This is a genomic window from Defluviicoccus vanus (genome assembly GCF_014672695.1).
Taxonomy (GTDB): Bacteria; Pseudomonadota; Alphaproteobacteria; order Rhodospirillales; family Defluviicoccaceae; genus Defluviicoccus; species Defluviicoccus vanus.
In genome coordinates, this window is record NZ_CP053923.1 from 3,453,807 (window position 1) to 3,915,179 (window position 461,373).

The 461,373-nt window shown below is 63.2% G+C and carries 384 protein-coding genes, 10 tRNA genes, 1 other RNA gene, 42 pseudogenes and 2 riboswitches (2 of these 439 running past the window's edge); of the genes and pseudogenes, 244 read left to right on the forward strand and 193 right to left on the reverse strand.

Features of this window, described 5'->3' with window-relative positions:
* Both HQ394_RS15695 and HQ394_RS20175 read right to left on the reverse strand, forming a co-directional pair.
* Nucleotides 1-295: the beginning of a lysophospholipid acyltransferase family protein gene (locus HQ394_RS15695; RefSeq protein ID WP_190261007.1), read on the reverse strand. 452 nt of this gene lie to the left of the window's left edge; 295 of the gene's 747 nt are visible here — the first part of the coding sequence; it begins with the start codon at nucleotides 293-295; its stop codon lies beyond the left edge, outside the window.
* Nucleotides 289-696: a YdcF family protein gene (locus HQ394_RS20175; RefSeq protein ID WP_223292118.1), complete on the reverse strand. Its 408-nt coding sequence runs from the start codon at nucleotides 694-696 to the stop codon at nucleotides 289-291. Before HQ394_RS20175 ends, HQ394_RS15695 begins: the two co-directional genes overlap by 7 nt.
* 965 nt (nucleotides 697-1,661) lie before the next feature.
* On the opposite strand from HQ394_RS20175, the gene HQ394_RS15705 reads away from it, so the two are divergent.
* Nucleotides 1,662-1,736, forward strand: a tRNA-Thr gene (locus HQ394_RS15705).
* A gap of 795 nt (nucleotides 1,737-2,531) precedes the next feature.
* Here HQ394_RS15705 and HQ394_RS15710 read toward each other — a convergent pair.
* Both HQ394_RS15710 and HQ394_RS15715 read right to left on the reverse strand, forming a co-directional pair.
* On the reverse strand, nucleotides 2,532-2,912 hold the full coding sequence (locus tag HQ394_RS15710; RefSeq protein WP_190261008.1) for a GapR family DNA-binding domain-containing protein: 381 nt from the start codon (nucleotides 2,910-2,912) through the stop codon (nucleotides 2,532-2,534).
* 248 nt (nucleotides 2,913-3,160) lie between these two features.
* Nucleotides 3,161-3,850 (reverse strand): annotated as a pseudogene (locus HQ394_RS15715) (IS3 family transposase); the annotation flags it as partial.
* A gap of 45 nt (nucleotides 3,851-3,895) precedes the next feature.
* Between HQ394_RS15715 and HQ394_RS15720 the strand changes: the two are divergent.
* Entirely contained in the window at nucleotides 3,896-4,615 is a 720-nt protein-coding gene (locus HQ394_RS15720) for a phospholipase D-like domain-containing protein (RefSeq protein WP_190261010.1), read from the forward strand.
* A gap of 387 nt (nucleotides 4,616-5,002) precedes the next feature.
* On the opposite strand, the gene HQ394_RS15725 is transcribed toward HQ394_RS15720, so the two are convergent.
* From HQ394_RS15725 to HQ394_RS15745, 6 genes and pseudogenes are all read right to left on the reverse strand, one after another.
* The gene (locus tag HQ394_RS15725; protein WP_263053737.1) at nucleotides 5,003-5,614 is read right to left on the reverse strand and encodes a calcium-binding protein; all 612 of its coding nucleotides are present in this window, start codon (nucleotides 5,612-5,614) and stop codon (nucleotides 5,003-5,005) included.
* A gap of 105 nt (nucleotides 5,615-5,719) precedes the next feature.
* Nucleotides 5,720-5,998, reverse strand: a pseudogene (locus tag HQ394_RS21295) (calcium-binding protein); the annotation flags it as partial.
* Nucleotides 5,995-6,234, reverse strand: a complete 240-nt coding sequence (locus tag HQ394_RS21300; RefSeq protein ID WP_407644753.1) for a hypothetical protein — start codon at nucleotides 6,232-6,234, stop codon at nucleotides 5,995-5,997. The gene HQ394_RS21300 and the pseudogene HQ394_RS21295, both read right to left, overlap by 4 nt.
* Entirely contained in the window at nucleotides 6,152-7,003 is an 852-nt protein-coding gene (locus tag HQ394_RS15735; protein ID WP_190261012.1) for a calcium-binding protein, read from the reverse strand. The genes HQ394_RS21300 and HQ394_RS15735 overlap by 83 nt, the downstream gene beginning before the upstream one ends.
* A 97-nt stretch (nucleotides 7,004-7,100) precedes the next feature.
* Nucleotides 7,101-7,673, reverse strand: a complete 573-nt coding sequence (locus tag HQ394_RS15740; RefSeq protein WP_190261013.1) for an OsmC family protein — start codon at nucleotides 7,671-7,673, stop codon at nucleotides 7,101-7,103.
* Between the two features lie 50 nt (nucleotides 7,674-7,723).
* Nucleotides 7,724-8,656 (reverse strand): hypothetical protein, encoded by a 933-nt coding sequence (locus tag HQ394_RS15745; protein ID WP_190261014.1) that lies wholly within the window; start codon nucleotides 8,654-8,656, stop codon nucleotides 7,724-7,726.
* 1,360 nt (nucleotides 8,657-10,016) lie between these two features.
* Here HQ394_RS15745 and HQ394_RS15750 point away from each other — a divergent pair.
* Together HQ394_RS15750 and HQ394_RS20185 are read left to right on the forward strand one after the other, a co-directional pair.
* Complete coding sequence (locus tag HQ394_RS15750; RefSeq protein WP_456151635.1) at nucleotides 10,017-12,275, forward strand: ATP-binding protein; 2,259 nt, start codon at nucleotides 10,017-10,019, stop codon at nucleotides 12,273-12,275.
* Nucleotides 12,276-12,286: 11 nt separating this feature from the next.
* On the forward strand, nucleotides 12,287-12,559 hold the full coding sequence (locus tag HQ394_RS20185; RefSeq protein ID WP_223291636.1) for a hypothetical protein: 273 nt from the start codon (nucleotides 12,287-12,289) through the stop codon (nucleotides 12,557-12,559).
* Nucleotides 12,560-12,840: 281 nt separating this feature from the next.
* On the opposite strand, the gene HQ394_RS15760 is transcribed toward HQ394_RS20185, so the two are convergent.
* Both HQ394_RS15760 and HQ394_RS15765 read right to left on the reverse strand, forming a co-directional pair.
* Complete coding sequence (locus HQ394_RS15760) at nucleotides 12,841-16,533, reverse strand: WD40 repeat domain-containing protein (protein ID WP_190261017.1); 3,693 nt, start codon at nucleotides 16,531-16,533, stop codon at nucleotides 12,841-12,843.
* Entirely contained in the window at nucleotides 16,530-18,086 is a 1,557-nt protein-coding gene (locus HQ394_RS15765) for an SIR2 family NAD-dependent protein deacylase (protein WP_456151449.1), read from the reverse strand. The genes HQ394_RS15760 and HQ394_RS15765 overlap by 4 nt, the downstream gene beginning before the upstream one ends.
* A gap of 280 nt (nucleotides 18,087-18,366) precedes the next feature.
* On the opposite strand from HQ394_RS15765, the gene HQ394_RS15770 reads away from it, so the two are divergent.
* The 7 genes and pseudogenes from HQ394_RS15770 to HQ394_RS15800 all read left to right on the forward strand — a co-directional run bounded on the left by HQ394_RS15770 (nucleotide 18,367) and on the right by HQ394_RS15800 (nucleotide 24,815).
* Complete coding sequence (locus HQ394_RS15770; RefSeq protein WP_190261019.1) at nucleotides 18,367-18,690, forward strand: heavy metal-binding domain-containing protein; 324 nt, start codon at nucleotides 18,367-18,369, stop codon at nucleotides 18,688-18,690.
* A gap of 136 nt (nucleotides 18,691-18,826) precedes the next feature.
* On the forward strand, nucleotides 18,827-19,978 hold the full coding sequence (locus HQ394_RS15775; protein WP_190261020.1) for a Re/Si-specific NAD(P)(+) transhydrogenase subunit alpha: 1,152 nt from the start codon (nucleotides 18,827-18,829) through the stop codon (nucleotides 19,976-19,978).
* A gap of 2 nt (nucleotides 19,979-19,980) precedes the next feature.
* Nucleotides 19,981-20,402, forward strand: a pseudogene (locus tag HQ394_RS15780) (proton-translocating transhydrogenase family protein).
* A gap of 11 nt (nucleotides 20,403-20,413) precedes the next feature.
* Nucleotides 20,414-21,808, forward strand: coding sequence for an NAD(P)(+) transhydrogenase (Re/Si-specific) subunit beta (locus HQ394_RS15785; protein ID WP_190261022.1), 1,395 nt, complete (start codon nucleotides 20,414-20,416; stop codon nucleotides 21,806-21,808).
* Between the two features lie 149 nt (nucleotides 21,809-21,957).
* On the forward strand, nucleotides 21,958-23,244 hold the full coding sequence (locus HQ394_RS15790; RefSeq protein ID WP_190261023.1) for a S1 family peptidase: 1,287 nt from the start codon (nucleotides 21,958-21,960) through the stop codon (nucleotides 23,242-23,244).
* A gap of 146 nt (nucleotides 23,245-23,390) precedes the next feature.
* Nucleotides 23,391-23,723: a hypothetical protein gene (locus tag HQ394_RS15795; protein ID WP_190261024.1), complete on the forward strand. Its 333-nt coding sequence runs from the start codon at nucleotides 23,391-23,393 to the stop codon at nucleotides 23,721-23,723.
* Nucleotides 23,724-24,176: 453 nt separating this feature from the next.
* Nucleotides 24,177-24,815 (forward strand): tetratricopeptide repeat-containing protein, encoded by a 639-nt coding sequence (locus HQ394_RS15800; RefSeq protein WP_190261025.1) that lies wholly within the window; start codon nucleotides 24,177-24,179, stop codon nucleotides 24,813-24,815.
* Between the two features lie 595 nt (nucleotides 24,816-25,410).
* On the opposite strand, the gene istB (HQ394_RS15805) is transcribed toward HQ394_RS15800, so the two are convergent.
* From istB (HQ394_RS15805) to HQ394_RS15820, 5 genes and pseudogenes are all read right to left on the reverse strand, one after another.
* Entirely contained in the window at nucleotides 25,411-26,289 is an 879-nt protein-coding gene (gene istB, locus HQ394_RS15805; protein ID WP_317628934.1) for an IS21-like element helper ATPase IstB, read from the reverse strand.
* Nucleotides 26,286-27,784 (reverse strand): annotated as a pseudogene (istA, locus tag HQ394_RS15810) (IS21 family transposase). The gene istB (HQ394_RS15805) and the pseudogene istA (HQ394_RS15810) overlap by 4 nt, the downstream one beginning before the upstream one ends.
* Nucleotides 27,785-27,999: 215 nt before the next feature.
* Complete coding sequence (locus HQ394_RS20190; RefSeq protein ID WP_223292120.1) at nucleotides 28,000-29,091, reverse strand: transposase; 1,092 nt, start codon at nucleotides 29,089-29,091, stop codon at nucleotides 28,000-28,002.
* A 102-nt stretch (nucleotides 29,092-29,193) separates the two neighbouring features.
* Nucleotides 29,194-29,838 (reverse strand): annotated as a pseudogene (locus tag HQ394_RS20195) (IS256 family transposase); the annotation flags it as partial.
* A 147-nt stretch (nucleotides 29,839-29,985) separates the two neighbouring features.
* On the reverse strand, nucleotides 29,986-30,270 hold the full coding sequence (locus tag HQ394_RS15820) for a hypothetical protein (RefSeq protein WP_190261027.1): 285 nt from the start codon (nucleotides 30,268-30,270) through the stop codon (nucleotides 29,986-29,988).
* A 965-nt stretch (nucleotides 30,271-31,235) separates the two neighbouring features.
* On the opposite strand from HQ394_RS15820, the gene HQ394_RS15830 reads away from it, so the two are divergent.
* Both HQ394_RS15830 and HQ394_RS15835 read left to right on the forward strand, forming a co-directional pair.
* On the forward strand, nucleotides 31,236-33,281 hold the full coding sequence (locus HQ394_RS15830; RefSeq protein WP_190261029.1) for a carbon starvation CstA family protein: 2,046 nt from the start codon (nucleotides 31,236-31,238) through the stop codon (nucleotides 33,279-33,281).
* Entirely contained in the window at nucleotides 33,274-33,525 is a 252-nt protein-coding gene (locus HQ394_RS15835) for a YbdD/YjiX family protein (protein ID WP_190261030.1), read from the forward strand. Before HQ394_RS15830 ends, HQ394_RS15835 begins: the two co-directional genes overlap by 8 nt.
* A gap of 210 nt (nucleotides 33,526-33,735) precedes the next feature.
* On the opposite strand, the gene rpsU is transcribed toward HQ394_RS15835, so the two are convergent.
* Nucleotides 33,736-33,939, reverse strand: coding sequence for a 30S ribosomal protein S21 (rpsU, locus tag HQ394_RS15840; protein WP_190261031.1), 204 nt, complete (start codon nucleotides 33,937-33,939; stop codon nucleotides 33,736-33,738).
* 143 nt (nucleotides 33,940-34,082) lie between these two features.
* Here rpsU and HQ394_RS15845 point away from each other — a divergent pair, with 143 nt between their 5' ends.
* From HQ394_RS15845 to HQ394_RS15855, 3 genes are all read left to right on the forward strand, one after another.
* A complete protein-coding gene (locus HQ394_RS15845) occupies nucleotides 34,083-34,652 on the forward strand; it encodes a peptide deformylase (RefSeq protein ID WP_190261032.1) in 570 nt (189 codons plus the stop codon).
* A gap of 34 nt (nucleotides 34,653-34,686) precedes the next feature.
* Nucleotides 34,687-35,319 carry a COQ9 family protein gene (locus HQ394_RS15850; protein WP_190261033.1) on the forward strand — a complete coding sequence of 211 codons (633 nt, stop codon included), beginning with the start codon at nucleotides 34,687-34,689 and terminating at the stop codon, nucleotides 35,317-35,319.
* Between the two features lie 247 nt (nucleotides 35,320-35,566).
* The gene (locus tag HQ394_RS15855; RefSeq protein ID WP_456151636.1) at nucleotides 35,567-36,334 is read left to right on the forward strand and encodes a M23 family metallopeptidase; all 768 of its coding nucleotides are present in this window, start codon (nucleotides 35,567-35,569) and stop codon (nucleotides 36,332-36,334) included.
* 23 nt (nucleotides 36,335-36,357) lie between these two features.
* Here HQ394_RS15855 and HQ394_RS15860 read toward each other — a convergent pair whose 3' ends face one another.
* The 4 genes from HQ394_RS15860 to HQ394_RS15875 form a co-directional block, all read right to left on the reverse strand.
* Nucleotides 36,358-36,528, reverse strand: a complete 171-nt coding sequence (locus HQ394_RS15860; RefSeq protein ID WP_190261034.1) for a hypothetical protein — start codon at nucleotides 36,526-36,528, stop codon at nucleotides 36,358-36,360.
* A 37-nt stretch (nucleotides 36,529-36,565) separates the two neighbouring features.
* Nucleotides 36,566-37,111 (reverse strand): hypothetical protein, encoded by a 546-nt coding sequence (locus HQ394_RS15865; RefSeq protein ID WP_190261035.1) that lies wholly within the window; start codon nucleotides 37,109-37,111, stop codon nucleotides 36,566-36,568.
* Between the two features lie 105 nt (nucleotides 37,112-37,216).
* Nucleotides 37,217-38,431, reverse strand: a complete 1,215-nt coding sequence (gene hemA, locus HQ394_RS15870; protein WP_190261036.1) for a 5-aminolevulinate synthase — start codon at nucleotides 38,429-38,431, stop codon at nucleotides 37,217-37,219.
* A gap of 39 nt (nucleotides 38,432-38,470) precedes the next feature.
* Nucleotides 38,471-39,880 carry an aspartate aminotransferase family protein gene (locus HQ394_RS15875; RefSeq protein WP_190261037.1) on the reverse strand — a complete coding sequence of 470 codons (1,410 nt, stop codon included), beginning with the start codon at nucleotides 39,878-39,880 and terminating at the stop codon, nucleotides 38,471-38,473.
* 333 nt (nucleotides 39,881-40,213) lie between these two features.
* Here HQ394_RS15875 and HQ394_RS15880 point away from each other — a divergent pair, with 333 nt between their 5' ends.
* From HQ394_RS15880 to HQ394_RS15890, 3 genes are all read left to right on the forward strand, one after another.
* Entirely contained in the window at nucleotides 40,214-41,665 is a 1,452-nt protein-coding gene (locus HQ394_RS15880) for an efflux RND transporter periplasmic adaptor subunit (protein ID WP_190261038.1), read from the forward strand.
* Nucleotide 41,666: 1 nt separating this feature from the next.
* Nucleotides 41,667-43,634 (forward strand): ABC transporter permease, encoded by a 1,968-nt coding sequence (locus tag HQ394_RS15885; protein ID WP_190261039.1) that lies wholly within the window; start codon nucleotides 41,667-41,669, stop codon nucleotides 43,632-43,634.
* 91 nt (nucleotides 43,635-43,725) lie between these two features.
* Complete coding sequence (locus HQ394_RS15890) at nucleotides 43,726-45,045, forward strand: TolC family protein (protein WP_190261040.1); 1,320 nt, start codon at nucleotides 43,726-43,728, stop codon at nucleotides 45,043-45,045.
* 165 nt (nucleotides 45,046-45,210) lie between these two features.
* Here the strand turns inward: HQ394_RS15890 and HQ394_RS15895 are convergent, their stop codons facing one another.
* From HQ394_RS15895 to HQ394_RS15910, 4 genes are all read right to left on the reverse strand, one after another.
* The gene (locus HQ394_RS15895) at nucleotides 45,211-46,683 is read right to left on the reverse strand and encodes a thioredoxin-like domain-containing protein (RefSeq protein WP_190261041.1); all 1,473 of its coding nucleotides are present in this window, start codon (nucleotides 46,681-46,683) and stop codon (nucleotides 45,211-45,213) included.
* Between the two features lie 287 nt (nucleotides 46,684-46,970).
* Entirely contained in the window at nucleotides 46,971-48,017 is a 1,047-nt protein-coding gene (locus HQ394_RS21615; protein ID WP_190261042.1) for an extracellular catalytic domain type 2 short-chain-length polyhydroxyalkanoate depolymerase, read from the reverse strand.
* A gap of 40 nt (nucleotides 48,018-48,057) precedes the next feature.
* On the reverse strand, nucleotides 48,058-49,323 hold the full coding sequence (locus tag HQ394_RS15905) for an adenosylhomocysteinase (RefSeq protein WP_190261043.1): 1,266 nt from the start codon (nucleotides 49,321-49,323) through the stop codon (nucleotides 48,058-48,060).
* A gap of 253 nt (nucleotides 49,324-49,576) precedes the next feature.
* A complete protein-coding gene (locus HQ394_RS15910) occupies nucleotides 49,577-50,158 on the reverse strand; it encodes an EF-hand domain-containing protein (protein ID WP_190261044.1) in 582 nt (193 codons plus the stop codon).
* Between the two features lie 191 nt (nucleotides 50,159-50,349).
* Between HQ394_RS15910 and HQ394_RS15915 the strand changes: the two genes are divergently transcribed.
* From HQ394_RS15915 to HQ394_RS15930, 4 genes are all read left to right on the forward strand, one after another.
* Nucleotides 50,350-51,414 (forward strand): response regulator, encoded by a 1,065-nt coding sequence (locus tag HQ394_RS15915; RefSeq protein WP_190261045.1) that lies wholly within the window; start codon nucleotides 50,350-50,352, stop codon nucleotides 51,412-51,414.
* 351 nt (nucleotides 51,415-51,765) lie between these two features.
* Entirely contained in the window at nucleotides 51,766-52,620 is an 855-nt protein-coding gene (locus tag HQ394_RS15920; protein ID WP_223292122.1) for an ATP-binding protein, read from the forward strand.
* Between the two features lie 36 nt (nucleotides 52,621-52,656).
* Nucleotides 52,657-54,072 carry an O-antigen ligase family protein gene (locus HQ394_RS15925; RefSeq protein WP_190261047.1) on the forward strand — a complete coding sequence of 472 codons (1,416 nt, stop codon included), beginning with the start codon at nucleotides 52,657-52,659 and terminating at the stop codon, nucleotides 54,070-54,072.
* A 568-nt stretch (nucleotides 54,073-54,640) separates the two neighbouring features.
* Nucleotides 54,641-56,230: an arylsulfatase gene (locus tag HQ394_RS15930; RefSeq protein WP_190263349.1), complete on the forward strand. Its 1,590-nt coding sequence runs from the start codon at nucleotides 54,641-54,643 to the stop codon at nucleotides 56,228-56,230.
* 350 nt (nucleotides 56,231-56,580) lie between these two features.
* On the opposite strand, the pseudogene HQ394_RS15935 reads toward HQ394_RS15930, so the two are convergent.
* Nucleotides 56,581-57,789 (reverse strand): annotated as a pseudogene (locus tag HQ394_RS15935) (IS256 family transposase).
* 669 nt (nucleotides 57,790-58,458) lie between these two features.
* On the opposite strand from HQ394_RS15935, the gene ltrA reads away from it, so the two are divergent.
* The 3 genes from ltrA to HQ394_RS15955 all read left to right on the forward strand — a co-directional run bounded on the left by ltrA (nucleotide 58,459) and on the right by HQ394_RS15955 (nucleotide 61,823).
* Nucleotides 58,459-59,757, forward strand: a complete 1,299-nt coding sequence (gene ltrA, locus HQ394_RS15940; protein ID WP_223291639.1) for a group II intron reverse transcriptase/maturase — start codon at nucleotides 58,459-58,461, stop codon at nucleotides 59,755-59,757.
* Between the two features lie 127 nt (nucleotides 59,758-59,884).
* Entirely contained in the window at nucleotides 59,885-60,829 is a 945-nt protein-coding gene (locus tag HQ394_RS15945; RefSeq protein WP_190261049.1) for a toll/interleukin-1 receptor domain-containing protein, read from the forward strand.
* A gap of 403 nt (nucleotides 60,830-61,232) precedes the next feature.
* Nucleotides 61,233-61,823: an FkbM family methyltransferase gene (locus HQ394_RS15955; protein ID WP_223292123.1), complete on the forward strand. Its 591-nt coding sequence runs from the start codon at nucleotides 61,233-61,235 to the stop codon at nucleotides 61,821-61,823.
* Nucleotides 61,824-61,949: 126 nt separating this feature from the next.
* Here the strand turns inward: HQ394_RS15955 and HQ394_RS15960 are convergent, their stop codons facing one another.
* From HQ394_RS15960 to HQ394_RS15985, 6 genes are all read right to left on the reverse strand, one after another.
* Nucleotides 61,950-62,291 (reverse strand): hypothetical protein, encoded by a 342-nt coding sequence (locus HQ394_RS15960; protein ID WP_190261051.1) that lies wholly within the window; start codon nucleotides 62,289-62,291, stop codon nucleotides 61,950-61,952.
* Between the two features lie 382 nt (nucleotides 62,292-62,673).
* On the reverse strand, nucleotides 62,674-62,958 hold the full coding sequence (locus HQ394_RS15965; RefSeq protein ID WP_223291640.1) for a hypothetical protein: 285 nt from the start codon (nucleotides 62,956-62,958) through the stop codon (nucleotides 62,674-62,676).
* A 55-nt stretch (nucleotides 62,959-63,013) separates the two neighbouring features.
* On the reverse strand, nucleotides 63,014-63,772 hold the full coding sequence (locus HQ394_RS15970; protein WP_190261053.1) for a hypothetical protein: 759 nt from the start codon (nucleotides 63,770-63,772) through the stop codon (nucleotides 63,014-63,016).
* A gap of 201 nt (nucleotides 63,773-63,973) precedes the next feature.
* Nucleotides 63,974-64,777, reverse strand: coding sequence for a methyltransferase domain-containing protein (locus HQ394_RS15975; protein ID WP_190261054.1), 804 nt, complete (start codon nucleotides 64,775-64,777; stop codon nucleotides 63,974-63,976).
* A gap of 94 nt (nucleotides 64,778-64,871) precedes the next feature.
* Nucleotides 64,872-65,570, reverse strand: a complete 699-nt coding sequence (gene ribB / locus HQ394_RS15980) for a 3,4-dihydroxy-2-butanone-4-phosphate synthase (RefSeq protein ID WP_407644754.1) — start codon at nucleotides 65,568-65,570, stop codon at nucleotides 64,872-64,874.
* Between the two features lie 76 nt (nucleotides 65,571-65,646).
* Nucleotides 65,647-65,792: riboswitch (FMN riboswitch) on the reverse strand.
* Nucleotides 65,793-65,954: 162 nt separating this feature from the next.
* A complete protein-coding gene (locus HQ394_RS15985) occupies nucleotides 65,955-67,316 on the reverse strand; it encodes an IS1182 family transposase (RefSeq protein WP_190260069.1) in 1,362 nt (453 codons plus the stop codon).
* 363 nt (nucleotides 67,317-67,679) lie between these two features.
* Here HQ394_RS15985 and HQ394_RS15990 point away from each other — a divergent pair, with 363 nt between their 5' ends.
* Nucleotides 67,680-69,497 (forward strand): alkaline phosphatase family protein, encoded by a 1,818-nt coding sequence (locus HQ394_RS15990; RefSeq protein ID WP_456151637.1) that lies wholly within the window; start codon nucleotides 67,680-67,682, stop codon nucleotides 69,495-69,497.
* 329 nt (nucleotides 69,498-69,826) lie between these two features.
* On the opposite strand, the gene HQ394_RS15995 is transcribed toward HQ394_RS15990, so the two are convergent.
* From HQ394_RS15995 to HQ394_RS16005, 3 genes are all read right to left on the reverse strand, one after another.
* Nucleotides 69,827-71,866, reverse strand: coding sequence for a pentapeptide repeat-containing protein (locus tag HQ394_RS15995; protein ID WP_190261057.1), 2,040 nt, complete (start codon nucleotides 71,864-71,866; stop codon nucleotides 69,827-69,829).
* Between the two features lie 179 nt (nucleotides 71,867-72,045).
* Nucleotides 72,046-72,228 carry a type II toxin-antitoxin system HicB family antitoxin gene (locus HQ394_RS21305; RefSeq protein ID WP_223291641.1) on the reverse strand — a complete coding sequence of 61 codons (183 nt, stop codon included), beginning with the start codon at nucleotides 72,226-72,228 and terminating at the stop codon, nucleotides 72,046-72,048.
* Between the two features lie 337 nt (nucleotides 72,229-72,565).
* Nucleotides 72,566-74,143: an IS110 family RNA-guided transposase gene (locus HQ394_RS16005; RefSeq protein WP_456151450.1), complete on the reverse strand. Its 1,578-nt coding sequence runs from the start codon at nucleotides 74,141-74,143 to the stop codon at nucleotides 72,566-72,568.
* A 272-nt stretch (nucleotides 74,144-74,415) separates the two neighbouring features.
* Between HQ394_RS16005 and HQ394_RS16010 the strand changes: the two genes are divergently transcribed.
* From HQ394_RS16010 to HQ394_RS16025, 4 genes are all read left to right on the forward strand, one after another.
* A complete protein-coding gene (locus HQ394_RS16010; RefSeq protein WP_190263351.1) occupies nucleotides 74,416-74,724 on the forward strand; it encodes a nucleotidyltransferase family protein in 309 nt (102 codons plus the stop codon).
* On the forward strand, nucleotides 74,708-75,055 hold the full coding sequence (locus HQ394_RS16015) for a HepT-like ribonuclease domain-containing protein (protein WP_190261058.1): 348 nt from the start codon (nucleotides 74,708-74,710) through the stop codon (nucleotides 75,053-75,055). Before HQ394_RS16010 ends, HQ394_RS16015 begins: the two co-directional genes overlap by 17 nt.
* A gap of 291 nt (nucleotides 75,056-75,346) precedes the next feature.
* On the forward strand, nucleotides 75,347-76,330 hold the full coding sequence (locus tag HQ394_RS16020) for an IS110 family RNA-guided transposase (RefSeq protein ID WP_190261059.1): 984 nt from the start codon (nucleotides 75,347-75,349) through the stop codon (nucleotides 76,328-76,330).
* 560 nt (nucleotides 76,331-76,890) lie between these two features.
* Nucleotides 76,891-77,964, forward strand: a complete 1,074-nt coding sequence (locus tag HQ394_RS16025; protein WP_190261060.1) for a type I restriction endonuclease — start codon at nucleotides 76,891-76,893, stop codon at nucleotides 77,962-77,964.
* Between the two features lie 430 nt (nucleotides 77,965-78,394).
* Here the strand turns inward: HQ394_RS16025 and tnpC (HQ394_RS16030) are convergent, their stop codons facing one another.
* From tnpC (HQ394_RS16030) to HQ394_RS16060, 6 genes are all read right to left on the reverse strand, one after another.
* Nucleotides 78,395-80,005: an IS66 family transposase gene (tnpC, locus tag HQ394_RS16030; RefSeq protein WP_190260388.1), complete on the reverse strand. Its 1,611-nt coding sequence runs from the start codon at nucleotides 80,003-80,005 to the stop codon at nucleotides 78,395-78,397.
* A gap of 72 nt (nucleotides 80,006-80,077) precedes the next feature.
* A complete protein-coding gene (tnpB, locus tag HQ394_RS16035; RefSeq protein ID WP_190260124.1) occupies nucleotides 80,078-80,431 on the reverse strand; it encodes an IS66 family insertion sequence element accessory protein TnpB in 354 nt (117 codons plus the stop codon).
* A complete protein-coding gene (tnpA, locus tag HQ394_RS16040) occupies nucleotides 80,428-80,811 on the reverse strand; it encodes an IS66-like element accessory protein TnpA (RefSeq protein ID WP_190260387.1) in 384 nt (127 codons plus the stop codon). The genes tnpB (HQ394_RS16035) and tnpA (HQ394_RS16040) overlap by 4 nt, the downstream gene beginning before the upstream one ends.
* Nucleotides 80,812-82,234: 1,423 nt before the next feature.
* Nucleotides 82,235-82,438, reverse strand: coding sequence for a helix-turn-helix domain-containing protein (locus HQ394_RS16050; protein WP_223291643.1), 204 nt, complete (start codon nucleotides 82,436-82,438; stop codon nucleotides 82,235-82,237).
* Nucleotides 82,439-82,543: 105 nt separating this feature from the next.
* Nucleotides 82,544-82,894, reverse strand: coding sequence for a type II toxin-antitoxin system RelE/ParE family toxin (locus tag HQ394_RS16055; RefSeq protein WP_190261062.1), 351 nt, complete (start codon nucleotides 82,892-82,894; stop codon nucleotides 82,544-82,546).
* Nucleotides 82,895-82,984: 90 nt separating this feature from the next.
* On the reverse strand, nucleotides 82,985-84,205 hold the full coding sequence (locus tag HQ394_RS16060) for an NADP-dependent isocitrate dehydrogenase (protein WP_190261063.1): 1,221 nt from the start codon (nucleotides 84,203-84,205) through the stop codon (nucleotides 82,985-82,987).
* Nucleotides 84,206-84,399: 194 nt separating this feature from the next.
* Here HQ394_RS16060 and HQ394_RS16065 point away from each other — a divergent pair.
* Together HQ394_RS16065 and HQ394_RS16070 are read left to right on the forward strand one after the other, a co-directional pair.
* A pseudogene (locus HQ394_RS16065) lies at nucleotides 84,400-84,552 on the forward strand (IS256 family transposase); the annotation flags it as partial.
* 207 nt (nucleotides 84,553-84,759) lie between these two features.
* Nucleotides 84,760-85,770, forward strand: coding sequence for an MDR family oxidoreductase (locus HQ394_RS16070; protein ID WP_190261064.1), 1,011 nt, complete (start codon nucleotides 84,760-84,762; stop codon nucleotides 85,768-85,770).
* 70 nt (nucleotides 85,771-85,840) lie between these two features.
* On the opposite strand, the gene pgeF is transcribed toward HQ394_RS16070, so the two are convergent.
* Nucleotides 85,841-86,608, reverse strand: a complete 768-nt coding sequence (gene pgeF / locus HQ394_RS16075) for a peptidoglycan editing factor PgeF (protein ID WP_190261065.1) — start codon at nucleotides 86,606-86,608, stop codon at nucleotides 85,841-85,843.
* Between the two features lie 201 nt (nucleotides 86,609-86,809).
* Between pgeF and HQ394_RS16080 the strand changes: the two genes are divergently transcribed.
* A complete protein-coding gene (locus HQ394_RS16080) occupies nucleotides 86,810-87,229 on the forward strand; it encodes a bacteriohemerythrin (RefSeq protein WP_190261066.1) in 420 nt (139 codons plus the stop codon).
* A gap of 122 nt (nucleotides 87,230-87,351) precedes the next feature.
* Nucleotides 87,352-88,776, forward strand: a complete 1,425-nt coding sequence (locus HQ394_RS16085; protein WP_190261067.1) for a cation:proton antiporter — start codon at nucleotides 87,352-87,354, stop codon at nucleotides 88,774-88,776.
* A gap of 6 nt (nucleotides 88,777-88,782) precedes the next feature.
* On the opposite strand, the gene HQ394_RS16090 is transcribed toward HQ394_RS16085, so the two are convergent.
* Both HQ394_RS16090 and HQ394_RS16095 read right to left on the reverse strand, forming a co-directional pair.
* Entirely contained in the window at nucleotides 88,783-89,214 is a 432-nt protein-coding gene (locus HQ394_RS16090; protein WP_190261068.1) for an organic hydroperoxide resistance protein, read from the reverse strand.
* 176 nt (nucleotides 89,215-89,390) lie between these two features.
* Entirely contained in the window at nucleotides 89,391-89,915 is a 525-nt protein-coding gene (locus HQ394_RS16095; protein ID WP_190261069.1) for a gamma carbonic anhydrase family protein, read from the reverse strand.
* Between the two features lie 197 nt (nucleotides 89,916-90,112).
* Here HQ394_RS16095 and HQ394_RS16100 point away from each other — a divergent pair, with 197 nt between their 5' ends.
* Nucleotides 90,113-91,207 (forward strand): bestrophin-like domain, encoded by a 1,095-nt coding sequence (locus HQ394_RS16100; protein ID WP_223291644.1) that lies wholly within the window; start codon nucleotides 90,113-90,115, stop codon nucleotides 91,205-91,207.
* Entirely contained in the window at nucleotides 91,204-91,440 is a 237-nt protein-coding gene (locus tag HQ394_RS16105) for a c-type cytochrome (protein ID WP_263053739.1), read from the forward strand. The genes HQ394_RS16100 and HQ394_RS16105 overlap by 4 nt, the downstream gene beginning before the upstream one ends.
* A 1,789-nt stretch (nucleotides 91,441-93,229) precedes the next feature.
* Here HQ394_RS16105 and HQ394_RS16115 read toward each other — a convergent pair.
* Complete coding sequence (locus tag HQ394_RS16115) at nucleotides 93,230-94,102, reverse strand: HpcH/HpaI aldolase/citrate lyase family protein (protein WP_190261072.1); 873 nt, start codon at nucleotides 94,100-94,102, stop codon at nucleotides 93,230-93,232.
* A gap of 147 nt (nucleotides 94,103-94,249) precedes the next feature.
* Between HQ394_RS16115 and pdxY the strand changes: the two genes are divergently transcribed.
* From pdxY to HQ394_RS16140, 6 genes and pseudogenes are all read left to right on the forward strand, one after another.
* The gene (gene pdxY / locus HQ394_RS16120; RefSeq protein WP_190261073.1) at nucleotides 94,250-95,101 is read left to right on the forward strand and encodes a pyridoxal kinase PdxY; all 852 of its coding nucleotides are present in this window, start codon (nucleotides 94,250-94,252) and stop codon (nucleotides 95,099-95,101) included.
* A gap of 669 nt (nucleotides 95,102-95,770) precedes the next feature.
* Nucleotides 95,771-95,917: pseudogene (locus HQ394_RS20200) on the forward strand (phage integrase N-terminal SAM-like domain-containing protein); the annotation flags it as partial.
* A gap of 199 nt (nucleotides 95,918-96,116) precedes the next feature.
* Nucleotides 96,117-96,299 (forward strand): annotated as a pseudogene (locus tag HQ394_RS20205) (tyrosine-type recombinase/integrase); the annotation flags it as partial.
* Nucleotides 96,300-96,311: 12 nt separating this feature from the next.
* Nucleotides 96,312-97,486 (forward strand): annotated as a pseudogene (locus HQ394_RS16130) (IS91 family transposase).
* 401 nt (nucleotides 97,487-97,887) lie between these two features.
* Nucleotides 97,888-98,836 (forward strand): annotated as a pseudogene (locus HQ394_RS16135) (IS630 family transposase).
* 33 nt (nucleotides 98,837-98,869) lie between these two features.
* Nucleotides 98,870-99,448, forward strand: a complete 579-nt coding sequence (locus HQ394_RS16140) for an REP-associated tyrosine transposase (protein ID WP_223291646.1) — start codon at nucleotides 98,870-98,872, stop codon at nucleotides 99,446-99,448.
* A 126-nt stretch (nucleotides 99,449-99,574) separates the two neighbouring features.
* On the opposite strand, the gene HQ394_RS16145 is transcribed toward HQ394_RS16140, so the two are convergent.
* The 3 genes from HQ394_RS16145 to HQ394_RS16155 form a co-directional block, all read right to left on the reverse strand.
* The gene (locus HQ394_RS16145; RefSeq protein ID WP_190261074.1) at nucleotides 99,575-101,323 is read right to left on the reverse strand and encodes an ATP-dependent nuclease; all 1,749 of its coding nucleotides are present in this window, start codon (nucleotides 101,321-101,323) and stop codon (nucleotides 99,575-99,577) included.
* A gap of 316 nt (nucleotides 101,324-101,639) precedes the next feature.
* A complete protein-coding gene (locus HQ394_RS16150) occupies nucleotides 101,640-101,858 on the reverse strand; it encodes a type II toxin-antitoxin system HicB family antitoxin (RefSeq protein WP_190261075.1) in 219 nt (72 codons plus the stop codon).
* A complete protein-coding gene (locus HQ394_RS16155; protein WP_190261076.1) occupies nucleotides 101,855-102,109 on the reverse strand; it encodes a type II toxin-antitoxin system HicA family toxin in 255 nt (84 codons plus the stop codon). The genes HQ394_RS16150 and HQ394_RS16155 overlap by 4 nt, the downstream gene beginning before the upstream one ends.
* Nucleotides 102,110-102,191: 82 nt before the next feature.
* On the opposite strand from HQ394_RS16155, the gene HQ394_RS16160 reads away from it, so the two are divergent.
* Both HQ394_RS16160 and HQ394_RS16165 read left to right on the forward strand, forming a co-directional pair.
* Entirely contained in the window at nucleotides 102,192-103,316 is a 1,125-nt protein-coding gene (locus tag HQ394_RS16160; RefSeq protein ID WP_223291647.1) for an HlyD family secretion protein, read from the forward strand.
* Between the two features lie 5 nt (nucleotides 103,317-103,321).
* Nucleotides 103,322-104,401 carry an FUSC family protein gene (locus HQ394_RS16165; protein WP_190261078.1) on the forward strand — a complete coding sequence of 360 codons (1,080 nt, stop codon included), beginning with the start codon at nucleotides 103,322-103,324 and terminating at the stop codon, nucleotides 104,399-104,401.
* A 70-nt stretch (nucleotides 104,402-104,471) separates the two neighbouring features.
* On the opposite strand, the gene HQ394_RS16170 is transcribed toward HQ394_RS16165, so the two are convergent.
* The gene (locus HQ394_RS16170; RefSeq protein WP_190261079.1) at nucleotides 104,472-105,509 is read right to left on the reverse strand and encodes an aspartate-semialdehyde dehydrogenase; all 1,038 of its coding nucleotides are present in this window, start codon (nucleotides 105,507-105,509) and stop codon (nucleotides 104,472-104,474) included.
* Between the two features lie 194 nt (nucleotides 105,510-105,703).
* Between HQ394_RS16170 and HQ394_RS16175 the strand changes: the two genes are divergently transcribed.
* Together HQ394_RS16175 and HQ394_RS16180 are read left to right on the forward strand one after the other, a co-directional pair.
* A complete protein-coding gene (locus HQ394_RS16175) occupies nucleotides 105,704-106,057 on the forward strand; it encodes a CidA/LrgA family protein (protein ID WP_190261080.1) in 354 nt (117 codons plus the stop codon).
* The gene (locus HQ394_RS16180) at nucleotides 106,057-106,779 is read left to right on the forward strand and encodes an LrgB family protein (protein WP_190261081.1); all 723 of its coding nucleotides are present in this window, start codon (nucleotides 106,057-106,059) and stop codon (nucleotides 106,777-106,779) included. Before HQ394_RS16175 ends, HQ394_RS16180 begins: the two co-directional genes overlap by 1 nt.
* A 31-nt stretch (nucleotides 106,780-106,810) precedes the next feature.
* Here HQ394_RS16180 and leuB read toward each other — a convergent pair whose 3' ends face one another.
* The 10 genes and pseudogenes from leuB to HQ394_RS20850 form a co-directional block, all read right to left on the reverse strand.
* Complete coding sequence (gene leuB, locus HQ394_RS16185) at nucleotides 106,811-107,923, reverse strand: 3-isopropylmalate dehydrogenase (RefSeq protein WP_190261082.1); 1,113 nt, start codon at nucleotides 107,921-107,923, stop codon at nucleotides 106,811-106,813.
* A gap of 41 nt (nucleotides 107,924-107,964) precedes the next feature.
* Nucleotides 107,965-108,573, reverse strand: a complete 609-nt coding sequence (gene leuD / locus HQ394_RS16190) for a 3-isopropylmalate dehydratase small subunit (protein ID WP_223292124.1) — start codon at nucleotides 108,571-108,573, stop codon at nucleotides 107,965-107,967.
* 42 nt (nucleotides 108,574-108,615) lie between these two features.
* A complete protein-coding gene (leuC, locus tag HQ394_RS16195) occupies nucleotides 108,616-110,025 on the reverse strand; it encodes a 3-isopropylmalate dehydratase large subunit (protein ID WP_190261084.1) in 1,410 nt (469 codons plus the stop codon).
* Nucleotides 110,026-110,082: 57 nt separating this feature from the next.
* Nucleotides 110,083-110,553: a 50S ribosomal protein L19 gene (gene rplS / locus HQ394_RS16200; RefSeq protein ID WP_190261085.1), complete on the reverse strand. Its 471-nt coding sequence runs from the start codon at nucleotides 110,551-110,553 to the stop codon at nucleotides 110,083-110,085.
* Nucleotides 110,550-111,344, reverse strand: a complete 795-nt coding sequence (trmD, locus tag HQ394_RS16205) for a tRNA (guanosine(37)-N1)-methyltransferase TrmD (protein WP_190261086.1) — start codon at nucleotides 111,342-111,344, stop codon at nucleotides 110,550-110,552. Before trmD ends, rplS begins: the two co-directional genes overlap by 4 nt.
* Before the next feature lie 5 nt (nucleotides 111,345-111,349).
* Nucleotides 111,350-111,946 carry a ribosome maturation factor RimM gene (gene rimM, locus HQ394_RS16210; protein WP_223291648.1) on the reverse strand — a complete coding sequence of 199 codons (597 nt, stop codon included), beginning with the start codon at nucleotides 111,944-111,946 and terminating at the stop codon, nucleotides 111,350-111,352.
* A 54-nt stretch (nucleotides 111,947-112,000) separates the two neighbouring features.
* Nucleotides 112,001-112,354 carry a 30S ribosomal protein S16 gene (gene rpsP / locus HQ394_RS16215; protein ID WP_190261087.1) on the reverse strand — a complete coding sequence of 118 codons (354 nt, stop codon included), beginning with the start codon at nucleotides 112,352-112,354 and terminating at the stop codon, nucleotides 112,001-112,003.
* 80 nt (nucleotides 112,355-112,434) lie between these two features.
* Nucleotides 112,435-113,829, reverse strand: coding sequence for a signal recognition particle protein (gene ffh / locus HQ394_RS16220; protein ID WP_190261088.1), 1,395 nt, complete (start codon nucleotides 113,827-113,829; stop codon nucleotides 112,435-112,437).
* Nucleotides 113,830-113,983: 154 nt separating this feature from the next.
* Nucleotides 113,984-115,339 (reverse strand): SBBP repeat-containing protein, encoded by a 1,356-nt coding sequence (locus tag HQ394_RS16225; RefSeq protein WP_456151638.1) that lies wholly within the window; start codon nucleotides 115,337-115,339, stop codon nucleotides 113,984-113,986.
* A gap of 284 nt (nucleotides 115,340-115,623) precedes the next feature.
* A pseudogene (locus HQ394_RS20850) lies at nucleotides 115,624-115,761 on the reverse strand (IS1380 family transposase); the annotation flags it as partial.
* A gap of 765 nt (nucleotides 115,762-116,526) precedes the next feature.
* Here HQ394_RS20850 and HQ394_RS16235 point away from each other — a divergent pair.
* The 4 genes from HQ394_RS16235 to HQ394_RS16250 all read left to right on the forward strand — a co-directional run bounded on the left by HQ394_RS16235 (nucleotide 116,527) and on the right by HQ394_RS16250 (nucleotide 120,031).
* The gene (locus tag HQ394_RS16235; protein ID WP_223291649.1) at nucleotides 116,527-117,438 is read left to right on the forward strand and encodes a dihydrodipicolinate synthase family protein; all 912 of its coding nucleotides are present in this window, start codon (nucleotides 116,527-116,529) and stop codon (nucleotides 117,436-117,438) included.
* Nucleotides 117,439-117,477: 39 nt separating this feature from the next.
* Complete coding sequence (locus HQ394_RS16240) at nucleotides 117,478-118,809, forward strand: dihydroorotase (protein WP_190261091.1); 1,332 nt, start codon at nucleotides 117,478-117,480, stop codon at nucleotides 118,807-118,809.
* A gap of 346 nt (nucleotides 118,810-119,155) precedes the next feature.
* Complete coding sequence (locus HQ394_RS16245) at nucleotides 119,156-119,587, forward strand: Rap1a/Tai family immunity protein (RefSeq protein WP_190261092.1); 432 nt, start codon at nucleotides 119,156-119,158, stop codon at nucleotides 119,585-119,587.
* 51 nt (nucleotides 119,588-119,638) lie between these two features.
* Nucleotides 119,639-120,031: a YMGG-like glycine zipper-containing protein gene (locus HQ394_RS16250; protein ID WP_223291650.1), complete on the forward strand. Its 393-nt coding sequence runs from the start codon at nucleotides 119,639-119,641 to the stop codon at nucleotides 120,029-120,031.
* A gap of 511 nt (nucleotides 120,032-120,542) precedes the next feature.
* Here HQ394_RS16250 and HQ394_RS16255 read toward each other — a convergent pair.
* The 5 genes from HQ394_RS16255 to aroA form a co-directional block, all read right to left on the reverse strand.
* Nucleotides 120,543-122,156, reverse strand: a complete 1,614-nt coding sequence (locus HQ394_RS16255; RefSeq protein ID WP_223291651.1) for a stimulus-sensing domain-containing protein — start codon at nucleotides 122,154-122,156, stop codon at nucleotides 120,543-120,545.
* Between the two features lie 7 nt (nucleotides 122,157-122,163).
* Nucleotides 122,164-122,856: a response regulator transcription factor gene (locus tag HQ394_RS16260; protein ID WP_190261094.1), complete on the reverse strand. Its 693-nt coding sequence runs from the start codon at nucleotides 122,854-122,856 to the stop codon at nucleotides 122,164-122,166.
* A 419-nt stretch (nucleotides 122,857-123,275) separates the two neighbouring features.
* The gene (locus HQ394_RS16265; protein WP_317629043.1) at nucleotides 123,276-124,097 is read right to left on the reverse strand and encodes an endonuclease/exonuclease/phosphatase family protein; all 822 of its coding nucleotides are present in this window, start codon (nucleotides 124,095-124,097) and stop codon (nucleotides 123,276-123,278) included.
* 147 nt (nucleotides 124,098-124,244) lie between these two features.
* Complete coding sequence (locus HQ394_RS16270; protein ID WP_190261096.1) at nucleotides 124,245-124,556, reverse strand: hypothetical protein; 312 nt, start codon at nucleotides 124,554-124,556, stop codon at nucleotides 124,245-124,247.
* A gap of 166 nt (nucleotides 124,557-124,722) precedes the next feature.
* Nucleotides 124,723-126,054, reverse strand: coding sequence for a 3-phosphoshikimate 1-carboxyvinyltransferase (gene aroA / locus HQ394_RS16275; protein WP_190261097.1), 1,332 nt, complete (start codon nucleotides 126,052-126,054; stop codon nucleotides 124,723-124,725).
* A 207-nt stretch (nucleotides 126,055-126,261) separates the two neighbouring features.
* On the opposite strand from aroA, the gene HQ394_RS16280 reads away from it, so the two are divergent.
* From HQ394_RS16280 to HQ394_RS16295, 4 genes are all read left to right on the forward strand, one after another.
* On the forward strand, nucleotides 126,262-126,675 hold the full coding sequence (locus tag HQ394_RS16280) for a TIGR02300 family protein (RefSeq protein ID WP_190261098.1): 414 nt from the start codon (nucleotides 126,262-126,264) through the stop codon (nucleotides 126,673-126,675).
* A gap of 176 nt (nucleotides 126,676-126,851) precedes the next feature.
* A tRNA-Ala gene (locus HQ394_RS16285) sits at nucleotides 126,852-126,927 on the forward strand.
* 43 nt (nucleotides 126,928-126,970) lie between these two features.
* Complete coding sequence (gene recQ / locus HQ394_RS16290) at nucleotides 126,971-128,848, forward strand: DNA helicase RecQ (protein WP_317628957.1); 1,878 nt, start codon at nucleotides 126,971-126,973, stop codon at nucleotides 128,846-128,848.
* A gap of 98 nt (nucleotides 128,849-128,946) precedes the next feature.
* On the forward strand, nucleotides 128,947-130,308 hold the full coding sequence (locus HQ394_RS16295; RefSeq protein WP_190260069.1) for an IS1182 family transposase: 1,362 nt from the start codon (nucleotides 128,947-128,949) through the stop codon (nucleotides 130,306-130,308).
* A gap of 126 nt (nucleotides 130,309-130,434) precedes the next feature.
* Here HQ394_RS16295 and ccoS read toward each other — a convergent pair whose 3' ends face one another.
* The 8 genes from ccoS to ccoN all read right to left on the reverse strand — a co-directional run bounded on the left by ccoS (nucleotide 130,435) and on the right by ccoN (nucleotide 138,578).
* Nucleotides 130,435-130,692 carry a cbb3-type cytochrome oxidase assembly protein CcoS gene (ccoS, locus tag HQ394_RS20210; RefSeq protein ID WP_223291652.1) on the reverse strand — a complete coding sequence of 86 codons (258 nt, stop codon included), beginning with the start codon at nucleotides 130,690-130,692 and terminating at the stop codon, nucleotides 130,435-130,437.
* Nucleotides 130,589-133,168, reverse strand: coding sequence for a heavy metal translocating P-type ATPase (locus HQ394_RS16300; RefSeq protein WP_456151451.1), 2,580 nt, complete (start codon nucleotides 133,166-133,168; stop codon nucleotides 130,589-130,591). Before HQ394_RS16300 ends, ccoS begins: the two co-directional genes overlap by 104 nt.
* Complete coding sequence (locus HQ394_RS16305) at nucleotides 133,096-133,614, reverse strand: FixH family protein (protein ID WP_190261101.1); 519 nt, start codon at nucleotides 133,612-133,614, stop codon at nucleotides 133,096-133,098. The genes HQ394_RS16300 and HQ394_RS16305 overlap by 73 nt, the downstream gene beginning before the upstream one ends.
* Nucleotides 133,615-133,617: 3 nt before the next feature.
* A complete protein-coding gene (gene ccoG, locus HQ394_RS16310) occupies nucleotides 133,618-135,138 on the reverse strand; it encodes a cytochrome c oxidase accessory protein CcoG (RefSeq protein ID WP_190263355.1) in 1,521 nt (506 codons plus the stop codon).
* A 193-nt stretch (nucleotides 135,139-135,331) separates the two neighbouring features.
* Complete coding sequence (gene ccoP / locus HQ394_RS16315; RefSeq protein WP_190261102.1) at nucleotides 135,332-136,189, reverse strand: cytochrome-c oxidase, cbb3-type subunit III; 858 nt, start codon at nucleotides 136,187-136,189, stop codon at nucleotides 135,332-135,334.
* Nucleotides 136,190-136,191: 2 nt separating this feature from the next.
* Nucleotides 136,192-136,350 (reverse strand): cbb3-type cytochrome oxidase subunit 3, encoded by a 159-nt coding sequence (locus tag HQ394_RS16320; protein WP_190261103.1) that lies wholly within the window; start codon nucleotides 136,348-136,350, stop codon nucleotides 136,192-136,194.
* Nucleotides 136,351-136,361: 11 nt separating this feature from the next.
* Nucleotides 136,362-137,087 (reverse strand): cytochrome-c oxidase, cbb3-type subunit II, encoded by a 726-nt coding sequence (ccoO, locus tag HQ394_RS16325; RefSeq protein WP_190261104.1) that lies wholly within the window; start codon nucleotides 137,085-137,087, stop codon nucleotides 136,362-136,364.
* A 15-nt stretch (nucleotides 137,088-137,102) separates the two neighbouring features.
* Nucleotides 137,103-138,578, reverse strand: coding sequence for a cytochrome-c oxidase, cbb3-type subunit I (gene ccoN, locus HQ394_RS16330; RefSeq protein ID WP_190261105.1), 1,476 nt, complete (start codon nucleotides 138,576-138,578; stop codon nucleotides 137,103-137,105).
* A gap of 478 nt (nucleotides 138,579-139,056) precedes the next feature.
* Between ccoN and HQ394_RS16335 the strand changes: the two genes are divergently transcribed.
* From HQ394_RS16335 to fabD, 3 genes are all read left to right on the forward strand, one after another.
* Nucleotides 139,057-140,256 carry a class I SAM-dependent rRNA methyltransferase gene (locus HQ394_RS16335; protein WP_190261106.1) on the forward strand — a complete coding sequence of 400 codons (1,200 nt, stop codon included), beginning with the start codon at nucleotides 139,057-139,059 and terminating at the stop codon, nucleotides 140,254-140,256.
* 123 nt (nucleotides 140,257-140,379) lie between these two features.
* Nucleotides 140,380-142,020, forward strand: a complete 1,641-nt coding sequence (locus HQ394_RS16340; protein ID WP_190261107.1) for a cation:proton antiporter domain-containing protein — start codon at nucleotides 140,380-140,382, stop codon at nucleotides 142,018-142,020.
* A gap of 435 nt (nucleotides 142,021-142,455) precedes the next feature.
* Nucleotides 142,456-143,475, forward strand: a complete 1,020-nt coding sequence (fabD, locus tag HQ394_RS16345; protein ID WP_190261108.1) for an ACP S-malonyltransferase — start codon at nucleotides 142,456-142,458, stop codon at nucleotides 143,473-143,475.
* A 55-nt stretch (nucleotides 143,476-143,530) separates the two neighbouring features.
* On the opposite strand, the gene HQ394_RS16350 is transcribed toward fabD, so the two are convergent.
* Together HQ394_RS16350 and HQ394_RS16355 are read right to left on the reverse strand one after the other, a co-directional pair.
* Nucleotides 143,531-144,340 carry a methyltransferase domain-containing protein gene (locus tag HQ394_RS16350; protein ID WP_223291654.1) on the reverse strand — a complete coding sequence of 270 codons (810 nt, stop codon included), beginning with the start codon at nucleotides 144,338-144,340 and terminating at the stop codon, nucleotides 143,531-143,533.
* Nucleotides 144,318-144,506, reverse strand: coding sequence for a hypothetical protein (locus HQ394_RS16355; RefSeq protein ID WP_190261109.1), 189 nt, complete (start codon nucleotides 144,504-144,506; stop codon nucleotides 144,318-144,320). Before HQ394_RS16355 ends, HQ394_RS16350 begins: the two co-directional genes overlap by 23 nt.
* A gap of 428 nt (nucleotides 144,507-144,934) precedes the next feature.
* Here HQ394_RS16355 and HQ394_RS16360 point away from each other — a divergent pair, with 428 nt between their 5' ends.
* The 5 genes and pseudogenes from HQ394_RS16360 (at nucleotide 144,935) to HQ394_RS16380 (ending at nucleotide 149,538) form a co-directional block, all read left to right on the forward strand.
* Nucleotides 144,935-145,117: a complement resistance protein TraT gene (locus HQ394_RS16360; RefSeq protein WP_223291655.1), complete on the forward strand. Its 183-nt coding sequence runs from the start codon at nucleotides 144,935-144,937 to the stop codon at nucleotides 145,115-145,117.
* Nucleotides 145,118-145,263: 146 nt separating this feature from the next.
* Nucleotides 145,264-145,800 (forward strand): hypothetical protein, encoded by a 537-nt coding sequence (locus tag HQ394_RS16365; RefSeq protein ID WP_190261111.1) that lies wholly within the window; start codon nucleotides 145,264-145,266, stop codon nucleotides 145,798-145,800.
* A 391-nt stretch (nucleotides 145,801-146,191) separates the two neighbouring features.
* Nucleotides 146,192-146,749 (forward strand): annotated as a pseudogene (locus HQ394_RS16370) (acyltransferase family protein); the annotation flags it as partial.
* A 53-nt stretch (nucleotides 146,750-146,802) separates the two neighbouring features.
* Nucleotides 146,803-147,219 (forward strand): hypothetical protein, encoded by a 417-nt coding sequence (locus tag HQ394_RS21310; protein WP_407644755.1) that lies wholly within the window; start codon nucleotides 146,803-146,805, stop codon nucleotides 147,217-147,219.
* A gap of 186 nt (nucleotides 147,220-147,405) precedes the next feature.
* On the forward strand, nucleotides 147,406-149,538 hold the full coding sequence (locus HQ394_RS16380; RefSeq protein WP_190263357.1) for an AMP-binding protein: 2,133 nt from the start codon (nucleotides 147,406-147,408) through the stop codon (nucleotides 149,536-149,538).
* Nucleotides 149,539-149,571: 33 nt separating this feature from the next.
* Here the strand turns inward: HQ394_RS16380 and HQ394_RS16385 are convergent, their stop codons facing one another.
* From HQ394_RS16385 to HQ394_RS16395, 3 genes are all read right to left on the reverse strand, one after another.
* Nucleotides 149,572-151,035: a sensor histidine kinase gene (locus tag HQ394_RS16385; protein ID WP_190261114.1), complete on the reverse strand. Its 1,464-nt coding sequence runs from the start codon at nucleotides 151,033-151,035 to the stop codon at nucleotides 149,572-149,574.
* A gap of 19 nt (nucleotides 151,036-151,054) precedes the next feature.
* The gene (locus HQ394_RS16390) at nucleotides 151,055-152,476 is read right to left on the reverse strand and encodes a dihydrolipoyl dehydrogenase family protein (RefSeq protein ID WP_190263358.1); all 1,422 of its coding nucleotides are present in this window, start codon (nucleotides 152,474-152,476) and stop codon (nucleotides 151,055-151,057) included.
* On the reverse strand, nucleotides 152,477-153,187 hold the full coding sequence (locus HQ394_RS16395; RefSeq protein ID WP_190263359.1) for a TVP38/TMEM64 family protein: 711 nt from the start codon (nucleotides 153,185-153,187) through the stop codon (nucleotides 152,477-152,479).
* A gap of 308 nt (nucleotides 153,188-153,495) precedes the next feature.
* Between HQ394_RS16395 and rpmH the strand changes: the two genes are divergently transcribed.
* The 10 genes from rpmH to HQ394_RS16445 all read left to right on the forward strand — a co-directional run bounded on the left by rpmH (nucleotide 153,496) and on the right by HQ394_RS16445 (nucleotide 161,679).
* Nucleotides 153,496-153,630: a 50S ribosomal protein L34 gene (gene rpmH, locus HQ394_RS16400; RefSeq protein WP_190261115.1), complete on the forward strand. Its 135-nt coding sequence runs from the start codon at nucleotides 153,496-153,498 to the stop codon at nucleotides 153,628-153,630.
* Nucleotides 153,631-153,642: 12 nt separating this feature from the next.
* The gene (rnpA, locus tag HQ394_RS16405) at nucleotides 153,643-154,053 is read left to right on the forward strand and encodes a ribonuclease P protein component (RefSeq protein ID WP_190261116.1); all 411 of its coding nucleotides are present in this window, start codon (nucleotides 153,643-153,645) and stop codon (nucleotides 154,051-154,053) included.
* Nucleotides 154,050-154,397, forward strand: coding sequence for a membrane protein insertion efficiency factor YidD (gene yidD, locus HQ394_RS16410; protein ID WP_223291660.1), 348 nt, complete (start codon nucleotides 154,050-154,052; stop codon nucleotides 154,395-154,397). The genes rnpA and yidD overlap by 4 nt, the downstream gene beginning before the upstream one ends.
* Complete coding sequence (gene yidC / locus HQ394_RS16415; RefSeq protein WP_190261117.1) at nucleotides 154,394-156,160, forward strand: membrane protein insertase YidC; 1,767 nt, start codon at nucleotides 154,394-154,396, stop codon at nucleotides 156,158-156,160. Before yidD ends, yidC begins: the two co-directional genes overlap by 4 nt.
* Nucleotides 156,161-156,251: 91 nt before the next feature.
* Nucleotides 156,252-156,950, forward strand: coding sequence for a ribosome biogenesis GTP-binding protein YihA/YsxC (yihA, locus tag HQ394_RS16420; protein ID WP_190263361.1), 699 nt, complete (start codon nucleotides 156,252-156,254; stop codon nucleotides 156,948-156,950).
* A 56-nt stretch (nucleotides 156,951-157,006) separates the two neighbouring features.
* On the forward strand, nucleotides 157,007-157,915 hold the full coding sequence (argB, locus tag HQ394_RS16425; RefSeq protein WP_190261118.1) for an acetylglutamate kinase: 909 nt from the start codon (nucleotides 157,007-157,009) through the stop codon (nucleotides 157,913-157,915).
* Between the two features lie 211 nt (nucleotides 157,916-158,126).
* The gene (locus tag HQ394_RS16430; protein WP_190261119.1) at nucleotides 158,127-158,858 is read left to right on the forward strand and encodes a pyrimidine 5'-nucleotidase; all 732 of its coding nucleotides are present in this window, start codon (nucleotides 158,127-158,129) and stop codon (nucleotides 158,856-158,858) included.
* A gap of 70 nt (nucleotides 158,859-158,928) precedes the next feature.
* Entirely contained in the window at nucleotides 158,929-159,768 is an 840-nt protein-coding gene (gene dapD / locus HQ394_RS16435) for a 2,3,4,5-tetrahydropyridine-2,6-dicarboxylate N-succinyltransferase (RefSeq protein WP_190261120.1), read from the forward strand.
* Between the two features lie 163 nt (nucleotides 159,769-159,931).
* Nucleotides 159,932-161,095 (forward strand): succinyl-diaminopimelate desuccinylase, encoded by a 1,164-nt coding sequence (gene dapE, locus HQ394_RS16440; protein WP_190261121.1) that lies wholly within the window; start codon nucleotides 159,932-159,934, stop codon nucleotides 161,093-161,095.
* Nucleotides 161,083-161,679: a hypothetical protein gene (locus HQ394_RS16445; RefSeq protein WP_190261122.1), complete on the forward strand. Its 597-nt coding sequence runs from the start codon at nucleotides 161,083-161,085 to the stop codon at nucleotides 161,677-161,679. Before dapE ends, HQ394_RS16445 begins: the two co-directional genes overlap by 13 nt.
* Here the strand turns inward: HQ394_RS16445 and truA are convergent.
* The 4 genes from truA to HQ394_RS21315 all read right to left on the reverse strand — a co-directional run bounded on the left by truA (nucleotide 161,673) and on the right by HQ394_RS21315 (nucleotide 165,618).
* On the reverse strand, nucleotides 161,673-162,410 hold the full coding sequence (gene truA, locus HQ394_RS16450; RefSeq protein WP_190261123.1) for a tRNA pseudouridine(38-40) synthase TruA: 738 nt from the start codon (nucleotides 162,408-162,410) through the stop codon (nucleotides 161,673-161,675). The two genes, HQ394_RS16445 and truA, sit on opposite strands and share 7 nt — an antisense overlap.
* 89 nt (nucleotides 162,411-162,499) lie before the next feature.
* The gene (gene fmt, locus HQ394_RS16455; RefSeq protein ID WP_190261124.1) at nucleotides 162,500-163,474 is read right to left on the reverse strand and encodes a methionyl-tRNA formyltransferase; all 975 of its coding nucleotides are present in this window, start codon (nucleotides 163,472-163,474) and stop codon (nucleotides 162,500-162,502) included.
* 25 nt (nucleotides 163,475-163,499) lie between these two features.
* Complete coding sequence (gene def / locus HQ394_RS16460; protein ID WP_190261125.1) at nucleotides 163,500-164,021, reverse strand: peptide deformylase; 522 nt, start codon at nucleotides 164,019-164,021, stop codon at nucleotides 163,500-163,502.
* A gap of 109 nt (nucleotides 164,022-164,130) precedes the next feature.
* Entirely contained in the window at nucleotides 164,131-165,618 is a 1,488-nt protein-coding gene (locus tag HQ394_RS21315; RefSeq protein ID WP_456151452.1) for a DUF4139 domain-containing protein, read from the reverse strand.
* Between the two features lie 421 nt (nucleotides 165,619-166,039).
* Between HQ394_RS21315 and HQ394_RS16470 the strand changes: the two genes are divergently transcribed.
* Both HQ394_RS16470 and HQ394_RS16475 read left to right on the forward strand, forming a co-directional pair.
* Nucleotides 166,040-166,831 (forward strand): DNA recombination protein RmuC, encoded by a 792-nt coding sequence (locus HQ394_RS16470; protein ID WP_223291661.1) that lies wholly within the window; start codon nucleotides 166,040-166,042, stop codon nucleotides 166,829-166,831.
* A 657-nt stretch (nucleotides 166,832-167,488) separates the two neighbouring features.
* Nucleotides 167,489-169,525, forward strand: coding sequence for an acyltransferase family protein (locus HQ394_RS16475; protein WP_190261127.1), 2,037 nt, complete (start codon nucleotides 167,489-167,491; stop codon nucleotides 169,523-169,525).
* Between the two features lie 218 nt (nucleotides 169,526-169,743).
* Here HQ394_RS16475 and HQ394_RS16480 read toward each other — a convergent pair whose 3' ends face one another.
* Entirely contained in the window at nucleotides 169,744-171,966 is a 2,223-nt protein-coding gene (locus tag HQ394_RS16480; RefSeq protein WP_190261128.1) for an acyltransferase family protein, read from the reverse strand.
* Nucleotides 171,967-172,195: 229 nt separating this feature from the next.
* Between HQ394_RS16480 and HQ394_RS16485 the strand changes: the two genes are divergently transcribed.
* The 44 genes and pseudogenes from HQ394_RS16485 to HQ394_RS16700 form a co-directional block, all read left to right on the forward strand.
* A tRNA-Leu gene (locus HQ394_RS16485) sits at nucleotides 172,196-172,280 on the forward strand.
* Nucleotides 172,281-172,374: 94 nt separating this feature from the next.
* Entirely contained in the window at nucleotides 172,375-173,874 is a 1,500-nt protein-coding gene (gene tig / locus HQ394_RS16490; protein ID WP_223291662.1) for a trigger factor, read from the forward strand.
* An 81-nt stretch (nucleotides 173,875-173,955) separates the two neighbouring features.
* Nucleotides 173,956-174,606, forward strand: a complete 651-nt coding sequence (gene clpP / locus HQ394_RS16495) for an ATP-dependent Clp endopeptidase proteolytic subunit ClpP (RefSeq protein WP_317628958.1) — start codon at nucleotides 173,956-173,958, stop codon at nucleotides 174,604-174,606.
* Between the two features lie 150 nt (nucleotides 174,607-174,756).
* Nucleotides 174,757-176,022: an ATP-dependent Clp protease ATP-binding subunit ClpX gene (gene clpX, locus HQ394_RS16500; protein WP_190261130.1), complete on the forward strand. Its 1,266-nt coding sequence runs from the start codon at nucleotides 174,757-174,759 to the stop codon at nucleotides 176,020-176,022.
* A 138-nt stretch (nucleotides 176,023-176,160) separates the two neighbouring features.
* Nucleotides 176,161-178,605 carry an endopeptidase La gene (lon, locus tag HQ394_RS16505; protein ID WP_190261131.1) on the forward strand — a complete coding sequence of 815 codons (2,445 nt, stop codon included), beginning with the start codon at nucleotides 176,161-176,163 and terminating at the stop codon, nucleotides 178,603-178,605.
* 191 nt (nucleotides 178,606-178,796) lie between these two features.
* Nucleotides 178,797-178,872, forward strand: a tRNA-Val gene (locus HQ394_RS16510).
* Nucleotides 178,873-179,116: 244 nt separating this feature from the next.
* A tRNA-Asp gene (locus HQ394_RS16515) sits at nucleotides 179,117-179,193 on the forward strand.
* Between the two features lie 67 nt (nucleotides 179,194-179,260).
* On the forward strand, nucleotides 179,261-179,626 hold the full coding sequence (locus tag HQ394_RS16520) for an NADH-quinone oxidoreductase subunit A (RefSeq protein WP_223291664.1): 366 nt from the start codon (nucleotides 179,261-179,263) through the stop codon (nucleotides 179,624-179,626).
* Nucleotides 179,617-180,169, forward strand: a pseudogene (locus tag HQ394_RS16525) (NuoB/complex I 20 kDa subunit family protein). The gene HQ394_RS16520 and the pseudogene HQ394_RS16525 overlap by 10 nt, the downstream one beginning before the upstream one ends.
* A gap of 53 nt (nucleotides 180,170-180,222) precedes the next feature.
* Nucleotides 180,223-180,831: an NADH-quinone oxidoreductase subunit C gene (locus tag HQ394_RS16530; protein ID WP_190263364.1), complete on the forward strand. Its 609-nt coding sequence runs from the start codon at nucleotides 180,223-180,225 to the stop codon at nucleotides 180,829-180,831.
* A gap of 5 nt (nucleotides 180,832-180,836) precedes the next feature.
* Nucleotides 180,837-182,015, forward strand: a complete 1,179-nt coding sequence (locus tag HQ394_RS16535) for an NADH-quinone oxidoreductase subunit D (protein ID WP_190261133.1) — start codon at nucleotides 180,837-180,839, stop codon at nucleotides 182,013-182,015.
* A pseudogene (gene nuoE, locus HQ394_RS20215) lies at nucleotides 182,012-182,497 on the forward strand (NADH-quinone oxidoreductase subunit NuoE); the annotation flags it as partial. The gene HQ394_RS16535 and the pseudogene nuoE, both read left to right, overlap by 4 nt.
* Nucleotides 182,498-182,632: 135 nt before the next feature.
* Nucleotides 182,633-183,922, forward strand: a complete 1,290-nt coding sequence (nuoF, locus tag HQ394_RS16540; RefSeq protein ID WP_223292127.1) for an NADH-quinone oxidoreductase subunit NuoF — start codon at nucleotides 182,633-182,635, stop codon at nucleotides 183,920-183,922.
* Nucleotides 183,923-183,932: 10 nt separating this feature from the next.
* Entirely contained in the window at nucleotides 183,933-186,005 is a 2,073-nt protein-coding gene (gene nuoG / locus HQ394_RS16545; protein WP_190261135.1) for an NADH-quinone oxidoreductase subunit NuoG, read from the forward strand.
* Between the two features lie 6 nt (nucleotides 186,006-186,011).
* On the forward strand, nucleotides 186,012-187,034 hold the full coding sequence (nuoH, locus tag HQ394_RS16550) for an NADH-quinone oxidoreductase subunit NuoH (RefSeq protein WP_190261136.1): 1,023 nt from the start codon (nucleotides 186,012-186,014) through the stop codon (nucleotides 187,032-187,034).
* Nucleotides 187,035-187,055: 21 nt separating this feature from the next.
* Entirely contained in the window at nucleotides 187,056-187,532 is a 477-nt protein-coding gene (gene nuoI / locus HQ394_RS16555) for an NADH-quinone oxidoreductase subunit NuoI (protein ID WP_190261137.1), read from the forward strand.
* A 93-nt stretch (nucleotides 187,533-187,625) separates the two neighbouring features.
* The gene (locus HQ394_RS16560; protein WP_190261138.1) at nucleotides 187,626-188,240 is read left to right on the forward strand and encodes an NADH-quinone oxidoreductase subunit J; all 615 of its coding nucleotides are present in this window, start codon (nucleotides 187,626-187,628) and stop codon (nucleotides 188,238-188,240) included.
* Nucleotides 188,240-188,549, forward strand: a pseudogene (gene nuoK, locus HQ394_RS16565) (NADH-quinone oxidoreductase subunit NuoK). Before HQ394_RS16560 ends, nuoK begins: the two are co-directional and overlap by 1 nt.
* Nucleotides 188,550-188,560: 11 nt before the next feature.
* Entirely contained in the window at nucleotides 188,561-190,519 is a 1,959-nt protein-coding gene (nuoL, locus tag HQ394_RS16570) for an NADH-quinone oxidoreductase subunit L (RefSeq protein WP_190261139.1), read from the forward strand.
* A gap of 7 nt (nucleotides 190,520-190,526) precedes the next feature.
* Nucleotides 190,527-192,041 (forward strand): NADH-quinone oxidoreductase subunit M, encoded by a 1,515-nt coding sequence (locus tag HQ394_RS16575; RefSeq protein ID WP_190261140.1) that lies wholly within the window; start codon nucleotides 190,527-190,529, stop codon nucleotides 192,039-192,041.
* Nucleotides 192,042-192,070: 29 nt separating this feature from the next.
* On the forward strand, nucleotides 192,071-193,552 hold the full coding sequence (gene nuoN, locus HQ394_RS16580; protein WP_223291665.1) for an NADH-quinone oxidoreductase subunit NuoN: 1,482 nt from the start codon (nucleotides 192,071-192,073) through the stop codon (nucleotides 193,550-193,552).
* Nucleotides 193,549-194,340, forward strand: coding sequence for a biotin--[acetyl-CoA-carboxylase] ligase (locus HQ394_RS16585; protein ID WP_190261142.1), 792 nt, complete (start codon nucleotides 193,549-193,551; stop codon nucleotides 194,338-194,340). The genes nuoN and HQ394_RS16585 overlap by 4 nt, the downstream gene beginning before the upstream one ends.
* A 17-nt stretch (nucleotides 194,341-194,357) precedes the next feature.
* Nucleotides 194,358-195,134 carry a type III pantothenate kinase gene (locus HQ394_RS16590; protein ID WP_190261143.1) on the forward strand — a complete coding sequence of 259 codons (777 nt, stop codon included), beginning with the start codon at nucleotides 194,358-194,360 and terminating at the stop codon, nucleotides 195,132-195,134.
* 107 nt (nucleotides 195,135-195,241) lie between these two features.
* On the forward strand, nucleotides 195,242-196,798 hold the full coding sequence (locus HQ394_RS16595) for a ribonuclease J (RefSeq protein ID WP_456151639.1): 1,557 nt from the start codon (nucleotides 195,242-195,244) through the stop codon (nucleotides 196,796-196,798).
* Nucleotides 196,799-196,813: 15 nt separating this feature from the next.
* Nucleotides 196,814-197,239, forward strand: coding sequence for a methylmalonyl-CoA epimerase (mce, locus tag HQ394_RS16600; protein ID WP_190261145.1), 426 nt, complete (start codon nucleotides 196,814-196,816; stop codon nucleotides 197,237-197,239).
* A gap of 26 nt (nucleotides 197,240-197,265) precedes the next feature.
* Nucleotides 197,266-197,505, forward strand: a complete 240-nt coding sequence (locus tag HQ394_RS16605) for a DUF1467 family protein (RefSeq protein ID WP_190261146.1) — start codon at nucleotides 197,266-197,268, stop codon at nucleotides 197,503-197,505.
* Nucleotides 197,506-198,084, forward strand: a complete 579-nt coding sequence (locus HQ394_RS16610; RefSeq protein ID WP_190261147.1) for a DNA-3-methyladenine glycosylase I — start codon at nucleotides 197,506-197,508, stop codon at nucleotides 198,082-198,084.
* A 394-nt stretch (nucleotides 198,085-198,478) separates the two neighbouring features.
* The gene (gene proS, locus HQ394_RS16615; RefSeq protein WP_190261148.1) at nucleotides 198,479-199,792 is read left to right on the forward strand and encodes a proline--tRNA ligase; all 1,314 of its coding nucleotides are present in this window, start codon (nucleotides 198,479-198,481) and stop codon (nucleotides 199,790-199,792) included.
* Nucleotides 199,793-199,835: 43 nt separating this feature from the next.
* Nucleotides 199,836-201,050, forward strand: a complete 1,215-nt coding sequence (locus HQ394_RS16620; protein WP_456151640.1) for a lipoprotein-releasing ABC transporter permease subunit — start codon at nucleotides 199,836-199,838, stop codon at nucleotides 201,048-201,050.
* Nucleotides 201,051-201,065: 15 nt separating this feature from the next.
* A complete protein-coding gene (locus HQ394_RS16625; protein ID WP_223291666.1) occupies nucleotides 201,066-201,725 on the forward strand; it encodes an ABC transporter ATP-binding protein in 660 nt (219 codons plus the stop codon).
* 32 nt (nucleotides 201,726-201,757) lie between these two features.
* Nucleotides 201,758-205,249: a DNA polymerase III subunit alpha gene (dnaE, locus tag HQ394_RS16630; RefSeq protein ID WP_190261150.1), complete on the forward strand. Its 3,492-nt coding sequence runs from the start codon at nucleotides 201,758-201,760 to the stop codon at nucleotides 205,247-205,249.
* Nucleotides 205,250-205,439: 190 nt separating this feature from the next.
* The gene (gene rpsB / locus HQ394_RS16635; protein WP_190261151.1) at nucleotides 205,440-206,279 is read left to right on the forward strand and encodes a 30S ribosomal protein S2; all 840 of its coding nucleotides are present in this window, start codon (nucleotides 205,440-205,442) and stop codon (nucleotides 206,277-206,279) included.
* A gap of 156 nt (nucleotides 206,280-206,435) precedes the next feature.
* The gene (gene tsf / locus HQ394_RS16640; RefSeq protein ID WP_190261152.1) at nucleotides 206,436-207,362 is read left to right on the forward strand and encodes a translation elongation factor Ts; all 927 of its coding nucleotides are present in this window, start codon (nucleotides 206,436-206,438) and stop codon (nucleotides 207,360-207,362) included.
* 153 nt (nucleotides 207,363-207,515) lie between these two features.
* Nucleotides 207,516-208,175 (forward strand): UMP kinase, encoded by a 660-nt coding sequence (gene pyrH / locus HQ394_RS16645; RefSeq protein ID WP_190261153.1) that lies wholly within the window; start codon nucleotides 207,516-207,518, stop codon nucleotides 208,173-208,175.
* Between the two features lie 60 nt (nucleotides 208,176-208,235).
* Nucleotides 208,236-208,757, forward strand: a complete 522-nt coding sequence (gene frr, locus HQ394_RS16650; RefSeq protein ID WP_190263366.1) for a ribosome recycling factor — start codon at nucleotides 208,236-208,238, stop codon at nucleotides 208,755-208,757.
* A 4-nt stretch (nucleotides 208,758-208,761) separates the two neighbouring features.
* A complete protein-coding gene (locus HQ394_RS16655) occupies nucleotides 208,762-209,496 on the forward strand; it encodes an isoprenyl transferase (RefSeq protein ID WP_190261154.1) in 735 nt (244 codons plus the stop codon).
* Nucleotides 209,441-210,298: a phosphatidate cytidylyltransferase gene (locus HQ394_RS16660; protein WP_190261155.1), complete on the forward strand. Its 858-nt coding sequence runs from the start codon at nucleotides 209,441-209,443 to the stop codon at nucleotides 210,296-210,298. The genes HQ394_RS16655 and HQ394_RS16660 overlap by 56 nt, the downstream gene beginning before the upstream one ends.
* Nucleotides 210,299-210,319: 21 nt before the next feature.
* Entirely contained in the window at nucleotides 210,320-211,504 is a 1,185-nt protein-coding gene (locus HQ394_RS16665) for a 1-deoxy-D-xylulose-5-phosphate reductoisomerase (protein ID WP_190263367.1), read from the forward strand.
* A 37-nt stretch (nucleotides 211,505-211,541) separates the two neighbouring features.
* Nucleotides 211,542-212,656, forward strand: a pseudogene (rseP, locus tag HQ394_RS16670) (RIP metalloprotease RseP).
* 121 nt (nucleotides 212,657-212,777) lie between these two features.
* Nucleotides 212,778-214,970, forward strand: a complete 2,193-nt coding sequence (gene bamA, locus HQ394_RS16675) for an outer membrane protein assembly factor BamA (RefSeq protein WP_317628959.1) — start codon at nucleotides 212,778-212,780, stop codon at nucleotides 214,968-214,970.
* Entirely contained in the window at nucleotides 214,971-215,531 is a 561-nt protein-coding gene (locus HQ394_RS16680; protein WP_223291667.1) for an OmpH family outer membrane protein, read from the forward strand.
* Between the two features lie 423 nt (nucleotides 215,532-215,954).
* Nucleotides 215,955-216,431, forward strand: a complete 477-nt coding sequence (fabZ, locus tag HQ394_RS16685) for a 3-hydroxyacyl-ACP dehydratase FabZ (RefSeq protein WP_190261157.1) — start codon at nucleotides 215,955-215,957, stop codon at nucleotides 216,429-216,431.
* Between the two features lie 93 nt (nucleotides 216,432-216,524).
* Nucleotides 216,525-216,731: a recombination protein O N-terminal domain-containing protein gene (locus HQ394_RS16690; RefSeq protein ID WP_190261158.1), complete on the forward strand. Its 207-nt coding sequence runs from the start codon at nucleotides 216,525-216,527 to the stop codon at nucleotides 216,729-216,731.
* A 61-nt stretch (nucleotides 216,732-216,792) separates the two neighbouring features.
* Nucleotides 216,793-217,107 (forward strand): annotated as a pseudogene (locus HQ394_RS16700) (DNA repair protein RecO C-terminal domain-containing protein); the annotation flags it as partial.
* 151 nt (nucleotides 217,108-217,258) lie between these two features.
* Here HQ394_RS16700 and HQ394_RS16705 read toward each other — a convergent pair.
* From HQ394_RS16705 to HQ394_RS16740, 8 genes are all read right to left on the reverse strand, one after another.
* Entirely contained in the window at nucleotides 217,259-219,772 is a 2,514-nt protein-coding gene (locus HQ394_RS16705; RefSeq protein ID WP_190261160.1) for an arylsulfatase, read from the reverse strand.
* Nucleotides 219,773-219,894: 122 nt separating this feature from the next.
* On the reverse strand, nucleotides 219,895-220,395 hold the full coding sequence (locus tag HQ394_RS16710; RefSeq protein ID WP_190261161.1) for a hypothetical protein: 501 nt from the start codon (nucleotides 220,393-220,395) through the stop codon (nucleotides 219,895-219,897).
* A 32-nt stretch (nucleotides 220,396-220,427) separates the two neighbouring features.
* Nucleotides 220,428-221,984, reverse strand: a complete 1,557-nt coding sequence (locus HQ394_RS16715) for a DUF1254 domain-containing protein (protein WP_223291668.1) — start codon at nucleotides 221,982-221,984, stop codon at nucleotides 220,428-220,430.
* Nucleotides 221,985-222,088: 104 nt separating this feature from the next.
* Nucleotides 222,089-222,847, reverse strand: a complete 759-nt coding sequence (locus HQ394_RS16720; protein WP_190261162.1) for an ion channel — start codon at nucleotides 222,845-222,847, stop codon at nucleotides 222,089-222,091.
* Between the two features lie 64 nt (nucleotides 222,848-222,911).
* Nucleotides 222,912-224,189 carry an OmpP1/FadL family transporter gene (locus tag HQ394_RS16725; protein ID WP_190261163.1) on the reverse strand — a complete coding sequence of 426 codons (1,278 nt, stop codon included), beginning with the start codon at nucleotides 224,187-224,189 and terminating at the stop codon, nucleotides 222,912-222,914.
* 88 nt (nucleotides 224,190-224,277) lie between these two features.
* On the reverse strand, nucleotides 224,278-224,631 hold the full coding sequence (locus tag HQ394_RS16730) for a hypothetical protein (RefSeq protein WP_190261164.1): 354 nt from the start codon (nucleotides 224,629-224,631) through the stop codon (nucleotides 224,278-224,280).
* 475 nt (nucleotides 224,632-225,106) lie between these two features.
* Nucleotides 225,107-225,739: a hypothetical protein gene (locus HQ394_RS16735; protein ID WP_190261165.1), complete on the reverse strand. Its 633-nt coding sequence runs from the start codon at nucleotides 225,737-225,739 to the stop codon at nucleotides 225,107-225,109.
* Between the two features lie 57 nt (nucleotides 225,740-225,796).
* The gene (locus tag HQ394_RS16740) at nucleotides 225,797-226,489 is read right to left on the reverse strand and encodes a DUF3313 domain-containing protein (RefSeq protein WP_190261166.1); all 693 of its coding nucleotides are present in this window, start codon (nucleotides 226,487-226,489) and stop codon (nucleotides 225,797-225,799) included.
* A 292-nt stretch (nucleotides 226,490-226,781) separates the two neighbouring features.
* Between HQ394_RS16740 and HQ394_RS16745 the strand changes: the two genes are divergently transcribed.
* Nucleotides 226,782-227,801 carry an AraC family transcriptional regulator gene (locus HQ394_RS16745; RefSeq protein ID WP_190261167.1) on the forward strand — a complete coding sequence of 340 codons (1,020 nt, stop codon included), beginning with the start codon at nucleotides 226,782-226,784 and terminating at the stop codon, nucleotides 227,799-227,801.
* 267 nt (nucleotides 227,802-228,068) lie between these two features.
* Complete coding sequence (locus HQ394_RS16750; protein WP_190263371.1) at nucleotides 228,069-230,180, forward strand: tetratricopeptide repeat protein; 2,112 nt, start codon at nucleotides 228,069-228,071, stop codon at nucleotides 230,178-230,180.
* Here the strand turns inward: HQ394_RS16750 and HQ394_RS16755 are convergent.
* Nucleotides 230,177-230,494, reverse strand: coding sequence for a hypothetical protein (locus HQ394_RS16755; RefSeq protein ID WP_223291669.1), 318 nt, complete (start codon nucleotides 230,492-230,494; stop codon nucleotides 230,177-230,179). The genes HQ394_RS16750 and HQ394_RS16755 overlap by 4 nt on opposite strands.
* A 100-nt stretch (nucleotides 230,495-230,594) precedes the next feature.
* The gene (locus tag HQ394_RS16760) at nucleotides 230,595-231,065 is read right to left on the reverse strand and encodes a flavodoxin family protein (protein ID WP_190261168.1); all 471 of its coding nucleotides are present in this window, start codon (nucleotides 231,063-231,065) and stop codon (nucleotides 230,595-230,597) included.
* Nucleotides 231,066-231,256: 191 nt separating this feature from the next.
* Here HQ394_RS16760 and HQ394_RS16765 point away from each other — a divergent pair, with 191 nt between their 5' ends.
* The 4 genes from HQ394_RS16765 to bluB all read left to right on the forward strand — a co-directional run bounded on the left by HQ394_RS16765 (nucleotide 231,257) and on the right by bluB (nucleotide 233,971).
* On the forward strand, nucleotides 231,257-231,721 hold the full coding sequence (locus HQ394_RS16765; RefSeq protein WP_317628960.1) for an ArsR/SmtB family transcription factor: 465 nt from the start codon (nucleotides 231,257-231,259) through the stop codon (nucleotides 231,719-231,721).
* Nucleotides 231,693-232,094 carry an arsenate reductase (glutaredoxin) gene (gene arsC, locus HQ394_RS16770; RefSeq protein ID WP_456151453.1) on the forward strand — a complete coding sequence of 134 codons (402 nt, stop codon included), beginning with the start codon at nucleotides 231,693-231,695 and terminating at the stop codon, nucleotides 232,092-232,094. The genes HQ394_RS16765 and arsC overlap by 29 nt, the downstream gene beginning before the upstream one ends.
* A gap of 15 nt (nucleotides 232,095-232,109) precedes the next feature.
* Nucleotides 232,110-233,192, forward strand: coding sequence for an ACR3 family arsenite efflux transporter (gene arsB / locus HQ394_RS16775; protein WP_190261169.1), 1,083 nt, complete (start codon nucleotides 232,110-232,112; stop codon nucleotides 233,190-233,192).
* Between the two features lie 116 nt (nucleotides 233,193-233,308).
* On the forward strand, nucleotides 233,309-233,971 hold the full coding sequence (gene bluB / locus HQ394_RS16780) for a 5,6-dimethylbenzimidazole synthase (RefSeq protein WP_190261170.1): 663 nt from the start codon (nucleotides 233,309-233,311) through the stop codon (nucleotides 233,969-233,971).
* 4 nt (nucleotides 233,972-233,975) lie between these two features.
* Here the strand turns inward: bluB and HQ394_RS16785 are convergent, their stop codons facing one another.
* The 7 genes from HQ394_RS16785 to HQ394_RS16815 all read right to left on the reverse strand — a co-directional run bounded on the left by HQ394_RS16785 (nucleotide 233,976) and on the right by HQ394_RS16815 (nucleotide 240,352).
* Complete coding sequence (locus HQ394_RS16785; protein WP_223291670.1) at nucleotides 233,976-234,242, reverse strand: hypothetical protein; 267 nt, start codon at nucleotides 234,240-234,242, stop codon at nucleotides 233,976-233,978.
* Nucleotides 234,243-234,336: 94 nt separating this feature from the next.
* On the reverse strand, nucleotides 234,337-235,155 hold the full coding sequence (locus HQ394_RS16790) for a class I SAM-dependent methyltransferase (protein WP_190261171.1): 819 nt from the start codon (nucleotides 235,153-235,155) through the stop codon (nucleotides 234,337-234,339).
* An 18-nt stretch (nucleotides 235,156-235,173) separates the two neighbouring features.
* Nucleotides 235,174-235,935, reverse strand: a complete 762-nt coding sequence (locus HQ394_RS16795) for a competence/damage-inducible protein A (protein ID WP_190261172.1) — start codon at nucleotides 235,933-235,935, stop codon at nucleotides 235,174-235,176.
* A gap of 42 nt (nucleotides 235,936-235,977) precedes the next feature.
* A complete protein-coding gene (gene panE / locus HQ394_RS16800; protein ID WP_190261173.1) occupies nucleotides 235,978-236,916 on the reverse strand; it encodes a 2-dehydropantoate 2-reductase in 939 nt (312 codons plus the stop codon).
* A gap of 277 nt (nucleotides 236,917-237,193) precedes the next feature.
* Nucleotides 237,194-238,534: an IS1380 family transposase gene (locus HQ394_RS16805; protein WP_190260656.1), complete on the reverse strand. Its 1,341-nt coding sequence runs from the start codon at nucleotides 238,532-238,534 to the stop codon at nucleotides 237,194-237,196.
* Nucleotides 238,535-239,220: 686 nt separating this feature from the next.
* Nucleotides 239,221-239,616 (reverse strand): META domain-containing protein, encoded by a 396-nt coding sequence (locus HQ394_RS16810; protein WP_190261174.1) that lies wholly within the window; start codon nucleotides 239,614-239,616, stop codon nucleotides 239,221-239,223.
* A gap of 160 nt (nucleotides 239,617-239,776) precedes the next feature.
* Nucleotides 239,777-240,352 (reverse strand): Tll0287-like domain-containing protein, encoded by a 576-nt coding sequence (locus HQ394_RS16815; protein WP_190261175.1) that lies wholly within the window; start codon nucleotides 240,350-240,352, stop codon nucleotides 239,777-239,779.
* Between the two features lie 132 nt (nucleotides 240,353-240,484).
* On the opposite strand from HQ394_RS16815, the gene HQ394_RS16820 reads away from it, so the two are divergent.
* A complete protein-coding gene (locus tag HQ394_RS16820; RefSeq protein ID WP_190261176.1) occupies nucleotides 240,485-240,913 on the forward strand; it encodes a YeeE/YedE family protein in 429 nt (142 codons plus the stop codon).
* Nucleotides 240,914-240,982: 69 nt separating this feature from the next.
* Nucleotides 240,983-241,345, forward strand: coding sequence for a DUF6691 family protein (locus HQ394_RS20220; protein ID WP_317629045.1), 363 nt, complete (start codon nucleotides 240,983-240,985; stop codon nucleotides 241,343-241,345).
* A 72-nt stretch (nucleotides 241,346-241,417) separates the two neighbouring features.
* Here the strand turns inward: HQ394_RS20220 and HQ394_RS16830 are convergent.
* A pseudogene (locus tag HQ394_RS16830) lies at nucleotides 241,418-242,281 on the reverse strand (LysR family transcriptional regulator); the annotation flags it as partial.
* 141 nt (nucleotides 242,282-242,422) lie between these two features.
* On the opposite strand from HQ394_RS16830, the gene HQ394_RS16835 reads away from it, so the two are divergent.
* Entirely contained in the window at nucleotides 242,423-243,205 is a 783-nt protein-coding gene (locus tag HQ394_RS16835; protein ID WP_190261178.1) for a dioxygenase family protein, read from the forward strand.
* 14 nt (nucleotides 243,206-243,219) lie between these two features.
* On the opposite strand, the gene HQ394_RS16840 is transcribed toward HQ394_RS16835, so the two are convergent.
* A complete protein-coding gene (locus HQ394_RS16840; protein ID WP_456151454.1) occupies nucleotides 243,220-246,675 on the reverse strand; it encodes a leucine-rich repeat domain-containing protein in 3,456 nt (1,151 codons plus the stop codon).
* 472 nt (nucleotides 246,676-247,147) lie between these two features.
* Here HQ394_RS16840 and HQ394_RS16845 point away from each other — a divergent pair, with 472 nt between their 5' ends.
* On the forward strand, nucleotides 247,148-247,477 hold the full coding sequence (locus tag HQ394_RS16845) for a hypothetical protein (RefSeq protein WP_190261180.1): 330 nt from the start codon (nucleotides 247,148-247,150) through the stop codon (nucleotides 247,475-247,477).
* A 70-nt stretch (nucleotides 247,478-247,547) separates the two neighbouring features.
* On the opposite strand, the gene HQ394_RS16850 is transcribed toward HQ394_RS16845, so the two are convergent.
* The gene (locus tag HQ394_RS16850; RefSeq protein ID WP_190261181.1) at nucleotides 247,548-248,726 is read right to left on the reverse strand and encodes an Mrp/NBP35 family ATP-binding protein; all 1,179 of its coding nucleotides are present in this window, start codon (nucleotides 248,724-248,726) and stop codon (nucleotides 247,548-247,550) included.
* A 234-nt stretch (nucleotides 248,727-248,960) separates the two neighbouring features.
* Between HQ394_RS16850 and hflK the strand changes: the two genes are divergently transcribed.
* From hflK to HQ394_RS16900, 10 genes and pseudogenes are all read left to right on the forward strand, one after another.
* Nucleotides 248,961-250,076 carry an FtsH protease activity modulator HflK gene (hflK, locus tag HQ394_RS16855; RefSeq protein WP_190261182.1) on the forward strand — a complete coding sequence of 372 codons (1,116 nt, stop codon included), beginning with the start codon at nucleotides 248,961-248,963 and terminating at the stop codon, nucleotides 250,074-250,076.
* Entirely contained in the window at nucleotides 250,073-250,963 is an 891-nt protein-coding gene (hflC, locus tag HQ394_RS16860) for a protease modulator HflC (protein WP_190261183.1), read from the forward strand. Before hflK ends, hflC begins: the two co-directional genes overlap by 4 nt.
* A 136-nt stretch (nucleotides 250,964-251,099) precedes the next feature.
* A complete protein-coding gene (locus HQ394_RS16865) occupies nucleotides 251,100-252,530 on the forward strand; it encodes a DegQ family serine endoprotease (protein ID WP_223291672.1) in 1,431 nt (476 codons plus the stop codon).
* A gap of 12 nt (nucleotides 252,531-252,542) precedes the next feature.
* Complete coding sequence (locus tag HQ394_RS16870) at nucleotides 252,543-253,760, forward strand: DUF1015 domain-containing protein (protein ID WP_190261184.1); 1,218 nt, start codon at nucleotides 252,543-252,545, stop codon at nucleotides 253,758-253,760.
* 36 nt (nucleotides 253,761-253,796) lie between these two features.
* A pseudogene (gene miaA, locus HQ394_RS21620) lies at nucleotides 253,797-254,743 on the forward strand (tRNA (adenosine(37)-N6)-dimethylallyltransferase MiaA).
* A gap of 109 nt (nucleotides 254,744-254,852) precedes the next feature.
* Nucleotides 254,853-256,616, forward strand: a complete 1,764-nt coding sequence (locus HQ394_RS16880) for an acetolactate synthase 3 large subunit (RefSeq protein WP_190261185.1) — start codon at nucleotides 254,853-254,855, stop codon at nucleotides 256,614-256,616.
* 125 nt (nucleotides 256,617-256,741) lie between these two features.
* Entirely contained in the window at nucleotides 256,742-257,254 is a 513-nt protein-coding gene (ilvN, locus tag HQ394_RS16885; protein WP_190261186.1) for an acetolactate synthase small subunit, read from the forward strand.
* 149 nt (nucleotides 257,255-257,403) lie between these two features.
* Nucleotides 257,404-258,423, forward strand: a complete 1,020-nt coding sequence (ilvC, locus tag HQ394_RS16890; RefSeq protein WP_190261187.1) for a ketol-acid reductoisomerase — start codon at nucleotides 257,404-257,406, stop codon at nucleotides 258,421-258,423.
* A 20-nt stretch (nucleotides 258,424-258,443) separates the two neighbouring features.
* Nucleotides 258,444-259,040, forward strand: coding sequence for a hypothetical protein (locus HQ394_RS16895; protein ID WP_190261188.1), 597 nt, complete (start codon nucleotides 258,444-258,446; stop codon nucleotides 259,038-259,040).
* Entirely contained in the window at nucleotides 259,037-259,624 is a 588-nt protein-coding gene (locus HQ394_RS16900; protein WP_190261189.1) for a hypothetical protein, read from the forward strand. The genes HQ394_RS16895 and HQ394_RS16900 overlap by 4 nt, the downstream gene beginning before the upstream one ends.
* 216 nt (nucleotides 259,625-259,840) lie before the next feature.
* Here HQ394_RS16900 and HQ394_RS16905 read toward each other — a convergent pair whose 3' ends face one another.
* From HQ394_RS16905 to moaA, 4 genes are all read right to left on the reverse strand, one after another.
* Nucleotides 259,841-261,046, reverse strand: a complete 1,206-nt coding sequence (locus HQ394_RS16905) for an argininosuccinate synthase (RefSeq protein ID WP_190261190.1) — start codon at nucleotides 261,044-261,046, stop codon at nucleotides 259,841-259,843.
* Nucleotides 261,047-261,331: 285 nt separating this feature from the next.
* Nucleotides 261,332-262,099: an NAD kinase gene (locus HQ394_RS16910; RefSeq protein ID WP_190261191.1), complete on the reverse strand. Its 768-nt coding sequence runs from the start codon at nucleotides 262,097-262,099 to the stop codon at nucleotides 261,332-261,334.
* Nucleotides 262,100-262,266: 167 nt separating this feature from the next.
* The gene (locus HQ394_RS16915; protein ID WP_190261192.1) at nucleotides 262,267-262,413 is read right to left on the reverse strand and encodes a hypothetical protein; all 147 of its coding nucleotides are present in this window, start codon (nucleotides 262,411-262,413) and stop codon (nucleotides 262,267-262,269) included.
* Nucleotides 262,414-262,735: 322 nt separating this feature from the next.
* Nucleotides 262,736-264,049 carry a GTP 3',8-cyclase MoaA gene (gene moaA / locus HQ394_RS16920; protein ID WP_190263377.1) on the reverse strand — a complete coding sequence of 438 codons (1,314 nt, stop codon included), beginning with the start codon at nucleotides 264,047-264,049 and terminating at the stop codon, nucleotides 262,736-262,738.
* 32 nt (nucleotides 264,050-264,081) lie between these two features.
* Here moaA and HQ394_RS16925 point away from each other — a divergent pair, with 32 nt between their 5' ends.
* Entirely contained in the window at nucleotides 264,082-265,983 is a 1,902-nt protein-coding gene (locus tag HQ394_RS16925) for an autotransporter assembly complex protein TamA (protein WP_190261193.1), read from the forward strand.
* 724 nt (nucleotides 265,984-266,707) lie between these two features.
* On the opposite strand, the gene HQ394_RS16930 is transcribed toward HQ394_RS16925, so the two are convergent.
* Nucleotides 266,708-267,295 (reverse strand): hypothetical protein, encoded by a 588-nt coding sequence (locus HQ394_RS16930; RefSeq protein WP_223291674.1) that lies wholly within the window; start codon nucleotides 267,293-267,295, stop codon nucleotides 266,708-266,710.
* 2,055 nt (nucleotides 267,296-269,350) lie between these two features.
* On the opposite strand from HQ394_RS16930, the gene HQ394_RS21625 reads away from it, so the two are divergent.
* From HQ394_RS21625 to HQ394_RS16945, 3 genes are all read left to right on the forward strand, one after another.
* Nucleotides 269,351-270,451 carry a translocation/assembly module TamB domain-containing protein gene (locus HQ394_RS21625; RefSeq protein WP_456151641.1) on the forward strand — a complete coding sequence of 367 codons (1,101 nt, stop codon included), beginning with the start codon at nucleotides 269,351-269,353 and terminating at the stop codon, nucleotides 270,449-270,451.
* A 184-nt stretch (nucleotides 270,452-270,635) separates the two neighbouring features.
* The gene (locus HQ394_RS16940) at nucleotides 270,636-271,466 is read left to right on the forward strand and encodes a histidine phosphotransferase family protein (protein ID WP_223291675.1); all 831 of its coding nucleotides are present in this window, start codon (nucleotides 270,636-270,638) and stop codon (nucleotides 271,464-271,466) included.
* Between the two features lie 101 nt (nucleotides 271,467-271,567).
* Nucleotides 271,568-271,933, forward strand: coding sequence for a response regulator (locus tag HQ394_RS16945; protein WP_190261197.1), 366 nt, complete (start codon nucleotides 271,568-271,570; stop codon nucleotides 271,931-271,933).
* A 339-nt stretch (nucleotides 271,934-272,272) separates the two neighbouring features.
* On the opposite strand, the pseudogene HQ394_RS16950 reads toward HQ394_RS16945, so the two are convergent.
* The 7 genes and pseudogenes from HQ394_RS16950 to HQ394_RS16985 all read right to left on the reverse strand — a co-directional run bounded on the left by HQ394_RS16950 (nucleotide 272,273) and on the right by HQ394_RS16985 (nucleotide 278,193).
* Nucleotides 272,273-273,458, reverse strand: a pseudogene (locus tag HQ394_RS16950) (IS701 family transposase).
* A gap of 155 nt (nucleotides 273,459-273,613) precedes the next feature.
* Nucleotides 273,614-274,300 carry a response regulator gene (locus HQ394_RS16955; RefSeq protein ID WP_190261198.1) on the reverse strand — a complete coding sequence of 229 codons (687 nt, stop codon included), beginning with the start codon at nucleotides 274,298-274,300 and terminating at the stop codon, nucleotides 273,614-273,616.
* Nucleotides 274,293-275,332: pseudogene (locus HQ394_RS20600) on the reverse strand (GAF domain-containing sensor histidine kinase). Before HQ394_RS20600 ends, HQ394_RS16955 begins: the two are co-directional and overlap by 8 nt.
* A 205-nt stretch (nucleotides 275,333-275,537) precedes the next feature.
* Nucleotides 275,538-275,881 (reverse strand): annotated as a pseudogene (locus tag HQ394_RS21320) (DUF4118 domain-containing protein); the annotation flags it as partial.
* An 89-nt stretch (nucleotides 275,882-275,970) separates the two neighbouring features.
* Complete coding sequence (locus tag HQ394_RS16975) at nucleotides 275,971-277,101, reverse strand: sodium ion-translocating decarboxylase subunit beta (protein ID WP_190261202.1); 1,131 nt, start codon at nucleotides 277,099-277,101, stop codon at nucleotides 275,971-275,973.
* Nucleotides 277,102-277,125: 24 nt separating this feature from the next.
* A complete protein-coding gene (locus tag HQ394_RS16980) occupies nucleotides 277,126-277,284 on the reverse strand; it encodes a hypothetical protein (RefSeq protein WP_190261203.1) in 159 nt (52 codons plus the stop codon).
* 345 nt (nucleotides 277,285-277,629) lie between these two features.
* Complete coding sequence (locus HQ394_RS16985; protein ID WP_190261204.1) at nucleotides 277,630-278,193, reverse strand: CBS domain-containing protein; 564 nt, start codon at nucleotides 278,191-278,193, stop codon at nucleotides 277,630-277,632.
* 253 nt (nucleotides 278,194-278,446) lie between these two features.
* On the opposite strand from HQ394_RS16985, the gene HQ394_RS16990 reads away from it, so the two are divergent.
* The 3 genes from HQ394_RS16990 (at nucleotide 278,447) to HQ394_RS17005 (ending at nucleotide 281,652) form a co-directional block, all read left to right on the forward strand.
* Nucleotides 278,447-279,589, forward strand: a complete 1,143-nt coding sequence (locus HQ394_RS16990) for an IS3 family transposase (protein WP_190261205.1) — start codon at nucleotides 278,447-278,449, stop codon at nucleotides 279,587-279,589.
* A 567-nt stretch (nucleotides 279,590-280,156) separates the two neighbouring features.
* A complete protein-coding gene (locus tag HQ394_RS17000) occupies nucleotides 280,157-280,696 on the forward strand; it encodes a copper chaperone PCu(A)C (protein WP_190261207.1) in 540 nt (179 codons plus the stop codon).
* 119 nt (nucleotides 280,697-280,815) lie between these two features.
* Nucleotides 280,816-281,652, forward strand: coding sequence for an EAL domain-containing protein (locus tag HQ394_RS17005; protein ID WP_190261208.1), 837 nt, complete (start codon nucleotides 280,816-280,818; stop codon nucleotides 281,650-281,652).
* A 79-nt stretch (nucleotides 281,653-281,731) separates the two neighbouring features.
* On the opposite strand, the gene HQ394_RS17010 is transcribed toward HQ394_RS17005, so the two are convergent.
* Both HQ394_RS17010 and HQ394_RS17015 read right to left on the reverse strand, forming a co-directional pair.
* Nucleotides 281,732-282,187, reverse strand: coding sequence for a cache domain-containing protein (locus tag HQ394_RS17010; RefSeq protein WP_190261209.1), 456 nt, complete (start codon nucleotides 282,185-282,187; stop codon nucleotides 281,732-281,734).
* A 309-nt stretch (nucleotides 282,188-282,496) separates the two neighbouring features.
* Nucleotides 282,497-283,642, reverse strand: a complete 1,146-nt coding sequence (locus HQ394_RS17015) for a glycosyltransferase family 4 protein (RefSeq protein WP_190261210.1) — start codon at nucleotides 283,640-283,642, stop codon at nucleotides 282,497-282,499.
* 578 nt (nucleotides 283,643-284,220) lie between these two features.
* Between HQ394_RS17015 and HQ394_RS21630 the strand changes: the two are divergent.
* From HQ394_RS21630 to HQ394_RS21325, 5 genes and pseudogenes are all read left to right on the forward strand, one after another.
* Nucleotides 284,221-284,361, forward strand: a pseudogene (locus tag HQ394_RS21630) (IS4 family transposase); the annotation flags it as partial.
* A 45-nt stretch (nucleotides 284,362-284,406) separates the two neighbouring features.
* Complete coding sequence (gene tnpA / locus HQ394_RS17025; RefSeq protein ID WP_223291677.1) at nucleotides 284,407-284,901, forward strand: IS66-like element accessory protein TnpA; 495 nt, start codon at nucleotides 284,407-284,409, stop codon at nucleotides 284,899-284,901.
* Complete coding sequence (gene tnpB / locus HQ394_RS17030) at nucleotides 284,898-285,245, forward strand: IS66 family insertion sequence element accessory protein TnpB (RefSeq protein WP_190261212.1); 348 nt, start codon at nucleotides 284,898-284,900, stop codon at nucleotides 285,243-285,245. Before tnpA (HQ394_RS17025) ends, tnpB (HQ394_RS17030) begins: the two co-directional genes overlap by 4 nt.
* 69 nt (nucleotides 285,246-285,314) lie before the next feature.
* Entirely contained in the window at nucleotides 285,315-286,931 is a 1,617-nt protein-coding gene (gene tnpC, locus HQ394_RS17035) for an IS66 family transposase (protein WP_190261213.1), read from the forward strand.
* Nucleotides 286,932-287,086: 155 nt separating this feature from the next.
* Nucleotides 287,087-287,788: a transposase gene (locus HQ394_RS21325; protein WP_407644705.1), complete on the forward strand. Its 702-nt coding sequence runs from the start codon at nucleotides 287,087-287,089 to the stop codon at nucleotides 287,786-287,788.
* Here the strand turns inward: HQ394_RS21325 and HQ394_RS20855 are convergent.
* Nucleotides 287,785-287,958, reverse strand: coding sequence for a hypothetical protein (locus HQ394_RS20855; protein ID WP_190261216.1), 174 nt, complete (start codon nucleotides 287,956-287,958; stop codon nucleotides 287,785-287,787). The genes HQ394_RS21325 and HQ394_RS20855 overlap by 4 nt on opposite strands.
* Before the next feature lie 245 nt (nucleotides 287,959-288,203).
* Entirely contained in the window at nucleotides 288,204-289,184 is a 981-nt protein-coding gene (locus HQ394_RS17055; protein ID WP_223291679.1) for a ligase-associated DNA damage response exonuclease, read from the reverse strand.
* Nucleotides 289,185-289,215: 31 nt separating this feature from the next.
* On the opposite strand from HQ394_RS17055, the gene HQ394_RS17060 reads away from it, so the two are divergent.
* A complete protein-coding gene (locus tag HQ394_RS17060) occupies nucleotides 289,216-289,509 on the forward strand; it encodes a hypothetical protein (RefSeq protein WP_190263426.1) in 294 nt (97 codons plus the stop codon).
* A gap of 165 nt (nucleotides 289,510-289,674) precedes the next feature.
* Here HQ394_RS17060 and HQ394_RS17065 read toward each other — a convergent pair whose 3' ends face one another.
* Nucleotides 289,675-290,901 carry a 6-phosphofructokinase gene (locus tag HQ394_RS17065; RefSeq protein WP_190261218.1) on the reverse strand — a complete coding sequence of 409 codons (1,227 nt, stop codon included), beginning with the start codon at nucleotides 290,899-290,901 and terminating at the stop codon, nucleotides 289,675-289,677.
* Nucleotides 290,902-291,318: 417 nt separating this feature from the next.
* Here HQ394_RS17065 and HQ394_RS17070 point away from each other — a divergent pair, with 417 nt between their 5' ends.
* Complete coding sequence (locus HQ394_RS17070) at nucleotides 291,319-292,818, forward strand: alkaline phosphatase family protein (RefSeq protein WP_190261219.1); 1,500 nt, start codon at nucleotides 291,319-291,321, stop codon at nucleotides 292,816-292,818.
* 104 nt (nucleotides 292,819-292,922) lie between these two features.
* Nucleotides 292,923-293,960, forward strand: a complete 1,038-nt coding sequence (locus HQ394_RS17075; protein WP_190261220.1) for a hypothetical protein — start codon at nucleotides 292,923-292,925, stop codon at nucleotides 293,958-293,960.
* A gap of 116 nt (nucleotides 293,961-294,076) precedes the next feature.
* On the opposite strand, the gene thiC is transcribed toward HQ394_RS17075, so the two are convergent.
* On the reverse strand, nucleotides 294,077-295,906 hold the full coding sequence (gene thiC, locus HQ394_RS17080) for a phosphomethylpyrimidine synthase ThiC (RefSeq protein WP_190261221.1): 1,830 nt from the start codon (nucleotides 295,904-295,906) through the stop codon (nucleotides 294,077-294,079).
* A gap of 102 nt (nucleotides 295,907-296,008) precedes the next feature.
* Nucleotides 296,009-296,113, reverse strand: a riboswitch (TPP riboswitch).
* A gap of 146 nt (nucleotides 296,114-296,259) precedes the next feature.
* On the opposite strand from thiC, the gene HQ394_RS17085 reads away from it, so the two are divergent.
* The 3 genes from HQ394_RS17085 (at nucleotide 296,260) to HQ394_RS17100 (ending at nucleotide 300,606) form a co-directional block, all read left to right on the forward strand.
* Nucleotides 296,260-296,913: a CDP-alcohol phosphatidyltransferase family protein gene (locus HQ394_RS17085; protein ID WP_223291680.1), complete on the forward strand. Its 654-nt coding sequence runs from the start codon at nucleotides 296,260-296,262 to the stop codon at nucleotides 296,911-296,913.
* The gene (locus tag HQ394_RS20235; RefSeq protein WP_223291681.1) at nucleotides 296,910-298,547 is read left to right on the forward strand and encodes a phosphatidate cytidylyltransferase; all 1,638 of its coding nucleotides are present in this window, start codon (nucleotides 296,910-296,912) and stop codon (nucleotides 298,545-298,547) included. Before HQ394_RS17085 ends, HQ394_RS20235 begins: the two co-directional genes overlap by 4 nt.
* A gap of 898 nt (nucleotides 298,548-299,445) precedes the next feature.
* Nucleotides 299,446-300,606 (forward strand): IS110 family RNA-guided transposase, encoded by a 1,161-nt coding sequence (locus tag HQ394_RS17100; protein WP_223291682.1) that lies wholly within the window; start codon nucleotides 299,446-299,448, stop codon nucleotides 300,604-300,606.
* A gap of 29 nt (nucleotides 300,607-300,635) precedes the next feature.
* On the opposite strand, the gene HQ394_RS17105 is transcribed toward HQ394_RS17100, so the two are convergent.
* From HQ394_RS17105 to HQ394_RS17115, 3 genes are all read right to left on the reverse strand, one after another.
* Nucleotides 300,636-301,766: an IS4 family transposase gene (locus tag HQ394_RS17105; protein ID WP_190260604.1), complete on the reverse strand. Its 1,131-nt coding sequence runs from the start codon at nucleotides 301,764-301,766 to the stop codon at nucleotides 300,636-300,638.
* A gap of 955 nt (nucleotides 301,767-302,721) precedes the next feature.
* Nucleotides 302,722-302,889, reverse strand: coding sequence for a hypothetical protein (locus tag HQ394_RS17110; protein WP_190260090.1), 168 nt, complete (start codon nucleotides 302,887-302,889; stop codon nucleotides 302,722-302,724).
* A complete protein-coding gene (locus HQ394_RS17115) occupies nucleotides 302,886-304,070 on the reverse strand; it encodes an IS701 family transposase (RefSeq protein ID WP_190260091.1) in 1,185 nt (394 codons plus the stop codon). Before HQ394_RS17115 ends, HQ394_RS17110 begins: the two co-directional genes overlap by 4 nt.
* 558 nt (nucleotides 304,071-304,628) lie before the next feature.
* Between HQ394_RS17115 and HQ394_RS17120 the strand changes: the two are divergent.
* The 3 genes and pseudogenes from HQ394_RS17120 to istB (HQ394_RS17135) all read left to right on the forward strand — a co-directional run.
* Nucleotides 304,629-304,942 (forward strand): annotated as a pseudogene (locus HQ394_RS17120) (transposase); the annotation flags it as partial.
* Between the two features lie 314 nt (nucleotides 304,943-305,256).
* On the forward strand, nucleotides 305,257-306,735 hold the full coding sequence (istA, locus tag HQ394_RS17130; RefSeq protein WP_407644756.1) for an IS21 family transposase: 1,479 nt from the start codon (nucleotides 305,257-305,259) through the stop codon (nucleotides 306,733-306,735).
* The gene (istB, locus tag HQ394_RS17135) at nucleotides 306,732-307,664 is read left to right on the forward strand and encodes an IS21-like element helper ATPase IstB (protein ID WP_317628952.1); all 933 of its coding nucleotides are present in this window, start codon (nucleotides 306,732-306,734) and stop codon (nucleotides 307,662-307,664) included. Before istA (HQ394_RS17130) ends, istB (HQ394_RS17135) begins: the two co-directional genes overlap by 4 nt.
* Nucleotides 307,665-307,761: 97 nt before the next feature.
* Here the strand turns inward: istB (HQ394_RS17135) and HQ394_RS20240 are convergent, their stop codons facing one another.
* Nucleotides 307,762-308,004, reverse strand: coding sequence for a hypothetical protein (locus HQ394_RS20240; protein ID WP_223292145.1), 243 nt, complete (start codon nucleotides 308,002-308,004; stop codon nucleotides 307,762-307,764).
* Between HQ394_RS20240 and HQ394_RS21330 the strand changes: the two genes are divergently transcribed.
* Entirely contained in the window at nucleotides 307,888-308,355 is a 468-nt protein-coding gene (locus tag HQ394_RS21330; RefSeq protein ID WP_223292129.1) for a DUF2274 domain-containing protein, read from the forward strand. The genes HQ394_RS20240 and HQ394_RS21330 overlap by 117 nt on opposite strands.
* Nucleotides 308,356-308,441: 86 nt before the next feature.
* On the forward strand, nucleotides 308,442-309,620 hold the full coding sequence (locus tag HQ394_RS17145) for a tyrosine-type recombinase/integrase (protein ID WP_190261223.1): 1,179 nt from the start codon (nucleotides 308,442-308,444) through the stop codon (nucleotides 309,618-309,620).
* A 46-nt stretch (nucleotides 309,621-309,666) separates the two neighbouring features.
* Here the strand turns inward: HQ394_RS17145 and HQ394_RS17150 are convergent.
* The 4 genes and pseudogenes from HQ394_RS17150 to HQ394_RS17165 all read right to left on the reverse strand — a co-directional run bounded on the left by HQ394_RS17150 (nucleotide 309,667) and on the right by HQ394_RS17165 (nucleotide 314,621).
* Nucleotides 309,667-309,742 (reverse strand) — tRNA-Lys (locus HQ394_RS17150).
* 291 nt (nucleotides 309,743-310,033) lie between these two features.
* Nucleotides 310,034-311,362 (reverse strand): annotated as a pseudogene (locus HQ394_RS17155) (IS1380 family transposase); the annotation flags it as partial.
* A 252-nt stretch (nucleotides 311,363-311,614) separates the two neighbouring features.
* Entirely contained in the window at nucleotides 311,615-312,976 is a 1,362-nt protein-coding gene (locus HQ394_RS17160; protein WP_190260069.1) for an IS1182 family transposase, read from the reverse strand.
* 264 nt (nucleotides 312,977-313,240) lie between these two features.
* Nucleotides 313,241-314,621 (reverse strand): annotated as a pseudogene (locus HQ394_RS17165) (IS1380 family transposase).
* A 168-nt stretch (nucleotides 314,622-314,789) separates the two neighbouring features.
* On the opposite strand from HQ394_RS17165, the pseudogene HQ394_RS17170 reads away from it, so the two are divergent.
* Nucleotides 314,790-315,801: pseudogene (locus HQ394_RS17170) on the forward strand (IS110 family RNA-guided transposase).
* Nucleotides 315,802-316,237: 436 nt separating this feature from the next.
* Here the strand turns inward: HQ394_RS17170 and HQ394_RS17175 are convergent.
* The 3 genes from HQ394_RS17175 to HQ394_RS17185 all read right to left on the reverse strand — a co-directional run bounded on the left by HQ394_RS17175 (nucleotide 316,238) and on the right by HQ394_RS17185 (nucleotide 318,781).
* Nucleotides 316,238-316,696, reverse strand: a complete 459-nt coding sequence (locus HQ394_RS17175; protein ID WP_190261224.1) for a RipA family octameric membrane protein — start codon at nucleotides 316,694-316,696, stop codon at nucleotides 316,238-316,240.
* Nucleotides 316,697-316,780: 84 nt separating this feature from the next.
* Nucleotides 316,781-318,199 (reverse strand): FAD/NAD(P)-binding protein, encoded by a 1,419-nt coding sequence (locus HQ394_RS17180; protein WP_456151642.1) that lies wholly within the window; start codon nucleotides 318,197-318,199, stop codon nucleotides 316,781-316,783.
* Between the two features lie 225 nt (nucleotides 318,200-318,424).
* Nucleotides 318,425-318,781, reverse strand: coding sequence for a hypothetical protein (locus HQ394_RS17185; protein ID WP_190261226.1), 357 nt, complete (start codon nucleotides 318,779-318,781; stop codon nucleotides 318,425-318,427).
* 320 nt (nucleotides 318,782-319,101) lie between these two features.
* Between HQ394_RS17185 and HQ394_RS17190 the strand changes: the two genes are divergently transcribed.
* Complete coding sequence (locus HQ394_RS17190) at nucleotides 319,102-319,395, forward strand: hypothetical protein (protein WP_190261227.1); 294 nt, start codon at nucleotides 319,102-319,104, stop codon at nucleotides 319,393-319,395.
* Between the two features lie 159 nt (nucleotides 319,396-319,554).
* Here the strand turns inward: HQ394_RS17190 and HQ394_RS17195 are convergent, their stop codons facing one another.
* Nucleotides 319,555-320,010 (reverse strand): nucleoside deaminase, encoded by a 456-nt coding sequence (locus HQ394_RS17195; protein ID WP_190261228.1) that lies wholly within the window; start codon nucleotides 320,008-320,010, stop codon nucleotides 319,555-319,557.
* A gap of 223 nt (nucleotides 320,011-320,233) precedes the next feature.
* Here HQ394_RS17195 and HQ394_RS17200 point away from each other — a divergent pair.
* Nucleotides 320,234-320,308 (forward strand) — tRNA-Thr (locus HQ394_RS17200).
* A 732-nt stretch (nucleotides 320,309-321,040) separates the two neighbouring features.
* The gene (gene wecB / locus HQ394_RS17205; RefSeq protein WP_456151643.1) at nucleotides 321,041-322,249 is read left to right on the forward strand and encodes a non-hydrolyzing UDP-N-acetylglucosamine 2-epimerase; all 1,209 of its coding nucleotides are present in this window, start codon (nucleotides 321,041-321,043) and stop codon (nucleotides 322,247-322,249) included.
* Between the two features lie 53 nt (nucleotides 322,250-322,302).
* On the opposite strand, the gene HQ394_RS17210 is transcribed toward wecB, so the two are convergent.
* Together HQ394_RS17210 and HQ394_RS17215 are read right to left on the reverse strand one after the other, a co-directional pair.
* Nucleotides 322,303-322,944 carry a hypothetical protein gene (locus HQ394_RS17210; protein ID WP_223291683.1) on the reverse strand — a complete coding sequence of 214 codons (642 nt, stop codon included), beginning with the start codon at nucleotides 322,942-322,944 and terminating at the stop codon, nucleotides 322,303-322,305.
* Between the two features lie 187 nt (nucleotides 322,945-323,131).
* Nucleotides 323,132-323,746 (reverse strand): MBL fold metallo-hydrolase, encoded by a 615-nt coding sequence (locus tag HQ394_RS17215; RefSeq protein WP_190261231.1) that lies wholly within the window; start codon nucleotides 323,744-323,746, stop codon nucleotides 323,132-323,134.
* Between the two features lie 200 nt (nucleotides 323,747-323,946).
* Between HQ394_RS17215 and HQ394_RS17220 the strand changes: the two genes are divergently transcribed.
* The 3 genes from HQ394_RS17220 (at nucleotide 323,947) to HQ394_RS17230 (ending at nucleotide 326,482) form a co-directional block, all read left to right on the forward strand.
* Nucleotides 323,947-324,022, forward strand: a tRNA-Arg gene (locus HQ394_RS17220).
* An 87-nt stretch (nucleotides 324,023-324,109) separates the two neighbouring features.
* Nucleotides 324,110-325,225: an IS3 family transposase gene (locus HQ394_RS17225; RefSeq protein ID WP_190261232.1), complete on the forward strand. Its 1,116-nt coding sequence runs from the start codon at nucleotides 324,110-324,112 to the stop codon at nucleotides 325,223-325,225.
* Between the two features lie 126 nt (nucleotides 325,226-325,351).
* Nucleotides 325,352-326,482 carry an IS4 family transposase gene (locus tag HQ394_RS17230; RefSeq protein WP_190260604.1) on the forward strand — a complete coding sequence of 377 codons (1,131 nt, stop codon included), beginning with the start codon at nucleotides 325,352-325,354 and terminating at the stop codon, nucleotides 326,480-326,482.
* 90 nt (nucleotides 326,483-326,572) lie between these two features.
* Here HQ394_RS17230 and HQ394_RS17235 read toward each other — a convergent pair whose 3' ends face one another.
* Nucleotides 326,573-326,755 (reverse strand): hypothetical protein, encoded by a 183-nt coding sequence (locus tag HQ394_RS17235; protein WP_190261233.1) that lies wholly within the window; start codon nucleotides 326,753-326,755, stop codon nucleotides 326,573-326,575.
* A 143-nt stretch (nucleotides 326,756-326,898) separates the two neighbouring features.
* On the opposite strand from HQ394_RS17235, the gene HQ394_RS17240 reads away from it, so the two are divergent.
* Nucleotides 326,899-327,171, forward strand: a complete 273-nt coding sequence (locus HQ394_RS17240) for a hypothetical protein (protein ID WP_190261234.1) — start codon at nucleotides 326,899-326,901, stop codon at nucleotides 327,169-327,171.
* A 26-nt stretch (nucleotides 327,172-327,197) separates the two neighbouring features.
* Here the strand turns inward: HQ394_RS17240 and lpdA are convergent, their stop codons facing one another.
* The 6 genes and pseudogenes from lpdA to mdh all read right to left on the reverse strand — a co-directional run bounded on the left by lpdA (nucleotide 327,198) and on the right by mdh (nucleotide 336,192).
* On the reverse strand, nucleotides 327,198-328,610 hold the full coding sequence (gene lpdA / locus HQ394_RS17245) for a dihydrolipoyl dehydrogenase (protein WP_190261235.1): 1,413 nt from the start codon (nucleotides 328,608-328,610) through the stop codon (nucleotides 327,198-327,200).
* 128 nt (nucleotides 328,611-328,738) lie between these two features.
* Entirely contained in the window at nucleotides 328,739-330,034 is a 1,296-nt protein-coding gene (odhB, locus tag HQ394_RS17250) for a 2-oxoglutarate dehydrogenase complex dihydrolipoyllysine-residue succinyltransferase (RefSeq protein ID WP_190261236.1), read from the reverse strand.
* A 44-nt stretch (nucleotides 330,035-330,078) separates the two neighbouring features.
* On the reverse strand, nucleotides 330,079-332,988 hold the full coding sequence (locus tag HQ394_RS17255) for a 2-oxoglutarate dehydrogenase E1 component (RefSeq protein WP_190261237.1): 2,910 nt from the start codon (nucleotides 332,986-332,988) through the stop codon (nucleotides 330,079-330,081).
* Between the two features lie 66 nt (nucleotides 332,989-333,054).
* Nucleotides 333,055-333,931 (reverse strand): annotated as a pseudogene (gene sucD / locus HQ394_RS17260) (succinate--CoA ligase subunit alpha).
* The gene (sucC, locus tag HQ394_RS17265) at nucleotides 333,931-335,124 is read right to left on the reverse strand and encodes an ADP-forming succinate--CoA ligase subunit beta (protein WP_263053807.1); all 1,194 of its coding nucleotides are present in this window, start codon (nucleotides 335,122-335,124) and stop codon (nucleotides 333,931-333,933) included. The pseudogene sucD and the gene sucC overlap by 1 nt, the downstream one beginning before the upstream one ends.
* 117 nt (nucleotides 335,125-335,241) lie before the next feature.
* Nucleotides 335,242-336,192 (reverse strand): malate dehydrogenase, encoded by a 951-nt coding sequence (gene mdh / locus HQ394_RS17270; RefSeq protein ID WP_223292130.1) that lies wholly within the window; start codon nucleotides 336,190-336,192, stop codon nucleotides 335,242-335,244.
* Nucleotides 336,193-336,435: 243 nt separating this feature from the next.
* Here mdh and HQ394_RS17275 point away from each other — a divergent pair, with 243 nt between their 5' ends.
* Entirely contained in the window at nucleotides 336,436-336,813 is a 378-nt protein-coding gene (locus HQ394_RS17275; protein WP_190263383.1) for a PIN domain-containing protein, read from the forward strand.
* A 129-nt stretch (nucleotides 336,814-336,942) separates the two neighbouring features.
* Entirely contained in the window at nucleotides 336,943-338,073 is a 1,131-nt protein-coding gene (locus HQ394_RS17280) for an IS4 family transposase (protein ID WP_190260092.1), read from the forward strand.
* Nucleotides 338,074-338,143: 70 nt separating this feature from the next.
* On the opposite strand, the gene HQ394_RS21335 is transcribed toward HQ394_RS17280, so the two are convergent.
* From HQ394_RS21335 to HQ394_RS17305, 5 genes are all read right to left on the reverse strand, one after another.
* Nucleotides 338,144-338,377: an ATP-binding protein gene (locus tag HQ394_RS21335; RefSeq protein WP_190263384.1), complete on the reverse strand. Its 234-nt coding sequence runs from the start codon at nucleotides 338,375-338,377 to the stop codon at nucleotides 338,144-338,146.
* A 231-nt stretch (nucleotides 338,378-338,608) separates the two neighbouring features.
* The gene (aroC, locus tag HQ394_RS17290; protein ID WP_190261239.1) at nucleotides 338,609-339,682 is read right to left on the reverse strand and encodes a chorismate synthase; all 1,074 of its coding nucleotides are present in this window, start codon (nucleotides 339,680-339,682) and stop codon (nucleotides 338,609-338,611) included.
* A gap of 14 nt (nucleotides 339,683-339,696) precedes the next feature.
* A complete protein-coding gene (gene fabI / locus HQ394_RS17295; protein ID WP_190261240.1) occupies nucleotides 339,697-340,536 on the reverse strand; it encodes an enoyl-ACP reductase FabI in 840 nt (279 codons plus the stop codon).
* A 228-nt stretch (nucleotides 340,537-340,764) separates the two neighbouring features.
* Nucleotides 340,765-341,094, reverse strand: a complete 330-nt coding sequence (locus HQ394_RS17300; RefSeq protein ID WP_190261241.1) for a chaperone modulator CbpM — start codon at nucleotides 341,092-341,094, stop codon at nucleotides 340,765-340,767.
* Nucleotides 341,095-341,102: 8 nt separating this feature from the next.
* A complete protein-coding gene (locus HQ394_RS17305) occupies nucleotides 341,103-341,999 on the reverse strand; it encodes a DnaJ C-terminal domain-containing protein (protein ID WP_190261242.1) in 897 nt (298 codons plus the stop codon).
* A 208-nt stretch (nucleotides 342,000-342,207) separates the two neighbouring features.
* On the opposite strand from HQ394_RS17305, the gene pdxH reads away from it, so the two are divergent.
* The 6 genes from pdxH (at nucleotide 342,208) to HQ394_RS17335 (ending at nucleotide 347,712) form a co-directional block, all read left to right on the forward strand.
* Nucleotides 342,208-342,798 (forward strand): pyridoxamine 5'-phosphate oxidase, encoded by a 591-nt coding sequence (pdxH, locus tag HQ394_RS17310; RefSeq protein ID WP_190261243.1) that lies wholly within the window; start codon nucleotides 342,208-342,210, stop codon nucleotides 342,796-342,798.
* A 41-nt stretch (nucleotides 342,799-342,839) separates the two neighbouring features.
* Nucleotides 342,840-343,739 carry a cation diffusion facilitator family transporter gene (locus tag HQ394_RS17315; RefSeq protein WP_190263385.1) on the forward strand — a complete coding sequence of 300 codons (900 nt, stop codon included), beginning with the start codon at nucleotides 342,840-342,842 and terminating at the stop codon, nucleotides 343,737-343,739.
* A gap of 115 nt (nucleotides 343,740-343,854) precedes the next feature.
* A complete protein-coding gene (locus HQ394_RS17320) occupies nucleotides 343,855-345,444 on the forward strand; it encodes a bifunctional aminoglycoside phosphotransferase/ATP-binding protein (RefSeq protein ID WP_223291684.1) in 1,590 nt (529 codons plus the stop codon).
* A gap of 55 nt (nucleotides 345,445-345,499) precedes the next feature.
* Nucleotides 345,500-345,775 carry a TMEM165/GDT1 family protein gene (locus tag HQ394_RS17325; protein WP_190261244.1) on the forward strand — a complete coding sequence of 92 codons (276 nt, stop codon included), beginning with the start codon at nucleotides 345,500-345,502 and terminating at the stop codon, nucleotides 345,773-345,775.
* A 227-nt stretch (nucleotides 345,776-346,002) separates the two neighbouring features.
* Nucleotides 346,003-346,887: a sensor domain-containing protein gene (locus HQ394_RS17330; RefSeq protein ID WP_190261245.1), complete on the forward strand. Its 885-nt coding sequence runs from the start codon at nucleotides 346,003-346,005 to the stop codon at nucleotides 346,885-346,887.
* A 51-nt stretch (nucleotides 346,888-346,938) separates the two neighbouring features.
* Entirely contained in the window at nucleotides 346,939-347,712 is a 774-nt protein-coding gene (locus HQ394_RS17335; protein WP_190261246.1) for an EAL domain-containing protein, read from the forward strand.
* A 140-nt stretch (nucleotides 347,713-347,852) separates the two neighbouring features.
* Here HQ394_RS17335 and HQ394_RS17340 read toward each other — a convergent pair.
* A tRNA-Pro gene (locus HQ394_RS17340) sits at nucleotides 347,853-347,929 on the reverse strand.
* 306 nt (nucleotides 347,930-348,235) lie between these two features.
* Here HQ394_RS17340 and HQ394_RS17345 point away from each other — a divergent pair.
* The 7 genes and pseudogenes from HQ394_RS17345 to HQ394_RS17375 form a co-directional block, all read left to right on the forward strand.
* Nucleotides 348,236-348,433, forward strand: a pseudogene (locus HQ394_RS17345) (OmpA family protein); the annotation flags it as partial.
* 113 nt (nucleotides 348,434-348,546) lie between these two features.
* Nucleotides 348,547-349,320, forward strand: a complete 774-nt coding sequence (locus HQ394_RS17350; RefSeq protein WP_190261248.1) for an arginyltransferase — start codon at nucleotides 348,547-348,549, stop codon at nucleotides 349,318-349,320.
* A 251-nt stretch (nucleotides 349,321-349,571) separates the two neighbouring features.
* A complete protein-coding gene (locus tag HQ394_RS17355) occupies nucleotides 349,572-351,743 on the forward strand; it encodes a ComEC/Rec2 family competence protein (protein WP_223291685.1) in 2,172 nt (723 codons plus the stop codon).
* Between the two features lie 178 nt (nucleotides 351,744-351,921).
* A complete protein-coding gene (moaC, locus tag HQ394_RS17360; protein WP_190261250.1) occupies nucleotides 351,922-352,398 on the forward strand; it encodes a cyclic pyranopterin monophosphate synthase MoaC in 477 nt (158 codons plus the stop codon).
* The gene (locus HQ394_RS17365) at nucleotides 352,399-353,595 is read left to right on the forward strand and encodes a molybdopterin molybdotransferase MoeA (RefSeq protein ID WP_190261251.1); all 1,197 of its coding nucleotides are present in this window, start codon (nucleotides 352,399-352,401) and stop codon (nucleotides 353,593-353,595) included.
* A gap of 243 nt (nucleotides 353,596-353,838) precedes the next feature.
* Nucleotides 353,839-354,591 (forward strand): transcriptional repressor LexA, encoded by a 753-nt coding sequence (gene lexA / locus HQ394_RS17370; protein WP_190261252.1) that lies wholly within the window; start codon nucleotides 353,839-353,841, stop codon nucleotides 354,589-354,591.
* A 170-nt stretch (nucleotides 354,592-354,761) separates the two neighbouring features.
* Complete coding sequence (locus HQ394_RS17375; protein ID WP_317629047.1) at nucleotides 354,762-355,682, forward strand: aldo/keto reductase; 921 nt, start codon at nucleotides 354,762-354,764, stop codon at nucleotides 355,680-355,682.
* Nucleotides 355,683-355,808: 126 nt separating this feature from the next.
* On the opposite strand, the pseudogene HQ394_RS17380 reads toward HQ394_RS17375, so the two are convergent.
* The 3 genes and pseudogenes from HQ394_RS17380 to HQ394_RS17390 all read right to left on the reverse strand — a co-directional run.
* Nucleotides 355,809-357,113: pseudogene (locus tag HQ394_RS17380) on the reverse strand (DUF4921 family protein); the annotation flags it as partial.
* Nucleotides 357,114-357,199: 86 nt separating this feature from the next.
* Nucleotides 357,200-357,652 carry a Mov34/MPN/PAD-1 family protein gene (locus HQ394_RS17385; RefSeq protein ID WP_190261253.1) on the reverse strand — a complete coding sequence of 151 codons (453 nt, stop codon included), beginning with the start codon at nucleotides 357,650-357,652 and terminating at the stop codon, nucleotides 357,200-357,202.
* Entirely contained in the window at nucleotides 357,649-357,966 is a 318-nt protein-coding gene (locus tag HQ394_RS17390; protein WP_190261254.1) for a hypothetical protein, read from the reverse strand. Before HQ394_RS17390 ends, HQ394_RS17385 begins: the two co-directional genes overlap by 4 nt.
* A 23-nt stretch (nucleotides 357,967-357,989) precedes the next feature.
* Here HQ394_RS17390 and HQ394_RS17395 point away from each other — a divergent pair, with 23 nt between their 5' ends.
* The 3 genes from HQ394_RS17395 to HQ394_RS21635 all read left to right on the forward strand — a co-directional run bounded on the left by HQ394_RS17395 (nucleotide 357,990) and on the right by HQ394_RS21635 (nucleotide 361,958).
* On the forward strand, nucleotides 357,990-358,970 hold the full coding sequence (locus HQ394_RS17395; protein WP_190261255.1) for an RluA family pseudouridine synthase: 981 nt from the start codon (nucleotides 357,990-357,992) through the stop codon (nucleotides 358,968-358,970).
* A 114-nt stretch (nucleotides 358,971-359,084) separates the two neighbouring features.
* On the forward strand, nucleotides 359,085-359,969 hold the full coding sequence (rpoH, locus tag HQ394_RS17400; RefSeq protein WP_223291686.1) for an RNA polymerase sigma factor RpoH: 885 nt from the start codon (nucleotides 359,085-359,087) through the stop codon (nucleotides 359,967-359,969).
* Between the two features lie 834 nt (nucleotides 359,970-360,803).
* A complete protein-coding gene (locus HQ394_RS21635) occupies nucleotides 360,804-361,958 on the forward strand; it encodes a glycosyltransferase family 4 protein (protein WP_456151644.1) in 1,155 nt (384 codons plus the stop codon).
* 4 nt (nucleotides 361,959-361,962) lie between these two features.
* Here HQ394_RS21635 and HQ394_RS17410 read toward each other — a convergent pair whose 3' ends face one another.
* Entirely contained in the window at nucleotides 361,963-362,877 is a 915-nt protein-coding gene (locus HQ394_RS17410) for a lipid kinase (protein ID WP_190261257.1), read from the reverse strand.
* 251 nt (nucleotides 362,878-363,128) lie between these two features.
* Between HQ394_RS17410 and HQ394_RS17415 the strand changes: the two genes are divergently transcribed.
* The 5 genes and pseudogenes from HQ394_RS17415 to HQ394_RS17435 all read left to right on the forward strand — a co-directional run bounded on the left by HQ394_RS17415 (nucleotide 363,129) and on the right by HQ394_RS17435 (nucleotide 370,085).
* The gene (locus tag HQ394_RS17415) at nucleotides 363,129-364,934 is read left to right on the forward strand and encodes a beta strand repeat-containing protein (RefSeq protein ID WP_190261258.1); all 1,806 of its coding nucleotides are present in this window, start codon (nucleotides 363,129-363,131) and stop codon (nucleotides 364,932-364,934) included.
* Nucleotides 364,879-366,162 carry a calcium-binding protein gene (locus HQ394_RS17420; protein ID WP_190261259.1) on the forward strand — a complete coding sequence of 428 codons (1,284 nt, stop codon included), beginning with the start codon at nucleotides 364,879-364,881 and terminating at the stop codon, nucleotides 366,160-366,162. Before HQ394_RS17415 ends, HQ394_RS17420 begins: the two co-directional genes overlap by 56 nt.
* A 211-nt stretch (nucleotides 366,163-366,373) precedes the next feature.
* Nucleotides 366,374-367,872 (forward strand): annotated as a pseudogene (gene istA, locus HQ394_RS17425) (IS21 family transposase).
* On the forward strand, nucleotides 367,869-368,747 hold the full coding sequence (gene istB, locus HQ394_RS17430) for an IS21-like element helper ATPase IstB (protein ID WP_317628934.1): 879 nt from the start codon (nucleotides 367,869-367,871) through the stop codon (nucleotides 368,745-368,747). Before istA (HQ394_RS17425) ends, istB (HQ394_RS17430) begins: the two are co-directional and overlap by 4 nt.
* Before the next feature lie 588 nt (nucleotides 368,748-369,335).
* The gene (locus tag HQ394_RS17435; protein WP_456151645.1) at nucleotides 369,336-370,085 is read left to right on the forward strand and encodes a tyrosine-type recombinase/integrase; all 750 of its coding nucleotides are present in this window, start codon (nucleotides 369,336-369,338) and stop codon (nucleotides 370,083-370,085) included.
* Between the two features lie 72 nt (nucleotides 370,086-370,157).
* On the opposite strand, the gene HQ394_RS17440 is transcribed toward HQ394_RS17435, so the two are convergent.
* Together HQ394_RS17440 and HQ394_RS17445 are read right to left on the reverse strand one after the other, a co-directional pair.
* Nucleotides 370,158-370,234 (reverse strand) — tRNA-Met (locus tag HQ394_RS17440).
* Between the two features lie 110 nt (nucleotides 370,235-370,344).
* Nucleotides 370,345-371,007, reverse strand: coding sequence for a carbonic anhydrase (locus HQ394_RS17445; RefSeq protein WP_223291687.1), 663 nt, complete (start codon nucleotides 371,005-371,007; stop codon nucleotides 370,345-370,347).
* Between the two features lie 191 nt (nucleotides 371,008-371,198).
* Here HQ394_RS17445 and HQ394_RS17450 point away from each other — a divergent pair, with 191 nt between their 5' ends.
* Together HQ394_RS17450 and HQ394_RS17455 are read left to right on the forward strand one after the other, a co-directional pair.
* Entirely contained in the window at nucleotides 371,199-371,450 is a 252-nt protein-coding gene (locus tag HQ394_RS17450; RefSeq protein ID WP_190261262.1) for a hypothetical protein, read from the forward strand.
* A gap of 354 nt (nucleotides 371,451-371,804) precedes the next feature.
* Nucleotides 371,805-372,761 (forward strand): D-2-hydroxyacid dehydrogenase, encoded by a 957-nt coding sequence (locus HQ394_RS17455; protein ID WP_190261263.1) that lies wholly within the window; start codon nucleotides 371,805-371,807, stop codon nucleotides 372,759-372,761.
* 498 nt (nucleotides 372,762-373,259) lie between these two features.
* On the opposite strand, the gene HQ394_RS17460 is transcribed toward HQ394_RS17455, so the two are convergent.
* On the reverse strand, nucleotides 373,260-374,507 hold the full coding sequence (locus HQ394_RS17460; protein ID WP_190261264.1) for a hypothetical protein: 1,248 nt from the start codon (nucleotides 374,505-374,507) through the stop codon (nucleotides 373,260-373,262).
* A gap of 551 nt (nucleotides 374,508-375,058) precedes the next feature.
* Nucleotides 375,059-375,349: pseudogene (locus HQ394_RS17465) on the reverse strand (transposase); the annotation flags it as partial.
* 93 nt (nucleotides 375,350-375,442) lie between these two features.
* On the opposite strand from HQ394_RS17465, the gene tnpA (HQ394_RS17470) reads away from it, so the two are divergent.
* The 3 genes and pseudogenes from tnpA (HQ394_RS17470) to tnpC (HQ394_RS17480) all read left to right on the forward strand — a co-directional run bounded on the left by tnpA (HQ394_RS17470) (nucleotide 375,443) and on the right by tnpC (HQ394_RS17480) (nucleotide 377,860).
* Nucleotides 375,443-375,826: an IS66-like element accessory protein TnpA gene (gene tnpA / locus HQ394_RS17470; RefSeq protein WP_190260387.1), complete on the forward strand. Its 384-nt coding sequence runs from the start codon at nucleotides 375,443-375,445 to the stop codon at nucleotides 375,824-375,826.
* Nucleotides 375,823-376,176: an IS66 family insertion sequence element accessory protein TnpB gene (gene tnpB / locus HQ394_RS17475; protein WP_190260124.1), complete on the forward strand. Its 354-nt coding sequence runs from the start codon at nucleotides 375,823-375,825 to the stop codon at nucleotides 376,174-376,176. Before tnpA (HQ394_RS17470) ends, tnpB (HQ394_RS17475) begins: the two co-directional genes overlap by 4 nt.
* 72 nt (nucleotides 376,177-376,248) lie before the next feature.
* A pseudogene (gene tnpC, locus HQ394_RS17480) lies at nucleotides 376,249-377,860 on the forward strand (IS66 family transposase).
* Here the strand turns inward: tnpC (HQ394_RS17480) and HQ394_RS17485 are convergent.
* Nucleotides 377,842-378,996, reverse strand: a pseudogene (locus tag HQ394_RS17485) (IS1380 family transposase); the annotation flags it as partial. The pseudogenes tnpC (HQ394_RS17480) and HQ394_RS17485 overlap by 19 nt on opposite strands.
* A 465-nt stretch (nucleotides 378,997-379,461) precedes the next feature.
* Here HQ394_RS17485 and HQ394_RS17490 point away from each other — a divergent pair.
* Nucleotides 379,462-379,698, forward strand: a complete 237-nt coding sequence (locus tag HQ394_RS17490) for a hypothetical protein (protein ID WP_223291688.1) — start codon at nucleotides 379,462-379,464, stop codon at nucleotides 379,696-379,698.
* A gap of 10 nt (nucleotides 379,699-379,708) precedes the next feature.
* Here HQ394_RS17490 and HQ394_RS17495 read toward each other — a convergent pair whose 3' ends face one another.
* From HQ394_RS17495 to HQ394_RS17535, 9 genes and pseudogenes are all read right to left on the reverse strand, one after another.
* Nucleotides 379,709-380,869 carry an MFS transporter gene (locus HQ394_RS17495; RefSeq protein ID WP_190261265.1) on the reverse strand — a complete coding sequence of 387 codons (1,161 nt, stop codon included), beginning with the start codon at nucleotides 380,867-380,869 and terminating at the stop codon, nucleotides 379,709-379,711.
* Nucleotides 380,870-381,272: 403 nt separating this feature from the next.
* Nucleotides 381,273-381,599, reverse strand: coding sequence for an FtsB family cell division protein (locus tag HQ394_RS17500; RefSeq protein WP_190261266.1), 327 nt, complete (start codon nucleotides 381,597-381,599; stop codon nucleotides 381,273-381,275).
* A gap of 213 nt (nucleotides 381,600-381,812) precedes the next feature.
* Entirely contained in the window at nucleotides 381,813-383,093 is a 1,281-nt protein-coding gene (gene eno / locus HQ394_RS17505; RefSeq protein WP_190261267.1) for a phosphopyruvate hydratase, read from the reverse strand.
* A gap of 140 nt (nucleotides 383,094-383,233) precedes the next feature.
* Nucleotides 383,234-384,114, reverse strand: a pseudogene (gene kdsA, locus HQ394_RS17510) (3-deoxy-8-phosphooctulonate synthase).
* Nucleotides 384,115-384,158: 44 nt separating this feature from the next.
* On the reverse strand, nucleotides 384,159-385,784 hold the full coding sequence (locus tag HQ394_RS17515; protein WP_190261268.1) for a CTP synthase: 1,626 nt from the start codon (nucleotides 385,782-385,784) through the stop codon (nucleotides 384,159-384,161).
* Between the two features lie 225 nt (nucleotides 385,785-386,009).
* On the reverse strand, nucleotides 386,010-386,327 hold the full coding sequence (gene secG / locus HQ394_RS17520) for a preprotein translocase subunit SecG (RefSeq protein WP_190261269.1): 318 nt from the start codon (nucleotides 386,325-386,327) through the stop codon (nucleotides 386,010-386,012).
* Between the two features lie 39 nt (nucleotides 386,328-386,366).
* The gene (tpiA, locus tag HQ394_RS17525; protein ID WP_190261270.1) at nucleotides 386,367-387,122 is read right to left on the reverse strand and encodes a triose-phosphate isomerase; all 756 of its coding nucleotides are present in this window, start codon (nucleotides 387,120-387,122) and stop codon (nucleotides 386,367-386,369) included.
* 97 nt (nucleotides 387,123-387,219) lie between these two features.
* The gene (gene glgB, locus HQ394_RS17530) at nucleotides 387,220-389,421 is read right to left on the reverse strand and encodes a 1,4-alpha-glucan branching protein GlgB (protein ID WP_190261271.1); all 2,202 of its coding nucleotides are present in this window, start codon (nucleotides 389,419-389,421) and stop codon (nucleotides 387,220-387,222) included.
* A 423-nt stretch (nucleotides 389,422-389,844) separates the two neighbouring features.
* The gene (locus HQ394_RS17535; protein WP_190261272.1) at nucleotides 389,845-391,029 is read right to left on the reverse strand and encodes a DEAD/DEAH box helicase; all 1,185 of its coding nucleotides are present in this window, start codon (nucleotides 391,027-391,029) and stop codon (nucleotides 389,845-389,847) included.
* A 465-nt stretch (nucleotides 391,030-391,494) separates the two neighbouring features.
* On the opposite strand from HQ394_RS17535, the gene HQ394_RS17540 reads away from it, so the two are divergent.
* From HQ394_RS17540 to HQ394_RS21340, 5 genes and pseudogenes are all read left to right on the forward strand, one after another.
* Nucleotides 391,495-391,701, forward strand: a complete 207-nt coding sequence (locus HQ394_RS17540; protein WP_190261273.1) for a cold-shock protein — start codon at nucleotides 391,495-391,497, stop codon at nucleotides 391,699-391,701.
* Nucleotides 391,702-391,904: 203 nt separating this feature from the next.
* A complete protein-coding gene (locus tag HQ394_RS17545; protein WP_190261274.1) occupies nucleotides 391,905-392,177 on the forward strand; it encodes a hypothetical protein in 273 nt (90 codons plus the stop codon).
* On the forward strand, nucleotides 392,158-392,352 hold the full coding sequence (locus HQ394_RS17550; RefSeq protein ID WP_456151455.1) for a hypothetical protein: 195 nt from the start codon (nucleotides 392,158-392,160) through the stop codon (nucleotides 392,350-392,352). Before HQ394_RS17545 ends, HQ394_RS17550 begins: the two co-directional genes overlap by 20 nt.
* 110 nt (nucleotides 392,353-392,462) lie before the next feature.
* A complete protein-coding gene (locus tag HQ394_RS17555) occupies nucleotides 392,463-393,239 on the forward strand; it encodes a peptidase (protein ID WP_190261276.1) in 777 nt (258 codons plus the stop codon).
* A 57-nt stretch (nucleotides 393,240-393,296) separates the two neighbouring features.
* Nucleotides 393,297-393,911 (forward strand): annotated as a pseudogene (locus HQ394_RS21340) (transglutaminase-like domain-containing protein); the annotation flags it as partial.
* A 288-nt stretch (nucleotides 393,912-394,199) separates the two neighbouring features.
* Here HQ394_RS21340 and HQ394_RS21345 read toward each other — a convergent pair.
* Nucleotides 394,200-394,844, reverse strand: a pseudogene (locus HQ394_RS21345) (N-formylglutamate amidohydrolase); the annotation flags it as partial.
* A gap of 326 nt (nucleotides 394,845-395,170) precedes the next feature.
* On the opposite strand from HQ394_RS21345, the pseudogene HQ394_RS21350 reads away from it, so the two are divergent.
* Nucleotides 395,171-395,527, forward strand: a pseudogene (locus HQ394_RS21350) (carboxymuconolactone decarboxylase family protein); the annotation flags it as partial.
* A 260-nt stretch (nucleotides 395,528-395,787) separates the two neighbouring features.
* On the forward strand, nucleotides 395,788-396,747 hold the full coding sequence (locus HQ394_RS17575; RefSeq protein WP_223291689.1) for a sulfurtransferase: 960 nt from the start codon (nucleotides 395,788-395,790) through the stop codon (nucleotides 396,745-396,747).
* Here HQ394_RS17575 and gluQRS read toward each other — a convergent pair.
* The 12 genes and pseudogenes from gluQRS to HQ394_RS17630 all read right to left on the reverse strand — a co-directional run bounded on the left by gluQRS (nucleotide 396,744) and on the right by HQ394_RS17630 (nucleotide 411,535).
* On the reverse strand, nucleotides 396,744-397,652 hold the full coding sequence (gluQRS, locus tag HQ394_RS17580) for a tRNA glutamyl-Q(34) synthetase GluQRS (protein ID WP_190261279.1): 909 nt from the start codon (nucleotides 397,650-397,652) through the stop codon (nucleotides 396,744-396,746). The genes HQ394_RS17575 and gluQRS overlap by 4 nt on opposite strands.
* A gap of 83 nt (nucleotides 397,653-397,735) precedes the next feature.
* Nucleotides 397,736-398,422, reverse strand: coding sequence for a response regulator (locus tag HQ394_RS17585; RefSeq protein WP_190261280.1), 687 nt, complete (start codon nucleotides 398,420-398,422; stop codon nucleotides 397,736-397,738).
* Nucleotides 398,419-398,793, reverse strand: a complete 375-nt coding sequence (locus HQ394_RS20250; RefSeq protein ID WP_223292133.1) for a sensor histidine kinase — start codon at nucleotides 398,791-398,793, stop codon at nucleotides 398,419-398,421. Before HQ394_RS20250 ends, HQ394_RS17585 begins: the two co-directional genes overlap by 4 nt.
* Complete coding sequence (locus tag HQ394_RS17590) at nucleotides 398,712-401,141, reverse strand: sensor histidine kinase (RefSeq protein ID WP_223291690.1); 2,430 nt, start codon at nucleotides 401,139-401,141, stop codon at nucleotides 398,712-398,714. The genes HQ394_RS20250 and HQ394_RS17590 overlap by 82 nt, the downstream gene beginning before the upstream one ends.
* 39 nt (nucleotides 401,142-401,180) lie before the next feature.
* A complete protein-coding gene (gene kdpC, locus HQ394_RS17595; protein ID WP_190261281.1) occupies nucleotides 401,181-401,738 on the reverse strand; it encodes a potassium-transporting ATPase subunit KdpC in 558 nt (185 codons plus the stop codon).
* Between the two features lie 9 nt (nucleotides 401,739-401,747).
* Complete coding sequence (gene kdpB, locus HQ394_RS17600) at nucleotides 401,748-403,790, reverse strand: potassium-transporting ATPase subunit KdpB (protein WP_190263389.1); 2,043 nt, start codon at nucleotides 403,788-403,790, stop codon at nucleotides 401,748-401,750.
* Between the two features lie 77 nt (nucleotides 403,791-403,867).
* Nucleotides 403,868-405,602: pseudogene (gene kdpA, locus HQ394_RS17605) on the reverse strand (potassium-transporting ATPase subunit KdpA).
* A 13-nt stretch (nucleotides 405,603-405,615) separates the two neighbouring features.
* Complete coding sequence (gene kdpF, locus HQ394_RS17610) at nucleotides 405,616-405,705, reverse strand: K(+)-transporting ATPase subunit F (RefSeq protein WP_190261282.1); 90 nt, start codon at nucleotides 405,703-405,705, stop codon at nucleotides 405,616-405,618.
* A gap of 384 nt (nucleotides 405,706-406,089) precedes the next feature.
* Nucleotides 406,090-407,547, reverse strand: a complete 1,458-nt coding sequence (locus HQ394_RS17615) for a catalase (RefSeq protein WP_190261283.1) — start codon at nucleotides 407,545-407,547, stop codon at nucleotides 406,090-406,092.
* A 196-nt stretch (nucleotides 407,548-407,743) separates the two neighbouring features.
* Nucleotides 407,744-408,640 carry a LysR substrate-binding domain-containing protein gene (locus tag HQ394_RS17620; RefSeq protein WP_190261284.1) on the reverse strand — a complete coding sequence of 299 codons (897 nt, stop codon included), beginning with the start codon at nucleotides 408,638-408,640 and terminating at the stop codon, nucleotides 407,744-407,746.
* A gap of 119 nt (nucleotides 408,641-408,759) precedes the next feature.
* Entirely contained in the window at nucleotides 408,760-410,502 is a 1,743-nt protein-coding gene (locus tag HQ394_RS17625; protein ID WP_190261285.1) for an ABC transporter permease, read from the reverse strand.
* A gap of 7 nt (nucleotides 410,503-410,509) precedes the next feature.
* Nucleotides 410,510-411,535, reverse strand: coding sequence for a Fe(3+) ABC transporter substrate-binding protein (locus HQ394_RS17630; protein ID WP_190261286.1), 1,026 nt, complete (start codon nucleotides 411,533-411,535; stop codon nucleotides 410,510-410,512).
* A gap of 451 nt (nucleotides 411,536-411,986) precedes the next feature.
* On the opposite strand from HQ394_RS17630, the gene HQ394_RS17635 reads away from it, so the two are divergent.
* From HQ394_RS17635 to HQ394_RS17660, 5 genes are all read left to right on the forward strand, one after another.
* Nucleotides 411,987-412,166, forward strand: a complete 180-nt coding sequence (locus tag HQ394_RS17635) for a hypothetical protein (protein WP_190261287.1) — start codon at nucleotides 411,987-411,989, stop codon at nucleotides 412,164-412,166.
* 859 nt (nucleotides 412,167-413,025) lie between these two features.
* Complete coding sequence (locus tag HQ394_RS17645; protein WP_190261289.1) at nucleotides 413,026-413,466, forward strand: DUF2325 domain-containing protein; 441 nt, start codon at nucleotides 413,026-413,028, stop codon at nucleotides 413,464-413,466.
* A 243-nt stretch (nucleotides 413,467-413,709) separates the two neighbouring features.
* Nucleotides 413,710-414,855 carry a carbohydrate porin gene (locus HQ394_RS17650; protein ID WP_456151646.1) on the forward strand — a complete coding sequence of 382 codons (1,146 nt, stop codon included), beginning with the start codon at nucleotides 413,710-413,712 and terminating at the stop codon, nucleotides 414,853-414,855.
* Nucleotides 414,856-414,972: 117 nt separating this feature from the next.
* Nucleotides 414,973-416,181: an ABC transporter ATP-binding protein gene (locus HQ394_RS17655; protein WP_190261291.1), complete on the forward strand. Its 1,209-nt coding sequence runs from the start codon at nucleotides 414,973-414,975 to the stop codon at nucleotides 416,179-416,181.
* Nucleotides 416,178-417,356, forward strand: coding sequence for a cytochrome-c peroxidase (locus tag HQ394_RS17660; RefSeq protein ID WP_190261292.1), 1,179 nt, complete (start codon nucleotides 416,178-416,180; stop codon nucleotides 417,354-417,356). Before HQ394_RS17655 ends, HQ394_RS17660 begins: the two co-directional genes overlap by 4 nt.
* A 249-nt stretch (nucleotides 417,357-417,605) precedes the next feature.
* Here the strand turns inward: HQ394_RS17660 and HQ394_RS17665 are convergent.
* Nucleotides 417,606-418,028, reverse strand: a pseudogene (locus HQ394_RS17665) (IS110 family RNA-guided transposase); the annotation flags it as partial.
* 246 nt (nucleotides 418,029-418,274) lie between these two features.
* Nucleotides 418,275-419,285 (reverse strand): IS110 family RNA-guided transposase, encoded by a 1,011-nt coding sequence (locus HQ394_RS17670; RefSeq protein ID WP_190261293.1) that lies wholly within the window; start codon nucleotides 419,283-419,285, stop codon nucleotides 418,275-418,277.
* Nucleotides 419,286-419,488: 203 nt separating this feature from the next.
* Between HQ394_RS17670 and HQ394_RS17675 the strand changes: the two genes are divergently transcribed.
* Both HQ394_RS17675 and HQ394_RS17680 read left to right on the forward strand, forming a co-directional pair.
* Complete coding sequence (locus HQ394_RS17675; protein WP_190260069.1) at nucleotides 419,489-420,850, forward strand: IS1182 family transposase; 1,362 nt, start codon at nucleotides 419,489-419,491, stop codon at nucleotides 420,848-420,850.
* Nucleotides 420,851-421,126: 276 nt separating this feature from the next.
* Complete coding sequence (locus tag HQ394_RS17680) at nucleotides 421,127-421,441, forward strand: DDE-type integrase/transposase/recombinase (protein WP_407644757.1); 315 nt, start codon at nucleotides 421,127-421,129, stop codon at nucleotides 421,439-421,441.
* 174 nt (nucleotides 421,442-421,615) lie between these two features.
* Here the strand turns inward: HQ394_RS17680 and HQ394_RS17685 are convergent, their stop codons facing one another.
* Entirely contained in the window at nucleotides 421,616-422,146 is a 531-nt protein-coding gene (locus HQ394_RS17685; RefSeq protein WP_190261295.1) for a hemerythrin domain-containing protein, read from the reverse strand.
* A gap of 170 nt (nucleotides 422,147-422,316) precedes the next feature.
* Complete coding sequence (locus HQ394_RS17690) at nucleotides 422,317-423,999, reverse strand: glycosyltransferase family 39 protein (RefSeq protein ID WP_456151456.1); 1,683 nt, start codon at nucleotides 423,997-423,999, stop codon at nucleotides 422,317-422,319.
* A gap of 290 nt (nucleotides 424,000-424,289) precedes the next feature.
* On the opposite strand from HQ394_RS17690, the gene gmd reads away from it, so the two are divergent.
* From gmd to HQ394_RS17735, 8 genes are all read left to right on the forward strand, one after another.
* Nucleotides 424,290-425,351 carry a GDP-mannose 4,6-dehydratase gene (gene gmd / locus HQ394_RS17695; protein WP_190261297.1) on the forward strand — a complete coding sequence of 354 codons (1,062 nt, stop codon included), beginning with the start codon at nucleotides 424,290-424,292 and terminating at the stop codon, nucleotides 425,349-425,351.
* A gap of 45 nt (nucleotides 425,352-425,396) precedes the next feature.
* Nucleotides 425,397-426,338 carry a GDP-L-fucose synthase gene (fcl, locus tag HQ394_RS17700; protein ID WP_317629048.1) on the forward strand — a complete coding sequence of 314 codons (942 nt, stop codon included), beginning with the start codon at nucleotides 425,397-425,399 and terminating at the stop codon, nucleotides 426,336-426,338.
* Nucleotides 426,339-428,625: 2,287 nt separating this feature from the next.
* Complete coding sequence (locus HQ394_RS20860) at nucleotides 428,626-429,141, forward strand: OmpA family protein (protein WP_317628962.1); 516 nt, start codon at nucleotides 428,626-428,628, stop codon at nucleotides 429,139-429,141.
* A gap of 29 nt (nucleotides 429,142-429,170) precedes the next feature.
* A complete protein-coding gene (locus tag HQ394_RS17715) occupies nucleotides 429,171-430,361 on the forward strand; it encodes an MFS transporter (protein ID WP_190261299.1) in 1,191 nt (396 codons plus the stop codon).
* Between the two features lie 498 nt (nucleotides 430,362-430,859).
* Complete coding sequence (locus HQ394_RS17720) at nucleotides 430,860-431,621, forward strand: bestrophin-like domain (RefSeq protein WP_190261300.1); 762 nt, start codon at nucleotides 430,860-430,862, stop codon at nucleotides 431,619-431,621.
* 5 nt (nucleotides 431,622-431,626) lie between these two features.
* Nucleotides 431,627-432,802: a substrate-binding periplasmic protein gene (locus HQ394_RS17725; RefSeq protein ID WP_190261301.1), complete on the forward strand. Its 1,176-nt coding sequence runs from the start codon at nucleotides 431,627-431,629 to the stop codon at nucleotides 432,800-432,802.
* 166 nt (nucleotides 432,803-432,968) lie between these two features.
* Entirely contained in the window at nucleotides 432,969-433,445 is a 477-nt protein-coding gene (locus HQ394_RS17730) for a disulfide bond formation protein B (RefSeq protein WP_223291691.1), read from the forward strand.
* A gap of 26 nt (nucleotides 433,446-433,471) precedes the next feature.
* Nucleotides 433,472-433,999, forward strand: coding sequence for a demethoxyubiquinone hydroxylase family protein (locus HQ394_RS17735; protein WP_223291692.1), 528 nt, complete (start codon nucleotides 433,472-433,474; stop codon nucleotides 433,997-433,999).
* Nucleotides 434,000-434,045: 46 nt separating this feature from the next.
* On the opposite strand, the gene HQ394_RS17740 is transcribed toward HQ394_RS17735, so the two are convergent.
* The 7 genes from HQ394_RS17740 to gap form a co-directional block, all read right to left on the reverse strand.
* Nucleotides 434,046-434,834 carry an RNA methyltransferase gene (locus HQ394_RS17740; protein WP_190261304.1) on the reverse strand — a complete coding sequence of 263 codons (789 nt, stop codon included), beginning with the start codon at nucleotides 434,832-434,834 and terminating at the stop codon, nucleotides 434,046-434,048.
* A gap of 5 nt (nucleotides 434,835-434,839) precedes the next feature.
* Entirely contained in the window at nucleotides 434,840-436,441 is a 1,602-nt protein-coding gene (cimA, locus tag HQ394_RS17745; RefSeq protein WP_190263391.1) for a citramalate synthase, read from the reverse strand.
* Between the two features lie 173 nt (nucleotides 436,442-436,614).
* Nucleotides 436,615-437,592, reverse strand: a complete 978-nt coding sequence (locus HQ394_RS17750) for a TAXI family TRAP transporter solute-binding subunit (protein WP_190261305.1) — start codon at nucleotides 437,590-437,592, stop codon at nucleotides 436,615-436,617.
* An 85-nt stretch (nucleotides 437,593-437,677) separates the two neighbouring features.
* Nucleotides 437,678-438,331, reverse strand: coding sequence for a thiamine phosphate synthase (gene thiE / locus HQ394_RS17755; protein ID WP_190261306.1), 654 nt, complete (start codon nucleotides 438,329-438,331; stop codon nucleotides 437,678-437,680).
* Nucleotides 438,328-439,287 (reverse strand): class I fructose-bisphosphate aldolase, encoded by a 960-nt coding sequence (locus tag HQ394_RS17760; protein ID WP_190261307.1) that lies wholly within the window; start codon nucleotides 439,285-439,287, stop codon nucleotides 438,328-438,330. Before HQ394_RS17760 ends, thiE begins: the two co-directional genes overlap by 4 nt.
* Nucleotides 439,288-439,386: 99 nt before the next feature.
* A complete protein-coding gene (locus HQ394_RS17765; protein ID WP_190261308.1) occupies nucleotides 439,387-439,806 on the reverse strand; it encodes a hypothetical protein in 420 nt (139 codons plus the stop codon).
* Between the two features lie 132 nt (nucleotides 439,807-439,938).
* The gene (gene gap, locus HQ394_RS17770; RefSeq protein WP_190261309.1) at nucleotides 439,939-440,943 is read right to left on the reverse strand and encodes a type I glyceraldehyde-3-phosphate dehydrogenase; all 1,005 of its coding nucleotides are present in this window, start codon (nucleotides 440,941-440,943) and stop codon (nucleotides 439,939-439,941) included.
* Between the two features lie 257 nt (nucleotides 440,944-441,200).
* Here gap and HQ394_RS17775 point away from each other — a divergent pair, with 257 nt between their 5' ends.
* The 12 genes and pseudogenes from HQ394_RS17775 to tolR all read left to right on the forward strand — a co-directional run bounded on the left by HQ394_RS17775 (nucleotide 441,201) and on the right by tolR (nucleotide 448,201).
* A complete protein-coding gene (locus HQ394_RS17775) occupies nucleotides 441,201-441,476 on the forward strand; it encodes a hypothetical protein (protein ID WP_190261310.1) in 276 nt (91 codons plus the stop codon).
* Nucleotides 441,477-441,478: 2 nt separating this feature from the next.
* On the forward strand, nucleotides 441,479-441,832 hold the full coding sequence (locus HQ394_RS17780; RefSeq protein ID WP_190261311.1) for a cell division protein ZapA: 354 nt from the start codon (nucleotides 441,479-441,481) through the stop codon (nucleotides 441,830-441,832).
* Between the two features lie 12 nt (nucleotides 441,833-441,844).
* A non-coding RNA gene (ssrS, locus tag HQ394_RS17785) (6S RNA) lies at nucleotides 441,845-441,997 on the forward strand.
* 36 nt (nucleotides 441,998-442,033) lie between these two features.
* Nucleotides 442,034-442,639, forward strand: coding sequence for a 5-formyltetrahydrofolate cyclo-ligase (locus HQ394_RS17790; RefSeq protein ID WP_223291693.1), 606 nt, complete (start codon nucleotides 442,034-442,036; stop codon nucleotides 442,637-442,639).
* The gene (locus tag HQ394_RS17795) at nucleotides 442,636-443,448 is read left to right on the forward strand and encodes a TIGR00282 family metallophosphoesterase (protein WP_190261313.1); all 813 of its coding nucleotides are present in this window, start codon (nucleotides 442,636-442,638) and stop codon (nucleotides 443,446-443,448) included. Before HQ394_RS17790 ends, HQ394_RS17795 begins: the two co-directional genes overlap by 4 nt.
* Nucleotides 443,449-443,545: 97 nt before the next feature.
* Nucleotides 443,546-444,295: a YebC/PmpR family DNA-binding transcriptional regulator gene (locus tag HQ394_RS17800; RefSeq protein ID WP_190261314.1), complete on the forward strand. Its 750-nt coding sequence runs from the start codon at nucleotides 443,546-443,548 to the stop codon at nucleotides 444,293-444,295.
* A 63-nt stretch (nucleotides 444,296-444,358) separates the two neighbouring features.
* A pseudogene (gene ruvC / locus HQ394_RS17805) lies at nucleotides 444,359-444,867 on the forward strand (crossover junction endodeoxyribonuclease RuvC); the annotation flags it as partial.
* Entirely contained in the window at nucleotides 444,868-445,434 is a 567-nt protein-coding gene (gene ruvA / locus HQ394_RS17810) for a Holliday junction branch migration protein RuvA (RefSeq protein ID WP_317628963.1), read from the forward strand.
* A gap of 51 nt (nucleotides 445,435-445,485) precedes the next feature.
* Nucleotides 445,486-446,541, forward strand: a complete 1,056-nt coding sequence (gene ruvB, locus HQ394_RS17815; protein ID WP_190261315.1) for a Holliday junction branch migration DNA helicase RuvB — start codon at nucleotides 445,486-445,488, stop codon at nucleotides 446,539-446,541.
* Nucleotides 446,531-446,986, forward strand: coding sequence for a tol-pal system-associated acyl-CoA thioesterase (gene ybgC / locus HQ394_RS17820; RefSeq protein ID WP_190261316.1), 456 nt, complete (start codon nucleotides 446,531-446,533; stop codon nucleotides 446,984-446,986). The genes ruvB and ybgC overlap by 11 nt, the downstream gene beginning before the upstream one ends.
* Nucleotides 446,979-447,707, forward strand: coding sequence for a protein TolQ (gene tolQ, locus HQ394_RS17825; RefSeq protein ID WP_190263393.1), 729 nt, complete (start codon nucleotides 446,979-446,981; stop codon nucleotides 447,705-447,707). Before ybgC ends, tolQ begins: the two co-directional genes overlap by 8 nt.
* Before the next feature lie 2 nt (nucleotides 447,708-447,709).
* Nucleotides 447,710-448,201: a protein TolR gene (gene tolR / locus HQ394_RS17830; RefSeq protein WP_190261317.1), complete on the forward strand. Its 492-nt coding sequence runs from the start codon at nucleotides 447,710-447,712 to the stop codon at nucleotides 448,199-448,201.
* 22 nt (nucleotides 448,202-448,223) lie between these two features.
* Here the strand turns inward: tolR and HQ394_RS17835 are convergent, their stop codons facing one another.
* Entirely contained in the window at nucleotides 448,224-448,610 is a 387-nt protein-coding gene (locus HQ394_RS17835; RefSeq protein ID WP_190261318.1) for a hypothetical protein, read from the reverse strand.
* Nucleotides 448,611-448,661: 51 nt separating this feature from the next.
* On the opposite strand from HQ394_RS17835, the gene HQ394_RS17845 reads away from it, so the two are divergent.
* From HQ394_RS17845 to pal, 3 genes are read left to right on the forward strand one after another with little or no spacing between them, the layout of a single operon-like run.
* Nucleotides 448,662-449,531, forward strand: coding sequence for a TonB C-terminal domain-containing protein (locus tag HQ394_RS17845; protein ID WP_223291694.1), 870 nt, complete (start codon nucleotides 448,662-448,664; stop codon nucleotides 449,529-449,531).
* Entirely contained in the window at nucleotides 449,528-450,874 is a 1,347-nt protein-coding gene (tolB, locus tag HQ394_RS17850) for a Tol-Pal system beta propeller repeat protein TolB (RefSeq protein ID WP_190261321.1), read from the forward strand. The genes HQ394_RS17845 and tolB overlap by 4 nt, the downstream gene beginning before the upstream one ends.
* Nucleotides 450,875-450,904: 30 nt before the next feature.
* On the forward strand, nucleotides 450,905-451,501 hold the full coding sequence (pal, locus tag HQ394_RS17855) for a peptidoglycan-associated lipoprotein Pal (RefSeq protein WP_190261322.1): 597 nt from the start codon (nucleotides 450,905-450,907) through the stop codon (nucleotides 451,499-451,501).
* A 147-nt stretch (nucleotides 451,502-451,648) separates the two neighbouring features.
* On the opposite strand, the gene HQ394_RS17860 is transcribed toward pal, so the two are convergent.
* On the reverse strand, nucleotides 451,649-452,017 hold the full coding sequence (locus tag HQ394_RS17860) for a hypothetical protein (RefSeq protein ID WP_223292146.1): 369 nt from the start codon (nucleotides 452,015-452,017) through the stop codon (nucleotides 451,649-451,651).
* Between HQ394_RS17860 and ybgF the strand changes: the two genes are divergently transcribed.
* The 6 genes from ybgF to thiD all read left to right on the forward strand — a co-directional run bounded on the left by ybgF (nucleotide 451,921) and on the right by thiD (nucleotide 459,160).
* Nucleotides 451,921-452,493, forward strand: a complete 573-nt coding sequence (gene ybgF / locus HQ394_RS20255) for a tol-pal system protein YbgF (protein ID WP_223291695.1) — start codon at nucleotides 451,921-451,923, stop codon at nucleotides 452,491-452,493. The genes HQ394_RS17860 and ybgF overlap by 97 nt on opposite strands.
* Nucleotides 452,494-452,555: 62 nt before the next feature.
* Nucleotides 452,556-453,791: a tRNA lysidine(34) synthetase TilS gene (gene tilS / locus HQ394_RS17870; protein ID WP_190261325.1), complete on the forward strand. Its 1,236-nt coding sequence runs from the start codon at nucleotides 452,556-452,558 to the stop codon at nucleotides 453,789-453,791.
* 165 nt (nucleotides 453,792-453,956) lie between these two features.
* Nucleotides 453,957-455,894: an ATP-dependent zinc metalloprotease FtsH gene (gene ftsH / locus HQ394_RS17875; RefSeq protein WP_190261326.1), complete on the forward strand. Its 1,938-nt coding sequence runs from the start codon at nucleotides 453,957-453,959 to the stop codon at nucleotides 455,892-455,894.
* A 173-nt stretch (nucleotides 455,895-456,067) separates the two neighbouring features.
* Nucleotides 456,068-456,856, forward strand: a complete 789-nt coding sequence (folP, locus tag HQ394_RS17880; protein ID WP_190261327.1) for a dihydropteroate synthase — start codon at nucleotides 456,068-456,070, stop codon at nucleotides 456,854-456,856.
* A gap of 130 nt (nucleotides 456,857-456,986) precedes the next feature.
* On the forward strand, nucleotides 456,987-458,333 hold the full coding sequence (gene glmM, locus HQ394_RS17885; RefSeq protein ID WP_190261328.1) for a phosphoglucosamine mutase: 1,347 nt from the start codon (nucleotides 456,987-456,989) through the stop codon (nucleotides 458,331-458,333).
* Nucleotides 458,334-458,365: 32 nt separating this feature from the next.
* On the forward strand, nucleotides 458,366-459,160 hold the full coding sequence (gene thiD, locus HQ394_RS17890) for a bifunctional hydroxymethylpyrimidine kinase/phosphomethylpyrimidine kinase (RefSeq protein ID WP_190261329.1): 795 nt from the start codon (nucleotides 458,366-458,368) through the stop codon (nucleotides 459,158-459,160).
* 60 nt (nucleotides 459,161-459,220) lie between these two features.
* Here thiD and HQ394_RS17895 read toward each other — a convergent pair whose 3' ends face one another.
* Nucleotides 459,221-460,132, reverse strand: a complete 912-nt coding sequence (locus HQ394_RS17895) for an ATP-binding protein (protein WP_190261330.1) — start codon at nucleotides 460,130-460,132, stop codon at nucleotides 459,221-459,223.
* A gap of 113 nt (nucleotides 460,133-460,245) precedes the next feature.
* Here HQ394_RS17895 and yajC point away from each other — a divergent pair, with 113 nt between their 5' ends.
* Both yajC and secD read left to right on the forward strand, forming a co-directional pair.
* Nucleotides 460,246-460,698: a preprotein translocase subunit YajC gene (yajC, locus tag HQ394_RS17900; RefSeq protein ID WP_190261331.1), complete on the forward strand. Its 453-nt coding sequence runs from the start codon at nucleotides 460,246-460,248 to the stop codon at nucleotides 460,696-460,698.
* A 24-nt stretch (nucleotides 460,699-460,722) separates the two neighbouring features.
* Nucleotides 460,723-461,373 carry the 5' end (the start) of a protein translocase subunit SecD gene (gene secD / locus HQ394_RS17905; RefSeq protein ID WP_190261332.1) on the forward strand. Its footprint extends 927 nt past the window's final position, so 651 of the gene's 1,578 nt are visible here — the first part of the coding sequence; the start codon lies at nucleotides 460,723-460,725; the stop codon falls past the right edge of the window.

Below are 461,373 nucleotides of genomic sequence, written 5' to 3' on the forward strand. Positions count from 1 at the left end.
TGAGCACGAAAACCGGATCATCGAGGATGACGTGGAAGATGACAGTGTCATAGGCCGATTGGTGCTTGGCGGCGAGAATGGCCGGGCCCTGCGGCAGATTCTCCTGGCCAACCACGCGATAGCGGATGCCGCAGATGCCACGGGCGAGACCGACGATGCCGCGGCACCACAGGGCCGCGCACCGCTGCAACTGCCGTCGTGGCAGGGCCAGCAAGGGCAGGAAGAGGACGACAAGCGACCAGGTCCACAGGTTGGCGAGGATGGCGAAGGCGAGAGAGCGCAGGAAGATCAGCATCGGCCGAGCCAGTGGGCACCGGCGTGGAGGGCCTGCAGCCAGGCGTCGCGTAGCGCCGCCGGGTTCGGCAGCCCCAGCCGATGGCGCGCCGTGGCGAAAAGGTATTTGCTATATTCGGTGACGATCAGGGCGGCCGTTCCTGGACTGCGCCACCAGGCATCCTGGTGCACGCGATGTGGAAAAACCGGATGGGGAATGACCCGCGCTTCCGGCAGCGCGTGTTCGAATTCGAGCAGGCTGCGCGGCATATGGTAACTGCCGGTGACCAGGCGCAGCGAGTGGTAACCGCGCCCGCGCATCCAGGTCGCTGTTTCTTCGGCGTTGCCGGCGGTATCGCGTGCGCCGTACCCGGTCTCGATCCGGGAATCGGCGGCGGACGCTGGGATGCCGGCGACACGCAGTAGATCGGCGACCGGAACACCGGGTGCACGCCGGAAATAAAGACACGCTCACCCTTGCGCTCGGCCAACAGCCGTAGCCCGGTTGCCAGCCGCTCACTACCGCCAGTCAGCACGACGATGGCGTCAGCGGCGGTGGTGTCATCGACGACGTCGTCGGGAATGGTATGGGCAAAGCGAATCAGTCCCACGGACCAGACGGCAGTGCCGGCCAACAGGCCGCTCAGAATCAGCAGTGCCGCAAATCGCAGCCGTCGCCGGCGCGGCGCGGGACGCATGCGCATCTGTCTGGCGCGCTTGGGCGTCGCGGCAACGGCAACGGCAGCGGCCCGGCTGTCCGTCGGTCCGCTTCCACCCTGGCGCCGGCGACCGGTGGCGGGAATAGGCGCAGCCGTACCTGCACGCTGCCGGCGGCGGCCGGCCTGCCGGTTGCGCCGGCGGTGCGGTTTCGCGCTCTCGTGTAACCCTCGATCCACGTCGGAACTCGTTCGATCGCTGCTGTCTCCCGTTGCGACAGAGTGGTCCGCTTGCCAGCCTTCTTCACCGTCTCGTCGCAGCACATCGCGATGCGGCCAGCCCGTCAAGAGCTTATCGCCATCGGCGTAGGCGCGGCGAAGGCGTGGATGAAATCAGCATAATGTTGCCGTCCTTCGCCCAGCGCACCGGCTTGCCGTCACCCGCCTGTCGCGGCAGGTACGCTTCCATGCCGGATGCCGAGCGCTCGAATCATCGGTGGCAGCCGGCGGCAGCGCACGCATCGGCAGCGCCATCGTCGGTGCTTGCCGGGGTATTCCTGACGGTCGGGTGGCGATCGGCGGCGGGCTGGGAGAGGCGACAAATGCATCTGGGCGCGGGTCTTGGCAGGGCGAGCGGGCCGGCAAGGGAAAAATGCCACGCGCCGTGATGTCGGAAACGTTTGAAACCGCGGGCGGAGCCCGTAATATGCGCCCGTGCAGTCAAGACGCAGCGCCGCGGTAGCTCAGGGGCAGAGCACGTCCTTGGTAAGGACGGGGTCGGTGGTTCAATTCCACTCCGCGGCACCACTCTTTCCAATGAAATTAATGGCTTAGCTAGGCCACCCGACGCCTCTGCCCGGAACGATCCGGAACCGCGCGGCAGAACGAAGACCGAATCGGCAAGCAAAGGCGTGCAAAATCCGTGCAGCTTGTTCGTTGTAAGTTCCGGTGGTTCTGGCGACAGGACGATCCGCGGGGCGTCGCCGCCGCAGCTGGAAAGACAAGCTTCGCTCATTCGGTGCGGATCCGCAGCCTATTGGTGCAGGCATGCCTGCTCGCGTCGCTTTCGGAGCGATTCGCACCAAAGCTGTGACCTTCTCGTCAAATTAGCCCCTTTCGCGGTCGCCTTTCCCACCGTCCCGCGCGGGCCGCCGTCGCCGACTGAACGTGACTACGGTCAGCCCGAAAAGAAGGTGCGTTGGAAAAAGGGAAAACGACCGTGAGGGCATAAGAAAACCCGGCAGCCAGTAGGCGCCGGGGTTCCTTGGATACTGCGTAACTTGAGCCTGACATCTCATCAGTTACGCGGTCTCCTGCGAATTGGCAAGTGAAAAGGCGCCGAAAGCGCAACAGGTGAGCTTTGCCTGAACGGTCCCCCGCCTACGAGGGACCGAACGAGATGCCTCGTGTCCATAGGGCGCCGGCTGACACGCCCGGCCCATGCCGGAGAGCGGCGAAGGACCTACACCACTCCAACGGGACACGATCTTCCAAAGGTCCGGCGCCTCCGGGTCTGCGCGCTGCCCTATAGTCAATTCCTCCCGCCGACACATTGAAGGCCAGCGCAGCGGGCCTTACAGGCCTCTGGATACGCCGGCCCAGTCAATCTGCAGCGGGAAAGACATCACTCGGCCAACGCGATCCCTTCCGCACTTGGCGAAACGGCTCCTTCCTGCGAGCGGCTCTCTGACCCGGCTGGCATCGAATCCTCGTCGGCGAAGGCGAAGTCGAGTGGCGTCCCCGACGCGTGAGCGTACAGCACCAGGTCGTTGAGCGTTCGTTCTCCTGGCTCGCTCGCCGCTTGTCGCGGCGGATCGCCACTAGTCGGAGGACAGCGGCGACGTTGAAGCCCTCGTCGCGCACTTCCGCCTTCAGGTCCTTGAGGTTTTCCTTCAATCCGTCGATTTCATCGAGAAGGTGTTCCAACCGCTCGAGAAAGGACGTGAGCCTTTCCGTCGCTGCTGTGTTCTGACCGATCGACACGATGTTTCCTTCGTCTGCACGCTGGGTGTTCGCTGCGCCAGGGGGCGCCTGTAATCCGAAACGAAGGTGCCGGACCGAATGACCTCCCGTCAAACCGCAGGCTGTTGGTCACTACAAGCACATTCAAAGCGAACGGAATTCGAAGCATGGCACAGAATGCTGGAGGAGCACGACGCCCTCGCGTACGCGAGATCGACGGCGTTGATACCAAGGGTAGCCCCTCCGCCCCCGTAGCGCCACACCGCCATCGGGGTCCGGCCGGCCAGCGCCTGATGCGGCCGGCGGGTGTTGTAGAAGCCGATCCACGCGGCGATCCCGTCACGCGCCTCGCGACCATCGGCGTAGCCCTTCAGATAGGCGTCCTCGTACTTCAGCGACCGCCACAGCCGTTCGATGAAGACATTGTCCATCCAGCGGCCGCGGCCGCCCATCGAGATCCGAATGTCGGCGCTNNCGGTCAGCCGGCCGGTGAAGGCAGCACTGGTAAACTGGCTGCCCTGGTCGGTGTTGAAGATCTCCGGTCTGCCGAAGCGCGCCAGTGCCTCGTCGAGCGCGTCGACGCAGAACGCGACGTCCATGGTGTTCGACAGCCGCCAGGCGAGCACCGCCCGGCTCGCCCAGTCGATGATCGCCACCAGGTAGAGAAAGCCGCGGCCTACGGGCACGTAGGTGATGTCGGTCGCCCACACCTGGTTCGGCCGGTCGATCACCAGGTCGCGCAGACGATACGGGAAGATCTTGTGCCCCGGCGCCGGCTTCGTCGTTCTCGGCTTCGGCCCGAGAGCGGCGATCCCCATCCNCCGCATCAGCCGCTGCACCCGCTTGCGGTTGACGGTGAGGCCATCGGCCCGCAGCATCACCGTCATCCGCCGCGAGCCGAGAAACGGCCAGGCCATGAACAGCGCATCAATCCGCGGCATCAGCGCCAGATCCTCGGCGCCGTTGACAGCTGGCGCGGTTTCTTCGTTCAAGCCAACAATGCGGTGGTCCTGCAGGGTGCCAGCGCAATCGCACCCTTCAAGGCAGCATTTGACGCCTACTGGGCGAGCGACGACGTCTTGATCTTCGGCAAGAGCCCCTCGGCGACGTGGACCGATCTTGGGCTGTCAGGCATCGACGCCAAGGTCGCCTTTTCGCCGCACGCGCCGGCGAACGCGCTGCTCGCGGCCGTGGCAGAAGACATCGAGAGCCATACGACGTCGTGCCTCTTTTATTCGCTGGCCTTTCTCTTTCAGACCAAGGGAGCGATCCGTGATGCGATCAAGGCGGTGACGGACCGCAACGACCTGTTCGTATACGGCATCTCGGACAAGAAGGTAGGCGGCCTCGACCTCCAGAAACCCGATGGCAATCGGGCCCCCGTCAGCGCCGCGGCACTTGGCAAGAACGCGCCAAAGCCGTTCTCAGAAGAGCCGGCTGGAGGCGGAGGCACCCGCATGCACCACAAATTTTTGGTGATCGACTTCGATAAGCCGTCCGCTCGAGTTTACTTTGGCTCCTACAACTTCTCCAAGTCGGCGGACCGGGAGAATGGCGAGAACCTCCTCGTCGTCCGTGACCGACGGATCGCCGTGTCCTACGTGGTGGAGGCCCTGCGCATCTTCGATCACTACCACTTCCGGGTGGCGCAGCAGGAGGCGAGGAACGCCAGGCGCAAGCTTCTGCTCAGGCGACCTCCGCGGGCTGCCGGAGGGACCGCGTAGTTCGCAGAGGATTATAGCGTTCCGGTGAAGATCCGCGACCGTGAGCTCTTTGCCTGAAAATCCTTGCGACCGCGGCTCCAGTCCCTCGGGCCATTCGTGCTTGTTGCCCTCGTTCAAGCGGATACGTCGCCATTGGGATGCTGCTCCCGAACCGCCGGCCGATGGTCGGGGTCATCAACGTCGGTCGGTGCCTGCCTCTCAATTCTTTCTATTGCGGGCGCGACCGAGGCGCAGCGACCTCTACAAAGCGGAATCCGATCGCGTCGAAACTTGCGGACGGCGCGCGGATGTTCACAAGGGTGAGCCGCTGGAGGCTGTAGCTGGCCGGCGCTGGAGACAGAGGCGCCCCGGGAAACATGGGGCGCCTCGCCTCTTCGGTGCTGGGGGTCACAGGATGAAGTCGGCGGCTTGCCAATTGCCCGCAAGGATGTCGCCATCGTGGACAATGATCTGCAGGTCGGCGCCGCCTCCGTCAACGTCGGCGAGGATCAGAGTGTCGGCGCCGGCATTGACCAGCGACAGATGGCCGGCGCCGGTGCCGCCGAAGATGAAGGCCTGGTTGCCAGCCACCGTCGTATTGGCGTCGATGGCGCTGAGATCGATCCGGTCGCCACCGGCGATGCCGATCCCCTCCATGTCGAAGATCTGGTCCGAGCGGGTCGTCGTCGACTGCGAGACCGCGGTGAACCGGAAGACATCGTCGGCGAAGTCCACGCCACCCAGCAGGGTGTCGGCGCCGTCTCCGCCCAGCATCGTGTCGATCCCGTAGCCGCCGTAGAGAGAGTCGTCGTCGGCACCGCCGTTGAGAAAGTCGTTGCCGGCATAGCCCAGCAGCGTGTCGTTGCCGGCGCCGCCGGCGATGCTGTCGGCGCCGGTGAACGTATAGATGTAGTCGTAACCGTCATCACCGGTGACGGTGTCGTTGCCGAGTGACGACACGTTGAGGTAGTCGTTGCCGGCGCCGAGGTGGATCAGGTCGTCGCCGTCGCCACCGTTCACGGTGTCGTCGCCGTCGCCGCCGTTGATCGTGTCGGCATCCGCACCGCCATCGATCGCATCATTGCTCTCGCCGCCGCCGATCGAGTCGTTGCCCGATCCGCCGTTGATCGAGTCGGCCCCGTAGTTGCCGAGCAACGTGTCGGCGCCGTTGCCGCCGTCGTAGTATTCGCCGCTGGTGTAGCCGTAGATGTAGTCGTTTCCGTCTTCGCCGTAAAACGTATCGTTGCCGCCCGAGAAGACGTCCAGATAATCGTCGCCGCCGCCGAGGTAGATCAGATCGCTGCCGTTGCCGCCATCGACGGTATCGTTGCCGCTGCCGCCGTAAATCGTGTCGCCGTAGTCGCCGCCGTAGATGCGGTCGTTGTCGTTCCCGCCGTCGATCAGGTTGTTGCCGCTCCCCCGTAGATCGTGTCGTTCCCGTAGAGGCCGAGCAGGGTGTCGTTGCCGGCGCGCGCGTCGATGACGTTGTCGGCGAACGAACCGATGACGTAGTCGCTGCCGTCGCCGGTGTAGACGTTTTCGAAGTTGGCGACCGCTTCACTCCAGCCGCCGGGACCGGACGCCGTGCTCGAGAACAGATTGACGGTGAGGACCGGCGAAGAAGCGGTAGTCGATCGTATCGGTGCCGTAGCCGCCGTCCATGCTGTCGATGCCGTAGCCGCCATCGATCAGGTCGTTGCCGTCTCCGCCGAGCAGCGTGTCGTTGCCGTCGTCGCCGAGAATGTACTCGTGACCGACGCCTCCGGCGATGTAGTCGTTGCCGGCGCCGCCGAAGTCGGTGTCGTTGCCGCCGCCGATGCCATAAATGTAGTCGTTGCCGGTGCCGAGCATGATCGAATCGTCGCCGGCGCCACCGATCACGGTATTGTTGCTGTCGTAGGTATGGATCGTATCCGCGCCGTCACCACCGTTGATGTAGCTCCTGCCGTGCTTGTCGCTGATGTAGTCGTTGCCGGTACCGCCATAGATCGTGTCGTTTCCGCGGTCCCCGAACAAGGTATCGTTGCCGGCGTCGCCGGAGATCGAGTTGTTACCCTCGGCGCCGTAGATATAGTCGTTACCATTACCGCCGTAGATCGTATCGTTGCCGCCGGTATTGAAGGGTACATAGCGGTCGTTGCCATCGCCGAGGTACACCAGGTCGTTGCCGTTGCCACCCTCGACAGTATCGTTCCCTCCATTGGCGTAGATGGTGTCGTTCCCAGCCTTGGCGTTGATTCCGTCGGAACTGTTCGAACCGTACACCAGTTCGGATTTATCGGTTCCGATGACCGACAACGAGGGAGAAATCGAACCGAGCGCATCGACATCCGCCGTCGTGTCGGCTTGATGATATTTGTGAAGGGATGACGTGGCTTTCCGGTCCAGGTCACCCGCCGAGCTGCTCATCTGCGTATCCTCTGCTGCGAACGTCCTCCTCCCGCACGGCCCTCATCGGTGGCGCGCGAACCCCGCGCCGCAAGGGCCGTCCGGCGGAGGCACGATGTCAGTCGATGACGAGGGTAGGCGTTAGCGCCACCGGTCGCGCCAGGTTGTGGACGTTGGGCGAGGTGGCCAGGACGGCGGCGTGGATGTCCTCGAACTGCTGCCGGGTGCCGTCGCCGCGAATGTGGACGGTGTAGCGCAGCGCTTCGTACCCCGGCGCGACCTCGGCGCTCAGCCCGAGGAAACCGCGGAGGTCGATGGCGCCTTCGGTCTCGATCACCAGATGCTCGAGTGTGATGCCGCGGACGGCGCACTGCGCGACGTAGCCCACCATCATGCACGCATTGAGGGCGGCGATCAGGTACTCCTGCGGGTTGGCAAACTGGTTCGAGCCGCCCAGTTCCAGCGGTTCGTCAATGTCGATGGAGAATTGCCGATCGACGTGCTCGCCACCGAAGCCGAAACCTTGCACCTCGGCGCGGCTGCGGGTCTGCCCCTTCCAGGTCGTTTCCACTCGCCACTGCGTCATCGCCTTCGCCTGATCGGCCTCGATCGAGGCAATCAGCGCCTTGAGATCGTCGAGGTTGATCCCGTTGACGACCGTGGACTCTTTCGCCTTCGTCATCGTGTCCATTGTCTCGCTCCGTCTCTTTGCATTCGGTTGTCGTGAGATTCGTGTGGGCGCTAATGCAGCGTCGCCAGCGCCGCCTCGATGCGCCGGCCCTGCGGTTCGGTGATCAGGCGCGACAGGACGCGGACAGATCTCGGATGGGCGGCGCCGGAGTGGATGTATTGCCAGCGGTAGGCGCGGAGGAATGCCGCCTCGATCGCTGCCGCTTCGGGCGCGTCGACCGGCCTCTCGACGTTTTGCATAAAGTAGCGCGCGTCGGCCGCAGCCTGCCCCTGAAGGATGCCGTCCACCGCGCCGACCAGGTCGATGAAGTCATCGACCGCGCGATCGCGCTCGTCGGCCGTCAGTTGCGCGTCCTGTCGCTGCCACTCGAGTTCGTCGAGGATCGCGTGCTGGCACTCCTCCCTCCAATGGAAGAAGAAGATGTCCTTGAACAACTCGGAAAGCTCGGCGTCGGCTTCGATGCTCTGCCAATAATGGAGCTGGGTGAACAGCTCGATATCCAGCGTCAACGCCAGCACCGCCCAGGTGCTCTTGCCGAGCACGGCCTCAGCGACGGCGTTCGGATCGACGTCGAACCGATATCCCTCCGGCAGGACATCGCCGATCATCCCGTCCACGCGACGAAACAGCGCCTGATGTTTGAGCTCCTCGTCGCTGAACCGGACCAGCGCTTCGAGCGCAACCTGGTTAGCGAGCCAGTGCTCGCGGCTGAGCTCCAGCACCTTGGCGTTGATGAAGCGCTCGACGAGACCGAAGACGTTGGCGTAGGTGCGGCCTTGAATCTGGCTGACGAAACGCCGCTCATCCTCGGAGAGCGTGGTGAAGTCCTGCGTCAGGGATAGCCCGTCCGGGAGATACTTCTCCGTCCGAGAAAACTTGCGCTCCCGGATCACGTCCAGGTCGATATCCCAGCGGACGCTCTTCGACGCCTTTACGCAGCGCGCGTAGCGATCGCCGAACGTGGCCTCTGTTGTCCCATCCATCGATGTTTCCTCCGTTGCGAAGCGTGTCTGCGAAGACCGGCGAACGGTTGTTTCGTCGTCAACGGGTGGATTGTGGAGGCCCTGCGTTGGAGCGAGCGTGGGAACGCCCGATGAAATTGTGGAGTCGACCGTGGATTCACTTGCTGCGACAATGGGGCGGTGAGCTGGGAACGCGGGGCCCGGGCAACAAGACCTCAGCCACGAACAGACAGCCAAAGAGTTCGACGTCGCGACACCGATGCTTCGATTGCAGCTGCTTGGCGACTTCGCTGTGTTACGGAACGGCGCGCCGATACCACTTCCGCAATCGCGGAAGACGCGCGCGCTCTTTGCCTATCTGGCGGTTACGGGTCGGTCGCACCAACGCGAGCGGCTGTGCGACATCTTCTGGGACGGTCCGAACGACCCCAAGGCAGAGCTGCGTTGGAGTCTGTCGAAGATCCGGCAAATGCTCGGGGACGAGGCCGGTCCGTCGATCGACGCGGATCGCCATACCGTCAGGTTTCCTCCGGAACAGATCGAAAGCGATTTCGCCGATGTTCAAAGTCTCGCGGCCGCCGATTTGTCGGTCGCCGCACTCGGTCGGCTCGAAAGGGCGGCCGAACTGTTCCGGGGCGGNTTTCTGGCCGATGTTCCGATGCCTCGTTGCCCAGAGTACGAGCTCTGGCGGAACGCCTTGGCGAACGACTGCGATCTCCTGCACGTGCGCATCCTGCGAACGCTGATCGAACGCTTGAACAGGCAGCCAGACCGAGCTTTGCGATATGCCCACTCACTGAGAGCGCTGCTGACGGACGATCGAGACATCGGCAATCAAATCAATGATCTGCTACGCGCCGCGCAGGCGGGTCTCGTCAACGGCGCGATGACTCCCGTCTCTCGAGCAGCATCGACACCCGAGACGACTTCAACCGCGCACACCCCTTCGATGTCGGCACTTGCGGCGATCGCCGGTGTGCGAACCTACGCGACGGTGTATGCCGCCGAGCTTATTCCTCCCCCTCGCCACTTCGAAGGCGTGGATCCGGAAATCGCCGAACACGAGCTGACGCTGCTTCGCCAACAGATCGGCAAGGTCGCCGAGCGACACGGCGGTGTTGTTGTTTCGGAGGTAATGACCGAGATTACAGTGGCTTTTGGTGCGCCGGGTTCATTCGAGGATCACGCCGCGCGAGCATGCGCTGCCGCCCTCGATGCGCAGGCGACCATTCAGTCACTGACCGACGGCGTCGTCGCCTTGCGTGCCGGCGTCGACTCTGGCGAAACATTCACCAAGCTCGTCCCCAACAGGAGCCGCCCCGAGACCGCCGGCCCACCGCTGCTTGGAGCGCGCGAACTCATGCGCTCGCTGAGACGGCCGATGTCCGTCGCCACCGGGCGCGTCTGCCGGCTGACGGGCGCAAGGATACAGTTCTGCCTTGTCGCGGAGAGCGATCTCGCCGGGCTGCCAGGGGAACAGGCGGCGTACCGGATCGAACGAGAGGACCATGCGCTGTCGCGCTGGGGGCAGCGCGCCCGGCAGGGTCTGAGCAAATTTGTCGGACGCGACGCCGAGTTCGCAATCCTGCAGCGGGCGGGTGAGAGCGCAAGGCTCGGTCATGGCCAGGCCATCGGCGTGCAAGGCAGTCCGGGAGTTGGCAAATCGCGCTTGGCGCACGAGTTCCTCGAGCGCGCCGCCGAAGCCGGTTTCGCTGTCCTCGAAAGCGCACCCGTCGAACTCGAAGCGCTCGTCCCCTATCGCACGCTCAAGAAGCTTCTCTGGTCCTGGCTGGGACTGGCTGAAGCGGCGGATCCGAAGGTCATGGCCGCTGAACTGGCGAAACGCGTCTCGGGCGTCAGCACGCCGGCGAATTTGACCGATCCCCTCCATTACATATTGGATCTCCCAATTGGGGGAGGGTGGTCCAAGCTCGATCCTTACGAACAGGCAGCCCACATTCGTGCCGCAGTAAGACAACTGATTGAACACGAAGCCCGGCGGCGCCCCCACGTCATACTTCTCGAAGACTTACATTGGCTCGACGCCGAAAGCGAATCCGTCGTCGCCGCTTTGCTCGAACACGTTGCGCAACAGTCCATCCTGCTTCTCGTGACCTACCGGCCTGAATACTCCAATCGCGACGTCTTGAGCAGAATGACCCAAGTCACGTTGAATTCACTCAGCGTTGCCGAGACGAACTCGCTTCTGGATCACCTGCTCGGCTTCGACGAGAGCCTCGATTCGGTCAAGCACCTTATCCTCGGCCGGGCGGATGGCGTGCCGCTGTTTCTGGAGGAACTCGTTCAGGAGTTGATCGCGGGCGGGACACTCAGCGGCGCGCCTGGCGACTACAAATGCATCGAGCCGCCCGACAGCCTTGTCGTTCCGTCGAGCCTGCGCACGGCGATCGGCGCTCGCATCGACCGGCTCGATAAGGCAACGCGGAATATCCTGCAGGTCGCATCGGTGATCGGGCGGGAAGTGGACGAGTCTATTCTCAGGCGCGTATCCGAATTGTCGATCAATGAGCTCGCCACACGTTTACGACTCCTGCGCTCCAGCAACTTCATCCATGAGCAGCAGTCATTCCCGTCTGTGATCTACGCATTCAACCATGCGCTCATCTATGATGTCGCCTATGCATCCATGCTTCTCGAGACGCGCCGCCTGCTGCACGAAAAGGTCCTGCGCGCTCTCGAAGAGGATACGAGCCGCCCGGAGGAGGACGTCGAGGCGCTCGCCGAGCACGCACTGCGGGCGAAAGCATGGGAAGCCGCACTACGTTACTGCGTTCGCGCCGCCGAGCGCGCGGTCGAGCGGTCCGCCTATGCGGGGGCCGTCAGGTTCCTCGAAGGCGCAGTAGAGGCTCTCCACAACCTCCCGAGAACGCCCGAGCGTCTTGCTCTGGCTGTCGATGTGCGGACGCGCTTGCGACCGGCCTATGAAGCGACCGGACGATTCTCGCCCGCGTTGAGACGACTTGAAGAGGCGCAAGAAATTGCCGGGGCAATCGGCGATGAACGCCTCGAGATGAAAGTATTATTGCATCATAGCTANTTTGAACAGTACGGTCGTGCCGAACCAGCTATAACTCTTGCCAAGAGGGTTGCTGATATCGCGCGATCGCTGGGCGAAGAACGCTATGCGGCAGAGGCTGACCTCGCTTATGCACAGGGTCTCGCGCAGAGGTATGACGTGGTTGCGATGCTGCCTTTGCTCGAACCCCACCGCGATGCTTTTGCAGGGCGATGGCATTGGGACCGCTTTGGCCTNACTGGGTACGCGTGCGGTGTTCTTTTTCGGCTATCTCAGTTTTGCCTATGCGTTCCTGGANNTCGCTTGCAGGAAGCTGAAGCTGCAGGGCAGGAGGCCGTCTTGACTGCCGGTGAGACAGGCAGGCCGATCGACAAATGCGCCGCTCTGTTTTATGCGAGTTACGCTCGCCTTTTCGCCCGTCCTGATGCCGCCTTGATCGATGACTTGAAGCGGGGGCACGAGAATGTCGCGATGCGCTTCGGTCGCCATTCTACCCATGCTTGTTGGCGCGGCTGGCGCAGGCTCAAATCGCGGCCGGCCCGCTCAACGAAGCCTTCGAGACGATTGCCCGCCTGGATGAGGCCGCGGGCAGACTCGAAATGACGCATTGCCGGGTGCAGGCTCAAGCCCTTGGCGCGATCGCCAGTGCCAGGCAACGAGACTGTTCCGCTCAGGAAGCGCTGGCATCGGCCCTGTCGAGCGTACGCTCGTTGCCCGACCCATGGATGGAAATATTGATCCTGAAGGCACAAGCGGAGCTCGGCAGCGAAAATGCAGAGGCACTCGCGCGCGCAGCCCTGTCCGTGGCCGAAACCAGCGGGCTCAGCGTGGAAATTGCGCCATGCTACGCCTTGCTCTCCAAACTGCCAAAGGCGCGCCGGAGGTGAACCTGCGAGGGGGATTCCGACGGACGGCGGACCGAAGTGAACACTTGCTCCAGTAGCGGGTCATCTGCGTCGATCGGGGGCCGGCTCTCAATTTTCCGCGCCGAGTGACAGACGGGGTCGGTGGTTCAATTCCACTCCGCGGCACCATTTAGAATCAATGGCTTGGCGTCAGGTCTGGCCTGCCGTTTCATGTACGGTATGCTTGCGCCCGGCCAGGATCAGCGCGAGAGAACGCTCATCCCCGCATCGTCCCATACCTGCCGTCGCCCTCGTCAGGCGCTTTATTCCTCCTGTTGATCGAGTTCGTCGTCGTTGACGCGGTGCGCGCGCGCCTGCAGGCGGCGGGCGAGCAGGTCGAGGTCGTGGAAATTGATCGGCGCCACCAGGAAGGTCCCGTCGGTGCTGGCGGTGGCGAGTCGGCGGCCGTCGGGGCTGAAGGCGACGCCGCGAACCGCTCCGTCGTGCGCGGTGATCGTGTCCACCAAGCGTCCGCCCGGCATGGCGAGCAGATAGGTGCTGCCGTCGTTGCAGGCGACCGCCAGCCGCGAACCATCGTTGTTGTAGGCGATGGCGTCGCAACTGCCCCCGGCCGGCAATCCGAGTCTCCGCAGATCGACGATCAGCCGCGGTGCGCCACTGCTGCCGGCGAGACTTTCCTTCGGCCATACCACCAGCTGTCGAATCCCGAGGGCCGCGAGTTCTTCGCCATCAGGGCGAAAGGCAAGATCGCGGAAAATGCTGACGCCCTTTCGTTCGAGGCGGCCGCGATCGTCGCCGGTGTGTGTCCAAAGGCGGATCACACTGTTGTTGCCGGCGGTGGCGATCAGATCCTCGCGTGGGCTGATCGCAACTGCCTGAATCTGGACGTTGCTGCCTTCCGCAGCGTGGCGGAGTGCTACCACTGGCGCCTCGTGATCGGCGAGATCGTGCAGGTAGACGTAACCATCGGCACTGGCGGAAGCGAGATAACGACCCGAGGCATCGAATGCCACGTCACGCAACTGGTCCGCGTGGTCGCGGAGAATCGCCAGTGTTTTGCCGGTGCCGACGTTGTCGAATGTTTCGCCGGTTTTCACGTCCCAGAGGCGAACGGAGCCGTCGAAACCTGCCGTCGCCAGCGTCTCTCCCGATGCATCGAAAGCGAGTTGGTAGACCTCGCGACCGTGTCCCGACAATGTCCGCACCAACTCCGGAACGTCGCCCTTGACGCTCCATAGTTTGGCGGTTCCGTCGGCGCCTGCGGTGGCGATCAGATCGCCGCCGGGGGCGAAAGCGATGGCGTTGATGCTGCCGGCGTGCCTTCCGACATTCCACAGCCGCAGTGTCTTGTCGCGCGCGCCAGAGACGAGGAAGCGGCCGTCGGGACTGAAGGCAACCCCCTCCACGTAATGCGTGTGGCCGCGGAGCACGAACAGGGTCTGGCCACCGGCCTGATCCCACATCCGTATGGTGGTGTCACCGCCGGCGGTGGAGATGCGCGTACCGTCGGCGCTGACGGCAAGATTGCGAATCCGGTCGGTATGTCCGGTTAAAATCGTTGTCTCCCAGGCAACGGCGCCTTCGTTTGCGGCCTGGGCCTGGATGCCAACCGTACCGATTTCGCGCGGTTCGACGGGAACACCCCGGTCTTGCTGAGAATCGAGGGCCAGCCCATCGGGAGTCGGGCGAAAAATGCGGCCAAGGCCGTCGCGACCGACGGTGATCAGCGAGTCGCCGTTCGGCGAGAAGCTCACGGCGTCACTTTCGACGCTATTCGGTACCGTGGCCACGCGCTGGCGGCGGGCGATGCTCCATATTTCGGTGAAGCTTCGCCCCATGCCGCCGGCGGTGACTGCGGCGGTGGCGAGACAGCAGCCGTCGGGCGAGAACGCCAGTCCCATCACCCGGGTGCCGCCAAGATCGATCTCCACCGGAGGTGAGCCGTCCGCTGCATCCAGGTCCCAGACCTTGATCACGGCCGGCTTGTCTTCACCCGCCCAGCCGAAGGTTGCGATACGGCGGTTGTCGGCGGATACGGCAAAGGCGCCATAGATCGGGCTGCCGTGGACGAACAGGCGCGGCTCGCTGGCGGGATGGTCGAGGTCATACAGCCGAACCGTATCGCCGGCGACAACCAGCAGCCGGTGGCCGCTCGAACCCACCGCCGGCGGCAGGAAGGCGACGACGCGCACCCATTCGCTCTGCGGCAGCGGCGTGCCGTAGGGGTGCAGTTGACCGTCCTGCAGTGTCCACAGGGAAACCCGCCGGTCCCGGCCGCCACTGGCCGCCAGCTGGCCGTCGGCGCTGACGGCAACGCTCGATACCAGATCGGCGACGGCAACTTTCTGTTCGAGATTGGGCAGGATACGCAGGCTCTGGCGCAAAGCGTCCTGTGCCGCCTGGGTTGGTGGCAACAGCAGCGAGCCGGTTTCGTCCACCGCCTCCAGCGCCTGGTCCAAGGCGTTCAACGGTTCGTCCCGTGAACCGGCGAGCAGCGATTCGGCGGCGGCACCATTCGCCTCGGCACGCCGGCCTTCGACGAAGGAGAAGCACCAGCCGGCCAGGGCGATGAGGGTGAGAACGCCGGAAGCGAGGAGGAGGCGCGTCAGCGCCCGTCGCCGGATCGCGGCCTGCTCCCGCTCGGCGCGCCGGTTGAGTTCCTCCCGTTCCCGCTCGGCTCGCGCTGCCGCCTCGCTGCGCTCCCGCTCGATCGCTTGCTGCTCCTTGCGTCGGGCGAGGTAGCGGCTGCGCCATTCGAGGATCGCTGGCGCCAAGACGTCGTGGAACACCTCGTAGGCGTCCTTGTCACGCTGCTCCATCAGTTCGGTCGGCCGCAGGATGCGGACGCGCGGATTGCACAGGGCGTTCAGCACCCCCGCCACGTGATCGGCAAGCTCCGGTCCCGCCCAGCCGATGAGTGCCTCGCGCGAGCAGGCGATCTTGCCGCCGGTCGGGGTGACCAGACGGTCGAAGATATTGGCGCAGACGGCGCGCTCGGTGTCGTCGAGGCGCTGCATCGCCACGTCGAGGTGCTGACCGACGATCGATTTGGCACCGCCCAGGGCGCTCAGCGTCGCGGTGCGAAGACACCGGGATCCCTGCTCCTGCTCCTTCTCCCACAGGCGGAAGAGGACGAGTTGCAGGAAGGGCGCTTCGATGGCGAGCTCCTCTTCCTGCTCGCGGTTGGCGATACCGCTTCCCGCCAGCCGGGCGACGGAGACGTGGCCGACGCGGACCTGCTGAATTAAGTGCGTGACCAGATCGTCCTCGATCGCAACCGGCTGACCTGCTGCCGCGGGTCGTGCATTCCACACATCGAGCGGTCCGCGAATGGCCATCCGCGCTCCTGCTTCGTCGAGGTGGCGGAGGCGGAGGCGGTTGTTGAGCAGATTGGGGATGCGTTCCTGGAAGTGGTCGAGCTTGGCCAGTCCGTCGTCGCGGAGCGCCAGGAGAAAGCCCACGTCCACATCCTCGCGGTTGACGGCGCGGGCAAATTCCGCTTCGAAGGAGTCCGGTGCCGCCGACTTCGGATGATAGACGAAGTATTCCTCGAACTGATCGAAGACGATCAGCAGCGTTTCGTGCACCGCTTCGGCGCAGGCGCGCAGAACCTCGTCGAAGGGCAGCTCCGCTGAGGGTCGCGGCTGCTGCGGCTTCTTCGCCCATGTGGCCTCGATGCATGCGCGTGCCAGCGTCAGGCGGAAATCTGCCCTTGCCCATTCGCTGAAGATGATCACCGGCGTCGCCGGACGCTGCCGCTGCAGCTGCGGCAGGACGCCGGCGTTGAGCACCGAGCTTTTGCCGACACCGCTCGATCCGTAAAGGATGGTCAGCGGCTGGGCGATCAGATTGGCGATGATCAGGCGCTGCGCGCGTTCGCGGCCGAAGAAATAGCCGGCATGTGTCGCCTCAAAGGGTTGCAGACCAACGTAGGGGCAGTTCACGTCGTGCGCCGGCGGCGTGCCGGATTCGGTCAGGGCATCCGGCACGGTCATCCGCGTAACCTTTCGCTCAGTTTCGCGACGAACGCATCGATCGCGATCTGATAGGGAAAGACACCGCGACGGCGCCAAAGCTTGATCTCAAGCTCATTCAGCGCATCGTCGATTGCCCATGAGGGAATCTCGTCGTCGTCGCTGGCGGCGAGGCGGCGGGCGAAATAACGCGCGAGACTGCGCATCACCAAACGCAGGTTCCAGTCCTGGAGGCTGAAGCCGACGAAGAGCAGGCTGCGGTCATGCACATGCGCGCCGAACACCGAAGGTATCGCTGATTTGGCGGCGACCCGGGCGAGCAACTCCACGTGGTCCTCTTCAGTGATGACGAAGCTGTCCCATTCGTCCGTTCCCGGCAGCACCGCACCGTGAATCTTGAAGATGACCGTTGTCGTCGTCAGGTCGATGTCGAGTTCGTTCGGGGGCGGCGTCTTCGGCGTGTGGCTGCCGTGCGGCCACCACATCACCGCGTTCGCCAAGTCCTTACGATCGGCAGGATAAACCACCAGGTCGTAGGCCTTGCCGGCCGCCGCGAAGGCCTGTTCGATCTGGCGGTCGTAGTTGGTGGTGATGATCAGCAGCGGCGTCGGCACCGTCGCGAGCAGCGAATACATGGACGGCAACGTCGCCGCGGCCACCTGCTCCGCGTCCAGCAACTGTCGCAGACGATCGCGCAGCGTCGACCGGGTGCCGAATGCTTCGTAAAACGATGCCACCTTGGCTAGGTTGTCGCGATTGGCCTCAAGCGGAAAGCCGGTGTCGTTGGCGAGGAATTGCGCCAGTTCCATCCCGCTCGGCAGGAATGCCGGCGCCTTCGGATCCCATTGCGCGTTCGCCGGACGGGCGCAGTCGGTGACCCCGGCGCCGATGATCGGAATCACCTTGCCGCTGCGCAGCAGGCTGGAGATCAGGCTGTAGGGCGGCGGCGGCGTGTGCTGCGCCGGTGCGGCCTGCTGCTGCGGCAGGCGGTCCTTGATGTAGGCGCGCAGATCGGCGCGCAGGAAGTCGCGAAACTCCTGCGGGTTGTCATAATTCTTGAAGCCGCCTTTCAGCGAGCCGTCGGCGCTTTCAAACCGCTTGAAGAACTGCATCACCCGTCGGCGCTGTTCCAGCAACTGGTCCGCGCCGGGATCATCGACGTCGATNNATTGACCTTGGCGGTGCAGCGATAGAAGAATGTGCGGCTGTGGGGTCGCCGCCAGAGCGTCTTCGAATTCCCATTCGGTGCCGGAATGATAGCTGCTGCCGTCCGCTTTGCGGTAGCTCTCGGGAAGGGGCGTGCCCATGCGCGACCATAGGATGACGATGACCACGTCGCACTCGGATGGTTTCGCCAGCCCCCGGTTGACCGCCTCCTGCGGGGTAAGCGTCGCCGGCATCGCCACCGGGGCGGTGGGATCGTCCCAGCGCACTGCTTCGCAGGTCAACTGGCCGCGCAACAACGGATCACGCGGCAGCTCTTGCTCAATCACGCTCTGGGCTAGCGTTCTCTCGTCACCGACGTCACCCGGCGATGAGAGGAAAATGCGAAGATGCATGCCGCCGACCCCCATCTCACTTCATTTGAGGGCCTATTATCGCCTCCCGATGCTCGTCGGGCAATGTAACCCTCCGGGCGATCACGCAAAATGGCACTTTCAGCTGGTGTGATGCTGGATTTCCCGCCATCGACTGGCGATGATTCCCGGGCCACGGGCGGTGCAGCGGTGGGATTACCGTCACCACCACGGCGGAGGAAGGCCGCCGCGAAGGCGCCGCGACTTGCCCCTTGCGGCTTTCGCTCCGCCATGGTCAGACGACGTCTCGTCCCCTTTGCGCAAGGAGGCTTCATTCATGATCGTGACCACCACCCAGAGCATCGAAGGCAAGCGCATTACCGGCTACCTCGGCATCGTCAGTGGCGAGGCGGTGATGGGCACCAACTTCCTCCGCGATTTCTTTGCCAGCATCACCGACGTGATCGGCGGCCGCTCCGGCTCCTATGAGAAGGAATTGCGTCGGGCTAAGACGAAGGCGATCGAGGAACTGGCTGATGAGGCGAAGGATCTCGGCGCCGATGCCGTCGTCGGTATAGACCTCGACTACGAGTACATGGGCTCGGGCGAGCGCTCGATGCTGATGGTTACCGCCAACGGCACTGCGGTCAAACTTGGCTGAGCGCGACACGCCACATGACGCATCGCGAACGCGTCGCACTCCCGGCGAGCGACAGCGGGCGCTTGTGCATTGATGTGGGACCGGGCATAAACCCCCGGTCGCAGCCACTAACGAGGCAAACGCGGGGGAGTCCGAGATGAAAATAGCTATACCAAGGGAGCGGATGCCCGGAGAGAGCCGGGTCGCCGCGTCGCCTGAAATCGTCAAGAAGTACCTACAGCTAGGCTTCGAAGTCGTCGTCGAAACCGGCGCTGGTGAGGATGCTGCCTTCACCGATGCCGAGTATGAGGCGGCAGGAGCCACCATAGGTAAAGACGAAACGTCGACGCTTTCAGGCGCTGACGTGGTTGTTAAAGTGCAGCGCCCGGTTATTGATGGCAACCTCAACGAGCTTGCCATGCTGAAGCCGGGTACCGTCCTTATCGCTCAGATGGCGGCGCTTACCCACGTCGACGAAGTCAAGGCTTACGCCGACGCCGGTATTACCGCCTTCGCCCTCGAATTGATGCCGCGGATTTCCCGCGCTCAATCGATGGATATTTTGTCGAGCCAAAACAATCTGGCCGGCTACAAGGCGGTCATTGACGGGGCAGCCGAATACGGCAGCGCCTTCCCGATGATGATGACGGCAGGTGGCACCGTGCCTCCGGCCAAGGTCTTCATCATGGGCGTCGGTGTCGCCGGTCTGCAGGCGATCGCCACCGCCAAGCGGCTTGGCGCCGTAGTTACCGCCAACGACGTCCGTCCGGCCACCAAGGAGCAGGTGGAAAGCCTGGGCGGCAAGTTCATCATGGTCGATGAAGCGGCGATGAAGGATGCCGAGACCTCCGGCGGCTACGCCAAGGAGATGTCCGAGGACTACAAGCGCCGGGCGGCAGAGGTGGTCGCCGATCACGTCAAGAAGCAGGATGTGGTCATTACCACCGCGATGATCCCCGGCAAGCCGGCGCCGAAACTGATCAGTGAAGCGATGGTGCAGAGCATGAAAGCAGGCTCGGTCATCGTCGATCTGGCAGCGGAAACCGGGGGTAACTGCGAGCTGACCGAACCGGGCAAGGTGGTTGTCCGCCACGGCGTCAAGATCGTGGGGCACCTCAACGTCCCTGGCCGTTTGCCAAAGGACGCAAGCCAGTTGTTCGCTCGTAACATCCTCAATTTCCTCACGCCCCATGTGGACAAGGAAACCAAGGCACTCACGTTCAAGTGGGAGGACGAGACCATCATCGGGACGCTGCTGACCCGTGACGGCAAGGTGGTCAATCCGTTGCTCTCAGGGGAGGCCAAGTAACCATGGATTCTGCAACCATTGTCGAGCAAGCGGCCAAGCTCGCCAACCAGGCTGCCCAGCTTGCGGAGCAAGCGGGGCAGCTGGCATCTGGCGTAGCGCAACTGACCGTGCCCGAGGCGGCGGCGGCGGGTGGCCACGGCGGCNTTCCTTGCTCTGTTTACCGTCTTCGTGCTGGCGATCTTCGTCGGCTTTTACGTGGTTTGGAGCGTTACCCCGGCCCTGCACTCGCCGTTGATGGCGGTCACCAACGCGATTTCCTCGGTGATCATCGTCGGCGGACTGCTCGCTGCCGGTCCGGCGCATTTCGATTTCTCGAAGGTGATGGGCTTTCTCGCGGTGATTCTGGCCTCCGTGAATATCTTCGGTGGTTTCATTGTCACCAATCGCATGCTNCGCCATGTTCAAGAAAAAAGTTAAGAAATAGGGGGCGGGACCATGGCTGAAAATTGGACAGGTTTCGCCTATCTCATTGCTGCCGTCTTGTTTATTCTGGCTCTCAGAGGCCTGAGTAACCCGGAGACGTCGCGGCGGGGCAACTACTTTGGCATCGCCGGTATGGTGATTGCCATTGTCACCACCATCGCCGCTCCGGGCGTGGTCAGTTACTGGATGATCCTCCTCGGCCTCCTCATCGGTGGTTCCGCGGGCTCGGTCATTGCGCTGCGCATCCAGATGACGGCTCTGCCGCAGTTGGTCGCTGCCTTCCACTCCCTTGTCGGTCTCGCGGCGGTGTTCGTCGCTACCGCGGCGCTCTATAATCCCGAAGCCTACGGGATCGGCACCGCCGGCCACATTCACAGCGGTAGTCTCGTCGAGATGTCGCTCGGCGTCGCCGTCGGTGCGATCACCTTCTCCGGCTCGGTCATTGCCTTCCTCAAGCTGCAGGGATGGATGACCGGCAATCCGATCACCTTCCCGATGCAGCACCCGCTGAACGCGGTGGTCGGCGTGGTGATCGTGCTCTGCATCATCTGGTTCTGCACGACCGAAGCCTATGCTGCCTATTGGGCGCTGGTATTGCTGGCGTTTGCCATCGGCTTCCTCCTGATCATCCCCATCGGCGGTGCCGACATGCCGGTTGTCGTCTCGATGCTCAATTCGTACTCGGGCTGGGCGGCCAGCGGCATCGGCTTCACACTGTCTAATCCGGCACTGGTGATCACCGGTGCACTGGTGGGCTCTTCGGGTGCCATCCTCTCCTACATCATGTGCAAGGGGATGAACCGNGTGATCTTCAACGTTCTGCTGGGCGGTTTCGGCGGCGAGTCGGGCGGTCCGAGCACGGCGGTGAGCACCGCCGGCAAGTCGGTGAAGGCGGGCTCGGCCGAGGACGCGGCGTTCATCATGAAGAACGCGAGCAAGGTCATCGTCATCCCCGGCTACGGCATGGCGGTGGCGCAGGCACAGCACGCGCTCCGCGAGATGGCCGACAAGCTGAAGGAGCACGGCGTCGAGGTGAAGTACGCCATCCACCCGGTGGCGGGCCGCATGCCGGGGCACATGAACGTGCTGCTGGCGGAAGCCAACGTCCCCTACGACGAGGTGTTTGAACTCGAGGAGATCAACCACGAGTTCTCGACCGCCGACGTCGCCTACGTCATCGGCGCCAACGACGTCACCAACCCGTCGGCGCGCACCGACAAGTCGTCCCCGATCTACGGCATGCCGATCCTCGATGCCGACAAGGCCGGCACCTGTCTGTTCATCAAGCGCTCGATGGCGTCGGGCTACGCCGGCGTCGACAACCCGCTGTTCTTCAGCGACAAGACGATGATGCTGTTCGGCGACGCGAAGAAGATGACGGAAGAGATCGTCCAGGCGCTCGGCTGAGTTCCAGACTGAACCGACACCTCAATCAATCATGCGACCAGCGGGGCCTTCGGGCCCCGTTTTTCGTTGGGGGCAATCCAGCGACGCGAGTCCCCTTTACTTCCCCCTCTCTGCGAGCAATAATTTTTTAGCTCGCGTGGGGAGCTTCCATGACCGAAGAACGACGTCACTTCCGTATTTTCATCTCATCGCCAGGTGATGTGGCGGAGGAGCGACAGATTGCGCGCGATCTGGTAAAAAAGCGATTCCCGTACAAACCGCACTACAAGAAGTACGCCACGTTCGAGGCAGTAAGCTGGGACGACCCCGATTCCGGTACTCCGATGCTTGGTAATCTGCGTCCCCAGGAGTGTGTGAATCGCTTTGGTCCCCGTCCTTCGAAATGCGACATAGTTGTTTTGATCCTGTGGTCGCGCATGGGCACACCGCTTCCCGAGGATTGCGTCAAGGAGGATGGCACGCGCTACCTGTCGGGAACCGAGTGGGAATTCGAGGACGCTATAAACGCAAGCCCCGCGCCGCAACTACTAATCTACCGCCGGACCGAAGAACCTATGATGAAGATTGGCGATCCGGAAGCGGAGGAGAAAACGCGACAATTCAGTTTAGTCAACCAATTTTTTACTAGCTTCAAGTCGGCCGATGGCTCACTTCGTCATAGTTTCACTCCGTACAATACCGTGGAGGCCTTCACTAGACGGTTAGAGGAAGACCTTGAGCACGTGCTGTGTATATATCTAGAGCACGTTGAGGCAAGGAAGAAGGGCAACAATGAAGCGAAACTCCAGTCCTTTGAGTCGTCATCCATACTGTGGTGGAAAGCTGCGCTTGAGAGGGCTGCGTCTGTTGCTGCAATTCGGCGCCGAAATGGGCCTAGGATCGGAACTGGCTTCGCTGTCCGTGCCGGCGATGTCGGGGTCAAGCCTGAGAATGCCGTCCTCTTGTTGACAGCATTCTACCTTGTGAATACAGAATCTGCATACCGTGGGCTGACGCCCGAGCAAGCCAGTGTGAGCTTTGAAGGGACAGACACAATAACCAAGACAATAAGTGAAATCTCAGTTCGTAAAGTTTTATCCCAATCGCCAGTCTTCGACGGTGCGGGCTATTCGCTGTTGCAACTCGAGCATGTTCCTCCGGAGGTTACGCCGCTGCCTTTGGCGTTTGGCCTGCCTCCGGTCTCGGATCCTGTGAGCCTGATAGGGCACCCTGCGGGCGACGGGTTGCACATTGCGACCAACACGCTCTTGGATTATGAGGGGCCGCCCCGCGGAACCCCTCCTAACCCCGCACGGGTGCGAATTCATTATGATGTTCCGACGGCGCCTGGTTCAGGAGGAAGTCCCGTTTTCAATCAGGTCTGGGATGTAATAGGGATGCACTATGCGGCGCAAAAGTATTGCCAGCCCCTAATGAATCAGGATTACCAAAGCTGAACGGAAAGATAGGACTGCACTCGGCCGCAGAAGGCATTTGGATCCAGTCGATCATCGGAGATATTTGTAGCAAAAATATTGTTTTGCCGGAGTAAGTTTGTTCTGCGAGGGCCGCCGCGCCGGAGCCCTAAAGGGGGAACTGCGAGATGATGAAAACCTGCTTCGTCGTCATGGGATTCGATACAAAGGTCGACTTCGCGACAGGCCGTAAGCTGAACCTCAATGCGACTTACCACAACCTTATCAAGCCGGCGGTCGAAGCCGCGGGGCTGCAATGCACCCGTGCCGACGAGATAACACACTCGGGGAACATCAACGTTCCCATGTATTTGAATATCCTGACGGCAGACGTCGTCATTGCCGATGTCTCCACCGCCAACTGCAACGCTTTCTACGAACTCGGCGTTCGCCACGCGCTGCGTCCCTCGACGACCATCATCATTTCGGAGGACGGGTATATACTTTCCCGTTCGACATAAATCAAATTGCCATTCGGAAGTATAAGCATCTCGGCGAAGACATCGGCGTGAGCGAGGCGAAGAGGTTCACGGCTGAGCTAACAAGAGCGATCACAGAGCTTCTGGCCAAGACACCACCCGATGACGACAGCCCGGTCTACACCTTTCTTCCGCGCCTCAGGCGCCTGCGACTGCCGGACGATCTCAAAGGGACCCCGCCTTCCCCGCCCTCGGTCGAGGCTCTCGTCGCCGCCGCCGCCGGCACGGAAGTCCCCCCGACGAGACGCACAGCGCGCTGATGCAGAAGGTGGACGAGGCGCAACAACGAGAGGATTTCGTGCAAGCGAAGACGCTGTTGGGTGAGGTACGGGCGTTGCGGCCGAACGAGCCCTACATCATCCAGCGCCTTGCGTTGGTGACCTACAAGGCGAAGCAGGACTCGCCGGATAAGGAGATCGCCGCGCTCAGGGAGGCATGCGATCTGCTTTACGAACTGCACCCCGGAACCACCAACGATACGGAAACGCTCGGTCTCTGGGGGCGGTCCACAAGCGGCTGTGGGAGAAAGCGAGGGATGAGGTCGCCCTCGACAAGGCGATCCGCAGTTATGAACGCGGATTTTACCTCTGCAATGACTACTACAACGGGATCAATTTCGCTTTCCTGCTCAACATCCGCGCGGCGCATGCCCTCGACTTGGCACGGACGTCGGCTGACCCTTCTTCGGTTGCCTTGCGGCGTGCAGCCGCAATCGCCGACTTTGTCCAGGCTCGGCGGGTGCGTGAGGAGGTCGTCTCGATCTGTGAGCGCTGGCTCGACGCCAACCCCGCCCCCGAGGCAGAAACGGCCATCGGGGCGAAAGTACAGTACCTCAAGAGCAAGTACTGGGTCTTGGCTTCGATGGCAGAGGCGTATCTTGGCATGGGCCAGGACGCAAAAGCAGAAGAAGTCTACACGGTCGTATACTCGATCGCGCCCGAGTCCTGGATGGTTACGACCTCCAGAGAACAGCGCGCGAAGCTCGCTGCTCTGCTCGCGGACCCACCCTTGAAGTACATTACGGTGGTGGACGCTCTGCACCGATCGGTGGGCGAAGCAGCAGCGTCCGCCTGAGGAAACGCAGCGGCGTGGGGAGGGCGGTCGAGCGACCTTCACCACTTGCGCTTCAACCGGTCGCGCTCGGATGTCCTTGCTTCGAGGGCGGACTGCAGGAGGTCGCGCCGAGAGCGACGCCTGCAGCCTCGCGATCCCGAAACACGCCATGCCGTGACACTCGGGATCGCGGACGATACTGGCCTGCAGGTGGGGTTGCGGAGGCGCAACGATAGGACTGCATAACGTAAACGTCATGTAAACGCCGTCTCGTTGCTGAACATCCTGATTTATAAGCATTGTCCGGTCGCCTTGTGGGGGCGATGGGCCGTGTCGCCTCCCGCAACCAACAGGAGGAAATGACAATGGCCACATTCATCGGTAGTCTCCAGGATTTTTCGCACATTCTTGTGGGCGATGGCGTGTCTGGTCATGCGGACACTTCGAAGAACGGCGTTTGGAGGCAACGTCTGCAACGTCGACGGCTTGATGTCAACGGCGGAGCAATTCTGGGCCACTGTAGCGGAGTCAAAGCAGGCCATTTGGGCGAGAGCGGTGCAATCACGGCAAGGGGCCCGATCGGGCCCCTTGCCGTGCGTCGGCTTTGCCTCGGGGATCAGGGCTTGCTGGTTTCGCCGGTCTCGGGATCGACGGTCTCGGCGGTGGTCTGGTTTTGCTCCGCCCGATCGGCTGCGGTGGGGGGACGACGACGTCCGGCGGATTGCTTCAACCGGTAGCTGTCGCCGTTCATGGTGAGGATATGGACGTGGTGGGTCAGGCGGTCGAGCAGCGCGCCGGTGAGCCGTTCCGATCCCAGCACCGAGGTCCAGTCCTCGAACGGCAGATTGGAGGTGACGAGGGTCGAGCCGCGCTCGTAGCGCTGGGAGAACACCTCGAACAGAAGTTCCGCCCCGGTCGGCGACAGCGGCAGGTAACCGAGTTCGTCGACGATGAGCAACATCACCGACTGGAGATCGCGTTGCAGCTTCAGCAAGCGGCGCTCGTCACGCGCCTCCATCAACTGGTGCACGAGGGCGGCCGCGGTGGTGAAGGCGACGGTGAACCCCTTCTGGCAGGCGGCAAGAGCGAGGGCGAGCCCGACATGGGTCTTGCCGGTGCCACTGTTGCCGAGCGCGATGACGTTCTCCCGGCGCAGGATGAACTCGCAGCGGGCCAGCTCGAGCACCAGCATCTTGTTGAGGCTGGGAATCGCGGTGAAGTCGAAGGTGTCGAGGCTTTTGACCGCCGGGAAGCGTGCTGCCTTGATCCGCCGCTCGACCATTCGGCGTTCTCGGTCGATCAGTTCGAGTTCCACCAGGCGCAGCAGATAGCGGGGATGATCGACGCCGTCGCGTGCGCATTCGCGGGCGATCTTGTCGTATTCCCGCAGAACGGTCGGCAGCTTCAACTGCTTGAGGTGATGCGCCAGCAGAACCTGCGGTGTGCCGCTTGTCGTTCCCGCCGGCATCGCATCAGCGCCCGCCTTGCCGGTCATGCCGTTGTCCCGGGAACGAGAACGGCGTAGTCAGCCGCCGCCGTCATCCTGACGTCCATTTTCGGCAGATGTGGATAGGCCGTCAGGTCGAGCCGGGCCGGCCGCCGCTCGACGCGCGCCAGAGCAATCTGCTTGACCGCATCAAAGCCGATGACGCCGAGCCGGATCGCTTCGCTGACCGCGCTCGCCACCATCTCCATCGGGATCGCCTCCATCAGCCGCAGCACCTGGATGAACTCCCGCCTGCCGCGGTTGCCCATGCGCGCCTCGAGGAGATGGCGCAGGTGCTGGAACGCCTCCGGCAGATCCCAGTCTTTCAGCGCCGCCGCCTGGTCGAGGGCATTCGGCTTCGTCTCGATCAGCGCCAGATAGTGCAGCGGCTCGAATACGAAGGTGCCCGTGCCATAGCAGCGACGATGCCGGGCGATCGCCTCGCCGGCACAAAGGATCACCACCTCGTCGACGAAGCCCTTCACCACAACATCCCGGAAGCCGTATGCCGTCGGTACCGAGTAGTCGTTGCCGCGGTAGCGGACCAGGGCGGTCGATGAGACACGGGCCGCCCGCTTCTCGCTCGGCTCCAATGGCACCGCCGGCAAATCCCGGAAGGCTTCGAGGTCGGCGACGAGACGCTCGCCGATGGTTTCGCCGTGGCGACCGGCGCGTTCGCCTCGTCGCTGCCGGCAGCGCTCTTCCAGCATGGCATTGAGATCGTCGAAGCTTGCCGCCTGGGGGATCGGCGTCAGGAAGTTCGATCGAGCATACTTCACCAGCCCCTCGACCTTGCCCTTGTCGTTGCCCTTGCCGGGACGGCCGAAGCGATCCTGGAACAGGTAATGGCTCTGCAGTTCCGTAAAGGCCCGGGTGCGCTCCCGCCTGCCGTCGCCGCAGATCTTCGCCACGGCGAGCGTCGTGTTGTCGTAAAGCACCGACAACGGCACGCCGCCGAAGAAGGCGAATGCCGACACATGCCCGTCGAGGAAGGCTTCCGTCGTCTCCGCCGGATAGGCCTTCACGAAAGGAGTATCCGATTGCGGCAGGTCCATGCAGAAGAAGTGGATCTTCTGCCGGACGCCGCCGATCACGCCGATCGCCTCGCCAAAGTCGACCTGCGCATGACCGGACGGATGAGCCAGCGGCACGAAGGTCTCCCGCAATCTCCCCGAGCAACCCGGACGTAGTCCCTCACCACCGTCAGACCGCCGGCATAACCGTGCTCGTCGCGCAGTCGCTCGCAGATCCGCTTGGCCGAATGCCGCTGCTTCGAAGGCGCCGTCCTGTCGGCCTCGAGGATGGCGTCGATCACCGGCAGCAGCACCCCAAGCTTCGGCTTCTTCACCGGCTTCGTTCGCGTGTAGCCGGGCGGCAACGAGAACCGGCACATCTTCGAAACCGTCTCACGGCTCAGCCCGAACACCCGGGCCGCCTCACGCCGGCTGTTGCCCTCGATGAAAACGAAATGCCGAACGGCGGCGTAGACTTCCACGGCAAACATCCCCGGCCGCCCCCACAAAAAGAGACCGCCTAACCACTGGCCGGATTTTACTCCGGCGCGGCCGCACCAATCACCGCCGCTACGTGGCCTAATTTGTCACCGCCATACACAGCTTGATCGGCGGTGGCGGTTTGCCTTGATTGGTGGCGTCGAACGTGTGGTTCTGGGATAAACCCGCGGTCCGGGCCGCTGAGCAGCCTTGTCGCTCGGCCGCATCAGCCGAACGCGGCCTTCCGCTCATGCCAAACGAGGCGGCGGAAGTTGTAGGCGAGGTTGGCCATGCCGATCTTCATCGCCGCCCGCGCGCGGCCGATCGTCCGGACGAACAGGCCCATCCGCGCCTTCTGCTCGGCGAACGGGTGCTCGACCCGGGCGCGCACCGCCCNCCGCGCCCGGTTGGCCCGGCGCTGCGGGCCCGGCATCGGCCGGCCGCGCGGCTTGCGGAAATGGATCATCGAGACGCGCCCGGCCGCGATGATCGCCCGCTCGTTGCCGGCCGAGCGATAGGCGGTATCGGCCCACACCCGGCTGTCGAAGGCGTCCGCGTTGAGCAGCGCCGGCAGCCGGTGGCCGTCGTGCGCCGCCGCGTCGGTCACCAGCCAGCGACGGATGAAGCCGAACCGCCGGTCGATGTTGATGTGGTTCTTGTAGCCGAACGCCGGGATCAGCAGCGCCTCGGCGACGCGTTCGGTCGTTGCCGGCGACACCGGGTCGGCGGCCGACGGCGCCGGCCCGGGCTTGCGTTTCACCCGCCCGCGCTTGATCGTCCAGCGTGCGTCGGTGTCCTTCTGCCGCGCCGTCGCCGGCGGCCACGGCGGCTCGTCGCCATTCCTGATCTGCTGCTTCTCCTCGGCGGTCAGCCGCTGCCTCGGCGCCTCGACGATCGTCGCGTCGATGATCTGGCCGCCCAGCGCGAAATAGCCCTGCCGCTTCAGTTCGGCATCGAAGCGGGCGAACAGCGCGTCGATCGCACCCGCCGCCACCAGCGCCTCGCGGAACAGCCACACCGTCGTCCGGTCCGGCACCCGATCGCCGAGCCCGAGACCGAGAAAGCGCATGAACGACAGCCGGTCGCGCACCTGGTACTCGGCGGCTTCGTCCGACAGCCCGTACAGCGCCTGCAGTACCAGGATCTTGAACATCATCACCGCGTCCAGCGGCGGCCGTCCGCCCTTCCGCCGATCAGACCGGCGCAGCGCCGCGTCGAGGTCGGCGCGGAAAATCTCGAAGTCCACCACCACCAGCAGCCGCTCGAGCGGGTCTCCCGCCTCGCTCAGCTCCCGCAGCCGCTCCTCGGTGTCAAAAATCCGGGCTGAACCCCATCGCTCACTCCCTGATCGCCAATCCCCTGAAGGAATCACGACCAAGCAGCCAATGCGAGCGGTATTTCGAGGCGTCCATGCGCTCACTGCCGTCAGCTTCTGCTCGTGAAGCGGCTGCATGTTGAGATAGCGCCNGGTTGACCACTGGGTGCCGGCGATGTGTCTCAGGCTTGCCGCGGCCAGGTTGAAGGCGCTTTCAACGTCGGGAAAGGCCCCCACCACCCTGGTTCGTCGCCGGATCTCGCGAATGATGCGCTCGAGCGGGTTGTTGGTCCTGATCCGCCGCCAGTGCTCTTCCGGAAATCCATAATAGCTCAGCGTCTCTTCCACCGCGCCGTTGACCAGGTCGGCCGCCTTGCCGAGCTTCTGGGCGCGGAGCTTGCTGACGACCTCGCCGGCCTTGCGCCGCGCCGTCGCCAGATCCTCGCTGGCATGGATCGCCTTCAGCATGCGCGCCACCTCGCGCACCTTCGGCGCCGGCAGGTGACTGAAGACATTGCGGTAGAAATGCACGACGCAGCGTTGCCAGCGGGCGTCGGGGTAGAACTCGCCAATGCTCTCAACGAGGCCGAGACAGGCGTCGCTGGTCACCAGCTCAACCCCCGTCAGCCCGCGCGCCTTGAGATGCGCGAGGAACCCGCTCCATCCGGCCTTGTCCTCCTTGGCGCCCTCACGGATGCCGAGGATTTCGCGGAACCCCTCGTCGTTGACGCCGATCGCGATCACTTTGCTGCCACCGATAGTAAGGCGGGCAGTAACCTTGTTGGGGTCGCATCCGGATGTTTGAGTGACGAGCTTGTAAATGCAAGCCAATGACGCCGGTGTTTCGTAGAAGTAGCCCGAGTACGGTGGGGCGCCGACTTTTGGCGTGATTACCTGCTACTGCGGCATCATTTCGCCCGATGGGATGACGATCTGATAGTTGGTATGAGCAAAGCGACCAGCGTCTTCCACTTTGGCGATGCTTGACTGTGGCACGTAGGTCGAACTCTCCCCGGGCTGCAATCGTCCAGTCTTTACCGTGAAATCGGCAGCCGGTCCGGATGGCGCCGCAATCGACACTGCTGCGGTCGTGTCCACAGACGCGCCAAAAGCGGCCGTCCCGGTTAGCTGGACGGAGACACCGAGTGCCGTGAAGGCAACGAGGCCCCTGACGTATTTCATATTGTCCACCCCAAAAAGACTGCATGCATGGCAAATAGCATGCATGTAAATAATAGAGATTTAACAGTGCGCCCGGAAAGATGGCCAATCACTGACATCGTAACAATAATCATGATGTACAACGCACGCCAAAACCGTGTGTCTGCAACCCAAACACTCTCACGCTAACGCTCATATTTGCCATATGCAATATAATATTTGCTCATGTTGAATTATAACGCTAGCGCATAAAAAATATGCAGTCGGTTGCTTTGTTTCTGCCTTGCGCACTCAGCGCCTTGTCTTGCCGCGATGCGGGTAGTAACGAGGGGGCATCGGATCGCGCCTTTGCTTTGAATGCCGCAGTGGGCAGGCGATCGCTACTGGTGAGCCGGAAAAGCGTTCGCCCAGGTCGGCTTCGCCTCGACTTGGAGCGGTGAGGGCGCTGCGCTGCTCGGCCGCTGTTTGAGCCGGGGTCCGAACCTCGACCGTGATTCTGTCCCGGCGGACGGTCCTGCGCTCCGCATACAAGGTCAGCAAGGTTGATCTTTTCGCGGCATTGACAGCCCCCGGCAGTACAATCAAGATTAATAACTAATTACAAACGACTGAGTTTGGGAGGCGTCCATACCGTGTTCACAGTCCATGCACGAGGCGGGACTCTGCCGCTGCGCGATACGCCGTCACGCGCCTTCCAGTGTCGAGCAGCCGATTCTTGGTGCCAGCGAGGTGGGCGGTGACCTGTCGCGTGTCGGCTTCGCCACCGCGGCCGGCGAGCGCTGTTGTGATTGACCTGCCTTCGAGGCGAGCCTATGCCGCCGTCGGCCCGAAAGTTGGTATTCCGCCCGGGACAGGGGAGTCTCGGAAAGGCGACGTGGTGCCGTTTCCCAGTCAGATCATGATCGAAGCCCGTACACAACCAGGGGGTCTACAACCCACACGATCCGCCGGCGCCGGCGAACGCGCCACGGCGGGGAGCATGACGAATGAACCGCACCTTGTCCTATGTTGCCTGGGCTGCCGTCGCAGTCCTCGGCGCGTTCGCTCTTGGCACCGTCGCACTGCATCGCGGCGAGAGCATCAATGCCGTCTGGATTCTCGTCGCCGCCGTCTGTGTCTTTCTCATCGGCTATCGCTTCTACAGCCTGTTCATTGCCGAGAAAGTGCTGGAGCTCGATCCGAAGCGGATCACGCCGGCGATCAAGTACAACGATGGGCTCGACTACGTTCCCACCAACAAATACATCCTCTTCGGTCACCATTTCGCTGCCATCGCGGGGGCTGGCCCGCTGGTGGGTCCGGTGTTGGCGGCGCAGATGGGTTTTCTGCCGGGAACACTGTGGATTCTCGCCGGCGTGGTTTTCGCCGGCGCGGTGCAAGATTTCATCATCCTGTTCATTTCCTCCCGCCGCGATGGCCGCTCGCTGGGTGATCTGATCAAATCCGAACTGGGTCCGGTGCCNGGGGTGATCGCCCTGTTCGGGGTGCTGATGATCATGATCATCATCCTCGCCGTGCTCGCCCTCGTCGTCGTCAAGGCGCTGGCCGACAGCCCGTGGGGAACCTTCACTCTCGCCGCGACGATCCCGATCGCCATCTTCATGGGCGTCTATCTTCGCTTTATCCGTCCCGGGCGGGTGGCGGAAATGTCGATCATCGGCTTCGTCCTGTTGATGCTTGCCATCGTCTACGGCCAGGATGTGGCCGCGGATCCAGTGTGGGGGCCGGCGTTCACCTTCACTGGCCCGCATCTGGCGCTGCTGCTGATCGGTTATGGTTTCGTCGCCTCGGTGTTGCCGGTCTGGTTCCTGCTCGCGCCACGCGACTATCTGTCCACCTTCCTCAAGATCGGCTTCGTCCTCGCCCTGGCGGTCGGCATCGTCTTCGTCCAGCCGCACGTGCGGATGCCAGCGGTGACCCAGTTCATCGACGGTAGCGGCCCGGTGTTCTCCGGCGCCCTGTTCCCCTTCCTCTTTATCACCATCGCTTGTGGTGCAGTCTCCGGCTTCCATGCGCTGATCTCTTCCGGGACGACGCCGAAGATGCTGGAGAACGAAACCCACGCCCGCTTCATCGGCTACGGCGGCATGCTGACGGAGTCCTTCGTCGCCATCATGGCCCTGATCAGCGCCACTATTCTGCAGCCGGGTGAATACTTCGCGATGAATAGCCCCGGTGCGCTGATCGGCAAAACCGTGGAAAGCGCGTCGGCGGCGATCTCCAGTTGGGGCTTCGTCATCACCCCGGACGTGCTGGCGCAGACGGCGCTGAACGTGGGCGAACACACCATCCTGTCGCGGGCAGGCGGTGCGCCGACGCTGGCGGTGGGCATGGCGCAGATCATGTCGGGGCTCTTCGGGAGCACGGCAATGATGGCGTTTTGGTACCACTTCGCCATCCTGTTCGAGGCCTTGTTCATCCTGACGGCGATCGACGCCGGCACCCGGGTCGGCCGCTTCATGATCCAGGACCTGCTCGGCACCTTCTATGCGCCGCTGAAGCAGACCAAGTCGTGGGCCTCGAACCTGATCTCCACTTCCCTCTGCGTCGCCGCCTGGGGCTATTTCCTCTACCAGGGCGTCGTTGATCCGCTTGGCGGCATCAACACCCTGTGGCCACTGTTTGGCATCTCTAACCAGATGCTGGCGGCGATCGCGCTCATTCTCGCCACCGTCGTCCTCTTCAAGATGAAGCGGCAGCGTTATGCCTGGGTGACCATCGTGCCGGCAACGTGGCTGATGATCTGCACCATGACCGCCGGTTTACAGAAGCTGTTCCACCCCGATCCGAAGATCAGCTTCCTCGCCCATGCGCGAAAGTTCGGCGATGCCCTTGCCCAAGGCCAGATATTGGCTCCGGCAAAGACAATCGAGGAGATGCAACGGATCGTCATCAACGACTATGTGGACGCCACCATGTGCGCGCTGTTTGTCGGCGTTGTCGTCTGCATGGCGGTGTTCGGCGTTCGCGCTGCCTGGCGTGGTTTCGCCAACCCGTCGATTACCGCGCGGGAGGCCCCGGCCCATGCTTGATCGCGCCGATGATAGTCCGGACACCGCCGCGGTCGCGCCTGAGCCACAGATCTGGCAGCGGCTCACCTTGCTCTGGCGCGGTGCCGGGCAGACGGCACGCCTGATGATCGGTGTCCCCGATTATCAGACCTATGTGGAGCACGTCCGGCTGACGCATCCGGAAACGCCGCCGATGAGCTACGAGGCGTTTTTCCGCTCACGCATGGAAGCGCGATACGCAGGACGGGCGAGAGGCTGCTGCTGATCCGCAAGCGGGTTGGCCTGTAAACAGGGCCGGGCAGGTGGGGGAAATGCCCGGCCCCCAGTCTCGCTGGGGGCGTGCGGGCATTCATTCGCCCATGCCCAAGGTCGGCCATGAACGGGTCGGCAACAAACGACCCTCCGGCTCTCAGGGATGACAGAGAGAGCCGGTTCGACGACGATGGTGTTGGGGAAGTCGATTAAGAGTGGGAGTCTAGAAGCCTTCGCGTTCCAACCGCTTGCGTTCCAGCTTGCGGGCGCGGCGGACGGCTTCCGCCTTTTCCCGGGCGCGTCGCTCCGAGGGTTTCTCGTAGGATCGGCGAAGCTTCATTTCCCGGAAGATACCCTCGCGCTGCATTTTCTTCTTGAGCGCCTTCAGGGCTTGATCGACGTTGTTATCGCGGACAATGACTTGCACGGCGGCTCGCTCTCGCTCCTAAGGACATGAGACAAGGACAGGAAGCACCACGTCTACCATAAGCGACCGGTCGATGTGAAGCCTTGTCGGCGCTCGTCTTTCAACCGATCTCTAGGGGATGTTCACGGCGAGGCGATTTTAGCATGGCGTTGTTGCAGATTGCCCGCATGGGCCACCCGGTTCTGCGCCTGCAAGCGCAGCCGGTTGACGATCCGACGGCGCCGGAGGTGGCAGCGCTGGTTGCCAGCATGCGGGAGACGATNGCTGGCGGCTCCGGGGTCGGCCTCGCCGCGCCGCAGGTTCATGTGTCGCAACGGATCATCGCCTTCTGGGTGCCACCGGCGCGCGCCGACGATCCTTCGGCCGCAGTCGGCTCACCCCTGGGACCGCTGCCGTTTACTGTCCTGATCAATCCGGAAATCGAGCCGCTCGATGCCGCGTGCGCAGACGAGTGGGAGGCGTGCCTGTCGCTGCCGGGGCTGACCGGAAGGGTGTCGCGCTACCTGCGCATCCGTTATCGTGGCCTGGCGCTGGACGGCAGCCGCATCGACCGGGTTGCGGAAGGCTTTCACGCCCGGGTGGTCCAACACGAATGCGATCATCTGGATGGTGTGCTGTATCCGATGCGGATGGCCGACCTTGCCACCTTCGGCTTTGCCGAGGAAACACGCCGGGCGATTCAGCTGCAGGCTGAGTGGCGCGGCGGCGAATGACGCGGACGACGAGGAGAAAGAGGAGAAAGAGGGAATGAGCGTCGAACAACAACGCCGGGAGATCCTGGACGCAGTGCTGCTGCACGTGGCCTTTGAGGGCTGGACGCAAAAGGCCGTCCATGCCGGTCTGGCTGATCTTGGGCTGCCGCTGGCCGCGGCAGATTTGGCCTTCCCGGACGGCCTTGGCGAAATCGTCGGTTTCTGGTCGGCGGATCTGGACCAGCAGATGGCCGAACAACTGGCGGACATGGAGTTGGCGGCGATGCCCATCGGCGAGCGGGTTGCCACCGCGGTGCGGATCCGCCTTGAGCTGTGTGGCCGCCATCGCGAAGCGGTACGCCGGGCGATGGCCTTCCTCGCACTGCCGCCGAACGTGGCGCTTGGACTCCGCCTCTCCTACGCCACCATCAATGCGATCTGGTATGCGGCTGGCGACACATCAACCGACCTGAGTTTCTACAGCAAGCGGGCTTCGCTCGCCGCCGTTTACGCGGCTACGGTGCTGTTTTGGCTGGACGACGAGTCGGATGATTGTGCCGACACCTGGAGCTTCCTCGATCGTCGGCTTGGCAACGTCATTGACCTGATCAAGGCACGACGTCGAGCGTCCGAAGCACTGCGATCGATGCTGAATCCCTTCGGTGCGCTGCGCTCGCTGAAGCTTTGAGCCTCCGGTGACCGGGATGCGGGCGATGCTGCGGCAATCGGTGCTGATGACGGCGTTGCTGTGGCCGGCGATGGCGGCGGCAGATACGATCAGCCTTGATTTCCCCCTCGATTGTCGGGCGACCAGTTGCACGGTGCAGAAGTACTACGACGTCGACCCTGGTCCGGGGCGCATGGATTACGCCTGTGGCCGGCTGACCAATGACGGCGATACCGGGACCGACATTCGCATTCCGGACTTTCCGGCGATGCGGCAGGGGGTGCCGGTGCTAGCCGCCGCCGCTGGCACCGTGCGGGCGACGCGCGACGGCATGGAAGACGTCAGCGTGCGCACGCTCGGCCGCGAGGCGCTGGCCGGCCGTGATGCCGGCAACAGCGTCGCCATTGATCATGGCGGCGGCTGGGAGACCCAGTACAGTCATATGCGCCAGGGCTCGATCGCCGTCAGGCAAGGTGAGCACGTGGTCGCCGGGCAGCAGCTTGGGCTGATCGGCCTGTCCGGTAACACCGAATTTCCGCACCTCAACTTCGTCGTCCGCTATCAGGGCAAGACGCTCGACCCCTTCGTCGGCCTCGCGCCCTTTGCCGCCTGCGGCGATGCCCGTCAGCCGCTGTGGTCGGCGGCGGCGCTGGCGGCGCTGCCCTATCGGCCGACCGGGCCGCTGAGTGCCGGCTTCGCCACCGCTCGCCCCGATGCCGCTCAGGCGCGTGACGGCGCCTATGCGGCGACGGAGGTGTCCGCAGCGGCGCCGGCGCTGGTGTTGTGGGCGGATGTCTACGGGGTAGAGGCCGGCGACCGGCAGCGCTTTCGCATCGTCGCACCGGACGGCCAGGTCCTGCACGACAACGAAACACCAATCGCCGCCAGCAATATCCTCTGGTTCGCGTTNCAGCCCGGCCTGAAGCGACCGGCTACCGGCTGGCAGCCCGGCTCCTATCAGGGAACCTACCAGCTGTATCGCGGCGACGAGACGCTGTTGACCATGACCCGCACGGTGGAGTTCTCGTCGCGGTAAGCGAGGCGGGGGAGGGCGGTGCGTCAGGAGTGCGTCAGCCAGCGCAGCGCCAGACCGAGCAGGCCAACGCCCGAAGCCAGAATCATGAGCACCGCGCAGAAGAGGCGGATGAGCGGCTCGGAAGCGTCGCTGCGGGCGTAGAACAACCATGCGAGAGAAAAGACGGCGATCGCAAACAAGGTGACCGCGTCCATGGCCGCGGCCAGCGATGCGGTTCAGTGCTCCGCCGACTCAGGATCTGATCGGCAGCCGGTCGCGAAAGGCAGCAAGCCAAGCCTGCCGTGTTTCCAGGGCGCCGATTTCGTGATCGAGCCATAGCGTCAGGCAGCCTTCGTCCTCGGCGTGATGCTGGCGCAGGTCGATCAGCCGCAGCACCTCCTGCTCGCACGCTTCCATCAGTTGCTCGGCTTCCAGCCGCTGCGCGGCAGCGTCCAGCAGGTGGAGGAAGCGAAACTTGAGGGCGACGAGGAGACGATTGAGCTCGGTATTCGACGGCCGCAGTTTGGCGGTCAACAGTGCTTGCATCTCCGCCTGCCCGGCAGGGGTCAGTTGCAGCACGGCACTGTCACCCTCGCCTTCGACGACGGCAACCAGCCCCTCATACTTCAGGAGCTCGATCGAGTGACCCATGATTTCCGGCGTCGGTCCGACGACGCGGCTGACGAAGTGCCGGATAGCGTGGGCCAGACCCATGTAGGTGGTAGGCGATTGAGCCAGCATCCCGAGGGCGCACAGCCGTATCGCCTCCTTCGGGGTCAGTGTGTGGTCGGCGTACATGTAACGCTCCCGCTCACGTGCAGCCTTCTCCCCTCAAGGGGCACCCTGCGGGATTTAAGATGGCGTATCTTGGCCGCCGCGTAAAGGGGCTGGCCGCCCCCCCCCTCAGGCTGCCGCCTTCAAATGGAGGCGTTGCCAGACCTCGCCGAGCGCGGCGACCAGATGATCCATGTCGGCGTCGGTGTGCAGCGGCGACGGGGTGAACCGCAGCCGCTCGGTGCCGCGGTCCACCGTCGGGAAGTTGATCGGCTGGACGTAGATGCCGTGGCGTTCGATCAGCTCATCGCTGGCGCGTTTACAGAGAACCGGATCGCCGACAAGGACGGGGACAATGTGGCTGACCGAGGGCATGACCGGAATGCCAACCTCGCGCAGTCGGCGCTTTAAGGTCGCTGCCCGCTCCTGGTGCCGCTCGCGNNAGATCTCGTGATGCTGTTTCAGGTGGCGGATGCTGGCGAGAGCGCCGGCGGCGACGGCTGGTGGCAGTGAAGTGGAAAAGATGAAGCCGGCACCGTAGCTGCGGACGAAGTCACACATCGCCGCCGTGCCGGCAATATAGCCGCCGATGACGCCGAAGGCCTTCGCCAGTGTGCCTTGGATGATGGTGATCCGATGCATCTGGTTGTCGCGCTCGGCGACGCCGGCACCGTGGATGCCATACATGCCCACCGCGTGCACCTCGTCGAGAAAGGTCATCGCGTTGTAACGGTCGGCCAGATCACAGATGGTGGCGATCGGCGCGATGGTGCCGTCCATGGAGTAGACGGATTCAAAGGCGATCAGCTTCGGGCGCGCCGGATCGGCGGCGGCGAGCAGCTCTTCCAGATGGCGCACGTCGTTGTGGCGGAAGACCTTCTTCTCCGCGCCAGAGCGGCAGATGCCCTCGATCATCGAGTTGTGATTCTTGGCGTCGGACAGCACCAGACAGTTGGGAATGTGGCGACAGATGGTGCCGAGCGTTGTCAGGTTGGCGACCCAGCCAGAGCCGAACAGCAACGCGGACTCGGTGTGGTGCAGGTCAGCCAGTTCGCGTTCCAGGAGAACATGGTAATGATTGGTGCCGGAAATGTTGCGGGTGCCACCGGCGCCGGCGCCGCAGCGGTCGATGGCGTCGTGCATCGCCGCCAGTACCTCCGGGTGCTGCCCCATGCCGAGATAGTCGTTGGCGCACCAGACGGTAATTTCGCGGCAACCGTCGCAACTATGCCAGAGTGCCTTGGGAAATTTGCCCGCCTGCCGTTCGAGGTCGGCGAAGACACGATAGCGACCCTCGGCACGCAACGCATCAATACGACTGGCGAAAAAGCCCTGGTAATCCATTGCCGCACAATCCTTTCTGGTTTTTCGGCAACCCGCGCCTCACAGGATCGCCCCATGTTGGCATAGCCACGCCCAGGTGTCATCCAATGCACGACTAGCCCGGTGAATTATTTCTGTAATTTCGCCTTCACTGATCACCAGCGGCGGTGAAAAGGCGATGACGTCGCCGCTTAACGGCCGCACGATCAACCCATGCGCCTCGGCGCATTTCGCCACCCGGGCCGCGACGCCGAGGGTGGGCGGAAACGACTCGCGCGTCTGTTTATTGCGCACCAGTTCCAGGGCACCAATGAGGCCGACACCGCGCGCCTGTCCGACCAGCGGGTGATCGCCCAGCCGGCGCAGAGCATCCTGCAGTATTGGAGCGACGGCGCGGACGTGCTCGACAATGCGTGTTTCGTCGTAAATCGCCAGTGCTTCGAGGGCGACTGTGGCGGCCACCGGATGGCCGGAATAGGTGTAGCCGTGCGCGAAGACACCCACCTTGGCGCTTTCCGTCAGCATCGCCTGCCAGATGGGCTCGTTGATCAGCACCGCGGAGATGGGCAGGTAACCGGACGATAAGGCCTTGGCGCAGGTGATGATATCGGGGGTAATGCCATAGGTCTGGCAGCCCCAGTAGTGCCCGGTGCGGCCGAACCCGCAGATCACCTCGTCGGCGACGAGGAGAATGTCGTACCGCCGCAGGATGGGCTGAATTTTAGCGAAGTAGCTGACTGGTGGGACGATGACGCCACCGGCCCCCATCACCGGCTCGACGAACATGGCGGCGATCGTCTNCTCCGGTCCCTCACGCTGGATCAACTGTTCCAGGTTGGCGGCGAGCCGGCTGGCAAAGGCCTCCTCGCTTTCGCCCGCTTGGCCGAAGCGGTAGTAATGCGGGCAATCGGCGTGGAGGAATCCGGGAAGCGGCAGGTCGAAGGCACGATGATTGGCCGGCAGTCCGGTCAGGCTGGCAGCAGCGACGGTGACGCCGTGGTAGCCCAGGTGACGCGAGATGAGCTTTTTCTTCTGCGGTCGGCCCAGCGCGTTGTTGTAATACCAGATCAATTTGATCGCAGTGTCGGCCGCTTCCGAACCGGAATTGGCAAAGAACACCTTCGACATGGGCACTGGCGCCAAGCCGATCAGCCGCTCGGCCAGCTCGATGGTCGGCTTTGCCGCCTTGCCGCCGAAGCCGTGATAAANAGGCAACTGTCGCAGCGCCCGCAGCGCCGCCTGGGCCAGCCGCTCATTGCTGAACCCGAGGGCCGTGCACCACAGCCCGGCCATCGCCTCGATGTAGGAATTGCCCCTTTCGTCAAAGACGAAAACACCCTCTCCGCGAGTAATCACCAGAGGGCCCGTTTGCAGGTGCTGCTCCAGTTGAGTATAGGGGTGGATCGAATAGGCTATGTCGCGCGCCTCTAGGGACTCTATGCCAGTGATTGCTGCCTGTTGTTCGTTCATCGATCTCGCCTGCACTGCACACAATTCACGATCATGTGGTCGCTTCGGCAATGCCGGGCGATTGACTGCCCGGGTAGCCCGTCTGCCCGGGCACCATTTCCCATCCGAGGCATACAACCGGGCATGGAAATGCACAAGGTGGAATGTTTTTTTGGATGGTTTCGAGCCGCCGGTTGGCGCTACTGATGAAAAGTGCTGACCGTGGGTAACGAAACGTTAATCTTACCGCAATGCAGCATGACATGAGGGACCCTGTAAGACTACTCTCGATCGGAGCAGGCTGGCGGGTCGTGACGGGGAGTGCGCGTGGCCGTAGCAGAAGCGGGAGAAGTCATGAGAGGTGACGCGGATTTGCGCATCGACGCAGGAGAAGGGTACAGCAGCGGCAGCTCTGGCGCCGCATCGTCACGCATGTCGCTGCGTCGGCGTATCCATAGCGGGCTCGCGTTCGGTCGCCGCTCGCCGCGGCTGCTTATTGCCGGCCTCTTGTTGGCGGTGATCCTCATCGGCATCGGTCGTCACTTTATGGCCGGCAGCGGGCCAACTCTGAGCTATCGGACCGCGGACGTGAGCCGTGGGTCGATCACCAGCGTGATCAGCGCATCCGGTACGCTGAAGCCAGAGACACAGATTTCGGTGGTGGCCCAAGCGCCCGGCCAGATTGTCGAGGTCCTGGCCGACTTCAACAGCCACGTCAAGGCGGGAGATGTGCTCGCCCGCCTCCGATCAGACGTGGCGGAAGCGCGGCTGCAGATCGCCAAGGCTGACCTGGATGTCGCCCGCGGTTCCCTGGAGGTGGCGCGCGGCGGCACGCAACGGGCATTGCGCGACGTGGATAATGCCCGCGCCAATACGCTCAGCGCCAAGGCAGAGGTGGAGCGCGCCGACCTGAGTCTCGGCGACGCCAACACCGACTTCAAGCGGAAGCAGGAATTGGCTCGCACCGGTGATGCCGCCAAGGTCGAAACCGAACGGGCGAAGAGTGCCGCCAGCCAGGCCGGCGCCGGTCTGACCTCGGCCAAAGCGCGCCAGACAGCGTCTACAGCGGCAGTGGCTTCGGCGGAAGCGGCAGCGGAGGTTGCCAAGGCGCAGGAAAAGAACGCTCTCGCCACCCTCACTTCGCGCGAGGCGGCGGTCCGTCAGGCGCAACTGGATGTGGATCAGACCTACATTCGTGCGCCGATCGACGGTGTCATCATCGATCGCAGCGCCGTCGTCGGCCAGTCCGTCGCCGCGGGCGCCGGTGCGCCGCCGATGTTCACCATCGCCAACAGCCTGGGCGAGATGGAGGTGCACGCAAGCATCGACGAGGCCGACATCGGCCGGGTCGGCGTCGGCCAGGAGGCGCGGCTTGGCTTCGATGCATTCCCGGGGCGGTCCTTCCAAGGCAAGGTGGCCGAAATCCGCAAGACGCCCCAGGTGCTACAGGGCGTCGTCAGCTACGACGTGGTGCTGTCCGTCGGCAACGACGACGAGGTTCTGCTGCCGGGCATGACCGCGGATGTCCGCATCATTGCCGGCGAGCGCAATGATGTGCTGCGGGTGCCAAATGCGGCGCTGCGTTTCCGGCCGCCGGCTGGCAGTGGCGTTCAAGCGACGGATGTCCCAACCGTCTGGCGGCTGCATGGCGGCCACCTGCAACCTGTAACCGTGCAGACCGGCCTGTCGGACGGGGTCGAGACCGAGATCGTTTCCGGCGACATCAGCGCCGGCGGCAAAGTGGTCGTTGCCAGTGTTCACTCTTCCGGCGGCCAGTCTGCCAACGTTGGCCCGCTGAGGTTCTGAGATGGCGGACCTGCTCATCGAAACCAGCGGGCTCGGCAAGAGCTATCGCATCGGCCCCTACGACGTTCGGGCGCTGATCGACCTTAACCTCTGCATCGAGCGCGGCGAATTCCTCGCCGTCATGGGCCGATCCGGTTCCGGTAAGTCGACGCTGATGAACCAGTTCGGCTGCCTCGATAAGCCGACCGCGGGGCGCTATTGCTTCGACGGCGTCGATGTGTCGGACCTTACCCCAGACGAACTGGCGGTGATGCGCAATCGCAAGATCGGCTTTTGTTTCCAGTCGTTTAACCTGCTGCCGCGGGCAACGGCGGTGGAAAACGTCGAGCTGCCGCTGGTGTACGGCGGTGTCGAACGGGCGGAACGCCGTGCCCGGGCGGAGACGGCCATCGCCGATGTGGGCCTCGCTGACCGCGGCCATCATCTGCCAACCCAACTTTCCGGCGGACAGCAACAGCGCGTCGCCATCGCCCGCGCGCTGGTCAATCGGCCGGTGCTGATCCTCGCCGACGAGCCGACCGGCACCCTCGACGAGCGCACCGGCCTCGAAATCATGGCGCTGTTCCAGCGTCTCAATCGCAGCGGTATTTCGATCATCGTCGTCACCCACGACCCGGACGTGGCGCGGTTCGCGCACCGGGTCATTCTGTTGCGCGACGGGCGGCTGGTGGATGACCGGGTGGAACCGTCGCCCTCGGATGCGGCATCGATGGTGGCAATGCTCAGGGAACANGGTGCCAGCGTGACCTATAGCGACGCCTTGCGCAGTGCGCTCGAGGCTCTGCGCGCCAACGTGATGCGGAGCGCCCTGACGATGCTGGGCATCGTCATCGGTGTTGCGGCGGTCATTCTCGTCGTTGCCATTGGCTCCGGGGCGCGGGAAGTCGTGGTGCAGCAAATCCGCAGCCTTGGCTCAAACCTTCTCGTCATCGACTCGCTCGGCGGAGCGACGAGCGGCAATCACGGTTCGGGGCCGAAATTTCTCCGTGAAGGGGACGCCGTTGCCGTCGCCCGTGAGGTCCCGGCGGTTGCCGCCTCGGTATCGGTCATCCGCGGCAACGTGCAGGTGGTACGCAGCGATGCCAATCAGCTGACGACGCTCTGGGGCGTTACGCCTGATTTCCTCGTCGCCCGTGACTGGGAGATGGCAGAAGGCCGCAACTTCACCGCCGAAGAGAACTCAGCCGGCAGCAAGGTGGTCCTGCTGGGTGATAGTGTCGCCCATGCCCTGTTCGGCGACGCCGATCCGGTGGGCGAGGTGGTGCGTATCCAGCGCCTTCCCTTCACCGTCATCGGGCTTCTCGAACCGAAAGGGCAGACGTCGTCAGGCAAAGATCAGGACGACCTCATCATCGCGCCACTGAAAACGGTGCGGACGCGGGTTCTCGGCGTCAATGCAGCTGTCCCGGACCGGATCGATTCGATCCTGATCAAAGCCGATGATGGCGCGGACATGACAGCCGTCGAACAGGATGTTCGCGGGCTGCTGCGCGAAAAGCATCGGTTGGCAGCCGAGCAGGATGATGACTTCACGGTCAAGAACCTNAGCGAAGTACTGCAGATCAAGGAAGCATCGGCCAAGGCGTTGGCGTCGTTGGTCGCCGCTGTTGCTTCGGTTTCGCTCCTCGTCGGCGGCATCGGGATCATGAACATCATGCTGGTCTCGGTCATCGAGCGGACGCGGGAGATTGGGATCCGTATGGCGGTGGGCGCCCGCCGCCGCGATATTCTGGCGCAATTCCTCGTCGAGGCAGTGACATTATCGTTCATTGGCGGCTGTATCGGCCTGATCCTGGGAATTGTCGGTGCCGGCGTCACCGCCTGGATTGCCAAGTGGCCGTGGATCATCAGCCCCCTCGCCATCCTTCTGGCGGTAGGCTTCAGCGTCTCTGTCGGCGTCCTCTTCGGCTTCTATCCGGCGCGCCGCGCCGCGTGGCTCGATCCCATTGAGGCTCTGCGCCACGAATGAGCGAAAAACTCCGCGATAAGGGAGCGTAATCTTGAAACGGTGCAGACCAGCTGTTTGGGCGTCGCGGCGTGCCCAGCGTCTCTCGGTCGCCATGGTTCCGCTGGCACTGCTGGTGGCATCTTCACCGGCGGCGGCGCAATCGCTGGACGAGGCTCTCGCCACCGCCTACCAGACCAATCCGAATCTCTCGGCGGCCGAGGCCAGTCTCCGTCGCACCGATGAAGGGGTCTCGCAGGCATTGGCTGGCTGGCGACCTTCCGCCGACCTGTCCGTGGGCGGTGGATATGCGGCCGATCTTGCCGGCACCAGCAGCGGATCCCAGCAGAGCACACTCTCCAGTTCGGAAGGCGCGGTGGTATCCTTTGATTTTCGCGTTCGGCAGCCGATCTATAACTTCATCACCCCAGCAACGGTTGAGCAGGCGAAAAGCAACGTCAAGGCGGAGCGTGCTCGCCTGACGGCCACCGAACAGGACGTGCTGCTGCACGCGACGACAGCGTATCTGGATGTCCTCCGTAACCAGGCGATTCTTGAGGAAACGACGCGACAGCAGCAGCAACTGGAGCGCGATCTGGCGACGGCGCAGCACCGGTTCCAGCTTGGCGAGCTCAGGAATTCCGACGTTGCCCAGTCCGAGGCCAGCGTTGCTCGGGCGCGCTCGCAGCGCACCGTGGCCGAGGGCAACCTTGCCACCGCCCGCGCCGCTTACGTGCAAGTCATCGGCCGACCGCCGGAGACGCTCACGCTGCCGCCCGAACCGCAGGGTCTGCCGGCGTCACAGGAAGAGGCAGTTGCTCGTTCCGCCGACGCCCCGGCGGTGATCGCCGCCAACTACGCGCGCGCGCGCGCGGCCAGTGACGGGATCGACATCAGCAATGGCCAGCAATTGCCACAGTTTGCCATTCAGGGTGACGCCGGTGCTGCCAACCAGTCGATCCTGGCGGTGATGACCGTCCCCTTGGCCCGCGGCGGCGCTCTCGACGCGCAGGTGCGGGCATCAAAGCAACTGCAGATGCAGCGCGAACAGGAACGTGAAGCCCAATTGCGCCAGGCGCAGCAGGAAGCAGTGCAGGCGTGGCAATCCTACCAGAGTGCCAAGTCAAACGTTGACTCGAGTAAGGCGCAGCTCAAGTCGGCACAGATCGCCGCCGACGGCATCCGCCGCGAGGCGTCGCTCGGTTTGCGCACGGTGACCGACGTGCTGATTGCCCAGCAGCAGGTTCTCGATGCCGACGTCAGCCTGATCACCGCCCAGCGTGACACCCTCCTCGGTGCCTATCAGCTTCTTGCCGCCGACGGTGGGTTGACCGCCCAAGGCCTCGGCCTCGATGTACCCTATTACAATCCTAAGGTGCATTACGACCAGGCCCGTACTCAGTTGTGGGGCCGAGACGTCGACCAGGGGAAGTGACCGCCCCCAGCCACGCTAGCGCCGACTCGATCTGCTGACGCGATCCACTCGCGGCCTTTTCAACACGTTTGCGGCGATCGTTGGCAAAGGGCCGGACCCGTCCCTGCCCTTTGGCGAGACCGCCTGGGCCGACGCGGCCGCTATTTTCTTGCGCCCACCTGTCTGTCAGGTTGGCCACAGGTGGGTGGTTCCGCTGCCTGGACGCAGCTCGACGATGCGGTGGTGGTTGGTGTCGGCGACGAGGATGCGATCGGTGCCATCCACACATACACCAGCCGGCTCGCCACCCGTGAGTTCACCATCGCCGGTGCCATTGCGACCGCAGCCGGCCACGGTGGTGACGCAGCGCTGCTCGAGGTCAATCCGGCGCAACATGCTGTTGTAGGTGTCGGCCACCAGAAGGCTACCGTTCCACCAGGCCAGACCGCGGCAGTGCTGCAATCTCGCCGTGGTAAAGTCGCCGTTGCAACAGCCGAAGTCGAACAGGCCGGCACCCACCAGCGTTTCCACCTGTGGCCGGTCGGCGAGCCAGAGGCGGCGAACCGATGAGGACTCGCTGTCGGCAAAGTAGAGGGCGCAGCCGGCGGGATCGAGGGCGAGTCCTGCCGGTTGCGCCAGCTGTGCCGCTGAAGCGTCGCCGTCCTCCAGCGCCTCGCCGCCGGTGCCGGCGAGGGGACGCAGCTCGCCGCGGCTCAGGCTGATCTCTCCCAGCTGGTGGGTGCCGGCATTGGCAAAGAACAGGCGGTCGCCGCTGAGTTCCAGGTCCCACACCGAGGCAAGCTCGGCCTGCCGCGCCGGCAGCGCCTGCTTCAGGATGCAGCCGCGCTCACCGGTTCCGGCGATGGTGCTGACGGCGCCGGTGGCAAGATCGATGTGGCGGATGGCATGGTTGCCGGTATCGGCGACGTAGATGCCCTGGTCATCGCAGATCAGCCCCTGCGGGCTGCGGAACGCGCAGTGGCTGGCGTCCGTATCGACAAAGCCCGGCAACCCGGAGCCGTAGCGCTGCCGTTCCCGGCCGTCGTCATCGAAGACGACGATCTGATGGTGGCCGCTGTCGGCAACGACCCACTGGTTGGCTTTCCCCGGTCGGCGCAGGCGCTTGATCTTGGTGGGAAAGGCGAGGCGGCCGTCACGCGTCGGCGCCACCAGTGAGGGCAGGGGAGTCGGCCTCGGCACGCCTTCTTGCCGCCATTGGCGAATCATCCGGCCGACGCCGGCGAGCAAACGTTCGGTAATCGGTTCGCCTTGCAACTCGCCGACGACCTTGCCGTCGGGGCCGATGAAGACGAGCGTCGGCCAGGCGCAGATGCCATAGGCGCGCCAGAGACAGAAATCGGGATCGTGGATGACCGGGTGGCGGATGCCGAGGCGGCAGATTGCGTTCGCCAGACACTTGGGATCGCGTTCGGCGAGATACTTCGGCGAATGGACGCCGATTACCACCAGGCTCTCACCGAATGTCTCTTCCAGCGTTTGCAGCACCGGCAGGATATGCAGGCAGTTGACGCAGCAAGCGGTCCAGAAATCGAGAATGACCAATCGACCGCGCAGATCGGCGAGCGATAGCGGATACTCGACGTTGAACCAAACCTGACCGCTGCGGCTAAGCTCGGGCGCCGGTGCCAGACCGAACATACGAAGCCGTCTCCCTGCCGCCAATCCGTGGGTTAACCGCCTCGCAAGCATGTGGGGACCGTTCCCGGCCTTTCCAGGGATTGTTTCTGGCGGCGAGGCAGCGGGACAGAATTCCAGCAAAAGAGCTATGGACTTGTAGGCGGGCGGTGGGGCGATGGGCGGCACGCTGGCAAGAGCCGGGATTGAATAACACCCGCCTGAGCAGAGAAATCTTGTCAGAAATATGAGCTGTTACACGGCGATCAGCATTGCAGTAAAGAACATCTGGGGTGCGGCTGCGATAGCTGCTAGTCCTTCGCTTCCAGGCGTTCAATCATCGCCGCAACAGCGCGAATCTGCGGTGCCGACTGCAGATAGTAGTCGTTGCCGGTGAAACCCCACCAGTCCCAGCACGCCTGCGGGTTTGGCCACGGCAGCGTCTGGCCGAGGACGCGCGTGGTGATCGCGGAGGTCTGCGGGTAGAGGACCACGATGCGGTTCGCCTCCGCCCACTGATTGTAGCCGGCGTGGCGGTAGAAGGCGTCGCCAATCTGTGCCGCACTCTGGCCACAGCCGTGGAACGCCACGTGCAGCCGGCAGCCTCCCGCCCTGCACGCCTGGGGGATATAGGCGTATCCTTCCTCGGCGAGGCCGATCGCCTGCTGCGGGGCGAAATACGGCCGCTGATCGAAGGCCACGAAGCTGCTGCGGGCCTCTGTCGGCGGCGTTAGCGGGCCATAGATCTGCTGTAGAAGATTGCCGGCGGCGTCGTACTGGCAGTTGTTGAGGAAGGGCGCGGCAAAGGCGGTACACGGATTGCCGAACCCGGCGGTGATCATGGCGTGATTGGCGTTGATTCCGGTTTCGTAGCGAATGTGTTCGGGGCTGATGAAATGGAGGTAATAGGCCTTGAGGGCATCGACCACCGCTCGCGGCACCAGTGCATCGTCGGTGCCGCTGAACAGGTAGACGCGGGCGTCAGCCAGATGTGCCGGATCGTCGATGCGACCAGCGCGGGCCTGGGTCCGCGTTTCCTCGACCATCGGTGCGATGTCGGGCGCACCGAGGAAGGGCAGCAGGTCGGGCAGGTTCATGCAGCGGGCGAAGACGGTCACCGCGTTCCAGGGGAAGCTGGTGCCGGCGCAGAACCACGGGCCGGCGGCCAGCACCCCCACACCCATGATCGTCGCTGAATGGGCGACCAGCATCTGCGTCGCCATATAGCCGCCGGAGGAAACGCCGGACACCGAGACCTGCGATCGATCGATCGCGAGCTGTGGCAATGGTTCGGCGGCCCGGGCGTCCGTCGACCAGCCGCCGCCGGCGAGGCAGGCNNGAGCAACAGCAAGCAGCATCCAACGCCAATCCGGCCGCGCATCGGCGCCATCGCCCGGATCAGGTCCCTTCTTGCCAGGACTTCAGGTAGGCCTCCTGCTCCGGCGTCAGCACGTCAATGGTCGTGCCGAGGGAAGCGAGCTTGAGGCTGGCGACCTCCATGTCGAGTTCTTCGGGAACCGTGTAGACCTGCTTCGCCAGCGTATTATGGTTGTTGCGGATGTGGACGGCGGCGAGCGCCTGATTAGCGAAGCTCATGTCCATCACCGCCGGCGGGTGACCTTCCGCCGCCGCCAAGTTGACCAGGCGACCTTCGCCGAGGACGCGCAGCCGCCGGCCATCGTGCATCCGATATTCCTCGACGTTTGGTCGTGGCGCGGTCACGCCGCTGCTGGCGGCCTTCAACGCTGGAAGATTGATTTCCACATCGAAGTGGCCGGAGTTGGCCATGATGCAGCCATCCTTCAGTTTGGCGAGATGGTGGCTGTCGACTACGTGCTTGTCGCCGGTGACGGTGATCAGCAGGTCGGTCTGTGGGGCGGCATCGATCAGTTGCATCACCCGGAAACCGTCCATCGACGCTTCGAGCGCCCGCACCGGATTGACTTCGGTGACGATCACTTTGGCGCCAAGACCGGCGGCGCGCATCGCTACCCCGCGGCCGCACCAGCCGTAGCCGCAGATGGTGACCACCTTGCCGGCGATGAGCACGTTGGTCGCCCGCAGGACACCATCGAGCGTGCTTTGCCCGGTGCCGTAGCGGTTGTCGAACATGTGCTTGGTTGCGGCATCGTTGACCGCGATCATCGGATATTCCAGGGCGCCATCGGCGGCCATGGCGCGCAGACGGATAACGCCGGTCGTTGTTTCCTCGGTTCCACCGAGGATGTCCGGCAACAGGTCCCGACGCTTGGTGTGCAGCAGATTGACCAGATCAGCGCCATCGTCGATGGAGATTTGTGGCCGGCTGTCGAGGGCAGCGTGCAGCCGACTGTAGTAGCTGTCGTTGTCATCGCCGCGGTGGGCGAAGACCGAGATGCCGTAGTGCAACGCCAGACTGGCGGCGACGTCGTCCTGCGTGCTGAGCGGGTTGCTGGCGCACAAAGCGACTTCAGCACCGCCGGCAGTCAGGACGCGGGCGAGGTTGGCGGTTTCCGCGGTGACGTGCAGGCAGGCGGCAATCCTGATTCCCGCCAGCGGCCGTGCAGCGACGAAGCGATCGGCCAATAGGCGGAGCACGGGCATTTCGGCATAGGCCCACTCGATTCGGTTGGTTCCTGCCTCGGCGAGGGCGGGATCTTTAATGTCGTACAGGTACGCTGTCATCGAGGGAGCCTCCGATGCGGCATCGAAAACGGAAGGGAAAAGAAATGCGAACAAAACAACTCCCAGCCGTTGTGACAAGCGGCTGCGTTGCGAGACCCTATGCTGTTGCGGCCAGCCGGATCAAGTCTTGCGTCACCGATTGTGTTATTGAGTCCGTTCCGCGGCGACGATTGGCGCCGCCGCGGCGGCGAAGCGGCGAAGCGGCGTAGCGTGGGGTGACCTACCTGTTTCGCTCCTTCGGGCAGAGCGAAGGTTACCGCGGCGGTGCTGCCGGCCCCTTCCTTGGGCCACCTCCCCGCCCGCAGCCGATCTCGTCACCGGCCAGTGCGTCGTCGTTCATATCCCGGGCGGCAAATCGCGCGGCGCTGGCGTTGGCGAATTCTTCGCGACTAATGCTGCCATCGCTGTTGGTATCGATCCTGGCGAACTTTTGCTGGGAGCGTTCGGCGGCTCGTGCCTGACTAAACTGGATGAACTCCTCCTTGCTGATAATTCCATCGTTATTTTTGTCCATCGCGGCGAAAGCTTGCTGGGTCCGCAAGACCTGCATGACCTGAGGGAACTGGGCCAGTTCTTCCACACTCAGCACGCCATCTTTGTTGGTATCGATGGTGACGAACATCTTCGCATGCCCGGCATCGAACTCCTCTTTGGATATCTTGCCGTCGCCGTTGGTATCGAACTGCTGCAGCAGCATCGCCCCTGGTCCGCCGGCACCCGGACATCCCGGACCACCGCCCGGACTTTGGGCGATCGCGACGCCTGAACCGGCGCCAAGAATCAACAGTGCGGCGGCGGCCGTGCGCACCAATGAGCGTTGCATCTTTTCCTCCATCTGCAATCGTCGTTCGCGAACGTCGGCACAAGCCGGCGTGCGAACGGGATGAGATTAGGGTCACTGCATTTCCGGTCGATGTCGGCGACAAGGGCAAACGGTAACGCTCGATGACAATCCCGGGCGCCGCAACATTCTGTTACCAAAGAGCGCCCACTGCAGGGCGCGTCGCAGGGTATGATCGCTCCACGATGGCCAGCACTTCACACATCCTGATTGTCGACGATGACCGCGAAATTCGCGACCTGCTCGGTCGTTTCCTCGTCAAACACGGTTTTCGGATTACCACCGTGGTCGATGGGCGCGAGATGTGGAAGGCGCTTGCCGATCTGGCGATTGATCTCATCGTCCTCGACGTGATGTTGCCGGGCGAGGACGGCCTCGCCCTTTGTCGGCATCTGCGTTCGCGCTCGTCGCTGCCGGTGATCATGCTCACGGCGATGGGCGATGAGGTGGACCGGATTGTTGGTCTCGAAATGGGCGCCGACGACTACCTGGTGAAGCCGTTCAACCCACGTGAGCTGCTGGCCCGGATCAAGGCCGTGTTGCGGCGAACAGCGACCATGGCGCCGGCCGCGACCGAGCAACCGGCCGCAGGCGGTAGCGGTGGACGCGTATTGACCTTCGACGGCTGGTCGCTGCGCTTTGACCAGCGCACGCTGACGTCACCGCAAGGCTTGCTCGTCCCTTTATCCACCGGCGAATTCGATCTCCTGGCAGCCTTCGCCTCGCATCCGCAACGCATCCTCAGTCGCGATCAGTTGCTCGATCTGGCGCGGGGCCGTGACGCCCAGCCCTTCGATCGCAGCATCGATGTCCAGGTCAGTCGTTTGCGGCGGAAAATCGAAACCGATCCCAGCGACCCGGCGCTGATCAAGACCGTCCGCGGCGGCGGNCTATCTGTTCGCGCCCAGGGTGGAACGGCAATGAGCGGGCGTCTGTGGCCGCGCTCGCTGGTGGGACGCTCGGCGCTGGTTCTCCTGCTCGGGGTGGTCGTCTCCAATCTGATCGGGCTGCTGGTTTATTCGGGCGATCGCTTTGACGTACTCACCAGTGCCCGCGGCCAGGATCTGGCGGAGCGGATGGCGGACGTTGTTCGCGTCTTCGAAGCGACTGACCCGGCCGATCGTGCCGGACTTGCCCGGTCGATGCGTCGGCCGGGGCTGTACATCTCCTGGTCGCCAAGCCCGNNCTCGCCCAGGGCGATCTCACTGGCCTCAGCGNNGCCTCCTCATCCGTCGCGCGCTGCTGAGTGAACTGGGCGCCGACTGGAATAATCGCCTGCTGCTTGCCTACGGTCTGCCGCCACGCCCGCCGGGACGCGGGCGCGGCGGCGCCCGCATCGGCGACGCTGGTCCTCCGAGGCCGGATGGCGACGACATCGCCCCGCGCCGCCCGCCCGATGCACCGCCGGGGACGCCAGATATGGCGACCGGGACCAGGGCCGTGATCAGTACCGGGAGAAGAGTGCCCTGATCGGTTCGCTTCGCCTGAGCGACGGCAGCTGGCTCAACTTCGTTACGCCGGCGGCCGCATTCCAGCCGTTTTGGGCGACGCCGCTGTTCTTCGTTGTCGTCGGCAGCACCCTCGCGGTCGCCGCACTATCCCTGTGGGCGGTCCGCCGCGCGGCGCGCCCATTGTCCATGTTCACCTCTGCCGCCGAGCGACTGGGGCGGGACGTGGACGCGCCGCCCTTGGTAGAAGCGGGACCAATCGAAGTTCAGCGGGCGGCTGCGGCCTTCAATCAGATGCAGACTCGGCTGCAGGCGCTGCTACGCGACCGGCTGCAGATGCTGGCGGCGTTGTCACACGACCTTCGCACGCCGATTACGCGATTGAAACTGCGGGCGGAGCTGATCGACGATGAACAGCAGCAACGGAAGATTCTCGCCGATCTCAGCGAGATCCAGTCCATGGTCGAAGCCTCCCTGGCCTTTGCCCGCGATGAAACAAGTCGCGAAGCTGATGTCTCGTTCGACTTGGCGGTGCTGCTACAGACCGTCTGCGAAGAGGCAGAGGACAGCGGTGGCGATGCCAAGTATGACGGCCCGGACCACGCCGCTTACGTCGGGCGGCCGCAGACGTTGAAGCGGGCGTTTGCCAACCTTGTGGACAACGCCGTCAAATACGGTGGCTGTGCTCGCGCCATGCTGGAAGAGTTGCCGGCGACTTTTCGCGTCACAATCGATGATGATGGCCCGGGTATCCCCACAGGCGAGATTGACAAGGTGTTCACACCCTTTTATCGGGTTGAAACGTCGCGCAGTCGCGAAACCGGGGGTGTCGGGCTTGGTCTGGCTGTCGTTCGTTCCGCCGTCAGGCTGCATGGGGGCAACGTCAGCTTGCGCAATCGTGCGGCAGGTGGCCTTAGTGCGGTCATCGAGTTGCCAAAACCGTCTGCGACGTCCTTGTCCGCCAACAGCAACACCGCCAGTCCTACGCCTTCGGACAGTTCTTTCTAAGGCTGAACTCTCCGCCCTCAGGGGATTATGCTAGCCATGAGCGAAACCGCCACCGAGACAGTCGTGCCAGCCGGCCGAACCGACCGGCCATTGCTGTTCTGGTCGTTACTCGCGATCATCACTCTCGCTCCGCTGCCGCTCGGTTGTGTCGACGCCTGGAGCTGGGGGCTGCTGGCTTGCCTCGTCGGCCTCCTCCTCCTGTTGTGGGCCGGGGCCGTTGCCAGCGGACGGCAGTCGCCGGCGTTCGGCATGCGCCGGGTGTGGCCGGTCGTGCTGTTGTTCACGCTGGTGGTGCTTTGGGCCTGGCTGCAAACCCGGTCGTTCACTCCAGCCGCCTGGCACCATCCGCTTTGGGCGCTGGCCGACAGCGCGCTGACCTGGACGCTGCCGGGATCGATCAGCATCGATCCATTTCAGACGGTGTCGGCGATTACTCGTCTGCTGACCTACGGCGGCATCTTCTGGCTCGCGCTGCAGTACGGTCGGCGCAGCAGCCGTGCCCACCGCGCCCTGGTCGTCCTCACCTATGCGGGAGCAATCTATGCTCTGTACGGCCTTATCATGTATTTTCTTGGCCTCGAGCTGATCCTGTTCTTCCGCAAGACGGCCTACGTCAACGATCTGACCAGTACCTTTGTCAACCGCAACAGCTTCGCAACCTTCGCCGGCCTTGCCCTGGTGTGTGCCACGGGGCTGATTACGGTGACCGTCACCAAGGCGACGTTGGTGCAATCGTCCATCGCCGAGAGCCTGTTAAGGATCATCGAAGCCATCGCCGAGAAGGGCTGGCTGCTCGTCGTTTGCTGGCTGACGCTGTTACTGGCGCTGGTGTTGACTCACTCGCGCGCCGGCTTCTTCAGCACGATGCTGGCGCTCGGAGCGTTTCTCGTCGCCGCGGGCATGACGCGCGCGGTTGACCGGCGTCTCGCCATCGGCCTGGGCGGCGTGACGGCGATGGTGCTCACGCTGTTCCTGATGTTCAACGGTCAGCAGATCCTTGTCCGCCTGCTCGAGACCTCCGTGGCGGAGGAAGAGCGGCCGCTGGTCTACGAGCGGGTGATCGCCGCCATTGCCGACAGCGCGACGATCGGCAGCGGTTACGGCACCTTCGAGGAGGTGTTTCGCTTCTATCGGACGGCCGACATTCTCGGAACCTATACCAAGGCGCACAGCGTCTATCTGGAAAACGCGCTGGAGCTGGGGCTGCCGGCGGCGACGGCGCTGTACGGGGTGCTGCTCTCTCTCGCCGTCATCTGCGCCCTGGGCATTCGCCGCCGGCGCCGCGATGCCGTCTATCCCTGCGTCGGCTTGGCAGCGACGGTTCTCGTGGCGGTCCATTCAACGGTGGACTTCAGCCTGCAGATTCCGGCGGTGGCGGCGCTCTACACCTTCCTCATGGGGATAGCCTGCGCCCAGTGCTGGAGCAGTCGCCAGCCGGAAGATGCCTGGTAGCACCAAGTACTAGTCCCGCCGGCACGGATAGGCGCGGGCAACGCCCAGCGCAGCGTTAACGATACGCAATATCCGTTTGCTCCCCTGCATGGCCGCCGATGACGCCGTCGCCGCCAGAGGCGACCACGTCGCCGGTGCAGATGATGTGCGTCGGCGAAATTCCCCGTCGACTGGCTGCCTCGATCAGTGCCGGCGTCGCTTGCAGGTTGCGATAAGGCCCCCAGCGGGCAGGACGGGGCCATCGGTGGTGAATGTCGGCTGGCTGGTCGTGGCGGCGGTCAGGCTCGTGGGGAAGGGGTACGCATTCACCGCCCGGCCCACACGCGGTGTCGGCTGCGGCGGATTCAACATCATCGCGTTTGTGGAACAGAGCGCATTGACAGCGTATGGGCGTACTATTAACACTAGTTAATCGATAGAGATAATTGTGTATGTTGCCGCTTATGGATGTGTGTCGCCATCAGTTTCATCATCTTGAAGGAGAGCTGAGATGATCGGGAATGAGCGAAGATCCCGACGAACGCCCCTCGCGCTTGCCTTGGCTGCCGTCCTGACGATGGCGACGCTCATGCCGGCGAACGCGGCCGCCGACCGGCCAAATTTCCTCCTCATTGTTGCCGATGACCTGGGCTACTCCGATCTCGGCGCTTTCGGCGGTGAGATTCACACGCCCAACCTGGACGGTTTGGCGCGACAGGGCTTGCGCTTCACCCAATTCCATTCCCAGTCGGTCTGCGCGCCAACCCGCGCCGAACTCCTCACCGGGACTGACACCCACATCGCCGGCATCGGCTGGATGGGTGGCGGTCCGGCGGAGACGCAAGGCAAGCCGGGGTACGAGGACTATCTCAACGACCGGGTTGCCGCCCTGCCGGAACTGTTGCAAGCGGCGGGCTATTACACGCTGATGGCCGGTAAGTGGCATCTCGGCGCCACCCTCGACAGGTCACCACAGGCGCGTGGCTTCGAGCACTCGTTCGGGCTTCTGGGAGGCGGTCAGCTGCACTTCAAGCGGACAGCGGGTGTGCCCAACTCGCCGATTGCCAACATTCCTTACGCCGAAGACGGCAAGCTCGTTGATGTGCCGGATGATTTCTATTCATCCGACTTCTATGCCACTAAACTGCTCGAGTATCTGAAGCTGCGGCAGACGAATCACGACGATCGACCGTTCTTCGCTTACCTTACCTTTACCGCGCCACACTGGCCGCTGCAGATTCCACCGGAGGATAAGGACAAATACCGCGGCCGCTACGATGCCGGGCCTGCAGCATTGCGTCGTGAGCGTCTGCAGCGGCAGATCGCACTCGGCTTGTTGTCGCCGGCGGCGGCAGCGGACGCTCATCCCTTNCCAGTACGGAACCCCTGGGGCAAGCTCACCAGCGAGGAGCGGGCCATATCGAGCCGCAAGATGGAAATCTATGCGGCGATGGTCGATCGCCTTGATCGCAACGTCGGTCGGGTGATCCGTCGTCTCCGCCAGACCGGCGAACTCGACAATACGGTGATCATCTTCCTGGCCGACAACGGTGCCGAAGGCAGCCGGATCATCCCGCCTACCGGCTGGGACAACCGGCTTGAGAACCTCGGTAACGTCACCTCCTTCGTCGGTTACGGAATCCAGTGGGCACAGGCGGCGACCGCGCCGTCCCGGCTGCAGAAGGAGTATGTGAGTGAAGGCGGGATTCGCGTTCCAGCATTCATCACCTACCCTGGGGTGCGGCGGCAGCATTCGATCGGGCGGGCGTTCGCGACCGTTCAGGATATCACGCCGACGATCCTCGACCTGGCCGATGTCGACCATCCGGATACGTTCAAGGCACGGCCGGTTGAACCGATGCGCGGCACGTCGCTGGTGCGTTACCTGAACAATCTTGCGGACAGCGTGCACGGGCCGGACGAGGTCTTCGGTTGGGAGCAATTCGGCATGCGTGCCGTCCGCCTCGACAATTGGAAGGCGATTTATCAGCAGGAGCCGGACGGTCGCGCGCCGCGCTGGCAGCTATACAACCTGCGCACGGATCCGGGCGAGCAAGACAACCTCGCGCCCTGGTGGCCAGGGCGTATCGCCGCCATGCGGCTGCTGTGGCAGCAGTATGCCGAGGCGGTGGGCGTTGTCGTCCTGCCACCGAGCGGGTTTGTGCCCGAACCGTATTGACCCTCTGACAAAGACCAGCCTGCGATGTCGGCAGCCGAGCAATGGGAACCGCCCTGGCCTTGCCGACAACGCCCATTGCGTCCTGTTCGAGCGACATAACTCCGACTTTCCTAAGGTCATCGACCGCAGGAAGGCGCACGGCCCCGGACATCGGGCTCCCCCTTGTCCGGGCCTCCCTCCGCCGCACCTCGCAATTGCCCAGGAGCACCTGCCCCCAGCGCCGACGATGTGATCGACGGCGGCGGCGGCAGCGGGGCCAATGATCATTATCCTGGCGGGGGCGCCCGGTATCCCGGGATCACGTCCGTCAAGCTGGTGGAAATTCGGGTGTGATTTGAAGTGGCCATGGGTCATGCGGCTTGTGGTGTAGCATCAAGCAGGTGATCGTTGCCTGGGCCAGTGTTGAGCTCGGCCATGCCTTCGATCTGCATGTAACGGTGCTGGAGCTGCCAGTCGTCGTTGGCCTTGAGGAGGACGGCGCCGATGAGCCGCACGATCGAGTCCTCGTTGGGGAAGATGCCAACGACATCGGCCCGTCGCTTGACCTCTTTGTTTAGGCGTTCCAATGGGTTGGTGGAGTGCAACTTGGTCCGGTGCTGGCTGGGGAAGGTCATGTAGGCGAGCACGTCGGCTTCGCTGTCGATGATGAAGTCGGCAAGCTTCGGCCAGCGGACGCGCATCATGTCGGCGACGTGCAGCAGCGCCGTCCGCGCCGTCGCATGATCGGGCTGCTGGAACGCCTGGCGCAGTGCGGCGGCGACCATGGTGTGCCGGCCCTTCGGCACGTAAGCGAGCGCATTGCGGGTCCAGTGCACCCGGCAGCGTTGCCAGGTGGCGCCGAGGACGCGGACGATCGCCGCCTTCAACCCCTCGTGGGCGTCGGAGATCACCAATTTGATGCCGGTGAGGCCGCGAGCCTTGAGGCTCTTCAGGAAATCCGACCAGAACACCTCGGCCTCCGACGGGCCGATGTGCAAGCCAATGATCTCGCGCCGGCCGTCGGTGTTGACGGCAACGGCGATTATCGCCGCCACCGAGACAATCCGGCCGGCCGCCCGAACCTTCAGGTAGGTGGCATCGAGCCACAGGTACGGCCATTCGCCGGCGAGGGGGCGGGTCAGGAAGCTGTTCACCCGCTCGTCGATGTCCTTGCACAGCTTGCTGACGGAGGACTTGGAAATGCCGGTCATCCCCATCGCCTGTACCAGTTCGTCGACCCGGCGGGTGGAGACGCCGCCGATCTAGGCTTCCTGGATCACCGATACCAAAGCTTTCTCTACCGTCCGGCGCGGCTCCAGGAAGCCGGGGAAGTACGACCCTTGGCGCAGCTTCGGGATCCACAGGTTGAGAGACCCCAGCCGCGTCTCCAGCGTCCGGTCACGATAGCCGTTGCGATAGGTCAGTCGACCGTCCGCGCGTTCATGCCGGCCGGCGCCGATCAGCGCCTCAACGTCGGCGTCCATGATGATCTGCAGCACCGTCTCCGCCAGCGCACGCAGGAAATTGCCGTCGTCGGCCTTCTGAATTGCTTCGATCAGCGCCATTCTGTCCTCGGTCATCGGGGTCTCNNCTCGGTTCCCGGTGAAGCGTCGCAACTCCACCCTAGCCGACAGTCCCGATGGCTACCTCATCACCGCGGCGCGCCTGCGCCAGACTCGTCGCCGGTCGCTCCGGCGCGCCGCTCGCCGCTAATTTCCACCATCTCCTCGGAGTACGTCATGCAAAGCTGATGAATGCCTATGAGTGGAAGTCTCATCTGGCCAAAGCCGTAGCGGGCGGGCCGGGACCGAGTCTTGCGGGCGTCGTGGTAACGCGGGGTCTGAAGTGTAGACAGGGGCCATACGGGGTGCGGGATTGAGCCTCGAAAGGTGGAAGATCGCGAAGGCCGAGAGGGTTCCCAGTCTCGAAGGCAGCACGTGCGTCATCGTTATGCGAGATGACGTCGCTTCGCCGGGGTCGAAGGCCGGATCACGTATGGAAGGTATTCACCGGAACATGAGAGGCCCGACCGGGTCCGCCAGATTGGTCGCTGGCGGGGGATGGGGGCGAGGCGATGCCAGAGCCGTCATCCGAGCTGAGGTCGGGAGTCGGACTGGTTCGTACTACCGATGACGCCGTCGAAGGAAACGAGACGCGCCGAGGGAAGGGACCAGCCCGGAAGGAGCCTACGCGAGGGGAGCCGGGTCCGGACCCAGAGCCGGGCAGCCCTGCCATCCAACCTCGCACGGGTGAACGCGGCGGCCCGCTCGGCCGTCCAGACCCGGTTCACCGCTCTGCTGCACCACGTTGACGTCGAGGCGCTCGAAAGGGCGTTCAGGCGCCAGAAGCGGCGAGCAAGTGCGGGAGTCGATGGGATCACGGTGGCGGACTACGAGCAGAACTTGGAGACCAACCTCCACGACCTCTGCGCACGGGTCCACACCGGGCGCTACCGGCCGCAGCCGGTTCGGCGTGTCTACATCCCGAAAGCCGATGGCGGTCGGCGGCCGCTTGGCGTGCCGACCCTGGAGGACAAGATCGTCCAGGGTGCGGTAGCCGAGGTGCTGAGTGCTGTCTACGAGGCCGACTTCCTCGGGTTCTCCTACGGCTTCCGGCCTGGGCGGAACCCACACATGGCTCTGTCATCGTTGCACACCGCGATCATGAGCCAGCGCACGAACTGGGTGCTCGATGCTGACATCCGTAGCTTTTTCGACTCGGTTGACCACGAGTGGCTGCTGCGGATGCTGGCGCATAGGGTGGCCGATCCTCGGGTTCTCCGGCTGATCCGGATGTGGCTCGAGGCCGGCATCCTGGAGAGCGATGAGTGGCGCGAGACGGAGCAAGGAACGCCGCAAGGGGCGGGCATCAGCCCGCTGCTGGCCAACATCTTCCTGCATTACGTGCTCGATCTGTGGGTCCATCGATGGCGTGGTCGGCACGCACGCGGTCGGGTGTCGGTCGTGCGCTACGCCGATGACTTCGTTATGGGCTTCGAGAGCGCGGCCGATGCACGGCGGATGCTGGCCGACCTCAAGGAACGGCTGGCCAAGTTCGGCTTGTCGCTTCACGAGGACAAAACGCGACTGATCGAGTTTGGCCGCCTACCGGCCATGGCTCGGCAACAGCGCGGCACGCGGCGTCCGGAGACCTTCGCCTTTCTCGGGTTTACCCACTACTGCGGGTGGACCCGTGACGGCAGGTTCATCGTCAAGCACAAGACGCAGAGCAACCGCCTGACGCGCAAGCTCAAGGAGGTGCGCCAGGAAGCGTTGCGGCGCATGCACGCGCCGCTGGCCGAGCAGCATCGCTGGTACGCCAGCGTGCTCCGCGGGCATTACGGCTATTTCGGCATGCCGCACAACTGGCGCTCGCTGAACGGGTTCCTGCGGGAAGTCCGGCGCATCTGGTTCCGCTGCCTGAAGCGGCGAAGCCAGAAGAACCGGCGTATGGGCTGGGACTGGTTCGACGCTCTGACCGCGTGCTTGCCCTTGCCACAGCCTCGCATCACCCACCCCTGGATACCACGTGCGGCCCGATGCGGGTGACTTCCGGGAAGAGCCGGGTGCGGGAAAGCCGCCTGCCCGGATCTGTGAGGGCGGAGCCGAATGGCCGAGCTACTCGACCGCTAACTATCCCGGTGACCGACGTCCGCAACCGCTGTAGGAATAGCGCATGGCCGACATTTTTCTCAGCTATGCGCGCGAGGATCGCGCCAGTGCCCAGGCGTTGGCCGAGGCGCTGGCCTTGGAAGGCTGGTCGGTGTGGTGGGATCACCGGATCATCGTCGGCGAGGCCTTCGATCAGGCGATCGAGCGGGAACTGCACGCGGCGAAAAGCGTGGTCGTGCTCTGGTCGGACCATTCGGTTGCCAGCGAGTGGGTGAAGAATGAAGCCGCCGTGGCCGCCGAGCGCGGCGTCCTCGTGCCGGTGCTGATCTCCAATATCAGGCCGCCGCTCGAATTTCGCCGCCGGCAAACCGCGGATTTGACCGACTGGGCAGGCGATGCCGCACGCCCGGGCTTCCAGGCGCTGTGTGAAGGCGTGCGGGCGACGATCGGCGCCGCCGCTCCGTCCCGTCGCCGGGACCCTTCCTGCAGGGCGTGGAAGCGGCGGCAAGCGTTGGCGTTGGGCGCTGGTGGCGCTGGCGATCCTGGCGCTGGCGCTCGGCACCGGCCTGTGGTCCATGCATCGGCCCGCCGTACCGCCACCCATCATTGCGACGCCGCAGAGCGAGCGTCCAGCTACCGACGCNNCGCACCCCCTGGCGCTGCCACAACTCCTAACGCGGCCGCTCCCTCCGTCACCGGCACGGCGGCCGCGACAACCAGCTTGACCGATCTGGTGGTGGGAACCTATGTCGGTGCCGTCATCGCTGACTCGCGCGGCAGTTCACGCAACGATGTGACACTGACCATCCGCAAGATCGACGCCCGGACGGTGCGCGTCAGCGCCGATTATACGCGCTTGGGGACCGTGGATGTGGACCTCGATCGCATCGACAACCTGATCCTCAGTACCGGTGGCGATACGACGTTGCGCCTTGATCTCGACCGCACGCCGCCGACCCTCGACTACAACCCGCATGGCGAGGTCGCCTTCAGCGGTCGTAAGCATTAGCGTGGCGGGTCACTGCTGGCGGAACCATCTGAGTGTTCAGATGGCCACAGCTACGCTCGATGGTAACCTCTTCGCCCGTTGCCACCAGACGTGAGGTAGGCCTTGGCGTTGGCGCAGGATCAGCCACAAGGGCATTCGGATACAGTGTTGAAAAAGCCGTCTTCCTCGTCCTCGGATCGCCCAGGTTTCTGGCGCCTGCTGCGCCGCCGCGAACGTGACGCCGTAGCCCAGAGCGAGGAAGGCAGCGAGACTGAGGAGAGCGCCAAGGTCGAGGAGAGCGCCAAGCCCGAGGAAAGCACCGCGACCGCACCGTCGCTGACGTTCCACGGACAATTCATCCCACCCGTCGACCAGGTGATCTACGAACGATACTTCGGTCACTCCCTGCTCCGGGGCACCCTGCCTGGAGTGTGGTGCATTCGACGGCGTGGTGGAGAGTTCGTGCCTGTTCTTCGCCGAGACGATGGGTTGGCGCGCCATCAACCTCGAAGCATCGCCGCCGATCTACCACAAGCTATGCCAAAACCGGCCTGATGCACTCAATATTCACGCCGCCCTGTCCGATAGCGACGGTAGCATCTCCTTCACTCACGCCATTCACCCGCGCCTGGGGCAGGATTTCGGCAACGGCAGCGTCGCTCACAGCGAGGCGCATCGCGTCGAACTGGACAGCCTGGGCTGTGACTATGAAACATTCGTCGTGCCACGACGCAGTTACCGTTCACTGATCGAGGAGCACGGCATCCGCTCCCTCGACCTGATGGTGCTGGACGTGGAAGGGCATGAATTGGCAGCCATCGAAGGCATGCGCGGCAGCGCCGTACTGCCGACGGTGCTCTGCATCGAATTCGGTCACGTTGGCCTAGAGCAATTGACGCAGATCATGGCCGAGGTGGGTTACACCTTCGATACCACGTCCCATGCCAACGCCTTCTTCCTTCGCACTGACAAGCAAACACCCCACCGGCCGCGTTCGTCCCGCGGCGCCGGTTAACCTACCCGGTTAGCCTACTAAGTCGCACCCTCATGCCCCATGGTCGCGCCGGGGTTGCCACACTTGCCGGCGCCTCGCTCAAGGGCCTTTTGTCGCGGCTGAGTTGCGGCTGATGTCTGAACCCTTTCAGGTGGTGTGGGCGCGACCCATCGCCGTCTCGTCGGCTGTTTTCTCTGCCTCCTGCGCCCCGCTCGCGGGAGTGCCCATGGCGAGTTCGTCGCGTTTCTCCTCCGCCTGCTGGCTTGCCGTCGCGAGCGTGCCGATCGCCGTCTCATCGGCCTGCTGAATCGCTGCTTCCGCCGCCGTTGCCGTGCGGCCCATGGCTTCTTCGGCAGCGCGGCGCTGGCCGGCCGACACCTCGGTTGCTGCTTCGCCCATGGCCACTTGGTCCGCCCGCTGTGCCGCGGCTTCCCCCGCGCTCGCTGCCGTGCCCATCGCCTTCTCGCTCAATGTCTTTTCGTCGGTCATTTGGTCTTACTCCCATCGCGCCTGACGTCGGCGGTTTAAACGCTTTGGACTGCGTTCTGCCGGCTTGAGATCGGTGCCCGGAACAAATAAGACATGGTATCGTCATCGCCGCCGTTACACCCTTGCCGCACTCGGTTTGCCGCCAGCGCTAACGAACACCCGCTACAAGTCATCACCCATCCAACACCCAGTCCGCTTGGATGTGCGACGCTCCTCGGATGTGAGGCGATGGCGGCAAGGCATCGCCGAAGAAAGGCGGCACAGGGCAGCATTGATGTGAACACAGCGCGGGATCGTCTCGCACGTCGGTTTGCGGGCCGGAGCTGAGTCCTTTTCCGCTGCACCCACCATCACCTGCCAGCGCCCCGACAGATCACCGCCCTTAGGGCATCTCTTGCGGCGAGCGCCGACGCGTCAGCGCCCACCACCACAGCAAGACGACGTTGAGGACGATCGAGCCGGTGATCAGGGCGATGTTGATAGCAACCGACTCCTCCGCGTAGACGTCCAGCAGCGACCACAGGAACGTCCAGGGCAAACCGGCCAACAGCGCATAGACCGCGGCAAGCGGATCATCCCACGGAATGGCGAAGCCGATGACGAGGGCACCCATGCCGGCGAGCGTGTAGATTGCGGCGATCGTCATGAGGATGCGACGCATCGTCATCGATGGAGGCTTTTCGCAATCTGCACTCTTGCCACTGCCGCCACACCGACGGCGTTCAACCGCCGTTCACCACCGCTTTCGGAATAACGTAAAAGTGGAAGTCGTCGACGCCGATCGACCACTCGTCGCTGGTCTTCTCGGCCGTCACCTTGTGATTGGGATAGCGGCTCGTCACCTTATCGCCGGCAAAGACGAGAACGGTCTCGACCTGGTCGGGCTGTAGCTTGACGTCAAAACCGACCGCGGCGAGATGGACCTCGGCGTTGCCGGGGGCACCACGGATCACCCCGAACGAGCATTGCGCCGAGCCTTTCGGATCCGTACCGACTGAGCACGGCACCGTACCGGTGGCCTGGTAGGCTGTTCCTGCCACCTTCGCATCGTCGGTCCGTGCCTCGCCGGCGGGAGCGTTGATGCCCACAGCCAGCGTGTATGCTGCCACTTCATTGCGCCGTGCGGCACTGCGCATGAGAAAGACGCGGATCCGGTAATCACCATCGACGGGCAGGGTTCCGGTCCAGGCGTTGCCCAGGTTGGTGCCGATGGCGATCGCGTCGTCCGAGCCCGGTGGAAGCACGTTAAAATAGTTGGCACCATTATTGGTCTTGAGAGTGACGCTCATCGTCTGTCCGGCCTTGGCGCCGAGCACGTAGTCGATCGTCTCATAGCCTTTGATCGAGCCCTTGATCGTCGCCGATGAAGCGCCGGCGTGAAAACTGACCCGTTCCTGGCGGATTTCTCCTGCCAGAGATGACGTCAGTTGGCCGGTGAACGCGACCATAAAAGCAAGCAAAAAGATCCCAAACACCTTCACGACCTTGACCTCCTCAGAAACAGCAGCTGATTAGGCTCTTGCTTCGATCGTGCAGAGCCTTCGCCGGCATTTACGCTGCTTGCCCAACACCGGGACGCCGGCCTGCTTTCATTTCACCTGTAACTCCATTCTCGCCACACATCAACCATTGGTTGCGACTGCATTATCGTGGATGCCGTCCGGTTCTCCGTGCAGGCGCGACTACATCCTCCCCGTCACCGTGTGGATCACCAGGCGGGCGGCGAAATGGCCGTTGCCGGCGTGTTCGATCATGCTCGCGACGGTCCGCTCGGCCGTCGGTGCATCGATCAGCCCTTTCGTCACGCAGCGGCGGATGGTTTCGGTGATGTCGAACACCCGATCGGCGGCGATCCAGTCGCGCACGATGATCGTCTGCGTCAGGTGGCCGCTGGTGGCGAGACCTCCGACGGCGAACAACGCCGCCAGTTGACGACCGATCCGCGGGTTGCGAAAGCCGGCGGTCCACTCGGCGATAATTGTCGTGACAGCCGGATCGTCGTCGGCGCCGAGAGAGAAACTCGCCCAGTCCGGCTCCGACGCGGCGACAATGCCGCCCGGCCGGGTGACCCGCTTCATCTCGGCGACGACCATTCCCGGTGCTTCGATGTGCTGCAGCGCGCGGTCGATCCGCACCGCATCGAACACCCCGTCGGCGCATGGCAGCCGGCGGGCGTCGGCGGCGAGCAGCGCAACACCATCGCAGCCGGCAAGTTGCTGCCGCGCGGCGGCGAGCAGCGCCCGGCTGGCGTCGAACCCAACCACCTGCCCCAGCGGTGCGCGCCGCTGCAGCCGGACGAGATCGAAGCCGAGGCCGCAGGCAACATCGGCGACGCGAGACGCCGCGGTCAAGCCAAGGCCGTCGATCGCCTGGTCTTTGTAGGCGCGAAAGTCGGCGAGATCGTCGATGAAGGCGAGGCAGCCGGCGAGCTTCTGCCAATCAGCCGCCGTATCTACCCACCGGAACCCGTCCGCCAGACATGTCATCGCCATTACCTCGCTGTCAGGCGTGTGCTGTCACCGTCACCCCGAGTATGCCATCGATCCAGCGTCACCAGTCCGGTTGGCGCGCCGGCGTGGGTCACGCTCCGCCCGTTGCGGGCTGCCGCGACGTCAGGCGGATCAACTCGTCGATGGCGACGATGGGCAGGTGATGGAGGCGGGCGAAGCGCCGGATGTCTTCGCCCCGCGCCATCGTGCCGTCCGGGTTCATCAGTTCGCAGAGCACCGCTGCCGGCTTGAGGCCCGCCAGGCGCGCCAGCTCGATGGCACCCTCGGTGTGGCCGCGGCGGCCAAGCAACCCGTCCGGGTGGGCAGACAGTGGAAAGACATGGCCGGGACGCACCAGATCGTCGGCCACCGCGTCGTCGGCGATCGCCGCCCGGATGGTGGCGACTCGGTCGGCGGCGGAAACGCCGGTGGTCACCCCGTGCCGGGNCTCGATGGAGACGGTAAAGGCGGTGCCGAACCGGCTCTCGTTGCGCGCGACCATGAACGGCAGTTCGAGTTGGTGGACAGCAGACGGGGTCAGGCACAGACAGACGATGCCGCTACATTCGCGGATCATCAGCGCCATCGTCGCCACTGTCAGCTTTTCTGCGGCGACGATGAGATCGGCCTCGTCCTCCCGATCGGCATCGTCGACGAGGATGACCGGACGCCCTTCCCGCATGGCATCCACAACATCGTCTCTTCGTGGACTGCTGCCGGAGGGACCGTAAGATGTCTGGAGGGTNNGGACTGTGTGAACATGAAACGCTCCTCGCTTNNGGAAAAGAATCGCGAAAAACGCTTCGGGGCAAACGCAAACACNTCGACCCGGCGCAACGATTGCCCGCTGCGTCGGCCTCGGTTGTCAGCACCTTCTTCCATCCGGACTGTGACCGTCGGCCCTGGCTTTGCACCAGATCTGCTGACNCTTGCGGAACCGCAAGCGCTCGCGGGCTCGTCCGCCTGAGGACATACCGCCGGTGGGGAATTGCACCCCGCCCTGAAGACGCGGCCGCGACCCTACCACGGCGGGCGGACGAGTCCCTAGCAGCCTGTCGGACTTGCGTCTCGGGCGTCGCCGGACCTGCGTAGGGATCGGTGCGTCGGCGCCTCTGTCAGCGCCATTTTGGGCGGTGCGGTCGCGCTGGCGCGCCTGCGGAACTGGCCGCGCAGGCTAGACGGCGCGGCTGAGGGCGAACATCCGCTTCAGGTTCCATGCCATGGTCACAAGCCTCCACTCGCCACGGGCGGCATTGAGCCCGCGCAGCAGGAACTGCCGGAACCCCAGCACGGACTTGATGATGCCAAACACTGGCTCGGGCGTCTGCTTGCGCAGGGCGTAGAGCGCGCGGCCCTGCGGCGTGCGCAGCCGATACGCCATCGCCTGAACCGGGGTGGGGTCTTCGGGCGCCGGTGGCGCCGCAGCGAAGCGCTCTTGCAGGCTGAGATGATGCGCCTCGCGACCAAGTGCGATCAGCGGTTCGATCCCGCCGGCCACACAGGCCTGCACATTCGCCTCGCTGAAGTAGCCATTGTCCGCCAACAGCATGTCCGGCCTGCCGAGCACGTCCGGCAGAGTGCCGATCTTGTCCAGCATGGGTGTAAGCTGCTGCTTGTCGTTGGGCGCCTGCACCACGTCGGCGACCACCACCAGCAGACTGCCCGCCGCCACCGCCGCCTGCGCATTGTAGCACTGCTCAAAACCGCCGCCCGCCACCGCCATGATGCGGCTTTCCTCGTCGGTCAGATTGATCTGATCCGTGGGCAGCGGCGTCGCCACCGGCGGCTTCGGCTCACGGCCCGTGGGCTTCTTGCCGGTGGCCGCTGCCTTGGCGTCCCGTGCTGCGAGTTTCGCCTGATGGTCTGCCTGCTCCCGTTCGAAGCGTTCCTTCGCGCGGGCCTCGATCTTCGCCCGGGCCTCGGCGAGCCTGGACAACCGTTCCTCACGTCGCGCCAATTCGTCGGGGATCGACATGCCGTCAGCGATGTCCACCTGGTCCGCCGCTTCTGCCTTGGCCATGAGATCGGCCACTTCGGCCTGCAGTTGGGCCTCCAGCTTGCCCGCATGGTCATAGGACAGCGCGCTGTGCCGGCTGGCATTGGCGTGGACCTTGGTCCCGTCGAGCCCGACCGTTCCCAGCTTCAGCACGCCCATCTCGCGCGCGAGCACCAGCACCTGGACGAACAGCTTCTCGATCTGCGGCAGAAAGCGTCGGCGGAACGCGGCGATGGTGTCATGGTCCGGATGATCGTTCGCCGCGATGAAGCGGAACGCCACGCTGTCATAGGTCGCCCGCTCCAGCTTGCGGCTGGAGAACACCCCGGTGGCGTAGCCGTAGATCAGAATGCCCAGCAGAAGGCTGGGGTGGTAGGACGCTTCCCCAGAGCCACGGTAGCTGCCGGTCATCGGCCGCAGATCCAGCCCCGCGATCACCTCCACCACGAACCGCGCCAAGTGCCGCTGCGGAAGCCACTCGTCCACCGACGGCGGCATCAGAAATCCGCTGTCGCGGTCGATCGGGCGGAAGTTGCTCATGCCGAAGAGGTCCGGGCCGGGGGCGTGAATCCATGCCCGGATTCTATAACCCACAGCTCCGCCTCGCGTTAAGTCCGACAGGCTGCTAGCGCGTCCTGCCGACCAAAGCCTGAAGGTGCAGCGATGCCCCGGTGAGTGTGGACGTTGCAGAATGTCGGTGAGGCACTAAGACGACTGTCGCGCGTCGAGCCACGGACGGCGGAACAAATCCCACATCTGCGGCAAAGCTTCGCCAAACCTTCACGGGTTGACAGTCCGGGGCGGTAGTAGCGTCCGAGTGCGCCGTGACGGCCATGCCCGGTGAACGGCGCACGGATCGTTCACGGGGAAGGGACATCTCCCATGAGACCTTACGTTCGCCTGATGGCGGCCACCGCCGTCAGCCTCGGCGCGACGCTCACTTTCGGCGGCCAGGCGTGCGCGTGGAACAGCAACCTCATCCTCTTCGTCCCCGATGGCTTGCGGGCGCAGAGCGTCGATGCATCGACGGCGCCGACACTGAACGCCATCAAGGCCGACGGCGTCTGGTTCAAGAACAGCCATTCGCTGTTCCCCACCTTCACCATGCCCAACTCGTCGGCGATGGCGACCGGCCACAAACTGGGCGACACCGGCTGNTTCAGCAACACGCTCTACCTCGGCGTTCCAATTCCCCATGCCAACAACCAAACGATCACCTTCATCGAAAACGACGCCATTCTCGGCGACATCGACGAGAACTTCGGCGGTAATTTCATCAACGAGGAGACAATCCTCGCCGCCGCACGGGCTAAGGGCTACGGCACCGCCGCCGTCGGCAAGCTGGGACCAACCCTGCTGTTCGACCACACTGACCGCAGCGGCAGCCCGACGGTGATCGTCGACGACGCCACCGGGAGTTCTACCGGGATCCCGCTCTCGGCCGAAATGCAGGCGCTGCTGACTGCCGCCGGCCTGCCGCTGGTCGCCCCCAGTCGCGGCGCCAACGGCAGTTCGGGCAATTCGACCACCCCCGGCACCACCGTCGCCAATGTGACTCAGCAGCAATACTTCGCCGACGTGGTGACCAAGGTGCTGCTGCCGTATTTCAAGGCGCAGAACAAGCGCTTCGTGCTGGTGTTTTGGTCGCGCGATCCGGACGGTACACAGCATAATCAGGGCGATAGCCTGAATACGCTGACGCCCGGCATCAACGGCCCGACGTCGCACGCCTCCGTCAGCAATGCCGATAACAATCTCCAGCAGATTCGCACCGCTTTACAACAACTTGGGCTCGATGCGAAGACGGATATCATCGTCTCTGCCGATCACGGCTTCTCCACCATCTCGAAACAGAGCAGCACCAGCTCCGCGACGCAGAATACCTATCCCAACGTCGTCGCCGGCTTCCTGCCTCCGGGCTTCGTCGCCATCGACCTGGCGAAGGGCCTGGACCTGCCGCTCTACGATCCGGATGCCGCCAATGCGCCGATCGATCCCGCCGCCGGCCAGTATCCCTCCCGCGGCAACGGCTTCATCGGCACCGATCCGGCACATCCGCAGGTGATCGTCGCCGCCAACGGTGGATCCGACCTCGTCTACATCCCGAGTGGTGATGCCAGCCTCGCCAAGCAGGTGGCGGCGATCCTGGTGCAGCAGGACTACGTCAGCGGCCTGTTCGCCGATCGCAAATTCGGGCCGATCCCGGGCGCCCTCACCGCGCGATCGATTTCGCTGGAAGGAACGGCACTCACGCCGATGCCAGCCATCATCGTCAACTTTACCAGTGTCGACACCGGTTGCGGCCTGTCAAAGGCCATGTGCGCGGCCGAAGTGGCCGANCCCGGGCTGCAGCAAGGACAGGGCATGCACGGCAGCTTCAGCCGTGGCGATACCTGGAACTTCCAGGCCGCCTACGGTCCCGACTTCAAGCAGGGCTTCGTCGATACGGCGCCGAGCAGCAACGCCGACATCGGCCGGACCATCGCCACCCTTCTCGACCTTAAGATCACCAGCAAAGGGGCGCTGACCGGTCGTGTCCTCTGGGAGGCCTTCCCCGGCCGTCAGCTGCCGCTCGTCACCTCGGGTGTCGCCATGTCCACCCCGGCGGCGAACGGACTACGGACTAAGCTTCGCTATCAGGCGATCGAATGCCTGCGCTATTTCGATGCCGCCGGCTTCGACGGCCGCACCGTCGGCCTGACCGGCGATCCGTCGCTTTAGCGATGCGGTGGGCCGGGGGCGGGGTCGAGGCGTTGCCGCGGCCTTGCCCCCGCCACTTCGCTACAACGCCGTCATCGGCGCGCATACGGAGGAGATCGGCGCATCACACCGGGTGAGGGAAACCACCGCCGTTATGTCCCGGTTGCCCGAATGCACTCCAGTCCACCCCCGCATACCTCTGTTACCCACCGTTCGCATCGCGCCCAACGACGAAGAACGGTTCGGCAGGGAGGCATTTCCCGGATCCCGCAAGTGCTCATACGGGCTACGGCTTGATTTGGCCGTACTTACCACCGTCCCAAGCGATACCCGGTTCACACTCCGCGAGGTCAGTTCCGTTGCGAGAGCGGAACGCCTGCGCCCACCGCTGCCGTGGGTTGGCCGATCGCCGGCTCGCAAGCTTCTTTTTGTCCTTCTCCCCGGCACTGCCAGCTCAGCGCGTCCAACTGACGCATCAGTTCGACGGAGACATAGTCGCTCTTATTGACGTCGCTCTTATTGGCGTCTCTTTTATTGGAGCCATCACCCTTCAATTGTTCGTGCAGATGACAGATCAAGTCGCGAAATATCTTTTCCATCTTAGTCTCACATCGTTGCTTATCGACCTCAACCTTCATCTCAACGTTATTTTTGTCATTAATCGACGAAAAAGCAATCGCTCTTCGCACTAATCCTGAGGCCACAACTGGATCTGTGACCGGCTGTCCCTCGAGTAATTCAAGATATTTCTCATTCTCTTCGATCACTTTTCCGTTATTTACTTTCGAAAATATGCTATCCGTTTTCGTAAGCGTAAGGTATACTTTTTGTTCAACGGTTTCGTCCACGATCACGGATTTCGCTGTACGCATCCGCTCCGTGAACGCATCTTTCATGTCATTGCTTAAGCCCACTGCGAGAACCGCATCTGTGGTTTCCGCGTCCGCCTCTTTCGGGTGGAAGTTGACGTTGCGCATATCGGCAAAATCAAAGCGTGTTTCGACGTTGATCGCCGTGTGGTTGAATTCTGCCTGCTGCAAATTAGCATAGCGGAGGTTGGCCCGTTCGAGGCTGGCTCCTTGCAGCTGCGCCTTGTTGAGATTGGCCCCGACCAATTGCGCGCCGGTCAAATCGGCCCCTCGAAGGTCCGCCAATTCAAGGTCGGCCCCCTGCAATTGCGCGTCCCGCAGATTGGCACCAGTCAAGAGCGCCGATGTCAAGTCCGCTTCCTGAAGTTGCGCCCGTTCGAGGTCGGCACCTTGCAGCTTGGTAAACGACAAGCTCGCTCCCTGGAACGCCGCATTCCAGAAGCTGGCGTGACGCAGGTCATCGCCGACCAAATCGACTTTCAGCGCCCGACTGCCGTTGAAATTGGCGTAACGCAGCGTTCTTTCCCGCAATGATAGGCCATCGATTGCCGCCAATGCGCCCGCGCGTGACTCCGTCAGCACTTTCCATAGCGCGTCATCCCGGGTTTGAGTACCGACAAGCTTGCGATTGTTGAGGCGAAGGTGGCGACAGCCCCATCCGAACTCTGGACACAGCACCATATCGAGGGGTTGATCGAAGAAGCGCCGGGGCCACGACCGCTCCTGCTCCGATTTTGGCAAATCGTAGAAGCGGATGCGGCCATCATCGACCGCGGGCACCTGAACGTAGATGAGGCTAAAGATCGCCACCGCCGCCGGAAACGCGCCGACAAGCAAACCATGGCGAAGCTTTCCCTCCCTGGTGCGCGCGCCGCTCGCGTCCTTCTTGCCTTCCAGCCAGTAGTGAAAGATCCCAATCGCCCCCAGTTCGAACAACAGCACCGCCGTCTGCAGATAGGTAATGCCGATATTCTGATAGCGAACGAAACTGATTTGGACGACGAGCAACACGGCAAGTGGCAGCAGGGTCGTCGTCAGGAACACGGTTGTCCGGTCATAAGACGACGAGATGTCCTCTTTGAATTTCCACCTCAGGATCATCCGCACGAAATCGACACTCGCCACTAAACGCAGGCATCGCGTTCGAGCATCCTTCTGCAAAGTGTGCAATTCCGTGGATAGCGCGCAGACGCTTTCCGCCAAAATTCGATAGCGCAGCAAGAGCTGAATATGGAGCAGGAGGAAGACGATGGGGCCGAGGATGAAAGATGCGATAATCGGAATGCTCACGCCGCCCAATTGCGAAATTTGAAAAGACGATCCTCTGAATATATCCTCGTCATTAATTGAAATTGACGCCGCGGCGAGATAAAGTCCGACAGAACAAAGCGCAAAATTCGATGATTGTACTGCCTTGGCGCCATCGTTGACACTTGAGATTAGCGCACTCATGTATTTTGATGGCTGCTCCGATGCATTTGCAGTGTCACTTAGCGTTAATTTTTCATTAGTCATTGCCATCCCCCGTGTCCCTCATATAGGGTAAGTATAGCGCGTTTGTTTCTTGGGAGGAATTGGCTAATTGATCTGCGTGACGCCTTTGTTCGCGGATGTGGATCCGCCTTGGCGCGATCGTCGAAAACCTGCCCCGCAGCGGCACGCACGACATCGAGAAGATTGACCCTGGGACTTCGATAAGGTTAGAGCGAAACGTCGATGTCACGGACCTGNNCTACGCCGCGTAGCAGGTCATCGACGACGGCGAGATCGTCGCAGATCGCGTCCTTGACGTTTGCGATTGCTTCGGCCTGTGTAGCCCCTTGCGACCAGCAGCCGGGCAAGCCGGGGACCGCAACGGCGAACCCTTCCTCGGACGGGTGCAAGGCAATCCGGTGGCACGTGTTCTATCCTGCGCAGGCTGTTGCAGATTAGCCGAAGCGGGGTTGCCCAGGAAGGCGGCAAGCGCAACGCGCATCGGGCGGATCGTGACCCGCGGGATGGCGCAATCGGCGACCGCGGAGTATAAGCGAGACAGAGAGCTACTCGAGACAGGGCAATTCGATAACGCGCGGCCCTCGTGCGAGGCGCATTCCGGGACATCGAAAGGCCAACCGGAGAATAGGGCCCGCGCGCGTGCAAGGAGCGGTTCGAGCGGGGTGACTTTACCGGCAAGCGGCCGTTCGACGGCAGTCTGCGCCATCCGGCGCATCGCGATGCGCCCTATGCGCGCTGAGCCCGCGGGAAATCCCAGACCCGGACGAACCGGTGATCGACCGGCAGAAACGGCAAAACCGTCACCAGCAGCAACAGGCTGCCGGCGATCAACAGCGCGATTGACACCTTCGAATTCCATCGGGGGAAGGACGTCGGCAACCTCCCCACATTCAGGGTCGTTGTCCAAGGTATAAGGTATAAACGCCGTGCATGCCCTGGCGTTTCCGAGAAAGCGATCGCAGCGTCTCCGGGCCGCCTCGTCGCCGGTAGCCGGGTCGGAACCCCTACCTGCGGCAGGTCATCGAGGAGAGCCGCGGCAACGTCTTCGCCGCGTGATCCCAGGGTCTTCCTATGAAACACGCACGAGGCCGTACACACGACGCTTGGTTCCTTTCTCGGCGGGGTTCTTATGTCGATGTAACCGATGAAGCGACCGAAGTTGTAGATACCGTCTTCAGCATCAAGCGGCCAAATTTGGATCGAACGGTTNNTTTGGTGCTTGAGGACGCCAAAGGCGATGTGGACGAGCTTTCGCATCGCCGCGCCGAGGGCACTCATCTTGGATTTGCCGGCGTCGAGGAGGCGCTGATACTGGGCGCGGATCAGTGGGTTGCAGCGGGTAGCGACCATCGCCGGCAGGAACAGCCTGGCCCGCCAGCGGGCATCGCCGGCCTTCGACAGTCGCGGCCGTTTGAGAACGCTCGATCCGGACTGGAATTCGACCGGCACGAGGCCAAGGAATGCCGCTGCCTGACGAGCAGAAGCGAAGCTTCGACCACAGAACAGGGTCAAAAACCACAACGACAGCTTACTGCCAATGCCGGGGATGCTTTCCAGCAGCACACGTTGCTCTTTCAGCTGCGGATGACTGTCGAGATGGTCGTCGACCTGTTGGCGCAGCCGGCCGATCTCCGCCGCCAGTGCGTCGAGCATCGTCTGCAGCGAGACGAGCACCGCGTCGGGGGCTGGCTCGGCGCGCGCCTTCTCCAGCCGGTTGAGTTCACGGGCGTGGTCCTGTTCGAGGGCGGCAAGCCGACCGAGCAGCGCCTTGAGCTGGCGGACGTCGGCCGGCGGTGGCGCCCAGGCGGGCGGCTGCAGGGCATCGCCGAACAGGGCGAGGATCAGGCCGTCGTGCCGGTCGGTCTTTGTCCGGACGCCCAGGCTCTCGGCGAAACGCTTGACTTGCAAGGGGTTGACCACCGAGACACGACAGCCGGCGTCATGCAGGAAGGTAGCCGCCGCCTCGTGATAAACGCCGGTCGCCTCGAGGATGATATGCACGTCCGCCGCCGCGGCACCGGTGACCCGCGTTGTCCAGGCAAGCAACGCCGCATGTCCGTCGGCGGTGTTGGCGACGGATTTCGGCCGCGATTGCCGGCGGACGGCATCCCGAAGCCAGGCGCAGTGCAGCTTTTCCTTGCTGACGTCGACCCCGATCACTTGCATCCGAACCTCCGTCGTCGTTGCGGCGACCTCCCGACCGACTGACCTTGTGGATACGGACTTGCAGCATGGTGCTGCGTCCTCGATACCGTCCAGCCTCAAAGAGGTCGAAGGTGTGGACCGGGGGCACAATCTACGCATCGGACTCGCAGTCCAAGGGCAGGTCCATGCTCACCCGGTCCACCATGAGGCCAGCTACGCCTCATGCCCGGCAAGATACAAGGGCGGGTCATGACCCGCCATCCACCACGCAAAAAAGAAGGAAGCGGTGGATCGCGATCCACCCGACGTGAGCTGAGCTGTGACGGGCCAAGCGTCGCGCGTTCAAGCGAACACGTTCAATTGCTCGGCGGCGAAATCTCTCACAACCTATTATAATAGACTTCCCATAGTGCCTTGTCGGTAGCAGCGTGATGCAGGATTTGATCGAGGGTGCGCGGCCGCGGATCGCGCAATTGTGCCGGCAGTACCACGTGCGTCGTCTTGATGTGTTCGGTTCGACGGCACGNGGGGATTTCGACCCAAAGCAAAGCGACATCGATTTTCTCGTCGAGTTCGAGCCCGGTAATCCCTTGGCGGGCTTGGAAGGCTACTTCGGCTTCAAAGAAGCGCTCGAAGCGCTGCTCTCGCGCAAGGTCGATCTCGTCGCCGCCAGCCGACTCGAGAACCCCTACCTGCGGCGAAGCATCGAGGAGAGGCGCCGCAATGTCTTTGCCGCGTGATCCCAAGGCTTTTCTATGGGACGCGCGTGAAGCCGCGAGGGCTGCTCTTCGCTTTGCCGCNGATAGAACCTTTGGGGACTATCTCAGCGACGAGTTGTTGCGTTCGGCGATCGAACGGCAATTGCAGATCGTTGGCGAGGCATTGGCGCAGCTATCGCGTGCGGATGCGCAAACGGCAGAGCGGATCCCGCACCTTCGGCAAATTATCGCCTTCCGCAACATCCTCGTCCACGGCTACGCTGCCGTTGACCACGAGAATGTCTGGCAAATCGTCGGCAAGCACCTGCCGTCGCTAATCGAAACACTTGGAACTCTGCTGGAGGACAAGTAGGCGCCGACGTGCCCCCGCGTGAAACCGCCAAGCGACGACGGTCTGCGCCATCCGGCGGGTCTCGACCCGCCCTTGTATCTTGCCGGGCATGAGGCGTAGCTGGCCTCATGGTGGACCGGGTGAGCATGGACCTGCCCTTGGACTGCGAGTCCGATGCGTAGATTGTGCCCCCGGTCCACACCTTCGACCTCTTTGAGGCTGGACGGTATCGAGGACGCAGCACCATGCTGCAAGTCCGTATCCACAAGGTCAGTCGGTCGGGAGGTCGCCGCAACGACGACGGAGGTTCGGATGCAGGTGATCGGGGTCGACGTCAGCAAGGAAAAGCTGCACTGCGCCTGGCTTCGGGATGCCGTCCGCCGGCAATCGCGGCCGAAATCCGTCGCCAACACCGCCGACGGACATGCGGCGTTGCTTGCCTGGATGACGCGGGTCACCGGTGCCGCGGCGGCGGACGTGCATATCATCATCGAGGCGACCGGCGTTTATCACGAGGCGGCGGCCACCTTCCTGCATGACGCCGGCTGTCGTGTCTCGGTGGTCAACCCCTTGCAAGTCAAGCGCTTCGCCGAGAGCCTGGGCGTCCGGACAAAGACCGACCGGCACGACGGCCTGATCCTCGCCCTGTTCGGCGATGCCCTGCAGCCGCCCGCCTGGGCGCCGCCGCCGGCCGACGTCCGCCAGCTCAAGGCGCTGCTCGGTCGGCTTGCCGCCCTCGAACAGGACCACGCCCGTGAACTCAACCGGCTGGAGACGGCGCGCGCCGAGCCGGCCCCCGACGCGGTGCTCGTCTCGCTGCAGACGATGCTGGACGCACTGGCGGCGGAGATCGGCCGGCTGCGCCAACAGGTCGACGACCATCTCGACAGTCATCCGCAGCTGAAAGAGCAACGTGTGCTGCTGGAAAGCATCCCCGGCATTGGCGGTAAGCTGTCGTTGTGGTTTTTGACCCTGTTCTGTGGTCGAAGCTTCGCTTCTGCTCGTCAGGCAGCGGCATTCCTTGGCCTCGTGCCGGTCGAATTCCAGTCCGGATCGAGCGTTCTCAAACGGCCGCGACTGTCGAAGGCAGGCGATGCCCGCTGGCGGGCCAGGCTGTTCCTGCCGGCGATGGTCGCCACACGCTGCAACCCGCTCGTCCGCTCTCAGTATCAGCGCCTCCTCGCTGCCGGCAAATCCAAGATGAGCGCCCTCGGCGCGGCGATGCGAAAGCTCGTCCACATCGCCTTTGGCGTCCTCAAGCACAACACACCGTTCAATCCCAACATCGCCACTTGATGCTGAAGACGGTATCTACGCGTGCTGCGTGACGCCTTTGTTCGCGGATGTGGATCCGCCTTGGCGCGATCGTCGAAAACCTGCCCCGCAGCGGCACGCACGACATCGAGAAGATTGACCCTGGGATCTTCGACAGGGTTAGAGCGAGACTTTGATCTCGCGCACATGCTCGCCGCGTAGCAGGTCATCGACTACGGCGAGATCGTCGCGGATCGCGTCCTTGGCGTTTTCGATCGCTTCGGCTTCCGCCACCCCCTAGCAGCCTGTCGGACTTAACGCGACGCGGAGCCCTGCGTTAGAATCCGGGCACGGATTTACCTCGCCCCGGCCCGGACCTCTTCGGCATGAGAACCTGCCGCCGCTCATCGACACGCTTGGGACTTTGCTGTGAGCCGAGGAGGGCCGACTTTGTAGGGTGCCTCAGCCAACAAAGTCGCGTGATGGCAGTCTGCACCATGGATCACGATCTGCCCCGCGCGCGGTAGTCATCCTTGATTGTGTGGATTGAAAACCTATAATTCTTTCCCAGTTTTCAGACGCACTGATGGCAGTGGGGGCAGATGTCTCTTGCGGACGACATTTCTAAGCTTGCGCATAAATTCCAGAAAAGCAAAGAAAGTATCCTAACAGAAGAGGCAACAAAAAACGCGCTCGTTATGCCCTTTCTAAAAGCCCTCGGATACGATGTGTTCGATCCTGCGGTCGTCGTTCCAGAGTTCATTGCCGACGTCGGCATTAAGAAAGGCGAGAAGGTCGATTACGCTCTTCGCGTGAATAACAAAATTGCTATTCTTGTCGAATGCAAACCCATTGGAGCTGATCTTGGCGAGGTTCATGCGTCACAGCTTTACAGATATTTTAGTGTAACAGAGGCGCGATTTAGTATATTGACTAATGGATCGCAGTATTGGTTTTATTCAGATCTTGATGAAGCAAACAAGATGGATAGCCAGCCTTTCTTCCGGTTCGATCTATCGTTGCATCGGGAGAGCGAAATTGTGGAACTTGAAAAATTTGCACATCAGAATTTCGACCTCGATGGCATACTAGGATCTGCAAGTAGTCTCAAGTATACGTCTCTCGTAATGGAGCAATTAAGGCGTGAGTTAGAATCTCCATCTGAAGAGATGGTTCGTCTATTTGCCAAGCGTGTTTATGATGGAAATTTCAACCAAGCCGCGCGAGAAAAATTTAATCAAATCGTCGCATGTTCATTTCGCGAAGTCATCAAGGACATTGTCTCGCAGCGGCTTAAAGACGCGCTTCGGTCGGCAGACGCTCAGCCGGTCGCTAACCATGAGGAGGTGCAGGCTGCTGCCCCAGAAAGTGAGATCGAAACGACGGAGGACGAGCTAGAGGCTGTGAGAATAATAAAAGCAATAGCTTGTGAGATCATTTCCCCTTCACGAATCGCCACTCGAGATGCAAAGACTTATTGCGCGGTGTTGCTAGATGACAACAATAGAAAGCCAATAGTCCGGTTGCACTTTAATAACAATGCTAAGCGCATTGGGATCTTTACGAATAAAGTCGAAGAGAAAGTTGATATTGAAGCGCTTGAAGATATTTATAAACATGCGGCCGTCATCAGGAACTGTATTGCGTCATATCAGGTAAATGATAAGCATGCGTGAGTAGTTGCATGCGTAGCTCAGAATAGCCTTAAGCGTATTCGGTGAAGAAGCGGCGTTGCCGCGGTGGCGCGGTTGTGGGTGTTGGCCGGATGCGATCCGTTGGTGTATATGTTCGTGTTGTGTTCCGCAATGCGGCATGACTCAACCTGCCGTAACGATAACGTATTCAATCTTTCGCACAATATGGAGTGGGCGGTGTCGTTCTGGTCTGGATATGTTGGGTGTGTGACACGCATCCGGCGGCAGACGGAAGGAGCGACGATGAGTGAGGACGGCGAGGCGAAGGTGTTGAGCAACATGGTTCGGATCGACGAGGAGCAGATCCGCGATCACCTGGGCAAGATCGTTCGCAGCGTAAGCGAAGCTCCGGCCGCACCTGCTTTTCGCTTGCCAGAGTGCTCGGTCTTGACCTCGGCCGCAGCGGAATGGGTCACGCGGCGGCGCGGTGGAGGGCGTCCTGCTCGGCCTTCCATGCCCAGGGGGTGAGCTCGGCGAGGCGGCGGTTCGGCCAGCCGGAGACGAGGCGGGCGAGCACGTCGGCGAGCCAGGCTTCCGGGTTGACCGCGTGCCACTTGCAGGTCTCGATCAATGACGCCAGCACCGCCCAGTTTTCCGCTCCCAGGTCATGGCCGGCGAAGAGTGCGTTCTTGCGATTGAGAGCAATCGGCCTCATTGAGCGCTCGATGACGTTCGAGTCGATCTCGATCCGGCCGTCGTCGAGGAAGAGGCTCAGCCCCTCCCACTGGTTCAGCGGGTAGCCGATCGCCTCGCCCAGCGGCGACTTCTTCGACAGCTGCGCCCGGCATTGCTCGAGCCATGGCCGCATCGCGTCCAGCAGCGGCTTCGTCCGCGCCTGCCGGACGGCTCGCCGTTCGCAGGCGGGCCTGCCGCGAATCTCCGCCTCGATCTCGTACAGCGCGGCGATCCGCCGCAGCGCCTCATGGGCGATCGGCGCCGGCCGCTTCTGTGCGACCTCGTAGAATCGCCGGCGGCAGTGTGCCCAGCAGTGGGCGAGGAGGACGCCGCCGTCGGCGGACCCGGCAGCCGCTTCGTCGCCCGCAGCCCCGGCCACCGCCTTGTAGGCGGCATAGGCGTCGGTCTGCAGGATGCCGCGGAAGTCCTTCAGCAGCGTGGCCGCGTGCGCGTGGCCGCGGCCGGGTGCGTAGGTGAACACCACCGCCGGCGGATCGGCGCCGCCCCACGGCCGGTCGTCGCGGGCGATCGCCCAGAACCAGCCGGTCTTCGTCCGGCCGCGGCCGGGATCGAGCACCGGTGCCGGCGTCTCGTCGACGAACAGCTTCGCCGAGCCGAGCAGATCGTCGCGCAGCAGCCGCCACAGCGGCTTCAACTCGGCCGCCGCGGTGCCGACCCAGGAGGCCAGCGTCGAGCGGTCGAGGGCGATACCCTGCCGGGCGAGCATCTGTGCCTGGCGGTAGAGCGGCGCATGGTCGGCATATTTCGCCACCAGCACGTGCGCCACCAGCCGTTCGGTGGGCAGGCCGCCCTCGATCAGCCGCGGCGGCGCCGGCGCCTGCACCACAGCACTCCCGCAGGCGCGGCAGCCGTACTTCGGCCGGCGGGTGACGATCACCTGCCAGCGCATCGGGATCACGTCGAGGCGTTCGGAGCGGTCCTCGCCGATGATGTGCATCGCACCGGAGCAGCACGGGCAGATGGTCGTCGGCGGCTCGATCACCACCTCGATCCGCGGCAGATGTCCGGGCAGGGTGCCGCGGTTCTGCCGCCGCTCGCGGGCGCGGGCCTCGCGTCGCGGCGGATCGGCCTTCTCCGCCTCGGCGTCGGCTTCCGCCACCGCCTGCTCGAGGTCTTCAAGCGCCAGGTTCAGCTGGTCGGGGTCGAGCGCCTCCGACCGCCTTCCGAACTGCATCCGCTGCAGCTGGCGGATGAAGTGCTGCAGCCGCTCGTTCCGGTCCTCCAGCCCGCGGCGCAGGGCCCGCTCGGCGGCGAGCTCGGCCCGCATCGCCAGCAGCGCGGCGCGCAGCGCGGAAGGATCGTCGGGGATCGCGTCGAGGTCGGTCATGAGCGGCGATTCTAAGCACGATGCCAGACGCTTACCAGAGTTCTTGTGGCTTCCCCGGCAGGCCGGCACAGCCTATTGTGCCTTCTTCGGTCGACCGAGACGCGGCGCGTGCATCCGCGACCAGTCGAGGCCATCCAACAGCGCCGCCAGCTGCGCCGCCGACAGCCGCATCACGCCCCCGGTCACCGGCGGCCAGCGAAAGACGCCTGCCTCCAGCCGTTTCCACACCATCACCAAGCCGCTGCCGTCCCAGACGAGCAGTTTCAGCCTGTCCGATCGTTTGCAACGGAAGACGTAAATTGTCCCGGAGAAGGGGTCGTGCCCCAGCGCCGTCTGCACGATCGAAGCGAGTCGGTCGGCGCCGCAGCGGAAGTCGACCGGCCGCGTCGCCACCAGCACCCGGACGCCTGAAGGCGGGACGATCATCCGAGCGCCTTCAGCGTCCGGAGCACGTCCGCCAGGAGCACCGGATCGGCGCCCGGCGACACCCGCACCCGAGCACCGGCAAGCTCGATCTCGATCGCCGGACTGCCGGCTGGACAACGCCCCTCGCTCACCACTACCGGCACGAAGTCGAGCGGTACCGCGTCCGCCGTCGCCGCGTCCGCCGCTTGGCGCAACTCCTTCCGCCAGGCATACAGCTGGTTGCGGTGCAGCCCGTGCCGGCGGGCGACCGCGCTCGCCACGGCGTCGGGGGCGAAACTTTCGGCGACGATCCGCGCCTTCTCCTCCCAGCTCCACCGCCGCCGCCGCTCACCCCACGGCAGTACCTCGCCCTGACGGGCGCTTTGCCAATTAATTGGCACCTTACTTGGCAAACGATCCACGCGGCGCCTCCGTCCTGGGAGCCGCCATCATCCGCGAGCAATCACCGGCCGCAACGTGGGGTCAGAGCTCCGCTTACTTCGCAGCAGTGTCGAGGAGACGTTGAACGCATTGGAACTCTGCTGGAGGACAAGTAGGCGCCGACGTGTCCCCGCGTAAAACCGCCAAGCGACGACAGTCTGCGCCATCCGGCGGGTCTCGACCCGCCCTATACGCGCTGTTAAATTTTGAGTTTACGTTATGCCCTCGTTTTGGTGCAGTGCCCACAGAAAGTTCTTTGACGTTAGCGAACATCCGCTTTTTGACGGAGAGTTGCTCCAGGCTAATCATTAGAGTGAAAGACGAGTGATTATTTCTGTACTTTTGGGTGTTCCCTGGCTGATTGCTGCCATTTATGCTGGATGGGAGCGGTCATACACTCTTAGCTCGATATTGATTGTGATAGGGGTCGTTTTGTTTTTCTTAGGGAGGCCGGCGATTGTTTTGCAGGGTTTGCAGAGGAACCCTATATCGACCATCGCATGGATGATTTTTACGCAATTCGTAATAGTAGCTATATCTTTTTTGGCGGGAGCTGGGGCTAAAACACTCTTGCAATAAATTTGATATGCTTTGATAGTCTCGGATAGGGTAAATCTGGATTTTCTTTATGTGGGCTGAAATAGCTCATAGAAACTTATTTTCTCGCTGATCGTGAGGTCAAACTTTCTCAAGGCATAATCTTTGACTTCGTCACATTGTGTGAAAAAATCTGCTAGTTTTTCGTATCGATATCGGCGACGCTGTATGTCGCGCGAAGAGAAATAGAATACATCAACGTCTCCATCGCCGTTATCAAAAATATCAAATGGCTTGTCGTGAACGATACGATTACGCATGTGAGCTAATCTATCAGCCAAATCTAATGTCTTATCAATCTCGCTATTTTCTAGCTCGTTGCTGAGGATGACAATTTTTTTNNTTGCCAAATCGGACGTAGCGTTGCTACGTTTCTTCATTCCCTCTAGCAACTTTGCTGGCTTTTCAATAGCCTGGATTGCACATACTTTGTTGGCAATAGTTTCTGCTAAAGCGTGATTTACTAGAGCCTCTAAAGCAACAACACACCATGCCATTAGCATCTCCACGATGCATGATTCATTATTCATTTGCTCCAAAGCCAATGAATCGAAAAGAAAATGACTTCCGCGATGAACTATTCTCTGCCTGAAGTCTGTATCACGAGTCATACTATAGTAGTGGCGCGCAAGAGAGTGCATAATGACGACGCGCGTCCAATTATCATCGATGCCAGAATATATCATTAAGCCGCCCCGGGAGATACTTGCTAGACATTGCATCCGCTGTTTACGGAAGGTGATTGCCCGTCGGCAGTCTGCGCCATCCGGCGGATTGCGATGCGCCCTACACGGGCTTCGTCGACGTATCAACCAGATCGAGGCGGACGCGCTTGCCTAGGACGGCGGCGGCACGCTGCATCGTGTGCAGGGTGACGGACGTGTTGCCGGGGTCGAGCAGACGGTCGAGCTGCGCCCGGCTGGTGTGCATTCGGCGCGCCATCTGCACCTTGTTCAGCCCGAGTTCGCACATCGCCGCCTTGATTTGCAACGCCAACACGTCCTTGAGCGCGCCGGCCTCGCACTCTTCGAGGATCCCCTCTTCGGACAGAAAATCGTCAAAGGATGAGCCGATGTGCGGATGCTGCGTCTNCGTTCATGTCTCCAAGTCCCTCTTGCGCTTCAGCGCCAACTCCAAGTCCTGTTGCGGCGTCTTCTGCGATTTCTTGATGAAGCCATGCAGCAACACCATGCAGCCGCCGGCGATGCAGAAGATCACCCTCACAGTCCGTCCGTCAGATATATTGCTGCGGACCTCCCACAGCCCGTTCGTCAGCGGACGGCAAACCGGAAGTCCGAGAGGCCAGCCATATTCGACCTTCTGGATATCCTTGCCGACAGCCTTGCGATCCCTGAGGTCGAGCGCCTTCAGCCATTCGCGAACCGGCTCACTGCCGCCCACGGAACGGTAGAAGCGGGCCGGAATTTTCTTGAGCGGACTGCTCATCGCTGAATGTATCAAAATAGATACGTCGCGGCAACTGCTGGCAGCGCGGCCGAGGGGTCACCTCGGCCGGGCCGCGCTGACAGCGGAGAGTTACCCCGCCATCTTCTTCTGCAGATTCTCGTCGAGCTTGGCGAGGAACTGTTCCGTCGTCATCCATGGCTGGTCGGGGCCGATGAGAATGGCGAGGTCCTTGGTCATGTCGCCGGCTTCCACCGTCTCGACGCAGACCGCTTCCAGCGCCTGAGCAAACGCGACCACGTCCGGGGTGTTGTCGAAGGTGCCGCGGTAGTAGAGGCCGCGGGTCCAGGCGAAGATCGAGGCGATCGGGTTGGTCGAGGTCTGCTTGCCCTTCTGGTGCTCGCGGTAGTAGTGNNGGGTGACGGTGCCGTGCGCCGCTTCCGCCTCGACCGTCTTGCCGTCTGGGGTCATCAGCACCGAGGTCATCAGCCCGAGCGAGCCGAAGCCCTGGGCGACGGTGTCGGATTGGACGTCGCCGTCGTAGTTCTTGCACGCCCAGACGAAGCCGCCCTCCCACTTCAGCGCCGAGGCAACCATGTCGTCGATCAGCCGATGCTCGTAGGTGATGCCCTTGGCGGCGAACTTGCTCTTGAAGTCCTTTTCGTAGATCTCGGCGAACAGGTCCTTGAAGCGGCCGTCGTAGGCCTTGAGGATGGTGTTCTTGGTCGAGAGATAGACCGACCAACCGAGGTCGAGGCCGTAGTTGAAGCAGGCCTCGGCGAAGCCGCGGATCGACTCATCGAGGTTGTACATCGCCATGGCGACGCCGCCGCCGGGATAGTCGAACACATCGTGCTCGATCGGCGCGCTGCCGTCCGCGGGCTTGAAACTGATGGTTAGCTTGCCGGCCGAGGGGACGACGAAATCGGTGGCGCGGTACTGATCACCGAAGGCGTGACGGCCGATGACGATCGGCTTGGTCCAGCCCGGCACCAGGCGGGGAACATTGTTGCAGATGATCGGCTGACGGAAGACGGTGCCGCCCAGGATGTTGCGGATGGTGCCGTTCGGCGACTTCCACATCTTCTTCAGCTTGAATTCTTCGACCCGCGCCTCGTCGGGGGTGATCGTCGCGCACTTCACACCGACGCCGTATTGCTTGATCGCATTGGCTGAATCGATGGTAACCTGATCGTCGGTGGCGTCGCGGTGTTCCATGCCGAGGTCGAAATACTTAATATCGATATCGAGATAAGGAAGAATCAGCCGCTCTTTGATTTTCGCCCAGATGATCCGGGTCATTTCGTCGCCATCCAGATCGACGACCGGGGTGGCCACCTTGATTTTGCTCATGTGCAGAGACTCCTGGGAGAGGTCGTAAGGGTTTGCCGTCCGCCGGGGGCGCCCCCGCCCGGGAATTATCGAGGCCCACGGACGCCCTAACCCTAAGCAGGGAGGAGGAACTTGGCAAGCAAGGCGCAGGGTCATTCGGTTCTCATGGCCCTGACGGCGTCGATAGCGGCCCGGCGGCGTTCGGCGCGCACCAGCATGCCGTCGAACGGCTGCACGAGGAGTTCAAGCGCCGCCTCAAGACCCAGACCGTGCTGCCGTCGCCGGAGACCGCGGCGATGCTGTTCTGGGCGCTGCTTGCCTCCGGACAGATCACCATGCGCAAGGTCGACGGCTGGCAGACGTTGGCCACAGCCGCCATCACGGCAATTCCAACCACTTCCCCGACGACACCTTGGTTAAAAAGCATGATCTCAAGCTGCGATACTCCACGGCGCCGTTGGCGATTGACCTGAACGCTCACGCGGAGCAAGACTTTCGCCTGTGCACAGTCGCGTGTGCCGGGTTGCGCCGGTGGGCGCAGATCAGCGGTGGAAACGCAGCAACAGGAGACCTCCATGTCCGACAGCCAGCCCGTGCGTGCGCTCATCCTGGAGCAGGAGACTGGCGAGTCAGGCGTCCGCGCCAGCGTGCAGGAGGTGAGCGAAAAGGCGCTGCCGGAGGGTGACGTCCTCGTTGCCGTCCACTATTCCGATCTCAACTACAAGGACGGGTTGGTCCTGGGCGGCCTCGGCCGGCTGGTGCGCACCTATCCGCACGTTCCAGGCATTGATTTCGCAGGCGTGGTCGAGGCCTCCGCATCGCCGTTGTACAAGCCGGGCGACAGCGTCATCCTCACCGGCTGGCGGGTAGGAGAAGTTCGTTGGGGCGGCTACGCCAGCAAGGCGCGGGTCAAGGCCGAGTGGCTGGTGCCCTTGCCGGAGGGGATGACCCTGCATCAAGCGATGGCCATCGGCACCGCTGGTTTCACCGCCATGCTGGCGCTGATGGCGCTAGAAGAGCATGGCCTGCAGCCGGAGAACAAGGGCGAGGTGCTGGTCACCGGTGCCGCCGGTGGCGTCGGCAGCATCGCCGTCGCACTGCTCGCCAATCTCGGCTATCGCGTCGCCGCAGTCACCGGCCGCCCCGACACCCACGACTACTTGCGCGCGCTGGGGGCGACGACGATCGTCGATCGCAGCGAACTGGAAACGCCACCGAAAGGGCCGCTGGCGGCGGAGCGCTGGTCGGGTGCCATCGACAACGTCGGCGGTGCCAGCCTCGGCACCCTGCTTGCCGGTCTCTGCTACTGGGCCAGCTGCGCCTCGGTGGGCAACGCCAGCGGCATCGCCTTTAACGCCACGGTCATCCCGTTTCTGTTGCGCGGCGTCAACCTGCTCGGCATCGATTCCGCCACCTGTCCGCGCGAGCGTCGCTTGGTTGCTTGGCCGCGGCTGGCGCGGGAGTTGCCCATGGACAAGCTCGCCGCCATCACCCACACGGTGCCGCTGGGTGAGGCGCCGGCGATGGGCCGGCATATTCTCAAGGGTATCGTCCGCGGCCGGACGGTGATCGACGTGAATTCCTGAGGTATTGCGACCAGTCCCTGGCAGCGGCGTTTCTGTTCTAGCCGCCCTGGGAAGTGGCGATGCGGTGCGTTTACGCCACCAGGGCGATGGCCGAGAGCATCCGCCCGTAGTCGCCACCGCCGTTCAGGGTGACGCGGCGGAAGCTGAAGAACTGCGCCGGGTCGGCAAAGGTGTCGTGCGGCAGAACGGCGATCGATCCCAGCGCCATCGCCTGCAGGCGGCGCTGCACATAGCCGGCCAGATCGAAGCGGAAATGTTCGGCGCGGCTGGATGGGACGAACAGGGCGGCATTGGCCGGCTCGTCCTCGACGAACTGACGGCGGAAGGCTTCGCTGACTTCATACGACGGCTGGCGGATGCACGGGCCGACGACGGCGGCGATCCGCTCTGGACGGGCACCGAGCTTGAGCATGGCCGCCACCGTGGCCGCCAGGATGCCGTCCCAGGCGCCGCGCCAGCCGGCGTGGGCGGCACCGATGACGCCGGCCTCGGCATCGGCGAACAGCACCGGGGCGCAGTCGGCGGTGAGGATACCGAGCGCTACGCCCGGCTGGTTGGTCACCAGCCCGTCGGCGTCGGGTCGCTCACCTTCTCTCCATGGACGATCGATGATCACCGCACGGGCGGAATGCACCTGCCTCGCAGTGGCGAGCGCTGCTGGCGGCAGCTGCAGTCGCACCATTGCCTGCGCCCGATTGTGGTGGACACGCTCCGGGTCATCGCCCGATCCAAGGCCGCAGTTGAGCGACGCGTAGATGCCCTCGCTCACTCCGCCTTCGCGGCTGAAGAAAGCGTGGCGGACGCGATCGCTGGTTGCGAGGGGCGGGGCAGTAAGCATCCCCTCTTTTAGCGTGAATCCGGCGCTGGTGCCACACGATATCGCGTGCTGCAGGGCATATCGCTGGTGCAGCAACAAGATGCTGGCATCGCGTATCAGGATATGCTGAAATATAAATATTGCGCTGCGACAAAACTGGCGCACCCAAGCCGCAGTGCAGCATAAAAACCCATAACCATAGGGCGCGCCCGGGTTGCGGCCATGACACCCTTCCGCTGGCGGGATAATCTCAGTCTCGACGTCCCCGCCGTCGACAAGGACCACCGACACCTCATCGATCTGCTCAATCGCCTTCGTTATATGGCACTGGCAGGGGATGATCGGCAGGCGGTGGGTGACGTTCTCTGGGAACTGGTGCAATACACGGCGGAGCACTTCACCCGTGAAGAGATGCTGATGCGCCTGAGCGGCTACCCCGGATACAAGGCACACCGGCATATTCACGACAACCTGCGCCAGCGGGTTGCCGATCTCTACACCGAGTACCGCCGGGTGCCGGCCACCTTCGACGTGCAGGAGTTCTATCAGTTTCTTGCCGACTGGCTGCTCATGCACATCCTGGGCGAGGACATGAAGATCAAGCCATACGTGGAAAAGCTGGCGGAGGCGCGGGCGGCGTAGCGCGCCTGCAGCAAGAGGGTTCACAAGCGGCAGTGGTTGCTTCAGGTTGACGGCGACCGCGCACACCCTGACCGCTCACACTTGGTGCGGTTGACTGTCACCGCAAGCAAGGACCCTCGCGCATGGAGCACTCCGGCGACCTCAGCGCCATCGCCCTTGTCGCCTCGATCGCTGTTCTTGGTGGCCTGCTGCTGACCCGGCTGCGCCAGCCGGCGATCGTCGGCTACATTCTCGTCGGCATCGTCCTCGGCCCCGGCGGCTTCGGCCTTATCCAGCCCACTTCGGCGCTGACGACGATGGCCGAACTGGGCGTGATCATGCTGCTGTTCCTGATCGGCATGGAACTCAGCCTACGCTCCTTCGTCGCCGTTCTGCAGACGGCGGTGCTCTGTGCGCTGCTGCAGATCGCCGCCTCGGTGGGCTTTGCCGTCGGCCTCGCCCATCTTTTCGGCAAGTCGATATCGGCGGGCGTTCTCTTCGGCTGCATCATTTCGCTGAGCTCCACCGCGGTGGCGGTGAAGATGCTTGAGGATTTGCGCCAGCTGCGCACCGAGATCGGCCGTATCACGGTGGGGGTGCTGATCGCTCAGGATCTGGCGGTGGTGCCGATGCTGATCGTGTTGGGGGCGCTTGGCAACGCGGACGGCTTCGATCGCATCGTGTTGCTGAAGCTGTTGCTGGCAACGGTCATTCTGATCAGCATCATCTGNGGGCTGAGCCGCCGCCATCGCCTCGTCTTGCCGACGCACCATTGGCTGAAAGGCCGCACCGACGTCATCCCCCTGGCGGCCCTGGCGTTCTGCTTTGCCGCCGCCGCGGTGTCCGGCGCGCTCGGGCTGTCAACGGCTTTCGGTGCCTTTCTTGCCGGCCTGCTGATCGGCAACTCCACCGACCGCGCCGCCACCGTCCGCGCCACCCAGCCGATTCAGAGCGTCTTGCTGGTGGCCTTCTTTCTCTCCATCGGGCTGATGCTCGATCTCAGCTTTCTCTGGAACAACCTACTGACCGTGCTCGGCTGGCTGGTGCTGATAGTCGTCGTCAAGACGACGATCAATGTGGCCGCCTTGCATTTCCTTGGCGAGCCGTGGGAGCGCGCCTTCCCCGCCGGCGTCATCATGGGTCAGATCGGCGAGTTTTCTTTCGTGCTGGCCGCGGTGGGTGTCGAGCGGGGCCTATTAACCGATGAGGGAAGCAAGGTGGCAATCGCCGTTATCGCGCTCAGCCTGCTTATCAGTCCCATCTGGCAACTGAGCGTGCGCCGCGTGCACGATGCGGCGGCAAGTGGCATCTCCGACCTGCGCGGGATGCTGGCCCAGGCCTATGCCCAGGAAATCACCCTGGTGGGCCGGGCGACCTATCTCGCCCGGCGTGGTTTCGGCGGAGCCGCCGCCGCCACCTGGAAGCGGCGGCGATCGCCCGCTGCCGATGCTGGCACCGACGCCAAACCCGATGTCGACCCCAATGCCCGTACCGATGCGAATGCCCAGACCAACGCGAATGCCTTGGCCGACACTGGCGCGGCACCGCAGCCGGGGTCGACGCGGTAGCCGACGTCAGACCACGGTGACGGTAACGTTGACGTTGCCGCGNNTGGTGGCGTTCGAATAGGGGCAGACCTCGGCGTGCGCTTTGGCGGCAATCGCCTCGATGGTGGCACGATCCACATCCGGAACGCTCACCTTCAGCGTCACCACCAGGCCGAAGCCGCCGGGAATCTGCCCAAGGCCCACCTCAGCGGTGACCACGGCCTCTGGCGGAATCTTCACGTTCTGTTGTCCGGCGACGAACTTGATCGCCGAAAGGAAGCAGGCGGAATAGCCGGCGGCGAAGAGTTGCTCCGGATCTGTTGCCGCCCCGCCTGGACCACCCAGTTCCTTCGGCAGCGCCAGCGGCACGTCGAGGACGCCGTCGGCAGAGACTGCCCGGCCACCGTCGCGGCCACCGGTCGCGCTCGCGCTGGTGTGATAAAGTACCTGCATCGTCATTCTCCCTGTCGTCGATGATTGTCGTTGCTCAGACCGTTCAGAACCCGTCACGCCGAGAAGGCAACCACGTGGACAACACCATATGGGAAGCACCGCGGGAAAAGACCACAGGCCGAAGCATCCGCCATGGTATCACCTTTTGGGCATCACCTTGCCGGGCATCGGTCCAGGGGGCATCAGTCCAGGGGCAGCAGGCCGGCCTTGTAGCGCTGCCAGTTGGCGACGTAGTGGTGCACGCCTTCGTTGGTGCGCGCCGCCATCTCCGGCGTCACCGTTCGCACCACCTTGCCGGGGATGCCCATCACCAGGGAATTGTCGGGAATTTCCTTGCCTTCGCCGATCAGCGTCTTGGCGCCGATGATGCAGTTGCGGCCGATCTTGGCGTTGTTGAGGATGACGGCACCGATACCGATCAGGCTGCCTTCGCCGATGCTGCAGCCGTGCAGCATCACCATGTGGCCGACGGTGACATTGGCGCCGACGACGAGCGGGATGCCTTCGTCGGTGTGCAGCACCGAGCCATCCTGGATGTTGGAGTTCGCGCCGATGGTGATCGGCTCGTTGTCGGCGCGCAGCACCGCTCCCCACCAGATACTGGCATTCTTATGCAATCGCACGCTGCCGATGACGACGGCGGTGGGGGCGATCCAGTAATCTTCACCGTCGGTTTCGAGACGGTCGCCGTCCAGGGCATAATGCATGGCAGGACACTCGCAGATCGTGATGGTCGAAGTGAGTTGTACCATCGCATACCCGGCCGGCCGCTGCCACCGCAAGCGGGCCGGGAGCAAAACCACCGGTGACGGCGGCTTTGGTGGGGCAGGGGGCCGATTTGGCTGGTGCTTCCGCTTGGGCACTCGTAAGAAGCGGCTTCCCTTCTCGGCAGGCCCGCCCGTTCATGAACTTCAATCTCGGACCGCACGACCAGTACGCGCTCGCACTTGTCGTGCTGATCGGCACCTATAGCGCCGCCCTGGCGCTGCTGTGGATCGCGCAGAAATCGCACTTCGCCGCATTCATCGGCTCCTTTCGCGGCATCGCGCAGAATTTCCTCACGGTCATCAACGTGATCTTCGCACTCAATCTGGCATTCCTCGCCAACGATACCTGGCTCGCCCGCGATCGGGCGCTGGACGCGGCCTATCACGAGGCGGGCAACCTGCGAAACCTGCTCGACTTCGCAACCCAACTCCCCGATCCGCTCCGGGAACGCCTGATTGGCACGATTGAAACCTATGCCCGCCTGACCGCCAGCGATGAATGGCCGAAGTTGGGGCGCCGTGAGGACGACAGCGCGGTTGCCGGGCAGCTGGATGCGTTGCTGGCGATAGTGGCGAGCCCGGAGGTCATTTCGGCGCTGCCCTCTACCGTTGCCGGGCAACTCCTGCACGAGAGTGTGCAGTTGCGTAATGTGCGCGATCAGCGCATCACCTTGAGCCAAACGCACGTCAATCCGCTGAAGTGGCTGGGCATGGTCTTTCTCGGCTTCCTGACCATGGTCTCGATTGCCCTGGTCCACGTCGATCAGCCGCGCGCGCAGGTGATGGCGGTGCTGTTGTTCGCCACTGCCGCTGCCCCCACCGCGGCGATCATTCTCATCCATGGCAACCCGTATCAGCAGCCGATGGCGATTTCCGCGGCGCCGATCGCCGCCATCGCTGCGGGGGAATGCCTACTGGGCGGTGAGCGCCGAAGCGCGCCATCCTGCAGCGTTGGTTGCAAAGCGCGCATAGCTCCATGCTGCCGACGCGCGCGTCGACTTGAGCAGGCGCCTTGTACACAGCACACCGCCGGTGCCATCATCGCCGCCGCAAGTCGGACGGGCGACGCCACCCCAGCCAAGAGGGACCTACTATGCATAAAACACTGCTCTGCACCGCGGTCTGTTTGCTCGCGGTCGCTTACCAGGGCACCAGCCAGGCGGCGGATGTCGAGGCGGGCAAGAAGGCCTTTAACAAGTGTGCGGTCTGCCATTCGCCGGAGCAGGGCGTGACACGCGTGGGGCCGTCGCTGTTCGGTGTCATTGGCCGCAAAGCCGGCACGCTTCCAGGTTACAACTTCTCCACCGCGATGAAGGACTACGGCGTGACTTGGAGTCCTGAGACTCTCAACACCTACCTGGCGGCACCGATGCAGGAAGTGAAGGGAACGAAAATGACCTTTGCCGGGGTCAAGGACGAGACGGAGCGGGCGAATATCATCGCCTACCTGGCGACATTGAAGTAATAAACGTGCTCTTGGCCGCTGCAGCAGGGCTTGTGGCGGCCATATATTTCTAAATAGCTGCTGGAAACTCTGGCGATATGCTGAGATCTTTCTTTTATTGTAATAAAAAAGTAGACTTATAGTAAAGTGCATCATAATGATGCATTATCGCAACTATTTGTGGCAGAGTTGCCCGCGTGGTCTTTGTAATGCGGGGCGATCGATAACCGGCAGTAGGCTCCTCCCCGAAGAGACGTCCCTCCACAGCTGCGGGACGTCCATGGTAGGGGAAAGATGCCATGCGATTATCATCAGGACGACGCTTCCTTCTGGCCGTCTCCATTATCTTCAGTTGCCTGCTGACGATGCTCTGTGCCCGCCCTGCAGGCGCCGTTCCTTCATTCGCACGACAGACCGGCATGAACTGCGAGGCGTGCCATACCAACTTCCCGCAGCTCACACCATTCGGCCGCCAGTTCAAAGCGCACGGCTATTTGCTCACCAACAATGGCGATAGCTGGAACAAGGGACTTCTCGACGCCAAAAACTTGCCGCACCTGGCATTCATGGTCGATGGCGGCTTTACCAACACCGGCAAGGGCCAGGACGGCGGCGCGGCGCCCGGCTTCGGCGATAACAACAACTGGGCACTCAACCAGCTTAGTTTCTTTTATGGTGGTATCGTTGTGCCGGACTTCGTCGGTGCATTCATCCAGGGCACCTACAACGGTCCGAACGGCAGTGCCGCGTACTGGAGCCTCGACAACGCCGACGTTCGCCTTGCTCGCGATTTGACGCTCGGCGGCAACGAACTGGTCGTTGGCTTCTCAGCCAATAACAATCTNCCCACCGTTCAGGATCTGTGGAACACCACGCCGGCCTGGAGCTTTCCGTATATGACGTCGGTGCTCGGTCCTTCACCGGCGGCAAGCGCGCTGATCCAGGAGAATCTGGCACAACAGGTGGCCGGCACCAGTGTTTATGCCCTCTACGACCAGAAGATCTACGCCGAGATGGGCGCCTACTACGCGTTGCCCTATTCGTCGCAGCGGGCCATAGGGTTGCAGAAAGACGACATTCTGGCGCAGCAGGAAATCAAGAGCGCGGCACCCTATTGGCGTCTGGCCTATCAGCAGGACTGGGGCGACCAGAACATCGAGGTTGGGACCTTTGGGATTGCCGCACCGGTCTACCCGCAGCGGATCAGCGACTCCGGCCATGACTGGATTACCGATGTCGGCTTCGATTCCCAGTATCAGCTCCTGCTTGACCCGCACACCTTCGTCGTCCAGACCTCGCTGATCAACGAGTTCCAGAATCTCAATACCAGCCAGGCGTTGGGCCTGTCGTCGAAGAGCAGCAATCAGCTGTACAGCTTCGCGCTGTCTGGCATGTACATGTTCGACAAGACGTACGCCGGGACGATCGGCTTCCAGAACTGGTTTGGGCCGAAGAATGCCGCCTACTACGGCACCGACAATGGTGCCCCCGACACCAACGCTTGGATCTTCGAAGTGGACTGGTTGCCATTCAACAAGGATGGTGGTCCCTGGTTCATGCCTAGCAGCAACCTGAAGCTATCGCTGCAGTATATCGCCTATTCCCAGTTCGATGGATCAAGCCGCAACGCTGCCGATAACAACACGCTGTTCATCAACGGCTGGCTTGCATTTTGAGATCGCGTGTACCGCTCCCCTTGGGGCAAACGATCAATATGGCAGGCAATGCGGCAACCGCATTGCCTGCTTTACGTCTATCCGCGTGCGTTTACTCGTATATCCACAACGCGCTCATCGGAAGATGCCAGCGCCTACTGCATCCGATCGATCATCTCGGCCATGGCAACCAGCCGCTTCGCGCTTTCCACGTGCAGGTTCTCGATCAGTTTGCCATCGACGACGCAGACACCTTCGCCGCGCATTGCCGCCGCCGCATGCGCGTCGATGATCTTGCGCGACCAGAGCACGTCTTCCGCCCGCGGCGTAAACGCCTGGTTGCAGGCGGCAACCTGCTTCGGGTGAATGAGGGTCTTGCCGTCGAAGCCCATCTCGACGCCCTGGCTACAGGCGTATTCGAAACCCGGCTCGTCGTTGAGATCGAGATAGACGCCGTCAAGGATGGAGAGACCGCTGGCGCGGGCGGCAAGCAGGCACAGGCCGAGAGAAGTGATGAAGGGCAGGCGCTCCCGGGTATGGGCGCAGTCCAGTTCCTTCGCCAGGTCGGAGGTCCCCATCACCAGGCAGGCCATGCGCGGGCTCGCCTCGGCGATCCGCGTCGATTCCAGCACGCTGCGCGGCGTTTCCATCATCGCCCAGATCGCCATCTTCTCCGGCGCGCCGCTCGCGTTCATGATCGCTTCCATGTGGCGGATGGCGTCGGCACTCTCCACCTTCGGCAGCAGGATGGCATCGGCGCCCGATTGCGACGCTGCGGCGATATCCTCGTAACCCCAGCGGGTGGACAGCGCATTGACGCGGATGATGAGTTCGCGCATGCCATAGCCGCCGCCCTTGACCGCCTCGCAGACTTGGCGGCGGGCGATTTCCTTGGCGTCTGGCGCGGTTGCGTCTTCCAGATCGAGAATCAGGCCGTCGGCTCCAACGGTCTTGGCCTTCTCAAGGGCGCGGGCGTTCGAGCCCGGCATGTAGAGCACACTGCGGCGCGGGCGAGCAGATTTTGACATCGTTCCCTCTTCCTTTCCCGGCTTCCCGTTTTGCGGTTGCGAAAAAGTACTCTTGCGGCGGGGTCGCTGGCAAGCTGCACGGCGGCGCGGCGGACGTTTGGCGTGGCCTTGGCGTCGCCGCGGAGCATTCACAACCAGATAGCGATCATGTCCATCCTCTCGCTGCAGTCCTCCGTCGTCTATGGTCACGTCGGCAATGCCGCCGCGGTTTTTGCACTGCAGCGACTGGGTCACGAGGTGTGGGCGCTTGATACTGTCCGTTACTCCAATCATCCGGGGCATGGCCGCTGGCGCGGACGCAGCACGAGTGCGGCGGAACTGCGCGATCTGCTTGCCGGGCTGGATGATCTGCGGGTCCTGCGGCGGACGCGCGCCGTCCTCTCCGGCTATCTGGGGGCGCCGGCGCTGGGGCGCGTCCTCGCCACCGCGCTCGACCGGATCACCGCCGCCAGGCCGGACATGCTCTTTTGCTGCGATCCGGTGATGGGCGACCGCGACGGCGGCCTCTACGTCCCGGTGCAGCTGCGCGACTTCTTCCGCAGCGTTGCGGTACCGCGCGCCCGCATCGTCACTCCCAACCACTACGAACTGGAACTCCTGGTCGACCGGTCGCTGCCGTCCCTGGCGCACGTGGTCGCTGCCGCCCGCGATCTGCAGGCCGCCGGTCCCGATACCGTCGTCGTTACCTCGGTGCTGGGCGAGGGCGTTCCGGAACAGGCGATCGCCACCGTCGCCGTCGATATCGAAGGCAGCTGGATGGTGACGACGCCCAGGCTGCCGCATCCGGCCAAAGGGGCGGGCGACCTGCTGAGCGCCCTGTTCCTCGCCCACCGGCTGGACCAGCGGCGCGTCCCCGAAGCGCTGGCGCGCGCCGTCTCTGCGGCCTTTTCGGTCATCCACGCCACACTCGCCGCCGGCGCCGACGAATTGGCCCTGATCGCCGCCCAGGATACCATGGTCAACCCGCACACCTCCTTCACTGCCCAGCGGCTCCCCTAGCAGCCAGCAGACTTGGCACGCCTCCCGGCCGAAGCCGCGGCACTCCTTGGACCGAACGGCCAACGGCGGCTTAAGGGTTGCTGCGCGAGTTGCGGCGAGGGGGACACCTCGCCGGGAGCGGTGGCGCTATGGCCGCTGGGAGCAAGTGGCGGCGGATGTCGTCATTTGTCGTCTTTCGTCGTCATCTGTCGTCAGGCCGTGGCGGCGATGTCGTCATTTTCCGGACGGATGTCGTCACGATGTCGTCAAAGCGTTGTCCTCGTGTCGTCATTTCCCCCGGCCGATGACGCACAAAGGATAGGAAATATATCACATATCGTTCGCCGCCGCAACGTTGCCCGCAGCGGCGGAAAGGTTGATCAACCAATGCCTCGAGCCGTTTCCGGCTAAACGCGTTTCGCCATCAACGGACATTCTACTTTGTGCGGCCGGTATCCGATTCATAGCCGTTGACAGGGGTTAAGCGGACGCGGTAGGGCGGGTCTAGAGCGGAGGCCGATCTGAGTGAATCGTTGGGGATTGAACGAACCCGCTGTCGCGGGAGTGGGGTGATCGGTTAGCAGGGACAGCTCCCGTCTGAGAGGATTACGGCGTGTTGAAGCCCTATTCTCAGACAGGAGCACCTCGATGGCCGAGATGAGCCCTCTGCGCCGGCGCATGACCGAGGACATGACGGTCCGCAATCTGTCGCCGGCGACGCAACGGTCCTATCTGCACGCGGTCAGCAAGTTCAGCCGCCACTTCGGTCGCTCGCCGGACCAGCTTGGCCTGGAGGACGTGCGCGCGTTCCAGGTCCATCTGGTGTCGACCGGCATTTCGTGGCCGGCGCTGAACCAGACGGTGTGTGCCCTGCGGTTTTTCTACGGCGTGACGCTCGGGCACGGCGAGATCCCGGAGCGGATCCCCTACGCGCGCGAGCCGCACAAGCTGCCAGTGGTGTTGAATGCCGATGAAGTGGTGCGCTTTCTCGAGGCGGTGCCCAGCCTGAAGAGCCGCGCTGCGCTGGCAACGGCCTATGCGGCACAGCTTCGCCACCCACCTGCTGGAGAACGGCACCGACATCCGCATCATCCAGGTGCTGCTTGGCCACGCCAATCTGTCGAGCACGGTCCGCTATACCCGGGTCTCGAACGGCCTGATCCGGCGAACGCAGAGCCCGCTCGACCGGCTGACGCTGGAGGTCGTGCCGCCCGCCTGATGCGGCCGCACGATGGCGGCCAGATGGGAGGTGGCGGATGTCTTCCGCCGCCATGGGGATGCTTATCGCCGGGCGCACGACGGCCATCTGGGCCGGGTCGAGCGGCGGGTGATGAGTGCGGTCGCGCTGTGCCGGACGGCGGCGCTGGGCGGCCATGCCGAGGGTTGCGCCGACTGCGGCTTCGTCCGCCACGCTTACAACTCCTGCCGCAACCGGCACTGCCCGAAGTGCCAGGGTCAGGCCCGCGCCGAGTGGCTGGCTGCCCGGCAGGCCGAGCTCCTGCCGGTGCCGTACTTCCACGTCGTCTTCACGGTAGCGTCGCCGGCGGCCGAGATCGCCTTCCAGAACAAGCAGACGGTCTATGCCATCCTGTTCCGCACGGCGGCGGAGACGCTGCGCCGGATCGCCGCCGACCCGAATCACCTCGGGGCCGAGATCGGTCTCGTCGCCGTGCTCCACACCTGGGCCAGACCCTGCAGCATCATCCCCATGTCCATTGCGTCGTACCCGGCGGTGGCCCGTCGCCCGACGGCACCCGCTGGGTCGCCTGCCGGCCCGGCTTCTTCCTGCCGATCCGCGTCCTCTCGCGGCTGTTTCGCCGGCTGTTCCTGGACGAACTGCGCGCCGCGTTCGACGCTGGTCAGCTCGGCTTGTTCGGCGATCTCGCCCACCTCGCCGACCCGGCCGGCTTCGCTCGTCGCCTCCGCGATCTGCGGCGGGCCGAATGGATCGTCTATGCGAAGCCGCCGTTCGGTGGGCCGGAACAGGTGCTGGCCTATCTCGCTCGCTACACCCACCGCGTCGCCATCGCCAATTCGCGGCTGATGACCGTGACCGAGGATGACGTCACGTTCCGCTGGAAGGACTATCGTCACCACGGCAAATCGAAGGTCATGGCCCTCGACGCCGACGAGTTCATCCGCCGCTTCCTGCTCCACACCCTGCCGGACGGGTTCCATCGCATCCGCCATTACGGCTTCCTCGCAAACGGCCACCGCGCCGCGAAGCTGGCGCTGTGCCGCGAGTTGTTGGCCGCGCGACCGATCATCGAGCCCGCAACACCGACTGAGCCGAAGCAGGCCACCATTGCGTTCGATCGCTGCCCCTGCTGCGGCGGCGCGATGATCACCTTCGCCATCCTCCTTCGACCACCGCCCCGCCCCTCGTTCCGCCAGGACACCTCATGAGCCGCCGGCATCCTTGCCGCTCCGCCTGTCCGGCACCGACGCTGCCGTGCGTCGGTGCCCATAGCCTTGTCCAACAGCCTGCCCGGCTGCGCCAGATCCGGCGCAGCGCCCCTCGAACGCGCGGTTCAGCTCACTGCCGCGACCAACCGCCCGGCATCGCCGGCCTCGACCGCTCCCGGGCAATTCTCATGCAGACCCGCCCGAAAGCTGTCTCGGACCACCAGACGCGGCAACAATCCCCATAGCTCGCCGGCCATCCGCGGGTTCGCTCAATCCGGCTTCAATGAGGTCGCGCCGACGCACGCCAAACACCTCGTCACGCGACCTCACAGAAGCCTCCAGATTCCCATTGGGGGCTGGTTCTGATTCAAGATGTCTGCCGGAGGAGGAGGCCGGTGGACATGTCGACAGCGCTTTCCCTCGATCTTCGCGTCCGGGTTCTCAAGGCGGTGGCGGAAGGCGCGAGCCATCGCGCGGCGGCGGCGCGGTTCGGCGTCAGCGCCGCCAGCGTGAGCCGATGGCGGGCGCTGGAGCGGACGCAGGGTGATCCGCGCCCTGGCCCGCTCGGCGGCGACCGCCGCTCCGCCCGCGTCGAGGCGCAAGGCGCGCTGATCCGGCAGCTGATCGAGGCGACGCCGGACGTCACCACCGAAGAGCTGCGCGCGACGCTGGCCGAGCGGGGCCACGGTTTCGGCTACGGCACGCTGCAGCGGTTCTTCCGCCGCCACGGGCTCACGCGCAAAAAAAGACCGGCCATGCGACCGAACAGGACCGCCCCGACATCCTGAAGCAGCGCGAGGCGTGGTTCGACGGCCAGATCGACCTGGCCCCGGAGCGCCTCGTGTTCATCGACGAGACCTGGGCGAAGACCAACATGGGCCGTACCTACGGCCGCGCGCCCCGCGGCGAGCGGCTGCGCATGGGCTTCCCCATGGCCACTGGAAGACCACGACCTTCGTCGGCGCCCTGACCATGCGCGGCATGATCGCCCCCTTCGTGCTCACCGGAGCGATCAACCGCGACGCCTTCGATGCCTATGTCGAGAAGGTGCTCGTCCCCGAGCTCCGCCCCGGCGACATCGTGATCATGGACAACCTGTCCAGCCACAAGGGGCCGCGCACCGATGCGCTGATCAAGGACGCGGGCGCCAGCCTCCTCTTCCTGCCGCCCTACAGCCCCGACTTCAACCCCATTGAGAAGGCGTTCGCGAAGCTCAAGGCCCTGCTCCGCAAGGCCGCCGAGCGCACCGTCGAAGCCCTCTGGGCCGCCATCGGCCGCTTCGCCGACGACTTCACCCCAGCCGAGTGCGCAAACTACTTCAGCGCCTGCGGATACGATCCAGACTGGTAGGATTCCGCTCTAAAGCGAAGCGTGACCCGCCGCATGTATCGGCATATCGAAACCGAACCGGAGAAAAGAACCATCCCCGACTACCGACGCTACCGCGTGCCCGGTGGATGTTATTTCTTCACGGTCAGCCTGCTCGAACGGCGTGGCAACGACTTGCTGATACGACACATTGATTTATTGCGGAACGCGGTTCGTCTGGTGCGCCGGAGCCGACCGTTCACGATCGATGCCTGGGTCGTGCTTCCCGATCATCTCCATTGCGTTTGGACCCTGCCGCCGGATGACGACGACTTCGCGACCCGCTGGCGCGTGATCAAGGCGGTGTTTGCCCGTAACCTGCCTCTTGGCGAGCGACGCTCGGACGCACGCCTGCGAAAGGCGGAGCGTGGCATCTGGCAACGCCGGTTTTGGGAACACGCGATCCGCGCCGATGAAGATTTCGCCGCGCATATCGACTATGTTCATTTCAATCCGGTCAAGCATGGCTACGTCCATGCACCCGCCGCGTGGCCGTATTCGACGTTCAAGTCCGCTGTCGGGCGCGGGTTGTCCCTGGAAAGCTGGCTCGGGGCGGGAGAACAGTCTTCGTCGGACAAGGATTGGGGCGAGTAACGCATCCGGCGGGTCTACGACAACTTAACCCGGGCTACGCGAGCTTTGTCGGGTGGATTAAGGCATCGCCCGTAAACCGCCGAATACCTTCGGCCAGGTAGGCCCCATGCGGCGGATAACGCTACGCTAATCCGCCCTGTGCAGGCAAGTTAACGGAGAGTATAAGTCGCTCATACCTTCCGTCATTGAGGGTTCAGGAGAAGCGATGCGCTTATTTATCAAATCTATTAATTTGGAAAATTCTTTCAATTCTTCTTTAGTATAGTCTATGTTAGAAATAAACTCTTCAAGATATTTACGCTTAAGCTCCTCCTTTGCGTTCTTCTTCTCCCTGCTCCCCAGCTCCATCACTAAATCTACTTCGCGACCGTTAACTGTGGCCAACACCCGCGCGGGTAATAGCCCTTCAATGCAATCCTTGCCCGGTCGATTCACGCCAATTGGGACATAGTGCTGATTCTCCGTCAGGTTCAAACGCATAAGGGCATTTTTAAGGTCTGAATGCGCATCAAGATCGAAAGTGATGAAAACGTGATCGAATTGCCGAAGGAAGAACTGAAATAGAACAGTATTTTTGAGAGCGTCCTTGCCATTGTAAGGTATTATTTCGATGCTTTTGGAGAGTTGAGGGGTGCATAGCGAGGCGCTCTGCAAGTATTCAAAATACTGTGCATCCAAAATACCTTCTACGAGCAATACTCTTTCCTTATGCGATGAGAGAAGGGGCCGCCAGGCAGTAAACTCTTTAGCTGGGATACCGAGGTGCTCAGAAAACGGGGTCATCCAATCGTCGTCACTGGTATTCGCGAGAACAGTTTCGAAAGCTTTCTTCTTATGGATGCGTCTGCACAAGAGTAAATTCGCGGACGGGATCTCCTGATTGAGCATATATGGGCTGTGCGTCGTCACGATGATCTGTATTCCCAGCTCGGAGGCAACACCCCGAAGAATTTTTCCGAACTCCGACTGAGCGGAGGGGTGTAGAAAGCTTTCCGGCTCCTCGACAACAACAAAAGGCGTGATCTTTTCGTCAACTGATGTATTTTGACGAATTCTGCTGGCCTTTAGAACTGCCATAAAAATATTTGTTCGGTTTTGCGTACCACTGCCCCAGTCATTCAGCGGGACTTCAACGTGTTCGTCTTTAAGATTGATCTTCAATGGCATGTGCCTAGATACATAACTTTCGGGAGGTGAAAATTCGATTTCAAACTTATCACTGAGTTTGCCTAATATTGCTCCCAGGCCGGTTTTGTGTTCTTTGGCCAGCTGACTTATCGTTTGACGCACACTCTTCCCAGCATCGTCAAGGCGTTNTTTCTCATCCGCGGACATCACAAAGTCGTATATCACCCGCGGCCTGCCTCGTCCCCACATATACTCATCTTGTCGGCCTGTAGAATTGTGCAAAAGCATAAGTTGGTTGTCTTTGATCCTCTTATCAATTTCCTTAGCTGCCTTATCATCTGTAGACTTGCCATCGATTTGGCAGCGGACTATGGCTCCTTCAATTTCGCTGAGAACGTACTCAATGCGCAACGTCGTCGAGACTTTAGCTATTTTTATGCTCGCTATTTTCTCAACAAAGGAGACTAGAGCAGGATCGTCATCTTTCGTTATTTCGAGATCATATCCGACAGTGATCGGTTCTGTATCCTTAACCCACTGAGTCTTGTCTTCACTATATTCGATCTCATACGTCTCGGCAGCCCACGGAAACGAGTTGCCCTCGCGAAAAAGAGCCATCAACAGCCTTATTACACAGGATTTGCCCGCGTTGTTCTTACCAGAGATTGTGCAGTAGCCACTGGCAAAGGGTAGCCTGAGATCTTGAAGGGTGCGATAGTTCTTAGCACGCAGTTCTATAAGGCGCATTGTCTAGCTATACTCCGGCAAGCGGTCCCGCTCGTCACGGTGGTTGCCGCGCCTTCGGGAAGCTGTATTCAATACCGTATGCAGGGTGGCTGGGTCTACATCATGAACAACCGGCCGAACAGCCCGCGTAGGGCGGATTTGAAGCGAAGCGCAACCCGCCGCACGCGGTGGATGCACCGGCGCATCCGGCAGGTCACGCTTCGCTTTAGACCTGCCCTACGGGGAGTCAATCGCCGACGATCCGCGTCGCTCACCATCGCAATGCGCGGCATAGCGAACGCAGACAACAGCGACCTCCGAACGGTAGCGAATGGGATCAACCGACCGCATAGATGGCTGGACGATAACGCGGCTCCGGAATCGGCAGGTTTTCGGCCGCAGCCACATCGAGCCAAGCCGCCATGGCCTGCTGGACTTCGGCGAGCGCTTCCTCCGGCGTGTCACCCATCCCGGAACAGCTCTTCAAGTCGGGAACATCCGCAATCCAGCAGTCATCGGCGGCGGACCAAAAGACGTTGATGTGGTAGTGCTTCATTCCTCGGTTTCCATTGTCAGACCAAACTCTTCCACCATCGCCAGGAACTGCGCGACTTGGTAAGCCTTGGCCTCGCCGCCGCGCGGCTGGATGCTGAGCGGACGCATCGCCTTCGGATGAAGAAAGATGTGGTGGCTGCCGCGGGTTCGCTTGTGCGCGAAACCGAAAGCCAGCAGCAAGCGAGTGAAATCTTCGAATGGGATCGCCCGCCGACCACCGAGAACTGCTTCCCATGTTTTCCTCGGCCTCATCCATCCTCCCGGGACCCGACCTCCCGCGTTCCTTCCCCGCACGCGCGTATTAGACGCGAAACATACCAGATCAGACACCGCGATGGCACAGGCTGCGATCGTCGAAATTGGGATAGCGCTTCCCGGCAAGGGCGGCTGCGCGGCGGACGGCGTCGCTGCCAGGCGCTTGCCTCGCTGGCGCAAACAGGCGACAAGGGACCAGCGGTCGGTCGTCAGGAGAGACGCGCGGGTGTCGACGCGGCGGAAGCTGTTGCTGGCGGCGCTGGGGATTGGCGTGCTGTACGCCCTTTACTGCCTCTCGCTGCAGTTCTTCGCCTATACCAGCGATGCCTTCGTCGCCAATGACGTGGTGCTCATCGCCCCCGAGGTGGAAGGCCGGATCGTCGCCGTCCACGTGGTCGATAACCAGTTTGTCCAGGCTGGCGATCCACTGCTGACCCTCGATCCAACCCCGTATCAGCTGCAGGTGGACCTGAAAACGTCGCAGGTCGCCAAGGCGAGGGCGGATGCCGATGCCGCCCGGGGGCGNATGGCACGTGCCGATGCCGATCGCGTCGCTGCCGAGGCACACCTTACCTTCGCCCGGATCAGCGAACGCCGCTACGGTGATCTGGTGAAGCTCAACGCCGCCCCACAGCAACACTACGACGAAACCGTTGCCGCGCTGAAGGAAGCCGACGCAAGGTTGCGGGCGACGGTGGCGTTGCTGGCGGCGGCAAAGGAAGATGTGAGCGCCGCAGACGCGGCGATAAAGGTGGCGGAACGCGCCCTGGACCTCGCCAACTACAACCTGACGCAAACGCGGATCGTCGCGCCGCTTGCCGGCTATGTGAACAATCTCTGGTTGACGGTAGGCGACTACGCCAACGTTGGCGTGCCGCGCATCGGTATTGCCGCCTCGCGCGACTGGCGTGTCATCGCCCTCTACAAGGAGGAAGCGATCCGCCACCTGCAGGAAGGGATGCCGGCACTGATCTATCTCGATACCTATCCCTTCAGCCTGTTTCGCGGCCGAGTGCAGGGGATCGCGCGCGCCATCGGCCATCGCGACCAGCAGACGGCGATCGTGCCGGACATCGCCCCCACCACCGGCTGGATCCGCTTCCAGCGCCGCTTCCCCGTCCGCATCGAGTTCACCAGCATGCCGGAGGACGTGCGCCTGCACGTGGGTGCCAATGCGCGCGTGCTCGTAATCTATGGCTGGTAGCCAAGATGGAGTTCGGGCGCGCTTTCATCGATGATTGGCAGACCTTCGCTGCCGCAGTCGGGACCGATCTGCAGGCGGTAGGGAAAGACAGGCAACGCAATCGACGGGCGTTGGCCATCGGCGCCGCCACCGCGCTCGCCGTCTATGCCGCCCTCTGCCTGAACCTTGATTATCCCATGTGGAGTGGGATGACGGCGCTGACCGTAACTGCCGCCACCCAGCGGGCGACGGTGCTGAAGGGCCTCATGCGCATCGCCGGCACCCTGGCAGGGGCGCTTGCCGCCGCCTTTCTCCTCGGCTTCGTTGCCGACAGCAACGGGCTGCTGGCTACGGCGCTGTTTGCCACCGTCACCTACGCGCTCTACCGTTCGTTTACGAGTCCGTATCCCTATGCCTGGCTGCTTGGCGGGATCACCATTGGCCTGGTGCTGATGCAGTCCATGGCCGAGCCGGACATCGGCCTGCACGTTGCCGCCTACCGGGCGACGGAAATCATCGTCGGCGTTGTCAGCGCCTTCGCCGTCGGGGCCCTGCTGCTGCCGGCGACGAGTGATCCCGAGCAGGATCGTGCCCTGGCTGCAGCGCCGCAGGTGGAGCGCCGCGTTGCCATGCGCACTGCCCTGGAAGCCGGTGCCGGCGTCTGCATCGTCGTCGGCCTCTATGCACTGTTCGATCTGCCGGGGTTTGCCAGTGCGGCGGTGTCGTTGACCCGCATCGTCGATCCCAATCCCGAACTCGGCCGCCACCGCGCCTTCCTCCGCCTCATCGGTTGCGCCATCGGCGGCGGAGCGGGACTGCTGATGGTCGGCACCAGCATCGACGTCCTGCCGCTCTTCCTCGCCGTCATTTTCGTCTTCTGCAGCATCTTCGGCTATTTCTTCGCCGGACCGCCGGCCTGCGCATATGCTGGGATGCAGGCGGGGTTTGCCTTCATCATCGCCTACGCGCCGTCGATAACGCCAACGGACACGCTGGACCCGGCGATCGATCGCTTTGCCGGGATCCTGCTCGCCTTCGCCGTGTTCTGGATCATCGATATGCTGTTCACGCCGCAACACCCCGTCGCGGCCACGCCGCCGCGATAGGTGGCGGCTATGGCCGCCGGGGATGTCGCCATCCCCGGCTGCTTAGCCTGGTCGCGGGCGGTTTCTCGCTTCAGGCCGCCTTGCTGCGCAGGTGGCCCTGGCGAACCAGTTCCTCGGCGATCTGCACCGCGTTCAGCGCTGCCCCCTTGCGCAGATTGTCGGCGACACACCAAAAGCTGAGGCCGTGCTCCACCGTCGGGTCCTTGCGCAAGCGGCTGACGTAGACCGCATCCTCGCCGGCGCATTCGGCGGGGGTGACATAGCCCTCGTTCGCCCGATGATCGACGACGGAGATGCCCGGCGCCGCCTTCAGCGCCGCCCGTGCCTCGGCCTCGCTGATCGGCTGCTCGAACTCCACCGTCACCGCTTCGGCGTGACCGATGAACACCGGCACCCGAACGCAGGTGGCGATCACCTGAATATCCGGATCGAGGATCTTCCGCGTCTCCACTGCCATCTTCCACTCTTCCTTGGTAAAACCGTCGTCCATGAAGACGTCGATGTGTGGAATGACGTTGAAGGCGATCTGCTTGGTGAACTTCTGCTGGTATTTGTACGTCGGCTCATTGACGTAGACGCCGCGCGTCTGCTCGAACAGTTCGTCCATCCCGTCCTTGCCGGCACCGGACACCGACTGATAGGTGGCAACGACGACGCGGCGGATCTTGGCCAGGTCGTGCAACGGCTTCAGCGCAACCACCATCTGGATGGTCGAGCAGTTGGGATTGGCGATGATGCCGCGCTTGTGGAAGCCGGCGATGGCCTGCGGATTGACCTCGGGCACCACCAACGGCACGTCCGGCTCCATCCGAAAGTGCGACGTGTTGTCGATGACGACCGCACCCGCTGCCGCCGCCTTCGGCGAGAAGGCGGCCGAGACTTTGGCGCCGGGGGAAGACAAGACGATATCGGTGCCGCGAAAGTCGAAGGTCGCCAGGTCCTGCACCTTGAGAATGTCGTCATCGCCGAAGGAAACTTCCTTGCCGATCGACTTCGCCGAGGCGAGCGCGACCACGTCACCGGCCGGGAATTCACGCTCAACCAGCGTCTGCAACATCTCCCGGCCCACATTACCGGTGGCGCCAACCACGGCGACTTTATAACTCATGCCTCTCGTTCTCCTCGCATTGCGCGCATTGTCTGTTCGCGCCGAATTTCGATCACCTACGCATCCAGCCCACTAATTGCAAGGCTGCTCGCGACCGCGTCCGGCAGAACCTCCGGTGTGCGGGGGTTGGGACTTGCCATGCGCGGCGGATTCGCCATTGTGGCTGCTGCCGCCTCTCTCAGGGAATCGCTTTGATGTTCTTGCCGTCACTTACCATTTTTCTTGTCTGTCAGTTGCTTGGCGAATTTATGACTCACGCCACCGCCTTGCCGATCCCGGGGCCGGTCCTTGGCATGGCGCTGCTGTTCACCGTTCTCGTCATTCGCGGCCGCATCCCGGACACGATGCAGTCGACCGCTGCCGGCATGCTGCAGACGCTGGGGCTGCTGTTCGTGCCGGCCGGCGTCGGCGTCATTACCCATCTGCACCTGCTTGCTACCGAGTGGCGACCGATCGCCGCGGCGGTCCTCGGCTCGACCGTGCTGTCCATCGTCGTCACCGGCCTGATCGTCCACGCTCTCGACCGCCACCCGACGGAGACCGACTGATGCCCGTCCTCCACACCCACGAAACCTGGGTTTACCTCGCCGCCAGTCCGCTCACCTGGCTGACGCTGACCCTGGTGGCGTTTCAGGCTGGCCTGTGGCTGCATCGGCGCTGCCGGCACAACCCGATCGTCAACCCGGTGCTGCTGGCGATCGCTTTCGTGTCCGTCGTTCTCGCCGCCACCGGCACCGACTACCAAGCCTACTTCAACGGCGCCCAGTATGTGCACTTCCTGCTCGGTACCGCCACCGTGGCGTTGGCGGTACCGCTGGCCCGGCAGTTTGCCCACATCCGCCGCTCCTGGCTGGCACTGACGGTGGGGCTCCTCGCCGGCTCCGCCACCGCCGCCGGCAGCGCCGTCGGCATTGCCTGGCTGCTCGGCGCCTCGAAGACAACCATCCTCTCGCTGGCACCGAAGTCGGTGACTGCGCCGGTGGCAATGGGGATTGCCGAAAAAATCGGTGGCGAGGCGACGCTGACCGCGGTGCTGGTGATCCTCACCGGCATCGTCGGTGCGGTCTTCGGCACCACCGCCCTGCAACTCGTCCGCGTCCGCAATCCGAAGGCAATCGGTTTTGCCCTCGGCGTCGCCTCGCACGGCCTCGGCACCGCCCGGGCGCTGCATGTGGGCGAGGTGGCCGGCGCCTTCTCCGGCCTCGCCATGGGGTTGAACGCGCTGGCGACGGCGCTGCTGTTGCCGATCTGCTACGCGCTCTTGTCCTGAGGCGCGACCGGCGCCGCAGCAGCCGCCCGCTTTAGCCGGAGAGTTTGTCCATCTCGCGGATGATTGCTTCGCCCATCACCCCGGTGGAGATGCGCGCCTTGCCTTGCTGCATGATGTCGGCGGTGCGCAGGCCACCGTCGAGGACGCCGTTGACCGCCCGGTCGAGCAGGTCGGCTTCCGCCTTCAGGTCGAAGGAGTAGCGCAGGCACATCCCGAAACTCAGCAGCACCGCCAGCGGATTGGCGATGCCCTTGCCGGCGATGTCAGGAGCGCTGCCGTGCACCGGCTCGTAGAGCGCCCGGCGTCGGCCGCTGACGTCGGCGGCGCCCAGCGATGCCGAGGGCAGCATGCCGAGTGAGCCGGTGAGCATGGCGGCTTCGTCAGAAAGAATGTCGCCGAAGAGGTTATCGGTGACGATGACGTCGAACTGACCCGGATTGCGCACCAACTGCATGGCGCAGTTGTCCGCATACATGTGGCTGAGGTCAATGTCGGGGTACTCGTTGTCGTGCACCCATTGCACCTCTTCGCGCCACAGGACGCCGGACTCCATGACGTTGGCCTTCTCCGCCGAGCACACCCGGTTCTGCCGCTTGCGCGCCAAGTCGAAGGCGACGCGGGCGATGCGGCGGATCTCCTCGGTGGTATAAACCTGGGTGTTGACGCCGCGGCGGCTGCCGTCGGCGAGCGTCTCGATCCCTCGCGGCTGCCCGAAATAGACGCCGCCGGTGAGTTCGCGGACGATCATGATATCGAGCCCGCGGATAATTTCCGCCTTCAGCGGTGAGGCATCGACGAGAGCGTCGAACACCACCGCCGGCCGCAGGTTGGCGAACAATTCCAGGTCCTTGCGCAGCCGCAGCAGCCCGCGTTCCGGCCGCACCTCGAAGGGCAGTGTCTCCCACTTCGGCCCGCCAACGGCGCCGAGCAGCACCGCATCGGCGGCCAGCGCCTGCGCCATCGTCGCGTCGGTGATGGGCACGCCGTGGGCGTCGATGGATACGCCGCCAACCAGCCCCTCACTCACCGCGAAGCTGATCCCCCGCCTGCGGTCCAGCCAATCGATCAGCCGCCAAACTTCGGCCATCACTTCCGCGCCGATCCCGTCGCCAGCGAGCACCAGCAGGTTCTTTTTATCGTTCAAGGGATTACCCTCTCCGTGGGGCGCCGGGGCGCCGGTTGATCCTAGGACGCCACCAGCCAGGGCTGTTGTTCCTGCTGCCGGGCCTCGAAGGAGTCAATCAGCGCGGCCTTGTTCAGCGTCAGGCCGATGTCGTCGAGACCGTTGACCAGACAGTGCTTGCGAAAGGCGTCAACGGCAAAGGCCAGCGTTTCCCCGTNCGGCAGCCGGATCTCGCCGGCGTTGAGGTCGATGCTCAGCGTGGCGGCCTGCTGCGCCAGTGCCATCAGCCTGTCCACCTCGGCCGGCGGCAGGACGATCGGCAGAATGCCGTTCTTGAAGCAGTTGTTGTAGAAGATGTCGGCAAAGGAAGGGGCGATGATGCAGCGGATGCCGAAGTCGAGCAGCGCCCAGGGGGCATGCTCGCGCGACGAGCCGCAGCCGAAGTTGCTGCCGGCGATCAGCACCTGCGCGTCGCGGAAGGGTTCCTGGTTGAGGATGAACTCCCNTCGCTCCCGCCCGTCATCGTCGTAGCGCATCTCGAAAAACAGGCTCTTGCCGAGGCCGGAGCGCTGGATCGTCTTCAGGAACTGCTTCGGGATGATCATGTCGGTATCGACGTTGATCATCGGCAGCGGCGCTGCCGTCCCGCTCAGTTTGGTGAAGGGTTGCANCTGGCAACCTCCTTTCGTAGCAACGAGGGGTAGGCGCGGCGGCTAGGCGAGCAGGTCGCGCACGTCGGTAAGGCGCCCGGTCACCGCGGCGGCCACCGCCATCGCCGGACTGACCAGGTGCGTCCGCCCACCGCGGCCCTGGCGACCCTCGAAGTTGCGGTTGGAGGTCGACGCGCAGCGCTCTCCTGGCTCCAGCCGATCGGCGTTCATGGCGAGGCACATGGAACAGCCGGGCTCGCGCCAGTCGAAGCCGGCCTCGCGGAAGATACGATCCAGCCCTTCGGCTTCCGCCTGCACCTTGACCAGCCCTGAGCCGGGGACGACCATCGCCTGGACGTTATCGGCGACCTTGCGGCCCTGGGCGACCGCGGCAGCCGCCCGCAGATCCTCGATCCGGCCGTTGGTGCACGAACCGATGAACACCCGGTCGATGGGGATGTCCTGCATTCGCGTGCCCGGGTTCAGCCCCATATAGTCGAGGGCGCGCAACACCGCCCGGCGCTTGTTGTCGTCGGCGGCCATGTCCGGGTCGGGGACGCGGCCGGTGATTGGCACCACGTCCTCGGGACTGGTTCCCCAGGTGACCAGCGGGGCGATGGCGGCGGCGGCAAGTCGGATCTCCTTGTCGTAGCGGGCGCCATCGTCGGAGGGCAGGGTGCGCCAGTGCTCGACTGCCCGTGCCCACAAGTCGCCTTTCGGCGTCATCGGCCGGCCTTGCAGGTAGGCAAAGGTTGTTTCATCGGGGGCGATCAGCCCGGCGCGTGCACCCGCCTCGATGGACATGTTGCAGACGGTCATCCGCCCTTCCATCGACAGGCCACGCATCACATCGCCCGCGTATTCGATCACGTGACCGGTGCCGCCGGCGGTGCCGATGGTGCCGATGATGGCAAGGATCACGTCCTTCGCGGTCACGCCCGCGGCAAGCGCACCGTCGACGGTTACCCGCATGTTCTTCGCCGGTGCCTGCAACAGGGTCTGCGTCGCCAGCACGTGCTCCACTTCGGAGGTGCCGATGCCGAAGGCGAGCGCGCCGAAGGCGCCATGCGTCGAGGTATGGCTGTCACCGCAGACGATGGTCATCCCCGGCAGGGTGAAGCCCTGCTCCGGGCCGATGATATGGACGATGCCCTGTCGCCGGTCGGTCATGGCATAGAAGGGAACGCCGAACTCGGCACAGTTGGTGGCGAGGGTTTCCACCTGAATGCGCGATTCCTCGTCGGCGATGCCGATGCTGCGATCGGTGGTTGGCACGTTGTGGTCGGCAACGGCCAGCGTCGCCTGCGGCCGGCGAACATGACGGCCGCTGCTGCGCAGGCCTTCGAAGGCCTGCGGGCTGGTCACCTCGTGGACGAGGTGGCGATCGATATAAAGGAGACAGGTGCCATCTGGCTGACGATCGACCAGATGGCTTTCCCAAATCTTGTCAAACAGGGTACGTGGCTTGGTCATGCGGCCTCCTCNGCCTCTGCCGGGGCGAGCCGCAGTAGACCCGCCCTGTGGCAAGCGTCAGGCGTTGTCGATGGTTTCTGTCGTCGCTGCGGCTGCCACAGCGGCCTTGTTGGCGGCGCGCGCCAGCACCGCAGCTTCCCGCTCGCGGGCATCGACCTTGGCGACGTAGCCGCTGGTCTTTTCGGAGATGCGCGCGCTCTTGCCGCGCCGGGTGCGCAGGTAATAGAGCTTGGCACGCCGCACGTCGCCGCGGCGAACCACCTCGATCCCGGCCACATTCGGCGAATAGAGCGGGAACACGCGCTCAACGCCCTCGCCGTAGGAGATCTTGCGGACGGTGAACGACGAATGCAGGCCGCGGTTGCGCCTGGCGATGCACACGCCCTCAAAGGCCTGCAGGCGTTCACGCGAGCCCTCGATCACCTTCACCTTGACCCTGAGGGTATCGCCGGGGGCGAACCAGGGAACGGTGCGATCGGTGCTCAGCTTCGCAATCTGTTCTTGTTCGAAATCCTGCAGGATCGTCATCGCCTGTTACCTTCGTCTTCCGTTGCGGCGTTGTCTCCGCCAAACCAACCGCCCGCCGCTGGATACGCCGCAGCTGCCGCGCGCCCTCCGGCTTCGTTCCGCTGCCACAGGTCGGGTCGGCGTTCGCGGGTCAACCGCTCCGCCTCCGCCCGTCGCCATGCCCTGATCCGGGCGTGGTGGCCTTCGGTCAGCACCTCCGGCACGCCCAGACCTTGCCACGTTCGTGGCCGGGTGTAGTGGGGATATTCGAGCAGGTCGTGCTCGAAGCTCTCCTCAGTCAACGACCGGACGTCACCGATGACTCCCGGTAGCAGCCTGACACAGGCATCGATCAGCGTGATCGCCGCCGGCTCACCACCGGACAATACAAAATCGCCGAGGCTGATTTCCTCGGGGCGCCGCGTCGCAATGACCCGCTCGTCGATACCCTCGTAGCGGCCGCACAGCACGGTAACTCCCGGCCCTGCTGCCAATGCTTTCACCCGTGGCTGGTCCAGGACCCGGCCACGCGGTGTCAAATAAATCAACGGCAGCGGCCCGAATTCGAGCGCTGCCGCAATCGCCGCGTCGACCACATCCGGGCGCATCACCATACCCGGACCACCTCCGAAGGGAGTGTCGTCGACGGAAGCGTGTTTATCGCGCGCAAACGTCCGAATGTCTAGCGTTTCCAACCGCCATTTATCTGCCGCCAAGCCCTGGCCGGCAAGCGAATAGGCGAGGGGGCCCGGAAACATCTCCGGGAAGATGGTCAATACCCGTGCCGTCCAGGGTGCATTGCCGTCGGCCATCGCCGTCAGGCCTTCTGCGGCGCGTCTGCAGCACCATCGCGGCCATCGTCGTTGGAGGGCGGCAGGATGCCCGGCAGCAATGCCACGACGACGCGGCCATGCGCCAGATCCACCTCCGGCACCGCAGCACGGGTAAACGGCACCATGATCGAACCCACTGCCTCCCCTTCCACGTCGAGGAGGCTGCCACCGCCGAAGTCGTGCACCGCCAGCACCCGGCCACGGTCGGCAATCGTGCCGTCCGGGTGGATGATCTCGGCGGCGAGACCGATCAGATCGGTGTAGTAGAATTCGTCCTCGCCGGCGGNGGGCAGGGCCGTGCGCAGCACGTAGAGTTCCGTTCCCTTGAGGCTTTCCGCCGCGGTACGGTCGCTAACGCCATCAATCTGCACCAGCACCCGTTCGCCGCCGGATTCNNCACCACCCGCCCGCAGCCGGAAGCTGCGGCCACCGGCCGCATCGGTCAGCGGCCCGTACGCACCGACATCACCGGGAGCAGCGGTAAACGACTTCACCCAAAGGAGCCCGCGCAGGCCCCGTGCCCCGGTGATCACACCGAGACAAATGCGCTGCGCTGCCATGACTGCAGGCTCGTGCGTCATCGCTCATGCCGTCCCTGGTTGCTCGCCGTGCGAGCGAAGGCATCGGTGGCCGGTCTAGTCGGCCGCCCCGGCCTCCGCCGCTTCCGCTGCCTTCAGCCGTTCCTGTGCCTTGGCCTTCGGCAGCGGCTTCTTTGTCTGCTCGGCCCGCGCCGGCAGCTCCATCAGGCCCTGCGCCGCACACAGCCGCGCCACCCGATCGCTGGCGGTGGCGCCGTGGCCGAGCCAGTGTTGCAGCCGCTCTGTCTTCAGCAACACCCGCTCCGCATGTTCGTGTGGCAGCATCGGGTTGTAGGTGCCGACGATTTCGATGAAACGCCCGTCGCGACGGCTGCGCGAATCGGCGACGACCACGTGATAGAAGGGGCGCTTTTTCGTGCCGCCCCGCGCCAGACGAATCCTGACAGCCATTCGGTTCTTCCGTTCCTCTCTCTGACCCCGCATGCGCGGGGGTGCTTCCGCGGATCAAATCCTGGTGAACAGCCGACCGCTCAACGCGGCGGCATCGGTGGCAGCAGGCCCGGCGGCAAACCTTTGCCGAAGAGGCCCCGCTTACCGAGCTTGCCCACCTTTTTCATCATCTCGCTCATCATCTGATGTTGCTTGAGCAAGCGATTGACGTCCTGGACGGTGGTACCGGACCCTAGCGCGATCCGCCGCCGCCGTGACGCGTTGAGCAGCTTCGGGTTGTGCCGCTCCTCTATCGTCATCGACAGGATGATGGCCTCCTGGCGGGCGATCATCTTGTCGTCGACCTTCGCCTCGTCGAGCTGCTTCTGGATCTTACCGATCCCGGGCAGCATGCCGAGGATACCCTTGAAGTCGCCCATCTTGCGCAGCTGCTTAAACTGCTTGGCCATGTCTTCGAGGGTGAACTCACCCTTGGTCAGCTTCAGCGCGAGCTTTTCCGCGTCTTCCTTCTCGATCAGATCCGCCGCCCGCTCGACCAAGCCGACCACGTCACCCATGCCGAGAATACGGCCGGCGATGCGGTCCGGCTGGAACGTCTCCAGCGCGTCCAGCTTCTCGCCGACGCCGATCAGCCGGATCGGACAGCCGGTGACGCCGCGCATGGACAAGGCGGCACCGCCACGGGAGTCGCCATCGACCCGGGTGAGGACGATGCCGGTGATGCCCACCCGCTCATGAAACGAGCGGGCGAGGGTAACCGCGTCCTGGCCGGTCAGCGCGTCGGCGACGAGGAGTGTCTCCAGCGGATTGACCGCCGCTTTCACCGCCGCGGCTTCCGCCATCATCTGTTCGTCGACCGCCGTGCGCCCGGCGGTATCGAGAATGACCACGTCGAAGCCCTGGCGGCGCGCCTGATCCATCGCCCGCTGGGCGATCGTCAGCGCATCCTGGCCAGGGATGATCTCAACGGTTGCCGTCTCGGTCTGCTCGCCGAGGATGGCGAGCTGCTTCTGCGCTGCGGGGCGGTAGATGTCGAGCGATGCCAGCAGCACCTTCTTCTTTTCGCGCTTGCGTAGCCGCACCGCCAGCTTGCCGGCGGTGGTGGTCTTGCCCGAGCCCTGCAGGCCCACCAGCAGCACCGGCACCGGCGGAGAGGCATTCAGGTTGATCCCGGCACCCTCACCGAGGCGCAGCTTCTCGTCGGTCTCGCCACCCGACAGCACCTCGATCAGGTGGTCGTGGACGATCTTGACCACCATCTGCGCCGGGGTGACGCTGCGCAGCACCTCTTGGCCAACGGCGCGGGCTTTGATGCCGTTGATCAGGTCCTTGACCACCGGCAGCGCCACATCGGCTTCGAGCAGCGCGATGCGGACTTCGCGCAGCGCCTCGTTGACGTCGGCCTCGCTCAGCGCGCCACGCTTGCGCAGCCGATCGAAGATCGTCCCCAGTCGCTCGGTCAGTCCCTCGAACACGCTCGCGTCTGCTCCGTTGCCATCTGCCCAACAAAAAGCTGGTCCGCCGGAAGGGCGACCAAGCCCATTGCAAGACACAGTCTCTTCTGTAAGGGTCGCAACTCTAGAAGCGCCCACCCCGGCGTGTCAAGGCGGGGGTGGGCGTCGGATGCGGCTACGTGGTCACAGCCGTCACCGCGGCCGCAGCCGCGATCAGGTTACTCCGCCATCGCAGCGGTGCTGGCGGTGGCACGGTNNCAAACTTGACGATCAGGCCGTCGGGGCTCGTCTTGTTCGGATCGCCGTCGACCTCTCCGCCTATGGGGCCCGCAGCATAAATGAAGCCGTCCTTGTCCACCGTCACCGCCGCAAACTCATCGTTCAAGGTGGTTCCGGGCTGGCGGCTCCATAGCAGCGTGCCGTTGCGGTCATAGCTCAGCACGAAGGGATCGTCAGATCCGACGTGTAGTCCGCCCACCGCGCCCTCGGCTGTGCCGACAACGTAGACGTTGTCGCTGGCATCGGTAGCGACAGCCCAGGCGAAATCCTCGTCGGCCGCTGCCGGCTGCCGCCACCACAGGATGTGCCCGTCTGAAGCGTACTTCAAAATGAACGTATCGTCGTCGCCCTGGTTCGGACCGCCGAGGGCTCCCGAGGTTTGCCCGACCACATAAACGGCGCCACTGCTGTCCACGGCCACGTCCAGCGCTTCGTCGAAGTCGTTGCTTCCCGGCTGTCGCCGCCACATCAGTTGACCGAGAGGGTTGTACTTGAAGAGGAAGGCGTCGGCGGTGGTGTCCTCGCCATTTAAGTCAGAACCGGTGATGCCGACCACATACGCATTCCCGGCCGCATCGGTGGCGACCGCCGCTGCCTCGTCGTTGGACGCGGTTCCCGATTGCCGCGACCACAGGGTCCGCCCGCCACTGTCGAACTTGAGCACGAAAATGTCGAGACCGCCCTTGTTACTTCCGGCCAGCGATCCTTCGGTGCCGCCCACCATATAGACATTGCTGCTGCCATCCACGGCGACGCCCCAGGCGACGTCTTCCCTGCTTGTTCCCGGCTGCCGGCGCCACAGCAGCCGGCCGTCGGTGTCGTACTTCAAGAGGAACGCGTCGTCGTCACCCTTGTTCAGACCGGCGAAGGCGCCTTCGGTCTGGCCGACGACGTAGACGTTGTTCGATTTGTCGATGGCAACGCCGAGCGCCTCATCGTAGCCGGCGCTGCCGGGTTGCCGCCGCCAGAGAATCCGCCCTTGCGGGTCGAGCTTGAGGACGAAGGCGTCGCCCTCGCCCTTGTAGTCACCCGTCATATCGCCCCAGGTGACGCCAACGACGTAGAGATTGCCGTTGGCGTCGGTTGCCGCATCCTGCACCACATCGAAGGCGTTCGTGCCCACCGTTCGCGACCAGAGAGTATCTCCTGGTGCGGCCATCGCGGTTCCGGCCCAGAAACCGACGAGAGCCATCGCAGTCCCGTAAAGAACCCGCATCACCCCACTACGCGAGCCACGCATTTCTTCCTCCATTGTTTCCAGACGGCCGTGGCGATGAAGGACAGTTATCGCCGAAGGGGCGATCCGCTCTTGCCCATGCCCGATACCGTCCACTGCTGACGTTGCTTGCCCACGATTGCGTCCAGCCCGTTTTTTTATTCAATATCAATAATACGAAATGTATTGGGATCGTGAAAGGCGTATTTTAGGTCTATTATACTTCTATAAGTTGATATTCCTTTAGTGCCGGTTATCGAAGGCGTAAGATCACATCAATGTCTCCAGAGGGGGGATGGGGAGAGACGTGGTGCAGCAGGGGCGTGCCTGTCCGGCAGGTTCTCGGTGCGCGATACGGTGGATTGCGGGCACAGATTGCCGTGTTCGGACAGCCGGTCCATCGTCGGCTTGAACACCGGGTCGGTCCGCAGGGCGTCGTTGCCGTCCTCGTAGCCGGCGTCGAGACGCCGAGCGATCCCCACCCGCTAAGTCTCCTTCTGGAATGACGCGTCGGTTCATGGCGGGACGAACGGAAGCGGAAGTAAAAATTTAAATTGAGACATGCCGCGCGTTTACCGAACATTGACGCAAAGTGCGGACAATGGCGCAGGTTTCTCCAGGGGCTTGGTGAGGGAAGCATGCGCCAGCTGTTGTCTCCGTCGTATCTCCGTTCTGCCGCCGTTGCCGGCAGCATCCTCCTTGTGCTCGCCGTGGCCGCGCCGACTACGGCGCCGCGGCAACATCCCCCGTCGGCGCCGGGCGTTCGTGTCGACACGCTCATGGCTGTGCTGCCGGGGATGAGCCTGCAGCAGGAGTCGGGCGTCAACTTGCCGGCACCCAGCCACCTCCGCGCGCCGAGTTTTCACTGCGCCGCAGTGGGGCCTGTCGCGAGTGCAAACTGCGGCTTTGCCGGCAGACTGCACGAGGTCGGGAGATCGCCTGCGGACGGGACAGGCGGCGGCGGCAGCCGCATGCACAGCCGCCGCCCCCGGTATTCCGGCTGGAGCGAGCCGCTGCCCGAGGCCTGAGTGCTGGCCGCAGGCAGGCCGCCGCGACGAGGCTCGGGCGCGCCGGCGCACCGTGCGTGAGGAAGCCGATGGTCGCTATCGTGCCGCCTCTTGCGCCTCGGCAGCGTCGGATTAAGCTGTGTACCTGAGCGTACGGCCGGGTACGGTCCGCGCGCGACAGCGTTTCCTCCTCCTTGCCGGATCGGCGCCAAGGCGATGATCGTGCACGACTTCCACGGCGTTTTTCCCTACCTGGTCTCGCCGGTGGATGCGTCTGGCCGTGTCCTCGAGGGCGTTCTCGCCCGCTTGGTGGAGCATCTGATCGCCAACGGGGTGCACGGGCTGACCCCGCTCGGCAGCACCGGCGAGTTCGCCTATCTCTCCTGGCCGCAGCGCCAGCGCATTGTCGAAATTACCCTCGCGGCTACCGCCGGCCGTGTCCCGGTGGTCGCCGGCGTTGCCGCCACCACCACCATCGAGGCCTGCCGTCAGGCGGCAGCGCTGGAAGCGCTCGGGGTGGCGGGGATCGTGGCCATTCTCGATGCCTACTTTCCGCTCAGCGAAGAAGCGATCGTCGGCTATTTCACCGCCGTCGCCGATGCCGTCAGCTGCCCCGTCGTCCTCTACACCAACCCGACGTTCCAGCGCTCGGACTTAACCCTGCCGCTGATAACCCGGCTGGCCGAGGTGCCGAATATCCGCTACGTCAAGGACGCATCGGTGAACACCGGGCGGCTCTATGGGTTGATTACCGCGCTCGGCGAGCGGATGCGCGTCTTCGCCGCCTCCTCGCACGTCCCGGCGGCGGTGATGTTTCTGGGCGGGGTCGGCTGGATGGCCGGGCCGGCCTGTCTGGTACCCCGCCAGAGCGTCGCTCTCTACGACCTCTGCGTCGCCGGTCGCTGGCCGGAGGCGCTGGCGCTGCAGCGGCGGCTGTGGCCGCTCAACGAAGTCTTCGCCCGCTATATAAANCTGGCGGCGTGCATCAANGGGGGCCTCGTCCTGCAGGGCTTTCCGGTGGGGGCGCCGCTGCCACCGCAAACGCCGCTCGATGCCGCGGCGGAGGCCGAAGTGCGGCGGGTTCTGGACAGTCTGGCGGCCATTGATAGCGAGGCGCCTCGGGGTTGAGCCGCGGCTGCGGCGGCAACCGAGGCAAAGGATAGTGAGATGAATGAACCGTTCGATCTGCTGCTTGCCGGCGGCACCTGCGTGACGCCGGGCGGCGCCGTCGCCGCCGACATTGGCGTGCGTGCCGGGCGCATCGCCGCCATGGGTGACCTTGCGGGAATGGCCGCGTCGGAGACCATCGACTGTCGCGGTCTGCACCTGCTGCCGGGCGTCATCGACACCCAGGTGCATTTCCGCGAGCCGGGGATGGAGCACAAGGAGGACATCGGCACCGGCACCGCCAGCGCCGCCATGGGCGGCGTCACTGCCGTCTTCGAGATGCCGAACACCCGGCCCCCCACCATCGGTGCCGTCGACTTGGCCGACAAGTGCCGGCGCGCCAAGGACCGCGCCTGGGTCGACATGGCCTTCTACATCGGTGCGACACCGGAGAATGCGCACTCCCTGACGCAACTGGAGCACCTGCCTGGCTGTTGCGGCGTCAAGATGTTCATGGGCAGTTCCACCGGCTCGCTGCTTGTCGCCGACGATGCAGCGGTCGCCAACGTCCTCGCCAACGGCAGCCGCCGCATCGCCGTGCATGCGGAAGACGAAGCGCGGCTGCGTGAACGCTTCACCATCGTCCANGGGGGCGCCGCACCGTCGATGCATCCCGAGTGGCGCGACGTGGGCACCGCGGTGGAGGCAACGCGCCGGCTGCTGGCGCTGGCCGAAGGGGTGCAGCGCCGGGTGCACGTGCTGCATATCACCACCGCCGAGGAGCTGGAGCTGCTCGCGGCGCATCGCGAGCTCGCGACGATGGAAGTCACGCCGCAGCACCTGACGCTGGCGGCGCCCGGCTGCTACGAGGAACTCGACAGCTTCGCGCAGATGAACCCGCCGATCCGTGAGAAGCGGCACCGCGAGGCGCTGTGGCAGGCGGTGGCCAACGGACTGGCCGACTGCATCGGTTCGGACCACGCGCCGCACACCCGCGAGGAGAAGAAGCAGCCCTATCCGCAGAGCCCGTCCGGGATGCCAGGCGTGCAGACCCTGGTCCCAGTGATGCTCGACCACGTGGCCCAGGGTCGCCTCAGCCTCGCCCGCTTCGTCGATCTCACCAGTGCCGGGCCGGCGCGCATCTTCGGCATCGCCGGTCGCGGCCGCATCGCCCTCGGCTATTTTGCCGACTTCACTCTCGTCGATCTGAAGTTGACGCGGATGATCACCCACAGCTGGATTGTCAGCCGCTGCGGCTGGACTCCCTTCGACGGCATGCGGGTAACCGGTTGGCCGATGGCGACGATCATCCGCGGCCACGTGGTGATGCGCGAGGGCCAGCTCCTGGGCGACCCCATCGGCGAAGCCGTCCGCTTCCTCGAAGGCCGCTGAGTCCTTCTTATTCATGATGGCTGTTGTGACGGGTTGGTGGAAGTAGGATAAGCGTTTGATGTGGCGTAGGATTCGGTTGCTGACGCCAATCCTTCGACGACAACCGGGCCGGCCATATCCGCCTTGACCGACGATACGACCCTGCCGTTCACGTTTCCGGCCGAGCAACGCAAGAAAGTCACCACCGCGTTTGACGACGGCCGGACAGCGGACGGGATCTGTGCTCGCAGCCGACCGTCTCGTCGACGCTTGCCTCACGCGGCAGTGCTTGCTAGTCATACACTAGCGGGCGGCGATCACAGGTGCCGGCCCGGATCGGGTTGAGCGGCGTAAGGAGTTCCTGCGAATGCGTGTTCGTCTGATCGCTGCCGTGGTGGCCACCGCTCTCACGGCCCACGCCCCGGCGTGGGCGGCCAGTGGATCAGCAAGCAGCGAGCCGGCTGAAGGGCAGCCGGGATTCTCGCTGTCCGATTTCAAGCTGGTTACCGCCCAGGACCTTTATGACGTCTGCACTGTCGAGGCCAGCGACCCCAACGTCGCCGTCGCCGAGGCCTTCTGCTATGGCTACTTTACTGGCGGCAAGCACTACCACGACGAGGTGGCGGCGGTGTCTCCGATGGGCCCGATCGCCTGTCCGCCGGCGCCGGCGACGCGGCAGGAGTTGGTTGTCGTGTTCGTCGATTACCTCAAGCGCAACCCGCAGCGCGCCGGCGGCCGGCCGATGGACGTCATCTTCGAGGCGATCGGCGCGCAGTGGCCGTGCCCGACGAAGCCGTAGACCGCCATGTCGTTGACCACCGCATCCTTTGGTTCGTTGGAGTGTGATCCCATGCATCAGCCGCAATCGGGGATGACGATGCTGCGCCGACCTGTTCTGCGCAGCCGTTCGCTCGGCCTCGGTCTGGCCCTCGCATTGACCGCCGGCACGCTCTCCGGCTGCGCCATGAGCCCGGGGCAGCAGGATACACTGCAGGGCGTCGGCATCGGTGCGGCCGGCGGCGCCGCACTCGGCGCCATCGGCGGTGCCATCGTCGGCAATCCGGGCATGGGCGCCGCCGTCGGTGCGGCCACCGGGGCGGCGCTCGGCGGCGGCGGCGGCTACCTCTACTCGAAGTACAACCAGCAGACCGACCAGCAGACGGCACAGACGGCACAGATGCGCGCCCAGCTCGCGCAGCAACAGGCCGAGATCAATCAGCTGAAGGCGCAGCAGCAGAAGTAATAGCGCCGCGTCGGTTAAACCGTCCGACGCGCTCCGCGACCGGCTCGCGCGAGCCCGGGGTCGTTACGGTGCGAAATGCCCAGCGAGCAAGCTAAGGCCCGCAGACGGTGACGGCACTTTCCCGATCCGCTGGCTGCTGGCAAACGCCAAGCCGATCCCCGTAACCAACGGAGTCATCGCCGTAAGCGGCGCGCCTCCGAGCGAAATTCATAGCCTAAAATCAAACCTGTGCGGGCTCGGGATTCGCGGATTGATCGTAATTTCATACGGCCTCGCGGGGAGTTAAGCATGAGCCGAATCCTAAGTGTCCGTCCGGGAGCTTTGTGAGTCATTGGAATCGGTTACTGGCGGGGCTTGAACTGTCGGCCTGCAGCCGTGCCTGAAGAAGCTGTTTGCTGATGGCGTCAATCAGGCTGATGCTTCGAAAACTGGCCAAGGCCGAAGAGTACTTTCCGGACAGACTCTGAGGCACGCGGGCACGCTCAGTTACCCGCTGGCCAATTCGGCGCGACTACGGCGTCACCGGCAGGCGAACAGTGAAACAGGCGCCGGCTATGTCGCCATTGCTGCGGCACCGATTCATCGCCGCGATCGACCCACCGTGTGCCTCGACAATCTGTTTGGAGATGCTGAGACCGAGGCCGGAATGAACGCCGAACTTTTCCTCGCTCGGGCGCAGCGAGTAGAACCGTTGGAAAATTTCACCCTCGCGTCCTTCGGGAATGCCCGGACCTTCGTCGAGAACTTCGGCAACGACGGCACGGCCCTCGCGAAAGGCCTTCAGCCGGATGGTGCCGCCACGCGGACTGAAGGACAACGCATTGGCGATCAGGTTACGGAAGACCTGCACCAGACGCCCTTCGATGCCACCGATGGTGAGGTTGCCGGTGGCCTCAACCAGCAGCCGGATGTCCCGCTCCGCTGCCGCCGTCTCGGTCACGTCGACCAGCGCCTTTAGCATCTTGCCGATATCCACCGGCTCCGACTTGGCGCGCGACAGCTCCGCGTCGAGACGTGAAGCGTCGGAGATGTCGGTGATCAACCGGTCGAGGCGGCCCACATCCTCCTGGATGATGTTCATCAGTTTTTGCCGGCGCTCCGGGTCGTTGATGCGGGCGGCGGTTTCGACGGCGCTGCGCAGGGAGGTCAGCGGATTCTTGATTTCGTGCGCCACGTCGGCGGCAAAGCGCTCGATGGCGTCCATCCGCAGCCACAACGCTTCTGTCATTTCTTTCAGCGCCGCACCGAGGCGGCCAATCTCGTCGGAGCGGTTGCTGAAGTCGGGGATACTGTAGCGACCCTGGCGATCGCGTCGCACCCTCTCTGCCGCGGCGGCAAGGCGGCGGATCGGATAGGCGATGGTCCAGGCGAGATAGAGCGATAGCAGGATCGTCAATCCGAGGGCGATGGCGAACCATTTGAGGATATCGAGGCGCACCCGCACCATCGCCGCGTCGATGGGAGCGGAGTCGCGCGTGAGCATCAAGGCGCCAATCACCTGGGTATAGCGCTGGACCGGTACGGCGACGCTCAGTATGAGGCTGCTGTTGGGATCCCGGCGAACCTGACTGTCGGCTGTGCCCGCCAGCGCTGACTGCACCTCCGGGAAGTCCTTTGCCGATGCCGCAGGATTGTCGACGTAAACGGGAAGGGGATCGGGTGCCCACAGACGCTGGATAAGCCGGTCGTACTCAGCGAGAAAATCGCGTAATCGCTGCCGCTTGTCTGCCGGTGGCGGCAATTCTTCCGCTTCGACAACGCCGGCCGGCCCTTTGAACAGCAGGCTGTCGGCAATCGAGCGGCCCTTTTCGTCGTAAAGGCGGGCGCGCGTGCCCGATGCCTGCACCAGCCGGCGAACCATTTGCTGCGCCAGCAGCGGGTTGAGGTGCTCGCTGCCGGGGGTATCACCGACAGTGGCACCCTCGGCGACAGCGGCCGCGAACAGATTGGCCTGACCGCGCAGCGACAGCAGTTCCTCGTCGATCAGCCCGCGGCGATGCTCGTCAAGATAAAGCATCCCGGCGACGAGAAAGAAGAGGGCGACCAGATTGACGGCAAGAATGCGGCGCGTCAGAGGTGAAATGGCTCCACTTAGTCGGTTAAATCGTGGCCTATCAGTAGCCACGCGTCGCCTAGGTGGCGCGGTAGCGGTAGCCCACGCCATAAAGAGTTTCGATCTGCGCGAAATCGCTGTCCACATCCTTGAATTTCTTCCGCAGACGCTTGATGTGGCTGTCGATGGTCCGGTCATCGACGTAGATGTGCTCACCGTACGCGGCATCGATCAACTGATCGCGGCTCTTCACATGCCCTGGTCGCCGCGCCAGTGCCTGCACCAGAAGGAACTCAGTCACCGTCAGGTTAACCGCGCGCTCGCGCCAAGTGCAATAGTGGCGGGCGGGATCGAGCATCAGATCGCCGCGGCGCATGATCTCGCCTTCCACCGCCGAAACCACCGTTCCAGCGCGCCGGCGGAGAACGGCGCGGATGCGTTCGACGAGCAGACGCTGCGAAAAGGGCTTGGTGATGTAGTCGTCGGCGCCCATGCGCAGGCCAAGAACCTCGTCCAGTTCGTCGTCCTTGGAGGTGAGAAAAATCACTGGCACGTCACTTTTCTGCCGCAGGCGGGTCAGCAGTTCCATGCCGTCCATGCGGGGCATTTTGATATCGAGGACGGCGAGGTCCACCGGCTGACGCGTGATTCCTGCCAGGGCGTCGACACCGTCGGAGTAGGTCTGGACGCGAAAACCCTCTGCTTCCAAGGCCATGGCGATGGACGCCAGGATGTTGCGATCATCATCGACGAGGGCGACGGTTTCACTCATGCGCGATCATTAACCTCCGGATACCCTTTGTCTTGCAGCCAAGCCAGCTGACCTGGGCTGAGCGGTCATCATCAGCGGTCCCCGCACACATCGCTGCCGATCATTGCGCCCTGAAGCACAACATGCAAAAAAAGCCGGACGCGGTGCGCAGGCCAAACCAGACGCCGAAGGCCTACTTGGCACACAGGCTTGCCTTGGCATCCAGGCCAGACGCGGCGCCGAGGCCCGGCGGGGGCCCTTCGCGGGCGCCATTGCAAGAGACGTGCGTACAGGAGCGGTTACCATCCTGACTCGCCTGCAAGGGCCGACGTGAGCGCCACCTTGGCCGCACTACGACAAGCGCCCATCGCAAGCGACTCGACGCTACCTGCTCCTTGACTGACCTGCCGAACTTTCCTCCTGCGACAACTGGCGTACCTTTATGGCAGCAGCAGGGCCGAAACAGGGCTGAGCGCTGCAACTCGTTTGATGTTTGCCGTATTTGCCCCACCGCCCGCCTCGCCGCTGTTCCGGTGCGGGAGTGTTCGCCCTGTCTTGCCGTCTTCGGCAAGACCGGCGGGAATCGCTGAACCCATAACCGGCACGCTGATCAGGGCGCGCAACGGCCGGTGGTCCGAACCAACGGATGATAACGGTTCGAGGCGGAGCAGCGTTGCATCACGAACGAGGACGTGATCGATGCTAATGCCTAAAGTACGCATCCCTGCGGGATAGGTTGCCGGGTTCCATGGCGACAGCTGCAGGCCGGTTCTTGCCTGGAACTCGCGAAATGCCGGCGTGAACGGGCTGGCGTTGAAGTCGCCGAGAACGATCAGCGGACTGTGGATCGTATCCAGATGCTCGGCGAGATAGTGCAGGAACGCGTCGCGCGCGGCCAGCCCGTCGGCACGAATGGGGTCTGCCGCGTGGACGACGGCCAGCGACACCCGTGTCGCATCGTCGATTTGCAGGCTGGCAAGCAGAGCCGGCCACGCCGTCGCGACCGGCTGAAACTTCGTCGCCGTGATAATGGGAAAGGTCGATAGCAAGACCATGCCCTGGCACGCTTCCACCACTCCCTGCACCCGCGGTCCGGCGGAGCTGATCCGGCTGCTGAAGGGATAGGCTTCGCCAAGCTTCGGCAGCAGCTTGTCGATAGGGGGCACTTCCTGCAACACCACCACGTCGGCTGGACGGGTGCGCAGCCAGCGGATCAGCCCGTCACGGTTCCAATTGGCGCAGTAGACGTTGTTGGTGATGATGCTGAAGGTGCCCTCAGGTTTGGGGGACGGGCAGCGCTGCCGGCGGTTGCCCGGCGATAGGCGGGAGTGAAAAGATGGGCAGCGACGTGCCGGTCGACGCCAGCGGTGCGTTGGAGGCCTCGATCACCGGTGCCGGGGGTGGCACTTCTACTGGGAGCGGCGCCGCCAGCACCCAGATGAAAACGCAAAGAGCGATCCCGTGGCGGCGGTGAGGCGCAGGTTGCGCACGAACAGCGCGAACAGCAGCACTGCCGTTGCCGCCAGCACATAGACGGCAATGAAGTGGTGCACGAGTTCGAACGGCCACGCTCGCAGTCCCAGGGCGTGAATAAGCCCCACCGCCGACAAAGCGGCGACGACTGTCCAGGCAACACCGAGTAGCGCCGGCCGAAGCAGGCAGATCGCCTGCAGGCCGATCCATACGACCCGCGGCCGCTTGTCTGCCGGGGCATTCATCATCCGTCCAACTCCTGTCCTCGCCGGCGCAGGGATGACAGACTTACACGCGCAACGTCGTTGCTCGCTGTCACACCTGGGCGAATTTCCCACAGTGAATATTCCTAGAGGGATTTTTCCCCGCGCTAATATTTTCCGGGCGAATGCGCCGCAGGCTTAAGCAGTCCGGTCACCCGGCCACGCGTGGACCGATCTGCGCTCCCAGTCCATTCATCAGCGCAGCGAAATCGGGAAAGCTGGTGGCGATCGGCGCGCCGTCATCCACCGACACCGCAGCACGGCTAGCCATGCCGAGAGTGAGGAACGCCATGGCGATTCGATGGTCGAGGTGAACGGCCACATGCCCGCCGCCCGGCGGCGGCCCGCCACAGCCGGTGATGGCCAGCCAGTCGTCACCCATGTCGACGGCAACACCGCAGGCGTTGAGGCCGGCGGCGACGGCGGCGAGGCGATCGCTTTCCTTCACCCGCAGTTCACCCAGGCCCAGCATTCGCGTCACCCCGGTGGCACAGGCGGCGGCAGCGGCAAGCACCGGAAACTCGTCCACCATCGCCGGGACGCGCTCTGCCGGCACGGTGATGCCGCGCAGTGGCTGTGCGTCGATGGCAAGATCGGCCACCGGTTCGCCGCCAGCCTCGCGTTGATGATCGAGGCGGATCGAAGCGCCCATTTCGCTCAGGCTGGTCAGCAGCCCGGTGCGCAAGGGATTGATGCCGACACCGCAGATCTGCACCGAAGAGCCGGGAACGATTGCTGCGGCGACCAGCGGAAATGCCGCCGACGAGATGTCCGCCGGCACGTCGATACGCCGACCGGTCAACTCCGGCTCGCCGACGAGCGAGATCCGGCGGCTGCCATCCGCCAGGTCCTCGGTGCTGATCGTCGCACCGAAGTGGCGCAACAGGCGCTCGCTGTGGTCGCGCGACGGCAACGGTTCGACTACCGTCGTTTCACCGGGTGCGTTGAGGGCGCACAACAGGATCGCCGACTTCACCTGCGCCGAGGCTACCGGTAGTGTGTAGCTGATGGGCAGTGGCTGCTGACTGCCATTGACCGCCAGCGGCAGACGCTCGCCGCTGCGGGTGCAGAAAGTGGCTCCCATCCGCTGCAATGGCGCGATGATGCGGCGCATCGGCCGACCCCGCAACGAGGCGTCGCCGGTGAAAAAGGTGGTGAAGGGATGGCTGGCGACCAGGCCGATCAAGAGCCGGGCGCCGGTGCCGGCGTTACCCAGATCGAGCACCTGGTCGGGCTCGCGCAAGCCGCCGACGCCGCGGCCCTCGATCACCCATACGCCCTCGCGACAGGTGATGTCGGCGCCGAGATGGCGGAGTGCCGTGGCCGTGGACAGCACGTCCTCAGCTTCGAGCAGGCCGTGAACGGTCGTTTGACCCACCGCGGAGGCGCCCAGCATCAGTGCCCGGTGTGAGATCGATTTGTCGCCGGGAACAGTGCAGCGTCCGTTCAAGGCCCCGGCCGGGCGGGACGTCATCGGTTGCATGGGGTGCAGCTTTCGTCAAAGGCCAAGCCGGGAACAGCGTCCCGATCGTTGATGCACGTCGTTGATGCGCCCTCCTACTTAGCAAGGAGTGGCGGGCAGCGCAAAGATCCCGGCAGCAGCAGCCGGAGTCACCGCTTTTGACTTTGACATTGCCCTCGAAAAACTGGCAAGTGGCTCGCCTCAAAGGCACACACGGAGGGACCGTCCTTGGCCAAGCCGGAATGGGGTCTGAAGCGCACCTGTTTCAGCTGCAGCGCCCGGTTCTACGACCTGCGTCGCGAACCGATTATTTGCCCGATCTGCAGCACCGTCTACGACCCAGCGCGCCAACCGCGACCGCGACGCTCGGGAGGCAGCGTTCGCGATGACGCGGCTGCGGTCCCGGCGTTGGTGGGCAGTGATACTGGCGCCCGCATGCGGGATAAGGAATCGCTGGCTGATGATGGTGGCGACGCGGATATCGAGGAACTTGATGACAGCGCCGGTGACGATGGCGACGTTGACGATCTGGCCAACGAGGAAGGCGAGATCATCGAGGATGCCTCCGAACTCGGCGAGGACGTCGACGACATCGGCGAGGTGATGGAGCACGTCGACGACGAAATGGAAGACAAGGCGTGATTGCCTTGATGCGTGGCGGTGGGACCGGGTGGCGGTTGGCGTGGTGGCGGATCGTACCTCTTCGCACCGGATCCGCGGATTGCCTGCGAATTTCCCTTTGCGGGCACGCCTGCGGGTTCTTAGTGTCTCGCCACGCAATGCCGGATTTCGGCGGCCTTGAATGCGCCGCCGACCGTGGGGCCGTAGCTCAGTTGGGAGAGCGCTACAATGGCATTGTAGAGGTCAGGGGTTCGACTCCCCTCGGCTCCACCAAATCGTTTCCTTCTCCTTTATCCTTGATGGCGGGCAGCGGTCGTTGAACACGACGCGCCCGCCCATGGCGTCGCCGGCGACTGCAATCGGCGATCCGCTGGCAGTGCTTGAAGCCGTCTTCGGCTTCAAGGGGTTCCGTCCCGGCCAGAACGAAGTCATCACCGCTGTTCTTGCCGGCGAAGACGTGCTTGCGGTCATGCCCACCGGCAGTGGCAAGTCGCTCTGCTATCAGCTGCCGGCGCTGATGCGCTCCGGGCTCACCGTGGTCGTCTCCCCGCTGATTGCCCTGATGCAAGACCAGGTTGGTCAACTGGTCGGCTGCGGTGTCGCCGCCGCGAGCCTCAACTCCGCTGCCGATCCGGCGGAGAATCGCCGCATCGTCCAGGCGATTCGCTCAGGTGAACTGCGGCTTCTCTACGTGGCACCGGAGCGCTTGACCCGTCCCGACACCCTTGATGACCTGTGCCGGGCGCGGATTGACCTGCTCGCTATCGACGAGGCGCACTGCGTCTCGCAATGGGGACATGACTTCCGGCCCGAATATCTCGCCCTCGGTCAGGTTCGCGAGCGGCTGGGTGGGGTGCAGACCATCGCGCTGACGGCCACTGCCGATGCGCCCACCCGCGACGACATTGCCGGCAAGCTGTTCAGTCGGCCGCCCCGAACCTTCGTGCGCTCCTTCGACCGGCCGAATCTCTACCTCTCCATGCTGCCAAAGGCGAATGCGCGCCGGCAGCTGCTGGGGTTTCTCGCTGCCAGACGTGAGCAGAGTGGCATCGTCTACTGTGCGTCGCGCAAGCGGACGGAAACGCTGGCGGCGCTGTTCAATGCCGAGGGATTTCGCGCCCTGCCCTATCACGCCGGGCTGGAGCCGGCGACGCGCAGTGCCAACCAATCGACCTTTCTTCGTCAGGATGGCGTGGTGATGGTGGCAACCGTAGCCTTTGGCATGGGGATCGACAAACCCGACGTCCGCTTCGTCTGTCATGCCGAGATGCCGAAGACCATCGAGAGTTACTACCAGGAGATCGGCCGTGCCGGGCGCGACGGACTTGCCGCCGACACGCTTACCCTCTACGGCCTTGATGATCTCCAGTTCCGCCGCCGTCAGATCGAAGACAGCGAATTACCCGAAGAGCGCAAGCGGATCGAGCAGCACCGGCTGAACGCGCTCCTTGCCCTGTGCGAAGCGCCGCGCTGCCGCCGCCAGACGTTGCTTGCCTATTTCGGCGAAAGCTCAGGGCCGTGCGATAACTGCGACCTCTGTCTGGAGAGGCCGCAGATTTTCGAGGCGACGATCGAGGCACAGAAGGCGATGTCGGCGATTCTGCGCACCGGTGAGCGCTTTGCCACCGAGCACCTGATTGCCCTCCTTACCGGCGAAGCCACCGAGGCAATCGAGCGCTACGGGCACAACACGCTGAAAACCTTCGGCGTTGGCAAGGAGCGGAGCGCCGGCGAGTGGCGCTCCATCTTTCGTCAGCTCTACGCCGCCGGCGTGATCCATCTCGACATTGTCCGCCACGGCCGCTGGAGCGTAACCGAATACGGTCGACGCATCCTGCGTGGAGAGGCGGCGATCCAACTGCGTCAGGATGTGCTGTCAGGCGCGCGGCCGGGACGCGAGCGAGGGAAAGCGGCGAAGTCGCCTGACCTGGAAGCGGCAGATCCGCAGCTGCTGGCAGCGCTGAAGGCGTTGCGCACGGAACTGGCTGGCGCGCAGCAGCTGCCGGCCTACGTGGTGTTTGCTGATCGGACGCTGATCGAAATGGCGGTGCTGCGGCCGACGTCGCTGACGGCACTGCGGGGTGTGCATGGCGTTGGCGAGGAGAAGCTGCGTCGCTATGGCGCCGCGTTTCTTGCCGTCCTCGCGGCGCAACCGGGGGCCGTGGTCGGCCGGGGCCGGCCCGCCGGCGATTGAGCGTGCAGGCTAGCAGCCTGTCGGACTTAACGCGAGGCGGAGCTGTGGGTTATAGAATCCGGGCATGGATTCACGCCCCCGGCCCGGACCTCTTCGGCATGAGCAACTTCCGCCCGATCGACCGCGACAGCGGATTTCTGATGCCGCCGTCGGTGGACGAGTGGCTTCCGCAGCGGCACTTGGCGCGGTTCGTGGTGGAGGTGATCGCGGGGCTGGATCTGCGGCCGATGACCGGCAGCTACCGTGGCTCTGGGGAAGCGTCCTACCACCCCAGCCTTCTGCTGGGCATTCTGATCTACGGCTACGCCACCGGGGTGTTCTCCAGCCGCAAGCTGGAGCGGGCGACCTATGACAGCGTGGCGTTCCGCTTCATCGCGGCGAACGATCATCCGGACCATGACACCATCGCCGCGTTCCGCCGACGCTTTCTGCCGCAGATCGAGAAGCTGTTCGTCCAGGTGCTGGTGCTCGCGCGCGAGATGGGCGTGCTGAAGCTGGGAACGGTCGGGCTCGACGGGACCAAGGTCCACGCCAATGCCAGCCGGCACAGCGCGCTGTCCTATGACCATGCGGGCAAGCTGGAGGCCCAACTGCAGGCCGAAGTGGCCGATCTCATGGCCAAGGCAGAAGCGGCGGACCAGGTGGACATCGCTGACGGCATGTCGATCCCCGACGAATTGGCGCGACGTGAGGAACGGTTGTCCAGGCTCGCCGAGGCCCGGGCGAAGATCGAGGCCCGCGCGAAGGAACGCTTCGAACGGGAGCAGGCAGACCATCAGGCGAAACTCGCAGCACGGGACGCCAAGGCAGCGGCCACCGGCAAGAAGCCCACGGGCCGTGAGCCGAAGCCGCCGGTGGCGACGCCGCTGCCCACGGATCAGATCAATCTGACCGACGAGGAAAGCCGCATCATGGCGGTGGCGGGCGGCGGTTTTGAGCAGTGCTACAATGCGCAGGCGGCGGTGGCGGCGGGCAGTCTGCTGGTGGTGGTCGCCGACGTGGTGCAGGCGCCCAACGACAAGCAGCAGCTTACACCCATGCTGGACAAGATCGGCACTCTGCCGGACGTGCTCGGCAGGCCGGACATGCTGTTGGCGGACAATGGCTACTTCAGCGAGGCGAATGTGCAGGCCTGTGTGGCCGGCGGGATCGAACCGCTGATCGCACTTGGTCGCGAGGCGCATCATCTCAGCCTGCAAGAGCGCTTCGCTGCGGCGCCACCGGCGCCCGAAGACCCCACCCCGGTTCAGGCGATGGCGTATCGGCTGCGCACACCGCAGGGCCGCGCGCTCTACGCCCTGCGCAAGCAGACGCCCGAGCCAGTGTTTGGCATCATCAAGTCCGTGCTGGGGTTCCGGCAGTTCCTGCTGCGCGGGCTCAATGCCGCCCGTGGCGAGTGGAGGCTTGTGACCATGGCATGGAACCTGAAGCGGATGTTCGCCCTCAGCCGCGCCGTCTAGCCTGCGCGGCCAGTTCCGCAGGCGCGCCAGCGCGACCGCACCGCCCAAAATGGCGCTGACAGAGGCGCCGACGCACCGATCCCTACGCAGGTCCGGCGACGCCCGAGACGCAAGTCCGACAGGCTGCTAGGCGCGTTTGTTGCTGTCGTCAGCGGCCGCCTGGGTCTGGTCTTCCGGGCTCGCCTGTCTTGCGCCCGCCCGACCTGGGCTCGACTCACTCCGGCTCGAATCATCTGGGCGCGTCTCTTCGTCTTCGAACAGGATGCGGTGGGCGGCGCCGTCAAGATCGTCGAACTGACCGGATTTGAGCGCCCAGAGGAAGGCGCCGAGGCCGAGCAAACCCAGAAGCAGTGCCAGCGGAATCAGGTAGATGATGACGTCCACGCTGNNTCCTCATTCGGTTGAGCCGCAACGCGTTGAGGATGACGATGATGGACGACGACGACATGGCGACAGCAGCGACCAGCGGCGTGACCAGGCCGGCGACCGCAAGCGGCACCGTCAGCGAATTGTAGACCAGCGCCAGGAGAAGATTTTGCCGGGCGATGCGCTGTGTTGCCCGGGCGGTGCCGATGGCTTCCAGGATCGGCGCCAGACGCGGGCTCTGAAACACCACATCGGCGGTCACCTGACTGATATCGACGGCGGTTGATGGTGACAGCGAAGCATGCGCCGCCGCCAGGGCCGGCGCGTCGTTGAGACCGTCGCCCACCATCGCCAGCCGCTGCCCGCTGGCACTGAGTGCCGCCAGCGCGCGCACCTTTTCCGCCGGTCGCAGTGCTGCTTGCCACGCGGCGATACCGACGGCGTCAGCGACGGCGGCGACCACCGGTGGCTGATCGCCTGACAACAGGTGCAGCGCGAAGCCACGTCCGCGCAACGCCGCCACTGTTTGTGCCGCGTCCGCCCGCAACCGGTCGGCAAAGGTGAAGCAGACCGGCGGAGCGTCCGGCTCGACAAACCAGAGTTCCGGGCCGGTTGCAGGCGTGCTGCTCTCCGTTCCGACGAAGCTTCGACTGCCGAGGCGCACCGTACCGGCGGCGGTCAGCCGTTCCAGGCCGCAGCCGGGCAGCTCGCGCACGCCATCCGCGGATGTTACCGGCCCGCCCAGCGCCTCGGCGGCGCGAACGAGGGCGCGTGCCAGCGGGTGGCGGCTGGCGGCCGCGAGCGCTGCTGCCCGTCGCACCACCGCGCTGTCGACGCAGTTGGCTTCGTTCAATTGCGGCAACCCCTCGGTCAGGGTGCCGGTCTTATCGAAGGCGACGGCAGTGCAGCCAGCGAGCCGTTCCAGCGCGGTGCCGGACTTCACCAGGATGCCCTGTCGCAGCAGCCGCCCCACCGCGACCACCTGCGTCACCGGCACCGCCAGGGCCAGGGCGCAGGGGCAGGTGATGATGAGAACGGCGACGGCGTTGAGCAGCGCCGTTTGCCAGGCAGCACCGAGAACGAGCCACCAGCCGAGAAAGGTGGCGAGGGCGGCAGTGTGGACGAAGGGGGTGTAGTAGCGGGCGATCCGGTCGGCGAGGACCACGTAGCGGCTGCGGTGCTGCTCGGCAGCCTCCACCAGCCGGCCGATCTCGGCGAGCAGGGTGCTGTCGCCGACGGCGGTCACCACGATGCGCAGCGGGGCGGTGAGGTTCAAGGTGCCGGCAAAAACCGTCGTCGCCGGACCGACGGATTTCGGCAACGTTTCGCCGTCGATCAGGCTGGTGTCGATGCTGGACTGGCCGTCGATGACGCGACCGTCCACCGGAATGCGTTCGCCGGCGGCTGCCATCACCAGCATTCCGGGCTCTACCTGTGCTGCTGCCATCGCCCGGCTGCTGCCGTCGGCGTCGACGACGGTGACGGAGGTCGCGCGCAGGGCCATCAGGTGTTCCACCGACGAGCGGGCGCGGCTACGGACGCGGCTATCCAGGTAGCGGCCGACGAGGAGGAAAAACAGCAAACCGACGGCGGAGTCGAAGTAAGCGTGCTCGGCGCCGCGAATCGTTTCGTACAGGCTCATCGCCGAGGCCAGCGTCACCCCGAGCGAAATGGGGACGTCCATGTTGGTGCGGCGGTGGGCGAGAGCGGCCAAGGCGGAGCGGAAGAAGGGGCGGGCGGCATAGAGGATGGCCGGCAGGGCGATCAGCGCCGACAGCCAGTGCATGAGCGTCCGCGTCGCCGGTCCCATGTCCTCGCCGTATCCGGCCCAGATGGAGACCGAGAGCAGCATGACATTGGCGAACGCAAACCCGGCGACCGCCATCGCCCGCAGCAGCGAGCGCTCCCGCTCGGCGTCGGCGCGGGAAATGGCGGCGGGATCGCGCGGCAGGAGGCGGTAGCCGAGGGCGTTGACGCTGCTGACCAGGCTGGCCGGATCGGTGACGTCCGGTCGCCAGCGGAGCAGGACGTGGCGCGAGGTCATGTTGACCCGGGCAGCGACGACGCCCGGCTGTCGCGAGAGGACGGATTCAATCAGCCAGACGCAGGCACCGCAGTGGAGCCCCTCGACAACCAAATGAAGGCGAGCGGTGCCGTCCGCGGCCGCCTCCACGTAAGGTGACAGATCCTGCGCCGTCGCATCGTCATCCGGCCGTAGCGGCCGCTGTTGGGGGTCGATCGAGCGGCGGGCGTAATAGGCATCGAGGCCAAGATTGTGCACCAGTGCGTAGGCGCCTGCGCAGCCATTGCAGCAGAAATGTGCGCCGCGAGGCGCCGGCAAGCCGCAGTGCCGGCAGGCGACGACATCGGCAGAGAGCGTCTCCCGCTCCGTATCCGATGTCGCCATCGCCGCCGTGGGCATCATGGCATCATGATGCGCCGCGTCGCCTGAAAGGTTTCGTCGCCGCGCCGTGCATGCACGCGGACGTCCCATTGTCCCGGCAGCGGCAGCGTCACCATCGCCGCATAGTGGCCGCCCACCTGTTCGTCGAGGGCCGCCGACGCATCGTGGCCGCTGTTCGTCGGCCGCAGGAGGTACGCCTCGACCGTAAGACCACTCAGCGGATACCCGTCACGATCGGTAAACGTTGCGACCACGTCGGCTTGCCGGCCGCCGGCAGCTGATGTCTGCTCGCCAGGGTGAGGTGCGACGGCGACCGCCATCTGCCAGCCACGCGCATCCTGCGCTTCGGCAGCAGCGATTGTCTGATTGTATTTGAGACCCTTGCGATAGGCGTCTTCAGTATCAAGGCCGGGAAAGGTCTCAAGGGCAAGGGTAATCATCACGGCGTTGACGGCAATCACCACCATCATGCCGACGACGAAGATCCATGGATACCACCAGCCGGATGGCCGCTGCCGTGCCAGAGACATGGTCATTCCTTATTCTCCCGGCCCGTTGAACACTGCGTTGTGGACGAGCATCTGCCGCGTGGCGAGATCAGTAAGCACAAGACGAAAGTCTGTCGACTTGCCTTTCAGGCTCGACAAAGGGGCTTTGACGAAGACACGGAAGGTGCCGATGTCGTCAGGCATCACCGTCAGTTCAACCGATGGCGATGGCTGGGGCTGAATGCCGATGACGGTGATTTCACCGCCCGGCAGGCCATCCGTCGCCAACAGGAAGGTCTTCGGCTCGCGCTCCATGTTCAGGATCTTGAAGGTGAAGCCGTTGCGGTAGCCACCGTCGGACAGCTTGACGAACAGTGGCTGTCGATCATGCAGCAGACTGACGTCCAGGCGCGTGCGGGTGGCAAGCGTGTAGGCCATCACCGCAGCGATGATGGCGAGCAGCACCATGTAGGCGATGGTGCGGGGGCGGATCAGCCGCCGACGCGTCGGTCTGCTCTCGGCGCGGGCGATCTGATTGTTGATCGAATCATAGGTGATGAGTTCGGCGGGACGGCCGAAGCGCTGCATGATGTCGTTGCAGGCGTCGATGCAGAGGCCGCAGCCGATGCAGGCCATCTGTTGCCCTTTGCGAATATCGACGCCGGTGGGGCACACCTGCCAGCACATGCCGCAGTCGACGCAATCGCCGCGTGCCTCGAAGGACTGTCCCTTGCGTGCCGGCGCCCGCGGTTCGCCGCGCCAAGCTTCGTAGGTAACGATGGCCGAATCCTCGTCGAACATCGCCGACTGAAAGCGCGGCCACGGACACATGTAGATGCACACTTGCTCACGCGCCCAGCCGGCCAGGACGTAGGTGGTCATCGTAAAGATGAAAATGAAGCTGTAGACCGTCGAAGAGAGTTCGCCGGTTACGAAATGGTGGACCAGTGTTGGCGCGTCGTAGAAGTACATGATCCAGGCGCCGCCAGTGGCGAGGGCGATGAGAAACCAGGCGACGTGCTTCGCGGCCTTGCGGCCGATCTTGCCCGCACTCATCGGCGCCTTGTCGAGTCGGATGCGGGCGTTGCGATCACCCTCGATCTTCCGCTCCACCCACATGAAGAGATCGGTCCACACCGTCTGCGGGCAGGTGAAACCGCACCAGACGCGGCCGAACCAGGCCGTGGCCAGGAACAGGCCGATGGCTCCCAGGATCAGCATGCCGGTGAGGTAGTAGATTTCCTGCGGCCAGATTTCGATGCCGAAAAAATAGGCGCGGCGGCCGGGCATGTCGATGAGCAGGGCCTGATTCGGCGCGTCCGGTCCGCGGTTCCAGCGAAGCCAGGGGGCAACATAATAGAGGGTGAGCAGAGTCGCCACCACGCCCCATTTCACCCGCCGCCAGAAGCCCTGCACGCTGCGTGCGTAAACCTTGATGCGAGTGGCGTACAGCCGCTGTTCGGTATTCGGCCGCGTGGCTTCCTCGCTGGGGGCGATGGGGGCCGCCCGCCTGCGGCTGGCCGGAGGCAGGGCATCTTTCGACTCCAGGGCGCTGTTGTTCAGTTGTTGCATGCTTGTTTTCTGCCTCATGTCTCGGCCGCGCATGTCGGGGCGCGGTTAGCCGGCACAACCGTACTCCCCCGACAAACAACAAGGGGAGGGTGAGGCCACGCCTTGACCATCACCGCTCCCCTGATCCCCTCGTCTTTATATTAGACAGTACGCACATTCGCAAAGCAATCCGGCGTACGTCGTTTACAATCGCCTACTCGCCGCCACCCAGCGAATGGACGTAGATCGCCGCCTGTTTGATCTCGGTATCGCTCAGCCGACCGTGCCACGCGGGCATGACGCCCTGACGCGGATTGGTGATCTGGGCAACGATGGCAGCCTTGCTATCGCCGTAGAGCCAGATCTGGTCAGTCAGGTTGGGCGCGCCGAGGTCCTGGTTGCCCTTGCCAAACTCGCCATGGCAGACGGCACAGTTATCGGCGAACAACTTGGCGCCGGTGGCATTATCGGCACCGTGGCCACTGAGCGACAGCACATGGTCGGCGAGGGCACTGATCTCATCACGCTTGAGGATCTCACCGAAGACCGGCATCTGCGAGATGCGTGCCTCGGCATCGGTGGTATTGCGAATGCCGTGCTGGATGGTGGTGTAGATGGCGTTGATGGAGCCGCCCCAAATCCAATCGTCATCCACCAGCGTCGGGAAGCCACCCGGCCGGCCGACACCGGCAGTGCCATGGCAGGGGGCACAGTTATTGGCGAAGATGACCCGCCCACCCGCGGTGGCGATCGTCGTCAGGTCCGGGTCGTCGAGAATTTGCGCGACAGGCGTCGCGGTGATCTTGTCACTCCAGACGGAGCGCTCCTGTTCGAGCGCCGCCATCTGCTGGTTGAACTCCTTGCGTGTCGAATAACCCAGCACGCCCTTGGCGTAACCCGACAACCACGGCCAGGATGGGTAGAATATGGAATAGCCGATCGCCCAAGCGATGCAGATGTAAAAGACCCATAGCCACCACGAGGGCAGTGGCGTGTTCAATTCCTTGATACCATCCCATTCGTGGCCGGTCGTTTCCGTGCCGGACAGGGTGTCGACCTCTTTGGTCGCCATCATCATCCTCCGTTATCGTCTTTGAACGGGATGCTTGCATCCTCTTCGAAACGTTTGCGGTTCTTCGGCCGATAAGCCCACCACACCACGCCCGCGAACACGAGCATCAACCAGATGATCCAGAGCGAGCGAGCCCAATCGTAGATAGCTTGAAGATCCACCGGCGTCGCTCCTAGCGGTAGTCCAGTTCCGGTTTGTAGTCTTTGAAGTCGACGAGGGTGCCCAGCATTTGCAGATAGGCGATAACGGCGTCGGCTTCGGTGACACCGGCATGGCTGCTGCTGAAGGGGCCAACGACGGCCTTCGGGTAGCGATTGCCCAGCGCGGTCGCATCGCCCTCACCGGTGGCCTGGGCTTCGAGGTCGGCAACCGCATTGGCGATGTCATCATCCGTGTAGGNGGTGCCGATCGTCTGCAGCGTCTTCATGTTCTCGGCGATGCTGTGGTACTTCAGCGGCGTATCGGCAAGGAACGGGTAGGATGGCATGACCGATTCCGGCACGACGCTGCGCGGGTTGATCAGGTGCGCCAAGTGCCAGTCACTGGAATACTTGCCGCCGACACGGGCCAGATCGGGACCCGTTCGCTTCGATCCCCACTGGAACGGGTGGTCGTACTTGCTTTCGGCGGCGAGGCTGTAATGGCCAAAGCGCTCGGCTTCGTCGCGGAACGGCCGGATCATCTGGCTGTGGCAAAGGTAGCAGCCTTCGCGGACGTAGATATCGCGGCCTGCGAGTTCGAGCGGCGAATAGGGGCGAACGCCGCCCACTTTTTCGATCGTCTGTTCCATTTGAAACAGCGGCACCAACTGGACCAGACCACCGATTGACACGGTGATCAGGGTGCAGACCGCAAGCAGGATAACGTTCTTTTCGAGCGGGGCGTGGCTGAGTCGCATTGATCGTCCTCCCAACTACTCAGCCGCGCGAATGGCGACGGGGACCGGCTGCACGAAGGCTTGCTCGGTGCGGATGTCGCCGCGCAGGGTGCGGATTAGGTTATAGACCATGATTAGGGCACCGAGCAGGAACAAGGTGCCACCGGCGGCGCGAATGACGTAGTAGGGGTGCATCGCTTCCACGGTCTCAATGAAGGAATACTGCAGGAAGCCGAGCTTGTCGTAGGCCCGCCACATCAGGCCCTGCATGATCCCGGAGATCCACATCGAAGTGATGTAAAGGACGATGCCGATCGTCGCGATCCAGAAATGGTAGGTGACGAGGCGCAGGCTGTAGAGCCGGGCGCGATTCCACAAGCGTGGCACCAGGAAGTAGATGGCACCGAAGCTGACGAAGGCCACCCAGCCCAAGGCACCCGAGTGCACGTGGCCGATGGTCCAGTCGGTGTAGTGGCTGAGCGAGTTGACCGGTTTGATCGACATCATCGGCCCTTCGAAGGTGCTCATGCCGTAGAAGGCCACTGACACGACCAGAAAGCGCAGGATCGGGTCGGTGCGCAGTTTGTCCCAGGCGCCCGAGAGGGTCATGATACCGTTGATCATGCCACCCCAGGACGGCATCCACAGCATGATCGAGAAGATCATGCCGAGCGTTTGCGTCCAATCGGGCAGGGCGGTGTAGGNCAGGTGGTGCGGGCCAGCCCATATGTAGAGAAAGATCAGCGTCCAGAAGTGAACGATGGAAAGACGATAGGAGTAGACGGGACGTTCGGCCTGCTTCGGAATGAAGTAGTACATCATGCCGAGGAAGCCAGCGGTGAGGAAGAATCCCACGGCATTATGGCCGTACCACCACTGCGTCATCGCGTCCTGCACACCAGACCAGACAATGTAGCTCTTGGTGCCAAAGAACGACACCGGGATTGCCAGGTTGTTGACGATGTGCAGCATCGCAATGGTGATGATGAAGGCGAGATAGAACCAGTTGGCCACGTAGATATGCGGCTCGCGGCGCTTCATCAGCGTGCCGGCAAAGCAGACCAGATACGCAACCCAGACAATCGCCAGCCAGAGGTCGACGTACCATTCGGGCTCGGCGTATTCCTTGCTTTGGGTGATGCCCAGCAGATAGCCGGACGCCGCCATGACGATAACCGCCTGATAGCCCCAGAAGAGGAAATTACCCAGGCCGGAACCGCCGAACAGCGAGGTACGACAGGTCCGCTGCACCACATAAAGCGAGGTGGCGAACAGGGCATTGCCGCCGAAGGCAAAGATCACCGCCGACGTGTGCAGGGGGCGTAAACGGCCGAATGTGGTCCACGGCAGGTCGAGATTCAGCACTGGGAAGGCGAGTTCCCAGGCGATCCAGACACCGGCGAGGAACCCGGCGATGCCCCAGAAGACGGTTGCAAGTGTAAATTTCTTAATGACGTCGTCATTGTAAACCGGGACGCCTGGAGGCGATCCGGCGACGGCGGCTACGCTCATGTTCCTCTCCCGACCTTAGCCATCGCAATAACTCTCCCTGCGGCCGCATGTTGCGACCGCGCCGCTCCCCCAGACTTTTAAACCGGTTCTGCCGCCCCTGTCGCGTCATCCGATGAAAGGCTATCGCATGCTGTCGCACCGATGACACACCGCGGACTTCGAACACCCGACCGCCGCCGCCGCGTATGGCCTCCAGAGTCGAAGGCTTCCATTAGAATTAACGCATCCTATGTCGCAGACTTGGACTAGTCAACGTGGATGCTCTTTGGAGGTGCTGCAAATTGCTTCCTATGCTCCTCACCCGCAAGAGAAAGTAAACGCTGCCGACGCTGCCTGTTCCGTTTGGCATCAAATCGAGAATGATTTGCATTTGCGCTTCTGTGCGAACACCATTGATGCTGTGGCGAGACGCCGCTTTCGCGACTGCAGCCGTCAGGCTACCCTTCGATCACCCACGATTAGCACTGGAGACCACAGCATGACCGGCGACAGCGGGGCGATGCCTCGCGTGTTTCTCAGGCCCGGGAACGATCAGCGCATTTCCCGCGGTCATCCCTGGGCCTATTCCAATGAGATCCGCTTGGACCCGGCGACGAAGGAGCTGGCACCAGGAGCGTTGGTCAGGCTGCATCGTGCCGACGGCAAACCGCTTGGCGTCGGCAGTTTCAATCCGCATGCGTTGATCGCGTTTCGTCTCTTTGATCCCGATCCGGACGCCGTGGTCGATGCCGACTTCTTTGCCGCCCGGCTGCACCGCGCCCTGGCGTCACGGCAGCGGCTGTTCGCGGTGCCCTATTATCGACTGCTGCACGCCGAAGCCGACGGCTTCCCTGGTCTGATCGCCGATCGGTTCGGCGATACGATGGTGCTGCAGGTCAATACCGCGGCGATGGAAGGCCTCGCCCCGGCGTGGTCTGCTGCCCTGGAGGCGGTGGTGGCGCCGGCGGTGATCGTCCTGCGCAACGATACGGCGATGCGTCTGTCCGAGCGGCTGACGCAGGAGGTTAGCGTTGAGAAAGGGGAAGTCACCGGGCCAGTGAAGGTGTGCGAAGGCGCGGCCGTCTATCTCGCCGACGTTGTCGCCGGTCAGAAGACCGGCTGGTTTTATGATCAGCGCGACAACCGCGCCGCTGTTGCCGCGGTCAGTGCCGGTGCGCGTGTCCTCGATGTCTTCTGCCACAGCGGTGGCTTCGCCATCGCCGCGGCGCTGCAGGGTGCACGGACGTGTGTCGGAGTCGATTCTTCGGAACTGGCACTGGGATTGGCGCAGCAGGCGGCGGCGGCAAACGCGGTAAGTGAGCGCTGCAGCTTTCGCCGTGGCGATGCGTTCGATGCACTGACGGAGTACGTCAGCAGCGGCGAGCGGTTCGACGTGGTGATCTGCGATCCTCCCGCCTTCGTCAAATCCCGCAAGGATCTGGCGACCGGACTGCGGGGCTACCGCAAGCTCGCCCGTCTCGCCGCGACCGTTGTTGCGCCGGGAGGCATGCTGTTCGTTGCGTCGTGCTCCCACAATGTGGAGGCGGCTCCCTTCGCGATCGAGGTCGCCCGCGGCATCGACGCCGCTGGGCGGAGCGGCCGCATCCTGCGCGAGGGCGGCGCGGCAGCGGATCATCCACGTCACCTGCACCTGCCGGAAAGCACCTACCTGAAGTCGCTGCTGATCCAGATTGATTGAATCCGGCAGCTGAGGTTTTTCCTCGGATTCGTTTTGGTCCCGGCGCAGCGGCGTTCTATTGTTTCGCCGCCGTCGCCGCATCCTGCACCCCGCAGGGACACCCTTCATGGACCCGACACCTTAATGCCGGAACACCACGATTATATGCGCGACGTGCTGATCCTGCTCATCGCGCTGCTGGCACTGGTGCCGCTGTTCGTCCGTCTGCGCCTCGGCAATGTCCTTGGCTATCTGACCATCGGCATCGTCGTTGGCCCGCTCGGGCTCGGTCTGATCAGCGGCGATGAGAGTACCGGGGCGCTGGGGGAATTGGGTGTCGTCTTTCTGCTCTTCAGCATCGGCCTTGAGATCAACGTCGAACGGCTGCGGCTCTTCGGGTTGCGCACCTATGGCATGGCGCTGCTGCAAATCCCGGTAACCGCGGTGCCGATTGCCGTGCTGGCGCATCTGACCGGTCTGTCCGTTGCCGGCTCGCTTCTCGTCGGTGGTGCCCTCGCGGTTTCGTCCACCGCAATCGTCATCCAGCTGCTCAGTGAACGCGGCCAGATGACCGGTCAGGTGGGGCGTGCGGCGATTGCGATCCTGCTGATGCAGGACCTGGCGGTGGCACCGATGATCGTCCTGGTCACTGCCTACGGCGCGGCGGGGCAATCGCTGGGCGCGGCGCTCGGGCTCGCAAGCATCAAGTTCGTCATCTTCGTGCTGCTGATCGCGGTTGGCCAGCGGCTGGCCCTGCGGCCGCTGTTGCGCCTTGCCGCCAGTGCCGGTGAGCCGGAGGTGTTTACTGCCGCGGCCCTGCTGCTTGTGCTTGGTATTGGCTGGCTGTCGCAGACAGTGGGGTTGTCCATGGCACTCGGCGCCTTCGTCGCCGGGTTGCTGGTTGCCGATACGGAATTCCGCCATCAGGTATCAGCCGACATCGAGCCGGTCCGCGGCCTTCTGCTCGGACTGTTTTTCGTCAGCGTCGGCATGGGCCTGGATCTGCGGTTCGCCGCTGCCCATCTGCCGACGATCGCGGCGGTGGTGGCGGTGGCGATGGCGGTCAAGGCGTCGGCGATGTTTATCGTCGCCAAGGCCTTCCGTTTGTCCTCGCCGCGCGCCCTAGGCCTGGCCGGACTCCTCGCCCAGGGCAGCGAATTCGCCTTCGTCCTTCTGCCGCTCGGCATCGCCAATGGCCTGCTCGACCGGACCACCGCCCAGGTGATCACCGTGTCGGTGGGGCTGACGATGGCGATCATGCCCATTGGCGCCCTTGTCGTCGACCTGATCGCCCCGTGGTTTTTGCGCGGCAGGCCATCGCTGGGCGACATCGAGTCGGAAAGTGGCGAGCTCAAAGGCCATGTGGTCATCGCCGGCTTCGGTCAGGTTGGCATGTCGGTCGCTCGCTTTCTCGTCGGCGAGCAGGTGCCGATTCTCGTTCTCGATCTCTCGCAACAGCGGGTCGCCGAGAGCCGCCGCCGCGGCCTGCCGGTGTTCTACGGCAACGCCACCCGTAAGGACGTGCTGCGCGCGTCGCGGCTCGATCGGGCGCAGGTGCTGGTCGTGGTCGTTCCAGATCCGAAAACGGCGGAGCAGATCACCACCATCGCGCGTCAATCCTTTCGTCATCTTCGCATCTTCGTGCGTGCGCGCGATGAGAGCTGGGTTGCGAAGCTGCGTGCTGCCGGCGCCGATGCGGTCGTCCTCGACGGCCTGACCACCGCCCTTGATCTGGTGGAGCGGGTGATGATCTTTCATGCTCCGGAAATCGCCGGCGACGGATAGCGACCGATACAGCATGATGTGGCGATTACAGCGGCCGATGCTGTCGCTGCGAGCGTCTTCTACTTAGTACTTAGCGTAATCGGCGATGGTATGCGTCCAAAACATGGCGGGAATGCACCGGCCGCCATTGCACGCAACCTATGGACGGTGCAATGGAAAACAGAGCCAACGATTGTTAGCGAGCCGCGCGGGAGTCATATCAACGTCATTTTTTGTTGCTTTCGCCCCACCGGGCAGCTAAGCGGGCGACTAACATGTTGATTACTGTCCCGAGTTTCCATCGCTTCGGGTCGCTGGTTCACAGGCGCTTTTGCAGCGTCCTCTCGGCCGGCATCCTTCTGCTGCAAAGGCTAGGCGAAGGCCTCTTCGGGCTTATCCCCCTTATCCCCTAACTGTGCCCAATGCTTGGTGCGTCAGATCCAGAGGAGTTTGATCATGGCCACGCTAGAAGCGACCCGTCAACGCGCTGCCGGCGCGGATGCTACAGGCGAAACCCCCGCGCAGCGACGTGCCCTCGTGTTTCCTGGGCAGGGTTCGCAGGCAGTCGGCATGGGGTGTGAGCTTGCAGCGGCGTTTCCGGCCGCCCGCCGTGTGCTGGCGGAGGTCGACGACGCGCTCGATCAACCGTTGTCGCGGTTGATGGCGGAGGGTCCGCAGGACGAACTGACGCTGACCGAGAACGCGCAGCCGGCGTTGATGGCGGTGAGTATGGCGGTGCTGGCGGTGTTGCGCGAGGAACATGGCATCGGCGTCGAGCAACTCGGCCGCTTCGTTGCCGGTCATTCCCTTGGCGAATATACCGCTTTGACTGCTGCCGGCAGCTTCAGCATCGCCGACGCCGCACGACTGTTGCGCATTCGCGGCCTTGCCATGCAGCGGGCGGTGCCGGTGGGTGAAGGGGCGATGGCGGCGTTGATTGGGATCGAACTCGATGTTGCGCATGAGATTGCCCGCGAGGCGACGCGCGACACCGTCGACGGGGCGGTCTGCGTTGCCGCCAATGACAATGCGCCGGGCCAGGTGGTGATCAGCGGCAGCCGTGTCGCCGTGCAGCGCGCCGTCGAAATTGCTGCGCTGCGTGGCGGTAAACGGAGCGTGATGCTGCCTGTGAGCGGCCCGTTCCATTGTCCGTTGATGGCGCCCGTCGCTGACGTGATGGCAGACGCGTTGGCGCAGGTGCAGATCGGCGTGCCGTCGCTGCCACTGGTGGCCAATGTCACCGCCTCGGCCGTGACCGCGCCGGACCGGATCCGCGCCCTCCTCGTCGAGCAGGTCACCGGGATGGTTCGCTGGCGGGAGAGCGTGCTTTACCTGTTTGAATCCGGGGTCACCGAACTACTGGAGATTGGCACCGGCAAGGTGCTGTCTGGTCTCGCGCGCCGCATCGACAAGCGAATGAGCGGGACTGCCGTCGGCAGCCCGGCCGACATGGCCGCACTCGTCGCCACTCTCTGAGCAAGACCCATCCGGGCCAAGGCGAACCTGCCGGCGAGGATGTCGCCGGCAGTATCTAGCGGCGGGCAACGATGAACAGGCGGCGAAACGGAAACAGGGTGACGCCACTGCTGCGCATCGGGTAGGCGGCGGCAACGCGCGCGCCGTAGTCGGCAAGAAAGTGCGCCTGTTCGTTTGTATCGAGGGCAGCCAGCAGCGGTCGCAGCGCCGTGCCGCTGGTCCAGGCTACCACCGGGTCCTCGCCCTCGAACACCTGCCAGTACACGGTTTCCCAGATATCGACCATGCGCACCAGCGGCAGCAGCAGGTCGGCGTACCAGTCCGGGCGGGCGACCGGCCGGCGGCGCACGAGAGGAATCAGTCTGTTACGCCATGGCCCGGCCTCGATCGTCTCCACCATGGCGGTGTGCGAGGGTTCGTCGAAATTGCGTGGCATCTGTATCGCCACCACCCCGCCATGCGAGAGCCAGCCGACAAGACGGTTGAGTAGGGTGGCGTGATCGTCGAGCCATTGCAGGGCAGCATTGGAAAACACCAGATCGATCGGGCCATCCGGTGTCCAGTCGTCGATGGTCGAATCGACCCATTCGACGGAAGAGGGAATTCCTCGCGCCTCCGCCAGCATTGCCGGTGACGCATCCACGCCAACCACTCTCGCCAACGGCCAACGTCCGGCAAGGCGGCGGGTGATGCTGCCGGTCCCACAGCCCAGATCGACGATCACGCCAGGATCGACGTCTTCGATCCGTTGCAGCAGATCGTTCGCCGCACGCTCACGCTGCTGGGCAAAGCGGCAATAAACGTCCGGCTGCCAGTCGTCTATCCGCGTGTTCTGTGGCGCGCTAATGGGCGGATTGCTGATCAAAGACCTGTTTTATTTGCAGAAAGTTGAATAGAACCGTGCCGATAAAAAAGAAGATGCCAGTGTAATACATTACGTCATCTTCGGTTTTCGACGCAATGTACAGTGCGATTAAACCAATGATCGCCGCCAGCAGTCCCACGACCCAGCGCCCCAGATCCTTTGGCATGGTCTTTCTCCCTTCCCTAAGCCGCGGGCAAACCTGCGGCATTCGCCGTCGCCGTGCAAGGCCTTTCCACACAATGGATGCGCGTCTCGCGGATGATATCTCGGAGATGCGGGTCGGGAAGGATGCGTGTTCCGAGGCGATCGTTCATTGGCGATGGGCGGATGAAAAGTCTGTGGGCTACCAGCCATGTTCACCTTGTCATCGCCGGTGCGCTTGCGCAGCATTTGTTCTGGTGGCGGTAAGCTTGTACTTTTCGAAGAAGTTATTCCTTCTTATTTAATGGATATGGGAGAGCCGTCGCCGATCCACGGCGGCGGCAACTTAACTCAATTTACTCGATTTAACTGTGGGTTCGCGGAGGGACTATGGACCGGGCATTACGAACGAAGTGCGGCGACACAAGGCTCGCCGCGTTTGCGAGCGCGCTGATGTTGGTGGGCACACTAACCGCCTGCGAGGGGATGTCGACGGGCCAGCAGGGCGGGATGGCCGGAGCCGCGTTGGGGTCGGGCATCGCCATGGTTGCTGGCGGCGGCGTGGCGACGACGGTTGGGGCCGGGCTCATCGGCGGGGCTGTTGGCTATCTCGGTGGCTCAGCCGTCGGCCGGTAAGTACCGGGCGTCCTTATTTTAAACCACATAGCACACTGACAGGTCGCACCATGAGAACATGGAAGCCTTTGTTGCAAGGCCTACTGGGGACATTTGCTGTTGCGTTCCTGCTGCCGGGCGCTCCCGCCCGTGCGCAGGAACTTGGCATGAGCTTCGACCAGGCGTCATTTGTCACCTGTCGTGAGGCGCAGGCGATGCCGAGCGAGAGTCGCGTTGCCCTCACTCTCGCCCTCGTGGAGCGCGCTGCGGCTGCCTATGGCGTCTCTTACGTCCAGGGGAGCGCCCTGGACAATGACATCGCCACCATGTTGCGCGCCGGCTGCACCGTCTATCCCAACGCCTACCTGCTAACGACGGCCTCGATGGCGGTTCGCCGCGCGGCAAACCTGCCGCCGCTAGGCACTGCCGTCGCAACGCCAGTCCCCTTCGAAACCGCAGCCTTTCTGACCTGCCATCAGTATGCGCTGATGAGCAAAGCGCAGCAGGATGACCTGCAGTTCGCCCTCGCGGTTACTGCCGGCAATCACTATGGCTACCGGTTCGAAAACACCCCGAGCGCGCGGGCGAAACTGTCTGAAGGCCTCACGCCGCTGGTGCAGGGAACGTGTCGGCTCGTTCCCGACTTCAGCATCTACGGGATTGTTGCCCGCGCTGTCGCCGCCGCGGCCGGCAACGACAGCTAGCAGGCGCCGTTCGATGCGGCCTCGATCCCAAGAGGTCGCCTGCCCAAGAGGTCGTCTCTGATGGAGGAGGCGAGCTTCCCTGACCGCGGAAGCCAGTGGCGACTCCTGGCCAGTGGAAGCGGGCGAATTGAGCGGATCCGTTGCGCTTCGGGTTCGCTCGCCTCGCTCCTTCCGACCCCGCGGCCTTCCGTCTCGGGGCTGTGACGCCGAGCACAGCGTCGGCCGCTGCGATCAGCATACCATCGCCATCGTAGCCGTTCCTGACTGCATCTGCCTCAGCCAACGACCGCCTCGCTCCGCTATGCCGTCGCTGCTGGCGTTTGCCGGGCGGCAGAGAGCGGCCGATCGGCATTGGGGCGACGGCCAGATCGCCCGCAGGGAGATGTTGGTGATGCAAAACGATCGCTTGGCCTGGGTTGATTGCGCGAAAGGCATTGGCATTACACTTGTCGTTTATACGCATGTCCAGATGGGCGTCTTGGCCGCTGGACTTGCACCTGACGATGACATCTTTGCTTGGGTCAATTACGCCTTGTTTCTGACCCATATGCCTTTGTTTTTCTTTCTTTCCGGATTATTTGTCGGCCGAAGCATCGAAAAAGGCAGCAAACATTTTCTCCTCTCCAAGATCCAGACGGTGGTATATCCCTATTTTCTCTGGAGCTTTGTCCAAGGTGCGATTCAGATCACCATGGCCGGCAGCACCAACAACGTGGTGCATTGGGGTGATCTATTCGTGATCGCCTGGAAGCCGTTCATGCAGTTCTGGTTTCTCTATGCGTTGTTTCTGGCGCAGCTGGCGGCCCTTCTTCTCTACCGGCATAAGCCCCTGCTCATCGCTTTGGCGCTGTTGGCCTACGCATGCCGTTCTATCGCTCCCGGCATTCTCGGTGATGCCTGCTACCAGCTTCCGTTCTTCGTCATCGGTATGCTGCTGGCCGATCGGGGGCACTGGACTGGCCGGTTGGGGTCGAGCGGCGTGAGACGTGGGGCACGGCCCTGCTGGCGGCGGCTTTTGTCGCCTTCACCGCCGGCAGCGGTCGCATCAGTGGCCTTGACAGCATCGCCTGGATCTCCTTGCCTGCCACCTTGGTGGCAGTCGCTCTGGTGTTGTGGATCGCCAGGGCCCTCAACGGCGCGGTGGCCACGATGCTGCAGGTGCTGGGCCGCGCGTCGATGACGATCTATGTCCTCCACACCATCTGCGGCTCGGCGACGCGCATCGCCCTGCTCAAGCTGGGCGTCTCCTCTGTCCCTGTCCTGCATCTCGTCGCCGGTACTGTGGTCGGCCTGTTGGGGCCGCTGTTCATCCATCATTTGCTTGAACGCACCAACCTGTTGCCGTGGGTCGGGCTGGCCATGTTCAAGCGCAGTCCGCGGCGTCATCCGCCGGTTGCGTCGCTCTCGGCTGGCGTATGAAACGTCTGGGGTAAATCGCGGCATTGCGTCCAGCAGGGTTCGCCACGGTTGCCGCTGTTTCTGGACGAGGCAGGAACGAAACTGCGATAATCGGAGCACGTTCGATGCCATAACGATAACGCGGACCAAAGGATGGGGGATTTCAAGCAGACGGCGGCAAACTGGCTGCGCCGCGCCGGTGCGGCCATGTTTCGCCTGCTCTATCGTCTCGAGGTTAAGGGCTGGGAGCACTACGAGGCAGCGGGGCCGCGGACGCTGATCGTCGTCAACCACACGTCCTACCTCGATGCGCCACTGCTCGTGGCGCTGTTGCCTGACCGCCCCAGTTTCGCCATCAACCCCTACATCGCCCAGCTGTGGTGGGTACGGCCATGGCTGCGCATGGTCGAAGTGTTCCGTATCGACAGCACCAACCCCATCAGCACCCGGACAATGATCCACCTGGTTCGCCAGGGGCGTCGCTGTGTCATTTTCCCCGAGGGGCGGATCACCCAGACCGGCGCCCTGATGAAGGTGTACGAGGGGCCAGGGGTGGTTGCCGACCATGCTGACGCGGCGATCCTGCCGATCCGCATCGATGGTGCCCAGTTCACCCCCTTCTCCCGGCTACAGGGCAAGGTCAGGCTCCGCTGGTTTCCGCAGATCCGCATCACCATTCTGCCGCCGACCCGTCTCGACATCAGCGATGCCTTGAAGGGACGGGCACGACGCCGTGTCGCCGGACGCCAGCTCTACGACATCATGGCGGAGATGGTTTTCCACACCGGCGATCGCCACCAGACCCTGTTTGGGGCCCTTCTCGATGCCAGTCGCACCTATGGCGGTAAGCGGCAGATCGTGCAGGATTTGGAACGCTCGCTCACCTATCACCGCCTGGAGGTCGCAAGTCTCGTCCTCGGTCGTCGTCTGGCGGCGATAACGCGTGCCGGCCACCCGGTGGGCCTGCTGCTGCCGAACGCGGTGGGAACAGCCGTCACCTTCTTCGCCTTGCAGGCTTTTGGCCGTTCGGTGGCGATGCTCAACTTTGCCACCGGGGCAGCGGCGGTAGTCTCTGCCTGTCGCACCGCCTGCCTTGAAGTGGTGCTGACGTCGCGTCGCTTTGTCGATCGCGCCCGGCTGGAAAGCGTGGTGGCCGCGCTTGAGCCCGTCGTCCGCGTCGTCTACTTGGATGATATTCGCGACGCGATCGGCCCCGGCGAACGGCTGCGCGGCCTGCTGGCGCGTTTCAGGGCGAGCGCGATTCACCGTCGCCACGCTAGCGATCCGCACCAGCCCGCCGTCATCCTGTTCACCTCGGGCACGGAAGGGTTGCCCAAGGGCGTTGTCCTCAGCCACCACAACATCCTCGCCAACTGCCGCCAACTGAGGACGTGCGTTGACTTTCTGCCCACCGATACGGTGTTCAACGCGCTGCCACTCTTTCATGCCTTCGGCTTGACCGCCGGCCTGATGCTGCCAATGACCGCGGGAGTTCGCTGCTTCCTCTATCCAACACCGCTGCATTATCGGATCGTCCCGGAATTGGTCTACGACACCAATGCGACGATCCTTTTCGGCACCGATACGTTTCTTGCTGGCTATGCTCGCGTTGCTCACCCTTATGACTTCTATTCCATTCGCTATGTGTTTGCCGGGGCGGAAAAGCTGCAAGCCGAGACCCGCGCCACCTGGGCCGAGAAGTTCGGCATCCGCATTCTCGAGGGCTACGGTGCGACCGAAGCCGCCCCGGTGCTGAGCGTCAACACGCCGCTTTATTACAAGGCGGGGACAGCGGGGCGGTTCCTGCCGGCGGTGGAGTACCGCACGGACGCCGTGCCGGGCCTCGCCTCCGGGTCGCTGCTGCAGGTGAAGGGGCCCAACATCATGCTCGGCTACCTACGGGCGGACGCACCGGGCGTGCTGCAACCGCCGCAAGATGGCTGGTACGACACCGGTGACGTGGTCAGGATCGACGACGAGGGCTTTGTTACCATCCTCGATCGGGTCAAACGCTTCGCCAAGGTGGCCGGGGAAATGGTGTCGCTGGCGGCGGTCGAGGACTTGGCGNNCGGGGGGGTGTGGCCAGAGGCGCAGCACGCCGTGGTCGCTCTCGCCGATGCCCGCCGCGGCGAACAGCTGGTGCTGTTGACAACGGCAGCCACGGTCTCACGCGACCAGTTGCTCAGTGCTGCTCGCCAAGCGGGCATGGCCGAACTGATGCTGCCACGGCGGATCGTCATCGCCGATCGAATTCCCCTCCTGCCCAGCGGCAAGACCGACTATCGCGGCGCCCGTTGCGAGGTGATGCGGGTATGCGGCGAGGACGCCGGCGAAGCGTGAGCGCTGACAGCAGCTGAGAGGCGTGTCGGGCTTTCAGCTGGCTTTGCGCAGCCGATGGCCAGGAAACTCGATGCGGAAGGTGGTACCGTCCTTGCCGGTTGTCGCCAAGGTCANACTTCCCCCGTGCGCGATGACGATTTCGCGCGCGATGACCAGGCCAAGGCCGCTCCCGTTGATGGCACCTGAGGCAAACGGCTGAAACAGTCGCGTGACCACGGACTCGGGGATGCCGGGTCCGTTGTCGCGGACCAGGATCGCGGGGCCGCCGTGCCGCGGTTCCGTTTCGAACCGCAGTGTCGTCGCACCAGCCTGCCGGGCGTTGATCCCGAGGTTCATGAACACGCGATAGAGCTGTTCCCGGTCAGCAGTCAGCGCCACCGAATCGACGCACACGTCGATGTGCTGCAGCCCTTTGCCGTCGTGCGCCGACGCCTGCAGCGAATCGGCAACATCGGTCAGCAGCGCCCTGAGGCTGATGCGGGTTTCATGCAGTACCGGTTGCTCGCTGCGGACATAGTCGAGCGTCCGCCCACACAGGTCGATGGCCCGATCGATGGCGCCAACGAGCCGCGGCACCAGCCGCTGCACCTCCGGATCGTCGATGGCAGCGAGCCGGTCCGAGGCGAGCACTGCCGTCGCCAGTGTGTTCTTGAGATCGTGATTGATCTTGGCCACGGCAGTCCCCAGTGCCGCCAGGCGCGTTTTCTGCAGCAAGGCCAGGCGCAAATCGCGCTGCATTGCCGCCAGTTCACGCTGGGCGCGGCCGATTTCGTCGTTGCGGGCGAGTGGTCGGATGGCGGCGGTCGCGTCCTCCGGAGCCGAGTGGAAATGCATGATGCTCTCGATGATCTGGCGCATCGGCTTAACCAGAAGCAGCTGCAGGCTGACGAAAACGAGGCAGGCAGTAATGAACGAGATAATCAAGGACAGAGCAAGAATTCGCCATGAATAGGCGTACATGGCTTCGCGCAGCGGCTTTTCATCAAGCAGCACCTCGATCGTGGCATCCGGTTGGCGCGGCGAGGGACCGATGACGCGGAGGACCCGATTATGCCGCTGTAGCAGCGTCCAGAGGGCATCGCCGATCCAGTTGACGAACGTCTCATGGCGCAAATCGGAGGTGAGGTCGATGGCCTCGGGGACGCGGCTGCTAAGCATCAGCATCCGGCGGTCAGGCGCCTTGAGCACCACCGCGCGTACGCCCGCATGATAGAGGAGTTCGCTCTCCAGACTTTCGCCGACCCGGTTGTCGGAGGCCGCCTCCAGTGCCAGGACGGCGAGGTGGGCCTTGGCAATGCGGTCCTGCAGGTAATCAAGGCGGAAGCGGGAAATCGATGGAACGAAGACCAGCACCTCTGCCAGCATGACGAAGGCAGCCGTCAGCGCGAGGAGCCGTGCGGACAGTCCCATTGACCAGTGTTGCCGCTCGTGCGGTGTTTTCTCCATAGTTTCGGGAGTATAGCGCAACCGCTGCCATAGGTAGCAATTAGCGAGCATGGTGCGTAGCCGAGGTGGATTAGCCGAGGTGCGCGAGCAGGCGGACGATGCGTCTGGTGGCGGGACGGAACAGCCAGTCGGCGAAGAAGCGGCCGGCCGCCTGCTTGTTGATCTCGCCAAAGGTCGGATAGGGGGCGAGCATGGTGGCGATCGCGCCGATCTTCAGCCGCTGCTGCATCGCCAGCACCCAGGGGTGGATCAACTCGCCGGCATGGGCGCCGACGATCCCGGCGCCGAGGATGTGTCCTGTCGGTGCCACGATAATCTTCGCCATCCCCTCCGTCTGCCGCTCCGCCTGGGCCCGGTCGTTGTCGGCGTAGGCGGCGCGGAGAACGCGGCAGGTCAGACCGCGTGCGGTTGCCGCGGACTCGGTCAAGCCCACCTGAGCCAGCTCCGGCTCACCGTAGGTGACATGGGGCAGGGCGCGATGATCGGCCTTTGCCGGCCAATGGAACAGCGCATTCTTGAGGACGACGCTGGCGTGGTAAGCGGCGGCGTGGGTGAAGCGATCGCGGCCGATCACGTCGCCGATGGCGAACACGCGGCGATTGCGGGTGCGCAGCCTGGCATCCACGTCGATCCCCTGCGGCGTATAGTCGATACCGGCGGTGGCGAGGCCGAGCCCTTCGACGTTCGCCCGGCGTCCGGTGGCGATCAACAGGTGTGAGCCGTCGATTCGTCGTGCCTGTCCGTCGTCGACGATGTGGACGCTGATCAGGCCCGGGTCACCCTCGATCCGCTCCACCTCAACCCCCTCGATCACCTCGATCCCGTCGGTACGCAACCGCCGCCGCAGCACCGCCACCAACTCGGGATCGTCGCGCGGGAGCAGCGCCGCCGTCTCGATAATGGTGACGTGGGCGCCAAGGCGTTGGTACGCCTGTGCCATTTCGACGCCCGCCGGTCCGCCGCCGATGACGACGAGATGCGCCGGTACCAGCTGCAGATCGAAGATGGATTCGTTGGTCAGGAAGGGCGTCGCTGCCAGGCCAGGAATCGGCGGGATGGCCGGCCGCGAGCCGGTGGCGATGACGAACCGCCGGGGGCGGACCACGCTCGTACCGGCGATGACGTCCCTGGGACCTATGAAGCGGGCGTCGGCATGGATCACCTGGACGCCGAGGCCGGCGAACCGCGCTACCGAATCGTGTGGGGCAATCGCTGCGATCACCGTCCGGAGGTGCTGCTGCACGCGTGCCGCCTCGACACGGGGGGGCGCAAGGTCGATGCCAAAGGCAGCGGCACGGGATGCCCGGCTCGCCGCCTGTGCTGCGGCGAGCAGCGACTTGGATGGCACGCAGCCATAATTGAGGCAGTCGCCGCCCATGCGGTCGCGCTCGATGAGGACCGTTACCGCTCCCATCTGCGCCGCGCCGGCGGCAACGCTGAGACCGCCCGAGCCGGCGCCGATGACGCAAATATCCGCTTGGATCGNCGGAATTCATTGACGACTGTCCTGCCGTGCGGCCGCCTTCTCGATACGGTACCGTCGATGTCGGCAGGCTACCGGGAGGAGGGAGAGGATGGCCAGTCCCAACAGCGGCAGCAGAACAGGCGGGCGCAAAACAATCGCCAAATCCGGCTCGCTGCCGGCATCAATGATGGCACCGATACCGCTACCGACGAAAGCGTAGACAATGCTGCCGGGAATGATGCCGAGCAACGTTCCGAGGAAGAAGATGGGCAGGCTGACACCAAGAAACGCCGGCACCAGATTGACCAGCCAGAAGGGGAAAAGTGGCGCTAGGCGGAGAAAAAGCATGTAACTGAATGCGTTGCGCTGAAACCCGGCTTCCATCAAGGCAATAGCGCCGCCGGCCTTGCCGCGCAGAAACCCACTGAAGGCATAACGGGCGGTGAGAAATATGATCGTCGCCCCAACCGTGGCCGCGACGACCGCATAGACCGAGCCGACGAGGGGCCCAAAGAGGAAGCCGGCCACGATGGTCATCCAGACGGCGCCCGGCAAGGAAAACGCTACGACAGCGGTATAGATGACGAAAATCAGCATCGCCGCCACAACCGGGTGAGCCTCGCGCCAGCCCAAGAGCAGTTCCCGGTGATCGCGTAGCGTCGACAACGACAGATAGTCCTGCAGGTCGAAGGCGATGCAGGTGATACCCCGGCNCAGCATGAGTGCAAGCGGCAGCATGCGCCAGAGGGACGGTGTTTCCTGCGGCTGTTGTGGCGGCGGCGCGGCGCGCGCACCGGCTTCGCCAGGTAACTTCGGGTGATCATCCACGATTGTTAAAGATAGCGATCTACGGTCGATATTAGCTATACACGACGGCTCACCATTCCGTGACGGTGCGAAACATTCCGCCCTGGCGATTTCGCCTGCCGGAGGGATGACAGGGCAGGGCGGACGGGTCACTGCGGCACACCAAGTCGCGGCGGTACGATTGACTCGGCCTGGGTGAGACCGTATACAGCCTCGCTCTTAAATTCAGGAGAGTCGACGTGAAGCGCACTTTTCAGCCGAGCAAGATCGTTCGTAAACGGCGACATGGCTTCCGCCAGCGGATGTCCACGGTCGGCGGGCGGCGCGTCCTGGCCGCACGGCGGTCTAAGGGGCGTAAGCGCCTGTCGGCGTGACGCACGAGTGCGTTGGGACTTCCGCATCTAAAGCGTCGGGCGGAATATCTGCGGGTCGCGCGCGACGGCCACGTGTGGTCCACCCACGGCTTGGTGCTGCAGATGCGGCGGCGGGACAACGGTGACGGCATGACCACGGACGAGGCGGCGTCCCGGCTTGGGATTACCGTCAGCCGCAAGGTCGGCAATGCGGTGAAGCGTAATCGCGCCCGTCGCCGGTTGCGTGCCGCGGCCGATCACGTGTTGCCGACGAGCGCGCTGCCGGGGGTAGACTACGTGCTGATTGGCCGCGTCGAGACTATCCAGCGTCCGTTTCCGCTGCTGGTGGAAGACCTTGAGCGAGCCCTGGCGCGGCTGCATGCCGGCGGTGGGCGCCGTTCCAACTTTTCGCGCGCGAGGAAGCCGTCCGGAGCCGTCCGGTGATATCGCCGGCGAAGGGAGTTCTGTTGGCGCTGATCCAGGCTTACCGCTATGGGATCAGCCCGGTGTTGCCCGCCTCTTGCCGCTTCTACCCCAGTTGTTCCGCGTATGCGCTCGAAGCCGTGCGGCGTCACGGAGCGCTACGAGGGGCATGGCTGGCGCTGCGCCGACTGCTGCGTTGCCACCCCTGGGGTGACTGCGGGCATGACCCGGTTCCCGAACTGTCCCGAACGCGGATTTGCGGCGGGCCGGTACGACCTCAGCGGGGGTTGGATCGCCACTGGCTGTTGAGTCCACCTGCGGGGATTGCCGGGGCGGACGACGGTAAACCTGGAACGCACGTATGACCGATAATAAAAATCTTCTTCTGGCCGTCGTCATCTCGCTCCTGATCCTTTTCGGTTTCCAGGCGGGATACAACCACTTCTTTCCCAAGCCACCGGCACCTGAGCAGACGGAGCAGGCCGATAAGGCGGCAGCGACAGCGCCGGGAACGCCGGCAGTGCCTGCCGGGCAGGGCGTCGGCGTGCAGCGGCCAGGGGCGCCAGGCGCATCGGCGTTGTCAGGCGCCGCAGCGGCGCCCGGCGTCCTCTCTCGCGCCGATCTGGTGAAGCGCAGCGGTCCTCGCATTCGTATCAATACGACGCGCATCCACGGCTCGGTCGCGCTGACCGGCGGGCGGCTTGATGACATTACGCTGGCGCAGTATCGCGAGACCCTTGATCCCAACAGCCCCGAGATCGTGTTGTTTTCGCCGTTGGGCGCGCAGGATGCCTATTTTGCCGAAACCGGCTGGGTACCCGTGGGCGGCGCGGTCGCGGTTCCCGGACCGGATACGGTATGGACCGCCGACGGCGACGAACTGACGGACCAGAAGCCACTGACCCTGACTTGGGACAATGGCAGCGGCCTGATCTTTCGGCGGACGATCGCCGTCGACGATTATTATATGTTCACGATCAGGCAATCGGTGGAGAACCGGGGCAGCGCACCGGTGACCTTGGTGCCTTATTCCCTGGTGGCGCGGTTCGGCGAGCCGCCGGTGAGTGGTTACTTCATATTGTTCGAGGGGCCGCTCGGGGTTTTCAACGGTACCCTCGATCAGGTGTCATACAAGGACCTGCAGAAGAAGGGGACGGTTGCGCATCAGACCACCGGTGGCTGGATCGGCATCACCGACAAGTACTGGATGTCGGCGCTCATTCCCGATCAACAGGCGNNCCCTGTCGACGCAAGGTTCGTCCACCAGCGACCGAACAACATCAACCAATACCAGGTTGATTTTATCGGGGCGCAGCAAACGGTGGAGCCGGGAGCGACGATCGAGAGTGGAAGCAAGCTGTTCGCCGGCGCCAAGATCGTGACCCTGATCGACCGATATGCGCGTGAATACGACATCAAGCGCTTCGATCTCGCCATCGATTGGGGCTGGTTCTACTTCCTCACCCGCCCGATGTTCTACGCCCTTAACCACATCAATCAGTGGGTGGGCAACTTTGGCGTCGCCATCCTGCTGCTGACCGTCCTCGTCAAACTGCTGTTTTTTCCCCTGGCCAACAAGTCGTACCAGTCGATGGCGAAGATGCGCAAGCTGCAGCCGGAGATGGTCAAGCTGCGCGAACGGTTCGGCGACGACCGGACGCGGGTGAACCAGGAAATGATGGCCCTCTACAAGCGGGAGAAGGTCAACCCGGCGTCCGGCTGCCTGCCGATCGTGATCCAGATCCCGGTCTTTTTCTCCCTCTACAAGGTGCTTTTCGTCACCATTGAAATGCGTCATGCACCTTTCTTCGGCTGGATTCAGGATCTGTCGGCGCCTGATCCCACCTCGGTCTTTAATCTGTTCGGCCTGATCCCGTGGACGCCGCCAAACTTCCTGATGATCGGCGCCTGGGCACTGATCATGGGCCTGACGATGTTCCTGCAGCAAAGGCTCAATCCACAACCGCCCGACCCAATTCAGGCTAAGGTGTTCATGGCGCTGCCCGTCGTCTTCACCTTTATGCTCGCACACTTTCCAGCGGGCCTGGTTATCTACTGGTCGTGGAACAACACCTTGTCCATTATCCAGCAGTGGGTGATCATGCGTCGCGCGGGAGCGAAGGTGTAGGACAGCCGACGTGGCCACGATGGACCGTGGCGAGGGTGGCATGCGGCGGGAGGAAGCGGCGGTGACGGACCTGCCGACCGAGGAACGCCAGATGGCATCGGCTGCGGAAGACCCGGCGGCTGACGGGGCGCTGGCGGCAAACCTGGAGCGGGGGCGACACCTGTGCGCCCAGTCCTGCCAGTTTGTCGCCGCGGCTGCCACGGTGGCGCAACTCCCGGCGGCTGGCTTGCCGGAAGTGGCGTTTGCTGGGCGATCGAACGTCGGCAAGTCGAGTTTGCTCAACGCGCTGACCGGGCGGCGAACCCTTGCCCGCACTTCGCACACCCCCGGCCGCACTCGGCAGGTGAACTTCTTCGAACTTGCCGGCGTGATGATGCTGGTGGATCTGCCCGGGTACGGCTACGCCGCGGCGGGGAAAGAGGCCGTCGGCAACTGGACGCGTCTGGTGGAGGCGTATCTGGTTGGCCGCCCGTCGCTGCGCCGGGTAATGCTGCTGATCGATTCGCGCCACGGCCTGAAGGATCTGGACCGTCGCGTCATGACCATGCTCGATCAGGCGGCGGTCTCCTATCAGCTGGTGCTGACGAAGAGTGACAAGGCGACGATGGGCGAACTGGCGCAGGCGATGAACGGTGTCGCCGATATTCGCGCCGTGCATACGGCATTGCATCCGCAGGTGCTGGCGTCCAGTGCGCGCACCAGTGCCGGCGTTGCCGAGCTGCGCGCGGTGCTTGCCAGTCTCGCCGACTGGCGGCCGCCGGCAGCGACCGCTGCCGACGTCGCGCCATAACCTCAAGTGGCGAAATTAACGCTGGAAAATCGGCGTCTGCTGCGTACAGTCCGGCCATGACTGAAACTCGACAACACACCCGCGAAGAATGGTTGGCACAGGCGCGGATCTTATCCGAAGCCTTGCCCTATATGCGCCGTTACACCGGCGCCACCTTTGTCATCAAGTTCGGTGGCCACGCCATGGGCGATCCAGGTCTGGCGCAGAGCTTTGCCCGCGACGTGGTGCTGTTGCGCCAAGTGGGGGTCAACCCGGTGGTGGTGCACGGCGGTGGGCCACAAATCGGCCGCATGCTCGATCGCCTGAAGATCAAGAGCGAGTTCATTGACGGCTTGCGGGTAACCGACAAGGAAACCGTCGAAGTGGTGGAGATGGTTCTTGCCGGATCCATCAATAAGGACATCGTTGCTGCGATCAACGCTGCGGGCGGGCTTGCCGTCGGCCTGTCGGGCAAGGATGCCAATCTGTTGCGGGCGCAGCGGCTGCGTCGGACCAAGCGTGACCCCAACTCGAATATCGAGCGCATTCTCGATCTCGGCTTGGTTGGTGAGCCAACCGAGGTCAACCCGCACATCCTCGGCTTCTACGAGCGATCGGATATCACCCCGGTTATCGCGCCGATCGGTGTTGGCGCCAACGGCGAAACGTTGAACGTCAACGCCGATACGGCGGCAGGTGCCATCGCGGCAGCAATTAGCGCCAAGCGGTTATTGATGTTGACCGACGTGGAAGGCGTGCTCGATGCTGAGGGTGCACTCATCGGTGAAATGACCGCAACCGAGGCCCGACGGCTGATTGCCGAGGGTGTCATCAGTGGCGGCATGATTCCGAAGGTTGAAACCTGCCTCGATGCGGTTTCGCAGGGGGTGGAAGGTGCGGTGATCCTGGACGGACGGGTACCGCACGCGCTGCTGCTGGAGTTGTTCACCTCCCACGGTGCTGGAACGCTGGTCAAGGCCGATTGAGCGGCCGGTGCCGGCGCCTTTCGTTGTGCCGGCACCCGCCCAAGACGCGCGGCCGGACGATCACGGTCTGCCGATCACGGCATGGCGATCACGGCCTGACGAACGACGCCGAACAGGCTGTGACGCGCGCCTTTCGCGGATTGGCGCATAAGGAGGCTTGCCGTTTCGGCGTCAGCGCGTCACACCTCAGCGCATGGTGAGCCGCCCATCCATGCAGTCTGTTGGGAGCGAAGACGCGTATGCGCAGCTACGTCGTTGCGCCACCTGGATCTTCGACCTGGACAACACGCTCTATCCCTGCACCATCGGTCTGTTCCGGCAGATGGACGAACGCATGCGTGCCTATATCGCCGCCTTCCTCGGTATGGATGAGGCCGCCGCCTTCGCTTTGCAGAAGGACTACTTCCACACCTACGGCACGTCACTGCGTGGCTTGATGAATCACCACCAGATGGACCCGGCACCGTTTCTCGCCGATGTGCACGACATCGATCTGAGCCTGCTCGAAGCCGATGTCGTCCTGGAACAGGCGTTGCGGCAGTTGTCCGGGCGCAAACTGATCTTCACCAACGCCACCACCCGGCATGCGGAGCGGGTGCTCGATCGGCTCGGTATCGGCCATCACTTTACCGGCATCTTCGACATCGTCGCCGCCGATTACCGGCCGAAGCCGACGTTGGCCGCCTATCACGCGCTGATCGACCAGTTTGGCATCGATCCACGCGATGCGGTGATGGTGGAAGACATGGCGTTGAATCTTCGCCCGGCAGCGGAACTTGGGATGACGACGGTCTGGGTGCGGACCCTGTCGGAGCACGGCCAGATGGGCAGCGACGGCGATCACATCCATCATGTGGCGGACGATCTGCGCGACTGGCTGCAGGCAGTCACCGCGGTCACGGTTGCCAGTGGCCAGGATACGGCCGATGGTTCCGTGGATTGACAGCGCGAGCCGCGTCTCGCATGGTCTCGGCACAAATGAAAACAGCGCCGCTGGACGAGGTCAGTCAACAATGAAAAGCCCGCTCGAAGCCGCCATCGATGCCGCCTGGGAGCTGCGGAGCGAGATTGGACCAGAGTCCACCGGTCCGGTGCGCGACGCCGTCAACGAAGTGCTCGAATTGCTCGACAGTGGCAAACTTCGCGTCGCCGAGCCGGTGGATGGCGACTGGCGGGTCAACCAGTGGCTGAAGAAGGCCGTCCTGCTGTCGTTCCGCCTGTCGCCGACGCTGCCGGTAGANGGGGGACCGGGGCCCAGTTCCTGGTACGATAAGGTCTCGCCGAAGTTTGTCGGCTGGAGCGCCGAGCGGTTTGCGGCGGCGGGGTTTCGCGCCGTCCCCGGCTGCCATGTCCGCCGCTCCGCCTACATCGCGCCCGGCGTGGTACTGATGCCCTGCTTCATCAATGTCGGCGCGCACGTGGGCGCTGAGTCGATGATCGATACCTGGGCGACGGTGGGCTCCTGCGCGCAGATCGGCCGACGTTGCCATATATCCGGTGGTACCGGGATCGGCGGGGTGCTCGAACCGTTGCAAGCGGGGCCAGTCATCATCGAGGACGACTGCTTCATCGGCGCCAGGGCAGAGGTTGCCGAAGGCGTGCGCGTCCGCCAGGGCTCGGTGCTGGCGATGGGAGTCTTTATCGGTGCCTCGACCCGCATCGTCGATCGCACCACTGGCGAGGTCTATTACGGTGAGGTGCCGCCGTACTCGGTGGTGGTGCCAGGCGCCGTGCCGAGTAAACCCTTCACCGATGGCCGTCCCGCTCCCTCGCTTTACTGCGCCGTCATCGTCAAGCGGGTTGACGAAAAGACCCGTGCCAAGACATCGATCAACGAACTCCTGCGGGACTGAGCGACCAGGCAGGCGATCACCACGGCAATGCTTGCCAGAGTGGGCACCCCTTCCCCAGAATGGGGCCTATCCCTCATGACGCATGTGCGCCGTCGGGTGGAACGCCCGGCCTTGCGGCGGCTCCTGGCGTGTCGCCGTTCCTGCCGAATCGGAATGATCCGCCGTGGTTGACCCGGTCGAACTGACGCAAACCCTGATCCGATGCCAAAGTGTCACGCCTGTTGAGGCGGGGGCGCTGGATGCGCTCGAAGCCGTTCTGCAGCCACTGGGATTCATCTGCCACCGCCTACTCTTCGGCGAGGCAGGACCGCAGCAGGTGGACAACCTTTACGCTCGCCTTGGCAGCGAAGCGCCCAATCTGTGCTTCGCTGGCCACGTGGATGTGGTGTCACCCGGCCTCCGGGAAGCATGGAGTGTTGACCCCTTCGCCGGCTCGATCGCCCACGGACGCCTTTTCGGACGTGGCGCCACCGACATGAAGGCGGCGATCGCCTGCTTCATTGCCGCGGTGGCCGCATTCCTCGACGAGCGCGGCCGCAACCTGAATGGCTCGATCAGCCTCCTGCTCACCTGCGACGAGGAGGGGCCGGCGGTGAATGGCACGGTGAAGGTGCTGCAATGGCTTGCCGCACGCGGCGAGCAACTGGACGCCTGCGTCGTCGGTGAGCCCACCAACCCGCGCATTCTGGGTGAAATGGTCAAGATCGGTCGCCGCGGCAGCATGAATGGCTGGCTTACGGTGCAGGGTGTTCAGGGGCATGCCGCTTATCCGGAGCGGGCGGATAATCCGATCCCGCGTCTGCTGCGCATGCTGCAGGCACTGACCGAGCAACCACTCGACACCGGTTCCGCCCATTTTCAGCCATCGACACTGACGATGACCTCGATCGACGTGGGCAATCGCGTCACCAACATCATTCCAGCCGAGGCGCATGCCCAATTCAATATTCGCTTCAATGACCTGCACACCGCCAGCTCGCTGCGGGAGTGGCTGACGACGCGCTGCGACAGCATCCCTGGACGTTACACGCTGCGCACCGAATGTTCAGGTGAAGCCTTCGTCACCGAGCCCGATCGTTTAACCGAACTGACCGTGGCGGCCATTCGCCGCGTCACTGGCCGCAAACCCGAACTGAGCACCTCTGGCGGCACCTCAGATGCCCGGTTCATCAAGGATTATTGCGCCGTGGTTGAATTCGGCATGCCGGGCGAAACCGCCCACAAAGTAGACGAGAATGTCGCCCTCGACGATATCCTCGCCTTGACCGCCATCTATCGCGCCATGCTGCACGCGTACTTCGATCGGCGTGGGACATGCCTGGTCTGAGCGAGATCGTTGCCTCGCTCTACGGGGCGTGGCGGCTGGCCCGATTCGATGCGCGAGGCCTCGCCTCCTTTACCACCACACTTGCCGGCTTCTGGCGGTCATTTTTCGCTGCGGTGATCGTCGCACCGCTCTACGCGCTGTCGCTGATGATGCCACTTGATGATACGGCGGGAGTGCCGAGGGGCTTTGGCTTCGCCCTGGTGGAAATCGTCGCCTATGTGGTCTCCTGGGTGGCCTATCCGGTGGCGGCGGAATGGCTCAGCCGGCGACTGCGGTGCCGCGATCGGCTGATTGCCTACCTGACTGCCTACAATTGGTCGACGGTTATCCAGCATGCGATGATTGCATCGATCATCATCGCCACCGGCGCTGAACTCATCTCGCTGCAGGCGGCGCAACTGATCTGGCTGGTTGCCACCAGTTATCTCCTGGCCTACGTCTGGTTCATCGCCCGGACGGCACTGGCCATCCCGCCGTTCGTGGCGGCTGCCTTCGTCGCGGTCGATCTGCTGCTGAGCTACGCGATCGGCAGCGTTGCGGCGACGATCGAGGCGACGCTGATCCACGCAGCCAACGTTCAGTAGCGGACACTGACCAGGTAAAGACCGTCCGGCGGTGCCGTCGGTCCGCCAGCGGCACGATTGCGGGCGGCAAGGGCAATGCCGACTTGTTCAACCGGCCAGCGGTGCTCTCCCACCAGGCGCAAGGTACCGACGAGAATCCGCACCTGATTGTGCAGGAACGAACGCGCGCGCGCCTCGATCAGCACTTCGTCGTCGCGACGCTCCACCCGCAGGCGATCGAGCGTTTTCTCCGGCGATGGCGCGTGACACATGGTGGAGCGAAACGTGGTGAAATCGTGCGCACCCTCCAGGATCGACGCGGCCTCGGCCATGGCGCCGAGGTCGAGGGCAGCGCGCACCCACCAGACTCTCCCACGGCGGATCGCCGGTGGCGCCATCCGGTTCAGGATGCGATAGCGATAGCAGCGCTCGGTGGCCGAAAAGCGGGCATGAAAGTCGGGGCTGACCTCTGCCGCGTCGATCACCGCGACCGGTGCCGGGCGCAGATGGAAGTTGACGGCGTCGCGCAGCGTTGCCGTCGCTACGGGCCGCACCAGATCCAGATGCGCTACCTGGCCCCAGGCATGGACGCCGGCATCGGTCCGCCCGGCGGCGACGATGGCCGGCCGCTCGCCGCAGAAGCGGGCGACAGCCGCCTCCAGCGCCGCCTGCACCGAAGGGCCGTTATCCTGGCGTTGCCAGCCGACGAAGGGAGAGCCGTCGTATTCCACAGTCAGGCGATAGCGGGGCATCGTCCTCTCGCTTGGCCTGCTCGGCGGCGTTGGTGCCGCGGCGGCGGTTAGGATTGTTGCGTAACGGCGCTGCGTGCCTTACGCCGCCATCAACGGAAGCGGGTTCCCGCCGGCAGTGGATAACCGCGCAACAGCGCATCGGTCGGCATCGGTGCCCGGCCGGCTCGCTGCAGCTTGCACAGTCGCAGTGATCCCTCACCACAGGCGATGGTCAGCCGATCGTCGATGACCGTTCCAGGTGGCAGCGCTGCGGGCGGCAGCGTGGTCGGCGCACCGATGGCCGCGGCCAGGACCCTGATCCGTTCGCCCGCGTGTTCGAACCACACGCCCGGCCAGGGATTGAGCGCTCGCACCGCGCGCTCAAGCGCTGCTGCTGGCTGGGTCCAATCGAGTCGGCCCTCGTCGCGTTCGAGTTTATGGGCATAGGTCGCGCCCTCCGCCGACTGTGGCTGTGCCTCCAGCCGGCCGGCGGCGACGCCCGCAAGTACGTCCACCATCATCCGTGCCCCCAGTGCCGCGAGGGTATCATGCAACTCGGCCGCCGTGGTCGTCGCTGTAATCGGCACCGCCTCGACGCGGAAGATGGCGCCGGTGTCGAGGCCGCGGTCCATCTGCATGATGGCAACCCCGGTTTCGTCATCGCCGGCGAGCAGTGCGCGTTGAATTGGTGCCGCACCGCGCCAACGGGGAAGCAGCGAGGCGTGCACGTTGAGGCACCCCAGCCGCGGGGCATCGAGAATCGGCTGTGGCAGGATCAGGCCATAGGCGGCGACGATGGCGGCATCGAGGCCGAGGCTGCGGAAGCTTGCTTGTTCGTCCGCCGTCTTCAGTGATGTCGGCGTCCGCACCGGCAGGCCATGCTCGGCGGCAAAGCGGTGCACCGCTGACAGCTGCGGTTTATGGCCCCGCCCGGCCGGTCGCGGCGGCTGGGTGTAGACGGCCGCGCACCGATGGCCGGCCGCCAGCAACGCGGCCAGCGTCGGCAGCGAAAACTCGGCACTGGCCATGAAGGCGAGGGTGAGCGGCGCAGCTGCAGCGCGGGCGCCGGCTTCGTCGCCGTTCATCCGCAAGCAGCCATGGTCACCGGCCTCATTCGGCCGCCGCCACCTGCCGCTTCGCCTTTGTCAGCTTGCGCAGGATGATGCCGCGCTTGAGCGACGACAGGTGATCGACGAACAGCGTCCCGTTCAGATGGTCGATTTCGTGCTGCAGGCACTTGCCGAGCAGACCGTCGGCTTCGATTTCCTGCGGCTGATCGTGCTCGTCGCGATACCGAACGCGGACCCGCGCCGGCCGAGTTACCTCGGCGAACTGGTCGGGCAGCGATAGGCAGCCCTCTTCGCCGGTCGATCGCTCGCCCGAGTGCCAGAGAATTTCCGGGTCGGCCAAGCGCATCGGTTGCCCCGGTTCGTCGGGGCCTGACACATCGACGACGATGACACGCTGCAGGATGCCCACCTGCGGTGCCGCGAGGCCGATGCCGCTTGCCCGATACATGGCCGCGAGCATGTCGTCCATCAGTTGACGCACTGCGTCATCGACACAACCAACGGCGGCCGCCGGCTGTTTCAGGCGGACATCGGGAACAATGAGGATTGAACGATCAGGCATCGGCGGTAAGTCTGAGTTGCGCTTGCATCGTTGAAATAAAGGGGCCTGGACGCACGGCGTCAAGCGGCAGCATGCGCGTCGCCGTTCGGTACATCAGAAGCGGACGTCATCAGAGGCGGATGCGCACCTTGTAGCTCAGTTCCACCTCGCCGTCGGTTGGCACGCTGAACAGCCAGACGGCGCTGTTGGCACTGACCTTCTGATGCGGGGTGCTCTCGGTGATGATTTGCCAGTCACCGGGCAGCGATTCNNGACGAATTCGGACGTCTGCCGTCCGGTCCTTGGCGTTTTTCACCGTGATCGCATAGGTGGCCTCATACAGGCTCTGGGCGGCATCGAGGCGGTTGAAGGCCGTTTGCCGACGGCTGACGGTGATGTCGAAAGCCTTGCCGGGCTCCAGTTCCACCCGCTCGCCCACTGGCGTGTGCTCAATCTTGTCCTCACCGATCAGTCGCGGCGAACCGCTGGAATCGGCGACGTACACCCGGGCGATCCCTGCCGGCAGTGGTACGCCAGGTCCTTGCCCCGCGTCGCTGCGCTCGCCCTCTTTGCTGCTGGTGTTGACGAAGCTGATCTGCAAGGTGGGATGGCTGCGCTCGACACCGTCGCTGGCGGCGGTGGGATAGGGATTGCCGGTGCTGACGTAGACCACTTGTGCCGGCACCTCAGCGGTGGCAAACAGCGGGATCTGCCGGGTCTCGTTATCCGCAAGGGTGATCGGCAGCGGCAGCACGTAGAGGTGCGCATCGCCAAGCGTCTCACGCTCCGGGGCGCCGGGGACAGGGGCGGCGGCCATGGCCATGTCCGCCTTCGCTGCGGCGCGTGGTCGCGGTGCCGGTGGCGGCGCCTCCCGGTTCACTTCGCCGGCCACCAGCGCCACCTTCGCCTCAGGGAAGCCGATGCCACTGGCATTACTGAGGATCGCCCGGCCATTGACGGCGAGGCGCTGGCGCACCGGATCGAACGTCAGCGCATAATCGGCACTCCAATCGACGCCGCCGGCGAGATAGCTGAGATCCACCGGACGCCGCCCGGCGGTCGGGGCGTCGATGTTGGCAAGCAGCGTCGGTCGCAGCCGCANGGTCGGGGGAACCGCGTCGAAGACCAGCCGCTCCGGCCGCCCGGTCTCGATCCGGTCGGCGAAGCGCAGGACGAGACCGCCGGTCGTTGTCAGCACCGTTGCCCGTTCGCGGCTTTCCTCGCCGGTTTTCGGATTGGTGCGTATGACGCCCACCTCCTTGCCGATGAATTTCTGCAGCAAAGCCTCCGGCGATAACACCGCAAGATCGTAACGGACGCCGAGAACGCGTGCGTCGTCGCTGGTGACGATGACGCTGGCCGGGATCAGCCGCGGCGCCACGCCTTCAAGGGCGACTTCGGACAGCCCCGCCGGCAGATCGGCAGTGCGGCGCTCACGCACGAACGCGACGCCGTCGTCATAGGCGGTGAGCTGCAGCCACGTGCGCGCCGTCGCCGGCACCGTCACCTCGCTCGCAGCCGTGCTCGCCATCGGAAAGAACCCCGCTCCCAGACATACCGAACCAAGGTACATCGTGCCAAGACACACCGCTCGTCCAAGACGCCACAGAGCCCGCATTGCCCGCTCCTCCGCGCGGCACCGATCGGCCGCCGACGGAAGTTTGCGTTCTCGTTGCCGCTTCGGCAAGCTGGCGCTTATGAGTGCCCTGTCGCTACCGCAGCCGGGATTGATGATCGGCCCGGAAATTATTCTTGGCGGCGTCGCCGGTTTCGCCGTCGCCGTTTTTTTTGCGTTGGTCGTCCTTGTGCTGCGAGCGGAGCGGGGGCGGGCGGAAACGTCGCAGCAGCTGGCGCGCGTTACTGAATTGAGCGAGCGCCTGGCCACGACGCAGGCNGCAGCTCTCAGGGCGGCTGCAGGAAGGACAGAGTGGCGTGAGCGATCGCCTGGAGACGCTCTCGCAACGCTTGGCTGATGGCCTGGTGCTGCAGACCGAACGCACGCAGAGCCAGCTTCGTCTNNGCTGTACGAACGTCTGGCGGTGATCGACGTTGCCGGGCGGACGATTGATTCCCTGGCGGCGCAGGTGGGCGGCTTGCAGGCGCTTCTGGCCAATAAGCAGGCGCGCGGGGCCTTCGGCGAGGTCCAGTTGCATGATCTGGTCACGGCGATCCTGCCGGCCGCGGTATGCGCCTTTCAGGTCACGCTGACGAACGGCATGCGCGCTGATTGCCTCATCCGCTTGCCGGCACCGCCGGGACCGATCGTCATCGATGCCAAGTTTCCGCTCGAGAGCTATCGTGCCATGCAGGCGGCAGGTGATGAGGCGGTGCGCAGCCGGGCGGCGCGCGGCTTTGCCCAGGACGTGCTACGGCATGTGCGGGACATCGCCGCCAGATACATCGTCCGCGGCGAGACGGCGGATTCAGCGCTGATGTTCCTCCCCTCTGAGGCGATCTATGCCGAATTGCATGCCAATTTCGCCGCCGTGGTGGAGGAGGCATTCCGCCTCAAGGTATGGATTGTCTCGCCGACAACGCTGTGGGCGACGCTGCACACGCTGAGTGCCGTGCTGCGCGATGTGCGGCTGCGCGAACAGGCGAGCGTTATTCAGGACGAACTCCGGGCGTTGGCGGGGGACCTGGGACGGTTGGGCCAACGGGTTGGCAATCTGCAGCGACATTTCGCCCAGGCGCACGATGACATCCGCGAGGTTGGCATCTCCTGCGACAAGGCGATGATGCGCGCCAGCCGGATCGATCTGTCGAGCCTGCAAACTGGCCAGCAAACGGCCCAAGCGCCCGCGGCGACGGATGGCGTCGGTGGTGAGTAACGCTATGGCTGCGGGCACGGGGCACCGCCGTGACGGTGCTGGCTGATTGGGCGCAGACGATCCTTGCTCGCAGCCGCACCCGCATGGAGCAGATTTTGCATTTGCGAGCGTGCCATCTTCGCTTCACTGCGATCGGCATCAGTTTTAAAGACACACGGTGATGGTTTTCGATCGCGATTGGCGGCAAAGCTGCTGTAATCAGCGTAAAGGGCCGGCTGCTGCGATTGACAGTCAGGCGCGGGCAGGGAATTGATCTGCTGCAGTGCGACAACGTGGGGAAGGCAGGACCGTGCGTACCCTGGCAGCAACAGGACGGGCAACAGCTTTCGGCCGCCGTTGTTGCAGCGGCAGTCGCAGGTGATTCACCATTGCCGCGTCAGCCTGGGTACCCTTCGGCGCACTGTCCAAAAAGCGCCTCTGGACTTGCGACGCGAACCGGGATAAGCGGCCAAGAGCGTACCCTCGCCAGTCTATGTTCATGCTATGTTTCTGCTTTTGCCCGTTCCCTAAGCCATGCTAGGCCGTTCGCAACGACCGTAGCCGGTTCAGCGAGTCGCCCATAGCGGGCGAGTGGCCATACAAGGGACATCAAAGCCGCGTTCGGGTACGCCAGCGCCAGCAAACCCGGATGCAGACCGAACGATTGGAGTTGCAAGGATGGAAGTCGAACGCGCAGGCCGTGGTAGTGCTGACTCTCACGTAATTGCTTACCGGCCTGATGTAGATGGGCTACGAGCAGTTGCTGTATTGTCAGTTATACTTTATCATTTGTCAGACCATCTTCTGCCTGGTGGATATCTTGGCGTCGATGTGTTTTTTGTAATTTCTGGGTATTTGATTACATCCATCATCTGGCGAGAGGTGCAGCAGAAGAAGTTTACTATTGCGCGCTTTTATGATCGCCGCATCCGCCGTATTCTCCCTGCCTTGCTGACGATGCTGTTTACGGTCACGGTTGCTTCATTATTTTTCTTGCTGCCTTCCAATCTGATTGGTTATGGCAAAAGCTTGCTGGCCACGCTCGTTTTCATGAGTAATATATTTTTCTGGCGAGATGGCGATTATTTTGGCGGGTTGGCTGAACAGAAACCACTTTTGCACTTGTGGTCAATCGGTGTCGAAGAACAGTTCTATATCTTCTTTCCGATTATCCTCATCCTGATCGTACGTTTCTGGCCAAAAGGCGTTCTGCCGACCGTCATACTGTTGACGATCGGGTCGTTTGCTCTCAACGTCGGTGCCTTTTTCGTCGATGGGGCGACGCCGGCCTTCTTCTTGTTGCCCACGCGCGCCTGGGAGTTGGGATTTGGCGCGATCCTGGCAGTGATCCCACCACATGTGGCGCCTCGCGGCCGACTGGCGAACCTCTTCGCCATTATCGGGGCGATCCTGGTGATCGTCAGCGTGATCAACCCGGAAAAGCTTATGTGGTTTCTGCCGGTTTCCTTGCCGGCGGTGGTGGGGGCGACGCTGGTGGTGATTGCCGGCAAGGCGGAGTCGACGCTGGTTACGAAGGCACTGCGCTGGAGTCCGGTCGTTTTCATCGGCCTGATCTCCTATTCACTATACTTGTGGCATTGGCCGATCATCGTTTTCTCCCGCTACGTGCTGGTGCGCGACCTGACCAACATGGAGATGGCTTTTGCCTTCCTCATCATGATCGGATGCGCCACCGCATCGTGGTGGTTCATCGAGCGGCCCTTCCGCAGCAAGAGCATGCCCGGCTTCACGGTGCGGGCGGTGAGCGGCATCGGCATGTTGGGGATGGCGCTCGCGGGCGTTGCCCTTGTCTGGACCAATGGTTTCCCCGGTCGCCTCAGTCCTGAGGCAGCGCAGATCAACGCTGCGATCGAAACGCACTTCCGCTGTCCGGTTGCCGATTACGTGAGTGTCGGCTTGTCGCGTGGCTGCCGTATGGGTGTCGCGTCGGCCAATCCGCAAGCTGCCGAGGTGGTGCTGATGGGCAACTCGCACGCCTTGATGTACACCCCTGTATGGTCATCGATTCTGACGGAGCAGGGCAAGTCAGGGGTGCTGATCAATATCAATCGCTGCCTGCCGATCACCACGGTCAACCTCGATAAGAAATGCATGGAATTTGCCGAGCGCAATGTGGCCAACGTTGCCAGTCTGAAGCAAGCGTCAACAGTCATTATCGGGTTTAACTGGAACTTTGATGATCTCGTCGACCGAAACGATCAGTCGGTGGACAACAGCGATAATAAAGCACTGATCGCGGGACTGGATGACCTGATCGGCCAATTCGAACGCATGGGCAAGCGTGTCATCCTGATTGGTCCGATTGCCACCCCGGGCTATGATTTTGCGTCCACGGTCAGCCGGCAGATTGCCTTCGGTCATCCCGTCGATCGTCCCACGTCGGAGCCGACAGCAGCGTTCATGCAGACGTTCGCAGCGGCTATTCAACACTTCGAGCAGCGCGGCGATATCACCTTCGTCCGTGCCGATCAGGTGCTGTGTGATGCCGAGCGCTGCCATTTCATGATGGACGGACGCTCGCTGTTCTCCGATTCCAGTCATATTTCGATGCACGAACTCTACCGCTTTCAACCCCTCTTCACGGCGGCGCTGCAGGCTTCCCTGGCTGGGCAGCGCGGCACTTCGGAGCCGAGCGCAGCCGCACCAACGCCGGCGATGCCATCCAAAGCGGATCTGGGCGCCGCAGCGCAGTAGGGGAATGGTGGCAGCGGTTGGGCGGAAGCAGGGGCACACCGGCAGGCTTGCCTCTGTGCCACCGCCTCCTGATTTCGCGCGACGGCGTCGCTGCTGGGATCACGGGTTGAGGGACGCGTGCACGTGCTCCTCGATCACCTTGGCGGAGAAGGCGGCGACTGCGTCGTGGCCACTGGCGAGCCAATGCAGATTGTGCCGCTGATAGGGACAGCCCTCCGCTACGCTGCGCAGGACCGGGCGAAGATCGTATGTCTCGATGCCGGCGCAGTGGTTGCCGCAAGAAGCAGCCGCTGCGGCCGGTCCAGGTCGAAACGCCGAGGGTCGGTCAGATCCAGCTGGCGCGGATAGTAGGGCAACTGCTCTGGTGTGCAGACCTGGATGCCGGCCGGTGCCAGCAGGACAATCAACCGGCTGTTTGCCGCCGAAGCAACGGCCTTGATTTCGCCCAAGGATCGCGCGACAGCGGCGACCGTTGCCGCGTCCGTCTCGCGTGCCGCATCGTCATTGTCGGCAGCAAACTCCGGCAACATGGCAAGAAAAGCGTCCTGTGGCGCCGGTCGGTGCAATAGCCGTTCGTTCAGCGTCCGGCGCAGCTGTTGGCCGGCCAGGGCATACAGGTTGCCAAGCGCGAGGGTGGCAAACACGCTGTCGGAGCGGGGGTGTCCGAAGCCGATCTGTTGCTGAAACTTCTGGTTGGTGATCGCCACGTCCTCGAGATCGTTGACGAACATCTCAAGAACGATGACATCGGGCTTGTAGCGTGGCACGAAGGCTTCCAGTACCGCCGCGTACTGGTGGGGGCCATAGCCGGTGATCGCGAAGTTCATCACCTCGGCCGACCGGTACCGCCCGGCGCGGGCAAGATCGGCTTCCAGCAGGCGTGGCCACGCCTGCTGCGTATCGACGCCTTCGGCACTGGTGAACGCATCGCCCGTCGTCAGCACGCGCAGGACATCGGGGCGCTTTTCCTCCGCATAGACAGGACCGGGAAATCCAAGCGAATTGGCATCCACCTGGTAGTCGTAGGTCTGCCAGCGCAGCCGGGTGTGCTGTGACGGACGCAATGTCCAGCCGAAGTGCGGATCGGCCACCAGCGATGCCCGCTCACCCCAGCCGTTGACCTCCTCCGGGGCGATGCGTCGGCTCATCACCTCGCCGGTCAACAGGACGGCGTAAACGCATGCTGCGGTGAGGCCGAAGCGCAGCCAAGCACCGCGGCGTCCCCATCGTTGCCCTGCTGTGGTGATGATCAGGGCGGCGATGCGCACGGTTGTCTCTAGCGCCAGGGCGACCACGGGGGCGACGACCAGGGCAAGGCCTGTTCGCAGCCACAGCGCCGGGCCGATGGGCATCCGCTCTGCAATCAACGCCGTAAAGACCAACTGATGAGTGAGGAAAAGGCTCAGCGAATGCCGCGATAAAAAAGCGAGACAGCGGCGGACCAGCGGTGTTGCCATCAGTGGTCGGGCGACGCAGCTTCCGAGGAGGACAATTGCCCCGGCGCCGAACATCAACGGGGAGAGGGTGTTGCCGAGGAGGAAAAACGACAGGCCAAAGCCGACGGCCATGACCGCCGCCGCCGCCGCCAGCGTCGCTGGGGCGCGCAACAGGGCGTCGATCTGTCCTGGTGCGGCGACATAAGCCGACGCAAGGATCATGCCGGCAGCAAATTCCGGCAGGCGCGAAAGGAACACCGCCCCTCGCGACCAGCAGTCAAGATAGTTCCATTCCGCCAGCGGCCCGGCAAACAGCCACAGTCCCAGGCCGCGAATCAGCAGCGCTCCGCCAATCACCAGCCAGGCAAAGCGAACGGCACCCAACCGTGTCAGTGCGGCGTACAGGAACGGATAGACCGCGTAGAGTTGCAGGATCAGGCCGATAAACCACCAGGCAGGGCAGAAGGCGTAAAAGATATCCGGGGTGGCACGAAAGCCCAGGGCGCTGAACCAGAAGGCTTCGTTCGCCGGGCTGACGCTTCCTGGCACCACCAGGCCGGCAGCCAGCAGTCCGAGGTGAAGGATCCACCAAGTGGGATAAACCCGCTCGAGCCGGCGCCAAACGAAGTCGAGCCACGAAACGGTGCGGCGACGCTGCAGCAAGCTGTAGGTTAGGCCAAATCCGCTGGCGATGATGAAAATCTGCACCCCGCCATCACCCATCCAGCCCACCAGGCGCAGCAGCGACAGCGGCCAGTTCCACATGCCGTAATCGGTCAGTGGCTGCAATTGGGCGAAGCGGGCGGCCAGCGGCGGCCAAGCGTTGGTGGGGTTGGCGAAATCGCCATAGCCGAACACGCGCTCGGTCCAATGCACGAGCATGATCCACAGCAGCGCGAGGGCTTTCGTCCCATCAATCCAATCGAGGTGAAGCGCATCGGCGACGACACCGGGCGACCCCATGTGCGCTATAAGCTGTTCCCGGCGTGATGCTTTGGCGTACATTGCGAAGCCACCCCCCTTGAGTCCGGCACGCGGGCGCCAATATGCTTTGCCTGTAATGACAGGACAAGCCCGACCGGGATATGCAATGCGTCACTGCCAAACGCATTCTGTCTGCGATAGGCAAGTCTGCGGCCAGCCGCGGTGGTGCCGGCAGCGATCGCAATCGTCGTTGACAGGCTCGCCGAAAGAATGTGATTGTGCTCGGCCGCCGGCGGGTTGAGGGCGTCCTGCGGGCGTGGTGGAACTGGTAGACACGCAGGATTTAGGTTCCTGTGACGCAAGTCGTGGGGGTTCAAATCCCTCCGCCCGCACCATCCAAAGAGCCAGCCGACGCGACGACCGTGCAACGCAGTCGTATCTGCATACCTCGGCGGTATCATTCAGCAAACCAACGTTAACGAAATATTTATGCCAGACATGCAGGTTACGGAGACGAAGGTCGAAGATCTGAGCCGGGAATTCAAAGTCACGATTCCGGCGGCCGAGATCGAACAGAAGTTTGAGCAGCGCTTGAACAAGCTGGTAGAGAGCGTGCGTCTCCCCGGATTTCGTCCGGGTAAGGTGCCGGTCACTTTGCTGCGCAAGCGGTACGGCGATTCACTGCGCGGCGAGATCATCGAAGAGACGATCAACGAATCGTCAAAGTCGGTGATCACCGATCGCGGTTTGCGCCCGGCATTGCCGCCGCGGGTAGAATTGCAGGTGGCGGCCGATAGTGCCGACCTGGAGTACACACTTGCCCTGGAAGTTCTGCCGGAGATCGAGCAGCCCGATTTCGCTCAGATTGCGCTCGAGCGACTGGTCGTCGAGCCGGACGAGTCACAGGTCACCGCGACGGTGGAGCGGCTCGCCAACATGGTGCGTGGCAGTCAGCCGGTGACAGAGCAGCGGCCGGCCACCGTCGACGATCTTATCGTTGTTGATGTGGTCGCTCCGGCAGATCCGAAGCCCTTCGGCGACGGCAAGAGCATGACCCTGCCGCTCGATGGCGACGGACCGCTGCCGGAACTCGCTGCCCAGTTATGCGGTGCCGAGGCAGGCGAGACGCGGGTCGTGACCATTACCTTCCCGGCGGACTATGGCGTGGCGGATCTTGCGGGCACGACCGGCGAATATGAAATGCTGGTGAAAGAGCTGCGTCAGCGGGACCCTCTCAGCCTGGATGATGAGCTGGCGAAGAAGCTCGGCGTAGAAAGCCTGGAAGAGCTGACCAAGGATATCCGCGAGCACCATGCGCAGGAGCTGAAGACTGTTTCACGCGCCCGCCTGAAGCGAGCTCTTCTTGACCAGCTGGATAAGCTTTATTCGTTTTCGCTCCCCAAGGGCCTGGTAGAGCGGGAGTATGAAACGATTACCCGCCGTCTCAAGGCGGAGGATGCTACGGCGTCATCGGCCGAGACTGCGGACGCGGTCGGTACAGAGCCGGGAGCGGGCGCCGACGGCAGTGTAGCCGAAGTCGAGGCGTCGGCCGGCGATGCATCCGTCGTGACGATTGGTGACACACAACACAGCCAGGATCCGACGGGCGAGTACTATGAGCTGGCGGAGCGGCGTGTTCGTCTCGGCTTGGTTCTGGCGGAAGTGGGCCAGCGCAACAATCTGCGCGTCACGCCGGAGGAAATCGGCAAGGCCATGGTCGCCGAAGCCCGACGGTACCCGGGTCAGGAAAAGGCGGTCATTGATTTCCTGCGCAACAATGCGGAGGCAAGAGAGGCGATCGCTGCGCCGTTACTTGAAGAGAAGGTCGTCGATTTCATCCTTGAGATGGTCAAGGTCGAGGACCGGACGGTGTCTGCCGAGGACCTGTTGCGCGCGGATGACGACGACACTACGTTCGCAGGAGTGGCAAGTTCGTCGCAAGGCGAAGTGGGCATGCAGACGACAGAGGCGGACGGCGATCTACGCTGACGCTCCGTTGGTTGCGAAAGGCGTTCCGCCCGCTTTGCGAGCGGGCCGTATGCGTAAAGGGTCAGAACAGCGAGGGTCCGGGTGGAAACTTACCTCAATTCCTTGGTTCCCATGGTCGTCGAGACCACCAACCGAGGCGAGCGTGCCTATGATATTTACTCCCGGCTGCTCAAGGAGCGGATCATTTTCCTGACCGGAGGCGTCAACGATGGGGTGGCAAGCCTCATCTGCGCGCAGCTGCTGTTCCTTGAGTCAGAGAACCCGAACAAGGATATCGCCTTTTACATCAACTCGCCTGGCGGGTTGGTGACCGCGGGGCTCGCCATTTACGACACGATGCAATACATCCGCCCCGACGTGGCGACGCTCTGCATCGGTCAGGCGGCGTCGATGGGCGCTCTCCTGCTCGCGGCCGGGGCGGATGGCAAACGTTTTGCATTGCCGAACTCACGCATCATGGTGCACCAGCCATCCGGCGGCGCACAGGGGCAGGCGACGGATATCGAGATTCAAGCGCGTGAAATCCTGGCTATCCGGGCGCGTCTGAATGCCATCTTCGTCAAACACACTAGGCAGAGTCTGTCGGTGATCGAAACGGCAGTGGAGCGGGATCGCTTCATGAGCCCCGAGGAGGCGAAGGAGTTTGGGATCGTTGACGAGGTCATTCTCAGCCGGCCGCGCTCGGAGGAAAATGCCGACAAGACAGCGGTGGGAAAAGGGGGAAAGTCCTGATCAAGGATCACCCACGGCGGCGCCGATCGGACGCGGCAAGGTAGAATGACCGTACAAGAGTCTTCGGCTACCAGGATTTGGGGATTGTCCCCACTGGCCGCACATGGCTAACATGTTCGGGTCTGAGTTTTCGCGGATACGGATGACAGCATGAGCAAGTCCGCAGGTGGCGATTCGAAAAACACGCTTTATTGTTCCTTCTGCGGCAAGAGCCAGCACGAGGTTCGCAAACTGATCGCCGGTCCCACGGTGTTCATCTGCGACGAGTGCGTAGAGCTCTGCATGGACATTATCCGCGAGGAGCACAAAACCGGCCTGGTGAAGGCTGGCGATGGCGTGCCGAGTCCGCACGAGATTTGCGGCGTTCTCGATGACTACGTGATCGGTCAGGAGCGGGCGAAGAAGATTCTCTCGGTCGCGGTGCACAACCACTACAAGCGAATCAACCATTCGGCGAAAAGCAACGATGTGGAGTTGGCGAAGTCGAACATCCTGCTGATTGGCCCAACTGGTTGCGGCAAGACGCTCCTGGCGCAGACGCTGGCGCGCATTCTCGACGTGCCGTTCACCATGGCCGATGCGACCACGTTGACCGAGGCCGGCTACGTTGGCGAGGATGTTGAGAATATCATCCTGAAGCTGCTGCAGGCGGCGGATTACAACGTCGAACGGGCACAGCGTGGCATCGTCTACATCGACGAAGTGGACAAGATTTCGCGCAAGTCCGACAACCCGTCGATCACCCGCGACGTGTCGGGCGAGGGTGTTCAGCAGGCGCTGCTGAAGATCATGGAAGGTACGATCGCCAGCGTGCCGCCGCAGGGCGGGCGCAAGCATCCGCAGCAGGAGTTCCTGCAGGTAGATACGACCAACATTTTGTTCATTTGCGGTGGGGCATTCTCCAGTCTGGAGAAGATCATCTCCTCACGCACCAAGGGGACGACGGTGGGCTTTGGCGCCGATGTGCGGGCGCCCGACGAGCGTCCAACCGGTGAGGTGCTCAAGGAAGTCGAGCCGGAGGACTTGCTCAAGTTCGGCCTGATTCCCGAGTTTATCGGTCGGCTGCCGGTTACCGCGACCTTGACCGACCTCAACGAGCAGGCGTTGATCGATATTCTGACCAAGCCGAAAAATGCTTTGGTCAAGCAGTACCAGCGCCTGTTCGAGATGGAAGGGGTGCGGCTGGAGTTCACTGAAGGTGCCCTGCGCAGCATCGCCAAGCGGGCCGTCCAGCGCAAGACAGGTGCCCGCGGGCTGCGCTCGATCATGGAAAGCATCCTGCTGGAAACCATGTTCGATCTGCCCAGCCTCGAGGCGGTCGAGCAGATTGTGATCAATCGTGAGGTTGCCGACGAGCAGGCGCAACCGCTCTATATCTACGCTGATCGACGCGGCGACGTGGGTAGCAGCGCCTGACCTGGCCCTGCACCCAGCCAGCGGTGCTGCGTGGCGCCGCCGGAGGGACCCTCGGGGTTGATCTGAGCCACTAAGGCGACCACTTCACCGCAAGGCCGTCGTCCCAGGTGGCTGCGGNNCCGTGGTCGCCTGGGACGTATGACTCCAACAAGAGAGGTGGTAGCCAACGTGACCGCTCCGACCCATTGTTATCCGGTTCTGCCTCTGCGCGACATTGTCGTCTTCCCGCATATGATCGTGCCACTGTTCGTGGGGCGGGAGAAGTCTGTGCGCGCCCTCGAAGACGTCATGAAAGACGACCGGCAGATTTTGCTGGTGGCGCAGAAAAACGCTGCACAGGACGACCCGGCGACTCAGGATATCTTCACCGTCGGCACGGTCTCGACCGTACTGCAACTGCTGAAGCTGCCGGATGGCACGGTGAAGGTGCTCGTCGAGGGCGGTCATCGCGCCCGCGTTCTTGGATTTACCGAGCAGCAGAGCTTCTTCGAAGCGAATGCTGAGGTGCTCGAAGAGCAGGTCGGCGATCGGCAGGAGATGGAAGCGCTGGCGCGTTCGGTGGTGGGCCAGTTCGAGCAGTACATCAAGCTCAACAAGAAAATCCCGCCGGAAGTGCTGGTTTCAGTCAACCAGATTGAAGACCCGAGCAAGCTTGCCGATACGGTCGCCTCGCATCTGGCGTTGAAAATTGCCGACAAGCAGGATCTGCTTGAAATCAGCGGCGTCGTCGAACGGCTGGAGCGGGTCTACTCGCACATGGAGGCGGAGATCGGTGTTCTCCAGGTGGAGAAGCGGATCCGCAATCGGGTCAAGCGCCAGATGGAGAAGACTCAGCGCGAGTACTATCTAAACGAGCAGCTGAAGGCCATTCAGAAGGAGCTTGGCGAAAGCGAGGACGGTCGCGACGAGGTCGGCGAGTTCGAAGAGCGCATCAAAAAGACGGCGCTGAGCAAGGAAGCGCGGGAAAAATCGCTGGGCGAAGTCAAGAAGCTGCGGTCGATGAGTCCCATGTCGGCGGAAGCGACGGTCGTTCGTAACTATCTCGAATGGATGCTGGCGATCCCCTGGAAGAAGCGGACCCGGGTCAAGAAGGACATCCGCCTCGCGCAGGAGATTCTCGATGCTGACCACCATGGCCTGAAGAAGGTCAAGGAGCGCATCCTTGAGTATCTGGCCGTGCAGCAGCGGACCAGCAAACTTCGCGGTCCGATCCTCTGCCTCGTTGGCCCTCCCGGCGTCGGCAAGACATCACTCGGCAAATCCATCGCTCGCGCCACCGGACGGACCTTCGTGCGCATGTCCTTGGGTGGTGTCCGCGATGAGGCGGAGATCCGCGGTCATCGTCGCACCTACATCGGCTCGATGCCGGGGAAGGTGATCCAGGGGATGCGTAAGGCGAAGGCCTCCAACCCGCTGTTCCTGCTCGATGAAGTGGACAAGATGGGGCACGACTGGCGCGGTGATCCCGCCTCGGCGCTGTTGGAGGTCCTCGATCCGGAGCAGAACGCCAATTTCAGCGACCACTATCTCGAGGTGGATTACGACCTGTCCGACGTCATGTTTTTGACGACGGCAAACACGATGAACATGCCGGCNCCCCTGCTGGACCGGATGGAGATCATCCGCATCTCCGGCTACACCGAGGACGAGAAGGTGGAGATCGCCAAGCGCCACCTGATCCCAAAGCAGTTGGAGGGGCATGGACTCGCCAGCGGTGAATGGTCGATTTCCGACGGCGCGTTGCGCGATCTGATTCGCTACTACACCNNCCGCGAAGCGGGCGTGCGTAACCTTGAGCGCGAAATCGCCAATCTGTGCCGCAAGTCGATCAAGTCGATCATGATGGGCGAGCGGAGCGAGGTGCATCTCAACTCGCGCAATTTGGCCAAATACGCCGGCATTAAGCGCTTCCGCTACGGCGAGGTGGAAGACGAGGACATGATCGGCGTCTGCACCGGCCTCGCGTGGACGGAAGTGGGCGGTGAACTGTTGTCGATCGAGTCGGTGATCGTGCCCGGCAAGGGGCGGGTGACCTACACCGGCAAGCTTGGCGACGTCATGCAGGAATCCATCCAGGCGGCGAAGTCATTCGTCCAGTCGCGTGCGGTTCGCTTTGGTATTCGCCCCGATGTGTTCAGTAAGCGCGACATCCACGTCCACGTGCCGGAGGGGGCAACGCCGAAGGACGGCCCATCGGCGGGAGTGGCGATGGTGACGTCGATCGTCTCGGTGCTTGCCGGCATACCGATTCGCCGTGACGTGGCGATGACCGGCGAGTTGACACTGCGCGGTCGCGTGCTGCCCATCGGTGGCTTGAAGGAAAAGCTGTTGGCGGCGCATCGAGGCGGCATCAAAACGGTGCTGATCCCCCGCGACAACGAGCGCGAGCTCTCCGAGATACCGGACAACATCACCCGTGATCTCAAGATCATCCCGGCAGCAACGGTGGAAGAGGTACTGAAGGCGGCCCTCGTCACCGAGTTGACGCCAATCGAATGGGATGAGGGTGAGGATTTGCGTAAACCGCCGGTGGCTGGCTCGGCGGCCGAGGAAGACGACCTGGGTGAAGTGACGACGCACTAGCGCCCTTTGCGGCGTCTTGAGACGATTGCAAACGGACCGCCGATGCTGTGTGAGCAGCGTCGGCGGTTTGCGTTTAGGGGGCGTCGTGGTGAGCGGCGTTATCGTTACGATCCTGCCTTGCTGCGGGATCGCAACGCTTGTCGCCGCGTCATGGCTGCGGCATTGTGTGGGCAGCGGCGCAAGCCGCGTGCGGGCGGTTAGCTCAGTTGGTAGAGCGCCACGTTTACACCGTGGATGTCGGCGGTTCGAGCCCGTCACCGCCCACCAAACCCCAGGGGTAAATCCCAGAGGCAAATGCCACCGGCAAATTTCTGGGGTAGCCCCAAAGGCGGCGCGCCGCCGCCAGGGGGAAGCGCCGGCCGATGCTGAAAGAATTATGGGCAAACGCGGCCCGCAGGCAGCCGGCGGCGCTTAGCTCAAAGTTGCCTGACCGAAGCCGGACACCCTGACTTGACACCGCCTAGGGGGCGGTTTACACGAAGCTCTCTCCGAAGGGCGCCGCGGTGGTCTTGGGGGTGTAGCTCAGTCGGTTAGAGCGCTGGCCTGTCACGCCAGAGGCCGCGGGTTCGAGTCCCGTCACTCCCGCCAGCCCCGCCAAGGATTTGGGGCATCCCCCGCCTTGCCGCCCGGTCAATTAGAAGAGCGAGGAATCGCGGTGAACCCTCTCCTCGGTGAGTACCTTCCTATCCTGATGTTTCTGGCCATCGCTATTGTCGTCGCTGGCGGGGCGTTTGTTGCGTCCTACGTCATCGGCGGGGAACGTCCGGATCCGGACAAAACTGCGGCCTATGAATGCGGCTTTGATCCATTTGAAGACTCCCGCGGCAAATTCGATGTCCGCTTTTATCTTGTGGCGATTCTTTTCATCATTTTTGATTTGGAAGTGGCGTTTCTGTTCCCGTGGGCGGTTGCATTGGGAAGTATCGGCGCTTTCGGTTTTTGGTCGATGATGGTTTTTTTGGCGGTGCTCACTGTCGGTTTCATATATGAATGGCGCACCGGAGCCCTGGATTGGGAGTAGGAACCGCCATGCAGTCCACTGACCTGACACCGCGCAACGCCGAGAACATCGACGAGATCTGGACGGGCGTGACCGACGCGATCCAGGAGAAAGGCTTCCTCCTCACTCAGGTGGACAATCTGGTGAACTGGGCGCGCGCTGGCTCGCTGTGGCCGATGACCTTCGGTTCTCGCCTGCTGCGCCATCGAAATGATGCACGCCTACGTCAGCCGCTACGATCTCGATCGGTTCGGCGTCGTGCCTCGTCCCAGTCCCCGCCAGTCGGACGTGATCATCGTCGCCGGAACCTTGACCAACAAGATGGCGCCGGCGTTCCGGCGCGTCTATGACCAGATGGCGGAGCCCCGTTACGTTATTTCCATGGGCTCCTGTGCCAATGGCGGTGGCTACTATCACTACTCCTATGCGGTCGTCCGCGGCTGCGATCGGGTGGTTCCGGTCGACGTCTACGTACCCGGCTGCCCGCCGACAGCAGAAGCGCTTGTCTACGGCATCTTGCAATTGCAGAAAAAGATCAAGCGCACGGGTTCGCTCTGGCGCTAAGACGCGGCGTGATGGCTAACATCGCGGAAAGGGATGTGGTGAGGGCCGAGGGAATGGACACGGGTTTGCGCGAGCTTGGGGAATATCTCGTCGCGGCAATGGGCGACGCCATCAAAGAGGTGGCGCTGGTCAGCGAAGAGCTGATCGTTGTTGTGGAGCGGGAGGCCATTCGTCGGGTTCTGAGCTTCCTGCGCGACGATGTGAACTGCCAATTCAAGCAATTGATGGATGTGACCGCCGTCGATTTTCCCGGACGCAGCGAGCGCTTCGAGGTGGTCTATAATTTGCTTAGCCTCACCCACAATCGCCGCATCCGGATCAAGCTTGCCACCGACGAGCAGACCCCGGTGCCGACCGCCACTAGCCTATTCAATTCCGCCAACTGGTTTGAGCGCGAGGTGTGGGACTTGTTCGGCATCTTCTTCCGTGAACATCCGGACCTCCGGCGCATCCTGACCGACTACGGATTTCAGGGCCACCCACTGCGCAAGGACTTTCCGCTTACTGGCTACGTCGAGGTTCGCTACGACGACGACCTCAAGCGCGTCGTCTACGAGCCGGTGAAGCTGCCGCAGGATTTTCGCAATTTCGACTTCCTCAGTCCCTGGGAAGGCGTTCAGGCGCAGTTGCCGGGCGACGAGAAAGCCGGGGAGGCCAAGTAGGCGCTATGGCTGAAACCCAGATCAAGAATTTCACCCTCAATTTCGGCCCGCAGCACCCCTCTGCGCACGGTGTTCTGCGTCTCGTCCTCGAAATGGACGGGGAGACGATTGATCGCGCTGACCCCCACGTCGGTCTGCTGCATCGTGGCACCGAGAAGCTGATCGAATATAAGAGCTATTTGCAGTCGGTTCCCTACTTCGATCGCCTCGACTACGTGGCGCCGCAAAACCAGGAGCATGCCTTCGCCCTGGCGGTGGAGAAACTGACCGGGGTGTCGGCGCCGCTGCGTGGCCAGTACATCCGCGTGCTCTATGCCGAGATCGGTCGCGTGCTCAACCACATCTTCACCATCTGCGCCTTCGCCATGGATATTGGCGCGATGACGCCGATGCTGTGGGGCTTTGAGCAGCGGGAACGACTGATGGAGTTCTGCGAGCGCGTTTGCGGTGCGCGGCTCCACATGGCCTACTTCCGTCCCGGCGGGGTGTCGCTCGACCTGCCGGCCGGGCTGGCCGATGACATCTGGGAGTGGACGGAGAAGTTCACCGCTTTCCTTGATGATCTGGAGGCGCTGCTCACCGAGAACCGGATCTTCAAGCAGCGTTCCGTCGATGTGGGCGCCATCTCTGCCGAGGACGCGCTCAACTGGGGCTTTTCTGGACCGTGCCTGCGTGCCGCGGGTGTGCCCTGGGATCTGCGCAAGGCGCAGCCTTATGACGTCTACGATCGCCTCGATTTCGATGTGCCCATCGGCAAGCATGGCGACTGCTACGATCGTTATCTGGTGCGCATGTACGAACTGCGCGAATGCCAGAAGATTATCCGGCAATGCCTGAAGGAGATGCCGCCGGGGCCGGTGAGGGCCGATGATCGCAAGCTCGCGCCACCGCCACGCCGGGAGATGAAGCACTCCATGGAGGCGTTGATCCACCATTTCAAGCTGTACACCGAGGGTTACCACGTGCCCCCTGGGGAAACGTACACGGTGGTGGAAGCGCCGAAGGGCGAGTTCGGCGTCTACCTGGTGTCCGACGGTACCAACCGGCCGTATCGCTGCCGGATCCGNCCCCCCGGCTTCCCGCATCTTGCGGCGATGGACTTCCTGACGCGCGGCCACATGCTGGCTGACGTCGTTGCGGTGCTCGGGTCTCTCGATATCGTCTTTGGGGAGATTGACCGATGAGCGCCGATCTGGTCGTCGATTTCGCGTTCACCAGCCATAATCAGGAGCTTGCGCGGCAGATCATCGGCAAATACCCGCCGGGTCGGCAGGCAAGCGCGGTCATTCCACTTTTGATGCTGGCGCAACGCCAGCATGGCGGCTGGCTGCCGCAGGCGGCGCTTGATCACGTGGCAGGAATACTCGGCATGCCGCCGATCCGCGTCTACGAAGTCGCAACCTTCTATACGATGTTCAAGCTGAAGCCGGTCGGGCGCCATCACATCGAGGTTTGCACCAATATCGCCTGTTGGTTGCGCGGCTCGGAGCAGATCCTCGCCGCCTGTAAAGATAAGCTTGGCATCGCGCCCGGCGAAACCACCGCGGACGGCCTGTTTACCCTGTCGGAAGCGGAGTGCCTCGGCGCCTGCGTCAATGCGCCGATGGTGCAGATCGGTGTGGACTACTTCGAGGATTTGTCGGTCGAAGCGATCGGCGCGATCATCGATGCGCTGCGCGCCGGTGAGAGCCCAGGTCCAGGTTCGCAGATTGGTCGCAAGAGTTCGGAACCCATCACCGGCCTCACGTCGCTCGGCGGCGATGGTGCCAATTCGGCCCCAACCCAGAGTGGNAGCGCACTGATGCTGCGGGATCAGGACCGCATCTTTACCAATATCTATGGTCTGAACGACACCTCGCTTGGCGGCGCGCGCAGTCGTGGTGATTGGGATGGCACGCATGGCCTGATCGCCAAGGGGCGGGACTGGATCGTCGACGAGGTGCGGAAGTCCGGTCTGCGCGGCCGCGGCGGTGCCGGTTTCGGCACCGGCATGAAGTGGTCCTTCATGCCGAAGACGCCGGGCGACCGACCGCACTACCTCGTGGTCAATGCTGACGAGGGCGAGCCGGGCACTTGCAAGGATCGGGAGATCCTGCGACATGAGCCGCACAAGCTGATCGAGGGAACGCTGCTCGCCGGCGTCGGCATGGGTGCGCACGCCTGCTACATCTACGTCCGCGGCGAATTCTACCGCGAGGCGGAGGCGCTGCAGCGGGCCATCGACGAGGCTTATGCTGAGGGCTTGATCGGCGTCAATGCTTGCGGCACCGGCTGGACCTACGATGTCTACGTCCATCTCGGCGCCGGGGCATATGTCTGCGGCGAAGAGACGGCGCTGATCGAGAGCCTTGAGGGCAAGAAGGGACAGCCGCGGCTGAAGCCGCCCTTTCCGGCGAATGTGGGTCTTTACGGCTGCCCGACCACGGTCAACAACGTGGAAACCATCGCTGTGGTGCCGACGATCCTCCGTCGCAGCGGCGATTGGTTTGCCAACCTCGGCAAGCCGAGGAACACCGGTACCAAGCTGTTCAACATCTCTGGCCACGTCAACGCACCGTGTACGGTGGAAGAGGAGATGGGGATCCCGCTGAAGGAGTTGATCGAGCGGCATGCCGGCGGCGTCATCGGCGGCTGGGACAACCTGCTCGCGATTATTCCCGGCGGCTCGTCGGTGCCGGTGCTGCCGAAGTCGATCTGTGACAGCGTGTGCATGGATTTCGACTCACTGGTGGCGGTGAAGTCCGGCCTGGGCACGGCCGCGGTGATCGTGATGGACAAGAGCGCCGATGTGGTGCGCGCCATCACCCGTTTGTCCCGCTTCTACAAGCACGAGAGCTGCGGCCAGTGTACGCCCTGCCGGGAAGGCACCGGCTGGATGTGGCGGGTCATGGAGCGCCTGTGCGATGGCCGCGCCCGGATCGAAGAAATCGATATCCTGGAGCAGGTTACCAAAGAGGTCGAAGGCCATACGATCTGCGCCCTTGGCGACGCTGCGGCTTGGCCCATACAAGGACTGATTCGGCATTTCCGCCCCGAGCTTGAGCGGCGTATTCACGCCTCGGCGCAGGCCGCCGGTCGCGAAGCCGCCTAGGAGACATCCGATGCCGAAGCTGACCATCGACGGGCAGGAAATCGAGATCGCGCCGGGGATGACGGTGCTGCAGGCGTGCGAGGCGGCCGGGGTCGAGATCCCGCGTTTCTGCTATCACGAGCGGCTGTCCATCGCCGGCAACTGTCGGATGTGCCTTGTTGCGCTTAAGGGATCGCCGAAACCGGTGGCCTCCTGCGCCATGCCTGCCGCGGACGGCATGGTGGTTGAAACCGACACTCCGGCGGTGCGCGGCATGCGCCGTGGCGTCATGGAGTTCCTGCTGATCAATCATCCGCTGGACTGCCCGATCTGCGATCAGGGCGGCGAATGCGATCTGCAGGACCTAGCCATGGGATATGGCTTTGATCGGGGTCGCTTCAAGGAAAACAAGCGGGCGGTTCAGGACAAGGACTTCGGCCCGCTGGTCAAGACGTCGATGAACCGGTGCATTCATTGTACCCGTTGTATCCGTTTCGTGACCGAGGTCGCGGGCGTCCCTGAACTGGGCGCTACCGGCCGCGGCGAAAACATGGAAGTGGGCACCTACATCAAGAAGGCGCTGACTTCGGAGCTGTCCGGCAACATCATCGATCTTTGTCCGGTGGGGGCGCTGACCTCGAAGCCGTACGCCTATGTGGCCCGCCCCTGGGAGTTGAACAAGACCGAGTCGATCGACGTGATGGACGCGGTTGGCAGCAACATTCGCGTCGACGCTCGGGGTGAGGAAGTGCTGCGGGTGCTGCCGCGACTGAACGACGCCATCAACGAGGAATGGATTTCCGACAAGACGCGCTTCGCCTGCGACGGTTTGCGAAGACAGCGTCTGGACCGGCCCTATGTGCGTCGCAACGGCCGCCTCGTGCCGGCCACCTGGGCGGAGGCATTCACCGCCATTGCCGAGCGGCTGCAGGGGCTCGATGGCCGGCGGATTGGCGCCATTGCCGGCGATCTCGCCTGCGCAGAGTCGATGTTTGCGCTGAAGTCGCTGCTGCAGACCCTTGGCTCGCCCAATCTCGACTGTCGGCAGGACGGCGCCAAGCTCCCCAGCCAGCTGCGGGCAGGGTATACCTTTAATTCGACGATCGCCGGTATTGATCAGGCGACCGCATGTCTCTTGATTGGCACCAATCCGCGCATCGAAGCAGCGGTGATCAATGCTCGCCTTGGCCGCCGTTTCCGCCACCGGTCGCTGCCGGTGGGGCTTATTGGTCCGTACGTCGACCTGACCTATCCCTACGAGCATCTCGGCGATGAACTGCATCTGATCGGCGCGATTGCCTCGGGTCAGCATCCGTTCGCCGAGCGCCTGCGGCAGGCGGAGCGACCGATGCTGATCGTCGGCATGGCGGCGCTGGCGCGGCCTGACGGCGACGCCGTGCTCGCGGCCACGCGCTGGCTCGCCGAGTCTTGCGGTCTTATCCGCCCGGATCTGGGATGGAACGGCTTCAACGTCCTGCATACCGCAGCGGCGCGNGTGGCTGGTCTGGATTTGAGCTTCACGCCAGGGCCCGGTGGGTATGATCTGGCCGGAATGCAGTCGGCCGCCGAGGCGGGCAATCTTGATGTCGTCTACCTGCTGGGGGCGGACGAACTCGACATGTGCCGGCTTGGTTCGGCGTTCGTCATCTACCAGGGCCATCATGGTGACGCCGGTGCCAACCGCGCCGACGTCATCCTGCCCGGTGCGGCCTATACCGAGAAGGATGGCACCTACGCTAATACCGAGGGCCGGGTGCAGCGCAGCGAACTGGTCTGTCATCCGCCGGGAGAGGCGAAGGCGGACTGGGCGATCCTGCGCGCCCTTTCGGAGCGGCTGGGGCAGACGCTTCCCTTTGACTCGCTCGGCCAATTGCGGGCGGCGATGGTGGCGGCCAGCCCGGTGCTGGGTACCCTGGACCAGGTGACCTCTGCCCCGTGGAGCGAGTTCGGCATCCCGGGTATTGTCGACGGCTATCAGCCGATCAGCTACCCGATCAGCAACTTCTACCTCACCAACCCTATCTGCCGCGCATCGGCGACCATGGCGCGATGTGTGGACGCGTTCCTCGGCGAGACGGCGAGAAAGACTGGCACCGATGACTAGCCCCCTATGGACCGACTATCTNNCCTGCCGGCGATCATCACCGTCCTGCAGATCCTGGCGATCGTCCTGCCGCTGCTGATGGCGGTTGCCTACCTGACCTTCGCCGAGCGCAAAGTCATCGCCGCGATGCACATGCGCAAGGGGCCGAACGTGGTCGGTCCCTTCGGCCTGCTGCAGCCCATGGCCGACGGCCTGAAGCTGATGCTGAAGGAAACGGTGATCCCCGCCACCGCCAATCGGGGCGTGTTCATCATCGCGCCGATGATCACCTTCATTCTGGCGCTGATCGCCTGGGCGGTGATCCCCTTCGACAAGGGCTGGGTGCTGGCCGACATCAACGTCGGTATCCTTTATATGTTCGCCATCTCCTCGCTTGGCGTCTACGGCATCATCATGGCCGGCTGGGCGAGCAACTCGAAGTACGCCTTCCTCGGCGCGATGCGCTCGGCGGCGCAGATGGTGTCGTATGAAGTGTCGATGGGCTTCGTCATCGTTACCGTTCTGCTCTGCGTCGGATCGCTGAACATGAGCGATATCGTCGAGGCGCAGAGGGGCAGCGGCCTGATCAATTGGTGGTTTGCCGCACCGCTGCTGCCCATGGCGGTGATCTTTTTCGTCTCAACCCTGGCGGAGACCAATCGTCATCCCTTCGATCTGCCGGAGGCCGAAGCCGAACTGGTGGCGGGTTATAACGTCGAATACTCGGCGATGACCTTTGCCCTGTTCTTCCTCGGTGAATACGCCAACATGATTCTGATGTCGGCGTTGACCAGCGTGCTTTTCCTNGGGGGATGGCTGCCGCCGTTGAATATCGCCCCGTTCACCTGGGTGCCCGGGCTGGTGTGGTTCGCGCTGAAGATCGCGGCCTGCCTGTTTGTCTTCTTGTGGGTGCGGGCGACGTTGCCGCGCTATCGCTACGATCAACTGATGCGATTGGGTTGGAAGGTGTTCCTGCCGATTTCGTTGATCGCGGTCGTACTTGTGTCTGGCATCCTGGTCGGCTTCGACCTGACGCCAGGCGTGCGCTGAGATAACGAGGAGCAATGTTCGATGGGTGTTATACGCACCTTTTTTCTCGGCGAGTTGCTGTCCGGGCTTGGGCTGACGTTCAGCTATATGTTCAAACCGTCGGTGACGTTGAACTATCCCTACGAGAAAGGGCCGCTCAGTCCGCGCTTCCGTGGTGAGCATGCATTGCGGCGCTATCCGAATGGCGAAGAGCGCTGTATCGCCTGCAAGCTGTGCGAGGCGGTGTGCCCGGCCCAAGCGATCACCATCGAAGCGGAGCCACGCAACGACGGCAGCCGGCGGACCACCCGCTACGATATCGACATGCTGAAATGCATCTACTGCGGCTTTTGTCAGGAAGCATGCCCGGTGGACGCGATCGTCGAGGGACCGAATTTCGAGTTTTCGACCGAGACGCGCGAGGAGTTGATGTACGACAAGGATAAGCTGCTGGCGAACGGTGACCGCTGGGAAACCGAGATCGCGGCAAACCTGGCGGCAGATGCTCCTTATCGTTGACTGTGCTGTGCTGATTCGACAATAAACACGTGGCCTTCCTCCGGAAGGCCAGAGAACAAATCAAGCCACTCGCTGGCTCAACCCGGATAGCCAATGATTATTCAGGCAATCGCGTTCTATTTGTTTGCCGTGGTGGCCGTCGGTTCCGCCGTCATGGTAATCTCGGCGCGCAACCCGGTTCATTCAGTTCTGTTCCTGATCCTTACATTCTTTAATGCTGCCGGGCTTTTCGTCCTCATGGGGGCGGAATTCCTCGCGATGATTCTTGTGATCGTCTACGTCGGCGCCGTCGCGGTCATGTTCATGTTTGTCGTGATGATGCTCGATATTAACTTTGCCGAGCTGCGTCAGGGCTTTCTCCGCTATCTGCCGATCGGCGGCGTCGTCGGGCTCATTCTCCTCGGCGAACTGCTGCTCATCCTCGGTGGCTGGACGCTGTCGCCGGAGGCGGCGCAGCAGGCGGCCGCACCGTTGCCGGTGGCGGGTACGGTCACCAATACGTTGGCGCTGGGACAGATCATCTATACCCAATACCTCTACCTGTTCCAGGCAGCGGCGATGATCCTGCTGGTGGCGATGATTGGTGCCATTGTGCTGACGCACCGACGGCGCCCGGGTGTGCGCCGGCAGAACATTGCGGCACAGGTTAATCGCCGGCCGCAGGACTGCGTCGAAATCCGCAAAGTACCGTCAGGGAAGGGGATCTGATGTTTGTGATCGGCCTCGGTCATTACCTCAGTGTCGCCGCGATCCTGTTCGCGCTGGGCATTTGGTATTTTCATCAACCGCAAGAACATCATCGTGATTTTGATGTCCGTTGAGCTGATGCTGCTTGCGGTCAATCTCAACCTGGTCGCCTTTTCGACGGCTCTGCACGACCTCGTCGGCCAGGTATTCGCCATGTTCGTTCTGACGGTGGCAGCGGCGGAAGCCGCGATCGGACTTGCGATCCTGGTTATCTATTTCCGCAATCGCGGGACGATCGCGGTTGAAGACGTCAACCTGATGAAGGGCTGAGGGGCCGCTCCATGTCGATCGCCGTCGTCTTTCTTCCGCTCCTCGGTGCGATCATCGCTGGGTGCCTTGTTTTCGTCCGCTGCGAAGACAAGCACGCCAAGCACCGTATCGATACGCTGTCGCAGTACATCACCTGCGGCGCCTTGTTGCTATCGATGGCGGGGGCCATCACCCTCTTTATCGATGTGGCGCTCCACGGCAACGCGCACACTGTCCGCCTGTTTACCTGGATCGAGTCGGGAGCCCTGGAGACCGCCTGGTCGCTGAAGGTTGATACGCTGACCGCGGTGATGCTGATCGTCGTGACCGTGGTTTCGGCCATGGTGCACGTCTATTCCATCGGCTACATGCACCACGACACCAGCATTCCTCGGTTCATGGCCTACCTGAACCTGTTCACCTTCTTCATGCTGATGCTGGTGACCGCTGACAACCTGCTGCAGCTGTTTTTCGGCTGGGAAGGAGTCGGCCTCGCGTCCTACCTGCTGATCGGCTTCTGGTACGACCGACCATCAGCTTGCAAGGCGGCGATCAAGGCCTTCGTCGTCAACCGCGTGGGCGACGTGGGTTTCACCCTTGGCATCCTCGGCGTCTATCTTATCTTTGGCAGCATTCAGCTGGATACGGTGTTCGCCGGAGCAGCTGCCCACGCCAATACCGTCGTCAACGTTTTTGGCGCCGACCTGCACGCGATGACGCTGATCTGCATCTTGTTGTTCATTGGCGCCATGGGCAAATCGGCGCAGCTCGGCCTCCATACTTGGCTGCCGGACGCCATGGAAGGCCCGACCCCGGTGTCGGCGTTGATCCACGCCGCGACCATGGTTACCGCCGGTGTCTTTCTGGTGGCACGGATGTCGCCGCTGTTCGAATACTCGGATACGGCGCTGGCAGTGGTGACCATCATCGGTGCATCGACGGCATTCTTTGCGGCGACCATTGGCTGCGTACAGAACGACATCAAGCGGGTGATCGCCTATTCAACCTGCTCGCAGCTCGGCTACATGTTCTTCGCCCTCGGTGTTTCTGCCTACTCCGCCGGCATCTTTCACCTGATGACGCACGCCTTTTTCAAGGCGCTACTCTTCCTCGGTGCCGGCTCGGTGATCCATGCCATGTCCGACGAGCAGGACATGCGGAAGATGGGCGGTATCTGGAAGCTGGTGCCGGTGACCTACGTGCTGATGTGGATCGGCTCGCTGGCGCTGGCGGGCATCTGGCCCTTTGCCGGCTACTGGTCGAAGGACATCGTTNNCGAAGCCGCGTACGCCGCGGAAACTGCAGTGGGCCACTATGCGTTCTGGCTCGGCATCGCCGCCGCTTTCATGACGGCCTTCTACTCATGGCGGCTCATTCTGATGACTTTCCATGGCAAGCCGCGCGCCGAAGATAGCGTCATGGCGCGGGTGCACGAGTCGCCCAAGGTCATGCTGCTGCCCATGTGCGTTCTCGCTGTGGGCGCCTGCTTCGCCGGCTATGTGGCACACGACTGGTTTGTTGGCCACGATATGGACGAGTTCTGGCGCGGCGCAATCTTCGTCTTGCCGTCGCATCCGGCACTGGAAGAAGCGCATCATGTGCCGGAATGGGTGGCGCTGCTGCCGCTCATCGTCGGCCTTGCTGGCATCGCCCTGGCCTATGTCCTCTACTCGTTCCTGCCGAGCTTGCCTGCGGCCATCGCCTCGACCTTCGCTCCCGTCTACCGCTTCCTGCTCAACAAGTGGTATTTCGACGAGCTGTATGATGCCATCTTCGTCCGGCCGGCGTTCATGCTCGGGCGCGGCTTCTGGAAGGGTGGCGATGGGAAGATGATCGACGGTCTCGGTCCCGACGGCATCGCCGCCACTGCGCTACGGGTTGCGCGCGGTGCCACCCGGTTGCAAACCGGTTACATCTTTCACTACGCGTTTGCCATGCTGATCGGCGTGCTGATCCTGGTCAGCTGGTATCTCCTTCGGGTCGCGGGTTAACACAGCCATGATGAATCTGCCGATCCTCTCGCTGATCACCTTTCTGCCGCTTGTCGGTGCTCTGCTCATCCTGACCATTCGCGGTGAGGCNGGGGTGGTCGCGCGCAACGCCCGCAATGTGGCGTTGCTCACGTCGCTGACGACGTTTGCCCTGTCGCTGATCGTGTGGTTCGGCTTCGACCGCAGCGTGGCGGAGTTTCAGTTTGAAGAACGGGCGCTGTGGATGCCCGACTTCAATATTTCCTACCACATGGGCGTCGACGGCATTTCGATGCTCCTCGTGCTGCTGTCGACCGTGCTTATCCCGATCTGCATTCTTGCCAGTTGGGAAAGCATCAAGGTTCGAGTCAAGGAATTCATGATCGCGTTTATGATCATGGAGACTACTCTGGTAGGCGCTTTCTGTGCGCTTGACCTTATCCTGTTTTATGTTTTCTTCGAAGGCGTGCTGATCCCGATGTTCCTTATTATCGGCGTTTGGGGTGGCCCGCGGCGCGTCTATTCAGCGTTCAAATTCTTTCTCTACACCCTCATCGGCTCGGTGCTGATGTTGATCGCGCTGTTGGCGATCTACATTCAGGCCGGCACCACCGACATTCCAGCGCTGCTTGAACACAACTTCCCGCCGAGCATGCAGACGTGGCTCTGGCTAGCCTTCCTGTCGGCGTTTGCGGTGAAGTTGCCCATGTGGCCGGTGCACACTTGGCTGCCTGATGCGCACGTGGAGGCGCCTACGTCCGGATCGGTGATCCTGGCCGGCGTGATGCTGAAATTCGGTGGCTACGGCTTCCTGCGCTTCTCGCTACCCATGTTGCCGGACGCCTCGGCCTACTTCGCGCCACTGATGTTTGCTCTCAGCGTGGTCGCCGTTATTTACACCTCGCTGGTGGCGCTGGCCCAGGAGGACATGAAGAAGCTGATTGCCTACTCGTCTGTGGCTCATATGGGCTACGTGACGGTTGGGGCGTTCAGCCTGACGTCGCAGGGCGTCGAAGGGGCGCTGTTCCAGATGCTCAGCCACGGCGTCGTCTCGGCCGCACTCTTCCTCATCGTCGGCGTGGTCTACGACCGTACCCACTCGCGAGAGATCGCAACCTATGGTGGGCTGGTGCACCGGATGCCAGTGTATGCGCTGGTCTTCATGCTGTTCACCCTCGCGTCGGTCGGTCTGCCAAGCACGGGTGGCTTCGTCGGTGAGTTTCTCGTCCTGGTGGGCGCCTTCCAGGCCAACGCCTGGGTGGCCTTCCTCACCGCGCTCGGCATGATCCTCGGTGCCGGCTACATGCTCTATCTCTATCGGCGGGTGATTTTTGGCACGCTGACCAAGGACGCGCTGAAGTCGATGATGGACCTCACGCCGCGGGAGATCGCTATCTTCGCGCCGCTGGTTGTCCTCGTCCTCTGGATGGGCATTTATCCATCCTCGTTCCTGGACGTGATCCATGTATCGGTGGACCACTTGGTTACTCGCGTGCAGCTTGCCAGTAATCCACAAGCCGCTCTTTCACTCGTTTCTCGCTAGCCACAACCCGGGATTGGACGGAGCCTTTCATGCCTATCGCCGCAATGCCTAACCTTATTCCGGCGATGCCCGAGATCTTTCTGGCGTTGGCGGCGATGGGGTTGCTGCTGCTGGGGGCCTTTCAACCGAACACCGAAGGGGCGATGGCGATCCGCAACAGCCGTCTGTCGCAACGGCTGGGCGTGGTGACGCTGCTCCTCACCTTGCTTTTGGTGGCGACAATCGCCGCCAAGGCCAAGGGTGAGACGTTCTCCGGCCTGTTCGTCGTTGATGGCTTTGCGCTGTTCTTCAAGATCGGCATCCTTGCCGCGGCAGCGTTGTCGCTGGTGTTGGCCCAGGACTACCTGGAAAAGGAGCGGATCGCCCGCTTCGAGTTCCCGGTGCTGATCCTGCTCTCGACGCTCGGCATGCTGATGATGGTCTCGGCGAATGACCTGATGTCGCTCTATGTCGGCCTTGAGCTGCAGAGCCTGGCGCTGTACGTGGTCGCCTCCTTTCACCGCACTGACGTGCGCTCTACCGAAGCGGGCTTGAAGTATTTCGTTCTCGGCGCCTTGGCTTCGGGCATGCTGTTGTACGGCAGTTCGCTCGTTTATGGCTTCGCCGGAACCACCGGCTTTGGCGGCATTGCGGCGGCGTTTAGCACTGCGGCAGAGACGATGCCGCCAACCGGTATCCTCGTCGGTCTAGTGTTTGTGGTCGCCGGTCTCGCCTTTAAGATCTCCGCCGTGCCCTTCCATATGTGGACGCCGGACGTCTACGAGGGGGCGCCGACACCGGTGACGGCATTTTTCTCGGTGGCACCGAAGCTGGCAGCATTCGGCCTCCTGGTCCGGGTGATGTTTGGTCCCTTTGGCAGCCTGGTCGCGCAGTGGCAGCAGATCATCGTCTTTATCTCTCTGGCGTCGATGATCCTCGGTGCCTTCGCAGCAATCGGTCAGACCAACATCAAGCGGCTGATGGCCTACAGTTCCATCGGCCATGTGGGTTACGCGCTGATCGGCGTTGCCGTCGGCACCAAGGACGGCGTCATTGGCGTCCTGATCTACCTGAGCATCTACATCGTGATGAGCATCGGCACCTTCGCCTGCATCATCTCGATGCGTCGCCAGGGTCAGGCGGTCAGTGGCATTGCTGATCTGGCCGGCTTGTCGAAGACGAACCCGGTGATAGCGCTGGCGCTGGCGATCTTCATGTTCTCCATGGCTGGCATTCCACCACTGGCCGGCTTTTTCGGTAAGCTCTATATCTTCCGCTCCGCCGTGGAAGGGGGCCTGTTTCTTCTGGCCATTGTCGGCGTGGTGAGCAGCGCGGTTGCCGCCTTCTATTATCTTCGCATCATCAAGCTGATGTACTTCGATCAGGCTGAGGAGCCGTTGGATCGCGCCATGGCGCGTGAAGTCGGCTGGGTGACCGCGATAACGGCGCTGGCCATCGCACTCTTCTTCATCTTTCCGCAGCCGCTGCTTTCATCCGCGGGAAGGGCAGCAACGTCGCTGTTTGGCGGATGAGTGCGGCTGCAAAGCCGCCATCGCTCCTCCCGCTGCCCTTTGGTTATCGTCATCTCGCGCTCGGCGTAATCGGTTCCACCAACGACGAGGCACAGCGTTTCGCTGTACAGGGTGAGCCGGCGGGGCTGATCGTCAGCGCCAGCGAACAGACGCAAGGCCGGGGTCGGCAACGACGATCCTGGCTATCGCCGGCGGGCGGCCTCTACTGCTCATTCCTGCTGCGTCCACCCTGCGAACTACGGCAGGCGCCGGAAGTTGGCTTCGTCACCGCGGTTGCCGTCGCCGATGCCGTCATTGCTCTGCTGGGCACCGACGAGCGTGTTGGCTGCAAGTGGCCGAACGACATTCTGGTGGGCGGCCGCAAAGTGGCGGGAATCCTGGTGGAGTCGGCGGCGCTGGCCAACAACACCCTGGACTGGGTGGTCGCCGGTATCGGCATCAACCTGGGTGAACGACCGGCCGCGGACATGGTGATGTATCCGGCCACTTGCCTCGCTGACGAAGGGGCGACGGCGGTCACACCGGAGGTGGCGCTTGCCGTGCTTGCCGCCGCCATGGCCGTATGGCTGGATCGCTGGCAGACGGTGGGATTCGCGCCCGTTCGGCAGGCTTGGCTGCGCCGGGCACATCGCCAGGGCGAGCGTCTGGTGGTCCGCGGCGGTGCGGCGGATTTGGAGGGCGAGTTCATCGACCTCGATGCCAGCGGCGCGCTGGTGCTGCAGACGCAGCAGGGCCGTCGCGTGGTCACCGCCGGTGACTGCTTTCCAGAAAACCTCCCCCATGACTGACCGAAGGCATTCCGCCCATGTTGCTTGCTATTGATACGGGCAACACCAACACCGTTTTTGCCGTCTTCGACGATGAGGGACACATCCGCGGTGAATGGCGGGCATCGAGCGATGTCAACCGCACCGCCGACGAATCCGGCATCTGGTTGTCACAACTGCTCAGTCTGGCCGGGTTGGAGCGATCGTCCATTACGGCGGCGATCATTGCCTCGGTTGTTCCGGCCACCGTGTTCAGCTCGCGCGCCCTGTGCCGGCGGTATTTCAATTGCCAGCCGCTGGTGGTGGGCACCGCCGAAGTGGATATCGGCATCAAGGTGCTGCTCGATCGCCCTGAAGAGATTGGCGCCGACCGGCTGGTCAATGCGGTTGCTGCCTATCACGAGTACGGCGGGCCGAAGATCGTCGTCGACTTCGGGACCGCGACCACCTTCGACGTGATCGATGCGGAGGGGAGCTATTTGGGTGGCACGATTGCCCCGGGGATCAATCTGTCGCTAGCGGCGTTGCATCGGACGGCGGCGCAATTGCCGCGGGTGGCGGTTGGGAGGCCGGAGCGGGTGATCGGCAAGACGACCGTGCAGGCGATGCGTTCGGGGATTTTCTGGGGTTATGTTGGCTTGATCGAAGGAATGGTGGAACGGATCCGTGACGAACTGGGGGCCCAGGCTGGGGTTATCGCCACTGGCGGTCTGGCGCCGCTGTTTACCGAGTGCTGCCCGGTCCTCGAACATGTCGATCTCCATCTCACACTCAAAGGGTTGCTGGAGGTCTATCGCCGCAACGTCCACCGGTAGCTTGCATGGCCGCTGAACTTCTCTTCGTTGCGCTGGGTGGTGCCAACGAGATCGGGATGAATCTCAACCTCTATGGTTATGGTGAGCCTGACGAACACCGCTGGCTGATGATCGACCTAGGCGTATCCTTCGGCGGCTCGTTACCGGGCGTCGATGTGTTCATGCCCGACCCGAGCTTTATCGCGGCACAGCGGGAACGGCTGGATGGGTTGTTGCTCACCCATGCCCACGAGGATCATCTGGGTGCGGTGCCCTACCTTTGGCCGCGGCTGCGCTGCCCGATCTGGGGCTCCGAGTTTACCCTGACGATGCTGCAACGGAAGCTGGAGGGGCTGCCGTGGGCGCGCGAGGTCCCGCTGCATCGCATCCCCGACAGCGGCCGCCTTCGCATCGGTGCCTTCGATCTGGAGATGATCGACGTCACCCATTCGATTCCCGAGGCGAGTGCCGTGGCGGTGCGCTCACCCGTCGGCACGGTGCTGCATACCGGCGACTGGAAGTTTGACCCCAACCCGGTGGTAGGCCCGGTCTCGGATGAGGCGAAACTGCGGCGGGTTGGCGACGGTGGGGCGTTGGCGATTGTCTGTGATTCCACCAACGTCTTCGANGCGGGGAGGTCGGGTTCCGAAGGCGACCTTCTGCCCGACCTGTCGCGGCTGATCGGGAGTTGCCGCGAGCGCGTCGTCGTCGCCTGCTTTGCCACCAACATTGCCCGCTTGCAGACAATCGCTACTGCTGCGCGGGAAAACGGTCGCGATGTGGTGCTGACCGGGCGATCGCTGAAGCGAACCTATGCCGCTGCCCGCGCCTGCGGCTATCTGCAGACTGTGCCGGCTTTTCTTGATGACGAGGACGTGGGCAGCCTGGCACGCAGGCGGACGCTTGTGGTCGCCACTGGTGGACAAGGTGAACCGCGCGCGGCCCTGGCGCGGCTGGCAGCGGAAAAGCATCCGACGCTGAAGCTGGAAGCCGGCGACACGGTGATTTTTTCGGCGCGGGTCATTCCCGGCAACGATCTGGCGGTGGGCCGGCTCCAAAATCAACTGCTGCGGCGTGGGATCGACGTGCTGACGCATCGCGACGGGCTGGTTCACGTCTCCGGTCACCCGGCCCGGGCAGAACTGGAGTGTATGTACGGGTTGGTGCGGCCGCGCATCGCCATCCCGGTGCACGGCGAGCTTCGCCACCTGCGTGAGCACGCCAAGGTCGCGCGCGCCTGTGGCGTGGACGAGGTGATCGTGGGCGAGAATGGCTCGATCGTTCGGCTCTGGCCCGGCCCGGCCGAGATCGTCGCCACTGCCCCTGCGGGGCGCTTGGTGGTCGAAGGTAATCGTCTTGTCGACCTGGGCAGCAACCTGATCACCCTGCGGACACGCGCATTGTACAACGGCGCGGCCTTGGTGACTGTTGTGGTAAATGGTACCAGGATGCAGGCGGACGACGTGCAAGTATCGTCGATCGGGCTGCTCGACGAAGGCGAGGAAAACCTGCTGCGCATGGTGCAGAATGGCGTCGCTGTTGCCGTGCANGGCGCTACCGAAAAAGCGCGGGACGACGATGAAACGCTGCGCGAAGCAATCCGGCTTGCCGTCCGGCGTTGCTTTCGCCAAATATTCGACAAACGGCCAGTGACGCATGTTCACCTGGTCCGCGTCGAGGAATGACAGAGGAGGGAAGTTATGATTGGTCGCTTTAACCACGTTGCGATTGCGGTGCCGGACCTGAATGCGGCAGTCAAGACGTATCAAGACGTGCTCGGGGCGAAAGTCTCCGCGCCGCAGGACGAACCCGCCCATGGTGTAACCGTGGTGTTCGTCGAACTGCCCAACACCAAAGTGGAACTGCTGTATCCGCTGGGCGAAAATTCGCCGATCAAGGGTTTCCTCGACAAGAACCCGGGCGGCGGCATTCACCACATCTGTTACGAAGTGGACGACATCCTTGTTGCCCGCGACCGTCTGAAGGCGAGTGGTGCCCGCGTTCTCGGCAGCGGCGACCCGAAAATCGGCGCGCACGGTAACCCGGTCCTGTTCCTGCATCCGAAGGACTTCTACGGTACGCTAGTGGAACTGGAGCAAGCCAAGGCACCAGCGGCGGCCGAGTAGTTGCTCGCCGGAGGTCTGTGGATCGTATGAACTGGTTTAGCGGCTTCGTTACCTTTGTGCTCATCTGGTGGCTGGTTTTGTTCATGGTACTCCCCTGGGGTATCAGAACGATTGGTCACGACGATGTCTTGCGCGGACACGACGCCGGTGCGCCACAGCAATCCAGGATCGGCCTGAAGCTGGCGGTAACCTCGGTGGTTACCGCCGTCCTTTGGGTCGCTGTCTATTTTATCATCGACAGCGGCGTGATCTCGTTGCGACCCTAGATGTCGAGTTACTGCGACAGTGCCGCCAACGATCCGCTGCATCGTGATTATCACGATCACGAATACGGCTTTCCAATCGCCGATGACGCGGCACTTTTCGAGCGGTTGACGCTGGAGATTTTCCAGGCGGGCCTGACTTGGCGGCTCATTCTGCAGCGCCGGCCGGCGCTGCAGCTGGCCTTTGCCGGCTTTGATCCGGCCAAGGTCGCCGCCTTCGATCGGGCGGTGGTGGAGGTGTTGCTCGCCGACCGGACGATCATCCGTAACCGCCGCAAGATCGAGGCGACGATCCACAACGCTGCGGTGATCCGCGACTTACGCCTGCAGGCAGGAGGTTTCGACGCTTGGTTGCGCCGGCATCATCCCCGGTCAGAGGCGGAGTGGGTTCGGCTGTTCAAGGCGACGTTCCGGTTCATGGGACCGGAAATCGTGCGGGAATTTCTGCTGAGTCTTGGGTTTCTGCCCGGGGCGCACCGCGAGGATTGTCCGGTACAGGTGCGAATACGTGCCCTCAATCCACCGTGGCTTGCTCATTGCCCTGAAGCAATGCCGGTTGCAACACTACCCGAGGGGTCATAACAGCAGCGGCCACCGAAGGTGGCCGCCGACTCCGCTCCATAGCCATTTCTAGTCCCAACGATCGCATCAAGAGAAAAACCCGATCACTGACACGCGAATGACGATTGTTCTTGGAACGCCCTACGTTGTTTCCCCAAAACCCAGGCCGACTGTAACGGGATGCTTTATTGTCCTTGCCCGTAGAAAAAAATACAACAGTTACCGCTGCGCGTCATCATTTTTTGCAACATTGCGCGGGAATGCCGACAACAGGTGCACGTGCACCGGCAGGCCGCGGATGATCACCAACGGCTGCGGTTGTGGTTCTGCGCGGCTTGACCTAATGTCCAGACCCCGCGGCTGCGCATGTGCGCAGCCGCTGATCCTCAACCCACCCTCGGACCAGCGACAAAACATGCTGTTATCACGGTACTTTCTGCCGACGCTGAAGGAAACGCCGGCCGAGGCGCAGATCGTCTCACATCGGCTGATGCTGCGTGCCGGCATGATCCGCCAGTCCAGCGCCGGCATCTACTCCTGGCTGCCGCTTGGCCTGCGCGTGCTGCGGAAGATCGAACGGATTGTCCGCGAGGAACAAGATGCCTTCGGCTGCGTCGAAATGCTGATGCCGACGCTGCAGCCGGCAGAGATCTGGCAGGAGAGCGGCCGCTACGACGCCTACGGTCCGGAGATGCTGCGGATCATCGACCGGCACGAGCGCGGGCTGCTCTATGGGCCAACCAACGAGGAAATGATCACCGAAATCTTCCGCTCGACGGTGCGCAGCTATCGGCATTTGCCGAAGCTGCTCTACCATATCCAGTGGAAGTTCCGCGACGAGATCCGGCCGCGGTTCGGGGTGATGCGCGGCCGCGAGTTCCTGATGAAAGATGCGTATTCCTTCGATCTCGATCGCGCTGGCGCCATCCGCTCCTACAACAAGATGTTCGTGTGTTACCTGCGCACCTTTGAGCGGTTGGGCCTGAAGGCGATCCCGATGCGCGCCGATACCGGACCAATCGGCGGCGATCTCAGTCACGAGTTCGTCATCCTTGCCGATACCGGTGAGAGCGAAATTGCCTACCATCGCGACTTTCTGCATATGTCGCTGGCTGGCCAACCGGTTGACCTGGAAGGCGATTTGCAGCCGCTCGTCGATGCCTTTACCGGCAAGTATGCGGCCACAGACGAGCAGCGCGACCCGGCGGTGGAAGCGGCGCTGGGCGAAGCACTTGTCACCGGTCGCGGCATCGAAGTCGGCCACATCTTCTCCTTCGGCACCAAATACTCGCGGCCGATGAACGCCGTGGTCGTCGGGCCCGGCGGTGATAGTGTCTGCGTCGAAATGGGCTCCTACGGAATCGGCGTTTCCCGCTTGGTGGGGGCGATCATTGAAGCGTCGCATGACGAGGCGGGGATCATCTGGCCGGAAAGCGTCGCCCCCTTCGTCGTCGGCATCCTCAGCCTGAAGCCGGACGACGCGGCGTGCGCGGCGATCGGCCAGCGCATGTACGAGCAACTGGTCGCGCAGGGCATCGATGTGGTTTATGACGACCGCGATGAGCGGGCCGGCGTTAAGTTTTCCGAGATGGACCTGATCGGCGTGCCGCATCAACTGATCATCGGTCCCCGCGGGGCGAAATCCGGGCAGGTCGAACTCAAGGACCGGCGGACCGGGGAGCGACAGGAACTGGCCGTCGAAGCCGCGCTCGCGAGACTGCTCAAGTAGGGACGTTCAACCTTTGTTTTCCCGCTTCGAATGGCAGGTGGCGATGCGCTACCTGCGCCCACGGCGCAATGAGGGGTTCATCTCGCTGATTGCGCTGTTCTCGTTTCTGGGCATCGCCCTTGGCGTCGCCACCCTGATCATTGTCATGTCGGTGATGAACGGCTTTCGCGAGGAGCTGCTGAGCCGGATCCTTGGTCTCAACGGCCACGTCAACGTTCAGGGACCGGTGACCGGGTTGACCGACTACGACGCGTTGCTGGCGAAAATCCGCACCCTGCCGGGCGTCGTGTCGGCAGAGCCGATGATCGACAACCAGGTGATGGTGACCTCGAAGGGGGTCGCGCGCGGCGCTGTCGTACGCGGCGTCCGCCCGGAGGACATGCGCGCCCGTGCGATCATCGCCAACAACATCAAGACGGGCAGTCTTGACGCCTTCCAGGGTAACGATGCGGTGATGATCGGCGACCGGCTGGCCGAGCGCCTCGGGCTCGGCGTCGGCGACCGGATCACCGTGATCTCACCCACCGGCAACGTCACCGCCTTCGGCACTGTGCCGCGCGTCCGCGCCTATCGCATCGTCGCCACCTTCGATGTGGGGATGTTTGAATACGACTCCGGTTTCGTCTTCATGCCGCTGGAGGCGGCGCAGACCTACTTCAACATGCCCAATGCGGTTACCACGATCGAGGTCTTCGCCACCAGCGCCGACGCGGCGCCGCGGGTCGCCCGCGAGTTGTGGCACGTGGTCGACGAGGGAGCACACGTCCTCGACTGGCAGCGACTGAACGCGGGTTTCTTCAATGCCATTCAGGTGGAACGGAACGTCATGTTCCTGATCCTGACGCTGATCATTGTCGTCGCCGCCTTCAACATCATCTCCAGCCTGATCATGCTGGTGAAGGAAAAGGTGCGGGCAATCGCCATCCTCCGGACCATGGGCGCGACCCGCGGCTCGATCATGCGCATTTTCTTTATCGCCGGGTCGAGCGTCGGCGTCGCCGGCACCTTGCTCGGCTTTCTCGGCGGTTTGGCTTTCGCCCATAACATCGAGGCGATCCGCCAATGGATCCAATCGCTGACCGGCACCCAGCTGTTTGCCGCAGAAATCTATTTTCTCTCGCAGTTGCCGGCGATCGTCGATCCGGGCGAAGTGCTGGTGGTTACCCTGATGGCCCTCGTGCTCTCATTGCTGGCGACGATCTATCCGTCGTGGCGTGCGGCGCGGATCGAGCCAGCGGACGCACTGCGCTATGAGTGAACCGCTGTTCCGNNTTTGAGCGGCGTCGTCCGCCGTTTCGCCCAGGGGCGGACGGTGCTGGAGGTGCTGCGCGGGGTGGACATCAGCATCGAGGCGGGCGAGATGGTCGCCCTCGTCGGTCCGTCCGGTGCGGGCAAATCCACCTTGCTGCACATCGCCGGGTTGCTCGAACGTCCCGATGCCGGTGAGGTGGTGCTCGATGGCGCGCCCTGCAGCCGCCTCGACGATGGTCGACGCACCGCTATCCGTCGGTTGCAGATGGGCTTCGTCTACCAGTACCATCACCTGCTTCCGGAGTTCTCGGCGCTGGAAAACGTCATCCTGCCGCAGTTGATCGCCGCACGCGGCAGCAACGCGGCGCGGCAGCGCAGCCGCGCGTTGCTGGAACAACTCGGCCTGGGTGGCCGGCTGCAGCATCGGCCGGGGCAACTCTCCGGCGGCGAGCAGCAGCGGGTGGCGATCGCCCGCGCCCTGGCCAACAAACCCCGCCTCCTGTTGGCGGATGAACCCACTGGCAACCTCGATCCGCAGACGGCNGGGGAGGTGTTCGATATGCTGCTGACGCTGGCGCGTGAGGCGGGACTGGCGGCGGTGATTGCCACCCACAATCCGCAGCTGGCGGCGCGGATGGACCGAACGGTCGAATTGCGCGACGGCCAGCTCCTGCCGGTCTGAGCAGCGTTACCCCCGCGGAGGCTTTGCCGCCCATGACGTCGACGGCGACCTTTATTCACCTTCGCCTCCACAGCGCCTACTCGTTGTCCGAAGGGGCGATCCGGATCAAGGAACTGCCGAAGCTCTGCCGGGCACGGGCGATGCCGGCGGTGGCGATCACCGACACCAACAATCTGTTCGGTGCGCTGGAGTTTTCGGCGACGTTGAGCGGTGGCGGCATTCAGCCGATCATCGGCTGCCAGCTCAGCCTGCGGCCGGCCGCGCCGGCAACGCAACCCGTGGCCTCGCTGCCGCGCGGCGAGAGCGCCACCAGCAGCGTCGTCCTCCTGGTGCAGAACCGCGACGGTTACGCCAATCTGCTGCGCTTGCTGGAGATCGCCTACACCGAGCCGGAGAGTTCGGAAGGACCGCAGGTTACGCTGGCGGCGCTGCTCGCGCACAGCGCCGGGATGATCCTGCTCACCGGCGGGACGAGCGGACCGGTGGGGCGCCTGCTACTGGACGGCAAGCGCGAGCAGGCGGCGGCGTTGCTTGCCGAGCTGGCCGCGGCTTTTCCCGATCGCCTGTATCTCGAGCTGATGCGCCATGGCCTCGCCGACGAAGAGACGATCGAGAACGCGCTGCTCGAACTGGCGCAGGCGCAGGCGCTGCCGATCGTTGCCACCAACGACGTGCATTTCGCCACCCCCGACCTTTATGAAGCGCACGACGCGCTGCTGTGCATCGCCCAAGGCACGGTTCTGACCAATCCGGAGCGTCGCCGGCTCAGCCCGGAGCATTACCTGAAGTCGCCGGCGGCCATGGCCGAGCTGTTTGCCGACCTGCCGGACGCTGTCGGCAATACGGTGCGGATCGCCCGCCGCTGCACCTTCTTCCTCGATCAGGTCAAGCCGATGCTGCCGCATTTCGACTGCGGCCCCGGCCGGCAGGAAGAGGACGTACTGCGCCAGCAGGCGGCAGCCGGCCTCGAAGATCGGCTCGTGCATCATGTGCTGCCGCCCGGGCTCGACGAAGCGCAACGGGCGGCTGCCGCAAAGCCCTATCACGAGCGGCTCACCTTTGAGCTCGACGTGATTTGCAAGATGGGGTTCGCCGGCTACTTCCTTGTGGTTGCCGAGTTCATCCAATGGGCGAAGCAGCACGAGATTCCGGTGGGACCGGGACGTGGGTCCGGTGCCGGCTCGGTGGTGGCCTGGGCGCTGACGATCACCGACCTCGATCCGATCCGCTTCGGTCTGCTGTTTGAGCGCTTCCTCAACCCCGAGCGCGTCTCGATGCCGGACTTCGACATCGACTTCTGCCAGGACCGCCGCGACGAAGTCATCGACCACGTCCAGAAAAAGTACGGCGTCGATCGTGTCGCCCAGATCATCACCTTCGGCAAGCTGCAGGCGCGAGCCGTCCTGCGTGACGTGGGTCGGGTGCTCGGCATGCCTTATGGCCAGGTGGACCGGATCTGCAAGCTGGTTCCCAACAACCCGGCGCATCCGGTAACGCTGGAAGAGGCGATCAAGGGCGAGCCGCAACTGCAGGCGATGATCGCCGCCGACGAAACGGTGGCGCGCCTGGTGGGCATCGCCAAACCGCTCGAGGGACTGTACCGGCATGCATCCACCCATGCCGCCGGCATCGTCATCGCCAACCGGCCACTGGTCGAACTCGTACCCCTCTATCGCGATCCGCGCTCGCCGATGATGGTCACCGGCTTCAACATGAAATGGGTGGAGGGAGCCGGGCTGGTGAAGTTCGACTTCCTCGGCCTGAAGACGTTGACGGTGTTGGCCAAGGCGGTGGAACTGCTGCAACGCCGACGCGGCATCGCCATCGATTTCTCCCGCATGCCGCTCGACGATGCCGGCACCTACGAGCTTCTCGGCCGTGGCGATACCGTCGGCGTGTTCCAGCTGGAAAGTGCCGGCATGCGCGACGTGCTGCGCAAGCTGAAGCCCGACAAGCTCGAAGACATCATCGCCGTGGTCGCACTCTACCGGCCGGGGCCGATGGACAACATCCCGAGCTACATCCGCCGCAAGCACGGCGACGAGAAACCCGACTATCTGCATCCGGATCTGGAAGGCATCCTGCGCGAGACCTACGGCATCATGATCTACCAGGAACAGGTGATGCAGATCGCCCAGGTGCTGAGCGGCTACACCCTTGGCGGCGCCGACCTGCTGCGTCGCGCCATGGGCAAGAAGATCAAGGAGGAAATGGACAAGCAGCGGGAAAGCTTTGTCACCGGAGCCACCTCCCGCGGTGTTGGCGGATCCAGGGCCAGCCATATCTTCGACCTGGTGGCCAAATTTGCCGGCTACGGCTTCAACAAATCGCACGCCGCCGCGTATGCGCTGATCGCCTATCAGACGGCCTACATGAAGGCCAACTATCCCTATGAGTTCTTTGCCGCGTCGATGACCCTCGATCTTGGCAACAGCGATAAACTCAACGGCTACCGGCAGGAACTCGATCGGCTGCAGATCCCGCTGCTGCCACCCGACATCAACGCTTCCGACGAAACGTTCACTGTCGAATACCGGGAGGCGAGCGTCGCCGAGCCACTGGGGGTGCGTTATGGTCTCGCGGCGGTGAAGACGGTGGGGATGGGGGCGGTCACTGCCCTGGTGACGGAACGCCGCGCCAGGGGGCCGTTTCGCTCGCTCGACGACTTCTCGCTGCGGCTCGACGCCAAGCAGCTCAACAAGCGCCAGCTGGAAAATCTCGCCCGTGCCGGTGCGTTCGATCGCATCAACCGCAACCGCCGCCAGGTTGTCGACAGTGCCGAGGTGATCCTGCGCCGGGCGGGTGCGAGTGTGGCCGAACGGGAAAGCAATCAGATGGGTCTGTTTGCTGGCGCCGCCGCCGAAGGGCCACCGCCGATGCAATTGGCGGCGATGGAGGACTGGTCGCCACTGGAGCGATTGAAGGAGGAGCTGGACGCCATCGGCTTTTACCTCTCGGCGCATCCGCTGGACGCCTACGCCGCCAAGCTGCAGAAGCTGGGCGTCACCGGCAGCGCTGAGCTGCAGCGGCATCCCCAGGCGGGTGCGTACACCCTCGCCGGAACTGTGCTCGCCCGGCGGGAGCGGTCCTCGGCCAAGGGCAACCGTTACGCCTTCGTCCAGCTCTCCGATCCAACCGGACTGTTTGAAATCACCGTGTTCTCGGATTTGTTGGCGAGTCGCAGGGAGCTGACCGAGCCCGGCCGGGCGGTGCTGATCCGCGCCCAGGTACAGGTGGAAGGCGAGTCTATACGCTGTACGGCTCAGGAACTGGAACCCATCGAGCGCGCGGTGGCGCAGTTGGGCAGTGAGGTGCATATCCACATCGAGCATGCCGACGCGGTAATGAAGGTGCGTGATCTCCTCCTCAAGCGTCCGGCGGGACGAGACACCATCCGGCTCACCGCCTGTCTGGAGGATGGGCTGGAGGTGGTCATGCGGCTGCCGCTGCGTGTGGCGCTGGGGCCGGACGATCTCGGCCGGCTGGCCGCCATCGCCGGTGTGCAGACGGTCAACAGCGTCTAGCCGCCGCTGCCGGCGGCCGGATGCGGTCCGATGCGACCGCAATCCTTGCAAGATCCGATTGCAGCAGTATTTAACGCCACATATCACACGCGGTCTGCGCCCGTGGGAGCAATTCCATGCGGGCGATCCGGTCTCAAGCCAGGGCTTGAGCGACGCCGCGGAGGTCCAACCGGAACAGGACGTTCAGCCTATGACCATGCCAACGTTTACGATGCGCCAGCTGCTGGAATCTGGCGTGCATTTCGGCCACAGCACCCGGCGCTGGAACCCGAAGATGGGGCCGTACCTTTTCGGCGTGCGCAATGGAATTCACGTCATCGACCTGGAGCAGACGGTGCCGATGTTGCACCGGTCGCTGATCGCGGTGCGCGACGTGGTCGCCGCCGGCGGGCGCGTGCTGTTTGTCGGCACCAAGCGTCAGGCCAGCGAGATCGTTGCCGATGCGGCAAAGCGCTGCGGCCAATACTATGTCAACCACCGCTGGCTGGGCGGCATGCTCACCAACTGGCGGACCATTTCCAATTCGATCAAGCGGCTGCGGGAACTGGACAGCCGGTTGGCGGAACAGAACCTGGGACTGACGAAGAAGGAAACGCTGCAGCTCACCCGCGAACGCGACAAGCTTGAGCGCGCACTGGGCGGCATTAAGGAAATGGGCGGTCTGCCCGATATCCTCTTCGTCATCGACACCAACAAGGAATCGATCGCTGTTGCCGAGGCCAACAAGCTGGGAGTGCCGGTGGTTGCCGTCCTCGACTCCAACAGCGATCCGATGGGCATCGATTTTCCCATTCCCGGTAACGACGACGCGCTGCGCGCGATAACTCTCTATTGCGAACTGGCGGTGGAAGCGGTGCTTGACGGCATTCAGCAGGAGATGGTCGCCTCCGGCGTCGATCTTGGTGCGCAGGCACGGCCGGTCGAATTGTTGCCCGTGGACGATGATGAGGCCGATATCGATGACGGTGGGAGCGAGCCTGCGGCATCGCAGCCGGCCGCCGAAACCGAAGCGGTCGCGACAGAGCACTGATCCTTTGCCGACGCCTGGCCGCCGGCCGGCTGCGGCGTCGCGCCTTTTCCGACGCGCGGGTGTGGGCGGATCGCCGCACCCATCCGCCGTCGCCGCCGCTGACACGAGCGGCGCTGGAATTCACTCGAAGATCGAGACGCACGGGAGAGCCCGCTTATGACGGAGATTTCGGCCGGACAGGTCAAGGCGCTACGGGAGAAGACCGGCGCCGGGATGATGGATTGCAAACGAGCGCTGGGCGAGACCGCCGGTGACATGGAGGCCGCGGTCGACTGGCTGCGCAAGAAGGGGCTGTCGGCAGCGGCGAAGAAAGCCGGCCGGGTTGCCGCGGACGGGCTGATCGGCATGGCCGTCGATGGCATGCGGGCCGCTGTGGTCGAGGTCAACGCCGAGACCGACTTCGTCGCCCGCAACGATGCCTTCAAGGCGTTCGTTACCACCGTGGCCGGCTTGGCCCTTGATGTGGAGGGCAATATCGACGCCCTCGCAGCGCTGCCGTATCCGGGGACGGACCGTTCGGTTGCCGAGCAGCTCACCCATCTGATCGCGACCATCGGCGAGAACATGGCACTGCGTCGGGCAGCGTTCGTCCGTGTCGATCAGGGGCTGGTCGCAACGTACATGCACAGCGCGTCCGCTGAAGGACTGGGGCGGATCGGCGTGCTGATCGGCATCGAGACGACCGCCGATCCGACGGTGGTGGCCGACCTCGGCAGGAAACTGGCGATGCATGTTGCGGCGGCGGTGCCGACAGCAGTGTCGCGCGCCGAAGTGGATCCGAAGTCGGTCGAGCGGGAGCGCGACATCCTCATTGAGCAGGCGCGCATTTCCGGTAAGCCGGAGGCGATCATCGAAAAGATGGTCGAGGGGCGTCTTGGCAAGTTCTACGAAGAAGTGTGTCTTCTTGAGCAGGTCTATGTCGTCGATGGCGAGAGCAAGGTGAAGAAGGTAATCGACGCCGCGGCAAAGGAAGCCGGCGTGCCGATCACCGTCAGCCGTTTTGTTCGTTTTGCCCTCGGCGAAGGCATCCAGAAAAAACAGGAAGATTTTGCCGCCGCCGTCGCCGGTGTCGGCGGCGCCTGATTCACAAACCTGGCAGCAGGACGGTTCAAGGCACGTTCTGCTGTCTTCCCGCTGCATGCTCCCAAGCGCAAACCAGTGAAGAGCGTGGTGCACGATGACTGAGCCACTGCATTACCGCCGCGTGCTNNGCTCAAGCTGTCCGGCGAAGCGTTGATGGGGCCGCAGGGGTTCGGCTGGCATCAACCGACGCTCGCCATGTTCGCCGAGGACATCCGTGCCGTGCATGCGACGGGGGTACAGGTCTGCATCGTCGTTGGCGGCGGCAATATCTTCCGCGGCTTGACCAACGTGCAGGCGGGCTATGACCGCGCCAATGCCGATCACATGGGCATGCTCGCCACAATTATGAACGGCATGGCGCTGCAGAATGCGCTCGAACAGGTGAACCTGGAGGCGCGGGTGCAGTCGGCGATCCCGATGCCGACGGTGTGCGAGCCCTTCATCCGCCGCCGGGCGATTCGGCATCTGGACAAGGGGCGGGTGGTCATTCTCGCCGGCGGAACGGGAAATCCGTTCTTTACCACCGATACGGCGGCAGCCTTGCGTGCGGTGGAGACGGGGTGTGATGCCCTGTTCAAGGGCACGCAGGTCGATGGTGTCTATTCTGCCGATCCGAAGCAGGATCCGACGGCGAAGCGCTTCGATTCGCTTTCCTATCAGCAGGTCCTGAGCGAAGATTTGCGGGTTATGGATGCTGCCGCGATCGCGCTTGCCCGCGACAACCAATTGCCGGTGATTGTTTTTGCGATGAGTGCACCGGGAGCGTTTCCGGCTGTGGTGCGNGGGGCCGGAACGTTTACTATCGTTAAGTAAGGAGAAGTCAGCGTGGACAGCGCCGAAATAGAAGCCCTCAGAAAGGAAGCGCCGCGCAAGATGATGGGCGCGGTCGAAGTTCTGCAAAAGGAACTGGCCGGCTTGCGTACCGGGCGGGCGTCGATCAGCCTGCTTGAACCCATTGTCGTTCAGGCCTACGGCGCCGAGATGCCTTTGCCCCAGGTGGCGACGCTGAATGCGCCGGAGCCACGGATGCTCACCGTCCAGGTTTGGGACCGCAGCATGGTCAAGGCGGTGGAGAAGGCGATCCAGGAGTCAGGGCTGGGGTTGAACCCGGTGACCGAGGGGCAGGTGCTGCGCATTCCCATTCCGTCGCTGACGCAGGAACGACGGCAGGAGCTGACGAAAGTTGCCGCGCGCTATGCGGAAGAAGCGCGTGTCGCCGTGCGTAATGTTCGCCGTCATGCGATGGACGAACTCAAACGCGCGGAAAAGGAGAGCGTCATTTCGCAAGATGCGCACCGCGATCTCTCCCGACAAATACAGGACGCGACCGACAGCCATATCAAGAAAGTCGACGACGTTCTCGCCAAGAAAGAAGGCGAAATATTACAGGTCTAGTATAATGGAAGCCCAGCCGCTACAGCGGGCGTCCCCGCCGCCTCCNGTTCACGTCGCCATCATCATGGACGGCAACGGACGATGGGCGAAAGCGCGAGGGCTTCCNCGAACCGCCGGCCATAAACGTGGTGCCGAAGCTGTCAAGCGTGCGGTCGAGAGTGCCGGCAAGCTAGGCATCCGCTACCTGACGCTCTTCAGCTTCTCGTCGGAGAATTGGCGGCGGCCGCTTGCCGAGGTTACCGACCTGATGACCTTGCTGCGGTACTATCTGCGGAACGAGGTCCACTTTCTGCACGAGCATGGCATCCGCTTTCGCTCGATCGGGGATCGAGCCCGGCTTGATGCCGATATCGTGGCACAGATCGAGCGCACCGAAAGTGCCACCGCGGCGCACGACCGCCTGACCCTGACCATCGCGCTCAACTATGGCGCGCGCGCGGAGCTGACGACGGCGGCGCGGCGCATTGCCTGCGAGGCGGCCGCCGGCCGGATCGATCCGCAACAGATCGACGAGGCGCAGTTCGCCGCGCATCTGTATACCGCTGATATTCCGGATCCAGATCTGCTGATCCGTACCAGCGGCGAAAAGCGCATCAGCAATTTTCTGCTTTGGCAACTGGCCTATGCGGAATTGATCTTTGTCGATACTCTCTGGCCAGATTTCTCGAACCAGGATCTGCAAGATGCGGTGGGCGAATTCCATCGTCGGGAGCGACGCTACGGTGCGACCGGTGGCTAGCCTGTTATCGCTTCAGGCGCCGCTTGGTCGCCGCATCGGTTCGGCGCTGGTGATGGGACCGCCGGCGCTCGCCTGCGCCTACATTGGTGGCTTGCCCTTCGCGATCCTGATCGGGGCGATTCTACTTATTCTGGTTTGGGAATGGTCGCGGCTGTGTGGCGCCGCACTGCCCGCATGGGGCGGACTGGCGCTATTGGCCAGCCTGCTCATCGCCCTTGTGCTGGCGGTGCAGGGCAACTTTGCCGTCGCCGGCGTCATCCTGGCCATCGGCGCTGTCGTCGCATTGCTCAGTTCCGCTGGCAACGCTTGGCTTGCTGCCGGAGCGATCTACCTTGGCGTCCCCGGTCTCGCGTTGCTCTGGTTGCGCCAGGACCCAGAGTGGGGCCGGCTGGCGATCCTGTGGCTCCTTGCGGTGGTTTGGGCTTCGGATATCGGCGCCTACGCTGCCGGCTCGACTCTCGGCGGCCCTCGCCTGGCACCGCGGATCAGCCCGAACAAGACCTGGTCGGGACTGTGCGGCGGCGTCGGCTGCGCCGCCCTGGTGGGCGCTGTCGTCGCAGCTTTAAGCGGAAGCGGTGCGGCGCTGCAACTCGCGGCGGTGAGCGCCGGCATCGGCTTTGTCGCCCAGATGGGCGATCTGGCGGAATCCTGGTTGAAACGGCGCTTCGGCGTCAAGGACGTCAGCGGACTTATCCCTGGCCATGGCGGCATGCTCGACCGGGTGGACGGGCTTCTCGTCGCAGCGATGGCAACGGCGTTGATCGCTGTCTTAGGCAACGGCAAGATATGGATATGGCTTTGACCGCACCTGCGAAATCGGATNCTGTCCGCGCGACGTTCCATCTCCATCCTGGGCTCGACCGGCTCGGTGGGAACCAACACCGTCAGCCTTATCGAGGATCATCCCGACTCCTTCTCGGTTACCGCTCTGACGGCCAATCGTAATGCGGTGCTGCTGGCGGAGCAGGCGCGCCGCCTTCGTCCGCAGCTTGCCGTGGTGGCGGACCCCGCCGCCTATGCCGAATTGAAAACCTTGCTGGCGGGCACGGGAATTGAGGTGGCTGCCGGCGAGGAGGCGGTGGTCGAAGCGGCCCGCCTGGACTCCGATTGGCTGATGGCAGCGATCGTTGGCGCCGCCGGCCTGAAGCCGACCCTGGCGGCGGTGGAGCGTGGCGCGATCATCGGACTCGCCAACAAGGAGTGTCTTGTCTGTGCCGGCGCCTTGATGATGGCGGAGATCGAGCGCTGCGGTTCGCGGCTACTCCCGGTTGATTCCGAGCACAGCGCCATTTTCCAGGTCTTTGATTTCGATAACGCCGACAAAGTCGATCGNATCATCCTGACCGCGTCCGGCGGGCCTTTCCGCTGTTTCAGTCGCGATCAGATGGCGGCGGTGACCCCGGCACAGGCAGTGGCACATCCCAACTGGGACATGGGCGCGAAGATCTCTGTCGATTCTGCGACGATGATGAACAAGGGCCTCGAATTGATCGAGGCCTTTCATCTCTTTCCGGTCACCGCGGAGCAGATCGAGATCGTTGTGCATCCGCAATCGGTGATTCATAGCCTGGTTGCCTACGTCGATGGCTCGGTACTGGCGCAGTTGGGACTGCCCGACATGCGGACACCGATCGCCTATGCCCTCGGCTGGCCGCACCGCCTTGCCGTCCCCTCGATCCGGTTGCGCCTGACTGAAATCAGCCAGTTGACCTTCGAGAGCCCGGATCCGGAGCGCTTTCCCGCTTTGCGACTGGCCAGAGCCGCGTTGCAGAGCGGCGGCTCGGCGCCGATCGTCCTGAACGCCGCCAACGAAATTGCCGTCGACGCATTCCTCAATGGCATCATCGGCTTTCTTGATATTCTGGCGGTGGTAGAAGAGACGCTGAACCGCATGCCAGGGCGGGCGGTCCAGTCGCTGGACGATGTCTCGGCGATCGATCGCGAAGCGCGACGTGCGGCGGCGCAATTGATTGCCTATCCGCGAACCGTGAACAGCTGCTATGCGTAAACCGATCAGGCACCACTAGAGGGTCCGATTCTTGTCGATGTTCGATTGGGTCATCCCGTTTCTTGTCGTTCTGTCCGTCCTCGTCTTCGTCCACGAGCTTGGCCACTACTTGGTGGCGCGGCGGTGCGGCGTGCGGGTGGAGACCTTTTCGATCGGCTTCGGTCGCGAAATTGCTGGCTGGACCGATCGCGCGGGAACGCGGTGGAAGATCAGCCTTGTGCCACTCGGCGGTTACGTAAAGATGTTCGGCGAGATGGACTTCGCCGAGGCCGACGAACGGCCGAACCTGACCGAGGCGGAACGGAGCGAATCCTTTCATTATAAGTCGTTGGGCAAAAAGGCGGCGATCGTTGCCGCAGGTCCGGCGGCGAATTTTCTGTTTGCGCTCGTTGCCCTGCTGGGGCTGTTTCTCGCCGTGGGTGAACCGGCGCCGCTCGCGGTTGTCGGCGGCGTTCAGGAGGAGAGTGCGGCCGCGGCAGCAGGGATTCGCCCGGGCGATCGGATTACCGCGATCGAGCAGCAGCCGGTCGAGTGGTTTGAGGATATCCGCCGTCTCGTTGCAGATCGTCCGGACGAGGCGCTGCAGTTCGAGATCGTCCGCGACGGCAGCACGCTGATGCTGACGGCGACGCCGAAGCGGCAAATGACTACCGGTAGCGATGGGCAGGAGCGGGCGATCGGTCTGGTCGGCATCCGGCCCGATCTGAAAGCCGTCGGCTATCGCGCCTTGGGCCCGCTGCAGGCCGTTGGTGCCGCCTTCGATCGAACCTTAGGGCTGACGACGCAGATCCTGTCGAGCCTCGGCGAAATCATTACCGGTTCGCGCAGCGCCAGCGAACTGGGTGGGCCGCTCAGGATCGCCCAGCTATCGGGACAGATGGCCGAGGACGGACTGATCAACCTTATTTTTTCATGGCGGCGTTATCGGTCAATCTCGGACTGATCAACCTTCTGCCGGTGCCGATGCTGGATGGCGGCCATCTGCTGTTCTATGGCTTCGAAGCCGTTCGCGGCAAACCGATGAGCCCGCGTGTCCTTGAATATTGCTTCCGCATCGGACTTGCGTTCGTTCTTCTGTTGATGGTGTTCGCGACCTGGAACGATATCGTCAATATGAAGATAGTCGACTTTGTAAAACAACTCGTAAGCTAGAATCGCTTTCGGGAGGGGAGTTTTGCTCGCAATGCTCTTGCCGCGCCGGGTCGTGCGGGCATGGCTCGTCTTGGGTCTTTGCCTTAGTCTCCCAACCCTTGAGTGCGCGACCGCGCAGGAGGTGGTTCGTGACATTGTCGTCGAGGGCGCACAGCGCACCGAGACCAGTACAATCCAGTCCTACCTGCTGATCCAGCCGGGCGATCCCTTTGACGATGCGCGCATTGATCGCTCGTTGAAGAGCCTGTTTGCCACCGGCCTTTTTGCCGACGTGTCGATCAGCCGCAACGGCGACCAGTTGGTGGTGAAGGTAGTGGAAAACCCGATCATCAACCGCGTCGCCTTCGAGGGCAACGAACGGATCGACGACAAGACGCTCGAAGCCGAAGTGGCCTTGCGGCCGCGCACGATTTACACCCGCGCCAAGGTTCAAAGCGACGTCACCCGTATTCTGACTCTCTATCGGCGGAGTGGCCGCTTTGCCGCCACCGTCGAACCAAAGGTCATTGAACTGCCGCAGAACCGCGTCGATGTGGTGTTTGAAATCCAGGAAGGTGACGTCACCACCGTTGAGAGCATCAAGTTTATCGGCAACAAGGAATTCGACGATTCGGAGTTGCGGACGGTTATCCGCACCAAGGAATCGGCGTGGTGGCGTTTCTTCTCCACCGACGACACCTATGATCCGGATCGGCTGTCACTCGATCGTGAACTGCTCCGACGCTTCTATCTGCGCGGCGGCTACGCCGATTTTCGTGTCGTCTCCAGCGTGGCCGAACTGTCGCCCGATCGCGAGGGCTTCTACCTCGTTTTCACCATCGAAGAAGGCGAGCGATATAAGGTCGGCAAGGTGGACGTGCACACGACGCTGAAGGGACTCGACCCGACGCAACTCAAGGATGTGCTCAAGCTGGCGCCGGGGGATTGGTATGATGCGGACAAGGTAGAGAAAAGCATCGATGCCTTGTCGGATGCGGTGGGAACGCTCGGCTACGCATTTGTCGACGTTCGTCCGAAGCTCGAACGCAATCGCGAGGCCCATACCATCGATCTTGCCTTCGACATCAACGAAGGGCCGCGCGTCTTTATCGAGCGTATCGACATCTCCGGCAACACGCGGACGCAGGACCGCGTCATTCGCCGCGAGTTCCGTCTGGTGGAAGGGGACGCGTTCGATGCGGCGAAACTGCGCCGGTCGCGTCAGCGCATCCAGGACCTCGACTTTTTCGAGAAGGTCAACGTCGAGCAGGTGCCGGGCAATGCCCCCGACCGGGCGGTGATCAAGGTTGGCGTGGAGGAGAAGTCTACCGGCTCCTTATCCGTCGGCGCCGGCTTCTCCACCGGCACCGGCATCCTCGGTGACGTCAGCGTCCGCGAGCGCAACTTTCTTGGCCGGGGACAGGACGTCGTCTTGAGCGCGCTGCTCGGCCAGCGCCGCAAACAGGCGGAACTGTCATTTACCGAGCCGTATTTTCTCGACCGCGAAGTGTCTGCGGGATTTGACGGCTTCTATATCGAGACTGATCGGCAAAGCGAAAGCTCCTTCGACGTACGCACCTACGGCGGTGACTTGCGCATCGGCTATCCATGGAGTGAGGCTTTCACCGAGTCGTGGAAGTACACGCTGAAGAGCTCCGAGATGTTTAACGTTCCCAGCAGTGCTTCCATTTTTGTTCAGGAGGCGCAAGGCACCGAAACATACTCGGAAATTTCCCATATCGCCGCCTATGACAAGCGGGACAGTAAAATTGACCCCACATCCGGCTATCTCGCCAAACTGGTAACGGACGTAGCTGGCCTTGGTGGCTCAGTTGCCTATATGCGCAATCGCATCGAAACCGACTATTACTATCCAGTTGCTGAAAACTGGGTGCTGTCACTCTCGGGGAATGGCGGCATCATTAATGGCCTTGGCGAGGATGTGAAGCTACTTGACCGCTTCTTTATTGGCGGCAACGAGGTGCGTGGCTTCAAGATTGACGGCATTGGTCCGCGCGACAGATCGACAAACGATGCCCTTGGTGGCGAATACTTCTACGCCGGATCGGTGCAACTGGCATTCCCGCTTGGTTTCCCCGAAGAGTTCCGGATTAAAGGTCGCGTCTTCAACGACGTGGGCAGTTCCTGGAAACTGCAGGAGAACGATCCGAACCATCTGATCGAAGACTCCTCCAGTCTGCGAGCTTCGGCCGGATTCGGTATGACTTGGGTATCGCCCTTTGGCCCGCTCGGGGTCGATATCGGCTATGCCTACCTCAAGGAGAACTATGATCGCACCGAGCTGTTTCGGCTTAACTTCGGTACGAGGTTCTAGATGGCTTGGCTATCCGTCGGCATGACTTCGCGCCTTGCCGCGGTTTTCCTTGCAAGCTCGCTGTTTCTGCCGATCGCCGCTGCCGCTGCCGACCTGAAGATAGCCATTCTGGATGTTGAGCGTGTCCGACGGACCGCCTCGGCAGTGAAGGCGATCCATTCGCAACTGGGCCAGCAAGTCGATGCCTACCGCGCCGCGACGCAGAAGGAGGAGCAGGATATCCGCAGCGCCCAGGAGGAATTGGCGAGCAAGCGGACGGTCCTGTCGCCGGAAGCCTATGCGGAGGAACGACGGAAGCTTGAGGAGCAATTGGTTGGTGCCCAGGGCCGGGTGCAGGAGCGTCGGCAGGCTCTCGAACGCGTGAATGCCGAAGCGATGCAGCAGGTCCAGGGCGTACTGGAATCTATCGTCGCCGAAATCGCCAGCGACCAGCACCTGACACTGATCCTGCGCAAGGATCAGGTCGTGTTTCTCTCGCCGGATCTAGAAATTACCGATCAGGTCCTGCAGCGCCTGGACCGAGCGTTACCGACGGTCCGCGTCAGCGACCCGGGCCGTTAGCCTGCACGACCGACGCGTGTGGCGAACGCTATCGCGGGTTTGGCAATATCCGATCGGTGTCGTCTATGCGGCGAGGCTCCTGCCGATTTTCGGCACTGCGACTGAGGAAGGGATGCGGCGATCGCCGATGACAGCGATATCGCCCCCATAATCGTTTACATCATGGGATGGTGTGGTAAAGACTTGTGCGCCGGCGCAGGCGCTTCTTGACCCCGGTTGCATAGTATTACCGATCATCTTCGGTTGCTCGCTCGTCAGGACGACCGGAGGATGTCCCGGCCGGCTGGCCGTCAGGAGATAACAAACTTCGAAAGTGGTGGGGCCGCGCCGTCGACGGCGGTGAGAGGAAGTCGACATCAGGCGTTGCATTACCCACACCGCAGGAACGGACCGAGAAGAATGGATCATGAGGGGCAACAGAGGATGGGTGAAGGGCCCGCGGCCGTGCTGGGTGAAACGTTCGAGATCGATCGCATAAAGGATATGATTCCGCATCGCTTCCCCATGCTGATGATCGACAAGATCGTCGATCTGGTGCGGGATGAGCATGCGACCGGGATCAAGAACGTCACCGTCAATGAGCCTCACTTTCAGGGGCACTTTCCCGCCGAGCCGGTGATGCCGGGTGTGCTGATCATCGAGGCCATGGCGCAGACCGCGGCGGTGCTTGTGGTCGCGACACTGGGGCCCGAGCGGGAAGGAAGTCTCGTTTACTTCATGTCGATCGATGCGGCGCGCTTTCGCAAGCCGGTGGTGCCGGGCGATACGGTGCTCATTCATGTTCGCAAGCAGCGCAAGCGAGGCAACGTCTGGAAGTTCGAGGCCAAGGCAATGGTCAATCATACCCTGGTCGCCGAAGCCATCTTTGCGGCGATGATTCGCGACGTGCCGGCGGCCTAGGCCAGCACAGCGGCGCCGGCGGGCACGATCGGCGCCGACACTGCCGCCGGGAGCAGGGCGAAGGCGCCGCCTGGGTGCGCAAGGAAGGCGCAAGTGTTCTGGACGAACAATGCCATCGTCCTCTCGGCACGCCCCTTCGGTGAAGGCAAGGCTATCGTTTCGCTGTTCGCTGCGGAACACGGCTGCTATCGCGGTGTCGTGCCGGGGGCAACAGCCGGACGCGGCGCTATCTACTGCAGCCGGGAACGCTGGTGGTCGCCACATGGCGCGCTCGCGTCGCCGAACAGTTGGGCGTCTTGACGCTGGAACTCTTCCGCGGCCTTGATGCGAAGGTCATCCACGACCGGCTGCGACTGGCGGCGCTGGTTGCCGCTGCAGCCTGCTTGACGCGAGCCTGCCCGAGCGGGAGCCTAATGCCGATCTCTATCGTCACAGCCTGACCTTGCTGGATGGGCTAACGGCGGCTGAAGGTTTTCTGGACGCCTATGCCGAGTGGGAACGCCGGCTTGTCGCGGCGCTGGGCTTCGGGCTGGCGCCACTGGCGCCGCCGGTTGCGCAAATGCGCCAGACGCTGCTCGCCCTTGAGGAACATGTGTTCGCAGACCGCCCTGGGGTGCCGCCGGCACGCCACCGGCTGGCCAATCTGATCGATACCGACCGATCCTGGGCTCGTTGACGGAAGCGCCAGCATCGCCAATCTCGTCAATGGTTGCCGCCTCGTGGCCGATGCAACGGTACGGGCGTGGCACACCGGTCCTGCAAATATGGGACGGGCCCCGAAACGACAGAGTCTCGGAGCCCGAAAAGCGGTAACGGTTCAGCGGCGGCTACCGTTGGTCGTTCGCCCTTGCCTCAGCTTCCTTGAGCTTCTTGATGTCGTCCGGCGTGAGCTTCGGCGGATCAAGCGCAACCGTCAGCTTGTCGATCCTGCCGGTGAAAGCGAACGGGACCTGATAGTCCTTGTCGTCGACCGGCGTGCCGGTGTCGGAGGCGATATCGAAGGTCTCGTCCCACGGCAGGATAAGCGGCACTGTGCGGTCCAGCTTCTGCGTCGCGACCACCTTGCCGTCCACCGAGAGCGTGCCCGTTCCCGACCGGCCGAGGCCACTGATGTTGTTGAACGCCAGCGTGCCGAAGCCGAGCCCGTCGTACTTGAAGTCGTAGACGAGCGTGTGCTTACCGGGCGAGAGCGCCTGGGGCGCTTCCCAGCGGACCCGTTTCAGGTCGAGAAGGTTCCACAGGAACACCGGCTTGCCCTTGAGAAGGTAGAGCCCGAAGCCGCCGAAACGGCCGCCTTCGGTAAGGATCACGCCTTCGCCGCCGCCTTGTGGGACGTCGATATCGGCGGTGATCGTATAGGACGTGTTCAAGATCTGCGGCGCCCCACCGTGCGGGATGCCGGTGATCGGCGTTCCGCCGTATTGGTAGACAAGCCGCCCGCCGGCGAGATCGGGTCGCGGCGCCACCAGGCGCGTCGCCACCGACGCATCGAGCGGCAGCACCTGATATTTGGCGAACTCGGCAAACATCAGGTCCTTCATCTCCTGCAGCTTAGCCGGGTTCTCGGCCGCGACGTCGGTGTACTGGGTCCAGTCCTTGCTGATGTCGTAGAGTTCGAACTTGAATGCACTCGCCGGGTCCTGGATCGCCGTGCCGAGAAGTTGCCACGGGGCGTGGATCGGCACCGCGCTCAGCATCCAGCCTTCGTTGTACAGCCCCTGGACGCCCATCATCTCGAAGTACTGGATCTTGTGCGTCGAGGCTGCGTCGGCGTTCGCCTTGTCGAAGGTGTAGGCGAAGCTGACGCCTTCGATCGGCTTCTGCTCAATGCCGTCGACGAACTTCGGTGCCGGAATGCCGGTGACCTCCAGCAGCGTCGGCACGACATCGATGACGTGGAAGAACTGGTTCCGCACGCCGCCCTTGTCGGTGATCCGCTTCGGCCAGGAAATGGCCATCGGCTGGCGAACACCGCCCCAGAACGACGGGACCTGCTTCGTCCATTTGAACGGGGTATCGAATGCCCAGGTCCAGGCGACCGGCATGTGCGGATAGGTCTGGTCGGAACCCCAGGCGTCGTACCACTTCATCTGCTCGGCGACCGGCAGTTCGACGCCGTTGAACTGCAGCACCTCGCTCGGCGTGCCGTTGGGCGAGCCTTCGGCAGACGAGCCGTTGTCGCCGACGATGTAGATGATCAGCGTGTTGTCCAGCTTGCCCATCTTGTCGACGGCGTCGATCACCCGGCCGATTTCGTGGTCGGTGTAGGCGAGGTAGGCCGCGAACACGTTGGCCTGGCGGATGTAGAGCTTCTTGTCGTCGGCGCTGAGAGTCTCCCATCGCTTCAGCAGGTCATCGGGCCAGGGTGTAAGCTTCGCATCCTGCGGAATCACCCCGAGACGCTTCTGGTTGGCGAAGATGGTGTCGCGCAACTTGTTCCAGCCCTCGTCGAACAAGTGCATGTCGGTGATCTTCTGGATCCACTCCGGCGTCGGGTGGTGCGGGGCGTGGACGCCGCCCGGAACGTAATAAAGGAAGAACGGCATCGTCGGATTGATGTCGTTCAGCATGTTCATCCAGTGGATGGCATCGTCCGCCATCGCCGTGGTCAGGTTCCACTTGGGGTTGCCGACGTAGGGATAGATCGGCGTGGTGTCGCGAAAGAGATTTGGCTGCCACTGGCTCGTATCGCCACCGACGAAGCCATAGAAGTGCTCGAAGCCCATCCCGGTCGGCCACTGGTCGAATGGACCCGCCTGCGATGCCGTCCAATCGGGCGTGTTATGGTCCTTGCCGTACCAGGACGTGCGGTAGCCGTTGTCGAGCAGAATCCGACCGATCGTCGCATTATCCTTGCCGATAATNNGCTGTTGTCCGGGGAAGCCGGTCGACTGTTCGGCGACGACGCCGAAGCCGACCGCGTGGTGGTTGCGGCCGGTGATGATCGCGGCGCGCGTTGGCGAGCAGAGCGACGTCGAGTTGAAGTTGGTATAGCGCAGGCCGTTGTTGGCGATGCGGTCGAGCGAGGGCGTCGGAACGGGGCCGCCGAAGGTCGACGCGGTGCCGAAGCCGGTGTCGTCGGTCATGATCAGGAGGATGTTCGGCGCATCCTTCGGCGGCACGACGCGCGGCGGCCACCACGGCTTCGACTGCGCGGCGTTGAGCTCGATCTGGCCGCCGAACTGTGGTGCCGGTGCCGGCAGTTGTTCACCGTTGATCGTCGTCGTTGCGTTCGGCGATCCCGGCGCACCGGTGACCTGCTGCGCAGATGCCGGCACCGCCCCCTGTGCCACCATTGCGAAGACTAGGCTTGCGATCAGGACCCACACGCTTCTGGACATAGCTTTCCTCCTCCGCGAAGTCGCGTAGCGACGCTAGCAGGAGCAAAGCGGCGGCGCTTGTCATTGCGCGCCACGGTCCCGCAACGCCGCCTCGACGGGGCGTCGCGGGCTTGGACGATCCCCTATTGCATCGTGATCACCACTGCGTCGCCGCCCAGCGATAACATCAGGCCCTCCCGCTTCGCCTTCAGGTGCATCACCACACCGTTCGGGTTCTCGAGCCACAGGTCGCCGGCACTGGCAGTGCCGACGGCGATACCGTAGCGGCCCTGACCGTAGGCGCCGGGGAAGTTAGCGACACTGGTGAGCTTGTAGACTTCCCCCTTGGCGTCGATGCTGGAGATGCCGATGCCGCCGACACCGAGGCCGCCGACGGTAAACGGATAGGTTTGCCCCTGGAACGTCAGCGTCCCGGTACCACCACCTGCGCTGCCGATATACGCAACCTGGACCTCCTGCATATCGACGTAGCCGCTTGGCGGCAGGCCCTGGAAACTGGGCGGCTCGCCAGAGGCCGATGTCCCGCCGCCGCTTGAACAGGCGGTGAGCAGCGCGGTTAGACAGGCGGCGGCGACGGCGGTACGAATGCCTGCAGACGTGCGGATAGGTTCTTTTTCCCTCATGAGTGCCTCCGATCTATGCGTTATGCCACGACTTAAGATTGCGGTTCGATCTCTCCCGGCCGCCAGGTTTTGTCGAACCATGCCTCCAACGGGCTGTAGAGGCGCAGGATCGTATTCCATCCCTGGCCCGGAATCGTCTGGATCCAGTTCTTTTCCTTGCCGGCAGGGGCTTTCGGCCCGAAGTAGACGTCCACCGAGCCATCGTCATTCATTAGCAGCCCTTTGGTCTGGCTGCTAACGCTCGGGAAGCGCTGGTCAGTCTGGACGAAGGAACGGGTCTGGTTGCTGTAGATAATGACCGACCAGAACTCCTTGACCGGAATGTTCGGCGGCAGATGCAGGCGGTAAGTCTTGCCGCCGTCGAAAATGTCGCCGTGGGCGTCCCGCGCCGCCCAGGCATACTGCGAACCGCGGCCGACCATCTTCTCTTCCATCGCCGGCGTCACGCCGGTCGCCATGAAGTAATAGAAGGTGTAGGCGTCGAAGTTAAGCACGCCCGGCTGGTTCTGGAACAGATAGCCGCCGACGAACGGAAGCTGCCAGGCGCTGTTCTCATAGTAATATGCGCCCTTGTCGCGCATATGGAAGGCGATGGCACGCGCTGTCGCATCTCCCACTGCCGCCGCTTCCGTCAGGATCTTCTTCATCCGCTCGTCCGGTGCGAACGGCTTGCCCTTCTCGATGCCGATCGACGCGTAGTAGCCGAGCCGGATCTGGTCGAGTGATTCGGTCGGCTCTTCCTGCACCACCTGGTTCAGCAGGTCCCAGAACGTGAAGTCGGCCGGGTTGATGATATTGAACGGTTTGCTGGAGAGGTCGACATAGGTCAGCGGTGGCACCGCTTTGCCCGCGTCGGCCAGCGGATAGATCTTGGTATACGTCTTGACCAGTTCGATGCCGGGTTTCGGNNGATTCCCGTCGACGAGGAAGCTGCGCCAGGGAAGCCATAGGTTGAAGGTCGGCGACTGAACGACATGATAGCCACTGGGCACTGGACCGTCGTATCCCGGCGGCAGCAGCAGGTACTTGCCGCCTTCTCCTTTATCCGGTCCGGTGATGCCGAGGTCGATGACCCAGCGGAACCACATGTCGTTGATGGTACCGAGGACCTTCGGCGGCACTTCCAGCACCAATGGGCCTTTACTGAGATCGACCCACGCCCAACTGTAGACGGTATTGTCGTTGAAGGTGAGGCCGACCGTCCGCGAATCGACAAGCTGTTCCCAGATCGGCACGACGGTGTTCACCGGGCCGAGAGTCCGGATGGCGTTGCGATCCGCCGCTTGGCTCACCGCAGGAATCGCCAAGAGATAGGCCTGCACCGCCCGCTGGAAATCGAGATTATCGTAAAGCTTTTCCGTGGTCGCTTTGTCTGGAATGCCGCTAGAAAGGCGGAGCGTACCGAGGCGGGTCTCGATCTTGTCCGGTGCTGCGATCCCGGGCGGCATCGGCGTCGAGTACTTGAACTGGGGATCGGCCGGCGGACCGTTGAGCATCTGCGCATCCGCCAAACCAGCGAAGACACTATTGGCAAGCAGCGCCGCCAAGGCAATCGAGGCGATACGCCACGATGCATTCACCGCGAACATTGAACAGATTCCTTCCGCTCTCACATCATCTTGTTTCGGACGATTGGTATCGGCGCTTGTTCGACGCGTCTGCACGCGTGAAGGCGCTCCGGTCCCGCTCCCGCTCAGTCCCGTCGCTTGTCGATCGGACGCCCGATCCAACTGCGCCAGCGGGGCGGCGGTCGTGACGCTCCGGGTTGATAAAGCCCGGCGAGGCGCGCGATCAGCACCGCCACGTAGAACGTGCCGAACATCTGCTCGAGAATTGCCAGTGACTGGGCGTGGCGACTGACCGGCGTGATATCGCCGTATCCCGTGGTCGTCAGGGTGGTGAAACTGANAGTCATCATATCGCGGATCGACAACGGGGTCGCCGCATCCGAGTGCCCCATGATGTTGAACGAGCCGGGGACGAGACTATCGCAGAGGCCGTACAGCCCAGCCCAGCCGATGGCCGTCAGCATGTAGGCGGCGATGGCGCCGGAAATCTTGTCGGCGCTCACCGGTCCGGGACGAAGAACGGCTCGCAGCACATTGTAGATTGTGAAGCCATAGAATATGGCCACCGCGAGATAGCGGAAATTGCCAATAAGTGAAATATTGTAGAAGGCATATATCCACTCAAGGACAATAATAGGTGTCGATAGAGCAAACGTTAACAGGAGTGTTTTGCGTGAATGACTGGCTGCATAGGCCGCTGCAGCAAGAATGACGGAGTTAAGGGCGGCGAAACCCAACGTTGCAGCGGGTGTTTCCTGGTGAAATGGATAAAGGATGACGAGAAGAATGAGCACGGCGAGCAGGTAGCCGAACCGGACGTCTTCAGGCTCGCCTTTTCCCTGCCCCTGATGATACGTCCCGCTCTGGTCAGGCTCTGCGGTCATCGCTTTTGACTTCCCTGAACGTGTTCCGTCCCTTCTCACGCTCCTGAACGAGCCGAAGGTCCGCCTACAGCCTCCAATTCAGTGTGACGTTGAAGAAGTGTACCTCGTTGGTCGAGTAGTCGCCTTGCAGCGTTCCGGCGAGGGGGCCACGGCTACGGTTGATGTCTGCATTGCCGAGGTTTAGGTATTCGTAGGCTCCACCCAAGGTCAACACGTCGCTCAACGTGTACTGGATGCCGGTGCCAATGCGGTATTGCTGGTCGAGGGGAAGTGCCGGCGTCCGCTCGCTCTTCGACATCGGCGAGGTATCGAAGGCGAAGCCGACCATCCACAGCCAGCCAGGCGCTACCTTGTACCGGGTGCCGANGGCCAACCCCCAGGTGTCCTTGTAGTTGAGGTTGGCAGTGGTGCTCCGGCTCGTCGTCGAGGTGATTTCGAGCGACGGCTGGCCGAACTGGCTCCAGTCCTGCCAGTTGACGCTACCCACGACCGCGAGGTCGTCGGTGATGTCCTGATAACCGGAGAGCAGGACCTGCTGCGGGATGGTAAGGCCGAGGTCGATCTTGGTGTTGGAAATCCGCGGATCGAGCGCGTTGAAAAGCTCGCCGCCGCCGCTCAGGTCTGGCTTTTGCTTGAAGTCCATGTCCACTTGCGAGGTGTAGGTAACGCCGATACGCGTTCCCTTCACCGGCTCGACCAGAATTCCGGCGAGACCGCCGGCACCCACATCGTTGCTCTTCAACTGGATCTGGCCATCGCTGCCACCGGTGACGTTGGCGACGGCGGTCTTGTAGTTGAGGCGGCCGTAGAGGACCTGGGCGCCGATGCCCAGCGACAGCCAGTCGTTCACCCGGTAGGAGGCGACCGGAAAGGCACCGAGCGTCAGCAGGTCCGCTTGCGTCCCGTAGTAACGACCGGCCCAGCTGCTTTCGTATTCCAGTGCCCCGCCAAAGTTGGAGGCGAGGGAAATGCCGAATTTCAGGTCGGGGGTGGCACTGTAGACGCCATAGGCACCCATGCCCGGCAGGAAACCCATGGCATTGCCACCGTTGCCGCCGCTCGTTGTTGTCCCGCTGTCACGGTTGAACTCGGTGATTCCGTAGGCGGGCTGGATGCCGACCAGCAGTTGCGACTGATCGAGCCTCGCCATGCCAGCAGGGTTGCCGAAAGCGGTGGTGGCGTCGTCGGCAAGTGCGGCGCGGCCAGCCGCCGCCGTTCCGAGATCGGGGGAGCCCATCTCGGTGAGGAAAAGACCGCCGGCATGGGCATCGTCGGTACTACCGACGGTGGCGACAACGATGCCGAGTGCCGCGCCGTATAGCGCCGATCGATGCCTGCTCATGGCCTATTTCCTTAAGTCTTGCAGCGGGCGAACCTGCCGTAGCGCACCTGGTCGTCAAGGATGCCGACACCCTGGAACGCATCAGGCGTCACATTGTAGGGCGCGATGGTGATTCCGAAGAGTACACTCCGTTGACGTCTTTCAGTTTTTCATCGAGCCGCGCCGGTGGGGCAAGTACATCGAGATAGATCTTGCCCCCTTCCAGTTTCCAGAAGCCCACCGCGTCGGCCTGGCCTTCGCGCATGCTGACCACCGAGCCATTCTTGCTGAAAACAAGAAACTCAGCACTGACGTCGGAGCATTTTCCCTCGTTGACTACCCAATTGCCGACGAGGGATGCCTCCGTCAACGCGGCCGCCGCGGCACCGTCTGCGGCGCCGGCGCTACCGCTCACCATCGCGGCTACGGCGAACGCCGCGATCACGCCCGTTGTTTTGACCATGACCTAGTCTCCCCTTCGTCCGAGATATTAGTAGCGTGGCGGGCCATAGCCATAGCCATAGCCATAGGGGGCGGCGGCGGTGGACGGTAGCCGTAGCCGCCGCCGTAGCCACCGTAGCCGTAGCCGCCGCCATACCCTTGCGGGCCCGGGCCCTGGCCTTCGCCCGCCATCTGCTCTGCATCGCCTGCGTCTGTTGCCGCTCCATCTGCATGTTCTCCTGCTGCATCTCCTGACGTTTGGCGAGCATGCGGCCGGCCATCATGCCGCCCATGAAGCACGTGGCACCGCAACTGTTCGCTGCGGCTGGCACAGCTTCCCCACAACAGCAGTTGCGACGAGGGCAACCAAACAGAGGCTAGCCTTTAACCTGAAGCCTGCGAACACCTTTGCCTCCCTTGCTAACGGCAGTTCTGGATCGTGCGATCGGGGCCGGATACGTTGCGCAGTTTACCAAGTCCCTTCCGATCGACCGGGACTATTTTGCCGGCTCTACCGCCACGGCGACGGCTTCGGAGATAACCGCGGTGATCTGGTCACCCACTTTGATCGACGCCAGCATGCTCTGATATTCGGGGTTGTTGACGTTGAGGGTGCGGATCTCGCCGCCGTCCGGATTGACCAGCGAAATGCTGTGCGCTGCCGGGTTGACGCCGACGACGAGGCCGGTGAGGACGACTTTGCCTTCGACCGCGCCTGCCGGCAGCTGTCCTGGGACCGCGCGCGCGGCGGCCAATGCCAGCATGTCTTCGGGAGTCTTCGTTCCCGCAGGGGCGACCACGTAGGCAATCGAGTCCACATAGTGGACAACGACGATGTCGCCGGGTTTTACCTGCGGCAGATTTTGCACCGCCGGGCCGACCTTCAACGTCTTCGTCTCACCCGATGGGCCGACGAGCGTTACGGTACGCGCGGTCAGATCGACCGCTTTTACCGTCGCCTTGGCGCTGATCGTGTCGGTGTCGCCGGCACCGAACATGCCGGATGCTTGGGCGTGCGCCGGCGCGGCGGACGCCGTCAACACCACCGGCGCGGCGAAAATCGAAAGGCACAAGACGACACCGAGCCCCCAAGCGGACGATGCCCGGCGATGTTTCAGTGCTGCAGTCATTTTCTACCTCCTCTGAATTCACAGGCGCTCAATCTCGAGCCAGGAACTGCTGCCCCCTTACGGGCAAACCCCAAGTTGTTTCATCCGCTCGCCGAACTGCTTCGCCCACGCCTTGAAAGCGTAGTCCACGTCGGCCCACGAGTTGAAGGTATCGCTGCCGGGGGCGTTCGCTCCGGCCCGCTTGTCAACCGCCTGCCAGACTAGCTGGCCGGTCGTCGCGTCGGTGGCGTAGGCCTCGATCGTCGCCGAGCCGGTGAACACACCGGCACCGCTGTTGAAGGCGTAGCCGCCCAGGGTGCTGAGGATGCGCGCCTGGGGCACGTAGGTTGAAATTGTGTTGAGTGCCGGCTCGGATGCTTCGGCTTCCACCAGGGCAAAACGGACCGTTAGTGTTCCGGGGGATGGCGTGGTCACCATCTGGCAGCGCTGTGAGGCGGCGTTGTAGAGCTCGCCAAAGAGGGCATTGGCGAATGCCTGCCGCTTCTCCGGTGGCACGTCATTCAGCTTCGAATTGGTGCCCGTCCACAGCGTCACTGGTTCAAGCTGTATTTTCGTGTACGTCGGCCAGTTGGCGCCCGAATTGAGATAAACGAGAGCCGGTTGGTCTTCCTTGCCTTTCTGCAGCAGTGATGGGTCCGGCAGGAAGCCAGCCACAGGCTTGACGTCGGTGATCTGCTTTGTCGGCGCACAGGCGGCAGCGAGCGTCACCAGGCAAACTGCGACAGCGAACCGTCCAACTTTGACAAACATTTCCGTTCCTTACTGAGGAGTAAGCCTATCGTTACCATTCGATCGGGACCAAGTACGATTCAGAGCGGATAGCACAATCTAGCCATCCACAACAGGGTGCGATCCCGAACGGAATGAGCCGATATCGCTCGATTTGAGTCTTAACCCACCCAATCTTGTTTGTTCTTGTCATTTTATGCCAATCTGTACCGCAAGGTTGCTTTTAAATGACAGAAAATTCATATGGCCGAGCACATCCGCGTGCAGGCGACGTTGCGAGTAGGTGATAGTCTGGCGACGGATGGGGGCGGTGATGACGGCCAAAGCGGTTCCGCTGGCGCGGACAGGGGCTCTTGAGCCTNNTTTTGTGCGCTTTCTTGACGACATCGGCGCACCGGTTGAGCGCCTGCTGGAACAATCCCGGCTATCGCCTCAGTTGCTCTCCCGCCCCGAAGCCCTATTCGCCCTTCATCAGGGTTTAAGCTTCCTTGACCGGTCGGCGAGGAGCGAAGACATCCCGCATCTCGGACTATTGGTCGGGCAGCAAACCCGCATTGCCGAACTGGGGGAATTGGGTCAACTGCTGACGAGTTCGATGACTCTCTATGCAGCGATCCGGATGCTGACACAGGTCGTCACGCTCTTCAACTCGGCAGAGCGCCTTTCGCTCCTTTTGGAAGGAAGTAAAGCCTTTTTCTGCCATGCCTTTGCGTTTGGCAACACCGTCGGGCGTCGCCATGGCGATTTATTTACTCTGATGGTGATGCTTGACGTTATTCGCAGCGCCGCCGGTCCTCGGTGGTGTCCGTGTGCGGTGTGGCTGCCGGCATCGGAACTCTCGCATCGCGCCAGCTATGAGCGGCTCCTGGAAACGAGTGTGCTGTTTCATGCCAATTGGTGGGCGATTGCCTTTGATCGCTGTTTGCTTGCCAAGCCGCTTCGCTATTTCGGTACCGTTGATCGTAGCCAGGAGGACCCCCTGCAATCGCTGCACGTCCTGGCGCCGGCAAACGACTTTACTGGCTCGCTGCGCCAGGTGATTGCGTCATTTCTCGCCCAGGGCAACCCGCAAATCGGTGTCGTTGCCGAAGTCGTCGGCCTCAGCGTGCGCACTTTGCAACGGCGGCTAGCCGAGGAACGGTGCAGCTTTTCGCAACTGGTCGAAGACGCGCGCCTGCAGGCAGCGCGGCGCCTGATGCGCGAGACAAACATCAAACTGGTCGATGTGGCGCTCGAACTCGGCTATTCGGATGCCGCCAACTTCACCCGCGCCTTCCGCCGTTGGACCGGGCTGTCGCCGCAGGCGGCGCGCCGCCTTGATGCGCTGATCTGACAGATGTGCCGTCTCATCCCCATCGCTGATGCCGTGCCGCGACGGCCAAAGCCGCTTCATCAACCCCGCAGTCAATCCGCCCGCACCACCATGTTCCGTTCGATCTGACGCATCCTGACCCTGTTGGCTTTCGTTGGCTTGATCGTTGTGCAAGCGCCGCGCGGCGCGCTGCCTGCCGACGCTCCGAGCTTTGTCGGCAGTGCCGCCTGCGGCAGTTGTCATGCGAGTGAGATGGCGGCCTGGCGTGGGTCGCATCATGACCTCGCCATGGCCGAAGCGAACGAGAAGACGGTGCTCGGCAATTTCGCCGGCGCCACCTTCACCCAGGACGGGATCACCTCCCGCTTTTTCCGGCGTGACGGCAAATATTTCGTCAACACTGATGGTCCCGACGGCAAGCTCGCCGACTTCGAGATCCGCTACACCTTCGGCGTCGATCCGCTGCAGCAGTACCTGATCGCGTTTCCCGACGGTCGGCTGCAGGCGCTCGGCATTGCCTGGGATGCTCGCCCGCAAGTGCTAGGCGGCCAGCGCTGGTTTCACCTCTATCCGAAAGATACCCCGAAGGCGGGAAGCCCACTGCACTGGACCGGTCTCGATCAGACATGGAACTTCCAGTGTGCAGAGTGTCATTCGACGGAACTGCGCAAGAACTACGACGCGGCGAAAAATACCTATGCAACCACCTGGGCCGAGATCAATGTCGGGTGCGAAGCCTGCCATGGCCCGGGGTCGGCACACTTGGCCTGGGCCAAGAGTGGCGGCCAGCACGGTGACAATGGTCTTACCGTGCAGTTCGATGAGCGCCGCAATGTCCACTGGTCGCTCGATCCGGCGAGTGGCACCGTCGTCCGCAGTACGCCACGCACGAGCGCCAAGGAATTGGAGACCTGTGGCGTCTGCCATGCCCGCAGCACCAAGATCGCCGAGACTTGGCGGCCGGGCGACTCGCTGCTGCAGTCGCACATGCCGGCTCTCTTGCAGCCGGGGCTGTTCGAAGTCGACGGCAAGATGCAGGACGAAGTCTACAATTACGCTTCCTTCCGGCAGAGCCGGATGTTCGCTGCCGGCGTCTCTTGCAGCGATTGCCACAACCCGCATTCCTTGAAGCTGGTGGCTGACGGCGATGGTGTCTGCCTGCAGTGCCACACTGGCGATACCTTTGCGACCACCGCCCACCACCATCATCCGGTAACGTCGCCGGGGGCGCGCTGTGTCGCCTGCCACATGTCGGTGCGCACCTACATGATCGTCGACCCTCGCCACGATCACGGCTTCCGCATCCCCCGTCCCGACGAGTCGGTGCGCTTTGGCACCTCGAACACCTGCAACGACTGCCATACCGACAAGGATGCGGCCTGGGCCGCCGCCGCGGTCGTGCGTTGGTACGGACCGCAGCGCAAGGGCTTCCAGACCTGGACCGAGGCGCTCGCCGCCGAGCATGCCGGCAGCGCCAATGCGGCAATGTTGTTGGCTCGGCTCGCCAACAGCGAGCAGGCGCCGTCGATCGCCGGGCGGGCGACGGCGCTGGAAGACCTCGCCATGTATCCCGGCCGCGATGCCGCCGCTGCGGCGCAGCGCGGCCTGACCGACGCCGATCCCCTGGTCAGGCTGGCGGCGCTGCGCACTTTGCAATCCTATCCTGTCGAGCAGAGCTGGCCGCTGGCGAACCGTCTGCTTGGCGATCCGGTGCTGGCGGTGCGCAGCGAAGCGGCGTCGCTGCTGGCAGCGATGCCGACGGACCGTCTGTCCGCCGATGACCGCTCCCGGCTGGCGGCGGCGCTCGACGATTTCATCAAGGTGCAGCGGGTGAATGCCGACCGGCCTGAGCATCGGCTCAACCTCGGCAACCTCTTCCAACAGCAGCAGCGTTTCGCCGAAGCGGAAGCGGAATACCTCGCGGCGCGTAGCCTCGATCCTACGTTCATCCCCACCTACATCAGCTTCGCGCAGTTGCGGGCGCAGCAGGGGCGCGATAGCGACGGCGAACGCATCCTGCGTGAGGCGCTGGTGCGCCTGCCCGAAGACGCCGCATTGCACCATGCGCTCGGCCTTAATCTCGTCCGCCAACGCCGCACTGCCGACGCAGTGGCGGAACTGGCGCAAGCCGCAAGGATCGACCCGGCGGATGCCAGATTCGCTTACGTGTATGCCATTGCGCTGAATTCCGTTGGTCGCACCAAGGAGGCCGTTCAAATTCTGGAAGCCAGCAACATCCGCCACCCGGCCGACCGGGACACACTACTTGCGCTGACCACCCTCAACCGCGATGCGGGGCAGTTGGACGCTGCTCTCGGCTGGGCCGAAAAGCTTGCTGCCATCGATCCCACGGCGGCGCCGCTGGTCGCCCAGCTGCGACAAAAGCTACCTCCGCGCTAAGCCTTGCGCGTCAATCTGCTCTTCATCTGCGACCAGCTTCGTTCCGTCCACGACAGCGCCCGCAGGGCGGGGCGGAGGATGACCGGAACGTCGTGGGCAAGGAGGAGGACGCCCACCGGCAGCATCCAGAAGCCGAGAATCGGCAGGAAACCGAGGAAACCGCCGCCGATAAACAGCAGGGCAATGGGTATGCGCAGCCAGACCGCCCGCGGCTGCCGCAGGGAAGAGACAGCCTTGGCGGCAAATCCTGGCAGTCCGGCTTCCAATCGATCAAGCCGCTGGTCGAGTTCCGCCATGTCATGGTTGGCCGTCAACGTAGGGACCTCGCATTATTGTTCGGGGATAGGGGCCGCGCCGATGTTGCACGAGTGATGCGGCGGCTGGCGAGAGGAGTTCACCGCCCCGGCGCCGGTTTCAGAACATGCCGGCTTCGAGACCGGCTGCCATCAGCATGCCGAGATCCCGGCAGCCGCCGACGAACTCCTCCCGCCATCCGCCGCGACAGATCAGCGGCTCCTGCACCCGGCGCCAACGCAGACCAGTGACGATCGACTCGACGGCGCGCCTGGTACCGGTGCCATCGTGGCCGGCACGAATAAAAAGCGCGTAAGGCAGCCCTTCTGTTTTTTCCAAACAGGGGTAATAGCAGCGGTCAAAGAAATCCTTCAACGCCCCGCTCATGTAGCCAAGGTTTTCGGTCGTTCCGAGGATGATACCGTCTGCCGCCAGGACGTCATCGGCATTGACGGCAAAAGGGCTCAGCGCGACAACGGTTACGCCCTCGATCTCCGGCGAACTGGCACCGGCAATCACTGCGTCGCGCAGCGTCTCGGTGTTGGGCGATGGCGCATGCGCGACGACGAGCAGCCGCTTGCTGGTCCTCATGGGCGCCTCAATGTGTGCACGGCTCCCGGTCAAGTCGCGATGTCGGACGGGGCGTCACCTAGCAACCAATGCTTACATCAAGGATCGATTGACGGCGAGACTGCAAGTGCGTAACGCGCGCTAAGAGCGCCGATACGTGAAGCGGCCGCGCCCCGGCATGGGCGGGGGAACCCTGCGACCGCAGGGACCAGATGAGCGCGTCGGCGACAAGCGGCAAGAGCCTTGACTTATTTTCATGGTTCTATAAACATGAAAATATGGAAACGAAAAAGGCCGTCGAAGCGCTGAGTGCGCTGGCTCAGGAGCATCGCTTGGCCGTGTTCCGGCTGCTGGTTCGCGAAGGCCCGAACGGCCTGCCGGCTGGCGCGATCGCCGAGAGGATGGCGGTGCCGCCGCCGACGCTGTCGCACCACTTGGCACACTTGGAGCGGGCAGGATTGCTTCGTTCCTGGCGCGTCGAACGCCGCATATTCTATGCCGTCGACGTGGAAGGAACGCGCCGCTTGTTGACGTTCCTCACCGAAGACTGCTGCCAGGGACACCCGGAGATTTGTGGCTACAGAAGCGGAGGAGGTTGTCGTGACGATCACCATTTATCACAATCCGAAGTGCGGGACGTCGCGCAACGTGCTGGCGTTGATCCGCAACACGGGTGAAGAGCCTCGCATCGTCGAATACCTGAAGACGCCGCCGACGCGCGAGGAACTCGTGGCTCTGCTGGCACGCTCCGGGCTTACTCCGCGCGAGTTGCTGCGCCGTAAGGGCACGCCTTACGACGAGCTCGGGCTGGATGACCCGGCATTGACCGACGACCAGCTCATCGACGCGATGATTGCGCATCCGATCCTTATCAACCGGCCGCTCGTCGATACACCCCTCGGAGTCCGCCTCTGCCGACCGTCGGAAACGGTGCTCGACATTCTCCCCAACCCACAGCAGGGAGGCTTCGCCAAGGAAGACGGTGAGGTTGTCGTCGATGCATCGGGGCAACGGGCANNCGCTGACGCTCCAGCACGCTGCAGAAACTGAATCGGAGCGCAACGCATGACCAGCGAAGACAGCGCTGCTGCCGCAAGACTTCCGCCATCGCCGGCGCGCGCCGGCCTCGGCGTGTTCGAGCGCTACCTGACGCTGTGGGTGGCCCTGTGCATCGTCACCGGCATTGTCCTCGGCCACTGGTTCCCATCGCCGTTGCAGGCTATCGGCCGGATAGAGGTCGCGCAGGTCAACCTGCCGGTCGCCGTGCTGATCTGNGCGATGATCATCCCCATGCTGCTGAAGATCGATATCGGCGCGCTGCATCAGGTGAAGGAGCACTGGCGCGGCATCGGCGTGACGCTGTTCATCAACTGGGCGGTCAAGCCGTTTTCGATGGCGCTTCTCGGCTGGTTGTTCGTGGGTTTCCTGTTCCGGCCGTGGCTGCCTGCCGACCAGATCGACAGCTATATCGCCGGGTTGATCATTCTCGCCGCCGCCCCCTGCACGGCGATGGTCTTCGTTTGGTCCAACCTCTGCGACGGCGAGCCGCACTTCACGCTCAGCCAGGTGGCGCTCAACGATACGATCATGGTCTTCGCCTTCGCGCCGATCGTGGGATTGCTGCTGGGGCTGTCGTCGATCGTCGTCCCCTGGGAGACGCTGGTCATCTCGGTGGTGATGTTCATCGTCATCCCGGTGATCATTGCCCAGATCTGGCGCCGTGCCTTGCTGGCGCGTGGCGAAGCGGCGCTGAAACGCACCCTCGACGCAATGCAGCCGGTGTCGCTAATCGCCCTGCTCGCCACCCTGGTGCTGCTGTTTGGCTTCCAGGGCGAGCAGATCCTGGCGCAGCCGCTGATCATCCTCATGCTGGCGGTGCCCATCCTGATCCAGGTCTACTTCAATTCCGGCCTTGCCTATCTGCTCAATCGTCAGTTTGGCGTTGCCCACTGTGTCGCCGCCCCATCGGCGCTGATCGGAGCGTCGAACTTCTTCGAACTCGCCGTCGCCACCGCCATCGTTCTCTTCGGCTTCAACTCCGGCGCTGCCCTGGCCACCGTCGTCGGTGTCCTAGTGGAGGTTCCGGTGATGCTGTCGGTGGTGCACCTGACCAGGCGAACCAGGAACTGGTATGAACGCCGACGGTGATGTCTGGGCGATCACATCGCCCTGCAACGTCGTAGCGGTCAGACAAGCACGCAGGCGGCAATCCACTGCAGCCGGTCATCGACAGAGACTCGACTCTTGCTCTAGATTGAGCCGTCATGACCATTGTTGCCAACGCGCTTCCGGCTCCTCCCGCTTTTGATGCGGCCTTCCGCGGCGAACTTGAGCTGCTGTATCGCTGGCGTCGCGACGTGCGGCGTTTCCGCAGCGATCCCATTGATCCGGCGCTGCTCGATCAACTGCTGGCACTGGCGATGCTGGCGCCGTCGGTTGGCAACTGTCAGCCGTGGCGTTTCGTCCTGGTGGAAAGCCCCTCCAGCCGCCAGGCTGTTCGGCGTATTTTTGAAGCGTGCAACCAGGAGGCGCTCGGCAGTTACGCCGGCGAGCGCGCAGCGCTCTACGCCCGTCTGAAGCTGGCAGGTCTGGACAAAGCGCCGGTGCAACTCGCCGTCTTCGTCGATGCCGCAACGGCGACCGGTCACGGCCTCGGCCGGCAGACGATGCCGGAAACCGTTGCCTATTCAGTGGTGGGGGCGGTGCATGCCCTGTGGCTTGCTGCCCGTGCGCATGGCCTCGGCGTCGGCTGGGTGTCGATTATCGATCCCGANTCGGTCCGCACCACGCTGCGCGTTCCTGAAGCCTGGCGGCTGATCGCCTATCTGTGCGTCGGCTATCCGGAAGAAGAACACCTCGACCCGGAGCTTGAACGCTCCGGCTGGCAGTCTCGCCTCGATGGCGACGGACTTGTTCTCCGCCGCTGATGCCTTAGTCGCGCTCCTCACCCAATTGCATCACGCCCACGGCCATGCCGAGGGAGCCGAAAGTGACGAACAGGCCGAAGAACAACAGCGCCAGCGACAGCGTGCGATCGGGCGAGTGCGCGATCATCGTCCACAAACCGGCGATGTCGAAGAGAAGGATCAGCAGGCCGAAGACCACCCCGCCGACGGTGCCATAGATCAGGTGGTGCAGCAGGAACATCAGCAAGCGACGTTGCTGCTTCGCTGCGGTCGTCGACGGCATGTGGGTCATGGCGATATCCTTCAGGGGCCCAGGACCGTAAGGCGACGGCAGGCGAGGGGACCTATCCAGCACTCAGTATAGCACTTTAGCTGGGCAGACGGCTTCAATCCCGACGGTGGGCGGCAAAGCGGAGCCGGACATAATCGGCCATCCAGTGCCCCGCCGCATCGCAGAGAACGGGCCGCAGCAGATCGATAGCCGCCGCACGTGCCGCCGCCCGCTCTGTCGTCGGCAGCGCGGCGAAATAGCCCGCGGCAAAGGTGTCGAGCCAGCCGTCCATGTTGGTTGGCAGCGCCGTCTGCCGCGGGAAGAGAGCGATGCTATCGACGCTGAACCCGTTGCGGGCGAGTGCTGCGGCATAGGCGTCTGCCGTGGGAAATACCCAGGGTGCCGGGATCTGCTTGACCCCGCGGGCCAGGAGCACCGCGGCGAGAGCGACGCGGATGGCAGCGACATTGCCATGGCCGCCCATTTCGCCAATGAAGCGTCCCCCCGGCCGCAGGGCGCGATATACGCCGGCTAGCACCGGGTCGGGTGCGCCCATCCAATGCAATGCGGCATTGGAAAACACGGCATCGAATTCGCCATCGAAGTGCAGGGCGGCGCCATCCATCACCCGCGCATCCAGCCCGCGCGCCACGGCTGCGGCCACCTGCGCCGGCGATGCATCGACACCGACCACCCTGGCGCCGGCCTTGGCCAGTGCCCTGGTCAACGTGCCGTCACCGCAGCCGAGATCGAGGATGCGCTCACCCGGCTGCGGTGCCAGCAGTTGCAGCACCGGTTCGCCAAGCACAGGTACAAATCCGGCGTGGGTAGCGTAGCCGTTTGGGTCCCAGTCCGCTGCCGTGCCGTCCGGGGTGATCTGGCCGGTGGCGGTTGAACTGGCGCCGCTACGCTCGACGCGTTCCTTGTCGGCCATCATCCGTTCCCACGTTGCTCATCCCCGGTTGTCCTCGATCGCCTCGGCGCCAGTTGCTTCGATCATCGTCTGCACCGCCTCGGCAGCGGCGTCTACCGCCGCCACGTCGGTGCCGCGGACGACGAGGCTGACACCGAAGCGGCCGGAACGGGCGAAAGGATAGCTGCCGATTTCGACTCCCGCGTGCGTCGCCTGGATCATCGTAAGCGCCTGGGCGATCGACCCCTCGGTGGTAAACGAGGCGATCGTTCGCGACAGCATCGGCGCGCCGCCCTTGAGCCGATGGCGCAGGCCGTCGAACATCGCCCGCATGATCGCCGGCACCCCCGGCAGGACGATGACGTTGTCGATCTGGAATCCTGGCGCGGTGCTGACCGGATTGTCGATCAGGATCGATCCCTCCGGCACATCCGCCATCTTCATCCGCGCCGGGTTGACCTCGGAGCGGCGATAATGCTTCAGCAGTGCCGCCTCGGCGTCGGGATGGCGAATGAGTGGCCGGCCCACCGCCTTGGCGATGCAGGCGGAGGTAATGTCGTCGTGGGTGGGGCCGATGCCGCCGGTGGTCAGCACGTAATCAAAGGCGCTACGGCAATGGTTGACCGTGGCGATGATCGTCGCCTCGTCGTCGGGGATGACCCGGGCCTCGGTGACGCGGATGCCGATCTCGTTCAGCGCCTGCGCCAGGANACGGAGGTTCTGGTCCTGGGTGCGGCCAGAGAGGATTTCGTTGCCGATGATCAGCACGCAGGCGGTGACCGTGGCGGTGGGTGTGGTCATCCGGCGCGGGCTCCCTGATGCATGGCGGTTCTCCGTCGTTCCTCAGGCCGCGGCATGTTCGCGCCCCTGCCGGCTGGCGGACGCCTGCAAGTGCAGATAGGCGAGCGACAGCAGTGGAGCAGCGATGCCGTGCGCGGCGCCGCGACGGATCAGGTCTCCGATGACGTGGTCGGCCTCGGTGCGATGGCCGCCTTCCAGATCGCGCAGCATCGACGCGGCCATGGTCGAGCGCCGGTCGACGAGCAGCTTTTCGCCGCCGGCCTTGGCATTTGGCCGAAGCGGGTGGGCGTTGGCGGCGGCGATTGCGGCCGCCTCGTCGCGAATGCCGAGGATCAGCGCCTCACCGCCGGGATTGGCGAGGATATCGCCTACCGTTGCCCGCATCAGGCATGTGGCGCCGGCCAGTGTGGCGATGAACGCGTGCTTCTCCCACATCTCCTGGATGATGTCCTGGCTTTGCACCCCGTCGAATTTGGCCTTGCCGATGGTCGCAGCCAGCTTTGCGGTGGGTTCGGCCTGCTCGGGGCTGCGGGTGCCGAAGACGAAGCGATGCAAGGGCGAGAGGTGGCGGATGATCCCATCGGCGGTCAGCGTTGCCGTGATCTGGGCGAGCCCGCCCAGGACACGCGAAGCGCCGAAGCTGGCATCAAGCCGGTCCAGGTGCGAAAGGCCGTTGAGGATCGGCAGCACCAGCGTTGCCGGACCGACGGCCGGCGCAATCGCCGTCAGGGCATCGTCGAGGTCGTAGGCTTTGCAGGTGAGCAGCACCACGTCGTAGCCGTCGCCAGGATCCTCGGCGGTGACGGTGGCAACCGCCTTGCGGATATCGCCGCAGGGACTTTCGATCACCAAACCATCTTTCACCAGCTGCTGCTGGCGGCGCGNCTGCCGCACCAGGAAGGTGACATCTGCACCAGCCTCGCTCAGCCGGCCACCATAATAGCCGCCCATCGCCCCGGCGCCAAGAACGAGGATACGCATCCGACTGCCTCCCGGGTTGCCCAGTTTGCGCGCACCCTAGCGACCCTACCGCGCCGACGCTAGTGGGGTCGCAGCGCAAACGCTTGCGGTTGCCCTGGGCTGCTAACCGCCATTATGCACCGCGCTGATGCTCGCACTTGACACCCGGGCAACCACTCTCCGTTAGGTTGCGTTTGGGCGTGGCGTCCCGCCGCCAGCCGGAGATGGGGACGGTATGTGGGGTGGGGCTGGTGGGTTCACGATGTGGGTGGCGTTTGGGGGCACATCGCCCCATCGGTCAGGTGACCAAGCGTGGGATCCGGCCGAGGGCGAGGCGCAGGATGTCCTGGCACGGGGTGGCGGTGGGCAAGTGGACCTTGATCATGGTCTTCATCTCGATCACCCGCGCCGCCATCTTGATCAGCCGCAGTCGGAGAGTGTCGAACTGGGCGACACGCCAGACCGAGTGCTTTGGCATCAGCCCGCGCAGGCTCCACAGCAGCCAATACGCCCCGGCATGGAGGAACAGGCGGAACTGGTTGGCGGTGGCCGCGTGGCAAGAGGTGCGGTCGGCGGCCAGGTGGGTCTTCCAGGACTTGATGTGGTTCTCGGCCTGTCTCCGCTGGCAGTAGATGCCCTGGTACAGGGAGCGGCCATCGCCGCCGGTCAGGTTGGTGACGATGAAGCGGGTGTCGGTGCCGTCTGGTCCTGCCTCGACGCAGGCGACGATGCGCTCGACCCGGCTCCAGCTTGCGGCGCCGTCGAGGAATTCCTTGAAGCGGCGGAGCTTGCCGCCGTCCGGGGTATCGTCGAACCGCTTCTGGGTGCGGGCTTCCAGGGCAAGGATATGGGCGCGGAGCGTCGGGGTCGGCGCCACGCCGAAGATGTAATCGACGCCTTCGCCCCGGCACCAGTCCAGGACCTCCGGCGCGCAGTAATGGCTGTCGGCTCGCAGCAGGACGGAGGTCTGGGGCCAGTTGGCGCGGATGGCGCGGAGCAGGCGGCGCAGAAAGGTGCGGATTTCCACGCCCTTGGGCCGCTTGGCAGGGCGCAGCACGGCGGTGACGAAGCGGCCTTCGCCGTCGAACACCACGATGGGCTGGAACCCGTATTCGTCATAATGGGCGTTGAACAGCCGAAGCTGCTGGCCGCCGTGGACGGCGTCGAAGGTGTCGTCGATGTCGAGCGTGATCCGCTTCGGCACCTGCCGGAACGAGGCGCAATAGAGATCGACCATGGCCCGGCCGATGCGCAGCAGCGCCCGCTTGCCCGGCAGGTTCTCCAGCCGCGAGATGGTCGATTGCGAACACAGCGCGCGGCCCGACGGCGCCTGATCCAGCGCCATCTTGAACACCGGATCGAGCCGCAAGCCGGTGGCATCGTTGCCGTCCTCGTATCCGGCGGCGATCATCAGCAGCCGGAACCGGATGATCTCGGCCAGTCCATGGATGGTCTGCCCCGGCGCCCGTGGATCATCCAGGCAGGCGGCCAGTCGCGTCGCCACGCCAAGGCGGGCCTCGATCTCGCGCAGCGCCAGCACCCCGGCAGCCGAGGAAAGCTCGCCACCATCAAACCGGGCCACCACCGTCTTGCCGGAGACGGGTGACAGGCCGGGGAGCGGTATCGTCGGATCAACCATGGCGGGTGCGGCCTCCGGAAACGGCAGGATCAGGCTTCAGTAACAATATCCTAAATCCGTTCAACGGCTTACGCTACACCCGCCAGCCAACGTGCATTTTTCGGGTTAGCCCGGAGCACGCTGCCGGTGTGGAACAACGTTGCCGCAATCAAGTACTACGACGCGTTGATCGAGTTCTCCGTCGATGCTGCAGGCAAGCTCACGCAAACCGCGCTGTCGACCTTTACCCTTTCGCAGAGCCTGATCATCTCCAACTTGAAGGGCGGGAATTACAGCAACGTGGTATACGGGTCGACCAGCATCGCCGGGCACCGGCGTCGGCGGTCCCGCTGGGCCAGACCGCCTGGACGTCAGCTGCCACCGCAAACGGCTGCTTGCCGTCGGCCACTTGGTACACCGGGCCGATTGCATCGAACCCGCTCAAAGCGCGACTTCAGAAGTCAGGCATTACGCAGATCCAGTACAGTCACGGGATCCGTGATAGTTCATGCTATTGCTCACAATATTTTTGCCCGTCTGGTCTAATCGGCGCGCAACATGTGGCGATACGCTATTGCCTGTGAGCTTTACTACTGACCGCCGTACTGGCCATTCGGTTCCGGAGTCGCAGATCAGCTTTACGCTGAAGCCGTAGGCGCGCAAACGGACCTGTCGGTGGGCACTCCCATGCCTGCCGACAGCCGGCCTCACAGCGGCCCTGTCATCCGGGTCAGCGTCATCGCCTGGTTGCCGGACGGGTCGAATAACGTCAGCAGCCAGTCGGACATCGTGAACCGCTGCGCCGTCTGCAACGCCTGCAGGAACCCTGCCTCCTGGCGCATTACCTCGGGCGGGCACATCATCCGCGTCGTCGCCAGCGGCCCCACCGCCAGCTGGTCGCCGGCATAGCCGATGGTGCCGTTGAAGGTGTTGCAGCCGCCGTTGCCGGTGATCCGCTGACCCACGTCGAAGCGCACTGAGGAGGCGGGGTAAAGTGACGCCTCCTGGCCGGCGATGGTCTGGGCGAGCCATTGCGTCCCAACCAGCGGTTCGGGGCCGCCGCTGCTGGCGCCTCCCGGCCCGGCGCATGCCGCCGCTGTCATCGTCAAGCCTCCCGTGATTACCATTGCTGCCAATCTGCGTCCGCGCTTGTGCACCGTTTCCTCCCGCTCACCGGATACCATTGCATTCGCCCAGGATCAGCCGCCGGGCGCGCCGATGCCAGCGGAAACTGCGCGCCGGAACCTTTTGGCGATTGTCCCCTTACGGCAGCGGCTGGGTGACGGTAAAGGCGCCACGAATGTCGCCGAGCGTATAGCCCGTCGCCTGATCCGCCGGGTAAAGGGCCGCCAGTTTCGCCGTCAGATCGGGGACGAGATTGCTGCCGTGGCAGCTGAGGCAGACCTCGCCGGTGGGAATCGCTTTCATGTAGCGAAAGGCGGGCTTGCCATCGACATCCACCACCTCCCAGCTTTCGAGCGCGGCCATCGGCTTGCCCGCTGCCTTTTCCGTCTCGAAGCGGGTCAGCACCGTCCGCTGCCAGGCATCCGGCGTGTTGGCAGGATTGCGTGGTTTCAGGCTGGTGCGACCCACCTGCCAGCCATGCGCGCTCGACTGCTGCGCCGCGATTGCCGGTGCTGCAACGTTGCACACCTCGATCGCCGCCACCGGTCCATCCGTCGCCAGGGCCGTCTGCAGGGCCTGCTGCAGCGTTTGCGCGAAATCCTTGGCCACCGCGCGGCTGGCCTCCACCCGCGCCTCGATGTCGTCCGCCGCAATCGCCGGGTGGCCGCTCGCCATTGCTGTCGCCGCCATGATCGCCGCGATCAAAGTGCGCATCCGCATCATCGCTCCTCGCTTGCCGTGCCCGCCCGCTGCGGTGCAGTGACCGTATATGCCGCATTGCTAATTTATTGACAAGCCCGTACTGTCGGCGCCGCCTCGTCGTTGACAGCGCCAAAGGGGGATCGCATGACGACATTCTCACTACTTGCCGCGCTCGCCGGCGGTGGATTGATCGGCCTCGGCGCGGTGCTGCTGCTGTTAGCCAACGGCCGCATCGCCGGCATCTCCGGTATCGTCGGCGGCCTCGCCGAGCGGGCGCCGGGCGACCTGGGCTGGCGCCTCGCCTTCATCACCGGGCTGCTGCTGGGCCCCTTCGCCGTCGCGGCGGTGACCGGCGCACTGCCCGCGATCCACGTGGATGCGCCGCCGGCGCTGGTGATCCTGGCCGGCCTGCTCGTTGGCTTCGGTACCCGGCTCGGCAGCGGCTGCACCAGCGGCCACGGCGTCTGCGGCCTCGCCAGGCTGTCGTCGCCGCGCTCGCTGGCAGCGACGCTCACTTTCATGGGCGTGGCGGCCGCCGTCGTGTTCATCGTCCGCCACCTGCTCAGAGGTTAGGCGATGGCCCGCATCTTCGCCGCCCTCTTCGCCGGCCTGCTGTTCGGCGCCGGCCTTGCCGTCTCGCGGATGATCGATCCGGCGGTGGTTCTTGCCTTCCTCGATCTGGGGGCAATCCGCAGCGGCGGCTGGAACCCGAGCCTGGCCTTCGTCATGCTGGGTGCCCTGGTGGTGACCGGCGTCGGTTACCGCCTCGTCCTCACCCGCCGCTCACCGCTCCTTGCCGAGCGCTTCTCCCTGCCGGCGAAGCTGCCGATCGATCGCCGCCTCGTTGGCGGTGCGGTCCTCTTCGGCCTTGGCTGGGGGCTCGTCGGCTACTGTCCCGGTCCGGCGCTGGCCGGCGTGGGATTCGGCGAGGTGAAGACCTGGCTGTTCGTCCTCGCCATGCTGGCTGGCATGGGCCTCTATCGGCTGTTCGCCCGCAGCCGTTGAGTGGTCTTCGCCGACTTGCGAGCGCAGGGGGATGCCCTGATCCCAGTAGGGCGCGGCGCGGAAGTGCTCGACGAGGCAGTCGATGAAGGTGCGCACCTTGGCCGAGAGATGGCGGCTCGGCGGCCAGACGGCATAGATCCCAAGCTGCGCCAGCCGCCAGTCGGGCAGCACCAGTTGCAACGCGCCGCTGCGCAACGCTCCCGAGACGATGAACGTCGGCAGGTTGACGATCCCCATACCGTCAATCGCCGCCCGCATCAGCACGTCGCCGTTGTTGCTGTGCAGCGGCCCCGCCACCTTGACCGCCACGACGCTGCCGTCGCGTTCGAACTGCCAGACATCGCGCGCCACCGCGTAGGTGTAGAGGAGGCAGGCATGCTCCTTCAGCGCCGCGGGATGGTTGGGGCGGCCGTGCCGCGCGAGGTAGGCGGGCGACGCGGCGACCACTATCCGGCTGGGGGCGAGGAAGCGCGCCTTCAGGCTCGAATCCTTCAGCGTGGCGATGCGGAGCGCCAGATCGAAGCCCTCTTCCACCAGATCGACCAGGCGGTCGTTGAGGCTGAGTTCCACCGTTACCGCCGGAAATGCCTGCTGATAGGCGCAGACGGCAGCCGCCAGATGCAAGATGCCGAAGCTCATCGGCGCGCTGATCCTGAGCACCCCCGACGGCTGCGCCGTCGTCTCCCGCGCCGTTCCCTCCGCTTCGTCGAGGAGGTCAAGGATCTCCTGGCTGCGGCGGACGAAATCGGCGCCGGTCTCGGTCAGGCTGAGGCGCCGCGTCGTCCGGTGGAGGAGTTTCGCGTTCAGGTGCGCTTCCAGATCGGCCACATGCTTGGTCGCCATCGCCCGCGACATCCGGAGCGACAGGGCGGCGGCGGCAAAGCTGCCCTTGTCGACGACGGCGACGAAGGTGCGCAGCGCCGTGAACAGGTCCATCAATTATATCCCAAAAACAAACAATCAATTCGCATCAAGCGGGATTATTCTATCGCATGCCGGAGCTAAATATCCATCGTCGCCAGTGGCGGCCACTCGCCACCGACCGGCTTGGCCGCGCGCGTTCGTGGAGGATCACCGATGCCCAGCCTGCCCGCCTTGTTCGTCTCCCATGGTTCGCCGATGCTGGCGCTGGAGGATGGCCCGGCGCACCGCTTCCTCCGCGGCTATGCGGCGCGGTTGCCGCGGCCGCAGGCGATCCTCGTCGCCTCCGCCCACTGGCTCAGCACCGTGCCGATGCTCTCGACGGCTGCAGAGCCTGCCACCATTCACGATTTCCGCGGCTTTTCCCCGGCGCTCTACGCCATGCGCTATCCCGCCCCCGGGGCGCCGGCGCTGGCGACGGCAGCGCAGCGTCTCCTCGCCGCGGCGGGGATCGCCGCAACCATGGTGCCCGACCGCGGCCTCGACCACGGCGCCTGGGTGCCGCTGTCGCTGCTTTATCCCGCCGCCGATATTCCGGTGACCCAGCTCGCCCTGCAGCCAGACGCCGGCCCGGCGCATCACCTCCGCCTCGGTCGCGCCCTTCGGCCGCTGCGCGAGGCGGGGGTGCTGATCATCGGATCCGGCAGCCTTACCCACAACCTGTCCGCCGCCTTCGCCAACCCAGGCGATGCACCGGCCGCCGCCTGGGTCGACGCCTTCGCCGCCTGGGTGGCCGAGCGGCTCGCCGCTGGCGCGATCGACGATCTCCTCGCCTATCGCCGCCGCGCGCCTTTCGCTGCCGACAACCACCCGACCGAGGAGCACCTGCTGCCGCTGTTCGTCGCCCTTGGTGCCGGCAGTGACGGCGGCGCGATCGAGCGCCTGCACGCCAGCACCACCCACGCCGCCCTCGCCATGGACGCCTACGCGTTCGAATAACGGCGCGGCGAAGCTCAATCGGTGAAGCCGTATTCGGCCAGCTGATCGAACGTCTTCGGCTGGCGGATCTCCGTCAGCGTGTGCAGGACATCGCCTATGCATTGGCAAAAGACACTCATCAGCCAAATCTTTTGCCCCAGCTTTCTGCCGACCGACCGCAAGCCTCCGCGTTTCATGACGCGGTCGTTGATAGCCTGGTACTCGTCGTCCCAGTATTCTGCATAGTTGTACGAGTCAGACGTCCGTACTATTTTGGCGCAGGGAAGTGCATAAACACGTGTCCTTCGAAGGAATTCGTCTTCGTCCTGCCGGCAATTCCGCCACACCTCAGACAACTCATACATGCAGAACTCTGATTTCAGATATTTGTCGCTGAGGATGACGAACACTCTATCCCCTTCGCCGATATCTTTCATGAATTTCGAGATGCTTTCTCCGACGCCGACCCTGTCTTTGTCGCGGTGAATGCGAAAACCACGCGCTTCGGCTTCCGCGCACAGGCGATCGACGATCGCCTCCCGATCGCGGCCCTCCGGCGTATCGTCATTCCAGGCGTAGGAGACGTACCACTCGGCCTTTCCGGATCGCTCCTTACCAAACGTCATTTCTTTCTTAGTCGACGTCGCGTCATCGATCGATTCTGGCCGGGGGCGTTCAGCGCGCTCCTCAACCGGTATCGTCACTTCCGCCGGCGTCAGCCCCGCCTTGTCCTGCTCCTCGCGCACCAGCCGGCATAGCCGCGCCAGCAAGTCCGTCGCCTGGCCGCGCTGCGTCTGGACGACGATGCGGCCACCCCAGCCGGCGGAGTCTGGTTGTGCTTCGATGATGCCGCGGCTGTTGGTGGTGGTCTCATAGATGTAGACGCCGCCCTGCCAGTAGTCGGCGCCGATCTCCGCCTGCCGGCCGATGCGGGAGATGATGCTGCGGATCAGCCCCGGATGCAAAAGCGGGTAGGTGAAGGTCGCCGTTTCGATCCGCCGGTCATCGTCCCACTTCGCCCCCAGTTCCGTCGCCATCGCCGCCCGCTCCGGCAGCAGGTCGGGGGCGATGTATTCGACCTCGCCACTGTTGCCCGGCCCGAGGCGACGGTGTTCAAAGCAGATGCCGCAGAACTGCATCATGCTGAGGAACAGTTCTTGTTCCTTCTCCTCGTGCTCCTGCCACACCCAATCCGCCAGGTCGCTGCGGGTAAACCGGCCGCGGTTGCGGCGGATGCGCGGGGCGCAGTTATCGCGATGGAAGACGGCGTAGATGGCGTCGAGCGCCCAGCCCTGGTCGAGGATGATCGCATCGTCGAACAGGCCCGCGCGGTAGAAGACGATGCCGGCGTTGTGCAGGTAGGCGAGCAGGTGCTCCGCGCTGTACACGCCTGCTTCGTCGCACAATTGGTGGAAGAGCTCCTGTCTGATCGTCCGGTACTGCCGCGCCGCGGCCGGCACCGCTGCATCGGCGTCGCGCAGCGCTTCCAGCTTTTCCTTCACCCGCTGCCGGCCGGCGCCGATGGTCGCGATTCCCTCCTGGTCGCGCAGCCATGCCGTCGTCGCCTCGGCCAGCGCCTCGTCGAGCGCAGCACGGCCGCGGTTGTTCAAGGCACTGTAGCGAANCGATGCGCGGGGGAATCCGAACGCGGCGAAAAGGTCGACCTCCGGCACTGGGCACGGTTTCTCGTCCACCGCCTTGTCGCAGCGAGTCTGGACGACGACGACGGCGCTCCGCTTGCCGCCCAGGTGGCGGACGTAGTCCACCCAGTAGGCGAGCGGGTGATTGCGAAAGGTGATGCCGTCGTGGGTTTCTTCGTGGGTATCCTCCAACGCCGGCGTCCAGACGAGAAGGAAGACGGCGTTGGCGCGCATGAACAGTGCATGCGTGCCGTGGTAAAGCTCCTGCCCGCCGAAGTCCCAGACCTGCAGCGTCGACTCCGCCCCGCCATCGGCGTCCGGCAGCGGCGCACGGGTGGTGACGATGCCGTGGGTTGAGGGCTGGGTGTCGTCGTAGGGCTCGCCGCGCAGCCGCCGGCAAAGCTGCGTCTTGCCGACCCGCCCGTTGCCGAGCACCAGCAGCTTGACGTCGCGCACCGGTACCGATCCCGCTTCCAGGTCGCGGACGTGCGAGCGCAGCGTCTCCAGGCAGTTGTCGATCCAACCCTGCGACAGCACCTCGGCGGGCAACCCCGGCACCTGGGTCTCGTACATAACCAGTTCCGCGAGTGACTCTCGCTCCAGCAGCCACCGCGGGAAGTCAATGAGCCGACACTCCGACAGCCTAAGCTTCCGAAGCTTTTCAAGGCCGGCGAGGGGCGCGAGATCGCTGACCTGGGTTACGGAGCACTCGAGCGTCTGCAGGTTATGGAGTTCTGCGAGGGGCGCGAGATCGCTGACCTGGGTTCCGGAGCAATTGAGCGTCTGCAGGTTATGGAGTTCTGCGAGGGGCGCGAGATCGCTGACCTGGGTGTAGGAGCAATCGAGCGACTGCAGGTTATGGAGTTCTGCGAGGGGCGCGAGATCGCTGACCTGGGTGTAGGAGCACTCGAGCGTCTGCAGGTTATGGAGTTCTGCGAGGGGCGCGAGATCGCTGACCTGGGTTACGGAGCAATTGAGCGTCTGCAGGTTATGGAGTTCTGCGAGGGGCGCGAGATCGCTGACCTGGGTATTGTAGCAATTGAGCGTCTGCAGGTTATGGAGTTCTGCGAGGGGCGCGAGATCGCTGACCTGGGTATTGTAGCAATTGAGCGTCTGCAGGTTATGGAGTTCTGCGAGGGGCGCGAGATCGCTGACCTGGGTATTGTAGCAATTGAGCGTCTGCAGGTTATGGAGTTCTGCGAGGGGCGCGAGATCGCTGACCTGGGTATTGTAGCAATTGAGCGTCTGCAGGTTATGGAGTTCTGCGAGGGGCGCGAGATCGCTGACCTGGGTATTGTAGCAATAGAGCGACTGCAGGTTATGGAGTTCTGCGAGGGGCGCGAGATCGCTGACCTGGGTTCCGGAGCAATAGAGCGACTGCAGGTTATGGAGTTCTGCGAGGGGCGCGAGATCGCTGACCTGGGTTCCGGAGCAATAGAGCGACTGGAGGTTGGCGAGGCGAACGAGCGCTGATAGGCTGGTTAGAGGGTGGGTGCGCAGCGACAAGACGCTGAGACTTGGGAGGCGCCGTAAAGCCGCGAGCGACGCTTCGATCTCGTTCGGCGCTAGATCGGCTGCCGCCTCCTGCCACTCGCCGTCTTCGTCCCGGTACCCTGAACCGAGGTTCAGCCGCTGCAGGTGCTGCAGCTCGAACAATTCCTCCGGCAGCTCCGTCAGCCCGAGTTGCCCCAGATCGAGAAACCCCGTCCGCTCCTCCGCCTCGCGGGCGATGCGGTCGCGGGCGATCCGCAGGCCTTCGCTCCCGTCGGTCATCATCTGCCTCGCCCCCGCGCCGCATCCGCCCCTCATCACCTTGATCGTCAAACAACAATGCCCGCCCCGGCCCGGCATTGTCTAGCCCGGACGCGGGCCGGCCGTATGCTTGACAGGCCGGCGGCGGCTCGGTTATGTTCGCTTTATGTTCTATGATAACGGAAAAAGAGCTGCCCGGTGGTGGTCCTCGGCCAATGACGACAGATGACGACAGATGACGACACAAACGCCGCTGACCCGGCCGCGATCGTCGTCATTGCAAGGGCTTGCGCGATTCGACCGGCACCCGAACCGCCACTGAACCGGCTGCGAACCGCTGCCGGCGGTTCAGATGCCGATGTTGCAGAGGTCGATCGAGGAACGGGCGCCGGGAACTCACGATCGCGGCGCTGACCATGGCCATCCATATAACCCAGTCTCCACTTTTCCAGGGGAGGATCATGGTGCAGCGGATTGCTTTCTGTGGTCGGGGTATGCTCAATAAACCGATGGACGGCTGTGATCGACGCGGGGTTACCGGTCGGATGGTCGGGGTAAGGAGCAAACGAACGTGAACAAAGTCGTCGCGATTGCTGCAGTGACGGTGGCGCTGTTGGCAGCGTGTACCTCGTCGGCCGGCCGCTGGGAGCGGGCCGGTACATCGTCCGACGATGCCGCCTCGATCGAAATCGATTGCCGGAATGCGGCCAGGGCGGACGTGGAGCAGGGATTTAGTCCGCGTGGGACGGTCGGCTCCTCACCCTCATCTACTCAGCCTCGCGACATTACCGGCAATTGGACAGGGATGATGGACCAGTTTTCCGCGGAATCGCGCGAGCGACAGTTGTTTGAGCGCTGCATGACCCGGCAAGGATTCCAGTTTGTTCCCTTCAGCCAGTAGCGGGTGAGGCAAAGCCGCTACTGGCAAGGTACCAAGCGTTACCTGATTCTGACGCCAGCCGCCTTCACCGTCACTGAATCACGATCCGTGGCGCTGTTGCTGCCTGCGCGGCGAGGGTGTGTTCGAGTTTGGCCGCGAGTCGCTTGGCAATTGCCATATAGGCCTGCGCGTGTTCGCCATCGGGTTCGGCGGCGACAATCGGATGGCCACCGTCCGAGGTCTCGCGAATGGCCATGTGCAGGGGAATCTCACCGAGGAAATCCATCCCCATCCGCTCTGCCTCGCGTTGGGCACCGCCATGACCGAAAATCTCGCTGCGATGGCCGCAATTCGGGCAACTGAAATAGCTCATGTTCTCGATCAGGCCGAGTACTGGCACATCAACCTTGCGAAACATGTTGAGACCTTTGCGTGCGTCGATCAACGCGATGTCCTGTGGCGTCGACACGATCACCGCTCCAGCCAGCGGTACACGCTGCGCCATCGTCAGTTGGGTGTCGCCGGTACCTGGCGGCATATCCACCACCATGATATCGAGTGGTCCCCAGGCGACGTCGCGCATCATCTGTTCCAGGGCCGATTGCACCATCGGACCGCGCCAGACGATCGGCGTCTCCTCTTCGACAAGGAACGCCATCGACATCGCCTTGATGCCGTAGGCTTCCATCGGATCGAGGCGCGCGCCGTCGCTTGAGCCCGGCTGACCGCCAACGCCAAGCAGGCGTCGCATCGACGGGCCGTAGATGTCGGCATCGAGAAGACCTGTACGGTGTCCCAGCCGGGCGAATGCCACCGCCAGATTGACCGCCGTCGTCGATTTACCGACGCCGCCTTTGCCCGAGGCAACGGCGATCACCGCGCGCACGTTCGACAACAGATTGCCACCGCGCCCCTCTGATGCTCCCGGTGCTGCAGCCGACCCCGAATGGCTAGGCGCATGTCCGTGGTCATGCCCATGCCCATGATGCTGATGACTTGATATTTGCGCGCCCGCAGCGCGCTCCGCAGTCAGCACCACCGTTGCGGTCAGGACGCCCGGCAACTTGTGCACGAGAGATTCCACCTCTTTGCGTAAGGGCTCCAGTTCTGCCCCACGGTCAGCTGATACCTGCAGCATCATCGCCACATGACCGTCCTTGATCCGACATCCCTGGACCATCCCGAGGCTGATGATATCCTGACCGCGCAAGGGATCGGCGACGCAGCGTAATGCATCGAGGATCTGGCGTTCTGTTATCTGCGTCGTCATCGTGATCGTACCTTCTTTGTAATAGGTTCGTTTTATCGGCGGCTTTAATCGTAATTGTCGCGGATAACCCGTTCCTTCCCCAGCAGCGCCGGTTGTCCGTTGGCGATGCCTAGCCTATAAGGCTCGACGAAGCGCGGATCGATCCATATATGGGTTGGAATGCGTGGTGGCCAACACAACTATTGCGCGCTTGCCGTCCGCACTTCTAACGAGGAAAAGGAGCATCTGGTCCGCATGGCGTGGAATCCGAAAGGCGGTGGTGGAGGTCCTTGGGGAGGCGGAGGAGGTGGAGGTCCATGGGGTAGCGGACCGTCATCCTCACAGCCCCCTGATATCGAGGAGATGGTTAAGCGGACGCAGGAGCGGGTCAAGCGGATGTTGCCGCTTTGGTTCGGGAGCGGCCGCGGGATCATTCTTGCTATCGTAGCCGTGGTCGGCATCTGGCTTGCCACCGGCGTCTATCAGGTTCGCCCGGGCGAACAGTCGCTTGAACTGCTGTTCGGGAAGTTCGTCGGCAGCAACGGGCCTGGTCTTAACTACTGGTTTCCGACCCCGATTGGCGAAGTGCAGATAGTCAACGTCGAACAGACAAACCAGATTAATGTCGGCTTTCGCGGCGCTGGCGAAGGAGGACGCGGTTCAAGTCCGCGCGACGTGCTGCACGAAAGTTTGATGTTGACGCTCGATCAGAACATCGTCGACGTCGATATGATCGTCCAGTGGCGAATTAAGAACGCACCAGACTTTGCCTTCAACATCCGCAGCCCGCAGGAAACCATCAAGTTGGTGTCAGAGAGTGCCATCCGTGAGGTGATGGGACAAACGCTGCTGGAAGACGCGCTGACCTTGAAGCGACAGGATGTTGACGATCGCACCAAACAATTGATCCAACAGATCCTCGACGCCTACGGCGCCGGCGTATTGATCACAGAAGTCAAGCAGTTGAAGGTTGATCCGCCGGCAGAGGTCATTGATGCCTTCAACGACGTCCAGCGGGCGCGCCAGGACCAGGATCGCCTCGTCAACGAAGCTCTCGCTTATCGCAACGACATCGTGCCGCGCGCCAAGGGCGATGCCGAACGGATTGTGCAGGCTGCGGCTGCCTACAAGGATCAGCTGGTGCGTGAGTCCGAGGGCGATGCCAAGCGGTTCCTCTCGGTCTATGAGGCCTATCTTTCTGGCAAAGACGTGACAATGAGGCGGCTTTTCCTGGAACGTATGCAGGATGTGCTGAAGCATACGCAGAACGTCATTGTCGATCAGGCTGTCGGCGGCTCGGGCGTGGTGCCGTACCTGCCTTTGCCTGAGATCCAGCGACAACGTGATCAGCGCTCGGAGTCGCCGCGATGAAGAAGTCGACAGTGTTCGTAGTGGGCGTTGTTGCCATCCTCCTCCTCGTGCTTGTCATCGGCGCGGCGTTCACCGTGCGCCAGACGCAGCAGGCGCTCATCCTGCAGTTTGGCGATCCTGTTCGGGTTGAACGTGAGCCAGGGCTCAAGTTCAAACTGCCTTTCGTGCAGCACGTTGAGTTCTTCGACAAGCAGATCCTTGATCTGGATCCTCCGGCACAGGAAGTACTGCTCGCGGATCAGAAGCGAATCAACGTCGATGCTTTTGCCCGTTACCGCATTCTCGACCCGCTGCGTTTCCGCCAGCGCGCGGGAACCGAAGAAAGTTTCAAGCAGATTTTTGGTGCCCAGCTCAACTCCGCCGTTCGCACTGAGGTGGCGCGAATCGGGCTTGCGGAACTGCTGTCCGCAGAGCGAGCGGGGATCATGGAGCGGATCGGCAAAACCCTGAAGGAACAATCCCCCGGGTTCGGGGTAGAGGTCGTGGATGTGCGGATTGGTCGCGCCGATCTGCCGGAAGCGGCGAGTCAGTCGGTCTATAACCGGATGCGCTCGGCACGCGTGGCACAGGCGGCGCAGTTGCGTGCCGAAGGCGAGGAGCAAAAGGCACGCATTCAGGCGGAGGCTGATCGAGAACGCACGGTCATAATCGCCGATGCTACACGCCAATCGCAGATTCTGCGCGGCGAAGGTGACGCCGAGAGGACGAAGATCCTTAACGAAGTCTATAACAAGGATCCACAGTTCTTCGACTTTTATCGATCGCTGGAGGCATACCAGTCGCTGGCTTCGTCAGCGACGACGATGGTGCTTCGCCCGGACAGCGATTTCTTTCGTTTCTTTCTACGCGATCGCGGCACACTGGCCGCTCAACCAAACAACCGGTAACGTCTTTCGCCAACCGGGGTCGAACCGTGGTCACTGGCATTCAATGGACAGAGCTTAACATGCTTCAATTCCACCATCTGCCAACGGGCCGGCCGCGCCGCCCGGGGGGACGACGCAGCGAATCACACAACGGATTGTGGCGTTCGCGGTTTTGGTCGCGCTGCTGGCATTGCCATCAGGGGTTTGGGCTCGAACCGCGCCTGAGACCTTTGCCGATCTGGCGGAACAGCTGTTGCCGTCAGTGGTCAACATCTCGACGACGCAGACGGTTGAAGGCAATGCCGGGATCGAACTTCCCACGTTGCCACCGGGTTCACCCTTCGAGGAGTTCTTCAAGGAGTTTCTCGACAAGAACCAGCCGCGGGCGCAGAAGCGGAAGGCGACCTCACTCGGTTCGGGCTTCATCGTTGACGACAAAGGTCACGTGGTGACCAACAATCACGTCATTCAGGATGCGGATGAGATCACCATTATCCTGCAGGACGAGACGCGTTTGCCCGCGACCATTGTTGGTCGCGACAGCAAGACGGATATGGCCGTTCTCAAGGTTGACCCAGGAAAGGCCAAGCTGCCGGCGGTGAAGTTTGGTGATTCTGATGCGATTCGAGTGGGCGACTGGGTTATTGCCATCGGTAATCCCTTTGGCTTCGGCGGTACGGTCACCAGCGGGATCATTTCGGCGCGCGGCCGCGACATCAATGCCGGACCGTACGACGACTTCCTGCAAACTGACGCGCCGATCAATCGCGGCAACTCGGGTGGTCCCATCTTTGACCTTGCTGGTGAGGTCATCGGTATTGCTACCGCCATCTTTTCTCCGTCGGGCGGTAGCATCGGCATCGGATTCGCCATTCCCGCCAACAGTGCGCGCCCAGTCATTCAACAGCTGATAGAGCACGGTGAGGTCAAGCGTGGCTGGCTTGGCGTGCGTATTCAATCGGTTAACGAAGAGATCGCCGAGGCGCTTGGGTTGAAGGAGCCTGTGGGTGCCCTCGTCGCGGGCGTCATTCCCGGAGGGCCGGCGGAAAAGGCGAAGATTAAGGACGGGGACGTCATTCTTGAGTTCGACGGCAAGCCGATCACACAGATGCGTCGGCTGCCACGCCTCGTGGCGGACACAGAAGTCGGAAAAGTGGTTCCGCTCAAGGTCTGGCGGGATGGCAAGGAGATCTCGCTCAAGGTCGAGGTCGCGGTACTCGATGAGCATGAGGAAAAGGCGGCGAATACCACCAAGGCTCCGGAGAAGGCGATGGGCAGCGAAAGCATCGCCGGACTTGGCCTGTCTGTTGCCGGGATCGACGACAAGGCACGCGAGCGCTTCGATCTGCCAGATGACGCCAAAGGCGTCGTTATCACTAGTATTGATCCCGCCGGTCCTGCGGCAGACCAGAGCCTCCATCCAGGCGATCTTATCGTGGAACTCGGGCAGGAAGAGGTGAAGTCGCCGGCTGAATTGGCCGAAAAGGTTAAGGTGGCAAAGGAGAGTGGTCGGAAATCGGTGCTCCTGCTGGTGGAAGGCCAGGGTGGACTGCGTTTCGTTGCCATTCGCTTGCCGGCGAAGGGTTAGGGAGCGTCTGTCATGCCCGTAGAACCGATCGTTGCTCCTTTCGCGGCTATTCGGCCGCGAAAGGATGTGGCATCGCAAGTGGCGGCGCGGCCTTACGATGTCATCAGTTTTGAAGAGGCAGCGGCATGCGCCGCCGGACGGCCGTGGAGTTTCCTTCACGTCTCACGTGCCGAGGTAGACCTGCCCGCGGGTGTCGATGCGCATGATCCGCGTGTCTACGCCCAGGCGCGGACAGCGTTTGATGACATGCAGCGACAAGGCATCCTGATCCGCGACGACAAGCCAGGCTATTATGCCTACCGGATGATCATCGGCGATCATGTGCAAACCGGAGTGGCGGCAGCGGGATCCATCCAGGCATACAAGGCCAACCGCATCCGCCGTCATGAACACACGCGCCCCGATAAGGAACTGGATCGCACCTGCCAGATCGAGGCGGTTGGAGCGCATACCGGCCCGGTATTGGCAACCTATCCTGACGATACGGGACTGGCGGCGCTACTCGCAGTCGCCACGGATGGAGAGCCAATCGCCGATGCGACGACGGATGACGGCGTCCGCCATCAAACTTGGCATATCGCCGATGCCGCGGCGATTGCAGCGATCGATGGACGTTTCGCCGCCATGCCTGCACTTTATATCGCTGACGGCCACCATCGGTCGGCGGCAGCGGCTCGGGTGGCCGATCTGGTGGGTGGCAATGGCCGTTTTCTCCTGATCAGCTTTCCGGCCGGCGAGATGCGGATCCTCGACTACAATCGCGTTGTTCGCGATCTGCACGGNCCACCCCCCGACTCTTTCCTGAGCGCTCTGGCTGATCACTATCAGATCGCCGCCGAGGGAGGGGCCGTGCATCCAGCGACGCAAGGGGAATTCGGGATGTACTTGGCACGGCAGTGGTATCGCTGCCGCCCTCGCATAGCGGAGAACGGCGGCAACGCGGTGGAGCGGCTTGATGTGAGTGTTCTTAGCCGACGGGTGCTGGCACCGCTGCTCGGCATCGTCGATCCGCGCACGGATCCGCGGATCGACTTCGTCGGCGGTAGCCGTGGTCTTGCCGAACTGCAGCGGCGCGTCGATGGTGGCGAATACGCTGTCGCGTTTGCCATGTTCCCGACTGCTTTGGCCGAGTTGATGGCCGTGGCCGATGCTGGCGACGTCATGCCGCCGAAGTCCACTTGGTTCGAGCCGAAGTTGGCCGATGGGCTGCTGTCACTGCCGGTGACGTGACCGAGGCGTTCGATCGAGCCGCTCTCACTGCCGAGCATGAGGACACGCTGCAGCCGGTGCTCCTCATCGGCGGGGCCCACCGCCAGTGGTAAATCGAGGTTGGCGGTGGAGGTGGCGCAGGCGTTTCCCGGTGTCGTCATCAACGCCGACAGCATGCAGACGTATCGCGAACTGCGTGTGTTGACTGCCCGGCCCACGCCAGCGGAGGAGTTAGCAGCGCCCCATCGCCTGTTCGGCGTCCTTACGCTTGATACGCCCGGTTCGGTGATGAGCTGGCTGCAAATGGCCGAGGCAGAGATTCGTGCCGCCTGGGTAGCCGGTCGACTTCCGATTGTCGTCGGTGGAACCGGCCTCTACCTGAAGGCGCTGACCGAGGGTATCGCTGCATTGCCGCCCATTCCCTCGTTCTTCCGCACCGATGCTGCCGACCGTTACGAGCGGTTGGGGGGAGGCCTTTCGTTGCGAACTGGCGGCACTGGATGCGGACGCTGCGGCGCGCTTGCCTCCCGGTGATCGGCAGCGGCTCATTCGCGCCGACGAGGTGGTGCGTGCCACTGGTCGCACACTTGGGCGAATGGCAGGGCCTAGGCGACCGTAGACCGATCATCGCTGCCCACTTTATCACCGTTCTCGTGCTGCCGCCCCGCGATCGCCTCTACGCCGCGATCGATGCCCGCTTTGATCGGATGGTGGCAGCTGGAGCACTGGATGAGGCAGCAACCTTGCTGACACGTGACCCGGCGCTGCCGGGAATGAAAGCGCTCGGGGTCCGCCCTCTCCTTTCGCACTTGCGAGGCGAGATCTGTCTTGAGGAAGCCGTGAGACGGGCAAAGCGTGACTCACGGCGCTATGCCAAACGGCAGCTCACATGGATGCGACACCAGTTCAGTGCTCCTGCGATGCTGATTGAGCAATATTCGGAAAGCGCTCATGCAAAATTGTTTGCGTTTATTCGCGAGACCCTGTTGACCCACGTCCGCTGACCGACTAGGGTGCGCTCCGCTCGACGCGAAGAGACAATCCTGGTGCCTCATTGTGCACCCGCGTTTTAGCGCTTGGCGCGAGCATCGAAAAACGAAGGAGCTTTACGAGATGGCGTACGACCAAATGACCGGAGCCAAGATTGTCATCCAGGCGCTCATCGACCAGGGCGTCACGGATGTATTCGGCTATCCCGGGGGCGCCATCCTTCCTGTATACGACGAGCTGTTCCAGCAGAACCACGTCCGTCATATTCTTGTCCGTCAGGAAGGTGGCGCCGTGCACGCGGCCGAAGGCTACGCGCGCTCGACTGGCAAGGTAGGGGTGGTTGTGGTGACCTCTGGTCCTGGGGCCACCAACGCAGTGACCGGGATTGCCGATGCGTTGATGGATAGCGTGCCTCTTGTCATCCTTTGCGGTCAGGTGCCGACGCACCTGATCGGCAACGATGCCTTTCAGGAGTGTGATACCACCGGAGTGACTAGGCCGGTGACGAAGCACAACTATTTGGTGAAGAGCACCGATCAACTGGCGCGAACGATCCACGAGGCCTTTTACGTCGCGCGCAGTGGCCGGCCCGGCCCTGTGCTGATCGACCTGCCGAAGGACGTTCAGTTCGGCACCGGCCCTTATCTGCCGCCCACTGACGTGGTGCACAAGACGTATCGGCCGAAGACGCGCGGCGATCGCCAGCAGATCGAGCAGGCGGTGGCGATGATCGCCGAGGCCAAACGTCCGATCTTCTACTGTGGCGGCGGCGTCATCAACTCCGGGACTCGCGCCTGTGATCTGTTGACCGAGTTCGTCCGGATGACCGGCTATCCGATCACTCTGACGCTGATGGGGCTCGGCGCCTATCCGGCCTCCGATCGGCAGTTCCTCGGCATGGTCGGTATGCACGGCACCTACGAAGCGAACCTGACGATGCACGGCTGCGATACGATGATCGCCATCGGCTCGCGCTTTGACGACCGTGTCACCGGGCGTATTAACGCCTTTGCGCCAGATGCGCTTAAGATCCATGTCGATATCGATCCATCGTCGGTGAACAAGAACGTGATGGTCGATCTCGGCATCATCGGTGACGTGGCCGATGTGCTGGAGCAGATGATCGAGGTGTGGAAAGCGCGCGGTTATCAGTCGGATAAGCGGGCGCTAGACACTTGGTGGAAGCAGATTGATCACTGGCGGGGCCGGAACTCGCTGGCGTTTCTCCAGTCGAGCGAGGTGATCAAGCCGCAATATGCGATTCAGCGTCTTTACGAACTGACCAAAGGCCGGGACGACGTCTACATCACCACAGAGGTGGGACAGCACCAGATGTGGGCGGCGCAGCATTTCAAGTTTGAAAAACCGCTGCACTGGATGACGTCAGGGGGCCTTGGCACTATGGGCTATGGGCTCCCGGCCGCAATGGGGGTTCAGCTTGCGCATCCTGGTGCGCTTGTCGTCGATATCGCCGGCGAGGCGTCGATCATGATGAACATTCAGGAACTGTCGACGCTATCCCAGTACCGGCTGCCGGTGAAGGTCTTCATCCTCAACAACGAGTACATGGGAATGGTCCGCCAGTGGCAGGAACTGCTGCACGGCGGCCGCTACTCCGAGACCTACATGTCTTCCCTGCCGGATTTCGTAAAGTTGGCTGACGCCTACGGGGCAGTCGGTCTCCGTGCTGAAAAAGTCGATCAACTGGACGACGTAATCAAGGAGATGATCTCGGTCAATCGCACCGTCATCGCTGATATCCGCGTCGACAAGGCGGAGAACTGCTTCCCGATGATCCCGTCCGGTGCCGCCCACAACGAGATGCTGCTGGGCCCGGCCGATCAGGCGGAGCAGCCTATCTCCGAAGACGGCATGGTGCTCGTCTAGACCCATCCCGATCGCGGGCGGCACCAGTGGGCGCCGTCCGCCGCCTCTTGCAATGATTCGAACCAGAGGAGGTCCGACCCATGCCGTTGGACTCGACGGACTTAGGTAGACGAAAGGTCGCGACGATGCCCGAACCTGTGCGGCAGGAAACCCACACCATCGCGGTGCTGGTTGATAACGAGCCGGGGGTGCTGGCTCGAGTGATCGGCTTATTCTCCGGCCGAGGCTACAATATTGAAAGTCTCACCGTCGCCGAGACGGACCCGGAGGGGAAAGTCTCGCGCATTACCATCGTCACCACCGGTACGCCGATGATCATCGAGCAGATCAAGGCACAGTTAGGCCGGCTGGTTCCGGTGCATACGGTGAGCGATCTGACGGTAGACGGTCCCAGCGTGACGCGGGAAATGGCCCTGGTCAAGGTAGCTGGTACCGGCGAGAAGCGGGTGGAAGCGCTGCGTATTGCCGACATCTTCCGCGCCCGCGTAGTTGACTCGACTAACGAATCGTTCGTTTTCGAGATCGTCGGCCAGACGTCAAAGCTCAATGCCTTTATTGGGTTGATGCAGCCGCTGGGTCTCGTCGACCTCGCTCGCACCGGCGTCGTCGCTATCTCTCGCGGTGCGCAGGGACTCTAGGCATCATCGCGCGAGCAGCCGTGAACTAAATACAATTACGACCAAAAAGCACCCTCCTTGCCGCTTCTAGCCGGATTCTATTCCGGCTAGAAGCGCACCCCGGGCTGGAATGCGGGGCGGGTGAGCAAGACCGAAACCGGAGGAAACCGATGCGGGTGTACTACGATCGCGATGCCGACCTGGCGCTGATCCGGGCGAAAAAGGTGGCAATTGTCGGCTACGGCAGCCAGGGCCACGCGCATGCGCTGAACCTAAGAGATTCCGGCGTCACCGACATTGCTGTGGCACTTCGCCCCGGCTCGGCGACGATCAAGAAGGCGGAAGCGGCCGGTCTCAAGGTCATCACCCCCGACGAGGCTGGCGATTGGGCCGACGTGGTGATGATCCTGACGCCGGACGAGCTACAGGCGAAGCTCTACACCGAGCACCTGCAGGGCCGATTGCGGCAGGGGGCAGCGCTCGCCTTCGCCCACGGTCTTAACATTCATTTCCGGCTGATCGAGCCGCGTCCCGACCTCGACGTGTTCATGGTCGCGCCGAAAGGGCCCGGCCATACCGTCCGCTCGGAATATCAGCGCGGTGCCGGCGTGCCGTCGCTCGTCGCCGTTGCCCAGGATGCCAGCGGCTCGGCGCTCGAACTGGCGCTGTCCTATGCTAGCGGCATCGGCGCCGGCCGCTCCGGCATCATCGAGACCACCTTCCGCGAAGAATGCGAGACCGATCTATTCGGTGAACAGTCGGTGCTGTGCGGCGGCCTCACCTCGCTGATCCTCGCCGGCTACGAGACGTTGATCGAGGCTGGTTATGCGCCTGAGATGGCCTATTTCGAGTGCCTTCACGAAGTGAAATTGATCGTCGACCTGATCTATGAGGGCGGTATCGCCAACATGCGTTATTCGATCTCGAATACCGCCGAGTATGGCGACTACACCAGTGGCCCCCGGATCATCGACGCGTCGGTCAAGGCGCGGATGAAGCAGGTGCTGGACGATATCCAGTCCGGCCGCTTCGCCAAGGAATGGATGCTGGAGAATGCTGCCGGCCAGCCAAGCTTCAAGGCGCTGCGCCGACGGGCGGCAGAGCACCCGATCGAACAGGTGGGCGAGCGGCTTCGGGCGATGATGCCGTGGATCGCCGCCAACCGCCTCGTCGACAAGTCAAAGAACTGAGCGGTGGGGCGGGGTGTGTGATGGCAATGATGTCTTTGTCGCGGCGGGTCTTGCTGGCTTCGGCCGCCATCCTCGCGATCGCCGCCTGTTCGACGGAGATCTATGCCCCGGCGGCGCAGAATCCACCGCCTACCGAACCGTTCAATGCCTTCGGCCAGTTCCAGCTGAAGCCGGTGACGCTTAATCCCGACCTTGCCGAGCACGGCTATAACCAGAGTGCCACCACCGCGATCAATAACAACCTGCAGCCGACCCTGGGTATTCTCCTTGATTCCTGGAACAAGGGCAGCGGGCGGATGCTGGTGGTGGCACCCTACATCGAGGACATTAAGTTCATCGGTGGTGCGGCGCGGTTCTGGGCCGGTGCCATGGCCGGCAGTTCCGCCGTGGTGATGCGGGTGACCTATACCGACGAGGCGACCGGCGCTGTCATCGCCACCCCCGTCTTCTACCAGCATGCCAATGCGATGGGCGGTGCCTGGAGCTTCGGTGCCACCGACAACGCGATGCTAAAGCGGATGGCGGACCTGGTGACCGAGTATACGCGCAACAACTACGTGCAGACCGTCGGCGGTCCGACCGGCGCTCCGGCCGACCGAGTCCGCAGCGGCAGTTGACGCAAGGATCACGCGGGACGACGATTGCCACGGTGTGTACTCTGCAAGGTGGTAACCGTCTTCTGTCTGCGGTGAGGTTTGCGATGCTGTTCCACTGCTCGATTTCAGCGCACGATCCGGCACGCGTCGCCGGCACTATTGCCGCCATCTGGCGCGGTGAGGCCCATCCGTTCCCGCCTGTGGAGGGAGCCTGGATCGCGCTTGCCGGCGACGACCGCGGCACCGCCATCGAAGTCCACCCGTTCGGTATCGACATGCTGCCGGGCACGACGGAGACCGCCTACGCCCACAATCCGGCGGCGCCCGAGCATTCGACCAGCCATCAGGCGATCGCGACTCAGCTCACCGAGGTCGAGGTGCTGGCGATCGCCGCGCGGGAAGGCTGGCGGGCGCTCCACTGCAATCGTGGCCCCTTCGAGGTGATCGAGGTCTGGCTGGAGAATCGCATCCTCGTTGAGGTGCTGACTGCGGAGATGCAGCAGCAGTACTTGGCGTTCATCACTCCCGCCAACTGGCGTCTGTACTTGCAAGAGCACGGTGTGCCTGGCAGCGGAGAAGCGGTTTCAATCAGACATCAAGATTGAACTCCCGGTGGAGGGATCCGCCGGTTTCATACGGCTGGCGTAAGGATGCCACGGACGGCATAAAGGATTGCGCGCGTTCCTTGCTCCCGGCGGCGGCGCGTGGACGGCTTGCAGGCGGCGCAACTGGTGCAGCGAATAGCAGCATAAGCGCCACCGAACCGGTCCAAGTTCGCCGGCCATCCGCTGCACCACTCTAGCGCAGACGATGTAGCTGTTTCAGCCGCGGCGGGCGCCGACACGCAGGCGGAGGGCGTTAAGCTTGATGAAGCCTTCAGCGTCCTGCTGATTGTAAACTTGGTCGGCCTCGAACGTGACGATGTCCTGGTCGTAGAGGCTCTTCGGTGAGCGACGTCCGGTGACGATGACGTTACCCTTGTAAAGCTTCAGCCGGACGTCGCCGGTGACATTGGCTTGGGTGCCATCGATAAGCGTTTGCAACGCCTCTCGCTCCGGCGAAAACCAGAAGCCATTATATATCAACTCGGCGTAGCGCGGCATCAGTTCGTCCTTGAGATGCGCGGCGCCGCGGTCGAGGGTGAGGCTCTCGATCGCTCGATGAGCAACCAGGAGCACGGTTCCTCCGGGTGTTTCGTAGACTCCACGGGACTTCATGCCGACAAAGCGGTTTTCCACCAAATCCACGCGCCCGACGCCGTTGGCACCGGCGATTTGGTTGAGGCGGTCAAGCAGCGTTGCGGGGGACAACCGTTCACCATTGATCGCCACGGCGTCACCGGCTTCGAATGCGATGACGATTTCGGTAGGTTTGTCTGGCGCAGCCTCCGGCGACACGGTGAGCCGAAACATGCTTTCATCCGGACCGACCCAGGGGTCTTCCAGCGCTTTGCCTTCGTAAGAAATGTGGAGAAGGTTGGCATCCATGGAGTAGGGCGCTTCGCCTTCCTTGTCGGTGGGAACAGGGATCTGGCGGCGGCGGGCGTAGTCAATCAGTTTGGCTCGAGAGTTCAGGTCCCATTCGCGCCAGGGGGCAATGACGCGGATGTCCGGCTTGAGGGCGTAATAGCCGAGTTCAAACCGCACCTGATCGTTGCCCTTGCCGGTTGCGCCGTGTGAAACCGCATCAGCTCCCACTTCCTCGGCGATTTCGATCTGGCGTTTGGCGATGAGTGGCCGGGCGATCGACGTGCCTAGCAGATACATTCCCTCGTATAGAGTATTGGCGCGGAACATTGGGAAGACATAATCGCGAACGAATTCCTCGCGCAGGTCCTCGATGAAGATTTCCTTGATGCCCATCATCTCGGCCTTGGCCCGCGCCGGCTCCACTTCTTCGCGTTGACCAACGTCGGCGGTAAATGTCACGATTTCGCAGCGGTAGGTATCCCGCAGCCACCTGAGAAGGACCGAGGTGTCGAGCCCGCCAGAATACGCCAACACCACTTTCTTCACGTCGCCCGCCATTGCCGTGTCCCTGCTGTTACCCGTTGGAAAGCGGCGGAGTATAGGCGATGACTCGGCTCCGGCAAGCCTGCTGCGTCTGTTGGGGCTGGTGTTGATGGACGAGAATGCGTTCTGGCGTCCTCCCGCCGGGACCGACAGCAAGCTCCAGGTAACGGGTGTTACTCCCGGGTGGGCCGGACGCTCGCAGCGTTACGGAGGAGCCTGCCTTGCGTACCGTTCTTCTGCGTTGAAGAGGTGCTGCCAAGCATGCACAGTGGCACGGAAGTGGATGATCAGGATGTTTTCTTAAAGAAGGAACTGTTCCTTCAGGATGCGTTCTTCGAGGTTGTGTTCGGAGTCGAAGAGTAAGCGCAGTTTTGTTGTCTGATCTTCGCGAATGACAATACTTGCCACATCTCGGACTTCGGTAAAGTCGGCACAGCCGTTGACCGGCCGCAGTTGCGGATACAGGACCTCTATCTTCACGGTCACCTGGTGCGGCATGATTGCTCCACGCCATTGACGGGGACGGAACACACTGATTGGCGTCAGCGCCAGCACGTGTGCGCGAAGAGGCAGAATCGGGCCATTCACCGAAAGATTGTAGGCGGTACTGCCGGCGGGTGTTGCCAGAAGCACACCGTCGCAGATCATCTCCGGCATCCGGACGACACCGTCGACGCTGATCCTGAGTTTGGCGGCGAGGCGGCTTGCGCGCAGGATGGAAACTTCATTGATGGCCAGCGCTTCACGGGTACGACCGACCGTATCCGTGGAGATCATATGCAGGGGCTTAAGCTTGACTTCTTCTGCTTTCGCCAGTCGCTGAAACAAGCGATCTTCGTCATAAGCGTTCATCAAGAAGCCGACCGAACCTCGGTTCATGCCGAAGATGGGCACGTTGCGGTGCATATAACGGTGCAGTGTTTCCAGCATGAAACCGTCGCCACCGAGCGCCACAATCACATCTGCCCGCTCCGTCGAGACATGACGATACGCGGATAGCATGCGTTCAAGAGCCTTTTGCGCCTCGTCGTGTTCGGACGCGACGAAGGCGACAGTGCGAAAGGGCATGATGGGGCGGTTCTTCTTCGGAGATCGAGATGTGTTTCCCAGGCGCAGTATAGCTGACGTTGATCGAACTGCCAGGGTGACACGCCCACGATCCCCACCCTTATTTCTGCGCGATCGCGGCTGCGACTTTCGAGCGAATTTATATCAGCCCGGTCGTGGAGGGGGTATCAGCTGCTGGCGATCGCGGCGAGGAGTTCGCTGATGGCGCAGACCTGTTCGCGTCGGCTCGCGGGCGCGCGGTCTGCCAGTTGGCGCAGGTCTGCGGCAGCATAAAGCAATCCGGCACGGAAGGTTTCCTGTCCGGCCGGAGGCATCGTGCTATCCGTGTGCGATCGGCTGAGTTTGGCCATGATCGTTTGCAACGTTCCATGAGTGCCAACGTAATGACGATCGTCGCCTTGCCTATGCATCTGATGTGCTCACTATGATGACTGCTCTGGCTCGCGTCCGGGTGCGCACCGAAGGTTATCCAAGGCGCTTCGAATCATCCGGCGGTGGCTTTGCGGTGTCCCCAGGCGCCGACTTTACCCAGACGAACCCAGTGAGCCACGAATCCAGTTAAAGAGGCGTAAAGCCGATATTGTGGGCATGCCGTTGCACCGAGACGGAGGCGAAAGACCCTGATATGTCAGGGTTCTAACCGCCTGTTGTGCTCATGAAGCGGCGTACCGCAGGCGCATGGTGGGCGTTGTCGATGATAAATTCGTGGCCTTTGGGTTTTCTTGCGATCGCCTCGTCAATCGCTGCCAGGAGCGGAATATCGGAAGCGCTGGCGCGTAGGGGCGTTCGCAAGTCCACCGCATCGTCCTGGCCGAGGCACAAATAGAGAATTCCGGTGCATGTGATACGAACCCGATTGCAGCTCTCGCAGAAATTGTGGCTGAGCGGGGTGATAAAGCCCAGACGCTGGCCGGTCTCAGCAATCAGTACGTAGCGGGCTGGGCCACCCGTGCGAAAGGTGGTGTCGATGAGCGTCCACCGCTGTGAAAGATCCTGACGCACGCGGCTAAGGGGCAGGTGGGTATCGAAGCGGCTGCAGCCGACATCGCCGAGCGGCATCGTCTCGATCAGACACAGATCGCATCCTTCGTTGCCACACCAGCGAATGAGGCGGTCGAATTCGTCGTCGTTCACACCTTTCAACGCGACGGTGTTGATGCGAACGTGGATCCCGGCAGCCTTGGCGGCGGCTATACCTGCCAGAACGGGTTCCAGTTGTCCTCGCCGCGAGATAGCGGCGAATCGCTTGGGATCAAGCGAATCCAGAGATACGTTGATGCGGCGGATGCCTGCAGCGGCGAGGTCGGCGGCGTGTCGGGCGAGCTGACTGCCGTTCGTGGTCAGCGTCAGGTCGTCCAACTCGCTGGAGCGCAAATGGCGACCGAGGGCGTGTAGCAAATCTGGCACATCACGCCGCACCAGAGGTTCGCNCCCGGTGATTCGCAGTTTGCGCACGCCGCGACGAATGAACGCGCGGCAAACCCGATCGAGCTCCGAAAGCGACAACAGGTCTCTCTTTGGCAGAAAAGATGCGTTATCCGGCATGCAATAGGTGCATCGGAAGTCGCAGCGGTCGGTTACCGAGACGCGAAGATAGGTTATGGCACGTCCGAATGGGTCGATCATNNCTGGCTCCGGGGCTGCACAGCTACTACGAACGGCGAATACTACGATCGACGAAGTCGTCGCCCGCGCCGACCTTTCACCTCGGATATATGGCCTTAGGGAGCTGGATTGAAAGCCTGTAGATGGCACCGGGCGAAAGCGACGGTGAAGGACTGCCACGCCTGACAGCGTTGGCCCTTTCTGGCCAAGGAGATGGGCGCTTCCCCGGGGGAGGTCTCTTAGGGCTGGCTCAGCTATTCTTTCATCGGATTTGAGCGGCGATGCGGGGCTCCACGGCGGTGCGCGCGACGTAAGCGTGCTCTGGGCAACGCACTCAGCAGGCATTTGTCGCTGGTTCAAGCCGGAGGGGTAGCAGCGTGCCGGTGCTGCTGTATGGTCAGGCCACCATGTCCTTACACCGAACGCGGACTTTCACACTGTGCTGGCTGCTTGCCGGCTTGGTCCTTCTTCCTCTTGTCCATGCACATGGCATGGACGGGGAGGAAGAGGCGCAGCCTTTGGCGCCGTTGTCTGCGGATGGTGCCACTGATGAGGTAACGGAACCGCAGGAGGACGTCGCCTATACGTTGCGAATTGAAGGTATCGAAGACGCGGCGCTGCGCTCCTTATTGGAGAAGGCGTCGCAATTGGTGTCCCTCGCCCATCGACCGCCTCTGTCGGAAGCGGGCCTGCGACGGCGGATCGACGATGATCGGGAACGCTTCAACACGATCTTCCGCGCCGAGGGCTATTACGCTGCCCAATCGGAAGCCAGAATCGACGATTCCACGACGCCGCTGACAGTCATTATCCATGTCGATCTTGGACCCCAGTTCACGTTCAAGTCGTTCTCCATTGAGCAAACAGCAGGGGCGGAGGATATGCCGCCGCTCCCAGGCCTCCTTGATCTCGGGATCAGGATCGGCGCGCCCGCGCGCGCGGCCGATGTGGTCGGTGCCGAAAAGCGCTTGACCGATTTCTGCGCTAATAACGGCCATCCGCTAGCGCGAACGAAGGATCGACATGCCATCGTCGACCATGCCGACCAGACAATGACGGTATCGCTCGTGCTTGATCCGGGACCAGAGTTGGCGTTTGGGCCGGTCAACCTGACCGGCCTTGATCAAGTGGTTGAAAGCTATGTCCGTCTACTGATCCCCTGGAACGAAGGTGATCCCTACGATCGACGGAAAGTGGAAAATCTTCGGCGTCGTTTGGTCAATACGAGCCTGTTTTCATCCGTCCTCGTGATCCCCAGCGAAGCCCCGAATGAAGCGGGTCAGTTGCCAATTACGATTGATTTCATCGAGGGGAAAAGTCGCTCTATTGGCGCTGGTGCAAAATACTACACATCAGAAGGACCCGCGGTTGAACTGTTCTGGGAACACCGAAATGCCTTCGGCCGTGGTGAGAGAGTCAATATTAGTACTGAGATCGGGACGATTCTGCAGAAAATAAGTTTGGAAATCCTGTTTCCGAATTACCAGCGGATCGACCAGGATCTCATCGGTACGGCGGAAGCAACACGCGAGACGACCGATGCCTACGACAAGCTCGGTGTCGAAACCTCGGCGCGAATACGACGCAAGCTTAATGATACATGGACGGTCAGCAGCGGGCCTTCATTGGAGACCGCCTGGATTAAGGAACGAAATGAAGAACAAAATAACTCAACACTTCTAGGACTTCCCAGCTACGTCTACCGCGATACTACCGACAATGACCTGAATCCAACCAAGGGAACCCGCCTTCGCATTGCACCTACTCCTTATGTGGGCTGGTATAATCAGCGGCAGCACTTTCTTAGCAATGAACTGAGCGGATCTGGTTACATCAGTCTTGATCCGGCGTCGCGCTATGTGCTGGCAAGTCGGGTCAAGGTCGGCACGTTATTTGGTGAATCGCGGGGCGATATCCCTGCCGACAAGCGATTTTACGCTGGCGGTGGTTCGTCCATCCGCGGCTACCCGTATCAGAAGGTTGGGCCGCTTGACAGCAGTCACGATCCGCTCGGCGGTCGGTCGCTGCTGGAGATGAGTGCCGAGTTTCGCGCGCGCGTTTGGGGCAATCTCGGTATCGTTCCATTTATCGACGGTGGTAGCGTCTATGACGCGGTCGCACCAGATTTCTCCGAAACGATGCGCTGGGGAGCGGGGATCGGCCTGCGCTATTACACCGTGATCGGGCCTGTACGGTTCGATGTGGCGTTCCCGATTAACCGTCGCAGCCAGGTGGATGATTTCGTCCAGTTTTACGTGAATATTGGGCAGGCATTCTGAGATGCAGCCGCCGGAAACGCCCGACGCAACGCCCACCGCTAAACCGACTAAGGCGCTCACAGTCTGGCGTTGGGTCGCTTGGGTGGTGGGGACGGTGCTGCTGCTGCTGGTCCTCACTCTCGCTGGGGTCATCGGCGGACTGCAAACCGAATGGGGGCGCGGCCTTGTGCTCCGGGTGCTGAATGAGACGCTCACTGCGGCCATGGGCTCGACCGTACGCATCGCCGGTCTCGCGCCGGGGTTCCCCCTGCGACTTGCTTTTGATGAACTGACCCTGAGCGACGCGGAGGGGCCATGGTTTGTCGTTGAGAAGTTTGAATTTCGCTGGCGGCCGGTAGAACTGCTGAGCGCAACGGTGGCCATCGACACCCTGGCGGCCGAGCAGATCGCTGTCGCCCGCCTGCCGCAGACCGAGTCGCAGGCGTCACCGGAGCCCGTCCCTACGGGTCTGCGTCTGCCCTCCGTGCCGATCGACGTGCGTGTGGATCGACTTGCCATCGGTGCGCTCGATCTGGGTGCCCCAGTGGTGGGCGTGCCGCTTACCTTGATGGTTCGTGGACGTCTCGGCGCCAACGCGGGTGCAACGATCAACAGCGATCTCGATGTGCATCGAATCGACGGCGGGGTGCTGACCCTGAGTGTATCGGCGCAACTGGATCCAAGGACGTCGAGGCTGAGTGTGGATGCGAGGTTTACGGAAGGACCCCTCGGAGTTGTCGCCACTCTAAGCCGACTCCCGGGAGGTCCGCCTCTGCAGTTGGCTCTGGTAGGTGATGGTCCGCTCAACGCATGGAATGGTCGGCTCGAGTTTACTGCAACCGATTTGGCGACACTTGCTGCCGATCTCAGACTGCGGGGTGAGGGCGGGAGACGGCTGGAGGTAGAGGGGCGAGTCGACTGGCGAGAGCAGCCGCCCGAACTGATCCCGACCATTCTGCGTCCGGCCGTTGCCGGAGGGGTTGCTTTTGCAACTGCCGTCGACTTCGGTGACGGAGGGCCGTTTACGCTTGAGCAGATGGCGCTGCAGGCGGAGGGCCTGCGCGTTGTAGCGCGTGGAACGCTTGATCCCGCCCATGATCATCTCGATGTGACCGTCAACGCGGATCTCGCTGCCAAGGCATTGGCGCGCGACTTCATGGGCGGGTTTTCGTTCCAATCGGCGCAAGCGCAGCTGGCGGCTGGAGGTTTGCTGTCCCGACCGCAGCTTCGTGGCGAGGGCGTGGTCGATGGCATGACGGGATCGGGCCTTACTGGTGGCAAGCTGGCATGGACTGCTTCGGTGCTGCCGGTTGCCGATGAGTCTGGCGATCAACAACTGCGTTTCACCGCAACGGCGGCGAATGTGGTTGCCTCGGATGCCAACATTCGGTCGCTAGTCGGTTCGAAGCCGGACATTGCCGTGGCGGTGCGGCTGAACGGGGCACAGACCTTGCTACAGCTGGAAGAATTGACAGTGGAGGTTGCCGCTGCCCGGCTGAGCGGGAAAGGGGCTATTGCGCTCGATGCTGCTGACAGCAACCTCGAACTGGTTCTGGCGGTCGATAATCTTGGCGCATTCAGCCAGATTGCTGGTATGCCGCTTGCCGGTAGCGGTCAAGCTATCGCCACAGTCACCGGACCAATCGTGCAAGGAAAGCTCTCCGGGTCGATCAAGTCGGAACTGAGAGACTTCGTGGCCCAGGATCCTGTGGTGCAAGCGGCACTCGGCAGCCATCCGAAGCTTGAAGCCGACCTCCACTACGATAAGACGTCGGATTTGGACATTTCGCCCCTTCGCTTCGCCGGTCGTGGGCTGGAGGCGAACGGTACGGTGAAATTGAGTGATGGGCTCAGCAAACTACGTGCTGAGCTGCAGGCCGACATCCGCGATCTGGGGCTATTGGCGACTGCGGCCGGAGCGGACGCGCGCGGACGATTGCGACTGACGGCAACTGCCAGTGGTCCTGTGGCCGATCCGGCCGCGAACGCTGTCGTCCAGATATTCGATGGTCGAGTTGGCGATGTAACGGTGCGGAGCGCACGCCTGGACGCTACGGCGACAAACCTTAATTCACGGCCAAGCGGTCAAATCCGCGCCGATGCCACAACCAGCGAAGGACCGGTGCAGCTTGCCGCCGATTATGGCAAGACGAACACCGAGACAGTGGATGTGCGCCAGCTGAGGGCCAACCTGCTTGGCGTCCGGTTGGAGGGCGATCTGGCTGTGGCACTCGCGTCCGGCCTGATCCGCGGCCGGCTTGTCGGCGGACTGCCAGCGGAAGGGGTCCCGCTGGCGCAGCCGCGCCTACGTGGTGACGCTACGTTTGACGTGGGCATGCAACCGCAGGGGCAATCGCAGCGGGTTGATCTGCATCTGCGGAGCGGCGCACTCACTGTCGTTGATGGGCAAGCGAGCGTCTTGACCGTCGGTCAACTCCGCCTAGATGCGGCCGTCGCAGATGCGTTTCGTGCCCCTCGGCTTACGGCCAACGCTAACGTCAGGAAAATTCAGTCTGGGGCGGAGGGGCCTTTCGACGTTGCTGCCGAAGTGAGTGGGCCTCTGTCCGAGTTGGCGTTTCGCGTTGATCTGACCGGTCCAAAGGATGGCCCCCGTTCTATGCACGCTGCCGGTCGAATTGACGCTACGGGCCAGCCGCTGACGATGACAATTGCCCAACTCGATGCTCAGATAGCGTCGTACGGGCTGGCATTGCAGCAACCAATGCGCATCACCAGCGGCGCGGGTCGTCTTAGCGTTCGTGACCTGGATTTGACGATTGGGGATGGTAGCCTGCGGGGACGGATCGATGTGCAGCCCGGTTCCACCAGCGTGGTAATGAACGCCNNGAGAGACTGCCCTTGGGTATTGCCAGGGGCGTGGGTAAAGGGCCTTCCGACCGGCGCGCTTTCGTTGCAGACAAGCCTAACGGGGAATCAAGGCGAGACAACTGGTTCGTTTGAGGTGCGCGCCGACGATCTGCAGCTTACTGACGCTAAAGGTAGCAAGGCCGCCAAGGGACGTGCCAGCGTTCGCGGGAGCCTGGGTGGCGGCTCTCTCGATGCCAGTGGTGATGCTACCATCGCCGATGGTATCGCGGCAGACTTCTCCGCCCGCATCCCGCTGACTGTGCCGGCCGGGCAACTGTCCGTGCGGATGCCGGCGGATGGTGCGCTTGCTGCGCGGGTCAGGCTCAACGTGGACTTGGCACTGGTTGCACAGGCGCTGGCGTTTTCCGACCAGCGTCTTGCTGGGCATCTGAACGCAGATTTTGCTGCCGGNGGGTCGCTACAGCATCCTGAGCTAACCGGCAGCGCCGTTTTGAGCAATGGCTTCTATGAGAATTTCGTCACCGGAACCCTGCTGACCGCGATCGACGGCCAGGTGAAAATGGCTGCCGGCAAAGTGGTTACAGTTTCGCTTAACGCTCAGACCAAGGGGCGAGGCAACATCGCTGTCGACGGTCAGGCGGATCTGTCGGCTCAACACGGACCGGCCATTGATATGACGGTGACGGCACACCAGGCGCTTTTGGTTCATCGTGATGATGTTAACGCGGTTATTGACGCGAGCCTTCGTTATCTGGGCGGGCTTACCAGAGGCAGCCTGACAGGCAAAGTCGAACCCGTCTCGATCGAGGTTCGTCTCCTCGACCGTCTGCCACCCAGCGTCGTTGTAATCCCGGTGACCGAGATCAATCGGCAGGATGGCGGCAAGCTAGGACATGAAAAGCAGGACGCATCGGCCGCTCCGTGGGTCGCAGATCTGGACATTGACATCGAGATGCCACGGCGGGTGTTTGTCCGCGGTCGTGGTCTCGAATCCGAATGGTCCGGTCGCCTGCACGTCGGTGGTTCGACAAATACACCGCAATTGACCGGGGCCATCGAAGCTATTCGTGGCGTCTTTACCTTCGCCAGCAAGCGGTTCGATGTGCAGAAGGGGATCATTACCTTTACCGGTGGCGAGCCAATTGACCCGATCCTGAACATCTCAGCGACCTACAGGACGCCTACTCTGACCGCGGTAATTGGCGTGACCGGAACGGCCAGCGAGCCAAAGTTGGGCGTGACGTCACAACCGGCGTTGCCGCAGAGCGAAGTGCTTGCGCAGGTGTTGTTCGGCAAGAGTTCCTCTCGCTTGGGACCGGTAGAGGCGGTGCAACTGGCTTCGGCCATCGACAGCTTGGCGCGTGGTGAGAGTTGGAGTGAGGATATGCTGGGGTCAGTTCGGCAGTTTCTTGGCCTCGATGTACTGAGTGTTGGCACAAGCACCAGCACAACCGGCGATGAGCAAGGGGCGGCGGTAGAGGCTGGGCGCTACGTCACCGAAGGCGTTTACGTCGGTGCAAAACAGGGTCTGACCGACTCCTCGACGGCAGGGCGAGTCGAGGTCGAGATTATCCCCGGTTTATCAGTGCAGAGCGATTTGACCCAGAGCGCCGAAGGCGTTTCCGGTAGTCTCGGTCTGCGCTGGAAGCACGATTACTGATTCCCTTCAACTCTATCGCCCAATCGATCCGAACTTCGGAGACGGTGGCTTATCTAGGGGTGCACGTTATGCACGCATAAAGCACTATAACACCCTTTATGGTTTACATACGGTCCGGATTGTGCAAATATATGGCGATGTTTCTAACATTCATCGTGTTAAACGGGTATTTTGGGTGTTGCACATGGACTGCTCGCCTTCACTCATCGTCGACCCTCAGCTTACAGTTCACCAGGCGGACCGCTCGCACCCGGGGCACACAATCGGCGTCCAACAAACCCATGCTTCGCTCTCGACAAAGTTGCGCACCGCGCCAACCGATGCCGAAGCAATTCAATTGGCCCAGTTGCTGAGTTCGCGGATTTGCCACGATTTGATCGGATCGATTGGCATTGCGGCGGCAACAGACGATCTGCGTGACGCTGATAACCGCATCGATGAAGAAGCGCTGGCGCTCGTTGCTGAGAGCGCCCGCGCTGCCGCTGCCCGTCTCGCGTTCTTCCGCTTTGCCTTTGGCTACGGACAAAATGGCAATGGTGTGGCGGCCAGCACGTCGTTGCTATCGCTGCTATCGCTCGCAAGAGGGGCTTTGGCGAGCAGTCGATTGCGGATCGAGTGGATGCAAGGGGATGCTGCGAGGTCTGCTCCAGAGCATTCGCTTCCTATTCCGGAGGCACGCTTGCTTCTCTGCCTGATGCTTATTGCGACGGAGGCTCTGCCACGAGGAGGGACCGTGTCGATCAAGGTTTCGCGCGCGCAAGGCTGGTTCAAGGCCCGTATCAGGGCCGCGGGAACGGGAGCACACCTGCCTCAATCATCCTTGGACGCCTACTCGGTGGGCAGCTGCGTGGATCTGACGCCACGAACCGTTGTCGGGTACTACGCGGGACGGCTTTCGGCCCAGTTGCAGGCGCAACTGGGATGGGCCAGCGAGCCGGGTGAGAGGGTCGATGTCACCCTCAGGGTGCCCGTCGGCGACAAACGTGAACAAGGACGTCAACATGTCTGCGCATAAGGCAGCCGCTTGCGCGCCCTCATTAACCGCAGGTCCGTAAGTCGGCAATTTGGCAAGGCGATCCAGGGTTCTGCCGGTGCATCGAGAGGTTGAGAACGAACATGAAGCAATGCTTGATTGTGGATGATTCTCGGATAATTCGTAGCGTTGCCAAGCGAATCCTTCAGGATCTGGACTTCGAAACGCGGGAGGCAGCGGATGGTGCCGAAGCACTGAAAGCGTGCCAGGACTGGATGCCGGATGCGATCCTGCTTGACTGGAATATGCCGATCATGAATGGGCTGGATTTCCTGCTGGCGCTCCGTCAACTACCTGAGGGCGAAGAGCCGATCGTCGTGTTTTGCACAACCGAGAACGATATAAATCACATTCAGCAAGCGATCACGTCCGGAACGGACGAGTATATCATGAAACCATTCGACTCTGAGATCATTCAGGCAAAGTTCGCCCAAGTTGGTCTTGTCTAGGCTTGATTCATGCCTGTATCAGCGCGACCGCGCCAGTCGAAGGCTCGTGATCGTAGCATTGACGACCTCATTCGTGATGGCGCAATCCCAATGATGGACGAATAGTCGACACTAGAGCGCCTGCTGGCGATTGTTCCAGACCATGAGCTAGTACTACAGTTGCGTTTCTAGTCGTTTCTTGCGGTGACTGCTGGCGGCTCTTGCGGTGACTGCTGGCGGCTGTCGTTTGGTGGCTGCGGCGCCATCGTGAGCAGGCCCAGACGAAGGCGGGATGGGTTTTCGCCCGGAACAGGATCCTTTCGAGCATGTGGCGGATTTCCGGCGTGGCGAGCGGGACGGTCATGCGGCCGCGGCGGCCGGACTCGTTTTGTCCCGTTTATCGAAGGCGATCCGGCGCTGNGTCGGCCGACAATTTGGCGAGGAAGGCGGCGGCAGCGAGGACCAGGCTCATGTGGCGATGCCATCCGTGCCAGGAGCGCGCCTCGCAGTGATCGAGGCCGAGGTCGTCCTTCGCCCGCAGGAAGCACTCCTCGATCGTCCAGCGGAGGCCTGCGGCAGCGGCAAGCTCGGGCAGGGACGTGCCTTGCCGGGCATAGGCAAGGTAATAGGCGAGTGCTTGCGCATCACGCCGGCTGCGGCGGATGAGCAGCCAGCGCTCGAAACCGTCATCCGTCGACCATCCGAGCGGCAGCCTTGCCCAGTCGTAGAGCCTTGGACCCTTCGCCCCCTCGCCGGCGGTCAGCGACGACCACGCATCGTCCGCCAGCGTGTCCAGCATGGTGGCAGGGTCGGTCTGGACGAGGGTCCCGTCCTCGAGGAAGCGAAGGGTGTGGTTGGAGCGTACGGCAAGGACATAAGGCTGGCCGCGGCCCTCGAGCAGGTGCCGGAGTTGACTGTCCGAGCCGTAGAGCGCATCGGCGAGAACCCAGGCGCAAGGCGGGCCGGCGTCGAGCGTCCGCTCGATCATCTCCCGCGCCATCGCCGGCTTGGTCTTGAATTCGACGTCGTCCGGCACGGCGGCCGTCCGGCGGCGCGTCGCATCGTCCGCCCAGTCTTTCGGCAGGTACAGCTGCCGGTCGATGAGCGCGTGGCCCCAGCGGCTGGCGTAGGCGACGAAAACGCCGACCTGGCAGTTCTCGATCCGGCCGGCGGTGCCCGAGTACTGACGGCCGACACCCACCGAGTGCCGGCCCTTCTTCAGGAAACCGGTCTCATCGACAACGAGCACGCCGCCCGGATCACCCAGCGCGTTCGTCACGTACCCGCGCACCAGATCGCGAAGCTGGTCTGCCGACCATGAACTGCGTCCGAGCAGTGACTGGAGGCGATAGGGTGCCTCGAGGCCCGCCTGTTCGGCCAGCATCCAGCCGGTCTTGCGCGATGCCGCCGAGAACAGCCCGTCGATGAACATCCCGGCCGAACGGCGCGTCTCCGCCCGCCCCAGCGCCGGCGCGATCACCCGCCTCAACCCCTCGAGCTCCGCCTTCCAATCAACAAGCGTGCCCGCCCATTCCGCCACACCCATCCGTCGCCCTCCCACAGCCGCAGGCAACGGAACCATATTAGAGGATAAAATGCAACTGTAGTAGTAGTTAGGGCTTTGGCACTTACGCACCAGCGTGGTCGTCGGATCACAAGCAAGCATCCGCCGCTCCCGGGGTCCGCAACACGTTCGATGCTCTATCCCGGTTCATGCAGGCGATAACCGACGCCCGTCTCGGTCAGAATGTAGCGCGGCTCCTGTGGGTCTGGTTCGATTTTTTGTCGGAGCTGCTTGATGTAAATGCGTAGATATTGTACGTCTGTCGGTGTATTCCATGCCTCTCTTAGCATGAACTGGTGGGTCAATACCTTACCAGCATGCGCAACAAGTAGAGCAAGGATCGCATATTCCTTGCGTGAGAGCTTGATCTCTTCGTTGTTGACCCTGACAAGGCGTCGGACAAGGTCAACGCAAAGGATGCCATTTCGGTAGGCTGCGCGCTCTCCGAGCTGCTGAAAGCGGTGGCGGAGGGCGGTGCGGATGCGGGCGATCAATTCCTCCATGCCGAAAGGCTTGGTCAGATAATCGTCGGCGCCGAGATCGAGCGCCTGCACCTTGCCTTTTTCGTCGTTGCGACTGGAAAGCACGATGATCGGCACCGACGAGTTATGCCGGATGGCTTTGATCACCTCGATCCCGTCCATGTCGGGTAGGCCGAGGTCGAGCACGACGACGTCGGCGCGGCTGTTGCGCAGACGCTCGAGCGCCTCTCCCCCGGTTTCCGATTCCACCACCCGATATCCCTGAGCCGACAAGCTGGTGCGCAAAAATCGCCGGATCGGTGGCTCGTCATCGACGACGAGGACAGAGACTGGCTCAGTCATCGTCGCTGTCCGGCAGTCGGAGGCGTTCTGCCTCCCGCGACAGTGGAAAGCCCATCATGATCACGGCTCCCGATCGATCGGTGCGATTACCGGCAATGATTCGTCCACCCATCGCTTCGACGAAGCCGCGACAGATGGCGAGACCGAGCCCAGTGCCAGCGCGCTGCCGTCCGCGGTGGCCGGATCGGTAGAATTTCTCGAAAATCCGCGTCAAGTCTGGTGGGGAATACCCGGCCCTTCGTCGAGAACCTTGATCACAATCCGATCGTTGATGCGCCTCGCGTCGATGGCGATCGTCGATTGCAACGGTGAATACTTGCCGGCATTGTCGAGCAAATTGAAGATTGTCTGTTCCAGGAGCACGCCATCGAGATTGAGCATCGGTAGATCGTCGGCCACTCGTAGATTGAGACGATGGCTTCCAAGTACTGGCCGTGCCCGACGCACCGCTGCCCCGATCACCTCCTCGATGTCCGTTGCTTCCCAGGTTACCTCGAGACTGCCGGATTCAACGCGGGTAATGTCGAGCAGATTGGCAACGAACCGGCTCATCCGCTCCGTCTCCTCGCGAATGGTCGCCACCAGATCGTCGCGTTCCTGCTGCTCGAAGTAAGAGTTATAGCTGCCAAGGCTGGTCGCCGCTCCGAGGATCGAGGCGAGCGGCGTCTTCAGGTCGTGGGAGATGGCCGACAGCATCGCCGAACGCAGGCTTTCGGTCTCCACCGCGACGCGCGCCCGCTCCACATCTTCTGCGAGCGACAGTCGCTCGATCGCCACCGCCACTTGGTCAGCAATGGCGTCAACAAACCGCCGGTCTTCGAGGCTCAACAGCGGTGGCTGACCGGCCCGGCTCAATCCGAGTACGCCGACGAGGCCCTTCACCGCCTGCAGCGGCAGGAAGAGAAAATGGGCTGTGGTCATCTGCCCGACGCAACCATCGGCGCTTCGCGCGCTCAACCATCGATCTGCCGCCGCGGCAACGTCGGCGGATTCGATCGTTTCGATGGCAGGGATCGTGGCGCGAGCGGCCAGTTCCTCCGCGCTCCGGCAGGATCAGGATCACTTCGACGCCGAGTGCGGCGGCCACATGGCCAACGGTAAGATCCGTCAACGCCGCCAGATCATTGATGGTCGTCAAGCGTCGGGCAAAGACGTAGAGGTCTTCCATGGTCTGTGCCCGACGGCCGGCAAGCCGCGCATCGGCGCGCGCGCGAGCTGTCAGGCGGCCGATGAAAACCGCTACGCCGACGAATACCAAGACGGTGACGATGTTGTCCGGGTCATCAACGGCGAGGTTGTGCAAGGGGGAAGAAAGAAAAAATTGAGTGACAGAACGCTCAGTACGCAGGCGAGAAGGGCCGGCGGCAATCCCCATCGGGCAGCACAGAAGACAACGCTGGCAAGAAAAATCAGCGTGACGTTGCCGACGGCGAGTTCGATCGCTATGAGGTGCGCGAGCAGAAGTGCACAACCGGTGATCGCCGTTGCCGCAAGGTATGGCAACAGCCGGCGAGCAACTGTTGATTGCCTCGCCGGCCGTTTTCTCGGTACCTGGCTTACGTTTGTAATCGTGCCATCCATGCCCGCGACGTGGGGTTGAAGTTTTCATCCTGCACAGGAGTGAGGGCAGGCACTCGCTTGCTCCGCCCCCGCATCCCGAGACCATTGAACTATTGGACGCCCAGCAACGCCAGCATGATGCCACCGGAGATGGCCGTTCCGAACACGCCCGCTAAGTTGGGGCCCATCGCATGGTAGATGAGGAAGTTGTTCGGGTTGGCCTTGTTGGCGACAACGTGCGAGACGCGGGCGGCTATTGGCACGGAAGCGATACCGGCCGAGCCGAGCAGCGGGTTGATCTTCTCCTTCATGAAGAGGTTCATGGCCTTTGCCGTGAGCACCCCGGAGCCAGTGCCGAAGACGAAGGCAATGAGACCGAGCATGACGATCTCGAGTGTCTTGAAGGTCACGAACGTATCGGCATTCATTGTCGAGCCGATGGCGAGAGTCAGCGTGATGGTGATGATGTTCATCAACCCGCCGCCTGCCGTCTTCGCCAACCGCTCGACCATCAGCACTTCCTTGAGCAAGTTGCCCAGCATCAACATGGTGATCAACGGCGCCACTGGCGGGAAGAACATGTTGACGACGATGGCGATGACGATAGGAAAAACGATCTTTTCAAGGCGTGTCACCTTGCGCATCGGTGGCATGCCCATCTCGCGTTCCGTTTTCGTCGTCAGCAGTTTCATCACCGGCGGCTGGATCAGCGGCATAAGCGCCATGTAGGAATAGGCGGCTACGGAAATCTGCGGTAGCAGATGCGGCGCTAGCTTCATCGTTACGAAGATGGCCATGGGACCGTCGGCACCGCCGATGATTCCGATCGCACCCGCCTCGTGAATGGTGAAGCCGATCGCCTTGGCGCCGATCAGGGCGACGAAGATGCCAAGGTGGGCACCGGCGCCGAGAAGTACCAGCTTCGGGTTGGCGATCATTGGCCCGAAGTCAGTCATTGCGCCGACACCGAGGAAAATCAACGGCGGAATGATCAACAAGGCCACGCCCTGATAGGCGTAGTGAAAAAGTCCACCCGGAAGGATAAGGTCAGAGCCAGGAACGTTGGAGACGATACAGGAAAAACCGATTCCGATTAACAGGAATGGTTCATATTTTTTTGATAGAGCTAAGTAAATCATGACGCAACCGATGACTATCATCACCGCGTTGCCCCACCAAAACTTTGCAGCGCCCGTCTGAGCGGCCAGCGCTTGCAGGAATGTCCATATCTGGTCCCACATGTGAGGTCTCCCTTCCTTGCACTTTTAGTGGCCGGATTTCAGGCTTTCGTCAGAGATGGCGCCGAACCGATTAAGGACGGGAAAGGCTGCAAGGATAAGGCCGATGCCTCCAATAATGATGAAACTGAGGAAGAAGTCGATCAGACTAAGAAGAAGTGCCCCATTGAGGGTGTCGGGAATCATGGTAAAGCAAGCCTCTTTCTCAATAGTTACGCCCGCTTGGGCATGACTTTAAGGGACGGCTGTACGAACTGATATTTTGCCGGTTGCTTTCTTGTGCGGCTTTATCTGCCGTGTTCTGGCATCTTAATTTGACAGTCGTACCGCTCGGTTGCTCGTAGCTTCGGGTAATGGCCATATAAAAACAAGCCGGAGCGCGATGGTGCAGTATAGCTTCTTTGTATAATTATAGTGCGAATAAGAGTTAGTATCATATTCTAAGGAAGCAATATACGCGCCCTGCATGCGCCCATCGCGAAGCGCACGCCTGCTTTGGCGTCAGTGAAGGTCTATCTCGGGCGGCGGCGATCAGGCGGGCGTTGGCTGCCGCTTGGTGGCCGCGATCATGGTGTTGACCGCTTTGAATACGTCGCTCAAGCGCAAAACGCCGATAATCTCTGCGTTACGCATCACCAGCAGCGAAAGGTGATGACCGCGAATCAATCGATAGACCGCAAGATCAAGCGGTGCTTCTGCCTCAATAGTTTCGTCACTTGATGGGGGCTTCAATAAGTCTTCGACCCGGGTGGTTCGCGCCTTTTCTGCAAGCTCGGGGCGCAACCATTGACTCCAGAGCAAATGATCATCAACTCGTCCGAATGGATCGACTGGCGGCTCAAAACTGGGTTTCAATCCACTCAGGATGTCCCAAAGCGACAATTTGCCGAGGACGCGGCCGTCCTTTGCCTGGACCAGCACGCCCCGATCTCGCGGTCGCGACGGATCCGCCGCCGGTCCCATCATTGCCGTCGCCACGGCCTGCATGACGTCCTGCAGCGACGAGCCAACGGCGACGTGGCTGTAGTCCTCAAGCGAAACCATCAAATCGCTAACCCGCATCATCGCTACCACCTCCATGTTTGGAATTTTCATCGTGCTACGGAACCAGAATTCAGTCAGCGAACCTCAATGCCACCAAGATTAATGGCACCCAGGTCGCGCGGCCATCCTTTCCGCTATGTCGCCGGCGGAATTCGGTGTGTATGAGATTGATCATTCGGTGAGCAGCAGAACCTGCAGTCGCAGGCATTCCGGTCGTTGCAGCCCAGTCCCTACCGCGCGGAGGATGAATAGCCCCTAGATTTCTAGACGCCTTCTATCCTAATTTTGAGGACAGGAGACGACGATGGGGAAGCCCAATTTCAGTGATGAGTTCAAGCGTGATGCGGTGGCCCAGATCACCGAGCGTGGGTATCCGGTAGCTGAGGTTTCCGAGCGGCTCGGCGTCAGTCAGCATTCGCTGTATGCTTGGAAGCGGCGACTGGCGAAGGTGGTGTCCGGCGATGCCAGCAAGGATGCCGAGATCCGCCAGCTGAAGCGCGAACTGGCCCGAGTGACCGAGGAGCGCGACATCTTAAAAAAAGCCACCGCNGTATTTCGCCAGGGATGCAAAGTGAGATACGCATTTGTTGCCGAGCATCGTGACCAGTTCAGGGTTCGATCGATGTGTCGGTGCCTGCGCATCCAGCCCAGCGGTTTTTATGCTTGGCAAAAGAGCCCGCTGAGCCAACGGGCTCGGGAAGATGCTCGGCAGACAGAGCTGATCCGGCAAGCCTGGAATGACAGCGGCAAGGTCTATGGCTACCGCAAGCTGCACGATGACCTGCTGGATCACGGCGAGACATGTTGCCCGAACCGCGTTGCCCGGTTGACCAGGCTGGCAGGTATCAAGGCGCAAATCGGCTACAAGCGCAGGCCCGGCAGCTATGGTGGCAAGCCGTCTCTGGCCGTCGACAATACTCTGGATCGCCAGTTTGACGTGGCTGCGCCAGATCGGGCCTGGGTGACCGACATTACCTACATCCGCACCCTGGAGGGCTTTGCCTATCTGGCTGTCGTGACCGATCTCTATTCCCGCCGCGTGGTGGGTTGGTCGATNCAGAGCCGGCAGACTACCGATGTAGTGCTGCAGGCCCTGCACATGGCAGTATGGCGGCGCAAACCGAAGCAACGGGTGCTGATCCACTCGGATCAGGGCTCGCAGTTCACCAGTATGGACTGGGCTGCGTTCATCAGAGCTCACAATCTCGAGCACTCGATGAGCCGGCGCGGCAACTGCCATGACAATGCCGTCNNGCCGAGCTTCTTCTCTTCGCTCAAGCGCGAACGCATCCGGCGCCGGACCTACAAAACACGCGAGGAAGCCCGGCAGGACGTGTTCGATTACATCGAGATGTTCTACAACCCGGTGCGCAAGCAGGTCAGAAACGGGATGCTGTCACCCGCCGAGTTCGAACGGCAGCAGTTTTTGAAAGCCGAAGGCGTCTAGAAAACTAGGGGCTATTCAGACCGTAGTACCCCCGTCTGATCGCCAGTGGACTGTTCCTTACCTCGCGCCCCCTGCTGTGCACCCCTTGGCCATTCCTCGCGTTTCCCTGGTCATTGATCTCTGCCGTCTGTTGGGCTGGCTGCCAGCCGGTCGCTACCTAGAAGCCGCAGCGGCACAGCCCGCCTATCTCCCGCATTATCACGACGTCGATTACGTCACTGCTGCTGCCTGGACCGAACTCGAGCAGAGGCTGAGCGATGCCGAAGCCAACGCTTCAACATCGGCATCAACGGCAATCACATCTTCGGTGAAGTCTTCCGTCGCCCGGCGATGGCGTGCGGACTCTTCGCCCTGCACATGGCGATTACCGCATATAATGGCCGCCCGTAGCCATCGCCACTGGCTCGTTTCGCCGGCGCCGGCGCCACGTTCCCTGACGATGTGGCAACCCGCACCTCAGGATGCCTTGATGCTTGTCGGTCCCGGTTCCACCATGCTGCTTGGTGCCGATGCGGCGTCATCGCGATCAGGAGACCGCCGCAAGTTCGAAGCAAAGGAGTGCATACAATGCGAAGAGGTTTGATCCGGGTTGCAACCGTTGCCGCCCTGGTATTCGCGCCGCTGTCAGCAGTGCTGGCCGCCGATATTGCCGTCACCCAGCCGTGGGCGCGGGCGACTCTGGCACCGGGTGGCGCTGGCGCCGCGTTCATGACCATCAGCAATGCCGGTGGCATGGCCGATAAGCTGGTTAAGGCGGCCACGCCCGTCGCCGGCGCTGCCGAATTGCACACCCACCGCATGGACGGTACGGTTATGCGGATGGAGGCGGTGCCGTCGATCGAAGTGCCGGCGAATGGATCGGCGACGCTGGCGCCGGGCGGTCTGCACGTGATGTTGTTCGATCTCAAGGCTCCACTCAGCGAAGGGATGAGCTTCCCCTTGACTCTGACCTTCGAACATGCTGGCGATGTGACAGTCACCGTCCCGGTGCTGGGGCCGGCGGCGATGGGGGCCGGGATGGCCCCTGGGGCACCATCGATGCCAAGCGGTATGCCTGACATGGGCGCTATGCCCGGTGGGCAACATCCGATGCATCAGGGGCAGTAGCTACCCTCGGCGATTGAGCCGGTTAGCCGCGATTGGCGCTTGTTGGCCATCGCGGCGCCGGCAAGAATGGTGCGTCACAGCTGCAGCCGAGAGACAGGGGCGAGAAGATGGCGAACGTCATGAGAGCGCTCGCGTGGTTCGCGGCGGGGGCGGCGACGGGAGCGTTGCTATCGCAGGCGACGCGAAGCAATCATGGATTGCGCGGGCTAGCGCGCCAACTGCACGACGCGCTTTACCGTGATGAGTTCGCCGTCCTTTACCAGCCGATTGTCCGTCTAGGGGACGGATCCTGCTCCGGCGTCGAAGCCCTCCTGCGGTGGCGCAACGGCCATGGCATGCTGCTTTCCCCCGACACGTTTATTGCGGTGGCGCTGGAAACCGGCCTCATTGAACCGATTTCCGAGCGCGTGATCGAACTGGTCGCTGCCGATATGACCCCGCTGCTGCGCGAGCGGCCGGATTTTCATGTGGGTATCAACGTGCCGCCTGCATTGCTTGGCCGTGGTCGGCTGGCGTTGGTTGCCGAACGGTGTGGCCTCATTCAATACATTGCCCAGATCGTCATCGAAATCACCGAGACGAGCATCGTAGACGCGTTGAGCCGCCAAGCGATTACGCTCGCTCGGGCGATGCAGGCGCGGGTGGCGATTGACGATTTTGGCACCGGCAACAACGAACTAGCACAACTGCAGGGATCAGAGATCGACTTCATCAAGATCGACAAGAGCTTCGTTCGTCGGTTGGGCTGCCACCAACAGGCAACGCGTTTCGTCGAATGGATCGTCGGTCTGACCCACGACATTGGTGCCCGCTCGATCGCCGAAGGGGTCGAAACTGAGAGCCAAGCCGAGTTGCTCCGAGGTTTGAAGGTTGAACTAGCGCAAGGATATCTCTACGCGAAGCCGCTGCCGCTTGCGGACTTGTACCGATTTCTCGAGCAGCCGCACGTCGTCTGAGTATGGCGATTAAACTAAAATCCCCGCCCGTTGATGGGCGGGGATGTCCGAGGTGGTCCTTGCGCCGGCGATCCAGAGATTACTTATAGTAGCCTACGCCGCAGACCTGATCGCTGACCTTGGTCACATAGAGGACCTTCTCTACCGGCTTCTGCTCCGGGTCGTTCGGCCGCGGCCACATATATGATACTTCCGAGATCTTACCTTCCTGTGCGGTCTTGTAAACGTCCGCGCCGACTGGCTTTGGTGGGGTGCCCTTGTCCATCAGGTCCTTGAGGCTCTTGCCCACCAGCTTCGGATGCGCAGTGAAGTTGCCATCGGGGCCACCGCAATAAGCGTAGAGATCCTTTTCCTTGAAACCGTCCTCGCCCTTGGTGATCTCTTCCAATGCCTTCGCCTTGTTGGCTTTGATCGCGGTCACTACGCGTTCCAACATGGCTTTGGCTTCTGCCGGCGTGCCATACTCTTCGGCAGCGCGCGCGCTACCCACCGTCAGCATCAAGCATACCGCGAACGTCAATACGCGAACGAACATTTTTGCCTCCCTCAGAAGCCCGTCCTTCGCGTGTTGTCGTGTTGTCAGCCGCACCGTTTGCACGCGAAGGGACTGCAACGGGCATTAAGTTTTTCAACCAGCGTGATCGTCTGAGGCGACCGTGTCACAATTGTGACAGAAAGCTGCTGGGCATCAGGCAAGCGGAGAAAAACAATCAAAGTTTGCAAGCCACTCAAGGCGGGGTGACGGGTGCGATCCCGCCAACGAGCTCGTTCCGCCGAGTTTGCCGGAGCTGCGATCACGTCTACAGGCGATCTGCTTCGAGGCGTACGCCGCGGCAGGTTCGGGCTACGTCGCGGCAGAGCCGCCTCGCAGCTCGATCAGCAGTTCCGTGTATTCTTCCTGGCTCTCCTTACGAAGAGCCTCGAATCTCGCCTTGGCGCCCGTTGCAAAGAGCGGCCAGTTTGCTCTTACGGCGGCGAGGAACTCGAGCAGGGCGGGGGTGAATGGCGCAGCGGGAGGGACCACACAACACGACGGATCATTCAAAATTCGTGGAATGCAGCAAAGGCCATGGGCGATCGCCGGCTTTCCCGCCGCCAGAGCTTCAAGCGTCACGATCCCCTCGGTCTCGTTCGGATAGAGAGAGGGAAACAAGAACACGTCGATATCCGCGAAAAAGCGGCGCTTTGCTTCGCCCCGGACGAGACCTCGGTAATCGAAGGCACTGCCAAACTCTTTCGCCGCGGCCGCTACGGCATGTTTCGCCGCGTCATCGGAACAGGGGCCCGCGACGACCAGTCTCTCCGCAAGTCCAGCGCTCTTGGCGGCGCGGAAGGCGTCAATGACCCGCAGGATCCCCTTTTCCGCGGTCAGATTGCTGAGATGGCCAAGACTTGCCGGAATCTCGCGTGTTGGCCCCGACATCTCCGACAGTGTGGGGTCGACAGCGTCTATATTGCTGAGGGTGAGTATTCGGGCCGGCCGGCTGTATACTTGTGCAAGGTCTTCACCCATTCGCGGGCAGATCATGATGTGGTTCGCGGTGGGACCGGCGATCCGGAAGAGCCAATCCGCTGCCGGAATCTTCCGGGTGAAATGCGCGTACGTGTGATGATGCAAGAACAGCTTGCGTCCACGGATACGACCGAGCAGGGCAAGTGCGGTTGTCATCCACATACCGACGTTGGCATTAACTGAAATGTAGGCACCGCCGCGGTGACCGAACAATAAAACTGTCGCGGCTTGTAGATGTTTCCAGATCCGGCGTAAACGGCCGGAGAGAGACTTCCCTTCTTTGGTGTTTACATCGACTTTATATATAGCGAGCCCATCACGGACGAGGCAGTTATACAGACTTAGTGTAGATACTGCTTGCCCATGGATATCGGGCGGGAAAGGCCCAATGAAAATAACCCGCTCGCCATGGCGCGTGACGTCGGATAGCCGCGACGGCGCTATCGGCGATGGCGTGGCGGGGCGCGTCATGCTCATCCCGTACGGTTCAGGTCGGGTGGGGGATTCATTGCGAGTTCCACAGCTTGCCGACAGACTCGCTCAAAAAACGCGCAAGCACCCGCGGCTTCAGACGTGAAGATATTGACGGGGATTCCTAGTCTGCTCGACTCTCAAAGTCAAAGAGATCGCTCTGCCTTCCTATCTTTGCCTCCAGGTAAAGTCATCCGCGAGGCTCAGGACCTAAGATAAATGTCCATAGTGCCTCAACTGTGTCGGTCTCGGCCACCGGCGTGTCCCAGCGCTCAGGAATCCCCTCATTTTGAGTTTTGATACGGATCAATGGGTTGCTACGGATGAGCTTGGCGGCGGCGGTCGGTTATGCAGGGTGAGAGGAAGGTTTCGAGGGTTGGGGTGGGGAAGTGAACGGGGTAGCGCGTCCTGAGTTTCGTTTGACCGACGTTCGTCGGTTTCTTGATGGGGTTTTCGCGGGGCATGTTCACGCCAAACGGATCGCGTCGCTGGCCAACGGCACGCTGGGGGTGATGACCGGTGCGTCGCTGGCGGTTTCGATGATCGGCCATGCGTTGGCGCAGGCGCGGGGATTGCTGACCAAGCATGCGGTCAAACAGGTCGACAGGCTGCTGAGCAACGCCGGCGTCTCCGTCTGGGAGATGTTCGGGCAATGGGTTCCGGAGGCGGTTGGCGGCCGCAAGGAAATCGTCGTCGCCATGGACTGGACCGATTTCGACGCCGACGGGCAGTAACCGTCCGGCGAGGGCCGCCTTCCGACCGGGGCATGAGTGTGGCTTGTCTTTGCACCGGTGCTGACACTGGTGTTTGCACCGATGCGAGAGGCGGTGCGTGGTATGGCGCAGGTTCACGTTCTCACTCACCCCGAGCGGCGGCGGCGGTTCAGCATCGGGCAGAAGCGGGCGATTGTCGCGGCGGCGTTCGCGCCGGGAGCGATCGTTGCGGACGTGGCGCGGCAGGCGGACGTTTGCACCAGTCTGGTTTATCGCTGGCGACGGGAGATCGGGCATGCCGAAGGGTTCGCCGAGGTGCTGGTGAGGCCGCTCGTCGACGCCCGGATCGATCATTGCCGCGATGACGGCGGCGATGACGCGGGTGGCGTGCCGGCGGTCGCGACGGCTGCAGCGGCTCATTCCGGCGCCGGCGAAGGTTCGTCGCTGCCGGCGATCGAGATCGAGTTCTCCGGTGCGTCGCGGGTCCGCATCCCCGCATCGGTGCCGGCGGAGCTGGCGGCGGCGGTGATCGCGGCGCTGCGCCGCCGATGATCCCGGTTCCGGGCGGGGTGCGGGTGTGGCTGGCGGTCGGCCGGACCGACATGCGGCGCGGCATGAACGGCCTGGCGCTGCAGGTGCAGGAGACGCTGAAGCGCGATCCGCATGGCGGCGATCTGTACATTTTTCGCGGGAAACGCGGTGACCTGATCAAGATTCTCTGGCACGACGGGCTCGGGATGTCGCTGTACGCGAAGCGCTTGGAGCGTGGCCGGTTCATCTGGCCGTCTCCCGCCGATGGTGTCGTCTCGATCACCCCGGCACAACTCGGCTATCTGCTTGAAGGCATTGACTGGAGGAACCCGCGCCACAGCTTCCGGCCGGACCGGGCGGGCTGACCGCGGCGGCGCGTCGCGGGATAGGTTTTTCGCGAGTCGAGCGGCCGGTTTTGTGATTCCATCGGCGGCATGACCCCGTCGCCCGACATCCTGCCCGACGATCTCGAAGCGCTGAAGGCGGCGTTGCTGGCCGAGCGGTCGGCCCGGCTCGAGGCGGAGGCGCGGGCGTCGGGCGCCGAGGCGATGGTGGCGCATCTGAAGCTGATGATCGCCAAGCTGAAGCGCGAGCGCTTCGGGCCGTCGTCGGAGCACCGTCGCCGTCTGCTCGACCAGCTGGAACTGCAGTTGGAGGAGCTGGAGGCGACCGCCGCCGAGGATGCCTGTGCCGCCGAAGCGGCTGCGGCCGCCGTGGCAAAGCCCCGCCGTGACGAGAGCGTTGTTCCAGGGACCGGCCGCCGCCGGCCGGTGCGGGCACCGTTGCCGGCGCATCTGCCGCGTGAGCGCGTCGTCATCCCGGCGCCGTCGGTCTGTCCGTGCTGCCAGGGCAAGCTGGTCAAGCTCGGCGAGGACGTCACCGAGACGCTGGAGGTGATNCCCCGGCAGTGGAAGGTGATCCAGACCGTCCGTGAAAAGTTCACCTGCCGGGCGTGCGAGCGGATCACCCAGCCGCCGGCACCGTTCCACCCGATCGCCCGCGGCCGGGCCGGCGCCGGGCTCCTGGCGATGGTCCTCTACGGCAAGTACGGACTTCATTTGCCGCTCAACCGGCAGAGTGAGGGCTTCGCCCGTGAAGGCATCGATCTCGACGTCTCGACGCTCGCCGATTGGGTCGGCGCCTGTGCCGTGGCCCTGTCGCCGCTGGTCGAGTTGCTCCGCCGCCATGTGCTGGCGGCCGGGCGCCTCCACGGTGATGACACCACGGTACCGGTGCTCGCCAAAGGTAAGACCATCACCGGCCGGCTGTGGACCTACGTCCGCGACGATCGCCCCTTCGGCGGCCCACACCTGGACGGAACCGGGCCGCCGGCGGCGGTCTACTTCTACTCCCGCAATCGCGAGGGCGAACACCCGCGCCGGCACTTGACCGATTACGCCGGCATTCTGCAGGCCGACGCGTTCGGCGGCTTCAACGCGCTCTACGAGCCGTCGCGCAAGCCGGGGCCGATCACCGAGGCGGCGTGTTGGAGCCACGGCCGGCGCAAGTTCTTCGCGCTGGCAGATGTTGCCAAGGCTCCGCTGGCAATCGAGGCGGTGCGGCGGATCGACGCCGTCTTCGATGCCGAGCGCCCCCTCAATGGGTTGCCCGTCGAGCAGCGGCTGGCGCTGCGCCAATGCCGCGTGGCACCGCTCGTCGGCGAACTGGAAGCCTGGATGCGACGCGAGCGCGGCCGGCTCTCCCGCCACAACGAGCTGGCGAAGGCGATGGACTACATGTTGAAGCGCTGGCCCGCCTTCACCCGCTTCCTCGAAGATGGGCGGATCTGCCTGACCAACAACGCCGCCGAGCGAGCGTTGCGTGGCATTGCCCTCGGCAGACGCAGCTGGTTGTTCGCGGGATCCGACCGCGGCGGCGAGCGGGCCGCCGCGATCTACACGCTGATCGGGACGGCCAAGCTGAATGACGTCGATCCGCAGGCCTGGCTCGAGGATGTGCTCCGCCGCATCGCCGACCACCCCGCCAGCCGCCTCGCCGAACTCCTCCCCTGGAACTGGCGACCCCAGGCCCTCGACGCCGCCGCAGCCTGAAACGAGGACCACCCGCGGCCTTCGTCGGATGGTTACGACGGGCAGGCGACGCTGGCGCTCAATCTGGTGACCGGGCACGGCCGGGCAACGCCGCTGTTGTGGCTGACGATGCTGAAGGCGGAACTGGCGGGCCAGCGCAACGCCATCGAGGATGCGTGTCTCGGCCGCCTTGCCGGGGTGCTGCCGGCGGCGACGATCCTCGCCGACCGCGGCTTCGGCGACCGCAAACTATTCGATTATCTGACGAAATTGGGCTTCGCCTATGTCATCCGGTTCCGCGGCGACATCCGCGTCGACGCCGCCGACGGAGAAAGCCGGGCGGCGGCCGAGCGGGTCGGCAAGGGCGGCCGGGCGCGCCATCTGCGCGGCGCCTCGGTCACTGCCGCCGCGCAACCGGTCGGCGCCGTCGTCTGTGTGTCCACGCCAAGGCGATGAAGGAGCCCTGGTGTTTGGCGACGAGCAAGGCAGACGCATCGGCCCGCGAAATCGTCAACCTCTACGCCAGACGCTGGACCATCGAGCCCAGCTTCCGCGACACCAAGGATCTGCGCTTCGGCATGGGGCTCGGCGCCGTGCGCATCGGCGATCCGCAGCGCCGCGACCGCCTGCTCCTGCTCAACGCCTTCGCCGTGCTGTTCCTCACCCTGCTCGGCGAGGCCGGCGAAGCGCTCGGCATGGACCGCCACCTCAAGGTCAACACCGCCAAACGCCGAACCCATTCCCTGTTCCGCCAGGGCTGCATGCTCTACGACCTCATCCCGGCCATGCCCGAACCCCGCCTCCGGCCGTTGATCGAAAGGTTCCTCGAAATGCTAAAAAACAAACCAATCACCGCCCAACTGACGAACATAGCTTAAATGAGGGGATTGATGAGGTCCCAGCGAATGTGCTGCACCCGCGGGAACCGCATGGCGATACCGGACTTGTGGCGTGGCGAGATTTGTACCGCATCGAAGGCAGTCTCCGGGACCAGACCGGGGGTGACGGCACGGACCGGCCCGAAAGGCCCGGCCGTATTCTCCCGCATCCGGCAGTCAGCTGCATCAGCTCTGCATCGCTGAAGCCATAGTACGCCTTGTCCACGGGGACCGGCTTTGCCTCGTTCGTTGCGGTCCGGCGCCAGCAGCCGAAGGTGCCGTCGGAATAGAAGGACGAGCGTTTGCCGTGGCCGCGCTGGGCATACGTCAGAACGCAGTCGGCGACGAGGCTGCGGATCAACGCTGGCTTGGTGTGAGCAAACCGCAGGTTGTTGAGCAAGGTGTCTGAATGCCCTCACTCGCCGTCCTCCGCGTAACCGGCGAGGGAGAGGGCGCCGGCGCGGAAGCCGTGGCCACGGGCATGATGGACCAGCGCCTCCTCGCCCCCGTGGGTGACGAGAACCGAGGGAGCCGCCACATCGTCCAGCGTCTGAGTCAGTTCGATCCAGTCGGCGTGGTCGGAGATTACTAGAGGTAACTCGACGCCGTGCTGCCTGGCCCGCTGACGGATCAGCATCCAGCCCGAGGCTAGGCCGATGACCGGTTCGGGAAAGCCGCGCGACCAGCGATCGGCGATCGCCGACGGCGGGCAGAGGACGATCTCGCCCGCCATATGCCGGCGCGCACCGCCGGTTGCTGGCAGCAGCGGCCCGAGTTCAATGCCATGGCGCGCATAGACGCTGCACAGGGCGGCAAGCGCGCCGTGCAGATAGATGGGGCGCTCATAGCCGGTGCGGCGAACGAGGGCGATCAGCCGCTGGCACTTGCCGAGAGCGTAGACCCCGATCAGATGCGCCCGATCGGGAAAAAGCTGCAGTGAGGCAAGGAGGCGATCGATCTCCTCTGCGTCCGGCGGATGACGAAACACCGGCAGGCCGAAGGTGGCCTCGGTGATGAAGAGATCGCAGGCGACCGGCTCGAAGGGCGGGCAGGTGGGATCGTCGCAGCGCTTGAAGTCGCCTGAGACGACGACACGGATGCCGGCGCACTCGATGCGCACCTGGGCGCTGCCGAGGATGTGGCCGGCCGGATGCAACGACACCGTTACCCCGTCGATCCTGATCGCCTCACCGTAGGCCAGGGGCTGCAGGGTATGGCCGGCGGCGTCGCCGTAGCGGGCGCGCATGATGGCGAGCGTCGGCGGCGTTGCCAGCACCGTGCGGTGACCCGGCCGAGCATGGTCGCCGTGGCCGTGGGTGATCACCGCCCGGTTCACCGGCCGGTGGGGATCTACGTAGAAGCGGCCGGGTTCGCACCACAGTCCCTTTTCGGTCATCGCGAGCCAAGGCGGCAGCGGCGGAGCAGCGGTGGGCGAAGGGGTTGGCGACGTTGGCAGTGGCATGCAGCAGGGTTCCGGCGGGTGGCAGATGTCCGCAACCGGCACACCTTCAACTCCCTGCTTCAAAATGAACGCCTTCTGCGCGTCTGAAAACTTCGATGCCTTCATCGTCTTCCGCTCTTCCCGGCCAAGGGATGTCGCCGCGGAAAACTCTAACCACAAAGGATCCAGTCTGCGGGGTTCACATCACTTCTTCGATGTGGCAACGATCTTTGGCGTCGATGCAAAACGACGGGCGATGACTACACATAATGACAATTGACGACAGATCCGCTCTGGCGATGCCGATAATCGCCTGTTTTCAGGCGCCTGCTGCGCTCAGAGCGGCCACTCAGTGGCAGCTAAGCCGTCGCCAAGCGGCAGGATCGCTGCAGGTAGGCGGACGCGCCCGAGGCGAGAGCGCGTCCGGACAGCTTGTGGCGATCGGCTAGGGATTGAGGATTTTCGCGACCTTGTTAAGGCGCAGACGCGAAATTTCCGGCATGCCCGAGCCGAGCAACGGGCGTAGGTAGAGGAGGAACTGGTCGGTGACGTTGTGGCCGTTGGCGGCGATAAACTCGTCCGGCATCACCTTGGTCTTGGCGGCGATATCCTGCAGCTGGCTCAAGCGGTACTCCACCGAATAGAAGCCGGTGCGGTGGATGGTGACCGAGCCAGAGTGGTTGCCGTTGTGATCGCCGAAGTGGGCGTATTGCACCGCCTTCTCGCCCACTTCCCGTGCCTCGCGTGCGTCCACATCGGACACGCAGCCGAGGAAGGAGCGCTGCAGGTAACCGAAGGTATCGCCGCGGACGCGCTTGATGTTGGTGTTGCTCTTGATGTAGTCGGTAAGCAGGTCGGCAAGCGCACCAGTGCCGGAAAGCTGAACGTTGCCGTGGGCGTCGCGCTCAACCTGCTGGGCCAGCTTTGTTGCGATCAACTCGCCGGAGGCGTCATGGATGCCTTCGGAGGCGGCAACGATACAGCGGCCGTACTTGTTGTAGACCTCCTGCACGTCCTTGGCGAACTGCTCGAGGCTGAACGGCCGTTCCGGCATGTAGATCAGGTGCGGGCCGTCATCTTCATACTTGCGGCCGAGCGCCGAGGCAGCGGTGAGGAAGCNCGCGTGCCGCCCCATGACCACGGCGACATAGACGCCCGGCAGGGCGCGGTTGTCGAGATTGGCGCCGGCGAAGGCCAGGGCAACGAAGCGTGCCGCCGAGGNGAAGCCCGGGGTATGGTCGTTGATCACCAGGTCGTTGTCGATGGTCTTCGGCACATGGACGCAGACCAGCGGATAGTCGGCGGCGCGGGCCTGATCGTGCAGGATGCGCGCGGTATCGGAGGAGTCGTTGCCGCCGATGTAGAAGAAGGTCTCGATGCCGTGGGCGCGTAGGACCTTGAAGATCTCGGCACAGTACTTCTCGTCGGGTTTATCGCGGGTGGAGCCGAGTGCCGAGGTCGGCGTATTACCAACCATTTCCAGGTTATGGGTCGTCTCGCGTGTCAGGTCGATGAATTCTTCGTTGATGATGCCACGCACACCGTGATAGGCGCCATAGACGCGGTCTACGCCCGGTATCTTGCGGGATTCAATGACGCAGCCTACCATAGACTCGTTGATCACCGCGGTCGGACCGCCGCCTTGGGCGACCAGGACTTTCCCGTCCAACATGACCTGTTGCCTCCACTCACTCAAGATTAAAGGATAATTGGCTTTTTGATGATTGCGGGCCGCCGAATAGGGGGTGTCCTCTAAAGCGGCGCGGCGCGCACGGTAACATGCACCACCAACCCGAGGAAGGGCAAAAGCCGCGCGCCAGGGCTTCGCGGAGGCTCGGGCTGCTCCAATGCCTTACGCCGTCATCGCCACATCCCAAGGTCCCCAAGTGAGGAGGTGGCCGGAATGTTGCTCTGCAGCACTAGCCTTCTCATGCCGCCCGGGTTAGATTGCGCCTGAATTCGTAGGGGCATTCGTAGCACTCTGCGGGGTGGATGCGGAGTTATTTGGCTACGCGCGAGATTGTGGCGAGTTATGCAAAAACCAAAGCATCATGGAGCGACGATGTCAGGAAGGATATTCTTCGTAGCGATGGATTCGGGGGACAACGTTCTACTTGAGCGCTGGATGGACGAGGGGAGCCTGCCGAATCTTGCTCGCATTCGTACAGAGGCGGCGGTTGCCATTGTCAAGTCACCGCCCGAACTGGGCAATGGCGAGATGTGGGTCAACCTTGCCACCGGCGTCAATATGGGGCGCCACGGGATCAACTACATTATCCAACTCCAGCCCGGTAGCTATCGTCTGGCGACCGTCGACGACGACACCGTCTGCAAAGTACCCTCAGTGTGGCGGAGAATAAGCGACGCCGGCAAACACTGCGTTGTCGTGGATATGTACCGCTCGCCGCTGAACACGCAGTTCAACGGCGTCGAGATTATCGACTGGTTATCGCACTTCCGTATGCTTAAGCCGCGGAGCACGCCGGCGAACGCGATTGAAGATATCAGCCGCCGCTTTGGTACCGATCCCTTTGAAGGGAGTGCCGACCGATGGCAGCTGCAGCATCAAGACTTCCCGCTCATGATCAAGCTTTATCTTGAGCGCATCGAGGCGAAAACGCGCGCGATCGAGTATTTGATGCAGAAGGAGCCGTGGGACCTGTTGATGGTCACCTACGCGGATATTCACGACGTCTGCCATCTGGGCTGGCATCTGCACGACCGAGAGTCGGCGGATTTTGATCAGGCTCTCGCCAGCCAGCTTGGCGATCCGGTCAAACGTATCTACGAGGTCGTTGATCAGGCTATCGGCCGCCTCATCAGTTCGCTGAAGCCGGATGATACCGTCGTGTTCTACGGCGGGCTGGGTTTCCAGAGTCTGTATAGCGTTGGCAAGGTATTCGAGGAAATCATTGGCCGCTTGCACAATGGAACCACCGCGGCATCGCCGCCGGACCAGCGTTCGACATTGGCGCGCAAAATTAATACGTTCCGTCCTTCGATCCTGCGAAAAATTCTGCCTACATCGGTGCAGCATAAACTGGGCCGCACCTTCTTCAAGGTCAGTGATGCCGTTGCCGCCGATGTGCGCCGCAACAGTCGTTTTTTCGCGGTCCCATGCAAGGCCATNGCGGGCGCAGTTCGCGTTAACCTGATGGGTCGCGACCCGGAGGGCAAGGTGCCACCAGAGCAATATACGTCCGTACTCGATGAAATCGAGAGCGGGTTCGTCGATATCATCAACGAGGAAACCGGCAAGCCTGTGGTGACCCGGGTGGTCCGTACCCACGATCATTACGATGGTCCGCATATTAATGATCTGCCCGACATGTTTATCGTCTGGGATCGCAGTGCGCCGATCCGTGTTCTCACGTCGCCGAAGATCGGTTCGGTGCAAATTAACACTCATGCCGTCCGCACCGGCGATCACACCTCGCTCTCCTATCTGATGATGAAGGGGCCGGGACTGGCTGCCGGGCGGCTTGACGGTTTCGTCCGGCCGGAGGATGTGGGCGCGACGCTCATGTCACTTGCGGGGTGCGATCCAACAGGCCTCGACGGGCGTCCGCTTGCAGCGGCGGCTTCATGACAATTCGTCACAAGTAGCCAAGGACGTGCTGCTCTTAGCTAGGTTTCTTTAATGGTAGCGCGCATAAATTCCCAATAAATCCCCATATTTGACTGTAGAATACCATGCCGAGTAATTCTCCAGCCGACAATCCATTGGACTCAACATCGTCTGCCCCTTCGCTGGTGATTGGAGCGGCGTTTACGCTTGATGATAGCCAGGCGCCCAACCTGAAAACCATGAGTAGGCGGAACGTATATTGGCAAAACATCGCGGTGATGATGGCGACGGCACGCATGTTCGCTCCGGCGGGTGCCGAGCTTATCGTATTTTCGACCGATCCACCCACCAAAGAAGCCGCACCCATTCTTGCGGCGGTCGATGCCAATATCGTCGATACCCCGTTTCAGTACCGCCCGCCGAAAAACTTCTATCACGCGTTTAATGGCGCGTTTTATCTTCTCGACGCAATGAACTGGTGTGCGGCCAACCGCGCGAAGAATTGTGACTATCTGTTTCTGGATCCCGATTGCGTGATGACCGGGGACATCAACGCAATGCAGGCGACCCTGCGTACGTCCGATATCATTGCTTACGAACTTCCCTATCGGCGGGATTGGCGGAATAGCGGTCTTTTGCACGATGATCTCTGTGCGCTCTGCCGGGAGTTTTCCGGTCGGGCCGATACATCGGGCGTCAAGCAGTATGGCGGCGAACTGTATGCCTTCAACGCCACCGGTCTCCAACAGCTGACCTCCGCTCTGCCGGAGGTCTGGGAAGCCAATCTGGCGCGGTTTGCCGCAGGCAAAGCCAAGTTTAACACCGAGGAGCACCTGATCAGTTACCTGTTCTGGCGCGATGCACCGCGGATCTATGATGCCAAGGGTCGCTTTGTGAAGCGATTTTGGACTGGCACGCGTTATCGCAACTACCGAAAGGGCGAGGAGGCCCTGCCGGTGTGGCATTTGCCGGCCGAAAAGGACCGCGGCATACCGCGCATTTTCAAGGACATCGAGACGCAGAAATTTGGGCTCACCTCAACGGACAGAGAAAAGACCAAGCGTTACCTGGCTTCATCTCTTGGTCTGCAAGGCGACTGGAGCCGTGAGATCTGTTTTCGCTTCCTCTCCATGATGGGCAAGTCCTGGCAAGGATTGCCCTAATTGCCGACGATCGGTCGAGGGTGCGTTCGACCCTGAGGCGGGTTTGCAGCTGACACCAACGGCCGAGGGCGTAGAATGCTCTCGGCCGTTGGCGCTGCGCCTTGTCCGCCGCTTGGTCACTCGGCCGCTTGCCCGCGTTCGATGTAGACTTCGCTGCCGAGTTCGCGGAATTTCTCACTCATCTCCTGCATGCCGGCTTCCGCTTCGGCGCTCTGCGCCGCGTCGCGGATGTCCTGGCTGATGCGCATCGAGCAGAACTTCGGTCCGCACATGGAACAGAAGTGTGCGGTCTTGTGCGCCTCCTTCGGCAGCGTCTCGTCGTGGAAGGCGCGTGCGGTCTCCGGGTCCATCGCCAGGTTGAACTGGTCCTCCCAGCGGAATTCGAACCGCGCCCGCGATAGCGCATCGTCCCAAGCGCGGGCACCCGGATGGCCCTTGGCGATGTCGGCGGCGTGGGCGGCGATCTTGTAGGCGATCACGCCTTGCTTGACATCCTCGCGGTCGGGCAGGCCAAGGTGCTCCTTCGGCGTGACGTAACAGAGCATGGCGGTGCCGAACCAGCCGATCATCGCCGCGCCAATGGCGCTGGTGATGTGGTCGTAGCCGGGGGCAACGTCGGTGGTCAGCGGGCCGAGGGTGTAGAACGGCGCTTCGCCGCACACCGCGAGCTGCTTTTCGACGTTCACCTTGATCTTGTGCATCGGCACGTGGCCGGGACCCTCGATCATCACCTGCACGTCGTGCTTCCAGGCGATCTGGGTCAACTCGCCCAAGGTTTCCAGTTCCGCGAACTGGGCGGCGTCGTTGGCATCGGCGAGCGAGCCCGGGCGCAGGCCGTCGCCGAGCGAGAAGCTGACGTCGTAGGCACGGAGGATCTCGCAGATTTCCTCGAAGTGGGTGTAAAGGAAGTTCTCCTTGTGGTGGGCGAGGCACCACTTGGCGAGGATCGAGCCGCCGCGCGAGACGATGCCGGTCGTCCGCCGGGCAGTCAGCGGGATGTAGGCAAGGCGCACGCCGGCGTGGACGGTGAAGTAATCGACGCCCTGTTCGCACTGCTCGATCAGCGTGTCGCGATAGACCTCCCAGGTGAGTTCCTCGGCAATACCGTCCACCTTCTCCAGCGCCTGATAGATCGGCACGGTGCCGATCGGCACCGGACTGTTGCGGATGATCCAGTCGCGGATGTTGTGGATGTTACGCCCGGTCGACAGGTCCATGACCGTATCGCCGCCCCAGCGGATCGACCAGACCATCTTTTCAACCTCTTCGGCGACCGAGGAGGTCACCGCCGAGTTGCCGATGTTGGCGTTGATCTTCACCAGGAAATTGCGGCCGATGATCATCGGCTCGAGTTCGCCGTGGTTGATGTTCGCCGGAATAATGGCGCGGCCGCGCGCGACCTCGTCGCGGACGAACTCGGGCGTTACCACGTCGGGGATCTCGGCGCCGAAGTCCTCGCCGTCGCGGCTGACCGCCTTCAATGCGTCGCGGCGCATCATCTCGCGGATGGCGATGTATTCCATCTCTGGGGTGATGATGCCGCGCCGGGCATAGGCGAGCTGGGTGACTGCGGCGCCGTTCTTCGCCCGCAGTGGCTGGCGCTGTTCCGGGAACGGTGGCACCAGCCGCTCATCGCTGACGTTGCCGTTATCCACCGCCTGGACCGGCCGACCGGCATAGGTTTCGACGTCACCACGGGCGCGCACCCAGGCGTCGCGCGGCCGCTCGAGGCCGGAGAAGATGTCGATCGAGGCATTCGGGTCGGTGTAGGGGCCGGAGGGATCGTAGAGCATCACCGGCGGCTCGCCGGCGGAGGGATGGAGATCCACCGCGCGCATCGGCACCCGCAGGTCCGGGTTCCGATCCCCCTCGACATAGACCTTGCGGGAACCGGGGATGGAACCGGTGGTGACGGTGAAACGGTCGAGCGGTTGGTGGACGGTCAATGGGTCTTCCTCCGTGGGCGAGCGGCCATCGTGCAGGCCACTGACGAACTGGTCGACGCGGACGTCCGGCGTGAAGGCTGATTCCCTGGAAAAGGACCACTGCGTCTGGCCCTGTCCGCATCCCTCCGCCGGTGCAAGCCGGATCAGGTTCAAAGGGTTGTCGGCGTGACGCCGATCTCAGCCCCTTGGGGCCCCCTTCGGACGATTTTTTAAATGTTATGCATTCGCAGGCCGGCGTCAATGGGCAGGGACGGGGATTCGACCGGCAAAGCGCAAGGTTGGCAATTGCCTAAGCCGCTGCCGATGGCGATGATCAGCATGGCATGCCCGAAGAAGATGCCCGATCGTGATCGTTGAGCAGGGGAGAAGCGGTGCCACTCGACATCAATGACACCGGCGCCCGGCGGCCGCTCGCCAGTCGCTCGACCGGTTGGGCGCGCTGGCTGGCCAGCCGTCTGGCAGCATCGCCGATCACGCCTAACCAGATCTCTGTCGCCTCGCTGGCGGTGGCGGCGGTGGGCGGAGCGCTGATCGCGTGCGGCGGCAGTTGGCTCGCCTGGCTGCTGGCGGCACTCTGCGTCCAGCTGCGGCTGCTCTGCAACCTTCTCGACGGCATGGTGGCGGTTGAAGGCGGCAAGGCAACGGCAACCGGGCCACTCTTCAACGAACTGCCCGACCGCATCGCCGACAGCCTGCTGCTGGTTCCCGTGGGCTATGCTGCCGGGGCGCCATGGCTCGGTTGGGCCGCTGCCTTGCTGGCGGCGCTAACCGCCTACATCCGCGTTCTTGGCGGCTCGCTGGGCTTGGCGCAGAGCTTCGCGGGGGTGATGGCGAAGCAGCGGCGCATGGCGGTGCTGACCGCCGGCCTGGTCGCCCAGGCGATCGAGACTTGGTTTGGCGACACGCGGTACTGCCTGTTGGTCGTCGGCATTGCCATTGTCGCCGGTAGCCTCGCTACTTGTATGACGCGGACGGCGGCGATCGCCCGCCAGTTGACGGCACGATGACCGCGGCCGTTCGCGCCCTGCTAATCGGCTTGGTGCGGCTGCTCGTCGGCGCCTACGCCCGCTGGCAGGGCTGCGCCCCGGAGGCGCGCCAGCGGATCTACTTCGCCAATCATGCCAGCCACCTGGACACGCTGGTGATCTTTGCCGCCTTGCCGGCGGAGTTGCGGCGGCGCACCCATCCGGTGGCGGCGCTCGACTACTGGGGGCGTTCGCGCTGGCGGCGCTTTCTTGCCGTCGAGTGCCTGGGGGCAGTTCTCGTCGACCGCTCGCCACGGCCGAGCGGCGATCCGCTCGCGCCGCTGGCCGACGTGCTGGCTCGCGGCGAGTCGCTGCTGTTGTTTCCCGAGGGCACNCGCGGCGCGGGCGAGATCGCAACGTTTCGCAGCGGCCTGTTCCATCTCGTGCGGCGATTCCCCGCCGCCGAGCCGGTGCCGGTCTATCTGGAAAACTCGTACCGCATCCTGCCCAAGGGCTCGCCGCTGATCGTGCCGCTGATCTGCACCCTGCGCTTTGGCGCACCGTGCCCGCTGCAGCCGGACGAGACCAAGGCGGTGTTTCTCGGCCGGGCGCGGGCGGCGTTGGCGGCGTTGGCGACGGGTGAGCAGGTTGAAGCGGCGGCGCCGGCGCCGTCGCTNGACGGAGGAACGATAGCGATGATGCGCGAACCGTGGTTCTTCTGGCTGGTGGCGGCGGTGCTCGGCCTGCTCGCGGTGTTCAGCATCGCCGGCTGGCTGCTCTCACGCCGGACGTTGACCGACGGCCAGCGCGCGGTGGTGCGTAATCTCAATGCACGGGTGCGCTCGTGGTGGCTGATGATCGCGCTGTTCGCCGCGGCGCTGGTCCTCGGGCCGGTGGTCACCCTGGTGCTGTTCGGCCTGTTGTCTTTCATGGCGCTGCGCGAATTCCTGTCGCTGACACCGACCCGCATCGGCGATCACCGCTCGCTGTTTCTCTGCTTCTTTCTCTTTCTGCCGCTGCAGTATGTGCTGATCGGCATCGGCTGGTATGGCCTGTTTGCCATTCTGATCCCGGTCTACGCCTTCCTCGTCCTGCCGTCGCTGGCGGCGGTCGCCGGCGATACCGGCGACTTCCTCTCCCGCTGTGCCAAGGTGCAATGGGCGCTGATGCTGGCGGTCTACACCATCAGCCATGCACCGGCGCTGTTGATGCTGCAGATCGAGGGCTATCGGCTGCCGCCGGCGATGCTGCTGCTCTATCTGATGATCGTCGTGCAGATGAGCGACGTCTTCCAGTACGTCTTCGGCAAGCTGTTCGGCCGCACCCGGCTCGCGCCCAGCGTCAGCCCGTCGAAGACGGTGGAGGGGCTGGCCGGCGGCGGCCTGACGGCGATCGCCATCGGCACCGGGCTCTTCGTCATCACCCCGTTCACCCCGGGGCAGGCGGCGGCGATGAGCACGCTGATCGTCGTCTTCGGCTTCCTCGGCGGCTTCACCCTGTCGGCGATCAAGCGCGACCTCGGCGCCAGNGACTGGGGGCGGATGATCGAGGGTCACGGCGGCGTCCTCGACCGCCTCGANCTCCCTCAGCTTCGCCGCCCCGGTGTTTTTCCACTTCACCCGCTACTGGTTCACTTGAGGCGTGCCGCGGCTTCTCCCGATCACTATCGCGCCTGAGCCGGCTGCTTCGATCCCCGCGCCGGGTTCCGATGCGGTTCGCGTCCGTTTCGGGAGCGGTTCACAGGCGGGTCATTTGTCCATAACTGCCTGATGACAAAGGAAACAGCAGCACGATCGAGGTAAAACTGTCGTCATTTGTCGTCATTTGTCGTCATTTGTATCGAAAGGCCAGTATATGGCGTCAGGTCCTGGGGTGTTGTTACGAAAGATGGATTTATAATATTGTTGGCCTAGGATTTGAAAACAACCTATGCATGGCAACTCGGAGTGTTGATGTCCGATTTTCTGGGCATCTTCAGCTGCCCAGGCCGGTGCGCAGTGTCCGCTCGCCGCCGATCACGCCTGGTCGGCATCGTACGATCCGGCCCTGGACGTGCGTCCTGAGCAGGCATTGACGTGCTTGTTCAACGATCGTGACGGTCAGTTTGACGCAGCGATGCCGCATGAAGCTCGCTCAAAGTGGACCAGCGACGAAGGATGTCTGCACAGCCTCGATAGCGATCCTCCCAACGTCGGTTAAATCCCATTCGCGGCCGTTCGTGATCGCTGGAGCCGGTGTCCGCTGTGCTCCGCATTGAGACTGGGGTAGGGCAGGTCTAAAGCGAAGCGTGACCTGCCGAATGCGAATGTGCCGCTTCACTCATTCGGCAGGTCACGCTTCGCTTTAGACCTGCCCTTGTATCTTGCCGGGCATGAGGCGTAGCTGGCCTCATGGTGGACCGGGTGAGCATGGACCTGCCCTTGGACTGCGAGTCCGATGCGTAGATTGTGCCCCCGGTCCACACCTTCGACCTCTTTGAGGCTGGACGGTATCGAGGACGCAGCACCATGCTGCAAGTCCGTATCCACAAGGTCAGTCGGTCGGGAGGTCGCCGCAACGACGACGGAGGTTCGGATGCAGGTGATCGGGGTCGACGTCAGCAAGGAAAAGCTGCACTGCGCCTGGCTTCGGGATGCCGTCCGCCGGCAATCGCGGCCGAAATCCGTCGCCAACACCGCCGACGGACATGCGGCGTTGCTTGCCTGGATGACGCGGGTCACCGGTGCCGCGGCGGCGGACGTGCATATCATCATCGAGGCGACCGGCGTTTATCACGAGGCGGCGGCCACCTTCCTGCATGACGCCGGCTGTCGTGTCTCGGTGGTCAACCCCTTGCAAGTCAAGCGCTTCGCCGAGAGCCTGGGCGTCCGGACAAAGACCGACCGGCACGACGGCCTGATCCTCGCCCTGTTCGGCGATGCCCTGCAGCCGCCCGCCTGGGCGCCGCCGCCGGCCGACGTCCGCCAGCTCAAGGCGCTGCTCGGTCGGCTTGCCGCCCTCGAACAGGACCACGCCCGTGAACTCAACCGGCTGGAGACGGCGCGCGCCGAGCCGGCCCCCGACGCGGTGCTCGTCTCGCTGCAGACGATGCTGGACGCACTGGCGGCGGAGATCGGCCGGCTGCGCCAACAGGTCGACGACCATCTCGACAGTCATCCGCAGCTGAAAGAGCAACGTGTGCTGCTGGAAAGCATCCCCGGCATTGGCGGTAAGCTGTCGTTGTGGTTTTTGACCCTGTTCTGTGGTCGAAGCTTCGCTTCTGCTCGTCAGGCAGCGGCATTCCTTGGCCTCGTGCCGGTCGAATTCCAGTCCGGATCGAGCGTTCTCAAACGGCCGCGACTGTCGAAGGCAGGCGATGCCCGCTGGCGGGCCAGGCTGTTCCTGCCGGCGATGGTCGCCACACGCTGCAACCCGCTCGTCCGCTCTCAGTATCAGCGCCTCCTCGCTGCCGGCAAATCCAAGATGAGCGCCCTCGGCGCGGCGATGCGAAAGCTCGTCCACATCGCCTTTGGCGTCCTCAAGCACAACACACCGTTCAATNNCCCAACATCGCCACTTGATGCTGAAGACGGTATCTACAAAATTACCCGGGCTACGCGCTTGCCGTTCCAACGAATGCTTCGAGCGCAGCAAACGGGCGATCCCGGAGTTCATTCGGGCTACGGCTTGCCTGGTTCCAAAGTCTTAGCCTTTATTCGCAGGAATGGGCGCATCATTGGGTCAACGAAGCGATAATGGCTTCTGTCCCTCATCAATCCCCTCATTTAAGCTATGTTCGTCAGTTGGGCGGTGATTGGTTTGTTTTTTAGCATTTCGAGGAACCTTTCGATCAACGGCCGGAGGCGGGGTTCGGGCATGGCCGGGATGAGGTCGTAGAGCATGCAGCCCTGGCGGAACAGGGAATGGGTTCGGCGTTTGGCGGTGTTGACCTTGAGGTGGCGGTCCATGCCGAGCGCTTCGCCGGCCTCGCCGAGCAGGGTGAGGAACAGCACGGCGAAGGCGTTGAGCAGGAGCAGGCGGTCGCGGCGCTGCGGATCGCCGATGCGCACGGCGCCGAGCCCCATGCCGAAGCGCAGATCCTTGGTGTCGCGGAAGCTGGGCTCGATGGTCCAGCGTCTGGCGTAGAGGTTGACGATTTCGCGGGCCGATGCGTCTGCCTTGCTCGTCGCCAAACACCAGGGCTCCTTCATCGCCTTGGCGTGGACACAGACGACGGCGCCGACCGGTTGCGCGGCGGCAGTGACCGAGGCGCCGCGCAGATGGCGCGCCCGGCCGCCCTTGCCGACCCACTCGGCCGCCGCCCGGCTTTCTCCGTCGGCGGCGTCGACGCGGATGTCGCCGCGGAACCGGATGACATAGGCGAAGCCCAATTTCGTCAGATAATCGAACAGTTTGCGGTCGCCGAAGCCGCGGTCGGCGAGGATCGTCGCCGTCGTCCCCGCCGGCAACACCCCGGCAAGGCGGCCGAGACACGCATCCTCGATGGCGTTGCGCTGGCCCGCCAGTTCCGCCTTCAGCATCGTCAGCCACAACAGCGGCGTCGCCCGGCCGTGCCCGGTCACCAGATTGAGCGCCAGCGTCGCCTGCCCGTCGGCGTCGAAATCGGTCCAGTCCATGGCGACGACGATTTCCTTGCGGCCGCCAACCGCCTCCGGAACCCATTGCCCGAACATCTCCCAGACGGAGACGCCGGCGTTGCTCAGCAGCCTGTCGACCTGTTTGACCGCATGCTTGGTCAGCAATCCCCGCGCCTGCGCCAACGCATGGCCGATCATCGAAACCGCCAGCGACGCACCGGTCATCACCCCCAGCGTGCCGTTGGCCAGCGACGCGATCCGTTTGGCGTGAACATGCCCCGCGAAAACCCCATCAAGAAACCGACGAACGTCGGTCAAACGAAACTCAGGACGCGCTACCCCGTTCACTTCCCCACCCCAACCCTCGAAACCTTCCTCTCACCCTGCATAACCGACCGCCGCCGCAAAGCTCATCCGTAGCAACCCATTGATCCGTATCAAAACTCAAAATGAGGGGATTCCTGAGGGTCGAAGGTTACACGGCAGCGAGCGTGACGCGCACATTCAAGAACGCAACCAGCAGTAGCTGTTGCAGATGCGCACATCTTGCACGTTTCCTCCCTTTGGCGAACCCCTATTCATGCGGCTGGAAATAATCAGCCCATGGGGCGCTCCTTTTATAGAAATATAACAATAACACAATTTGGGCAGTTGCTTCAAGGGGCGCCATTGGTGGAGGCACCCCCACGGGGCCCTGCCAAACCACTTCGGTGAGTTGGGCTGGAATTGCTATCCGCGAACGGCGAATGCGGCATGATCATGAGACCGTGGCCTACGGGTGGATGGCAGGGCCATTTCTGGCAACAACCGATCCCTAGCCGACGTTCCTGATCTGGCTTTTGTGTCGAAAGGGACGGGTCGGTCGGTGTCGATCTCAGGGGTAAAGCAGACGCGACCGAACCACTCGGCCAATTCCGCTCGTGGCGATCTTCGTTGATGACTGCGAACGGCCTACCAGTCTCGCCAGGCTGACTGGCTACCGATGTCGGTCCGTCGCCACACACTCCGCGAAGTTCCCGCACAAGCTCACCTGCCGTGAGGTTTCTGCGGTTGATCGGCCCTGCCGCAATCCTTCTCCCGTTCGGCCGTGCCCCGGAGAGGCTCGCACGGGCGCGCAGGGGGCGCGCGCTGCGGCGGCCGTCAAGGCACAAGGCCTCCGCTCCTGACGGAGCGGCCCAGACGGGTGACGGCCCCCTCATCCGGCGCGCGCTCAAGAGGCGCCCGTTCGCGAGCCCCACCAGGGGGCCGCGCCAGATGAAGGGAGACCCTAGTACTACAGTTGCGTTTCTAGTCGTTTCTTGCGGTGACTGCTGGCGGCTGTCGTTTGGTGGCTGCGGCGCCATCGTGAGCAGGCCCAGACGAAGGCGGGATGGGTTTTCGCCCGGAACAGGATCCTTTCGAGCATGTGGCGGATTTCCGGCGTGGCGAGCGGGACGGTCATGCGGCCGCGGCGGCCGGACTCGTTTTGTCCCGTTTATCGAAGGCGATCCGGCGCTGGTCGGCCGACAATTTGGCGAGGAAGGCGGCGGCAGCGAGGACCAGGCTCATGTGGCGATGCCATCCGTGCCAGGAGCGCGCCTCGCAGTGATCGAGGCCGAGGTCGTCCTTCGCCCGCAGGAAGCACTCCTCGATCGTCCAGCGGAGGCCTGCGGCAGCGGCAAGCTCGGGCAGGGACGTGCCTTGCCGGGCATAGGCAAGGTAATAGGCGAGTGCTTGCGCATCACGCCGGCTGCGGCGGATGAGCAGCCAGCGCTCGAAACCGTCATCCGTCGACCATCCGAGCGGCAGCCTTGCCCAGTCGTAGAGCCTTGGACCCTTCGCCCCCTCGCCGGCGGTCAGCGACGACCACGCATCGTCCGCCAGCGTGTCCAGCATGGTGGCAGGGTCGGTCTGGACGAGGGTCCCGTCCTCGAGGAAGCGAAGGGTGTGGTTGGAGCGTACGGCAAGGACATAAGGCTGGCCGCGGCCCTCGAGCAGGTGCCGGAGTTGACTGTCCGAGCCGTAGAGCGCATCGGCGAGAACCCAGGCGCAAGGCGGGCCGGCGTCGAGCGTCCGCTCGATCATCTCCCGCGCCATCGCCGGCTTGGTCTTGAATTCGACGTCGTCCGGCACGGCGGCCGTCCGGCGGCGCGTCGCATCGTCCGCCCAGTCTTTCGGCAGGTACAGCTGCCGGTCGATGAGCGCGTGGCCCCAGCGGCTGGCGTAGGCGACGAAAACGCCGACCTGGCAGTTCTCGATCCGGCCGGCGGTGCCCGAGTACTGACGGCCGACACCCACCGAGTGCCGGCCCTTCTTCAGGAAACCGGTCTCATCGACAACGAGCACGCCGCCCGGATCACCCAGCGCGTTCGTCACGTACCCGCGCACCAGATCGCGAAGCTGGTCTGCCGACCATGAACTGCGTCCGAGCAGTGACTGGAGGCGATAGGGTGCCTCGAGGCCCGCCTGTTCGGCCAGCATCCAGCCGGTCTTGCGCGATGCCGCCGAGAACAGCCCGTCGATGAACATCCCGGCCGAACGGCGCGTCTCCGCCCGCCCCAGCGCCGGCGCGATCACCCGCCTCAACCCCTCGAGCTCCGCCTTCCAATCAACAAGCGTGCCCGCCCATTCCGCCACACCCATCCGTCGCCCTCCCACAGCCGCAGGCAACGGAACCATATTAGAGGATAAAATGCAACTGTAGTAGTAGGTTGGCGCATCTTTCACAAGGCCAATTCACCAATGCGGAACGATTTCGCATATGGGGCGCCGCCCTGATTTGGGCGAACTTACCTAATGCGTCCATAAGTTGTAGTAAAATTTAGAGTATTTTCACCATAACGTGCAATTCTGTGTGGGTGGACGGAAAAATGGTTCCGTCGCTTTACAGGAGAACACGAAGATGAAGAATGCCTCCCGCCTTCGGATTGCGGTCATTGCCCTCGCTGTCGCGAGTGTCGGCTTCGTATCAACGCTTCCCGCCGAGGCCGCGCTCACGCCTACCGCCGTGTTGCATCCCTCGCAGAAGGCTGCCCAGTCAGCGACTGTTCATGGCGCCGCGCAGGCGGGACAGTTTATGAACGTTTGGGTCGTTGCGGCGCGAATGGTTACGCCCAGCGGCTCAATTAAGACGGTACGGAAACCGTAGGAGTGAACCGCGCCGGGTTTCCCGGAGGCTCCAGATCTTGAGAGAATGGAGCCATGGAAACGAAGAAGACCTCAGCGAGATACTCACCTGAAGTGCGTGCGCGGGCCGTGCGGATGGTACTGGACCACCAAGCCGATCACCCTTCGCAATGGGCCGCGATCGGGTCGATTGCATCGAAGATCAGCTGCACGCCGGAGACCCTGCGTGGCTGGGTTCGCCAGTCCGAGCGGGATCAGGCGCTGCGTCCTGGTCCGACGAGCGAGGAGCGGGAGCGGATCAAGGCGTTGGAGCTTGAAGTTCGAGAGCTCAGGCAGGCGAACGAAATTCTGCGCAAGGCGTCGGCTTATTTTGCCCAGGCGGAGCTCGACTGTGTATGGCGGTGACAAATTAGGCCACGTAGCGGCGGCGATTGGTGCGGCCGCGCCGGAGTAAAATCTGGCCAGTGGTTAGGCGGTCTCTTTTTGTGGGGGGCGGCCGGGGATGTTTGCCGTGGAAGTCTACGCCGCCGTTCGGCATTTCGTTTTCATCGAGGGCAACAGCCGGCGTGAGGCGGCCCGGGTGTTCGGGCTGAGCCGTGAGACGGTTTCGAAGATGTGCCGGTTCTCGTTGCCGCCCGGCTACACGCGAACGAAGCCGGTGAAGAAGCCGAAGCTCGGGCTGAGCCGTGAGACGGTTTCGAAGATGTGCCGGTTCTCGTTGCCGCCCGGCTACACGCGAACGAAGCCGGTGAAGAAGCCGAAGCTCGGGCTGAGCCGTGAGACGGTTTCGAAGATGTGCCGGTTCTCGTTGCCGCCCGGCTACACGCGAACGAAGCCGGTGAAGAAGCCGAAGCTCGGGGTGCTGCTGCCGGTGATCGACGCCATCCTCGAGGCCGACAGGACGGCGCCTTCGAAGCAGCGGCATTCGGCCAAGCGGATCTTCGAGCGACTGCGCGACGAGCACGGTTATGCCGGCGGTCTGACGGTGGTGAGGGACTACGTCCGNGGTTGCTCGGGGAGATTGCGGGAGACCTTCGTGCCGCTGGCTCATCCGTCCGGTCATGCGCAGGTCGACTTTGGCGAGGCGATCGGCGTGATCGGCGGCGTCCGGCAGAAGATCCACTTCTTCTGCATGGACCTGCCGCAATCGGATACTCCTTTCGTGAAGGCCTATCCGGCGGAGACGACGGAAGCCTTCCTCGACGGGCATGTGTCGGCATTCGCCTTCTTTGGCGGCGTGCCGTTGTCGGTGCTTTACGACAACACGACGCTCGCGGTGGCGAAGATCTGCGGCGACGGCAGGCGGGAGCGCACCCGGGCCTTTACGGAACTGCAGAGCCATTACCTGTTCCAGGATCGCTTCGGCCGTCCCGGCAAGGGCAACGACAAGGGCAAGGTCGAGGGGCTGGTGAAGTATGCTCGATCGAACTTCCTGACGCCGATCCCCCAGGCGGCAAGCTTCGACGATCTCAATGCCATGCTGGAAGATCGCTGCCGGCAGCGACGAGGCGAACGCGCCGGTCGCCACGGCGAAACCATCGGCGAGCGTCTCGTCGCCGACCTCGAAGCCTTCCGGGATTTGCCGGCGGTGCCATTGGAGCCGAGCGAGAAGCGGGCGGCCCGTGTCTCATCGACCGCCCTGGTCCGCTACCGCGGCAACGACTACTCGGTACCGACGGCATACGGCTTCCGGGATGTTGTGGTGAAGGGCTTCGTCGACGAGGTGGTGATCCTTTGTGCCGGCGAGGCGATCGCCCGGCATCGTCGCTGCTATGGCACGGGCACCTTCGTATTCGAGCCGCTGCACTATCTGGCGCTGATCGAGACGAAGCCGAATGCCCTCGACCAGGCGGCGGCGCTGAAAGACTGGGATCTGCCGGAGGCGTTCCAGCACCTGCGCCATCTCCTCGAGGCGCGCATGGGCAACCGCGGCAGGCGGGAGTTCATCCAGGTGCTGCGGCTGATGGAGGCGATCCCGATGGAGATGGTGGCGAGCGCGGTCAGCGAAGCGATCCGGCTCGGCGTCATCGGCTTTGATGCGGTCAAGCAGATTGCTCTGGCGCGCGTCGAGCGGCGGCCGGCCCGGCTCGACCTGACGGCCTATCCACATCTGCCGAAAATGGACGTCAGGATGACGGCGGCGGCTGACTACGCCGTTCTCGTTCCCGGGACAACGGCATGACCGGCAAGGCGGGCGCTGATGCGATGCCGGCGGGAACGACAAGCGGCACACCGCAGGTTCTGCTGGCGCATCACCTCAAGCAGTTGAAGCTGCCGACCGTTCTGCGGGAATACGACAAGATCGCCCGCGAATGCGCACGCGACGGCGTCGATCATCCCCGCTATCTGCTGCGCCTGGTGGAACTCGCACTGATCGACCGAGAACGCCGAATGGTCGAGCGGCGGATCAAGGCAGCACGCTTCCCGGCGGTCAAAAGCCTCGACACCTTCGACTTCACCGCGATTCCCAGCCTCAACAAGATGCTGGTGCTCGAGCTGGCCCGCTGCGAGTTCATCCTGCGCCGGGAGAACGTCATCGCGCTCGGCAACAGTGGCACCGGCAAGACCCATGTCGGGCTCGCCCTCGCTCTTGCCGCCTGCCAGAAGGGGTTCACCGTCGCCTTCACCACCGCAGCCGCCCTCGTGCACCAGTTGATGGAGGCGCGTGACGAGCGCCGCTTGCTGAAGCTGCAACGCGATCTCCAGTCGGTGATGTTGCTCATCGTCGACGAACTCGGTTACCTGCCGCTGTCGCCGACCGGGGCGGAACTTCTGTTCGAGGTGTTCTCCCAGCGCTACGAGCGCGGCTCGACCCTCGTCACCTCCAATCTGCCGTTCGAGGACTGGACCTCGGTGCTGGGATCGGAACGGCTCACCGGCGCGCTGCTCGACCGCCTGACCCACCACGTCCATATCCTCACCATGAACGGCGACAGCTACCGGTTGAAGCAATCCGCCGGACGTCGTCGTCCCCCACCGCAGCCGATCGGGCGGAGCAAAACCAGACCACCGCCGAGACCGTCGATCCCGAGACCGGCAAAACCAGCAAGCCCTGATCCCCGAGGCAAAGCCGACGCACGGCAAGGGGCCCGATCGGGCCCCTTGCCGTGATTGCACCGCTCTCGCCCAAATGGCCTGCTTTTACTCCGACACCGTGGCCCGGAATTGCTCCGCCGTTGACACCGATTTGGGAGACCCTGATGAGTGATCAAGAACGTCCGACATTGAGAACGAACTTGGTTGGCCAGCCCAACGGGGCGAAACCATGAAGTCCCGCCCGATCGCCCTCGCGGCGTTGCCGCCAAATGGACCTGCCACCAAGCTGCAGCTGGCAATCGATACCGCGCTTGCCGCCGACCTTGAATCCTACCGAGAAGCCTACGCAGAGGCCCACGGCCAAAGAATAGGTCTTGACCAGCTTGTTCCAGCGATCCTGAGAGCGTTCCTGCATCGCGACCGCGGGTTCCAAAAATGGAAGAAGAATACAGCTCGTGTCGCAGTCCCCCTGCCATCCACCTTATCACCAACGGCGATCCCCAACCTTTACCTGGGTCTGCGCAGTCCGTGGTCGACGGGAGCGGCCCTATTTCGTCTAACCGCGACGAAGAAGGTGGATTACCAACCGACGGCGAGATGCAAGCTGAATGACTCGACGAAGGCCACCGTTTGTCGAGCGCCGGGTCCTCAGCGCTTTCGAGACGGCCGCCTATCTCGGTCGATCGGTAAGCTGGCTCACCGACCATGCTCATCGGCTGCACAAGTCGGGATTTCCTCAGCCTATTCCAGTTGTCGGCGGTTATGATAAGCAAGCAATCGACTAGTGGCTCGATCGGATGGGAGGTGCTCCCCGCTCGGACGACTTCGACGACGCGTGGACCAATGCGGCGAATGGGTAAAATCAAGATTCGCTACTTTGTCTGCAAGCACGGCCGCGGTGGTCGCGGCACATACTTCTATTGGCAGCCATCGGCCGATCTTCAGCGCGAGGGATGGCGCACCCGCCGCCTCTCCGACCAACTGGAAAGAGCGATCGCGGAAGCTCAACAGTTCAATCGGCAGGTCGACGAATGGCGCCAGGACCGCGACGTCTTACCGAATCAACCGGACACGTTGCCGTGGCTCACCAAGCTCTATCGGATAGATGACCGGTTCACGTCGCTGAGCGCAGCCAGCAAGCGCAGCTACGATCAGTCGCTGATTGCGATTGAGGCTTGGTCCGAACGCGCCGGCGATCCGCCGCTCTCAAGCATCAAGAGAAAACATGTCAAGCTGTTCTATCGAGCGATGCTGGAAAAGACGCCGGCAAAAGCCAACGCTGTCATCCGGGTGCTGCGACTGCTCCTCGCATGCGCCATTGACGAAGGCTACCTCGATGAGAACCCCGCGTCCAAGCCACGCATGAAGGGCAGGCCGCCTCGACAACAGCGATGGACCGAGGAATCGATCCAGGCGTTTTGCGCGACCGCCCAAGTCGCCGATCGCGCATCGCTTCAACTTGCCGTGCTGCTCGGCGCCTGCCTCGGTCAACGACAAGGCGACATCCTGCGCATGACCTGGCAACAATATGACGGACAGCAGGTGACGCTACGGCAGGGCAAGACCGGCGTACTTATCGCCGTGCCGGCCATGGCAGAACTCAAGCTTTTTCTCGACGAGGCATTACAAAAGCGGCGTAAGCAACTACTGGGAGAGTTCGATGAAACCGTGTCGAGGAATTTGAAGGTCGATCGCGTTGACACGCGAATGGCCGTGAAAGCGTCGCCGATCTTGATCGCCGAAACCACGTCCAAACCCTACAAGGTGGACCATTTCCGTCACGAGTTTCGCCGGATCGCCAACGCCGCGGGCCTCAACGACCTTCAGTTCCTTGATCTCCGGCGCTCGGCGGTTGTCCGGTTGGCGGAGGCAGGATGCACGGTGCCTCAGATTGCGGCGATCACCGGGCACCAATTGGACCGCACCTTGCGGATCCTGGAGACCTATCTGCCGCGCAACACGGAAATGGCCCGCGCTGCGATACACACGTTAGAGTCGTACAGAAACAGAACGAAGTTGGAAACAGACTAGGAATATGGTCGGAAAAGTTGGAAACGCTTTCGTAACTCCTTGAAATTGGTGGGCGCACAAGGACTCGAACCTTGGACCCGCTGATTAAGAGTCAGCTGCTCTACCAACTGAGCTATGCGCCCCCAGGGGGAAGGAGGTTACTAGCAGAGCCATGCGTCGCTGTCGATACGTTCGCGTAGCCGATAGCGACGCATTCGGATGATTCGGATGATCAGGACGAGGAATGTCGTGGCCCGGTTACGTGGCTACGACCAGGGGACGCCCGCCCTATCCCGTCTTATTCATGACGCCGGCTGGGAGGTTGAGATTTTGGGCGACGCTGACTGATGGGACGAGCGTGGGCTTTCGGGTTTTCCCGGCTTGGTCGGATTGGATTTGATGGTGGTGTGGGTGGTTTCCGGGAGGGATCCGGCGAGGGCGGTGGCGAGGTGGCGGATCAGCGCCGCGTCTGGGCACGCGGCGGCGAAGGCGAGGCGGACGCGCGACGCGGTCTCGATGACGCGGCCGCCGATTTTGAGGAGCTTCAGGCGCAGCGTGGCGAACTCGGCGACGGCCAGCGCATGCGCCTTCGGGATGGCGTCGCGCAAGCTCAGCAGCAGCCAGTAGGCGGCGGTATGCAGGACGAGGCGGACCTGGTTGGCCAGCGGCGAGCGGCAACTGGTGCGGTCCGAGGCGAGCTGGCTCTTGTGCCGTTTGATCAGGTTCTCGGCCTGACCGCGGGCGCAGTAGAGGACCTCGTAGACGTGCTCGGGCGAACCGGCTTCGAGACTGGTGACGACGAAGCGGATGTCGAGGCCGCGGGTCGTCGCTTCGATGCGGGCGCACGCCCGGCGCTCCGTCTTCCACGGCTTCGCCCGGTAACGGGTCTCGGCGAAGCCGCGCAAGGACGGCCGCTTCTCCAGCGCCCGGCGGGTACGGATGTCGTCGGCGGCCTCGTCGACGAGGCGGTCGAGCATCCCGTTGCCGGGCAGGCCGAACAGATACTCGACGCCGTTCGCCTCGCACCAGTCCATCACCTCGGGCCGGCCGTAGTGGCCGTCGCCGCGGATGGTGAGGCGCGTCTGCGGCCAGCGGCGGCGGACGTGGCGGACGAGCCGGCGCAGATGGTCGCAGATTTCCTTGCCCGACGGCGTCTTGCCCGGGCGGAGGATCACCGCCACCGGGCGGCCGGCCGCGGTGTCGTAGACGTGGATCGGCAGGAAGCAGCGTTCGTCGTAATGGCCGTTGAACAGCGACAGCTGTTGATGACCGTGGACGACGTCGCAGGTGTCGTCGATGTCGAGCGTCACTGCGGCGGGCGGCGCCGGATAGCTCGCCAGCCACAGGTCGAGCAGGACCCGGGGCCGAGCCGGATGACGCTGCGCAGGTCGGGGGCGTTCTCTCANGCGCGAGACGGTCGGCTGCGAGCACAGGTCCCGTCCGCTATCCGGCAGCCGGCCGCAGGCGAGCTTGGACGCCGGATCGAAGCGCAGGCTGTCGAGATCGTCGGCGTCCTCCCAGCCGCAGGCGATGGCGAAGATGCGCGCCCGCAGAATGTCGGCGAGAGCGTGCACGGTCCGGCCCGGATCGCGGTGATCGGGGATCACCGCCGCCAGCTTGCCGGCGATGTCGAGCCGCCGCTCGACTTCGGCCAGCAGCATAACTCCGCCGTCCGAGCTGATCCGGCCGCCGTCGAAGGCGGCGGTGAGCTTCTTGCGTCCGACGGCTGGAAACGAGAACGGCAGCGTCGTATCGTCGGTCATGGCGGATGTGGCCGGCCAGGATGTCGTCGAAGGGTTGGCTTCAGCAACCGAATCCTACGCCACATCAAACGCTTACGCTACATCCGCCAGTTCACCACGCCCGCCGTCGTGAATAAGACGGGCTAGCAGCCTGTCGGACTTGCGTCTCGGGCGTCGCCGGACCTGCGTAGGGATCGGTGCGTCGGCGCCTCTGTCAGCGCCATTTTGGGCGGTGCGGTCGCGCTGGCGCGCCTGCGGAACTGGCCGCGCAGGCTAGACGGCGCGGCTGAGGGCGAACATCCGCTTCAGGTTCCATGCCATGGTCACAAGCCTCCACTCGCCACGGGCGGCATTGAGCCCGCGCAGCAGGAACTGCCGGAACCCCAGCACGGACTTGATGATGCCAAACACTGGCTCGGGCGTCTGCTTGCGCAGGGCGTAGAGCGCGCGGCCCTGCGGCGTGCGCAGCCGATACGCCATCGCCTGAACCGGGGTGGGGTCTTCGGGCGCCGGTGGCGCCGCAGCGAAGCGCTCTTGCAGGCTGAGATGATGCGCCTCGCGACCAAGTGCGATCAGCGGTTCGATCCCGCCGGCCACACAGGCCTGCACATTCGCCTCGCTGAAGTAGCCATTGTCCGCCAACAGCATGTCCGGCCTGCCGAGCACGTCCGGCAGAGTGCCGATCTTGTCCAGCATGGGTGTAAGCTGCTGCTTGTCGTTGGGCGCCTGCACCACGTCGGCGACCACCACCAGCAGACTGCCCGCCGCCACCGCCGCCTGCGCATTGTAGCACTGCTCAAAACCGCCGCCCGCCACCGCCATGATGCGGCTTTCCTCGTCGGTCAGATTGATCTGATCCGTGGGCAGCGGCGTCGCCACCGGCGGCTTCGGCTCACGGCCCGTGGGCTTCTTGCCGGTGGCCGCTGCCTTGGCGTCCCGTGCTGCGAGTTTCGCCTGATGGTCTGCCTGCTCCCGTTCGAAGCGTTCCTTCGCGCGGGCCTCGATCTTCGCCCGGGCCTCGGCGAGCCTGGACAACCGTTCCTCACGTCGCGCCAGTTCGTCGGGGATCGACATGCCGTCAGCGATGTCCACCTGGTCCGCCGCTTCTGCCTTGGCCATGAGATCGGCCACTTCGGCCTGCAGTTGGGCCTCCAGCTTGCCCGCATGGTCATAGGACAGCGCGCTGTGCCGGCTGGCATTGGCGTGGACCTTGGTCCCGTCGAGCCCGACCGTTCCCAGCTTCAGCACGCCCATCTCGCGCGCGAGCACCAGCACCTGGACGAACAGCTTCTCGATCTGCGGCAGAAAGCGTCGGCGGAACGCGGCGATGGTGTCATGGTCCGGATGATCGTTCGCCGCGATGAAGCGGAACGCCACGCTGTCATAGGTCGCCCGCTCCAGCTTGCGGCTGGAGAACACCCCGGTGGCGTAGCCGTAGATCAGAATGCCCAGCAGAAGGCTGGGGTGGTAGGACGCTTCCCCAGAGCCACGGTAGCTGCCGGTCATCGGCCGCAGATCCAGCCCCGCGATCACCTCCACCACGAACCGCGCCAAGTGCCGCTGCGGAAGCCACTCGTCCACCGACGGCGGCATCAGAAATCCGCTGTCGCGGTCGATCGGGCGGAAGTTGCTCATGCCGAAGAGGTCCGGGCCGGGGGCGTGAATCCATGCCCGGATTCTATAACCCACAGCTCCGCCTCGCGTTAAGTCCGACAGGCTGCTAGCCCGATGTATTCACCGGGACACAACGTGCGTCGGGTGTTAAATCGTGGATGCGCGCAAGGGTTGATATTGGCGAGTGGGTTGGTTTCCGCCGCGGCGGGATGGGGGATCGGTCGGGTCGAGAGGCGCTGGTGGTTGCGGGGAACGGGCTCGGAAGGGGGCGCGCCGCCCCGGCGATCAGGTGACGAGACGCGGCAGGCGGCGGAGGACGAGTTGGCAGATTGCCTGATCAGCGGCGCTGGTCGGCAGGTGGACCTTGATCTTGGTCTTCATCTCGACGACGCGGGCGGCGACCTTGACGAGGCGCCGCCGCAGCGTGTCGAACTGGGCGACCCGCCAGGACGAGCGCTTGGGCATCAGCGCGCGCAGACTCCACAGCAGCCAGTAGGCGCCGGCGTGCAGGAGTGAGGCCCGACCGTGCGCGGAGCGCGCGTAAGCAGGCCGAACCGGAACTGGTTGGCGGTGGCCTTGGGGCACGAGGTGCGGTCGGCGGCGAGATGAGTTTTCCACGCTTTGATGTGGTTCTCCGCCTGGCCGCGCCGGCAGTAGAGGTCCTGGTACAGCGAGCGACCGCTGCCGTGGCCGAGGTTGGTGACGACGAAGCGGGTGTCGGTGCCGTCGCTGCCGGCCTCGACGCGGCCGACGACGCGACGGACCCGGCTCCAGGTCTTGGCGGCGTCGAAGAATTCCTTGAAGCGGCGGACCTTGCCGCCGGTCGGCGCGGCCACGAAGCGCGCCGCGGTGCTTGCCTCCAGGCCGGTGACATGGCGCTTCAGCGTGCTGGTGGGGGCGAGGCCGAGATGATGTAATCGAGGCCACGCGTCTCGCACCAGTCGAGCACCTCCGGGCAGGCGTAATGGCTGTCGGCACGCAGCAGGATCTCCACCTGCGGCCAGTGGGCGCGGATCGCGCGGACGAGGCGACGGAGAAAGGCGCGGATCGCGACGCCCTTCGGTCGCTTCGCCGGGCGCAGGAGGGCGGTGACGAAACGACCGTCGGCATCGAAGACGACGATCGGCTGAAAGCCGTATTCGTCGTAGTGGGCGTTAAACAGGCGCAACTGCTGGCCGCCGTGCACCGCATCGAAGGTGTCGTCGATATCCAGCGTGATCCGTCGCGGGACTTGGCGGAACGAGCCGCACCAGACGTCGACCAGAGCCCGGCCCAGCCGCAGCAGCGTCCGCGCATCGAGCAGATTCTCCAGCCGCGAGATGGTTGACTGCGAACACAGGTCCCGGTCCGACGGCACGCGTTCGAGCGCCAACTTGAACAGCGGATCGCCGCGCAAGCCGGTGGCGTCATTGCCGTCCTCGTAGCCGGCGGCAATCATCAGCATCCGGAAGCGGATGATGTCGGCGAGCGTGTGCACGGTGCTGCCGGGATCGCGCGGATCGTCGATGCAGGCGGCGAGGCGATCGGCGACTTCCAGCCGGCGCTCGATCTCGCGCAGAACCAACAGGCCGCCGTCGGACGACAGCCGACCGCCATCGAACCGGGCGACCAACTCTTTGCCGGCAGCCGGTGACAGGCCAGGCAGCGGCAGCGTCGGATCAACCATGGCGGGTGGGCGCTGCGGAAACGACATGGATTGGCTTCGAGAACCGAATCCTAGGCGATTCCAATGAACTACGCTGCACCCGCCGATCAGGACGCATAATCCGTTGGGGTGGACGGCCCCGCGGCATCTGGTGCCAAGGTTCGCTGTCGAAGTGAACAGGAGCCGTCCATGACCGAGCTTACCCGCATTGCGATCGACACGTCCAAGTCCGTCTTCACCCTACATGGCACGGATGCCGACGGGCGGGCGGTGCTGCGCCGCAATCTGCGCCGCCAGGACATGGTACCATTCTTCGCGCGCCGCCCGCCGATGGAGGTGGTGCTGGAGGCCTGCGGCGGCTCGCATCACTGGGGCCGTGTGCTGGCTGGGCTCGGCCACACGGTGCGGTTGATCCCGCCGCAATACGTCAAACCCTTCGTCAAGCGCGGCAAGAACGATCGCAACGATGCCGAGGCGATCAGCGAAGCCGCGGCGCGGCCGGAGATGCGCGAGGTCGCGGTCAAGTCGGCGAGGCAGCAGGCCAACGCGATGCTGCTGTCGGTGCGCGAGCTTCTGGTGCGCCAACGCACGCAGCTGGTCAACGCGCTGCGCGGACACGCGGCCGAGTTCGGTCATGTCGCCCGCCTTGGCCGCCAAGGCGTGGCAAAGCTGCTGGCCGATGTGGCAGAGGACGCGGAGCTGCCGACGCCGGCGAGGGACGCATTGGCGTTGCTGGGCGCCGAGATCGGTCGGCTGGATGCGCGCTGGCCGAAGTCGACGCCAGGCTGGTGGCGCAACACAAACAGACGCCNNAACCAGCAAGATGCTGGCGGAGGTGCCGGGGATCGGGCCGATCGGCGCGTTGAGCCTGGTGCTGCGGGTCGATTTCAGCCAGTTCAAGTCGGGGCGGCATTTCGCCTCCTGGCTGGGGCTGACTCCGCGCGAGCATTCCACCGGCGGCAAGACGCGGCTGGGCGGGATCAGCCGCGCCGGCGACGAGCGGCTGCGCCAGTTGCTGGTGCTGGGAGCGACCGCGGTGATCCGACAGGCCAAGCCGGGAAAGGCCTCGGCGTGGCTGATCGCTTTGCTGGCAAGGCGGCCGCGCAAGCTCGCGGCGGTCGCCCTGGCCAACAAGATGGCGCGCATCGTCTGGGCGATGATGACGCGCGGCGAGGCGTATCGCCAGCCGGCCACCGCCTGACCACTCTTTGATGCCAAGGGTGCAGGGCTGAGGAAGAGAGATGCTGATCGGTCGAGCCGACGATCCACAGAACCCGGGTAGCCCGGTGGCCATCAAGGCCGCCCATCCGTTTGGGCGTGGATCGCGGAACCCATCTGGGCCAGCGGACATCGTGCCGCGCAAAACAGGCCGGACACACGACTGCCATCGCACCAGATCAGATTTTCTCCCCCTCACCCCTTGCACCCAGGGGGCCGTCCACACACGGGTTAGTGGGTTGACTCCAACGTGAAGCTCCCCCGAATTAGTGGACACCATTGCTATGCTCCGGGTAGGGGCAGGAAGGTGTTTGATGACGAAACTGCGCCGGGGCTGAACGGATCGATCATCGCCAAGCGGCCCGCCAAAGCGCCGCCGCTTGGCGGCTACAAATCAAAAATCTTTGCAATAAGAAACGCTAGACCATACGCGACATAAAGACCAAGAACGATGTGCGGAAGCGAGCGTTCCAGATTGGAAAATCCAATGACTGATTTATTCGTTTGCGGCTGAAAATGCAGTTCCCATTCGCGGGTGAACATCTTGAGCTTCCGTTGAGTTCGTTTTCCATGTTGCGAAGTTGCTCGAAGCGCCAAGCGATCAATGCCCTGTAGTGGGAGATCATTCGGTCCCAAACGAGACAGATGAGAACCCCGACCACGAACAGCGGCAACGCGACCAGGTCCTGCAAGCGAGACAGCCCGGCATCGTTGAGCAGGAAGCCGATAAGCCCGAAAATGCTTGTATTGACGCCGATAAAAACCTGCGTCGCCGACTGCCGACGATCAGCGAGGGTCTGCGTGCTGTCGGCGAAATAGGTGTATTCGTCGAATCGCTCAACTGACTTGCTTTTCGTATCACTATCCGTACTTGGCACTCTTCTGCTCCCTGTCTGCTACTGCGCCAAACCGCTTCCCGTGCGCGGCGGCTCGGATCAGCGTGCGCAATAGCCCGCCTGGGGTCAAGAGCCCGGCGACGACGTCGACGGGAGCATCAGCGATGGTTNCGACGTGCGACGGCGGACCTGATCGATGCCGATGTTGTTGTCGCTCGTCCCAGCCAGATGCGTGGCCAGACGAGCGCAATGGAAGCGGATATCGGGAACTGCGGTGACCTCCCAGAAGGTGCCGCGGGTGATCGGCCCAAGGGCAAACAGGCGGCGGGNAGACGACCCCTTGTTGTTGATGACCGCACCCTGCTCGGTGACGTCGAGGCCAAGTCCGAGCGGGTCAGGACGAACGACGCCGCGGGTGATGAGATCACGGAGCAAAGGGTCCTGGGTGGCGAAGTAATTACTCTCTGGACCGGAGCAGTTTATCGCCCATGCCGCCTGCAGCGTTTCCTGGTGGCCCGTTCGGCGATGCCGGATGTCGAGCGTCACCCCCAGCGGCGTGGGCTCCAAGCGAAGAATGCGCGCCGCCTGGACGGTCAGTTGGCCTCTTTGCATCGCGGCTTCAATCATCGCGCCGACTTCGGGAGCGAGACGGTGGCGATGCACTTCCCACCAGGGGCGAAGATGGCGAAGGAAGCGACGGCGCTCTTCGATCGGCAGCCGCCGCCATAGGTCTTGCAGGTGTGGCCTTAGACCATCGACGACCGATCGCCAGCCGATGCCGTCAGCGGCGGCATCGCGCACGCGCCTGCGCAACCACTGGGTGATCCGGGTGAGCGAGGTGGTGCGTGGCAACGCGTCGGCGACAATCGACAACGGCCGCGTTGGCTCATGCAGTTGCGGCAGCAAGCCGCGGCGGGAGATGGCCCGGATCGGGCCGCGGTGGTCGCCGTCGAGCAGCGAAAGAGCCGTATCGATCATGGTCAGGCCGCTGCCGATCAGCACCACCGGAGCCTGCGGTGGAATGCCGGCGATCGCCGTCGGATCCCAGGGATTGCCAATGTAGGCGCCGCTCGACTGGTCGGGCGGTAAATTGCCCGAGGCTACCACCGCCAGGTCAGCGCGGTAGATGCGACCACTCGCCAGTGTCAGCCGCAAGCCACCGTCGTCTTCGACCAGCGTTCGCACCTCGTCCGGCACCAGGACCAGATTACGCCCCTTGCCGCGCTTCCAGAGCTGATCGCACAGCAGGGCACGAATGTACGCGCCGTAAAGGTGGCGGGAAACGAAGGAATCGCCATCCGGCCCGGCGCCGTCGATGGTGGACGAGCGCTCTCGCAGCCAGGCGACGAAATCATCGGGGCGTTGCTGAAACGCGCTCATGTTTTCAGCGCGGACATTCAGCAGATGGTTGGGATTACGGGTGGAATAAGCGAGGCCACGGCCGAAGCCGGCGCGCTTTTCGATCAACAGCACCCGGTCGTCAGGCTGGCAGCGCTGCAGCAGATTGACGGCAAGCAGTGAGCCGCTGAGACCGGCACCGATCACGGCGATCGTCAGTCTGTGGTTGTCCAAGACGCAGTCTCCTGGCGAACAGTTGCCGCGGCGTGAACCTGCGGTTCACAGCTGGTTTGGACGGCAAGTGCGAGGGGGCATCCGCCGCGCAGACGCCGCAAGGGGCTCGATATGCCGCGCTGCTCACCGCCCTGCCGGCCAACAGTTTCCCAGAGGAAGGTCAGGACGGCAGGATTGGCAGTGAGGCGACGCGCGGCATCAACCGACCGCCAGCACGATCAGCGCAACGCTGAGCAAAGCAGAGGTCCAGCAGGCGAGTCGGCCAACCCAGGCAAGGGAGCCGTCCAGCGTCGGATCGAAGGCTGCAACGGCAGCATCGTCCGTCTTCGTTGCCGCATCTTCCTCCACGTTGGCGCCTGGATCGCCTTGGGCGACGAGGCGCGGGGCGGCTGGGTAGTCGGCGTTCGCCGGGGCGACGGCGGCGATTGCACTGCCGTTGATCGTCGCCAAGCGAAAGCCATGCCAGTCGGCGGCGACAGACGGCGCCCGCGAGGTGCTCGGGCTTATCTCTTCCAGGACCACATTCAATGCTACCGCTGTGCGTGCGCTTGTCATTCCAGTCTCCATTCGCTGCCAGGAGCCGCGGTGGCAAGACCCTCGAATGTGCGGGCTTGTGTGCGGCCGATCGTTGACATTAGCTATAACTCCATAATCTCTATCGATCAACTAGAGAATCGGTGCGGCAAATGAATCTGCCTGATGCCGTTGCCCTAGGGTGAGTCGACGAAGCGATGCCGCTGACCCGAGCGACCATACGATGCGGCTATACGAAACGGTAAAGCGGCCGCAGGTGGGCGGCAATGTGGTCTCTGCGATGGTGATGGGGTCAGCGCGATGCAGCGTTGAACCTTTTCACAGCGTCAGGAGACCCTTCCATGCTTCGTTCCCGTTTGATCCCCCTGAGCCTCGCCACCGTTCTCGCCTTTGGCGTCGGCAGCCTCGGCACCGCTTTCGCTGCCCAGAGCGATCTGGCCACCGGCACGATGACCGCTCAGGCTTCGTCGGGATCCTCGGCTTCCGCCGAACAAGTGGCCCCGAAGGCACCCGCCAAGAGCCACGCGAAGAAGAGCAGCAAGAAGAGCAGCACCAGCGCCCACAAGTCCAGCAAGCATAGCAAGTCGGCACATGCGGCGAAGCAGCCGGCGGAGAGCACCGGTCAGAAGATGTAATTTCGCCCACTGAGCATGGCGGACGGCGGCGATCATAGCGCGTCGTGGTTGCGGCGAAATCGCAAGGGTGGCCCCTAATGCGGATTTCGGGGCGGATTTCGATCCGCCCTTTGCCGCCCGGCGCGCGGACTGACGTGGTGCGGGCGCGCAAGTTGCGCCTCATCGCCGGGCGCGGAAGAAATCCCGCAGCAGCCACGCCGCCGCCGCCGCGTTGACGCCGCCCACTACCTCGGGATGGTGATGGCAGGTGGGATGCTCGAACACCCGAGCCCCATGCTCGACGCCGCCACCCTTCGGGTCGTAGGCAGCAAAGATCAACCGGCGGATGCGGGCGAAGGCGATCGCTGCCGCGCACATGGCGCACGGTTCGAGCGTCACGTAGAGATCGCAGCCCGGAAGCCGTGGCACCCCCAGCGTCGCTGCAGCGGCGCGGATGGCCAGCATCTCTGCATGCGCCGTCGGATCCCTTTGNNGCTCCTCCACCCGATTGCCAGCCTGCGCCAGCACCCGACCGCTCGTTGCCTCGACGAGGACGGCGCCCACCGGCACCTCTCCCCGCGCCGCAGCCGCCGCTGCCTCGGTAAGTGCAAGCTGCAAGAATTGCCTTGCCGTCATTGTCCACTCAACAGGTTTGCCTCGGCACCCATGCACGCCTTCAATACGTCGTTGGCCACTACGTCAACGGCCAATACGCCAATGGCGGTGCAAGGCAATCCGTCCTCAGCCAGTGCCTCGACGGCCGGCGATCATTGACGCGGTTGCTGTTGACCGGTAAAGAGAGGCGATATAGCCGCGGCCCTGCGGGCGCCGGGGCCTGCCGCGCATTGTCGGCAAAGAGGCCGCAGTAGCTCAGGGGTAGAGCAGCGCATTCGTAATGCGCGGGTCGGGGGTTCAAATCCCTCCTGCGGCACCATCCCATCCCTTCTGCCTTACCGCGACAACAGCCGAGGCCAGCGACATGGCAGCGGGTGAAGCGTCGCCATGTCCGGTGGCGTTTGCCGGATTCTGCTTCTGCCAACCATGTACAACAGAGACGCGACACAGGGCTTGCTGCCACCGGCTGGCTTAAGACGGACCATCGTCCGTCGCTTCGACCGTGCAGCGCCGAGGTCAAGGTTGTCCGGGTTGACTGCGGCCAGCTACTGCGGTCACACATGTACACAAAATGCGATTCCTGCGCGAAGTTTTGCTTGCCCGGGACACATTCGGGCCCTAAAATCTCAACTATCTGGAGCGAGTGCGGTCCGTGCGGAGTGAATAATGGGCAGTGATACCAAGTTTTGAGCCCGCATAACGGACCAAAGTATGCCATTGCGCTGACAAGGTTGGGGAGTCACCGAAGATGGTAGCAATGAAAATGGCCGTGTAGGTCTACAGCGATAAGAACTTGATTGACCAGATGACCAAGTTCATGGGTGGGACAGCTCAACGTATATAGATAACCTTCTGTGCTTATTTATGCGCAGGTTCTGGAGTTTTTCGGCGAGCGTTGGTGCCGCTTGAGCAAGTGCGTGCCAATCTGTTCCCGAGATACCCGAGATGATTGAATCTTGCTCATTCGTCAGGAGCAGGTTGAGCACCGCAGGGGAAAAATAATATGGACGCTATGATGCCTGTGCCGAATCAACGCATCCGCGTTGCCGTAATGATCGGTACACGACCGGAAGCGGTGAAAATGGCGCCCATCGTGCACGCATTAAGGCGGCGGCCACTGACTTTTGACGTGAAGGTCATCGCGACGGCGCAACATCACCAACTCATTGATCAGATCATGGATCTCTTCGGCCTTACGGTCGATATCGATCTAGACGTGGTGCAGGAGAAACAGACGCTCGCCTCGCTATGGTCGTTGGCGGTTGAATGCATTGACAAGGTCCTCGATGAGGAAATGCCCGATCTGGTCCTTGTCCAGGGCGATACGATGACGGCTTTTGCCGCGTCCTTTGCTGCCTGCCTCCGTCACATTCCGGTCNNGGCCCATGTTGAAGCGGGGCTCCGCAGCGGGGATCTGCAAAATCCGTTTCCGGAAGAGGTCAACCGGCGGCTGACCTCGATCGTCAGCGACATTCATTTCGTCCCCACATCACTCGCCCGATACAACCTGATCCGTGAGGGCATCGCCTGTAATCGCATCGCCATCACCGGGAATCCGATTGTCGATTCGCTGCAATACCTCGCCGAGAGGTCGCTGGGTACGGGTTGCCTGCACCCAGACATACCACAAACAGACCATAGGATAGTTCTCGTCACCTCGTTACGCCGTGAATCGTGNGGGGAAGATGTCGAGAATACCTGTTTCGCCCTGCGCGAACTGGTAAGTCGCTTCGACGACATTGCCGTCGTCTATGCGGTTCATCCAAACCCTTTCGTCCGCAAGATGGTGACGCGGCAGTTGTCCGGTCACCAGCGTATTCATCTGATCGAGCCCACGGACTACCTGACCTTCCTTGGGCTGTTGCGGGCGTGCCATCTGGTGCTAACGGATTCCAGCAGCGTGCAGGAAGAAGCGCCGAGCTTTAGCAAGCCGGTCCTGGTGCTGCGCCGCACGACCGAACGCCCGGAAGCCGCCTTTGCCGGTATGGCCAGGATCGTCGGCACGTCAACGGCCAGCATCGTCGAGGAAGCGGCGCGACTGCTGAGCGATGACGACGCCTTGGCGGCTATGGCGTCGGGGCCGAATCCCTTTGGTGATGGACATGCTGCCGAAAGGATCGTCCAGGCAATCGAGCGATGGCGACGAAACACCTCACCGCTGCTGTTGCCGGAGGAGGAGNNTTTCAACCGGAGTGCCCCTGGCCTCTGGTACAGCGTAACCGCCAGGTCGTCGGCGAGTAGACAACCGACCACTTTCTAGGGGGCGCCAGACGGTCGTTTGCCGCTGCCGCGCCGCCGACCGACCCGGCCAGTCTACCGTGGCGCCGCCGTGCCGAGACGGTTGAGCCGCGAATGCGCGTCACTGGTGATCGTCGATTCCTCACTGCGCCGTGCCAGATCGCGGGCGATGGTAAGCCATTGCTTGGCCTTGTCGGTATCGGCGGCGAGCGCCGCGCTCCGCCCCGCGCGCAGATAAAGGTCCGCTGCCGTTGCCGTCTCACCGCGCGCTGCCGTTGCTTGGCCGGCCAGCGCCAGCGCCGCTGGATCACACCGATCGCCCGCGACCTGACCGGTGAGAAAGATCACCGCCGCCACTGTCTCGGGAGAGGTATCGGGCAGGCGGGTGACGCTCGTCGCCACATTGGCCGCTGCCTCAGCCGCGCCTGTGCGGTAGAGAGCCATTGCTTCCACCAGTTGCAGGTCGGCCGGGACGGCGGCGCCGCGGCGGCCAAGTTCGTCGCCGGTCGACCGCGCCACGTCGAGAGCGGCCGCCGACTGGCTTAGGCTGAGCTCGACGATGGCGAGGTTGTAGCCCGTATCGCTGATTGCCGGCAGATCGTCCAGCCGATAGGCGTGGTCGAGCGCCTGACGATACAGCGCCGCCGCTTGGTCGGGCCGATCCTGGTCAAAGGCGTGGCGGCCGAGGCGTTGCGCCTGCACAAGCGCCGGATCCACCGCGGCTGGCACGGGAGGAGGCGAGGGGGGCCGCTGCATCCGGCGAGCGTTGCCGCCACCAGGATCACTTGCGTTGTCCGCCTCATGGCCGTGCCTCCAGCGGCGAGATCATCAATCTTGATCTCGATCCGCGCGAACAGCAACGACGCTTGCGGCATCGCCTCTTGCGGATCGGCGTGCCGGTGGTTCAAAGCGCTGAGGATGGTACCAGGGTGGCAAGCAGCTCGCGGAGGCGGTCCTTCGCCTGGGTCAAGATCGATACGCCGTCACCCATCAGCAGGATATCGAAATCGAAGTCCAGCAGCGCCTGCAGGCTTCGCCGCAGCTGGGCGGGATCGTCCATGACCTTCTCCGGCAGCAGCCCGCAGCATCCGGGCGGGTTGCCGATGACAGCGTCGCCAACGACCATCAGCCGGCGTTCCGGCCAGAACAGCCNCACTTCACCCGGCGACTTGCCCGGGAGCCCCACCACCTGCAGCGGGCCGAAGCGATCGCCCACCTCGAAGCTGGCGTCGATCTCGGTTCCCTGGTCCCGCGCATAGGCGGCATCCGCGGGATGAATGGCGGTTGGCGCAGCGAGACGGGCGCGCAGCCGGTTGGCGGCGCGGGTGTGGTTGCGATTGGTGAGCAGGATGTGCTTCGCACCGATGGCGGCGAGCTGATCGAGTAGGGCGTCGCTCGGCTCCACCGGGTCGATGCATACGTTGCCGCTGCTGCTGCATACCAAGTGGCCATTGAAGTCATAGCCATGGCGCTCCGACAACACCGACCAGCTAAAGATGTCGGCGACGATTTCCTTCATGGATTCTTCCCCTACGCAGCACCGGTGGCGACGGCTATACTCCCGTTGCAGGAGATGGCCACGCCACTGTCCGCTTAATAGAGGGTCTACGCGACCGATTTCACCTCTTGGATGCCAATCGGCAGCGGTGGCTAGCAAGAGGCTGGGTCGAACTTGAGTCCTGGCAAGTCGGATGCGTCTCTGCTAACCAATGCGTGCGTGCGCCCGTAGCTCAGTGGATAGAGCACAGGATTCCTAATCCTGGGGTCGGAGGTTCGAATCCTCTCGGGCGCACCAGATTTCAATCACTTAGCGAGGGCCTGTCTGAATAGCCCCTAGATTTCTGGACGCCTTCTATCCTAATTTTGAGGACAGGAGACGACGATGGGGAAGCCCAATTTCAGTGATGAGTTCAAGCGTGATGCGGTGGCCCAGATCACCGAGCGTGGGTATCCGGTAGCTGAGGTTTCCGAGCGGCTCGGCGTCAGTCAGCATTCGCTGTATGCTTGGAAGCGGCGACTGGCGAAGGTGGTGTCCGGCGATGCCAGCAAGGATGCCGAGATCCGCCAGCTGAAGCGCGAACTGGCCCGAGTGACCGAGGAGCGCGACATCTTAAAAAAAGCCACCGCGTATTTCGCNCAGGGATGCAAAGTGAGATACGCATTTGTTGCCGAGCATCGTGACCAGTTCAGGGTTCGATCGATGTGTCGGTGCCTGCGCATCCAGCCCAGCGGTTTTTATGCTTGGCAAAAGAGCCCGCTGAGCCAACGGGCTCGGGAAGATGCTCGGCAGACAGAGCTGATCCGGCAAGCCTGGAATGACAGCGGCAAGGTCTATGGCTACCGCAAGCTGCACGATGACCTGCTGGATCACGGCGAGACATGTTGCCCGAACCGCGTTGCCCGGTTGACCAGGCTGGCAGGTATCAAGGCGCAAATCGGCTACAAGCGCAGGCCCGGCAGCTATGGTGGCAAGCCGTCTCTGGCCGTCGACAATACTCTGGATCGCCAGTTTGACGTGGCTGCGCCAGATCGGGCCTGGGTGACCGACATTACCTACATCCGCACCCTGGAGGGCTTTGCCTATCTGGCTGTCGTGACCGATCTCTATTCCCGCCGCGTGGTGGGTTGGTCGATCAGAGCCGGCAGNACTACCGATGTAGTGCTGCAGGCCCTGCACATGGCAGTATGGCGGCGCAAACCGAAGCAACGGGTGCTGATCCACTCGGATCAGGGCTCGCAGTTCACCAGTATGGACTGGGCTGCGTTCATCAGAGCTCACAATCTCGAGCACTCGATGAGCCGGCGCGGCAACTGCCATGACAATGCCGTCGCCGAGAGCTTCTTCTCTTCGCTCAAGCGCGAACGCATCCGGCGCCGGACCTACAAAACACGCGAGGAAGCCCGGCAGGACGTGTTCGATTACATCGAGATGTTCTACAACCCGGTGCGCAAGCAGGTCAGAAACGGGATGCTGTCCTCAGGAATCCCCTCATTTTGAGTTTTGATACGGATCAATGGGTTGCTACGGATGAGCTTGGCGGCGGCGGTCGGTTATGCAGGGTGAGAGGAAGGTTTCGAGGGTTGGGGTGGGGAAGTGAACGGGGTAGCGCGTCCTGAGTTTCGTTTGACCGACGTTCGTCGGTTTCTTGATGGGGTTTTCGCGGGGCATGTTCACGCCAAACGGATCGCGTCGCTGGCCAACGGCACGCTGGGGGTGATGACCGGTGCGTCGCTGGCGGTTTCGATGATCGGCCATGCGTTGGCGCAGGCGCGGGGATTGCTGACCAAGCATGCGGTCAAACAGGTCGACAGGCTGCTGAGCAACGCCGGCGTCTCCGTCTGGGAGATGTTCGGGCAATGGGTTCCGGAGGCGGTTGGCGGCCGCAAGGAAATCGTCGTCGCCATGGACTGGACCGATTTCGACGCCGACGGGCAGGCGACGCTGGCGCTCAATCTGGTGACCGGGCACGGCCGGGCGACGCCGCTGTTGTGGCTGACGATGCTGAAGGCGGAACTGGCGGGCCAGCGCAACGCCATCGAGGATGCGTGTCTCGGCCGCCTTGCCGGGGTGTTGCCGGCGGGGACGACGGCGACGATCCTCGCCGACCGCGGCTTCGGCGACCGCAAACTGTTCGATTATCTGACGAAATTGGGCTTCGCCTATGTCATCCGGTTCCGCGGCGACATCCGCGTCGACGCCGCCGACGGAGAAAGCCGGGCGGCGGCCGAGTGGGTCGGCAAGGGCGGCCGGGCGCGCCATCTGCGCGGCGCCTCGGTCACTGCCGCCGCGCAACCGGTCGGCGCCGTCGTCTGTGTCCACGCCAAGGCGATGAAGGAGCCCTGGTGTTTGGCGACGAGCAAGGCAGACGCATCGGCCCGCGAAATCGTCAACCTCTACGCCAGACGCTGGACCATCGAGCCCAGCTTCCGCGACACCAAGGATCTGCGCTTCGGCATGGGGCTCGGCGCCGTGCGCATCGGCGATCCGCAGCGCCGCGACCGCCTGCTCCTGCTCAACGCCTTCGCCGTGCTGTTCCTCACCCTGCTCGGCGAGGCCGGCGAAGCGCTCGGCATGGACCGCCACCTCAAGGTCAACACCGCCAAACGCCGAACCCATTCCCTGTTCCGCCAGGGCTGCATGCTCTACGACCTCATCCCGGCCATGCCCGAACCCCGCCTCCGGCCGTTGATCGAAAGGTTCCTCGAAATGCTAAAAAACAAACCAATCACCGCCCAACTGACGAACATAGCTTAAATGAGGGGATTGATGAGGATGCTGTCACCCGCCGAGTTCGAACGGCAGCAGTTTTTGAAAGCCGAAGGCGTCTAGAAAACTAGGGGCTATTCAGTCCGACTCAGTTTTCCTTCTCTGCAGCTCCAACTTGCGTATCGCCGAGCGCACCATTGGCGCCGTTCGCGGCAGATACGTCTCCATGATCAGCTTCGCCAAGTCGTCCAACGACGAACGGCGTGCCGTGCTGCCATTGCCAAACCCGAAGCTCTGCTGACCGATTCGCCGCTGGCTCATGCTTCATCCCAATCCATTGCCCAGATTGAGAGAATCATCATCCAAGCGCTTCGTCCAGCCATACCCGCGCTCAGGTCTCCCTAACGGAGGCGGCGACCGCGATCGGCCTGCCGCCCGGCACCATCGCCGGCCTGCAGGCGCTGTTGCCCGAGTTGACGGTGGCGCTGAATGAGTTCCTGATCGATCGCGCCCCGCGCAGCGCCTTCCACACCCTTTGGCAGGACATCGAATTCCTCGACACCGATCGCAACGGCGTTGTCGTCGTCGACGCCAACGCCCTGCGCCTGCGCGCTACCTACTACCTGTTACCGGCAGCGGACGTCCTGGTGAGCTACTACGACGACCGCAGTGCTGCCCTGGCGAAGATGCAGATCCGGCGGTTCAAGATTGCCAACGGCAGCCTGCAAAGCCTCTGAAGATGATCGTTCCGGCCGCCGCCGGCTCAGATGTTGAGCGGGCGGCCGGCGACAGCGAGGGCGGCTTCTTTGATCGCTTCCGAGAGGCCGGGGTGGCCGTGCGAGGTGTAGGCGAGGTCCTCGGCCGAGGCGCTGAATTCCATCGCCGTGACCAGCTCTTGGATCAAGTCGCCGGCCTCGGGGCCGAGGATGTGGGCACCGAGGATGCGGTCGGTCTTGGCGTCGGCGAGGATCTTGACGAAGCCGTCCATGTCGTCGTTGCAGCGGGCGCGCGAGTTGGCGGAGAAGGGGAACTTGCCCACCTTATAGGCGATGCCGTCGGCCTTCAGCTGCTCCTCGGTGCGGCCGACCGCCGCAACCTCCGGCCACGTGTAGACAATGCCGGGGATGACATCGTAGTTCACGTGCGACGACTGCCCGGCGATCTTCTCGACGCAGGCGACGCCTTCCTCTTCCGCCTTGTGCGCCAGCATCTTGCCGCCGATGACGTCGCCAATGGCGAAGATACCGGCGACGCTGGTCTGATAGTCGTGGTCGACGGGGACGAAGCCGCGCTCGTTGAGGGTGATGCCCACGGCGTCGAGGCCGAGACCGTCGGTAAAGGGACGGCGGCCGACCGAGACGAGGACGACGTCGGTTTCGATCGTCTGCGTATCCCCGCCGGCGACCGGCTCCACCGTCAGGGATACGCCCTTGTCCGTCCGCTCCGCCTTGATCACCTTGGTGGCGAGGCGGAAGGCCAGCCCCTGCTTTTCGAGCAAGCGGTGCATCTGCCGGCCAACTTCGCGGTCCATGCCAGGGAGAATGTGATCGAGGAATTCGACGACGGTGACTTTCGCCCCCAGCCGCCGCCAGACCGAGCCCAATTCCAGGCCGATGTAGCCGCCGCCGATGACGACCATGCTCTCCGGCACCGCTTGCAGCGCCAGGGCGCCGGTGGAGCTGACAATCCGCTCCTCGTCGATCTCGATGCCGGGCAGCCGGGCGATATCGGAGCCGGTGGCAATCAGGATGTTCTCGGCCTTCAGGGTCTGCGGTTCGCCGCCATCGATGGAAGTGGCCACCACCGTGTCCGCTGCAGTCATCATGCCGCTCGCCAGCACGTAGTCGATCTTGTGCTTGCGGAACAGACCGGCAATGCCGCCGGTGAGGGTGGCAACCACCTGATCCTTGCGCTTCAGCATCGCGCCGAGGTCGATGGCGAGGCCATCGACTTTGATCCCGTGGTGGGCGAATTCCTTGCCCGCCTGCTCGAAGTGATGCGAGGACTGCAGCAGCGCCTTCGAGGGGATACAGCCGACGTTGAGGCAGGTCCCACCCAGCGTCTTGCGCTTTTCGACGCAGGCGACGCGCATGCCGAGTTGTGCGGCGCGTATCGCGGCAACGTAGCCACCGGGGCCGCCGCCGATGATGATCAGATCGTAGGGGTCAGTGCTCATCGCGGTCGCCCTGCTGGATTACGGGATGGGGGTCACTCGTTCACTTTCGCCATCGATGCCGCTGCCGGACCCCGCGGCGACCGGCCATTACCGGTTGGGGCGGGGCCGCCACAGCGGACAACAGTGACTTACGCCTCGATCAGGATACGCTCCGGATTTTCGACGCATTCCTTGACGCGGACGAGGAAGGAGACAGCCTCGCGACCATCGATGATGCGGTGGTCGTAGGACAGCGCCAAATACATCATCGGCCGCGCCTCGATTTTGCCGTCCGGCATCACCATCGGTCGCTGCTGGATCTTGTGCATGCCAAGGATGCCGGATTGCGGCGGATTGAGGATCGGCGTCGACATCAGCGAGCCGAAGACACCACCGTTGGTGATGGTGAACGTCCCGCCCTGCATCTCCTCGATGGTCAGCCGGCCGTCGCGGGCACGTTTGCCGAAGTCGGCGATCTTCGCCTCGATGGCGGCGAAGCTGAGCGCGTCACAGTCACGCACCACCGGCACGACCAGGCCCTGCGGCGAAGAGACGGCGATGGCCACGTCGTAATGGTTCTTATAGACGAGTTCGTCGCCTTCGATCGCCGCGTTGACCGCCGGGAACTCCTTCAGCCCGATGACGCAGGCCTTGATGAATAGCGACATGACGCCGAGCCGGGCGGCGTGCTTCTTTTCGAAGGAGTCCTTGTAGCGGCTGCGCAAAGCATTGGCCGCGGTCATGTCCACCTCATTGAAGGTGGTGAGCATCGCCGCGGTGTTCTGGGCGTCCTTCAGCCGCTGCGCGATCATCCGCCGCAGGCGGGTCATCCGAACCCGTTCCTCGCGCGGCGACTGGCCTTGCGTCGGCGCCGGCGCCGGCGCGGGGGCCGGTGCTGGAGCGGGGAAGGCAATGACGCCCGCGCTGGGCGGAGCGGCTGGCGTAGGGGCGGCCTTCGCTGTTTCCAGATAGGCGAGGACATCACCCTTGGTCAGCCGGCCATCCTTACCGGATGCCGGGATGCGCGAGGCATCAAGGGCATTGTCTTCAACCAGCTTGCGGACGGCGGGCGACAGCCCTGTGGCCGCCGCGGCGGCACTGGGCGTGCCAGCGGACGGCGCCGGCGGAGTGGCTGCCGGCGTGGGGGCGGGCGGCGCTACCGGCGCGGGGGCAGCGGCCGGCTTTGCTGGCGCGGCGGCGGCACCGACGCCGTCGCCGATCAGGCCAAGAACGGCGCCCACAGCGACGTCACTGCCCACGTCGACGGTGATCTCGCTCAAGACCCCCGCCGCCGTCGCATTGACTTCCACCGTGACCTTGTCGGTTTCCAGTTCCACCAGCGGTTCGTCGACGGCAATTGCCTCACCCACCGCTTTAAACCATTTGGCCACGGTAGCCTGGCTGACCGACTCGCCGAGTGCCGGTACACGAATCTCAGTCGACATCTGTCCTCCCAGTGCCTCTTTTCTTCCTGGTCGCAGCCGGCCCGTTAACGAGCCACGCGGCGGAACGGCTGCGGCAGCGACTCCACACCGACGCTTAGTGCCTCTTCCACCAATCGTCGCTGCTCGGTGTCATGCGTCTTGAACAGGCCGGTCGCCGGCGAGGCTGCAGCCTTGCGTCCAACATAGAAGGGGATGATCCGCGACCGACCGCGTTCTTCGAGAATGTTGATCAGCCGCGGCAGGACGAACTGCCAAGCACCGTTGTTGGCGGGTTCTTCCTGGCACCAGACCACTTCGGCGTTGGCGTATTTGTCCACCTGCTCGACGACGCGAATGCGTGGCCAGGGGTAGAGCTGTTCCACCCGAACGATTGCCACATCATTGATACCCCGCAACCGGCGTTCCTGCAGCAGGTCGTAGTAGATCTTGCCGGAGCAAAAGACGACGCGGCGGACGTCTGCATCCGCCACCAGCGGATCGACCTCCGGCAGCACCCGGCTGAACTTGGTTCCCGGTCCCAGCAGCGCCAGCGGCGAGACGGCGAGCTTGTGGCGGAGCAGCGACTTCGGCGAGAAGACGATCATCGGTTTGCGGAAGTTCCGCCGGATCTGCCGTCGCAGGGCGTGGAAATAGTTGGCGGGTGTGGTGCAGTTGACCACCTGGATATTGTCTTCGGCGCAGAGCTGGAGATAGCGTTCGATGCGGGCGGAGGAGTGTTCCGGCCCCTGACCCTCGAAGCCATGCGGCAGCAGCATCACCAGCCCCGAAAGACGCAGCCATTTCGATTCACCGGAGGCGATGAACTGATCGATGATCATCTGCGCGCCGTTGGCGAAATCACCGAACTGTGCTTCCCACAGCACCAGCGCGTCTGGCTCCACCAGCGAGTAGCCGTAGTCGAACCCAAGCACCGAAGCCTCGGACAGCGGGCTGTCGATAACTTCGAAGTTGGCCTGACTGTCGGAAATGTTGTTGAGCGGAATAAAGCGCGCCTCGGTCTGCTGATCCACAAGCACCGCATGCCGATGCGAGAAGGTGCCGCGGCCGGAGTCCTGGCCGGAAAGCCGGACCTGGACACCTTCGGCAAGCAGGCTGCCGAAGGCTAGTGCCTCGCCCATCGCCCAGTCCAGCCCCTCGCCCGATTCGATCATTTCGCGTCTGGCGTCGAGCACGCGGATCAGCTTGCGGTGGACATTGAAGTCTTTGGGAAACGACGTCAGTGCCTGGCCGATATCCTTCAGCAACGGTATCGACACCCAGGTCTCGTCGTCGCGCATCTCCTCTTCGCCCATCAGCGTCTTCAGCCCGGCCCAGCGTCCCTGCAGCCAGTCGGCCTTGTNTGGCTTGTACTGCGGTGCCGCTTCGAAGGCTTCCTGCAGCTTGGCGCGGACACTCGCCCCCAGGTTCTCCACCTCGGTGGGCGTCAGCGAGCCGTCACGGATCAATCGTTCGGCATAAAGATGGCGGACCGACGGCATCTTGCCGATGGTGCGATACATCAGCGGCTGGGTAAACGACGGCTCGTCCGCCTCGTTATGGCCAAACCGCCGGTAGCAGAACATGTCGATGACCACGTCACGCTTGAATTCCTGGCGGAACTCGGTGGCGATTCGTGCTGCGTGCACGACGGCCTCTGGATCGTCACCGTTGACGTGGAAAATTGGCGCCTGCACCGCTTTGCCGATGTCGCTCGGATACGGCGACGAGCGCGAGTACGATGGGCTGGTGGTGAAGCCGATCTGGTTGTTGATGCAGAAGTGGATGGTGCCGCCGGTCGAGTAACCTTTCAGTTCGGACAGTCCAAACACCTCGGCCACCAACCCCTGGCCAGCCATCGCCGCATCGCCATGCAGCAGCAGCCCAACCACCTGATCGTGAGTGGTATCGCCGCGCTGGTTCTGCTTCGCCCGCACCTTGCCGAGGACGACGGGGTCGACGGCTTCCAGATGTGAAGGATTGGCGGTAAGCGACAGGTGTATTTCGTTGCCGTCGAAGACCCGGTCGGCCGAGGTGCCGAGATGGTACTTGACGTCGCCCGAGCCCTGCACGTCGTCTGGATTCGCCGCGTGTCCCTGGAACTCGGAGAAGATCGCCACGTACGGCTTCATCATGATGTTGGCCAGCACATTGAGACGACCACGGTGGGCCATCCCCAGGACCAACTCCTGCACCCCCAACTGACTGCCGCGCTTGAGGATCTGTTCGATCGCCGGAATCGTCGCCTCGCCGCCGTCGAGACCGAACCGCTTGGTGCCAGTGAATTTGACGTGGAGGAACTTCTCAAACTCTTCCGCTTCGATCAGCCGTTGCAGGATCGCCGTCTTGCCCTTGACGGTAAAATCGGTCTGATTGCGAATGCCTTCAATGCGTTGTTGGATCCACGCCTTCTCATCCGGGTGCTGGATGTGCATGAATTCGACGCCGATCGTCCCGCAGTAGGTTTTGTGCAGGATGTCGATGATCTCGCGTACGGTCGCCGTTTCGAGACCGAGGACGTTGTCGAGAAAGATCGGCCGATCCATGTCGGCTTCGAGAAAGCCGTAAGTTCGCGGATCCAGTTCCGGATGGTACGGCCGGTCGTTTAGCCCGAGCGGATCGAGCTTGGCCATCAGGTGGCCGCGGACCCGGAAGACCCGGATCAGCATCAGCGCGCGCACGGAATCGAGAATCGCCGCACGGGTGTCCTGGCCCAGGATGCCGGCCGTTGCCAGCACTTCTTGCGATACAGGGGCGTTCGCCTGACCACCGTTGGTGTCGATGGCCGGCAGGTATGGGGCCCAGCTGGCGCCTCGGACCTCTTTACGGACCTGCCCCGCCTCGTCGGCGAAAGAGGCGAAAANAGAAGCCCAGTCGGCGTCAACCGAGCTGGGATTGTCCACGTAGCGCAGGTAGAGGTCCGCAATGTACGGCGCATTGGCACCGCTAAGGACGCTTTCGAAGGTTATGCCTGCCATGTTCCCTGGTGCAGGCGCGGCCTTACGGCCGCGCCATTCCTTTTGTTCTGACGACGCAATAGAGACCTAACCGCGCATCGCCTCGATCATGGTTTTCCCTAGCGTCGCGGGCGACTTGGACACATGAATTCCGGCGCTGCGCATCGCTTCGATTTTATCCGCGGCTGTACCCTTTCCGCCAGCAATAATGGCGCCGGCATGACCCATACGACGACCTGGAGGGGCGGTAAGACCGGCGATGAAGCCGACCACCAGTTTCTTTGTCTTCGAGTCCTTGAGGAACTGGGCTGCATCTTCCTCAGCCGAGCCGCCGATCTCACCAATCATTACGATCGCTTCCGTCTGCGGATCCTTAAGGAACAGATCGAGGCAATCGATGAAGTTGGTGCCATTGATCGGATCGCCGCCGATGCCGATGCAGGTGGTCTGGCCGAGGCCCGCGGCGGTTGTTTGCGCCACCGCTTCGTAGGTGAGGGTGCCGGAACGCGAGACAATGCCGACCTTGCCGGGAGTGTGGATGTGGCCTGGCATGATGCCAATCTTGCACTGACCCGGGGTGATGATACCCGGGCAGTTGGGGCCGATCAGCCGCGTCTTCGAGCCGATCAGTGCCCGCTTGACGTTCAGCATGTCGACCACCGGGATGCCCTCGGTGATGCACACCACAAGCGGCACCTCGGCATCGATCGCTTCGAGGATGGCATCGGCGGCGAACGGCGGCGGCACGTAGATCACCGATGCATCGCAGCCGGTCGCTTCGCGCGCCTGCTGCACGGTATCGAAGATCGGCAGGTCGAGGTGGGTGGTGCCACCCTTACCTGGGGTCACGCCACCGACCATCTTGGTGCCGTATGCGATCGCCTGCTCGGAGTGGAAGGTACCCTGGGCGCCAGGTGAAGCCTTGGCAGATAACTTTGGTTTCGGAACTGACGAGAACAGACATTACGCGGCCTCCTTCACGGCTTTGACGATCTTCTCGGCCGCATCGCCAAGGTCGTCGGCGGAAATGATCGGCAGGCCCGACTGGCTCAGAATCTGCTTGCCGAGATCGACGTTGGTCCCTTCGAGGCGCACCACCAGCGGCACATTGAGGCTGACTTCGCGGGCAGCCGAAACGACGCCCTCGGCGATGACATCGCAACGCATGATGCCGCCGAAGATGTTGACGAGGATGCCTTCGACGTTGGGATCGCGCAGGATGATCTTGAAAGCCTCGGTCACCCGGTCCTTGGTGGCGCCGCCACCAACGTCGAGGAAGTTGGCCGGATCGCCGCCGTAGAGCTTGATGATGTCCATCGTCGACATGGCGAGGCCGGCGCCATTGACCATGCAGCCGATGCTGCCGTCGAGCTTGATGTAGTTGAGGTCGTGGCGGGCGGCTTCGCGCTCAGCCGGATCTTCCTCATCCTCGTCACGCAGTTCCTGGATGTCTTTGTGCCGGAACAGCGCGTTGTCGTCGAAGTTCATCTTCGCATCGAGCGGGATGACGTCGCCGCCGCCGGTGACCACCAGCGGGTTGATCTCCATCATCGAGGCGTCGAGGTCGATGAACGCCTTGTACATACCGAGGACGGTCTTGACGCAGGAGTTGACCTGCTTGCCTTCGAGGCCGAGGGAAAAGGCCACCTTGCGGGCATGGAACGGCATCATGCCGGTCAGCGGATCGATGGTGACGGTGTGGATCTTCTCCGGGGTCGCGGCCGCGACCTCCTCAATATCCATGCCACCTTCGGTCGAGGCGATGACGGTGATGCGGGAGGTGGCGCGGTCGATCAGCAACGAGAGGTAAAGCTCGCGCTTAATGTCGCAGCCCTCTTCGATGTAGATGCGCTTGACTTCCTTACCAGCCGGCCCGGTCTGCTTGGTGACCAGGGTCATGCCCAGCATCTTCTCTGACGTCGGCCACACCTCATCGAGGCTCTTGACTACCTTGACGCCGCCGCCCTTGCCGCGACCACCGGCGTGGATCTGCGCCTTGACGACCCAGACCGGCCCGCCCAGCTGCTTCGCCGCTTCGTGTGCTTCGGGAGCAGTGTAGGCAACATGGCCGCGCGGTACGGCGACGCCGTATTTCGCCAGCAGTTGCTTGGCTTGGTATTCGTGTATGTTCATGCGTCCCTCCTCAGAAAGTTGCAGCCCTGCCACGCCAGCCAATCCCGGCCAAGGATCGGGTGTTTCGGCGGCGACGGCGGGAAAGGCGGCGCTGCCGACCGCCCGGGTGGGCGGCGGGCAGCGATACCGGCGCTGACTGGGTTACATCAGGCCTTTGGCTACGCCGACCAGCGTCTCGACGGATTTGATGGAGTGGTCGAGCATCGCCTTTTCTTCGGCGTTGAGCTCGATCTCGATGATCTTCTCGATGCCACCGGCGCCAATGATGGTGGGGACGCCGACATAGATCCCGTTCAGGCCATACTGGCCATCAACCCAGCTCGCGCATGGCAGAACCCGCTTCTGGTCCTTGAGGTAGGCCTCGGCCATGAGGACGGCGGATGCGGCAGGTGCGTAGAAGGCGGACCCTGTCTTCAGCAGGCCGACGATCTCGGCGCCGCCATCGCGGGTGCGCTGCACGATCTGGTCGAGTTTCTCCTGCGTGGTCCAGCCCATCTTCACCAGATCGGGAAGCGGGATACCGGCAACGGTGGAGTAGCGGGTCAGCGGGACCATGGTGTCGCCGTGGCCGCCAAGCACGAAGGCGGTAATGTCCGCTACCGAGACGTTGAATTCTTCGGAGAGGAAGTAGCGGAAGCGGGCGGAGTCGAGCACGCCGGCCATGCCGCAGACCATGTTGTAGGGCTGACCGGAAAATTCGCGCAGCACCCAGACCATCACATCGAGTGGGTTGGTGATGCAGATGACAAAGGCGTTCGGGCAGTTGGCCTTGATGCCTTCGCCGACCGACTTCATCACCTTGGTGTTGATGCTTATCAGATCGTCGCGGCTCATGCCCGGCTTGCGCGCCACACCGGCGGTAACGATGACCACATCGCTGCCGGCGATATCGGCATAATCGTTGGCGCCCTTGAGGCTGATGCTTGCCGCTTCGACCGGTGTCGACTCGGCGAGATCGAGGGCCTTACCTTGCGGAACCCCCTCGACGATGTCGAACAGGACGACGTCGCCCAGTTCCTTCAAGCTGATCAGGTGGGCGAGTGTTCCGCCGATGTTCCCTGCGCCGACGAGCGCAATCTTTTTGCGTGCCANTGGAGTCGACCCCTCGGATTATTCGCGGCTATGAGGCCCTGTGGCCGCGGCTTGCCGCGCTTGCGAATAGACCGCCCGTAGTAGCGCGATTTAGCTGAAGGGGCAAGCGTACGCGGGCGATTTCAAGGGCGCGGAAGTGGCAGAAAAACAGCGAGGAGGCGGATCCGGCTGCCGCCTTTCGCGGGCGCGGCGGTGGCGGGAGCACGAAACGGTTGATCGAGGACCGTCGTCGAGAAGCTGAGGCTGAAAAGCGTCGCGGGTGACCCGCCACCTGCTCGACACCTCGACACCTCGGCGCTGCTGACGCTGCGCGATGACGAACCAGGCGCAGAAGATGTAGCACGATTGCTCCGCGCCGCTGATCGCAGCGGCAACCGCTGTCGCATCTGCTTCATCTCGCTGATGGAAATTCTGTCCCGCGTTTGGCAGGACGAGGGGCAAGCCGAGGCGTGGCTCGCCTACGAGCAATGCCTATCGCTGCCGCTGATGATCGTGCACGAGGATGCACTGCTCCTGGAAAAGGCGGCCGAGGTCAAGGCAACACACCACCTTTCCATCGCTGACGCCTGGATCGCCGCCGCGGCCCTGCTGACGGAAGCCTCAGGAATCCCCTCATTTTGAGTTTTGATACGGATCAATGGGTTGCTACGGATGAGCTTTGCGGCGGCGGTCGGTTATGCAGGGTGAGAGGAGGAAGGTTTCGAGGGTTGGGGTGGGGAAGTGAACGGGGTAGCGCGTCCTGAGTTTCGTTTGACCGACGTTCGTCGGTTTCTTGATGGGGTTTTCGCGGGGCATGTTCACGCCAAACGGATCGCGTCGCTGGCCAACGGCACGCTGGGGGTGATGACCGGTGCGTCGCTGGCGGTTTCGATGATCGGCCATGCGTTGGCGCAGGCGCGGGGATTGCTGACCAAGCATGCGGTCAAACAGGTCGACAGGCTGCTGAGCAACGCCGGCGTCTCCGTCTGGGAGATGTTCGGGCAATGGGTTCCGGAGGCGGTTGGCGGCCGCAAGGAAATCGTCGTCGCCATGGACTGGACCGATTTCGACGCCGACGGGCAGGCGACGCTGGCGCTCAATCTGGTGACCGGGCACGGCCGGGCGACGCCGCTGTTGTGGCTGACGATGCTGAAGGCGGAACTGGCGGGCCAGCGCAACGCCATCGAGGATGCGTGTCTCGGCCGCCTTGCCGGGGTGCTGCCGGCGGCGACGACGGCGACGATCCTCGCCGACCGCGGCTTCGGCGACCGCAAACTGTTCGATTATCTGACGAAATTGGGCTTCGCCTATGTCATCCGGTTCCGCGGCGACATCCGCGTCGACGCCGCCGACGGAGAAAGCCGGGCGGCGGCCGAGTGGGTCGGCAAGGGCGGCCGGGCGCGCCATCTGCGCGGCGCCTCGGTCACTGCCGCCGCGCAACCGGTCGGCGCCGTCGTCTGTGTCCACGCCAAGGCGATGAAGGAGCCCTGGTGTTTGGCGACGAGCAAGGCAGACGCATCGGCCCGCGAAATCGTCAACCTCTACGCCAGACGCTGGACCATCGAGCCCAGCTTCCGCGACACCAAGGATCTGCGCTTCGGCATGGGGCTCGGCGCCGTGCGCATCGGCGATCCGCAGCGCCGCGACCGCCTGCTCCTGCTCAACGCCTTCGCCGTGCTGTTCCTCACCCTGCTCGGCGAGGCCGGCGAAGCGCTCGGCATGGACCGCCACCTCAAGGTCAACACCGCCAAACGCCGAACCCATTCCCTGTTCCGCCAGGGCTGCATGCTCTACGACCTCATCCCGGCCATGCCCGAACCCCGCCTCCGGCCGTTGATCGAAAGGTTCCTCGAAATGCTAAAAAACAAACCAATCACCGCCCAACTGACGAACATAGCTTAAATGAGGGGATTGATGAGGATGCACTCGCGTTCGCGCTCAAATAATCGCCAAGACTTACAGATATATTATTTTACTTCGAAGTAAATCCAGCTGGCTGCGTTGTGCGCTGTATTTGTATCTTTCTTAATATTCGCGTCCATAGCGATCCAAATGTGTCGCTGGAATCGCAGTTAACTTTTATGACGCGAGAATCCGTTATCCTACTTGCTAGTATATTTGCAAGAGATGTTTTTCCTACACCTCTTTGCCCAAAAACTATTGGGTGGCGACCTGGGCTAGGAATAGTCTCTAATACGCGAGCAATTTCCTACTCTGCCCGAAAAAAATTCCAATTTATTAATCGGCGCTCCGGGCGTAAATACTGTGTGAAGTAATGTACGATAGTCGCTCATAATATTCCCTGCAAGATACTACTAGAAAGCGTAGGGTGGGTCGTGATCCGCCAATTCTCCGATTACAGCCATATCGGTGGTGGGTCATGACCCACACTGCCGGGCGAGTAATATGCCACGTAAAGATCGGCCTCGCGGGCTCTCTACCCGCACTGCCCCCGGTGCCGGAGCAGGTGGTCGGTGAGCACCAGCGCCACCATTGCTTCGGCGACCGGGACGCCGCGGATGGCGACGCAGGGGTCGTGGCGGCCGCGGGTGGAGATTTCCGCTGTCTCGCCCTTGACCGTCACCGTCTCCTGCGGGGTCAACACTGAACTTGTCGGCTTGATGGCGACACGGACGACAATGTCCTGGCCGGTGCTGATGCCGCCCAGCACGCCGCCGGCGTTGTTGGAGAGGAAGGTCACCCGGCCGTTCTGCATCCGCATCCGGTCGTTGTCTTCGAGGCCGGATAGGGCGACGGCGGCGAACCCTGCGCCGATCTCCACCCCCTTCGCCGCCGGAATGCTGATCATCGCCTTGGCGAGGTCGGCATCGAGGCGATCGAAGGTCGGCGCGCCGAGGCCGACCGGGACGCCCGAGGCGACGATCTCCAGCAAGCCTCCGGCCGACGATCCAGCTTTCCGCACCTGGTTGAGGAAGCCTTCNNCCCAGGTGGCCGCTGCCATCGCGTCGGGACAGAAGAAAGGATTGCGCTCGACCTCCGCCCAGTCCCAGCGAGCGCGGTCGATGGCGTGCGGGCCGACCTGCACCAAGGCACCGCGGATCGTCACTCCGTCGCCCAACACCTTGCGGGCGATGGCGCCGGCGGCCACCCGCATCGCCGTCTCGCGGGCGCTGGAGCGGCCGCCGCCGCGATAGTCGCGGATGCCGTACTTCGCCTGGTAGGTGTAGTCGGCGTGGCCGGGGCGGAACAGGTCCTTGATCGCTCCGTAGTCCTTGGAGCGGGCGTCCTCGTTGACGATGAGGAGGCCGATCGGCGTGCCGGTGGTCAGGCCCTCGAAGACGCCGGAGAGGATTTGTACTCGGTCCGGCTCGCGCCGCTGGGTGGTGAACCGCGACTGCCCCGGCCGCCGCCGATCGAGGTGAACCTGGATGTCGGCTTCGCTGAGCGGGAGGCGCGGCGGCACACCATCGACGACGCAGCCGATCGCCGGGCCGTGGCTCTCGCCGAAGCTGGTGACGCGGAACAGATGGCCGAAGGTGTTGCCCGACATCGGCTGCGGGCCGCTCAGTCCTGGGTCTTGAACTGACCCAGCATCTCGCGCACTTCGCCCACGGCATCGACAGCGAGCATGCCGATCCCATTGTAGCCGCAATCCACGTGATGGACCTCGCCGGTCACCCCGGACGCCAGGTCACTCAGCAGATAGAGGCCGGCACCACCCACGTCCTCCATGGTGATGTTGCGGCGCATCGGCGAATTGAACTGGTTCCATTTGAGGATGAAGCGGAAATCGCCGATGCCCGACGCTGCCAGGGTCTTCATCGGCCCGGCGGACATGGCGTTGACGCGGATGTTCTGCCGCCCGAGATCCTCCGCCAGATAGCGGACGCTCGCCTCCAGGGCGGCTTTGGCGACGCCCATGACGTTGTAGTGCGGCATCACCCGTTCAGCCCCCATGTAGGTGAGGGTCAACAGGCTGCCGCCCTCCACCATCAGCGGTTCCGCCCGACGGCAGAGAGCGGTGAACGAATAGCAGGAGACAAACAGACTCTGGTTGAAGTTCTCCGCTGTCGTGTCGACATAGCGACCCTTCAACTCGTCCTTGTCCGAATAGGCGATCGCGTGGACGAGGAAATCGAGCTTGCCCCAGCGCTGCTTCAAGTCCGCGAACACGGCATCCAGGCTGGCTTCATTGGTGACGTCGCAAGGAAGGACAACGCTGCAACCGATCCGCTCGGCCAGCGGCTGGACGCGTTTCTTCAGCGCTTCGCCTTGGTAGGTGAGGGCGACTTCGCCACCATGGGCATGTACCGCCTGGCTGATAGCCCAGGCAAGCGAGCGATCGTTGGCAACACCCATGATCAAGCCACGCTTGCCGGCCATCAGGGCTGCGGTTGCTGTCATGTGTTTTTTGGTCCCTGTTTCAGTCAACCGAGAAGGGATACCGGGCACGCTCCAGGAGCGTGGAGGCGCGTCCCACTTGCCGACAGACGGCTGATGCGAATACCTGCACGGAGATCAGCCGGACCAATCCGCCTTGATCGACACAAGCTACCGGATCCGAGATGCTACAAGGCCATAGCGAAAGGCTGCGGCCGCGTCAATCATCGTCATCAATCGGCGGGCGGGTGTCTACTCGTTCGTTTCCGGCTGGCGCAGAATGGCCTTGATTTGCTCGCGGACCGACTCCGGCAGCGCTTCCATTGCTTGCTCGATGCGGCGGAGAGCCTGACGGGTGGCGTAGAGCTGATCGAGCAGCGACAGCACCACTTCGAGCGCGTCATCGTTGACGAGAAACTCGGCCCGCATCTCCTGGATCAAGGTAATGCGGGCCTCGTCCACTTCGTCGAAGACATAGCCGACGGCGGTGGTGGTCGGACGGACCCACCGCTGCTCGATCCAGGTCTGCAGCTGGGTGCGCTCGATCCGGTGGACGCGAATGATTTCATCGAAAGTCGGCATGGTCGTCCTCAGCCCTCACGCACCGCGTAGGGATGGTTCGGTGCCCATCCGGCGACAAAACTGCTCAACTCCGCATCGCCACCCGGCGGCAACATAACCTTCAGCGTCACGTAATGATCACCGCGGCCACCGCCGGAAATGGGCACCCNCTTGCCGCGTACCCGTAGCCGGGTGCCGGTGTTGGACCCCTTCGGCACTGTCAGATTGACGGTTCCATCGACGGTTGTCACCTCCACCCGGCCGCCAAGCACCGCTTCGCTGAGGGTGACCGGCAAATCCGCGTAGATGTCGTTGCCCTTACGCTCGAAGCGGGGATGCGGCCGGACCTTGATTTCCAGGTGCAGGTCACCCGGCGGCCCTTCGAGCACGCTCGGCATGCCCTGGCCTTTCAGCCGCAGCACCTGGCCGCTATCGCTTCCGGCGGGGATCGTGACCTTCAGCCGTCGCTGGTCGGGGAGGAGTAGTTCCCGCTGCGTGCCGTTGATCGCCTCAAGAAAGTCCACCTCGATGGTTTCGCGGACATCGTTGCCGCGCACCTTGCGACGCGCCCGACGCATGCCGCCGAACAGGTCGGCGAAGATATCCGCCCCTTCCATGTTCTTCAGCGCGTCGTCAGGATCGGCATAACGATGGCCGGTGTCGCCTTCGGCGAAGTCACGGTAGAACCGGCGCTCCGCCTTGGGCTGACCGCTGGCGTCGATCTCACCCCGGTCGTAACGCGACTTCTTGTCCGCGTCGGACAGGAAATCATAGGCGGCGGCCACGTCCTTGAACCGGTCCTCGGCTGCCCTGTCGCCTGGGTGCAGGTCGGGATGCAGCTTGCGCGCAAGCTTCCGGTAGGCTTTTTTTACCGCGTCAATTTCGGCGCCCTTCGGCACCCCGATAACCTCGTAGGGATCGCGCATGTGGGCAGCTGTTCTCGCTTAAGGTCAAGCAACAGGCACATAGATAGCCTGGACGCCGTGTGTCGGCCAGTCCGGTTCTTACGTCCGATTACGCGATCGAAGGGGATTTGATTCGGGCTAGGCGTGGTTCGCACCGACGTGACCTGCTAGTGTCGCCGCGCGCTCCGGCAGCGTATCGTCTCAACTAGCAAGGCACATGGATTAGCTGATGAGCTTTCCGGAGAAAACCGACCCGATCGTCGCCTTCCATGCTTGGCTTGCGGAAGCGGAAAAGACCGAGCCCAACGATCCCAACGCCATGACGCTGGCGACAGCNGACGCCGGAGGGGTGCCTTCGGCGCGCATGGTGCTGCTGAAGGGTATCGATGCNCGGGGGTTCGTTTTCTATACCAACCTCGGTAGCCGCAAGGCCGCGGAGATCACCGCCAATCCCCACGCGGCCCTGTGCTTCCACTGGAAGTCGCTGCGGCGGCAGGTGCGCATCGAAGGCCGGGTGGAGCCGGTGGAGGAGGCGGAGGCGGATACGTATTTTGCCAGCCGGCCGCGCCTCAGCCAGATCGGTGCCTGGGCATCGAAGCAGTCGCAGCGTATGGTCGGCCGCTTCCAGTTCGAAGCCCGCATTGCCCGCTTTACCGCCCGCTTTCATCTGGGAGCGATCCCGCGGCCACCCTTCTGGTCTGGTTTTCGCGTGCAGCCGGAGCGGATCGAGTTTTGGGAGGATCGTCCTTTTCGATTGCACATGCGCTACGTGTTCCGCCGCACCGAAGGTGGCTGGATGACCGAGGAGCTGTATCCGTGACGGCGGCCGACAGCGGCAGCGGCGTCGAGGCGCAGAGCGAGATGGCAACGATCGAACGTGCCAACCGGCTGAAAAACCGCGCCGCGCTTGCATCCGTGGGCGTGGCGGCGCTGTTGATCGCGGCCAAGGCTGCCGCCTGGATTGCCACCGGCTCGGTGAGCATGCTGTCGACACTGGTCGACTCGATGCTCGATCTCGCCGCCTCGCTGCTTAATCTGCTGGCAATTCGACAAGCGGCGGTGCCGCCTGATCGTGAGCATCGCTTCGGTCATGGCAAGGCGGAACCACTTGCGGGCCTGGGGCAAGCGGCGTTCATCGGCGGCTCGGGGGTGTTTCTGCTGTTCGAGGCGGGACGACGCCTGCTGACGCCGGTGCCGATTGAAAACAGCAGCGTCGGCCTGATCGTGATGCTGCTCTCGATCGCGCTGACGCTGGGGCTGGTGACCTACCAGAAGTGGGTGATCCGGCGAACCGGATCGATTGCCATCGGCGCCGATTCTCTGCACTACACCTCGGATTTGCTGGTCAATCTGGGTGTGATCGCTGCGCTGATTCTGGGGAGCCAGTTCGGTTGGACGCGGGCTGACCCGCTGATTGCGCTCGGCGTTTCGCTCTTTATCCTCATCAGCGCTTGGCAGGTGATCTCCGGCAGTCTCAATCTTCTAATGGATCGCGAGTTACCGGAGACGGACCGCCAGCGGATCGCCGCCATCATCAGCGAGCACGATGGCGTGCGCAGCATGCACGATCTGCGCACGCGCTCGTCGGGAACGCAGACGTTCATCCAGCTGCATCTTGAACTCGACCCTGAGCTCAGCCTCGCTGAGGCGCACCGAATTTCCGACGAGGTGATGGCTCGGATCGAAGAGGCCTTTCCGGATGCGGAAGTGCTGATCCACGAAGACCCGTTCGGACTCTCTGAACAACGGCCGACTTTCTGATCGTCCGGATCCGGCCTGCGGCCAGCGACTGTGCCCGGGCCTTGCCCCCTATCATCGTCAGCGAGCTTTCGCCTATAGTTCCGCGCGGCCCAATCAGACAACAAGCGAGGGTGGTGTGATCGTCGAGGATCAAAGCGAAATCATCGCTTTTCTCTCGCAGGCGGCGGCTTATCCGCGCGTCGAGGGAGAGCCGCGGCTGATCGCGATCGAACGGATCGAAACCCACGTTTCGGTCCTCTTTTTGGCCGGACATCTCGCGTATAAGCTGAAGCGTGCGGTGCGGTTGCCGTACCTCGATTTCTCCACCGCCGCCCTGCGGCGGAGCTTCTGTGAACGCGAAGTGGAGATAAACCAGCGCACCGCGCCAATGCTTTATCATCGCGTCGTGCCGGTGGTACGGACGCCGCAGGGAGCCCTTGCCGTTGGTGGCGAAGGCGAGCCGGTCGACTGGCTGGTCCAGATGACCGGATTTCCCCAGGATGCGCTGTTTGACCGGCTGGCTACGGCGGGGCGACTCGATCGCTTTGCGGTCGAGATTCTCGCTGACGTGATTGCCAGCTTTCATGCGGCGGCGGAGGTTCGCCCGGAGGCTGGTGGTGCTGTGGCGATGCAGCGGGTGGTGGACAGCAACAGGCAGTGTTTCGCCGAATTTGCCGATGCCTATCCACAGCAGGCACGCATTGACGCACTGCTGCAGCAAACCGACGTTGCCCTTGAGGCGTCGGCACCGCTGCTCGATCAGCGACACAGCGCGGGGATGGTTCGTCGCTGTCACGGCGACCTGCATCTGCGCAACATCGTGGCCTTCGGTGGCCGGCCGGTGCTATTTGACGCGATCGAGTTTGCCGATGCCTTCGCCGACATCGACGTTCTCTATGATCTGGCATTTCTGGTCATGGACCTGGATGCGCGGGGGCTACGCCACCTCGCCAGCATTCTCCTCAACCGCTATCTGGACAACACTGGCGACGCCACCGGCCTCGCAGTCCTGCCCTTCTTCATGTCGCTGCGGGCAGCGATACGCAGCCACGTCGCCGCTGCTGCCGCTGCCACGCCATCGTTGTCGCCGACGGCGGCAGGGCAGCATCGCGCCGAGGCATCCCGCTATCTCGATCTGGCGCTCGCCTACCTGACGCCGGTCCCGGCGCGGCTGATCGCCGTCGGCGGACTGTCCGGCAGCGGCAAGTCGCGCCTCGCCCGCGATTTGGCCCCGCACGTGGGCACCGCTCCCGGCGCCCGGGTGATTCGCACCGACACCACCCGCAAACGGCTGTCCGGCGTCGAGATGACTACGCGTCTGGGGGCTACATTTTACAGTGCGGAGATGAATCGACGCACGTATGCGGCCGTGGAGGAGGAGGCAAAGGCGGCTCTCGCCGCCGGGCACGCGGTCATCGCCGATGCAGTGTTTGCCCGTCCGGAAGAGCGTGCGGCGATCGAGGCCGTTGCCGCGGCGGCTGACGTGCCGTTCGACGCGGTGTGGCTCGATGCCTCGCCGCAGCTGCTTGAAGAGCGGGTGACGCGTCGACGGATGAATGCGTCCGATGCAACGCCCGAAGTGGTCCGCCTGCAACTGTCCTACGATCTAGGCGACCTGCACTGGCGGCGCATTGACTCTTCAGGCAGTCAGGAGGCGACGCTTAGCGCGCCGCCGCTGCTTTGGGCGTTGAGGAACCGTAAATCATTCACTCCGGATCCATGTTGACGCGGCCACGGCTAGGCGGCAGCGTGCTCAGAAAATGCGAAAAAGGACAAGTGCGATGTGGCAATTAGCGTCGATCTTTGCAGCGGTATTTATCGCCGAACTGGGCGATAAGACGCAATTGGCAACCATGCTGTTTGCAACAGAAGGCAAGCATAGTCCCTTTGCGGTCTTTGTTGCCGCTGCTCTTGCCTTGTGTGTATCGACCGCGCTGGCGGTTCTTCTTGGTTCGGTTTTTGCGCAGCGTCTTGAGGGCATACCACTCAAGTTGATCGCTGGTATCGGCTTCATCGCGATCGGTGCCTGGACTATCGTCGATTATCTACGAACCTAGGCGGCGGCCAATCACCCGGTCGCTCCGGAGGCGTGTCCATCGACGCACGCTGCGACAGCGCTGCACGAAGGCTGCAGACACCACGCGGGTAAGCCCTGCTGGCGGGGTATCGTCACGATGAAGTAATTTTATCACAGATTGTGTAAAATTTTACGTACAACTGCTTCGTCGCGAAGCGCATAAGCGCGTCTATCCTTGAAGATACTATACGGTCCGGGAAGACACAAGTGGACAAGTTAACGCATAATGATGCGCATTCGTTTCTGCGCTGCATTATTGATGCAATGGAAAATCCTGTATTCATTAAGAACCAGAAGCACCAGTGGATATTGTTCAATGATGCATTCTGCCGCTTGATGGGGAGGCAGCCTGAAGAACTATACTTCAGGGATGACATGACCATTTTCCCCGAGGCGCAGGCGTCTGTTTTTTGGCGGGTGGACGATGCAGTTTTTCGCGACGGACTCTCTATCGCCAACGAAGAAGAAATCACCGACGGTACGGGAGCCGTCCGCTGGTTCCTGACCATTAAGTCACCGTTTACTTTTCAGGGCGAATCCTATCTTGTCGGGGTGATTACCGATATCTCTGAACGTAAGCGAGCAGAAGCGGCCGCCCGCGTCCTGGCCCTTGAAGATTCCCTGACCGGTCTACCCAATCGGCGCCTGTTGCAGGAACACTTGCAGTGCATCCAGACGGTCCTGGGACGGGAGGAGCGGGCCGTGGCGTTGATGATCATCGACCTGGATGACTTCAAGCACATCAACGACGCGCTCGGTCACTCCATTGGCGATTTGTTCCTGGTGGAGATTGCCAACCGGCTGCGTCGGCTGGCTCGCGGCAGCGACATCGTTGCCAGGCTTGGTGGTGATGAGTTCGCCATCCTGGCGACGGCGGCAACGAAGCCGGAAGAGTTTGGCGCGTTGGCGGAACGGCTGGTGACCCACCTGTGCGAACCCGTGCTGATCGGCGAACTCTCGGTTCGCAGCAGCGCCAGCGTCGGTGTCGCCATCGGCGGTACGGCGCAAGTGGACGCCGATGCGCTGCTGGCGCAGGCCGATCTCGCGCTCTACGCATCGAAGTCGGCGGGTAAGAATACTTGGTGCTTTTGAGGCGGCGATGCAGCAGCGCGNCCTGCATGCTTGTGGAANCTTGAACAGGAGTTGCACCAGGCAGTCAGGGATAGCCAGTTTGTCCTGCACTATCAGCCCATTCTCAATGTGTCCGACCTCCATCCGGTGGAATTTGAAGCTTTAATCCGATGGAATCACCCGAGCAGAGGGCTGCTCCTGCCAGGGGAATTTCTTGAGGCGGTAGAACGCAACCGGCTGATAGTTCCGATGACCTTCTGGATCGTCGGCGAAGCTCTGCGCGAAGCCGCTGTCTGGATCGCTGCCGGCGTCGATGCCGGGATCGCGGTCAATCTGGCAACGGCGGTGTTCGAGATTGAGGGAATTGTCGAGCATATCGTCAGCCGACTGCAGGCCGAAGGCCTCTCACCGCAACGTCTGACGGTTGAGGTGACCGAAGGGGCTATGGGAAGCCGCAGCAAGGCGGTGAACGTGCTCGAACGGTTGCGGCAATTAGGGGTTCGGGTGGCCATCGACGATTTTGGTGCCGGTCACTCATCCCTGGGGCGGCTGGACCAGATCCCGGTGGATGTGTTGAAGATCGATCGCATGTTCATCGCCAGCGCGACGGAACGCCGCAAGTCGATCCTGCACGCAACAATCGATCTGGCGCGGAGTCTTGGTCTGCAGACGGTGGTCGAAGGGGTGGAAACCGACGCGCAGTTCGCTTTGGCGAAGCGGTATGCCGCCGATGGCGTCCAGGGTTTTCTGCTCGCCACGCCGATGCCATCGCGAGAGGTCCCANNGCCTGGTTTCGCATCCTTGCCACGCAGCGACTCTCCGGCGAAGCAACAGATTCATTGCTAACATCATGTGTGACTGGCTGACGTTAGATGCCGTTGCCTGCCCGCCCGAGGCCTGACGGCTCGATCACACACCGCCCGGGCAGGACATCCGGCGGCGGCAAAGCAGCGTGCCGCGGTGGGGGCTGTGTGTGTGGGGGCGTGTGGTCGGGGAGACTGGATTCGAACCAGCGACCCTCTGCTCCCAAAGCAGATGCGCTACCAGACTGCGCTACTCCCCGTGACGGCGGATGTTAGGCAGTTTGTCCGGGCGCGGCAAGGCGAGTGCGCTGGCTGATGCCGGCTGGATAAACTACCGCAGCCAGCGCTGCCCGTTTTGCCGGCGTTAACCGAACGCAAAGCCTTGTGACTGTATGCATCTTTCCCAAGGAGGCCAGCCGCGCCCGCGCCGCGGTGTTAACACAGGCGCGTCTCATCCTGCCTCCTGACGTTCGTGCAGGGTCGAATCATGCTGATGTGGACCCCATTTTTGGACCGCCGGAAGTTAGACTTTCCGGACTTCCTCACGGCGGCGGGCTGGTGGCGCCACCTATGGCAACTGGGAATTGTCGGCCGATCGGGCCAACGCGGCTCGTCGGGTCCTGGTTGAACAGGGACTAACCGACACGCGGGTGGAGCGGGTGGTTGGGCGCGCAGCAACAGAGCCGCTGTTGCCACAGACTCCGGATGCGGCCGGAAACCGCCGATTGACGATCATGCTGCTGCGTGGCACGGGATCCCATTAATACTGCTTCGCGGTTGCAGAGAATCTTGCTAATGAGTGACGGGACGCGATAGACTACCCATATTGTGGTGACGAACGCCGCATCCTCTTCCCTCTATTGACTGACTGGCTGCGATGAACTCTCTCCTCGCATCAGCGCCGCTCGCCTTTTTCGCCACTTCGCCACAGCCGTGTCCCTATCTGCCGGACCGCTATGAGCGTCGCCTGGTCACCGACCTTTCGCGCCGCGACGCCGTTCCAGTGCATGATGCGTTGTCTCAGGCGGGGTTTCGGCGTAGCCATACCCTTGCCTACACTCCCATTTGCAGCGGATGCGCTGCCTGCGTGCCGGTTCGCGTCGACGTGCGCGGGTTTCAGCCAGACCGCGCACATCGTCGGGTGCTCGCCCATAACAGCGATCTTCTGCTGCAGCACTTGCCTCCGGCGGCGACCAAGGAGCAGTACGCGCTCTTCACCGCCTATCAGCATCGACGCCACCATCATGGCGACATGGCGAAGATGGGCTACCACGATTACCAACTGTTGATTGAACAGACGCCGGTTCGTACATCGATCCTGGAAGTCCGTGATCCGACACAAATTCTTCGTGCCGTCTGTATCGTTGATCACATTTGCGATGGTTTGTCGGCTGTTTACAGCTTTTTCGATCCGACGTTGCGACGACGCAGTCTTGGTACATTCATTATTCTTAGTCTGATTGACAGAAGCCATCGTGCGGACCTGAACTATCTTTATCTTGGCTTCTGGATCGCTCAGACGACGAAGATGTCCTACAAGGCGCGCTTCCGTCCGTTGCAGGGCTTTACCAACACCGGCTGGCAGCGGATCGATCCCGCCGAGTGGAATGACGCGGGTACGGCAGCAGCAGACGCCGAGCAGACTTTCTAGTCCTCCCTGCCAATTCGCCCTCAGCACGCTTCCCTTCGCGGTCCGAACTCGGCAGCAGGATTGCGCAGCCGCACCGGTCGACGTCTGGTTCGTTTGGGGTGTTCTGACTTCTGAGATGGTGGACTGAGTACAGGCTTGGCGACGAAACGTTGCCAATTGCCGGCTATACGTGAATCGTGCTACCTCATATAGGTTAGTTATCGTCGCGACCGGCGCTGTCGGTGTGGGACAATAACCTGTTGGGGGTAGTTATGCCCTTTGCTCTCCCATGGGCGCGCGCCGCAGCCGGGCTGCAGAGGGTCGGTCTGTTGCACCTTGCGCTCGCGCAAGGCGTCAAGGAACGTGACCGATACTTTCTTTGGACGCCGGTGCTGGTCGGTTGCGGTGTGGCGGTCTACTTCATCCTGCCGGTCGAGCCTTGGTCATGGATCGGCGCGGTCGCCGTCCTCGCCGTTCTGGTCATCCTCGCTCTCAAGCTTCGCCACCGGAGCCTGACGACACCGTCACTGCCCATTTGGCTATTGGCCTTGCTGTTCGTAGCACTCGGGTTCAGTGCCGCTCAGCTGCGTACCCTGCGGGTCAGCGCCCCTTTCCTCACCCATCGGGTCGGGCCAATCAGTCTGCAAGGCGATATGGTCGAAGTGGAGAGCTTTGCCTCCGGGTCGCGGATCACCCTCGATCACCTGACCATCGCCGGGTTCAGTGCCGCGGAGACGCCGCAGCGTGTCCGCCTCCGCGTCCGCGGCACAGGGGTCATTCCCCGGCCGGGTGAACGGGTGTCGCTGGTGGCGGTGCTGGAGCCACTGGCAGCTCCCAGCGAACCAGGCGGATTCGATTTCCAACGCTACGGCTTTTTTCAGCAGCTGGGGGCGGTGGGGTTCGTCGTCGGCACCATTCGCACCGTCGACGTCGCTGCCGACAAGGCGATGTGGCCGGTGCAGACTTGGTTCCAGGCACTCAGGATGAGCATCGGTGAACGGGTGCGCCAGGAGCACGATGACGCCGCTGGCGCCGTCGTCATCGCCCTCCTGGTGGGTGAAACCACCGGTATTCCGGCGACAACGCTTGCAGCGGTGCGGGATGCAGGATTGGCGCATCTGCTCTCGATCTCCGGTGTCCACATTGGCATGGCCGCGGGCCTACTGTTCTTTTGGACCCGCTTGCTGGTCGCCGCCGTCCCTTGGTTGGCGCTACGGGTCGAGCCAAAAAGGTGNGCAGCGGCGATCGCAATTGCCGGCGCCACCTTCTACGCGATGTTGTCTGGCAATTCGGTCCCGACACAGCGCTCGCTGTTGATGTTGACGGTGGTGATGATCGGGGTGTTCGTCGGTCGTCGGGCGATCTCGATGCGGCTGCTTGCCTGGGCGGCGCTGGTCATTCTGCTGACCCAGCCGGACTCCATGCTCGGTGCCAGCTTCCAGATGTCCTTCGCGGCGATGGTGGCGCTGATCGCTGCCGCAGAGCGCAACGCGCGGGCGCCGAGGCAGGCAGTGCACGACCAGCCGCGGGCGCTACGGCGAGGGCTTGTCTATCTGGCGGCGATTGTCGGCTCGTCCGTTGTCGCCACCCTCGCCACCGCGCCCTTCGCCATCTTTCATTTCAATCGACTGGCGTTGCTAGGGGTCATAAGCAATCTCGTCGCCATCCCGCTGACCGGCTTCTGGATTCTTCCCTGGGGGATGCTCACCCTGATGCTGATGCCCTTCGGCTGCGAAAGCTGGGCGCTGACGCCCATGTGCTGGGGAGCCTGGCTGCTCATCCATATCGCCGAGACGGCTGCCGCAGTCCCAGGCGCGGCCATTCTGTTACCGGTGCTTCCNTGGATGGGGTTGGCCCTGGTTGCCTTGGGCGGGCTGTGGCTATGTCTGTGGCAAAGGCGCTGGCGCCTAGCCGGGCTGATGGCGATTGCCGTCGGCATGGGGTCGATGCTGCTGGTGCAGCCGCCCTCCATGCTTATCGAAGGCGATGGCAAACTGATCGGTGTCCGGCTGAGTGACGGATCCATGGCGATGTCGCGACCGTCCGGCGCGCGCATTGCTCGCCGCAGCTGGGCCCAACGGAACGGTGAAGAGGCGTCGACGGAGGTCTGGCCGAAGACGGGCCTGCTTGACGGCGGCCGGCTGCGGTGTGATCCGCTCGGTTGCGTTTATCGCCTCGGGACGCGGGTGGTGGCGATTCCGCGCCTCGCCACTGCACGCGCCGACGATTGTCGCGAGGCGGATCTGATCATCGCTGTCGACCCCTTTCCGCCGCCGTGCCCGTCGGCTGCGCACGTGCTCGACCGCTGGGATCTCTGGCGCGGCGGCGCGCACGCCATCTGGCTCGAACCCACAGGCATTCGCATCGAAACGGTCAGCGATGGCCGCAAGGGTCGTCCCTGGGCAAGAACAAGCGCGGCGGCATCGCCCGACGACGACTCGTAACCGTCGCGCCTTGTGCCGCTCGTCTGGTGGCGAAAACGGCCGTCACACCGCGAAGACGCTTGGTGATGCCCGTCCGAGCGCCTACCTTTTCGGTCGTGCTTGATCTGCGGCGATGATCGCCGCTGCGCGAGACAACCAACGCGGTCAGCGGATACCGAGCGGAAGCGGCCAGGATGACATGAGCCAACTCTCACACCTTGATCGCGACGGCCAGCCGCGCATGGTCGATGTGGCAGCAAAGCCGGTCACAGCGCGAAGCGCGACCGCCGCCGCTAGTGTCTATCTGAACGAGGAGGCATTCGCCTTGGCGGTGGAAGGCGTGAGCGCCAAGGGCAACGTGTTTGCTGTGGCGCGCATCGCCGGCATTATGGCGGCGAAGCGCACCGCCGAGTTGATCCCGCTCTGCCATCCGCTGCCGCTGAGCCACGTCAGCGTCGACTTCGACACCGATGCGGTCGAACGGTGCATCCGGATTCGCGCCACCTGTCACGTGTCGGCACAGACGGGCGTAGAAATGGAGGCGATGACGGCAGCGTCGGTTGCCGCCCTCACCATCTACGACATGTGCAAGGCGGTGGATCGAACCATCCGCATCGCCGATCTGCGGCTGATCGCCAAATCCGGCGGACGCTCCGGCTCGTTTGTTGCCGCATAGATGATCTCGGTTGTCGAAGCGCGCCGGATCGTCGTCAGCCGGCTACAGCCCTTGCCGTCGGAGAGTGTTTCATTGCAGGCGGCAGGTGGCCGTGTTCTCGCCGCCGATGTGGTCGCGCGGATTTCCCATCCGGCAACGGCGGTCTCCTCCATGGACGGTTACGCGGTCAAGGCTGAGGATGTGGCGTCGCCGCCGGCGACCTTGCGGCTGACCGGGATTGCCGCCGCCGGCAGCGGCTATGCGGGCGCCGTCCGGACGGGCGAAGCGGTGCGCATTCTGACCGGCGCCCCCTTGCCCGATGGCGCTGACAGTATTGTGATCCAGGAGCATGTTCGTCTTGAAGGTGACCACATCATTGTCCGGCGAGCGTCGCCACCAGGACGCTGGATTCGACCGGCAGCGATGGATTTCCAGCAGGGTGAGACGCTGCTGCACTCCGGACGGCGGCTGACCGCTAGCGACTTGGCCCTGGCGGCTGCCGCCAACGTTTCGTCACTCCCGGTGCACCTGCGACCGCGGGTCGCCTTCCTCGCCACAGGCAGCGAACTGGTGCTGCCGGGTGAATGGCGCGACCCGGCGCAGACGATCAATTCGAATAGCGTCTATCTCGGNATGGCAATTGCAGCAATGGGGGCTGTCCCGCTCGATCTCGGCGTTGTCGCCGATGATCGGGACGCGCTTGCCGCTGCGCTGGAAGCGGCGACAGGGGCAGACCTCATTCTCACCGTTGGTGGTGCCTCGGTGGGTGATCGGGACCTCGTTCGCCCGGTGCTCGCCGACCTTGGCTTCAGCCTTGGTTTCGAACGCGTGGCGATGCGCCCTGGCAAGCCCACCTCCTTTGGCTGGCTGCAGGGGACGCCGGTGCTCATTTTGCCGGGCAATCCGGTGTCAGCGGCGGTGACGACTCTCCGCCTTGCCCAGCCGATGATTGCGGCGCTGCTTGGCGCTAGCGACGCCGAACATGCGGAGCGTNNTTCGCCACCCTCGGCACCACTTCCCGCTAACGATGAGCGCGAGGACTATATCCGCGCCAAGCTGGCTGTCTCCGCCAGCGGCAGAATGGATGTCACCCCCTTTGCGCGCCAGGACAGCGCGTTGACCGCGCTGTTTGCGGCGGCGGATTGTCTCATTTTACGTGCGCCGCACGCTCCGCCGGTTGGGGCTGGCGATATCGTCCCGATCATTTTGTTACATTAGGCCCATTCGCGGCAAATCTTGGCCTATTTTGGTCGACCTCTTGCGATAGGCTTACTAATGCGCACGGATCGGCTTGACCTCTTCTCGGAACTAAAGTAGAACGCAGTATCGTTTGCTCTTTGTTCTGGCGCTTGGTGGTGGTTACGGCAGCGTCGCAAGGGCGTACGGTGGGGAGCGTGGGCTGGCGCCGGCAATCTTGGCCCGCCCCGATGGTGTCTGGCGAGAGGAATGGGGAATTCTGGCATGCTCACACGCAAGCAGCATGAACTCCTGATGTTCATTAACCAACGGCTGCAGGACGCAGGCATTCCTCCGTCCTTCGATGAAATGAAGGACGCTCTTGGTTTGCGTTCCAAGTCAGGAATCCATCGCTTGATCACCGGACTGGAGGAGCGGGGATTCGTACGCCGCTTACCGCATCGGGCACGTGCGCTCGAGATCCTGCGACTACCAACCAACATGGCGACCAACGTGGCGACTGACGCAGCGAAGGCCGAGCCTACGAAGGCTGGATATCGGGCGATGGAAATGCTGCCGCCCAACGTTGTCCGGGGCGAGTTCCGTACCGCGACGAGCGAAACACCGCCGCCCGTTGCCGCCAGCGTGAGCGCTATAGCCTTGCCATTCCTCGGTAAGATCGCCGCCGGGACGCCGATCGCGGCGATTCGCGACCAATCGCGGTCGATCGAGGTGCCACCGGATCTGCTCGCCCGCGGTGAGCATTACGCCCTCGAAGTGGAGGGCGATTCGATGATCGAGGCCGGTATTTTCAACGGCGACACGGTGATCATTCAACGCACGGACATCGCCGAAAACGGGGCTATCGTCGTCGCCCTCGTGGACAATGAAGAAGTGACGCTGAAGCGATTGCGGCGGCGTGGCAAGTCGATCGCCCTTGAGCCGGCCAATCCCGCTTATGAGACCCGCATCTGTGGACCGGAGCAGGTCAAGGTGCAGGGTAGGTTGATCGCGCTCATTCGCCGCTATGATGCCTGAAGGTGGTCTGAGCGAGAGTCCCGCCGCAATTGGTGCGCGGGCGCGCGGCGGCTGAAGATGGCGGCTGCGGCCGGTCGCGGCGTGGTCAGCGGAGGAGAATAGCAATGCAATATCGCCGGCTCGGCCGCGACGGTCCGTTGGTATCGGCGCTGGGGCTCGGCTGCATGGGGATGAGCTGGGCCTACGGTGCGGCTGATGAATCGGAGGCGATCGCCACCATCCACCATGCCATCGACCGCGGCGTCACCCTGTTCGACACCGCCGAAATGTATGGTCCGTTCACCAATGAGCGGCTGCTCGGGCGGGCGATCGCCGGGCAGCGTGACCGCCTGGTGATTGCCACCAAGTTTGGCTTTCGTTTCAACAAGGACAACGTCGCTACCGGCACCGACAGCCGGCCAGAGCATGTGCGCGAAGTTTGCGACGCCTCGCTCGGCCGCCTCGGCATCGAGGTGATCGATCTCTTTTACCAGCACCGCGTTGACCGGGCAGTGCCGATTGAGGACACCGTCGGTGCCATGGCTGACCTCGTGCGCGCCGGCAAAGTGCGCTATCTCGGGCTTTCGGAGGCCTCGGCCGCCACCATCCGCCGGGCACACGCCGTGCACCCGATCACCGCCCTGCAGAGTGAATGGTCGCTCTGGGAGCGGGACATCGAAGCGGAGATCCTGCCGACACTGCGCGAACTGGGCATTGCTCTTGTCCCCTTCTCGCCGCTGGGCCGCGGCTTTCTCACCGGTCAGGCGCGGCCGGCGGAAGACTATCCTGCAAGCGACTATCGCCGGCAGGACCCACGGCTGCAGGTGAACAACTTCGCTGCCAACATGCGGCTGGTTGATGCGGTGCGGGTGATCGCGGTTGAGAAGGCGGCTACGCCGGCGCAAATCGCGCTTGCCTGGCTTCTGGCCCAGGGCGAGGACGTGGTGCCGATCCCAGGGACCAAGCGCCGACACTGTCTCGATGAGAATCTGCGGGCGCTCGATCTGCGGCTGTCGAAGGATGATCTGGCCCGCATCGCTGCCGCGGCGCCACCTGGAGGAACTGCCGGCCCACGCTATGGCGAACGGATGATGGCGCTCGTCGACCGCTAGGAAAGCGCCGGCCCGATTGGCACCGGCACGAGGACGGTCGGACCGGCGGTTGCGACTAACGGCTGAGTGGGGGAACGCCGGGTTCTCCTTGTCTTCGCGCCGGACGGCTGGATTGTATTTCAGGCAATTGGGTACGCAGGCACATTCGAAGGCGATCTTCATCGGCGCGATTCGCCCCTCGTTCTTCAGCTGAAATAGTCGCGGCACAATCTTGTCGCGCAACGACTCGGGATCGATGGTGTTGACGTAGATCATCGTCCCGCCCTCGAATCCGGCTGGATTCGAGACGCGCCACTTGATCTGTACCCGCCAAGGCATCGGCACGTCGGCATCGGGCGGCTTGTAGTGCCATTCCTCGTTGCAGGGAACACCCGTGCCCATGGCGGCGTGACAGGCGTGCACTAGGTCGGAGACCCCGTGCAATTCCGCCTCCGAGTGGTTCCATGGCTCGCAGCGTTCGCCCTTGGAGTAGATTTCCAGCGTTGGGAAGCGGTGACCGAAGCCGGCGAAGGCGATGGCGTGATCGTTTTCGGCGAAGACGAGGTTGCGATAACCGGCGTAATTCACCGCTGCCTCATTGTAGATATTGGGGTTCGCTCTGGCTTGACGGATCTCCACGTCGTTCGACGCTCCGCGGGTGTCGATCGCGACCAACTGTTTGTGCAGATGATCGAAGGAAGCACCGGCCGGCTTCAGCCAGTTCTGAAAGACAACCACGTAACGGACGTAACGATTGATGAGGTAAAGATCGCGCATCGCCTCAATGGTGAAGCGGAAGTATTGATAATGCTCCTCCGGCGTCATCGTCCCGGACGATGCCAGCTGATTGTCGTGAACCGCGCCGTCGACGTAATGGCGGCGGGGAATGATCAACTCGTGGCCGCCACCGAAGAAGGCATCGCTCAGCTTAAGCTTCTCCTCCTCCGCCATCGCGTGGATCGCCGCGGCATCGACGCCTGAAAGTCCGAGGCGCGCCTCCACCACCGACAGTACGTGGCGGCGTCCCGTCTCTGTTGACAGGTAGTCCTGCTGGCGCAGTTGGAGCGCCGTTGACATGGCGTAGCCGAAGTTCTTCTGCCAATAGTCGTGGGTGACGATCTCGAACAGGTTCGGGATGCGGCGGAATTCCGCCACGCTTGCGGTCAATGCGGTTGCCGGCAGATTGCTGATGCTTTCCCAGCCGTCCGCGCTCTTGACCAGACGCGCCTTTTCCGGCGGCGTTTCCAGCATGCGACCACTGCAGAAGGCGCAATGGTGATCCTTTTTCACCGGATCAAGTGGCACGCCGTGCTTGTTGTCGTCGCCGAGGGGCCGGCTGCCACGTCCGGGCACGGTCCAGACCTCGGTGCCGGTAAAGGGATTGATCTGCTTGACTGTACCGTCGGCCATGCGGGTGAGGTAGGCGGCCTGGGGAATCGGCTCCGGGATCATGCGGGGTCTCCCTCGGTCTGGTTGGTAAGGTTACGGCATGGCGTGAACACGGCTGGCAGTAGCGATGCCGGCAAGCGCTGGCGTCGTCAATTGCCTTGCGCGACCGAACCGGTCACATCGATCTGCAGCCTCAGCGGCAGGAAAGCGGTTCCGTCCTCGTTTGGCCGAAAGGCGAGCAGGTCACCGCTGCAGCCGCGGCTGACGGCGACGATAAGCCAGATCAGGTTGGGCTCAAACGCCATCGCCAGATCCTCGGCCGACGGGGTGGCTGGATGATCGGGGTGCGAGTGATAGTGGCCGAGCATGGTTTCGTTGCTGCCACGTAGATCGCGGAGCAGCTGGAAGTGGGCTGCCGGATCCACCTCGAAGCGATGGCGCCGGTCGCCGCCGCTTACGTTCCGGGCGGCAACCGCACGAACAATGGCGATTTGTCCCGGCCGGTCGCTTCGCCCCAACAGCAACCCGCAGCATTCCTCCGGATATGCGCTCTCCGCAGCGCGCCGAATGGCAGCGGCGACCGTTGCCGAAAGGACGATCACGGCCGCAGCCAGATACTGCCGGTGGCTTGGCCCGTCTGCGTATCGATGATAATGATTCGCTCGCACGGCCCTGCCGGTCCGATGCGGAGATAGAGATGCGCACCATCGGGCTTCATCTCGGCTACGGTGCAGTCCACCGGCAGCGGGATGCGCGCCTCGCCGAAGGTGGCGATGGGTGCCGCGGCGGGGGATTTGCCGCGGAACATCTTGTATTGGGGATCGCTTGCCTTCTGGGATATTCCATAGACGAGGAGGGCGATGCCACTCGCCAATAGGACGCCCAAACCGATCACCAGCGCCTTGACTGCCTGCATTGCCGGCACTTTCCTTTAGTTGCATGAACGAGCGTCCACCTGCGGTTCCCCCTTACACCGTCCTTGTGACCGCCGACAAGGCGGGAACCCGCCTTGATCGTGTCCTCGCCGCCGCGCTGGCCGAACTCTCCCGCAATCGGGTGCAACAATTGCTTGCGGCCGGGCAGGTGGTGCTGGCCGCGGACGGCGAAATCGTCCGCGATCCGGCGCGATGCGTGCGTCTCGGCGAAACCTACGCGGTCACCGTACCGCCACCGCCGCCGAGCACAGCAATCGCGCAACCGATACCGCTCGACGTTGTCTTCGAGGACGATCACCTGATCGTGATCGAAAAGCCGGCGGGTCTGGTGGTGCATCCGGGAGCCGGGACACCGGACGGGACGTTGGTTAATGCGCTCCTTGCCCATTGCAAGGGCGGTCTGTCGCCGATCGGTGCACCGCTCCGTCCCGGCATCGTCCATCGTCTGGACAAGGACACCACAGGATTGCTGGTGGCGGCAAAGACCGAAGCGGCGCACCGGTCGCTGGCGGAGCAATTTGCCATGCATACGGTGGAACGTGCCTATTATGCGGTGGTCTGGGGGCACCCAATACCAGCAAGTGGTCGTATGACGACACGTATTGGCCGATCCGATCGCGACCGAACGCAAATGGCGATCGTTGCGCAAGGAGGGAAGGAGGCGATCACCGATTACCGCACCCTACGCTGGCTCGGAGCATCGGCGGCGCTGCTGGAGTGCCGGCTGGCGACCGGGCGGACGCATCAGATCCGGGTGCATATGGCCGCCCTTGGCCACCCCTTGGTGGGTGACCCGGTCTACCGCGGACGGCGGCAACGCTTCGCCGCATCCACCGGTGACAAGGTTCTGCCGCTTTGTCCGCGACAGGCGCTTCACGCGTTCTTGATAGGCTTTATCCACCCAGAAACCGGCATAAAGGTTCGTTTTGAATCCTCTTTACCTCATGATATCAATTCGTTGATTAGTTTTTTAGAAGGACACTAAGGGGCTGTATACTTGATCTGCCGGGTTGGCTATCATCGTTCAGCTGGGTGAAGAGGGGATGTCATCCGCAAGCTGAGGAGGTGCGGCGAGAGTCCGTAAGAGAAGGAGCGAACGATGCGCGGACCAAGTTTCGATATTAACATGACACCGGATCGCAACCTCGCCCGATATCTTCAGCAGATCCGTAAATTTCCCATGCTCAGCCCCGAAGAGGAGCAGGAGCTGGCGATTCGCTGGGTGGAGCAGGGCGACGTACAGGCAGCGCACACGCTTGTTACCAGCCACCTCCGTCTCGTCGCCAAGATTGCGATGGGTTACCGAGGCTATGGCCTGCAACTGAGCGAGCTGATCTCGGAAGGCAACGTCGGCATGATGCAGGCGGTCATGCGGTTCGACCCCAGCCGCGGCTTTCGCTTGGCGACCTACAGCATGTGGTGGATCAGGGCGGCGATACAGGAGTACATCTTGCATTCCTGGTCGTTGGTGAAAATGGGAACGACGGCGGCGCAGAAGAAGCTGTTCTTCAACCTGCGCAAGCTCAAGGGCCAGATGCAGGCGATCGAAGATGGCGACCTACTGCCGGAGCACGTCACCTCCATCGCAACCCGTCTGAACGTCCCCGAAATCGACGTGGTTCAGATGAATCGGCGCATCGGCAATCCCGATACGTCGCTGAATGCACCGCTGCGTGAAGAAGGCGAAGGCGAATGGCAGGACTGGCTTGTCGACAACGATGACGGTCAGGAAATCCGGCTCGCCAATTCAGAAGAGATGCATTCGCGGCGGGAACTTCTGGAAGGGGCGATGCGGTCGCTGTCCGAGCGTGAGCGGCAGATACTTGCCGAGCGCCGCCTGAAGGAGAATCCGACGACACTCGAACACCTCAGCCAGCGCTACGGCATCAGCCGCGAACGCGTGCGGCAGATCGAGGTGCGCGCGTTCGAAAAGCTGCAGAAATCGGTCAAGAATGCGGTGATCGAGCAGCGGCTGACCCATTGAACCGCCGAGTCGAGCCGAGCTAAGTCGGCCCGGTCCGGCGGCGAAGCGGCTGGCGCCGCTGGCAATTGACGCACGAGGGTGACGTTTGCTCCCTAAGCGGGGCCTCCGGCGTGGATAATCAACTCAGGGCGGGAAAAACCGCTCGACCGACCTGGGCGATTGTCGCATGCTGCCAGCGATCGCCGGTTTTCGCTGGCGACTCGGTTAGGTATCGATCCGAGGGCTAACCTGAACGTTCCGACGCACGACCCTCGCGGCAAGGGCAGGCCGACCCCCAGCGGTTACTCACCGCGGGGAGAAAACGCCTCAGCGGCGGCGGTCAGTTCCGCCAACGCCGCGATCTACTATGTGGACGACGGCTATCGCCTCGACGGCCCGAAACTGATGGGCCGGCAGGCGGCNGGAAACGGCTTTCTGACCGGATTTGCCCGCCACGCTGCCATCGACGGCTTCTGGACGCTGATCAAGAGCGCGCCGTCGGCAGAAAGCTTCAAGCAATTCGTCTCGCCGTTGCGACCGGATCTGCCGGTGCACGTGGTGGGCCCGCATCGCTGTGGCGCCCTGGCCAATCCCGGCTGCCTCTACATTCCTGCTCCCGGATTGCGCGAATTTGCTTGGTCGCGCATTCATTTCGGCGATCGCGCCTGGAGCCTGTGCGGAGTTATTCACACCCTGGCCTCTGCCGGCGCGATGGACGATATCGCCGGCCTGCTTGTGGCACCGGTGCGCCACTGGGATGCACTCATCTGCACCTCCGAGGCCGGCAAGCAGGTGGTCGCCAGCCTGCTCGATTCGCAGCGCGAATACCTCTCCTGGCGATTGGGCGCGACGCGCATGGAGACGCCGCAACTGCCGGTGATTCCGCTAGGCGTTGATTGTGATGCCTTCGAGCGAACGGAGGTCAGCCGCGGTGGCGCCCGCCAGCATTTCGGCATTGCTGAACACGAGGTGGTGGTCCTCTTCTTCGGCCGACTGTCTTTTCACGCCAAGGCGCATCCGCTCGCCATGTACCAGGCGCTGNNGGCCGAGCGGCGGGGGGCGCGGCCGGTGGTGTTGATCGAGGCGGGCCAGTTTCCCAACGAGAAGACGCGAGAGGCCTTTGATCAGGCGCGTGGCGCTGCCTGCCCGCAGGTTCGCCATGTCCGCGTCAACGGCAAGGACTTCGACGCCTGCGGCAAAGCCTGGGCAGCAGCGGACATCTTCTGCTCGCTCTCCGACAATATCCAGGAGACGTTCGGGTTGACGCCGATCGAGGCGATGGCGGCGGGTTTGCCGGTGGTAGTCAGCCACTGGGATGGCTACAAGGACACCATCCGCCATGGGGTTGACGGGTTCTGCGTGCCGACCGCAATGCCAGCGCCGGGCTTGGGCGGAGACCTGGCCTTTCGCTACGCCTGCGAGGCGGACTCCTACGATCGCTACATCGGCCACGTCAGCCAGTTTTCCGCCGTAGACGTGGACGCTGCGGCGGCCGCCTTCGCCCAGTTGTTTGCCAATCGTGATCTGTGCAGGCGTATGGGTGAGAGTGGCCGCCAGCACACGCGCGAAGTGCTCGACTGGCGGCAGATCATTCCCCGTTACCAGGAGTTGTGGTCCGAGCTTGCGGCACGTCGTGCCGCCGCAACCGCCGAAACCGAAGCTCCCCGCCGCTGGCCAGCGCGGCCGGACCCATTCACCCTGTTTGCCTCCTATCCGACGTTGCCGGTCACGCCTGACGTGCGGCTCTGCCGCGGACGGGTGGATAAGTCGCTGCTGGTGCGTTTTCGCAGCCTTGAAATGGTCGGGGCGATGCGTGCCGTCCTGCCGCCGGAACCGCTGACCGAGCGGATCCTGGTGGTCGTACCGGAAAAAGGCTCGGTCACCCTGCACGACCTGCTGGCACAGATTGCGCCGGAGCATCGCAACATTGCCGCTCGCGTCGTCTGGCTCGCAAAGATGGGCGCGATCACGATCATTCCCCCGCTGTCGCCACGTCGGCAAGCGCGGTGACGGGTTAGCCGTCATTGATTGGCTGTAACCCTGGCGCTTGATCGGGTGCGAACACGCGCAGTGCGGCGCGAACCACGTCGAACACTGCCGGTGTCTTGGTTATCACTTCGCCATCCACATTCACTGGCATCGGTCGTTTCGTCTCGATGCGAATTTCCGCTCCATGCCGGCTATGGATGTCGGGCACCGGCCGATGCGTTCCCCAGCGCAACTGCGGCGCCAGGGTCATCAATCGCCACCAGGGATGCGGCGGTAGGGCGTAGAGGTCGAGGCGGCCGTCATCGATTGTCGCGTCGTCGACGATGGTCATGCCGCCGCCGTAATGGCGGCCGTTGCCGACGGCGATCTGGATCGTCTCGATCACCTCGGCGGTGCCGTCACAGTTGATTTGGGCGTGAAAGTGCTTCGCTGCGCGTACCGCCTCAACTACAGCGAANNGGTAGGCCAAAATCCCCCATCGCTGCTTTGCTTCGCAAGTGAGCCGGTCGGCGATGTCGACACTGAGGCCGACGCTGGCGACATTGAAGAAATGGCGCCCGTTGACCCGGCCAATATCGATCAGCCGCGTCCGCCCGGCGGCGATCACCTTCGCAGCGGCGATGAGCGCAAAGGGAATGCCAAGGGTGCGCGCCAAATCGTTGGCATTGCCCATGGGCAGAATGCCGAGCACAAGACCGGTCTCGAGCAGCGTATCTGCAGCCGCCGATAAGGTTCCGTCGCCACCGCCGATGATAATAATGTCAAAATGACCCACAGCATCGCGGATCAGGCCGGGAATGCGTCGGGGTGAACGGACATAGCTCAGTGATCCGGTGATGCCGGCGTCTGCCAGGACGGCGAGCGCGCGGTCAAGCGGTTGCTTGCCCCTCGTCCCCCGTCGATTAACGATCACCAGCGCCCGCTGCTGGTTCGCCCGCATGAATGGTTCTCCTCCCCGGATCGCTGTCGTGGCTGCGCAATGCCCCAGGTATATGGGTCGGCGGCGCTGCCGTTAATCCGTGCACGACGGTTAAGCAGGGAAAAGGTGCATGACGCGCGTGTCACCGAACCTTCTCAAGACGCTCCCTCGACTCCACTGGAGGGTGAGATTAGGCTTATCTAATGCGAGTGTTGGGGGAGGGGGAAGACGCCGAGACGGCTGGACTCCCTCCGCAACAGAGGGAGGCCGCCATGGCTACGCTCATTGGTACCGACGCCAACGAAACTATCACCGCAAGCTTCGTTTCGCCCAGCGTGGCGCGAACGCCTGCCGGAAGTTTTCCTGGGACCGGAGCGGACTCCATCGACGGTGGCGGCGGCAACGACTCGCTCGACGGCGGCGCCGGCAATGATACGATCCTTGGCGGGGCGGGTAATGACACGCTAACAGGCGGCGACCCCAACGGCAGCGATTCCCTTGACGGCGGCAGCGGCGACGACTCGCTGATCGGCGGCAACGTCGTGGGGATCGGCAGCGGTGAAGACACGGTTTCCGGCGGCGCCGGCAATGATACCATCGTCGCCCACATCGACAGCGACAGCATTGTCCTGTCGGGGGATGCCGGAAACGACAATATCCAGCTGAGTGCTGTTTTCTACAGTTCCGACGCTGCCACGATCTTCGGCGGCGACGGGGACGATACGGTCGCTTTCTCTACGTCCATCGGCGGCAACATCGCTGTTTCCGGGGACGGCGGGAACGATAGCATTACTGGGTATTCATATGGGGGCGGCACGATCTCCGGCGGCTCCGGGAACGACACGATCGATGTCACGACGTGGCACGATATGCAGATCGTTGGCGGTGACGGCAACGATAGCATCGTTGGTTTCATCCACGAGTACGCGGGTGGGACGGTCGAGGTCTTTGGCGGCGCCGGTGACGACACGCTCGATGGCGCGATTAACACCCGTCACAACTCTGGCCACATCTCCCTCTATGGCGATGATGGCAACGATAGCATCAGCGGCTATGCAGCCACCGCCCTGTTCGGCGGCGCCGGCAACGACACCCTCCACGCTTCGACCTTTAACGATGCCACCCTCGACGGCGGCGAAGGCGACGACCTGATTAACAAGCTTGAGGTAAGCAATTTTCTCGACGGCAACGTTTCCATTGCCGGCGGCGCCGGCAATGACACCATCGATAGCGCCACGTTTGGCTTTGGCAACCTTACGATCGATGGGGGCGCCGGCAACGACGACATCACGGCGCAAGCAGGCGGGTACGGGTCATACAGCGTGAGGATCGATTGTGGCGGCGGTAATGATACCGCCGATGTCACTGCCAATTACTTGAGCGTGAGCATTTTCGGCGGGGCCGGCAATGACAGCCTCGTTGCGTCCGGGACAGGTTACAAGGTCAGCCTCTACGGCGACGATGGGAACGACACGGTCATCGGCTCGAGTAATTACGCTTATTCCGAATTTTACCTCTCCGGCGGGGTCGGCAACGACAGTCTCGGTAACGGCGCCGGCGATGCGACGCTGGATGCTGGAACCGGCGACGACACGCTCACCGGCGGCGCCGGCAACGACGTGTTCCGCTTCGAGCCTGGCGCTGGCGGCGAGAGCGATCGCATCACCGATTTTACCGACGGCGCCGACCTGATCGACTTATCCGCCTATCACCTGCGCTGGGATGAGATCGGCCGCACCGCGATCAGTGGCGGAGTGGAACTGCATCTGCCGAACGGCGATGTGATCACCGTTCTCGGCGCGACACTGGCCACCCTCACCGCCAGCGACTTCATCGGCCTGACGGGCGCAGGTCCGGGCAATGACTCGCTGGTTGGTACTGACGGCGCCGATACGCTGATCGGCTTCGCCGGCAACGATACCATCGCCGGGCTGGGCGCCGGTGACAGCCTCGCCGGGAGGAGCGGCGACGACTCGCTGCTGGGTGGCGACGGTAGCGATACCCTGTGTGGCGGCATCGGCAATGACACGATGGGGGCGGCGATGGCAACGACTTGGCCTGGGAGTCGGTGGCGATGATTCGTTGCAGGGCGTTGGTGGCAACGACTCATTGTTCGGCGACGACGGCAACGACACCCTCGCCGGCGGTCTCGGTGCCGATAGCCTCAACGGCGGCTTTGGTAACGACCTGATCGGCGGCGACGACGACAACGACAGCGTGCGCGCCGGCGCCGGCGACGACAGCGTCACCGGCGGTGAGGGCGATGATTCGCTGATCGGTGGTGCGGGCAACGACACGCTCGACGGCGGTATGGGCAACGACACGCTGGACGGTAGCGACGGCTTCGATTGGGCGAATTACGCTGCCGCCACCGCTGGCGTCGCCGTTTCACTGGCGCTCGGCGGGCCACAGAATACGCTTGGCGCCGGGACGGACGCCGTGCACCGGATCGAGGGGCTGGTGGGCTCCGCCTACGCCGACACGCTCATCGGGGATGCCAACGACAACGTGCTTGACGGAGGAGGCGGTAATAACAGCCTCGTCGGCGGCAGCGGTGACGACACGCTGCTTCAAGGATATGGCAACGCATCGGGCACGCTGAACGGTGAAGACGGCAACGACTCCCTTGCGGCCAGCCTGGGCAAGGACAGCCTCGTTGGCGGCGATGGTAACGACACCCTTTTCGCCAGCCAAGGCGACGATACCCTTGATGGCGGTGCCGGCAATGACTCGCTCGATGGCGGCGGTAACACGGACCTGGCCTCCTATGCTTCGGCATCCGCAGCCGTCAACGTTTCGCTGGCGATTGCTGGGCCGCAGCATACGCTGGGTGCTGGCATTGACACATTGGCGCACATCGAACAACTCGCCGGTTCTGCGTTCGATGACACGCTGACCGGCTTCGCCAACGGTTCATACGATAGGCTGATTGGCGGTGCCGGTGCCGACCTGCTCAACGCTGGCTCCGGTGACGACAAATTCGTCTACACCGCGATCACCGACTCGGGGCTGGGTGGCAGCCATGACACGATTGTTGGTTTTGGCGGCATCGGCGTGAACGGGGANGACCAGATCGACCTCTCGGCGATCGACGCCAATATGGGAGTGGCGGGCAATCAGGCGTTCAGCTTCATTGGCACCGAAGCGTTTACCGGCGTTGCCGGCCAACTGCACGCGGTGGCCACCAACGGCGGCGCCGACAGCCTGATCCAGGGTGACGTCACCGGCGACGGCGTCGCTGACTTCGAAATCCTGGTGAAGGGTGCAGCGGCGACGGCATGGGTGGCCGCGGATTTCATCCTGTAGACGTGCGGCGTGTTAGTCGGGCGCCTCGAAGAACCGCTCGTATTGGCTGCTTGGTCGTGATTCCTTGGTTGGGTTGGGGATCAGGGCGTGAGCGATGGGTGTGTATGGCGGTGACAAATTAGGCCACGTAGCGGCGGTGATTGGTGCTGCCGCGCCGGAGTAAAATCTGGCCAGTGGTTAGGCGGTCTCTTTTTTGTGGGGGCGGCCGGGGATGTTTGCCGTGGAAGTCTACGCCGCCGTTCGGCATTTCGTTTTCATCGAGGGCAACAGCCGGCGTGAGGCGGCCCGGGTGTTCGGGCTGAGCCGTGAGACGGTTTCGAAGATGTGCCGGTTCTCGTTGCCGCCCGGCTACACGCGAACGAAGCCGGTGAAGAAGCCGAAGCTTGGGGTGCTGCTGCCGGTGATCGACGCCATCCTCGAGGCCGACAGGATGGCGCCTTCGAAGCAGCGGCATTCGGCCAAGCGGATCTGCGAGCGACTGCGCGACGAGCACGGTTATGCCGGCGGTCTGACGGTGGTGAGGGACTACGTCCGGGTTGCTCGGGGAGATTGCGGGAGACCTTCGTGCCGCTGGCTCATCCGTCCGGTCATGCGCAGGTCGACTTTGGCGAGGCGATCGGCGTGATCGGCGGCGTCCGGCAGAAGATCCACTTCTTCTGCATGGACCTGCCGCAATCGGATACTCCTTTCGTGAAGGCCTATCCGGCGGAGACGACGGAAGCCTTCCTCGACGGGCATGTGTCGGCATTCGCCTTCTTTGGCGGCGTGCCGTTGTCGGTGCTTTACGACAACACGACGCTCGCGGTGGCGAAGATCTGCGGCGACGGCAGGCGGGAGCGCACCCGGGCCTTTACGGAACTGCAGAGCCATTACCTGTTCCAGGATCGCTTCGGCCGTCCCGGCAAGGGCAACGACAAGGGCAAGGTCGAGGGGCTGGTGAAGTATGCTCGATCGAACTTCCTGACGCCGATCCCCCAGGCGGCAAGCTTCGACGATCTCAATGCCATGCTGGAAGAGCGCTGCCGGCAGCGACGAGGCGAACGCGCCGGTCGCCACGGCGAAACCATCGGCGAGCGTCTCGTCGCCGACCTCGAAGCCTTCCGGGATTTGCCGGCGGTGCCATTGGAGCCGAGCGAGAAGCGGGCGGCCCGTGTCTCATCGACCGCCCTGGTCCGCTACCGCGGCAACGACTACTCGGTACCGACGGCATACGGCTTCCGGGATGTTGTGGTGAAGGGCTTCGTCGACGAGGTGGTGATCCTTTGTGCCGGCGAGGCGATCGCCCGGCATCGTCGCTGCTATGGCACGGGCACCTTCGTATTCGAGCCGCTGCACTATCTGGCGCTGATCGAGACGAAGCCGAATGCCCTCGACCAGGCGGCGGCGCTGAAAGACTGGGATCTGCCGGAGGCGTTCCAGCACCTGCGCCATCTCCTCGAGGCGCGCATGGGCAACCGCGGCAGGCGGGAGTTCATCCAGGTGCTGCGGCTGATGGAGGCGATCCCGATGGAGATGGTGGCGAGCGCGGTCAGCGAAGCGATCCGGCTCGGCGTCATCGGCTTTGATGCGGTCAAGCAGATTGCTCTGGCGCGCGTCGAGCGGCGGCCGGCCCGGCTCGACCTGACGGCCTATCCACATCTGCCGAAAATGGACGTCAGGATGACGGCGGCGGCTGACTACGCCGTTCTCGTTCCCGGGACAACGGCATGACCGGCAAGGCGGGCGCTGATGCGATGCCGGCGGGAACGACAAGCGGCACACCGCAGGTTCTGCTGGCGCATCACCTCAAGCAGTTGAAGCTGCCGACCGTTCTGCGGGAATACGACAAGATCGCCCGCGAATGCGCACGCGACGGCGTCGATCATCCCCGCTATCTGCTGCGCCTGGTGGAACTCGAACTGATCGACCGAGAACGCCGAATGGTCGAGCGGCGGATCAAGGCAGCACGCTTCCCGGCGGTCAAAAGCCTCGACACCTTCGACTTCACCGCGATTCCCAGCCTCAACAAGATGCTGGTGCTCGAGCTGGCCCGCTGCGAGTTCATCCTGCGCCGGGAGAACGTCATCGCGCTCGGCAACAGTGGCACCGGCAAGACCCATGTCGGGCTCGCCCTCGCTCTTGCCGCCTGCCAGAAGGGGTTCACCGTCGCCTTCACCACCGCGGCCGCCCTCGTGCACCAGTTGATGGAGGCGCGTGACGAGCGCCGCTTGCTGAAGCTGCAACGCGATCTCCAGTCGGTGATGTTGCTCATCGTCGACGAACTCGGTTACCTGCCGCTGTCGCCGACCGGGGCGGAACTTCTGTTCGAGGTGTTCTCCCAGCGCTACGAGCGCGGCTCGACCCTCGTCACCTCCAATCTGCCGTTCGAGGACTGGACCTCGGTGCTGGGATCGGAACGGCTCACCGGCGCGCTGCTCGACCGCCTGACCCACCACGTCCATATCCTCACCATGAACGGCGACAGCTACCGGTTGAAGCAATCCGCCGGACGTCGTCGTCCCCCCACCGCAGCCGATCGGGCGGAGCAAAACCAGACCACCGCCGAGACCGTCGATCCCGAGACCGGCGAAACCAGCAAGCCCTGATCCCCGAGGCAAAGCCGACGCACGGCAAGGGGCCCGATCGGGCCCCTTGCCGTGATTGCACCGCTCTCGCCCAAATGGCCTGCTTTGACTCCGCTACAGTGGCCCAGAATTGCTCCGCCGTTGACATCCGGCGGAGAGTCTGGAACATCCGCTCCCTCGACTTCGCGCTCGACACACTGGCAGGCATCGAGCGATCAATACATCCGGAAGTAGTCAAGTCGGGGCAGGAAGCACCGAACAGGCTCCTTGAGATGCTCGGCGATGACCCAGATTGATCTGCGCTACGTCAGCGGTCGCACCAACAAGAGCGGCAAGACGCTCTACTACTGGCACCGCCGGGGTTTTCCCCTGACACGCCTTTATGGCGACCTGCAGTCACTGGAGTTGGCCGAACAGGCGACCAAACTGAACCTCGCCGCCGATGGCGGTGGCCTCAAACCGGCCGGGGATACCGTTCAGGACGCCGAACCGGCACGCAAGAACAGCATCGGCTGGTTGATCGACGATTACCTCGCCAGCAACACCTTCGCCTCGAAGGCCGAGCGCACCCGCGACGACTACCGTTACTACCTCGGGCAGATCAAAGAGATGTTCGGCGATGCTCCGATCCGCGATCTGGAGCCGCCAGAGGGTCGGGTGTTCATCTACCGCTTCATCAATCGGTTCGCCGACAAGCCACGCAAGGGCAACCACTTCCGTGCCCTGTTCTCGGTCATCTGCAGCCACGCGCTGCTGATCAACAAGCTGAAGAGCAACCCGGTCGACGGCGTGCCGCAGCTCAGCACCAAGCCAAGGCAGCAGTTCTGGACCTTCGAGCAGGAGGAGACCTTCCTCGCCACCTGCGACGACGAGATGATCCAGCTCGCCTTCATGCTCGGCGCCTACACGGCCCAGCGCGAGGGCGACCTGCTCGCCATGGTGTGGAGCCAGTTCGATGCCCGCGAGAACACGCTGGCGTTACGGCAGAACAAGACCGGCGCGCGGCTGCTGGTGCCAGTGCACCGGACGCTGCGTGCGTCCCTTGACCGCACTCCACGGCAGGGGCTCACCATCCTCACCACACGCAGCGGCAAGCCGTTTCGCGAGGACTACTTCCGCCACCGCTGGCGCGACGCCATCCTGCAGGCCGGTCTCGATGGTCTCCGCTTTCAGGACCTGCGGCGAACTGCTGTCGTCCGCCTCGCCGAAGCGGGGTGCACCGATCCGGAGATCGCCGCGATCACCGGCCACTCGCTGGAGCGGACCCGGCAGATTTTGGAGACCTATCTNCCCCGAACCCCGGAGATGGCGCGCAACGCCATGGCCAAGTGGGAGAGCAAACCGGGAACGAGAGTCTAATCGATCTGTCTAATCGACTCGAAAATGAGTCTAATCGATCACCCTTCGTTCTTTGTAACCCTTTGAAATCGTTGGTAGCGGAGGAGGGATTCGAACCCCCGACACGCGGATTATGATTCCGCTGCTCTAGCCAGCTGAGCTACTCCGCCCCAGGGGCACGCCTGAGCGTTGCCGTTCAGGAGCGTCTGAATAAGGCCGATCGCGAAACTCTGTCAAGCTCGCCTGAGCGTCATGGTGCGAGCGACTTCCGTTGTTGTGGTCATCCGTCCTGTAGTTCGGCGATGAGGTCAATAGTCAGCGGCAGGAAGCGGTCTTCGCTTGCTACGTAGACGTCGATGCTGCCGCTGTGCAGATCGAAATGCCAGCCGTGCAGCCGCAGCCGACCGTCTCGCACCCGCTGCTCGATCCAGGGAAACGTCAACAGGTTGGACAGCGAGGTTTTGATTGCCTCCCGCTCCAGCTTGTGTAGCTGGACCTCCAGCGGCTGGTTGCGAGCGGCGATCAGCGTCCGACGACGCGCTTCGCCGGCGATATCGAGCCAGTTGTGAATGAACTCGTGCTCCTCCGCCGTCGTCGGATCGTTGGTGAGGAGCGCCTTGATGCCACCGCAGTTGGCGTGGCCGAAAACGATGATGTGCTGCACCTCGAGCGCGATGACCGCGAACTCAAGGGCTGCACTGATGCCGTGCTTCTCCTCGTCGCGCGCACACGGCGGCACCAGATTGGCGACGTTGCGCACCATGAAGATATCGCCCGATTCCGAGTTGGTGAGGATGGCGGGATCGACTCTGGAATCGGAGCAGGCGATCATCGCGACCTTCGGTTCTTGCTTCTGCGCGAGTTGATCGAAGAACTGGCGCTTCGGCGCAAACGTGTCTCTTTGGAAGTCGAGAAATCCGGCGGCGAGTTTGCGAAGCGGCACGGTCGTTCGTCCCTTGATCTTTGACGGTTTTGCCCGGACTGCGTCCGGCGGAATGCATGATGGGCTGAAGCGGCAGACGCTGCAAGCGGGAGATGCTGCAATGCGGAATGTATGGGTCGCATTCGCAGCGGCGATTACCAGTCGTCGTTGCCCTTGCCGCCACCGAGGCATGCAGGAAGGAGTGCGCTGCCATGCAAATAAGCATCATGACAGCACACAAAAAAATTCATACCATCTCTGTTATTGAGCTTGAAGATTTGACGCTCATCGGCCTAAAGCGCAACAAGGTTGAGATCGTCACTGTGCTGATGATGAGATCGGGTGGCAGTATCACTCTCGATAGTTTGCTTACCCGTCGAATCCAAAATAAAGACGCGAAGCGCGGACCTATAAGAAGAAAAAATGTTTACGGAGAGCGCCGGGACTGTATGCGGCCGTCTTGAGGACGGCCGTAATTTTGTGATTCGCTGGCCGGCATGCTGCTTTCTGTCCGTCAACCGCCTCTGACTATACCGCAAGCGCGCAATCGCTTGTGCAGCGTCCTTGATGGCGGTGAGACGCCTGGTCATCATTTTTTCGTCCTCCTGTTGACGCGTTTGGCCGCTGGTCGTCGTTCTTCGACGGCGCGTGTTTGCCTGCGGGCGCTATCCGGTTCTGTCAACCAAGCAGCGCTTGCCCGATGACGCGCTCGCCGGCGGCCTTTAAGCTGGCCGTCTGCATGCTTGGCAAGCAACCACCGGCGCCGGTCAGCAATGCAAGAACAGATGCGTAAGAATACGCTAATGGGAGGCCGAACCATGACGACGACCCTTGTCTTTCTTGATCGCGCGACCCTGTCACCCGAGGTGGTGCTGCGGGCGCCTGGCTTTGCCCACCGCTGGATTGACTATCCCAACACCCGCGCCGAGGAGGTTGCCGGCCGTGCCGCCGACGCCGATATCGTCATCTCCAACAAAGTGCCGGTGCGTCGCGAGGCACTGGAGCAGTTGCCGCGGCTGAAGATGATCGCCGTCGCCGCCACTGGCTACGACATGATCGACATCGCCTGCTGCCGTGAGCGGGGCGTCGTCGTGACCAACGTCCGCGGCTATTCGACGCCATCGGTCTCGGAACACACCTTTGCGCTCATTCTCGCCCTGAAGCGCAGCCTGCCTGCCTATAGTGATGCGATGCGGCAGCACCGCTGGGAGGCATCGCCGCTGTTCACCATCCTCGACTTTCCAATCCGCGATCTCGCCGGCTCGCGCCTCGGCATCATCGGCAAGGGTGCCCTCGGCCAGACGGTGGCGGCAATCGGCCGCGCCTTCGGCATGACGCCGCTGTTTGCCGCCCGCAAGGGGACGCAGGGCGCCGAGCCGCCTTACACGGCGTGGGACGAGGTGTTGGCGACCAGCGACATCATCAGCCTGCACTGCCCGCTGACGCCGCAGACGCGAGGGCTGATTGCCATGCCGGAGTTCCGGGCGATGCAACGCCGGCCGCTGCTGATCAACACCGCACGCGGTGGCTTGGTCGACGAGGCTGACTTGGTCGACGCGGTAGAGCAGGGGCTGGTCTCCGGAGTCGGCTTCGATGTCTCGCTGCGCGAACCGCCGGCCGTCGACAGCCCGCTGATGCGCCTCGTCGACCGGCCAAACTGCATCATCACTCCGCACGTCGCCTGGGCCAGTTACGAGGCACAGTCACGCCTCGTCGAACAGCTCATCGGCAACATCGAAGCCTTCGTCGCCGGCACTCCCACCAATACCCTGTAGGGCAGCCCTATAATCGTGCGTCTCACGCGGGCTGGCGCAGTGGGCCGGTCAGGCGAGTGAGCTCGCCGCGCGGCGCGATCCCGGCGATGCTCGCCTTGCTCCCCCTTCACCGGTGCCGTCGAATGTCCCATGATCACCTTCCTCCCTAACTCCAAGATAGCACGGAAAGAAGGTTAAGAAGACACTTCATCGCCTCGGACACATGGCAGCGACAGTTGGAGAAGATCAACGAGCGGTTCGGCGGTTCGGCGTAATCGCCAACCTCGGTGTTGACACCGAGAGTAACACCGTTGTTCCCTGTGGAACCCCTTGGATCAAACGACCGCTTTTACCCTAATATTTGCCATGTTTTCTAGTTAACCAAAACTGTCAATGTCTTCTGCAAGATATTGCTAGAGATGCGCTTCAGACGCATAGACTGAACGTCCCTAATTTTGTCTCGGAGTGCGCGAGCAGCGGCGATCTGTGCTTCATTATTTACCACTATAGTTGCAGAATTCAACAATTCTTCATCTTGCGGATGTTCGGAAAGTTCTGCTTTACCTCCCATAGCGGTGACTCGTTCGTCGATAATCTTGGCAACATCCCGACTGGAAGGGCGAAACACGATTCTGACCGTAGCTCATTCAGGGACAGCTCCTGCCTAGACGTCACCTCGGTAACGCCAATTGTTGGGAAACGAATGCCAAGCTGCCATACAAACCCTGGAAATGGTGGTCGCGGAAGCTGCTCAACTTGTAAGAGGCTCGCTAAGCACTGAGCCACGTTGGTCCTTGGCCATGCAACTACTGACGCGACGTCGCCGGTCTGTTCTACGACTAGTATCAGGTCGATATCGCGCATGTCTGGCTGTTTGTAAGCATGCAGACAATCGCTGATCATATTTGGGTGTTGGTTCTTTAGGTATTCTTCGGCTAGCGCGTCAAAGTCCGACCCTCTCGGCGTCTTGGCGTAGGTCGATGCGATTTCCAACAGCCGGTCAAATTGTCGCTTATACGGAGATGGAACGATCTTATCAAAGAATAAGTTCCCAAGCGGCACAAGCGGAGCTGTTAAGAGAGCGGTAATAAGCACTGCAAGAATGTTGCATAGAACGCTTTTTTTCCATGTAGTAGATAGAACACACTTAATCGCGTAAATGTACCGTAACAACAGCAAGAGCTGCAGGGTACAGAATACCAGGGTGATGACGATGGCAAACCAGAACGCAGACTGGTAGTGGAGCTTTTGAAGCCATGGAAGTAGAGGGTACGACAGACTAAACACCAAGAGTCCAATGACACCCCATGTGCCGACTGTGTAGGCACAATATAGGTAGAGGTGTTGGAATTCCGCGTTCATCCGCAAAATACGTGCCGACAACCTCAGTGCGTATGCGAATAACGCAACCAAAAGAATGAGTGGAAACGCCATGATCACTAGGCGAATAGTGTCAAGTGAAATGATGGTATTCTGAAATACGGCAGTAAAATCGGTAACAATCTCTGGAAGATTCCGGTGTTCCAGCACATGGGCCGCACAAAATATGTAAATTAATACTGAAATAGATAAGTAGGTAGTAGGGCGTGCATACAAATTATAGATTTCGAAATTATTCAATCTGTCTGTGTTTCTCAATCGTTCGCTAAGTAGAAAATCGTGGGCCGTGCGTATGTATCTCCCAAAAAACATAATACCCCAAAAGAGAGCTGAATCGAATTTTTCACCGATATCATCCGATTTTGTCGACGTTCCTGAATTGCTCACTTGTCTACTCCGCGATCTAGCAGTGCCTAATCATTGTCGGTCAGCATCGCGCGCACCGGCAGCTCCAGCTTGGCCTTATGTTCCGCAACCAGCACCCCAAGATATGCAATCAGGCTAAGAATAACGTTGCTATAGTACTAGGTTTGAATTCTACCGCAACGGCCGGAAGGTGTACATATATGCGGCGTAGAAAGAGCGTTAATTTCATATCAATATTGTTACTAGTAGGGCCAAATAGCTTTAGCGTATTCTAATGAATGGCTTTGCCATTTGCGCAGGCCTTTGAAAGGGCTGGGCAGCTACCACCCGCAGCGTCTGCCTGTCGTCTATTTCAAACCGATGCTTATGGCGCAAGTCGTCGATAGGGACGCGAGCATAGGATATCAGCCCGTCTTATTCATGACGCCGGCTGGGAGGTTGAGATTTTGGGCGACGCTGACTGATGGGACGAGCGTGGGCTTTCGGGTTTTCCCGGCTTGGTCGGATTGGATTTGATGGTGGTGTGGATGGTTTCCGGGAGGGGTTCGGCGGGGCGTCTCTGGCCCCAGTGCTCAGGGTCCGGCGAGGGCGGTGGCGAGGTGGCGGATCAGCGCCGCGTCCGGGCAGGCGGCGGCGAAGGCGAGGCGGACGCGGCATGCGGTCTCGATGACGCGGGCGCCGAGCTTCAGCAGTCGCAGTCGGAGGGTGGCGAACTCGGCGACCGCCAGGGCGTGCGTTTTCGGGATGGCGTCGCGCAACTCGAGGATGAGCCAGTAGGCAGCGGTATGCAGCAACAGTCGTACTTGGTTTGCCAGCGGCGAGCGGCAACTGGTGCGGTCCGAGGCGAGCTGGCTCTTGGTAAGCGGAGCTCTGACCCCACGTTGCGGCCGGTGATTGCTCGCGGATGATGGCGGCTCCCAGGACGGAGGCGCCGCGTGGATCGTTTGCCAAGTAAGGTGCCAATTAATTGGCAAAGCGCCCGTCAGGGCGAGGTACTGCCGTGGGGTGAGCGGCGGCGGCGGTGGAGCTGGGAGGAGAAGGCGCGGATCGTCGCCGAAAGTTTCGCCCCCGACGCCGTGGCGAGCGCGGTCGCCCGCCGGCACGGGCTGCACCGCAACCAGCTGTATGCCTGGCGGAAGGAGTTGCGCCAGGCGGCGGACGCGGCGACGGCGGACGCGGTACCGCTCGACTTCGTGCCGGTAGTGGTGAGCGAGGGGCGTTGTCCAGCCGGCAGTCCGGCGATCGAGATCGAGCTTGCCGGTGCTCGGGTGCGGGTGTCGCCGGGCGCCGATCCGGTGCTCCTGGCGGACGTGCTCCGGACGCTGAAGGCGCTCGGATGATCGTCCCGCCTTCAGGCGTCCGGGTGCTGGTGGCGACGCGGCCGGTCGACTTCCGCTGCGGCGCCGACCGACTCGCTTCGATCGTGCAGACGGCGCTGGGGCACGACCCCTTCTCCGGGACAATTTACGTCTTCCGTTGCAAACGATCGGACAGGCTGAAACTGCTCGTCTGGGACGGCAGCGGCTTGGTGATGGTGTGGAAACGGCTGGAGGCAGGCGTCTTTCGCTGGCCGCCGGTGACCGGGGGCGTGATGCGGCTGTCGGCGGCGCAGCTGGCGGCGCTGTTGGATGGCCTCGACTGGTCGCGGATGCACGCGCCGCGTCTCGGTCGACCGAAGAAGGCACAATAGGCTGTGCCGGCCTGCCGGGGAAGCCACAAGAACTCTGGTAAGCGTCTGGCATCGTGCTTAGAATCGCCGCTCATGACCGACCTCGACGCGATCCCCGACGATCCTTCCGCGCTGCGCGCCGCGCTGCTGGCGATGCGGGCCGAGCTCGCCGCCGAGCGGGCCCTGCGCCGCGGGCTGGAGGACCGGAACGAGCGGCTGCAGCACTTCATCCGCCAGCTGCAGCGGATGCAGTTCGGAAGGCGGTCGGAGGCGCTCGACCCCGACCAGCTGAACCTGGCGCTTGAAGACCTCGAGCAGGCGGTGGCGGAAGCCGACGCCGAGGCGGAGAAGGCCGATCCGCCGCGACGCGAGGCCCGCGCCCGCGAGCGGCGGCAGAACCGCGGCACCCTGCCCGGACATCTGCCGCGGATCGAGGTGGTGATCGAGCCGCCGACGACCATCTGCCCGTGCTGCTCCGGTGCGATGCACATCATCGGCGAGGACCGCTCCGAACGCCTCGACGTGATCCCGATGCGCTGGCAGGTGATCGTCACCCGCCGGCCGAAGTACGGCTGCCGCGCCTGCGGGAGTGCTGTGGTGCAGGCGCCGGCGCCGCCGCGGCTGATCGAGGGCGGCCTGCCCACCGAACGGCTGGTGGCGCACGTGCTGGTGGCGAAATATGCCGACCATGCGCCGCTCTACCGCCAGGCACAGATGCTCGCCCGGCAGGGTATCGCCCTCGACCGCTCGACGCTGGCCTCCTGGGTCGGCACCGCGGCGGCCGAGTTGAAGCCGCTGTGGCGGCTGCTGCGCGACGATCTGCTCGGCTCGGCGAAGCTGTTCGTCGACGAGACGCCGGCACCGGTGCTCGATCCCGGCCGCGGCCGGACGAAGACCGGCTGGTTCTGGGCGATCGCCCGCGACGACCGGCCGTGGGGCGGCGCCGATCCGCCGGCGGTGGTGTTCACCTACGCACCCGGCCGCGGCCACGCGCACGCGGCCACGCTGCTGAAGGACTTCCGCGGCATCCTGCAGACCGACGCCTATGCCGCCTACAAGGCGGTGGCCGGGGCTGCGGGCGACGAAGCGGCTGCCGGCTCCGCCGACGGCGGCGTCCTCCTCGCCCACTGCTGGGCACACTGCCGCCGGCGATTCTACGAGGTCGCACAGAAGCGGCCGGCGCCGATCGCCCATGAGGCGCTGCGGCGGATCGCCGCGCTGTACGAAGATCGAGGCGGAGATTCGCGGCAGGCCCGCCTGCGAACGGCGAGCCGTCCGGCAGGCGCGGACGAAGCCGCTGCTGGACGCGATGCGGCCATGGCTCGAGCAATGCCGGGCGCAGCTGTCGAAGAAGTCGCCGCTGGGCGAGGCGATCGGCTACCCGCTGAACCAGTGGGAGGGGCTGACCCTCTTCCTCGACGACGGCCGGATCGAGATCGACTCGAACGTCATCGAGCGCTCAATGAGGCCGATTGCTCTCAATCGCAAGAACGCACTCTTCGCCGGCCATGACCTGGGAGCGGAAAACTGGGCGGTGCTGGCGTCATTGATCGAGACCTGCAAGTGGCACGCGGTCAACCCGGAAGCCTGGCTCGCCGACGTGCTCGCCCGCCTCGTCTCCGGCTGGCCGAACCGCCGCCTCGCCGAGCTCACCCCCTGGGCATGGAAGGCCGAGCAGGACGCCCTCCACCGCGCCGCCGCGTGACCCATTCCGCTGCGGCCGAGGTCAAGACCGAGCACTCTGGCAAGCGAAAAGCAGGTGCGGCCGGAGCTTCGCTTACGGCTCTTGTGCATCTTGATCAGGTTTTCGGCTTGGCCGCGGGCGCAGTAGAGGACCTCGTAGACGTGCTCCGCCGAACCGGCTTCGAGACTGGTGACGACGAAGCGGATGTCGAGGCCGCGGGTCGTCGCTTCGATGCGGGCACACGCCCGGCGCTGCTGTTTCCACGACTTCGCCCGGTAACCGGTCTCGGTGAAGCCGCGCAGGCAGGGCTTCTTCTCCAGCGCCCGGCGGGTACGGATGTCGTCGGCGGCCTCGTCGACCAACCGGTCGAGCACCCTGTTGCCGGGCAGACCGAAGACGTAATCGATGCCGTTCGCCTCGCACCAATCCATCACCTCCGGGCGGCCGTAGTGGCCATCGCCGCGGATGGTGATGCGGGTGGCGGGCCAGCGACGGCGGACGTGACGGACGAGGCGGCGCAGATGGCCGCGGATCTCCTTGCCGGACGGCGTCTTGCCGGCGCGCAGGATCACCGCCACCGGCCGGCTCGTCGCCGTATCGTAGATGTGGATCGGCAGGAAGCAGCGCTCGTCGTAATGGGCGTTGAACAGCGACAGCTGTTGATGACCGTGGACGACGTCGCAAGTGTCGTCGATGTCGAGCGTCACCGCGGCGGGCGGCGCCGGATAGCTGGCGAGCCACAGATCGAGCATCACCCGGCCGAGCCGGATGACGCTGCGCAGGTCGGGGGCGTTCTCCCAGCGCGAGACGGTCGGCTGCGAGCACAGGTCCCGTCCGCTATCCGGCAACCGGCCGCAGGCGAGCTTGAACGCCGGATCGAAGCGCAGGCTGTCGAGATCGTCGGCGTCCTCCCAGCCGCAGGCGATGGCGAAGATGCGCGCCCGCAGAATGTCGGCCAACGGGTGAGTGATCCGGCTCGCGTCGCGGCCGTCCGGGATCACGGCGGCGAGCTTTGTGGAAATGCCCAGCCGGCGCTCGACTTCGGCCAGCAGCAGAACCCCGCCGTCCGAGCTGATCCGGCCGCCGTCGAAGGCGGCGGTGACCTTCTTGCGTCCGACGGCTGGAAACGAGAACGGCAGCGTCGTATCGTCGGTCATGGCGGATGTGGCCGGCCAGGATGTCGTCGAAGGGTTGGCTTCAGCAACCGAATCCTACGCCACATCAACCGCTTACGCTACATCCGCCAGTTCACTACGCCCGCCGTCGTGAATAAGACGGGTCAGTGGGAAGGGGCGTGTTGCGAGACGTTGTATCGACTACTCATTACTAATAATATATTCCTATGAATCTTTTGTCATCGCCACCAAGCATGACGACATGATGACAACGCAATGACGACATTGCCGCCCGGGATGACGACGCAAGACGACACTTGACGACAGCCTCCGCTTCCGCCCCGTCCGACTGAGCGCCCCCACCGGCGCGAACCCGGTCCGCTGCCGGCGCCCCAAGCCCTCCACCTCGCATCCCACCCTCGCGTTTGACCGCGCCGCGCATCGGTGCTACGCAGTTCGAATACGCGAAATTGTGCATATGCGAACGCTGAGGGGAGGATAACGAAGGTGAAACTGCCGAGCCAATTCTACAAGCCGCTCGCCGCTGGTGCGCCGATGCCGCTGCGTGAACTGCCGGTGCGGCCGGAACGGATGATCCATTTCTTTCCGCCGCACATTGAAAAGCTCCGCGCCCGCGCGTCGGAGATGGCGAAGCAGGTGGACGTGTTCCTCGGCAACCTTGAGGACGCCATTCCCGCCGACGCCAAGGAACCGGCACGCTCCGCCCTGCCGCTGCTCCGCTGAGGCGTGGACGTCAGCGGCGAGCGAGAATGATCGTCGCCAGCACCGCGGTGATGGCGATCAGTGTCCCGCTCAAGCCCCAGTGGGGATCGAGGGAGAGGGCCAGGCCGCCGACGATCGGTCCGCTCAAGGCACCGAGGGTGTAGCACACGGCTATCGCGCCGATGGTTGCCAGGATACCGGCTCCCGAGGTGGCCTCGTTCGCTCGCATCACCGCCAGCGTATAGAGCGCACCGGCGCCGGCGCCGAAGGCCAGCAGGACGGTAAAGCCGACGCTGCCGAAGGCGGCGGCCAGCGGTAGAACGCCCAGCCCCAGCCCCAGCATCATCAGTGCCACCGCGGCCGGACGGCGGCTGCCGAAGCGGTCGACGGCCCAGCCGAAGGGGATCTGGCCGAACAGGTTGCCAAATCCGGAGGCCGACGCCAGCGCCGCTGCCGCGCCGGCGCCGAGACCGGCGGCGACGCCGTAGAGGGGCAGGGAGGTGGCCGCGGCGCTTTCGAGCAGACCGCCGAGAAAGGCGAGGGCAACCATCGCCGGGCTGGCGCGCACGGCGCGGATCAGCGCCCAGCCGCCGGTTCGTGGCGATTCAACGCCATGAAAGCGGGACCCCAACGCCCCGAGCAAACCGAGGAGTCCCAGCACCGCGGCGATGCTGAAGCCGATGGCCACGTCGCCGCCGGTCAATGCCACGATCGCCGGGCCGATGCCGATCGCTGAGGAGCGGATCGTTTCATGCACCGAAAGGATACGGCCGCGGTAGGGACCGTCGGCCATCCGGTTGATGGTGCCATCACCGATGATCCAGCGGATGACACTCGACGTGCCAACGAGCATCGCCGCCAGGCCCCAGAAAAGCGGAGACTGGCTGCCGGCGAGAGAAACCAACAGCATGGACGTCGCCACCAGGAGCAGGCTGGCGAGATGAAACAGCGGCGCCGCACCGGCAATCCGCACCAGGGTGGGCAGAATCGGTGTCAGCGCGATCACCGCCGCCGCCGGCAAGGCGGTGACGAGGCCAATGGTCAGCGGCGAGTGGCCGGCAGAGGCAAGCCCGAGAGTGATCAAGGGCAGGCTCATCCACACTGCCGTTTCGGTGAGCGCGATCGATGCCGAAATGCGGCCAAGAGCAGTCCACTCCCGGCGCGTCGGCGGGACGCAAACAAGCGTCGTCATGATAAGTACTCGAAGTATGATTTTCTGGTCCGGGCGACTGCCGGCGCCATCTACCTGGCGGAAGGGCGCAGGATCAGCGTCGCGACGAAAGGTGTGGTCGAGCGTCGGCCGCTACCGCCCGCCGGATACCTCACGTACCAGATCGAGGAGGCGGATGATCAGCGGGTCCTTCGGGCTCGACGTGCGTGTCAGCATGCCCATGGGGAAATCTCGAAGCTTTCTTTTTCTACACTGTAGAACACGATACTCTACAGCGTAGAAAAGTCAAGCGAAGACCCTGTGCCGGATTCCACGGCACGGCGGCAGGGTGTCAGCTGTAGGCGTTTCGCCGACCAAAGTTTCGTCGGCACCGAATTTGGCAGCGGCGACGGCCAGCGGATGCCGCTGAGTTCGGCAGTGGTGGCTATTTCTGGTGATTGGCTTCGAGGGTAATCACCGCTTCGTCGGGCTGGCCGAAGTTGAGCGCACGGCGCGATGCCTCGTCGAGCATGTCACGGTCGACACCCGAGGGACTGAGAAGATGGACGCGGCGTTCCAGGACCTCGCGTTCACTTTGGATCGAGGCCACTTCCGCCTGCGCTGCCGCCACCTCCGCCTGCAATCGCCGCCAGGCGACCAACCCCCGCTCGCCACTGACGGTGTGGAAGGCGAAGTAGCACACGGCACAAATCCCAAAGGCAGGCCCGACCACATGGCGGGCGCGCAGCCGAAACTCATCGAAGAAGCCCATCCAGCGCACACCCCATTCTGACCAGCCTGATATGTGGTTGTGCCACCGATCGCCATTGTGATCCAGCATCGGTCAGCGGGCGGCGCGCATTCGCGGTTGTGACTGCTGGCGGCCGGTGTCCATTCCGCCCCGGCGACGGCTAACGTTCTGCTGTAGAAATAGAAAAAAGGGCGGAGAGGCTCCGCCCTTCTCGTCTTGGCGCCAGGAGAGCGCTTAGAGGCGGCGCAACGCGCGGCGGCCGGCATACTCGGCTGCCGTGCCCAGTTCCTGCTCGATTCGGATCAGCTGGTTGTACTTGGCAATGCGGTCGGAGCGGCTGAGCGAGCCGGTCTTGATCTGGCCGGCGTTGGTGGCAACCGCGATATCGGCGATCGTCGAGTCCTCGGTCTCACCGGAGCGGTGGGAGATCACCGCCGTATAGCCGGCCTTGTGTGCCATCTCGACCGCCGACAGCGTCTCGGTCAGCGAGCCGATCTGGTTGACCTTGACCAGGATCGAGTTGGCGATGCCCTTGGAGATGCCTTCCGACAGGCGGGTGACGTTGGTGACGAACAGGTCGTCGCCGACGAGCTGGCATTTGCTGCCCAACACCTCGGTCAGGATCTTCCAGCCTTCCCAGTCGTCTTCGGCCATGCCGTCCTCGATGGTGACAATCGGATAGCGGCTGACGAGGTCGGCGAGATACTTGGCATTCGCTGCCGAATCCAGTTCCTTGCCCTCGCCGGCGAGGATGTATTTGCCGTTCTTGTAGTATTCGGTGGAAGCGCAGTCGAGGCCGAGGTAGACGTCTTCACCCGGCTTATATCCGGCCTTCTCGATCGCCTTGGAGATGAAGCTGAGTGCTTCGTCGGCGCTCTGCAGGTTGGGAGCGAAGCCGCCCTCGTCACCGACGTTGGTGTTGTGGCCGGCGTTCTTCAGCTCTTTCTTCAGCGAGTGAAAGACCTCCGCACCCATGCGGATCGCCTCGGCGCAGGTGGCTGCGCCCACCGGCAGGATCATGAACTCCTGGAAGTCGATCGGGTTGTCGGCATGGGCGCCGCCGTTGACGATGTTCATCATCGGCACCGGCAGGACGCGGGCAAGCGCACCGCCAATGTAGCGATAGAGGGGCAGGTCGGCTTCTTGCGCCGCTGCCTTGGCGATCGCCATGCTGACGCCGAGGATGGCGTTGGCGCCGAGGCGGCCCTTGTTGGCGGTGCCGTCCAGGTCGAGCATCACCTGGTCGAGGTAGACCTGATCGGTGGCATCGAGGCCGCTGATCGCATCGGCGATTTCACCGTTGACGGCGGCGACCGCCTTGGTGACGCCTTTGCCGAGGTACCGCTTGGCATCGCCATCGCGCAGTTCCACCGCTTCGTGCGCACCCGTCGACGCGCCTGAGGGAACTGCAGCGCGACCAAACGCGCCGCTCTCCAGGATGACGTCCACTTCGACGGTCGGATTGCCGCGACTGTCGAGAATTTCCCGTCCCTTGACTTCTTCGATTGAACTCATAGAGGATACCCTCCCTTTTCCAAAGACTTGGTTGGCCAATACAGGCTTTCGTCGAGCGCCTCGACAGCCGTTACCTCGCGATTAATTGGTTGTTCGTGGTAGGCTCGACATCCGTTTCCCGATCTTGATCGCCTCGCACTTCAGGACAGCGGTGGCAGTGGGTTTGCCTTCGACCAGCGATCGAGTTCTTGCAGGGTAGACAACAGGTCCGGGAGGTCCCGCATCGGGATCATGTTGGGGCCATCGCTCGGCGCGTGATCCGGATCGGGATGGGTTTCGATGAACACGGCGGGGCGACGCCGACGGCGATCGCAGCGCGCGCCAGCACCGGCGCGAACTCGCGTTGGCCACCGGACGTGGTGCCACGCCCGCCCGGCTGCTGCACCGAGTGGGTGGCATCGAACACCACCGGATAGCCGCTGCGCGCCAGGATCGGCAGCGAGCGCATGTCGGAGACGAGGGTGTTGTAGCCGAAACTCACGCCGCGCTCGCAGATCATGATCGCATCGTTGCCCGCCTGATGCAGCTTGGCGACCACGTTGTCCATGTCCCAGGGGGCGAGAAACTGGCCCTTCTTGACGTTTACCGCCTTGCCGGTGAGCGCGGCGGCAATCAGCAGATCGGTCTGCCGGCAGAGAAAGGCCGGGATTTGCAGGACGTCGACTGCTTCGGCCACCTTGGCGCAGTGGCCCGGCTCGTGGACGTCGGTCAGCACCGGGAGATTAAACCGGCTGCGGATCTCGGCGAAGATTGGCAGCGCCGCGTCCATGCCGATGCCGCGGGCGCCCGCAAGGCTGGTACGGTTTGCCTTGTCGAAGGAGGACTTGTAAATCAGCCCCAGACCGAGCGAGCGGGCCATGCCGGCCAGCGCGTCCGCCGTTTCCAGCGCATGCTCGCGGCTCTCCATCACGCAAGGGCCGGCAATCACCGTAAGCGGCAGGTCGTTGCCGACGCTGAGGCCACCGATGGCGACGTGGCGAGGGGTGTTCACCGGACAATCTCCCAAGGTAATAGCGGGCATTGCGGATAGCGAATAGCCGGGTCTGCCGCGACGCGCAACCTCGTCTATACCAAACGCGATTGATCGATCGCCGCTCGGATGAAGGATGCGAACAATGGATGCGGTTCGAAGGGGCGCGATCGCAGCTCCGGATGGAACTGAACACCAACAAACCAGGGATGGGAGGGAATTTCGACGATCTCCGGCAACAGGCCATCGGGTGACATGCCGGAGAACATCAGACCGCAACGCTCCAGGGTTCCCAGATAGTTGTTGTTGACCTCATAGCGGTGGCGGTGGCGTTCGCTGATCCGGTCGCGACCGAAGATCGCCTGGGCGCGGCTGTCTGCCCGCAGCACACACTCGTAGGCGCCGAGCCGCATCGTCCCGCCGAGATCATCGCCCGAGCGGCGTTCCTCGCGGTAATTGCCACGCATCCACTCGGTCATCATGCCGATCACCGGGGCGGCGCAGGGGCCAAACTCGGTCGATCCGGCGTCGGGAATGCCGGCGAGATTGCGTGCCGCCTCGACGACGGCCATCTGCATGCCAAAGCAGATGCCGAAATAGGGCACCTTGCGTTCACGGGCAAAGCGCGCTGCGGCCACCTTGCCCTGCGCGCCGCGCTCGCCGAAGCCGCCGGGAACGAGAATGCCGTGCACGTTTTCCAGCACCGGCGCAATTTCGCTGCCTTCGAACACCTGGGAATCGATCCATTGGACGTGCACGCGCACGTTGTTGGCAATCCCGCCATGCATCAGCGCTTCGCCCAGCGATTTATAGGCGTCGGGCAGGCCGGTGTATTTGCCGACGACGGCAATGGTCACTTCGCCTTCAGGACGGGTTGCCCGGACAACGATATCGTGCCAGCGGCTCAGATCCGGCTCGGCGGCCTTGATCCCAAAATGCCGGCAGACCTCCTCGTCGAGGCCTTGCTCATGGTAGCTGATGGGGACGCCGTAGATACTGTCGACATCGAGCGCCGAAATCACCGCCTGCGCGCGAACGTTGCAGAACAACGAGATCTTGCGCTTCTCGCCCTCCGGGATCGGCCGGTCCGCGCGGCACAAAAGGATGTCTGGCTGGATGCCGACGCTTAGCAGTTCCTTCACCGAGTGCTGCGTCGGCTTGGTCTTGAGTTCGCCCGCTGCCGGCAGGTAGGGGATGAGGGTGACGTGCAGGTACATCACCCGGTCGCGCCCCAGATCATTGCCCATCTGGCGGATCGCTTCGAGGAACGGCAGACTCTCGATGTCGCCCACCGTGCCGCCGATTTCGCACAGCACGAAATCCTCGTCCGTCAGGTCGTCCTGGATGAAAGCCTTGATCGCATCGGTGATGTGGGGGATCACCTGGATCGTCGCCCCCAGGTAGTCGCCGTGCCGCTCGCGGGCGATCACCTGCGAGTAGATGCGCCCGGTGGTGACGCTGTCGCTGCGCCGCGACGGCACGCCAGTAAACCGCTCGTAGTGGCCGAGGTCGAGATCGGTCTCGGCGCCGTCATCAGTGACGAAGACCTCCCCATGCTGATAGGGGCTCATCGTCCCGGGATCGACGTTGATGTAGGGGTCGAGCTTGCGCAGGCGGACGCGAAAACCCCGGGCCTGCAGCAGCGCGCCCAGCGCGGCGGTGGCGAGCCCTTTGCCCAGTGAAGAAACGACACCGCCGGTAATGAAAACGAAGCGCGTCATTGCACGTGATCCGGCATGTACGGCTGTGGTTGATGGCCGTCGGTTACGGTGCGGGTGGGTTCAGGACTAATGATCAGGAGGGTCACCCCTTCCTGGTGTGGAGTTGTACCATAATGCCGCAACCGGTCACGAGAACCCTTTCGGTCGCTCTCCATCCGGGCGATCCAGGTGCCGCAACGAACGCTAGCGCCGCTCGCTCACGCGCTGAGCTTGCCTGTGCGGCGGTCACCGCGCGATCGGTGCTGCCGGCGCCTGCGGCGCCGCTTCGGGCTCGGGGAGCGGCGCCGGCTGCTCAATGGTCAGGGCCGGCGTTGTCCGCTGGATCGTCGCAAGTTTACCCAGCGAGAGGCTGGTAATGATAAACGCCGCCGCCAGGATAGCAGTTGCCCGCGTCAATAGGTTTGCGGTCGCCCGCCCGGCGAGAAAGCCGCTCGTGCCACCACCGCCCATACCCAACGCTCCACCTTCGCTTCGTTGCAGGAGCACCATGCAGACGAGGGCGATGGCGATGAGTATATGAACGGCAAGAAGGAAAGCAACCATACGGCGTTTATCCTGTGGAGGTAATGGTGTGGGCGCGGCCTAGCTGGGGCTTCCCTCGGCCACGGTCCAGAAGTCATCGGCCTTGAGCGACGCACCGCCGATCAGGCCGCCATCAATATCCGGCAGTGCCAGCAGTGTCGCGGCATTCTGCGCATTCATCGAACCGCCGTAGAGGATGCGCATCTCGGTCAGCGAACTGGAACGACCGGTCAACTCACTGCGGATCATCGCGTGCACTTCTTGCGCCTGCTCCGGTGTTGCGGTGCGACCGGTGCCGATCGCCCATACCGGCTCGTAGGCGATGACGGTGTTGTCGGCCGTCCCACCCTCGGGCAGCGAACCATGCAACTGGCTGCGGTTCACTTCCAGCGTCTTGCCGGCGTCGCGTTCATCCAGCGTTTCGCCGATGCAGACAATGACCTTGAGGCCGGCCGCCAGCGCCGCTTCCGCCTTGGCCTTGACGATGGCATCGGTCTCGCCATGGTTGGTGCGCCGCTCGGNGTGACCGACAATCACGTAGCTGCAGCCCAGATCCTTCAGCATTACCGCGCTGGTATCGCCGGTATGAGCACCCTTTGGCTGCATGTGGCAGTCCTGGCCGCCAACGGCAATGCCGCTGCTACCGACTGCGGCGATCGTCGATGCGATCAGCGTAAACGGCGGGCAAACCAGCATATCAAAGCGGGCGCCGGGTGCCGCTGCCATCTTCGAAGCCAGTGCCGAGGCCAGAGCCTGACCATCGGCCTTCAGGCCGTTCATCTTCCAGTTTCCCGCGATCAGTTTGCGGCGTGCCATCGCTCCCTGCCCCTTAGTTCCGGTGGTTTGATATATTCGCGCTTCTTAGCACAGCGATTCCGGCACACCAAGAGGCACGGCGCCGCGGCCACCAACCTCACTTGCGTGGAACGAAGATGAGCGTCGCCAGCGGCGGCAGTGTCATGTCGAGCGAAAACGGTCTGCCGTGGCAGGCAATCGCATCGGCGACGATTAAACCGGCGTTGCCGACGTTGCTGCCGCCGTAGATCGCCGCATCCGTGTTCAGGCGTTCGGCATAGCCGCCATGCTGAGGGACGCCGACCCGGTAATGCTCGCGGACTGCCGGTGTCAGATTGCAGACAACGACGGCGATATCACTTGGATCACGGCCCTTGCGGAGAAAGCAGATGATGCTCTTCTCCCAGTCGGTGCAGTCGATCCATTCGAAGCCGGCCGGCTCGCAATCCAGCTGATGCAGTGCCGTCACCTCGGCATAGAGGTGGTTGAGATCGCGCACCAAGCGCTGGGTGCCGGCATGCAGCGGGTCCTCGAGCAGGTGCCAGTCGAGGCTGGCGTTGTGGTTCCACTCTGCCTCCTGGGCGAACTCGCAACCCATGAACAGCAGCTTCTTGCCGGGATGCCCGTACATGAAGGCGAGGTAAGTCCGCAGGTTGGCAAACTTCTGCCAGCGGTCGCCCGGCATCCGCGCCAGCAGCGAACCCTTGCCGTGCACCACTTCATCGTGGCTGATTGGCAGGACGAAGTTTTCGGCGAACGCATAGGTGAGACTGTGCGTCAGCTGGTCGTGATGATACTTGCGGTAGATTGGATCGCGGCTGATGTACGACAGGCTGTCATTCATCCAGCCCATGTTCCACTTGTAGCCGAAGCCGAGGCCGCCGAGGTAGACCGGCCGCGAGACCATCGGCCAAGAGGTCGACTCCTCGGCGATCGTCGACACACTCGGAAATTGGCCATAGAGGTGCTCGTTGACCCGGCGCAGGAAGGCGATCGCCTCCAGGTTCTCGTTCCCGCCGTAACGGTTGGGAATCCACTCGCCCGGCTGGCGGCTGTAGTCGAGGTAGAGCATCGAGGCGACGGCATCCACCCGCAAACCGTCCAGGTGGTACTCCTCCAGCCAGAACAGGGCGTTGTTGAGCAGGAAGTCGGCCACCTCGTTGCGGCCGTAGTTGTAGATTAATGTGCCCCAGTCGGTGTGGCTGCCCTGGCGTGGGTCGGCGTGCTCGTAGAGCGCCGTGCCATCGAACCAGCCGAGACCCTGCGGGTCGCGGGGGAAATGGCCCGGAACCCAGTCGTTGATGATGCCGATGCCGGCCTCGTGGCAGCGGTCGACGAAGTTGCGAAACTCGTCCGGCCGGCCGAAGCGGCTGGTGGGGGCGAAGAGGCCGAGCGGCTGATAGCCCCATGAGCCGTCGAAGGGGTGCTCGGAGATCGGCAACACCTCGATGTGGGTGAACCCCATCTCCTTGACATAGGGGACCAGCGTATTCGCGAGCTCCCAGTAGGTGAGGTGACGGCGATCTCCCTCGACGCTGCGTCGCCACGATCCCAGGTGCACTTCGTAGATGGCGACCGGAACGTCGGTGCGGATTTTGCTGCCTCTTTCCTCCATCCACGAGCGGTCGCTCCAGCGGTAGCGGCCGAGGTCGTAGACGATGCCCGCGGTGCCCGGCGCCTGTTCGCAGAAGAAGGCGAACGGATCCACCTTCAGCGCCATCAGTTTGCCGTCCTTGGCCAGGATCTCGTACTTGTAGAGAATCCCCTCGGCCAAACCCGGCACAAAGATTTCCCAGACACCGCATTCGGCGCGCAAGCGCATCGGATGCCGTCGGCCGTCCCAGTCATTGAAGTCGCCGACGACGCTGACGCGGTNGGCGTTCGGTGCCCAGACGGCGAATCCCACGCCGTCGACGCCTTCCATCCGCATCGGCCGCGCGCCTAGCTTTTCGTCGAGGCGGAGGTGTTTGCCCTCGGCGATCAGGTAGACGTCCATCTCGCCCAGGATCGGCGGGAACCGGTAGGCATCGTCGATGGTCCACTCCGTTTCCTGCGTGCTCACCCGCAGGCGATAAGCAAATCGCCCTCCTGGACGGCGGATGCGGCCTTCGAACACGCCATCGGGGTGGATGCGGGCCAAGTCTCCCACCGCCAGGTCGGTTGTCGCGTCGAGGACACTGACCCGCTCGGCGCCGGGAACAAAGGCACGCACAACAACACCACCGCTCCCGTCCTCGTGCATGCCGAGGTACGAGAACGGATCACTGTGAGCGCCAGCTAGGATGCGACGGACGTTATCCTCGACGGGTTTGCGAGCCATGCAGCGGCTTCCTTCCGTTCAGCACCGAGCGCGGGAAGACCGGCCCGGCAGGATTTACTCCTTGTTATCTTCGTTATCTTGGTTCTGCTCGGCGGGAGTGTCGGCGGCGTCGGATGGGGTGGCGTCCTCATCCTGTCCTCGCTTCGACGACCGCTCTTGCTTTACCTTCAATCGCTCGGCTTTTTCGCCGCCTTGACGCGGTCCTTTTCCATGCGATCGAAACGATAGTTGGGTTTCCGAGCCATGCGCTCTCTACCTCCTGACGGTGCACGGAGCACCTGCTGCCTGTGTAACGACACCGCCGCCAGCGGCTGGCGAGGCGTCACAACCTCAGATGTTACGCCGCTGCCCGCCGTCGCCGCGACCCGCTGCGCGCTCTGGCTGGCCGCTTGCGGCCGGCGGTCGCCGCCGTCGAGATGGGGATCACCGCGGCGGCAACCGCCGGGGTGGCCGGTGCCGCTGCGGCACCGGCACGTATGCCGGCAGGCGCGGCGTGTCGGCGACGGTGATCTTGCGGCGGATAAGTCGCTCGATATCGCGCAGGTAAGACCGCTCCGTGGCATCGCAGAACAGGAACGCCGCCCCCGAGGCGCCGGCGCGCGCGGTGCGACCGATGCGGTGGACGTAGGTCTCGGGCGTGTTCGGGACGTCATAGTTGATGATGTGCGACACTGCCCGGACGTCAATGCCGCGGGCGGCGATATCGGTGGCGACGAGGACGCGGGAACGACCGCTGCGGAAATCCTCCAGCGCCGCCTGCCGGGCAGTCTGCGACTTGTTGCCATGGATGGCGGCCGCGGCAACGCCACTGGTCACCAGTTGGTCGGTCACCCGATTCGCACCATGCTTGGTCCGGGTGAAGACGATGACCCGGGACATGGCTGCATCCTGCAGCAGCGAGCCGAGCAGTCGCCGCTTGTCCGCCGTCGTCACGTGGAAGACGCACTGGTCGACGAGTTCGATCGCCGTTCCGGCCGGCGCCACTTCGACGCGCTCCGGATTGCGCAACATGCTGGCGGCGAGCCGGGCGATCTCCTCCGGCATCGTCGCCGAAAACAGCATGGACTGCCGCTCGGTGGGAAGCGTGGCAAGAATCCTTCGCACGTCGCCGATGAAGCCCATGTCGAGCATCCGGTCCGCCTCGTCGAGGACGAGATGGGAAACCCGGTCCATCCGCGCATGGCCCTGGCCAATGAGATCGAGCAGGCGTCCCGGTGTTGCCACGAGGATATCGACGCCAGCTTGCAGCGCTTTCACCTGGCTGCCTTGGCCGACACCACCGTAAACAACGGTTTCGCGGAGTTTCAGGTGCCTGGCATAGGTCTTGATTGCCTGCGCGATCTGCGCTGCCAATTCGCGCGTCGGCGTCAGAATCAGCGCCGCGGGGCCTCGGCCGCGCGAGCGACCGGGTGCCGCCAAATGCTGCAGGATCGGCAGAGTGAAGGCCGCCGTCTTGCCGGTTCCGGTCTGAGCGACGCCGAGCACGTCGCGACCTTCGAGCAGCAGCGGAATCGTCTGCTGCTGAATAGGGGTGGGATGTTCATAGCCTGAAGCGAGCAGCGCCCGCCGGATCGGTTCGGCGACGCCGAGGTCGAGAAATGAAAGCAATATGGAATCTCATCCAGTTATGATCACGCGACGACATTCCCTGCGGTCTCAGCCGCAAAGCAACGCGCGCAAGCGATCTTGTGAGTGCCTCGCATGTCAGAGGCGGAAGAACCTGTCGTTCTAAGCACCTGCCGGGACCGCAACTGGAGAAGTCGCGATACACGCGCCCAGCGTGCTTGTAGCCGCCTATGCAGCAGTGGTTAGGGTGGGCCGATGCGTGTCGGAAGTCAAGATCGTGATGCAGGGCGTCGCGGCGGGGCATCCCCAGCGCTTGGCCTGTGGCGGTAATCGGCGCTGCCGTGGTTGCATTCGCCGCGTATAAGGACCATTTAGGAGATATATCATGTTCTTTTCGGGCCGGCCCGTCATCACCAGCAACCCGTCGCGTTGGTTTTCGTGCTTCCCTAATCGAATGCTGATCGGGCCGGCGCTCTTGCCGGCCCTGACCCTTAGGGAATCAAACGAATGTCAGCTGGTACGGTTAAGTGGTTCAATTCGGTCAAAGGCTACGGCTTCATCCAACCGGACGACGGATCGAAGGACGTTTTCGTTCACATTTCGGCGGTCGAGCGCTCGGGCCTTGGTCATCTGGGCGAAGGGCAACGGGTGGAGTTCGACACCGAGCGCGGGCAGCAGGGCAAAACCTCGGCGGTAAACCTGCGCAGCGCGTAGTTCGCGTTGGCTCGATCGTCTGCATCAATGGCGTCCGGTAAGTGCAACATGGCTGGGTCAACACGTTTGTTGACATAGCGTCGCAATTGTTCGCCTCCGGTACACGCATCTGAGGAGCCGCATCACCAAGCGCCCGAAACTTCCCACGGTTTGTTGGGGGTGCGGGCGTAAGGGTGGGTGGCGCGTACGCTGAGGAGGAACGGATGGGCATCGCGACCAAACTGCCAATGATGAACGATACGGAACTAGCGACGCTGCACGGGAACACCAAACGTCTAAGTAACGCCGGCACGCCGGCGCAGCAATCGGCCGCCGCAGCGCTCATGCCGTCGATCACGGCAGAACTGGAGGCACGAACCAGCGCCGCTACCGCCAGAAAAGCGAAAGCGTTGGTGGAGAGGCGTGCCAGTAAAATAAAGACGGGAACAGCGGCTGCAGGCATAGCCCAGAGTGTAGGTGACAATGAAATCGCATAAATTCGCCGTTGGTCAGACAGTTCGCTATTCACCGGGTAGCAAATCCTATTCGGCGCCTGCAGACAGCTACAAGGTGGTCCGCCTGCTGCCAGCAGAAGCCAACGATTATCAATATCGCGTCAAGAGCAGCGCGGATGGTCATGAGCGCGTGGTCAAGGAAAGCCAACTGAGCTAGCAGCAGATAAATTTTAAAGTTTCATCAGTGCCATATTCTGCGTTTATTGATAACGGCGCTCGCTTTTGCGTTGTGATCGGGGCCGGTTCTGAACCCGGCAGAGTGCCACAATGACTTACTGCGTTGGCGTTATTCTCGATGCCGGCATGATTTTTGCCTCCGACTCCCGCACCCACGCGGAAGTAGACGATTTTGCCAAGTTTTGCAAAATGACGGTGTTCGAGCGCGCGGGCGACCGGGTGATCGTGCTATTAAGCTCCGGGAGTCTGGCCGGTACCCAGGCAGTCATCAGCCTGCTGAAGCAACGCGCTGACGCTGCGGGGGATGCCCTCACGCTCTGGAACGCGCAAACGATGTTCGACGTTGCCAACGTGGTGGCCGATGCGATGCGTGACATCGAGCGTCGCGACGGCAGGTACCTCGCGGACAGCGCAATTCGCTTCAACGCCTCGTTCATTGTCGGCGGCCAGATCCGCGGCGAGGCGTCGCGGCTATTTCGTATCTATGCCGAGGGCAACTTCATCGAGGCGGGGCGTGACACGCCCTTCCTGCAGACCGGCGAAACAAAATACGGCAAGCCGATCATCGATCGCGTGATCACCCCGTCGGCCTCTCTTGCCGATGCGGCGAAGTGCGTGCTGGTCTCGTTCGATTCGACCATGCGTAGCAACCTCTCGGTCGGCATGCCGATCGATCTGATCTGTTACCAGCGGGACAGCCTCAACATTTGGATGCGTCGGCGGTTCGACGAAGGGGATGCCTATTTCGCGGCACTCAGTCGCCAGTGGAGCCAAGGCGTGCGATGTGTGTTCAGCCAGTTGACCCCGTTGCAATGGCCAAGCTCAGTGGATGGGCGGCCAATTCCATCGGCAGACATCAAGGAGTGAGGCATGTACCTCCGACTCGGCTATGAACTGATTTACGACTGTCCGCAACCGACGCCGATGATCCTGACGCTGAACGTCCATTATACCCGCGTCTCCGATCTGATCGCTCCCGACCATCTACAAACCGACCCGTCTGTCCCTCTCTGCNNCGCCGCTTATCGTGACGGTTTTGGTAACTGGTGCACNCGGATCGTCGCGCCGCAGGGACGTATCCGCATCTACAGCGATGCGATCGTCCGCGACAACGGCCTGACGGATATTATTGTTCCCGACGCACTGCAGCACCAGGTGCAGGATCTGCCGGAAGAAACCCTCGTCTATTTGCTGGGTAGTCGCTATTGCGAAACAGACCGCTTGTCGGAGATCGCGTGGTCGCTGTTCGCGTCAACGCCACTCGGCTGGCCGCGGGTCCAGGCCGTTTGCGACTTCGTGCACCAGCATATCTCCTTCGGCTATCATCATGCGCGGGCGACGCGCACGGCGATGGAGGTGTACAACGAGCGGGTGGGCGTCTGTCGCGATTACGCGCATCTGGCGGTCGCCTTCTGCAGGTGCCTCAACATCCCGGCGCGCTACTGCACCGGCTATCTTGGCGATATCGGGGTGCCCCTGTCGGACGAGCCGATGGATTTCTCCGCTTGGTTCGAGGTTTTCCTCGGCGGCCACTGGTATACCTTCGATGCGCGCAACAATATNCCCCGCATCGGCAGAGTGTTGATCGCCCGCGGACGCGATGCTTCGGACGTGGCAATCAGCAGCACCTTCGGTCCGAACGTCCTCGCTGGTTTCAAGGTCTGGACCGATGAGGTCGATCCGCATCAAGCGACGAACATCGGNCTCGCTTTCCTGGTAGACGGCAGCGAGCCACGCTGCCCAGGCCGCGCAGGCTCCGGTTGTGGTCAACAGATCCTGGCGAATCTCCACCAGCACGTGCGGCAATCCCCGCTGCTCGCCGTGTACCGGCACTGTGTGGTCGTAAGCAGTTTCGACACTATAGGGCTGGTTGTGGCCGATCACGTGCTGCCCTCTCGTCTGCGCCACTTCGATCAGTCGCAGCGCCAGCCGGGAATCGGATCCGTAGGCGAATCCCACCTCCCAGGGGCGGCGCTCGCCGTTCAGCACCGGAGTGAAGCTGTGGATGCTTAGGATCAGGCTTGGCCGTCCGGCGGCGGCGCGGTGGTCGAGCACGTCGGCAATGGCGCGATGGTAAGGGGCAAACAGTTCGCTGATACGGATTTGGCGCTGACTTGCGTCGAGCCCCTGGTTGCCGGGGATGACCACACCGGCACTGCTGGCGGCAATCAACTCATTACTGCCCAATGGTCGGTTGCAGTCGATGACCAGCCGCGAATAGCCGCTCGCCACCAGCGTCGCATCGAGCAGTTGGGCGAGGCGACGGGCGACCTGCAGCGCACCTGGATCCCAGGCGATATGGCTGGCGAGGGCGGCAGCGCCGAGGCCAAGCCAGTCGAGGCGGCGCGGAATGCGGTTGGCGGCGTGATCGCAGACGACGACGGCATGGCCGGTACCATGCGGGTTGTCCACCGTCCATGCCGGCGACTCGTCGGTGGCGAGGAGTCGCGCCACCCCGGGGCTCAAGCACATGCTCCCGGCATAGCGATTGCCTTGCAAACGCCACCGCAGGTCGCGACGACGGTAAGCCTTGCGCGCGCTGGGTCGAAAGCGAATTGAGCGAATTGCATTTCCATCGCGACCACCGTACTTCACCGGTGCTCGAGACGCTATCGCCTTGGATGCTGGCGCGTGTCCAGTGCAGCCATAGGGTACAGCCCCGATCTTTCACTCTCCGGAACGTGAGTGTATCTTGCGCCTGAAACGCCTATTGTCTGCTATATGGGCGGCGTGCCGGCGATGCTGGCCTCGCGCAAACGGGCAGAGCAAGTTCTGGTGCCACAAGTGAGGTCTCGTTGATGCGTGTGCAGCCGAAACCGCTTGATCGCTATCCATGGTTTCTGCGCCCTTTTTTCTGGAACCAGCGGCGCAAATACGGTGCTGTCCTTGAGCCGGCACGCTTGTGGGGGCGCTCACCGCTGCTGTTTGCCGCCGTTGCCTTGCTTTATGGCGCGCTCGATCGGCGATCGTCGCCGCTGCCGGCGGCACTGCGCTCGCTGGTGACGGTTCGGATATCGCAGATCAACTGGTGCCGCTTTTGTGTTGATATCAACAGTGCCACCTTGCTTCGCCGCGGCGTCGCCTTGGCGAAGGTGCAGGCGCTCGCCGATTGGCGCAACAGCCCGTTGTTCGATGCACGTGAGCGGGTGGTGCTTGAATACGCTGAGCGGATGACGGATTCGACGCAAAGCGTCGATGACGCGTTGACAGTGCGGCTGCGCCAACACTTCGATGATGATGCGATCGTTGAACTAACCGGCCTGATCGCCTTTCAGAATCTGTCGAGCAAGTTCAATGCGGCGCTCAACGTTCCACCACAGGGCTTCTGCACTGTTCCGACAACCAAGGTTGATACNGAACGAAGCAGCACATGCGTCGTCGTAAGTCCCCATCACTCGAACCACGGTTTCCCAGGATGCCTCTGGTCTTCAGACGCACGATCGTTGCGCTGCTGGCGGGTTTCGCCGCCTTGGTTATCGCCGCCTACGCCTGGATGCCGGAACCGGCGAACCGCCCCGCGGCTGATGCGCAGGCGGCCAGTCTGCCGGACAACTGGATTATCCAGCCTGAGCTTGCGCGCCAGTTGATCAGCGGTGGCGCCCTCGTTCTTGATACGCGTGATCCCTTGCTTGCCTTGGTACAGCCGCTGCCCGGCTCGGTACCGGTGCAATGGCAGGCCTTCTCGCAGGCCGATGCGCCGTCCCGGGGCCTGTTGCTCGACGACGACGATGCGTTATCACAGCGGTTACAAGCGATCGGCGTTAGCGCCGATCGCCCCGTCGTTGTCATTGCCGATAACAGCCAGGGCTGGGGCGAAGACGGCCGCATCGTCTGGATGCTGCACACGCTAGGTCACGAAAAGGCGTATATGGTTGACGGCGGCATCAATGCGCTGCTGGCGTCCGGCAGTATCACCATCCCCACCGTTGCCGGTGCGGGCGATTTCGTCGTCAACCGCAACGAGCGGTGGCTCACCACCATCGAGACGGTCCGCGACCGGCTCGATACGGAGGACGGAGTCTTTGTCGACGTTCGCGAGCCGCGCGAGTTTGCCGGGGCCGTCCCTTATGGCGAGACGCGCGGCGGCCATCTTCCCGGCGCCAAGCACGTGTATTATCGCGAGTTGCTGGGGGCCAACGGACGGCTGCTGCCTGAGGCGCAGATTCGCGCGCTTCTCACCAGCCGCGGCATTACCGACGATGTGGAAGTGATCGCCTACTGTACCGGCGGGGTACGCTCCGCCTGGTTTACCGCCGTCCTGCATGATTTGGGTTATCAAGTCAGGACCTACGCCGGGTCCATGTGGGAGTGGTCGGCAGCGGAAGCGGACTCACATCCACTCAGCACCGAGATCGCCTTTCGTCCGGCCTCTTAGGCGTCAGTACACGGCGGGCAGGGCGCGGGCATCGGCTGTTCGCTACCGCGGGTTACCGCTGCCTCGGCCATGGCGAGGACCTCTGCCGGCGTCAGTCCGCGGTCGCGCAGTGTGCGGATGCTGAGGTCCTGACTGCGCTTGGCGAGGCGCCGTCCCGACGCATCGCAGCAAAGCCGATGATGCAGCCATTGCGGCGCCTCAAGGCCGAGCAGGGCGTAGAGCAACCGATGGACGTGGGTTGCCGCGAACAGATCCTCGCCGCGGGTGACGAGAGTAACGCCCTGCGCCGCATCGTCGATCACCACCGCCAGATGGTAACTGGTGGCCATCTTCTTGCGAGCGATCACCACGTCGCCGTGGTCGCTGAGGCGGACCGGCTGGTTGCCGCGCACCGCATCGCGCCAGACAAGATCGCCAGTGTGGGCGAGGGCTCGCGCTGCATCCAGGCGGATCGCGTAGGAGGCACCGCCGGCAATCAGCTGCGCGGTCTCGTTGCGGTCGCGCTGGCGGCACAGTCCCGGATAGATGCTGCGCGTCGCGTCGCCGCCTTGCGCGGCGCCGTTGGCGGCCTCGATCTCGGCGCGGATTTGCTTGCGGGTGCACAGACAGGGGTAGGTGACGCCGAGGCCCACCAGGCGATCGAGGGCCGCCGCCTGGTAGTGCGCCATGCGTGCCGACTGGCGCAGCACCGGCTCCTCCCAGCGCAGTCCGAGCCAATGCAGATCCTGCAGATTACGGTCAATGAAATCGTCGCGACAGCGTCCGAGGTCGATGTCTTCGATGCGGACAAGGAAACGTCCGTGCGCTCGCATCGCCGTGGTGAAGGCGAACCACGCCGCGTAGGCATGGCCCAGGTGCAGGTCGCCGGTGGGGCTAGGGGCGAAGCGGGTAACGATCGGCAACATCCCTCCTCCTGGCGGCGCTCCTGACGTCATCCATGGCCGAAGCCTGCCTGCAACCAGGACAATGAACGCGATGGAACAAAGGGCTATTCCAATACCTGCAGTCGATAGCCGACGCCGGTTTCGGTGAGAATATGGCGCGGCCGCTCGGGGTTGGCTTCCAGCTTCCGCCGCAACTGCCGAATATAGATGCGCAAGTACTGTACGTCGCCAGCCGCGCCCCATACCTCCTGCATGATCATCCGATGCGTCAGCACCTTGCCGGCATGGATCACCAACAGGCGCAGGATGTCATACTCCTTCGGCGACAGCTTGACTTCAGCATCGTTGACGGTGACCCGGCGGCGAACGAGATCGACGCCAAGCGTGCCGCTGCGGAACAGCGGTTCGCCGCCTTCCGCCTGGACTCGATGACGAAGCGCAGTGCGGATGCGCGCCACCAATTCCGCCATGCCGAAGGGCTTGGTGACGTAGTCGTCGGCGCCGAGGTCGAGGGCGTCCACCTTGCCGCGCTCGTCACCGCGGCTCGACAGGACGACGATCGGCGCCTTGGCAATCTTGCGAATGCGGCGGATCAGCTCGATGCCGTCCATGTCCGGCAGTCCCAGGTCCAGGATCAGCAGGTCAGGGCGTTCGCCCAGCCGCTGCAACGCTCCCGCCGCGCTCTCGGCCTCAATGATGCGGAAGCCCTGAACGACAAGACTGGTGCGCAGCAGGCGGCGGATCGGTGGCTCGTCGTCGATGACGAGGATTAACGGGCCATCGTCGCTCATGCCGCCGAACCCGTCACCGGCACGTCAGCAGCGTCGGTGCGCGGGAAGATGATGGTGAACACCGCACCCGAGCGGTCTGGCCGATTGGCGGCGCGGATGCTGCCGCCGAGCGCCTCGATGAAACCGCGACAGACGGCGAGGCCGAGGCCGGTGCCGGCGCGCTGGCGATCGCCCAGCCGCAGCCGACGAAACTTCTCGAAGATGCGATCGATTTCGGCCAGCGGAATGCCCGGCCCCTCATCCAACACCGAAACCGTTATCGCGTCATGTGCGCAACTGGCATCGATGGTCACCGTTGATCCGGCCGGCGCGTATTTCGCCGCGTTGTCGAAGATGTTGACCAGGGCCTGCTCGAAGAGGACCGGATCAATTCGAGCATTGGCAGCTCCGGCTCGATGTGCATGTCGAGGCGGTGATGTTCGAGGATGCGGCTGCATCGCTCGATCGCCGCGCCGATCACCTCGCCGATATCGATCATCTCCCGGTTGAGCTCAAGCGCGCCCGACTCCAGCCGGGTCATGTCCAGCAGATTGTGAACGAACCGACGCAACCGCTCGGCTTCATCGCGGATGGTTCCGACCAGATCCCGGCGCGTCTGGGCGTCGTAGAGCTCTTCGTATTGTTGCAGTGAGGTGGCGGCGCCGAGGATCGCCGCCAGCGGCGTGCTTAGGTCGTGGGAGATGGAGTTGAGAAGGGCGGCGCGCAGCCGCTCCGTCTCCGCCAGCACCTGTCGCTTGTCGAAGTCCTCGGCGAGGCGCACCCGTTCAACCGCCACCGCCGTCTGATCGAGGAGGGCATCGAGCAGCCGCCGCTCGTCCGGTGTCAGCAGCGATCCCGGTTGTTCACTGTCGAGGCCGACGACGCCCACCGGGCCGCGACTGGTCCTGAGAGGCAGGAACAGCCGCCTAGCGCCTGGCAGCGTCTCCGCGCCCCGGCCGGCGGGCTTGTTATTGTTCCAACTCCATGAGGCAGCGCCGAAGTCGGCATCGTCGAGCAGATCTTCCGGCGGATAGCCGGCGCGCACGTGCAGGCTGCCGTCTTCCGGCAGCAGCACCACCACATTGACGTTCAGCATCGACGACATCTGGAATGCCGCAGCCCACAACAGATCGTCGAGACTGGCGACGCCGGCGATCTTGCGACTGAAGGCGTACAGTGCCTCGGTGGTGCGCGCTCGCATTCGCGCGGCGCTAACTTGATCGCGGACGCGGCCGGCAAGATTGCTGGCAAGAAGGGCAGCTGCTAGAAAGAAAAAAAAAACAGCAATAAGATGCGAAGGATTGTAGATCGTTAAGGTATAAAGCGGCGGCAGAAAAAAGAAATTATAGGCAAACATGCTTAATATGGAAGCGGTAATGGAAGGCAGTAAGCCAAAATTGACCGCGACGATGAAGACTGCCGTCAGGAAAATCAAATCATTATTGTCATTTCCCAGGTAAGGTTCGATGATTAATCCCAATCCAAGCGCTGCGGCAACAATCGCAATGGCGCCGAGATAGGCGGAGGGGTTGGTCGTCCGCTTAGGTGTTTCGGTACTTAGGGTCTTTGGGGTGATGGTGCTGTCGGTGGTGGCGGTCTCGCCGGCGATGACATGGACGCCGATGTTGCCGGATCGTCGTAACAGGTTACGGACGACCGACCCGTGCATGAGTTCGAACCATCGGGTGCGAACCGCCTTGCCGATGATGATCTGGGTGACGTTATGGGCGTGGGCGTAGGCGACGATCTCTTCGGCGATGTCATGTCCGGGCAAGGTGAGCGCCTCGCCGCCGAGACGTTCGGCGAGGCGCTGGCAATCGGCGATGCGGTCTCGCGCCGCCTCACTCAGCTGGTGGGTTCGCACGGTCTCGATGTGGATCGCTGTCCAGGGGGCGTGCAGCCGGTCGGCGACGCGCTTGGCATGGCGCACCAGACCAGCGGTTTGCGGCTGCTCGTTGATGCAAACCACGACCCGTTCCCCGGCTGCCCATGGGCCGCGAATCGCGTGCGCACGCATGTGGGTGAGCAGTTGTTCGTCCACCCGTTGGGCGGTCTGCCGTAACGCAAGTTCGCGCAGGGCGGTCAAGTTGCCGGGAGCAAAATAATGATCGAGCGCACGCTTCGCTGTCTTCGGGACGTAGACCTTGCCCTCCCGGAGGCGCTGGATCAGGTCGCCGGGCGACAGGTCCACCACCTCGATGTCGTCGGCGGCGTCGAGAACGCTGTCGGGCACCGTCTCGCGGACGCGGATGCGGGTGATCTGGGCGACGACGTCGTTCAAGCTCTCCACGTGCTGGATGTTCAGCGTCGTATAGACGTCGATCCCGGCGGCGAGGATTTCCTCGACGTCGAGATAGCGCTTCGGGTGGCGGACGCCCTCGGCGTTGGTGTGGGCGAGCTCGTCGACCAGCACCAGCTGCGGCCGGCGGGCAAGGACCGCGTCGAGGTCCATCTCCTCCAGTTGCAGCCCGCGGTAGTCGACCGTCTGCCGCGGAATGACCTCGAGCCCGTGGAGAAGCGCGCCGGTCTCCGCCCGGCCATGGGTCTCGACCACGCCGACGACGATATCGAGGCCTTCCTGCTTCTTCGCCTGCGCCGCCTGCAGCATTTCATAGGTCTTGCCGACGCCGGGGGCGGCGCCGAGGAAGATCTTCAGACGGCCACGGCCCTCCCGCTGCGCCGCTTCCAGCAGCGCCTCCGGCGAGGGCCGTCCGTCACGGGTTGAATTATTCGCTGCCATTTCCTCCAGTTTACTCCGCCTCTGTCCGTGCGCGAGCGGCTACTTCGTGGCGTCGAGTGCCAGGTTAAGCTGCAGGACGTTGACGCGCGGCTCGCCGATGATGCCGAGCAGCCGGCGTTCGGTCGCGTCGTGAACGGCGGCGCGGACCCGATCGACCGGCAGCCCGCGCGCCTTTGCGACGCGGCCGATCTGCAGTTTCGCCGCCTCCGGGCTGATATGTGGGTCGAGGCCGCTGCCGGATGCGGTCACGAGATCGACGGGGATGCTGCCGGGTTTGACGCCGAGGGCAGCGACATCGTCTCGCACCCGATCGACCAGCGCCTTGCTGGTCGGACCCAGGTTCGAGCCCCCGGAGGACACGGCGTCGTAGCCCTTCCCCGCCGCCGACGGCCGGCCGTGGAAATATCGCGGGCTGGCGAATGCCTGGCCGATGAGTTCGGAGCCGACGATCGTGCCGTTGCGGCTGATCAGGCTGCCGTTCGCCTGCGCCGGCATCAGCACCTGCGCCACGCCGGTGACGGCGAGGGGATAGAGGAGCCCGGTGAGCAGCGTCATCAGGACGAGGAGGATGAGGGCGGGACGAATTTGCTTTAGCATTGGAGGTCCTCACGCAAGTCCGAGGGCGGAAACGACGAGATCGACCGCCTTGATGCCGACGAACGGGACGATGACGCCGCCCAGCCCGTAGATCAACAGGTTGCGGCCGAGCAGCGCCGCGGCGCCGCTCGCCCGGTAGGGGACACCGCGCAGCGCCAGCGGGATCAGCGCGACGATGATCAGCGCGTTGAAGATGATCGCCGACAGGATGGCGCTCTGCGGGCTGGCGAGCCGCATGATGTTGAGCGCATCGAGCTGCGGATAGAAGGCGACAAACATCGCCGGGATTATCGCGAAGTACTTGGCGACGTCGTTGGCGATCGAGAACGTCGTCAAGGCGCCGCGGGTCATCAGCAGCTGCTTGCCGATGGCGACGATCTCGATGAGCTTCGTCGGGTCGCTGTCGAGATCGACCATGTTGCCGGCCTCGCGCGCCGCCATGGTGCCGGTGTTCATGGCCACGCCCACATCGGCCTGCGCCAGCGCCGGCGCGTCGTTGGTGCCGTCGCCGCACATCGCCACCAGCTTGCCCTCCGCCTGCTCCTTGCGGATCAGAGCCAGCTTCGCCTCCGGCGTCGCCTCGGCGAGGAAGTCGTCCACTCCCGCTTCGGCAGCGATGGCGGCGGCGGTCAGCGGGTTGTCGCCGGTGATCATCACGGTGCGAATGCCCATGCGCCGCAGTTCGCCGAACCGCTCGCGGATGCCGCCCTTGACGATGTCCTTCAGGTAGACGACGCCGAGGATGCGGCCGTCGCGGGCGACGACGAGCGGCGTGCCGCCAGCCTTGGCGACCTTCTCTACCGCGTCGCGCAGCGTCCGCGGCATCTGCATGTTCGGATTATTGGTCACTTGGCGAACCCAGGCGACCACCGCCTCGGCGGCGCCCTTGCGGATCGAGCTGCCGTCGAGGTCGATGCCGCTCATCCGCGTCTGCGCGGTGAACGGCACCAGGTGGGCGTGCAAGGGCGCCATGTCGCGGCCGCGGATGCCGTACTTCTCCTTGGCGAGCACGACAATCGAGCGGCCCTCCGGCGTCTCGTCGGCGAGCGACGACAGTTGCGCCGCGTCGGCCAGCTCCCGCTCGGAGACGCCCGGCAGCGGGATGAACTCGGTGGCGTGCCGGTTGCCCAGCGTGATCGTGCCGGTCTTGTCGAGAAGCAGCAGCGTATCGACGTCGCCCGCCGCCTCGACGGCGCGGCCGGACATGGCGAGCACGTTGAAGCGGACCAGCCGGTCCATGCCGGCGATGCCGATCGCCGACAGCAGGGCGCCGATGGTGGTCGGGATCAGGGTGACGAACAGGGCGACGAGGACGATGACCGGCACCGAGCCGCCGGCGTAGCTGGCGTAGCTGGGGATCGTCACCGTGGCGAACAGGAAGATCAGCGTCATCCCGGCAAGCAGGATGTTGAGGGCGATCTCGTTCGGCGTCTTCTGCCGCTGCGCGCCTTCGACGAGGGCGATCATCCGGTCGAGGAAAGTGGACCCCGGCGCGGCGGTGATCCGCACCTTGATCCAGTCGGAGATCACCTGCGTACCGCCGGTCACTGCCGAGCGGTCGCCGCCGCTCTCGCGGATGACCGGCGCCGACTCGCCGGTAATCGCCGCCTCGTTGACCGAGGCGACGCCTTCGATCACCTCGCCGTCGCTGGGGATCAGGTCGCCGGCTTCCACCAGCACGACGTTGCCGGCCTTCAGGTCGAGCGCCGAAATCTCCCGCCACGCGCGGCCCTCCGGCGTGGTCAGCACCTTCGCCATTGCCTCGGTGCGCGTCCGGCGCAAGGTGGCGGCCTGTGCCTTGCCGCGTCCCTCGGCGACCGCTTCGGCGAAATTGGCGAACAGCACGGTCACCCAGAGCCAGGCGATGATCTGGCCGGAGAAGAGAAGGTTGCCGCTGCCGTGAACGAGGTCGGCGACGAACAGCACCGTCGTCAGCAAGGAGACGACGCCGACGACGAACATCACCGGGTTGCGCGCGAGGCGGCGCGGATCGAGCTTGCGGAACGCATCGCCGATCGCCGGTACCAGGATCGCCGCATCGAGCAGCGCCATCCCGGCTGCCTTGTCCCGCTTGCGGGTGGCGGCAAGCGCGCCGCCCGCCGCAACCTCATGTTTGCTGGTCATGTCATTCATCGAGGCATGGTCCGTTCAGTAGAGATGCCGCTCTGCAGCGAGACGTGCTCGGCGATCGGCCCGAGGGCGAGTGCCGGGAAGACGGTGAGCCCGCCGACGATGAGGATGACGCCGACAAGGAGGCCTACGAACAGCGCGNNCCGTGCGTCGGGAACGTCCCAGCCGACGGCGGTGCGGCCTTCTTCATCGCCATGGTGCCGGCGATCGCCAGCATCGGCACGANNTCATCAGGAAGCGGCCTACGAACATCGTAACCGCCAGCGTCAGGTTGTAGAACAGGGTGTTGCCATTGAGGCCGGCGAAGGCACTGCCGTTGTTACCGGCCGCCGACGAATAGGCGTAAAGCACCTCGGAGAAGCCGTGAGGGCCGGGATTGGCGATGCTGGCGATGCCGGTGGACAGGACCACGGCGATTGCCGTCAAGCCGAGATACGCCAGCGGCAGAACGAGAATGGCGAGCATCGTCATCTTGACTTCCTTCGCCTCGATCTTCTTGCCGAGGTACTCAGGGGTGCGCCCGACCACCATCAGGCCAGCGACGAAGATGGCAATGATGACGAACAGCAGCATGCCGTAGAGACCGGCGCCGACGCCGCCGACGATGATTTCACCAAGCTGAATGTTGAACAGGGGGATCAAGCCGCCGAGTGGCATGAAGCTGTCGTGCATGGCGTTGACGGCGCCACAGGACGCGGCGGTGGTGATCACCGCGAACAAGGAGGATAGGGCGATGCCGAAGCGGACCTCCTTGCCCTCCATGTTGCCGCCGGCCGGATCGACGCCGAGTGCGGCCAGTGCAGGGTTGGCATGCGCCTCCGCCCAGTAGCAGACAGCGACGCCGGCGATGAACAGGATCATCATCGCGACGAAGAGGGCCCAGCCCTGGCGTTCGTCACCCACCATCCGCCCGAAAGTGTTGGTCAGTGCCGCGCCGATGGCGAAGATTGCCAGCATCTGGATCAGGTTGCTGAGCGCTGTCGGGTTCTCGTACGGATGGGCGGCGTTGGCATTGAAGAAGCCGCCACCGTTGGTGCCGAGCATCTTGATCGCCACCTGGCTTGCCACCGGCCCCTGCGCGATCGTCTGCGTCGCGCCTTCCAGCGTCGTGGCGTTGACGTAGCCGTGCAGGTTCTGTGGTACGCCCTGCCACACCAGAACCAGGGCGAGAAAGAACGACAGCGGCAGCAGCACGTACAGGGTGCAGCGGGTGATATCGACCCAGAAGTTGCCGATGGTGTTCGTTGATTTCCGCGCGAAGCCACGGATCAGGGCGATCGAAAGGGCGATGCCGGTGGCCGCCGAGAGGAAGTTCTGCACCGTCAGACCGACCATCTGCACGAGATAGCCAAGCGTCGCTTCGCCGGCGTAGTTCTGCCAGTTGGTGTTGGTGACGAAGCTGATGGCGGTATTGAGCGCCAGCGCTGGCGGCACCGCCGGCATGTCCTGCGGATTAAACGGTAGCAGACCCTGCAGCCGCTGCAACGCATAGAGGGCGAGGACGCCGGCTAGATTGAACAGCAGCATCGCAGCAGCGTAGGTGACCCAATGCTGTTCGCTGCGGCGGTCGATGCCGGCAAGCCGATACATCAGCCGCTCTACCGGGGCACATGCCGGTGACAGGGGTGTTCGCTTGCCTTCGAACACGTGCACCATATAGCCGCCGAGCGGCCGCACCAGGGCGGTGAGGATGAGGGCGTAGAGAACGATCTGCACCCAGCCGAGAGTGGTCATCGCAGCACTGCTCCTAAAACCGTTCAGGGCGGAGGAGGGCAATCAGCAGATAGGCAAACAGGGCGAGGGTGACCGCGCCGCCTAGCAGGTAATCGAGCGTCATCGTGTCCTCACAGTCGCTCGCAGCCGAGCGCATAGAGAATGGCGATCACGAACAGGGCGATCGCGGTAACGACCATCGTCATGTCGAGCATGGCTGGTTCCATCGTCGGTGTTGCAGAGCTCAAGTCGGAGCGTTGTTGCTCACGAGGATTTTCGGACGATGGGCATTAAGGAGCGAGGGACTTGTGCCGCTCGTTGCATAGGAATCTCGTATACGTGCGCGCAGGGTGAACGCGCGCGGAGATCCCCGGGGCTGGTTGGCTGAGTGGTTTCGCGCTTGCCGTCAGGAGTGGATGGGCGGACGTACACGCCGCGGCTGATCTCCCCGCTGTTACGCCCGCCCCTTCGTCTTCGGCAGTCTTTGCCGTCCGCGTGCTGTCGCCGCTTACGCCGGAATGTCGCTCAGCGGAATGCCGAGGGCATCGGCGATGCCCTTACCGTAGGCCGGATCGGCCTTCATACAGTTGCCGATGTGGCGGATCTGGATCTCCCGCGGTGCCGGTCCGATGGACCGTGCGGTGTTCTCGAACAGTGCCTGTTGCTGCGCCGGGCTCATCAGCCGGAACAGTGCGCCTGGTTGCGAGTAGTAGTCGGGATCCTCGCGGTGGTTCCAGTGATCGGCAGCGCCTTCGAGGCTGAGCGGTGGCTCGCGGTAATCCGGCTGCTCCTGCCATTCGCCATAGCTGTTCGGCTCGTAGCCCAAGGTCGAGCCATGGTTGCCGTCAACCCGCATCGCCCCGTCGCGATGGTAGCTGTGCACCGGACAGCGGGCGGCATTCACCGGGATCAGGTGATGGTTGACGCCGAGCCGGTAGCGCTGGGCATCGCCATAGGAAAACAGCCGGCCCTGCAGCATCTTGTCGGNGGAGAAGCCGATGCCGGGNNGGACGTTGGCGGGATTGAAGGCCGACTGCTCCACCTCGGCGAAAAAATTCTCCGGGTTGCGGTTCAATTCCATGACGCCGACCTCCATCAGCGGGTAATCGGCATGCGGCCAGATCTTGGTCAGATCGAAGGGATTGTAGGGGACCTTGGCGGCGTCGGCCTCGGGCATGATCTGCACCTTCAGCGTCCAGCGCGGGAAATCGCCCTTCTCGATGGACTCGTAAAGATCGCGCTGGTGGCTTTCACGATCCTTGCCGACGACGGTTTCGGCTTCAGCGTCGCTGAGATTCTTAATGCCCTGCTGCGACTTGAAGTGAAACTTGACCCAGTGGCGTTCGTTGCTGGAGTTGATGAAGCTGAAGGTGTGGCTGCCGAAGCCATGCATGTGCCGATAGGTTGCCGGCAGGCCGCGATCGCTCATGACGATCGTCACCTGGTGAAGCGCTTCCGGCAGCGAGCTCCAGAAGTCCCAGTTGTTCGTGGCGCTGCGCAGGTTGGTGCGCGGGTCGCGCTTGACCGCATGGTTGAGGTCGGGGAACTTCAGCGGATCGCGCATGAAGAAGACCGGCGTGTTGTTGCCGACCATGTCCCAGTTGCCCTCGTCGGTGTAGAACTTCACCGCGAAGCCGCGGATGTCGCGCTCGGCATCGGCGGCGCCGCGTTCGCCGGCAACGGTGGTAAAGCGGGCGAACAGCTCGGTCTTCTTGCCGATCTCGGCGAAGATCTTGGCGCGAGTGTATCGCGTGATGTCGTGGGTGACGGTAAACGTACCGTAAGCGCCGGAGCCCTTGGCGTGCATCCGTCGCTCGGGGATCACTTCACGGTCGAAGTGAGCGAGCTTTTCCAGAAACCACACATCCTGCAGCAGCTGCGGGCCGCGCCGGCCGGCAGTCAGCACATTCTGATTATCGGCGACCGGGCAGCCGGCGTTCGTCGTCAGTTTCTTGCTGTCACTCATCGTCCATCCTTATGTCTGTTGCACGTGACGGCTTGGTGAGGCCGCCCGCGCTTATTCGCCTCTGGAACACCCCGGAAGTAAGGACGTCGCGGCTACGACGTCTTGCGATTCGTCGTAGGCTATTATTCCGAAATACTTCGCTGGAAGGAAATCGATTGTTCAGATTGTAGGGATTGATAACGTCAATCGATAAGGCTTATGCGCGGTGGACAGTAGGGGGCAAGGCATTGCGGATCAGCGTCGCAAGCATGTCTAGATCGTCCCCCTTCGGGTAACCGCGGCGCCAGACGAGGCCAATCCGCCGTGCCGCTGCCGTTGCCAGCGGCCGCACCGCAAACCGCTGTTCCTCCACCCTGCCGACGGCAAGCGCCGGCAGCAGGGTGCAGCCAATACCCACCGCCACCATTTGGCGCAGCGTTTCGAGACTGGTGGCGCGAAAATCGGCGTCCCTCCTGCCGTCGTTGCGGCCGCAGATCGCCAGCGCCTGATCGCGCAGGCAATGACCATCGGTCAACAGCAGGATCCGCTGCTGGCGCATGTCCGCGTCGCTGACGGCGGGCATCGAGGCGAGCGGATGATCGCGCGGGCAGGCGAAGAAGAAGGGCTCGTCGAACAGCGGTCGTATCTCCAGGCTGTCGGAGCGGAGCGGCAGCGCCATCACCGCGGCATCGATCCGGTGCGCGCGCAAGCTCTCGATCAGACCGTCGGTCAGGTCCTCTTGCACGGTGAGTTGCAGCTGCGGACAAGACTGCTGCAACAGTGGTACCAGCCACGGCAGCAGGTAGGGATTGAGCGACGGGATCACGCCCAGGGTGAAGGGGCCGGTCAGCGGTTCCGTCATGTCGCGTGCGAGGTTGATGATGGCCTCGGCTTCAACTAGGACGCGACGCGCCTGAGCGACGATCTTCCGGCCGATGGGGGTGACGGTCAGCGACTTGTTGGTGCGTTCGAACAGGGTGACGCCGAGCACATCCTCCAGTTTCTTTAACTGCGTGCTCAGGGTCGGCTGCGTCACATGACAGGCATCCGCCGCACGGCCGAAATGGCCGTGGTCAGCCAGGGCAACGAGGTAACGCAGTTCCTGTAAAGTCATTCGCTTGGATGGCTGGAGGTCATGCACACGCGCGGCGGATGATTGCAGTCACCGGACAGACCGACAAGCAATTAGCGGCAGAATGTGGTGCGGTGCCGCTGTTGGATGCCATCCAGACGTCATCCCTGGCCGGGGCGGGAGCGCCGGACTTCGCGGCAGAGGAGGATCACCGGCAGCAGACCGGCGGCGACGATGAGCAGCGAGGGCACGGCGGCGGCATCCAGTCGTTCGGTGGTTGCCAGCTGAAAGGCCTCGGTTGCCAGTGTATCGAAGTTGAAGGGACGGAGAATCATCGTCGCCGGCAATTCCTTCATCACATCGACGCAGACGATGAGCGCCGCAATCATCAGACTGGATCGCATCAGCGGCAGGTGAACGTGGCGCAAGACGCTGGTGGAACTGCCGCGAAGCAGGCGGGCGGCGTCTTCGTAGGATGGCTTGATCTTGGCCATGGCTGCTTCGAGCGGACCGTAGGCGACGGCGAAGAAGCGGACGAGGCAACCGTAGGTGATCGCCGCCAGGGTGCCGCCAAGGAGCATGCCGGCGGAGATCCCGAAGGCCTGCTGCAACCCGGTAGCGAGCAGGCGGTCGAGGGCGCCGATGGCAATGAGAATGCCGATGCCGATTACCACCCCAGGCGTGGCATAGCCGATGGAACAGACCATGGCGGCGAGCCGCGCCAGTAGACTGCGGCCGCCACGCAGCGCATAGAGCGCCACAACGGCGCAGGTGATGATGACGACGCTGGCAATGGCTCCCAGCAGCACGGTATCGCGGGCGAGTTCGATCAGCCTGGGCGTGGACAGGAGGTCGCCGCCACTGTGCGCCGCCATGGCAAACAACGTCGCGGCCGGCAGGACAAAGCCGCAGGCGAGCGGTAGGATGCAGGCAACGATCGCGGCCGCGGCGGCGATGCCGCGTAGCCGATCGTGGCGAAGCGACCGATAGCGGTTCGATGTGTGGCGGTGGCGTCCCGCCCTGCGGCTCAATCGCTCGGCGGCGAAAACCACGAAGACGAACAGCAGCAGGGCCGAAGCCAGCTGCGAGGCGACAGTCGGGTTGGCGGTGGCGAACCAGGCGCGGTAGATGCCGGTGGTGTAGGTGGGAACCTCGAAGTATTTGACCGCGCCGAAGTCGGCGAGAGTTTCCATCAGCGCGAAGGTGACGCCGGTGGCGATGGCGGGACGTGCCAGCGGCAGCGCCACCCGCCACAGTGTCGCCGCCGGTGAGCAGCCGAGGGTGCGACTGACCTCCAGCGCGCAGACCGACTGCTCGTTGAACGCGGCGCGCGCCAGCAGATAGACGTAAGGGTAGAGGGCAAAGCCGAGGACGAACACCGCCCCGCCCAGCGAGTGGACCTGGGGAAACCAGTATTCGCCGTAGCGGACCCCTGTCAACTGGCGCAGCAGCGTCTGCACCGGGCCGGTGAACTGCAGCAGATCGGTGTACGCATAGGCGAGAACATAGGCGGGCATGGCGAGTGGCAGTACCAGCGCCCATTCGAACAGCTGTCGTCCGGGAAAGCGGAACATGGTGACGAGCCAAGCGGTGCCGGTGCCAGCGATACCGGTGATCAGCCCCACCCCGAGGCAAAGCATCAGCGTATTGCTGACGTAGGTCCAGAAGACGGTCTGCAGCAGGTGCGCCCACAGGCCGTCGGCGGCGGCGAAACCCTGGGCGAAGACGGCGACGAGGGGCGTGGTGATGAGCAGCAGCAGCGCCGCGCACACGGCGAAGCGGATAGCCTCCCGGCCCGTTGGCAGACGCCGTGTCATCGGCGGCAAGCGCGCAACGCTGACGCCGACCGCTGGCAGGGGCGCATCGGCGAGGGAGGGAACAGCGGCGGCGTGGGGATCGGTCATCACCGGATCACTTCCAACCGACCCGATCCATGATGTTCGCCGCTTCGGCGCTGTTGGCAGCGTAGACGGCGGGATTGAGCCGGTCCTGCTTGAACGGTCCCCATGCGGCGAGGGTGGGGTTAAGCGGGACCGCGGCGTTGACGGGATATTCGAAGGCGACGTCGGCGAAATACGCCTGTGCTTCCGGGCTCAGCAGATATTCCAGCAGACGGATGGCGTTATCACGGTTCTTCGCGGTGCGGACAACGCCGGCACCACTGATGTTGATGTGGGTGCCGCGGTCGTCGAGCGATGGAAAGAAGACGCGAAGGTTGCGGACGATCGCCTGGTCATCGGGGTTGGCAGAACCGGCGAGGCGGGCAAAATAGTAATGATTGGAGAGCGCCACATCACCCAGACCCGCCGCAACCGCCTTGATCTGATCGGTGTCGCCGCCTTCCGGTGGCCGCGCCATGTTGGTGACGATGCCTCTGCCCCAGGCCTCCGCCCCGGCGACGCCGTCTGCATCGATCACGGCGCCCATCAGGCCGAGGTTGTAGGTGTTGGTACCGCTGCGGACCAGGATCCGTCCTTTGAACGCGGGATCGGCGAGTGCCTCGTAGGTGGACAGTTCCGACGGAACGACCCTGTCCTTGTGATAGACGAGGATCCGCGCCCGATAGGCGAGGCCAAACCACAGATTCTTCGGGTCGCGTAGATTGGCGGGGACCGTCTTCTCCAGTATCGGCGAGGACACTGGGGCAAAGATGTTCTTGTCGGCGGCGAAGACCAGCCTGCCGGCATCGACGGTGATCAGCACATCTGCCGGGCTGTTCTCTCCCTCCTGCAGGATCCGCTGAATCAACTGGTCATGATCGGCACTGATCACGTTGACCTTGATGCCAGTCTTTGCAGTGAATCCTTCCCAGAGACGCGTGTCGGTGGTGTAGTGGCGGGAGTTATAGATATTGACCTCGTTGCTGGCTGCCGCAGCCAACGCCGGCAACAGGATCGCAGCGAGCAAGGCGAACAGTCCCCGTAGTCGTCCTGCCATCTTCATTTCCTCTTCAACGGCCTCGCCCGCACGAATTGCCTGCCGGGCGGATTGTGCTACGGCGGAGGCGGCACCCGCGAAGCGTCGCCGCGCTAATGATTGTGCGAAGCAATCGCAATTATGACCCTAACGGGAATGTGGGTGCGGAGCAAGGCGGCATGATCTGCGCGGAGCGCATTGTTGCTCTGCGTCTGCCATGGGGCGGCCTTCTACCGTGATAAAGCACATTATTTCAAATCGCTATCGACGCAGCACCTATCGCTGCGCGAGTTGTTGCGAATGATTTGCAACTTGAAGCCATAAGAAATTTACGGTAATTAATAGAGCAAATAAGAACTACTCTCAGTTAGCGGCGCGCAAATTTGCTCTCATGACGCACCATGTTCCCGGCAACCCGCCCCCTTCTTGCCGCGCCGACACGGCCCTGTTCCTCAGCAAAGGCAGACCGGCGATGCTTATTTGGCGCAACCTTGATCCGAAGCTTCTGGCACAGCTGCTGATCCAGGCATCTGTGGTCTGGCGGGTGCGGACGACGACGCAGCATCACCACGAAAGCGGTTCCGGTGATACGGCAGCGCCCTCACCGGAACCGAAAAGCTGGGACGGGAAGCGGAGGATCGACGATGTGTAGCGAAGGCGGTAACAGGAAGCCGGTCACGCCGACGGGCAAGCGTCGTCGCCTATGGGAGATCGATAGCCGCCTGCATTGCTCGATTGTGGGAACCTGTCTCTCGCTCGGTGACCTGCGGCGCCTTGAACGCCAACTGGAAATCGAACCGCTACAAGGTGCCAGCGATTTTCACATCCATGGCAATTTTGTTGTCTGGGCCGGCGAAGACGGTTTGGTGGCGCGACGCATGCACCGGCTGCTCGATCGCCGCTACGCAAAAACCATTCGCCGCTTTGCCGCTGCCACCGCCGAAGACCTGGAGGTCCTCTGGGCGACCAGCCTGCGCGAAGGTGACATCCCCGGTCCTTACTGGAGTGTGCTGACCCATCCGACCGCTGCCGAAACGCTGACGATGCGGGCATTCGGCGAGGTGCACATGCTGTCGCATCTGGTCGGGGCAGCGAACCGCACCGACATCCGTCGCCTGATGATCTTGGAAGGCGAGCGGGACGGGCTCGCCGAGTTGCTGGCGGCGACCAAGCGACGGCTCGTCGATCAAGATCGTGACGACCGCCGGCTTCTTGGCCAACAGGCCGCCGAAGTCCGTGGGCTNAGGCAACCGTTTGTCGGCCAAGGCGCTGCTCGAACAACGGCTGCAGCAGGTGCTCGCCCGGGTGCAGGCCTGCGAAGCCGCCGACGGCTATGTCCAGATGCGCGCCGCGCTGGCAGAGGCGCAGGCGGCGCTTAGCCAGTCCGAACAGATGGTCGCCGACCGACGACAGCGCATCGCCGACCTGGTCGACGACATCCACCGGCTGCAGCAAGCCAACGCCGANNTCATGAGCAGGCCTGCCGCGACATCGCCGCCGAGTGCGAGGCGATGGAGAGCCTGTTGCGCGCCCAGCCTGCCATCGGCTACGCGATGCCGCGCGCTGACGGGAAGCAGACAGGGAACAATGCCGTTGATGTGATGGCACGTGATGCGCAGTGCATCGATCTCGCTGGCCGACGGATCATCTACATCGGCGGTCGGCAGGGTGCCGATCCACATTGCCAATCACTGGTAGAACGATGCGGTGGCCTGTTCTTGCATCATGACGCAAATGTCGATGCGCGGGGCGATCAACTCGACACCTTGCTCGGGCACGGCGATGCCGTCTTCTGCCCGATCAACTGCATCAGTCATGAAACCTGCACCTGCGCCAAACGAGTCTGTCGCAAGCGGTCGACGACGTTTGTGCCATTGCGGAGCGACAACCTGTCCTCCTTTATCCAGGGACTTCGCGTCCTTTCTAACAGCGAAGCACATCTGCCGGTGTAAACGACCATTATTGCCTGCGTAACTACGCCAAGGGGAGCTATTTCTAATGCATAGAGCTAAGAAAAGTGGAGTCATCTTCGGCCTCGCCACCATCTTGTCGGCGATCTGGGGGCAGAGCCGGTGCGCGCAGACGCGATCGAGGACTGGCTGAGCGGGGATTATGCCACTGGCGACTGGGGCGGCGTCCGCACCCAGTTGGAGGAAGCAGGGATTACGCCCGAGGCGGCGTACACCACCGATATGATGGCGGTGCGCAACGGCAATGCCGGCAGCGGCGATGGCTGGGACTATGCCGGGCGGATCGATTTCGGCATTAACTTCGACTTTGAAAAGCTGGCAGGCATCCCCGGATTCAGCCTCTATACCAGCGGTGCCTGGTCGTCGGGCCACAACCTGTCGGACCGGCAGGTGGGCAACATGTTCGCCGTCCAGCAGATCTACACCGGGCGCGAGGTGCGCCTGTCGGAGATGTATCTGCAACAGCAGCTGCTTGAGGATCGGCTCTCCTTCAAGGTCGGCCGGCTGACCACTGAGAACGACTTCATCTCCTCGGACATCTACACCAACTACGTTAACGGCGGCATCAACGGCACGCCGGCGAATATTCCCGGTGGCAACTTCGGCTTTACCACGGCGCCCTTCGCCCAATGGGGCGTCGTCGCCGCCGGCGAGCCGGTGAACGGTCTGCGCCTCGCCGCCGGCGTCTACAACGCCAACGAACATTCGGTCGATGACACCCGAAACGGCGTCGATTTCGATCTCGATCCTGGTGATGGCGTTCTCGCCATCGGCGAGATTGGCTACAGCTGGAACCAGCCGGCGGAAGAGGAAGCGGCTGAGACGACCACCGCCGCGGCAGAGGCGCATCAGCCGACCGAGTACGAGCCGGCCGAGGGGGATACNTCGGGACTCGCCACGCTGCCGGGCATGCTTAAGGTCGGCGGCTGGCTGTATGAGAGCGGTGATCGCGAAGACATCAAGGATGGCGGCAACAAGAACGGCAACCCTGGCCTGTATATATCACTGCAGCAGATGGTCTATGAGGAACCGGACGGCAAAGGCCAGGGTCTTACCCCCTGGATGGTCGTCACCTACATGCCGCGGCAATCGATCAACGAAAATCCGGTCTTCTTCGGCGGCGGTCTCGTCTACAAGGGTTTAATTCCGACGCGTGACGACGATAACACCGCACTCGGCTTCTTCTACGGTAATCTGTCGAAGGATCTGCAGCCGGGTGGATCGGAAAAGGTGTTCGAAATGGCATATACCGTCCAGGTCACACCGTGGTTCTACGTCCGTCCGGATATCCAGCTGGTCTTCGACCCCGCCGGTGTTTCGAGCGCCGACACGGCCATCGTCGGTGGCGGCGAAATCGGCATCGTTTTCTAACGTACAGCGTTGAGATGGGTGCACTTCGGCCGTGGCAGTGGATCGGGCGGAAGTTGGCTCAACAGCCGCACGTCGGGAGAAGCTGCATGTGTGCTCGGAGCGACCGGTGAGGCGGTAATGGCGAACGCCCATAGCATAGCCCAGACGAGGACAACCGGGGCCAGCCGTCGCGATGCTCACCTTGACGACCCAAGCGGCATTCATCATGACGCTCATCGCACTTCCGGCATCGTTGGCGGGATAGCGTCTGCGCCGGCCGGGCTGCATCTGGATGCGATCAGCCACGCCTTCGACGGCAAGCCGATTCTGCGCGGTGTATCGGTCACCGTCGATCGTGGCGAAGTGGTGTGCCTGCTGGGCCCATCCGGTTGCGGCAAGACCACCTTGCTGCGTCTCGCCGCCGGGCTTGAACGCCTGCAGCAGGGCCGCATCTGCGTAGGCGACGTGGTTGTCGCCGATGCGGCGGCCGGCCTGCACTGGCCGCCGGAACGGCGTCACGTTGGCCTGATGTTCCAGGACTATGCGCTGTTTCCCCACCTGACCGTGCAGGAGAACGTGTGCTTCGGCATCGACCGCAGCGCGCGCAACAACACCTGGGTTCGCGCCGCGTTGGCCAGGATGGAGCTTGCCGACTGGGCCAGGGCGTATCCGCATACGCTCTCCGGCGGTCAGCAGCAGCGGTGCGCGCTGCTGCGAGCGTTGGCACCACAGCCGAAAGTATTGCTGCTGGACGAACCGTTTTCCGGCCTCGATGTGGCGCTGCGTGCACAGGTTCGCGATGAGACGGCGCAGTTCCTGCGCGATACCGATATTTCTACCCTGCTGGTTACGCATGACCCGGAGGAGGCGATGGTCCTGGCGGACCGGCTGCTGGTCATGCGTGACGGACGGGTGGTGCAGGAGGGGGCACCGGCGGAAATCTATCTGCAGCCACGCGAGCCCTTCGTCGTCGAGTTGTTCGGGCCAGTGAACCGGTGGGCGGGGCGGGTGACCGGGAAGCAGTTGGCGACGCCGCTTGGCTTCCTTGCCGCCGGCGGAGCTGACGAAGGCAGCGAAGCTGTCGCTCTCATCCGCCCCGAGGGCATTCTGCTTGACCCGGATTTCGCCCAACGCGGTGCCACTGGCCACCGCGCCGTGGTGCTTGACCGTCGTCTCATCGGTGGTCTCAGCGCCGTCACTCTTGCCACCGAAGTCGGCGACTGGCGGCTCAGGGCTTTGGTCACCGGCATTTTCCTGCCGACGCCAGGCAGTTATGTGGGGATTACGATCGATCCGGGGCGGGTGTTCGTCTTTGCCGCTGCTGCAGGCGAGGGTTCGCACGGATGAAACGCTCTGTCGCCATTGCCGTCGCCGCCGCCTTGGCCGCTGGCGGCATTGCGGCTCTGGCTTCGGTCATGCATGCCGTTCCGAAAGCGTCGGCGCATTACGACAGTCGTGAAGCGTTGGGCGAAGCATTGTTCTTCGACACGAATCTGTCGAAAAACCGTACGCAGGCCTGCGCCAGCTGTCATTCACCCGACGCTGGTTTCGCCGACGGGCGGCCGACGGCGGCGGGTCGCGCGGTCTCCCTCGGCGACGACGGCCACTCGCTCGGCGACCGCAACGCGCCGACCGCGGCTTATGCTAGCTTCAGCCCGCCGTTTCATCGCGCCGAGGATGGCCGCTATCTGGGCGGACTCTTCCTCGACGGTCGGGCATCGACGCTGCAAGACCAGGCGGGTGGACCGCCGCTCAACCCCTTGGAAATGGGAATGCCGGATAAGGCGGCGGTGGTGGCGCGCCTGCAAGAGAATCCCGCTTACGTGGAGGCGTTCGCCCGTCTGTTCGCCACGGATGCGCTTGGTGATGCCGAAAAGGGCTATGCGGCGATGACGGCCAGCATCGTCGCCTTCGAGCGCACGCCGCTCTTCGCTCCCTTCGATTCCAAGTACGACCGCTGGCTGCGTGGCGAGGAGAAGCTCACCGAACAGGAAGAACTCGGCCGTGTCCTCTTCTTTTCCACTCAGTTTGCCAGTTGCTCGCAGTGTCACCTGTTGGAACGGGGCCAGGTGCGCAGCGACGAGATCTTCAGCAATTTCGAGTACCACAATATCGGCGTCCCGATTAACCGGGCGGTCCGGACGGTAAACGGCCTGCCCGCCGACCATGTGGACGGCGGTCTGGCACAAAATCCGGCGGTCATCGAGCCACAGGCCGAGACGGGCAAGTTCAAGGTGCCGTCACTGCGCAATGTCGCCGTCACCGGACCCTACATGCACAACGGCGTCTTTACCGATCTGCGTACCGTTGTCTTGTTCTACAACAAGTACACCACCCACAATCCCGAGCGACTGATCGATCCGGAAACCGGCAAACCGTTCGATGCGCCAGAGGTGAATGCCAATATTTCACTGGAAAAGCTAAAAATGGGACGGGCCCTCGACGACAAACGCATTGACGCACTGGTCGCCTTCCTCAAGACGCTGACCGATCGCCGCTACGAAGCGAAGCTCGCGCCCTAACCCGTGTGTGGACGGCCCCCTGGGTGCAAGGGGTGAGGGGGAGAAAATCTGATCTGGTGCGATGGCAGTCGTGTGTCCGGCCTGTTTTGCGCGGCACGATGTCCGCTGGCCCAGATGGGTTCCGCGATCCACGCCCAAACGGATTAGCGGCCTTGATGGCCACCGGGCTACCCGGGTTCTGTGGATCGTCGGCTCGACCGATCAGCATCTCTCCGTCCTCAGCCCTGCACCTGCGGCATCAACGAGTGGTCAAGCGGTTGCCGGCTGGCGATACGCCTCTCCACTCGTCATCATCGCCCAGACGATGCGGGCCATCTTGTTGGCCAGCGCGACCGCCGCGAGCTTGCGCGGCCGCCTCGCCAGCAAAGCGATGAGCCACGCCGAGGCCTTTCCCGGCTTGGCCTGTCGGATCACCGCGGTTGCTCCCAGCACCAGCAACTGGCGCAGCCGCTCGTCGCCGGCGCGGCTGATCCCGCCCAGCCGCGTCTTGCCGCCGGTGGAATGCTCGCGCGGAGTCAGCCCCAGCCAGGAGGCGAAATGCCGCCCCGACTTGAACTGGCTGAAATCGACCCGCAGCACCAGGCTCAACGCGCCGATCGGCCCGATCCCCGGCACCTCCGCCAGCATCTGGCTGGTTGGCGTCTGTTTGTGTTGCGCCACCAGCCGGGCGTCGTGTGTGGACGGCCCCCTGGGTGCAAGGGGTGAGGGGGAGAAAATCTGATCTGGTGCGATGGCAGTCGTGTGTCCGGCCTGTTTTGCGCGGCACGATGTCCGCTGGCCCAGATGGGTTCCGCGATCCACGCCCAAACGGATGGGCGGCCTTGATGGCCACCAGGCTACCCGGGCTCTTTAGATCGTCGGCTCGACCGATCAGCATCTCTCCGTCCTCAGCCCTGCACCTGCGGCATCAACGAGTGGTCAAGCGGTTGCCGGCTGGCGATACGCCTCTCCACTCGTCATCATCGCCCAGACGATGCGCGCCATCTTGTTGGCCAGGGCGACCGCCGCGAGCTTGCGCGGCCGCCTTGCCAGCAAAGCGATCAGCCACGCCGAGGCCTTTCCCGGCTTGGCCTGTCGGATCACCGCGGTCGCTCCCAGCACCAGCAACTGGCGCAGCCGCTCGTCGCCGGCGCGGCTGATCCCGCCCAGCCGCGTCTTGCCGCCGGTGGAATGCTCGCGCGGAGTCAGCCCCAGCCAGGAGGCGAAATGCCGCCCCGACTTGAACTGGCTGAAATCGACCCGCAGCACCAGGCTCAACGCGCCGATCGGCCCGATCCCCGGCACCTCCGCCAGCATCTTGCTGGTTGGCGTCTGTTTGTGTTGCGCCACCAGCCGGGCGTCGACCTCAGCCAGCCGCGCATCCAGCCGACCGATCTCGGCGCCCAGCAACGCCAATGCGTCCTTCGCCGGCGTCGGCAGATCCGCGTCCTCGGCGACGTCGGCCAGCAGCTTTGCCACGCCTTGGCGGCCAAGGCGGCCGACGTGACCGAACTCGGCCGCGTGTCCGCGCAGCGCGTTGACCAGCTGCGTGCGTTGGCGCACCAGCAACTCGCGCACCGACAGCAGCATCGCGTTGGCCTGCTGGTCCGCCGACTTGACCGCGACCTCGCGCATCTCCGGCCGGGCCGCGGCTTCGCTGATCGCCTCGGCATCGTTGCGATCGTTCTTGCCGCGCTTGACGAAGGGTTTGACGTATTGCGGCGGGATCAACCGCACCGTGTGGCCGAGCCCAGCCAGCACACGGCCCCAGTGATGCGAGCCGCCGCAGGCCTCCAGCACCACCTCCATCGGCGGGCGGCGCGCGAAGAATGGTACCATGTCCTGGCGGCGCAGATTGCGGCGCAGCACCGCCCGCCCGTCGGCATCCGTGCCATGTAGGGTGAAAACGGACTTGGACGTGTCGATCGCAATGCGGGTAATCTCGGTCATGGACGGCTCCTGTTCACTTCGACAGCGAACCTTGGCACCAGATGCCGCGGGGCCGTCCACCCCAACGGATTATGCGTCCTGATCGGCGGGTGCCGCGTCGTTCATTGGAATTGCTTAGCAGCCTGTCGGACTTAACGCGAGGCGGAGCTGTGGGTTATAGAATCCGGGCATGGATTCACGCCCCCGGCCCGGACCTCTTCGGCATGAGCAACTTCCGCCCGATCGACCGCGACAGCGGATTTCTGATGCCGCCGTCGGTGGACGAGTGGCTTCCGCAGCGGCACTTGGCGCGGTTCGTGGTGGAGGTGATCGCGGGGCTGGATCTGCGGCCGATGACCGGCAGCTACCGTGGCTCTGGGGAAGCGTCCTACCACCCCAGCCTTCTGCTGGGCATTCTGATCTACGGCTACGCCACCGGGGTGTTCTCCAGCCGCAAGCTGGAGCGGGCGACCTATGACAGCGTGGCGTTCCGCTTCATCGCGGCGAACGATCATCCGGACCATGACACCATCGCCGCGTTCCGCCGACGCTTTCTGCCGCAGATCGAGAAGCTGTTCGTCCAGGTGCTGGTGCTCGCGCGCGAGATGGGCGTGCTGAAGCTGGGAACGGTCGGGCTCGACGGGACCAAGGTCCACGCCAATGCCAGCCGGCACAGCGCGCTGTCCTATGACCATGCGGGCAAGCTGGAGGCCCAACTGCAGGCCGAAGTGGCCGATCTCATGGCCAAGGCAGAAGCGGCGGACCAGGTGGACATCGCTGACGGCATGTCGATCCCCGACGAACTGGCGCGACGTGAGGAACGGTTGTCCAGGCTCGCCGAGGCCCGGGCGAAGATCGAGGCCCGCGCGAAGGAACGCTTCGAACGGGAGCAGGCAGACCATCAGGCGAAACTCGCAGCACGGGACGCCAAGGCAGCGGCCACCGGCAAGAAGCCCACGGGCCGTGAGCCGAAGCCGCCGGTGGCGACGCCGCTGCCCACGGATCAGATCAATCTGACCGACGAGGAAAGCCGCATCATGGCGGTGGCGGGCGGCGGTTTTGAGCAGTGCTACAATGCGCAGGCGGCGGTGGCGGCGGGCAGTCTGCTGGTGGTGGTCGCCGACGTGGTGCAGGCGCCCAACGACAAGCAGCAGCTTACACCCATGCTGGACAAGATCGGCACTCTGCCGGACGTGCTCGGCAGGCCGGACATGCTGTTGGCGGACAATGGCTACTTCAGCGAGGCGAATGTGCAGGCCTGTGTGGCCGGCGGGATCGAACCGCTGATCGCACTTGGTCGCGAGGCGCATCATCTCAGCCTGCAAGAGCGCTTCGCTGCGGCGCCACCGGCGCCCGAAGACCCCACCCCGGTTCAGGCGATGGCGTATCGGCTGCGCACGCCGCAGGGCCGCGCGCTCTACGCCCTGCGCAAGCAGACGCCCGAGCCAGTGTTTGGCATCATCAAGTCCGTGCTGGGGTTCCGGCAGTTCCTGCTGCGCGGGCTCAATGCCGCCCGTGGCGAGTGGAGGCTTGTGACCATGGCATGGAACCTGAAGCGGATGTTCGCCCTCAGCCGCGCCGTCTAGCCTGCGCGGCCAGTTCCGCAGGCGCGCCAGCGCGACCGCACCGCCCAAAATGGCGCTGACAGAGGCGCCGACGCACCGATCCCTACGCAGGTCCGGCGACGCCCGAGACGCAAGTCCGACAGGCTGCTAGGATTCGGTTCTCGAAGCCAATCCATGTCGTTTCCGCAGCGCCCACCCGCCATGGTTGATCCGACACTGCCGCTGCCTGACCTGCCACCGGTTGCCGGCGAAGAGTTGGTCGCCCGGTTCGATGGCGGCCGGCTGAACCAGATCTGGCTGGCGGACATCACCCGCATTCCCACCGACGAGGGCTGGCTGTATCTCGTCGTCGTCCTCCACCTGTTCAGCCGCAAGGTGATGGGATGGGCGATGCGCGATCACCTGCGCCAGGAACGCACAATCGCCGCGCTGACGATGGCCATCCAGCGGCAACGGCCCGGTCGCGGTTTGATCCGTCACTCCGTCCGCGGCAGCCAATACGCCGCCGGCCGCGATCTGTCTATTTACATCGAAACCTACGACAACCGTCAGCGGCTCAACGCCGCACTCAGATACCGTACTCCCGAGCAAGCCGAGTTTCACGCCGCATAACTCGGGTTCCACTTTTTCCGGGGAAGATCAATTCGTCTGTCCCTCATCAGGCCTGACTCCACCCCATGCGGAGGAAAAACGCAGTGACAAGTCAGGCTGAGTCACTCACGCCAAGTGCCGGCATGCCGCGTCCAAGCAAGCGGTGGCGGTGCGGTGGTCGTGCGGGCGATTGATTTACAAGGCGAAGGCTGGTTGGCGGCTGTTGGCGCGGTCGGCGAGGTGATCGAGCGCCAGTTGGTGGTCCATTTGCGGATCGAGGAACTCATCGAGGTGCTGGACGATATTCAGCTCTTCTTTTTGCAAATGCTGCAGTACTTCGGCGATCAGCGCGGACGCCGCGGCACGAAACTCGCTCCAGCGTTCGGCGCCGGTCCCGGACTGCAGCATAGCATCGGCGACAACGCGCAGCCGCATCGCCATCGGTTCGATCGCCAGATGCTCGATGGCAAGAGCATTGGTCAACTCACGTTTGCCGCATTGACGGATCAGCGGAAAAATCACCGTCTCTTCGAAGGCGTGATGGCCGATCACCTCGTCGAGCGCGGCAACGAGTTCCTCCAGCTGGTGGCGATCCTCGGCGTTTGCTGCATCGAGCGGTTGGCATTCGTAGGCGCCGCCAACGCGATTCTCCAACCCGCAGACAGCCACCAGAATACGGAAATGCTCTTCGTGCAGAAGTTGTCCCAACTCGGTCAGATTGGACATAACTGCGTCTCCCGCCGGCTTCGCGCTTGCGGCAGCATAAATGCTGCGATGCACAAAGTTTATCAACGGCAGTGCGACAGTCAACCATTGGTTTGCGGCAGTGGTGCTGGCGAGGTTTTTCGTTGCCACCCGGCGATCGATGCTGCTGCCAATCCTAACTGGATAGGGGGCTACTCAGACTCGGACGAAGGTGCACTGGGGACGACCGGCGCCGGCGCATCGGGCGTCGTGGTTTCAGGCGCTGCCGAATCGGGCACAGGGGCGGGAGTGTCGGTTGACGCTGCCGGGGGCGGCAGTTTCTCGTAGAGCCGCCCTAAGGGCACATCCACCGCCACCTTATAATCGCGCTCCAACATCGCCATCAGTGTCGGATGGAGAGCGGCGAAATCGGCGGCGAGTCGCGATTCAATGAAGAAGTAGCGAGGCGGATTGGCTTCCAGTCGCTGTGGAATGTCCTGCCAGCGTGCGACCGGCGTCAGCGCGGCGAACCATTCCCCCGGCACCGGCTGCCCGATATCGCGATGACTGAGCAGGATCAGTGTCAGATCGTCGATGGAATAGACGGGATCGTTGCCGCCAGTGGCATTGAGATAGTCGGCAACCGCCGCCGCGTCGGCGTAGATGGGGAAGTTCTGCCGGCGATAGCCGTCGGCATCCAGGTGATTGACGTAGAAGGCTTTCCACTGAGCGCGGGCGTCCTCGCCGAGCGGCCGCGCGAGACCGGCGATCGGCAAAACGACCAGCAGCGCGGTCAGCCCCATGGCGCCAACGGCGAGATATTGGCNGCGGGCGGCGAGCGCGCCGACGATTCGGTCGATCCCGCGTACGCTGAGGATGCCGATGGGGACATAGAACAAAAGGAAGTGATAGGACCACCAGGATGTTCGCTGCACCAGCAGCGCGACAGCGGCGGCGACGATCCAGGCCCACAGAAACGAGGTAAACTTGGGCTCGTTCGAGCGGACGACGCCGTCAAGGGTGGCCAAGGCCAGCAGCAGCCATGGCGTGAGGCTGGCCACCAGCACAGCGGCGCCCTCGATGAGGCGAAACATCGGTGCCGGGTTGCTTATGGCGAGATTCTCGATCGGCCAGATAAAATTGGTCCAGAAGTACTCGGCAAAGGCGCCCTGAAAGAGGAAAATCAGCGAAATTGCGCCCCAAACGACGATGACTCCGGCGGCAAAGGGGATCCAGAGTCGGCCGAGCGACGTCATTGCCGGTGTCGTGCGCGGCCGCCGCAACAGATGCCAAGCGGCGAGGAGGGCGAAAGCGACCGGTATGGGGGCAAGAACATGTTTGAAGGCGGTGCCGATTCCGGCAGCGATGCCCGCGGCGAAGGACAGGACGCAGGTGTGACGATCGGTCTGGCTTGCCTTCCAGAGACACCAAGCGGCGAGGAAAAAGGGCAGGCCGACCATGATCTCGACCTGCGTTTGACTGTAGTCTTGGGCAAAAACAAAGTAGGGAACGATCGCCGCGACCGCAGCGGCGGCCGACAGCCAGCGATAACGGAAGTAACCTCGCAACAAAACCATAATCAGGACGGCGAGGACCAGCATCCAGATCAGCTCGAGCAGGTGAACGGCGCGTACTGATGGTCCGAAAAGGGCGATGGCCAAACTGTGGAAGGCAAGGATCGCCGGCTGCCTGACGTCCCAGACGTCGCGATAGGCGACGGCGCCATCCATCATCCGCAGCGCCATCCAATGGTGGATGGCCTGGTCACGGCCGAAGGGATGCTCGAGCTTGAGCACGCCGGCGATAGCGATCAATGCGAGAGCGAGGGGATACCATAACAGTGCGATGGCGCCCAAAATCGTTCTCCCATCAACGGGTGGGTACAGTCGCGACATCCACCCCCAGTGTTGCCGTCAGTGTTGCCGTTTCGCCGCCTGCTGTGGAAGCTTACTCCCACAGCACGCTGTTTATCGCCAGACGGCGGGTGGGTCCAGCGCCACGTAACTGGCGCTGTGCCCCGACAGGCGCTTGGCGGGCCGGAAGCGATGCTGCAGTTTCCGTGTGACAGCACGGTCGCGTTCGGGGCAGGTGCCGCAATCTGCCCTTGGCATTTCCGCACTTGCGAAGTAGATTGCCGCCGCCTGCGAGATGATTTATCTCGCTCGTTTAGAAATGGAGAAGCGCATTGGTACGAAAGGTTGCATTTATCACTGGTGTCACCGGACAGGATGGCGCGTTGCTCGCGGAGCTTCTCCTCGGAAAAGGCTACGAGGTACATGGCACAAAGCGGCGTTCCTCTTCGTTCACGGGGCGTGTCGATCATTTATATGTCGATCCTCACGTTGAGGATGCGCGATTCTTTATTCATTACGCAGACGTAACCGACTCGACCAACCTCATTCGTCTCATTCAGGAAGTGCAGCCGACGGAGATCTACAATCTCGCGGCGCAAAGTCATGTGCAGGTCAGCTTCGAAACGCCCGAGTATACGGCGAATGCCGATGGAATTGGCACGCTGAGGCTGCTTGAAGCGATCCGCATCTTGAAGCTTGAGGATACGGCGCGATTCTATCAGGCGTCGACCTCCGAGCTCTACGGAAAAGTTCAGGAAATCCCGCAAAAAGAAACCACGCCGTTTTACCCGCGCAGTCCGTATGCGGCGGCTAAGCTTTATTCGTTCTGGATTACTGTGAACTATCGAGAAGCATACGGTATGCATGCTTCGAACGGTATTCTATTTAATCACGAAGGGCCGACGCGCGGCGAAACCTTTGTTACGCGGAAGATTACGCGTGCTGTTGCCGCTATTACGCTCGGCAAGCAGAAGCGGCTCTATCTCGGCAATCTCGACGCCAAGCGCGACTGGGGCAATGCGCGGGATTACGTCGAGGGGATGTGGCGCATTCTGCAGCAGGAGACGCCGGACGATTACGTGCTGGCCACCGGTGAAATGCATTCGGTCCGGGAGTTCATCGAACTCGCGTTCCAGCACGTCGACCGCGCGATTACTTGGCGCGGCGAGGGCGTGGACGAGCAGGGGCTGGATGCCAAGACCGGTGAGGTGCTGGTGGAGGTAGACCCGCGCTATTTCCGTCCGACCGAAGTTGAACTGCTGCTGGGTGATCCGAGCAAGGCCCGGGAAAAGCTTGGCTGGACGCACAAGACACCGTTCCGCGAACTGGTTCGGGAGATGGTTGCTTCGGACCTGGCGGTGGTCGGGCAGGAGAAGTGGCGCAACGATGCCTGAGGACGTCATGCCCGAAGGAATNNGCAGAGTAACGCGGCGGCGGCGCTGGATCTGACCGGTAAGCGGGTCTGGGTCGCGGGCCACCGCGGCATGGTGGGAGCCGCCGTTGTCCGGCGGCTGGCAGAGGAAAATTGCGTCGTGCTGACGGCGGGCAGGGCGGAGGTGGACCTGCGGCGTCAAGCGGCGACCGAAAGCTGGATGGCCGCGCAGCAGCCGGATGCGGTGATCGTTGCCGCGGCGACGGTGGGTGGAATCTACGCCAACGACACCCGGCCCGCTGAGTTTCTCTATGACAATCTGATGATCGAGGCCAACATCATCGGTGCCGCGCATCAACTGGGCGTGGTCAAGCTGCTCTTTCTTGGCTCATCGTGCATCTATCCACGCATGGCACCACAGCCGATAACTGAAGATGCCTTGCTGACCGGGCCGCTCGAGCCGACCAACGAGTGGTACGCCGTGGCCAAGATCGCCGGCATCAAGATGTGTCAGGCCTACCGCCGTCAGTACGGCTGCGATTTCATCTCCGCCCAGCCGACCAATCTGTATGGGCCGGGTGACAATTTCAGCCTGTCGCAGAGCCATGTCATCCCGGCGCTGATGGCAAAGGCGCATAACGCTAAGATCGCCGGGGCAAAGTCGCTGGAGGTGTGGGGCACGGGAACACCAAAGCGCGAGTTCCTCTATGTGGACGACCTCGCCGACGCCCTGGTGTTTCTGCTCAAGAACTACTCCGGTTCGGTGCAGCTGAATGTGGGCACCGGCGTAGACATCTCCATCGCGGATCTTGCCCGTCTCGTTTGCAGCGTCGTCGGCTTTGAAGGCGAACTCGTTTTCGATGCATCGAAGCCGGACGGAACGCCGCGCAAACTGCTGGATGTCAGCCGCCTAAACACGCTTGGCTGGCGTGCAGAAACCGAATTGGCCGACGGCCTGCGCACAACCTATGCTTGGTTCTGTGATCATTACCGTGAGGCCCGGCTTTAGGGCCGGGTATGTCGACGCGCTGTTCAAAGCCAAGCGCGAGCATGGCTCGGCCGTTAAGCCCTGTCGGAGCTTGTTTGAAGTGGTAGCCATCAGAGCCGGCAGCCGGGCCGCTACCCCCGGCACGCGGCCCGGCGCCAAGGTGCAATGCCGTAGCAGGCACCCGGCTGGTGTCCCCATCTCACCAAACTCTGGCACTCTTTAAAAAGAGCAATAGAAGCAATATTACTTCCGGACGGGGAGTGTCGCTAGCCGCCGTCCGCATTCCTTTACGTTGCGTTTCCTGGATAGTTTTTCACGAAACAATCGTCGATTGCCTGCATGGAGCCGACTTAGCGGGTAACGGGTGGTGGCAGACAATCGGTTGTATTAAAAGGCAAGGACACGTGCTGCGCGATGCCGCCAGCTGCCAGCGGGGCAGGTTGGTGCCAAGTGTGACCAAACCGATTGACGTGGCGGTCATGGCGCCGTAAGCGAACGGGCTCCGGCTGCATCGCGAAAGGATTGTTTCACTGATGACCCGGCCGCGGCGGTATGTGATGCGGATGGCGGCGTTTCTGGCTGCCGTCGCCACGGTAGTCGCCTTGCTTTATCCCGGTTTGCGCCACGCGTTCGAGACCAACGCGCCGCTCAACGGTTTGATCCTGGGGGTCCTGTTTCTGGGGATCCTCTACAACATTCGCCAGGTGCTCCGCCTGGANGCGGAGGTCGGCTGGATCGAGCGGCTTCGCGCCGGTCCCGGCGAGGCGAAGCCCGGGAGCCCGCCGCGCCTGCTTGCACCGATGGCGGCGATGCTGGGAGAGCGGCAGCAGCGGCTGTCGTTGTCACCGCCAGCGCTGCGGTCGCTCCTTGATGGCATTGCCTCCCGCCTTGACGAGACCCGCGACCTATCGCGCTACATCATCGGCCTCCTGGTCTTCCTCGGCCTGCTCGGCACCTTCTGGGGCTTGTCGCAGACGATCGGTTCGGTGGGCGAGGTGATCAAGAGCCTTTCCGTCAGCGGCGATCCCGGCACCGTGTTCGAGAATCTGAAGCGCGGCCTGGGGATGCCTCTGGCCGGAATGGGGACCGCGTTCTCCTCGTCGCTGTTCGGGCTCGCTGGCTCCTTGGTGTTGGGGTTTCTCGACCTGCAGGCCGGCCAGGCGCAGAACCGCTTTTTCAACGAAACCGAGGACTGGCTCTCCAGCCTCACCCGCCTGCCGAGCGGTGCGCTGACGGACGACGGCGACCACTCGGTGCCGATTTATGTGCAGGCGCTGCTGGAACAGACCGCCGAGAGCCTCGAGTCACTGCAACGGACGCTGCAGCGGGGCGAGGAGGGACGGATCACGGCCAATGCCCATCTGCTGGCGCTGTCGGAAAAGATCAGTCTCCTCACCGACCAGATGCGCACGGAACAATCGTTGATGCTGCGCTTCGCCGAAAGCCAGAACGATATCCGCCCCATCCTTGGCAAGCTCAGCGACGGCATCGCCGGGATGTCGAGCGGGCTTGACGAGACGACCCGCGCGCACATTCGCAACCTTGATGTCTATGTCGCCCGGCTGATTGAAGAGATGATCGCTGGCCGCGAGGAGACGGTCCGCCAGATCCGCAGTGATATCAAGCTGCTCGCCCGGACGATCGCCGCCGTAGCCGACGAAGCTGAACGCTTGTAGGCGGATCGGTCGCCATGGCCCTCGCCAACCGTCGCAACCGCACCACCGTCAACATCTGGCCGGGCTTCGTCGACGCCCTCGCCACCTTGTTGATGGTAATCATCTTCGTTCTCCTCGTCTTCGTTCTCGCCCAGGTGTTTCTCAGCGAGGCGTTGTCCGGCCGGGAGACGGCGATTAAGGAGTTGCAGGGCCGGATGGCAGAGCTGGCCGACATCCTGGCGCTGGAACGACGCGAAAAGGACGAGATGAACCGGCGGATCGAGGGGCTGTCGGGCGAACTTGCNCGCCTCGCTCACCAGCCGCAGCGAACTGGAGGCGACGCTGCAGGCGCTGCGGTCGCGGGCCGAGAGCGCCGAGGCGAAGAACCAGGCGAGCGAGCAGGAGGTGGCCCGCATCGCTGCCGACATCGCCGCCCTGCAGGCACTGAAAGCCGAGCTGGAGAAGCAGGCGGCGGCTTTGGGCCAGCGAGCGACGTCGGCGGAAGCAGGGCTGATCGAAGAGAAGAAGCTGTCGGAAAGTGCGCGGGCCCAGGTGGCATTGCTGAATCAGCAGCTGAGTGCATTGCGCGACCAATTGCAGCAGTTGACTGCNNCGCCCTCGACGCATCGGAGAAAAAGGCGGCCGAGCAGGAGGTGCAGATCGTCAACCTCGGTCAACGGCTGAACGCGGCGCTGGCCGGCAAGGTGCAGGAACTGGCGCGCTATCGTTCCGAGTTTTTCGGCCGGATGCGCGAGATCCTTGGCGACAATCCGGATATTCGCATCGTCGGCGATCGGTTCGTCTTCTCCTCGGAGGTGCTGTTCGCCCCCGGCTCGGCCGAGATCGGCGAGGAAGGCCGCAGCCAGCTCATCCGCGTCGGCCAGGCGCTGAAGGAGATCACGGCGAAAATTCCGCCCGACATCGACTGGATCCTGCAGGTGGAAGGCCACACCGACCGGGTGCCAATCAATACATCGCAGTTTCCCTCCAACTGGGAATTGTCGCAGGCGCGGGCGATGTCGGTTATCCGGCTGCTGACCGAGCAGGGAATTCCGCCACAGCATCTTGCGGCCGCCGGCTATGGGGAGTTTCATCCGCTTGAGACTGGCACCGGCGATGCGGCGCTGCGCCGCAACCGGCGAATCGAACTGAAACTGACGCAGCGATAAGCGGCTCGCGTCGGCAGGACACAGAATAGATGCGAACCTTGTTCTTCGTCGTGTTCGTGGAGTTGATCGGCTTCGGGGTGATCATCCCCTTGCTGCCATTCTACGGTGAGCACTTTCACGCCAGTCCGGCGCAGGTGGGCCTCTTGATGGCTAGCTACTCGCTGGCGCAGTTTGTGACCGCTCCCTTCTGGGGCCGGCTATCGGACCGCATCGGTCGCCGGCCGGTCCTGATCATCAGCCTCGCCGGAGCGGCCAGTTCCTATGTAATGCTGGCTTTCGCCGACCACCTGTGGATGTTGTTTGCCGCCCGCGGCTTCGGCGGTGCGATGGCCGGCGGCATCGCCGCCGCCTTTGCCTATGCCGCCGATATCAGCACGCCGGCGACGCGGGCCAAGGCGATGGGCGTTGTCGGCGCCGCTTTCGGCGTCGGCTTCATCTTCGGCCCGGCCATCGGCGGGCTTCTCTCCGGCAGTGATCCCGCCAGCGCCGATTTCCGCAGCCCGGCGCTTGCCGCCTGCGCCCTGTCGACCACGGCGCTGCTGCTGACCATCTTTGTTCTGCCGGAGTCGCTGCCGGCCGAAGCGCGACGGCAGGGCAAGGCCCGCACGCAGAGTCGCTGGGAGATGTTTCGCCTAGCACTGGCGCAGCCGGCACTGCTGCGCCTCTTAGGCCTGATGTTTCTGGCCACCTTCGTCTTCGCCGGCATGGAGACGACCTTTGCCATGTGGTCGCGCCGCCAGTTCGGCTGGGGGCCGGAGCAGAACGGCTATNNCATCTTCGCCCTCGTCGGCATCATCAGTGCCATGGTGCANGGGGGGCTGATCGGTCGTCTGGCGAAGCGATTTGGCGAGATGCGCCTCGTCATCTCTGGCGCAGCCGCCCTTGCTGTCGGTATGCTGACCATCCCCTTGTCGCCCAACCTGCTGACGCTGATCCCGGCGATGGCAACGGCGGCGATCGGCTTCAGCATGCTGACTCCAGCGCTCAACAGCCTCGTTTCGCTGCAAGTCAGCCGCAGTGTACAGGGCGGTGCCATGGGCGTCTCCCGCTCGGCGACGACCCTGGCACGGGTGGTGGGGCCGATCTGCGGCGGTGCCCTGTTCAGCTACTTCGGCCGTAGCGCGCCGTTCTTCTCCGGCGGATTGGTCATGTGCGTCGTCGTCGTGCTGGCCATCGGCACCGCCCGGCGGGCGGGATTTACGGCGCCGGCGGAGGAGTGAGAAGCGAAAGTCCTCATTTGGCCAATCGCGACGACACACGACGTTGGAGAGCAGATACCCGTTTTAGTCGCTAAGGAGGCTTGTGCAGACTTCCTATTTCTTCCTTGACATAGAGGCATTCCCTTGCTTCCCGCGCCAGCCCGAAACAAAGGCGCCGTCTTCCCGAGCAGAATTCCGGGCTGTCAGCAACTAGGAGCTTAGGATTAACGACCGATATGTCGCTGCAATGACAAAAAAAGAGATGCTTGGTAGAATTCACCGCATGCCAGTTCCAGGCGGAAGGGATCGCATCGAGTGGCGCCGGAACCAGACGGGAAGGAGCGGAATGAAACAGACCAGCCCGGTTTGATGCTTTTTATCGATCGCTTTCCTTCTTCTGTTACCGGCGCGGGCTGCGCGTGCCGAGAAAACTTGGCTCCAGCTCCCCCTTACGACGCGTAAATCGCAGAACACTTGCGCGGCGGCCTGAGGGAAGAGCGCGTTGCGTGGGGAGGTCTTATGACTTCGGGAGTGGTGTCCCTGGTCATTGCTACTGTCGTCTTTGGCGGGTCCATTCTGGCGATGTACGTCGCGCGCGCCCTGCCCGACTCTCATCTCGGTGCGGACGCAAGAGATGTTATCAAGCTGGGGATGGCACTCATCGCCACCCTCGTCGCCCTCGTTCTCGGCCTGATGATTGCGACGGCCAAGGGAACCTACGATGCCCAGAGTGCAGCCGTGCGCCAGCTTTCGGCTGATGTACTCCTCCTCGATCGGAGCTTGGCCGAGTACGGGCAGGAAGCTGAGCATCCTCGCGACCTGTTGCGGGAAGCAGCTGGTTTGATGCTGCAACATCTCTGGCCGGAGGACGGTTCGGCCCCGCTTTCGCTGGCGCCAGGGGAAGCGCACGTTCCAATGGATCTGTTTTTGCGCGAAGTCACCCAGCTTTCACCGCAAAACCAAACACAGGAATTCCTCAAGACGCAGGCACTGCGCGTGACGTCAGACTTGGCTCAGATACGCTTTCAAATGTATGTTCAGGGAACTAGCCAGTTGCCTCTGGCATTTCTCATCGTCATCGGTCTTTGGCTGATAATCTTATTTGCAGGCTATGGTCTGATTGCAGCTCGTAATCCGACTGTTCTTGCATTTCTGTTCGCGGCTACGTTGTCGGTTTCGGGCGCGGTTTTCCTCATTCAGGAATTGGCAGACCCCTTCGGAGGGGTGGTCCGGGTGTCAAGCGTGCCCCTGCGGGAAGTAATCGCCCACCTCGGCGGGTAGTGCAGATGATGCACACGGTTGCGTCAGAAAAGGCGCCGACGGAACGGAGAGAGTGCATGTCCAGGCTGCTTTTTGTTCGATTCGGACAAGTTTTTCGCGTGCTCAGTGGCTTTTGCGTCGCCATCTGCGTTCTGGCAACGACAGCGGGCAGCTGGGCCACTGAACCCCCGGACAGCGAGGCGGTGCAGCTCGTCGGCCTCGTGCCGGCGCCGCCGTTTGCCATGAAGGATACTGAGGGCCACTGGACGGGCATCGCTGTCGAACTTTGGCGGTATGTCGCATCCGATCTGGGACTGCGATTCGAGTTCCGCGAAATGGCGATCCCCGATCTGATTGCCGGTCTTCAGCGAGGAGAGCTGCTCGCCACCGTCACCGCCACCGCCAGTGCCGAGCGCGAAATGCTGATAGATTTCAGTCACCCTTATTACTGGAGCGGCCTTGCTATCGCCGTGCCGGTGAGGGCAACCGGGAGCGACTGGTTAGAACCGCTCGGCGACGTTTTTTCCGGCGCTACCGTCAGGATCTCCAGCGTCCTGCTCGGCCTTCTTCTCGTCGCCGCCGTTCTTGTCTGGTTGGCCGAACGCCGCACCAATCCGAACCACTTCAGCCCACAGCCACTGCGGGGAATCGCTGACGGTCTATGGTGGGCGGCCGTGACCTTGACGACCGTGGGCTACGGTGACAAAGCGCCGCTGACACGGGCCGGACGCCTAGTCGGCATTGTCTGGATGTTCGTTGCCATCATTTTGATCGCGCTGTTCACGGCACAAGTGACGTCCTCTCTCACCGTGACAAGCCTTACCGGGCGTGTGCGAGGGCCCGCCGATCTGGTGCACGTGAAGGTCGGAGCGATCCAGGACTCGCCAGCGCAGACTATCCTGCGCAACAAATTTGGCGTTCCTGCGCAAGGATACGCGGGATTTAGCGAGGCTCTCGCAGCGCTTGACCGCGGGGAAATCGATGCCTTCGTTGGTCCCGAACCGGTATTGCGATATGCGGTAGCAAGCGCCTTTCCCGGGCGCCTTGCCATCGTAGGTGCGCCGTTCACGCGCGTTGACTATGTATTTGCGTTCCCGCTAGGGTCTCCGATCCGCAAGCAGGTGAACCGTTCAATCCTGTCCTACGTCGAGACCGATGAATGGCGAGATTTACTGCGCTCCTATCTTGGGACAGGCTCTTAAGTGCTCACAAGTTCTGGCTTTCGCCGGAACCTGTGTGCGAGGCTCGCGCCTCACACTGCCAATGCTCACCTACTCGCATATAGCCACCCCCACCGCGGGCGCTATATCTGCCGCCATGGATACCGTGCAGCGTCGCCCGCAGCCAATCACTGTTGATCCCGTGCGCATGACGCTTGCGGCGCTGCTGGTCGTTGGCCTGGGCGCCATCGGCATGGCGCTCGTCGGGCAGTTCGCCTTCGGGCTGGTGCCCTGCATCCTCTGCCTTTACCAGCGCGTGCCTTATGCGGTGGTTGCCGGGCTGTCCGCGTTGGGCGTGCTGCTGCCGTTGACCACGACGGTGCGGCGGCGCCTGGTGGCGATGGCGGGGGTGGTCTTCCTAGTCGGTGCGGCGATCGCCTTCTACCACGTGGGCGTCGAGGCGCACTGGTGGGCGGCGGCGACGGGTTGCGCCGGCACTCCCGTCGGTCAAATGACGATGGAGCAGTTTCAGGCGCAGATCTTCACCCCGCAGAAACCCTGTGATCAGGTGGATGTTCGATTCCTCGGCCTGTCGCTCGCCGGCTGGAATACCATTGCCTCGCTTGTCCTTGCCGTCGGCTGCCTCCTGCAGAGCCGGCGCCTGTCCTCCGGGAGTTCAACATGACCGCATATGATAGCAAGCCTGCCCGGATGCCGGGTGATATGCCGCGCGGCAAGCTGATCGAACGCATCCTGCGCGTCGATCATGCCGGTGAATTCGGTGCCGTGCGCATCTATGAGGGTCAGCTCGCGGTCCTGGGTCGCCGGCCCGAGGCCGAGGCCATCCGCGAGATGGCGGAGAAGGAGCGTGAGCACCTGGCCGGCTTTGAACAGCTGCTGCCGGCGCGCCGCGTGCGGCCGACGCTGCTGCATCCCTTGTGGCGCACCGCCGGCTTTGCCCTCGGCGCGGCAACGGCGCTGCTCGGCCCGCGCGCGGCGATGGCGTGCACCGTAGCCGTCGAAGAGGTGATCGACGAGCATTATGCCAAGCAGGTGGAAGCGCTCGGCGATGACGAGCCGGAAATCCGGGAGCTTTGTGAGCAGTACCGCGAGGACGAACTGGAGCACCGGGATACCGCGCTCGCCCATGGTGCCGCCGACGCGCCGGCCGGCCGGCTGCTCACCAACGTGATCAAGGCGAGCACGCGGACCGCCATCTGGCTGTCCGAGCGGTTGTAGCGCCCGTTTTGTAGCGCCCGCTTTGTAGCGCGTCGTCCCCCGGTTGCTATGACGCCTGTGGTGGCCGGCGCGGCCGGCCGGAGACGAGGCAGGTGATGATGCCGCGAAAGGTGCGCACCTCCTGCTCGGTGAGCCGGGCGCGGCCGAGGGCGTTACGCAGATTGCGCACCATCGTCGGCCGCTGCTGCTGATTGCGGAGGAAGCCGCAGACGTCCAGCTCGGTCTCCAAATGCTCGAACAGCCCCAGCAGCTCCGCCTTTTCGGCGGGGCGCGTTTCCGGCGGCATCACCACTTGGTCGGCCGGCGTCGCGTCGGTGGCGGTGAACCATTCGTAGCTCATCAGCAGCACTGCCATCGCCAGATTGAGCGAGCAGAAGGCCGGATTGAGTGGGACGGCGAGGATGGCATCGGCCAGNNGGGCGATTTCGTCGTTGTCGAGGCCACGCGCTTCCCGGCCGAACAGGATACCGGCGCTGGCGCTGCCGCCCAGGTGGGCGCGCAGATCCGTCGCCGCCTGCCGCGGCGTCACCACCCGCTTGGTCATGTCGCGTTCGCGCGCGGTGGCGGCAAGCACCAGGGTGAGATCGGCGATCGCCGCCTCCGGGGTTGGAAACAGCCGTGCCGCGTTGAGCACCTGATCGGCGCCGGAGGCGGCGGCGATCGCCTTGTCGTTCGGCCACGGTTCGCGCGGCCGCACCAGCCGTAGGTCGCAAAGCCCACCGTTGAGCATGGCGCGCGCCGCCATGCCGATGTTTTCGCCCAGCTGCGGCTCCACCAAAATGACGGCGGGACCGGCGCCGAGGGCGCCGGCGCGGCTCCGGTCGGTTCCCGCCATCTGAGTCAGGCGGGGACTTGCGCGCCTTCGCGGAACAGCTTGAAGATGATGCTGTCCGAAAGCGCCCGGTAGGATGCGTCAATGATGTTGGTGGAGACGCCGACGGTGGACCAGTGGTCGCCGCGGTCGTCGGCACTCTCGATCATCACCCGGGTGACTGCGCCGGTCCCGTCGCCCGGCGTCAGAATGCGAACCTTATAGTCGATCAGCCGGACGTGGGTCAGCTCCGGATAGTGCGGGGTCAATACCTTGCGCAAGGCGGCATCAAGGGCGTTGACTGGGCCGTTGCCTTCCTCGACGGTCATGTACTGCTCGCCATCCACCTCGATCTTCACCGTCGCTTCGGAGAGCGTCACCAGTTCCCCTCTGGCGTTCCACCGCTGTTCGTCGATGACGCGGAAGCTGAGACAACGAAAGTAGTCCGGCACGCCTTCGAAGGCTTCACGGGCGAGGAGTTCGAAGCTGGCTTCGGCGCCGTCGTAGGCATAGCCGTCGTACTCGCGGGCCTTGACCATCTCCAGCAGTTTGTTGACCTTCGGATCGTCGGCATCGATGTTGAAGCCAATATCGCGGAAGCGGGCGAGGATGTTGGCGCGGCCTGCCTGGTCGGAGACGACGATCCGCCGGTGGTTGCCGATCAATTCGGGAACCACATGCTCGTAGCAGCGCGGATCCTTCTCCACCGCGGAGACGTGCAGCCCGCCCTTGTGGGCAAACGCCGACTCGCCGACGTAGGGCGCGTTGCGCACCGGTGGCCGGTTGAGGCGTTCATCGAGAACGCGGCTGACATGGGTGAGCCGGGTAAGATCGGTCGGCGTCAGCCCGGTATCGAAGCCCATCTTCAGCGCCAGCGACGGGATGATCGAGGTGAGGTCGGCATTGCCGCAACGCTCGCCAAGGCCGTTCAGCGTGCCCTGCACCTGGCGAACGCCGGCACGAACGGCGAGCAGACTGTTGGCAATGGCATTGCCGGTATCATTATGGCAGTGGATGCCGAGGTGATCTCCCGGCACCTGTTCCACCACCTGGGCGACGATCTCCTCGATCTCGTGCGGCAGGGTGCCGCCGTTGGTATCACAGAGGACGATCCAGCGGGCGCCGGCCTCGTAGGCGGCGCGGACGCAGCGCAGCGCGTAGGTGGGGTTGGCCTTGAAGCCGTCGAAGAAATGCTCGGCATCGAACATTACTTCCTCGGTGCGGGTCCGGGCGTGGCGAATGCTGTCGCTGATCATGGTGACGTTTTCGTCGAGGTCGACGCCGAGCGCCTCCTTGACCTGATAGTCCCACGACTTGCCAACCATGCAGACGCTGCTGACGCCGGAATTGAGCAGGGCATTGAGGCCAGGGTCGTTTTCAGCGCTGCGCCCGGCGCGCCTTGTCATGCCGAAGGCGGATAGACGCGAGCGATGCAGCTTCGGCGGCGCGGCGAAAAAGGCGGTGTCGGTGGGATTGGCCCNCGGCCAGCCGCCTTCAATGTAATCAATGCCGAGGCCATCCAATTCGCGGGCAATCGCCGACTTGTCGGCGACCGAGAAGTCCACACCTTGCGTCTGCGCGCCGTCGCGCAGCGTAGAATCGTACAGNNAATAGACGCGATTGGAAGTCATCATCAGCCTCGTCGTTCGGGAGCGGCGGAGAATGCCGGAAGCGGGCGCAGCAGACAAGAGCGCGTACGCTATTACGCGCGCCAGACGTGCAGACGCCGATCGTGGAGTCCTATGTGGCTCCTTCGTGCGGGGTATGCCTGCAGGAGGGAGCGGAGGGTGCAGCGATCCGGCAATCAGTCGCGCTGGACGCTGCCTGGCACCATCTGGCTGGCATAATAGCGGCTGGCGCCCGGATGGTAGGGCAGAAAGGTGTTGTAGACGAAATTATCCGGAATCGTCGCGACGGCAGCGGGGTGGGCGACAATCAGTTCTTCGTGGTGGTCGAAGACGGCCTGCACGATCTTGTAGACCATGTCCGTTGGCAGGTTTTCGCTGACGACGGCAAAGTTGTAGAGGCCGACGGTTGGATAGGCTTGCATCAGAGAAGGATAGGTTCCTGGCGCGATGTTCACCGCGGTCAATTCCGGAAGCGCCAGGCGGACGGCGACGATGTCTTCCGCGGCGAGCGGAATGAAGCGGATCGCCTTCGTCTTCTCCAGACCGGCAATGGCGGGGAAGGGGGCACCGACAGCGGCTACCATGGCGTCGATGGCGCCGTCTTCCAATTGCGCCGCCATTTCATCCCAACTGCCGTAGGCAAAGTCGGCCGCCACATTCAACGTGGTCATCAGTTTTGGCACATAAGTGCCGGCAGTGCCGCCCTTGGGGCCGATGCCGATCCGCTTGCCCTGTAACTGGCGGATTGACTGCAGGTCAGAGGAGAGCCGGACGATGAACTGGAACGGTGTGGCGTACATGGGGAATGCCGCCCGCATTTGACGAAATTCCTTGCCGTTCGTCCAGTCGCCGGTCCCGTTCCATCCCTGCAGCGCCGCACCCACGGTCACAAAGGCGATCTGCACCTCACCGCTTTCCAGCAGCTGAATGTTCTGGCTCGGCCCTTCGGTCACCCGCTCGCCGACCGGGAGCTTGAGGGCGTCACTCAGAATCTTCGCCAGCCCGAGGCCGTAGGCGTGATAGGTGCCACCGGGCGAAGCGGTGGCGATGGTCAAGGTATCGGGCCAGTTGGGTTGGCCAGCGGTGGCCGGGCTCGCCGGCCCGACAAGCATCACCGCCACCAGCAGCAACCATCCGAGGACTGGCGACTTCATGACATGCCTCCCGAATTTATTGTTGGTCGTTGTTGATATATGGCTTGGCTGTCTGGCCGCGCATACGCTTAAGTATTGGCACCGGTTAAGTATTGGCACCGGTCGTCGCGATCGCCTGGTTGAAGGCCTGCACGGCGGCGGCCGGGCCATCCGGATGCGCCCAGACGCCCTGGGCGACGGCGAGAAAATCGGCACCGGCGGCGATCAGGGGTACGCAGTTTTCGACGGTGATGCCGCCGATGGCAACGCACGGCACCGTCATGATCTCGCTCCACCAGAGGAGAAGATCAGTGGTGGCATGGAAGCGTGCTTCCTTGGTGGTGGTGGTGAANNAGAAGAAGGCACCGAAGGCAACATAGTCGGCACCAGACTCGGCCGCTTCCATCGCCAGATGGCGGGAGTCGTGGCAGGTCACGCCGACGATGGCATCGGCGCCGACGCGGCGGCGCGCCTCGGCGTAGCTGGCATCGTCCTGGCCGATATGGACGCCATCGCAACCCATTTCGGCGGCGAGGTCGGGACGATCGTTGAGGATAAAAGCAACGTCGCGGGCGTGAACGATCGGCAGCAGCGCCGCGGCGGCGCGGCGGATGGTCTCATCATCGGCATCCTTGAGCCGCAACTGGACGGCGGCGACGTCGCCTGCGTCAAGCGCGGCGGCCAGCAGCGGTGAAAACGCCGCCGCGTCGAGCTGCGGCGACGTGATCAGGTAAAGACGACAGGCGGTTGAGGAGGTCACTCGGCTGCCTGGGCGACAGCGCCGTGGCGGACCTTGCCAAGAAAGATGCCGATGATGCGGTCGAGCATCTCCAACGCCTGCTCTCGCGGCCGCTGGAAGGTGTTACGACCGATGATCTGGCCGTTGCCGCCGCCGTCGTAGATGTCCTGGGCATCCTGGTATACCGAGTCGGCACCCTTCATCGCGCCGCCGGAGAAGATGACCAAGCGCTTGCCGTTGAACACCGCCTGGACGATGTGGCGGACGCGGTCGGCCTGAGTAGCGATGTTGATGTTTTCCTTCTGGTAGACCTTTTTCGCCTCATCCTGCTCGATGAAGTCGGTGGGCAGCTTCACCTTGATGATGTGGGCGCCCATCAGTGCGGCGATGTGCGCAGCGTAGGCGTCGATGTCGACGGCGAGTTCGCCCTCCTTCGACAAGGCACCGCCGCGCGGATACGACCAGACGATGGCGGCCAGCCCCTTCGACTTTGCCTCGCGAATGAGCTCGCGCAGGTCGTTCAGCATGTTGAACGCCTCGTCGGAGCCGGGATAGATGGTATAGCCGATGGCGGCGCAGCCGAGACGCACGGCATCGTCGACTGAAGCAGTGATCGCCTGGGTCGGCGCTTCGCTGCTGCGGTAAAGGGTGTTCGAGCTGTTCATCTTCAAGATAAGCGGAATCTGCGCCGCATACTGATCGGCGACCGCTTCGATCATCCCCAGTGCCGAGGCGTAGGCGTTGAGGCCGGCATCGACGGCGAGCTGCGCGTGATAGACCGGATCGTAGCCGGCCGGATTAGGGGCGAAGCTGCGGACCGGGCCATGCTCGAACCCCTGGTCGACCGGCAGAATAACCAACTTGCCGGTTCCGCCAAGACGGCCGGTGCACAGCATGCGGGCTAGATTGGCCTTGGTTCCCGGATTATCACTATTGTAGTTGTCCAGGATTTTATGGACACGTTGTGTGACTCTCATTACCTCAGTCTCCCCGTTTGGACGAAAAAAGCCCAGAATCACATACACGAACCGTTACGCGATAGCAACGCAGGCGTCGTCACCAGTGCGGCAGGGGTTTTAGGGCTTGTCGAGAAGGAGTTGGCATCGGCGGAGCGGATCTGCCACCTGATCCAGGTCGATAACCGGATCACACTCTGCATCGTCGATGAGACGGGCGCCGCACTCCGCGGCGATGGCGGCCAGTTTGTCTCGTACCGCCGCGGCCACGTCGACGCGGACGAAGCTGATCTGGTGGCGAAAGGCTGCCAGGGCGGCGCCCGCGTAGGGGCCACAGTCCAGGACGGCGATCGTATCGACGGCGGGAGCGGCGGTCGTGGCGGCGGCGATCATTGCTGCGAACCAGGGTGCACCCAACGCCAGTCCGGCCCCTTCGGCGCTACGCAGGCATACCGGCAGTCCAAGCGTCGCCGCGGTGGCCAGCGCCAGCCGCGCCTGAGCAATCCCGTGGACGATGAAGGTCAGGCGAGGCGCCGGCATGCGTATAGAGACAGTGCCCAGCCAGGCGAGGCCACGGCACGCGAGACCTTGGCATGCGGGGCCGTGGTGAAAAGCAAAGGGCGGGGCCCGGCGACCGGACCCCGCCCCTTTATCTCGGCAAAAGCGGTCAGACTAGACCTTCGACCACGCCACCGCGGTATCGGACATCCGATTGGAGAAGCCCCATTCGTTGTCATACCAGGTGAGGATGCGCACCATGTTGCCGTCGATGACTTGCGTTTGCGAGCCGTCGAAGATGGAGCTGCGCTTGTCGTGGTTGAAGTCGATCGACACCAGCGGCTCGGTGTTGAAGCCGAGGATACCCTTCAGCTCGCCAGCGGCAGCTTCCGCGATCAGGCTGTTCACTTCTTCCGCAGTGGTCGACTTCTTGGAGATGAAGACGAGGTCGACGACCGAGACGTTCGGTGTCGGCACGCGGATGGAGGAACCGTCGAGCTTGCCCTTCAGGTGCGGCAGCACGAGGCCGACCGCACGGGCGGCGCCGGTGGTGGTCGGGATCATCGACAGCGCTGCAGCGCGGGCGCGGCGCAGGTCCGAATGCAGGGTGTCAACGATCCGCTGGTCGCCGGTGTAGGAATGGATCGTGGTCATGTAGCCACGCTCGACACCGATGGCCTTGTCGAGGATCCAGACCGGCGGGGCGAGGCAGTTGGTGGTGCACGACGCGTTGGAGACGATCTGGTCTTCTTTGGTCAGCGTGCCGTGATTGACGCCATAGACGATGGTCTTGTCAGCACCCTTCGACGGGGCGGAGACCAGCACCTTCGGCGCGCCGGCGCCCACGTGCACAACGGCCTTGTCCTTGTCGGAGAAGCGGCCGGTGCATTCGAAGACCATATCAACGCCGAGATCCTTCCACGGCAGCTTGGTCGGATCGCTGATTGCCAGCGCGGTGACCTTCTTGCCGTTGACGGAAATGGACTTGTCGTCCGAGGTGATCTCGCCCGGGAACGTGCCGTGGACCGAGTCATACTTAAGCAGATGCGCGTTGGTTGCGACGTTACCGAGATCGTTAATGGCAACGAACTCGACGTCAGTGCGACCGTCCTCCATCGCGGCGCGGAGGACCAGCCGCCCGATACGCCCGAAACCGTTGATTCCTATCCGTACCGCCATTTCTTAAACCTCCTTGGAACGTATGCAAGCAGACGCTCTGCAAATAGACACTGTGAAGAAATTGGGTGAGCCGACCCGCATTTTGGTCTCATGAACCAGCAGAATGCCGGCTCAAGGCAAGCGTCCCTGTTGACTCGGCCGCACAATCGTCGGATTACGCCCACCCGTCAATCGCTTTTTCCCGCTGCGATTCCGTCCGTCCGTCGTCATTTCCTCGGACGCGACCAAGTGCCCGGCGGGGCCACTCAGGGTGTGCCATGGCGTCCGATTTCGATCTTTCGTCACCACAACCGGCGTCCATTGCCCGTCTTGATGCGGCAGTGAACGACCTCGAACAGGTGCTCGAGCAGTTTGAGCGCGCGCATCGCCTGGCCGCTGATGAGCTGGCGCAGACCAAAGCCGAATTGGCGGCATTGCAGGCGCTGCACGTGACGGTGAGCCATCGCCTCGACGAGACCATCGCGCGCCTGAAGCGCGTGTTGAGCGAACAGGCGGTGGACGATGACCCATCGGACGACGAAAGCGGAGCCTGAGCATGGGGATGGTGACGTTGAGCGTGAATGGTCGCCGCTATGACGTGACCTGCGGCGACGGCGAAGAGGAACATCTCCGCCATCTGGGCGCGTCCATCGACCGCAGGCTGCGCGAACTGGTGGCGACGTTGGGACAGGCCGGCGAGGCACGTCTGCTGCTTCTCGCGTGCCTGCTGCTGGAAGATGAGGTGGCCGAAGCCCGGTCCACCGTCAGGCCACAGGCGAACGGTGACGTTGAGTCACGGGCTGGCGTTAGTGTGGCCGCGCTCGCCGCGATGCCGGACGAGACCGCTGCCGACCTGGAAGTGATCGCCCGGCGGATCGAAGCGGTTGCCGGTCGGCTCAAATCTACTTAGATAGGAGTGGGGCGGCGGCTGCGGGACGCGTCAGGCTAATATCCCTCTGGCCAATAAAGTCCTTGAGGGAGCTGTCCCTTGCGGACCCCTGGGTCCGCAAAACGGCCCCCACCTGCACATGCAGGCCTGAGAGGATTACCAAGCCAACGGTCATTGCGGCGCCGTCCCGCCGCTGACAACACATTTGTCGCGGGGTGATGCGTGTCGCTGGGCTGGTCGATAACCAACGCTACCGAGAAGGGCGAATTGCGTCGGCGGATGCGCAAATTGCGTCTCGTCGCCGATCAGAAGGAAGGGCCGGAGGCGGTGCTGACGGTGCTGCGGCACGCGCTCGCTGGCATCAAGGAGATCGGCGTCGGCAGCGGAACGATTGTTGCCGGCTATTGCCCTATCGCCACCGAGATCGATATCCGGCCGCTGATGGCGCGATTGACCGAGCGTGGTGCGGTATGCAGCCTGCCGGTTATCGTCGCTGACGGCAGGCTGGCGTTTCGTCGCTGGCAACCGGGTGATTCGCTGCAGGATGGCGATCGGGGCACCGTGCATCCGCCATCCAACGCGCCGGTGGTCGAGCCGGAGGTGCTGTTCGTGNNGCCGGTGCTGGCCGTGGATGACGAGGGCTATCGGCTCGGCCAGGGCGGTGGCTACTACGATCGCGCCCTCGCGGCGTTGCGCGCCCGTCGTTCTATTACGGCAGTCGGCGTCGGCTACGCGGTGCAGCACGTGGACCGGCTGCCGCGTGATGCCGGCGATGAACCAGTGGATTGGGTGCTGACCGAGGCAGGGCTGACGCAGGTGCGGGCGTGAAGCTGCTGTATTGCGGCGACGTCGTCGGTCGCGCCGGCCGACAGGTCGTCTGTGACTGCATCCCCGATCTGCGCCGCCGGCTGGGCCTCGACTTCGTCATCGTCAACGGCGAAAATGCCGCCCACGGCTTCGGCATCACCGAAGAGATCTGCCAGTCATTCTATCGCGCCGGCGTGGACGTGGTCACCACCGGCAATCACGCCTGGGATCGGCGTGAAACTCTCACCTACATTGATACCGACCCCCGTCTGCTCCGCCCGCTCAATTACCCGCAAGGGACTCCCGGTGCCGGCGCCAATATCTTCACCGCCGAGAACGGCCGCAGAGTGCTGGTGATGCAGGTGATGGGGCGGCTGTTCATGGATCCGCTCGATGATCCCTTCGTGGCAGCCGAACAGGCGCTTGACAATCATCGGCTCGGCCTGACCGTGGATAGCATCGTTCTCGATGTCCATGCCGAGGCGACGAGCGAGAAGATGGCGATCGGTCATACCTTCGACGGCCGGGTCTCACTGGTAGCGGGCACCCACAGCCATGTGCCGACGGCCGATGCGCGCATCCTTGCCGCTGGCACCGCCTATATCACTGATCTTGGGATGTGCGGTGACTATAACTCGGTCATCGGCATGCGCATCGAAGGCGCGGTGAGCCGCTTCGTCACCAAGCTGCCAGGCGGCCGGCTGGAACCGGCGGATGGACCGGCGACACTCTGCGGCGTCTATGTGGAAACGGATGATCAGAGCGGGTTGGCCTTGCGCGTCGCCCCGGTGCGGATCGGCGGAATGNNCGCGGCGGCGGCTTGGCCGTAACGCGTCGCCGGACGATGGGGCTGCGGGCGCCTCCTAGATGTGGTATAAGCACGCAAGAGCAATGCGGTATTTTGACTATCGGGCGTACTGGTGAAGCATGGCGGGTCATTCGCAGTTCAAGAACATCATGTACCGGAAGGGCGCGCAGGATGCGAAGCGTGCCAAGGCGTTCACCAAGATCATTCGCGAACTCACCGTCGCCGCACGCACCGGTCTGGCCGACCCCAATGCCAACCCGCGCCTGCGCGCCGCGGTGATTGCCGCCCGTGCCGCCAATATGTCGAAGGACACGATGGAGCGGGCGATCAAGCGCGGTGCCGGCGGCGAGGGGATCGAGCAGTACGAGGAAATCCGCTATGAGGGGTATGGGCCCGGTGGCGTCGCCCTCATCGTCGAGGCGCTGACGGATAATCGCAATCGCACCGCGAGCGAGGTGCGCGCGGCCTTCGGCAGGCACGGCGGGACATTGGGCGAAAGCGGCAGCGTCAGCTTCATGTTCGAGCGGGTCGGCTTCGTCCATTATCCGCCGGCTGTCGCCTCCGCCGACGACATGCTGGAGGCGGCGCTCGATGCCGGCGCCGACGATGTGCAGTCGGGCGACGACGGCCACGACATTTACGCCGTCCCGGACGACCTGAGCACTGTCCGCGATGGCCTGGAGCAACGCTTCGGGCCGGCCGACGCATCGCGCCTCGACTGGCGGCCGCGTACCGTGGTGCCGATCGCCGAAGACGATGCGATCACCCTGTTCAAGTTGCTCGATGCGCTCGAAGATAGCGACGACGTGCAGCGGGTGGCGGCCAATTTCGAGGTGCCCGATGAGATCATGGAGCGTCTCAGTCGTTGATCGCGGGGCGGTGGCTGGCCTGCCGATTGTGGGCGCTGCGTGCGGACGGGACGGCTGCTGCCGATGCGGCTGATCGGCATTGACCCGGGACTGGGGGCGACCGGTTGGGGGGTGATCGAGATGGACGGCAACCGGCTCAGCCACATCGCCGACGGGGTGATTACCAGTGACGCCAAGCTAGCACTGCCGCAGCGGCTGGTGCAACTGGCCGAGGGACTGGAGGCGGTGATCGCCGCGCATCGGCCGGCCGAAGCGGCGGTGGAGGAGACCTTCGTCAACCGCAATGCTGTCTCCACGCTGCGGCTCGGTCAGGCGCGCGGCATCGCGTTGCTGATTCCCGCCCGCGTCGGCCTGCCGGTGGCGGAATACCTGCCCAATCTGGTGAAGAAGACGGTGGTCGGCTCCGGCCACGCGGCGAAGGAGCAAGTGCAGATGATGGTGCGCCGGCTGCTGCCGGGCGCACTCGTNCGCACCGCCGACGCTGCCGACGCGCTCGCCGTCGCCATCTGTCATGCCCACCATCGGCAGACCGCCAACCGCATCCGCACCGCACTCGCCGTGGAGGCGGCGCAGTGATCGGCAAGCTGACAGGGGTGATCGACAGCGTCGACGACGGCACGGTGCTGATCGACGTTGGTGGCGTTGGCTATCTTGCTACCTGTTCGGGGCGGACGCTGGGCCGTCTCAGCGTCGGTGAGACGGCGATGCTGTTGATCGAAACCGTGGTGCGTGAGGATGCGATCCAGCTCTTCGGCTTCGCCGATGTGGCCGAACGGAGCCTATTCCGCCTCCTGCAAACGGTCCAGGGCGTCGGTCCGAAGGCGGCACTGGCCATTCTCGGTGCCGTGCCGGCGGATGACCTGGTGACGGCGATCGCCGCCGGTGATCGCGGCCGGTTGTTGCGGGCGCCGGGCGTCGGCCCGAAGCTGGCGCAGCGCATTGTCGCCGAACTGGCCGATCGGATCGGCCGCCTTGGCAGCGGTGGTGGCGGTGCGGTGCCGCCGCCGGCAGCCATGGTCGCCGGTGGCGCCAGCCAGGACGCGGTCTCGGCACTGATCAATCTTGGCTTCCGGCCGGCGGATGCGTATGCCGCCGTTGCTCGCGTCGCCGGGCGATTGGGCGCTGATGCCACTCGTTGAAGCGCTCGTGCGTGGCGGGCTTGGCGAGTTGGCACCGAAGGAGCAGCCGGCATGAGCGAGGTGCCGCCGGACCGCCTGGTGGAAGGCGAACGCGCTCCCCACGATGCCGCTGAGGCAACGCTCAGACCGCTGGCCCTCGACGAGTTCATCGGCCAGCGGGAGATGCGCGACAATCTCCGCGTGTTCATCACCGCCGCCGCCAACCGGCGTGAGGCCCTTGATCACGTGCTCCTGCACGGCCCGCCCGGCCTCGGCAAGACGACACTGGCGCAGATCGTTGCCCGCGAACTGGGGGTTGGCTTTCGCGCCACCTCCGGACCGGTGATCGCCCGTCCGGGCGATCTGGCGGCGATCCTGACCAATCTTGATGCGCGCGACGTGCTCTTCATTGACGAAATTCATCGCCTGTCGCCGACGGTGGAGGAAATCCTCTATCCGGCGATGGAGGACGGCAAGCTCGACCTGATGATCGGCGAGGGGCCAGCGGCGCGGTCGATCCGCATCGATCTGGCGCCGTTCACCCTCGTCGGCGCCACCACCCGTTCCGGGCTGTTGACGACGCCGCTGCGCGAACGCTTCGGCATTCCGCTGCGCCTGCAGTTCTACGCTGCGGACGAACTGGAGACCATCGTCAGCCGCGCCGCCGGGATCCTCGACTTTGCCCTCGGCCGCGATGGTGCCTTCGAAATCGCCCGGCGCTCGCGCGGGACACCGCGCATTGCCGTCCGGTTGCTGCGCCGGGTGCGTGATTTCGCCGCCGTCAACGGCAGCGGGCCGGTGAATGCAGCGGAGGCCGATGCGGCGCTGCAGCGCCTGCAGGTGGACGAACGCGGCCTTGACGCCATGGATCGGCGTTACCTGCGCTGCCTTGCCGATTTCTATGCCGGCGGCCCCGCTGGAATCGACACGCTGGCGGCGGCGTTGGCGGAACAGCGGGATACGCTCGAAGATGTGATCGAGCCCTTCCTGCTGCAGCAGGGCCTGATCATGCGCACGCCGCGCGGCCGGATGCTGACGACGAGTGCCTACACTCACTTAGGGCTGCCGCCACCGGCGTCAGCCATGGCGCAATACGACTTCCTGGTGGCGAACGGCGATGACGAGTGAGCACCTTACGTCCGGCTACGTTCACGCGCAGACGGTGCGAATTTACTACGAGGACACGGATTCCACTGGACTCGTCTACCATACCAACTATCTGAAGTTCGCTGAGCGGGCGCGAACCGACATGCTGCGCGACTTCGATTTTGACCACACCCGTTTGCTGCGCGATCACGGGATTGCTTTCGTTGTTCGCTCGTTGAGCGTGGATTTCCGCCAACCGGCGCGTCTGGACGATCTTTTGCAAGTGCGCACGCGGGTTACGGAGATGCGGGGCGCCTCAATGCGAATGGAGCAGCAGATTTCCTGCAATGGTATTGACCTGGTGCGGATAACCCTCAAACTCGCATGTATTACGGCCGATGGCCGGGCAACCCGGATGCCACTGCCGTTACATGCCGTCTTCTGCCAATTGGTGCAGAACAGCCCTGGATCTTATGGGAATGGATAGCAATATCGTCAGCGCAGTGGCCGTTGCTGGACCGGCGGTCAGCCACGGGCTCCACCCGTGGGATCTGTTCATGAACGCCGACTGGATCGTCAAGTCGGTGATGCTGATGCTGCTTGCGGCATCGGTGTGGTGTTGGACCATTATCTTCGAAAAGCTGTTCAATCTCCGCCGGCTGAACGGTCTGGCCGACCGCTTCGAGGCGTCGTTCTGGTCCGGTGGCGCGGTGGAGGATCTCTACGACCGCATCCATACCCAGCCGCCCGATCCCCTGTCGGCGGTGTTCGTTGCCGCCATGCGCGAGTGGCGCCGCTTTGCCGCCAAGCACGGCGACGGGGCGGCGACGGCTACCGATCTGGCCGATCGGGTGGAGCGGGTGATGCAGCTGACCGCGAATCGTGAGCTGGATCGGGTGGAGCGTTACATGACTTTCCTCGCCTCCACCGGTTCGACTGCACCATTCGTCGGCCTGTTCGGCACTGTCTGGGGCATCATGAACAGCTTCAGCGCCATCGGCGCCACCAAGAACACCAGCCTCGCGGTGGTGGCACCCGGCATCGCCGAGGCGTTGTTCGCCACCGCGCTCGGCCTTCTGGCGGCGATTCCGGCGGTGCTTGCCTACAACAAGCTGTCGCGCGATCTCGATCGCTACGCCGGGCGGATCAATGGCTTCGCTGGCGAGTTCATGGCCATCTTGTCGCGGCAGCTGGAGGACCGGCGGTAGCCATGGGCGTCGCCCTGACCTCGCGCAAATCGTCGGCGGCCGGCAAGCGCTTCACCCGGACGCCGTCGCGCCCCATGTGTGACATCAACGTTACGCCGATGGTGGACGTGATGCTGGTGCTGCTGGTGATCTTCATGATCACTGCGCCCTTGCTCTCCACCGGCGTCAACGTCGATCTGCCGCAGACCCGGGCGGCGACGCTCGATGAGCAGGATGAACCGCTGGCGATCAGTGTCGACCGCACCGGCCGTATCTTCATTCAGGACAAGGAAGTCGACCTCTCGACGCTGCCAACCAAGCTTGCTGCGATCACCCAGAACAACAAGGATGCCCGCATCTTTGTCCGCGGTGATCAGGCAATCCAGTACGGTCAGGTGATGGGCGTGCTGGGGGCTGTCTACGAGGCAGGATATCGCAAGGTAGCGCTGTTGACCGAACCGCCGAAGTCGGATGGCAAACGGCCGCGGACAACGGCGTCCCGTGCCGCTCCCTGACGACGATGCGCCGCCCGCTTTACTATTCCGTCGCGCTGCATCTGCTGGTCATCGCGTTGCTGTTCGTGGTGTTGCCAAACTGGCATGACACGCCGATCGTGCTCGATGAGCCACTGACGGTGGAACTGGAAGCGTTCGGCGCACCGGCTGGGAAGACACCGGGCGGGAAATCGCCAGCCGCATCAGCGACGAAAGCTGAACCGCCGGCCGATGCTACGCCGGAAAGCGCTGCCGCGCCACCGGCACCGCCAATCAAGGCCGAGGCCCCCGCGGCCGCGGCGCCAAAGCCGGCCGCCTCAAAGGCAGATCGGCCGAAACCGGCAGCGAAAGCGCCGAAACCGGAACCGGTGAAGGCCGAGCCCAAGCCGAAACCCGCACCGCCAGCCGAGCCGGTCAAGGTGGCGGACAACACACCACCAGAGCCAAAAAGGTCGAGCCAAAGAAGGTTGAACCAAAGCCGGTGGAGAAGAAGCCGGAGGAAGCGAAGCCGGCAGAGGACAAGCGTGCGGAACCGGTGAAGACGGTGACGCCGAAACCGAAAAGCCAACCGCCAAAACCGGAGCCGCCAAAGCCGGCCCCGGAGAAGAAGCCCGAGCCGGTGAAGAAACCGGAACCGGAGAAGAAACCCGAGCCGGTGAAGAAAATCGAGCCGGAGAAGAAGGTCGAGAAGGTGGAAAAATCCACCAAACCGGAGAAAGCGGATAAAGCGGACGTCGCCAAGCCTGAGGCAAGCTCGAAGCAGGTGGCCGCGGCAACGAAGCCAGCGGCGAAAGCGGCGAAACCGGCCGACGACGCGGACGACGACTTCGCCTCGGTGACAAAGGCGGTCAAGGGGATGAAGCAGTCCACCGCGGTCGGAGACAGTCGCGCCGCCGCGAAGCCGAAGCAGGTGGCGGCTGCGGACGGCCGCGACGGCGAATCACTCGCCGATCAGGTGAACAAGGCTCTGCGTTCGGGAGGCGCCCCGACGGCTGCCAGCGCGGCAAGCCAAGCGGCGTCGGCACAAGCAGGCCCGGTGACGGCGAGCGAGATCGAAGGGGTCCGCCGCCAGATCGAACAATGCTGGAACGTGCCGGCCGGGCTGAAGGGCACCGCCGACATGGTGGTGTCGATCCGGGTGGAGATGGGCATCGACGGCAGGCCGCGCAGTGCGGTGATCGAAAACGCGGCGCGCATGGACAGCGATCCCTCCTACCGGGCGACAGCGGAGAGCGCCAAACGCGCCGTATTGAACCCACGCTGCCAACCGTTCAAATTGCCGCCGGAAAAATATGAGCGTTGGCGGACGCTCACTCTGGTGTTTAACCCGGCGGAGATGTTCCGAACATGATCCGGTTTTGCTTTCGGTCGCAGTCCATTCTGGTTGCTGTCATTGTGATGATTGCGGCCTTGGCCTTCGCGCCGCCGGCGAGAAGCGAGTTACGTATCGATATCACCCGCGGCGTCGTCGAGCCGGTGGCGATTGCCATCGTGCCCTTTGACGGCGGCGGCGGCGATACCGGCCGCATTGGCGGCGATATCGCGAAGGTGATCTCCGCGGATCTGGAACGCTCGGGACTGTTCCGTCCCATTGATGCCAATGCGTTCCTGCAGACGAATTTATCGATGGACACGCCGCCCAAGTTCGCTGACTGGCGAGTGTTGAACGCGCTGGCGCTGGTGCATGGTCGGGTTACCGTGGCCGACGATGGCCGCCTCAAGGTCGAGTTCCGCCTGTGGGACGTGGTCTCGGAGCAGCAGCAAGCCGGACTTGCCTATTTTACCGCTCCCGGCAACTGGCGGCGTATCGCACACATCATCGCCGATGCGATCTTCAAACGCCTGACCGGCGAGGAAGGCTATTTCGATACGCGGATCGCCTACATTGCCGAGAGTGGTCCGCAGACGCGGCGGGTCAAGCGACTGGCGATCATGGATCAGGACGGATACAACCATCGCTATCTGACTGACGGCACGGATCTGGTGCTGACGCCGCGCTTCTCGCCGACGCTGCAGGAACTGGCGTACATCGCCTTCAGCGACGGCTTGCCCCGAGTCTTCATCCGTTCGCTGGAGAACGGCCGCAGCGAAGCTGTTGGCAGTTTCCCCGGCATGACCTTTTCGCCACGGTTTTCGCCCGATAGTCAGAAACTGATCTTCAGTATGGCGACAGACGGGAATACCGACATCTACACCATCGATCTCAGGACCAAGGCGACGCGACGGCTGACCACCAGCTCGGCGATCGATACTTCACCCTCCTATTCGCCCGACGGTCGACAAATTGTCTTCAACTCCGACCGTGGCGGCTCGCAGCAGCTTTACGTGATGGATGCGGAGGGTGGTGAGGCACGGCGAATCAGCTTCGGCCAAGGCAAGTATGGCACACCCGTCTGGTCGCCGCGTGGCGATGCCATTGCGTTCACCAAGATCGCCGGCGGACGGTTTGCGATCGGGGTGATGACTCCCGACGGCAGCGGCGAGCGTATCGTCGCCGACGGCTACGATGTGGAAGAGCCGACGTGGGCGCCCAACGGCCGGGTGCTGGCCTTCTTCCGCAAGGAGCCGACCGATGCCGGCGGTGGCGGCGGCCGGTCGCGGATCTATTCCGTCGATGTCATGGGACGCAACGAACGTGAGATTCCGACGCCAGGCGATGCGTCCGACCCTGCATGGTCGCCGCTACAGCCGTAAGGGCGTTTCGATCGAGAAGGGACAAGAGACATGCTAAGGCCTGTGTTGGCAGCGGTTGCGGTCATCCTGCTTCTGGTCGGCTGTGAGAGCACCCCGGATACGCCGCAGCCCACGACCACAACGTCGTCGTCGGTTGGCAGTGGTTCCACCGGTACCGGCGCCGACGGTGGTGTCAGCCGGTACGGCAGTTCGATGGGGAGTGGCGCCGGCGTCGGCGGTGTTCAGCAGCAGGGGATCGGCGGCGGGCGCGGTCCAGCGCAGGTGGCGCAGGAACTGGTTGGTGTCGGTGACACGGTCTACTTCGGCTTCGACAGCTACGCCCTCGACAGCAGCGCCCAGGCAACCTTGGACCAGCAGGCGGCGATCTTGTTGCGTAACACCGGCGTCTCGGTCGTGGTCGAAGGTCACACTGACGAACGCGGCACCCGTGAGTACAATCTGGCACTGGGCGAACGTCGGGCAACGTCGGTGAAGGATTACCTGGTGGCCTATGGGGTTTCTCCAACCCGTATTCGGGTGGTTTCCTACGGCAAGGAGCGGCCGATCGCCTTTGGTGACAGTGACGCGGCACAGGCGAAAAACCGGCGCGCGGTGACCGTGGTGTCCGGCGGGTCGCCCTCCAGCTAAATCCGGGCTTCAGGGTTGAAGCCGCCACGGGCCGAGAGATGAGCGATGAAGCAATCGTCTAGGGAAGGAACGGGGATGCGCGGATGGCGGGGCGTCGCTGTCGTCGTGGCGAGTCTGATGGCCGGGACGGCCCTGGCGCAGTCGACCTCACCCGGGTTTTCGGGAGATGATCACTCTGGTGCTGTGGGACCGGGCGCGGCCGTGGCGCGGATGGATGCGCGAATGACGCAGCTTGAGCAGGACCTGCGCGGCGTCACCGGCCGGGTGGAAAATCTCGGCTATCAGGTGCGGCAACTCAACGATCGCGTTGAGCGGCTGGCCTCCGACCTGGATGTGCAGCTGAACGAACTGAGGGCGGCGTCCGGGCGCGGAAGTGGCGGCAGCGCCGCCGCCACGGCGGTGCCGCGGCTGGGCCGACCGTGCTGTCGCGCACCGGCGCTGAACCGGATGCCGGGCGATCGGCGCCGGCACCGGCTTCGCCACCACCGCCAACGCCAACGCCAACGCCAGCGCCAACGCCAACGACGCCTACGACGACGCCAGCACCGGCGCCAGCACCGGCGCCAGATGCCTCTGCGGCAGCGGCACGTTCCACACTGCCGGCTGGCTCTAGCAAGGAGCAGTATGCCTACGCCTTCTCATTGATGCAGAAGGCGAGCTATGCCGAAGCGACGGCGGCGTTCAGCGATTTCCTGCAGCGTAACCCCAACGATTCACTGGCAGATAACGCGCGCTACTGGCTGGGCGAGAGCTACTACGCCCGCAGCGATTATCCCCGCGCCGCCGAAACCTTTCTCGACGCCTATGAAAAGAACAAGACCGGTCCCAAGGCGCCCGATACCCTCCTGAAGTTGGGGATGGCGCTCGGCAAGCTCGACAAGAAGAAAGAGGCCTGCGCCAGCTTCCGCGAGCTCAGTCGCTCCTTCCCGAACGCAACGGCACAGATCAAGGATAAGGCAGCGCAGGAAAGTCAGCGCATCGGCTGTTCCTAGTTGGTGGCGATGTCCGGCGGCGACGGCTGTCCGGGGGGGTAGCCGCCGTCTTCGAGGCCGCAATGGCGGCGCTGGAACCGTTCGAGCCGGCGCCGCATCTGGCTGTGGCGGTGTCTGGTGGTGCCGATAGTCTCGCGCTATGCCTGCTCGTTCACGCATGGGCATTGACCCGCGGCGGCAGGGTTACCGCCCTCACCGTCGATCATCGCCTGCGGGCGGACTCCACGGCTGAAGCGGCCCAGGTTGGCTGCTGGCTTCGTACGCACGGCATCGAGCATCGTATTCTGGTCTGGTCTGAGACGAAGCCGGCCACCGGTATCCAGGAGGCAGCGCGGCAGGCACGCTACCGCTTGCTGGTGGCGGCGTGTCGGGAGGCGTGCGTCCTTCACTTGCTGCTGGCGCATCATGCCGCCGACCAGACCGAGACGATGCTGCTGCGCCTGCTGGGAGGCAGTGGCGTCTTCGGCCTGGCAGCGATGCAGCCGGTGGTCGTCACCCCGCATTGCCGGATTCTGCGACCGTTGCTCGGGATCCAGCCGGGAAGCTTACGACAGTATCTGTCGGCGAGGGGGCAGCCGTGGGTCGAGGATGCGACCAATCGATCGAGCACCTTTGCCCGCGTTCGTGTCCGCCGAGCGTTGCCGTCGCTGGCCGCGAACGGCCTGGATAGCGGCGAAATCAGCCGGATCCATGCGACGATGCAGCACGCGCGAGCGATGACGGACGCAGCGACAGTGGCTTGGCTGGCGTCGGGCGTCACCTGTCACGCGGCCGGCTACGCCGAGATGGATCTGTCGTGCCTCGGCGACGCGCCCACGTTCCTCGCCGTCCGGGTGCTGGGACGGCTGATCATGGCGGTCGGCGGAGGCTGCTGGGAGCCGGACGAGGCGGCTGTTCATCGTCTTCGCCAGCGTTGCCTCGTGGCGGCACCGGGGATGGTGGCCACGCTCGGACGCTGCCGCCTGCAGTGCCGCGCGCACAGCCTTCTCGTCTGTCGCGAACGGCGCAATCTGCCACTGCCGCAGCTGGTGTCGCCGCAACTGATGTCGACTGCGGGCGTGGTGCACTGGGATGGACGGTTTGCGATCAGGATCGTGGCCACGGCGACAGCCCTGCCGGCATCACTGCAGCTGCAGGCGCTGGCAGCTATACCTGTCGACGAGCGGGTGGTGCCCAACCCATCGGCGGTGCCGAAAGTGGTCTGGCCGACGCTGCCAGCACTCGTCGACACCCACGGCCTTGCCCAAGTTCCTCATTTGGGCTATAGACGAGGGGGCAAGATACTGACGTTCATGTGAACGCCGCGTTTTTGCCACGCCGCTGCCTCGACGATGCCAACTCTATCATTGTGTAATCGATTCACTGTATTATCTCTGATAGGCAATGGGAGTGCATATCCCTGTTTTGGGGCCGGCTCTCCTTCCGTCGCTTGACGCGTCATCCGGCATGCTTGGGAAGAAATTGTGAACATTAGCCGCAACTTGGCGCTTTGGATCATCATCGCGCTCCTGGTGTTCGCCCTGTTTAACCTGTTTCAGAATTCGGCACCGCGTGGCGCGCTGCAGTCGGTCACCTATTCCGATTTCATCGCCGAGGTGGATAGTGGCGAGGTACGCGACGTCACGCTGAAGGGTCATACCATCAACGGCGTGCTGCGCGACGGTCGAACGGTCACGACCTACGCCCCTGCCGACGACAGTCTGATCGCGCGGCTGCAGAAGGCGGGCGTCCGCATCACCGCACAGCCGGAAGACGATGGCGCGCCAACGATCTGGAGCGTGCTGATCTCATGGTTTCCGATGCTGCTACTGATCGGCGTCTGGATCTTCTTCATGCGCCAGATGCAGGCCGGCGGCGGCAAGGCCATGGGCTTCGGTAAGTCGCGAGCACGGCTGCTGACCGAGAAGACCGGGCGGGTGACCTTCACCGATGTGGCCGGGATCGACGAGGCGAAGCAGGAACTGGAAGAGATCGTTGAGTTCCTCAAGGATCCGCAGAAGTTTCAGCGGCTGGGCGGTCGCATCCCCAAGGGCTGCCTGCTCATCGGGCCGCCGGGCACCGGCAAGACACTGCTGGCACGGGCGATCGCCGGCGAAGCCAACGTGCCCTTCTTCACCATCTCCGGCTCCGATTTTGTCGAGATGTTTGTCGGCGTCGGCGCGTCGCGCGTGCGCGACATGTTCGAACAGGGCAAGAAGAGCGCGCCGTGCCTCATCTTCATCGATGAAATCGACGCTGTCGGCCGCCATCGCGGCGCCGGCCTCGGCGGCGGCAACGACGAACGCGAGCAGACGCTGAACCAACTCCTCGTTGAGATGGACGGCTTCGAATCCAACGAAGGTGTGATCCTCATCGCCGCCACCAACCGCCCGGACGTCCTTGACCCGGCGCTGCTGCGGCCGGGCCGTTTCGATCGCCAGGTGGTGGTGCCCAATCCGGATATCCTCGGCCGCGAGCAGATCCTGAAGGTCCACATGCGCAAGATCCAGGTGAGCCCTGACGTGGATGCACGCGTGATCGCTCGTGGCACGCCCGGGTTCTCTGGTGCCGATCTTGCCAACCTGGTCAATGAAGCGGCACTGCTGGCGGCACGCGCCAACAAGCGTCTGGTGGCGATGCAAGATTTCGAGTCGGCGAAGGACAAGGTATTGATGGGCGTCGAGCGGCGCTCGATGGTGATGACCGAGGAAGAGAAGCGGTTGACCGCCTATCACGAGGCGGGGCATGCCCTGGTTGGCCTCAACGTCCCCAGCCACGATCCTCTGCACAAGGTGACGATCATTCCGCGCGGCCGCGCCCTGGGGCTGACGATGAGCCTGCCGGAGCGCGATCGCTATAGCTACTCCAAAGTGGAACTGGAATCGAAACTGACGGTGCTGTTTGGGGGCCGGGTGGCCGAGGAAATCGTCTTCGGTATGGAGAACGTCACCACCGGTGCCGGCAACGACATCCGTCAGGCGACGGAGATGGCTCGCCGTATGGTGACCGAGTTCGGCTTCAGTGACAGGCTGGGGCCACTGCGCTATTCCGATAACCAGGAGGAAATCTTCCTCGGGCATTCGGTCACCCAGCAGAAGCACGTCTCCGATGCGACGGCGCGCCTGATCGACGAGGAAGTACGCCGGCTTATCGATGAGGGTGAACTGCGGGCGCGCAACATCCTCTCCGACCACCGCGACGACCTGGATCGACTGGCGACGGCGCTGCTTGAGTATGAAACGCTGTCCGGCGACGAGGTGGATACGCTGTTGAAGGGTGGCAGCATCTATCGTCCGGAGTCGCCCAATGAGCCGAGCCGGGGACCAGGGACGCGGTCCTCCATGCCACCATCGGGCAAGCGCACCGGTCCGGAGGCCCACACCCACGGCGGTCTCGGCGCCGAGCCGCAGCCGGGGGCCTGATCCGCATCCACCGCCGGCAAACCCCAGTGTTTACGGCGGCGGATCGATCATCAGCAGTGCCCTGGTGGAGCGTTTGAAGACAACCCAACCGGCGGCATCGAGCCAAGATGACGCCGCTGTGAGCGCCGGGGGTCCCGACGTTTGCCGGTCTGTCGCTCGACCGCCCGCGGTTGATGGGCATTATCAACGTTACCCCCGACAGTTTTTCAGACGGCGGCGAAACCTTTGTGACGGCAGCGGCGATCGCCCGCGGCGAGGCGATGTGGGCCGCCGGCGCGGATATCCTAGATATCGGTGGCGAGTCGACCCGGCCTGGTGCCGAACCGGTCTCGGTGGCGGCAGAAACCGCGCGCGTCGTCCCCGTGGTTGCCGCACTGGCGGCCAAAGGGGCCCTTGTCTCCATTGATACGCGCCACGCGCCGGTCATGGCGGCGGCGATCGCCGCTGGTGCCCGCATCGTCAATGATGTGAGCGGCCTGAGCGGCGATGCGCGGGCGTTGCCACTGGTGCGGCGAACGGGTGTGGCGGTGGTGTTGATGCATATGCGGGGCGAGCCGTCGACAATGCAGCACGATCCTCGCTACGACGACGTGGTGAACGACGTTCGCGTCTGGCTGGCGGAACGGGTGGAGCGTTGTCGCGATGCCGGTCTCGCCTTCGATCGGATCGCCGTCGATCCTGGTATCGGCTTCGGCAAGAGCGTTCGTCATAACGTTGAAATTTTGGCCCAGTTGCAGACGTATGCTACGCTTGGCTGCGGATTGGTGATAGGCGTATCACGCAAGAGCTTCATCGGTCATCTCAGCAGCAATGAAGCCACCACGGCCCGTCTTGCCGGCTCCATTGCCGCCGGACTGGCCGCGTTGGAGCGAGGGGCGTCCATACTGCGGGTGCACGATGTTGTGGACACACGCCAGGCAATTGCCGTATGGCAGGCGATCAATGGTGGTTTTGGCACATAAGGCGATCGCCGGAGATGTCGTCGAGGCGTCGCAGCCGCTGCGGGGTGCGGTGTGTAACAGCCGTCATAGTTGTGTGCGGCGTTGAACGCGGCATAAGTGTCGGATTGAACGGCTGTAGGGTTGAGAGCACATGGGGAAAAAGCTGTTTGGAACGGACGGCATTCGTGGCAAGGCGAACGCCGCGCCAATGACCGCTGAGACGGCGTTGCGGGTTGGCATGGCTGCCGGTCTGCATTTTCGCCGTGGCCGTCACCGACACCGGGTCCTGATCGGCAAGGATACGCGGCTGTCTGGCTACATGCTGGAGGCGGCGCTCACGGCCGGGTTCATTTCCATGGGCATGGACGTGATCATTGTCGGACCGATGCCGACGCCGGCGGTCGCCATTCTCACCCGATCGATGCGCTGCGACCTGGGGGTGATGCTGTCGGCGTCGCACAATCCCTTCGAGGATAACGGCATCAAGCTCTTCGGCCCGGACGGCTATAAGCTTTCCGACGAGGTGGAGGAGCAGATCGAAGAGCATGTTGCCCACGGACTGCCCACCAAGCTTGCGGCGCCGGCCGATCTCGGTCGCGCCAAGCGACTGCACGACGTACACGGGCGTTACACCGAATTCGTCAAAAGCACGTTCCCCAAAGGTCTGACCCTGCAGGGGATGCGGATCGTTCTCGATTGCGCCAATGGTGCCGCCTACAAGGTGGCGCCGGAAGTTCTTTGGGAACTGGGGGCGGAGGTGATTCCGCTCGGCGACAATCCGGACGGCATCAATATCAACCAAGATTGTGGTTCGACGGCGCCTGAGGCCATGTGCCGGGCGGTGCAGGAGTACCGCGCCGATTTCGGCATCGCCCTCGACGGCGACGCTGATCGCGCGCTGATTGCCGACGAGACGGGGACGCTGATCGACGGTGACCAGCTGATGGCGATCGTGGCCAAGAACTGGCAGGCGAACGGCAAGCTGCGCAAGGACGGGATCGTCGCCACGGTGATGTCGAACATGGGCCTGGAGCGCTACCTGAACGGCCTGGGGTTGACGCTCGAACGCACTCGCGTCGGCGATCGCTACGTGGTCGAGTACATGCGCCGGCATGGCTACAATATCGGCGGCGAGCAATCGGGGCATATCATCTTCAGCGATCATGCGACCACCGGCGACGGCACCATCGCCGCGTTGCAGGTGCTGGCGGTGATTGTCGCGTCGGGCAAGCGGGCAAGTGAAGTCTGCGTTGCCTTCGAGCCGATGCCGCAGCTGCTCCGCAATGTCCGTTTCCAGGGCGGCGCGCCGCTGGAAAACGGCACGGTGCAACAGCTGATCACCGACTGTCAGCACCGCCTGGGGAATAGCGGCCGGCTGTTGATCCGTCCCTCCGGAACCGAGCCGGTGATCCGGGTCATGGCGGAAGGCGAGGACGAGTCGCTGATCGGCAAGGTTGTCGAGGAAATCTGCGACGCCATACGTGCCGTCGCCGCCTGAGTCATGCACCGGGTCGGAGGTGGAGCAGGGTGATGCGCGGTCGTGTTCTTATCATCGCCGGCTCCGACTCGGGCGGCGGCGCCGGCATTCAGGCCGACATCAAGACGGTAACCGCCCTCGGCGGTTACGCCGCGACGGCGATCACGGCGCTGACGGCACAGAACACCCGCGGTGTCTTTGCCATCCTTGATGTGCCGCCGGCCTTCGTCGCGCAGCAGATCGAACTGATCCTTGACGACATCGGCGCCGACTGCATCAAGATCGGCATGCTGCATCGGGTCGATGTCATCGAAGTGGTTGCCGATGTACTCGCACGCTGCGCCGCGACGATCCCCTTGGTGCTGGATCCGGTGATGGTGGCGAAGGGCGGCCATCCGCTGCTCGCCGCCGACGCGACGGAATGCCTGCGCCAGCGACTGATCCCCATGGCCACGGTGCTGACACCGAACCTGCCGGAGGCGGAAGCACTGGTGGGGGCGGCGTCGCCTGACCAACTGGTGCGTCGCCTGATCGCCTTGGGGCCGCAGGCAGTGCTGCTCAANGGGGGACACGGCAGCGGGCCGATCCTCACCGACGTCCTTGGACTGGCCGATGGCACGCTCGAGGCGTTTGCCAGCACCCGTCTGGACACCACCAGCACCCATGGCACTGGCTGTACCCTGGCGTCGGCGATTGCCACCGGTATCGCGCAAGGGCTTGCCCTGCGTCCGGCAGTGGTGCGCGCCCGCGCCTACGTGCGCCAGGCCATCCTGAGTGCCCCCGGTTTCGGCCATGGCCACGGACCGTTGAACCACGGCCACACGGTGGCGCCTTACGCCGTCGATTGACCCACCGGCACCCAATGCGGCCCCCAATGCGGTTCAAGATGCAGGGCGGGCGAAGCAGGCTTAAGGGTGTGACGGCGGCATCGCTTGCCCCAATCGGCCGGCCAGGTCCTGAATGAATTGCCAGGCGACGCGTCCTGAACGGGCGCCGCGTGCCGCGGCCCAGGCGAGCGCCTCACTCTGCAGCGCATCGGCCGGCATCTCGAGGCGATAATGCCGGGCGTAGCCCGCAACGATGTTCAGATATGTTGGCTGGTCGATGGGATGAAAGCCGAGCCAGAGGCCGAAGCGGTCAGAGAGTGAGACCTTTTCTTCCACCGCTTCCGCCGGATTGATCGCCGTTGATCGCTCGTTCTCGATCATGTCGCGCGGCATCAGGTGGCGCCGGTTGGAGGTGGCGTAAAAGACGACGTTATCCGGTCGGCCTTCGATCCCTCCCTCAAGCACCGCCTTCAATGACTTATAGGCATTGTCGCGACCATCGAAGGACAGGTCGTCGCAGAAGAGGACGAAGCGGCGTTGGTTGCCGCGCAGCAGCGCCAGAACCTTGGGCAGCGTGGCGATGTCTTCCCGGTGCACCTCGATCAGGACGAGCCGGTGCGGCATCTCTTCATTGATCCGCGCGTGTGCCGCCTTGACCAGGGAACTCTTGCCGGTGCCGCGGGCGCCCCACAGGAGGGCGTTATTGGCCGGCAGGCCCTGGGCGAAGCGCCGGGTATTCTCCAGCAGGATGTCCGCCTGCCGGTCAATTCCCTGCAACAGGGCAAACTCCATCCGGCTGACGTGCGGCACTGGTTGCAGCCGTCCTTCCTCTGCCTGCCAGACGAAGGCGTNCGCAATCGTCGGTAACGGATGCCGGCGAGGGGGACTCACTGCACCGGCTTCCACCGGAGCTGCGACGGGAATAGTACGAGCGAGATGCTCGATCGCTTCGGCAACGCGGCGAAGCAGCGACAAGGGGTCGTTTGCAGCCATCGATCATGTCCTGGAGTTGCGTCTGTTTCGTTGCCGCTCGTCGGCGTTGACGATTGCAATGACGATGCGGACGGTTATAGTCCCCCGATCCGCGCAGGATCGAGGAGTTATCGATGTTCGTATCGCCGGCATTTGCCCAGGCTGGACCGGCAGCCTCTGGCCCGGGGATGATCGAAGCATTCCTTCCGATCGTTCTTATCTTTGCCGTGTTTTATTTTCTGCTGATTCGTCCGCAGCAAAAGAAGATGCGGGAGCACAAGCAAATGCTGTCAGCCGTCCGGCGCGGCGATCGCGTTGTCACCGGTGTGGGTATTATCGGTACCGTCAACAAAGTGGTGGATGACAACGAACTGCTGGTCGAGGTGGCGGAAGGCGTGCGCGTGCGCGTGCAGCGGTCGATGATCTCGGGGATTGTGACCAAGCCAGAGCCCGTTGCCGGCAAACCAACCGGTGGTGAGACGACTGACAAGCTTGCCGACGCCAACAGCGCCGCGGCAAAGCCGGCGGACTCTTCGGGCATCGTTTCCCCGTTCAAACGCCTCTTCGGCGGGAAGCGCGACCAGTAGCATCTGCCGGAACCGTCGACCCTCATGTACATCGCCAAGTGGAAAATCGTCCTGATTCTGGCCGTCTGCCTTCTCGGCGCGGCCTTCGCAGCGCCCAATCTGCTTGGGCGGCAGACAGCGGAGCAGTTGCCGGCATGGTTGCCGCATCGGCAGATCAACCTCGGGCTCGATCTGCGCGGCGGATCGCACATCTTGTTGCAGCTGGACAGTTCGGCAATCATCCGCGAGCGGCTTGAGACGCTGGCTGATGGGATCCGCGACGAACTCCGTAAGGCACAGATCCCGTTCCAGTCGCTGGTCCCCACGGCAAATGGGGTCGCGGTCACGCTTGCCGATCCGGCACGTAGCAGCGATGTGGCGACGCTGATCGGCAAGTTCGATCCGGAGGTAACAGCCTTTCCCGGCGCGGAAGGACTCGTGACGGTTACCCTGACCGAGGATGGCGTTCACAAGCGTCGCGTTGCGGCCGTCGAACAGGCGATCGAGATCATCCGCCGTCGCATCGACGAGACCGGAACGCGCGAGCCGACGATCCAGCAGCAGGGTGCCGACCGGATTCTGGTGCAGTTGCCAGGGGTCGATGACCCGGGGCGGATCAAGGCGCTGATCGGCAAGACGGCGAAGATGACGTTTCACCTGGTGGATGACGACGCAGATCCCGTTGCCTTGGCTGCC

Coding starts and splice junctions, on each gene's coding strand:
- HQ394_RS15735 (WP_190261012.1), bottom strand. CDS start 7,003: ATGAGCAGCTCGGCGGGTGACCTGGACCGGAAAGCCACGTCATCCCTT.
- HQ394_RS15740 (WP_190261013.1), bottom strand. CDS start 7,673: ATGGACACGATGACGAAGGCGAAAGAGTCCACGGTCGTCAACGGGATC.
- HQ394_RS15745 (WP_190261014.1), bottom strand. CDS start 8,656: ATGGATGGGACAACAGAGGCCACGTTCGGCGATCGCTACGCGCGCTGC.
- HQ394_RS15760 (WP_190261017.1), bottom strand. CDS start 16,533: ATGACCGTGCCGGATGCCCTGACCGAATCCGGCACGCCGCCGGCGCAC.
- HQ394_RS15770 (WP_190261019.1), top strand. CDS start 18,367: ATGATCGTGACCACCACCCAGAGCATCGAAGGCAAGCGCATTACCGGC.
- HQ394_RS15775 (WP_190261020.1), top strand. CDS start 18,827: ATGAAAATAGCTATACCAAGGGAGCGGATGCCCGGAGAGAGCCGGGTC.
- HQ394_RS15790 (WP_190261023.1), top strand. CDS start 21,958: ATGACCGAAGAACGACGTCACTTCCGTATTTTCATCTCATCGCCAGGT.
- HQ394_RS15795 (WP_190261024.1), top strand. CDS start 23,391: ATGATGAAAACCTGCTTCGTCGTCATGGGATTCGATACAAAGGTCGAC.
- HQ394_RS15800 (WP_190261025.1), top strand. CDS start 24,177: ATGCGATCTGCTTTACGAACTGCACCCCGGAACCACCAACGATACGGA.
- istB (WP_317628934.1), bottom strand. CDS start 26,289: ATGACCGGCAAGGCGGGCGCTGATGCGATGCCGGCGGGAACGACAAGC.
- HQ394_RS15820 (WP_190261027.1), bottom strand. CDS start 30,270: ATGAAATACGTCAGGGGCCTCGTTGCCTTCACGGCACTCGGTGTCTCC.
- HQ394_RS15835 (WP_190261030.1), top strand. CDS start 33,274: ATGCTTGATCGCGCCGATGATAGTCCGGACACCGCCGCGGTCGCGCCT.
- HQ394_RS15850 (WP_190261033.1), top strand. CDS start 34,687: ATGAGCGTCGAACAACAACGCCGGGAGATCCTGGACGCAGTGCTGCTG.
- HQ394_RS15860 (WP_190261034.1), bottom strand. CDS start 36,528: ATGGACGCGGTCACCTTGTTTGCGATCGCCGTCTTTTCTCTCGCATGG.
- HQ394_RS15865 (WP_190261035.1), bottom strand. CDS start 37,111: ATGTACGCCGACCACACACTGACCCCGAAGGAGGCGATACGGCTGTGC.
- HQ394_RS15880 (WP_190261038.1), top strand. CDS start 40,214: ATGAGAGGTGACGCGGATTTGCGCATCGACGCAGGAGAAGGGTACAGC.
- HQ394_RS15890 (WP_190261040.1), top strand. CDS start 43,726: ATGGTTCCGCTGGCACTGCTGGTGGCATCTTCACCGGCGGCGGCGCAA.
- HQ394_RS15895 (WP_190261041.1), bottom strand. CDS start 46,683: ATGTTCGGTCTGGCACCGGCGCCCGAGCTTAGCCGCAGCGGTCAGGTT.
- HQ394_RS15905 (WP_190261043.1), bottom strand. CDS start 49,323: ATGACAGCGTACCTGTACGACATTAAAGATCCCGCCCTCGCCGAGGCA.
- HQ394_RS15910 (WP_190261044.1), bottom strand. CDS start 50,158: ATGGAGGAAAAGATGCAACGCTCATTGGTGCGCACGGCCGCCGCCGCA.
- HQ394_RS15925 (WP_190261047.1), top strand. CDS start 52,657: ATGAGCGAAACCGCCACCGAGACAGTCGTGCCAGCCGGCCGAACCGAC.
- HQ394_RS15960 (WP_190261051.1), bottom strand. CDS start 62,291: ATGACCGACGAAAAGACATTGAGCGAGAAGGCGATGGGCACGGCAGCG.
- HQ394_RS15965 (WP_223291640.1), bottom strand. CDS start 62,958: ATGACGATGCGTCGCATCCTCATGACGATCGCCGCAATCTACACGCTC.
- HQ394_RS15975 (WP_190261054.1), bottom strand. CDS start 64,777: ATGACATGTCTGGCGGACGGGTTCCGGTGGGTAGATACGGCGGCTGAT.
- HQ394_RS15985 (WP_190260069.1), bottom strand. CDS start 67,316: ATGAGCAACTTCCGCCCGATCGACCGCGACAGCGGATTTCTGATGCCG.
- HQ394_RS15995 (WP_190261057.1), bottom strand. CDS start 71,866: ATGGCAATGACTAATGAAAAATTAACGCTAAGTGACACTGCAAATGCA.
- HQ394_RS16020 (WP_190261059.1), top strand. CDS start 75,347: ATGCAGGTGATCGGGGTCGACGTCAGCAAGGAAAAGCTGCACTGCGCC.
- HQ394_RS16025 (WP_190261060.1), top strand. CDS start 76,891: ATGTCTCTTGCGGACGACATTTCTAAGCTTGCGCATAAATTCCAGAAA.
- tnpC (WP_190260388.1), bottom strand. CDS start 80,005: ATGACCGACCTCGACGCGATCCCCGACGATCCTTCCGCGCTGCGCGCC.
- tnpB (WP_190260124.1), bottom strand. CDS start 80,431: ATGATCGTCCCGCCTTCAGGCGTCCGGGTGCTGGTGGCGACGCGGCCG.
- HQ394_RS16055 (WP_190261062.1), bottom strand. CDS start 82,894: ATGAGCAGTCCGCTCAAGAAAATTCCGGCCCGCTTCTACCGTTCCGTG.
- HQ394_RS16070 (WP_190261064.1), top strand. CDS start 84,760: ATGTCCGACAGCCAGCCCGTGCGTGCGCTCATCCTGGAGCAGGAGACT.
- pgeF (WP_190261065.1), bottom strand. CDS start 86,608: ATGCTTACTGCCCCGCCCCTCGCAACCAGCGATCGCGTCCGCCACGCT.
- HQ394_RS16080 (WP_190261066.1), top strand. CDS start 86,810: ATGACACCCTTCCGCTGGCGGGATAATCTCAGTCTCGACGTCCCCGCC.
- HQ394_RS16095 (WP_190261069.1), bottom strand. CDS start 89,915: ATGCATTATGCCCTGGACGGCGACCGTCTCGAAACCGACGGTGAAGAT.
- HQ394_RS16100 (WP_223291644.1), top strand. CDS start 90,113: ATGAACTTCAATCTCGGACCGCACGACCAGTACGCGCTCGCACTTGTC.
- HQ394_RS16115 (WP_190261072.1), bottom strand. CDS start 94,102: ATGTCAAAATCTGCTCGCCCGCGCCGCAGTGTGCTCTACATGCCGGGC.
- pdxY (WP_190261073.1), top strand. CDS start 94,250: ATGTCCATCCTCTCGCTGCAGTCCTCCGTCGTCTATGGTCACGTCGGC.
- HQ394_RS16140 (WP_223291646.1), top strand. CDS start 98,870: ATGTATCGGCATATCGAAACCGAACCGGAGAAAAGAACCATCCCCGAC.
- HQ394_RS16150 (WP_190261075.1), bottom strand. CDS start 101,858: ATGAAGCACTACCACATCAACGTCTTTTGGTCCGCCGCCGATGACTGC.
- HQ394_RS16155 (WP_190261076.1), bottom strand. CDS start 102,109: ATGAGGCCGAGGAAAACATGGGAAGCAGTTCTCGGTGGTCGGCGGGCG.
- HQ394_RS16165 (WP_190261078.1), top strand. CDS start 103,322: ATGGAGTTCGGGCGCGCTTTCATCGATGATTGGCAGACCTTCGCTGCC.
- HQ394_RS16170 (WP_190261079.1), bottom strand. CDS start 105,509: ATGAGTTATAAAGTCGCCGTGGTTGGCGCCACCGGTAATGTGGGCCGG.
- HQ394_RS16175 (WP_190261080.1), top strand. CDS start 105,704: ATGTTCTTGCCGTCACTTACCATTTTTCTTGTCTGTCAGTTGCTTGGC.
- HQ394_RS16180 (WP_190261081.1), top strand. CDS start 106,057: ATGCCCGTCCTCCACACCCACGAAACCTGGGTTTACCTCGCCGCCAGT.
- leuC (WP_190261084.1), bottom strand. CDS start 110,025: ATGACCAAGCCACGTACCCTGTTTGACAAGATTTGGGAAAGCCATCTG.
- rplS (WP_190261085.1), bottom strand. CDS start 110,553: ATGACGATCCTGCAGGATTTCGAACAAGAACAGATTGCGAAGCTGAGC.
- trmD (WP_190261086.1), bottom strand. CDS start 111,344: ATGGCCGACGGCAATGCACCCTGGACGGCACGGGTATTGACCATCTTC.
- rpsP (WP_190261087.1), bottom strand. CDS start 112,354: ATGGCTGTCAGGATTCGTCTGGCGCGGGGCGGCACGAAAAAGCGCCCC.
- HQ394_RS16245 (WP_190261092.1), top strand. CDS start 119,156: ATGCGTGTTCGTCTGATCGCTGCCGTGGTGGCCACCGCTCTCACGGCC.
- HQ394_RS16250 (WP_223291650.1), top strand. CDS start 119,639: ATGCATCAGCCGCAATCGGGGATGACGATGCTGCGCCGACCTGTTCTG.
- HQ394_RS16260 (WP_190261094.1), bottom strand. CDS start 122,856: ATGAGTGAAACCGTCGCCCTCGTCGATGATGATCGCAACATCCTGGCG.
- HQ394_RS16270 (WP_190261096.1), bottom strand. CDS start 124,556: ATGATGAATGCCCCGGCAGACAAGCGGCCGCGGGTCGTATGGATCGGC.
- aroA (WP_190261097.1), bottom strand. CDS start 126,054: ATGCAACCGATGACGTCCCGCCCGGCCGGGGCCTTGAACGGACGCTGC.
- HQ394_RS16295 (WP_190260069.1), top strand. CDS start 128,947: ATGAGCAACTTCCGCCCGATCGACCGCGACAGCGGATTTCTGATGCCG.
- HQ394_RS16305 (WP_190261101.1), bottom strand. CDS start 133,614: ATGACCATGTCTCTGGCACGGCAGCGGCCATCCGGCTGGTGGTATCCA.
- ccoG (WP_190263355.1), bottom strand. CDS start 135,138: ATGCAACAACTGAACAACAGCGCCCTGGAGTCGAAAGATGCCCTGCCT.
- ccoP (WP_190261102.1), bottom strand. CDS start 136,189: ATGGCGACCAAAGAGGTCGACACCCTGTCCGGCACGGAAACGACCGGC.
- HQ394_RS16335 (WP_190261106.1), top strand. CDS start 139,057: ATGACCGGCGACAGCGGGGCGATGCCTCGCGTGTTTCTCAGGCCCGGG.
- HQ394_RS16340 (WP_190261107.1), top strand. CDS start 140,380: ATGCCGGAACACCACGATTATATGCGCGACGTGCTGATCCTGCTCATC.
- fabD (WP_190261108.1), top strand. CDS start 142,456: ATGGCCACGCTAGAAGCGACCCGTCAACGCGCTGCCGGCGCGGATGCT.
- HQ394_RS16355 (WP_190261109.1), bottom strand. CDS start 144,506: ATGCCAAAGGATCTGGGGCGCTGGGTCGTGGGACTGCTGGCGGCGATC.
- HQ394_RS16360 (WP_223291655.1), top strand. CDS start 144,935: ATGTTGGTGGGCACACTAACCGCCTGCGAGGGGATGTCGACGGGCCAG.
- HQ394_RS16365 (WP_190261111.1), top strand. CDS start 145,264: ATGAGCTTCGACCAGGCGTCATTTGTCACCTGTCGTGAGGCGCAGGCG.
- yihA (WP_190263361.1), top strand. CDS start 156,252: ATGGCATCGGCTGCGGAAGACCCGGCGGCTGACGGGGCGCTGGCGGCA.
- argB (WP_190261118.1), top strand. CDS start 157,007: ATGACTGAAACTCGACAACACACCCGCGAAGAATGGTTGGCACAGGCG.
- HQ394_RS16430 (WP_190261119.1), top strand. CDS start 158,127: ATGCAGTCTGTTGGGAGCGAAGACGCGTATGCGCAGCTACGTCGTTGC.
- HQ394_RS16445 (WP_190261122.1), top strand. CDS start 161,083: ATGCCTGGTCTGAGCGAGATCGTTGCCTCGCTCTACGGGGCGTGGCGG.
- truA (WP_190261123.1), bottom strand. CDS start 162,410: ATGCCCCGCTATCGCCTGACTGTGGAATACGACGGCTCTCCCTTCGTC.
- fmt (WP_190261124.1), bottom strand. CDS start 163,474: ATGAACGGCGACGAAGCCGGCGCCCGCGCTGCAGCTGCGCCGCTCACC.
- def (WP_190261125.1), bottom strand. CDS start 164,021: ATGCCTGATCGTTCAATCCTCATTGTTCCCGATGTCCGCCTGAAACAG.
- HQ394_RS16475 (WP_190261127.1), top strand. CDS start 167,489: ATGGAAGTCGAACGCGCAGGCCGTGGTAGTGCTGACTCTCACGTAATT.
- HQ394_RS16480 (WP_190261128.1), bottom strand. CDS start 171,966: ATGTACGCCAAAGCATCACGCCGGGAACAGCTTATAGCGCACATGGGG.
- tig (WP_223291662.1), top strand. CDS start 172,375: ATGCCAGACATGCAGGTTACGGAGACGAAGGTCGAAGATCTGAGCCGG.
- clpX (WP_190261130.1), top strand. CDS start 174,757: ATGAGCAAGTCCGCAGGTGGCGATTCGAAAAACACGCTTTATTGTTCC.
- HQ394_RS16530 (WP_190263364.1), top strand. CDS start 180,223: ATGGACACGGGTTTGCGCGAGCTTGGGGAATATCTCGTCGCGGCAATG.
- nuoF (WP_223292127.1), top strand. CDS start 182,633: ATGCTGCGGGATCAGGACCGCATCTTTACCAATATCTATGGTCTGAAC.
- nuoI (WP_190261137.1), top strand. CDS start 187,056: ATGGGTGTTATACGCACCTTTTTTCTCGGCGAGTTGCTGTCCGGGCTT.
- HQ394_RS16560 (WP_190261138.1), top strand. CDS start 187,626: ATGATTATTCAGGCAATCGCGTTCTATTTGTTTGCCGTGGTGGCCGTC.
- nuoN (WP_223291665.1), top strand. CDS start 192,071: ATGCCTATCGCCGCAATGCCTAACCTTATTCCGGCGATGCCCGAGATC.
- HQ394_RS16585 (WP_190261142.1), top strand. CDS start 193,549: ATGAGTGCGGCTGCAAAGCCGCCATCGCTCCTCCCGCTGCCCTTTGGT.
- HQ394_RS16590 (WP_190261143.1), top strand. CDS start 194,358: ATGTTGCTTGCTATTGATACGGGCAACACCAACACCGTTTTTGCCGTC.
- mce (WP_190261145.1), top strand. CDS start 196,814: ATGATTGGTCGCTTTAACCACGTTGCGATTGCGGTGCCGGACCTGAAT.
- HQ394_RS16605 (WP_190261146.1), top strand. CDS start 197,266: ATGAACTGGTTTAGCGGCTTCGTTACCTTTGTGCTCATCTGGTGGCTG.
- HQ394_RS16610 (WP_190261147.1), top strand. CDS start 197,506: ATGTCGAGTTACTGCGACAGTGCCGCCAACGATCCGCTGCATCGTGAT.
- proS (WP_190261148.1), top strand. CDS start 198,479: ATGCTGTTATCACGGTACTTTCTGCCGACGCTGAAGGAAACGCCGGCC.
- HQ394_RS16620 (WP_456151640.1), top strand. CDS start 199,836: ATGCGCTACCTGCGCCCACGGCGCAATGAGGGGTTCATCTCGCTGATT.
- dnaE (WP_190261150.1), top strand. CDS start 201,758: ATGACGTCGACGGCGACCTTTATTCACCTTCGCCTCCACAGCGCCTAC.
- rpsB (WP_190261151.1), top strand. CDS start 205,440: ATGACCATGCCAACGTTTACGATGCGCCAGCTGCTGGAATCTGGCGTG.
- tsf (WP_190261152.1), top strand. CDS start 206,436: ATGACGGAGATTTCGGCCGGACAGGTCAAGGCGCTACGGGAGAAGACC.
- frr (WP_190263366.1), top strand. CDS start 208,236: ATGATGGGCGCGGTCGAAGTTCTGCAAAAGGAACTGGCCGGCTTGCGT.
- HQ394_RS16660 (WP_190261155.1), top strand. CDS start 209,441: ATGCGGTGGGCGAATTCCATCGTCGGGAGCGACGCTACGGTGCGACCG.
- HQ394_RS16680 (WP_223291667.1), top strand. CDS start 214,971: ATGGCTTGGCTATCCGTCGGCATGACTTCGCGCCTTGCCGCGGTTTTC.
- fabZ (WP_190261157.1), top strand. CDS start 215,955: ATGGGTGAAGGGCCCGCGGCCGTGCTGGGTGAAACGTTCGAGATCGAT.
- HQ394_RS16710 (WP_190261161.1), bottom strand. CDS start 220,395: ATGAGGGAAAAAGAACCTATCCGCACGTCTGCAGGCATTCGTACCGCC.
- HQ394_RS16730 (WP_190261164.1), bottom strand. CDS start 224,631: ATGGTCAAAACAACGGGCGTGATCGCGGCGTTCGCCGTAGCCGCGATG.
- HQ394_RS16735 (WP_190261165.1), bottom strand. CDS start 225,739: ATGACTGCAGCACTGAAACATCGCCGGGCATCGTCCGCTTGGGGGCTC.
- HQ394_RS16740 (WP_190261166.1), bottom strand. CDS start 226,489: ATGTTTGTCAAAGTTGGACGGTTCGCTGTCGCAGTTTGCCTGGTGACG.
- HQ394_RS16750 (WP_190263371.1), top strand. CDS start 228,069: ATGGCCGAAGCGAACGAGAAGACGGTGCTCGGCAATTTCGCCGGCGCC.
- HQ394_RS16760 (WP_190261168.1), bottom strand. CDS start 231,065: ATGAGGACCAGCAAGCGGCTGCTCGTCGTCGCGCATGCGCCATCGCCC.
- HQ394_RS16765 (WP_317628960.1), top strand. CDS start 231,257: ATGAGCGCGTCGGCGACAAGCGGCAAGAGCCTTGACTTATTTTCATGG.
- HQ394_RS16785 (WP_223291670.1), bottom strand. CDS start 234,242: ATGACCCACATGCCGTCGACGACCGCAGCGAAGCAGCAACGTCGCTTG.
- HQ394_RS16790 (WP_190261171.1), bottom strand. CDS start 235,155: ATGGCCGACAAGGAACGCGTCGAGCGTAGCGGCGCCAGTTCAACCGCC.
- HQ394_RS16805 (WP_190260656.1), bottom strand. CDS start 238,534: ATGGTTGATCCGACGATACCGCTCCCCGGCCTGTCACCCGTCTCCGGC.
- HQ394_RS16810 (WP_190261174.1), bottom strand. CDS start 239,616: ATGACAGCGGCGGCATGCGCCGGGCCGGGAGGCGCCAGCAGCGGCGGC.
- HQ394_RS16815 (WP_190261175.1), bottom strand. CDS start 240,352: ATGCGCACTTTGATCGCGGCGATCATGGCGGCGACAGCAATGGCGAGC.
- HQ394_RS16820 (WP_190261176.1), top strand. CDS start 240,485: ATGACGACATTCTCACTACTTGCCGCGCTCGCCGGCGGTGGATTGATC.
- HQ394_RS20220 (WP_317629045.1), top strand. CDS start 240,983: ATGATCGATCCGGCGGTGGTTCTTGCCTTCCTCGATCTGGGGGCAATC.
- HQ394_RS16835 (WP_190261178.1), top strand. CDS start 242,423: ATGCCCAGCCTGCCCGCCTTGTTCGTCTCCCATGGTTCGCCGATGCTG.
- HQ394_RS16850 (WP_190261181.1), bottom strand. CDS start 248,726: ATGACGACGCAGATAACAGAACGCCAGATCCTCGATGCATTACGCTGC.
- hflK (WP_190261182.1), top strand. CDS start 248,961: ATGGCGTGGAATCCGAAAGGCGGTGGTGGAGGTCCTTGGGGAGGCGGA.
- hflC (WP_190261183.1), top strand. CDS start 250,073: ATGAAGAAGTCGACAGTGTTCGTAGTGGGCGTTGTTGCCATCCTCCTC.
- HQ394_RS16880 (WP_190261185.1), top strand. CDS start 254,853: ATGGCGTACGACCAAATGACCGGAGCCAAGATTGTCATCCAGGCGCTC.
- ilvN (WP_190261186.1), top strand. CDS start 256,742: ATGCCCGAACCTGTGCGGCAGGAAACCCACACCATCGCGGTGCTGGTT.
- ilvC (WP_190261187.1), top strand. CDS start 257,404: ATGCGGGTGTACTACGATCGCGATGCCGACCTGGCGCTGATCCGGGCG.
- HQ394_RS16895 (WP_190261188.1), top strand. CDS start 258,444: ATGGCAATGATGTCTTTGTCGCGGCGGGTCTTGCTGGCTTCGGCCGCC.
- HQ394_RS16905 (WP_190261190.1), bottom strand. CDS start 261,046: ATGGCGGGCGACGTGAAGAAAGTGGTGTTGGCGTATTCTGGCGGGCTC.
- HQ394_RS16910 (WP_190261191.1), bottom strand. CDS start 262,099: ATGCCCTTTCGCACTGTCGCCTTCGTCGCGTCCGAACACGACGAGGCG.
- HQ394_RS16915 (WP_190261192.1), bottom strand. CDS start 262,413: ATGCCTCCGGCCGGACAGGAAACCTTCCGTGCCGGATTGCTTTATGCT.
- HQ394_RS21625 (WP_456151641.1), top strand. CDS start 269,351: ATGGCTGCCGGCAAAGTGGTTACAGTTTCGCTTAACGCTCAGACCAAG.
- HQ394_RS16940 (WP_223291675.1), top strand. CDS start 270,636: ATGGACTGCTCGCCTTCACTCATCGTCGACCCTCAGCTTACAGTTCAC.
- HQ394_RS16945 (WP_190261197.1), top strand. CDS start 271,568: ATGAAGCAATGCTTGATTGTGGATGATTCTCGGATAATTCGTAGCGTT.
- HQ394_RS16955 (WP_190261198.1), bottom strand. CDS start 274,300: ATGACTGAGCCAGTCTCTGTCCTCGTCGTCGATGACGAGCCACCGATC.
- HQ394_RS16975 (WP_190261202.1), bottom strand. CDS start 277,101: ATGTGGGACCAGATATGGACATTCCTGCAAGCGCTGGCCGCTCAGACG.
- HQ394_RS16980 (WP_190261203.1), bottom strand. CDS start 277,284: ATGATTCCCGACACCCTCAATGGGGCACTTCTTCTTAGTCTGATCGAC.
- HQ394_RS16985 (WP_190261204.1), bottom strand. CDS start 278,193: ATGAAAATTCCAAACATGGAGGTGGTAGCGATGATGCGGGTTAGCGAT.
- HQ394_RS17000 (WP_190261207.1), top strand. CDS start 280,157: ATGCGAAGAGGTTTGATCCGGGTTGCAACCGTTGCCGCCCTGGTATTC.
- HQ394_RS17005 (WP_190261208.1), top strand. CDS start 280,816: ATGAGAGCGCTCGCGTGGTTCGCGGCGGGGGCGGCGACGGGAGCGTTG.
- HQ394_RS17010 (WP_190261209.1), bottom strand. CDS start 282,187: ATGTTCGTTCGCGTATTGACGTTCGCGGTATGCTTGATGCTGACGGTG.
- HQ394_RS17015 (WP_190261210.1), bottom strand. CDS start 283,642: ATGAGCATGACGCGCCCCGCCACGCCATCGCCGATAGCGCCGTCGCGG.
- tnpB (WP_190261212.1), top strand. CDS start 284,898: ATGATCCCGGTTCCGGGCGGGGTGCGGGTGTGGCTGGCGGTCGGCCGG.
- HQ394_RS20855 (WP_190261216.1), bottom strand. CDS start 287,958: ATGCGGGAGAATACGGCCGGGCCTTTCGGGCCGGTCCGTGCCGTCACC.
- HQ394_RS17055 (WP_223291679.1), bottom strand. CDS start 289,184: ATGACCGAAAAGGGACTGTGGTGCGAACCCGGCCGCTTCTACGTAGAT.
- HQ394_RS17075 (WP_190261220.1), top strand. CDS start 292,923: ATGCCGAGTAATTCTCCAGCCGACAATCCATTGGACTCAACATCGTCT.
- HQ394_RS17110 (WP_190260090.1), bottom strand. CDS start 302,889: ATGACCGTCCCGCTCGCCACGCCGGAAATCCGCCACATGCTCGAAAGG.
- HQ394_RS17115 (WP_190260091.1), bottom strand. CDS start 304,070: ATGGGTGTGGCGGAATGGGCGGGCACGCTTGTTGATTGGAAGGCGGAG.
- istB (WP_317628952.1), top strand. CDS start 306,732: ATGACCGGCAAGGCGGGCGCTGATGCGATGCCGGCGGGAACGACAAGC.
- HQ394_RS20240 (WP_223292145.1), bottom strand. CDS start 308,004: ATGCAGGAACGCTCTCAGGATCGCTGGAACAAGCTGGTCAAGACCTAT.
- HQ394_RS17145 (WP_190261223.1), top strand. CDS start 308,442: ATGGGTAAAATCAAGATTCGCTACTTTGTCTGCAAGCACGGCCGCGGT.
- HQ394_RS17160 (WP_190260069.1), bottom strand. CDS start 312,976: ATGAGCAACTTCCGCCCGATCGACCGCGACAGCGGATTTCTGATGCCG.
- HQ394_RS17185 (WP_190261226.1), bottom strand. CDS start 318,781: ATGACAAGCGCACGCACAGCGGTAGCATTGAATGTGGTCCTGGAAGAG.
- HQ394_RS17190 (WP_190261227.1), top strand. CDS start 319,102: ATGCTTCGTTCCCGTTTGATCCCCCTGAGCCTCGCCACCGTTCTCGCC.
- HQ394_RS17235 (WP_190261233.1), bottom strand. CDS start 326,755: ATGAGCCAGCGGCGAATCGGTCAGCAGAGCTTCGGGTTTGGCAATGGC.
- lpdA (WP_190261235.1), bottom strand. CDS start 328,610: ATGAGCACTGACCCCTACGATCTGATCATCATCGGCGGCGGCCCCGGT.
- odhB (WP_190261236.1), bottom strand. CDS start 330,034: ATGTCGACTGAGATTCGTGTACCGGCACTCGGCGAGTCGGTCAGCCAG.
- fabI (WP_190261240.1), bottom strand. CDS start 340,536: ATGACAGCAACCGCAGCCCTGATGGCCGGCAAGCGTGGCTTGATCATG.
- HQ394_RS17300 (WP_190261241.1), bottom strand. CDS start 341,094: ATGCCGACTTTCGATGAAATCATTCGCGTCCACCGGATCGAGCGCACC.
- HQ394_RS17315 (WP_190263385.1), top strand. CDS start 342,840: ATGGCAACGATCGAACGTGCCAACCGGCTGAAAAACCGCGCCGCGCTT.
- HQ394_RS17325 (WP_190261244.1), top strand. CDS start 345,500: ATGTGGCAATTAGCGTCGATCTTTGCAGCGGTATTTATCGCCGAACTG.
- HQ394_RS17350 (WP_190261248.1), top strand. CDS start 348,547: ATGAACTCTCTCCTCGCATCAGCGCCGCTCGCCTTTTTCGCCACTTCG.
- moaC (WP_190261250.1), top strand. CDS start 351,922: ATGAGCCAACTCTCACACCTTGATCGCGACGGCCAGCCGCGCATGGTC.
- lexA (WP_190261252.1), top strand. CDS start 353,839: ATGCTCACACGCAAGCAGCATGAACTCCTGATGTTCATTAACCAACGG.
- HQ394_RS17375 (WP_317629047.1), top strand. CDS start 354,762: ATGAGCTGGGCCTACGGTGCGGCTGATGAATCGGAGGCGATCGCCACC.
- HQ394_RS17390 (WP_190261254.1), bottom strand. CDS start 357,966: ATGCAGGCAGTCAAGGCGCTGGTGATCGGTTTGGGCGTCCTATTGGCG.
- HQ394_RS17395 (WP_190261255.1), top strand. CDS start 357,990: ATGAACGAGCGTCCACCTGCGGTTCCCCCTTACACCGTCCTTGTGACC.
- rpoH (WP_223291686.1), top strand. CDS start 359,085: ATGCGCGGACCAAGTTTCGATATTAACATGACACCGGATCGCAACCTC.
- HQ394_RS17415 (WP_190261258.1), top strand. CDS start 363,129: ATGGCTACGCTCATTGGTACCGACGCCAACGAAACTATCACCGCAAGC.
- istB (WP_317628934.1), top strand. CDS start 367,869: ATGACCGGCAAGGCGGGCGCTGATGCGATGCCGGCGGGAACGACAAGC.
- HQ394_RS17450 (WP_190261262.1), top strand. CDS start 371,199: ATGCAAATAAGCATCATGACAGCACACAAAAAAATTCATACCATCTCT.
- HQ394_RS17455 (WP_190261263.1), top strand. CDS start 371,805: ATGACGACGACCCTTGTCTTTCTTGATCGCGCGACCCTGTCACCCGAG.
- tnpB (WP_190260124.1), top strand. CDS start 375,823: ATGATCGTCCCGCCTTCAGGCGTCCGGGTGCTGGTGGCGACGCGGCCG.
- HQ394_RS17495 (WP_190261265.1), bottom strand. CDS start 380,869: ATGACGACGCTTGTTTGCGTCCCGCCGACGCGCCGGGAGTGGACTGCT.
- HQ394_RS17500 (WP_190261266.1), bottom strand. CDS start 381,599: ATGGGCTTCTTCGATGAGTTTCGGCTGCGCGCCCGCCATGTGGTCGGG.
- eno (WP_190261267.1), bottom strand. CDS start 383,093: ATGAGTTCAATCGAAGAAGTCAAGGGACGGGAAATTCTCGACAGTCGC.
- HQ394_RS17515 (WP_190261268.1), bottom strand. CDS start 385,784: ATGACGCGCTTCGTTTTCATTACCGGCGGTGTCGTTTCTTCACTGGGC.
- secG (WP_190261269.1), bottom strand. CDS start 386,327: ATGGTTGCTTTCCTTCTTGCCGTTCATATACTCATCGCCATCGCCCTC.
- HQ394_RS17540 (WP_190261273.1), top strand. CDS start 391,495: ATGTCAGCTGGTACGGTTAAGTGGTTCAATTCGGTCAAAGGCTACGGC.
- HQ394_RS17545 (WP_190261274.1), top strand. CDS start 391,905: ATGGGCATCGCGACCAAACTGCCAATGATGAACGATACGGAACTAGCG.
- HQ394_RS17555 (WP_190261276.1), top strand. CDS start 392,463: ATGACTTACTGCGTTGGCGTTATTCTCGATGCCGGCATGATTTTTGCC.
- HQ394_RS17575 (WP_223291689.1), top strand. CDS start 395,788: ATGCCTCTGGTCTTCAGACGCACGATCGTTGCGCTGCTGGCGGGTTTC.
- gluQRS (WP_190261279.1), bottom strand. CDS start 397,652: ATGTTGCCGATCGTTACCCGCTTCGCCCCTAGCCCCACCGGCGACCTG.
- HQ394_RS17585 (WP_190261280.1), bottom strand. CDS start 398,422: ATGAGCGACGATGGCCCGTTAATCCTCGTCATCGACGACGAGCCACCG.
- HQ394_RS17590 (WP_223291690.1), bottom strand. CDS start 401,141: ATGGCAGCGAATAATTCAACCCGTGACGGACGGCCCTCGCCGGAGGCG.
- kdpC (WP_190261281.1), bottom strand. CDS start 401,738: ATGCTAAAGCAAATTCGTCCCGCCCTCATCCTCCTCGTCCTGATGACG.
- kdpB (WP_190263389.1), bottom strand. CDS start 403,790: ATGGCGCTGCTCGATGCGGCGATCCTGGTACCGGCGATCGGCGATGCG.
- kdpF (WP_190261282.1), bottom strand. CDS start 405,705: ATGACGCTCGATTACCTGCTAGGCGGCGCGGTCACCCTCGCCCTGTTT.
- HQ394_RS17620 (WP_190261284.1), bottom strand. CDS start 408,640: ATGACTTTACAGGAACTGCGTTACCTCGTTGCCCTGGCTGACCACGGC.
- HQ394_RS17625 (WP_190261285.1), bottom strand. CDS start 410,502: ATGACCGATCCCCACGCCGCCGCTGTTCCCTCCCTCGCCGATGCGCCC.
- HQ394_RS17630 (WP_190261286.1), bottom strand. CDS start 411,535: ATGGCAGGACGACTACGGGGACTGTTCGCCTTGCTCGCTGCGATCCTG.
- HQ394_RS17635 (WP_190261287.1), top strand. CDS start 411,987: ATGCTTATTTGGCGCAACCTTGATCCGAAGCTTCTGGCACAGCTGCTG.
- HQ394_RS17645 (WP_190261289.1), top strand. CDS start 413,026: ATGGAGAGCCTGTTGCGCGCCCAGCCTGCCATCGGCTACGCGATGCCG.
- HQ394_RS17655 (WP_190261291.1), top strand. CDS start 414,973: ATGGCGAACGCCCATAGCATAGCCCAGACGAGGACAACCGGGGCCAGC.
- HQ394_RS17660 (WP_190261292.1), top strand. CDS start 416,178: ATGAAACGCTCTGTCGCCATTGCCGTCGCCGCCGCCTTGGCCGCTGGC.
- HQ394_RS17670 (WP_190261293.1), bottom strand. CDS start 419,285: ATGACCGAGATTACCCGCATTGCGATCGACACGTCCAAGTCCGTTTTC.
- HQ394_RS17675 (WP_190260069.1), top strand. CDS start 419,489: ATGAGCAACTTCCGCCCGATCGACCGCGACAGCGGATTTCTGATGCCG.
- HQ394_RS17685 (WP_190261295.1), bottom strand. CDS start 422,146: ATGTCCAATCTGACCGAGTTGGGACAACTTCTGCACGAAGAGCATTTC.
- HQ394_RS17720 (WP_190261300.1), top strand. CDS start 430,860: ATGACTTCGGGAGTGGTGTCCCTGGTCATTGCTACTGTCGTCTTTGGC.
- HQ394_RS17725 (WP_190261301.1), top strand. CDS start 431,627: ATGATGCACACGGTTGCGTCAGAAAAGGCGCCGACGGAACGGAGAGAG.
- HQ394_RS17730 (WP_223291691.1), top strand. CDS start 432,969: ATGACGCTTGCGGCGCTGCTGGTCGTTGGCCTGGGCGCCATCGGCATG.
- HQ394_RS17735 (WP_223291692.1), top strand. CDS start 433,472: ATGCCGGGTGATATGCCGCGCGGCAAGCTGATCGAACGCATCCTGCGC.
- HQ394_RS17750 (WP_190261305.1), bottom strand. CDS start 437,592: ATGAAGTCGCCAGTCCTCGGATGGTTGCTGCTGGTGGCGGTGATGCTT.
- HQ394_RS17760 (WP_190261307.1), bottom strand. CDS start 439,287: ATGAGAGTCACACAACGTGTCCATAAAATCCTGGACAACTACAATAGT.
- HQ394_RS17765 (WP_190261308.1), bottom strand. CDS start 439,806: ATGCCGGCGCCTCGCCTGACCTTCATCGTCCACGGGATTGCTCAGGCG.
- gap (WP_190261309.1), bottom strand. CDS start 440,943: ATGGCGGTACGGATAGGAATCAACGGTTTCGGGCGTATCGGGCGGCTG.
- HQ394_RS17775 (WP_190261310.1), top strand. CDS start 441,201: ATGGCGTCCGATTTCGATCTTTCGTCACCACAACCGGCGTCCATTGCC.
- HQ394_RS17780 (WP_190261311.1), top strand. CDS start 441,479: ATGGGGATGGTGACGTTGAGCGTGAATGGTCGCCGCTATGACGTGACC.
- HQ394_RS17800 (WP_190261314.1), top strand. CDS start 443,546: ATGGCGGGTCATTCGCAGTTCAAGAACATCATGTACCGGAAGGGCGCG.
- ruvB (WP_190261315.1), top strand. CDS start 445,486: ATGAGCGAGGTGCCGCCGGACCGCCTGGTGGAAGGCGAACGCGCTCCC.
- ybgC (WP_190261316.1), top strand. CDS start 446,531: ATGACGAGTGAGCACCTTACGTCCGGCTACGTTCACGCGCAGACGGTG.
- tolQ (WP_190263393.1), top strand. CDS start 446,979: ATGGATAGCAATATCGTCAGCGCAGTGGCCGTTGCTGGACCGGCGGTC.
- tolR (WP_190261317.1), top strand. CDS start 447,710: ATGGGCGTCGCCCTGACCTCGCGCAAATCGTCGGCGGCCGGCAAGCGC.
- tolB (WP_190261321.1), top strand. CDS start 449,528: ATGATCCGGTTTTGCTTTCGGTCGCAGTCCATTCTGGTTGCTGTCATT.
- pal (WP_190261322.1), top strand. CDS start 450,905: ATGCTAAGGCCTGTGTTGGCAGCGGTTGCGGTCATCCTGCTTCTGGTC.
- tilS (WP_190261325.1), top strand. CDS start 452,556: ATGGCGGCGCTGGAACCGTTCGAGCCGGCGCCGCATCTGGCTGTGGCG.
- folP (WP_190261327.1), top strand. CDS start 456,068: ATGGGCATTATCAACGTTACCCCCGACAGTTTTTCAGACGGCGGCGAA.
- glmM (WP_190261328.1), top strand. CDS start 456,987: ATGGGGAAAAAGCTGTTTGGAACGGACGGCATTCGTGGCAAGGCGAAC.
- yajC (WP_190261331.1), top strand. CDS start 460,246: ATGTTCGTATCGCCGGCATTTGCCCAGGCTGGACCGGCAGCCTCTGGC.